This is a genomic window from Methylobacter sp. S3L5C (genome assembly GCF_022788635.1).
Lineage (GTDB): Bacteria > Pseudomonadota > Gammaproteobacteria > Methylococcales > Methylomonadaceae > Methylobacter_C.
The window spans coordinates 1,843,563-2,304,935 of record NZ_CP076024.1; the positions used below are offsets into that span (position 1 = coordinate 1,843,563).

363 protein-coding genes, 3 tRNA genes, 6 pseudogenes and 4 riboswitches (2 of these 376 running past the window's edge) are annotated in these 461,373 nt (G+C 43.4%); of the genes and pseudogenes, 242 read left to right on the forward strand and 130 right to left on the reverse strand.

The window, feature by feature from the left end; translation table 11 throughout:
• The 9 genes from KKZ03_RS08420 to KKZ03_RS08460 form a co-directional block, all read left to right on the forward strand.
• Nucleotides 1-520, forward strand: the 3' portion of a protein-coding gene (locus KKZ03_RS08420; RefSeq protein WP_243221054.1) for a ZIP family metal transporter. 266 nt of this gene lie to the left of the window's left edge; 520 of the gene's 786 nt are visible here — the last part of the coding sequence; its start codon lies off the left edge, out of view; the stop codon is at nt 518-520.
• A gap of 8 nt (nt 521-528) precedes the next feature.
• Nucleotides 529-1,107 (forward strand): DUF1826 domain-containing protein, encoded by a 579-nt coding sequence (locus KKZ03_RS08425; protein WP_243221055.1) that lies wholly within the window; start codon nt 529-531, stop codon nt 1,105-1,107.
• A 64-nt stretch (nt 1,108-1,171) separates the two neighbouring features.
• Nucleotides 1,172-1,675: a transposase family protein gene (locus KKZ03_RS08430; RefSeq protein ID WP_243217091.1), complete on the forward strand. Its 504-nt coding sequence runs from the start codon at nt 1,172-1,174 to the stop codon at nt 1,673-1,675.
• Nucleotides 1,629-2,009 (forward strand): transposase family protein, encoded by a 381-nt coding sequence (locus tag KKZ03_RS08435; protein WP_243217090.1) that lies wholly within the window; start codon nt 1,629-1,631, stop codon nt 2,007-2,009. The genes KKZ03_RS08430 and KKZ03_RS08435 overlap by 47 nt, the downstream gene beginning before the upstream one ends.
• Nucleotides 2,010-2,021: 12 nt before the next feature.
• On the forward strand, nt 2,022-2,132 hold the full coding sequence (locus KKZ03_RS08440) for a DUF1826 domain-containing protein (RefSeq protein WP_243221056.1): 111 nt from the start codon (nt 2,022-2,024) through the stop codon (nt 2,130-2,132).
• A gap of 54 nt (nt 2,133-2,186) precedes the next feature.
• Nucleotides 2,187-3,176 (forward strand): GTP-binding protein, encoded by a 990-nt coding sequence (locus tag KKZ03_RS08445; protein ID WP_243221057.1) that lies wholly within the window; start codon nt 2,187-2,189, stop codon nt 3,174-3,176.
• Nucleotide 3,177: 1 nt separating this feature from the next.
• Nucleotides 3,178-4,857 (forward strand): formylmethanofuran dehydrogenase subunit A, encoded by a 1,680-nt coding sequence (locus KKZ03_RS08450; RefSeq protein ID WP_243221058.1) that lies wholly within the window; start codon nt 3,178-3,180, stop codon nt 4,855-4,857.
• Nucleotides 4,858-4,889: 32 nt separating this feature from the next.
• Entirely contained in the window at nt 4,890-5,870 is a 981-nt protein-coding gene (locus KKZ03_RS08455) for a GTP-binding protein (RefSeq protein ID WP_243221059.1), read from the forward strand.
• 183 nt (nt 5,871-6,053) lie between these two features.
• Nucleotides 6,054-7,547, forward strand: coding sequence for a hypothetical protein (locus KKZ03_RS08460; RefSeq protein WP_243221060.1), 1,494 nt, complete (start codon nt 6,054-6,056; stop codon nt 7,545-7,547).
• A 128-nt stretch (nt 7,548-7,675) separates the two neighbouring features.
• Here the strand turns inward: KKZ03_RS08460 and KKZ03_RS08465 are convergent, their stop codons facing one another.
• The 8 genes from KKZ03_RS08465 to KKZ03_RS08500 all read right to left on the reverse strand — a co-directional run bounded on the left by KKZ03_RS08465 (nt 7,676) and on the right by KKZ03_RS08500 (nt 20,849).
• A complete protein-coding gene (locus KKZ03_RS08465; RefSeq protein WP_243221061.1) occupies nt 7,676-7,831 on the reverse strand; it encodes a hypothetical protein in 156 nt (51 codons plus the stop codon).
• 155 nt (nt 7,832-7,986) lie between these two features.
• Nucleotides 7,987-10,647, reverse strand: a complete 2,661-nt coding sequence (locus KKZ03_RS08470; RefSeq protein ID WP_243221062.1) for a nitrate reductase — start codon at nt 10,645-10,647, stop codon at nt 7,987-7,989.
• A 162-nt stretch (nt 10,648-10,809) separates the two neighbouring features.
• On the reverse strand, nt 10,810-12,033 hold the full coding sequence (locus tag KKZ03_RS08475) for an NAD(P)/FAD-dependent oxidoreductase (protein WP_243221063.1): 1,224 nt from the start codon (nt 12,031-12,033) through the stop codon (nt 10,810-10,812).
• A 1-nt stretch (nt 12,034) separates the two neighbouring features.
• Nucleotides 12,035-12,940, reverse strand: coding sequence for a D-hexose-6-phosphate mutarotase (locus KKZ03_RS08480; protein ID WP_243221064.1), 906 nt, complete (start codon nt 12,938-12,940; stop codon nt 12,035-12,037).
• Nucleotides 12,941-13,203: 263 nt separating this feature from the next.
• Complete coding sequence (gene glgX, locus KKZ03_RS08485) at nt 13,204-15,291, reverse strand: glycogen debranching protein GlgX (RefSeq protein WP_243221065.1); 2,088 nt, start codon at nt 15,289-15,291, stop codon at nt 13,204-13,206.
• 285 nt (nt 15,292-15,576) lie between these two features.
• Entirely contained in the window at nt 15,577-17,223 is a 1,647-nt protein-coding gene (nhaD, locus tag KKZ03_RS08490; protein WP_243221066.1) for a sodium:proton antiporter NhaD, read from the reverse strand.
• Nucleotides 17,224-17,583: 360 nt separating this feature from the next.
• Nucleotides 17,584-19,317 carry a bifunctional protein-serine/threonine kinase/phosphatase gene (locus tag KKZ03_RS08495; protein ID WP_243221067.1) on the reverse strand — a complete coding sequence of 578 codons (1,734 nt, stop codon included), beginning with the start codon at nt 19,315-19,317 and terminating at the stop codon, nt 17,584-17,586.
• Between the two features lie 50 nt (nt 19,318-19,367).
• Nucleotides 19,368-20,849 carry a NarK family nitrate/nitrite MFS transporter gene (locus KKZ03_RS08500; RefSeq protein ID WP_243221068.1) on the reverse strand — a complete coding sequence of 494 codons (1,482 nt, stop codon included), beginning with the start codon at nt 20,847-20,849 and terminating at the stop codon, nt 19,368-19,370.
• A 383-nt stretch (nt 20,850-21,232) separates the two neighbouring features.
• Here KKZ03_RS08500 and nirB point away from each other — a divergent pair, with 383 nt between their 5' ends.
• The 10 genes from nirB to KKZ03_RS08550 all read left to right on the forward strand — a co-directional run bounded on the left by nirB (nt 21,233) and on the right by KKZ03_RS08550 (nt 40,130).
• A complete protein-coding gene (gene nirB, locus KKZ03_RS08505; protein ID WP_243221069.1) occupies nt 21,233-23,770 on the forward strand; it encodes a nitrite reductase large subunit NirB in 2,538 nt (845 codons plus the stop codon).
• A complete protein-coding gene (gene nirD, locus KKZ03_RS08510) occupies nt 23,770-24,117 on the forward strand; it encodes a nitrite reductase small subunit NirD (protein WP_243221070.1) in 348 nt (115 codons plus the stop codon). The genes nirB and nirD overlap by 1 nt, the downstream gene beginning before the upstream one ends.
• Nucleotides 24,107-25,024 carry a PhzF family phenazine biosynthesis protein gene (locus KKZ03_RS08515; RefSeq protein ID WP_243221071.1) on the forward strand — a complete coding sequence of 306 codons (918 nt, stop codon included), beginning with the start codon at nt 24,107-24,109 and terminating at the stop codon, nt 25,022-25,024. Before nirD ends, KKZ03_RS08515 begins: the two co-directional genes overlap by 11 nt.
• Nucleotides 25,025-25,110: 86 nt before the next feature.
• Nucleotides 25,111-25,680, forward strand: coding sequence for an ANTAR domain-containing response regulator (locus KKZ03_RS08520; RefSeq protein WP_243221072.1), 570 nt, complete (start codon nt 25,111-25,113; stop codon nt 25,678-25,680).
• A 26-nt stretch (nt 25,681-25,706) separates the two neighbouring features.
• On the forward strand, nt 25,707-26,630 hold the full coding sequence (locus tag KKZ03_RS08525; RefSeq protein ID WP_243221073.1) for a GAF domain-containing protein: 924 nt from the start codon (nt 25,707-25,709) through the stop codon (nt 26,628-26,630).
• 353 nt (nt 26,631-26,983) lie between these two features.
• Nucleotides 26,984-28,384, forward strand: a complete 1,401-nt coding sequence (locus KKZ03_RS08530; RefSeq protein WP_243221074.1) for a CmpA/NrtA family ABC transporter substrate-binding protein — start codon at nt 26,984-26,986, stop codon at nt 28,382-28,384.
• Between the two features lie 96 nt (nt 28,385-28,480).
• The gene (locus KKZ03_RS08535; protein WP_243221075.1) at nt 28,481-29,497 is read left to right on the forward strand and encodes an ABC transporter permease; all 1,017 of its coding nucleotides are present in this window, start codon (nt 28,481-28,483) and stop codon (nt 29,495-29,497) included.
• A gap of 13 nt (nt 29,498-29,510) precedes the next feature.
• Nucleotides 29,511-31,262 carry an ABC transporter ATP-binding protein gene (locus tag KKZ03_RS08540; protein ID WP_243221076.1) on the forward strand — a complete coding sequence of 584 codons (1,752 nt, stop codon included), beginning with the start codon at nt 29,511-29,513 and terminating at the stop codon, nt 31,260-31,262.
• A 25-nt stretch (nt 31,263-31,287) separates the two neighbouring features.
• Nucleotides 31,288-32,652 carry an alginate export family protein gene (locus KKZ03_RS08545; RefSeq protein ID WP_371744873.1) on the forward strand — a complete coding sequence of 455 codons (1,365 nt, stop codon included), beginning with the start codon at nt 31,288-31,290 and terminating at the stop codon, nt 32,650-32,652.
• Nucleotides 32,653-33,458: 806 nt separating this feature from the next.
• Nucleotides 33,459-40,130, forward strand: a complete 6,672-nt coding sequence (locus tag KKZ03_RS08550) for an autotransporter outer membrane beta-barrel domain-containing protein (RefSeq protein WP_243221077.1) — start codon at nt 33,459-33,461, stop codon at nt 40,128-40,130.
• A 277-nt stretch (nt 40,131-40,407) separates the two neighbouring features.
• Here the strand turns inward: KKZ03_RS08550 and KKZ03_RS08555 are convergent, their stop codons facing one another.
• Nucleotides 40,408-41,706 carry a transposase gene (locus tag KKZ03_RS08555; protein ID WP_243221078.1) on the reverse strand — a complete coding sequence of 433 codons (1,299 nt, stop codon included), beginning with the start codon at nt 41,704-41,706 and terminating at the stop codon, nt 40,408-40,410.
• Nucleotides 41,707-42,330: 624 nt separating this feature from the next.
• On the opposite strand from KKZ03_RS08555, the gene KKZ03_RS08560 reads away from it, so the two are divergent.
• The 7 genes from KKZ03_RS08560 to KKZ03_RS08590 all read left to right on the forward strand — a co-directional run bounded on the left by KKZ03_RS08560 (nt 42,331) and on the right by KKZ03_RS08590 (nt 49,181).
• The gene (locus KKZ03_RS08560; protein ID WP_243221079.1) at nt 42,331-42,660 is read left to right on the forward strand and encodes a helix-turn-helix domain-containing protein; all 330 of its coding nucleotides are present in this window, start codon (nt 42,331-42,333) and stop codon (nt 42,658-42,660) included.
• A 584-nt stretch (nt 42,661-43,244) separates the two neighbouring features.
• Complete coding sequence (locus tag KKZ03_RS08565) at nt 43,245-44,561, forward strand: site-specific integrase (RefSeq protein ID WP_243221080.1); 1,317 nt, start codon at nt 43,245-43,247, stop codon at nt 44,559-44,561.
• Nucleotides 44,562-44,698: 137 nt separating this feature from the next.
• Nucleotides 44,699-44,905 carry an AlpA family transcriptional regulator gene (locus tag KKZ03_RS08570; RefSeq protein ID WP_243221081.1) on the forward strand — a complete coding sequence of 69 codons (207 nt, stop codon included), beginning with the start codon at nt 44,699-44,701 and terminating at the stop codon, nt 44,903-44,905.
• 58 nt (nt 44,906-44,963) lie between these two features.
• On the forward strand, nt 44,964-47,546 hold the full coding sequence (locus KKZ03_RS08575; RefSeq protein WP_243221082.1) for a hypothetical protein: 2,583 nt from the start codon (nt 44,964-44,966) through the stop codon (nt 47,544-47,546).
• Between the two features lie 280 nt (nt 47,547-47,826).
• Entirely contained in the window at nt 47,827-48,126 is a 300-nt protein-coding gene (locus KKZ03_RS08580; RefSeq protein WP_243221083.1) for a hypothetical protein, read from the forward strand.
• A gap of 28 nt (nt 48,127-48,154) precedes the next feature.
• The gene (locus tag KKZ03_RS08585) at nt 48,155-48,505 is read left to right on the forward strand and encodes a hypothetical protein (protein WP_243221084.1); all 351 of its coding nucleotides are present in this window, start codon (nt 48,155-48,157) and stop codon (nt 48,503-48,505) included.
• A 310-nt stretch (nt 48,506-48,815) separates the two neighbouring features.
• Complete coding sequence (locus tag KKZ03_RS08590; protein WP_243221085.1) at nt 48,816-49,181, forward strand: hypothetical protein; 366 nt, start codon at nt 48,816-48,818, stop codon at nt 49,179-49,181.
• A gap of 39 nt (nt 49,182-49,220) precedes the next feature.
• Here the strand turns inward: KKZ03_RS08590 and KKZ03_RS08595 are convergent, their stop codons facing one another.
• The 4 genes from KKZ03_RS08595 to KKZ03_RS08610 form a co-directional block, all read right to left on the reverse strand.
• Nucleotides 49,221-49,379: a hypothetical protein gene (locus KKZ03_RS08595; protein WP_243221086.1), complete on the reverse strand. Its 159-nt coding sequence runs from the start codon at nt 49,377-49,379 to the stop codon at nt 49,221-49,223.
• A gap of 313 nt (nt 49,380-49,692) precedes the next feature.
• Nucleotides 49,693-49,768: transfer RNA gene (locus KKZ03_RS08600), tRNA-Thr, on the reverse strand.
• Nucleotides 49,769-49,813: 45 nt separating this feature from the next.
• Nucleotides 49,814-51,985 (reverse strand): YgiQ family radical SAM protein, encoded by a 2,172-nt coding sequence (locus KKZ03_RS08605; protein ID WP_243221087.1) that lies wholly within the window; start codon nt 51,983-51,985, stop codon nt 49,814-49,816.
• Nucleotides 51,982-52,791, reverse strand: a complete 810-nt coding sequence (locus KKZ03_RS08610; protein WP_243221088.1) for a spermine synthase — start codon at nt 52,789-52,791, stop codon at nt 51,982-51,984. The genes KKZ03_RS08605 and KKZ03_RS08610 overlap by 4 nt, the downstream gene beginning before the upstream one ends.
• A gap of 356 nt (nt 52,792-53,147) precedes the next feature.
• On the opposite strand from KKZ03_RS08610, the gene uvrC reads away from it, so the two are divergent.
• The 4 genes from uvrC to KKZ03_RS08630 all read left to right on the forward strand — a co-directional run bounded on the left by uvrC (nt 53,148) and on the right by KKZ03_RS08630 (nt 56,533).
• Complete coding sequence (uvrC, locus tag KKZ03_RS08615; protein ID WP_243221089.1) at nt 53,148-54,995, forward strand: excinuclease ABC subunit UvrC; 1,848 nt, start codon at nt 53,148-53,150, stop codon at nt 54,993-54,995.
• On the forward strand, nt 54,979-55,542 hold the full coding sequence (gene pgsA / locus KKZ03_RS08620; RefSeq protein WP_243221090.1) for a CDP-diacylglycerol--glycerol-3-phosphate 3-phosphatidyltransferase: 564 nt from the start codon (nt 54,979-54,981) through the stop codon (nt 55,540-55,542). Before uvrC ends, pgsA begins: the two co-directional genes overlap by 17 nt.
• Nucleotides 55,543-55,721: 179 nt before the next feature.
• A complete protein-coding gene (locus KKZ03_RS08625; RefSeq protein WP_243221091.1) occupies nt 55,722-56,321 on the forward strand; it encodes a TetR/AcrR family transcriptional regulator in 600 nt (199 codons plus the stop codon).
• Between the two features lie 26 nt (nt 56,322-56,347).
• Nucleotides 56,348-56,533: a hypothetical protein gene (locus tag KKZ03_RS08630; protein WP_243221092.1), complete on the forward strand. Its 186-nt coding sequence runs from the start codon at nt 56,348-56,350 to the stop codon at nt 56,531-56,533.
• 221 nt (nt 56,534-56,754) lie between these two features.
• On the opposite strand, the gene KKZ03_RS08635 is transcribed toward KKZ03_RS08630, so the two are convergent.
• The 3 genes from KKZ03_RS08635 to pdxA form a co-directional block, all read right to left on the reverse strand.
• On the reverse strand, nt 56,755-57,240 hold the full coding sequence (locus tag KKZ03_RS08635; protein WP_243221093.1) for an EVE domain-containing protein: 486 nt from the start codon (nt 57,238-57,240) through the stop codon (nt 56,755-56,757).
• Nucleotides 57,241-57,731: 491 nt separating this feature from the next.
• Entirely contained in the window at nt 57,732-58,517 is a 786-nt protein-coding gene (rsmA, locus tag KKZ03_RS08640) for a 16S rRNA (adenine(1518)-N(6)/adenine(1519)-N(6))-dimethyltransferase RsmA (RefSeq protein WP_243221094.1), read from the reverse strand.
• A 1-nt stretch (nt 58,518) separates the two neighbouring features.
• A complete protein-coding gene (gene pdxA, locus KKZ03_RS08645; protein ID WP_243221095.1) occupies nt 58,519-59,514 on the reverse strand; it encodes a 4-hydroxythreonine-4-phosphate dehydrogenase PdxA in 996 nt (331 codons plus the stop codon).
• Nucleotides 59,515-59,788: 274 nt separating this feature from the next.
• Between pdxA and hemC the strand changes: the two genes are divergently transcribed.
• The 6 genes and pseudogenes from hemC (at nt 59,789) to KKZ03_RS08675 (ending at nt 66,005) form a co-directional block, all read left to right on the forward strand.
• The gene (hemC, locus tag KKZ03_RS08650; RefSeq protein ID WP_243221096.1) at nt 59,789-60,715 is read left to right on the forward strand and encodes a hydroxymethylbilane synthase; all 927 of its coding nucleotides are present in this window, start codon (nt 59,789-59,791) and stop codon (nt 60,713-60,715) included.
• A complete protein-coding gene (locus tag KKZ03_RS08655; RefSeq protein ID WP_243221097.1) occupies nt 60,712-61,503 on the forward strand; it encodes a uroporphyrinogen-III synthase in 792 nt (263 codons plus the stop codon). Before hemC ends, KKZ03_RS08655 begins: the two co-directional genes overlap by 4 nt.
• Nucleotides 61,491-62,738 (forward strand): uroporphyrinogen-III C-methyltransferase, encoded by a 1,248-nt coding sequence (locus KKZ03_RS08660; protein WP_243221098.1) that lies wholly within the window; start codon nt 61,491-61,493, stop codon nt 62,736-62,738. Before KKZ03_RS08655 ends, KKZ03_RS08660 begins: the two co-directional genes overlap by 13 nt.
• Nucleotides 62,739-62,751: 13 nt before the next feature.
• On the forward strand, nt 62,752-63,981 hold the full coding sequence (locus tag KKZ03_RS08665; protein WP_243221099.1) for a heme biosynthesis HemY N-terminal domain-containing protein: 1,230 nt from the start codon (nt 62,752-62,754) through the stop codon (nt 63,979-63,981).
• 64 nt (nt 63,982-64,045) lie between these two features.
• Nucleotides 64,046-64,384: a hypothetical protein gene (locus KKZ03_RS08670; protein ID WP_243221100.1), complete on the forward strand. Its 339-nt coding sequence runs from the start codon at nt 64,046-64,048 to the stop codon at nt 64,382-64,384.
• Between the two features lie 260 nt (nt 64,385-64,644).
• A pseudogene (locus tag KKZ03_RS08675) lies at nt 64,645-66,005 on the forward strand (IS4 family transposase).
• Nucleotides 66,006-66,066: 61 nt separating this feature from the next.
• Here the strand turns inward: KKZ03_RS08675 and modC are convergent.
• From modC to KKZ03_RS08700, 5 genes are all read right to left on the reverse strand, one after another.
• Nucleotides 66,067-67,146, reverse strand: coding sequence for a molybdenum ABC transporter ATP-binding protein (modC, locus tag KKZ03_RS08680; protein WP_243221101.1), 1,080 nt, complete (start codon nt 67,144-67,146; stop codon nt 66,067-66,069).
• Nucleotides 67,143-67,829, reverse strand: coding sequence for a molybdate ABC transporter permease subunit (modB, locus tag KKZ03_RS08685; RefSeq protein WP_243221102.1), 687 nt, complete (start codon nt 67,827-67,829; stop codon nt 67,143-67,145). Before modB ends, modC begins: the two co-directional genes overlap by 4 nt.
• A 272-nt stretch (nt 67,830-68,101) precedes the next feature.
• Nucleotides 68,102-68,866 (reverse strand): molybdate ABC transporter substrate-binding protein, encoded by a 765-nt coding sequence (gene modA, locus KKZ03_RS08690; protein ID WP_243221103.1) that lies wholly within the window; start codon nt 68,864-68,866, stop codon nt 68,102-68,104.
• Between the two features lie 83 nt (nt 68,867-68,949).
• On the reverse strand, nt 68,950-70,470 hold the full coding sequence (locus tag KKZ03_RS08695) for an alginate export family protein (RefSeq protein ID WP_243221104.1): 1,521 nt from the start codon (nt 70,468-70,470) through the stop codon (nt 68,950-68,952).
• A 428-nt stretch (nt 70,471-70,898) separates the two neighbouring features.
• A complete protein-coding gene (locus KKZ03_RS08700; protein WP_243221105.1) occupies nt 70,899-71,327 on the reverse strand; it encodes a molybdopterin-binding protein in 429 nt (142 codons plus the stop codon).
• Between the two features lie 334 nt (nt 71,328-71,661).
• Between KKZ03_RS08700 and KKZ03_RS08705 the strand changes: the two genes are divergently transcribed.
• Nucleotides 71,662-72,513 (forward strand): TOBE domain-containing protein, encoded by an 852-nt coding sequence (locus KKZ03_RS08705; protein ID WP_243221106.1) that lies wholly within the window; start codon nt 71,662-71,664, stop codon nt 72,511-72,513.
• A gap of 154 nt (nt 72,514-72,667) precedes the next feature.
• On the opposite strand, the gene hemJ is transcribed toward KKZ03_RS08705, so the two are convergent.
• Nucleotides 72,668-73,093, reverse strand: a complete 426-nt coding sequence (hemJ, locus tag KKZ03_RS08710; RefSeq protein WP_243221107.1) for a protoporphyrinogen oxidase HemJ — start codon at nt 73,091-73,093, stop codon at nt 72,668-72,670.
• Nucleotides 73,094-73,096: 3 nt separating this feature from the next.
• On the reverse strand, nt 73,097-73,621 hold the full coding sequence (locus tag KKZ03_RS08715; protein ID WP_243221108.1) for a peroxiredoxin: 525 nt from the start codon (nt 73,619-73,621) through the stop codon (nt 73,097-73,099).
• A gap of 93 nt (nt 73,622-73,714) precedes the next feature.
• Between KKZ03_RS08715 and serA the strand changes: the two genes are divergently transcribed.
• The 19 genes from serA (at nt 73,715) to KKZ03_RS08810 (ending at nt 88,367) form a co-directional block, all read left to right on the forward strand.
• Complete coding sequence (gene serA / locus KKZ03_RS08720) at nt 73,715-75,298, forward strand: phosphoglycerate dehydrogenase (protein ID WP_243221109.1); 1,584 nt, start codon at nt 73,715-73,717, stop codon at nt 75,296-75,298.
• Nucleotides 75,295-75,933 carry an HAD-IB family phosphatase gene (locus KKZ03_RS08725; RefSeq protein ID WP_243221110.1) on the forward strand — a complete coding sequence of 213 codons (639 nt, stop codon included), beginning with the start codon at nt 75,295-75,297 and terminating at the stop codon, nt 75,931-75,933. The genes serA and KKZ03_RS08725 overlap by 4 nt, the downstream gene beginning before the upstream one ends.
• Nucleotides 75,934-76,022: 89 nt before the next feature.
• A complete protein-coding gene (locus KKZ03_RS08730; RefSeq protein ID WP_243221111.1) occupies nt 76,023-76,244 on the forward strand; it encodes a hypothetical protein in 222 nt (73 codons plus the stop codon).
• Between the two features lie 155 nt (nt 76,245-76,399).
• Nucleotides 76,400-77,149 carry a YebC/PmpR family DNA-binding transcriptional regulator gene (locus tag KKZ03_RS08735; protein WP_243221112.1) on the forward strand — a complete coding sequence of 250 codons (750 nt, stop codon included), beginning with the start codon at nt 76,400-76,402 and terminating at the stop codon, nt 77,147-77,149.
• A gap of 68 nt (nt 77,150-77,217) precedes the next feature.
• On the forward strand, nt 77,218-77,802 hold the full coding sequence (locus KKZ03_RS08740; RefSeq protein ID WP_243221113.1) for a Uma2 family endonuclease: 585 nt from the start codon (nt 77,218-77,220) through the stop codon (nt 77,800-77,802).
• A 129-nt stretch (nt 77,803-77,931) separates the two neighbouring features.
• Nucleotides 77,932-78,141, forward strand: coding sequence for a hypothetical protein (locus KKZ03_RS08745; protein ID WP_243221114.1), 210 nt, complete (start codon nt 77,932-77,934; stop codon nt 78,139-78,141).
• Entirely contained in the window at nt 78,141-78,641 is a 501-nt protein-coding gene (gene ruvC, locus KKZ03_RS08750; protein WP_243221115.1) for a crossover junction endodeoxyribonuclease RuvC, read from the forward strand. Before KKZ03_RS08745 ends, ruvC begins: the two co-directional genes overlap by 1 nt.
• Complete coding sequence (gene ruvA / locus KKZ03_RS08755) at nt 78,638-79,243, forward strand: Holliday junction branch migration protein RuvA (protein WP_243221116.1); 606 nt, start codon at nt 78,638-78,640, stop codon at nt 79,241-79,243. The genes ruvC and ruvA overlap by 4 nt, the downstream gene beginning before the upstream one ends.
• A complete protein-coding gene (ruvB, locus tag KKZ03_RS08760; RefSeq protein ID WP_371744875.1) occupies nt 79,240-80,274 on the forward strand; it encodes a Holliday junction branch migration DNA helicase RuvB in 1,035 nt (344 codons plus the stop codon). Before ruvA ends, ruvB begins: the two co-directional genes overlap by 4 nt.
• An 86-nt stretch (nt 80,275-80,360) precedes the next feature.
• On the forward strand, nt 80,361-80,765 hold the full coding sequence (gene ybgC, locus KKZ03_RS08765; RefSeq protein WP_243221578.1) for a tol-pal system-associated acyl-CoA thioesterase: 405 nt from the start codon (nt 80,361-80,363) through the stop codon (nt 80,763-80,765).
• Nucleotides 80,755-81,432 carry a protein TolQ gene (gene tolQ / locus KKZ03_RS08770; protein WP_243221117.1) on the forward strand — a complete coding sequence of 226 codons (678 nt, stop codon included), beginning with the start codon at nt 80,755-80,757 and terminating at the stop codon, nt 81,430-81,432. The genes ybgC and tolQ overlap by 11 nt, the downstream gene beginning before the upstream one ends.
• On the forward strand, nt 81,429-81,863 hold the full coding sequence (gene tolR, locus KKZ03_RS08775; protein WP_243221118.1) for a protein TolR: 435 nt from the start codon (nt 81,429-81,431) through the stop codon (nt 81,861-81,863). The genes tolQ and tolR overlap by 4 nt, the downstream gene beginning before the upstream one ends.
• Nucleotides 81,864-81,869: 6 nt before the next feature.
• Nucleotides 81,870-83,927 (forward strand): cell envelope integrity protein TolA, encoded by a 2,058-nt coding sequence (tolA, locus tag KKZ03_RS08780; protein WP_243221119.1) that lies wholly within the window; start codon nt 81,870-81,872, stop codon nt 83,925-83,927.
• 147 nt (nt 83,928-84,074) lie between these two features.
• Nucleotides 84,075-85,358, forward strand: a complete 1,284-nt coding sequence (gene tolB, locus KKZ03_RS08785) for a Tol-Pal system beta propeller repeat protein TolB (protein WP_243221120.1) — start codon at nt 84,075-84,077, stop codon at nt 85,356-85,358.
• Nucleotides 85,359-85,414: 56 nt separating this feature from the next.
• Nucleotides 85,415-86,014, forward strand: a complete 600-nt coding sequence (gene pal, locus KKZ03_RS08790; RefSeq protein ID WP_243221121.1) for a peptidoglycan-associated lipoprotein Pal — start codon at nt 85,415-85,417, stop codon at nt 86,012-86,014.
• Nucleotides 86,015-86,022: 8 nt separating this feature from the next.
• Nucleotides 86,023-86,913 (forward strand): tol-pal system protein YbgF, encoded by an 891-nt coding sequence (ybgF, locus tag KKZ03_RS08795; RefSeq protein WP_243221122.1) that lies wholly within the window; start codon nt 86,023-86,025, stop codon nt 86,911-86,913.
• A 2-nt stretch (nt 86,914-86,915) separates the two neighbouring features.
• On the forward strand, nt 86,916-87,557 hold the full coding sequence (queE, locus tag KKZ03_RS08800; RefSeq protein ID WP_243221123.1) for a 7-carboxy-7-deazaguanine synthase QueE: 642 nt from the start codon (nt 86,916-86,918) through the stop codon (nt 87,555-87,557).
• A gap of 6 nt (nt 87,558-87,563) precedes the next feature.
• Nucleotides 87,564-88,241, forward strand: coding sequence for a 7-cyano-7-deazaguanine synthase QueC (queC, locus tag KKZ03_RS08805; RefSeq protein WP_243221124.1), 678 nt, complete (start codon nt 87,564-87,566; stop codon nt 88,239-88,241).
• Between the two features lie 50 nt (nt 88,242-88,291).
• Nucleotides 88,292-88,367 (forward strand) — tRNA-Lys (locus tag KKZ03_RS08810).
• A gap of 667 nt (nt 88,368-89,034) precedes the next feature.
• On the opposite strand, the gene KKZ03_RS08815 is transcribed toward KKZ03_RS08810, so the two are convergent.
• The 3 genes from KKZ03_RS08815 to KKZ03_RS08825 form a co-directional block, all read right to left on the reverse strand.
• Nucleotides 89,035-90,177, reverse strand: a complete 1,143-nt coding sequence (locus KKZ03_RS08815) for a type III PLP-dependent enzyme (protein WP_243221125.1) — start codon at nt 90,175-90,177, stop codon at nt 89,035-89,037.
• Nucleotides 90,178-90,285: 108 nt separating this feature from the next.
• Complete coding sequence (gene pssA / locus KKZ03_RS08820) at nt 90,286-90,798, reverse strand: CDP-diacylglycerol--serine O-phosphatidyltransferase (RefSeq protein WP_243221126.1); 513 nt, start codon at nt 90,796-90,798, stop codon at nt 90,286-90,288.
• Between the two features lie 485 nt (nt 90,799-91,283).
• Nucleotides 91,284-91,517 carry a hypothetical protein gene (locus tag KKZ03_RS08825; RefSeq protein WP_243221127.1) on the reverse strand — a complete coding sequence of 78 codons (234 nt, stop codon included), beginning with the start codon at nt 91,515-91,517 and terminating at the stop codon, nt 91,284-91,286.
• 279 nt (nt 91,518-91,796) lie between these two features.
• Between KKZ03_RS08825 and KKZ03_RS08830 the strand changes: the two genes are divergently transcribed.
• The 3 genes from KKZ03_RS08830 to KKZ03_RS08840 all read left to right on the forward strand — a co-directional run bounded on the left by KKZ03_RS08830 (nt 91,797) and on the right by KKZ03_RS08840 (nt 96,381).
• Entirely contained in the window at nt 91,797-93,677 is a 1,881-nt protein-coding gene (locus KKZ03_RS08830) for a pyruvate kinase (RefSeq protein ID WP_243221128.1), read from the forward strand.
• Nucleotides 93,678-93,721: 44 nt separating this feature from the next.
• Nucleotides 93,722-95,251: a bifunctional GNAT family N-acetyltransferase/carbon-nitrogen hydrolase family protein gene (locus KKZ03_RS08835; RefSeq protein WP_243221129.1), complete on the forward strand. Its 1,530-nt coding sequence runs from the start codon at nt 93,722-93,724 to the stop codon at nt 95,249-95,251.
• Between the two features lie 281 nt (nt 95,252-95,532).
• Nucleotides 95,533-96,381 carry a hypothetical protein gene (locus KKZ03_RS08840; RefSeq protein ID WP_243221130.1) on the forward strand — a complete coding sequence of 283 codons (849 nt, stop codon included), beginning with the start codon at nt 95,533-95,535 and terminating at the stop codon, nt 96,379-96,381.
• A gap of 33 nt (nt 96,382-96,414) precedes the next feature.
• Here KKZ03_RS08840 and recD read toward each other — a convergent pair whose 3' ends face one another.
• The 5 genes from recD to KKZ03_RS08865 form a co-directional block, all read right to left on the reverse strand.
• Nucleotides 96,415-98,397: an exodeoxyribonuclease V subunit alpha gene (gene recD / locus KKZ03_RS08845; RefSeq protein WP_243221131.1), complete on the reverse strand. Its 1,983-nt coding sequence runs from the start codon at nt 98,395-98,397 to the stop codon at nt 96,415-96,417.
• Nucleotides 98,394-102,110: an exodeoxyribonuclease V subunit beta gene (recB, locus tag KKZ03_RS08850; RefSeq protein WP_243221132.1), complete on the reverse strand. Its 3,717-nt coding sequence runs from the start codon at nt 102,108-102,110 to the stop codon at nt 98,394-98,396. Before recB ends, recD begins: the two co-directional genes overlap by 4 nt.
• Nucleotides 102,107-105,592, reverse strand: coding sequence for an exodeoxyribonuclease V subunit gamma (gene recC / locus KKZ03_RS08855; RefSeq protein ID WP_243221133.1), 3,486 nt, complete (start codon nt 105,590-105,592; stop codon nt 102,107-102,109). The genes recB and recC overlap by 4 nt, the downstream gene beginning before the upstream one ends.
• 791 nt (nt 105,593-106,383) lie before the next feature.
• Nucleotides 106,384-107,070, reverse strand: a complete 687-nt coding sequence (locus KKZ03_RS08860) for a lamin tail domain-containing protein (RefSeq protein ID WP_243221134.1) — start codon at nt 107,068-107,070, stop codon at nt 106,384-106,386.
• Nucleotides 107,071-107,130: 60 nt separating this feature from the next.
• Nucleotides 107,131-108,609: an esterase-like activity of phytase family protein gene (locus KKZ03_RS08865; protein WP_243221135.1), complete on the reverse strand. Its 1,479-nt coding sequence runs from the start codon at nt 108,607-108,609 to the stop codon at nt 107,131-107,133.
• Nucleotides 108,610-108,650: 41 nt separating this feature from the next.
• Nucleotides 108,651-108,728: riboswitch (cyclic di-GMP riboswitch) on the reverse strand.
• A gap of 394 nt (nt 108,729-109,122) precedes the next feature.
• Between KKZ03_RS08865 and KKZ03_RS08870 the strand changes: the two genes are divergently transcribed.
• Complete coding sequence (locus KKZ03_RS08870; RefSeq protein WP_243221136.1) at nt 109,123-109,635, forward strand: hypothetical protein; 513 nt, start codon at nt 109,123-109,125, stop codon at nt 109,633-109,635.
• On the opposite strand, the gene KKZ03_RS08875 is transcribed toward KKZ03_RS08870, so the two are convergent.
• Nucleotides 109,632-110,012: a transposase family protein gene (locus KKZ03_RS08875; protein WP_243217090.1), complete on the reverse strand. Its 381-nt coding sequence runs from the start codon at nt 110,010-110,012 to the stop codon at nt 109,632-109,634. The genes KKZ03_RS08870 and KKZ03_RS08875 overlap by 4 nt on opposite strands.
• Entirely contained in the window at nt 109,966-110,469 is a 504-nt protein-coding gene (locus tag KKZ03_RS08880) for a transposase family protein (RefSeq protein WP_243217091.1), read from the reverse strand. Before KKZ03_RS08880 ends, KKZ03_RS08875 begins: the two co-directional genes overlap by 47 nt.
• Before the next feature lie 77 nt (nt 110,470-110,546).
• Between KKZ03_RS08880 and KKZ03_RS08885 the strand changes: the two genes are divergently transcribed.
• Nucleotides 110,547-111,626 (forward strand): hypothetical protein, encoded by a 1,080-nt coding sequence (locus KKZ03_RS08885; protein WP_243221137.1) that lies wholly within the window; start codon nt 110,547-110,549, stop codon nt 111,624-111,626.
• Between the two features lie 277 nt (nt 111,627-111,903).
• On the forward strand, nt 111,904-112,533 hold the full coding sequence (locus tag KKZ03_RS08890; RefSeq protein ID WP_243221138.1) for a 2OG-Fe(II) oxygenase family protein: 630 nt from the start codon (nt 111,904-111,906) through the stop codon (nt 112,531-112,533).
• A gap of 106 nt (nt 112,534-112,639) precedes the next feature.
• On the opposite strand, the gene KKZ03_RS08895 is transcribed toward KKZ03_RS08890, so the two are convergent.
• Nucleotides 112,640-113,032 carry a hypothetical protein gene (locus KKZ03_RS08895; protein WP_243221139.1) on the reverse strand — a complete coding sequence of 131 codons (393 nt, stop codon included), beginning with the start codon at nt 113,030-113,032 and terminating at the stop codon, nt 112,640-112,642.
• Between the two features lie 297 nt (nt 113,033-113,329).
• Here KKZ03_RS08895 and KKZ03_RS08900 point away from each other — a divergent pair, with 297 nt between their 5' ends.
• On the forward strand, nt 113,330-113,746 hold the full coding sequence (locus tag KKZ03_RS08900) for a hypothetical protein (protein ID WP_243221140.1): 417 nt from the start codon (nt 113,330-113,332) through the stop codon (nt 113,744-113,746).
• A 569-nt stretch (nt 113,747-114,315) separates the two neighbouring features.
• Here KKZ03_RS08900 and KKZ03_RS08905 read toward each other — a convergent pair.
• Nucleotides 114,316-115,743 carry a porin gene (locus KKZ03_RS08905; protein ID WP_243221141.1) on the reverse strand — a complete coding sequence of 476 codons (1,428 nt, stop codon included), beginning with the start codon at nt 115,741-115,743 and terminating at the stop codon, nt 114,316-114,318.
• Nucleotides 115,744-116,218: 475 nt separating this feature from the next.
• Between KKZ03_RS08905 and glnA the strand changes: the two genes are divergently transcribed.
• The 5 genes from glnA (at nt 116,219) to KKZ03_RS08930 (ending at nt 122,780) form a co-directional block, all read left to right on the forward strand.
• Entirely contained in the window at nt 116,219-117,628 is a 1,410-nt protein-coding gene (gene glnA / locus KKZ03_RS08910) for a glutamate--ammonia ligase (protein WP_243221142.1), read from the forward strand.
• Between the two features lie 313 nt (nt 117,629-117,941).
• Nucleotides 117,942-118,994, forward strand: coding sequence for a nitrogen regulation protein NR(II) (gene glnL / locus KKZ03_RS08915; protein WP_243221143.1), 1,053 nt, complete (start codon nt 117,942-117,944; stop codon nt 118,992-118,994).
• Nucleotides 118,987-120,402 (forward strand): nitrogen regulation protein NR(I), encoded by a 1,416-nt coding sequence (gene ntrC / locus KKZ03_RS08920; RefSeq protein WP_243221144.1) that lies wholly within the window; start codon nt 118,987-118,989, stop codon nt 120,400-120,402. Before glnL ends, ntrC begins: the two co-directional genes overlap by 8 nt.
• A 612-nt stretch (nt 120,403-121,014) precedes the next feature.
• Nucleotides 121,015-121,353 (forward strand): P-II family nitrogen regulator, encoded by a 339-nt coding sequence (glnK, locus tag KKZ03_RS08925; RefSeq protein WP_243221145.1) that lies wholly within the window; start codon nt 121,015-121,017, stop codon nt 121,351-121,353.
• Nucleotides 121,354-121,370: 17 nt separating this feature from the next.
• The gene (locus KKZ03_RS08930; RefSeq protein WP_243221146.1) at nt 121,371-122,780 is read left to right on the forward strand and encodes an ammonium transporter; all 1,410 of its coding nucleotides are present in this window, start codon (nt 121,371-121,373) and stop codon (nt 122,778-122,780) included.
• Nucleotides 122,781-123,085: 305 nt separating this feature from the next.
• Here KKZ03_RS08930 and KKZ03_RS08935 read toward each other — a convergent pair whose 3' ends face one another.
• From KKZ03_RS08935 to gatC, 4 genes are all read right to left on the reverse strand, one after another.
• Nucleotides 123,086-124,354: a PD-(D/E)XK nuclease family protein gene (locus tag KKZ03_RS08935; RefSeq protein ID WP_243221147.1), complete on the reverse strand. Its 1,269-nt coding sequence runs from the start codon at nt 124,352-124,354 to the stop codon at nt 123,086-123,088.
• A 135-nt stretch (nt 124,355-124,489) separates the two neighbouring features.
• Nucleotides 124,490-125,923, reverse strand: a complete 1,434-nt coding sequence (gene gatB / locus KKZ03_RS08940) for an Asp-tRNA(Asn)/Glu-tRNA(Gln) amidotransferase subunit GatB (protein WP_243221148.1) — start codon at nt 125,921-125,923, stop codon at nt 124,490-124,492.
• A 10-nt stretch (nt 125,924-125,933) separates the two neighbouring features.
• The gene (gatA, locus tag KKZ03_RS08945; RefSeq protein WP_243221149.1) at nt 125,934-127,385 is read right to left on the reverse strand and encodes an Asp-tRNA(Asn)/Glu-tRNA(Gln) amidotransferase subunit GatA; all 1,452 of its coding nucleotides are present in this window, start codon (nt 127,383-127,385) and stop codon (nt 125,934-125,936) included.
• Between the two features lie 15 nt (nt 127,386-127,400).
• Nucleotides 127,401-127,688, reverse strand: a complete 288-nt coding sequence (gatC, locus tag KKZ03_RS08950) for an Asp-tRNA(Asn)/Glu-tRNA(Gln) amidotransferase subunit GatC (protein ID WP_243221150.1) — start codon at nt 127,686-127,688, stop codon at nt 127,401-127,403.
• 250 nt (nt 127,689-127,938) lie between these two features.
• Here gatC and KKZ03_RS08955 point away from each other — a divergent pair, with 250 nt between their 5' ends.
• From KKZ03_RS08955 to cydC, 15 genes and pseudogenes are all read left to right on the forward strand, one after another.
• Nucleotides 127,939-128,985: a rod shape-determining protein gene (locus tag KKZ03_RS08955; protein WP_243221151.1), complete on the forward strand. Its 1,047-nt coding sequence runs from the start codon at nt 127,939-127,941 to the stop codon at nt 128,983-128,985.
• Between the two features lie 217 nt (nt 128,986-129,202).
• Complete coding sequence (gene mreC, locus KKZ03_RS08960) at nt 129,203-130,090, forward strand: rod shape-determining protein MreC (RefSeq protein ID WP_256452016.1); 888 nt, start codon at nt 129,203-129,205, stop codon at nt 130,088-130,090.
• On the forward strand, nt 130,077-130,562 hold the full coding sequence (gene mreD, locus KKZ03_RS08965) for a rod shape-determining protein MreD (RefSeq protein WP_243221152.1): 486 nt from the start codon (nt 130,077-130,079) through the stop codon (nt 130,560-130,562). Before mreC ends, mreD begins: the two co-directional genes overlap by 14 nt.
• An 18-nt stretch (nt 130,563-130,580) precedes the next feature.
• The gene (gene mrdA / locus KKZ03_RS08970; RefSeq protein WP_243221153.1) at nt 130,581-132,425 is read left to right on the forward strand and encodes a penicillin-binding protein 2; all 1,845 of its coding nucleotides are present in this window, start codon (nt 130,581-130,583) and stop codon (nt 132,423-132,425) included.
• Nucleotides 132,415-133,545 (forward strand): rod shape-determining protein RodA, encoded by a 1,131-nt coding sequence (gene rodA, locus KKZ03_RS08975; protein ID WP_243221154.1) that lies wholly within the window; start codon nt 132,415-132,417, stop codon nt 133,543-133,545. Before mrdA ends, rodA begins: the two co-directional genes overlap by 11 nt.
• A complete protein-coding gene (mltB, locus tag KKZ03_RS08980; RefSeq protein WP_243221155.1) occupies nt 133,545-134,573 on the forward strand; it encodes a lytic murein transglycosylase B in 1,029 nt (342 codons plus the stop codon). The genes rodA and mltB overlap by 1 nt, the downstream gene beginning before the upstream one ends.
• Entirely contained in the window at nt 134,570-135,412 is an 843-nt protein-coding gene (locus KKZ03_RS08985) for a septal ring lytic transglycosylase RlpA family protein (protein WP_243221156.1), read from the forward strand. Before mltB ends, KKZ03_RS08985 begins: the two co-directional genes overlap by 4 nt.
• A 37-nt stretch (nt 135,413-135,449) precedes the next feature.
• On the forward strand, nt 135,450-136,622 hold the full coding sequence (locus tag KKZ03_RS08990) for a D-alanyl-D-alanine carboxypeptidase family protein (RefSeq protein ID WP_243221157.1): 1,173 nt from the start codon (nt 135,450-135,452) through the stop codon (nt 136,620-136,622).
• Nucleotides 136,609-137,715: a DUF493 family protein gene (locus KKZ03_RS08995; RefSeq protein ID WP_371744876.1), complete on the forward strand. Its 1,107-nt coding sequence runs from the start codon at nt 136,609-136,611 to the stop codon at nt 137,713-137,715. Before KKZ03_RS08990 ends, KKZ03_RS08995 begins: the two co-directional genes overlap by 14 nt.
• 47 nt (nt 137,716-137,762) lie before the next feature.
• Nucleotides 137,763-138,371 (forward strand): lipoyl(octanoyl) transferase LipB, encoded by a 609-nt coding sequence (lipB, locus tag KKZ03_RS09005; RefSeq protein WP_243221158.1) that lies wholly within the window; start codon nt 137,763-137,765, stop codon nt 138,369-138,371.
• Nucleotides 138,364-139,320, forward strand: a complete 957-nt coding sequence (gene lipA / locus KKZ03_RS09010; protein ID WP_243221159.1) for a lipoyl synthase — start codon at nt 138,364-138,366, stop codon at nt 139,318-139,320. Before lipB ends, lipA begins: the two co-directional genes overlap by 8 nt.
• Nucleotides 139,321-139,929: 609 nt before the next feature.
• Nucleotides 139,930-139,989, forward strand: a pseudogene (locus tag KKZ03_RS22005) (YSIRK-type signal peptide-containing protein); the annotation flags it as partial.
• Nucleotides 139,990-140,699: 710 nt separating this feature from the next.
• Nucleotides 140,700-142,709, forward strand: a complete 2,010-nt coding sequence (locus KKZ03_RS09015; RefSeq protein WP_243221160.1) for a VPLPA-CTERM sorting domain-containing protein — start codon at nt 140,700-140,702, stop codon at nt 142,707-142,709.
• A 741-nt stretch (nt 142,710-143,450) separates the two neighbouring features.
• The gene (gene cydD / locus KKZ03_RS09020) at nt 143,451-145,238 is read left to right on the forward strand and encodes a thiol reductant ABC exporter subunit CydD (protein WP_243221583.1); all 1,788 of its coding nucleotides are present in this window, start codon (nt 143,451-143,453) and stop codon (nt 145,236-145,238) included.
• 17 nt (nt 145,239-145,255) lie between these two features.
• The gene (gene cydC / locus KKZ03_RS09025; RefSeq protein ID WP_243221161.1) at nt 145,256-146,911 is read left to right on the forward strand and encodes a thiol reductant ABC exporter subunit CydC; all 1,656 of its coding nucleotides are present in this window, start codon (nt 145,256-145,258) and stop codon (nt 146,909-146,911) included.
• A 135-nt stretch (nt 146,912-147,046) separates the two neighbouring features.
• On the opposite strand, the gene KKZ03_RS09030 is transcribed toward cydC, so the two are convergent.
• The 3 genes from KKZ03_RS09030 to KKZ03_RS21895 form a co-directional block, all read right to left on the reverse strand.
• Nucleotides 147,047-150,331 carry an EAL domain-containing protein gene (locus KKZ03_RS09030; RefSeq protein ID WP_243221162.1) on the reverse strand — a complete coding sequence of 1,095 codons (3,285 nt, stop codon included), beginning with the start codon at nt 150,329-150,331 and terminating at the stop codon, nt 147,047-147,049.
• A gap of 532 nt (nt 150,332-150,863) precedes the next feature.
• Nucleotides 150,864-154,154 carry an EAL domain-containing protein gene (locus KKZ03_RS09035; protein ID WP_243221163.1) on the reverse strand — a complete coding sequence of 1,097 codons (3,291 nt, stop codon included), beginning with the start codon at nt 154,152-154,154 and terminating at the stop codon, nt 150,864-150,866.
• A 491-nt stretch (nt 154,155-154,645) separates the two neighbouring features.
• Complete coding sequence (locus KKZ03_RS21895; RefSeq protein WP_305852373.1) at nt 154,646-157,627, reverse strand: bifunctional diguanylate cyclase/phosphodiesterase; 2,982 nt, start codon at nt 157,625-157,627, stop codon at nt 154,646-154,648.
• A gap of 502 nt (nt 157,628-158,129) precedes the next feature.
• On the opposite strand from KKZ03_RS21895, the gene KKZ03_RS09055 reads away from it, so the two are divergent.
• Both KKZ03_RS09055 and KKZ03_RS09060 read left to right on the forward strand, forming a co-directional pair.
• Nucleotides 158,130-159,287, forward strand: coding sequence for a hypothetical protein (locus tag KKZ03_RS09055; protein WP_243221164.1), 1,158 nt, complete (start codon nt 158,130-158,132; stop codon nt 159,285-159,287).
• A 35-nt stretch (nt 159,288-159,322) separates the two neighbouring features.
• The gene (locus KKZ03_RS09060) at nt 159,323-160,927 is read left to right on the forward strand and encodes a DNA recombination protein RmuC (RefSeq protein ID WP_243221165.1); all 1,605 of its coding nucleotides are present in this window, start codon (nt 159,323-159,325) and stop codon (nt 160,925-160,927) included.
• Between the two features lie 72 nt (nt 160,928-160,999).
• Here the strand turns inward: KKZ03_RS09060 and KKZ03_RS09065 are convergent, their stop codons facing one another.
• Nucleotides 161,000-165,106, reverse strand: coding sequence for an EAL domain-containing protein (locus tag KKZ03_RS09065; protein WP_243221166.1), 4,107 nt, complete (start codon nt 165,104-165,106; stop codon nt 161,000-161,002).
• A gap of 657 nt (nt 165,107-165,763) precedes the next feature.
• On the opposite strand from KKZ03_RS09065, the gene KKZ03_RS09070 reads away from it, so the two are divergent.
• Nucleotides 165,764-166,519 carry an IS5 family transposase gene (locus tag KKZ03_RS09070; RefSeq protein ID WP_243217187.1) on the forward strand — a complete coding sequence of 252 codons (756 nt, stop codon included), beginning with the start codon at nt 165,764-165,766 and terminating at the stop codon, nt 166,517-166,519.
• Nucleotides 166,520-166,888: 369 nt separating this feature from the next.
• On the opposite strand, the gene KKZ03_RS09075 is transcribed toward KKZ03_RS09070, so the two are convergent.
• From KKZ03_RS09075 to KKZ03_RS09095, 5 genes are all read right to left on the reverse strand, one after another.
• Nucleotides 166,889-167,515 carry an excisionase family DNA-binding protein gene (locus tag KKZ03_RS09075; protein WP_243221167.1) on the reverse strand — a complete coding sequence of 209 codons (627 nt, stop codon included), beginning with the start codon at nt 167,513-167,515 and terminating at the stop codon, nt 166,889-166,891.
• A 129-nt stretch (nt 167,516-167,644) separates the two neighbouring features.
• Entirely contained in the window at nt 167,645-168,268 is a 624-nt protein-coding gene (locus KKZ03_RS09080; RefSeq protein WP_243221168.1) for a response regulator, read from the reverse strand.
• An 883-nt stretch (nt 168,269-169,151) separates the two neighbouring features.
• A complete protein-coding gene (locus tag KKZ03_RS09085) occupies nt 169,152-169,466 on the reverse strand; it encodes a hypothetical protein (protein ID WP_243221169.1) in 315 nt (104 codons plus the stop codon).
• Between the two features lie 247 nt (nt 169,467-169,713).
• Entirely contained in the window at nt 169,714-171,108 is a 1,395-nt protein-coding gene (gene pntB, locus KKZ03_RS09090; protein ID WP_243221170.1) for a Re/Si-specific NAD(P)(+) transhydrogenase subunit beta, read from the reverse strand.
• A gap of 12 nt (nt 171,109-171,120) precedes the next feature.
• The gene (locus tag KKZ03_RS09095; protein ID WP_243221171.1) at nt 171,121-172,686 is read right to left on the reverse strand and encodes a Re/Si-specific NAD(P)(+) transhydrogenase subunit alpha; all 1,566 of its coding nucleotides are present in this window, start codon (nt 172,684-172,686) and stop codon (nt 171,121-171,123) included.
• A 267-nt stretch (nt 172,687-172,953) separates the two neighbouring features.
• On the opposite strand from KKZ03_RS09095, the gene KKZ03_RS09100 reads away from it, so the two are divergent.
• From KKZ03_RS09100 to fae (KKZ03_RS09145), 10 genes are all read left to right on the forward strand, one after another.
• Nucleotides 172,954-173,886 (forward strand): hypothetical protein, encoded by a 933-nt coding sequence (locus KKZ03_RS09100; RefSeq protein WP_243221172.1) that lies wholly within the window; start codon nt 172,954-172,956, stop codon nt 173,884-173,886.
• On the forward strand, nt 173,879-174,556 hold the full coding sequence (locus KKZ03_RS09105; RefSeq protein ID WP_243221173.1) for an HAD family phosphatase: 678 nt from the start codon (nt 173,879-173,881) through the stop codon (nt 174,554-174,556). Before KKZ03_RS09100 ends, KKZ03_RS09105 begins: the two co-directional genes overlap by 8 nt.
• 121 nt (nt 174,557-174,677) lie before the next feature.
• Nucleotides 174,678-175,646 (forward strand): beta-ribofuranosylaminobenzene 5'-phosphate synthase family protein, encoded by a 969-nt coding sequence (locus KKZ03_RS09110; RefSeq protein WP_256452003.1) that lies wholly within the window; start codon nt 174,678-174,680, stop codon nt 175,644-175,646.
• Nucleotides 175,647-175,793: 147 nt separating this feature from the next.
• On the forward strand, nt 175,794-177,137 hold the full coding sequence (locus tag KKZ03_RS09115) for a CorA family divalent cation transporter (RefSeq protein ID WP_243221174.1): 1,344 nt from the start codon (nt 175,794-175,796) through the stop codon (nt 177,135-177,137).
• A gap of 50 nt (nt 177,138-177,187) precedes the next feature.
• Nucleotides 177,188-178,294, forward strand: a complete 1,107-nt coding sequence (locus KKZ03_RS09120) for an ATP-grasp domain-containing protein (RefSeq protein ID WP_243221175.1) — start codon at nt 177,188-177,190, stop codon at nt 178,292-178,294.
• Nucleotides 178,278-179,261: a methenyltetrahydromethanopterin cyclohydrolase gene (gene mch, locus KKZ03_RS09125; protein WP_243221176.1), complete on the forward strand. Its 984-nt coding sequence runs from the start codon at nt 178,278-178,280 to the stop codon at nt 179,259-179,261. Before KKZ03_RS09120 ends, mch begins: the two co-directional genes overlap by 17 nt.
• A gap of 11 nt (nt 179,262-179,272) precedes the next feature.
• Complete coding sequence (locus KKZ03_RS09130; protein ID WP_243221177.1) at nt 179,273-179,623, forward strand: DUF3147 family protein; 351 nt, start codon at nt 179,273-179,275, stop codon at nt 179,621-179,623.
• A gap of 2 nt (nt 179,624-179,625) precedes the next feature.
• On the forward strand, nt 179,626-180,519 hold the full coding sequence (locus KKZ03_RS09135; protein WP_243221178.1) for a RimK family alpha-L-glutamate ligase: 894 nt from the start codon (nt 179,626-179,628) through the stop codon (nt 180,517-180,519).
• Nucleotides 180,516-181,394, forward strand: a complete 879-nt coding sequence (locus tag KKZ03_RS09140; RefSeq protein ID WP_243221179.1) for a triphosphoribosyl-dephospho-CoA synthase — start codon at nt 180,516-180,518, stop codon at nt 181,392-181,394. Before KKZ03_RS09135 ends, KKZ03_RS09140 begins: the two co-directional genes overlap by 4 nt.
• 70 nt (nt 181,395-181,464) lie before the next feature.
• Nucleotides 181,465-181,983, forward strand: a complete 519-nt coding sequence (gene fae / locus KKZ03_RS09145; protein WP_243221180.1) for a formaldehyde-activating enzyme — start codon at nt 181,465-181,467, stop codon at nt 181,981-181,983.
• Between the two features lie 75 nt (nt 181,984-182,058).
• On the opposite strand, the gene KKZ03_RS09150 is transcribed toward fae (KKZ03_RS09145), so the two are convergent.
• A complete protein-coding gene (locus KKZ03_RS09150; protein WP_243221181.1) occupies nt 182,059-182,736 on the reverse strand; it encodes a HisA/HisF-related TIM barrel protein in 678 nt (225 codons plus the stop codon).
• A 41-nt stretch (nt 182,737-182,777) separates the two neighbouring features.
• On the opposite strand from KKZ03_RS09150, the gene KKZ03_RS09155 reads away from it, so the two are divergent.
• The 3 genes from KKZ03_RS09155 to KKZ03_RS09165 all read left to right on the forward strand — a co-directional run bounded on the left by KKZ03_RS09155 (nt 182,778) and on the right by KKZ03_RS09165 (nt 186,517).
• Entirely contained in the window at nt 182,778-183,848 is a 1,071-nt protein-coding gene (locus KKZ03_RS09155; protein ID WP_243221182.1) for an ATP-grasp domain-containing protein, read from the forward strand.
• Nucleotides 183,835-184,884 (forward strand): hydantoinase/oxoprolinase family protein, encoded by a 1,050-nt coding sequence (locus tag KKZ03_RS09160; RefSeq protein WP_243221183.1) that lies wholly within the window; start codon nt 183,835-183,837, stop codon nt 184,882-184,884. Before KKZ03_RS09155 ends, KKZ03_RS09160 begins: the two co-directional genes overlap by 14 nt.
• A 178-nt stretch (nt 184,885-185,062) precedes the next feature.
• Entirely contained in the window at nt 185,063-186,517 is a 1,455-nt protein-coding gene (locus KKZ03_RS09165) for a transglycosylase SLT domain-containing protein (RefSeq protein ID WP_243221184.1), read from the forward strand.
• Between the two features lie 255 nt (nt 186,518-186,772).
• Here the strand turns inward: KKZ03_RS09165 and fae (KKZ03_RS09170) are convergent, their stop codons facing one another.
• Complete coding sequence (gene fae, locus KKZ03_RS09170; protein WP_243221185.1) at nt 186,773-187,324, reverse strand: formaldehyde-activating enzyme; 552 nt, start codon at nt 187,322-187,324, stop codon at nt 186,773-186,775.
• A gap of 125 nt (nt 187,325-187,449) precedes the next feature.
• Between fae (KKZ03_RS09170) and KKZ03_RS09175 the strand changes: the two genes are divergently transcribed.
• From KKZ03_RS09175 to KKZ03_RS09185, 3 genes are all read left to right on the forward strand, one after another.
• The gene (locus tag KKZ03_RS09175; RefSeq protein ID WP_243221186.1) at nt 187,450-189,309 is read left to right on the forward strand and encodes an LTA synthase family protein; all 1,860 of its coding nucleotides are present in this window, start codon (nt 187,450-187,452) and stop codon (nt 189,307-189,309) included.
• Between the two features lie 417 nt (nt 189,310-189,726).
• Nucleotides 189,727-190,791 (forward strand): fatty acid desaturase, encoded by a 1,065-nt coding sequence (locus KKZ03_RS09180; protein WP_243221187.1) that lies wholly within the window; start codon nt 189,727-189,729, stop codon nt 190,789-190,791.
• A 209-nt stretch (nt 190,792-191,000) separates the two neighbouring features.
• The gene (locus KKZ03_RS09185; RefSeq protein WP_243221188.1) at nt 191,001-192,104 is read left to right on the forward strand and encodes a hypothetical protein; all 1,104 of its coding nucleotides are present in this window, start codon (nt 191,001-191,003) and stop codon (nt 192,102-192,104) included.
• Nucleotides 192,105-192,323: 219 nt separating this feature from the next.
• Here the strand turns inward: KKZ03_RS09185 and mepA are convergent, their stop codons facing one another.
• Entirely contained in the window at nt 192,324-193,172 is an 849-nt protein-coding gene (gene mepA, locus KKZ03_RS09190; RefSeq protein ID WP_243221189.1) for a penicillin-insensitive murein endopeptidase, read from the reverse strand.
• Nucleotides 193,173-193,442: 270 nt separating this feature from the next.
• Here mepA and KKZ03_RS09195 point away from each other — a divergent pair, with 270 nt between their 5' ends.
• The 7 genes from KKZ03_RS09195 (at nt 193,443) to KKZ03_RS09225 (ending at nt 202,445) form a co-directional block, all read left to right on the forward strand.
• On the forward strand, nt 193,443-193,853 hold the full coding sequence (locus KKZ03_RS09195) for a thiol-disulfide oxidoreductase DCC family protein (protein ID WP_243221190.1): 411 nt from the start codon (nt 193,443-193,445) through the stop codon (nt 193,851-193,853).
• 66 nt (nt 193,854-193,919) lie between these two features.
• Nucleotides 193,920-195,161, forward strand: coding sequence for an exonuclease SbcCD subunit D C-terminal domain-containing protein (locus tag KKZ03_RS09200; RefSeq protein WP_243221191.1), 1,242 nt, complete (start codon nt 193,920-193,922; stop codon nt 195,159-195,161).
• On the forward strand, nt 195,161-198,943 hold the full coding sequence (locus KKZ03_RS09205) for an SbcC/MukB-like Walker B domain-containing protein (protein ID WP_243221192.1): 3,783 nt from the start codon (nt 195,161-195,163) through the stop codon (nt 198,941-198,943). The genes KKZ03_RS09200 and KKZ03_RS09205 overlap by 1 nt, the downstream gene beginning before the upstream one ends.
• 387 nt (nt 198,944-199,330) lie before the next feature.
• A complete protein-coding gene (locus tag KKZ03_RS09210) occupies nt 199,331-200,389 on the forward strand; it encodes a linear amide C-N hydrolase (protein WP_243221193.1) in 1,059 nt (352 codons plus the stop codon).
• Between the two features lie 54 nt (nt 200,390-200,443).
• Nucleotides 200,444-200,797: a hypothetical protein gene (locus KKZ03_RS09215; protein WP_243221194.1), complete on the forward strand. Its 354-nt coding sequence runs from the start codon at nt 200,444-200,446 to the stop codon at nt 200,795-200,797.
• A gap of 396 nt (nt 200,798-201,193) precedes the next feature.
• Nucleotides 201,194-201,775 carry a superoxide dismutase [Fe] gene (gene sodB / locus KKZ03_RS09220; RefSeq protein WP_243221195.1) on the forward strand — a complete coding sequence of 194 codons (582 nt, stop codon included), beginning with the start codon at nt 201,194-201,196 and terminating at the stop codon, nt 201,773-201,775.
• Nucleotides 201,776-201,941: 166 nt separating this feature from the next.
• Nucleotides 201,942-202,445 (forward strand): DUF3455 domain-containing protein, encoded by a 504-nt coding sequence (locus KKZ03_RS09225; protein WP_243221196.1) that lies wholly within the window; start codon nt 201,942-201,944, stop codon nt 202,443-202,445.
• Here the strand turns inward: KKZ03_RS09225 and KKZ03_RS09230 are convergent.
• The 5 genes from KKZ03_RS09230 to arsC are packed head-to-tail and all read right to left on the reverse strand — an operon-like array spanning nt 202,435 to nt 205,378.
• Nucleotides 202,435-203,358 carry a ketopantoate reductase family protein gene (locus tag KKZ03_RS09230; protein WP_243221197.1) on the reverse strand — a complete coding sequence of 308 codons (924 nt, stop codon included), beginning with the start codon at nt 203,356-203,358 and terminating at the stop codon, nt 202,435-202,437. The genes KKZ03_RS09225 and KKZ03_RS09230 overlap by 11 nt on opposite strands.
• On the reverse strand, nt 203,348-204,061 hold the full coding sequence (gene hda / locus KKZ03_RS09235; protein ID WP_243221198.1) for a DnaA regulatory inactivator Hda: 714 nt from the start codon (nt 204,059-204,061) through the stop codon (nt 203,348-203,350). Before hda ends, KKZ03_RS09230 begins: the two co-directional genes overlap by 11 nt.
• Nucleotides 204,058-204,411, reverse strand: coding sequence for a DUF2069 domain-containing protein (locus tag KKZ03_RS09240; protein ID WP_243221199.1), 354 nt, complete (start codon nt 204,409-204,411; stop codon nt 204,058-204,060). Before KKZ03_RS09240 ends, hda begins: the two co-directional genes overlap by 4 nt.
• A gap of 10 nt (nt 204,412-204,421) precedes the next feature.
• Nucleotides 204,422-205,012: an NAD(P)H:quinone oxidoreductase gene (gene wrbA / locus KKZ03_RS09245; RefSeq protein WP_243221200.1), complete on the reverse strand. Its 591-nt coding sequence runs from the start codon at nt 205,010-205,012 to the stop codon at nt 204,422-204,424.
• An 18-nt stretch (nt 205,013-205,030) separates the two neighbouring features.
• Complete coding sequence (arsC, locus tag KKZ03_RS09250; protein WP_243221201.1) at nt 205,031-205,378, reverse strand: arsenate reductase (glutaredoxin); 348 nt, start codon at nt 205,376-205,378, stop codon at nt 205,031-205,033.
• A gap of 174 nt (nt 205,379-205,552) precedes the next feature.
• Between arsC and ubiA the strand changes: the two genes are divergently transcribed.
• The 3 genes from ubiA (at nt 205,553) to KKZ03_RS09265 (ending at nt 209,504) form a co-directional block, all read left to right on the forward strand.
• Nucleotides 205,553-206,407 (forward strand): 4-hydroxybenzoate octaprenyltransferase, encoded by an 855-nt coding sequence (gene ubiA, locus KKZ03_RS09255; RefSeq protein ID WP_243221588.1) that lies wholly within the window; start codon nt 205,553-205,555, stop codon nt 206,405-206,407.
• 99 nt (nt 206,408-206,506) lie between these two features.
• Nucleotides 206,507-207,652 carry a heme d1 biosynthesis radical SAM protein NirJ gene (gene nirJ, locus KKZ03_RS09260; protein WP_243221202.1) on the forward strand — a complete coding sequence of 382 codons (1,146 nt, stop codon included), beginning with the start codon at nt 206,507-206,509 and terminating at the stop codon, nt 207,650-207,652.
• Nucleotides 207,653-208,043: 391 nt separating this feature from the next.
• Nucleotides 208,044-209,504: an MBL fold metallo-hydrolase gene (locus tag KKZ03_RS09265; protein ID WP_243221203.1), complete on the forward strand. Its 1,461-nt coding sequence runs from the start codon at nt 208,044-208,046 to the stop codon at nt 209,502-209,504.
• A 175-nt stretch (nt 209,505-209,679) separates the two neighbouring features.
• On the opposite strand, the gene KKZ03_RS09270 is transcribed toward KKZ03_RS09265, so the two are convergent.
• A complete protein-coding gene (locus tag KKZ03_RS09270) occupies nt 209,680-210,954 on the reverse strand; it encodes a nidogen-like domain-containing protein (RefSeq protein WP_243221204.1) in 1,275 nt (424 codons plus the stop codon).
• A gap of 338 nt (nt 210,955-211,292) precedes the next feature.
• On the opposite strand from KKZ03_RS09270, the gene KKZ03_RS09275 reads away from it, so the two are divergent.
• Entirely contained in the window at nt 211,293-212,558 is a 1,266-nt protein-coding gene (locus tag KKZ03_RS09275; RefSeq protein WP_243221205.1) for a hypothetical protein, read from the forward strand.
• On the forward strand, nt 212,551-214,179 hold the full coding sequence (locus KKZ03_RS09280; RefSeq protein WP_243221206.1) for a hypothetical protein: 1,629 nt from the start codon (nt 212,551-212,553) through the stop codon (nt 214,177-214,179). The genes KKZ03_RS09275 and KKZ03_RS09280 overlap by 8 nt, the downstream gene beginning before the upstream one ends.
• 151 nt (nt 214,180-214,330) lie before the next feature.
• Here the strand turns inward: KKZ03_RS09280 and KKZ03_RS09285 are convergent, their stop codons facing one another.
• From KKZ03_RS09285 to KKZ03_RS09340, 12 genes are all read right to left on the reverse strand, one after another.
• A complete protein-coding gene (locus KKZ03_RS09285; RefSeq protein WP_243221207.1) occupies nt 214,331-216,535 on the reverse strand; it encodes a TonB-dependent receptor domain-containing protein in 2,205 nt (734 codons plus the stop codon).
• A gap of 338 nt (nt 216,536-216,873) precedes the next feature.
• Nucleotides 216,874-217,065, reverse strand: coding sequence for a type II toxin-antitoxin system VapB family antitoxin (locus tag KKZ03_RS09290; protein WP_243221208.1), 192 nt, complete (start codon nt 217,063-217,065; stop codon nt 216,874-216,876).
• Between the two features lie 133 nt (nt 217,066-217,198).
• Nucleotides 217,199-217,567 carry a DUF5522 domain-containing protein gene (locus KKZ03_RS09295; RefSeq protein WP_243221209.1) on the reverse strand — a complete coding sequence of 123 codons (369 nt, stop codon included), beginning with the start codon at nt 217,565-217,567 and terminating at the stop codon, nt 217,199-217,201.
• Nucleotides 217,568-217,643: 76 nt separating this feature from the next.
• Nucleotides 217,644-218,516 carry a DUF1186 domain-containing protein gene (locus KKZ03_RS09300; RefSeq protein ID WP_243221210.1) on the reverse strand — a complete coding sequence of 291 codons (873 nt, stop codon included), beginning with the start codon at nt 218,514-218,516 and terminating at the stop codon, nt 217,644-217,646.
• 58 nt (nt 218,517-218,574) lie between these two features.
• Nucleotides 218,575-218,991, reverse strand: coding sequence for a hypothetical protein (locus tag KKZ03_RS09305; protein ID WP_243221211.1), 417 nt, complete (start codon nt 218,989-218,991; stop codon nt 218,575-218,577).
• A 49-nt stretch (nt 218,992-219,040) separates the two neighbouring features.
• Complete coding sequence (locus KKZ03_RS09310) at nt 219,041-219,547, reverse strand: hypothetical protein (RefSeq protein ID WP_243221212.1); 507 nt, start codon at nt 219,545-219,547, stop codon at nt 219,041-219,043.
• Nucleotides 219,548-219,576: 29 nt separating this feature from the next.
• On the reverse strand, nt 219,577-219,957 hold the full coding sequence (locus KKZ03_RS09315; protein ID WP_243221213.1) for a hypothetical protein: 381 nt from the start codon (nt 219,955-219,957) through the stop codon (nt 219,577-219,579).
• 24 nt (nt 219,958-219,981) lie between these two features.
• Nucleotides 219,982-220,314, reverse strand: a complete 333-nt coding sequence (locus KKZ03_RS09320; protein ID WP_243221214.1) for a hypothetical protein — start codon at nt 220,312-220,314, stop codon at nt 219,982-219,984.
• 76 nt (nt 220,315-220,390) lie between these two features.
• Nucleotides 220,391-221,113, reverse strand: a complete 723-nt coding sequence (locus KKZ03_RS09325) for a hypothetical protein (protein ID WP_243221215.1) — start codon at nt 221,111-221,113, stop codon at nt 220,391-220,393.
• Between the two features lie 276 nt (nt 221,114-221,389).
• Nucleotides 221,390-221,466 (reverse strand) — tRNA-Arg (locus KKZ03_RS09330).
• Between the two features lie 35 nt (nt 221,467-221,501).
• Entirely contained in the window at nt 221,502-223,523 is a 2,022-nt protein-coding gene (rep, locus tag KKZ03_RS09335; RefSeq protein WP_243221216.1) for a DNA helicase Rep, read from the reverse strand.
• Between the two features lie 427 nt (nt 223,524-223,950).
• On the reverse strand, nt 223,951-224,703 hold the full coding sequence (locus KKZ03_RS09340) for a PhoH family protein (protein WP_243221217.1): 753 nt from the start codon (nt 224,701-224,703) through the stop codon (nt 223,951-223,953).
• 688 nt (nt 224,704-225,391) lie between these two features.
• On the opposite strand from KKZ03_RS09340, the gene KKZ03_RS09345 reads away from it, so the two are divergent.
• Nucleotides 225,392-225,793: a hypothetical protein gene (locus KKZ03_RS09345; RefSeq protein WP_243221218.1), complete on the forward strand. Its 402-nt coding sequence runs from the start codon at nt 225,392-225,394 to the stop codon at nt 225,791-225,793.
• Nucleotides 225,794-225,861: 68 nt separating this feature from the next.
• Here the strand turns inward: KKZ03_RS09345 and KKZ03_RS09350 are convergent, their stop codons facing one another.
• The 3 genes from KKZ03_RS09350 to speE form a co-directional block, all read right to left on the reverse strand.
• Complete coding sequence (locus KKZ03_RS09350) at nt 225,862-227,370, reverse strand: YifB family Mg chelatase-like AAA ATPase (protein WP_243221219.1); 1,509 nt, start codon at nt 227,368-227,370, stop codon at nt 225,862-225,864.
• Between the two features lie 295 nt (nt 227,371-227,665).
• Nucleotides 227,666-227,926, reverse strand: a complete 261-nt coding sequence (locus KKZ03_RS09355; protein ID WP_243221220.1) for an accessory factor UbiK family protein — start codon at nt 227,924-227,926, stop codon at nt 227,666-227,668.
• A 69-nt stretch (nt 227,927-227,995) separates the two neighbouring features.
• Complete coding sequence (gene speE / locus KKZ03_RS09360) at nt 227,996-228,844, reverse strand: polyamine aminopropyltransferase (protein WP_243221221.1); 849 nt, start codon at nt 228,842-228,844, stop codon at nt 227,996-227,998.
• A gap of 85 nt (nt 228,845-228,929) precedes the next feature.
• Here speE and speA point away from each other — a divergent pair, with 85 nt between their 5' ends.
• From speA to KKZ03_RS09395, 7 genes are all read left to right on the forward strand, one after another.
• Nucleotides 228,930-230,768 carry a biosynthetic arginine decarboxylase gene (gene speA, locus KKZ03_RS09365; protein WP_243221222.1) on the forward strand — a complete coding sequence of 613 codons (1,839 nt, stop codon included), beginning with the start codon at nt 228,930-228,932 and terminating at the stop codon, nt 230,766-230,768.
• Between the two features lies 1 nt (nt 230,769).
• Entirely contained in the window at nt 230,770-231,612 is an 843-nt protein-coding gene (locus tag KKZ03_RS09370; protein ID WP_243221223.1) for an NAD(P)-dependent oxidoreductase, read from the forward strand.
• 361 nt (nt 231,613-231,973) lie between these two features.
• Nucleotides 231,974-234,577, forward strand: coding sequence for a glycosyltransferase (locus KKZ03_RS09375; RefSeq protein WP_243221224.1), 2,604 nt, complete (start codon nt 231,974-231,976; stop codon nt 234,575-234,577).
• Between the two features lie 177 nt (nt 234,578-234,754).
• On the forward strand, nt 234,755-236,281 hold the full coding sequence (locus KKZ03_RS09380) for a fumarate hydratase (protein ID WP_243221225.1): 1,527 nt from the start codon (nt 234,755-234,757) through the stop codon (nt 236,279-236,281).
• Nucleotides 236,282-236,469: 188 nt separating this feature from the next.
• A complete protein-coding gene (gene htpG / locus KKZ03_RS09385) occupies nt 236,470-238,416 on the forward strand; it encodes a molecular chaperone HtpG (RefSeq protein ID WP_243221226.1) in 1,947 nt (648 codons plus the stop codon).
• 249 nt (nt 238,417-238,665) lie between these two features.
• A complete protein-coding gene (locus KKZ03_RS09390; protein ID WP_243221227.1) occupies nt 238,666-240,189 on the forward strand; it encodes a cation:proton antiporter family protein in 1,524 nt (507 codons plus the stop codon).
• A gap of 311 nt (nt 240,190-240,500) precedes the next feature.
• A complete protein-coding gene (locus tag KKZ03_RS09395) occupies nt 240,501-241,148 on the forward strand; it encodes a DedA family protein (protein WP_243221228.1) in 648 nt (215 codons plus the stop codon).
• A 102-nt stretch (nt 241,149-241,250) separates the two neighbouring features.
• Here KKZ03_RS09395 and KKZ03_RS09400 read toward each other — a convergent pair whose 3' ends face one another.
• Both KKZ03_RS09400 and nhaD (KKZ03_RS09405) read right to left on the reverse strand, forming a co-directional pair.
• Nucleotides 241,251-243,134 (reverse strand): potassium transporter Kup, encoded by a 1,884-nt coding sequence (locus KKZ03_RS09400; RefSeq protein WP_243221229.1) that lies wholly within the window; start codon nt 243,132-243,134, stop codon nt 241,251-241,253.
• Between the two features lie 134 nt (nt 243,135-243,268).
• The gene (gene nhaD, locus KKZ03_RS09405) at nt 243,269-244,717 is read right to left on the reverse strand and encodes a sodium:proton antiporter NhaD (RefSeq protein WP_243221230.1); all 1,449 of its coding nucleotides are present in this window, start codon (nt 244,715-244,717) and stop codon (nt 243,269-243,271) included.
• A 560-nt stretch (nt 244,718-245,277) separates the two neighbouring features.
• On the opposite strand from nhaD (KKZ03_RS09405), the gene tgt reads away from it, so the two are divergent.
• From tgt to gloB, 16 genes are all read left to right on the forward strand, one after another.
• Nucleotides 245,278-246,393: a tRNA guanosine(34) transglycosylase Tgt gene (tgt, locus tag KKZ03_RS09410; protein WP_243221231.1), complete on the forward strand. Its 1,116-nt coding sequence runs from the start codon at nt 245,278-245,280 to the stop codon at nt 246,391-246,393.
• Nucleotides 246,394-246,433: 40 nt separating this feature from the next.
• The gene (gene yajC / locus KKZ03_RS09415; protein ID WP_243221232.1) at nt 246,434-246,784 is read left to right on the forward strand and encodes a preprotein translocase subunit YajC; all 351 of its coding nucleotides are present in this window, start codon (nt 246,434-246,436) and stop codon (nt 246,782-246,784) included.
• Between the two features lie 70 nt (nt 246,785-246,854).
• Complete coding sequence (gene secD / locus KKZ03_RS09420; RefSeq protein ID WP_243221233.1) at nt 246,855-248,702, forward strand: protein translocase subunit SecD; 1,848 nt, start codon at nt 246,855-246,857, stop codon at nt 248,700-248,702.
• A gap of 106 nt (nt 248,703-248,808) precedes the next feature.
• A complete protein-coding gene (gene secF, locus KKZ03_RS09425; RefSeq protein ID WP_243221234.1) occupies nt 248,809-249,735 on the forward strand; it encodes a protein translocase subunit SecF in 927 nt (308 codons plus the stop codon).
• Nucleotides 249,736-249,838: 103 nt separating this feature from the next.
• Complete coding sequence (gene ndk / locus KKZ03_RS09430) at nt 249,839-250,270, forward strand: nucleoside-diphosphate kinase (protein ID WP_243221235.1); 432 nt, start codon at nt 249,839-249,841, stop codon at nt 250,268-250,270.
• Nucleotides 250,245-251,372, forward strand: a complete 1,128-nt coding sequence (gene rlmN / locus KKZ03_RS09435) for a 23S rRNA (adenine(2503)-C(2))-methyltransferase RlmN (RefSeq protein ID WP_243221236.1) — start codon at nt 250,245-250,247, stop codon at nt 251,370-251,372. Before ndk ends, rlmN begins: the two co-directional genes overlap by 26 nt.
• Nucleotides 251,362-252,126 carry a type IV pilus biogenesis/stability protein PilW gene (gene pilW, locus KKZ03_RS09440; protein WP_243221237.1) on the forward strand — a complete coding sequence of 255 codons (765 nt, stop codon included), beginning with the start codon at nt 251,362-251,364 and terminating at the stop codon, nt 252,124-252,126. The genes rlmN and pilW overlap by 11 nt, the downstream gene beginning before the upstream one ends.
• A 24-nt stretch (nt 252,127-252,150) precedes the next feature.
• Complete coding sequence (gene hisS / locus KKZ03_RS09445) at nt 252,151-253,431, forward strand: histidine--tRNA ligase (protein ID WP_243221238.1); 1,281 nt, start codon at nt 252,151-252,153, stop codon at nt 253,429-253,431.
• A 91-nt stretch (nt 253,432-253,522) separates the two neighbouring features.
• Entirely contained in the window at nt 253,523-254,170 is a 648-nt protein-coding gene (locus KKZ03_RS09450; RefSeq protein WP_243221239.1) for a tetratricopeptide repeat protein, read from the forward strand.
• Nucleotides 254,170-255,363: an outer membrane protein assembly factor BamB gene (gene bamB / locus KKZ03_RS09455; RefSeq protein ID WP_243221240.1), complete on the forward strand. Its 1,194-nt coding sequence runs from the start codon at nt 254,170-254,172 to the stop codon at nt 255,361-255,363. Before KKZ03_RS09450 ends, bamB begins: the two co-directional genes overlap by 1 nt.
• A 6-nt stretch (nt 255,364-255,369) precedes the next feature.
• Complete coding sequence (der, locus tag KKZ03_RS09460) at nt 255,370-256,773, forward strand: ribosome biogenesis GTPase Der (RefSeq protein ID WP_243221241.1); 1,404 nt, start codon at nt 255,370-255,372, stop codon at nt 256,771-256,773.
• Nucleotides 256,774-256,836: 63 nt separating this feature from the next.
• Complete coding sequence (gene tpx / locus KKZ03_RS09465; protein WP_243221242.1) at nt 256,837-257,334, forward strand: thiol peroxidase; 498 nt, start codon at nt 256,837-256,839, stop codon at nt 257,332-257,334.
• 448 nt (nt 257,335-257,782) lie between these two features.
• Nucleotides 257,783-258,022: an OadG family protein gene (locus tag KKZ03_RS09470; protein WP_243221243.1), complete on the forward strand. Its 240-nt coding sequence runs from the start codon at nt 257,783-257,785 to the stop codon at nt 258,020-258,022.
• 116 nt (nt 258,023-258,138) lie between these two features.
• Nucleotides 258,139-259,920: a sodium-extruding oxaloacetate decarboxylase subunit alpha gene (gene oadA, locus KKZ03_RS09475; RefSeq protein ID WP_243221244.1), complete on the forward strand. Its 1,782-nt coding sequence runs from the start codon at nt 258,139-258,141 to the stop codon at nt 259,918-259,920.
• Between the two features lie 26 nt (nt 259,921-259,946).
• On the forward strand, nt 259,947-261,074 hold the full coding sequence (locus KKZ03_RS09480; RefSeq protein ID WP_243221245.1) for a sodium ion-translocating decarboxylase subunit beta: 1,128 nt from the start codon (nt 259,947-259,949) through the stop codon (nt 261,072-261,074).
• Nucleotides 261,075-261,229: 155 nt separating this feature from the next.
• A complete protein-coding gene (gene gloB / locus KKZ03_RS09485) occupies nt 261,230-261,994 on the forward strand; it encodes a hydroxyacylglutathione hydrolase (protein ID WP_243221246.1) in 765 nt (254 codons plus the stop codon).
• A 100-nt stretch (nt 261,995-262,094) separates the two neighbouring features.
• On the opposite strand, the gene lysS is transcribed toward gloB, so the two are convergent.
• Nucleotides 262,095-263,594, reverse strand: coding sequence for a lysine--tRNA ligase (lysS, locus tag KKZ03_RS09490; protein ID WP_305852374.1), 1,500 nt, complete (start codon nt 263,592-263,594; stop codon nt 262,095-262,097).
• A gap of 178 nt (nt 263,595-263,772) precedes the next feature.
• Nucleotides 263,773-264,871 (reverse strand): peptide chain release factor 2 gene (gene prfB, locus KKZ03_RS09495; protein WP_243221247.1). Its coding sequence is split into 2 segments (ribosomal slippage): nt 263,773-264,795 and nt 264,797-264,871, totalling 1,098 coding nucleotides; the frame shifts between segments, so codons are not numbered across the junction.
• 271 nt (nt 264,872-265,142) lie between these two features.
• On the opposite strand from prfB, the gene KKZ03_RS09500 reads away from it, so the two are divergent.
• The 4 genes from KKZ03_RS09500 to KKZ03_RS09515 all read left to right on the forward strand — a co-directional run bounded on the left by KKZ03_RS09500 (nt 265,143) and on the right by KKZ03_RS09515 (nt 268,105).
• A complete protein-coding gene (locus KKZ03_RS09500) occupies nt 265,143-265,979 on the forward strand; it encodes a ParA family protein (RefSeq protein WP_243221248.1) in 837 nt (278 codons plus the stop codon).
• Nucleotides 265,980-266,003: 24 nt separating this feature from the next.
• A complete protein-coding gene (gene dtd, locus KKZ03_RS09505) occupies nt 266,004-266,456 on the forward strand; it encodes a D-aminoacyl-tRNA deacylase (RefSeq protein WP_243221249.1) in 453 nt (150 codons plus the stop codon).
• Between the two features lie 196 nt (nt 266,457-266,652).
• Complete coding sequence (locus KKZ03_RS09510) at nt 266,653-267,444, forward strand: UDP-2,3-diacylglucosamine diphosphatase (RefSeq protein ID WP_243221250.1); 792 nt, start codon at nt 266,653-266,655, stop codon at nt 267,442-267,444.
• Between the two features lie 178 nt (nt 267,445-267,622).
• Nucleotides 267,623-268,105, forward strand: a complete 483-nt coding sequence (locus KKZ03_RS09515) for an NUDIX hydrolase (protein ID WP_243221251.1) — start codon at nt 267,623-267,625, stop codon at nt 268,103-268,105.
• A gap of 102 nt (nt 268,106-268,207) precedes the next feature.
• On the opposite strand, the gene KKZ03_RS09520 is transcribed toward KKZ03_RS09515, so the two are convergent.
• Entirely contained in the window at nt 268,208-269,017 is an 810-nt protein-coding gene (locus KKZ03_RS09520; RefSeq protein WP_243221252.1) for a hypothetical protein, read from the reverse strand.
• A gap of 82 nt (nt 269,018-269,099) precedes the next feature.
• Nucleotides 269,100-270,020, reverse strand: coding sequence for a hypothetical protein (locus tag KKZ03_RS09525; protein ID WP_243221253.1), 921 nt, complete (start codon nt 270,018-270,020; stop codon nt 269,100-269,102).
• Nucleotides 270,021-270,128: 108 nt separating this feature from the next.
• Nucleotides 270,129-270,211: riboswitch (cyclic di-GMP riboswitch) on the reverse strand.
• A gap of 578 nt (nt 270,212-270,789) precedes the next feature.
• Here KKZ03_RS09525 and KKZ03_RS09530 point away from each other — a divergent pair.
• Nucleotides 270,790-272,490, forward strand: coding sequence for a sulfotransferase (locus KKZ03_RS09530; RefSeq protein ID WP_243221254.1), 1,701 nt, complete (start codon nt 270,790-270,792; stop codon nt 272,488-272,490).
• A 95-nt stretch (nt 272,491-272,585) separates the two neighbouring features.
• Here KKZ03_RS09530 and KKZ03_RS09535 read toward each other — a convergent pair whose 3' ends face one another.
• The gene (locus KKZ03_RS09535) at nt 272,586-272,846 is read right to left on the reverse strand and encodes a hypothetical protein (RefSeq protein WP_243221255.1); all 261 of its coding nucleotides are present in this window, start codon (nt 272,844-272,846) and stop codon (nt 272,586-272,588) included.
• 446 nt (nt 272,847-273,292) lie between these two features.
• On the opposite strand from KKZ03_RS09535, the gene ppk1 (KKZ03_RS09540) reads away from it, so the two are divergent.
• Both ppk1 (KKZ03_RS09540) and KKZ03_RS09545 read left to right on the forward strand, forming a co-directional pair.
• A complete protein-coding gene (gene ppk1, locus KKZ03_RS09540) occupies nt 273,293-275,461 on the forward strand; it encodes a polyphosphate kinase 1 (RefSeq protein ID WP_243221256.1) in 2,169 nt (722 codons plus the stop codon).
• Nucleotides 275,462-275,528: 67 nt separating this feature from the next.
• Complete coding sequence (locus KKZ03_RS09545) at nt 275,529-278,039, forward strand: glycogen/starch/alpha-glucan phosphorylase (protein ID WP_243221257.1); 2,511 nt, start codon at nt 275,529-275,531, stop codon at nt 278,037-278,039.
• Nucleotides 278,040-278,119: 80 nt separating this feature from the next.
• Here the strand turns inward: KKZ03_RS09545 and KKZ03_RS09550 are convergent, their stop codons facing one another.
• The gene (locus KKZ03_RS09550; protein WP_243221258.1) at nt 278,120-280,801 is read right to left on the reverse strand and encodes a bifunctional acetyl coenzyme A synthetase (ADP forming), alpha domain/GNAT family N-acetyltransferase; all 2,682 of its coding nucleotides are present in this window, start codon (nt 280,799-280,801) and stop codon (nt 278,120-278,122) included.
• Nucleotides 280,802-281,206: 405 nt separating this feature from the next.
• On the opposite strand from KKZ03_RS09550, the gene KKZ03_RS09555 reads away from it, so the two are divergent.
• Both KKZ03_RS09555 and KKZ03_RS09560 read left to right on the forward strand, forming a co-directional pair.
• A complete protein-coding gene (locus KKZ03_RS09555; RefSeq protein WP_243221259.1) occupies nt 281,207-281,725 on the forward strand; it encodes a nucleoside triphosphate pyrophosphohydrolase family protein in 519 nt (172 codons plus the stop codon).
• A gap of 58 nt (nt 281,726-281,783) precedes the next feature.
• A complete protein-coding gene (locus tag KKZ03_RS09560) occupies nt 281,784-282,167 on the forward strand; it encodes a 4a-hydroxytetrahydrobiopterin dehydratase (RefSeq protein ID WP_243221260.1) in 384 nt (127 codons plus the stop codon).
• A gap of 202 nt (nt 282,168-282,369) precedes the next feature.
• Here the strand turns inward: KKZ03_RS09560 and KKZ03_RS09565 are convergent, their stop codons facing one another.
• The 15 genes from KKZ03_RS09565 to KKZ03_RS09635 all read right to left on the reverse strand — a co-directional run bounded on the left by KKZ03_RS09565 (nt 282,370) and on the right by KKZ03_RS09635 (nt 302,150).
• Entirely contained in the window at nt 282,370-283,125 is a 756-nt protein-coding gene (locus KKZ03_RS09565; protein ID WP_243221261.1) for an IS5 family transposase, read from the reverse strand.
• A gap of 145 nt (nt 283,126-283,270) precedes the next feature.
• Nucleotides 283,271-283,810 carry a septal ring lytic transglycosylase RlpA family protein gene (locus KKZ03_RS09570; RefSeq protein ID WP_371744879.1) on the reverse strand — a complete coding sequence of 180 codons (540 nt, stop codon included), beginning with the start codon at nt 283,808-283,810 and terminating at the stop codon, nt 283,271-283,273.
• A 15-nt stretch (nt 283,811-283,825) separates the two neighbouring features.
• Nucleotides 283,826-285,217, reverse strand: a complete 1,392-nt coding sequence (locus tag KKZ03_RS09575; RefSeq protein ID WP_243221262.1) for a L,D-transpeptidase family protein — start codon at nt 285,215-285,217, stop codon at nt 283,826-283,828.
• A 150-nt stretch (nt 285,218-285,367) separates the two neighbouring features.
• Nucleotides 285,368-286,291: a glycosyltransferase family 2 protein gene (locus KKZ03_RS09580; RefSeq protein ID WP_243221263.1), complete on the reverse strand. Its 924-nt coding sequence runs from the start codon at nt 286,289-286,291 to the stop codon at nt 285,368-285,370.
• Nucleotides 286,291-287,490 carry a glycosyltransferase family 4 protein gene (locus KKZ03_RS09585; protein WP_243221264.1) on the reverse strand — a complete coding sequence of 400 codons (1,200 nt, stop codon included), beginning with the start codon at nt 287,488-287,490 and terminating at the stop codon, nt 286,291-286,293. The genes KKZ03_RS09580 and KKZ03_RS09585 overlap by 1 nt, the downstream gene beginning before the upstream one ends.
• Before the next feature lie 83 nt (nt 287,491-287,573).
• Complete coding sequence (locus KKZ03_RS09590; RefSeq protein ID WP_243221265.1) at nt 287,574-288,428, reverse strand: glycosyltransferase family 2 protein; 855 nt, start codon at nt 288,426-288,428, stop codon at nt 287,574-287,576.
• Between the two features lie 5 nt (nt 288,429-288,433).
• Entirely contained in the window at nt 288,434-289,216 is a 783-nt protein-coding gene (locus KKZ03_RS09595) for a glycosyltransferase family 2 protein (protein ID WP_243221266.1), read from the reverse strand.
• 158 nt (nt 289,217-289,374) lie between these two features.
• A complete protein-coding gene (locus KKZ03_RS09600; protein ID WP_243221267.1) occupies nt 289,375-290,319 on the reverse strand; it encodes a class I SAM-dependent methyltransferase in 945 nt (314 codons plus the stop codon).
• A gap of 81 nt (nt 290,320-290,400) precedes the next feature.
• Nucleotides 290,401-291,729, reverse strand: coding sequence for a lipopolysaccharide biosynthesis protein (locus KKZ03_RS09605; RefSeq protein WP_243221268.1), 1,329 nt, complete (start codon nt 291,727-291,729; stop codon nt 290,401-290,403).
• A gap of 25 nt (nt 291,730-291,754) precedes the next feature.
• The gene (locus KKZ03_RS09610; protein WP_243221269.1) at nt 291,755-293,005 is read right to left on the reverse strand and encodes an O-antigen ligase; all 1,251 of its coding nucleotides are present in this window, start codon (nt 293,003-293,005) and stop codon (nt 291,755-291,757) included.
• Nucleotides 293,006-293,019: 14 nt separating this feature from the next.
• A complete protein-coding gene (locus tag KKZ03_RS09615) occupies nt 293,020-293,322 on the reverse strand; it encodes a hypothetical protein (protein ID WP_243221270.1) in 303 nt (100 codons plus the stop codon).
• A 1-nt stretch (nt 293,323) separates the two neighbouring features.
• The gene (locus tag KKZ03_RS09620) at nt 293,324-295,684 is read right to left on the reverse strand and encodes a polysaccharide biosynthesis tyrosine autokinase (RefSeq protein ID WP_243221271.1); all 2,361 of its coding nucleotides are present in this window, start codon (nt 295,682-295,684) and stop codon (nt 293,324-293,326) included.
• Nucleotides 295,685-295,723: 39 nt separating this feature from the next.
• Nucleotides 295,724-296,824 carry a polysaccharide biosynthesis/export family protein gene (locus KKZ03_RS09625; protein ID WP_243221272.1) on the reverse strand — a complete coding sequence of 367 codons (1,101 nt, stop codon included), beginning with the start codon at nt 296,822-296,824 and terminating at the stop codon, nt 295,724-295,726.
• Nucleotides 296,825-296,836: 12 nt separating this feature from the next.
• A complete protein-coding gene (locus KKZ03_RS09630; RefSeq protein ID WP_243221273.1) occupies nt 296,837-298,258 on the reverse strand; it encodes an undecaprenyl-phosphate glucose phosphotransferase in 1,422 nt (473 codons plus the stop codon).
• Between the two features lie 229 nt (nt 298,259-298,487).
• Nucleotides 298,488-302,150, reverse strand: a complete 3,663-nt coding sequence (locus KKZ03_RS09635) for a hypothetical protein (RefSeq protein ID WP_243221274.1) — start codon at nt 302,148-302,150, stop codon at nt 298,488-298,490.
• Between the two features lie 316 nt (nt 302,151-302,466).
• Here KKZ03_RS09635 and KKZ03_RS09640 point away from each other — a divergent pair, with 316 nt between their 5' ends.
• The 26 genes from KKZ03_RS09640 to KKZ03_RS09765 all read left to right on the forward strand — a co-directional run bounded on the left by KKZ03_RS09640 (nt 302,467) and on the right by KKZ03_RS09765 (nt 335,080).
• Entirely contained in the window at nt 302,467-303,924 is a 1,458-nt protein-coding gene (locus KKZ03_RS09640) for a sensor histidine kinase KdpD (RefSeq protein ID WP_243221275.1), read from the forward strand.
• A gap of 68 nt (nt 303,925-303,992) precedes the next feature.
• Nucleotides 303,993-304,568 (forward strand): hypothetical protein, encoded by a 576-nt coding sequence (locus KKZ03_RS09645; protein ID WP_243221276.1) that lies wholly within the window; start codon nt 303,993-303,995, stop codon nt 304,566-304,568.
• A 5-nt stretch (nt 304,569-304,573) separates the two neighbouring features.
• The gene (locus tag KKZ03_RS09650) at nt 304,574-306,190 is read left to right on the forward strand and encodes a HAMP domain-containing sensor histidine kinase (protein ID WP_243221277.1); all 1,617 of its coding nucleotides are present in this window, start codon (nt 304,574-304,576) and stop codon (nt 306,188-306,190) included.
• A gap of 25 nt (nt 306,191-306,215) precedes the next feature.
• Entirely contained in the window at nt 306,216-306,911 is a 696-nt protein-coding gene (locus KKZ03_RS09655; RefSeq protein ID WP_243221278.1) for a response regulator transcription factor, read from the forward strand.
• A gap of 263 nt (nt 306,912-307,174) precedes the next feature.
• Nucleotides 307,175-309,031 carry a hypothetical protein gene (locus KKZ03_RS09660; protein WP_243221279.1) on the forward strand — a complete coding sequence of 619 codons (1,857 nt, stop codon included), beginning with the start codon at nt 307,175-307,177 and terminating at the stop codon, nt 309,029-309,031.
• Between the two features lie 93 nt (nt 309,032-309,124).
• Nucleotides 309,125-309,658 carry a J domain-containing protein gene (locus KKZ03_RS09665; RefSeq protein ID WP_243221280.1) on the forward strand — a complete coding sequence of 178 codons (534 nt, stop codon included), beginning with the start codon at nt 309,125-309,127 and terminating at the stop codon, nt 309,656-309,658.
• 693 nt (nt 309,659-310,351) lie between these two features.
• Complete coding sequence (gene tssB, locus KKZ03_RS09670) at nt 310,352-310,882, forward strand: type VI secretion system contractile sheath small subunit (protein WP_243221281.1); 531 nt, start codon at nt 310,352-310,354, stop codon at nt 310,880-310,882.
• Nucleotides 310,883-310,900: 18 nt separating this feature from the next.
• Entirely contained in the window at nt 310,901-312,427 is a 1,527-nt protein-coding gene (tssC, locus tag KKZ03_RS09675; protein WP_243221282.1) for a type VI secretion system contractile sheath large subunit, read from the forward strand.
• Between the two features lie 36 nt (nt 312,428-312,463).
• Nucleotides 312,464-313,042 (forward strand): hypothetical protein, encoded by a 579-nt coding sequence (locus KKZ03_RS09680; RefSeq protein ID WP_243221283.1) that lies wholly within the window; start codon nt 312,464-312,466, stop codon nt 313,040-313,042.
• A gap of 41 nt (nt 313,043-313,083) precedes the next feature.
• Nucleotides 313,084-314,337: a type VI secretion system baseplate subunit TssK gene (tssK, locus tag KKZ03_RS09685; RefSeq protein ID WP_243221284.1), complete on the forward strand. Its 1,254-nt coding sequence runs from the start codon at nt 313,084-313,086 to the stop codon at nt 314,335-314,337.
• Nucleotides 314,337-314,705: a GPW/gp25 family protein gene (locus KKZ03_RS09690; protein WP_243221285.1), complete on the forward strand. Its 369-nt coding sequence runs from the start codon at nt 314,337-314,339 to the stop codon at nt 314,703-314,705. Before tssK ends, KKZ03_RS09690 begins: the two co-directional genes overlap by 1 nt.
• Complete coding sequence (locus KKZ03_RS09695) at nt 314,702-316,339, forward strand: hypothetical protein (protein ID WP_243221286.1); 1,638 nt, start codon at nt 314,702-314,704, stop codon at nt 316,337-316,339. The genes KKZ03_RS09690 and KKZ03_RS09695 overlap by 4 nt, the downstream gene beginning before the upstream one ends.
• A gap of 2 nt (nt 316,340-316,341) precedes the next feature.
• Complete coding sequence (locus KKZ03_RS09700) at nt 316,342-316,929, forward strand: hypothetical protein (protein WP_243221287.1); 588 nt, start codon at nt 316,342-316,344, stop codon at nt 316,927-316,929.
• Nucleotides 316,930-316,934: 5 nt separating this feature from the next.
• Complete coding sequence (locus tag KKZ03_RS09705; RefSeq protein WP_243221288.1) at nt 316,935-318,575, forward strand: type VI secretion system baseplate subunit TssF; 1,641 nt, start codon at nt 316,935-316,937, stop codon at nt 318,573-318,575.
• Entirely contained in the window at nt 318,572-319,201 is a 630-nt protein-coding gene (locus KKZ03_RS09710) for a DotU family type IV/VI secretion system protein (RefSeq protein ID WP_243221289.1), read from the forward strand. Before KKZ03_RS09705 ends, KKZ03_RS09710 begins: the two co-directional genes overlap by 4 nt.
• 13 nt (nt 319,202-319,214) lie before the next feature.
• Nucleotides 319,215-319,550 (forward strand): hypothetical protein, encoded by a 336-nt coding sequence (locus tag KKZ03_RS09715; protein WP_243221290.1) that lies wholly within the window; start codon nt 319,215-319,217, stop codon nt 319,548-319,550.
• Nucleotides 319,550-320,404 carry a hypothetical protein gene (locus tag KKZ03_RS09720; RefSeq protein WP_243221291.1) on the forward strand — a complete coding sequence of 285 codons (855 nt, stop codon included), beginning with the start codon at nt 319,550-319,552 and terminating at the stop codon, nt 320,402-320,404. The genes KKZ03_RS09715 and KKZ03_RS09720 overlap by 1 nt, the downstream gene beginning before the upstream one ends.
• 11 nt (nt 320,405-320,415) lie before the next feature.
• A complete protein-coding gene (locus tag KKZ03_RS09725; protein ID WP_243221292.1) occupies nt 320,416-321,372 on the forward strand; it encodes a type VI secretion system protein IglI family protein in 957 nt (318 codons plus the stop codon).
• Between the two features lie 8 nt (nt 321,373-321,380).
• Complete coding sequence (locus KKZ03_RS09730; protein WP_243221293.1) at nt 321,381-321,764, forward strand: DUF4280 domain-containing protein; 384 nt, start codon at nt 321,381-321,383, stop codon at nt 321,762-321,764.
• A 36-nt stretch (nt 321,765-321,800) separates the two neighbouring features.
• Nucleotides 321,801-323,492: an AMP-binding protein gene (locus KKZ03_RS09735; protein WP_243221294.1), complete on the forward strand. Its 1,692-nt coding sequence runs from the start codon at nt 321,801-321,803 to the stop codon at nt 323,490-323,492.
• Between the two features lie 238 nt (nt 323,493-323,730).
• The gene (locus tag KKZ03_RS09740) at nt 323,731-324,903 is read left to right on the forward strand and encodes a hypothetical protein (protein ID WP_243221295.1); all 1,173 of its coding nucleotides are present in this window, start codon (nt 323,731-323,733) and stop codon (nt 324,901-324,903) included.
• A 158-nt stretch (nt 324,904-325,061) separates the two neighbouring features.
• On the forward strand, nt 325,062-325,805 hold the full coding sequence (locus KKZ03_RS09745) for a hypothetical protein (RefSeq protein WP_243221296.1): 744 nt from the start codon (nt 325,062-325,064) through the stop codon (nt 325,803-325,805).
• 541 nt (nt 325,806-326,346) lie between these two features.
• A complete protein-coding gene (locus KKZ03_RS09750) occupies nt 326,347-328,956 on the forward strand; it encodes an ATP-dependent Clp protease ATP-binding subunit (RefSeq protein WP_243221297.1) in 2,610 nt (869 codons plus the stop codon).
• Nucleotides 328,957-332,538, forward strand: a complete 3,582-nt coding sequence (locus KKZ03_RS09755) for a hypothetical protein (protein ID WP_243221298.1) — start codon at nt 328,957-328,959, stop codon at nt 332,536-332,538. It abuts the gene before it with no gap.
• Between the two features lie 3 nt (nt 332,539-332,541).
• Nucleotides 332,542-333,000 carry a hypothetical protein gene (locus KKZ03_RS09760; protein ID WP_243221299.1) on the forward strand — a complete coding sequence of 153 codons (459 nt, stop codon included), beginning with the start codon at nt 332,542-332,544 and terminating at the stop codon, nt 332,998-333,000.
• Nucleotides 333,001-333,079: 79 nt separating this feature from the next.
• Nucleotides 333,080-335,080, forward strand: coding sequence for a hypothetical protein (locus tag KKZ03_RS09765; protein WP_243221300.1), 2,001 nt, complete (start codon nt 333,080-333,082; stop codon nt 335,078-335,080).
• Nucleotides 335,081-335,288: 208 nt separating this feature from the next.
• Here the strand turns inward: KKZ03_RS09765 and KKZ03_RS09770 are convergent, their stop codons facing one another.
• From KKZ03_RS09770 to KKZ03_RS09780, 3 genes and pseudogenes are all read right to left on the reverse strand, one after another.
• Nucleotides 335,289-336,602: a PAS domain-containing sensor histidine kinase gene (locus KKZ03_RS09770; RefSeq protein ID WP_243221301.1), complete on the reverse strand. Its 1,314-nt coding sequence runs from the start codon at nt 336,600-336,602 to the stop codon at nt 335,289-335,291.
• A gap of 78 nt (nt 336,603-336,680) precedes the next feature.
• Nucleotides 336,681-338,206: pseudogene (locus KKZ03_RS09775) on the reverse strand (IS3 family transposase).
• 44 nt (nt 338,207-338,250) lie between these two features.
• On the reverse strand, nt 338,251-339,324 hold the full coding sequence (locus KKZ03_RS09780; protein ID WP_243221302.1) for a PAS domain-containing protein: 1,074 nt from the start codon (nt 339,322-339,324) through the stop codon (nt 338,251-338,253).
• Between the two features lie 95 nt (nt 339,325-339,419).
• Here KKZ03_RS09780 and KKZ03_RS09785 point away from each other — a divergent pair, with 95 nt between their 5' ends.
• Entirely contained in the window at nt 339,420-339,743 is a 324-nt protein-coding gene (locus tag KKZ03_RS09785; RefSeq protein ID WP_243221303.1) for a hypothetical protein, read from the forward strand.
• A gap of 190 nt (nt 339,744-339,933) precedes the next feature.
• Here the strand turns inward: KKZ03_RS09785 and KKZ03_RS09790 are convergent.
• From KKZ03_RS09790 to KKZ03_RS09820, 8 genes and pseudogenes are all read right to left on the reverse strand, one after another.
• A pseudogene (locus KKZ03_RS09790) lies at nt 339,934-341,355 on the reverse strand (sigma-54-dependent transcriptional regulator).
• A gap of 8 nt (nt 341,356-341,363) precedes the next feature.
• Entirely contained in the window at nt 341,364-341,471 is a 108-nt protein-coding gene (locus KKZ03_RS22010) for a hypothetical protein (RefSeq protein ID WP_371744880.1), read from the reverse strand.
• A gap of 44 nt (nt 341,472-341,515) precedes the next feature.
• Nucleotides 341,516-341,983: pseudogene (locus tag KKZ03_RS09795) on the reverse strand (helix-turn-helix domain-containing protein); the annotation flags it as partial.
• Between the two features lie 99 nt (nt 341,984-342,082).
• Entirely contained in the window at nt 342,083-342,259 is a 177-nt protein-coding gene (locus tag KKZ03_RS09800; protein WP_243221304.1) for a PAS domain-containing protein, read from the reverse strand.
• A complete protein-coding gene (locus tag KKZ03_RS09805) occupies nt 342,256-342,681 on the reverse strand; it encodes a PAS domain-containing protein (protein ID WP_371744891.1) in 426 nt (141 codons plus the stop codon). Before KKZ03_RS09805 ends, KKZ03_RS09800 begins: the two co-directional genes overlap by 4 nt.
• A complete protein-coding gene (locus tag KKZ03_RS09810) occupies nt 342,682-343,074 on the reverse strand; it encodes a PAS domain-containing protein (protein ID WP_243221306.1) in 393 nt (130 codons plus the stop codon).
• 146 nt (nt 343,075-343,220) lie between these two features.
• Nucleotides 343,221-343,619 carry a hypothetical protein gene (locus tag KKZ03_RS09815; protein WP_243221307.1) on the reverse strand — a complete coding sequence of 133 codons (399 nt, stop codon included), beginning with the start codon at nt 343,617-343,619 and terminating at the stop codon, nt 343,221-343,223.
• Nucleotides 343,597-344,130, reverse strand: a complete 534-nt coding sequence (locus KKZ03_RS09820; RefSeq protein WP_243221308.1) for a hypothetical protein — start codon at nt 344,128-344,130, stop codon at nt 343,597-343,599. Before KKZ03_RS09820 ends, KKZ03_RS09815 begins: the two co-directional genes overlap by 23 nt.
• Before the next feature lie 311 nt (nt 344,131-344,441).
• On the opposite strand from KKZ03_RS09820, the gene KKZ03_RS09825 reads away from it, so the two are divergent.
• The 15 genes from KKZ03_RS09825 to thiE all read left to right on the forward strand — a co-directional run bounded on the left by KKZ03_RS09825 (nt 344,442) and on the right by thiE (nt 359,399).
• Complete coding sequence (locus tag KKZ03_RS09825; RefSeq protein WP_243221309.1) at nt 344,442-344,579, forward strand: hypothetical protein; 138 nt, start codon at nt 344,442-344,444, stop codon at nt 344,577-344,579.
• A gap of 444 nt (nt 344,580-345,023) precedes the next feature.
• The gene (locus KKZ03_RS09830; RefSeq protein ID WP_243221310.1) at nt 345,024-345,734 is read left to right on the forward strand and encodes a protein phosphatase CheZ; all 711 of its coding nucleotides are present in this window, start codon (nt 345,024-345,026) and stop codon (nt 345,732-345,734) included.
• 659 nt (nt 345,735-346,393) lie between these two features.
• Nucleotides 346,394-346,936, forward strand: coding sequence for a chemotaxis protein CheW (locus tag KKZ03_RS09835; protein ID WP_243221311.1), 543 nt, complete (start codon nt 346,394-346,396; stop codon nt 346,934-346,936).
• On the forward strand, nt 346,926-348,044 hold the full coding sequence (locus tag KKZ03_RS09840; RefSeq protein WP_243221312.1) for a chemotaxis response regulator protein-glutamate methylesterase: 1,119 nt from the start codon (nt 346,926-346,928) through the stop codon (nt 348,042-348,044). The genes KKZ03_RS09835 and KKZ03_RS09840 overlap by 11 nt, the downstream gene beginning before the upstream one ends.
• A 33-nt stretch (nt 348,045-348,077) precedes the next feature.
• Nucleotides 348,078-348,458, forward strand: a complete 381-nt coding sequence (cheY, locus tag KKZ03_RS09845) for a chemotaxis response regulator CheY (RefSeq protein WP_256452018.1) — start codon at nt 348,078-348,080, stop codon at nt 348,456-348,458.
• Entirely contained in the window at nt 348,455-348,970 is a 516-nt protein-coding gene (locus KKZ03_RS09850) for a hypothetical protein (protein WP_243221314.1), read from the forward strand. Before cheY ends, KKZ03_RS09850 begins: the two co-directional genes overlap by 4 nt.
• Before the next feature lie 33 nt (nt 348,971-349,003).
• The gene (locus KKZ03_RS09855) at nt 349,004-349,366 is read left to right on the forward strand and encodes a response regulator (RefSeq protein WP_371744881.1); all 363 of its coding nucleotides are present in this window, start codon (nt 349,004-349,006) and stop codon (nt 349,364-349,366) included.
• 19 nt (nt 349,367-349,385) lie between these two features.
• Nucleotides 349,386-351,455, forward strand: a complete 2,070-nt coding sequence (locus tag KKZ03_RS09860) for a chemotaxis protein CheW (protein WP_243221315.1) — start codon at nt 349,386-349,388, stop codon at nt 351,453-351,455.
• Nucleotides 351,456-351,939: 484 nt separating this feature from the next.
• Nucleotides 351,940-354,642, forward strand: a complete 2,703-nt coding sequence (locus KKZ03_RS09865; protein WP_243221316.1) for a HAMP domain-containing protein — start codon at nt 351,940-351,942, stop codon at nt 354,640-354,642.
• 222 nt (nt 354,643-354,864) lie between these two features.
• Nucleotides 354,865-355,791: a methyl-accepting chemotaxis protein gene (locus tag KKZ03_RS21900; protein ID WP_305852375.1), complete on the forward strand. Its 927-nt coding sequence runs from the start codon at nt 354,865-354,867 to the stop codon at nt 355,789-355,791.
• Between the two features lie 60 nt (nt 355,792-355,851).
• Nucleotides 355,852-356,364, forward strand: a complete 513-nt coding sequence (locus tag KKZ03_RS09875) for a hypothetical protein (protein WP_243221317.1) — start codon at nt 355,852-355,854, stop codon at nt 356,362-356,364.
• Between the two features lie 25 nt (nt 356,365-356,389).
• Nucleotides 356,390-357,361, forward strand: coding sequence for a chemotaxis protein CheX (locus tag KKZ03_RS09880; protein WP_243221318.1), 972 nt, complete (start codon nt 356,390-356,392; stop codon nt 357,359-357,361).
• A gap of 24 nt (nt 357,362-357,385) precedes the next feature.
• A complete protein-coding gene (locus tag KKZ03_RS09885; RefSeq protein ID WP_243221319.1) occupies nt 357,386-357,751 on the forward strand; it encodes a response regulator in 366 nt (121 codons plus the stop codon).
• A 245-nt stretch (nt 357,752-357,996) separates the two neighbouring features.
• Nucleotides 357,997-358,788, forward strand: a complete 792-nt coding sequence (locus tag KKZ03_RS09890; RefSeq protein ID WP_243221320.1) for a hydroxymethylpyrimidine/phosphomethylpyrimidine kinase — start codon at nt 357,997-357,999, stop codon at nt 358,786-358,788.
• Entirely contained in the window at nt 358,785-359,399 is a 615-nt protein-coding gene (thiE, locus tag KKZ03_RS09895; RefSeq protein WP_243221321.1) for a thiamine phosphate synthase, read from the forward strand. The genes KKZ03_RS09890 and thiE overlap by 4 nt, the downstream gene beginning before the upstream one ends.
• 340 nt (nt 359,400-359,739) lie before the next feature.
• Here thiE and KKZ03_RS09900 read toward each other — a convergent pair whose 3' ends face one another.
• Together KKZ03_RS09900 and KKZ03_RS09905 are read right to left on the reverse strand one after the other, a co-directional pair.
• Nucleotides 359,740-361,116: a deoxyribodipyrimidine photo-lyase gene (locus KKZ03_RS09900; RefSeq protein WP_243221322.1), complete on the reverse strand. Its 1,377-nt coding sequence runs from the start codon at nt 361,114-361,116 to the stop codon at nt 359,740-359,742.
• Nucleotides 361,117-361,313: 197 nt separating this feature from the next.
• Nucleotides 361,314-361,751, reverse strand: coding sequence for a DUF1499 domain-containing protein (locus tag KKZ03_RS09905; RefSeq protein WP_243221323.1), 438 nt, complete (start codon nt 361,749-361,751; stop codon nt 361,314-361,316).
• A gap of 465 nt (nt 361,752-362,216) precedes the next feature.
• On the opposite strand from KKZ03_RS09905, the gene KKZ03_RS09910 reads away from it, so the two are divergent.
• The 9 genes from KKZ03_RS09910 to KKZ03_RS09950 all read left to right on the forward strand — a co-directional run bounded on the left by KKZ03_RS09910 (nt 362,217) and on the right by KKZ03_RS09950 (nt 369,431).
• Nucleotides 362,217-362,663, forward strand: coding sequence for a hypothetical protein (locus KKZ03_RS09910; RefSeq protein ID WP_243221324.1), 447 nt, complete (start codon nt 362,217-362,219; stop codon nt 362,661-362,663).
• 305 nt (nt 362,664-362,968) lie between these two features.
• The gene (locus KKZ03_RS09915; protein ID WP_243221325.1) at nt 362,969-363,469 is read left to right on the forward strand and encodes an SRPBCC family protein; all 501 of its coding nucleotides are present in this window, start codon (nt 362,969-362,971) and stop codon (nt 363,467-363,469) included.
• A 24-nt stretch (nt 363,470-363,493) separates the two neighbouring features.
• Complete coding sequence (locus KKZ03_RS09920) at nt 363,494-363,949, forward strand: PAS domain-containing protein (protein WP_243221326.1); 456 nt, start codon at nt 363,494-363,496, stop codon at nt 363,947-363,949.
• A gap of 45 nt (nt 363,950-363,994) precedes the next feature.
• On the forward strand, nt 363,995-364,816 hold the full coding sequence (locus KKZ03_RS09925) for a sterol desaturase family protein (RefSeq protein WP_243221327.1): 822 nt from the start codon (nt 363,995-363,997) through the stop codon (nt 364,814-364,816).
• Nucleotides 364,817-364,983: 167 nt separating this feature from the next.
• Nucleotides 364,984-365,940, forward strand: a complete 957-nt coding sequence (gene msrP / locus KKZ03_RS09930) for a protein-methionine-sulfoxide reductase catalytic subunit MsrP (protein ID WP_243221328.1) — start codon at nt 364,984-364,986, stop codon at nt 365,938-365,940.
• The gene (locus KKZ03_RS09935; RefSeq protein ID WP_243221329.1) at nt 365,940-366,647 is read left to right on the forward strand and encodes a sulfite oxidase heme-binding subunit YedZ; all 708 of its coding nucleotides are present in this window, start codon (nt 365,940-365,942) and stop codon (nt 366,645-366,647) included. Before msrP ends, KKZ03_RS09935 begins: the two co-directional genes overlap by 1 nt.
• Nucleotides 366,648-366,827: 180 nt before the next feature.
• Nucleotides 366,828-367,763, forward strand: coding sequence for a DUF523 and DUF1722 domain-containing protein (locus tag KKZ03_RS09940; protein ID WP_243221594.1), 936 nt, complete (start codon nt 366,828-366,830; stop codon nt 367,761-367,763).
• Between the two features lie 67 nt (nt 367,764-367,830).
• On the forward strand, nt 367,831-368,673 hold the full coding sequence (locus KKZ03_RS09945; RefSeq protein ID WP_243221330.1) for an NAD-dependent epimerase/dehydratase family protein: 843 nt from the start codon (nt 367,831-367,833) through the stop codon (nt 368,671-368,673).
• A complete protein-coding gene (locus KKZ03_RS09950; protein ID WP_243221331.1) occupies nt 368,670-369,431 on the forward strand; it encodes a hypothetical protein in 762 nt (253 codons plus the stop codon). Before KKZ03_RS09945 ends, KKZ03_RS09950 begins: the two co-directional genes overlap by 4 nt.
• Before the next feature lie 270 nt (nt 369,432-369,701).
• On the opposite strand, the gene KKZ03_RS09955 is transcribed toward KKZ03_RS09950, so the two are convergent.
• The 5 genes from KKZ03_RS09955 to nhaR form a co-directional block, all read right to left on the reverse strand.
• On the reverse strand, nt 369,702-370,760 hold the full coding sequence (locus KKZ03_RS09955; protein ID WP_243221332.1) for an NAD(P)-dependent alcohol dehydrogenase: 1,059 nt from the start codon (nt 370,758-370,760) through the stop codon (nt 369,702-369,704).
• A 137-nt stretch (nt 370,761-370,897) separates the two neighbouring features.
• Nucleotides 370,898-371,842, reverse strand: a complete 945-nt coding sequence (locus KKZ03_RS09960) for a bestrophin family protein (RefSeq protein WP_243221333.1) — start codon at nt 371,840-371,842, stop codon at nt 370,898-370,900.
• 81 nt (nt 371,843-371,923) lie between these two features.
• Nucleotides 371,924-372,478: a chalcone isomerase family protein gene (locus KKZ03_RS09965; protein ID WP_243221334.1), complete on the reverse strand. Its 555-nt coding sequence runs from the start codon at nt 372,476-372,478 to the stop codon at nt 371,924-371,926.
• Nucleotides 372,448-372,999, reverse strand: a complete 552-nt coding sequence (locus KKZ03_RS09970; protein ID WP_243221335.1) for a nuclear transport factor 2 family protein — start codon at nt 372,997-372,999, stop codon at nt 372,448-372,450. The genes KKZ03_RS09965 and KKZ03_RS09970 overlap by 31 nt, the downstream gene beginning before the upstream one ends.
• A 372-nt stretch (nt 373,000-373,371) precedes the next feature.
• Entirely contained in the window at nt 373,372-374,325 is a 954-nt protein-coding gene (gene nhaR, locus KKZ03_RS09975; protein ID WP_243221336.1) for a transcriptional activator NhaR, read from the reverse strand.
• 142 nt (nt 374,326-374,467) lie between these two features.
• Between nhaR and ppc the strand changes: the two genes are divergently transcribed.
• The 11 genes from ppc (at nt 374,468) to KKZ03_RS10030 (ending at nt 390,351) form a co-directional block, all read left to right on the forward strand.
• Nucleotides 374,468-377,260, forward strand: coding sequence for a phosphoenolpyruvate carboxylase (gene ppc / locus KKZ03_RS09980; RefSeq protein WP_243221337.1), 2,793 nt, complete (start codon nt 374,468-374,470; stop codon nt 377,258-377,260).
• A 224-nt stretch (nt 377,261-377,484) separates the two neighbouring features.
• A complete protein-coding gene (locus KKZ03_RS09985; protein ID WP_243221338.1) occupies nt 377,485-379,587 on the forward strand; it encodes a peptidase domain-containing ABC transporter in 2,103 nt (700 codons plus the stop codon).
• Nucleotides 379,580-380,890, forward strand: a complete 1,311-nt coding sequence (locus tag KKZ03_RS09990; RefSeq protein WP_243221339.1) for an HlyD family secretion protein — start codon at nt 379,580-379,582, stop codon at nt 380,888-380,890. Before KKZ03_RS09985 ends, KKZ03_RS09990 begins: the two co-directional genes overlap by 8 nt.
• Before the next feature lie 141 nt (nt 380,891-381,031).
• Nucleotides 381,032-382,978 (forward strand): TolC family protein, encoded by a 1,947-nt coding sequence (locus tag KKZ03_RS09995; protein ID WP_243221340.1) that lies wholly within the window; start codon nt 381,032-381,034, stop codon nt 382,976-382,978.
• A 622-nt stretch (nt 382,979-383,600) separates the two neighbouring features.
• On the forward strand, nt 383,601-384,536 hold the full coding sequence (locus tag KKZ03_RS10000) for an acyl-CoA desaturase (protein ID WP_243221341.1): 936 nt from the start codon (nt 383,601-383,603) through the stop codon (nt 384,534-384,536).
• Complete coding sequence (locus tag KKZ03_RS10005) at nt 384,536-385,777, forward strand: NAD(P)/FAD-dependent oxidoreductase (protein ID WP_243221342.1); 1,242 nt, start codon at nt 384,536-384,538, stop codon at nt 385,775-385,777. Before KKZ03_RS10000 ends, KKZ03_RS10005 begins: the two co-directional genes overlap by 1 nt.
• Entirely contained in the window at nt 385,774-386,541 is a 768-nt protein-coding gene (locus tag KKZ03_RS10010; protein ID WP_243221343.1) for a DUF1365 domain-containing protein, read from the forward strand. The genes KKZ03_RS10005 and KKZ03_RS10010 overlap by 4 nt, the downstream gene beginning before the upstream one ends.
• Nucleotides 386,542-386,557: 16 nt before the next feature.
• Nucleotides 386,558-387,820 (forward strand): cyclopropane-fatty-acyl-phospholipid synthase family protein, encoded by a 1,263-nt coding sequence (locus KKZ03_RS10015; RefSeq protein ID WP_243221344.1) that lies wholly within the window; start codon nt 386,558-386,560, stop codon nt 387,818-387,820.
• Complete coding sequence (locus KKZ03_RS10020) at nt 387,810-388,349, forward strand: DUF2878 domain-containing protein (protein ID WP_243221345.1); 540 nt, start codon at nt 387,810-387,812, stop codon at nt 388,347-388,349. Before KKZ03_RS10015 ends, KKZ03_RS10020 begins: the two co-directional genes overlap by 11 nt.
• Nucleotides 388,342-389,109 (forward strand): DUF1295 domain-containing protein, encoded by a 768-nt coding sequence (locus KKZ03_RS10025; protein ID WP_243221346.1) that lies wholly within the window; start codon nt 388,342-388,344, stop codon nt 389,107-389,109. Before KKZ03_RS10020 ends, KKZ03_RS10025 begins: the two co-directional genes overlap by 8 nt.
• A 210-nt stretch (nt 389,110-389,319) precedes the next feature.
• Entirely contained in the window at nt 389,320-390,351 is a 1,032-nt protein-coding gene (locus tag KKZ03_RS10030) for a cyclopropane-fatty-acyl-phospholipid synthase family protein (protein WP_243221347.1), read from the forward strand.
• Nucleotides 390,352-390,926: 575 nt separating this feature from the next.
• Here KKZ03_RS10030 and KKZ03_RS10035 read toward each other — a convergent pair.
• A complete protein-coding gene (locus KKZ03_RS10035; RefSeq protein WP_243221348.1) occupies nt 390,927-395,291 on the reverse strand; it encodes a DUF4347 domain-containing protein in 4,365 nt (1,454 codons plus the stop codon).
• 825 nt (nt 395,292-396,116) lie between these two features.
• On the opposite strand from KKZ03_RS10035, the gene KKZ03_RS10040 reads away from it, so the two are divergent.
• The 12 genes from KKZ03_RS10040 to KKZ03_RS10095 all read left to right on the forward strand — a co-directional run bounded on the left by KKZ03_RS10040 (nt 396,117) and on the right by KKZ03_RS10095 (nt 408,192).
• Nucleotides 396,117-396,641, forward strand: coding sequence for a type II secretion system protein N (locus KKZ03_RS10040; protein WP_243221349.1), 525 nt, complete (start codon nt 396,117-396,119; stop codon nt 396,639-396,641).
• An 11-nt stretch (nt 396,642-396,652) separates the two neighbouring features.
• Entirely contained in the window at nt 396,653-398,536 is a 1,884-nt protein-coding gene (gene gspD, locus KKZ03_RS10045) for a type II secretion system secretin GspD (protein ID WP_243221350.1), read from the forward strand.
• Nucleotides 398,537-398,621: 85 nt separating this feature from the next.
• Nucleotides 398,622-400,142 carry a type II secretion system ATPase GspE gene (gspE, locus tag KKZ03_RS10050; protein WP_305852377.1) on the forward strand — a complete coding sequence of 507 codons (1,521 nt, stop codon included), beginning with the start codon at nt 398,622-398,624 and terminating at the stop codon, nt 400,140-400,142.
• 6 nt (nt 400,143-400,148) lie between these two features.
• Nucleotides 400,149-401,360, forward strand: coding sequence for a type II secretion system inner membrane protein GspF (gspF, locus tag KKZ03_RS10055; protein WP_243221351.1), 1,212 nt, complete (start codon nt 400,149-400,151; stop codon nt 401,358-401,360).
• A gap of 371 nt (nt 401,361-401,731) precedes the next feature.
• Nucleotides 401,732-402,163 carry a type II secretion system major pseudopilin GspG gene (gene gspG, locus KKZ03_RS10060; RefSeq protein WP_243221352.1) on the forward strand — a complete coding sequence of 144 codons (432 nt, stop codon included), beginning with the start codon at nt 401,732-401,734 and terminating at the stop codon, nt 402,161-402,163.
• A 290-nt stretch (nt 402,164-402,453) separates the two neighbouring features.
• Nucleotides 402,454-402,966 carry a type II secretion system minor pseudopilin GspH gene (gene gspH, locus KKZ03_RS10065; RefSeq protein WP_243221353.1) on the forward strand — a complete coding sequence of 171 codons (513 nt, stop codon included), beginning with the start codon at nt 402,454-402,456 and terminating at the stop codon, nt 402,964-402,966.
• Nucleotides 402,963-403,337, forward strand: coding sequence for a type II secretion system minor pseudopilin GspI (gene gspI, locus KKZ03_RS10070; RefSeq protein ID WP_243221354.1), 375 nt, complete (start codon nt 402,963-402,965; stop codon nt 403,335-403,337). The genes gspH and gspI overlap by 4 nt, the downstream gene beginning before the upstream one ends.
• 54 nt (nt 403,338-403,391) lie before the next feature.
• Complete coding sequence (gene gspJ, locus KKZ03_RS10075) at nt 403,392-404,000, forward strand: type II secretion system minor pseudopilin GspJ (protein ID WP_243221355.1); 609 nt, start codon at nt 403,392-403,394, stop codon at nt 403,998-404,000.
• A gap of 17 nt (nt 404,001-404,017) precedes the next feature.
• Complete coding sequence (gene gspK, locus KKZ03_RS10080; protein WP_243221356.1) at nt 404,018-404,944, forward strand: type II secretion system minor pseudopilin GspK; 927 nt, start codon at nt 404,018-404,020, stop codon at nt 404,942-404,944.
• The gene (gene gspL / locus KKZ03_RS10085; protein ID WP_243221357.1) at nt 404,937-406,139 is read left to right on the forward strand and encodes a type II secretion system protein GspL; all 1,203 of its coding nucleotides are present in this window, start codon (nt 404,937-404,939) and stop codon (nt 406,137-406,139) included. Before gspK ends, gspL begins: the two co-directional genes overlap by 8 nt.
• Nucleotides 406,120-406,629, forward strand: a complete 510-nt coding sequence (gspM, locus tag KKZ03_RS10090; RefSeq protein WP_243221358.1) for a type II secretion system protein GspM — start codon at nt 406,120-406,122, stop codon at nt 406,627-406,629. Before gspL ends, gspM begins: the two co-directional genes overlap by 20 nt.
• A gap of 267 nt (nt 406,630-406,896) precedes the next feature.
• Nucleotides 406,897-408,192: a hypothetical protein gene (locus KKZ03_RS10095; protein WP_243221359.1), complete on the forward strand. Its 1,296-nt coding sequence runs from the start codon at nt 406,897-406,899 to the stop codon at nt 408,190-408,192.
• A 780-nt stretch (nt 408,193-408,972) separates the two neighbouring features.
• On the opposite strand, the gene KKZ03_RS10100 is transcribed toward KKZ03_RS10095, so the two are convergent.
• The gene (locus KKZ03_RS10100) at nt 408,973-409,494 is read right to left on the reverse strand and encodes a hypothetical protein (protein ID WP_243221360.1); all 522 of its coding nucleotides are present in this window, start codon (nt 409,492-409,494) and stop codon (nt 408,973-408,975) included.
• A 511-nt stretch (nt 409,495-410,005) separates the two neighbouring features.
• Nucleotides 410,006-410,096, forward strand: a riboswitch (cyclic di-GMP riboswitch).
• A 40-nt stretch (nt 410,097-410,136) separates the two neighbouring features.
• On the opposite strand from KKZ03_RS10100, the gene KKZ03_RS10105 reads away from it, so the two are divergent.
• The 10 genes from KKZ03_RS10105 (at nt 410,137) to KKZ03_RS10150 (ending at nt 434,118) form a co-directional block, all read left to right on the forward strand.
• Complete coding sequence (locus KKZ03_RS10105) at nt 410,137-410,889, forward strand: VPLPA-CTERM sorting domain-containing protein (RefSeq protein WP_243221361.1); 753 nt, start codon at nt 410,137-410,139, stop codon at nt 410,887-410,889.
• Nucleotides 410,890-410,965: 76 nt separating this feature from the next.
• Nucleotides 410,966-412,669: a hypothetical protein gene (locus KKZ03_RS10110; RefSeq protein ID WP_243221362.1), complete on the forward strand. Its 1,704-nt coding sequence runs from the start codon at nt 410,966-410,968 to the stop codon at nt 412,667-412,669.
• 391 nt (nt 412,670-413,060) lie between these two features.
• Nucleotides 413,061-414,719, forward strand: coding sequence for a ShlB/FhaC/HecB family hemolysin secretion/activation protein (locus tag KKZ03_RS10115; protein WP_243221363.1), 1,659 nt, complete (start codon nt 413,061-413,063; stop codon nt 414,717-414,719).
• A 354-nt stretch (nt 414,720-415,073) separates the two neighbouring features.
• Nucleotides 415,074-415,152, forward strand: a riboswitch (cyclic di-GMP riboswitch).
• A gap of 40 nt (nt 415,153-415,192) precedes the next feature.
• On the forward strand, nt 415,193-425,251 hold the full coding sequence (locus tag KKZ03_RS10120; protein ID WP_243221364.1) for a filamentous haemagglutinin family protein: 10,059 nt from the start codon (nt 415,193-415,195) through the stop codon (nt 425,249-425,251).
• Between the two features lie 239 nt (nt 425,252-425,490).
• On the forward strand, nt 425,491-427,296 hold the full coding sequence (locus tag KKZ03_RS10125; RefSeq protein WP_243221365.1) for a DUF2341 domain-containing protein: 1,806 nt from the start codon (nt 425,491-425,493) through the stop codon (nt 427,294-427,296).
• 298 nt (nt 427,297-427,594) lie between these two features.
• A complete protein-coding gene (locus KKZ03_RS10130; protein WP_243221366.1) occupies nt 427,595-427,999 on the forward strand; it encodes a biopolymer transporter ExbD in 405 nt (134 codons plus the stop codon).
• A 254-nt stretch (nt 428,000-428,253) separates the two neighbouring features.
• A complete protein-coding gene (locus KKZ03_RS10135) occupies nt 428,254-428,922 on the forward strand; it encodes a TonB C-terminal domain-containing protein (protein ID WP_243221367.1) in 669 nt (222 codons plus the stop codon).
• 57 nt (nt 428,923-428,979) lie between these two features.
• A complete protein-coding gene (locus tag KKZ03_RS10140; RefSeq protein ID WP_243221368.1) occupies nt 428,980-430,716 on the forward strand; it encodes a putative porin in 1,737 nt (578 codons plus the stop codon).
• A 12-nt stretch (nt 430,717-430,728) separates the two neighbouring features.
• Entirely contained in the window at nt 430,729-431,394 is a 666-nt protein-coding gene (locus tag KKZ03_RS10145; protein ID WP_243221369.1) for a hypothetical protein, read from the forward strand.
• 312 nt (nt 431,395-431,706) lie between these two features.
• On the forward strand, nt 431,707-434,118 hold the full coding sequence (locus KKZ03_RS10150) for a tetratricopeptide repeat protein (protein ID WP_243221370.1): 2,412 nt from the start codon (nt 431,707-431,709) through the stop codon (nt 434,116-434,118).
• A 435-nt stretch (nt 434,119-434,553) separates the two neighbouring features.
• Here the strand turns inward: KKZ03_RS10150 and KKZ03_RS10155 are convergent, their stop codons facing one another.
• The 5 genes from KKZ03_RS10155 to KKZ03_RS10175 all read right to left on the reverse strand — a co-directional run bounded on the left by KKZ03_RS10155 (nt 434,554) and on the right by KKZ03_RS10175 (nt 439,328).
• Nucleotides 434,554-434,736 carry a hypothetical protein gene (locus KKZ03_RS10155; protein WP_243221371.1) on the reverse strand — a complete coding sequence of 61 codons (183 nt, stop codon included), beginning with the start codon at nt 434,734-434,736 and terminating at the stop codon, nt 434,554-434,556.
• A gap of 159 nt (nt 434,737-434,895) precedes the next feature.
• Entirely contained in the window at nt 434,896-435,678 is a 783-nt protein-coding gene (locus KKZ03_RS10160; RefSeq protein WP_243221372.1) for a CpsD/CapB family tyrosine-protein kinase, read from the reverse strand.
• A 21-nt stretch (nt 435,679-435,699) separates the two neighbouring features.
• Entirely contained in the window at nt 435,700-437,445 is a 1,746-nt protein-coding gene (locus KKZ03_RS10165; protein WP_243221373.1) for a lipopolysaccharide biosynthesis protein, read from the reverse strand.
• A gap of 1 nt (nt 437,446) precedes the next feature.
• Nucleotides 437,447-438,703 (reverse strand): hypothetical protein, encoded by a 1,257-nt coding sequence (locus KKZ03_RS10170; protein ID WP_243221374.1) that lies wholly within the window; start codon nt 438,701-438,703, stop codon nt 437,447-437,449.
• Nucleotides 438,704-438,734: 31 nt separating this feature from the next.
• Nucleotides 438,735-439,328 (reverse strand): polysaccharide biosynthesis/export family protein, encoded by a 594-nt coding sequence (locus KKZ03_RS10175; protein WP_243221375.1) that lies wholly within the window; start codon nt 439,326-439,328, stop codon nt 438,735-438,737.
• 536 nt (nt 439,329-439,864) lie between these two features.
• Here KKZ03_RS10175 and xrtD point away from each other — a divergent pair.
• From xrtD to KKZ03_RS10190, 3 genes are all read left to right on the forward strand, one after another.
• Complete coding sequence (xrtD, locus tag KKZ03_RS10180) at nt 439,865-441,442, forward strand: VPLPA-CTERM-specific exosortase XrtD (RefSeq protein ID WP_243221376.1); 1,578 nt, start codon at nt 439,865-439,867, stop codon at nt 441,440-441,442.
• A 144-nt stretch (nt 441,443-441,586) separates the two neighbouring features.
• On the forward strand, nt 441,587-442,708 hold the full coding sequence (gmd, locus tag KKZ03_RS10185) for a GDP-mannose 4,6-dehydratase (RefSeq protein WP_243221377.1): 1,122 nt from the start codon (nt 441,587-441,589) through the stop codon (nt 442,706-442,708).
• Between the two features lie 4 nt (nt 442,709-442,712).
• Nucleotides 442,713-443,687: a GDP-L-fucose synthase gene (locus KKZ03_RS10190; RefSeq protein ID WP_243221378.1), complete on the forward strand. Its 975-nt coding sequence runs from the start codon at nt 442,713-442,715 to the stop codon at nt 443,685-443,687.
• A gap of 124 nt (nt 443,688-443,811) precedes the next feature.
• On the opposite strand, the gene KKZ03_RS10195 is transcribed toward KKZ03_RS10190, so the two are convergent.
• The 5 genes and pseudogenes from KKZ03_RS10195 to KKZ03_RS10215 form a co-directional block, all read right to left on the reverse strand.
• A complete protein-coding gene (locus tag KKZ03_RS10195) occupies nt 443,812-444,093 on the reverse strand; it encodes a GIY-YIG nuclease family protein (protein ID WP_243221379.1) in 282 nt (93 codons plus the stop codon).
• Nucleotides 444,094-444,323: 230 nt separating this feature from the next.
• A complete protein-coding gene (gene def / locus KKZ03_RS10200) occupies nt 444,324-444,893 on the reverse strand; it encodes a peptide deformylase (RefSeq protein WP_243221380.1) in 570 nt (189 codons plus the stop codon).
• Nucleotides 444,893-446,986, reverse strand: coding sequence for a polyphosphate kinase 1 (gene ppk1 / locus KKZ03_RS10205; RefSeq protein WP_243221597.1), 2,094 nt, complete (start codon nt 446,984-446,986; stop codon nt 444,893-444,895). Before ppk1 (KKZ03_RS10205) ends, def begins: the two co-directional genes overlap by 1 nt.
• Before the next feature lie 81 nt (nt 446,987-447,067).
• A pseudogene (locus KKZ03_RS10210) lies at nt 447,068-447,661 on the reverse strand (trans-aconitate 2-methyltransferase); the annotation flags it as partial.
• Entirely contained in the window at nt 447,658-448,563 is a 906-nt protein-coding gene (locus KKZ03_RS10215; protein WP_243221381.1) for a 1-aminocyclopropane-1-carboxylate deaminase/D-cysteine desulfhydrase, read from the reverse strand. The pseudogene KKZ03_RS10210 and the gene KKZ03_RS10215, both read right to left, overlap by 4 nt.
• 2 nt (nt 448,564-448,565) lie before the next feature.
• Here KKZ03_RS10215 and KKZ03_RS10220 point away from each other — a divergent pair, with 2 nt between their 5' ends.
• Entirely contained in the window at nt 448,566-449,231 is a 666-nt protein-coding gene (locus tag KKZ03_RS10220; protein WP_243221383.1) for an SOS response-associated peptidase, read from the forward strand.
• A gap of 162 nt (nt 449,232-449,393) precedes the next feature.
• On the opposite strand, the gene KKZ03_RS10225 is transcribed toward KKZ03_RS10220, so the two are convergent.
• The 3 genes from KKZ03_RS10225 to folP form a co-directional block, all read right to left on the reverse strand.
• Nucleotides 449,394-449,669: a plasmid stabilization protein gene (locus tag KKZ03_RS10225; protein ID WP_243221385.1), complete on the reverse strand. Its 276-nt coding sequence runs from the start codon at nt 449,667-449,669 to the stop codon at nt 449,394-449,396.
• The gene (locus KKZ03_RS10230) at nt 449,669-449,923 is read right to left on the reverse strand and encodes a type II toxin-antitoxin system Phd/YefM family antitoxin (protein ID WP_243221386.1); all 255 of its coding nucleotides are present in this window, start codon (nt 449,921-449,923) and stop codon (nt 449,669-449,671) included. Before KKZ03_RS10230 ends, KKZ03_RS10225 begins: the two co-directional genes overlap by 1 nt.
• 195 nt (nt 449,924-450,118) lie before the next feature.
• The gene (folP, locus tag KKZ03_RS10235) at nt 450,119-450,940 is read right to left on the reverse strand and encodes a dihydropteroate synthase (RefSeq protein WP_243221388.1); all 822 of its coding nucleotides are present in this window, start codon (nt 450,938-450,940) and stop codon (nt 450,119-450,121) included.
• A gap of 73 nt (nt 450,941-451,013) precedes the next feature.
• Here folP and KKZ03_RS10240 point away from each other — a divergent pair, with 73 nt between their 5' ends.
• The 7 genes from KKZ03_RS10240 (at nt 451,014) to KKZ03_RS10270 (ending at nt 459,878) form a co-directional block, all read left to right on the forward strand.
• On the forward strand, nt 451,014-451,568 hold the full coding sequence (locus tag KKZ03_RS10240) for a flavoprotein (protein WP_243221390.1): 555 nt from the start codon (nt 451,014-451,016) through the stop codon (nt 451,566-451,568).
• On the forward strand, nt 451,568-452,956 hold the full coding sequence (locus tag KKZ03_RS10245; RefSeq protein ID WP_243221391.1) for a DUF6513 domain-containing protein: 1,389 nt from the start codon (nt 451,568-451,570) through the stop codon (nt 452,954-452,956). The genes KKZ03_RS10240 and KKZ03_RS10245 overlap by 1 nt, the downstream gene beginning before the upstream one ends.
• The gene (locus KKZ03_RS10250) at nt 452,956-453,519 is read left to right on the forward strand and encodes a DUF447 domain-containing protein (protein WP_243221393.1); all 564 of its coding nucleotides are present in this window, start codon (nt 452,956-452,958) and stop codon (nt 453,517-453,519) included. Before KKZ03_RS10245 ends, KKZ03_RS10250 begins: the two co-directional genes overlap by 1 nt.
• A complete protein-coding gene (locus KKZ03_RS10255; protein ID WP_243221394.1) occupies nt 453,516-454,205 on the forward strand; it encodes a (5-formylfuran-3-yl)methyl phosphate synthase in 690 nt (229 codons plus the stop codon). Before KKZ03_RS10250 ends, KKZ03_RS10255 begins: the two co-directional genes overlap by 4 nt.
• 112 nt (nt 454,206-454,317) lie before the next feature.
• On the forward strand, nt 454,318-455,535 hold the full coding sequence (gene ispG / locus KKZ03_RS10260) for a flavodoxin-dependent (E)-4-hydroxy-3-methylbut-2-enyl-diphosphate synthase (RefSeq protein WP_243221396.1): 1,218 nt from the start codon (nt 454,318-454,320) through the stop codon (nt 455,533-455,535).
• Between the two features lie 1,222 nt (nt 455,536-456,757).
• Nucleotides 456,758-459,328 carry a chemotaxis protein CheW gene (locus KKZ03_RS10265; RefSeq protein WP_243221398.1) on the forward strand — a complete coding sequence of 857 codons (2,571 nt, stop codon included), beginning with the start codon at nt 456,758-456,760 and terminating at the stop codon, nt 459,326-459,328.
• A 217-nt stretch (nt 459,329-459,545) separates the two neighbouring features.
• Entirely contained in the window at nt 459,546-459,878 is a 333-nt protein-coding gene (locus tag KKZ03_RS10270; protein WP_243221399.1) for a DUF2956 domain-containing protein, read from the forward strand.
• Between the two features lie 279 nt (nt 459,879-460,157).
• Here the strand turns inward: KKZ03_RS10270 and KKZ03_RS10275 are convergent, their stop codons facing one another.
• Both KKZ03_RS10275 and KKZ03_RS10280 read right to left on the reverse strand, forming a co-directional pair.
• A complete protein-coding gene (locus KKZ03_RS10275) occupies nt 460,158-461,036 on the reverse strand; it encodes a phosphate/phosphite/phosphonate ABC transporter substrate-binding protein (protein WP_243221401.1) in 879 nt (292 codons plus the stop codon).
• A protein-coding gene (locus KKZ03_RS10280) for a bifunctional diguanylate cyclase/phosphodiesterase (protein WP_243221402.1) crosses the window boundary here: on the reverse strand, nt 461,027-461,373 show its 3' end. It continues 2,014 nt past the right edge of the window; only the last 347 of its 2,361 coding nucleotides appear in the window; its start codon lies off the right edge, out of view; the stop codon is at nt 461,027-461,029. The genes KKZ03_RS10275 and KKZ03_RS10280 overlap by 10 nt, the downstream gene beginning before the upstream one ends.

Sequence of the window (461,373 nt, forward strand, 5' to 3'; positions counted from 1 at the left end):
ACTGGTACGTTGGCGTCATGACCATAGGGTCAATTTATCTGATCAAAACATTGCTATTCGCCCGATTGCCAAGATGAATTTGATGGGTGATGCCGTGCATAATTTTGTCGATGGTATTTTAATAGGCGGTAGCTTTTTGGTGGATCCCGTGCTGGGTTTTACCACGACATTGGCGATTATTGCCCATGAGATTCCCCAAGAAATAGGCGATGTTGGAGCCTTGGTGTATGGCGGTTATTCTCCTGCTAAAGCAGTACTGTACAATTTTTATTGCTCGTTGAGTGTGGTAGTTGGTGCCGTTTTTGCCCTGTTATTCAGCCAGTTGGCCGAGTCATCGCTGGTCTTTTTATTGCCGATTGCTGCCGGAGGCTTTATCTATATTGCCGCTACCGACATGATACCGGCGTTGCATGAGCATTCTACGATACCCAATCTGATCGGGCAAACCACTATTTTCGGTTTGGGGATTGGCTTTATGCAGTCAATCATTATTCTTGAAAACACTTTATTGAGTCAATGAGGCCCACCATGGTTGCCAATCCAAAATATATTTTTATGCCCCGAAACGTACATGCCTTTCTTTCCCCTGAGATGGTTGATTTGTCGAATATTTACCAACCGGACATCAACATTTGTTTGGTTGAGCGAAACGTCGATAGTACCCTGGAGGCCTTTGTTAACAGACTTTTATTGACTAAAAAAGAAGTCAGTGTTGTGGAGAATTTAGAACCTGCAACATTTGATTTTTTTAAGCTGATTCCCCATGCCGGGGATTTGCCGGGTTATCGTACGTTTTGTCGAGACGTTGCGCGACTGGCGATAATATTTAGTGACTTATTTGATTTAAAACGGGTTGGTTTACGTTTACGAACTATGGATCATCCAATGTGTCCACGCTTTCATGTGGATTCGGTTACTTGTCGGCTGGTTTGCACCTATGGCGGTGTGGGTACCGAATGGCTGGAAAGCGCTTATGTTGATCGCAGTAAATTAGGTAAAAGATCTGCCGGATTTACAGACGAGCAATCAGGACTTATTTTAGATCCTAATGCCCTTTATATCATGCCTGCCTATGCAGTGGGATTATTAGACATCTTTCCTAAATAATTGACATAGAATTTGGCTTTGATAGGGTTAAAATAGCGATCTACCTCTGAAAACACGGATAGCCATGACTCCTTATGCCCAATTGCCAAGACACAAGCCTGAAGAATTTTTAAGGACTGTCGGCCTGTCACCAGAAGATTTTCTGCATCTTCACGGTAAGCTGGTGACTTACCTGGACGAACAAAAAGTCCTTAATCCACTGACTAGACGGGGACGAAAAGACTCCAAGATGGCTTTGGAAGACCGCTTGTTACTGACACTCTATTATCTTCGTCACTATCCGACGTTGATAAATCTGGCTGCGGTCTTCGACATCAGCGAATCGTATTGCCATAAAATCTATACTCGCACTGTAAGACTATTGATCAAAATCGAAAAACTGCCCAACCGCAAAGCACTGTTGGAAGATCCCGCAGCTACCGTGGTCATTGATGTTTCGGAGCAGCCTATCGAGCGCCCTGTTAAAAACCAGAAAGCGTACTTTTCAGGAAAAAAAACGCCACACGATCAAAGTCCAACTCGTGATCTGCCTATTGACGATGACTATACTCTCCGTAGTGATAGGTAAAGGTCAACAGCATGATTTTTCGATCTTCAAAGATAGCCGTCTATTGTTACATCCTGATGCCCTGTTGTTGGCGGATTCCGGATACCAAGGGATAAAGAAACACCATCAGAACTCGACTCTACCGGTTAAAAAGAAAAAAGGCCAACCGCTTTCGGCAGAAGACAAAGCCGATAATAAGGCACTATCAAAACAGCGTATTTTTATTGAGCATGTTAATCGCCGATGCAAAATTTTCAGGATTGCCAAAGATGTTTATCGGGGCAAACACAAGCATTACTCCTTGACATGGAATTTAGTGGCTGCTCTTGTTAACTTACGCTATGGCTGTATTTAGGAAAGATGTCTATTGAAAGGCAGTGCTTGGGAAGGTAATGAACAGCACGGCGCAGTCCACCGTTCGCCGCAGGTTAGTCAGGAATTGCCACGCCGGTTATTGTTAACGCTTGATTTTGGCTAGAAAACTCACGCGCGATGCGCACCAAATAATTTCTTATCACTTACAGGATTTTTAATGTTTGATCATAACCGCTCTACACCAGTCCCCGTCACGATTTTAACAGGTTTTTTAGGTGCAGGAAAAACGACTCTTCTAAATCGTATTCTGTCTGAGGAGCATAGTCACCGTATTGCCGTTATTGAAAATGAATTTGGCGAAGCCGGTATTGATAATGACTTGCTTATTCAGGGTAAGGAGCAAATCGTTGAAATGAACAATGGCTGTATTTGCTGCACTGTGCGCGGCGATTTGGTACGTATTTTGGGCGAGTTGGCCGAGAAACGTGATCAAGGCTTACTGCATTTTGAGCGGGTCATTATAGAAACGACAGGCTTGGCAGATCCTGCTCCAGTTGCGCAAACGTTTTTTGTTGAAGAAGAGATTAATGCATATTATTTGCTGGATGCGATTATTACTGTCGTAGATGCCAAGCATGCCCTTAAACAACTTGACGACAATCATGAGGCAGAAGAACAGGTTGGCTTTGCTGATCGATTATTGATATCCAAGACCGACTTGATAACACCGACAGAAGTCATTGAGTTGGAAACAAGATTACGTGCAATCAATGCCAGAGCACCTATCGCGCAGGTTCATTTTGGTAAAACCGATATTAGTGAAATTCTTGATATACGTGGCTTTAATCTTAATGCCATTTTAGATATTGAACCCGATTTTCTGGACGATGTCAGCCATGAGCATGATGCGGGTATATCATCGTTTGTGTACCGTACCGACAAGCCCTTGGACGCTGTTAAGTATATGGCCTTTATGGATATTATGATGCGTAAATATGGCAACGATTTATTGCGTTATAAGGGCATCATACATATTGCCGGTTGTGAAAAAAAGCTGATATGCCAAGGTGTACACATGCTTATGACAGAAGATCTTGGGACTGCTTGGCCAAAGAATGAAGCACGCGAGTCGGTGCTGGTATTTATTGGTCGTAATTTGCCCAAGCAAGAAATACATGACGCTTTAGATAGCTGTAGAATTATTTAAAATGTTAACACGCTTAAAAGGCGGGCAGCTATTCGATCCCGCACAAGGTTTAAATGGCACCGTTCAAGATCTGTATTATCGTGATGGCGTGCTTATTGCAATGCCCGATTTGGGAGCTGTGATTGACGTGGACTATGATGTCTCCGGTAAAGTCGTTATGGCCGGAGCAATTGATATTCATAGTCACATTGCTGGCGGCAATGTTAATACGGCACGCTTGTTACTGCCCGAACAACACCGAAATAGTATGGCTCGCAAGCTTGGACACGCGTTCAGTACCGCGCGTTGGTCAACTACGGAAACCGGTTATCGCTATGCAAAAATGGGTTATACCACGGTCGTTGAACCGGCTGTACTACCCGCTAATGCCTTGGATGCACATTTACAAATGGCTGATATTCCCATAATTGATACTGCAGGCCTTGCGATACTCGGCAACGATGATTTTTTATTGCGACTGTTACGTGCCAAAGCCTCTCAAAACCAGATTAACGATTATGTTGCCTGGACATTACAGGCTACATGCTGTCTGGGTCTAAAAGTTATTAACGCCGGTGGCGCCAATGCTTTTAAATCGAATATGCGCAGTTTTGATCTGGATGATATAGTGCCGGATTACGGTGTCAGTTCGCGGCACATTTTGCAAACGCTGCAACGTGCCGCCTGCGATATACAGTTGCCACATCCGGTACATGTGCATTGTAATAATTTAGGGATTGCCGGTAATGTCGATACTGCGATAGCCACCATGGAAGCAGCACAGGGTTTGCCCATGCACTTGGCGCATATTCAATTTTATGGCTATGGGGCGGAAGGGGCACGAGGTTTTTCATCAGCAGCGGCAAAATTAATTGATGGCTTTAACAAGCATCTTAATATCACTATGGATGTCGGCCAGATTTTGTTTGGCCAGACAGTGACTATTTCGGGTGATGTCATTGCCCAATATAGTCGACGTAATAACGCTACACCCAATAAATGGGTTATGTGGGATGCTGAAGGTGAGGGTAGTGGCGGCGTAGTACCTTATCGTTACAAGGAAAAAAGTTTTATTAATAGTCTGCAATGGCTGATTGGTTTGGAAGTTTTTTTGTTGGCCGAAGATCCCTGGCGTTTGTTCTTTACTACCGATCATCCCAACGGCGGGCCGTTTACGCGTTATCCACATTTAATCAGATTATTGATGGATTATGATTTTCGTCTTGAATGTATGGCCGGGTTAAATCAGGAAGCGGTTGCCATGAGCTTGCTAAAAGACTTGAAAAAAGAATTTACCCTCTATGAAATAGCTATTATGACCCGCACCGCAGCGGCACGTATGTTGGGATTACATGATCGTGGGCATTTAATGCCGGGTGGTATTGCTGATATTGCCGTATATTCTTTTAAAGATAATAAGGAAGAGATGTTTAGTGCTGCTGATCTGGTCTTTAACAATGGGGAATTAGTGGTGAAAAATGGCATAGTACAGACACCGCGTAACGGTACCACACAAACCATACAGGTGCCTTTTGATGCTAAAATCAAACGTGATATACAAGCTTACTACGATCGATTTTATAATCTGAGTCTGGATAATTTTAAGGTGGATGCCATTAGTTTCAGACAAACTGATAGCGAGCGTTTTGTCAGGCATAATGCCGGAGAACCTTATTTTGCAGGTCAGGCATCTCCAAAATGATGTTCTCTAAATACCTTTAATCGCTCAATATCATGAATCATTACAACTTATCTTCATCCGTTAAAGCGCTTGAACGGATCCCCGTGTTTATTATCAGCGGCTTTCTGGGTAGCGGTAAAACTACGCTACTTAATCAGTTGCTAACTCATGTACCGAGGTCTGCGGTTATTATTAATGAGTTTGGCGCTACCCCGATTGACCAACAATTACTGCGGGAGCATAAAATACCATTGTCGACGTTGGCAGGTGGCTGTTTATGCTGCCAGGTTAAAGGCTCGTTAACGCCGCTGCTTAAAAATCTGCGCATGGCCTGGGATTCCGGGAATACACCTTTCGATCGGGTGATCATTGAAACCAGCGGTGTTGCCAATCCGGAACCGATTCTGGATATTTTGTTAAGAGAGCGTTGGCTGTCCAAGCGCTATAGTTTGCAGGGCGTTATTAGTACCGTTTCAGCGATCATGGCTGAAGAGCATTTTGACTACTTTCCTGAAGCACGAGCGCAGCTTGCCTGGGCAGATACCGTGGTAATGACCCAAACAGACTTGGCAAACGCTCAACAAATTGAACGAATAAGCACGCGACTTGATCAGTTGGCTCCTGCGGCGAACCGACTGGTTGTTGTTCAAGGCGATATTGCCCCTGACGTGTTACTTGATTTTCCAAAAAAATTCAGACAACTGCGAAATTATAAATTATCTGATTTACCTGATCATGGCTTTAGCACTCTCTCTTTACAACTTGAACATCCGCTACCGTGGGAACGCGTACAAAAAGTATTGGACGACTTGATTACTCACTATCCCAGTCAGTTGGTGCGTGTTAAAGGCCTGATTTATACGCCGGAACAAAAAGAACCTTTGCTGGTACAAGCAACTTCGGGAAAAATTTATCCTCCCGCGAGACTGCCGATAAGAGCTTCTGATGACGGGATTGGCAGACTGGTTATTATTACTCGGGGCGAAGTCAGCGGTTTGGCAGAAGTGCTGATGGCAAAGTTACAGAGTATTTAAATAACTATCACTGTTCAGAAAACAGGCGTCTGTAAAGAATAGACGATCTATTAAATAAAAGATTATTAATCTCTAAAAAATACAGGTATAGCTACAAATTATATTTATTTTAAATATAATGAGTTAAAAGTAAATCTTATTACCTGCCTGTTGGTGATGTTTGGAGAGAGAGGATAATTAAATATGGAACCGAGATCGTCAAGTCAGGAGCTTCATCATGAGATTTTTGGTTCAATTCTGGATCGAGCCGAGATGACGCCCTATTTATTATTATCGGCTGATAATTATCAGACGGCGCTCAGGCAGGCGACCAAAATGATGAATAATCGCGGGTTTGATATTATTGGTAATGGTGAGCTTCAGGAAAGTGAGCAGAAGAGAGCCAAAGTTTATATTAACCGAACTTATAACTATTTTTTTAACTGGATGTTTGCTTTTGTCAAGCCGCAACTTGAAGGCCTTTTTGCCCTGGATTCCATCAACGCCGAACTCTACCGGGGCTGCCTACAAGCGATTGAGCAGGTAGAAGCTGTCCTTAATAATAAAGGCTTTCAGGACATAGTTCATGACGATCCGCGACACCTCTTTTTGCTGGCTTCTTCAAGAAAATATCCAGCGGTGTTTCATGGTTATCAGGGGGAAAACCGGGATGTTTCTCTGGAATGGCAGCAAACAGCCTGTTCCTTGTTAAAGATGGGTTACCTGATCAAGTCTATTGAAGAAGAAAGTCAGGATATTAATGATTATGCGCAATTAGGCTTTTTTCTGGAAACAGAACATCAAAGTCTTGATGATCTTTTTAATTATGACTGGGAAAATCCAAAGCATATTCCTGCCAGCGAATCGGCGCAAAATGCCTTTGTGAAAATATCCTCATTTTTTCATAAGCTAAAAGAATCTATAACGGTTGATGATGAACAAAACAGCTTTGTTTTTGATAGCGGTGATGGTGTTCGGGTTAATATCACTGAAATTAAAGCCAGATTAAAAAGTCCGGAAAGTATGGTGACCAAATTAGGTAAAGATTTGGAGGGAGAAGCTTATGATATCAGGGATATTCTGGCGATTACTTTTATACTGAAGGACAAGGATGATACGCTGAAACTGTTTCATGCCTTGCAAAAAAAAGGAGTCATTCTTCAGGAAAATACCAATTCTCAATCGATAACCCAAACACTGTTCGATGATCCGAAAAGCATGATAGAAGCGGTGCGACGATTAATGATTAGTCTTTCAAAAAGTGCGGGTTATGAAGAAAGTTCTACAGAACAGGATTTGCTCGCCAATGCAAAAACATTTTATGAGGCGCTGAGTATGAATGCAAAAAAAAACCAGCATTCCTCTTTAGGCCACCGGAAATTTCAATGCAAGATCAGTTTTTCATTACCGATCCATAGGGAAGCCGAAACTCATAAGATCATGATCCCCGGGACACCGATATATGCCCGAAGAAATCAGATTAATAAACAAACCCAGGAACATACTTTGGGTGTGGAGTTACGTATATCCGATGAAGAGAGCTGGCGTACCTCTGAGCAAAAAGGCGATTCGCATCATGATGCTTACAAATTCCGCCAGTTAATTTGGGTGATGAACAGGGTTTTAAAAAATGTTTTTCACCTGCCAAAAGAGAGTATTTCCCAGTTAAAAAAAGACCAGTCGATCCTTTTTTCTTAACACCTGTAGTCATTGATTAAGCCTGGCTCCCAAGCTTCAGCTTGGGAGCCAGTGTATGTAATAATGAAAGACCTGAACCATTTTTCTGCTGTTGTATTTCTTGGTTGGTGAGGCTACGCTTATCCACCCTACAGTTTTAATATTTTTAGTATCAAAAAATGCTTTTCTTCGTGTCTCGGCAATTGCTCCTGCATTGCTCTATCTCCTGCATCCATGCAGTCGTCGGTAACTGCTCCTGCGTTGCTCTCGATCGCTGTTCCAGACGCGATTCTACCTTCCGCCATCCATGGCTACGTACCTCCGGCATAATCCACAGGGATGTGGTGAATGCAGAGTTTGCAGGAGCAAATATCTGTCCATGCAGTCGTTCGTGGTGAAATCTTTTGCTTTTGTCTTTCGTAAACTCTTTTTGCCGGCAATCTTTTAAAGTTTTTCGGGCTTACAGCAACGCTTTAATTTCGGGTACACAGGATCCGCAGTTAGTACCTGCTTTAAGGCAAAGTCCCACTTCCTGATGAGTTTTCAGGTTTTTTTCCTTGATTGCCGCTTGTATGGTTTTTTCGCCGACATTAAAGCAGGCGCAGACGATAGTCCCGACATCAGGAACACCGACGGGTGGTCTGCCGGTTAGTAACGCCATTCGTTCCTGTGTTTCTAATTGCATCTTTGCAAAGAGACTGGTTAACCAACCGCGATCAGGAAGCGTGTTATCGGCAGCGATAAAAATAACGGTTTCCAACTGCCTATTAATAATTTGTGCGGCCCGGTAATTGCCCTTTGCCGAATCCTGGTATTCCTGCCATTGGGTATTTTCGGCGTTAGCACTACAGAGATTTTTTTGGACACTGCTACGCCAGTCTTCAGGCAAGCTAACTCCGGCCAGTTCATAACGGTAAAACTGTTCACCCTTGATTTTGACCTGATATTCTGACTCGGTAATAGTCAGTTCTCGCCGGGATAAAATAAAGCCCTGCCAGACAGGTTGATAAGCTTTGATTCGAGCCGGTGTGTGTTTGCTTTCCGGTTGTTTGGAAACCGGGTCAACAACCGGATTGACCAATACGCCCATACGTCCCTGACTGGCATATTGGTTTGTCCAGTGCATAGGCACAAACAAGTTGCCCTGTTGTTGGCTGTCGGTAACCTGCACACGCGCAATCATTGAGCCCCACAGGCTTTCGATAACGGCCAGGGTATTGGCTGGTAGATTATAGTGCTGTGCATCGACTGGATGGACTTCGACAAAAGGCTCGGGTTTGTGTTGATTTAATTTGGCAGCGATGGCAGTACGGGTCATGGTATGCCATTGATCACGCAGGCGGCCGGTGTTTAATATCAGCGGGTAATCTTTATCCGGCAGATTAACGGGAAGTTTGGGTTTTATGGCAATAAACTGTGCCTTACCCGATCGGGTAAAAAATTGTCCATCATCAAAAAAACGTGCTTTGCCTTGTGGATAAGCCTGATTTACCGGCCATTGAATGGGTTGCAGGCGCTCATAATCCTGCTGGCTGATTTTTGCAAATGCGGATATATCAAAATCACGCAAGCCTTGTTCGGCATTATTTTCAAAACCTGAAAGTGCGGCATGCTCACAAAAAATTTCGCTGGCATTTTGGTAATGGAAAGCTTTTTCAAAGCCCATACGCCTTGCAACTTGAGTGATAATCCACCAGTCCGGTTTGGCACTGCCTGCCGGACTAAATAGTGCGCGCTGGCGAGAAATACAGCGTTCGGAATTGGTGATGGTGCCGTCTTTTTCGCTCCAGCCTTGTGCCGGTAACAATACATGGGCCAATGCTGTGGTATCGGTATTGGCAATGCAATCCGAAACGACCACAAAATCACAGCGTTGCAAAGCTTGAGTGATTTTGTTGGCGTTAGGCATACTGACGGCGGGATTGGTACCCATGATCCACACGGCTTTTACTTTACCGTCGTAAATGGCATCAAACAAGTCGACAGCGGCAAGTCCGGGTTTCGTGGCAATAGTCTGCGTATCCCAAAATCGGGCCACACGATCTATATCGTCAGTACTGGAAAAATCCATGTGCGCGGCCAGTTGATGAGCCAATCCACCGACTTCACGGCCACCCATCGCGTTGGGTTGACCAGTTAGTGAAAATGGCCCCATGCCGGGCTTGCCAATTCTGCCGGTAGCAAGATGGCAATTGATAATGGCATTGACTTTGTCAGTGCCCGATGACGATTGATTGATGCCTTGACTGTAAAGGCTCATGACTTTTTCGTGGCTAGCAAACCATTGATAGAAGTGGTTCAAGTCTTCTACCTTTAAGTTGCATTGCGCAGCTATTTGTTCGATAGAATGACTGCTGTTGGTGGCGGCATTAAGGGCTTTTGAAAAACCTTCGGTATGGGCGTCGATGTAGGCCTGATTTAGCGTATTTTCCTGATGTAAGTAGTGTAGTAAGCCGTTAAACAAAACGCCGTCACTGCCGCTGGCGACCGGCAAATGCAGATCGGCAATGTCGCAAGTGGATGTGCGACGGGGATCAATTACCACGATTTTTAATGTGGGGTTGGCTTCTTTTGCCGCCCGTATACGCTGAAAACTAACCGGATGGCACCATGCCGCATTGGAGCCGATCAGAATAATCATTTCGGCCTGTTCATAATCATCATAGCAACCTGGCACGGTATCAGAGCCAAAAGCCCGCTTATGCCCGGCGACAGAAGAAGACATACATAAACGGCTATTGGTATCCATATTGCCGCTACCGATAAAACCTTTCATCAGTTTATTGGCGACATAATAGTCTTCGGTCAACAGTTGCCCCGAGCCATAAATAGCTACCGCATCAGGGCCGTATTGTTCAATCGTTTTGATAAAGGAGTTGGCAACCAGATCCAGTGCTTCAGTCCAGCTGGTGTCACGACCATAGGCTTGGGGGTTTAATAAGCGCCCTTCGAGTTCAATCGTTTCACCGAGTGCGGAACCTTTTGAGCAAAGACGACCAAAATTAGCCGGATGTGATGGATCGCCACTGATAGTAACCTGGTGATTTTTATCGCTGACTAGTGCGCTAATGCCGCAGCCTACACCGCAGTAAGGACAGGTGGTTTTTATGGTGTTCTTCATTAAAAATTCTCGTGGGGTGGGCAAAAAGCAGGTAAGCATTAATTGGAGCAATTTGCACAAATGAAGCGTTATAAGGTTTGCAACCCGGATCGGAACGTTTTTGAGCAAGACTATTCGTTACGCTTTTGTGTGATATGAAGTTTATCTTCGTTGTGAGATGCTTTAAGTCGATGCCAAGCAAGCTTTACCAAAAATCAGCCGGTCTCTTATTTCAGCAAGAGGCTCTTCTTTTTCCAGTAACTCTTGATACCAACTGCCATCGGTTGTATCGCCATAAAGCACGGCGCCGATCAGCTTGTCGCCTCTGATAACCAGTTTTTTATAGATGCCTAAAGCGGTATCGGTGAAATGAATGTTTTCGCAGCTTTCATCCCCCATGAAATCACCGACAGAAAATAAATTTATCCCCGTCACTTTAAGCTTGGTGGCAGTAGGCAAGGTTATATATTCGGCTACGCCATGGGCGCTTAAATGATTGGCACACACTTTTGCCTGTTCAAAAAGCGGTGCGACCAAGCCAAAGGTATCGCCGCGATGTTGGATACATTCACCTACCGCGTAAATGCTGGGGTCGTAGCTTTGCAAGGTATCATTGACCACGATGCCGCGTTCGCAATAAATGCCAGCTTCCTGAGCCAGAGTCATGTTGGGGCGCACGCCTATGGCCATAATAAACAGATCACAGGCGAGTTCGCTGCCATCTTCAAAACGAACGGCGGTGATGTGGCCATTTTTATCACCAAGTAATTGCTGTGTTTTGGCAGCCATCTTAAACTTTAAGTGCCGTTGTTCCAGTGCCTTTTGGAGCATTTTACCGGCTTGGGGATCCATTTGCCGATTAAGCAAAACGGCATTATTATGAATAACAGTCACATCCATGCCTCGGAGAGCCAGACCGTTAGCGGCTTCCAGGCCTAATAAGCCGCCACCCAGTACAACGGCTTTGTTGTGGCTTTTACTGTAACTCAACATTCTATTGACGTCGACAATATCACGGAAACTGATAACACCTTCCAGATCATTGCCGGGAATGGCAGGGATTACCGGTCTTGAGCCGGTAGCAATTAACAATCGGTCATAGGCAGCACTGGTTCCGTCCTGAGCATATACTTTTTTGGTGATTCGATTGATCCGGACTACCGATTTGTCGGAACCGGTATAAAGACAAATACCCTTGTCGGCATACCACTGACGATCATTAATAATAATGTCCTCAATAGTTTTTTCGCCGCACAGCACTGAAGACAGCATGATGCGATTGTAGTTACCGTAAGGTTCTGTACCAAATACGGTAATGTCGTATTTTTCAGGGGTTGCCGATAACAGTTCTTCAACCGTTCTTATGCCAGCCATACCATTACCTATAACAACTAATCGTTGCTTCATGTCAGTCCCGTGTAATTTTAAAATTTGTTAGTAAGCTATATTCGCTGCCCGGTAGAATTTCTAGCACATCCGTGTCTACATTGCCTGCTTCAAGGCAAATAAAATGTTGGTAATCATCAGGTTCCAGATCAGGAATTTTTGCCGATGTTGCTTCCCAAGGATTCCACACCACTGTTGTTTTATTACTGGTCGCGGTGATTTTAATTTGGCGCTTAAAACTGGAGTCATCAATAATCCATTTGTTTTGTGTTCCTGTGTAGATACGGTCAACTTCCTCTAAAAAAGTCACTGCACCTGATTGGCGCTTTTGTACGCTATCATCCAGTTTATCGAGATAGTCAGCGTCTTCCAGCCCTAAAATCTGCACTTGATTGATGTCACCAACTTGTAAGTACGCGTGGAGTGCCTGGGTAATCGAAAATGCTTTGTCACCGGTATTACGGGTTACCAATTTGAGCGTCAGTGTGTTTCCGACTAAAATTTCAAGATCAAGAGTAAATGGTTGTCGCCAATAGTTATTACTTTGAATGGTTTCCTGAAATTGTAATGTCACCTTTGTTTCGTTATCGGCCATTGCTGCCGTCGCTAAAATTGCCCACAGTCCATTACGAACAAAGCCATGATCGGGTCGATCCCTATCGTTGGGGTCGGGTCCAAACCACGGCCAACAAACCGGGATTCCGCCTCTGATTGCTTTGCCTTCTTCGTAATATGACTTTTGACTGAGAAATAGCAGATCTTCACATTCTGTTGTCGGTTGGAATGAAAGCACTTGAGCTGCATAGACAGAAATCAAAGCCGTCGCACCGTGATTACTAATCAGAATAAATGGTAAGCCACCGTTTCCCTTGACGAATTTTAGTTGGTCGGCGATTCCATAATCGATGTTTAATTGGTCAATATCCATGTTATTTATTTTGAAGCTATTGCAGGATAATTAAGCACATATTATACCAAGCTTAATATATTAGGAGAGGATAGAAGTAGTGAGTTAGTTTTATATTTAAAAAACAGATAGATAGGAGTTTTAATGGTGATGCCGATAATTAAGTAATAGCTAAAGCGGTAGGATAATTACCTATTGATATGCCGATTTTAGTTTCTTTGCCCCAAACTGGGGCAAAGAAACTAAAATATCAGAGGACGAATACTATCCCCAAGTTATAAATTTCAAAAATTAACATTTTCTAAAGCGACTACCGTTTTGCTATTGATTGAATAAAAATTTTTACCCAATGGTTTTTGATCCTGCGGAGAAACGATATCCTGAGGCGATGGTAAGGAAGTATCTACAGCCAGGCACCATTTTTTTCCCTTAATTGTGGGCAGTTCTATGGTAGCTATTTCATCTGACATATTCATGACAATATGCAGATCGGCTTCATTGTGGTCAATGCCGGCCAAGGTAAAAGCCAGGATTCTGGCGTCAGGATTATCCCATAATGGCTTGTTGATTTTGGTGCCATGCCATGAAATATCAGGCATGTTTTTTCCTTCGATGACGTTACCCGTTAAAAACCGTCTACGCATGATAGAGGGATGTCTTTTACGCAACGCGATCATGGATTTAACAAAACGTAAGATATCCACATTTTGGTTAACCATATTCCAGTCTATCCAGCTTAATTCGTTATCCTGGCAGTAACAATTATTATTACCTTGTTGGGAATGTAATATTTCATCACCTGCAAGTAACATCGGTACGCCCTGACTAAGAAGCAGAATAGAAAAAACATTTTTTGCCTGCTTTCTACGCAATGCCACAATAGCTGGTTTATTGGTATCGCCCTCAATGCCACAGTTGTAACTGATATTGTTGCTACAGCCATCCCGGTTATTTTCGCCGTTAGCTTCGTTATGTTTTTTGTTGTAACTAAACAAATCATGGAGAGTAAAGCCATCATGACAGGTCACAAAGTTGATACTGTTTATAGGTAATCTACCCTGTGGCTCATACAAATCGCTACTGCCACAGATACGCGTTGCCAGTTCATTTAACAAGCCTTTATCACCACAGACAAATTGGCGGATGATATCCCGATATCGGCCATTCCATTCAGCCCAGCGATAGCCGGGAAAACTACCCACTTGGTAAAGCCCTGCCGCATCCCAGGCTTCGGCAATTAACTTGGTTTTTAGTAATTGTTCTGAAAGTTCAATACCCCAGAGCACCGGAGGATCTTGCAGGACTTCGCCACTTTCTCCGCGAGCCATTGCACTGGCCAGATCGAAGCGAAAACCGTCGACATGCATTTCCCTTACCCAGTACTCAAGGCAACTGATGATAAAGCGGGCGACCAAGGGATGGTTGGCGTTTACCGTATTACCACAGCCGGTATAGTCTCGTAGAATACTTTTATCATACTGATCCAAATGATAAAAAGTCTTACCTCCTATGCCTCTAAAGTTAATAACCGGGCCGTCTGCACCCGCTTCTGCGGTATGGTTAAAAACCACATCCATAATGACACCCATGCCCGCTTTGTGCAGTGCTTTTACCAGATCTCTAAATTCCTGTGCATGAGTGCCCTGTTCAGGTGTTACGCAGTATCCCGGATGTGGGCTAAAAAAACTATGTGTACTGTATCCCCAGTAATTTTTTAAGCCCAGCTTGGCAGTTTTGTCAGGTACATCTTGCTCATCAAAAGCCATGACAGGCAATAACTCAACATGGGTAATACCCAAATCCTGAAGATAAGGGATTTTTTCAATCAGGCCTGAAAAAGTACCCGGATGGGTGACTTTTGATGAGGGATGTCGAGTAAAGCCACCGACATGCAGTTCATAAATAATGGCTTTTTCGCTTCTGATAGCCAGTGGTGTGTCACCTTCCCAGTCATATTTATCATCAATAACAGCACAACGCATGGAGGTGCGGCTGTTGTCGCCAGGTTGACAAGCGGCTTTACGGCTCCATTGTTTCTGACTGACTGCTCGCGCCCAGGGATCAACCAGATGCTTGTTTTTTTCAAAACGAAAACCGGAGTCACGGGCATGGCCTGGTCCGTCCATACGCCAGCTATACCAAGTACCTTCGGGTAATTTACTGACATAAATATGCCAGGAAAAAAAGGTTCGATTGACTTCTTTTTTTAACGGTATGATTTGAAAAGCTTCAACGCTATCGGAGCTATCAAATAGCAAGAGTTCTACTTCTTCAGCATAACGACTGAAAATGGAGAAATTAACCCCTTTGAGAGTAAATTTGGAACCCAATGGGTAGGTTTGCCCATGCCTTAATTTGTACTGTTGCTGCATGTTATCATCTCTTATTTTTGTAAATATCAGGCAATCTACGTTATTTTTAAAATAAAAGATTGCTTTGTTCCCGATTGAAAACAGGCGTTTTAAGGCTTTATGAGAATGACTTAAGTGTAAATTCGCCATTCGCCAAGCATTTTATAATAGCTACTATAATCTATAGTTGCGGTAGTAAAAGAATTATCTGCAATTATTACAGTTCCTGTAAGTGCAGGTCGTGTTTATAAAAGGCATTATCACTGCGGGGTTAAAAATCGCCTGTTTCGACCAGATAAAACCAAGCTAGAAATAGCGGCCATTAATAAGAAAGTGGGCAGCAATGCTACCGGCGTAACCCAAGGCGATAGCCGGAGTCCATTTTAAATGACTGGTAAAAGTGTAGATACCTTTGGCTTGCCCCATTAATCCTACACCGGCAGCCGATCCTACGGCTAACAAGCTACCTCCTACACCGGCGGTTAACGTTACCAACAACCACTGACCTTGAGAAATATCCGGTGCCATGGTCAGTACGGATAGCATAATTGTGCCATTATCAACAAATGCCGAGGCAATGCCTACCAGAATATTTGCTACGGTAGGATCAATGCTACCGTAAAGATGATGAGAAGCCATACCCAGATAACCGATGAAGCTTAAACCACCGACGCCCACCATGACACCGTAAAAAAATAATAAAGTATCCCATTCCAAGTTAGCGACTTTCTGGAAAATATCAAAAGGTAGTTCTTTTTCCAACTGTTGGTCTGTTTCTGCTTGTGGATTATTCATGTATTTCATGGGGGCGAAATAGTCAATTTTGACATCAGTTAAATCCACAGGGATTAATGTTGAATGGGATTCGCGGGTTTTTTGCAGATAATAACTGAAAAACTTTAAATAGGTTAATCCCAGCATCATGCCGGCGGCAGGTGGCAGGCTCAGGAAATTTTCAAAGCAAGCCGACGTTATAATGGTCAATATGAATAAAAAGATAATGACCCAGCCACCACGCTGCATAGTCTGAGCTTCCATTACCGCAGCTGGTCTTTCTTTTGGAATAAAGAAATGCATGATACCGGCAGGTATGACAAAATTGATAATGGCCGGGATCAACAATGAAAAGAAGTCCGTAAAGGGTACTACACCTTTTTGCCATACCAATAACGTAGTGATATCGCCGAAGGGGCTAAATGACCCACCGGCATTGGAGGCGACCACGACATTGATGCAAGATAAGGTAACAAAGCGTGGATTATCCTTGCCCATAGCCAAAATAACCGAACCCATCAATAATGCGGTAGTGAGATTATTGCAGCCAGCTGAAATAAAGAACGACTGGAAGCCGGTAATCCAGAATAATTGCCGATAAGTAAAATTCTTGCTTAACAACCAGATCCGCAGGCTATCGAATACCCCTCGATCTTCCATGGCATTCAGGTAAGTCATTGACACCATAATGAACAAAAACAGCTCTGCATAACTTTCCAGCGAAATGCGAAATGCCACGCCTGCCTGTTCGCTCATCCCATCACTGGCATAAACAGCAGCAATAAATATCCAGATCAGACTTGCTGCAAACACCATCGGTTTTGATTTTTTTAACTCGGTCACTTCCTCTGTCATAGCCAGAATATAGGCCACAGCAAAGACAATCAAGGCAAGATAACCTGCCCAATGCTGAGTCAAGTCAATGGATTTCGCAGGACTAACAATTTCCGTAAGCTCCGTTGCCCATGACAGGGAAGGTAAAAACAGAACTAAAAAAATGGCGCTGTATTTTAGGTGAAGTACTGGCTGTACTGTCTTAATGACTGAAGAAATCGTCAGCAATGGTTGTGTCTGGTCTTTAGTTTTAGCCAAGGTTAAGTGTGCATTGTTCGCTAACAATGTGTCACTTAATAAAATCAAGGTCCGGATAAAATGAGATAAAAACACGACAAGGTTCATTTGCGACTCTTAAAAATGTACAAGGTTAGTAAGAAGAAAATGGTTTCATACTAATTTAATGTGAATATTGTATTAGATATGGCTTGACGATGCTTAATAAATAAGGGATTAAGTGAACTATTGTTCATGGCCGTGATGTTGTGGTTATCTGAAAGTCGAGATTCGTCTTGCTGGTTTGTTAGATAATAGCGCATTCATAAAGTTTTTGAGGTTTTCCAAAAGTCGATTTTACTATGCCATTTTTTTTGATAAAACCAACAGTCCGTTACTTTCCTGCAAAAAAACTATAAAAACAGGTTATCCGTTTTCAAGTTAACCTGAAATTTGGCATCCTGTTTAGTTGGTTTGAAGTAATTTTATTTATGCTTGAACAAGCAAATACAGTAAAACCAGATTGGTTAATAATAGTATTACTGACAGGCATTTCCAAAATAACAAAGGATTTCGCTCTATCAATGGACTAAAGTTTTTGGTGTCTAGAAATCTTGGATTAGGTGTAGAGAGATCGTACAAGAATTCCGATAAATTATCGTAACGAGTATCCGGATTTATTGACGTGCCTTTTTTTAATGCGCCATCAATCCATATTGGAACCATAGCATTTTTATGAAAACTAGGTACATATTGAAGCTTCGCAAGATTAATGGCGTTAGGTTTTTCGGGCATATCCTGACCAAAAGGGAGTGCACCGTTAATCATTTCATAGCTAATAACGGCTAGTGAAAACAAGTCGGATTTGGTAGTTCCCCGCTGCCCCAATTGATATTCCGGGGCGCTATAGTTTAAGGTGCCAAGGATATTCTCCTCACTGTCATAATCGACCTGCGCTATTTCGGCTATTCCGGCAATTTTAACCGAGCCAAAATCGATGATTTTAACGATTCCCTGTTGATCAAGCATGATGTTTTCAGGCTTTAAATCCTGATGTAACATTTCCATGCGATGAAAAGCCCGGAGCCCTTTGGCGATTTGTTCTACTATTTTTCTGACCTCCCGGATATAAGGCTTAGGGTTGGCGACTAACCATTGTCTCAGGGTTTGGCCTTCGATAAATTCGGTAACATAATAAATACAGCTTTTTTGCCGGTCCGTAGTCAGCACTTTAAGGACATTTTCGTGATGAATACGTTTTCCTGCCCACTCTTCATGCAGAAAATGTTCTATGTAAAAGGTATCATCGTCAAAAAGTATTGACGGCGTTTTCAGGATGACGTGGCGCTTGTTTTTGGTATCAAATGCCCGATAGATTTGTGTGCGCTTGCTGGCGTGCAGTTCTGCCTTGATAAGGTAGTCATCAATGATCATGCCCGGTTCCAGGGGCGGAGGGAAAGGCAGGTTGGCATGGCGGCGAATAATTTCGTCTTCTTTGGCTTCCGGCAAGCTATCAATTCTGATCAATTGACAGGTCAGATTATCATCGCTTTTATGGATGATTGCCTGCTGCACGATGCCATTGGCAGCTTTGGTTAAATCAGCACTTTCCTGAAGCAGTTGTCTGATAGTTTTCTCATCGATAAAATCGTGTATCCCGTCCGTTGTCATTAAAAATAGATCGTTTTTTTCAAGGGGTAGCGATTTATAATCAACTTCCAGTCTGGGTTCAATACCCATGGCGCGGTTCAGATAGTTTTTGTCCTTGGAAACCCAAATGCGGTGATCACGGGTTATCTGCTCAAGCATGCCTTTGCGCAAACGATAAATTCTGGAATCACCAATATGGAAAATATGCGCAGTAGTTGATTTTACAATCAGGATACTGAGTGTACTAACCATGCCTTTACTGGAATCATAGCGGCTATGTCCCTGGCTATATAACCAGGAATTGGTTGCCGAGAGTATTTTTTGTCCGGCCTGTTTGACCGACCATGAATCGGGGGTGCTGTAGTAATCGCTCAAGAAACTGACCACACAACAATGGCTGGCTGCTTTGCCGGCATCACTACCGCTCATGCCATCGGCAATGGCGGCAGTAATACCTTTATAGACAAGCTGCGAATCTTGCGGTACCAATGAGCCAAAAAAATCTTCATTCTCCGTTTTAATGCCTTTGTCACTGGCATAGCCAATACTCACTTTGAGTTCAGGTGCAGTCATGTTTAAGTCAATATCAGTCGCTAACAAGCATAAAGGGTTAATGAGGGGATTTAACTCAACTCAATCATTTCAACGGTACCATCATCTTGAATTTCAGCCATGTGGCCTTGGGGTTCATCAATAAATTGCACGGCAATCAATATGCTTAAAGCAACTCCTGCTATGATCATAAAAAATACTGAGGATGAAACAAACAACAGTAAAGTTAAAAATAATACGCCACCGACATTGCCATAAGCACCGACCATACCGGCAATCTGACCGGTCATGCGGCGTTTAATCAACGGTACGATTGCATAGACAGCTCCGCAGCCGCCCGATACAAAACAGGAGCATGACATGGTGACCAATACTGCCGAAATAAGTGACCATTCAGACGTGATCATTGACATGCCTAAATAGCCGATTGACAAGCCCAATATGCAAATGCTTAAAGAAACTTTACGGCCAAATTTATCGCTGATCCAGCCGCCAGCGGGACGTGCGATCAGGTTGATAAAGGCAAAGCTGCCACCAAGCAAGCCCGCTTGTACCATGGTGATGCCCTGAGATATATGGAAAGTTTCAAAGAAAAATAGCGGCAACATCGATACTACGGCTAACTCGGAGCCAAAGGTCATAAAATAGGCTAAATCCAAAATGGCGACCTGTTTAAATTTATAACGATGAATTTCAGCCGTTGGTTGTTTTAAATTCTCTTTATTAACATGGAGTATTTTATAAACATTGTATAGAAACAAGGTCCAGATAGTGATGTAAATGCCAACAGCAGTAGGCCTTGAAACCAGGTTGACATCGGTTGTTGATGATAATTTCCAGGTTAACAGGGTTAATGCCAGGTATAAAGGTATGGTCATGAAGATATAAAAGTACAAATCGCCGGTACTGGTTACTTCCATCGCACCACTTTTTTTCGGTTTAAAATAAGTCGAACCTTTAGGGGTATCAGAAACATTGAAAAAATAAATGACGGAATAGACTAAAGCCACTATACCCGTGGAGGCAATCGCATAGCGCCAGCCTTCATCGCCGCCGTACATCAAGCTTAAAACGGGCAATGCTCCGGCAGCAGCAGCAGAGCCAAAATTCCCCCAGCCGCCATAAATACCTTCGGCAATACCTACTTGTTTGGCAGGAAACCATTCACCAACCATGCGAATACCAATCACGAAGCCTGCTCCCACAAAGCCCAATAAAAAACGGGCAAGCGCCAGTTGTTCAAAATTTGCGGCAATAGCGAACATTAAACAAGGAATGCTACTGGCAGCCAATAGCGTCGAATAAGTTCGTCTGGGGCCAAATTTATCGACTAACATACCGATGATAATGCGTGCCGGAATGGTGAGTGCAACATTTAATATCAGTATGGTTTTTATTTCAGCGCTGTTCATGCCCAGGGTTTTGGCAATAACCAGCATTAAAGGCGCATGGTTGAACCATACAACAAAGCTGATGAAAAAGGCTATCCAGCTCATATGCAGGATTTTTATTTTTCCCGAGAAGGAAAACAGGTTCATTTTTTCTGATGACATTTTTAATCTCATGATTGAGGGCGATGTCATAATCTAAAGCATGTTATGTGCCATAAATAAAAAATGCAATAAAAGCGTTAGTTTAACAATAACCTATAAAATCCGGATTAAGCTTGATTTAACCATTAAAGCGCACCAAAACACTACAGATGCACCAAAAATAAAGCAGTAAGACGTTCTGATCAGGACCAAACTGTCTCTATGCACTGTTATGATACTATTTATGCACTAAATAAGCTTTTGCGCACCATTTTGAATCTTATGAACTCCTGTATTTCTGTTATCACCTACTTGGACTATTAAAGATAATGGTTTTTAACTTGTGGCATGTCGTTTGCTAGATAACTATAGAAATAGCAATAACGTAGTCATTGAGGTTATACATGAGCACAAAACAAACATTGGTCGTCATTGGTAATGGCATGGTTGGCCAGAACTTCTTGGCCAATCTGGTCGAAAGTCCCGCTAAAGACGACTATGAAATCGTTACTTTTTGTGAAGAACCCAGACCCGCTTATGATCGGGTCCATCTGTCGGCATTTTTTTCCGGCAAAACTGCCGAAGATTTGTCTCTGGTAGAGCCCGGCTTTTTTGAAAAACACGGTATTACCATTCATATGGGCGATAAGGTAGTTAAAATTTGTCGTGAATCCAAAACCGTAGTTTCTCAAAAAGGTATCACTATTCGTTATGACAAACTGGTGTTGGCGACGGGCTCTTTCCCTTTTGTACCCCCAGTACCTGGGCATGACAGACCACAGTGTCTGGTTTATCGGACTATTGAAGATCTTGAAGCTATGGCGGCAGCAGCCAAAAACGGCAAAGTAGGTGTTGTTGTTGGTGGTGGCTTATTAGGGTTGGAAGCTGCCAATGCCTTAAAAGATCTGGGCTTGCAAGTGCATGTCGTAGAGTTTGCGCCGCGCTTGATGGCCGTTCAACTGGATGAGGCCGGTGGTGCCATGTTGCGGCGCAAGATCGAAAATTTGGGCGTAACGGTGCATACCGGCAAAAATACCAGTCTTATTACCGATGGCGAGCAGTGCGTGAATAAAATGTGCTTTGCCGATGGTGAAGAGCTGGAAACGGATATCGTGTTGTTCTCGGCAGGCATACGTCCACGTGATGATATTGCCCGTGATTGTGCTCTGGAAGTCGGGCCGCGCGGTGGTATAGTCATTAATAATCAATGCCTTACCTCAGATTCTGATATTTATGCCATTGGTGAATGTGCACTCTGGAATGGCATGATTTATGGCTTGGTCGCTCCGGGTTATGCCATGGCGCGCACCGTTGTCGCTGATCTGGCAGGTAATGCAGCCAGCTTTACCGGCGCGGATATGAGTACAAAATTAAAGTTGATGGGGGTTGATGTTGCAAGTATCGGTGATGCCCATGCGAAAACACAGGGCGCCCTGGTTTATACCTACCAAAACGGTGATCGCGAAGTGTATAAGCGCCTCGTTGTTAGTCAGGATAAAAAACAGTTATTGGGGGCAGTATTGGTCGGCGATGCTTCCGGTTACGGCACCTTGTTACAGTATTGCCTGAATGGTATTGAACTTCCGGAAAATCCGGATGCGCTGATTTTACCGGCTCGTTCTGATGAATCGGTTGGCTTGGGTCCGGATGCTTTACCCATGTCCGCTCAAATTTGTTCTTGTTACGATGTCACTAAAGGTGCCATTTGTCAGGTGATTGAAGCGGGCTGTACCACTATCGGTGAGTTAAAAACAGAGACCAAGGCCGCAACCGGCTGTGGCGGCTGTGCGGCGTTATTAAAATCAGTCATGAACTCAGAGTTGGCAAAGCAGGGTTTTGCAGTGAACACGGATATTTGTGAACATTTTGCTTATACCCGCCAGGAGATTTTTACTCTTATCAGCGTTGAAGAGATCAAAACTTTTGATGCCTTACTGGAAAAGCATGGTAAAGGTCGGGGTTGCGAGATTTGCAAACCGCTTGTCGGTTCTATTTTGTCCTCTCACTGGAATGACTTTATATTAAAAATAGAACACATGGCCTTACAGGATACCAACGATGCCTTTTTAGCCAATATACAGAAAGATGGAACTTACTCGGTGATACCGCGAATTACCGGCGGTGAAATTACCCCCGATATGTTGATTGTTCTGGGTGAGGTTGGTAAAAAATATAAACTTTATACCAAGCTTACCGGTGGTCAGCGGGTGGCTTTACTGGGGGCGCCGGTTGACCAATTACCGGCTATCTGGAAAGAATTGATTGATGCCGGCTTTGAATCCGGTCATGCCTACGGAAAGTCCTTGCGCACGGTTAAATCTTGTGTCGGCAGTAGTTGGTGTCGTTATGGCGTGGATGATAGTGTCGGTTTGGCCATAGAGCTAGAAAACCGCTATAAAGGCTTAAGATCACCGCATAAAATTAAATTTGCAGTGTCGGGTTGTACGCGGGAATGTGCAGAAGCACAGAGTAAAGATATCGGTATTATAGCGACAGAGAGTGGCTGGAATTTGTATGTCTGTGGTAACGGTGGCATGAAACCACGGCATGCAGATTTGTTTGCCACCAGCCTGGATAAAGAAACCCTGATTAAATATATCGACCGTTTGTTGAGTTTTTATGTCCGCACTGCCGACCGCTTGCAACGTACTTCGGTTTGGATGGAAAACATGGAGGGTGGGCTGGATTATTTAAAGTCTGTCGTGATTAATGACAAACTCGGCTTGTGTGAGCAGTTAGAACAACAAATGCAGTTTGTTATTGATACCTATCAATGTGAATGGAAAGCCACGATTGCTGATGAATTAAAATTAAAACGTTTTCATCACTTTGTTAATAGTGATCAGACGGATGATAATGTTGTTTTTATTGAGGAACGAGGACAAATTCGTCCGGCTGATGCAGATGAGCGAAAACATTTTAAACTCGTGGAGGTCGCGTAATGGTTGGGTGGCAAGACGTTTGCAGTATTGATGATTTACAGCCTGATTCCGGTGTTTGCGCTTTGGTTGACGGTCAACAGGTGGCGCTGTTTTATATGCCCAAAGAGTCTGCCGTTTATGCCATTAACAATTACGACCCTTTTGGTAAGGCCAATGTCTTGTCACGGGGATTGATTGGCGATATTAACGGCCAACCAGTAGTCGCCTCGCCTTTATATAAACAACATTTCAATCTGCAAACGGGTATCTGTCTTGAAGATGAAACGGTAACCATACCGGCCTATGCGGTGCGCATGGAAAACGGTAGCGTTCAAATCAGCATGACGGAGTCGCCTGATGAATTATAACTATTATATTGCTGATGTTTTTACCAGCCAGGTTTTCAATGGTGCCCAGATTGCCGTTTTTCCCAATGCGGATGGTCTGAGTAATGAACAGATGCAATTGCTTGCCAAAGAATTAAATTTAACTGAAACAGTATTTGTTTTTCATCCCGGCAGTGAAGGTACTACCCGAAAGATGCGTATTTTTTCACCACTGGTTGAAATAGATTTTGCCGGCCATCCTATTATAGCTACCGCTTATGTATTGGGTTGTTGTGGCGATATTAAATTGACTGAAGCGATTACGCCGGTGGTATTTGAACAGAACGTCGGACCGATTGATGTCAATATTTCGGCAAACCAGGGCAAGCCGTTTTTTGTTCAGTTTAGCCGTAAGGTTTCATCAATCGTTGACCGCTTTGCGCCTACGGATGAAGAGTTGGCTGCTTTCTTGTCCATTCAGCAGTCGGAACTTGATCATAAAAAATACTCACCTCGTTTGGTATCTTGTGGCGTACCTTATTTGATAGTGCCGGTCTGGAGTTATGAATCGGTTAGAAAAGCCAAATTTAATTACGCGGCGTGGAGTCAATCCATCGCGCCACAAACAGCAGCACAAGAAATTTTATTGTTTGCACCCAAAACACCTTTCATGGATTCGGATTTTAATGCCCGACTACTCGGTCCCCGTATAGGTATTCACGAAGATCCGCCGATAGGTAGTGCAATGCCGGCGTTTGCTTCTTATCTGTGTTCCTTTGAGCATACCCGAAAAGGCACTCATACTTTTACTGTTGATAGAGGCGATGCAAAGGCAAGGCGTAGCGTATTAAACCTGGAAATGGATCATAAAGGTCAGGAGCAGTTGGCATTACGAGTAGGTGGTGAAGCTGTCATGTTTGCTAAGGGGACTGTTTTTTTACCGGCTTGATTTATAACAGAAAAACGGTAGGCGAAGGTAATAGTCGCTTACCGTGTTTAAACCGATTACCTTACACTGACGCAATATTATGAATTATGCTTAATGTATTATTGATTGAAAGTGATCTTGATAATACATTGCTGGAAAACAGCATTAAAGACATTGGTTACCAATGCTTAAAAATCAAATATGGTCCTGCAGTGTTAGCGCTGATTAAGGACATCACGCCGGATGCCCTTATTTTCAATCTTGATACACCCTCTAAAAAATTACTGGCTGATCTGAAAGCGCTTAATGATCAATCGCCTTTGCCGGTCATTATGTTTGTCAATGATACGACTACAGATATTATTAACCAGGTTATTAAAGCCGACATCAGTGCTTTTATAGTCGATGGTCTTCAGGGTAATCGTATTAACACCATCATCAACGTGGCTATCGCCAGATTTAAACATCAGCAAGCGCTTAAATACGCACTGGAAGAAGCTTGTGTAAAGCTTGAAGACAGAAAGCAGATTGATCGTGCCAAAGCCATTTTAATAAAAACGCAAAATTTTACTGAACACGAGGCTTACCATACGCTTAGAAAATTGGCGATGGATAGAAATATTACCTTGGGCGAAATGGCTAAAAATGTTGTTGCCATGTCGGAACTGTTTAAATAACAAAGCCTTAACTGTATCTACCAGCAATGAAAACCTTTATCAAAGTTACTGAAGTATGGATTCCAGACAAAGAACGCACTCAATTGGAATTTGGCTCCGGTTTATATGGCGGACTAACCGATTTTAAAGTAGACAGCGAGCAACAAAAATTCGCTTATAACGAAGGCTTGCCGGGTAAGGCTTGGGCTGCCGGTCATCCCATTGTTCTGGCAAAATTTGAACACTCTTATTTTAAGCGTATCGCTGCTGCAAAAAATGCCGGTTTAACCTGCGGTATTGCCATACCTATTTTTTCCGGCGACTTTCTGATGGCTGTCGTGGTTTTTTTATGTGGCGATGACGAGGATCATGCCGGAGCTATCGAGGTTTGGTGCAATAATCCGGTTTTGGATAAAAGTCTTGCTGTTATGGACGGTTATTACGGCACACTGCAATATTTTGAAGCTGTCTCCAGACAAATCAGCGTACCTAAAGGCCAAGGTTTGGCTGGACTGGCTTGGGAATCGGGTATGCCCGTTCTTATCGATGATATCAGCAAAGCAGATACTTTTATTAGAGCGGGTGACGCACAACAGGCCGGTATTACTATGGGCATTGGTATTCCTGTTGCCGATAATCCCGGACAGTCTTATATCATGACCTTTTTGTCAGCAAAAGCGACGCCTATTGCCAAACGTATTCAGATATGGATTCCAGATCAGGAAGGCAAACAACTCATTTGTCAGCAGGGTTATAGTAAAAGCAGTAATGAGCTTGCGAAAATATTTGAAACCATGGCGGTTACCAAAGGCGTTGGTGCCTTGGGCAGAGTCTGGCTGACGGGCATGCCTGTTATCACGGGTAATCAGGAGTCCGACTATAGTCCGGAGCTGGATAGTCTAAGCAGTATGTTGGCCATACCGGTTATAGAAAAAGGCCGGCTAAAAGCCATTGTCAGTTTTCTGTTTTAAAGTTAACCGAGTCAGTGAGTGCTGATTTGGTGCAAAATATTTTTACTGTCGCACATTACTGGAGCGCAGCAATTAATAATTCCGATATTGATGTTTACCATCAAAATTTTTATTTGTAATAAGATAAGTGTAACTGATTGTATTTATTTATCTATTTTAAATATAAATACTTTTCTATGATTTTGGCATAGCTTATGCTTTAACATTATCAGAGGCTCCAACGTTGGAGTCACCATTCCTTGCTCAAAGTTGAGCACCAGACAAAGGCGTCGCTAAATCTCAGTGTTGTTATTGACACAGAGGTTTTCGACGCTTTTTTTTTGCACTGAATATCTGAACAGGATAAAGCCGTTATGAAAAAATCGGGAAAATTAACTATTAAAAATCTGGTTACAGCACTTGTAACCGTCGCCGCTATGTCAACGTTAAGCTTTGCGTCCAGTGTTGGTGCTGTTGAAAAACTGGAGAAAGAAAGTCTGAAGTTGGGCTTTATCAAATTAACCGATATGGCACCTTTAGCGGTTGCTTTTGAAAAAGGCTATTTCGAAGATGAAGGGCTTTCCGTCCAAATTGAAGCTCAAGCCAACTGGAAGGTTTTATTGGACCGGGTTATCAATGGTGAGCTTGATGGTGCCCACATGCTGGCAACATTGCCCTTTGGAACTGCCATAGGTTATGGTACCAAAGCAGATATTATCAGTGCTTTCACGATGACCTTAAATGGCGATGCCATTACGGTATCGAATGATGTCTGGAAGCAAATGAAACCGCAGATACCCATGCAGGACGGTAAACCGGTACATCCTGTTAAAGCGGATACCTTAAAGCCGGTACTTGAAAAATATAAAAATGCCGGCAAACCGTTCAATATGGCAATGACTTTTCCGGTTGGAACTCATAATATGAAATTGCGTTACTGGCTGGCAGCCGGTGGTATTAAACCGGGATATTATGCACCGCCGGAAGACACTTCCGGTCAAATTGATGCCGAAGCCATATTGTCAGTAACCCCGCCACCACAAATGCCGGCTACTATGGATTCAGGCACTATTGTTGGTTATTGCGTCGGTGAACCCTGGAATCAGCAAGCCGTATTTAAAGGTATAGGTGTCCCGGTTATCAGCGATTATGAACTGATGAAAAATAGTCCTGAAAAAATTTTTGGGGTGACCAAAGAATGGGCGGATAAATATCCTAATACCCACTTGGCAGTCATCAAGGCCTTAATTCGTGCATCAATGTGGCTGGATGCAGAAAATAATAAAAACCGTAACGAAGGCGTAGAAATGCTCTCGCAAAAACAGTATGTCGGTGCTGACTATGAGGTTATTGCCAACAGCATGAACGGCACTTTTGAATACGAAAAGGGTGATAAACGTGCATTACCCGATTTTAATGTGTTTTTTCGTTATAACGGCTCTTACCCCTATTACAGCGATGCGGTTTGGAGCTTGACCCAAATGCGTCGCTGGGGACAAATCAACGAGCAAAAACCGGATGCCTGGTATATGGAAATTGCCAAAAAAGTGTACCGCCCTGATATTTACATGGCAGCAGCCAAAGCCTTAATTGCCGAAGGTAAAGCTAAAGCCGGCGACTTTCCCTCTGATAAAGAAACCGGCTTTAAAGCACCCAGCGCCGACTTTATCGATGGCATTGTTTATGACGGTAACAAACCTAATGAGTATCTGACTAAATTTACTATCGGTCTTAAAGGCAAACAAAAAGTAGCCGGTGGCAAGGTTGTTGAGTAATACCCGAATTTCCGGGTAGTAATGCAGGGTATGTTGATGCAGGAGCGGGCCGGCATGACCGGTTCCTGCAGACGTTAAGCAAATCGAGGTCAAAAAATGAACAACCAATTAATCAAATTTTTTAACATAACCGGCTTAACCTGGTTTGTACCTTTTGTAAAAATAGCGGCCGGTGAAAATCCTGCACAACAAGCCCGTCAGCTATTTTTGATTATGGGCGTACCCATTATTGCTTTTACTTTGTTTCTGGGGCTTTGGAGTTTTTCCGCTGCCAAAGTTAACACCAGTCTTGGCGCAATACCCGGCCCTGTTGCCGTTTGGCATGAGGCTGGGGGCTTATTGACGGAACATTTCGCAGAAAGGGACAAAGAAGCCAAGTTTTATCAACGCCAGCAAGAGCGCAATACACAAACATTGGCAGAAAATCCGGCAGCTGAAATTAAATCCCGGCCTTATAACGGTCAGGCGACTTATCTGGACAAGATTTTCACCAGTCTTTATACGGTTTTTGCAGGCTTTGTCATTGCCACACTGATCGCTGTGCCACTGGGTCTTTTATGTGGCATGAGTCCGGTTGTCAATACGGCAATCAACCCACTGATTCAGCTTTTTAAACCGGTATCACCATTGGCCTGGTTACCTATTGTGACGCTGGTTGTCAGTGCGGTTTATATTACTACCGAGGATTCATGGTTTGAAAAATCTTTTTTAACATCAGCCATTACGGTAACGCTGTGTTCGCTTTGGCCAACCTTAATTAATACCGCTGTCGGCGTATCTTCCATAGATAAAGATTTGGTTAACGTAGGCAAGGTATTACGTCTTAACTGGTTTACGCAGATTAAAAAAATCATTTTACCATCGGCTTTGCCTTATATTTTTACCGGCATGCGGTTATCGCTGGGAGTGGGCTGGATGGTGTTAATTGCTGCGGAAATGCTGGCACAAAATCCGGGGCTGGGGAAATTTATCTGGGATGAATTTCAAAACGGCAGCTCAAATTCCTTGGGACGAATCATGGTGGCTGTATTTACCATTGGTATTATCGGTTTTATTTTGGACCGTATCATGCAGTCATTTCAAAAAGTATTCTCTTTTGGTAAAGATATTTAATCAGGAGTCTGTTATGCCAACCGTAAAAATTAAATTAGTTCATAGTAGTGTAGTGACTAAAAAGCCCTTGCCATTAAACGATCCTTACTTGCCGTTAGTGGAATTAAAGAATGTTTGTAAAGCTTATGGTGACGGTAAAGATAAAACATCGATTCTGAAAAATATCAATTTAACCGTTAAACAGGGTGAGTTTATCGCCATTGTCGGCTTTTCCGGCAGTGGAAAAACCACGTTGATTTCAACCATTGCAGGTTTAATTCAGGCTGACAGCGGTGAAGTATTAAAACAGGGGCAGCCAATTACCGGGCCGGGGCCTGATCGTGGCGTGGTATTTCAAAATTATTCGTTGATGCCGTGGTTAACGGTTTATGAAAACGTAGCTTTGGCAGTTGATACCATTTTTAAAGACTGGACTGCCGAACAACGTAAAGCGCATACAGAAAAATATATTCGTATGGTTAATCTGGGTGCTGCCATGGCTAAAAAACCGGCGGAATTATCGGGCGGCATGCGCCAACGGGTTAATGTAGCCCGGGCTCTGGCGGCCAGTCCGGATATTTTATTACTGGATGAACCGCTAAGTGCCCTGGATGCGTTGACACGCGGTAATTTGCAGGATGAAATTTTACAAATCTGGGAGCAGGAAAAGAAAACAGTTATCCTGATTACCAATGATGTCGATGAAGCTATTTATATGGCAGATCGTGTTATTCCGTTAAACCCTGGCCCTGATGCAACCTTTGGCCCCGATTTTCTTATCGATATTGAACGGCCACGTAATAGAACGGCGTTAAATCATAACGAAACATTTAAAAAATGTCGTGCCGAAATTACCCAATATCTAATGGCTATTGGCATCGAAAAGACCGGGGAATCGGCACCGGATAAAATTATCCTGCCAACGGTTCGGCCTAATACCAGCAATGATTGGAACCGGGATAGTTCCGCACTAAAATCGAGTAAGGAGGGCCTGGGCCGGCCTCGCTATCTGGAGTTTTCGCAGTTGTCAAAAAGTTACCCGACACCCGATGGTAACAGCAGCGTTAAAGTTGTTGACGGTTTTGACCTGAAAATGAAAAAAGGTGAGTTTATCTCCATTATCGGTCATTCAGGTTGCGGTAAATCCACGGTTTTATCAATGACTGCCGGATTAAACAGTATTTCCGAAGGAGGTATTGTTCTTGATAACCGCGAGATTGATGGCGCGGGTCCTGATCGTGGCGTGGTATTTCAGGCTCCCAGCCTGTTTCCGTGGTTGACGGCATTTGAAAATGTGACATTGGGGGTTGATAAGGTTTATCCCCATGCCACCAAAGCAGAGCGTAACGATATTGTTGAATACTACCTGACCCGTGTTGGCTTGGCAGATTCATTGCATAAAAAAGCCGCTGAACTATCTAATGGAATGCGCCAACGGGTAGGAATTGCTCGCGCCTTTGCCTTGTCACCCAAGTTGCTGTTACTTGATGAACCTTTCGGTATGTTGGATTCATTAACGCGCTGGGAGTTGCAGGAAGTTTTGATGGAAGTTTGGGAGCGGACGCACGTAACCGCTATCGTCGTGACACACGATGTTGATGAAGCTATTTTATTGGCAGACCGCGTGGTGATGATGACCAACGGCCCTCATGCAAAAATAGGCAAAATAGAAGTCATCGATTTACCCAGGCCGCGCACGCGAAAAGCATTGCTTGCACACCCTGATTATTATAAATACCGGGAAAGTTTATTAACTTTTCTGGCCGAATGCGATCAGGCACATTAGGGAAATCTGCTCATAAAATAGACTTATGGATCATCGTTCCCTGCTTCAGGTTTTACGAAACCATCATTTATCAATTAATAACGTAGGGGGCTTTATGCCGAGGCAACAAAAAAAAATTCCATTATCGGTTGCGCTGTTGACATTATCGGTAGCGAGCCATTCTGCCTTGGCAGGTGTTACCCAAGAGGTTGAAGATGCGCTTAATTTTTATCATTATGGTAAAAACGGTGCGGTAAAAATTGATTTAAACACGCGTTATGAAAATGTTAATCAAGGCGATGTCATGACCAAGCCCATTGGCGGCGTACCTGCCAAACAACAACCCGATACCGCCAACGCCGTGACCTCACGGTTACGTTTGGGGTTGTTGTCACCTGTGTTTCATGGTTTGCAAGGTTATGCGGAATACGAAGGCGTCTATGCCATGGATTCGAATTACAATAGTACGGTTAACGGTAAAAGCCAATATTCAACGGTTGCCGATCCTTACGTCAGCGAACTTGACCAGTTATGGCTTAGTTATGCAGGTTTTGCCGATACCATCATAAAAGGCGGGCGGCAACGTATCAAACTGGATGATGATCGATTTATTGGTAACGTCGGTTGGAGACAGTTGGAGCAAACCTATGACTCGGTGCTGATTACTCACAACAATCAACAACTTTTTGGCCTGACCGTTAATGTTGGCTATATGGGCAATGTAAAAACGTTTACCTCGACGACCGAAAACATTAATGCACCGATACTCAATGTTAATTACAAGCTGGGAGATTACGGTAATCTGGTTGGTTATGGTTATTGGCTGGGTTATACCGAGCAGGAAAATTATAATAAATCCAACCAGACTTATGGTCTTCGTGTGACCAATTATCAAAAACCGGGTGACTCCTTTAAAGTAAGTGATAATTATGGTCTGCTTTATACGGCCGAATGGAGTATTCAGTCGGATTACCAAAACAGCCTGCAAAAATATACCGTCAATCGTTTTAACTTGATGGGTGGCTTAACCGCGCATATGTTTACCTTTCAAGGTGCCATGGAGCAACTGGATGGCGTTGGCCAAAATAAAACCTTTATTACCCCGTTGGGTACCAATCATGCCTTTCAGGGTTGGGCAGATCTGTTTCTGGTGACCCCTAAAGATGGTATTCGTGATGTATTTGGCACCATGATTACCTCGCTTGATAAGGGCAGCGTTGCCTTAACCGGTGTTTATCATGCTTTTTATGATGACACTGGAAGTGTTCATTACGGCGATGAATGGGATTTTATGGCGACCAAAAAATTTGGTAAGCACTATTCGGTGCTTGCAAAATATGCTTATTACAATGCCGATCAGTACAACACAGATACCCAGAAAATCTGGTTACAAGGTAATATTAGTTTCTAAATCATATCGTGTGTTTTAGGTGCCGGCTATAAAAGCTCTCGGCGTCAATCGTTAAAATAGTTTTCTACCAAGTGTACGGCGAATTGTATTGCTCTTTTTGCCTAATCATTTTTTTCATTGAAAAATAGTTACTTGGCCTCCCTGCTACGTAGCTATTTCCTTGTTCCAACAGTTTTTTTGGTAGTTATTCAATCTTTTTTAGTTCTGGCTATGTAAATTCTGCAAAATAACATAGAAATAGTGGTGTATGCATAGTTTGCTGAAATATATCCATTCCTTGCGATTTTGTTTTATTTAGCAGGGCTCTGATCTGGTAAATGCTGTCTTAAAGATACGTAAGTCATGGCGGATGATAAGGAGTGCCAAGAAAAATTGCTAAAACAGAAAAGTATTATGAGGTAATTAGAATAATTGAATGCTATGATCTTAAATATTTTATATATTTGTGAATTTAATAGACAAATATAATAAATTTTTTTTTAAAAAAATATTTATAACTAACGGATTATTAGTTTCGATTTTATTGTATTTGTCGTTAATATAAAATATATTTGCATTTAATGAAATTAAGTTTAATCGGTTAAAGGACTATCTCAATTGAATTTTTTTAAATTTTTAGGCAATAGGTATAAAACCGGCGGGCTTTACTTATCGATTATTTGACATGTTTTAAAACATTTTTTCGTCATCTTATAAAACGATGACATTACTGGCTCATAGCACTTCTCTTGGTCTTACATACTGTTTTGATGGCTAAAAACTTGCAAATCCAACGAGCAGTAACCTACTTAAAATAAGATTAGAACATGAATAAAATAACGAAAGTCCAAATAAGAACGATACCACTCAATCAGGGTGTACCTTTGCGTTTGTCGGCTTTATCCATTGCTGTAAGGTTGCTGTGCGGCGCAAGCATGGGTTTTGCGCTGCCGACGTCGGCAAGTGTCGTCGCGTGTGGTGCAGGAAGCAGTTCCTGTACTATTCAGTCAGGTGACAGCGCCAGTGCCGTTAATGTGGCGGCGGGTAGTTCAGGATTTACTTTCATCAATAATGGCACGCTGGATAACGGCTCTCCAACCGCAAGCCAGCAAAGTAGTGTTTCAATTATTGCGCCAAGTGCTGATCCTGCGTCGCCGGTTGCCGGAGGAAGTATTATTTTCACCAATTATGGCAAAATCAACTCCTATGCATATACAAGTTTAAGCACAGCCGTCCTGCCGCTGCCGTCGGTTATTAATTTGCAATCCACAGGAGGCGACATGTCAGCTACTGATAATGGCGCGTCCGGCTCAGTTTCTGGTGATATTACCGTTAATCAATCCGGTATCGTCGGTACTCCATCATTACAGGGCGTCAGCCAAAGTGCATTGATTTCTACCATAGCTCAGGGTGGGGGTGGGGGGTATATTGGATCATCAGATAATCAGGAGATTACCAGCGGCAACGGTGGCAATGCAGGGTCGGTAACCATCACTACCTCTAATACGGGTAATATGGCAGCCTACACTTTAGGAGGGATTATTGCCCAATCCAGTGGCGGGGACGCGGGATTTGTAATGCAAAATGATGATAATAACACTACCATGGCCACTGGCGGTAATGGTGGTAACGGCGGCTCGGTGACTATCAATAATTCCCAGCAAATTTCGGTGACAGGAGCATCAAGCTCCCAGGCCAGTATCGGACTACAGGCCTACAGCTCAGGTGGCGGGGGTGGAGAAATGATGGTTACCGATACAAACAAATGGTTAGAAGCGAATCCCGGCAAGGGCGGCAACGGTGGCGTCGTCAGCGTGATGCATTCCGGTGCCTTGTCTGTTGGTGGTGACGTGAGCAGTTCGGTTACTGGCATCTTGGCGCAAAGTATAGGTGGTACTGCGGGGTTACTTGTCATTGATAAAGTTTCGAAAGAGGCCGCTATTGGGAATATTATTGTTGGTGGCGATGCTGGCAAAGTAGCGGTGACTGTGCTTAGTGGAGCGAACATCAGTTTGCTCCCCGGTAGTAGTGGAAACTTGGGTACTGGCGTTGGTGTCATCGCACAATCCATTGGCGGTGGTTTAAATAGTTCCGATACAGTTAACGTTGTCGGAAATTCCGGTGACGGCAATACGGTGACAGTAAACAATGCCGGTGCCTTGAACGGTTTTGGTGACTATGGTGTTGGTATTCTTGCTCAATCTATCGGTGGTGGTGGTGGCAGGACGAGTTTAACTAATACTGGTACCGGTTACTCGGTAGCAAATGCCAACGGAGCCGGCAACGAGGTTAATGTCCTCCAGGCTGAGGGTGGTTCAATTGTTACCACCGGTGCTGACGCACCTGGTATCGTTGCACAGTCGCTGGGTGATGGCGGCGGCATGTTTACGACTACCGCCAGTACGCTTACTAACCCGCCTCCTTTAACCTTGGGTTCACAGGGTAGCAACGGTAATAGCGCCGGTAAGGTCAGCGTTGATCTTGGCAGCAGCACCAACGGCGGCAGTACTGTCCATACGACAGGAGAAACCTCGTTTGGCATATTGGCTCAGTCTATTGCTTCCGGGGGCGGCAGTATTGGCGGTGATGGGGCGATAGGGTCTGTTGGTTCCAGTGGTGTGACGGGCGGAAAAGGTAACACAGTAACGGTCACTACCACTGGTAATTCAAATATCACTACCTCGGGTGATGGTGCAATTTCCATCCTCGCACAGTCGATTGCCGGTGGTGGTGGCAACGGTGCATCAGGCAGGGGCTGGTCAGCAAAGGTTGGTGGTTCCGGTGGTGACGGTGGTAACGGTGGCCTAGTTAATGTGAATATTGGGACCAGTACTACCGATACCAACAGTACTCTGGTGACTTCGGGTGACTATGCCGCTGCGGTGCTGGCGCAGTCGATTGGCGGCGGCGGCGGCAATGGCGGTTATGCCAAAACTGTGGGCTTGTTCATCTCGTCGGCAGTTGGCGGTGGAGGCGGCGATGGTGGCGCAGGTGGAGCTGTTGGTGTGGATAATTATGGCGGTATTATTACTTCCGGCGCGCACAGCAACGCTATTGTCGCTCAGAGTATCGCTGGTGGTGGCGGTAATGGTGGGGCAGCTTCATCGCGTACGCTAGGCCCTACATGGGCTATATCTACCGCTATTGGCGGTAATGGCGGCATTGGTGGTGCAGCGGGTACCGTTATCGTTAACGATTACAACAGCATCAGTACTTCCGGGCTTGATGCAATGGGTATTTTGGCGCAATCAATAGCCGGTGGTGGCGGAACCGGCGGCACCGCCAGTTCGAAAGCCGAAGTTTTCGCTTCGAATGATCCCGAAATTCCAAGCATTTCTATTGCTGTTGCGCTGGGCGGTCAGGGCGGCGGCGCAGGAACCGGCAACAGTGTAACGGTAAACCAGACGGGCGTCATCACCACAGCTAATGACGGTGCGCTGGGTATTCTGGCGCAGTCGGTTGGTGGCGGTGGTGGTAACGGGGGCGATTCCTCGGCCTCTGCTACCGTGGGTTCGGTCGGTGATTCCGAGGATACTAATCCTGACTCAGTGACCTTGAGCTTTGCATATGGTCAAGCCGGTACCGGTGGTGATGGTGGACAGGGCGGGGCTGTAACGGTTAATAATACCGGTGCCATTAATACCCAAGGTGCCAGCGCCAGCGCAATTGTTGTTCAATCTATCGGTGGCGGTGGCGGCAACGGTGCACTCGGCAACAGCAACACCAAAAACAAAACTGAAACACAAAACTATAGTTTACAGTTGGCTTTGGGTGGTGACGCGGGTACCGCAGCTAAGGGCGGTGCGGTCAGTGTCAATTATGGCGGTATCCTTGGTACGTCAGGATCTACGGCTCGCGGCATCGTGGCTCAATCTATCGGCGGTGGCGGAGGTTTGGCGGCCGGTGGTACCACAGCCTCTGATGGTGGTAAGAGTTCCAATACAACATTGAGTTTTAGTTTGGGCGGCAAAGGCGGTACTGGGGGCGACGGCGCTACGGTAACAGTCATACCTGACAGTTCCAACGCGGCGATTATCACTACCGGTGGTTACTCTGATGCCATTCTCGCCCAGTCTATCGGCGGCGGCGGCGGGGCCGCAGGTAATGCTGACAACAGTGTGGATAGCAAGGAAGCAGCCCTGGACAGCCTCAATGACAGTACCAGCGACAGCGACAGCGACAGTTCGGAGGATACTTCTACTAGCTTCGATATGAAAATGACACTGGGTGGCGGAGGTGGCGGTAACGGTGGTGTAGTAACGGTTGGTAATAATGCCGCTGGTCCCAATTTGATTACCGCCTCTACCAGCGGCGTGTGGTCTCATGGTATCTTTGCCCAATCCATCGGTGGCGGCGGCGGTTCCAGTGGTGTCAGTTCGTCCAAGGGTGAAACAGGCGATTACACTTTGGCTATGACTTTTGGTGGCGGTCCCTCCGGCAGCGGCGATGCAGTTACCGTTCAAGGTATTAACAGTATTAGTGCCTCCGGCTACGGCTCCATGGGAATTATTGCCCAGTCCGTTGGTGGCGGTGGTGGCGCCGCTATTGATGGCAGTGACCTGTCACTGTCGAGCAAGACAATTACAATCAAGGCGGCATCACAAAGTGAAAGCAGTGGCTATGGCGATACTGTTTTGGTTGATGTTGGTTCGGGGGCTATCAACACCTACGGCAATGTCGGCTATGGTGTGTTGGCTCAGTCCATTGGCGCTGGCGGCGGCTTGGCAGGCTTTGGTGACGGCAGTAGCGGCAGTACCATCCCTGAAGTCAGCGCAGTCTTGGGTGCAGATAATAAGGCTGAGGGTAATGGCGGCGCAGTAACTGTTAATTTCGGTGCGGGGAGTAAAGTCAGTACCACCGGTACCCTGGCTCATGCCGTAATTGCCCAATCAATTGGCGGCGGCGGCGGGGTTGTTGCTGCTGCTTCAGGGGCATCAACCGGTAAGCAGGGTTTTAATATCGGGACGGCGTTGGGTAACTCCAACGGCAGTAGCGGTAATGGTGGTGTAGTGCAGGTGGACAACGCCGGTGCTATCAGTACCAGCGGTGAGTTAGCCATCGGTATAGTTGCTCAATCGATAGGTGGCGGCGGCGGCTTGATTTCCGGGCATCATTACGATTTCAGTAACGCCAGTATTGGCGGTACAACTGACTCAAATAGCCTTGGCAATGATGGTGATAGTGTTGTCATACATAACATAAGTGGCAGCAGCAGCATTACTACAACCGGGGTGGGTGCTTACGGCATATTGGCTCAGTCCATCGGTGGCGGTGGCGGGTTTATTGGCGATAGTAGTCAAGGTAACTGGCAGGGTGCTTTCTCGAATCAGGATCACTTGGGAACAAGTCAGGCAAATATTACTACCTACGCAGCTAGTGGTCATGGCGGTAATGTTGAAGTTATTGTTGATGCCGGATCCAATGTTACTACCACCGGCGCTAATGCCCATGGCATCGTTGCCCAGTCGGTGGGTGGCGGTGGCGGTATGGTCAGTCTGGGCAACAGTTCCCTCATCGGTTCTGCTCGTCAGTATGACGCTACCAAAACCAGTAAAGATTATTCAGGCGGGGGGTTGCCGGTCAATATCGCTGTTAACGGCACGGTCAGTGCAACAGGAGCTGGAGCTTACGGGATTTTTGCCCAATCCGTCGGTAGTATCAGTGACTCGATTAATATCACGATTAATGGTGAGGTATACGGTAACGCGGCCGGCGTGGTCATTGCCAACAGTGGCAATAAGGGCAATATTTCTACGGTATTGATCAATAAGGGTGGCATTCTGGCTGGCGGTTGCACGGCAATCGACAACTGTAACGCTGATAACGGTTATGCCTTTCTGCAACCTACAGGCAACCTCGCTTTTACGAATATTATCAATCAGGGTACCGTGATCGGCTCGATTGATCCACCACCTAATGCTGTCAGCTTTAACAACTACGGTACTTATTTTTCGGGCAGTGAAGTCACCAATATCGATTTTAATGACTACGGTACAACTTACCTGGGTACGCAGGCGGGTAAAATTACCGATCTGGTGATGACCGGCGTTAATTATAACTATAATGCAAATACCCGAATGGTTGTCGATGCTGATTTTGTAACGGGTATTTCGGATACCTTGCGGTTGAACAATACTATCTTCAACTCGATGGATTCCAATCCAAAGCCGTTGACAGTTCATCTCAATACTAACGTGATGGTGCCGAACAAGACGATTACCGTATTAACCCACTCGGCGGACTCTTCGTTTAATGCCGTGCAGCCGATTCAGGTAGAGAATCAGTCACTGATTTCCTCTTATAATATCAACCAGAGCAACATTGCAGGCGTTAACAATTATAGTATCGCGACGAAAGCCAACTTCAGCCCGAACGGTGTCGGTCTCCACGCTAATGAGCAATCGCTGGCCCGCTACTTTCAGAATACTTGGGATACCGGTACGCCTGAGCAGCAAGCGGGACTGGGCAATACTTTCGCACGACTGAGCAATGCCAATGCCAACAATTACGAACAAGCACTGTCCAGTATGACATCATCTCTGGCGACTGCGCAGGCAGCGACTACGCCGATGTTGGTGCAAAGCTTTATGGCCAACATGATGAGTTGTCCCACTTTCAAAGGCTCAGGGGTTAGCATGGGCGAGAGCACTTGTGTGTGGAACCGTGTGATTCTGGGCAGAATGAACTACGATGACAACAAGACTTTAGGCTACAAGCGTAGCAATGTGTCTTATCAGTTTGGTGGGCAGATGGAGCTTAAAGAAGATTGGTTTCTTGGCGGCTCTGTCGCTTATGAAGAAAACTGGCTGGACGGCACGACCACATCGGAAAGTGCCAACGGCAGTACTTTACTACTGGGTCTGGCCATGAAGCACCAGTCTGGTCCGAGAATGCTGTCTGCGTCAGTCGCGGGCGGCAACATCTGGAACAACGGTTCCAGGTTGGTTAACCTGCCGGGAACCGACACTATGAACCCGTTGTTGATGCAGGCGAAAAGTAACAACGAGATCGGCTTTTTTGACACCAAGTTAAGAGGCAGTTACGAGTTTGCGTTCACGGGCTGGTACCTGCGTCCGACTATGGACCTTGATATGATAACCACCTTGCTTGGCGGTTATCAGGAAAGTGGGGCGGGGCTTTACAATCTTAACGTTAATAGCACCACACGCACCCTGTTTATGGCCACACCTTTGACCGAGGCAGGGCAGCGCTTTGACTTTCCCGATACTGCCGGAGGGCTATCCGTTCGCACCTATGGTCAATTGGGTATGAGTGTACTGAGCAACGATCGCTGGAACACCAGTGCCAGTTTGGAAGGTGTTCCTTCTGCGGGTTCGTTCAACGTTACTGCACCTATGCCTCAAGCCTTTGGTAAGGCTGCCGTCGGCGCGGAAGTTTTCCGTAAGGGCGGTCTGGAGATGAAGGTGCAATGGAACGGGGACTTTAGCAACAACTTCTTGTCCCAGTATGGATCGGTAAGTGTGGGTTGCAAATTCTGAAAGCAGGTGGATAGACGATTTTAGCGTTTATCCACCTTGTTTTGCTCTTATCTGATTTGGCAATCGCTCCCTGTATAACTCTCAATCGCTGATCCAGAGGCTATTAGTGCTTTTGGATAGATGTAGTTTTCACCACATCTTTCTTCAATAAAAAAGTCAGTATCGGGTACTGCCATTACAACTTCTGGTTTTTATCTGGCAGGCAAGTTGTGTAAATACTTATTCCTTCGTAAGGCCGATTTTTAAGGCAAACCGTTATGTCAATACTTCGGACAGTTTACGCGGCGATAGCCCCATAGTTACAGAGGGCTGCAAAGCCTTGGCTAGATGTTATGGTAGTAAAGTCGATCCCTAAGTGGCAAGAAAACCTTTCCAATAAATGGGCATTGAATTTACGAGTCTTCCAACTGGCGATGGAAATGACGTTGCGGCCGGCACCTTCCACGGCCTGTTGCCGGTCTTCCAGACGCAGCAAATTCAGTGCGGTCAGTGAAGCATTGAAATGGAAGCCCAACTTTGCTTCGGAAGTCGCTTGGCAATCGCATAGTCCCGTGTATTGCTTGGCATCGCGAAACACGAACTCAATCTGAAATCTTGCCTTGTAATAGCGCAGAATGTCCAAGGCCGCACAGTCAATATCAGTGCAGAATAATAATGCGGTATAGGTTTTGCCTTTTTCTTCTCGCACGATATAGACAATCCGCAGATTACGTTTGAACGTCGGCGAATTGACGACAGCGGTATAGACGCGCTGGCCATCGATTTCTCCTGCCAGTTCCAAGCGTGATAAATCATCAAAACACACTTTGCCTGCAAACTTGCGAGGTCGACCTTTGGCTTTTTGTTCACCGGTATATAACCAGCGCAGATCGGCATCATGCCGTAACTTACTGGTCACGTGCAAGCCATGTTCTACCACGCCATTAATAAACTTGGTCTTGGCGTAAAAACTGTCCGTGACCAGATAACGGATTTTCCCCAACAGTCCCTTGGTATCGCGTTTGACATGATCAAGATAGCTATCTACCCGGGTGATCCGGGTTTCTTTGGGCGTTTTCTCGGCTTTGCTCTTCGGTGTCTTCTCGACATCTTGAGCCACCTTGGTTTCGCTATTTAAGGTCGACTCTTTGACGACTTCAGGTACCTTCGGTGCTTTGGGCAAAGCGGGCGTTTGATAAGTCGACAGCGTATAGGCTGTGTTGTGTGTCACATCCACCAAGGCCAGCAGTGAAATTTCCAGTCCGCGTTCCGCTTGTCCCTGTGAACCGTTCCAAAACCAGTCCAGGCCGTAACTATTGCGCCCGCTTTTGGGTAAAAAGCTGGCATCAATTGCTGCTACCCATTCACCCTTATCCGTTAAATCTTTCAAGCTCAGCAAATTGAAGGTAACAAAATCGAACGAGCGACGAAACCATCTCGAAAAGGTTTTTTCATTCAGAGCACTATAACGGCCAAGGTTTCGGAAATTCACCCGTCCCGGCAGATACGTCAGGGTTGTTAGCAAGATGAACATAAACTTACGTTGCGGTTTTGCTACACTGGACATTTGCTGCAGAATGGGTTCTGTTAAGTACATGGAAGCCTTTGGCGTGTTGGGCTGTTATCGTCGTTGACTACATACCACGCTGGAGGCTTCCAGACTATTTTTAATCAAAGCAAAATTGTCCGAAGTATTGATTGGATGATCTTTTTTCATCAATGCGTTTCGGATGAACTTTTCGGGACTTTATACTCCACAAATAATTAGCAAGCTTAGGATAGAGATTTTGTTCCGTTTGGGCTTCAGCATTATTACTTGCCTGCTCTTGTGGTGATATAGATGCCAAGCCAAAATCGTTTAACTCTAGATTCTCCCACCAATATGTACGGGGAGTTTCATCAGAGCTCTTGAGTTGTGGCTCTTGATTTAGCCATTGTTTTCCAGCGGCACTTATTTGGTTGGCAATTTGCTTTGGTAGATCGAGAGCTGCTTGTGTACTGGCTAATATTTTTTATTCACAATAGACGGGGTATTTCTCAGTAATAATAGTTGCAAATTTCGATGGCTTTAGGGCTTGTCCCTGCTTATCCATTAGGATATTTATGACCATTTGTTTGAGTTTCGGAATGACTGTCGTCATTGGCGTAGTTACTTACCAAAGTTCACAAACTCTCAATACTACGATTTTCGTAGAGTTGAAACAAGGTTGTTCTGCGATTATTGAAGAATGTCACGACAATCCAATCTAAAACTCTATTCGGTCGACGCTTACGCGAAGTGCGTACCCGAATAGGTATTGCTGAGGACAAGCTTGGAGTTCTGATTGGTATGGACGATAGTTGTAGTAGCGCCAGAATCAGCCGATATGAAACCGGTATTCACGAGCCACCGTTTGCTACCGCTGAAAAACTCGCCTCAGCATTAAGAGTGCCAGTGGCTTATTTCTACTGTGACGATGACCGTCTGGCCGATTTGCTTATATGCTATGCAGCTTTTGACGAAAGCCAGAAAGATCAGTTGTTGGCATTTGTATCTGAATTGAGCGCATAGGTGATTTAGGCAAGAAGCTTTCCCAGCTTGTGTAGAAATTCTTTAGTTGAAACTTACTGTCAGCAAGCGACACAGACTGTGTCAAAACGTAAAAATTTAAGTTTTTATAATTGGACTAATTTGGAGAGGTACAAGGGGCTATTCTTCCGTTTACCAGAAAAAAATCAAACTTAGACTTTAGTTGTTTACGAAAGGTTAGTGACTGATTTTTTGTTGGCTTTTCCCATGCCTTACTTTCTTGCATGGAGACTCAAAATAAAAAAGCCCTAGATGAAAAACACCTAAGGCTTTGAATTCTTTGGAGCTAGTGAGGGGATTCGAACTCCTGACCGGCTGATTACAAATCACCAGCCTTTATGTTTCACTATATTCAGTGGTGTTTAATACAGGTATATAAAACAGCATGTTATGATTTTAATTCTATTTTAGCATCCAACAAAGTACAATAAAATACACCTACAATCACTTGTTTTGCCCAGACCATTGCCCAGACTAGATTTTAACAATAGGGTGACCTGTTTTTAAAATAATCAATCAGCTAGCAATCAACAGGTCAGGTATTTTATTCATTAACGGGAACAGATATGGCAATCACTACATTAGAACTCGACGCACTTAAACCCAAATCAAAGCCCTATATCATTCGTGAAAAACAGCACGATAAAAAAGATGGGACTCTTGCTTTTAAGGTTTTACCCAGTGGCGATATAGACGGGTATTTTATTTACTATGTTGATAGGAAAGAGAAGCAAAAGAAGATTGGTCGTTATGGCAAAGGGTCAATGAGCCTAAAAGCAATTAGGGACAAATACACCGAGTTTTCAAAAGAGTATCAATCTGGTACTGACATTAAGGAGCAGGCTTTAGTTGAGGAAGCAGCAGAGGTGCAAGCACTACAAGAGCAGGCAATAATTGACCGCAAAAAACAAATGCAGGGTAGTTTTGAACAGCTTGTTAGTCTGTACCTTGAGCATGTAGAGGCAGAGCTTAGCGGTCACCATTATGGCGCTATTAAAAAGGCTTATAGCTGTAATCTTCAAGGCTTTGACTCTACTATCAAAGCGAGTGATATAACTAAGCAAGACATTATCAGTATTATTCACCCAATTATTGCAAGAGGCTCACTGGTTGCCGCTAACCGAATGAGGGCTTATCTATCCGCAATGTTCAAATGGGGTATTGAATTTGATGATGAACTAGATGCAATTAAAAATAATGTCCAGTTCTACATTGAATCTAACCCGGTAACCTATGTTAAGAAGCCACTTAAAAAAGAAGCGCCCACGGATAGATTCTTAACTGAAAGCGAGGTTCGTACATTCTGGGCGGCGTTAAACAAAAGTGCTATGTCACCACACCGAGCTAATGTATTCCGGTTAATGTTGGCGCTAGGTTGCCGTGTTGAGGCTTTATCTGGTTTACGTTGGACTGATATTGATTGGAACGAAAGATTGTTAACTATACCGCCAGCACGTAGTAAAAACGGTGCTTATTGGGTAATACCGATTAATGATATTGCTTATGATGTTTTGATAAGTAACCCTAAGCTAAATAATGAATTCTTATTTCCTGCTAAAAGCGGAACTGAACCGTTAAGGCTGGATGGTTACGCCAAGGCGATAACACGCACTTGTAAGCAGTTTTCAATTGAATCATTCACACCAAAAGATCTACGTACTACATTTAAAACACTGGCAGGTATGGCAGGACTAAGCAAGGAAGTAAGGGATAGAATTCAAAACCACGCCTTAACTGATGTATCTTCAAAACACTACGACCGGTACGACTACCTCAAAGAGAAGCGTCACGCAATGATAGTATGGAATGATTACTTACAGAGGGTTATTGATGGGGTTAGCCTTGATGATAATGTTGTTTTACTGCGAAAGGGCGGCGCATGAAGCAAGCTTGAAAAGATTGTTTCGTAATTGGAAATAGCTAATTTCATATATTTTATAGGTGGTATTTGAGCGCGGTCAAATAAATCAGGAGGTTATTTGGATATAGTGGTTACTCATTAAACAGACGGAGCCACACCATGCATGATGCGAATGTAATTATCAGACTGAAACAGCTATTAGCTGAAACAGGCGTAAGCCGATCTTCAGCTTACAACAAATGGGACATTAAGAGCTTGTACTATGATCCACTATTTCCCCAGCCATTCAAGATCGGTCAAAGATCAATCGGTTTTAAATCTGGCGAGGTTGTTAACTGGATAGAAAGTTTAGGCAAAGCCGCCTAGAAAAGAATAAAGCCTACTGGAGTAGGCTTCAAGGACACAATCAATAAGGAACATTATAATGGAATATACAATATATTCAAAGGATTACGGGCTATTAACCAAAGAGATTAGGTTAGAAAATGGTGAAATCATTAAGGATAGCTCTCAGTGTCGCATGGCTAACGGAGCAGTTCAAACCGTAGCCGTTTCTAACTTGCTAGAGCTTGCCGAAAGCTTAAAAAACCTTACTTCAAGTCAGGCGATTGGGTTAGGTGTACCACGTATAAGATCTGAAAAAGCATTACGAATAGTAAAAAAAGGACTGGAAGCAGAGATTTCTATTAGTCGGACTAGAGATTGTGTTCACTACGAGGAGCTGAAACCAGCCTTTGCACTTCTGGACTATGACCCTGAGAAGGGAAAGACAGCCCTATCAATTGATGAAGTTCGCGCATATTTAATAGGGCTTGTCCCCGCTTTAAAAGACTGTGAGATGCTGGCGTTAAGCTCGACATCGAGCGGGGTCTATAAGGAAAGCGAACCCCAGCCAAAAGCCCTGAATGGCGGTATTCACTATTATATAGCTGTTGATGATGGCTCTAAAATCCCAGAGCTTGGGAAGATTATTGCTGAAAAGTGCTGGCTTCAGGGGTTAGGTAGATTTGATAGCTCTAAATCAGGTACATTATTATCCCGTACTTTATTTGATGAAGCCGTATATAGCCCGGAACGCCTGATATTTGAAGCCCCGCCAGTGTTAGGAGTTGGGCTTAAGCAATTACCCCGTATGGTTCGCCATTGGCAAGGGGGTATCTTAAAGGCTTCTGACATTAGGGGGTTAACCACTTCGGAACTAAGCAGGGTTGAAACCTTAAAGCTTGAAGCTAAAGCCTTAAAGCAGCCAGAAGCCGATATAGTAAAAGCCGCTTCCAATAAAAAGGATGTAGATAGGCTGATTAAAACAGGAATTAATAAGCATGTAGCCCTTGAGCAAGTGACAAGGGCAAACAATGGAATCTTAACCGGTGGGTTGGATTTGCATTTTGCCGGTTTGCCGGTGGTTACCGTAACAGATGTATTACGCGACCCTGCATCTTTTGACGGCTGGGAATTGGCAGATATAGACGACCCGCTAAACGGTCAGTATAGATCGAAGCTTTATAAAAATGAAACAGGTCTTAAAATTCATACATTTAAAGGCGGCGGCGGTAACTACACCATAGATAAAGTTGAAATTAAGCTAGATATGGATAACCCCACGGTTGTATTTGAACACATCGAATCAGCTTTAAACACAGGGACTAGGCCGGACGTGTTTAAAAGAGCTGGCCTTTTGTGTCAGACTGGAAGAGATGGGGTAATAAGGATACTTACAACGGCCTTGATAGCCGTGAGTGTGAGTAGGTTGGTAAGGTTCTATAGACCTAAAAACGTTAAGGGTGAGTGGATAAGGGAAAGGGTAGAAGTACCAGATCGGTTGTGGAAGGCTTTTTTAGAAAAAGGTGACTGGTCTATCCCTGAGTTATTAGGCATTACAGACGCGCCTTATCTGGTTGATGGTGAGGTTATCCAGACCGCTGGCTATAACTTTAATTCTAAGCTGTACCTCAGTAGAGAATTTGATTTTTGTATCCCTAAAAAGCCTACAAGGGTACAGGCAGGAACAGCCTTGACCTATTTACGTAAGATCTTATCAGGGTTTCCGTTTGCAAGCCCAGTTGATGAAGCTGTTGCATTGGCTATGATGTTAACAGCCATACAACGGCCTACGCTGGAAACTGCCCCAGCATTTGCGCCTACAGCGAACGCGCCGGGTGTAGGGAAAACCCAGCTAGGGTTGGGTGTAGTTTCGATTAGCACAGGTAGCACTCCTGTTGTTCACGCTTATAGGGATAATGAACAAGAGTTCTCAAAGATGCTGACATCTGTATTGATACAGGGTAAATCCTACCTGATAATTGATAACGTGAAGCTGGGCGTTGCTCTAGGTGGTGATGCCTTATGTACCTTACTTACTTCGTCTGTATTCGGAGATAGGTTGTTAGGAGTATCCAGAATTATTGAGATGCCGACGAGAATTTTAATTGTCGCCACAGGTAACAATCTAAAGCTAAGCTCCGATATAACCAGAAGATGCCTGATGGTTTACTTAGATGCTAGATGTGAAAGGCCAGAGCTTCGAGAGTTCGATAAGAGCTTTATACAAATATGTAAAGATGAAAGGGAGCCTATCCTTAAAGCGATTCTGACTATCTTAAAGGCTTACCACACAGCGGAACGACCAAAGGTTGATAACGTAAGGCTGGGTACTTTTGAACAGTTCAGCGACGACATTTGTAAGCCCTTAGTATGGTTGGGAGTGGTTGACCCTGTGTTGGGTTTGGCTAAAGCTTCAGCTGATGAAGGCATAGCTGGATTGGGTGAGCTTTTACAAATTTGGGCTTTTGAAGTATTTGATAAACGGGTGACAACACAAGAGCTATTAACCCATCCCGGAGTAAGTGAATGGTTTAGATCTGAATTTGATGACAAGGGAGGCTTGAATGTTCGCAAGGTGGGACGTTTTTTATCAAAATACGCTGGGCGGGTATTAGATGGTATGAGAGTCATACAGGATGGAACCTTACATAAAGTTACTGTCTGGAGATTAGAAACTGTCTGATTGGGGGTTTGTGGGGGTTAATGTGTATTTAAATACAGGAAACCCCCACAGCTTCAAACCAATGATATAGGGGGCTACAAGGGTTTTATGGGGGTTTGTGTATTATATTTATATAATAGAAAGAAATAATTATTATATAGTAGTGTATATAGAGAGGGCTGAAAAAACCCATTTAAAACCCCCATAATACACATTTAGTTATAAATCAAAGAGTTACAAGCAACACAAACCCCCATTTGTGGGGGTTTCTTTTTTAAATCGAGCATGGAAGCCTTAAAATATGGATAAAATCACAGAATCTATCATTTTTGACCTGATAAAAGCAGGAAATCCAATTGAGATGGTTAGTTTTGAAATGGGCGTATCATCTCAGGACATAAAAGCCGCGATGCAGAACGCAGAACGTAATAAAATATCTAATATACTGGCTGAACAGCTGGCGACCCGTTTGCCTGCATTACTGGAATTAGCATTAAAACAGTTACAGTTTATTATTTTAAATGAAAATACTGAGAGGAGGTTAAGAGCAATAAATATGGTAATCCAAGCCTCAACAGCGCTAGCCAAAATCAAACCGTAACCATATTCACAAATTTCAAAGGATTGAAATGTTATATAAAAAATCAGCACCAAAAACCGACAGTTACGACACCTCAGCTCTGGCCAATGATCTAATTCGAGCACTGGGAAGCGTTAGATCTAATTTCCTGAAATTAGATCTTAAGGAGTTAGCCGTACGCGTACCCCAGCTAAGAGGACATGACGAATTGTTTAAAGCTCAATTTGCCCACCTCCAAGCGTTGGTTAATAAATCAGATTATCTTACCTCTGAGGCGATGCAGAATTCAGCTGTGGGACTGATTGAGAGTTTAATACGTGATCTGTACCTAGCTATTCCAAAGAGCCGCCGTAATGAGTTGTGCCTGACTCAAGCTATCTGCATAAAATTAGCTCTATAAAGCAATACCAATGTAACCCTTCACAGAAAAAACCCTGTGAGGGGCTTCTATTTAAGCCTAATATCGAAATATTCAAAAAATCTTTTGTCCAGCCCTATTATAGCCAGCGCGGGACTCCCCGTATTAAGTACCCTGTGGGTCTGTACAATAGTAATCAGTCGGGCAACTCCTGCCCGTCATTATCTGGAATTGTAATGGCTAAAATTATCGCGGTTTTAAAATGGTTCGCCTAAGTCGCAAGACAGAACCATCGACACCCAATAATAAAGTTACAAGACAGAACCCTTTACTTCAATCTGGAATTAAGATCATGGCTAACCATTTAAAATCATTCAAGGCTACTTACTGGAATCACTCTTTAAAAATGGAAGTGATTAAGGATATTTTCGCTACTGATATTAATACCGCACAGCGTGAAGCGTTCAAGCTTGACGTAAAAGCATTGGCAGAAGTTGGCGTGTTTAGTGGAGTCTTATCTCTAGTGAACGTGTTTGAAATAACAGAGGTCGTGGAAGTAGTCCCCTTATACCAAGCATTACTAAATGATATGTGGAGCAAAATAGATGCAGAAACAGCGTTGTTTGATGTGGAAGTGGGTAGAAGGGAACAACCTAGACAGGGTGCCCAGTTGTTCGAGTCCCTAGCTGGGGTGACCCCAGCATACACGGCCTTATAACTCTGTTATTGAGTAGTACTTAAAAGGGTTACAAAGTAACTAAGGTTTAATAAAGTTCTGCATTTGCAGGTTCATTAACTGCATACTGTTGTTAAGTGTCTGCATCTGGTTATTCCGAATGGCTTCCTCCTGAGTCATCGGAGTAGTGGCACAGCCACTTAACAATACCAATAAGGTTACTAGAAATAATTTAATCATCGAAATTCTCCAAATATAAAGCTGGAGTATAGTCTAACTAACTACTGGACGTATAAACTTTGCAGTGCCTCAGGCTTTATAAGGATTAGCCCACGCTTTTTAACAATCTATGTAAGATGATTACACACTGGCTTGAGATTTAAGTCAGTGAGCTTTTTTTAGTTATGACCGGCAAAGATTGCCGCTAAGAAAAAGCTTAATATTTAGGTACAGTGTTGGCTGTTGCCCAGACCATTGCCCAGACTAAGACGGGTTTTACTGAATTTTAGGCAATAAAAAAGACCTACATTTTCATGTAAGTCTTTGAATTCTTTGGAGCTAGTGAGGGGATTCGAACTCCTGACCGGCTGATTACAAATCAGCTGCTCTACCAACTGAGCTACACCAGCAAAGAAAGGCTATTATACACAATAAAATTACTTTGCAAAGTAATTTTATCTTTGTTTTCCTGTAGATTTATTTTTGCCAAAGCCTTTTGGACTCCGGTTATTATCAAGTCCCGTATATTTGGTTTTAAACTGCTGGATCTTGCTAGACAATTCAACCGTGCCTTTGGGTTGATAGGTCGGAATCAAATGGTGTTTGCCATTTCCTATCAAATCATTACGACCCATGGCATTTAAGGCATCACGTAATAACGGCCAATTTTTAGGGTCGTGATAGCGCAAGAAGGCTTTATGCAGACGACGTTGTTTGATGGTCTTTGGTATCGGCATGTCTTCAGCCGTGCGACTGACCTTGCGTAGCGTATCCTTACCAGAGTGATACATCGCAGTGGCAATAGACATGGGCGACGGCAAAAATGCCTGGACCTGATCGGCCCTAAAGCCGTTACGCTTTAACCATAAAGCCAGGTTAAGCATATCGATATCGGTAGTGCCGGGGTGAGCGGCGATAAAATAAGGGATTAGATATTGCTCTTTACCTGCTTCTTTGGAGTATTTATCAAACATTTCTTTAAAGCGATCATAAGTACCCATGCCCGGCTTCATCATTTTTGATAACGGCCCTTGTTCGGTATGTTCCGGGGCAATTTTAAGATAACCACCGACATGATGGGTAACCAGTTCTTTAACGTATTCAGGTGATTCAACGGCTAAATCATAACGCAGACCGGAAGCGATAAAGATTTTTTTGATACCTGGTAATGCGCGGGCTCTACGATAGAGTTTAATTAACGGAGTATGGTCGGTATTCAGATTAGGACAAATGCCCGGATAAACACAGGATGGTTTGCGACATGCGGCTTCAATCTTTTCATCTTTGCAGGCCAGGCGATACATGTTGGCTGTAGGGCCGCCTAAATCAGAAATATGACCGGTAAAAGCGGGTGACGTATCGCGGATCGCTTCGATTTCCCGAATAATTGAATCTTCAGAGCGGCTTTGAATAATGCGCCCTTCATGTTCAGTGATGGAGCAAAAAGTACATCCACCAAAACAACCTCGCATGATGTTGACCGAATGTTGAATCATTTCAAAAGCCGGTACATTGGCATTGCCATATTCTTTGTGGGGCACGCGCGAATAGGGCAGATCAAAAACCCCATCCATTTCTTTTGTGGTCAGCGGTATCGGTGGCGGATTAATCCACACTTGGCGTGTACCGTGTTGTTGAATTAACGGACGCGCATTGCCGGGATTGGTTTCACCATGCATCACCCTTGAAGCGTGAGCATACAATATAGGATCGTCTTTTACGGTCTCATAATCAGGGATGCGAATAACAGTTTGAGAGCGCTGGTCTCTGATCAATTGCTTAAGCATTACAACGCTGGAGAGCGAAATCACTTTTTCATTGGGATCGCTATCATCAGGTTTTTTATCGCAGGCAGGCTCTTCCTGATAAGGATTCTGTATGGGGCTTAGTTCGCCTGGTTTATCAATATCAGTAGAGTTTTTAACTACCCAACCTTCGGGTATCTGCTTAACAAAATGTACCGTGCCACGTATGCCTTTCAGTTCGGAGATAACCTCTCCTTGAGCCAGGCGATGAGCTATTTCAACAATTTGCCGTTCCGCATTTCCATAGACCAGCAAATCTGCCTTGGAATCCAGCAGTACTGATTTACGCACCTTATCAGACCAGTAATCATAATGGGCTATGCGTCGTAAACTGGCTTCTATGCCGCCGATAATAATCGGTACATCTTTGTAAGCCTCCCGGCAGCGGTGCGAATAAACATTGACGGCGCGGTCAGGACGCTTTCCTGCCGCACCATTGGCTGTATAAGCATCATTTGAGCGAATTTTTTTATCGGAGGTGTAGCGGTTAACCATGGAATCCATGTTGCCGCCGGTCACCCCAAAAAATAGATTGGGGCGGCCCAGTTTGCTAAAATCAACGGCACTGGTCCAGTCAGGCTGAGAGATAATTCCCACTCTAAATCCTTGTGCTTCCAGTAAACGTCCAATCAATGCCATACCAAAGCTGGGATGATCAATATAGGCATCGCCAGTGACCAAGATAACATCACAACTATCCCAGCCAAGTTCATCCATTTCAGCCCTGCTCATTGGTAAAACAGGGGCAACACCAAAGCGTTGCGCCCAGTATTTACGGTAACTGAAAAGATTAGGTTCGGTTTGTAAGGCAGTGGAAGTCATGGTTTTATCACTTTATTAAAGGTGCTGGCGTTATGTCTTTTAAGGTCTTTCAAAAAAGTCGGAAATTCAATTTGATATTGTTGCTCAAGAGCCAAGGCATTGACCCTTAGTTCTTTCAGGGAAAAAAGCGGTGCATAATTATTAAAGGCAAAAGCAATGATATTACCTCTATCCCGAACCGGCAGGAATAAAACTTGCCAGTTAAAAGCGCGTGCCAACCACTGGGATACTTGCTGGAATTCGGGGTTACTGGTACCACCCCAAAGATTGATGACCAGAATGCCGTCTTTCTTTAACAAGGCTTGGCAAGCATCAAAAAAAGCCTCATTACAAATTGAAGAAGCCATGCCTTCATGATCAAATGCATCTATAAACAATAAACTGTAGTGTTCCCGATAGGATTCGGCGCGTTGGCGTATATAGTCACCGCCATCATCAACTATAATTTTTAATCGGGAATCTAACGGTAACCCAAAATAACTGCGGGCAATTTTAACCACGCTTTTTCTGTACTCAACTACTTTTAAGCGGCAATCCGGAAAATGCTCAAGTAAATGTTTGGTTAAAGAGCCACCACCCAAGCCGACAATCAAGGCGTCGTCATTCAGGGTAGGCTTGAACAGCAACCAACTGGTCATTGCCCGAACATAATTTAACTCAAGCTTATCAGGGTCAGTTAATAACATGCTGCTTTGTCGCGGATGCGAGCCAAAATGTAAGGATCTGACCCCCTTACACTCGATTATTTCTATAATCCCCTCATCATCGTGACTTTCGTGGATAAGCAGGCCTTCATATTTGTACATAGTAAAGCTTGTAATTTTCTAAATCATAAATAATTATTATACACGAGGATTGCTTTTAACTGACTGTATTTGTTTATATTTCTTTATTTATAAAGCACTTGATTTGAAGGGTTATAGGCATTTTCATGCAGGTAGATCATGTGTTTTTAAACGGGATTTTATAAGCAACATACGCTTTATCTCGTCATGCGAGCACTATAGAGATTGGGATTATATTGTCGATCGTCAACATAAAGTCATTTTGACTACATTAATTTATGTGCACTTTAAACCATTGTTATTATTTCATTGGTACCCTGTTTTATTTATGATGATAGTATTGATGATTTTGTTGGGCAGTATTTTCAGGATAAAAAGTGGGTTCCGAAATCTCAGAAAGCAGTTTTGACAGTGCTGCCTTTTTAAAAAATCTAACTACGCGTCCAGGCATTTATACGATGCTAAATGACAAGGGCGAGATTATTTATATAGGTAAAGCTAAAAACCTTAAAAATCGCGTTTCCAGTTATTTTAAAAAACAAGCCGCGTCAATTAAGCAACAGGTCATGGTGACTAAAGTGGCTGCCATTGAAGTGACTATTACCCATACTGAAGGCGAGGCCTTATTGCTGGAATGTCAGCAAATAAAACGGCACAAGCCGCGTTATAATATTTGTCTCAGGGACGATAAGTCCTTTCCCTACGTATTTTTGTCCAGTGAGCAAGACTTTCCGCAAATTACCATTCACCGTGGTGCCAAGAATAAAAAAGGCCGCTATTTTGGCCCTTATCCCAGTTCGGGAGCTGTTAGAGAAAGCCTTAAATTATTGCAAAGATTGTTTCCAATCCGGCAATGTGATGATGCTTTTTATAACAACCGTACCCGGCCTTGTTTGCAATATCAGATTGAGCGTTGCACAGCACCTTGCGTAGGGTTTATTGATAAAAAAGACTATGCCCTGGATGTTGAAAGTACGGTAATGTTTCTGGAGGGCAAGGGAAGCTTGCTGATTGATCAATTGATAATTAATATGGAAGCCGCTGCGGCTACTCTTGATTTTGAGCAAGCTGCCGGATTCAGGGATCAGATTGCAAGGTTGCGCTCAGTATTGGAAAAACATTTTGTACATGGAGAAAAAGGCGATGTTGACATTATTGCCTGTGCCAGCAAAGGCAGCATCGCCTGTGTTCAAGTGTTTTTTATTCGTAACGGCCAGCATTTAGGTAATAAAGTCTTTTTCCCGAAAGTGACTGATGAATATGAACCTGCAGCTATCTTGCAAGCTTTTATCCCGCAATATTATCTTGATAAACCTGTGCCTTATGAGCTGATAGTTAGTCATGAACCGGAAGAGGCCGCATTGCTGATTGAAGTTTTAGCCGGTCAGATAAAACATCCTGTGAGCATTTCTTCCAGCGTCAGAGGCGAGCGCTTAAAATGGCTGCAAATGGCAGGAACGAATGCTGAAAATTCATTGTTAAGTAAGTTGTCAGATAAACAGGGCGTTTATGACCGGTTTCTAAGTCTGCAAGAAGAATTAGGTTGCAAAGATTTACCCAAGCGTCTGGAATGCTTTGATATTAGTCATACACAAGGCGATCAGACGGTTGCATCCTGCGTGGTTTTTGATAGGGAAGGCCCGGTAAAATCAGCTTATCGTCGCTTTAATATATCGGGTATAACCGGAGGTGATGATTATGCAGCTATTCACCAGGCTGTTTTCAGGCGCTTTAAACGTCTGAAGCAGGGTGAGCATGAGGCACCGGATATCTTGTTTATTGATGGCGGTAAAGGTCAGGTGCATGAAGCACAAAAGGCATTAGCTGAATTAGACATAAACAATGTTATGATAGTCGGCGTTTCGAAGGGACCTGACAGAAAACCCGGTATGGAAAAACTGATCCTGGTAGATCAGGAGCAGCCCGTAGACATAACACCAGGTGCCAGCGGTTTACTGTTAATACAGCATATTCGCGATGAAGCACACCGGTTTGCAATAACAGGACACAGACTACGTCGCGGTAAGGCATCAAAACAATCAGTTTTGGAAACTATTCCAGGACTGGGTTCCAAGCGACGACAGCTTTTATTAAAACAGTTTGGGGGGCTGCAAGGCATTTCATGCGCAAGTGTAGATGCACTTTGTAGTGTGGACGGCATAAGTCGGCATTTGGCACAACGAATTTACGAGCTATTTCATCATCAAGATGACGATTCAATTTAACATACCTACAAATCTTACGCTGTTAAGAATTGCGTTAATTCCGTTATTAACCGTGGTTTTTTATCTGCCCTGGCAATATTCCAATCTGGCTTGCACCCTGATTTTTTTGTTAGCCGGATTTACCGATTGGCTGGATGGTTACCTCGCCAGGAAAATGCAACTGGAAACTCCTTTTGGTGCTTTTTTAGATCCCGTTGCTGATAAATTAATGGTCGCCATCGTTCTCGTTTTAATTGTTCAGCAGCAAGCCACGCCTTACCTGGCGATTCCTGCCGCGATTATTATCGGCAGAGAAATAACCATTGCTTCATTGCGGGAATGGATGGCAGAAATCGGCCAACGAGCAAAAGTAAGGGTCTCTCAATTAGGTAAATGGAAAACTACCGCACAAATGCTGTCAATTGGCATGTTGTTATATCGTGAAGATTTATTGGGTATGCCTATTAATTTAATCGGCTATGGATTGCTGTATATTTCTGCCGTACTAACATTATGGTCTATGATTAATTACCTAAGCGCTGCTTTGGCAGTTATTAAGGAAAAATGAATATATTACACTTTCAGGTTTGTTGCTGATAAACCTGTTTGATTTTTTGGCTTTCCGCTTTTTTAGTAGGGTAAATGATGAGGCTTAATTGCTTGCTGTTAAATGCCCTGACTAACATTGAAAGCCATTTTTTTTTAACACACTCAGATACAGCATATTGATACGCTGCGGCAAAAAAAATGGATCAGGAAATAGAAATTATTCAGCCAAGAGCTGAAACGCAAGACGAGATATTAGTGGCGGCTTTAAAATTATTTGCCACAAAAGGGTATTTTGCTACATCGTTAGTAGATATTGCTGCGGCTACAGGTATGAAAAATACCTCAGCGATTTATCATCATTTCAAAAATAAGCATATGATGGCCGCGCAACTGTATACCAATATTTTTGATAGCTTTAATATTTCTTTTGATGATATCAGGCGCCGAAATGAAAAACCGTCAGAGCAGTTACGTAGCATTGTTGATTTATTTTTCAAGCTGACTGACGATGCGCCGGATGTTATGCAGTTTCTGCTGGTTTTAAAACTCAATGAGTTTTTACCCGAAGAGAAACCGGTGATGGGAACAGCCGCTTTTGTAAAAATCATTACAATCATTCAGGAGGGTATAAAAGCGGGGGAAATACGTGATATTGATCCGCAGTTGGTCAATGGCTATTTTTTCGGCATTATCAATAATACCTTGCGATTAGTATTAACCGGTGCGTTGGATAAAAAAGCCGATACTTATCTGTCGCAAACCTGGCTGACAGCATGGAATGCTATCGCCAAAAAATAATCGTGGTTTTGAGTTAAAGAAAAATCGTGGGTGATATTGTTCAGTTTAAACGACCAACCGCCGTTCAGCGGCATAAAGGTAATACTTTATGCCGCAGTGGCTTCCATAAATGGGAAGTCCTCAAGGAAAAACAGTTTGATGTTAAGCAGGGGAAATTGATTACTGTTTATCAATGCATTCGCTGTGCAAAAATCAAAACTAAAGCGTTGTAATAGAAAGTAGCTATAAACTCCAAGTATTGTTGCCCGATTGTTTTGGCCTTTTGACGGATGTAGGTTTTGACGTTACAGGAGCCATTATTGGTTTGTTGATTTATCTGTTCTGGTTTTCGGTTGAAAAAAGAAGGTTGACTGAGAAGCCAATGTCGGTAGTTCAAATCAAGGGAACTCATCAAGCTGCAAGCGATAAAAATTGACCTGTTTCGCAGTCTTTATTACGAAATTTCCATAATTGGCTGAGTTGTCTCCAGTGAAATAATATACTGCCATTCTTCTTCGCTCACCGGCATTATAGATAAGCGGTTACCTCGCCTTAATAGCACCATCCCTGTCAATTCCGGGAGTGACTTTAACTCTTTAAGCGTAATGTTACGGGATAATGTTCTAATATATCTAACATCAACCATTATCCATCGTGGCTGGGCGGGATCGCTTTTGGGATCAAAATGACTGTCATCAGGATCAAAGGCAGTAAAATCAGGATAACCCTCCTTAACGACTTCCATAATTCCAACAATGCCAGGTTGATCGCAGTTTGAATGATAAAAAAACACTTGGTCACCCAGTTTCATGGCATCCCTCATCATGTTTCTGGCTTGATAATTACGCACTCCATCCCAATGCTCGGTCCGGCTTGCCTTGCTGTAAAGATCGTTAATGCCAAACACATCAGGTTCCGATTTCATTAGCCAGTAGTTCATGGTGTTCTCATAGATGAATAAATATAAATAATTCCGGTTTGATAGTAAGCTGGTATTTATGGGCTATAGTTGGCTGAGATGAATGATTGTTTTGTTGATATAAGCCAATACTGGAAAGTATAGCCGGTTTTGTCTGTTAAAATGTTTTTTGAGTAAAACAGCAGGCAAAAAAAATGCGACTAATTAGGCCGCATTAAGAGAAGGATATAACGCTCTGATTTCCGGGAAGGAAGTTTGCATCTCAAGAGTTGTGCTTATAGTAACTTTAAAGAGTAGAAGAGGGAATGTGGCATATTGCCGCGTGACAAATTGTCGCAGAGGCGATGGAATAGCAGGCAAAAAAAATGCGGCTGATTAGGCCGCATTAAAAGAAGGATATAACGCTCTGATTTCCGAGGAGGAAGTTTGCATCTCAAGAGTTGCAGCTATAATAACCATAAAAATTAGAATAGGAAATGTGGCATATTGCCGCGTGACATATTGTCGCAGGGTCAAGGTATTTCTTGTAAGGCGTTACTTAACTTTGCAAAATCATTCAGTGATAATGCTTCAGCCCTCAATGTAGGATCAATATTTAGGGCGATAATGACGTCTTCGTCGATGAGTTTTTTTAAGGAATTACGCAATGTTTTACGGCGCTGCGAGAATGCCTGTACGACAACTCTATTGAGTTTTGTCATGTCGTTAACTTCAACTGGCGGTTGTTGATGCGGTACCAGTCTGACAATTGCCGACATGACTTTAGGTGCCGGGTCAAAGCTTTCAGGGGGGACGTCAAATAACAGTTCTGTTGCACAGAAATATTGCATCATGACGCTGAGTCTGCCGTATTTTTTACTACCTGGAGCTGCACAAATCCGGTCAACGACTTCTTTTTGCAGCATAAAATGCATGTCTTCAATACAAGAGGCATTATTTAGCAAGTGAAACATTAGCGGCGTTGAAATGTTATAAGGCAAATTGCCAATGATACGCAGTTTTTCATTATCTTTAGCCAGTTCTGAAAAATCGAATTTTAATGCATCGGCACTGTAAATTTGCAAATTATCATGTTGTTTGAATTTGTCTTTGAGCAATACCACCAGATCCCTGTCGAGTTCAACCACATCAAGACGTAATTTCTGCTGTAATAAAGGTTCTGTTAAGGCTCCCATGCCAGGGCCTATCTCAACCCAATGTTGGCCAGGTTTTGCCTGCAAGCTGGAAAGTATGCTGTAAATAATATTATGGTCATGCAGAAAATTCTGACCAAAGCGTTTACGTGGAGTATGTGTCATTTTATAAAGAAGGGTTAGTTGCCATTGTTAATGCCGTTTGCAACGCAAATTGCAGGCTGCCGATATCGGCTTTGCCGGTACCTGCCAAGTCTAAAGCAGTGCCATGGTCAACAGAGGTGCGGATAATAGGTAATCCCAGCGTGATATTGACCGCTTTTCCAAAGCCCAGGTATTTAAGCACTGGCAAACCTTGGTCATGATACATGGCTAACACGGCATCTGCAGAGTCCAGGTATTTAGGGGTAAATAAGGTATCTGCCGCGAGTGGTCCCTGGAGATTTAGGCCTTGTTGGCGGAAGCCTTCTAATACGGGTTCGATAACGTCAATTTCTTCACGGCCCAAGTGACCATTTTCTCCGGCATGGGGGTTAAGCCCACATACCAGTATTTTTGGATTATCAAGGTTAAAGCGTGTACGTAAATCATGATCCAGTATGCGAATGACGGCTCTAAGGCGTGCGTGAGTGATGGCCGGGCTAACTTCAGTAAGAGGTAAGTGAGTTGTCACCAAGGCAACCCGCAAGCCCGGTGTTGCCAGCATCATTACCGGATGCCCGCCGGTGATTTCGGCAATATATTCGGTATGACCGCTAAAGGCAAAGCCGGCATCATTGATAATGCCTTTATGTACTGGGCCCGTCACCATTGCATCAAAAAGCCCATCAATACAACCTTTCGTTGCTAGAGTAATAGTTTTTAATACATAACGGCTGTTCAACAAGTTTGTTTGTCCATACTGAACCGGTTCAGAGAGATCAACAGGGAGTACCGTCAAGTTTCCGGCTTTCTGCTTTGTTGGTGGTAACGAGCGGTCAAATTCATTTAACCGGATAGAAAGGCCTAACTGTTGTGCGCGTTGCGTCAATAATTCAGGGCTGGCTATTACGATGAGTTGGCAGGGTAAATCCTGCTGTGCCAGTTGGATGCAAAGATCGGGGCCTATGCCGGCAGGTTCGCCGGGTGTTAATGCAATGCGTTGTATGGTATTAAGAGCCATGTGCCATGTCATCTAAAAAAAAATTAATTTTACAGCATAATAGCGCAATAATTTTAAAAAATGCTGTCAATAATAAGTTTTAGGGGCAGTAAAACGAATAGCAAATTAGATGTTGAAGCTAATGTTGGGCATTCGATGATGACATAGAGTGCTGATTGACCACCAAGGAATGATTGCTTTATGTTGAATCAAACAAAATATTAATGCGCTATAACTTACCATTAAGTTAAATAAGGTTACAATAAACCCATTTTTGAAAAATGAAGGTTTCCTTTTGGCTGAAAAAATTATTCGTATTGCAACACGCCAGAGTCCGTTGGCATTGTGGCAGGCAGAGCATGTCGCAGAATTATTGGTACTGGCATTTCCAGGTGTCAGGACGGAATTAGTTAAAATGATGACGCGCGGCGATAAAATTCTCGATGCACCTTTAGCCAAGGTTGGCGGCAAGGGCTTGTTTGTCAAAGAGTTGGAGCAAGGCATGTTGGAGGGATTGGCTGATATTGCCGTGCATTCGATGAAGGATGTGCCGGTAGATTTTCCTGACGGTTTGCATTTGGCGGCTATTTTGACTCGCGAAGATCCAACAGATGCCTTTGTATCGAATCGTTACTCAGCGTTAAACGACTTACCGAAAAATGCCAGAATTGGCACGTCCAGTTTGCGCAGGGAATGCCAGCTTAAAGAAAAATTTCCTGATGCTGAAGTTGTCCCGTTAAGAGGTAATGTTAATACCCGATTAGCCAAGCTGGATGCGGGTGATTATGATGCAATTATTCTGGCATCAGCCGGTTTAAAAAGATTGGGTATGACTAAACGTATTACGCAATCGCTAGATACCGACGTGAGTCTGCCGGCAATTGGGCAGGGTGCCATTGGTATAGAATGCCGCACCGATGATTTGGAAATTAACAAAATTTTAAGTGCGTTGCATGATACAGAAACGGGTCTTTGTGTTTCTGCCGAGCGAGCGATGAATGCACGATTGAATGGTGGTTGCCAAGTGCCAATTGCAGGTTTTGCGCAATTACAGGATGGGCAAATAGTCATGCGCGGATTAGTTGGCAATCCTGATGGTAGTGTGCTGTATAGATCGCAACGTTCGGGCGGGTTGGATCAGGGTGAAGTTATCGGTCGATGGATTGCTGAAGATCTTCTGGCGCAGGGTGCGGATGAAATTTTGCAGGCGTTATTTCATTGATTAAATCGTTAAAGGGCGCGCAGGTATTAGTGACTCGTCCGGCACATCAAGCAGAAAACTTAAGTCATTTAATTGAAGCGTGCGGTGGTGTGGCTGTACGGTTTCCAACACTCGCTATTGCGGCGTTGGATAATTCTGGCGAGATAGACAATACCCTGACACATTTGGACGGGTATCAATGGCTTATTTTTATTAGTACTAATGCAGTAACAATGCACAGTTACTATTCAGATGATGTTAAAATTAAAAAGATTAAGTCAATACGAATTGTTGCAATAGGAAAGGCAACTGCGCAAGCCTTGGCTATGGCTGGCTTGCCGGTCGATTTAGTACCTGAAAGTGGCTATAATAGCGAGGCATTGCTGGCAATGCCGGAAATGAAGGATATTGCCGGGCAGCATTATTTAATCGTTCGTGGCAAAGGTGGACGTGAAGAATTGGCCGTTACGTTACGCAGTAGAGGTGCAATTGTTGAGTATTTGGATGTCTATAAAAGAATAATTCCGGATATTGACAGCTCGCAAGTCAGTTTATTGATTGCCCAAGATAAGTTGGATGTCATCACGATAACCAGTGGTGAAGCCTTGCAAAACTTGTTAATCATGTTGGCAGAAAAATATCATCAGCGATTGTTCGAAGTGGCTCTCGTGGTAGTTAGTAACAGAATAAGGCAAATAGCTGCCGACTTAGGCTTTAAACGAATTGCAGTGACCCAGAGTCCTTCAGATATGGCAATTCTTGAGACAGTATCAATGTGTGTAACAGGAGGAATAGAGTGGCCGAATTGAGTGAACAACAAGAACAAGATCTGAGCGAGACCAAACAAATCCAGCGATCGCGGAGTGGCTTATGGTTTGGCATTATTGTACTGCTCATTATTATTGGACTTGCAGGTGCCGGTTTTTATTTTTTTACACAATTACGAAGCCAACAGGAAGGCTTGGGTGGTGAAGTTAAAGGGCAGATGTCAAAGCAGATTGCTGACTATCAGTCCCAACTTGTTGCCATTCAGTCCCAACTTGCAACCATAGAATCTACTGTTGCCGGTAAAGATACTCACTTTACCAAAACACTTGCTGACTTCTCCAGCTTACACAACGAAAAATTGGAAAGTACCCGCAAAGAGTTGAATGATTCTATTGCCAGAATCCAGCGTCAACTGGGCAAGACCCGTGGTGACTGGTTAATCGCCGATGCCGAGTATTTATTAAGTGTCGCCAATGAACGATTGCATTTAATCGGTGATGTTAATACCACACGTGAAGCATTAGAAGCAGCCGATCAACGTTTAAGAGAAAGCGGAGATGTTGGTGCATTTAAAGTACGGGAACAGATTGCCAAAGAAATTGACGTGGTCAAGAGAGTTAACGTGCCTGATGTTGTGGGTATTTATGCGGCAATTCAGGCTATGCAAGATCGGGTTGATAAATTAGTCTTGTTTTTGCCTTACACAGGTAAAGCTTTTACACCGCCTGTTGCAGAAAAGGAGCCATCTGGTGAAGCAACAGCAGATCAAGGTATGATTGATTCAGCCATGGATCAACTGGAAGGCATCGTCACCATCAGACACTCAGAACATGAAGTTAAAGAAATACTGACACCCGAAGAAGCGCAATTTATTAAAGAGCAATTAAGAGTAAAGCTGGAAATGGTAAAAATTGCCCTGGTTCAGCATAATGAAGGACTTTTTCATTCCGGTCTGGCAGATGCAAAAAAATGGACAGAAGAGCATTTCACCAAGGATGTAGAGGTGAATAATTTTATTGCCGAGTTGGATAGATTTACTACTATTAAAATTCGCAGCCAGTTTCCTGACATCAGCTTATCGTTAAAAATGCTCAGGGATATTACCAAGCTGAGAATAGAAACAGATAAAAGTATGCAACCCGCTGAAACAGTTGTGCCGGTAGAGAATGTTGATGCCGTCAAGCCAACTGAAATAGTTGTACCTGTTGAGAAAATTGAATCAACGAAGCCGACTGAAGTAATCGTTCCCTCTGAAGCAGTACCTGCGGCGCAATAATAGAGAATATATAATGAAAAAATTATTTTATTTTCTAGGTCCCCTTATTGCCACAGTTGTCTTGGCATTTTTTGTCAATTACTGGTTACAGCAGTATGATAATCCGGGTTATGTGCTGATTGGCATTGGGCATTGGTCTCTTGAAACATCGCTGGTAGTTTTTGCCGTTAGCCAGATATTTGGTTTTTTTGTCTTGTATCTATTCTTCCGTATTTTGGGCTGGTTGTTCAGGCTGCCCGGGCAAATGCATAGTCGTGGTAAAAATATTAAATTTAACCGCTCTCAAGAAGCATTAATTGCCGGGTTGGTTGACTCTGCAGAAGGTAATTGGGAAAAAGCGGAAAATGTTTTAATTAAACACGCATCTCATAGTGGTGCGCCGTTAATTCATTATTTGACTGCCGCAAGGGCCGCCCAATCGCGTGGCGCATTTGATAAAAGAGATGAGTATTTAAGAACAGCTACTGATCAGGCACCTGATTCCAGTGTGGTTATAGGTCTGACGCAAGCTGAACTGAATTTGTCCGGGAATCAGTTTGAGCAGGCCTTGGAAACATTGACCCGATTACATTCCATTGACCCGACACATGCCAGCGTTTTAAAGCTATTGCATCAAACTTATCAGCAGGTAGGCGACTGGCAAGGGATAAGAAAACTCATTCCTTCGTTGCATACTAATAAAATTTTGATGGAGGCCGAAGTAAAGTTACTGGAAACCGAGGCCTTTAGTGAGTTGCTAAAACAGTCTGCTGAAAAAGGTAAGATTGAAGAAATTCAAGCATTATGGTCAGAAGTTCCCAAGTATATAAAAGCCATGGCAGGTATTTCGGCTATCTATTTTGCCGCAATGATTGATGCCGGGGCAGGTGCCGAGATTGAAAACGAGCTGGCCGGTACTTTATCCGTTGCTTGGGATGAAACCTTAGTGGTATTGTTCGGAAGCATTCAGTCGAATGATGTTGCCAAGCAGCTTGAAACCGCTGAAAAATGGTCTTATGTACATCAAGAAAATGCCGTGTTGTTAGCGGTTCTCGGTAACTTGGCTATTAAATGTGACGACACCTTTAAAGCTGAAAGTTATCTCGCTAAAAGTATCGCTGCAGAACCTACCGTTCAGGCTTATCAATTATTGGGTGATTTGTTGTTTGCACAAGGCGATAAAGATAACGCATTCAAGTGTTATAAGAGTGGTTTGGAATTGGCGTCCAGTGAAATTGTCAGTCGAATAGATACGGTATCATAATAATTTTGTAGTATATTAATGACGCTTTTTCAATCAAACACAAAAAAATTATGAGGCATAAAAAATGAAAGCAATCGTGGCATTTTTATTGGTATTTTTAACCAGTGCAGTCTGTTTTGCCCAAGGGGCCGATGATAACTTTGCCGGAACATGGAAAACCGCCGAGGGAAAGGACGTTGTTATTACTAAAGTGGGTGCCGGTTTTATCGGTGAAGCAATAGACAAAAAAGTGGTTATATTAAACGATGTCAAATTTTCTGACGGTAAATGGACTGCTACCGTATTTAACCCAATAAAAGAAGTAACCGCTGATTGCGAACTCTTCTTGGAAGGTAATAATCTTAAAATTGTCGCAACAAAAGGCTTGTTTTCTAAAACGATCTATTGGAAAAAAGAAATATAGTCATTCCGTCTGAATCGATCAAAATGTGAATACCGCTTTAATGCGTTATGGACGCTCCCAAATTGTTAATTCGACTACCAATTTAAACCGGGATGTTTTTACAGATTCCACTCTTGAAGAAATGGTATCTGTCCCTAATACTGCTACCGCAAATGTAATTAATCTATAAGTTACAGTTAGATACGCAAATAATAAGATAAAGATCAAGCACTATTCTGGTAGAATTTTGAGTATTACAAAGTCTGATCAATAACTTAACCATGCCAGCTATTAAAAAAAACCGTATTCAGCAGCAAATTGACCGCTTCAAAAAGTCATTTTTGCAATCCCAAGGACTAGGTGTTGAGGATTTTTTTCAGCCGACAGCATTACCAACATTATCGCCAATACCCCGCATAAACGCTCCTCGGTGTTCTTGCCCTTAGTCACGCTTAAAGCTTTCATTTTCCAAGTATTAAGTGATGACGGTTCCTGTAAACAGGCAGTGGCAGGCGTATTGATTGATCGTATCGTCGATGGACAATCAGCCAATACGGTTAACACGGGACCTTACTGTAAAGCCCGACAACGCTTACCACTAAAGGAACTCAGAGCAGCCACCACAGCTGCTGGTTTGCGTCTTCATAACCAGTCTCTGGCCGCGTGGCGATGGAAGGGTTATAACGTTGTCCTTACTGATGGAGCAACGGTGCAAATGCCAGATACACCAGAGAATCAGGCAGACTTTCCTCAGCTGGATAGTCAAAAGCCTGGTTTGGGCTTTCCGATTGCTCGCATGGTTGTGTTGATTTCTTTGGCTGCAGGAACCGTGCTCGACTATAGCCTGGGAGCCTATCAAGGCAAAGGAACTGGCGAAACATCGTTACTCAGTCAACTGTTTGGCAGCCTGTCAGTTGGCGACTTGCTGATGGCGGACCGCTATTACTGTACCTTCGCCATTATTGCGCTCTTGCAGGCTCGTGAAATTCCTGTGCTATTTCCACTACATGCCCGGAAAAAAGTAGATTTCAGCTTGGGTGTCTACCTGGGTGCAAGAGATCATTTGATTGACTGGACGAAACCCAAACGGAAACCGGTGTGGATGTCCAAGCAGGACTATAGCGACTTGCCGGAATCGATTACCGTCCGAGAGTTTGCGGTAAACGGCAGAATCTATTTGACCACCTTACTAAATGCAAAGGGCTTTCATAAGCAAGAGCTGGCTATGCTTTATAAGCAGCGCTGGAAAATTGAGCTGGATTTTCGTTCCATCAAAACCAATATGGGCATGGAAATATTACGGTGCAAAAAACCTGACATGGTAAGCAAGGAGATAGCTATCCACTTATTGGCATACAACATCATTCGTGGCAATTTGGCACAGGCAGCCAGCCTGCATGAGAAGATACCCCGCCAACTGAGTTTCAGGTCAGCAGTGCAACTGGTCATTCAAGCCGCCAAGCAGATGGTAGGCTTGACAGGGAACCAACTCATAAGCGCCTTGCGTGAATTATTAAAAGCGATGGCATCAACGGCCATTGGAAAACAAAAACGTAAGAGCCAGCCAAGAGCAGTCAAACGCCGACCAAAACCCTTTCCTTTGCTGATGGTGCCAAGAAACGAGGCATGTTTAAGCCTCTGACTTTGTTTTTTATATTTGCGGTAGCAGTATTAGTATCTGTCCCGGTTTAAGTCGGCAGCCGTTAATTCAATATCGATGTACCTTTGATCTGCACATAAACTGCGATGCCAATTTGTAAGTTAAGCGATACTGTTGATTTCCGGGTTATGTGCGCGAGCAGTGTCTGATTTCCAACCTGTAATCGTACGACACTCTGACCGCTGCGATCATCAGTAAGACCGGTGATGGTTGCCGGTAGCACATTCAAAATACTGGTGCCAGTCGTTGCCTTAAGGGCAATGCTGACATCTCGCGCGTAAATTTGTACACGTAACGAAGTACCAATTTTGACGTCGATCATCGGCAAACTGAGCGTGCCACCCGTAAAAGCGACATGGGTGAGGTGATAGTCGGTTTCATGTTCTATGATAATGACTTGCCAAACTGAGGAGGCTTCCCGGTCTTGTGCCAGTGGTACGTCGAGACGACTCAGCGTTTCCGAAAGAAATCCACAGGCCAGTGCCTTTCCGTCTTCCAGAATAACCAGCGTGTCTGCCAGTTGCGCAACTTCCTGTTGAGAGTGGGTAACATACAAAACCGGAATATTTAACTCTTGATGCAATCGACTTAAAAACGGCAGGATTTCCTGTTTACGCTTAAAATCCAGTGATGCCAGCGGCTCATCCATCAGCAATATTTCCGGATTTAAAGCCAAGGCACGGGCGATGGCAACTCGCTGTCTTTCGCCACCCGACAATCGATCCGGCATGCGCTTGAGTAAATGCTCGATACCCAGCAATTCCAGGATACGTTGAAGATCGATAGCGTCCGATTTTTTGGCTATTCGCTTCAAGCCAAATTGTAAGTTTCCAGCTACCGTCAAATGTGGGAACAGATTGGCTTCTTGGAATACATAACCCAATGCCCGCTTATGGGTAGGCAAAAACAGGTTTTTCTCACTGTCTTGCCAGACTTTGCCATTGATTTCCAGAAAACCTTGCTGTGCGTGTTGCAGACCGGCAATGCAGCGTAGCAGGGTAGTTTTGCCTGAACCGGAATGGCCGAACAATACAGTAATGCCGGTGCCCGGAAGTTGTAAGTCGACGTCCAGGATAAAGTCGCCGTAGTTGAGTTGAAAGCGGGCAGTGATCGGTTGCGTCATTTCAGAGGATGAGTAACAGGTTGGGTTTTTAATAGGCTGTAGAGCGCCAGTAGTACGGTAAACGAGAACGCCAGCAAGCAACCTGCCAGCCAGTGCGCTTCGCTGTATTCCAGCGCTTCGACATGATTGTAAATTTGCACTGATACCACGCGGGTTTTATCGGGAATATTGCCGCCAATCATCAGCACGACCCCAAATTCACCGACCGTATGAGTAAAGCCTAAAATAGTAGCGGTCAAAAATCCGGGTTTCGCCAGCGGTACAACCACACTAAAAAACGTATCAAAAGGACTGGCACGCAAGGTCGCCGCTGCTTCCAACGGCTGCTCACCAATGCTGGTAAACGCCGCCTGCAAAGGTTGCACAACAAACGGCATCGAATACAACACCGAGGCCACCACCAATCCGGCAAAGGTAAACGGTAACGTACCCAATCCCAACCAACTGGTCAACTCACCAATGGCTCCTGCAGGACCCATCAATACCAGCAAATAAAAGCCCAATACCGTCGGTGGGAGTACCAGCGGCAACGATACGACGGCATTGATTAAGCCTTTCCAGGCAGAACGAGTTCGCGCCAGCCACCAAGCCAGCGGAGTGCCGAGCAGTAACATCAAAAAAGTCGCTAAGCTGGCTACTTTAACGGTTAAAAAAAGTGTATCAAGATCGGCAGAAGTTAGCATGAGCGGCTCTTTATATTATTTGATGTTACCTGCCTGGAACAAACCACCTGAGATGTGACAAGGTTTGCAACCTCGTCTCCTACGTTTTGAAAGCTATAAAAGCCTTCAAACGTTTCGGTCGGGGTTGTAAGCCCATAGAGATCAAGTTAAGACATTTCACCACGAAGACACGAAGAGCACGAAGATTTTGCTTTGGTTTTTCTTCGTGAACTTCGTGTCTTCGTGGTGATTGTTTTCAGCTTAAAGTAACCAGCTTAAAGTAATGTCAGTTATTATTGGGGTAAATCGTAGCCGTATTTTTTGATAATAGCCAATGCCGGTGCGGATTTTAAATAATTTAGCAAGGCTGGTGCTGCCGGATTTTCAGCACCCTTCTTCATTAAAACTGCACCTTGGCGGATTGGTGTATGGCCATTGTCGGGAATAATCCAACCTGAGCCGTTAGTAATTTTACCGTTTTCAATCACTTGTGATAAGGCGATAAAGCCTAGTTCGGCGTTAGCGGTACTAATAAACTGGTAAGTTTGCGCGATATTTTCACCTTGTACGAACAAGGGTTGCAATTTCTCGAACAGTCCCTGATTTTTCAAGACCTCCACGGCCGCAGCGCCATAAGGTGCCAGTTTCGGATCAGCCAGGGCCAAATGCTTAAAGTTGCCGGTTGTTAAAATTTTACCTTGATCATCAATGTAACCGGGTTTTGCCGACCATAAAATCAGTCTGCCCTGTGCGTAGACGAAACGACTGTTCGGGACAGTAAAGCCGTCTTGTTCCAGCTTCTGCGGACCTTTTTCGTCTGCTGATAACAGTATCTCAAAAGGACCGCCATTTTCCAGTTGCGAAACAAATTTACCCGACGATCCAAATGATAAGTGGGCGCTGTGCCCGGTCGCTTTTTCAAATTCAGCGGCTATTTCCGTCATTGGTTTGCTAAAATTGGCAGCAACGGCGACCAGTACGGTAGCAGCCCAAGTGGTTTGGCTAAATAGCAGCAACATTGACAGTATGATTGCGCGTGAACAAGCATTAAGTAACATGATCTATCTCCAGGGTAAATAAAAAAATGGGCTTGGCAGGCCTTGCTCAATCGGCGAGGGCCGTATGTTTCCATAAGCTGTGCTTAAAATCTCAGCATGCTTTCTATATAAACGTAATTGACATCGACAGGGGCTGGAGCTTGCGGCGCATTTTCGGCGAATGAGCCTTTAAATAAATGGGTATAACCGGTTTCAAAATTCAGGCTGCTGTTAAAATCCCAGCGCGCAATTAAATCAATCTGTGAACCGACATTATTACCGCTACGACCGGTTTTGTCCTGGAGAATAAAACTAGTGCCGGTACAGGTGGCACCGCCCCAACAATCGGATGACTCTGCCAACCAGAATATGCGATGGTCAAGTTGTAATGACACATCGGAACGTGGCGCAAGGTTGATACGGTAGCCGGGCGAGTTGATGTTGGCCCGGGAGAATGCGCCGTAAATGCCGGTGGGGCCAAAGTCAAAACGGCGGGCCCCGTAAAGGGTATCAAAACGCTGGTCTTGATTATCTTTTGGGTTTTTGTCGCCGCTGGCGTAATCATATTCCAACCCCAGACGGGGTGACCATGGCATATCAATGGTATAACCGATATCAGCATGTTGATACCAGGCATTATGGTTGAGATTTTTACTGTTTGGTGCGGTGGTCTCCTGTACCGTGCCGAATTGACCGATGGTTTCCAGTTGAAAGTCAATTGCCGCCTTGGCGGGTTTGCTGAAAAAGCGCGTGCCGGACGTAAAATAGCGGCGGTGACGGGTTGGTACGCTGGTGCTGCTTCCTTCGTCAAGATGATACAAATACAACTCGCTGCTGATGCCTAAATCCAGATCATTCATTTCAAGGAATCCACCGGAAAACCAGGTGTTGGTATTTTCCCTGTCGAAAACTTGGTCATTGTCGAGCAGACCGGAGGAAGAAGTCGGGAGTCGATTGACCGGTGTGCTGGCAAAGCCGTTAAACTGCCAGTTACCGTAATCAATCACCCGTACCTTGACCCCGTTAAAGCTATTGATGGTGTTGCGGAAGGTATTCCTTGCCACCAGCCGCCGGCTACCGAAATTTAGGGTTTGCCTGCCGGCAATCACCTCAACGCCCAAGCCGCTGTATAATATATTTTGGTCAGACCAGGCAGCATAACCTTGTAAAAAATCCAAAGTATTGCTCATGGTGTTATTCATACCGGTACTACTGTCGGAATTTAATGCGCGGGCATCCATGAACTCGGTGCCAAGCCGGAATGAACTCAGACGGGCTTCCAGCCATAGCGTGGTTTGTAGTGGAATTTGCTGATCGCCGCCTTTACTGTTGGCTTTGAAAGATCCGGACATGGTTTCGTAGCGGGTGCGCTGTTCGAGTGTTGCAGACAGCCAATTCGGTAACTTCAAGGTATCGTGCAGATTCCAGACTGGTTTTTCATATTTATCTGATCCCAACAAAGCATCTTCCATTTGACTGGAGAAGGCACCAAAGGGTACCCGAGTGTAAGTTTTATTTTCCGCTGCTTCAATGGTATCGTTGCCGCTTATAGAGAAGCCGCCGACGATAATTAGTTTAAGTGCATGGCTGACAGTAGCCCCTGCCTGATTTTTTCTTGCTTGCATCACAATCACCGATAGTGTCATTAGTAAGGCGCATCGATGTTGTTTCGTCGATGTAACAGATCTTATTCAGATAAGTCTCTGTAATAAAAACAACTTCATTATAATTCGTTATGTATAAAAGTAAATAACGATAATAAATTATTAATTGTAGGTCAATCATAGGGAGACTTGGTTTTGTTAAAATGACTGATACCGAAAGGCCCTTCAGTTTGAAAATGAAGCCTGTATAAATAGATTTGATGAGAAGTAGCGAGCGCTGGTGGGGGATAAATGGGATAGCTTGGCCTGCGGTTATTTAGGACAATATGGTGTCGATTGCCTATTGGTTTGTATGCAGTTTTACATTCATTTGCAGCATTATAGTGACCTCTATTGTAAAGGCCACGCAACTGTAACCAAAAGCCGGATTACAGTTGCGTGGTGTAAAATTATTTGGCGACAGCCAGAATCACGGCGCCTGCTTTAAAGATAGCGGTGACAGCTTGGCCTTTGCGTAAACCCAGTGTTTCGACGCTGTCGTTGGTAACGGTAGCAGTAATTTGCTCGCCGCCCGTTGACTCAATGTCGATTTCGGTGTTGACTGCGCCAGATTTAACCAGGGTTACCGTGCCTGGTAGCTGATTACGTGCAGAAACACGATAGCCGCCAAAATCAGTGACGATGATGATTTGTGGAGCCTTGACCAAGGCAATGGCTTCAGTTCCGGTCTTGATGTTCAAAGTTTCGGCAGATTCCTTGGTAATTGAGGCTACGATGATTTCTCCGCCCTTCAAGCCAATATGAACTTCTGCATTGACTGCGCCGATAAGTACTTCACTGACGGTTCCACTAAATTGATTACGTGCACTTGTTTTCATAGTATTTCTCATTGGTTGGACTGAGGTTCAATACTAACACTATTAATAGGGGAATACTTAAGTGGTATATTCCGATTATGGCTAAAGTTAGTGGTAATTGGGCTAATTGTTTGGTTAAGAAGCGAAACAGTAAAAAGTTTACTTTGTAGAAATATGAGCGCCCTATAATTACACCAGTAAACTTGCATCGGCACTTGATTGGTTTTTTTAAATCAAATCTGTTGGCAGTATTCAGGATCAGATGCGGGTTTAATCTGTTACGTTACGTATAAAAGCAAATAACGATAATTGGAAATAAATTTTTGCTAAAAAAGAAACAAGGTTTGAGCTAAAAATGATTTTGGCTCTTTCAAGGATTCATAATCTGGATAATGACATGCAAAAAAAACAGCAAGACAGTATAGCCATGCCTTGGGTTGAGGGTGAATTGCGTTTGGTTGGTGGGCTGGATAGTCGCATGATCGGCTTGTTGAGGGCCATACAGCAAAGTGGTTCCATCAATCAGGCCGCCAAGCAAGTAGGATTAAGCTACAAAGGTGCTTGGCAGATGATTGAGCGTGCCAATAATCTTGCTCCCAAAGTATTGATTAGCACCGCTACCGGCGGCAGCAAGGGCGGAGGAACCTGCCTGACCACGGCTGGTCAATCGCTACTGCAGTTGTTTACCCGACTGGAGCAGCAGCATGAGCAATTTTTACAGCAACTCAATCAGGGTTTGGCCAACGATCCTGATGTGCAAATGCTGCTTAAACGCTTGGTGATCAAAACCAGTGCAACTAATCAGCTGTTTGGCACCATTACTGCCATTCAAAATGGCGCGGTTAATGCCGAAGTATTGGTTGAATTAAAAGGTGGCGAACAGCTTGTGGCTACCCTGACTTTGACTGGGCTTAAACACCTTGAGCTTTGTATCGGTGGCGATGTAGTGCTATTAATTAATGATCCCGAGATTATTGTCATCACCGATTCGGATAGCTACGTTTTGTCAGCGCGAAACTGTCTGCGCGGTACGGTGATTCGTATGCAATATGACGGCGTTGATGCCGAGGTTGTGATTAATCTGCCCAGTGGCGATAGTCTTGTTGCCACCATAACCCAAGCCAGTGCAGAAGCATTAGGTTTGAAGCCGGGTATTTCGGCCTGTACCGTTTTTAAAAGCAATGCCGTGATAATTGGCGCGATATAGCTATACATTTTCAGATAAATAATTTCCATGTCGACAGATACCATCCCTTCAAGGGATGGTATCTGTGTGGACTTACCGCGAGATAAATTGGCAGTTTAATTTCTGAAAGTCTATACTCCGCGCGGTCATGTTTACGGAGTTTATATCCAGTATTTTAAAAAGGTTTAACCACCGCCAAAATGATAATGCCTACCAAAAACAATACCGGTACTTCATTCATCCAGCGGTAATAAACATGGCTGTGCTGATTGCGGTCATGTTTAAAGTCGGCAAGCCACACGCCGCAAAAGTAGTGATAAACCAGTGCGAGTGCAAGCAGCGTTAATTTTGCATGTAGCCAGCCACTGGCAGAATAAAGTCCCCACGCATAATCAGTCAGCATCCAGATACCAAATATAAATGTCACTATCATGCCCGGCGTCATAATGCCGTAAAACAGTTTACGTTCCATTACTTTAAAACGTTCATTGCTAATTTCATCAGAACTCATGGCATGATAAACATACAGGCGTGGCAGATAAAAAAGACCGGCAAACCAGGTGACCATAAAAATCAAGTGCAGTGCTTTTAACCAGAGCATGGCTTATCCTTTTATAAATGTTTCAATAAGGGTTTTTATTTCCGCGGGATCAAACATGCCGGTTTTTTTTAGGGCAATCAATCCGTCCGGGCTAATTAAAAATGTGCTGGGTGTTAATTGTACATCGCCAAAGGCCTGAGCGTGTTCGGCTGTTAAGTCCAGTGCGACATGATAAGGCAGTTGCCGGTTTCCAGTCAGGTTAATGACATGATTAGGTGGGTCGTAAGACATGGCAACCGCTATAATTTCAAGGCCTTGCTGGTGATATTGTGTATAAAGATCAATCAAGTGGGGAATCTCTTTTATACAGCCCGGACAATCGGTTGCCCAGAAAGTGATGATAACCGGTTTACCGCGTAACTCTTTTAAGGCAATTTTTTTACCGGTAATGCTCGTAAATGTCACATCGGGTGCTTGGGTAGCGGTGCGATTGATGACGCTTACCAAAATAAATACCAGCAGTATTAATAAGGTGACCAATAAAATAAATCGAGTCTTTACGGTAGGGGAAGGGGATTGTTCGGGCATTTGCGTTAATGTCTCACTTGGCAATATCGGGATTATAGCAAAGCTGTTAGACTGTGTATTTTTTAACGGGTAATCTTTTTAATCAATAATGCCATGAAAAAAATTCTTATTTCCGACAAATTAGCAGAAGCTGGTATTAATTATTTAAATGAACAGTCAGGTATAAAAATACATATCGAGACGGGACTTAATGAAGAAGGGCTTTGTAAAATTATCGGCGATTATGATGCCTTATTGATTCGCAGTGATACCCAGGTTACCCCGGCTGTATTGCATGCCGCCAAACGTTTAAAATTAATCGGTCGTGCCGGTATTGGTGTTGATAATGTCGACATTCCGGAAGCAACCGAACTGGGTATTATCGTCATGAATACGCCTGATGCCAATGCGACGACCACGGCTGAACTGGCTATTGCACATTTAATGTCACTGAGTCGACATTTGCCTACCGCAGATCGCTCTATTCGCGCCGGTAAATGGGAGCGATCCAAATTAATGGGTTCGGAAGTCGCTCACAAGACCTTGGCGATACTGGGCTTTGGTACCATCGGGCGAATTGTTTCGCAGCGTGGTTTGGGCTTGAAAATGGATGTTATCGCTTATGATCCGTTTGTCGCGCCAGAAATATTTGCAAGCTTGGGCGTCGAATCCGTCAGTCTGGATGAATTAGTAATGCGTGCCGATTATCTTACTTTACATTGTCCGCTTTTTGAAAAAACCCATCATGTTATCGGTAGCGCCCAGTTAGCGATGATGAAGAAAGAAGCCATGATCATCAACTGTGCCAGAGGTGGCTTGATTGATGAAGCAGCGTTGTATGATGCCTTAAAAAACGGCCGGATTGCCGGAGCGGCTCTGGATGTTTATGAAAATGAACCTCCGGTAAATTCGCCCTTGCTGGAGCTGGATAATATTGTTTTCACGCCACATTTGGGCGCGTCAACCACTGAAGCGCAAGTGGCAGTAAGCGTGGAAATTGCCAGGCAGGCGGTGATGTTTCTGAAAACGGGTGAAGCAGTCAATGCCTTGAATTTGCCCAGATTGTCGGCGGAAGAGTTAAAAAAAGCGCATGAATTTATGAATCTTGCCACGATCTTAGGCAAGATACTGGTCGGTTTGGCAACCCAGCCCCTGGAAAAAATAGAGGTGGCTTTATTTGGCCGGGCTGCTGAAGTGGCAGTGCGTCCGGTATCCGTTGCGGCGTTGATCGGTGTCTTAAGTGGTAATGTTTCTACGCCGGTTAACCGCGTTAATGCCGAGAATATTGCCAAACGCCAGGGCATTACGCTGGTTGAATCAGTTACCCAAGAATCGCAGGATTATGTGTCATTGATTAAAGTAACCGGGCATTGTGCAGACCAGAGCATTACCTTGTCGGGTGCGTTATTGGGTGGTCGTCAACCGCGTTTGGTTTGTATCAATCATTTTGATATTGAAGTTGTGCCGGAAGGAACCTTATTAATTACCCGACATGATGATAAGCCCGGTGTAATTTCGGCAATCAGTACACTATTGGGTAATGCCAATATCAATATTACCCGCATGCAAGTCAGTACAGCAGATGGTTTGCAGCAGGCGATGGCTGTCATCAGTGTGTCGGAGCCATTAACCGATGCTTTATTAAAACAATTGTGCGGCATTGCTGCCGTGCATCAGGCGACCCAGATTACGTTATGAATTTTGATGTTATATGTTTTGACTGCGACAGTACCTTAAGCAAAATAGAAGGTATAGACGAGCTTGCCCGTCGGGTTGGTTTGGGTGAAGAAATGTCCAAGCTGACCGATGCGGCAATGAATGGAATTGTGCCTTTGGAAGCGGTTTATGAAAAACGTCTGTCGCTTATTCGGCCGGACCAAAACAGTATCGACTGGTTGGCTGATTTATATATTGCCGAAATAGTCGATGGCGTTAAAGAGGTCTTTGCGGCTTTGTTGGCTCAAGATAAAACCGTGCATATTATCAGTGGTGGCTTGCGTCAAGCTATCTTGCCGTTGGCAAAGCACTTGGGCTTACCGGAAAGTCATGTACATGCGGTTGATGTTTATTTCAACGAAGATGGCAGTTACGGTCACTATGATTTGAACTCGCCATTGGCCAGAACGGGTGGCAAAGCTGTCATTGTCGGCAGTCTTAAAGCGCAAGGTTCACTGGCAATGATCGGTGACGGCAAAACCGATCTGGAGGCCAAACAGGCTGGCGCTTATGTGCTGGGGTTTGGCGGGGTAGTCGATAGAGCGATTGTTCGTGAATTAGCTGATTTTTATACCACGGAACCTAGCTTGCTTTCGGTTTTAGAGCATATTTTATAAGCTTCCGTCGATAAGCATTACACAAGCTGTTGAAAGAGCACACCACGAAGACACGAAGTACACGAAGAAAGGCTAAGATAAAAAACGGTGTGTTCTTACCATTACTATCCCTTCAAGGCATAGGTATCTACACAACTTTTACTCATAATAAAAACAATGAGTTGCAGAAACACCATGCTCCCTCTCTTGTTGGAGAGGGCTGGGGTGACGACTGCACGGATGCAGGAGGTAGAGCAATGCAGGAGCAATTGCCGACGACTGCACGGATGCAGGAGGTAGAGCAATGCAGGAGCAATTGCCAAGGAGAGTAAAATCAAGCAGTTACATTCCCCTCATCCCAACCTTCTCCCTTTGGAGAAGGAGCAGTAGGACTTGTGTAGCTACCTATGCCTTCAAGGGGATATTATCTGTTCTGGCTTGGTAGCCTTTATTCCTAAACACACACTAATTTTTAAAGAGAGAAACAATGGCTGGACATAGTAAATGGGCGAATATCAAGCATCGCAAGGCCGGGCAGGATGCCAAGCGCGGTAAAATTTTTACCAAAGTCATGCGTGAGATTACCGTCGCAGTTAAAGCCAGCGGCCCGGATGCCGCCAGTAATCCAAGTTTACGTACCGCAGTTGATAAGGCCTTGGGTGCAAATATGCGCCGCGATACTATTGATACCGCCATTAAAAAAGCCGCCGGCGCGTTGGAAGGTGTTAATTACGAAAATATCCGTTATGAAGGCTATGGCCCTGGCGGTACAGCGGTTATCGTTGATTGTTTAACCGATAATCGTAACCGCACAGTTGCTGAAGTTCGTCATGCCTTTGCCAAAGCGGGTGGTAATTTGGGTACGGATGGCTCGGTTGCCTATCTGTTTAATAAAGTCGGTATCTTAAGTTACGCCCCTTCTGTTGACGAAGATGCGCTGATGGATGCTGCCCTGGAAGTTGGTGCAGAAGATGTGATTGGCTATGATGACGGTGCCGTTGATGTAATGACAACTCCTGAAATGTATTTAACGGTAAAAGATGCCCTGATTGCCGCAGGCTTTGAGCCGGACAGCTCTGAAGTCACCATGCAAGCAACCATCCAGGCTGAACTTGATGCCGATGATGCAGAAAAAATGCTGCACTTAATAGATCGCTTGGAAGATCTTGACGATGTACAGGATGTTTATTCCAATGCCGATATCAGTGACGAAATTATGGCAGGGTTGGATTTATAACCCCTAGGTTAGGCGATAGCCGTAACCCGGCACGCAGACTAAATCCTTTGTTAAAAATGGGAGTAACCATGAGCTTAAATTATGCACATGAGCCAATAAGCGAAGAAGACTATCTTCAAGGCGAGTTACTGGCAGAAACCAAGCATGAATATATTGATGGTCAAGTCCATGCGATGGCTGGCGCCAGCGAAAATCATAATTTACTGTCAGTCAATATAGTGACTGAATTAAAGAATCGATTAAAAGGTACGCCTTGTAGAGCATTTATGGCAGATATTAAAGTTAAAGTTGGAGCCAACTTTTTTTATCCCGATGTGATGGTGGTTTGCCAAGAGGATAATGACAGCGAGTATTACAAAACAGCGCCTGTTATTATTGTTGAGGTTTTATCCAAATCGACTCGACGCTTTGACCAGACTGACAAACGCCTGCGTTGTCAAAGAATCCCTACCTTACAAGAATATGTGTTAATCGAACAGGATAAGGGAGAGATTCAGGTTTTTAGTAAAAAAGACCAGTGGCAATCCTTTTATTATTATCTGGGCGACGACATTACTTTTTCTTCATTAGGTATTACGGTGTCGGTTGAAGATATTTACTATCAAGTCAACAATGAAGATGTATTGGATTTTTTGCGGGAAAAAGTTGGTTGATTTTGATGCCGCAGCTTTTAGAATGCGTGTAGGGAATTATCGGGTTTTATTTGATTGAGAGGATGACTTGAAAATTATTGATATTATAGACATCCTGCAACGGAAACAGGCTTATCAAAAGAGGTAGCTATGTTAGAGCATGTACAAATTATTGAAGAACATGGGCAAGCTAAATTTGCAGCCATTGATTTTGAAGAATACCAGTCAATTAAAGCACTGTTATCAGAACCTGAAAAACTGGCAGATTATTTAGATTATTTACATATGCAGACGATTAAACAAACTTCGTCTAAACGCCACACTTTGACAGAAGTTAAACAGGCTTGTGATTTTATTTAATGAGAATTTTAGGGATAGATCCCGGTTCAAGATTAACCGGATACGGAATTATAGAAGAATCGTCACGTGGCTATAAGTATATAGCCAGTGGTAGTATTCGGATTAAAGCGGATTATTTTCCGGATCGGCTCAAACAAATTTTTGACGGAATCTTGGAAATTGTTGATAACTATCAGCCTGATCAAATGGCCATAGAACAAGTCTTTATGCACAAAAATGCAGATTCGGCACTTAAGCTGGGGCAGGCACGTGGCGCTGCAATCTGTGCGGTGCAAACCAAAGTGATACCGGTATTTGAATATGCTGCGCGTCAAGTCAAACAAGCGGTGGTAGGGAAAGGCGCTGCCGACAAAATTCAGGTTCAACACATGGTAAAAATGTTGTTAAATGTCCAAGGCGAATTATCGTTGGATGCCAGTGATGCCTTGGGCATCGCAATTTGTCATGCCAATTATCAGCAAACGGCAATCATGCTTGCCAAGCAAGGTGTGTCGAGATGATCGGTTTTTTACGCGGTATATTGGTTCATAAAGCACCGCCTTTTTTAGTTTTGGATGTGCAAGGTGTTGGCTATGAAGTAGAGGCACCGATGACGACTTTTTATGACTTGCCTGCCATTAACGAAGAAATAAAGTTACATACCCATCTGGTCGTCCGCGAAGATGCGCATATTTTATTCGGCTTTTCTAACGAAGCGGATCGCACGTTATTTAGAACGCTAATTAAGGTAAATGGTGTCGGCCCCAAGCTGGCCTTAACGATTTTATCAGGACAGAGTGCGGAAGAATTTCATCGCTGCATTAATGATAACGATACGTTGGCCTTGGTGCGCTTGCCCGGTGTCGGTAAAAAAACAGCAGAACGCCTGGTTGTTGAAATGCGTGATAAATTACCGGATTTAAGCGACTCAGCGATAGTTAATACTGATAAAGCCGGTATGACTCAATCAGTAATCGGCAATCCAAAACAGGAAGCAGTGAGTGCTCTGTGTTCCTTGGGCTATAAGCCTCTTGATGCAAGTAAAATGGTGCAAAACATTAGCATTGAAGGTAAAAGCTGTGAAGATATTATCAGGCTGGCACTGCAAGGTGCGCTGAGATGATTGAAAGTGATCGACTGATAACGGCTCGCGGCAATACTGATGAAGAACGGCAAGATCGCGCCATTCGCCCCAAGCGTCTGACTGAGTACATCGGACAGAAAGAATTATGCGCGCAAATGGAGATTTTTATTCAGGCCGCAACGGCCAGAAAGGAAGCTTTGGATCATGTATTGATTTTTGGCCCGCCAGGATTAGGTAAAACAACGCTAGCCAATATCATCGCAGCGGAAATGTGTGTTAAAATTCGTCAAACTTCAGGGCCTGTATTGGATAAGGCGGGTGATCTTGCCGCTTTGCTGACTAATCTTGAGCCTCATGACGTGTTATTTATTGATGAAATTCATCGCTTAAGCCCGGCAGTTGAAGAAATTTTATATCCGGCTATGGAAGATTATCAGCTGGATCTTATGATTGGCGAAGGGCCTGCTGCCCGCTCAATCAAGCTGGACTTACCGCCTTTTACGCTGGTTGGTGCAACGACCCGCGCTGGTTTGCTGACTTCGCCGTTACGTGATCGCTTTGGCATTGTGCAACGACTCGAATTTTACGCAGTTGATGAGTTGGCCAGTATTGCCATACGTTCAGCCAAAGTTTTGGGTATTACCATGGAAGAAAAGGGCGCTTATGAGATTGCTCGCCGTTCTCGCGGTACGCCCAGAATTGCCAATCGATTATTGCGCCGGGTGCGTGACTATGCTGAAGTAAAAGGTAATGGCAGCATTACCGAACAAGTATCCATTCAGGCTCTGGACATGTTGAGAGTGGATAGTAACGGCTTTGACGCATTAGATCGTAAGTTACTGATGACGATGATTGAAAATTTTGACGGTGGTCCGGTAGGTCTTGATACGTTGGCAGCGGCTATCAGTGAAGAACGTGGCACTATTGAAGATGTCCTGGAGCCGTATTTGTTGCAACAAGGGTTTATTATGCGGACACCCCGTGGACGTGTTGTTACCCGGAATGCTTATTTGCATTTTGGCTTGCCGCTACCGAAACAAACAGGTGATCTTGGTGATTTTCTGGATTAATCCAGGATACGCCCTGCATGTCTTTACCGTGTAAAGTATGCATTCTGAGCAACCCAATCTTTGCACATTAATCGTCAACCATGCACATTAAAAAATTTATCTGGCCAATCCGTGTTTATTATGAAGACACTGATGCCGGTGGCGTGGTGTATCACGCTAATTATCTCAATTTTTTTGAACGGGCAAGAACAGAAATGCTCAGGGCAATGGGTTATGAGCAGGACGAGCTCATGGTCAATGACAGCATTATTTTTGTTGTTCGTTCCGTGCAGATTGATTATCTGCATTCTGCCCGATTTAATGAACAAATCCAGGTGAGTACAGAGGTAACTATCGTTAAAAAAGCCAGCCTGATTTTTGAACAACTGATTACACGAGGTGATGATGTTTTATGTAAAGGCATCATTCGTATCGCCTGTTTGGACGCTAAAAGCATGCGTCCTAAAGCAATTCCTGAAAACTTACTAGAGCTGTTAAAGAATGAACACTGATTTATCCATTTTCCATTTAATCAAAGAAGCCAGTTTTGTTGTTCAATTTGTCATGGTGTTGCTGTTAATAGCATCACTGGCATCATGGACGTTTATCTTTTCCAAACGCAAGGAGCTTAATCAGGCGATTGGCATTACTGACGAGTTTGAAGAACAGTTTTGGTCAGGAGTTGCCTTGGCCGATCTTTATAGAAAACTGGCCGCAAAGGATTTTGAGCCAGAAGGTATAGAGAAGATATTTTTGGCTGGATATAAAGAATTTTCGCGGATGCGCCAAACCGGTAATGTTGAACCGGCAGTGCAAGTCGAAAGTGCGCAACGAGTTATGCGTATCGAATTATCACGTGAACTGGATCGATTGGACGAACATTTGGCTTTTCTTGCTACGGTCGGATCTACCAGTCCTTATGTCGGTTTATTTGGTACGGTATGGGGAATTATGAATTCTTTCATGTCGCTCGGCAGTGTTAAGCAAGCGACACTGGCGCAGGTCGCACCAGGTATCGCCGAAGCGTTGATTGCAACAGCTATTGGTTTGTTTGCCGCGATACCTGCAGTAGTCGCTTATAACCGGTTTTCTACCCGATTGGACAGGCTGACAGGCCGTTATGAATTGTTTGTTGAAGAATTTGTCGTGCTGTTGCAAAGACAGGCGCATAGCAAATGAGCAGGAAACACGGACGCAGAAAACCAATGGCAGAAATCAATGTGGTTCCCTACATTGACGTAACCTTGGTATTGCTTATTATTTTTATGATTACGACTCCCATGTTGCAGACCGGTGTAGAAGTTGATCTTCCGCAAGCTGAATCCAAAACGGTAGAGTCGGAAGGCGAAGGCAATAATCCGCCTATTGTTATTTCAATTAAAGAACAGGGCCAGTTTTATATCAAGTCTGATAGTCAGGATGATGAGCCTGTATTACCTGAAGAGATAAATTCCCGGGTAGCTGCGATATTGATTAATAAACCAAAAACCCAAGTACTGATTAATGCGGATAAAGGTGTGAGTTATGGCACGGTAGTTACAGTGATGGCGGCATTAAAAAATGCCGGTGTACCTACTGTGGGGTTAATGACCAAGCCGGAAGAAAAATAGATTTAAATGGATAAGCAAAAAAGATTTACATGGCCATTTTTACTGGCACTGGTTTTACATTTTACGCTTCTGGGTCTATTTGTATTAAGTGCATTATACAAGCCGGAAGTAAAAGAAGAACCTAAGCCTGTCTCGGAAATTATCCACGCGACAATGATTGATACGGCTAGTTTGCAGGAAGAAGCGGCGGCCATAAAAAATGCCAAAGAGGCAAAAAAACCAGCTCCAAAAGAACAACTTGAGGCTGTAGAATCGAAAGAAAAAACTGCTGTAGCAGAACAAGCCAAAGCCGATGCGGCCAAACAGGCGAAAGCGGAAGCTGCTGAACAAGCCAAAGCGGATGCTGCCGAACAAGCCAAAGCGGACGCAGCCGAACAGGCGAAAGCCGAAGCGGCCGAACAAGCCAAAACCGATGCGGCCAAGCAGGCGAAAGCGGATGCCGCCGAACAAGCCAAAGCGGATGCGGCCGAACAAGCCAAAGCCGATGCTGCCAAGCAGGCGAAAGCGGAAGCGGCTGAACAAGCCAGAGCTGATGCTGCCAAGCAGGCGAAAGCGGATGCCGCCGAACAAGCCAAAGCTGATGCTTCCAAGCAGGCGAAAGCGGACGCTGCGGAACAAGCCAAAGCGGATGCGGCCAAGCAGGCGAAAGCGGACGCCGCCGAACAAGCCAAAGCCGATGCGGCCAAGCAGGCAAAAGCGGACGCCGCCGAACAAGCCAGAGCTGATGCTGCCAAACAGGCGAAAGCCGATGCAGCCAAACAAGCGAAAGCAGAAGCCGCCGAACAAGCCAAAGCAGAAGCCGCCGAACAAGCCAAAGCCGATGCGGCTAAACAGGCGAAAGCGGAAGCCGCCGAACAGGCCAAAGCCGATGCAGCTAAACAGGCAAAAGCGGAAGCCGCCGAACAAGCCAAAGCCGATGCTGCCAAACAGGCGAAAGCGGAAGCGGCCGAACAGGCCAGAGCTGATGCTGCCAAGCAGGCGAAAGCGGAAGCGGCCGAACAGGCCAGAGCTGATGCTGCCAAGCAGGCGAAAGCGGAAGCGGCCGAACAAGCCAGAGCTGATGCAGCCAAGCAGGCAAAAGCGGAAGCGGCCGAACAAGCCAGAGCCGATGAAGCCAAGCAGGCGAAAGCGGAAGCTGCTGCACAAGCCAAGGCTGAGGCTGCCAAGCAGGCAAAAGCGGAAGCGGCCGAACAAGCCAGAGCCGATGAAGCCAAGCAGGCGAAAGCGGAAGCTGCTGCACAAGCCAAAGCCGAGGCCGCTTCTCAAGCCAAGGCTGAGGCTGCCAAACAGGCTAAAGCAGAAGCTGCGGCACAGGCCAAAGCCGAAGCCGCTTCTCAAGCGAAGGCTGAGGCTGCCAAACAGGCTAAAGCAGAAGCTGCGGCACAGGCCAAAGCCGAAGCCGCTTCTCAAGCGAAGGCTGAGGCTGCCAAACAGGCTAAAGCAGAAGCTGCGGCACAGGCCAAAGCCGAAGCCGCTTCTCAAGCGAAGGCTGAGGCTGCCAAACAGGCTAAAGCAGAAGCTGCGGCACAGGCCAAAGCCGAAGCCGCTTCTCAAGCGAAGGCTGAGGCTGCCAAACAGGCTAAAGCAGAAGCTGCTGCACAAGCAAAAGCAGAAGCAGCTGCACAAGCGAAAGCGGAGGCCGCCAAGCAGGCGAAAGCCGAAGCCGAAGCTGCTGCACAAGCAAAAGCCGAGGCAGCTGCACAAGCAAAGGCTGAGGCGGCCGCACAAGCTGCTGTGCAAGCCAAGGCTGAAGCTGCAAAAGCCAAAGCATCTGCGTCAGCGACAGAAGCTGCACAGGCAAAACTTGCCATCCAGCAAAAAGTAAATCGAAGCTGGATTCGGCCCATATCTGCTACGGAGGGTTTAAAGTGCACAATCCGGGTTAGATTAATGTCTGATGGTACCGTGATAGATGCCGAAGTTGTTTCCAGTAGTGGCGATGAGATTTTTGACAGGTCAGCAGAAAATGCGGTTAACAAAGCATCGCCGCTACCTGTGCCGAAAGATAAAGAGCTATTTTCCAGAGAATTTAGATCGTTTCAGTTTTTGTTTAATCCAAAATAATTAAAGGGCTGATATTACAACTGTTGGTTTTTAAGATAGAAGATTGGGTTGTTTTTCAGGTAATTTACCGTATCCAGATGTCAACTCATTAAGTTGTTGAGTGTGATAATGACATCGGTTTTTTTGAGTTCAGATATAGAGGTGAGCGTGAATTTTTTTAGAAGAAGTTTATTAATTGTGCTGTTTGGTTTTAATTTACCAATTGGTTATGCAGCGCCACTGACCATTGAAATTACTGAAGGTGTTGAAAGTGCTGTGCCTGTTGCAGTCGTTCCTTTTGCCTCACAGGGTGCGCCGGTAAATATTAGTGCTGTCGTCAATGCCGACCTGGAGCGTAGCGGTTATTTTAAAATGATGAGCGAGCAAGGCATGCCTGGCAGGCCGAGTACGGCAGCAGAGGTTAATTTTAAAGATTGGCAGGCTGTAAATCAGAATTATCTGGTAATCGGGCAGGTTGTTGCTGGCGGTAGCGGTCAATATAACGTTCAATTTCAATTGTTTGATGTCTATAAATCCGGGCAGTTATTAGGTTACAAAATGACCTCTTCGGCAGCTGATTTACGTAGAACCGCCCATCATATCAGTGACCTTATTTTTGAAAAATTAACGGGCAAAAAAGGCGTTTTCAGCGGTCGTATTGCTTATATCACCACCAATAATCAAGGTACCAAGCAACAATCGCAACAGCTTCAAGTTGCTGATGCAGATGGCTTTAATCCTCAAACCGTCGCGTCATCAATTGAGCCGTTAATGTCTCCGTCCTGGTCGCCCGATGGCAAAAAAGTGGCTTATGTCTCTTTTGAGAGAAAATCAGCGGCCATTTATGTGCAGACATTGGCCACTGGTGAGAGAGTTCGCGTAGCTGAATTTCCAGGTATTAATGGGGCGCCATCCTGGTCACCTGATGGTTCAAGATTAGCTTTAACTTTATCCAAAGATGGTAGTCCCGATATTTTTGTTTTAAATCTGTCAACACGATCATTAACCAAGCTAACCAAAAGTTTTTCTATTGATACCGAGCCAAGCTGGTCACCTGATGGCAGTAGCATTGTTTTTACCTCTGACAGAGGTGGTAGTCCACAAATTTATAGCGTCTCCAGTCAGGGCGGACAGGAAAAGAGACTGACTTTTTCTGGTAATTATAATGCCAAAGCCAGTTTCTCGCCGGACGGTAAAAGTCTGGTGATGGTGCACGGCAATGGTAATGACTATCGTATTGCTGTTATGGATCTGGCAAGCCGATCTATTAATGTATTAACAGGTGGCCGATCAGATGAATCCCCCAGTTTTGCGCCAAATGGCAGCATGATCCTGTATGCTTCAAAAAAAGGCCGTACAGGATTCTTATCTGCAGTGTCATTAGATGGTAAGATGCAACAAAAGTTGGTCTTTAATAGTGGTGAAGTTCGTGAGCCTGCTTGGGCCCCTTAGTTTTTGGGGCTGAAACACAGTTATTTTATAGTTTGTAATTACTTTGGGAATTGAAAATGAGATTAAATAAAACACTATTGGCCTTGGCTATTAGTACTCTAATGTTATCGGCTTGTAGTGACACTGATGAAAAAGACACCAGTCTTACTGACGGTAGTCTAAATGAAACCAGTGGCATTAACGACGCTTCAACCAGTGGTTTAAACAAAGGTTCTGGTATGAATGGTTCAGAGCTTAATGGTTCGGGTATGAATGGCATGTCAGGTAACGGTGATTATGCCAGTACTTTGGGCCCCGAATTTAATGATCCTAATAACCCTTTGTCCAAGCGTACTGTCTATTTTATGTTGGATAGTAGTGAAGTTATGCCTGATTTTATTCCGGTTATTGCAGCTCACGCGCAATATTTGATTGCCAATCCGGGTCAAAAAATAACCTTGGAAGGTAATGGCGACGAACGTGGCTCTCGTGAGTACAATATTGCACTGGGTGAGCAGCGTGCAAAGTCGGTATCCAGCATGATGAAAATTAAAGGTGTTTCTGATAATCAGCTGAACATTGTCAGTTATGGTGAAGAAAAGCCGGTAGCTTTTGGTAGCGATGAGTCTGCCTGGGAGCAAAATCGTCGTGTTGAGATAGTTTACCAACCTAAGTAGATTACTAAATGAAAAAAGTAAGCCTTATTATGCTGCTGTCTGCTTGCAGTAGTGTTTATGCAGAATTGCCGCCTGTTGTTGACCATTCATTGTATCCGGCATCGGCAACTCCGGCGCCCGCTTCTGCCAATGCGCCGTCAACAAATGCTTTGTATGAATTGATGGGGCGACTGGAACAAATGCAAGCTGAAGTGCAGCGACTTACCGGCAAGGTAGATGAGCAGGCTTACCGTATTGAAGAGTTGAAAAAGCATCAGAGTACCATGTATTCTGATTTTGACGAACGCTTGCAAGGTATTGAAAATAAAGGTAATGGCGTTGATCAGCCGGCTGCTGAAGGCACTCCGGAAGCGGTGGGTGCAGGTGATACGGAGGCTAAACCAAGTGATTCTTCCGCAGCAGAACCTGTACCAGCGACTGAGCCGGTTCCTGCCAATAAGCCGGCATCAGCCAGTGCGCCTGCAGCAGAGAATCAGGCTCCCCAGCCAAAGTCTGATGGTGTACAAGTTTCAGGCCCTGAAAAGCAGGAGTATTATCAAGCCTATGACGAGCTTAGAAATGGACATACCGATCAGTCTATAGCGCAGTTTAATAGCTATTTAAGCAAGTATCCATCCGGACTCTATGCCAATAATGCGCAATATTGGTTGGGCGAAGCATATCGCGTTAAACAGGATAATGACGCAGCACGCAAGGCATTTAATGGTGTTATTGAAAAGTATCCCAATGGTGCAAAAGTACCGGATGCACTATTAAAATTGGGTTACCTGGAAATAGAACTAAAAAATTCGGCAAAAGCGCGTGAGTATTTAACTCGTGTTACTACGGATTATCCCAAGTCACCGGCAGCGTTACTGGCAGCAAAAAAACTGCTTAAGCTTAATGACGTTAAAAATTGACCGTGAGCTCACTTCGAATCACTGAAATTTTTTATTCTCTTCAGGGTGAGTCAAATACAGTTGGCATACCCACTGTATTTATCAGGCTCACCGGTTGCCCGTTACGATGTGTGTATTGTGATACCGCTTATGCTTTTACTGGTGGTAAAAAAGTAAAAATTACGGAAATAATTGCTCAGGCTGAGCAATTTGAAACGCAATATATTACCGTAACAGGCGGTGAGCCTCTGGCTCAACCAGCCTGTCTTGAGTTAATTACCCAATTGCTTGATAAAGGCTTTATTGTTTCCCTGGAAACCAGTGGTGCGATTGATGTATCTGGGGTAGATTCGCGAGCGGTTAAAGTTATGGATCTTAAAACGCCCGGCTCAGGTGAATTAAGTAAAAATCTTTATCAAAACATTGCTTTTCTTAACGCTAAAGATCAAATTAAGTTTGTGATTGGCAGTGATGAAGACTATGACTGGTCAAAAGCTGCTTTAGCTGAATATAAGCTGCCTGGTCGTTGTGACATATTATTTTCACCCGTTATGGGGCAGCAAAATCCAACCGAACTTGCCGAAAAAATTCTTCGGGATCGGTTGCCTGTTAGATTTCAAATCCAATTACATAAGCTACTTTGGGATGATGCCCAAGGTAAATAAATACTCATGCAAAAAAAAGCCATAATTCTTCTATCAGGGGGACTAGATTCGATTACCGTCCTCGCACTCGCAAAGCAGCAGGGATATGCCTGTTACGCCTTAAGTTTTGATTATGGGCAAAGGCATAATGCCGAGTTGGCAGCCGCTGCACAGATCGCCTTGGATTATCAGGTTGAAGATCATAAAATTATTAAACTGGGACTGGACTCCATCGGCGGCTCGGCATTAACTGATGAACATATCGCCGTACCTGATACGCTACAGGAAGGTATACCTGTGACTTATGTGCCGGCAAGAAATACTATCTTCCTATCCTTGGCTCTCGGTTGGGCAGAAGTGTTAAATCTGCGAGATATTTTTATCGGTGTTAATGCCGTTGATTATTCCGGTTACCCCGATTGTCGGCCGGAATTTATTAAAGCTTTTCAGCAATTAGCCAATTTGGCGACTAAAGCCGGAGTAGAAGGCGGGCATTTCACCATACATACGCCGTTGATTGCTCTCAGTAAGGCAGAAATTATAAAGCAGGGCGTTGCCTTGGGCGTAAATTATCAACGTACCGTTTCCTGTTACTCGGCTGATAAACAAGGTTTGGCTTGTGGTGTGTGCGACGCTTGTCGCTTAAGAAAAGCTGGTTTTATGGAAGCAGGTATAGTTGATCCAACACGATACAGAAATAGTTAAAAAAAGTCTTGCAAGATATAAAATTATCTCTATAATAGGCAATCTTTGTTGGGTCGTTAGCTCAGCCGGTAGAGCACCGCACTTTTAATGCGATGGTCGCGCGTTCGAATCGCGCACGACCCACCACCAAAGATAAAATAAATCAAGCACTTACGATTAGTCGAAGTGCTTTTTTTATGTCTGAAATTCCTCCACGTGACAATTGAAAATAAAAAGCCATAAAACACAGCAACAACTGTCAACAATTCAGGCATAAAAAAACCGCATGGTTAGCGGTCTGATTATTTATGAATCAAGGGTATTTACTTATTCAGCATCGATTATATAAATTGACTGGACAAAGAAAACCTTTATATCTTGGCTACTCATCGGCTCTAGTAAAACAAAAAGTCTGTTCTCCTTGTCGGTTTAACTCTGCGATTTCTGCCGCCTGTTTGCATTGGCTTTGATTTTGGTGCCATCCATACTAATGTCGCCCAGTTTTAATACGCCCATACTTTTACTTTTGGTTTTTCTTGATTCATTTTCGACACATTTCCTGTATTTTAGGTTATTTTAGAAAATGTGAATGGTTTAGTGTAGCCACATTAGATGGCTGGGGTTAGGATAATAAAATCAATCAGTTACGCTTCTCTCATCCCAACCTTCTCCCTTTGGAGAAGGAGCAGTAAGACTTTTGTAGATATCGATGTCTTTCAAGGGATAGTATTTTTCGAAATAGAAACTATCTAACTGAAAATGTATAAAAAATAAAGCCTGGTGTCTTCGTAGTGAATAAAAGATGTAAAGTAGGTTAGCGGTTAATGTGAACTACTTTGGCGGGTGCAAAGCCATTAAAGTAAGTTGCTGTCGCGCCGCTATAGGCACCGATATTTGTACTATACAAAAAGTCGTCACGCTCCAGGTTGCCAGGGAGTTCTTCGGTTTTTGAAATAACGTCCAGTCCGTCACAGGTAGGGCCGAACACCGTGCAAATCTGCGTCGATCCTTTTTTGAAAGAGTCAAAATGATATTGACAGTGGTCAAAAATAATACCGGAAAAAGTGCTATAGACTCCGTCATCAATGTAATAACATAGTTTTCCATGTCGAATCGCTTTGCCGATGATCTTTGATACTGCCGTCCCAGCGGTGGCAACTATAAATCTTCCCGGCTCGGCAATAATTTTTATATCGACTGGAAAGAGTCTTTCCAGTTCAGTATTTATCCGCTTTGCCAATTCGCTGAAAGGCTTTACCGAAGCATCATAGGGTGCAGGAAAGCCACCACCAATATCGAGTAAGTTCATCTTGTCGTAGCCGCGTTCTTTAGCCTGCTTGAATATACGTGCCGCAATATTGAGGGCCTGTATGTAATTCTCAAAATTTGTGGTTTGGCTACCAACATGAAAGCTCAGTCCTTCGACGCTGAGCCCTGCCTTTTCAGCGGCCAAAATGATATCGACTGCCTCGTCAGGTTCTGCACCGAATTTTGATGATAGCTCTACCATTGCGCCGGCATTGGAAACCCTGAGCCGAAGCACAACTCCGGAGTTGGGCGCGAACTGACTGATCTTGATGATTTCCTCCAGGTTGTCAAAAGTGACCAACGGCTGGTATTGGTCAAGCGCCATCAGCGTCTCATTTGCCTTGATTGGATTGGCATAGATAATTTTATCCCAAATCCATTCATGTCGCTCCTTTTCGGGCATAGCCTTGATATTTTCGTAGACCATCATAAATTCGGGCATTGACGATACGTCGAAACTGGCACCCACGTCGAACAGGGTTTTTATTATGGCCGGATCGGGATTTGCTTTGACTGCGTAATAGGCTTGGACGCGGGGAAGATAGCTTTTAAAAGTCGTATAATTGCTTCGTAATTCGTCGTGATCTATCACGAATAGCGGTGTTTCGTGGCCTTCAGCAAGCTGTTGTAAATCTTTTGCAGTAATCATGTGAATTTCCTTCGTTTTACTGTTTTTATAACAATATTACCGAGTGTGAGACACGAAATAGGATTCATGATAAGTCACTAAATGTAAGCCTGATAATGTTTAAATAAATTAAAATATCCGCGACAATTTAAAAGAAGAAATCATCAGAAAACTTTGGATTAAAAAGACCAATGGCCAATATTTCAAACTTTCAGGGACGCCAATAAAAAGCAGAAAAAGTGCGGGAAATAAAACACCATTTACGGTAATGGGTACCCCTTCGAAACCTGCTTCTTCAGAAATATTATAGCGTGCAAGTCTCAGCATCCCACAGGAGACAAAAAATAAGGCCACTATAATGCCTAAAATACCTGGGGAGCTTAGTGAATAAAACAACAAGGCAGGAGCAACGCCAAAAGATACCAAATCAGACATGGAATCGATTTGTTTACCAAAAAGATTTTTTTGATGCAGCAGGCCGGCAATTTTCCCATCCAGTACATCAAACACCACGGCTAAAAACAGCAACAAGGCACTCAAATCAAAGTGGCCGTCAATTGCCAGTAAAATTGAAAGGATGCCGCAGCACAGATTGCCAACAGTAAAAATATCAGCAACTTTCATTAACCTTAAAATATTCATATCCTTTCCTTTGATTAACAGTATGATTATTGTCAGCATATAATGAGACCATGACAAAATGATGACATGCATGGAAGGACAAATGACCTCGATAATTAATTGCACGCTCTGTGGTAAAATTAGTCAACATGAGCGATATTTTTGCGCTTTCATTGTTCATGAGTTGCAACACTAAGGCCATAAAAATTAATTATTTATGGTAAAAATTATGAGCAATCGAGACAACATAAATCGAAACGGTAACTCCTCGTCCCATAGTCGATTAAGCGTTAAGTAATAGCGACACCAATACGACGAAACTTACTTAAACGGTTCATCAATAAAAATTGGTTAAAAATTGATATTTTAGCAATTTAATGGTGTTATAAAATCTTGATCAAGAAAGCGTTCAAACAATATTTATACTAACGATTCATTCGAGGCTTAGTCTGTTAAATTAGCTCGGTGCTTTTCGTTAATAGTGAAAACAATTAAGTGTTAATTGACTATGGATAATGATGCGTTGATAAATGAAGCCCGACATCTTTATGCGGCATTGTTCCTTGAGCAATATTTGGGATCTTTGGAAAATAAAGCCCGATTTGATCGCCTTGATCGATTGGTAATTTGGGCTTATTGTCGTTACCAGCGTCGATTAAATCACTGCGTTTTGTGTTATCAGTATCGATTATCGGAGTGCGTTCGGGAATTTTTGAAAAAAGAGTGCAGGTTTTGCCCAAAGGACTTCAAGAGTTTAATTGACCGGGAACAATAGTGAGCACAGATTTGTGAGTGTAAGGATATCGAAGCAGTTGTAACAGGGTATTTGTCTACATTTATAATGACCGCATTATCAGTAATAAAAGTCTGTTTGTCATCAAATTTTCATTTTTTTTTAGTACAAATAATCAACAATAAAGCGAACTATTGATTATATTGGCGGTTCTTTTTATAAAGAGCGATTCAGGCCAAGTGGATAGTTACAGCTAAAATTACTTTGTAATACAATCAGGTGTGACATGGTAACTACAAAAAAAATCATTTTAGATCCCTACAAAGATATCCTGAAGCAAATACTTGCCGAAGTGGTCGATTTACGCCAAAAAATTGAGACTAAAGCTAATCAGCGCCTGCAAAAATATACGGGCAAATTTAAGTCCGGTTACTTTTCTGACAGCGCCGGTAATCTTGCGCATTATCTTGCCATGCGGCAATTTGATCTGCGGCATTTACAAGATCGCCTGGCTCAAGCCGGTTTATCTTCGTTAGGTAGAGCTGAGGCTTCGGTATTATCGACCATGGATTCACTAATCGATATATTGAAACGGGCAACAGAAAAACATTATTTGCCTGATGAAAAAAAAACCAGCAAATATGGCTTTAACCTCGGCCGGCAACTTCTTAAGCAACATACTATCGATTTATTTGGACCCTCTCCTGAGCAAGGTAGAGCACATGTCATGGTGACTCTGCCAACCGAAGCCTCCCTTGATTACTTGCTGGTCAGTTCATTACTGGAAAAGGGGATGACCTGTGCCCGTATTAATTGTGCGCATGATGATCCGGTTATCTGGGAGGGAATGATAAAAAATATTCGTCGTGCGGAAATTGAAACGAGGTGTTCCTGCCGTATTCTTATGGATCTTGCCGGGCACAAAATTCGCACCGGGCCTGTTGAGTTGGGACCTTCGATTCATCATATTCGTGTACAAAAGGATCTAACGGGTAAAGTCGTGGCACCTGGGTATTTGATTTTAACAAGCAATCCGGAAAGCCGGTCTATTGATAGTACCTTATTTAGAGTGCCTATCCCAAAACTACTGCATAACGAACTGGTACCAGGAATGCACTTGGGGTTTATGTCCAATCAGGATAAGTCGCGTTACCTGAAAGTAGAAAAAGCGCTTTCTGAAACGGATTGGCTGGTGAGTTGTGACAAAACGGCTTATCTTGTTCCAGGTTGTGCGGTAACACTAACAACAAAGCATCAGTCTGATAACCAGACCTCGGATAATCAGTTTACCTTGGGAGAGTTTACCGGCGAACCTCTGGATATAAGGGTATTTAAAAATCAGTTGCTGTTGTTAACCAACGGTAATATCAATGGCAAACCTGCTGAGCAGGATGAAAATATCTTGATTCATCCTGCTCAAATAGGCTGTACGCTGTCATCGTTAATAGAAAAACTTAAAGTAGGACAATCAGTCTGGATTGATGATGGAAAGCTGGGTGCTGTTGTTGAGGCGGTGACAGAGCAAGGTGCGTTGTTACGTGTAACCGTGGCAAAAGCCGGTGGTGTCCGGATACAAAGTGACAAAGGCATAAATTTTCCTGAAGCCGAGTTTAATTTGCCTGCTCTCACACAGAAAGATTTAATTGATCTGGACTTTATTTGTGTACATGCCGATTTGGTTGGCTTTTCATTTGTTGAAACGTTGGCAGATATGGAATGTTTGATGTCCGAACTGACAAAACGCAAGGCCTCAAAACTACCTATAATCGCCAAGATCGAAACTAATCGCGCAGTAAAAAATCTTCCTGATATTATATTGGGAACAATCGGCAGGCATAATCTTGGCATCATGATTGCCAGAGGTGATTTAGCCGTAGAGTTGGGCAGTGCAAGGCTGGCTGAAATTCAGGAAGAGATTCTGTGGTTATGCGAAGCCGCTCATGTTCCTGTTATCTGGGCAACCCAGGTACTTGAATCCATCACTAAAAAAGGTACACGGTCGAGGCCTGAATTTACCGATGCGGCCATGGCGGTTAGAGCCGAATGCGTTATGTTGAATAAAGGCCCTTATATTCTTGATGCTATAGGAGCATTAGTGAGCGTTATGGTGCGCATGCACGAACATCAAAGAAAAAAGTTCTCCCGCTTAAGAGCCTTGCACTGGTAAACAGCTAAAACCCTACTTTAGAACTAAATTATGTCAGCCAAACAATGAAAAAAACCAAAATTGAGAAACACAAGCTGCTCTTGCGGCATTTAACGCTTGACGATTACGATAATATTGCGGCTTTAATGGAGCATGTTTATGGTAATTTAGGCGGAGCCTGGAAGCAAGACCAGTATGCTTCACAAATTACGCGATTTCCTCAAGGGCAGATTGCCATTGAAGATAATGGCCGGTTAGTCGCTGCTGCATTAAGCATGATTGTTGATTATGCGCGCTTTGGCGATGTCCATACTTATGCGCAAATTACCGGCGACGGCTATCTGACACATCATGATCCGCATGGTGATACCCTCTATGGTGTCGATATTTTTGTCCATCCGGATTATAGGGGGTTACGCTTGGGCCGACGTTTGTATGACGCGCGTAAAGAATTATGCCGGAATTTGAATCTACGCCGGTTTATTGCCGGTGGCCGGATTCCCGGTTATGCCCAATACGCCGATACGTTGACTCCGGTACGTTACATCGAAGAGGTCAGGAATAGGGAAATCTTTGACCCGGTACTTTCATTTCAGCTGCTTAACGATTTTCATGTGCGTAAGGTAATAACCGGATATCTTCCGGTAGATGCCGACTCAAAAGGCTTTGCGACACTTCTTGAATGGGTCAATCTTGATTATGTCGATAAATTGCCCTCGATTGGCGGTACCAAAAACATTATTCGTTTAGGTGTTGTGCAATGGCAAATGCGAACCTTGACCAGCGTCGAAGAACTGCTTAAGCATGCCGAGTTTTTTATTGATGCGGTATCAGGTTACCATGCCGATTTTGTGCTCTTTCCTGAATATATGAGCGCTCCATTGATGGGCTTGTTTAACGATAAAAACCCTCCCGATGCCATTCGCGCCTTGGCGGGTTTTACCAGCGAAATTCGCAATGGTCTATTGGAAATGGCCATGTCTTATAATATTAATATTATTGCCGGATCCATGCCGGAGTACAGTTCTCATGAACTTTATAATGTGTCATGGCTGCTCAGACGTGATGGTACTTTTGAAGCCCAATATAAAATTCATGTCACTATTGACGAAGTGAGTTGTTGGGGTGTTCAAGGGGGTGATGCGTTAAAAGTATTCGATACCGATTGTGGCAAGATTGCCGTATTAATCTGTTATGATTCTGAATTTCCGGAACTGGCCCGTTTGGCAACCATGCAGGGGGCGCAAATACTTTTTGTGCCCTTCTGGACCGATACCAAAAACGCCTATCAACGGGTACGCTATTGCTCGCAGGCCCGAGCCATTGAAAATGAATGTTTTGTGGCGATTACCGGCAGTGTCGGTAATTTACCCTATGCAGAAAACATGGACATACAATATGCCCAAGCGGCTATTTTTAGCCCCAGTGATTTTTCCTTTCCGCATGATGCCATACTAGCGGAAGCCACACCTAATACCGAAATGACCTTGATTGCCGATGTTAATCTGGATCTGCTAAAGCAGGTTCGTACTCGTGGCGCAGCCCGCAATCTTGCAAACCGACGATTGGATCTGTATCGTTTGGAATGGGTGTAGTTTACCAAGAGCTTTTGTCTTTTTGTGATGTGGCTGGACTGAAAATTTGCTTGTTTTTACATAAGGACACACCGGTTTTTGACAGTGTGTCAGACGGTCAACACTACAGCATACTTCCAGGTTAAGCATTTATTATTGAGCGGATTATCTTTGTTGTTGAAAATGAATCCGGTGATTATCGTTGTGGTGACGTTACAATAGTCAGTAACAGGTTACCGTTTTTTTAACGGTAACAGACAATTTTTAGTCAATCGCCAGCGCTCAATAACAAGGAATACTGAATGAACAATCACTATGAATTACATCCACTTTGTACCTATTTTCCGCGTATGGGGGCGACTGATTTTGATGCGCTAAAAGAGGATATTCAGAGTAACGGGCAAACACATCCTATTTACACGCTTGACGGTATGATTCTTGATGGCGGTAACCGTTATCGTGCTTTGTGTGAGCTGGGTATGGAACCTGTCGTTATTGAATATACCGGTACCAACCCTACCCAGTTTATTCTGTCATCAAACTTACACCGTCGGCATTTAACGCAAGGGCAGTCGGCTGCTATCGTTTCAGCATCTCAAAATTGGGCAAATGCACAGGCCGAAGGTAATTTGCAATTACGCACGGTTACGCCAGCGGACACAGCGGCATCCAGAGCTAAACAATCGGGGGTAGGCCAGCGCACCCAACAAATGGCCGACAAACTGATTAAGGAAGCGCCCGAAGAACTGATAATGGAAGTTATTGATGGTAAAAAGAGTTTGCTTACCGCGCTTAAAGAAATAGCACCAGAAAAGCCGGAAGTGGAAAAACCTCAACCGGCTCCCGTGATAGAAGCGGAACCGGAAGACAGCAGCGAAGAACAAAATGCTCTTGTCAACGAACAGCAAGGTATTATTGCGGCGTTGCAAGCCGAGAATGCAGTTATGCTGAAAGTATTTGAGGCCGATGACCGGGTTAGCGCTTCGCTTGAAGAAGTGAGTAAATTAACTGAAGTGAACAGGGTTTTAAATAGTCGTTTTAATGACTTGCTGGTAGAAAAAACCGAGGCAATCAAGGTAGCCAGTTACTGGGAAAACAAGTTTTTACAACTTGAGACAGAGTTGAACAACCGCACTGACTCAATAAGCTAAGTTTTTTGGGCTACCCATTTGAAATGGTAGCCTTTATTTACAAGTCGCTAAAATAGCCTGATTGAAAATATCCGCATGACTTTCCAGTAAGGTGAAGTTTTCTTTCGCTCGGGTAATCGCGGTGTAGACCAGTTCACGGGTCAGTACTGGGCTTTTGGTTTCCGGCAGAACCAGTGCAACATGGTTGAACTCCGAGCCTTGGGATTTATGTACCGTGATGGCAAAGGCCGTTTCCACATCCGGTAGCCGCATGGGTGATATCCAAAGAATGTTTACCGCATCGTGCGCATCTTCGCCGGGAAAAGCTACCCGCAGTTTTCCGGTACTATCTTTAAGAGTGATACCGACGTCGCCATTCATCAAGCCCAGATTGTAGTCGTTGCGGGTGATCATAACGGGGCGGCCTTCATACCACAGCGTTGGTTTTTGGCCGGGAAATAACCACTGTTCTATACGCTGATTTAAACCTTCAACGCCCCAAGGACCTAGCCGCAAAGCGCAGAGAACCTGAAAAGTATCAAAGGCTTCCAAAACCTGTTTTGCCCAGTGCGGGTATTGCATTTTATCGGTCGGGCGTTTTTTTCGAATAACGTCAAGATAATAACCATAGCCTTGGCGATTTTTAGGTTGGCTATCGTCCTGTAGTCCGGTATTGGCTGTTAGCAAGTTTTTTAAATGGATATCAGCCGGATGGCTCAACAGTAGGTGACCAAGATCCTGATAGCTTGTGGTATCTTTTAAAATAGCCTGAGCCAGTTTGGAATCACCTTTGTTGACGGCTTTGGCTAATTGACCGATACCGCTGTGCTCACCAAAACGATGGCTATGGCGAAGCATGACAGTTTGCTGGTTAATAGCCGAGCCAACCAGGGCGTTTTCACTGAGTGCTTCATCACTATACGGCCTGATCCAAGCATGGGTTGGTTCGTCATAAGCGCTGTTTTCAGCGCCGCGACATAAATCCCCCATCACCGAACCCGCCTCGACAGAAGCCAATTGATCCTTGTCCCCCAGCAATATTAAACTGGTGCTTTCCGGCAAGGCATCCAGCAATGATGCCATCATTTCCAAATCAATCATCGACGCTTCATCAATGATAACGATGTCAGCTACCAAAGGATTATTGCGATGATGGACGTAGTGCCGTGAGTCGTGCCGAGTACCCAGCAAGCGATGCAGGGTGCTCGCTTTTTTAGGAATAACCTGTTTAATGTCTTCAGGAACTTGTAGTTTTTCTAACGCTTTGCTGATCGATTCACTGACCCGCGCTGCGGCTTTACCGGTAGGTGCTGCCAGTAAAATATTGAGCTTGCGGGTATTGCCGGATTCATCGTTAGCCAGTTTAATCAGTAAGGCCAGCAGCTTGGTCAGCGTCGTGGTTTTGCCGGTGCCGGGGCCGCCGGTAATGATGGCAAAGCGTGCACGCAATGCCAATACGCAGGCAATTTTCTGCCAATCAGGACTTTCGGGGCTTTTGGCCGCAAACAACAACTGTAATTGCGCTTGCAAAGCGGTGGGCAGTTCGGTTCTGATCGGTTGCAGTCGTTGTTGGATGGCTTGATCGAGTATTTGCTGATACTGCCAATAACGCCGTAAATAGCAGCGATTGCCCTCCAGAACCAGTGGCGTATTGCCATGACCCAAGCCAACCAGCGATGATGCGCTCAGAGCCGTTTGCCATTGTTCGAGTGTATAAGCTTTAAGTGTCAATAATTCGGCAAGGGCTTGCGCATCGCTTAAAGCGCCTATTGTTGATTCATCAACCTCGGTCTGGTTGTCATCATCGCCAGAAATAGCCAGCGTTAATTCGGGCTGTTGACAGAGTTTTTCCATCTCCAGATAAACTTCACCCCGGCCCAACTGATGACTGGCAAGTGCTCCAGCCCAAAGTACCCGATCACTGGCATCAGGCTCCTGATCAATGAGAAAGCGTACAAAAGCCCTGTCCAAATGCGTTAACCAACCCAGACTGATCCAGTTATCGATACTGTCAAGAACAGATAATCCTTTGGTCATACTATTTCTCCGTGCTTATTTGAACCCAAAAACAGCATATCCATACCTTCAATCAATGCTTTCGGCGGTTTATGGAAAATTCTGCCACTTAACGGGCCATTTACGCCGCGTAAAAACAGATAAAGACCGCCGCCGATATGGGTATCGTAATCGTAGCTGTCGCCCATTCTGACTTTTAATAACCGGTGCAAGGCCAACAGATACAGGGCATATTGCAAATCATAGCGTTTGGCTAACATTGCCGTTTCCATTGTTTCTTGTGTGTACGCGGCATCGTTATTGCCAAGGCCATTAAATTTGTAATCGGCAATGTAGTATTGCCGGTTATGGACGAATATCAAGTCAATAAAGCCTTTCAATAAACCGTTTACCTGTGCCGGTAATAAACGTGGCCTGGGTTTACCGGAAAAGGTATGCAGGGTAACCAAATGATCCAAGGCCTGAATACTGACATCCTCTGCACCAACAAGAAACTCAAGTTCAGCTTGGTAATCATCAACTTCAAGATCAGCCAATCTAAAAGAAGACCCTTCCAGTAACGGCATGGTTAACCATTGCATGACTGTCGTGGCAATAATATCGCGTTTATCATCCCAGGTTTTGTGGCTAAAAATCTTGTCGATCAGTAGTCGGCAGTCATCCGGTTTTTCCAGCATCGCCTTAAAGCCACGCTGCGCGCACTGTTCCAGTAATTCATGAACCAACACGCCGGGACCTGCACCTCGGGGCAGGCTATGGATGCCGGACAGGGTTTTTGTTAATGAGCCAACATAAACATCCGCTTCATCACTTTGTTTATCTTCCTGAGCCGTTTCAGGGACGTCAGACAGCTTACGATCAAGCTGTTGGCCCGTGTTTTTGTGCTCGGTTTGCAAGGCGCTGTAACTGGCTATCCACCAGTTATCAGCAATAGTGGTAATTGATTGCAGCGGTAAATCCATTAGTTCGTGTTGCTGCGAAGGCTGATAAATAGCCTGAGTGGGCTCGGGTAAGCCGGCAATCACGATAGCCTTACAAGCTCCTTTAAGCTGAGTCAGTTTAGCAGCCAACTCATTGGCGGGCATTTTTGGTTTCCAGCCCAGCAAGTAACCTATGGCTGTTTTTTCCAACTGACAGGCTTTGCCAGAACCGCTTTTAATGGGAGCAAAACCTAACCAACAGGCATGTTTTGCCCGGGTAATGGCAACATAAAACAGGCGTAAATCTTCCTGAAGCCTTTCTCTATCACTGATATTTTTAATAGCATCGTCTTTGCTCAAATCAATACATAAGTTTTGCCGGTCATCATGGTAGCGATAATAGTGGCTGTAACGACTACTAACTTCCCTGAAACTACAGATAAAAGGCAAGAATACCAACGGATATTCAAGGCCTTTGGATTTATGGATGGTGATGATCTTGATCAGGTTGGCATCGCTTTCCAGGCGAATGATATTTTCTTCAGCGGCCTGATCGGCGGCAGCAATTTCTTCAGCCAGATGCCGTATTAATGCTTGTTCGCCTTCGAGTTGAGCGCTGGCTTGTTGAAGCAATTCTGCCAAATGCAGCAGATTGGTTAAACAACGTTCACCGTCATTTTCTGTCAGCAGTCGCGCATGCAAGCCATAATCATTCATTAGTTGCCGTAAGGTCGGCAAGATGCCATCTTGTTGCCAACGTTGTTGGTAGCCAAGAAAGCGTTCCAATTGTTGTTCCCAGCTTGGTTCATCGATGGTGAGTTGATGAAGTGCCTCATACGACCAGCCTAAAACAGCGGTGCTTAACGCCGCACGTACCTTACGCTCATTACGGGGCTCGGCCAGTGCTTTTAGCCAAAGCAACAGGTCAGAGGCCTCATTGGTTGCATAAATGGAATCACGTTCAGAAAGGTAAACGCTACGTAGTCGCCGTCTTCCCAGCGCATTACGGATGGCTTTGGCTTCTGTGCCGCTACGCACTAAAATGGCAATGTCGGAGGGTTGTAAGGGCTGAATGATACCCGACTGGGATGTAAATCCGGTTTTACCCTGATTGGCACAATTCAGTAAGCGCACGATCTCGCTGGCGGCCACTTCGGCCATTTGCTCGCGATAGTCCGGCATGCCAACGGCCTCCGGTGAGTCCCAATGCCAGAGCGTTAACGCTGGCGCTACTTTTCCATTAATCACCCATTCCTCTTTGCGGCCTTTGGCATCGACGGCGATGAACGGTAACGGATTGGCTTGCTTACTTTTAAATTGAAATGCCCCTTCAGTTTGTTGATCTGCGGCAAAAAATACCTGATTAACAGCATCTACCAACGCTTTGGTAGAACGAAAGTTGGTTCCCAAGGTGTAGTGTCGCCCCGCTGTGACCTGATGGGCTTTAAGATAAGTATAAATATCGGCCCCCCTAAACGAATAGATCGCTTGTTTGGGATCGCCAATCATAAAACAACCCAGGCCGTTATCCACGTTTGCCGGATACAGATTGGCAAAAATCCGGTATTGCACGGGGTCGGTATCCTGAAATTCATCAATTAACGCAATCGGGTATTGCTGGCGAATCACGCTTGCCAGTCGCTCTCCACTCTCACTTTGCAGGGCTTTATCCAATCGTGTCAGCATGTCGTCAAAGGTCATGTGAGCGGCACGTTGTTTTTCGGTATCGTAACGGTTTCTGATCCAGTGAATGGCATGTAAAGTCAGGGTTTCTGTTACTTCTGTTTCTTGCTCAACATGACCGGCCAGATCATCAATGGCTTGAAATGCCTTGTGTTGTAATGGTTCAGTTTTGTCTTGATGGGCTTTGACCAGCCCTGACAGCAATCTTTGTTGACCAAATTTAACCAGGGTATCAATATCCTCATTAACACCACGTTGCGCCCATGCGCCCAAGTCCGACAACTTGCTGTTAAAAGTGGCTTGCCGATATTGATTGCCGTTTAACCAGCGGTTCTCGGAGGCATTTTTTAGCAGTTTTTCTATTTTAATTTTATCGGTGGCCCATAAATGGCGTGCCTGTTTTTCCAGTTCTCGCCGTTTTTTCTCCCAAGTCTCCCAGCTTTTAAAGACCGTTGCTATGTCAGTGACAAGGCATTCAAGCCCCAAGGCCTCCGTTTCAGACAGTAAAGGTTTCAGTAGTTTGGTTAATGCTTCTGGTGAATCTGTCAGTTTTAGCGGCACTTGACACGATATTTCAGATAAGGGATAGAAAAAAGTTCGCCAATAATCGCGTACAACTTGATTTAGCAGTTCCGTATCATCGGTATTGACCTCTTGACGAAACAGACTGCCACTATCAAAAGCATGTTGCTGCAACATTCGATTACACCAGCCATGAATAGTGTACACAGCCGATTCGTCCATCCAGTTGGCCGCCAGTTCCAATTGACGGGCACAAGTCGGCCATTTATCAGAATCGTAGCTGTCGCGTAGCGGTTCCAGAAAGTCATCACACTCACTAAACTGGCCACGAAAATAACTGGCAGCTTCGGTAAGACGGTCACGAATACGCTCGCGCAATTCTTTCGTTGCCGCATCAGTAAAAGTCACCACTAAAATATCAGGCGGCAATAAGTTACGACTTGGCAACGTCTTATCTTGATCTTGATCTTGATCTTGACCATGACCAAGGATCAGGCGCACATACAGTGCCGCGATGGTGTAGGTCTTGCCGGTACCGGCGCTGGCTTCAATCAGGCGGGTGCCGGATAACGGAAAATCAAGCGGATTTAATGAGTTTGCGACTGTCATGATTGCGCATCCTGTGCAGTTTGTTGATTGATTTGAGTAAATGCCGCGCCATAAAGCGTTTGAGTCCAAGCCTTAAAATCACCTTGTACCGTCGTCTGGTTTAAATGAGAAAAAGTCGGGAAAAAACGCGCGAGATAGGCATCGTAGGCTACTTCACCTTTGGTCCAGTCATCACCCTGATAGGTAGACTTTGCAATATCCATGGCGTTATCCGGTGATGCGCCCAACCAGGCAAATGCCGTTTTACAGGCAACCGGTAACGGCGCTTGCATACCCAGATACCACGCTGTAACCAGGGTGTTAAGTTGTGCAAAGGCTGCTGTTTGTTCAAGCAGGGCAATTTCAATCACGCAATCAGAACCCATCACCAGTGTCTGTAAATTCATACCTGCTGCACAGCCGGCGAGATGTTGTACCCAGTACGCTAACAGGTTGGGATATTTTATTTTGCCCGTATTGCCCAGTAAGGTTTGCGGCGTCAAGTGAATCAATCCCTGAGTCAGGTCATCGCTATTTTGCCGTAAATTAATTAATTCACCGGTTAGCTGGACAGTGATGTCGTCAGCCAGGACAAAATGTAAATCAATAATACGTGCTTCAATTGCCTTGGGCCATAAAGTCAGCAGTGTCTGGTAGCGCTGCCAAACCTGATTAACGGGATCGGCAATATCCGCATACGCTGCGTGAGCGAAACCGCCGAGCGGGAGTTTACCTTGCCTGGCCATGGTCGTGCGTTGCTGTTCTAAAAAAGTATCAGGATTGTCTGGTGTTTCACTTTGCAAGGCATCCAGTAAATTTTGGCGTAGCACATAGCTTTCCAGTTTGTTAAAGCCAAAAGGTTCGTTATCTTCGCTGGTAATGGTTTCTTGGTCGAAGCCAAACTTGAGGGTGTTATTACAGAAAGTTTTTACCGGTGCTTTCAAAAAACGTCCCAAAGATTGCAGACCCAGCGTCAACGTTTTTTCATAGACAACCGCCGGGGTTGCGTTGGCTAAACTGACTGACGCTGATGGTTCAAACCATTCCCGGGCGTATGTGAACAAGCGCGAATCACGATTTTTGGCCACATACTGTTTACTAAAAGGTTGTAGCGGGTGTTCAACGGTTAAGGCTTTAAGTAACTTCGGTTCGTTATTTTCCAGTTGCCAGCCCAGGGCCAGTGCATCGCGTAACTGACTGATGAGTACTGATGGCGGACGCTCGCTATTATCGCGAATGTTGCGGCCTATCCAACTGATATAAAGTTGTTGTCGTGCCGAAAGCAGGGCTTCCAAAAACAAATAGTGATCATCTTGCCTGCGTGACCGGTCACCGGGACGATACTGCCCGCGTTGACTCATCAGATCAAAGCTTTGTGCGGGTTGACTGCGTGGATAATCGCCGTCATTCATGCCCAGTAAGCAAATCAGTCGAAAAGGGATGGCCCGCATCGGCATCAGTGTACAGAAATTAATCCGGTCACTTAAGAAACGCTGCTGGAGATTGGGTTCATCTACTGTAGCCAGCCATGCTTCACGAACAACGTTTAAGGGTAAAGTATCGTCATCGGTTAAGCCGGCTTGTTCGCAGATTTCTCCCCATCTTGTTAATGAGTGGCCAAGTATCTCCAGCGTTTTTCGTTCTTCCTCGCTGCTGGTGACATCAAAAAAATCTTCCAAAAGCGCTGATAATGTTTCTTGCCAGTCGGTATAATTTTGGCTTTTTCGCAGCAAGTTGGCCTGTTTCTCAAGAGTTTCCAACAGGTATGACAGGCCACCGACCCATTGTGCATCGAGTCCGCCAATTTCATCGTAAGGCTCAATGGCATTAAATGCGATACCGGCCCCCACGGCATAACCGAGCAACATTCTGCGTAAACCAAATTGCCAGGTATTGGCTTCCAGATCTTTAGGCATCGCTACATTTTGCGTGCGTTGTTCTGCATGTAATCCCCAGCGGATGCCGGCTTCTTCAACCCATTGATGCAATTTGGGAATAGCGGCTTCATCAATGGAAAAACGTAGTCTTAGGGCTGGTACTTCAAGCAAGCCCAGAAATTCGCTAACGGCAAAACGCGAGTCAGGCAGATTAAGCAGGGCTTCAGCGGCGACCAGCAAGGGATTTTGACCTCGCTGTTGTTGATCGGCCAGGCTGTAAGGAATGTAGCGGGAATCACCGGACTTGATATTGCCAAATACCGCACGGATATGTGGTGCGTATTTATTGATATCCGGTACCATGACAATGATATCTCGTGGCTTTAAGTTTTCAGCTGAATTAAAGCGGGCTAATAGCTGATCGTGAAGAATTTCGACTTCACGCTGCGGACTATGAGCAATATGAAACATCAGGGAATTATCGACTTCAGGCAGGTCGACAGGCTCGGTAGGTAGCGGTTCCAAATCCAGTATCGATTGTTGTAATTGTTGCAACAGACTGCCTTGTCCGGGTTCGCAGTAATCTTTGAACAGATCAATTTTGCTCTCCGGCCAATGCCAGTTTGCATAAGTTTGGGTATCGTCAAACTGGTCCAGCAAGCGAATATAATCACGTCCTTGTTTACCCCAGGCAGCGAGCAACGGTTGTGCGTGGAGATGTAATTCTTCGTCGGTCAATGCGCTTGTCATACCGGATTTATAAGCTTGGCGACGGCGTTCAGCTTTTAACAGCGCTTTGTCTTCAATAATGTCTGCCCAGTAATGTTGGCAAGGGTTATGAACAAACAAGACTATCTGACAAAATTTGCCCAGTTTGGCTAATACTTCAAGCGACTGCTGGGGTAACGATGACAAGCCAAACACTATTATTCGCCGTGGCATGTCGACAGGACGCTGTTCCTGTGTATCAATTTGAGTCATAAATTGCGTATGAACGGCTGCACGACTGGCGTAGGGCGTATATTGATCGCCTAAATCCGCCAATACTGCCCGCCATAATGCGGCCTGCCAGCGTTGTTGTTCCGGCATGATCTGGCTTTGTCCATGGCTATCACGCAAGCTATCAAGCCCGGCTGCCCAATCGGCAATCCAGTCCGATCGATACACCTGATATTGGTCAAAAAGATCAGCCAGCTGTTCAGCGAGCTGATAGCGTTTGCGGCTGTTGTTATCGACCGCCAAAAATGTCGCCAAAATTTCAAACTCAGGTCGGGTAATCAGCGTCGGCAACAAACGGTACAAGCGCCAGGTCAAGGGCGCTTTTGCCAGCAGTTGTTCTTTGGGAATCTGTGAGCCCAATACCGAACGATAAACAGCCCAGATAAACGCTGAGGGTAATTGCACTTTAATCGCTCCGGCAATACCTAACGCACTATTTTTCGCCAGGCTTTGCTGTAACCATTGCCCCATGCCATTACTTTGCACCAGAAATACTTCATTTTCCAACGGTGCCAAAGGATGTTCGCGCAGCCAGTATTCGACCACATCTCCCAACGCTTCCAGTTTATTGGAGTGAATGACTGCAATGCCGCTGTCCAGCGAGGTTTTGTAGCTTGTTTCTGTCATGAGAATATTTTTTTTATTGGAAAGCATCTTGGTTAAATAAGGGTTTGATATTGTAGGTAACCCTTTTGTCTGTTGTTTTGAGCTTAGGAATGAAATGTACTATTTCTTAGCCATCAAACCACGTTCCTGCTCCAAGGTACCAGAAAACTACCAGTGGATATAAGAAGGTTTGCCGGTAATGGCTTGGTGCCAAAGTGGTTCAATAAAATCCGACCCGCGTTTAAAGGCCGTGATATGTCGCTTTGCATTTTAAAAACATGGTAACAAAGTCAGCATTATCATGGTTTTATCACAACTTGAATGAATCCGTGCCAATAGCGCTAACTGCATAATTTATCTTTGTTTATCTTGGAAATTGAAAATATTCCCTGTGCAGTAATATCGCATACTTTATCGTGGTGTTGGCGGTTAGATTTTAAGAAAGTCTATTGAGGCGTAAAAATCCAATATACCGACAAATTATGACAGTGGTCGATAGCTTTGAGGTTTTAGTACTATTGATCGGTGAACGACATTCAATATTAAAAAATATTGCTTTGGAATTTACGATAGGACGAATTTTTGGTCAACGGTAGTTGATAGTTAACTCATTAAGCACGCTTATGAGCAGAGGATAAAGTGAGATTCAACGATAGGGAGTAACGCTAAAACAGAATAAATTTGGATTTTAGTTATCAGATGCAAAAAATCACATACAACTTTTATTGTAAAAGTGACTATCGCTAACCTGTCATACCGGTTTAATCAAAGCAGATATTTTAGGCTTACGATAGCTCTTAAGAGTCAATAATTTATGCTTTTTTACGTCTTCCAACAAAACCTAATGCTGCCAATGCTGAACTAAACAACCATACAGCAGCAGGCACCGGAACTGCTGATACAGCAAATGATGTTTTACCAGGGCTGGCAATGTCACCACTTAATGATAGGTAGGCACCGTCCAAGTTACCTACAGTAGACAAAGCCCATAGTGAGGCATTGTTGGCTCCCAAGGCAGCAAGACTTCCAGGGATGCCGCTTACGTATTGAGTACGTGGACCTTTCACATTGCCGGTTCCTGCATCGTTATAAGTAAGACGATCAATCAAGGTATTGGTATTATCATAAAGATTAATTTCGTCGGAGCGTCCCAGATTTTGGGTATTGTTTCCGATAACTTTTATGTTGGATGATAAATTCCATTCTGTGCGAAATGCAGTTGCCGTTAATTCAGTTAATATTACCGATTCGCCTGCGCCGATAAGGCCAAAATCCGATAAGGTGACTGAGTTGGGCGCTCTACTAGCGTCATCAAAGCTCCAACCGGCAAAATTAACAGCGGTTGATCCCAGATTAGTAAATTCGATAAATTCTCCAGCATTGGAGTTATACATCCATTCGGTAATTTTAACATTAGTAACGGATGCTTCGGCCGTATTGATTAGGCCGCTCAGCATGGCACCGGCAGCCAACAGTTTAACTATGGTTTTATTGTTCATTTTAATTTCTCAAGCAGGGTTAAAAACCACCACTATATTGTGGTGGTAAGAGTTATTTATTTAAGCACGGACGCGCTTTCTTAACGAAGTCATTAAGCCAAGCAAGCCTGTACCAAACAACCAGGCAGCTGCAGGAACAGGGACAGCAGATATTTGTTGCGCCTGAAAGTTAAGGGCCGTATCGGCAACAGCAAATACATAAAATTGGTTGGCACCGGCGAGGCCAGGGACAAAATCATTGTCGTTGGCAACATATAATGTGTGGAACAATGCGCCGTTGTCATAAATATCCTGACCAAAAGCCAATGCTTCAATCTTGGATGGAACATTGGCACTGTTGATGCCATTGGCATTAAGTTTAGCGGCTACGTCAAGAAACAAGGTTTTTGGAATTGCTGCAGCGCCTAATGCCGAAGAGCCAGTCATACCGCTAACTTCAGTTGCACCTGTGAGGTCAATTTTATACAGCTGTTTGACGACAGCGTTACTGCCATCTCCCAAGCCTTTGCCATCACGCTCATCGATCAAAAACTCATGGTTGTTGATGGCGATAATTTCACTGGCACCTGAACCGTTTGTTAGTTTATAGGCGTATTCATGAGTCGCTTCGCTTGCGATGTCAATAGTCACAATACGAATGCTTTTACCGCCACCCTCCTGTCCCAACGCCGCTTGCATGATACCTACCAGCATGGTGCCGTCCGGAGTAATGGCTAAACCTTCCATGCCCTTGTTGGTAACTCGGCCGCTGGTTGTGTTATTAGCTATCTCGGTAGCGCCAATCGGATTCAGATTTGCAACGGCCAAATTGGCAGGCAGCGCAAAAGATTTAATGCGCTCACCGGTTGCACGGTCAAACTGGTTGACATAAGGACCGTATTCATCGGAAATAAATACGCTCTTGCCGTCATTGGAAACACGTACGCCTTCAGGATCGAAGCGGGCATTGCTGGGGTTTGCTGAAGTGGAATCAGTTACGCCCAGTGCATTGGCAGAACCATAATTATCAGAACGACCGGTGAAATAATTGGTGTTGTTGGTTGTATTCAGTATTGGTGCGCCGGAACCTAAGGGAGCGCCATTTATTTGGTTACCCAAGCCTGCACCAGTGCCATAATTTAGCGTTGTGGCGCTAGACAACAAAGTGGTTGCTGTTAATGTTGGCGTAAGGTTATAAGCCAAACCAGTACCTGATGTATTGGCAGTTAAATCCAGAGTTATGGTATGGAAACGTGCAATATAAGAAGATGTGTCGTCTATTTGGCTGTTGTACGCCGTTGCATTAGGTCCGCGATCTGGCGTCGCAATAAAAGTATTTCCGCCTGCGTAAGCAAGTCCGGAACCGATACCACCCAGGAAATTACCTGCTATACCGTTTTCAAGCAAGCCTGTTAAGCCTGACAAATCGGTATTAACGCCGGCAGAACTGCCACTCAAGCTGCCAATAGCGATTAATTGGCCTGACGTTATTGCTGCATGCGCTGAAGTAGCGGCACAAAGTGAGGCTATGATAGCCGAAAGTAACAGTTTTTTATGCATCGTAAATCCTAAAAGGTTTGTAAGCGTGGGATACTCAATTAGGTGGTAACCCGGCTATCTCGTCTTTTAGACCCGCAGTTTTCTGTCCCCGCTTCACAACGGGTTTAGCTTTGACACAAACTTTATTTTGACAGACAGTTATGTCATTTTAATGACATGAAATTACAAATTTACGGCATCAATTAAGAGAGCATAGATGCTTGATAAAAAGACAAAAATTAACACTGCTTACGACTAAGCACGATAAATTATCCAGGCTTGGTAAAGTATTGAGCTCTAAAAAACCCCAAGATTTTGTATCAAAAAAATTACAATTTTGTTTAGATTTGGTCTTAATGTAATACATGTGTATCTCATGTGTATTTCATACTTATGTTATTGAATAAATGGCTTTATTTAATAATATAGTTTTTATATGTCTTTAATGCTGCTGTCATTTTTCTTCGGTATAAACTATTTTCCGGTTAATAGTTACCGGACATACTCAATAATTTTATTAGCCAGGAAAAGACCATGTTTAAAATGAGAAAATCTGTTGCAGCTGTTGCTGCAATATTGGCTGGTATGCCTTTGATGGCATCCGCTGTTACAGGCCCCAGCACGACTACAGCGCCTTATCTGCTTCCATTGGCTACTGCTCCAGGTTGGGCAGTAACTTCAATCCTGACTACTGGAAACGTAGTGGGTGGTTATACTATGGGCGGTCTTCCTGACGGTTTAGGTGCTTTTGATAACAATGATGGTACTTTTACCGTATTGATGAATCATGAGTGGAATAATACTGTCGGTTCTGCGCACACGCACAATCCTGATGCGACTAAAGGCGGTGCTTATGTGTCTAAATGGGTCATTGATAAAGCTACTTTAGCCGTACAAAGCGGTGGGGATTTGATCACTAAAGTTTATGGTTGGGATAACGGATTTCAACAATCACAGGCAGTTTCTAATCTGACTACTACGTTTAGTCGTTTCTGCTCTGCCGACCTGCCTGCTGCGAGCGCTTTGTTTAATAGACATCTTTCCTAAATACAGCCATAGCGTAAGTTAACAAGAGCAGCCACTAAATTCCATGTCAAGGAGTAATGCTTGTGTTTGCCCCGATAAACATCTTTGGCAATCCTGAAAATTTTGCATCGGCGATTAACATGCTCAATAAAAATACGCTGTTTTGATAGTGCCTTATTATCGGCTTTGTCTTCTGCCGAAAGCGGTTGGCCTTTTTTCTTTTTAACCGGTAGAGTCGAGTTCTGATGGTGTTTCTTTATCCCTTGGTATCCGGAATCCGCCAACAACAGGGCATCAGGATGTAACAATAGACGGCTATCTTTGAAGATCGAAAAATCATGCTGTTGACCTTTACCTATCACTACGGAGAGTATAGTCATCGTCAATAGGCAGATCACGAGTTGGACTTTGATCGTGTGGCGTTTTTTTTCCTGAAAAGTACGCTTTCTGGTTTTTAACAGGGCGCTCGATAGGCTGCTCCGAAACATCAATGACCACGGTAGCTGCGGGATCTTCCAACAGTGCTTTGCGGTTGGGCAGTTTTTCGATTTTGATCAATAGTCTTACAGTGCGAGTATAGATTTTATGGCAATACGATTCGCTGATGTCGAAGACCGCAGCCAGATTTATCAACGTCGGATAGTGACGAAGATAATAGAGTGTCAGTAACAAGCGGTCTTCCAAAGCCATCTTGGAGTCTTTTCGTCCCCGTCTAGTCAGTGGATTAAGGACTTTTTGTTCGTCCAGGTAAGTCACCAGCTTACCGTGAAGATGCAGAAAATCTTCTGGTGACAGGCCGACAGTCCTTAAAAATTCTTCAGGCTTGTGTCTTGGCAATTGGGCATAAGGAGTCATGGCTATCCGTGTTTTCAGAGGTAGATCGCTATTTTAACCCTATCAAAGCCAAATTCTATGTCAATTATTTAGGAAAGATGTCTAATGTAGCAACAGGTATGGGTACTCAAGCAAAATTGTTCATGACTGGTGAGGAAGGCGGCAGCACGGGTTGGGCACAAGCAACAGTAGTTACCGGTTTAGACGCTGGCAGCAGTTACACATTGGGTAAATTTAATTTGGCAACCAACGGTTCTGGTGGAACGGCTGTTGGCGGTTGGGAAAATATTTTAATTAATCCTTTCTCACAGGATAAAACCATTGCCATCGGTACCAACGATGGCGGTACTGGTGTCATGAATAATACGGTTGGTGTGTATGTAGGTACGAAAACTAATACCGGTTCTGAAGTTGATAAAGCCGGTTTGAATAACGGTAATCTGAAGTTTGTTAATGTTACCGGTAATGCTCTTGAAATCGCTAATGGCACTACACGTGCCACCAATATCGTTGATGGTGCGGCGTTTACTTTAAGCGATACGGCGACTACATTTTCTCGCCCTGAAGATGGTACCTGGAGTGCTGATGGTAGCAAGTTCTGGTTTGTGACTACTGACCAACTCGATAAAACTGAAATTACAGGTCAAACCCAAGTGGGTGCTTCACGTTTATGGGAATTGGATTTTGCGGATATTACCAATCCAGAATTGGGCGGTACTATTAAAAAGTTGCTGGATGGTACTGAAGGCCAAATCATGATGGACAACATGACTGTGTCTGCTGATGGCAAGTCATTGATATTGCAGGAAGATACCGGTAATGCTCCACATAATGCCAAAGTATGGTCTTATGATCTGGCTACAGATTCATTAACCGCTATCTTAAAGCATGATGCTTCTTTATTTGGTGATGTGGTTGGAGGTACTGTGGTTGCAGGTTCTGTTACTGCTGATGAAGAATCTTCAGGTGTTATTGACGTATCTGCTATTTTGGGTTACGACGCATTTTTGATGGTTACTCAAAATCACAAGTCTTCTACCAATCCGTTGTTGGTTGAAGGTGGTCAGTTACAACTGGTTACTGCGCCAGCAGCAGTTCCGGTTCCAGCAGCAGCTTGGTTGTTCGGTTCTGCAATTATGGGCTTTTTGGGTTTTACACGTCGTAATAAAAAAAGCTAAATTGTCTCAGGTTTAAGCCCGGCAACTGGGTGCCTTAACAAAAGCGGCGACAAGGCAATCTTGTCGCCGCTTTTTCTATTTTTAGCTAAGAAATCTTTACTTAATTATTAATGATTCTCGGGATAAATTGAATGTGTTTATTCCTTTCGCAGTCCGCTTGTCGAATCATGAGCGAAATAAACACATTCAGGTGCACATACTTTTCGGGGTCACAACTCGATCATAAATTCCGTAAAGGTGACCGCGCGAATTACATCACTGACTTTGGAAATATTCTATGAGCACTCTCAAGCTGCAAGGTATGCAACCGCTATTTTATTCACCACTGACTGTTTTTGAGATAGAAAGCGCCCAAGCGCTTAACTCTCAACTACTATCAGAAATCGGAACTTTACATGAAGGTTCATCGGGGATGGCGCGCAGTAACTGGCGAGGCTGGCACTCCGATGATGATTTTTTTATGCGTAGCGAACCGGGTTTTCAGGCTTTGCGTAAGCATATTGTGGAAGCGATTCAACTGGCTACCAAAAATGTCTCACCCGGTTTTGACTTTCCGCTCTATAGCCTTCAGGCCGAGGGCTGGGTTAATGTACTGGGTCTCGGCGGCCTTAATACGCCGCATGATCATCCTAACTGGACTTGGTCCGGCTCCTACTATGTCAGTGTGCCCGAAGGCGATAAAGACCTGAGCGGTAGTATCGAATTTTTTGATACTCGCACCAATGTTCGTACCTTGGCAGTGGATGGTGCAGCCTGCTTTGCCAGTAAATTTATTATGAAGCCGAAAGCCGGTATGTTGTTGATATTTCCGTCTTATTTGCGGCATTGGGTTTATCCCAACGAAAGTGAAGAAGATCGCATATCGATTGCTTTTAATGCCCGCTTTGCGAAAACGGTTCGCTCTTAATATTTTGGCGATCAATTATCTGCCTGATTGCCCATTCTTTTTATAAAAAAGGACAATCAGGATTTTTAACCGAAAATCAATCGACTGATTGATACATCAAACCTGCCTATTTGTCGGTGATAACGTCGACATCCATACGGCTACGTTTTACACAGACCGCATAGTTTTCATCCATATTTTCTGTTCCTTGGGTTTTTTGTAGGCAATCTGTTGAAACTTTTAGATATTCAGTGGGATCTGCATGCGTAATCGGCCATCCCTCATGCTTCATACAGTCGACAAAGGTATTTGCATCGTGGCCGATTGGCATCTCGATAACAATTTGTGTTCCTCCCGTAGGAACGTTAATCTTCGTTTTTTGCGTGGTTGATTGGTTGCATGTTAATGCATCTGAAAAATAACCGATATTATTATTCGGGGCATTTTCAGAGACTGATTGGTTGTTGGTACACCCTGAAAGTAATATTGCTGACAAAAGCAACGCGGGTAAGTTAATCATGAATCACCTTTATCTACTGGCCAAGATTGTTGTTGAAAGGGGCATTTAATATCAGGCTTGAGTATATTTTATAGTGCCTGTTTTTCCTATAGATATTAGCTCAAATAGCCTGATGAGATTCTATTAACACAGTCGATAATCAAAGTGTTGGACTTTGAGGTTGCCGAGAATAGATGCTGTTGTAGGTTTTCTATTGTCGGACAGCCTCCTTGTTAGGCAGTCATAGACAAAATACTGTTTAAAACAGTATAAACGGTATATACTGTTTTTTTTATTGAACAGTAAGAGGAATTTATAATGAGTGCAACAAAGCAGAAAGCAAAAAAAACAATAGCAGAATCCGTTGAAATTGAGCTGCCAATAGAGAACATAACGAATAAAAAAGCCTCTAAAAAGCCGACAGTTGAAAAATCAAATGTGACTGTTGAGGTAATTGAAGTCGAAGTTGATGAAAAAGGAGATATTAAAAAGAAAAAAAATCCTAAAGTAAAAGTGATCAGGGATAGTTTTTCATTTCCGGAAGAGGATTATCTAAAAATTTCAGAGCTTAAGAAAACCTGCCTGGCAGCAGGAATTAATGTCAAGAAGGGCGAGATTCTTCGTGCCGGACTACATTTACTGACCCAATTAACCTTGGATGATCTTAAAAGTGTTATTGAGCAAGTCGAAAAAGTGCAAACCGGTCGACCAGCCTCATCAAAAATTTATCGATAAAAACATTGCTGTAAACTCATACTTTCTTCAAGCCCGAGTATTTCAATAATGTGATGCTTGGGCTATTGACGGGTAAATTGTCTTCGTAAACAAACTGTCACCGTTGATGTCTTTTAATACGACTATCGACTGTAGTTTTGATAAAGTTACGACGAGATTTTTTACAGTCATTTAATAAAAATACAAGCTCTGAATCAGTGACTCAGATTTTTTATTAAACTCGATGTTCAAGTTTTTTTAGCTTGACTGAGACGAACCCAGATAAATCAAAGTCTTTTCCTTAATAGACTCAAGTGCCACATGATCTTAATCATGACTGTAAGGCTCGATTCAACGGGCTTCTCTAAAATCAAGAATTAAAAACTTGAACATCGAGTTAAAGCAATATTACTTTGTTGGTTGGCAAAAAATCTCCTATTACTATCAATTAGGATGTCGAAGATATTGGCTATAATCAAGCCGGATTCGTATAGTAGCGTTAGATACTCAATAACATGGGCTGATAGAAGTTAAAAAAAATGCGCCATCTAGGCGCATTTTTTTGAAAGAATTTTCAGGTGAGTGCAGATTTAAAAAGTAACGGTAAAATCGTTGGAGAATAAAAACTGCGCAGTCTTGCCGTCGGCGAAAGTACCAGGAGTGCCATTGGCTCCATCTACCCAATCGTAGCGGATATTGGGACGTAAATTTAGCCATTTGGTGGGTTTCCAATTTAAGCCCGCAGTGACTTCGTAATAACTGGCAGCATTACAGGCAGCAACGCTACCTGGGGCGGCATAACTGTAACCTGAGCTGTTGGTAGCTGCGCCTACACGTCCTGGAGAGCAGACCCGAAGTCCGTTCTGATCACGGAACCATTCAGCCCGTACACCTACGGATAAGTTGTCTTTGAGGTCATAGTATAAATGCGAGTTGATACCATACCATTGTGCATCTACGTCATTCGGTGTCGCAGTAGCAAAGTTGTAAACATTATTGGCAAAACCGTGATCATGTTGCAAGATCAAGTGGGTTTTATCAGTAATGTTATGTTTTAAAACGATGCTGTATAGTGCAAAGGCGCTGCTATTTTGCTCTGAAGTTGCGCTATAGGTACCACTGATATTAGCAGAGGTTCCCTTGTCGTCGCTGGTCCAGGTTGTGCCAAATAGTCCGCCCCAGTTACCCAGTTGTTTATTCCAACCGCCATCAAAGCCACCGGTAGCGCTACCGGTGATTGCACCGCCCATAACCCCCCAATTTTTGTCAACGGCATAGTTACCCATAAAACCGGTATGTGTAAACGGTTCGCCATATTGCATGGTATAGGCATGCGAGTAGAAAAAGTTATCAGCAGCCGGTACGGTTTCATAACCGATGGGCGTGTAAAAATGACCCGCCTTAACATTTAGGCCGTTACCGATAGGCACATAAGCTTCGCCATAAGCTTGAGGCAGTGCCATGCCGTAGAAGCGATTGCCCGCTGTACCATTAAGATTAAGATCCCAATTGCTCCGGCTTTTTGCTTCGCCTGAATTGATATCAAATGCCGGAACACCATAAGCCTGGGTAAAAACTGCGTCTGTACCGTACATAAAATCGAAACGTCCACCAAAAGACCACTTATCGCCTTCGGTCGCTACAGCACGTTGCACAAACAGATTTAACTGATTCATCTGAAATTCGCTAGAGCGATCTCCAAAAGTAACCGGGCCATTAAAGCCATTAGATGGATCATTTGCATTGTAGGTAATACCTGCATTGCTCGAACCGCCTACAGTGATATCATTATTTTTTAAAAATTTGCTCTCATTGATATCATATTTTGTCAGTGCGGCAATCATGCCTTTTGTTTCTACTATATTATATTGCTCAGCTTTTGCATTAACGTCGGCATCTGACATCTCTGCAGTCGCTTCTTGTATGGCGTAGGCGTTAGTGGCGCCCATCGTTATTGATAAAAGACCACCTGCAGCTACGATAATCATCGGGTTTTTGCGTTTAGGTATGTTTTTCATGTTATTTCCTTTTGATTAAGGCTTGGATAAAGGTGTCTTGTTGTTAAATAACAACGTAATGAACCGTTTGGCATACAGCACGATAAAATACTAAGCAGTTACTGTGCCAACAAATTATTTTTTTTTAAAACAGTGACTTATAGATTTTAGTTGATTTTTCAGAATATGAAGGCACAACTATGGTGCGCTTTGCGCATTCTCTTGAATTAAAAGTGTGCAATTTAGACTACTTTGTTATTTTTGAGTAAAATGCTGTGTAAATTTGCCCTAATTTCGTTTAGATATAATTGTTTGCTATGGCTGCCGGGTATCGACAATAATGGTGTTTGCACCTTTTTTTAATTATCGCACCAAAACAGGTCAATTCTGGTTGCCCGTTTTTTTAGTGGCTAATTTATTAAAAAAAGTGGTATCTTTACACCGTTTGGCATAAAACACTGATCCCATAATAACCAAGTCCAAGGAGACCACTCAGATGTCTGCAAAAAAAGTACTTAAAATGATCGAAGAAAACGACGTAAAATTCGTCGATTTTCGTTTTTGTGATACCCGTGGTAAAGAACAACATGTCACATTTCCTGCGCATTCTATAGATGAAGATACCTTTGAAGAAGGTAATATGTTTGATGGTTCTTCAGTTGCCGGTTGGAAACATATTAATGAATCAGATATGATTTTGATGCCTGATCCATCGACTGCTGTAATGGATCCATTCTTTGATGATAATACCTTGATTTTGCGTTGTGACATCATTGAGCCAAAAAATATGCAAGGTTATGAGCGTGATCCACGTTCATTAGCCAAACGTGCTGAAAGCTATTTACAATCAACCGGTATTGCAGATACTGCATTCTTCGGTCCGGAAAATGAATTCTTCATATTTGATGATGTCCGTTGGGGCACTGATATGAGTGGTTCATTCTACAAAGTTGACTCTGAAGAAGCTGGCTGGAATTCGGAAAAAGTTTATCCGGATGGCAATACCGGACATCGTCCAGGTATTAAAGGCGGTTATTTTCCTGTACCACCAGTCGATTCGTTACAGGATATGCGCTCTGCAATGTGTTTAACTTTGGAAGAAATGGGCCAGATTACTGAGGTTCATCATCACGAAGTTGCCACTGCCGGCCAATGTGAAATCGGCGTAAGATTTAACACTCTGGTTAAAAAAGCTGACGAAGTATTGGAACTAAAATACGTTATTGCCAATATTGCTCACGCTTATGGCAAAACAGCGACTTTTATGCCTAAGCCTTTAGTGGGCGATAACGGTAGCGGAATGCACGTTCACCAATCATTGGCCAAAAACGGCGTAAACCTGTTTACCGGTGATTTATACGGTGGCTTGTCTGAAATGGCCTTGTATTACATTGGTGGCATTATTAAGCACGCGAAAGCACTTAATGCTTTTACCAATGCTTCAACCAATAGTTACAAGCGTTTGGTTCCCGGCTTTGAAGCACCTGTTATGTTGGCTTACTCAGCACGTAACCGTTCAGCTTCCATTCGTATTCCTTTTGTTAACAATCCAAAAGGTCGTCGTATTGAGGTGCGTTTTCCTGACTCAACAGCAAACCCTTATCTGGCGTTCTCAGCCATGTTAATGGCTGGCTTGGATGGTATCGTAAACAAAATTCATCCTGGCGATGCCATGGATAAAGATTTGTATGACTTGCCGGCAGAAGAAGCCAACAACATTCCACAAGTTTGTCATTCATTTGACCAAGCTTTGGATGCGTTGGACAACGACCGTGAATTTTTAAAAGCTGGCGGTGTTTTTACTGATGATGTCATTGACGGCTATATCAAGCTGAAAATGGAAGAAGTAACACGTATTCGTATGAGTACGCATCCTGTTGAATATGATATGTACTACAGTCTGTAATATTTAGGGCTGTTTCACACAGTCCCAGACAGTCCCACAACCCCGCAAGTCATAAGGCTTAGCGGGGTTTTTTATGCCTGGACGTTTGGCGCGAAATTATGTAATCCCGTTGTTTACTTTCTTTTTTGTTCACACCTTACAGTGATTGGTAATGCTGATATATAATAACGCTCTATTTTGGGGCGTTTTTTGTTACTATAGTTTTTATGATCGCCGTTATTATTAAGACAATACTGCTTGTGCATGGTTTGGTCTATAAATTGCTAATATAAATATAACGCTTTACCATCAAAAAACCATCGATTAAAAAATTATGTATAAACGCATACTGGATCACCTTAATACTGCCATCTTGTTATTTGATAGCCAATTAACATTGACCTTTATCAATACGACCGGAGAAATTTTACTGGCTGACAGTGCGCATCACTTGATCGGTCAAAGTGCAGAGGAATTATTTAAATCTTCTGATCCTGCTTTGCTGCTTAATTTAAAACAATCTCTGGAGATGGTAGAGCCGCTGGTTGATCGGGCGCTGACGCTGAACCGGATGAGCCATAATGTAACTACCAACTTTAGTGCAACACCGCTGTTAATCAATGAGCGAGTCAGTGAAATACTGGTCGAACTTCAACAGGTAGATAACCATCTTCGTATATCGAAAGAAGAGCAGTTATTAATGCAACAGAATACGGTTCGGTTATTGGTCAGGGGCTTGGCACATGAAATTAAAAACCCGTTAGGTGGCTTGCGTGGTGCAGCCCAGTTATTGGACCTGGAATTACATGACCCGGAACTTAAAGAATATACCCAAATTATTATTGACGAATCAGATCGTTTGCAAGGCCTGATGGATAAAATGTTGGGGCCTAATAAATTGCCCAATAAAAAGACGCTTAATATTCATGAGGTTTTGGAGCGGGTCAGGCAATTGGTTAATGCTGAATCCAGCGGCAGCCTGTCTATCAAACATGATTATGATCCCAGTATTCCTGATATTTATGCCGATAAAGATCAGCTCATTCAGGCTATTTTAAATATTGCCAGAAATGCTGTGCAGGCTGTGGAAGGGAAAGGCAATATTATCTTTAAAACACGCATACACCGCCAGATGACTATAGGCCGTAAACGTTATAAATTGGCAGTAAAATGCGACATTATTGATAACGGGCCGGGTGTAGATGCCAGTATGATGAATCAAATATTTTATCCGATGATTACCGGACGAGCTGAAGGCACCGGGCTGGGTTTATCTATTGCACAAGCACTGATTAATCAGCATAGCGGCTTGATTGAGTGTAATAGCGAGCCGGGAAATACGGTGTTTTCAATATTTTTGCCTATGGAGGTCGGTAATAATGACTAAGCCTGATACTGTCTGGATCATTGATGATGACAAATCCATACGTTGGGTTGTCGAAAAAGCCTTACAAAAATCCGGCATCATTACGCGTTGTTTTTTTGCCGGTAAGGACTTATTGGCAGCTTTGCAAGATGATTTGCCTGATGCTCTGATAACCGATATTCGTATGCCCGGCATGGATGGACTTGAGCTTTTAGACAGGCTTCAGCAGAGTCATCCTAATTTACCGGTTATCGTTATGACTGCACATTCCGATCTGGAAAGTGCAGTTTCCGCGTTTCATGGTGGTGCTTTTGAGTACTTGCCAAAACCGTTTGATATTAAAGAAGTGGTTAATCTGGCACAGCGCGCCTGCATTCATGGTCGACAACAACAAGACAATGCCAATCGTGATGCGACAACGACTAGCGAACCTACTCCGGAAATCATAGGCGAAGCGCCGGCGATGCAGGAGGTTTTTCGAGCAATAGGCCGGTTGGCTCGATCTCACATAACCGTACTCATTAACGGTGAATCGGGAACGGGTAAGGAATTGGTCGCCAAGGCTCTGCACCGGCATAGCCCCAGAGCTAAAAATCCTTTTATTGCTTTAAATATGGCTGCGATTCCTAAAGATTTAATGGAATCGGAGCTTTTTGGGCATGAGAAGGGAGCTTTTACGGGAGCGCAAGTACGGCGAGCCGGTCGCTTTGAGCAGGCTAATAACGGTACGCTGTTTCTTGATGAAATAGGTGATATGCCTGCAGAATTGCAAACCCGCTTATTAAGAGTGCTGGCAGATGGCGAGTTTTATCCGGTTGGGGGGCATCTTGCTGTTAAGGTTGATGTACGCATTATTGCGGCCACCCATCAGGATCTTGAAACATTAGTTGCACAAGGCCGTTTTCGGGAGGATTTATTTCATCGCTTAAATGTGATTCGGATACATATACCGGCACTACGTGAGCGCAAACAAGATATCCCTTTGTTGCTTCGCCATTTTTTACATCAGGCCGCTTCCGAACTGGGCGTGGAAAATAAAATTCTAAAACCGGAGGCGGAAGCGTTTTTGAGTACGTTGGAATGGCCGGGAAACGTAAGGCAATTGGAAAATAGTTGTCGCTGGTTAACCGTCATGGCATCGGGGCGAGAAATTTATTTACATGATTTACCGCCTGAGTTACTAAATACCGTGACAGATAAAGAGGTTGTCGGGACTAACTGGGAGTCTTTGCTGAGAACGTGGATTGATCAACAGTTACTGACAAAAGAAGCTGAAGTTGCCAAACAAACCATTCCAGCCGTTGAAGCTATTTTGATAAAAGCAGCTTTGGATTTTACCCGAGGTAAACGCCATGAAGCAGCTATTTTATTAGGTTATGGGCGAAATACCCTGACCCGTAAAATAAAAGAATTGGGGATAGAAGAATAATTTCAGATGTTAGTTGGTTTTACCTCTTAACATCACATCAGCTTGATAAAAGCAATAGAGAGCTCGACTTTTTGTAACCCATCAGTTTAAGTCACTAGCGTTCCAGTATTTAGATACTGGAGCTCGTTTTTTTAAAGCGACTAACTGCTCATTGCGGTAGTCCAAATTTCAATATTAGCTTCCATTAATAATGGGACGTCCATAAAAAATCATCACTGCTCAAAGCAGTTACTTGTTTTTAATTCTCGATTAATATTTTTATCCCATGAACGCTGTCTCTCTGGCGTGACTATTATGGTTTTGGGATTAAATTTTACCCCGATATTTTGTATGCACCATGACAGCTCATAACAAACATAATTGCGCCAACATGGTGCGTCTTATCGCCTGCTCACTAACGCATTTTTAGATAACAAGCATTGCCGTTAGGAAGCGAGGAGTAAGTTTGAGGTGATTATCAATTTAACCGATTAATTGGTGACCTCTAAAGCCTGTTAAATATGGCTTTGTCGGATACGGTAAGATAATTGTGGGGGGTATAAGAACACACTTGGCACAGTCCATGCTTTAAGTAATTTTGAGTCGTTACTTTAAAATTAAAGAGAGGAACAAATGAAATTAATAACAGCCATTGTTAAACCTTTTAAGCTGGATGATGTTCGTGAGGCGCTTTCAGAAATGGGGGTTTCTGGTGTAACCGTAACAGAAGTCAAAGGTTTTGGTCGCCAAAAGGGTCATACCGAGCTCTATCGTGGAGCCGAGTATGTCGTTGATTTTTTACCTAAAGCCAAAGTTGAAGTAGCAGTTGCCGATCAATTGCTTAGTCAGGCGGTAGAAGCTATTACCAAAGCGGCTAATACAGGAAAAATTGGTGACGGTAAGATTTTTGTCACTAATTTGGAACAGGTTGTTCGCATTCGTACCGGTGAAACCGGCGATGAAGCACTTTAGTTTATAAGGGGAGAAATATGAAACATCTATTAAAAAGCTTTATTGCAGTTGCCCTGTTGGGTTTTGCCGGATTTGCTTTCGCCGAGCCAGTTGTTGCTGCGGCAGCCGCTGTTACGCCGACTATTAATAAAGGCGATACTGCCTGGGTTATTATGGCGACTGTTCTGGTCATTCTTATGGTCATTCCTGGTTTGGCATTATTTTATGGCGGTATGGTACGTGCCAAAAATATGTTGTCAATATTAATGCAAGTCTTCGTTATTTTCTCGATGATGGCAATAATGTGGGCGATTTATGGTTATAGTATTGCGTTTACCGAGGGTAATGCTTTTTTTGGCGGCTTAAGCAAGTTGTTTCTTCTTGGCGTCACGCCGGATTCAATGGCCGCTACTTTTAGTAAAGGCGTTTACATTCCTGAGTATATGTATATTGCCTTTCAGTTAACCTTTGCAGGTCTTACCCCTGCGTTGATTATCGGTGCATTTGCTGAACGGGTTAAGTTTTCAGCCATATTAGTGTTTATGTTTATTTGGTTTACGTTTGCCTATTTGCCAATGGCGCACATGGTTTGGTATTGGTCAGGTCCAGATGCTTATACTGATGCTGATGCTGCCGGTGTTGCAACCGCTACTGCAGGATTTCTGTTTCAAAAAGGAGCTTTGGATTTTGCCGGCGGTACGGTTGTCCATATCAATGCGGGTATTGCCGGTTTGATTGGTTGTTTGATGGTTGGCAAGCGTATCGGTTACAAAAAAGAATCTCTTGCCCCACATAGTGTCACGATGACTATGATTGGCGCATCGTTGTTATGGGTGGGTTGGTTTGGTTTTAATGTTGGTTCCAATCTTGAGGCCAACGGTCTTGCGGCTTTGGTTTTTGTTAATACTTTACTGGCCAGTGCGGCCGCTACGTTAGCCTGGACCGCTGCGGAATGGATAATTCGTGGTAAACCCAGTATGTTGGGTGGTGCTTCCGGTGCTATTGCCGGGTTGGTTGCCATTACACCGGCTTGTGGTTGGTCAGGACCTATGGGCGCTATTTGCTTGGGTTTAATCGCCGGAGCATTGTGTTTCGTCGCTGTTTCAAGCCTGAAAAGCAAGCTGGGTTACGATGACTCACTGGATGCTTTTGGCGTACACGGTATAGGCGGTATTATTGGCGCTTTGGGTACGGCTGTTGTTGCCAGTCCGGCATTAGGGGGCACAGGTGTTTGGGATTATGTCACTAATGGCGTAGCAGAATACAGTATGTCGGGTCAGTTTATAAGCCAACTGTGGGGCGTTACATTATGCATAGTTTGGTCTGCTGTTGTGTCCTTTATAGCCTTTAAGTTTGTGGATATTATGATAGGACTTCGTGTTAGTGAAGAGTCAGAACGCGTCGGTCTGGATATTTCCGAACACGGCGAAACTGCTTATCACCAGTAATTTAAACGGGTAATAAATAACGATAAGTTTTAATCGATAGAAAGATCCATAAAAAGGTTGTTATTAATTTTAGATAGGCTTTACCAGATCAAAGCTGATTATTGGCTTCGATCAAAAAAACGGGTGCATGTAGCACCCGTTTTTTTTTGCCTGAAAAATAACACTTCAAATTCTTTTTCTATAGAGGTAGCTGGGGTAGTTTCGCGCTGGCAAACTGCCTCACACGCACAGTAACGCCGACATCAGTCTATTTAAGTTGTGGTGGATTGCCTGTCGGTGAATCCAGTCTACAGAGTTAATCCGTCTTAAGCGTTATTTGCAGTTATTACAATATCTTGGTTGTCAGTAATTTGAAGCCCAAGCGCAAATTTTTTCTTTTTTATCTCATTTATAAACTTGTAAATGCCTTCCGGATCATTTAAAAGCAATTCCCGTAAATGAGATTTCCGGGTATTTCCCCCTAGAATTTGATTTTGACTTTTGTTTCTTACAATACTGCTGGCTTCATCGTAAATACCGAAGTAAGCATAAAGTTCTGCAAGAACAAAACCGATACGCTGGTTGCCTTCTCGACCAGTCACGCTAAAGCCAATATCTTTCCAATCATCTTTTTTACCTTTTTGTAGTAACCATTTTTTGATGCTTTCTACTGTGAGATGTTTATATTCGCCATGCTCATTAATAGTTTCTTCGTCAAATAGCTTGATAAGCTCTGTATGCAGTTTTGTAGAAACAAAGCTAACTAACATTTTTCTAGATTCCACCATTAATTCATATATTTTTTTTTGTTCATCTTCTGGTAGATTCAGTGCATATTGATCCAAGCTCAAAACTTTTCTCCATGGTTTATTAGTGTTTAATCGTTCCAATATTATTTGATATTCTTCAAAGGCATTTTTTCGCCCTCCTGCAGGTGCGATTTCAGCACAGTCACTTACCCACTTTTGCAACTTGGGAAAGTACGGTAAATGCACAAAAGGAATTTTTGCTCCAGGGGTTAGATTAAAGCTTAATAACGGTCCAAGCATGACGGGTGATCCTTCCCAATGAAGTGTTCCACCCTCAGGAGGCCTAAAGCCGATTAAACTTTCTGACTCTTGAGAAGGTGCTTTTTTAGACTTCGATAAATAAATAACTGCAATATTACTGGAAATATCTTCTCTATTTTCAAAGAACTTTTTTTGAATATATTGAATATAGCGTGTGATTTGATATTTTTGATCAACTGCGTTAAGTTTATTCTCTACTATCAAGAAGTTGTTATCGTCATGTATCAGTAGATCAATACTACCTTTTTCCTTGAATACTTTGGCATTTTCAGGATCAATAAAACTTTTGAGTTTTTCAGGAAGAAGATCAAGAAAAATTTTTAAAAATTGATTTCCACAATAATGCAGTCCATCAGGGTTGATCATTGAGAAGATAAATCTTGAGTGAAGCCTGACTTCATCATTAGCTTTTAACAAAGCATTGATTAAGCTATAGTCGTGAACTCCCTGTTCTATCAGCTTCTTATTCTCAGCTTTTAAATCCTGATAAATTACCAGGCATTCCTCTATTTTATGCGCTTCCAATTTGTTATTCCCTTATATGTTATTCACTTACAAAGAAGCTGACGCCTCATCCCTTTACTGCTCAAATACTACGAATCGCAAAAATAAAAAGTGGGCAGAAAAGCGCTGCCCACCTTGCTTGGATCATGGGTAGAGTTACCCTTGTAATTTCTCTTTGAGCATTTTGTTTACTTCGGCGGGATTGGCTTTGCCTTGCATGGCTTTCATCACTTGGCCAACAAAGAAAGCAAATACTTTATCTTTGCCGCTACGGTATTGTTCAACCTGACCTTGATTGTCGGCAATGATTTTGTCGATAATGGCTTCAATGGCACCTGTGTCAGTGATTTGCTTTAAGCCTTTTTCGGCAATAATTTCATCGGCCGACGCCGTGGATTGCCACAATTCCTCAAAGACTTGTTTGGCGATTTTACCGGAAATGGTATTGTCGCTAATACGGGCCAATAAACCAGCCAGACGTTCGTCGCTGACCGGTGAGTCGGTAATTTCCAGACTTGCTTTGTTGAGCGCTGCAGAAAGATCGCCGGTTATCCAGTTGGCGCAGAGCTTGGCTTCGCAACCTGATGCCTTGACCACCGTTTCAAAATAATCAGCCAATTGACGTGAGGAGATAAGAATGGTCGCGTTTTCTTCATCCAGACTGTAATCTGCTTTGAAACGTTGTTTTTTGGCTTCAGGTAATTCAGGTAATGCCGCTTTTATTTGCGCTTTAAAATCTTCGTCGATGATAACGGGCAATAAATCCGGGTCAGGGAAGTAGCGGTAATCATTAGCTTCTTCTTTGCTGCGCATGGAGCGGGTTTCATCTTTTATCGAATCATACAAACGGGTTTCCTGAACGACTCTGCCGCCGTTTTCTATCAGCTCAATTTGCCGCTCAACTTCATGGTTAATGGCTTTTTCAACAAATTTAAACGAGTTGATATTTTTAATTTCCGCTCGCGTGCCAAATTCAGCTTGGCCTTTGGGACGTACCGAGACGTTGGCATCACAACGAAAAGAACCTTCCTGCATGTTGCCGTCACAAATGCCCAGATAGCGTACCAATTCATGTAACTTCCGCATATAGGCAACCGCTTCTTTGGCGGAGCGCATATCCGGTTCCGAGACGATTTCGAGCAACGGCGTTCCTGCACGGTTTAAGTCAATACCGGTTAAACCATGAAAGTTTTCATGCAGTGATTTACCGGCATCTTCTTCCAGATGGGCACGCGTGACGCCAATGCGTTTGGTTATTCCATCAACATCAATATCCAAATGTCCAATACCGACAATAGGGTGATCCATCTGGCTGATTTGATAGCCTTTGGGTAAGTCGGGGTAAAAATAATTCTTTCTGGCAAATACCGAATACGGGGCGATATGCGCCTCAATAGCCATGCCAAAAATGACTGCCATGCGCACGGCTTCTTTATTTAATACCGGTAAAACACCGGGCAAGCCTAAATCAACAGCACAAGCTTGGGTATTGGGCTCCGCGCCATAAGCTGTCGGTGCACCGGAAAAAATTTTTGATTGTGTTGCCAATTGTGCATGCACTTCCAGGCCGATAACAGTTTCCCATTCCATCGTTAATTCCTTATTCAAAACCTTTAGGGGTGTGTTTATGCCAATCGGTCACTTGTTGGTACTGATGGGCAATGTTTAACAAGCGGTCTTCGGCAAAATAATTACCAATAATCTGCAAGCCTACGGGAAGCCCGCCTACAAATCCGGCAGGAACTGACAGGGCAGGGACGCCGGCAAGGTTGATGGCAATGGTATAAATGTCGGATAAATACATTTCTATCGGGTTGCTCATTTTCTCGCCAATGCCAAAAGCCGTTGTCGGCGTGACAGGACCCATGATGACATCCACTTCGGTTAGCGCATTTTTAAAGTCTTCACTGATTAGACGCCGGATTTTTTGTGCTTTAAGATAATAAGCATCGTAATAGCCGGTGGATAACGCATAAGTCCCCATAAGAATGCGGCGCTTAACTTCTTTGCCAAAGCCTTCGCCGCGAGAGCGGGTATAAAGATCGGCCAAATCGACCGGGTTTTCACAGCGATAGCCATAACGCACGCCATCGAAACGCGACAAGTTGGCCGAACATTCAGCGGGAGCAATGACATAATAAGCCGGAATAGCCAGCTTAAGATTAGGCATGGAGATTTCTTTAATCTCTGCGCCTAATTTACGGTATTCATTAATGGCTGTTTCAAGTGTTGCCGCGACATCGCTGTTTAAGCCGTCACCAAAAAATTCTTTGGGCAAACCAATTTTTAAACCGGCAAGGGAGTTATTCAACCCGGCGCAATAATCGGGGACGGGCAGATCAACACTGGTTGAATCTTTTTCATCAAATCCTGCCATGGTTTGCAACATAACCGCAGCATCTTCAGCGCTACGTGTCATGGGGCCGCCCTGATCCAGGCTGGAGGCATAAGCAATCATGCCGTAGCGGGATACTCGGCCATAAGTGGGTTTTAAGCCGGTAATGCCGCACAAGGCCGCAGGTTGGCGTATCGAGCCTCCGGTATCGGTACCGGTTGCGCAGACGGCCAGTCGCGCGGCGACCGCTGCTGCAGAACCGCCAGACGAACCACCGGGAACTTTATTGATATCCCAAGGATTTTTAACGACACCGTAATAACTTGTTTCGTTGGATGAGCCCATCGCAAACTCGTCCATATTGAGTTTGCCCAACATGATGGCGCCCGCTTGATTAAATTTTTCGACTACCGTGGCGTTATAGGGTGCAGTAAAATTATCGAGCATTTTAGAACCACAGGTGGTTTTAACATCCAGCGTGCAAAAAATGTCTTTTTGAGCAATGGGTATACCGGTTAATAATTCAGCAGTACCGTTGGCCAGTCGAATATCAGCCGCCTGGGCATTTTGTAGGGCGGCAGCTTCAGTGACAGTAATATAAGCGTTTAGATGTTGGTGTTGCTTGATTCGATCCAAAAAACCTCGAGTTAACTCTACGCTGGAAAATTCACCTGAACGCAAACTTTGGCCTAATTCTAACAATGTTTTAGTGTGCATTATTGTGCGTTCCTTTTATTCAATGACTTTGGGAACCAGATAAAGTCCCGCTTCGACTTGTGGCGCGATAGCCTGAAATTTTTCCCGATTATTCTGTTCTGTCGCCACATCAGCTCTTAACCGTTGTGCCTGATCCATGGGATGAGCCATAGGCTCAACATCATCGGTATTTAACTCACTCATTTGGGTCATTAAATCCAGTATGCCTGAAAGATCTTTTGCATAAGATTCAATATCTTGTTTTTCAATTCCCAAACGCGCCAAATGCGCAATTTTGTTTACATCATCTGCCGTTAACGACATTGTTGTCTCCCTATTTAAAATCAGTTTTGATGTTGTTTATCGATCATAAAAAGTACACGATTAAAGGTGAAAAAAACCTGATTTTCAACATCCTCGTTCTTTGCTTTTAGCCTTGGACCTTGGACATTTCACCATTTAGCTTTTACCTTTGCCACGTATATTACTACAAAAATCATACTTATATCTTGCTCAAATACCCGCTTGATTGATAAAGTAGTGTCATTTTCTTCTTTAAAGGAAGCAGGTCAAAATGTTCAAAAGAATTCGCGGTGTTTTTTCCAACGATCTCTCAATAGACCTGGGGACTGCCAATACGTTGATATATATCCCGGGGCAAGGAATCGTGCTTAATGAGCCATCTGTTGTCGCTATTAAAGAAGATAAAATCCGTGGCTCCAAAACCATTGCCGCTGTCGGTACTGACGCCAAACAAATGTTGGGACGTACGCCAGGCAATATTACGGCAATTCGGCCACTAAAAGACGGGGTAATTGCTGATTTTGCCATCACCGAGCGGATGTTACGGTTTTTTATCGAAAAAGTTCACAAGAAAAACCGGTGGTTACGACCCAGTCCACGTATTTTAATTTGTGTACCTTGCGGCTCAACGCAAGTCGAGCGTCGTGCGATTCGTGAGTCTGCCGCCATGGCCGGTGCCCGTGAGGTTTATTTAATTGAAGAACCCATGTCGGCAGCTATTGGCGCGGGATTACCGGTGGAAGAAGCCTGTGGTTCAATGGTGCTTGATATTGGTGGTGGCACCTCGGAAGTGGCTGTTATATCAATAAACGGAATTGTTTATTCAAACTCGGTTCGTATTGGTGGTGATCGTTTTGACGAAGCCATTATCAATTATGTGCGTAGAAATTATGGTACTTTGATTGGTGAAGCCACTGCAGAAAGAATAAAGCTGGCAATTGGTACCGCTTACCCTGGCAGTGAAGTCAGAGAAATAGAAGTTAAAGGCCGTAACCTGGCAGAAGGTGTGCCGCGTAGTTTTACTTTGAACAGCAATGAAATTCTGGAGGCCCTGCAAGAGCCGCTATCGGGCATTATCGGTGCCGTAAAAGTTGCATTGGAACAAACCCCACCGGAACTGGGTGCTGATGTTGCTAATCGTGGTATTTATTTAACGGGCGGCGGTGCTTTATTAAAAGATATTGACCGACTGATCGCCGAAGAAACCGGCTTGCCCGTGCACATCGCTGATGACCCGATAACTTGTGTTGCCCGAGGTGGTGGCATGGTTCTGGAAATGCTGGATAAAAAAGGCATTTCAACTTTTTCAGTCGAGTAATCGCCCCCTGTAAATCGTTTATTCCGGCTATAATTTCGCAATGTTTAACTCGTTCCCAAGTTCATGCTTGGGAACGCTGTTTATGTTGGTGGGGCTTAAGTTAAGAACTTTCGCCTTCGGGTGCGAGAACCTGATCAACAAAAGTTGTCGTGATAGCGACACTAAAACTGATTACACTATTATCTGCGTAACATTAATTGATTAAGAGGCATCTGCTATAAAACTTTTATTTGCCACCGGTCCATCAATCAACACCCGACTTCTGGTAGCAATCATAGCTTCTGTTGCTTTACTGGCAACGGAACACAGAAGCTCAAAATTGGACTCATTACGTACTGCGCTTTCTTTTTTTGTTGACCCGTTAAAATACCTGGTTGATTTGCCCACGGTTCTTATTGATCAGGCTACTGATTCTGTCAGTTCATACGGCGCATTAAAAACGGAAAACGAAAAGTTGCGCGAAGAGCAACTGATTGATCAAACCCGGTTGCTTAAATTTGCGGCTCTTGAAAAAGAAAATATTCGCTTGCGGGCGTTGTTGGAAAATTCTTTTAAGCTGGGCGAGCAGGTTCTGGTGGCTGAATTGTTATCGATTAATATGGCGCCTTATGAGCATATTGTCGTCGTCAATAAAGGTACCCGTTTTGGCGTTCATCCGCAGCAACCGGTATTGGATGCTAACGGTGTGGTTGGGCAGGTTTTTCGGGCCTTACCGTTCACCTCTGAAATCATGTTAATTACCGATCCCAATCACGCCATTCCGGTGCAGGTGAACCGAAATGGTTTATTGACGATTGCCGTAGGGAGCGGTCAACTGAACCGGCTGGTTTTGCCTTTTTTGCCCAGCAATGCCGATATTCGTCCGGGTGACTTATTAATAACTTCAGGTTTGGGCGGTACTTTTCCACAAGGTTATCCGGTGGCGGTTGTGGATGAATTTACGTCACAACCCAATAAGGCTTTCGCAACTATTACCGCTACTCCAAAAGCTTTGCTGGATCGTAACAGAGAGTTAATGATAGTCTGGAGCAACTCAGCGTCGGTACCGCTTATTTCAAAACCAACAGTTAACGAAGCGGAGACCAAGACTAATGCAGTTAAATGAGTATGTCGGGTTTTTTCGAATTATCCTGACTCTGGTGTTGGCGATGTGCCTGAGAATTGCTCCCTGGCCAGAAGAAATAGCGGTATATAATCCAGACTGGGTGCTACTGGTTCTTGTGTACTGGTCTCTTACCTTGCCTGAACGCGTCGGTATTTTTCATGCCTGGACATTTGGCTTGCTTACCGACGTAATGACTGGCAGGTTACTTGGGCAATATGCTTTGGCGTATTCACTGATTATCTATCTTTGTCTTAAACTGCATAAACGGCTACGTCAGTTCCCGGTGTTGCAACAAGGCATGTTTGTTTTTTGCTGTCTGTTATTATCGCAATTACTGCTTTTTTTCATAAAAAACCTGCAACATCCCGCGCAACTTCATGCCTCTTTCTGGCTCCCTGTTGTTACCGGTACATTGTGTTGGCCACTTATCTATGGCCTCCTGCGCTTTGTTCGTTTGTCGCGATACCTTTGATAGAAAACGCAACAAATCATGTCTGATACTTATATTATTAAAGACCATTCGGTAGAGAATCGCCTGTTTGTCAATCGTATTGTCGTGGCTTTTATCGTCATTATTCTCTTAACATCGGGTCTGATTGTTCGTCTCATTTACCTGCAAATTGTTGGCCATGAACATTACTCATCACTGGCCAAAGATAACAGCATAAAAATCGTTCCCTTGGTTCCTGACCGAGGCATGATTTATGATCGGCACGGGAAAGTGCTGGCTGAAAACACTCCGTCTTATAGTTTGGAGCTTATTCCCGAGCAAATAAGCGATATGGACGAGACGTTGTTACGGTTGCAAAAATTGCTGGCCATACCCGATGAAAAAATCGAGCAATATCAGAAATTACGCAAACGCCAAAAACGCTTCGTCAGTACGCCACTATTATTAGGGATGAACGATGAAGAGTTGGCAAAATTCGCCGTTGTCAGGCCATATTTCCCGGGGGTCGATATTCATACCCAGTTGGTTCGGCATTACCCTTACAGTGATTTGGCCGCTCATGTCATTGGCTACGTAGGCCGTATTAACGAGGCCGAAATTAAAGAGTTGCCACTGGCTGAATACAGGGGCTCCACGCATGTTGGCAAGTTGGGCATAGAGAGTTCTTATGAAAATGAATTACATGGCAAAACCGGTTATGCAGAAATAGAAACCAATGTTCAGGCCAGGCTTCTTAATACCTTAAAAGAAGTCTCTCCAGATCCCGGTGCAAACCTTTATTTAACCTTGGATATTGATTTACAAAAAACGGCCTACGATGCCTTGGGTACTTTCAATGGTGCAGTCGTTGCGATTGATATTAAAACCGGCGGTGTTTTGGTCTTTGTCAGTCGCCCGGGCTTTGATCCCAATCCGTTTGTTGTTGGTATTGCCAATGATGCCTATCAGGCACTACAGTCATCAGAAAACCAACCGCTCTACAATCGTGCATTGCGTGGTTTATATCCCCCCGGTTCTACCATCAAGCCGTTTATTGCTCTGGCAGGTCTTGAGTATGAGGCTGTCAGTCCCCAACAAAAACTGTTATGCCCCGGCTATTACCAATTACCCGGTGTTGATCATAAATACAGAGACTGGAAAAAAGGCGGGCATGGCTCAGTGGATATAAGTCGGGCCATTACTGAATCGTGTGATGTCTATTTTTATCGTCTGGCAGCAACTCTGGGTATAGATCATATGCACAGTTTTTTACAGAAATTTGGTTTTGGTGAAAAATCCGGTATTGACCTTATTGGCGAGAAAGCGGGATTATTGCCGTCTCGGGAGTGGAAGCGGGCTCAAAGAAAGCAGGCGTGGTATCCCGGAGAAACATTAATAACCGGCATTGGTCAGGGTTATCATCAGGTTACTCCATTACAGTTAGCCAGAGCTACGGCAACCTTGGCAAATAAAGGCAAGGTGGTTATGCCGTTTCTGGTCAATAAAATGGTCAGTACACAAGGTGCCAGTCCAGGTCCTGAGCTTCAGAATGCCACCCTTCAGTTAAAATCTGATAATGTGACTACGGTTATTGATGGGATGATCAATGTCGTTCACGGTGCACACGGGACTGCCAGAGTCATTAATAGCGATATTAGTTATCAAATTGCCGGTAAAACCGGTACTGCACAGGTTTTGGGCATTAAACAAAACGCAAAATACAACGAGAATGCCATCGACTTTAAATTTCGCGATCATGCGTTATTTATTGCTTTCGCTCCGGCAGATGATCCTAAAATTGCCGTCGCTGTTATCATGGAAAACGGCGGACATGGCGGTTCAGTTGCAGCGCCGGTTGCCGGGCAGGTTATCAAACAGTTTTTACAGGAAAATAATGAAAAATGAATCCCGGCATGAACAATTTGAGCCGCCGTCAATATTGGGTAATGCCCTAAGAACGCTACACATTGATATCCCTTTGTTTATCGGCTTATTGCTGACCTCATTCTTGAGCTTTCTGGTTCTTTACAGTAGTGGCAGTCAGGATATGGACGTGTTGATGCGTCAGGCGGGCCGCGTTGGCCTGGCTTTTATTTTAATGATAGTTCTGGCGCATATAGATCCTTATCAGTTTAAGCGCTACTCTACGGTATTGTTCGGTTTTGGTATCTTGTTGCTCATAGCCGTATTAATTATGGGTGAGATAGGTAAAGGTGCTCAACGTTGGTTGGATTTGGGCGTTTTTCGTTTCCAACCATCAGAAATGATCAAGATTACGACACCGATGATGATTGCCTGGTATTTGGCAGAATATCCGTTGCCGCCAAAATCAAAACAGTTGTTTATAGCGGCCATCCTTATTGTTATCCCGACGCTTTTAATCGCCAAACAACCTGATTTGGGTACTGCATTGTTGGTCGCAAGTTCCGGTGCGGGCGTATTGTTTTTTGCCGGTCTTTCTTGGCGCTTTATAGTCGGCATCATTGCTGCGTTGGCCTCGTTAACGCCAGTCATTTGGCATTTTATGCGCGGTTATCAACGTGATCGGGTACTCACTTTCTTAAACCCGGAAGCGGATCCTTTGGGTAGGGGCTATCATATTATTCAATCAAAAATAGCCATTGGTTCCGGCGGTATTTATGGCAAGGGGTGGCTAGGTAGCACTCAATCGGAACTGGATTTTTTGCCGGAAAGCTCTACCGACTTTATTTTTGCGGTATTTGCGGAAGAATTTGGTTTGGTCGGTTGCCTGGGGTTATTGGGGTTATATCTGTTAATCATTGTTCGGTGTTTATACATAGCTACGCAGGCACAGGATACCTATAGTCGGTTGTTGGCAGGTAGCCTGGCTTTTACTTTTTTTGTTTATGTTTTTGTCAATATCGGCATGGTTATCGGTGTTCTTCCGGTGGTTGGTGTGCCGTTGCCTTTAATCAGTTACGGCGGCACCTCTATTGTCACGTTGCTTGCCGGTTTTGGCATTCTCATGTCAATTCACACCCATAAAAAATTTCGGACACGCTGATGAAAATTAACGCAGAGTTAAGGCTAAAGTCACAAACTGACCCTCTGGTTTTTTGGTTAAAAAACCTGGCTTGTGTGTTGTGTATGTCACTGGTCTCGTGTGCCGGCAACATAAAAGATACCAAGTCCGTTGATACGTTTATCAAAAAGATGGTTACAACGCATCAGTTTGATGAAAACAAGCTGGCTGAGTTGTTCGATGCTGTCGAAATAAAAGAAGATATTCTCAAAAGAATTTCTTCACCTGCAGAAGGCATGCCTTGGTATAAATACCGCAAAATATTTATGACCGATGCCCGCATCAATGGCGGCGTAAAATTTTGGCAGGAAAACGCACAGGCATTGGCTGCAGTCGAGCAAAAAACGGGTGTTCCTGCGGAAATTATTGTTGCCGTCATCGGGGTTGAAACCTTTTACGGACAAAAAACCGGCAACCATCGGGTAATTGATGCGCTTGCTACCTTGGGATTTGCCTATCCGCCTCGCAGTCAGTTTTTTCTCGGTGAATTGGAAAGCTACTTGTTATTGTGCCGGGATGAACAGCTTAATCCTTTAGTGCCGGTTGGCTCTTATGCCGGGGCTATGGGCGTACCGCAGTTTATGCCCAGTAGTTTCAGGGCTTATGCGGTTGATTTTAATAATGACGGTCATCGGGATATCTGGCATAACAACGGCGATGTTATCGCCAGTATTGCCAATTATTTTGTTAAGCATCAATGGCAGCCTGGCCAGGCGATTGCTGTTCCGGTAACTGCAACAGGGGATACCTATAAAAAAGCTTTAAACAAAGATCTTAAGCCGGACTTAAGCTTTGCCGGGTTAGAATCGCTTAACTTAAAAATATCGAGACCAATACCTTTAAGCGCTAAAGTAAAACTGCTTGCGTTCGAACAGCAACAAAGTGAAGAGCTCTGGGCGGGATTAGACAACTTTTATGTCATCACCCGATACAACCACAGTCCTTTATATGCCATGGCTGTTTATCAGTTAAGCCAAACTATTTTAAATAAAAAAGGTACTTTTCCATGAATAAACTCTTATTAGCAATTTTAATGATTGCCCTATATGGGTGTTCTACCGAACAAATTAAAAAGACGGATGCCATTTTTCAACCTCCAGCTATTGCCAGTCATACAAATCATGCCCTGGCCCGTAATCAAATAAGACATGATTTAAGGCATCACTCAATAGTACAGACAAGTACTCGTACCAATCCGTCTAATACTGTTGCTGAACAAGAAAACCTGTTCCCACGTATTGCCCGTTACATAAAACAGGGCGTTGCTTCCTGGTATGGCCCCGGTTTTCATGGTAAAAAAACTGCCACCGGCGAAATTTTTGATATGTATGCGATGACTGCGGCGCATAAAACATTGCCGATTCCGTCTTACGCACAGATAACCAATTTGGAAAATCATCGCAGCATTATCGTTAGAATAAATGACAGAGGTCCTTTTGTTGGCAACCGGGAGTTGGATTTATCTTACGCTGCTGCCAAAAATCTGGATATGCAGGAAGATGGTACCGGAGCCGTTGAAATTAAAGTGATTTCACCCAGTCAAGCCTTGCCGCAATTGCAACAAAGCGCAGCGACACAGGAAAAAAATGTCTATCTGCAGGTTGGCAGTTTTGGCAGTCAAAAAAAGGCGCTGAAGTTAAAAAATAAAATCGCCGCCAATAATTTGCCTGAGCCGAATATCCGTTCATCGACTTATAAAAAATCCACCCTTTATAAAGTTCAAATTGGACCGGTAGACTCAACGGCCTCTGCCAATCAATTGAGCGAGCAGTTGGCAAGAATAGGCATAATCAATACACAATTTGTTACTGAATCCAAACAATCAGACAGCTCGCGTGTTACAATGTAAACAATAATATTGCTTACATTGTCCATTTTAAAGAGCTATGAACCCTTTTAAAAAAATTACTCTATTTTTATTTTTTGGCTTATTGGCTACAGTTTTTCAGGTCAATGCAGAAAATACTGACATTACGACACCTCCCGCACCCAATATAGCGGCCACTGCTTTCATCTTACAGGATTTTCATACCGGTAAAGTGATGGCAGAAAATAATGCCGATGCCAAGCTTGCTCCTGCCAGTCTTACCAAGATAATGACGGTTTATGTGGCGTTTAGAGAGCTTGGCAATGGCCATTTACATCTTGAAGATTCTGCCACTATCAGCGAAAAAGCCTGGAAAACAGCTGGTTCACGGATGTTTATCGAGCTTGGCAATCAGGTTAAAGTTGAAGATTTACTAAAAGGCATCATCATCCAATCCGGTAATGACGCCAGTGTCGCTCTGGCTGAACATGTCGCCGGTAGTGAAGCTACTTTTGCTGACATGATGAATCAGCATGCTGCCCGACTGGGAATGGTAAATAGCCATTTTAAAAACAGTGACGGTTTGCCTATGGAAGATCATTACACCAGTGCACGTGACCTGGCTATTCTCACTACCGCTTTAATCAAAGAATTTCCTGACTACTATCGCTGGTTTTCTCAAAAAGAATTCACCTTTAACAAAATCACCCAGCAAAACCGTAACAAGTTACTGTCACGGGACGAGTCGGTTGATGGCGTTAAAACCGGATTTACAGATGATGCAGGTTATTGTTTGGTTGCTTCTGCACTAAGAGAAGATATGCGTCTTGTCTCTGTCGTTATGGGCGCAAAAAATGCTAATGCCAGAGCCAATGAAAATCAAACACTGCTTAATTATGGCTTCCGGTTTTTTGAATCGCATCGCTTGTATGAAGGTAAAAAAACCTTGGATGAACCCAGAATCTGGAAAGGGGCAACTAAAACGTTACCTTTAGGTTTGGCTGAAGATATTTATGCAACGATTCCACGCCGCCAATACAAAGATCTTAAGGCCGTTATTAACGTTGATAAAAAAATTACTGCACCTGTTGCAGAAGGCGCAAAGCTGGGTTCTGTTAAGGTCACTCTTAACGATGAAGTGATTGTTGATAAAGACTTGGTCGCTCTCAAAGCGGTAGATCAGGGCAATATTATTCAAAGACTCATGGACAGCGCCATGATGATGCTGGAAAAGTCAGATGACGGAAAATAAAATGGTTTATTTAAACGGTGAGTATTTGCCGCTTAATGAAGCCAAAGTTTCCGTGTTGGATCGTGGATTTTTATTTGGTGACGGTATCTATGAAGTCATCCCGTCTTATTCCGGCCATTTATTTCATTTTCAGGATCATCTACAACGTCTGGAAAACAGTCTGGCCGGTATTCGTCTGGCTAACCCGCATACCCGTGAGGAATGGTTGGCGATATTGTCGCCATTGCTGGATACCACTATTGATCAGTATATTTATCTACAGATTACCCGTGGTGTCGGCCCTAAAAGAGATCACGCTTTTCCTGACAATATACCTGCTACTGTTTTTGCCATGTGCTCGGCTATCGTGCCTTTTGCCGGATTAAATCAGGGCGTAAAAGCGGTCAGCATGGATGATAGTCGTTGGCAATTTTGCAACATAAAAGCCATCACCTTATTAGGCAACATCCTGCATAGGCAAGAGGCTATCGATCAGGGTTGCGCCGAAGCACTGTTGGTAAAAGACGGTTATGTTGTTGAAGGTGCGGCCAGTAATGTTTTTGCCGTTATTGATGGTGTTTTGTGTACGCCACCTAAAGGCAATGATATTTTACCCGGCATTACCCGTGATGTGATTTTGGAGCTTGCACGAAAAAACAACATTGCCTGCAGCGAAGATAAAATCACCTTTGCCAACTTGCAAACAGCCAGCGAAATTTGGGTAACCAGTTCCACCCGTGAAATTGTCCCCATTGTCGAGCTTGACTCCATCAAAGTGTCAGACGGAAAGCCCGGTCCGGTATGGCATAACATGACGCGGATTTTTCAGGATTATAAAAAATCGTTGATTATGAGCGAACAAACCTTTTTTGAATTTCCTTGTCAATTTCCCGTTAAAGCCATGGGTAAAGCCGATATGGAGCTTGATTTATTGGTGATAGAAATTGTTCGTCGCCACGCACCTGATGTTAAACCAGATGCAGTCACTTTGCGGCCGAGCAAGGACGGCAATTTCATCGCAATAACGGTCGTTATAGAAGCCTCCAGCAAAAAACAATTGGATGCGATTTATCAGGATTTAAGCGATCATCCTCATGTTTTGATGGCTTTGTAGAGCCATTCTTTTTGGCCGCAATTTTTGAACCAATACCAGCTCTTTTAATGCCAATAATACGTCACTTGGGATTACAAAATTATGAAACCAGCTGGCAGGCCATGCAGCGTTTCACCCAGGAGCGCAACGCAGATACCCCGGATGAAATCTGGATAGTGGAACACTCTCCTGTTTACACGCTGGGGTTAAGCGGTAAACGTGAGCATTTATTAAATACCGGCAACATTCCGGTGATTAATTCTGATCGGGGTGGACAAGTCACCTATCATGGCCCCGGGCAAGTGGTTATTTATGCCTTACTGGATATTAAACGACTTAATCTGGGTGTGCGCCAACTGGTGACCATTCTTGAGCAAGCGATGATTGGCACTTTGGCAGAGAATGGTATTATCGCTGTTTCCAAAGCCGATGCGCCGGGCGTTTACGTCAATGACCAAAAAATAGGTTCGATCGGTTTACGGATTAAAAAAAACTGTAGCTACCATGGCCTTAGTCTTAATAATGCGATGGATTTAAGTCCTTTCGAGTACATTAATACTTGCGGCTATGCAGACCTTAAAGTCACTCAATTAGCAGATCTGGGTGTTATCATTAGTTCCAGGCAACTGGCAAACTCCGTTACTCAGGCTATTACTACGGCACTCATACATGACTAATCAAGCACCCTCACGCTCTACCCCTGAATCACATGAACGTAGTGCCAAGAAACTGGCGCGTATCCCGATAAAAGTTGAACAGTCCGATACCGTTTTGCGTAAACCTGACTGGATACGCGTAAAGCTTTCAGCCAGTGACGAGATCACCAAAATCAAACAGTTAATGCGTGAGCATAAATTGCATACGGTTTGTGAAGAAGCGGCCTGTCCCAATCTGTCTGAATGTTTTCAACACGGTACGGCAACTTTTATGATCATGGGCGATTTATGTACCCGTCGTTGCCCTTTCTGTGATGTCGCGCATGGCAAACCACTGGCGCTGGATAAAGATGAACCGCAACATCTGGCCGATGCGATACAGGCAATGGCTTTAAAATATGTCGTTATCACCTCGGTGGATAGGGATGATTTAAGAGATGGTGGTGCCGGTCATTTTGCTGATTGTATAAAAAAAATCCGCCAGCAAACGCCCACCACAAAAATTGAAATTCTGGTTCCGGATTTTCGTGGTCGTATTGATAAAGCCATAGACATTTTAATTAAAGAGCCCTGTGACGTGTTCAACCATAACCTGGAAACAGTGCCACGGCTTTATAAACAAGTGCGTCCCGGTGCAGATTATCTGGGTTCTTTGCAACTGCTGGGCAAGTATGGCAGTGCGCAAAGCCAAACGCCGACTAAATCAGGATTGATGCTGGGTGTCGGCGAAGAGCAGGAAGAAGTCCATCAGGTAATGAGGGATTTATTGGCGCATGGCTGCTCAATGCTGACGCTGGGTCAATATCTACAGCCAACCAAGGCGCATTTACCCGTTAAAAGTTATATCACCCCGCAACAATTCGACGATTATGGCGCTTTTGCAAAGCAACTGGGCTTTAAGCAAGTTGCCAGTGCGCCCATGGTCAGATCTTCTTACCATGCCGATCTTCAAGCTAAAGCCGTTATCTAAATAAATACCCTTATGATGCTTTTCCAAAGTGTTATAGGGGGTTCATGATTGATTTTAGCCTTATACACGATCTTCAAGTTTTCTTATTTTGAATTTATAGATTCTGGATAACCTACAACACAGCGACTTAATAGATGTAGGCAGGAATAAGGCTTTTCAAGCGTAAGCGAGAACAAGCGTTTCCGGCTAGTTGTACGAGCCAGTCGGAAACACCCACCACACGGCTAGGCCCTTCGGCAAGCTAAGGACAGGCTTGGGCGGTCCTTATTCCGGCTTATGCTTAATGCTTGTTATCACTGAATTCCCCGAAATCAAGAATTAAAAACTCCAAGATTGAGTTATCGGTAAATATTGATATCAAGGCCTCACATCGCCATTGGATAGGTAAGTGAAAGCCATGGGCAAAAATACCATAATCGAATAAAAAAGCGCAACACCACCGACAACCTTCAATAACATATAAACTTTATCCATAATAACCCCTCATTTTTTAATCAAGTTTCTTAGTGCTATCCAACATATCGTAAATAAATTGAATAGCAAATTGAATTTGTTTTGGCATTATTTGAAATAAAATAAGTCATTAATTAACCTGAGTTCTGGGTAAGAAATCATAACAATGACAATAAATTCTCTCTTCGTAAATTGAGTGCAGGCTTTTTATCTTGATAAGCCTGAAGCGTTAAGCGGATTGCAATCCCGTCACTCACATTTTAAAAACCATTAAAGCCTTCAAACATTTTGGTCAGGGTTGTAAACCCTGGCCGGCATCGTAAAATTTGCTTTGCGTCATTCAATCCTGGTATCCATGGTTACTGGATCACGCCCGTCTCTTGCTTTTCTCACCCTGCCGAGATAACGACTTATCTGTAAGATCGTCCAGCCGAAGTATTCAAAAGCCTGACTGCCTGTCAATTTCTTTACTATTCCCGAGGGATTTAGCGATAGAATTGTCTGTTTTATAGCAATTTATCAAGCCTTGATCATTAAATTATTATCTTTGTTACATTTGGTTACAATTCATTAAGTGCTTTCGTTTATGGCTTCATGTATAGTTGCCTCACTTTAAAAAGAAAGTTTTATTATAGAAACAACATTAAATACATGGAGTGCCGCGCAAGTGTCGTTTTTATGCCGGGTTAACTGTCATTATTGATAGCACAAAAGACGGGATAATTAAAAATGCCTGTTTTAGTGATTTTATTTTTTATGGTGTTACTTTCTTGACTTTGTATAAGTATCAACTACGCTTGTAGGTGATAACTTACTAACGACCTATCATCAATAACTTATAAGATTATTTGTAATTAAATGCTTGCTTTGTTGGCTGCTTGTCAACTGCCCGTAATTAAAATACCCAATTTATAATGGAAATTAAAATGCAAACAAATAGAAAAGTAACACCGGTATCTGCGGCACCACAACCGTCAAAATGGAAGCTTCGTGCCGCGATTGGTTTGGCCTTAGGCGTCGGCTTGGCTGCACAAGGCGTTAATGCGTCGATTTTTACTTGGAATGGGGGGAGCGGTAGCAGTAGCAACTGGACAAGTAACAGTAATTGGTCTGGTACTGCTGCTACATCTAACGTAGCTACAGATTTGGTGTTTGATGTTGCTCCCGTTAACAGATTGACTCCGTCTTCTGTACCAACTACTTTGACTCTGAACAGTATTCTTTTCGGTGCTGCCAACACTAATACAAGTTCTTACACCATTGGAACCAGCAGCAGCACTTTCACTATTGGTTCAGGCGGAGTGGTGAACAATGATAACCTTGCCCAGAATTTAGGTGCAAAATTTAGTCTGTCTAACAGCACTACTTTTAATGCTGCAAGCGGTGACTTGAATTTTACCGGCGCGATTAATCTTAATAACGCTACGTCAGGTACAAGCACAAAAACACTAACACTCGATGGTGCCAATAATATTGCGCTTTCAGGAGTCATTAGTAACCAAACTGGCGGCAATAACAAAGGAGCATTGGTTAAAAACGGTACAGGCACAACAACGCTGAGCGGTACCAACTCTTACACCGGTACCACCACAATCAGCGGCGGTACGCTGCAGGTCGGCGCTGGCGGCACGACCGGCACAATTAGTTCTTCGAGCGCGATCACCAATAACGCGACGTTGGCTTTCAACCGTAGCGATGCGTTAACGGTAAGCAATGCCATCACCGGAAGCGGAAGTTTAGATAAGTTGGGTGCCGGTACGCTGACCCTTAGTGGCAGCAATAGTTACACTGGCGCTACCAACATCAATGGCGGCACTCTGGCTTTGAATTCAAATGAGCGTCTGGCTGATACGGGTACTGTTAATGTCAACAGCGGTGGTACCTTCGATCTTAAATCAAGGACAGAAACCATTGGCACTCTTAATTTAAATAGCGATGGTGCTGTTAAGGGTAACAGCAGTTCTTCAAGCGATAAATTGATAGTTGCTACGGATTACACCAACGCAGGTTTCGGTACCGGAAATGCTTTTGATAAATCTGCGGGAGTTACTAATACTGTTATTAATTCATCAGCAAGTAATGCAGTTACCCAGCAAACACTGTCTATCAATGGCGGTACTGCTGCTGCCGGTAATGCCACAATGGCTTTTGGTGCCAAGCATGTAGGCGATACGGCTACGCAAACTTACAATATTGGCAACGCTCCTACCACTGGCTCTGGTCCAACTCTGCGTGGTGCTGTCACGTACACAGGTGTTCTTGATGACCGTTTGAGCGGTTCAGGCATAGTAACTGGTGGTTCCGATTGGATAGCTACCGCAGGCAACAGTGCTGGTTCACAAAATGTAACATTCTCAACTGCTACTGCCGGTGCCTTGAATGAGACATTGACTGTTGTTAACAACTTTAGCAATACCAATACTCAGACGTTGGCTATTACCGGTAGTGTTTATGACTATGCCAAAGTTGGCTTTCAGAATACGGGTGGTGCAGGTACTTGGGACGGTACCGGCTTGACTTTGGATTTTGGAAGCTTTACTCAAGCTATCGGCTCACAAACTGCCACTTTTAGTCTTGCCAATATTGGCGGCCTGGATGCTCTTTATACCGATCGTCTTAATGGTAATTATACTTTCAACTTGGGTACGGCTTTCACCAGCTACAACGTGAGCAACTTTACGGATCTGGCTGGTGGTTCTTCAAAGACCAATCTGGACTTTTTGTTTAATACCAGTACTGTCGGTAATTACGTAGGCAGTATATTCCTGGCATCTACTGGACATAATATCAGTGGTTACAACGGTGCTCTTGACGGTATGACCATTAACTTTAAAGGTAGTGTAGTATCTGCGGTGCCGGTGCCGGCTGCTGCATGGTTATTCCTGACTGGTATGGTCGGCCTGTTGGGCTTGGGTCGTCGTAACAAAGTAATCTGATTATTGATTAAATACAGCTAACAAGGCTAGACCTTCAGGTTTTCAAAACAGGAAAGGTCTAGCTTCTTTGTTCTACCCATCGCTATTTCCCCGTTACATTATTAATCCCCGCTTGTTGCCTGTAAAACGGCAAGCTTGTTCAAAAAGAGTCATTTCAACTTATTTCCGCTAGACCAATCCACGAAAATCAAAAGCTGTTGTCCACGAAAAGCACGAAAGACACGAAAATGTTTAATAGTAAGCTCATGCCGATAAACAATTGACCTGATACAAGATATTAAGAGGCTAGCCTGATTAAATCAATGACTTGCCATAGCTTGGTGAGCGCTCGATAATTACTGATCACCGGTATAAAACGATTATTCATCGGTAAACAATTACTGGTCACTGGTATAAAAGGAATGGTTACCGGTGAGCAATGACTGATCACCGATATAAAACAATTATTCATCGGTAAACAATTACTGGTCACTGGTATAAAAGAATTGGTTATCGGTAAGCAATAATTAATCATCGGTATGAAAAGATCGATTACCGGTTAGTAATGACTGATCAACAAGCTTAAGGTGCGTATGGCACACTCTATAAGATCGAAAAAGCAACCTATCCACGAACAGCACGAAAGTCAAGAGAAAAGTGAGTTATTCTTTTGTAGGAGCCATGGTTCTTATGCTAATGGTTTTTAGGTAAAGACAGTGTATTATTCTTTTTTTTACCAATAAAACAAGAGGGCAGGTCTTGGTGCAATTAACAGAAACGGATAATCAAGCCTATTTTGATAAAAATAAAGCCAGAGAAAAGGTTTGTGCCGGTTGGTTAAAAGAACAAAGTAAAGCTGTCCGTAAACCGGTTTTATTGGCGGCTATTATCGGTATTGTTAACGGACTGGGTGTTATTGTTCAAGCGGCAGTGCTGGCTTTTATACTGCAAGCCATCATTATTGACAAGTTGCCGTGGGCATCGTTAATGATGCCTTTGTTATTGCTGGGCGGTGTTTTTGTCTTGCGTAGTTTGTGTGTTTACGGACATCAAATAACGGGTTTTGAGGCTGGAGCCCAGGTCAGGGCCTCGGTAAGGCAACAATTGTTGGACAAATTTTTAATGCTGGGGCCTGCCGAAATCAAGCAACAGCAAAGTGGTGAATTGGCTGCTGTTACTTTGGAACAGGTTGATGCGCTGGAAAATTATTTCTCACGCTATCTGCCGCAACAAATGATAGTCGGTGTTTTGCCGATCATCATGATACTGGTGGTCATGCCCGTTAATTGGGTAGTGGGGCTGATATTTTTATTGACCGGCCCGCTGGTGCCGATTTTTATGGCGTTAGTTGGTATGGGTGCCGCTTCTGCAAATCGCAATCAGTTTTTGGCCATGGCAAGAATGAGCGGTTATTTTCTCGACCGTTTGCAAGGCTTGGCAACACTAAAGTTGTTTGGTCAGGCGGCTCAAGAGTTAAACACCATTAATCAAATGGCTGACGGGTTTAGGGAAAAAACCATGGCGGTGTTGCGAATTGCCTTTTTATCGTCGGCTATTCTGGAGTTTTTTAGTGCCGTTGCGGTTGCTTTGGTTGCCGTGTATGTCGGGCTGGGTTTATTGGGACAAATTCATTTTGGTCCGGCTGACCAAATCAGTTTACGTTCAGCGCTGTTTGTTTTGTTGCTGGCGCCTGAGTTTTTTATGCCGCTCAGACAATTGGCTATCAATTATCACGACCGCGCCGCTGCGTTGGGTGGAACTGATGCCATTCTGGCGATACTGGAACAACATGTTGATACGTTGGCAACAGGCGATAATGATTCAGGAGACGCATCAATCGCAAATGATGAGTTTTGTACCTCGTCACAGCACTACGCGGCACCCGACGGTGATTTTCAGGGTAACAACAAGCTTATTGAATTTAAGCAGGTCGATAAATTTTATGGTCAGCGGCAAGTTTTAACCGGTATCAATTTGTCTATTGCTACTGGTGAAAAAGTTGCTTTGGTGGGTGAATCAGGTGCCGGAAAAACAACGCTTTTAAATCTGTTGTTGGGTTTTGAGTCAGCAACCGAGGGCCGGATATTGCTTAATGGCATTGGTGTTAATCGTGAGTATGCGGCTCAAGCCATTGCATGGGTGGGGCAAAATGCCTATATCTTTCACGGCAGCATAAAAGACAATATTGCGCTGGCTGATCCTGATGCCTCAGAGCAGCGCATCATTAATGCGGCACAAGCGGCCGGCGTAACCGAATTTAGCGCACAATTGCCTGGGGGTTTACTCACGAAGATTGGTGAGCGGGGTTATGGTTTATCTGGCGGGCAGGTACAAAGAATTGCGCTGGCCAGAGCCTTTTTAAAAGAGGCCGACATCATTTTACTCGATGAGCCAACTGCAAATCTTGATGCTGGCAATAAAACGTTGTTACTGGCTGTTATCGAGCAATTATTTGCTGATAAAACGCTGATTGTTGCTACGCATGATCCGGTGGTGATTAACAGAATGCGGCGGCGCATAACCTTGCAGCAAGGACGGTTGGTGTTATGAACGATTTGTGGTTTTTTTTGAAATTATTTAAACCCCATCGTGGCTGGTTAGTGGCCGGAATCTTGTTGTCATTAGTGACGGGCCTGGCATCCATTGCTTTATTAACGTTGTCGGGCTGGTTTATTAGTTCTGCTGCGCTGGCCGGATTAGTTGCCATGGATGGCAATGCGCTGACCTTTAATTTTATGCTGCCTGCGGCACAAATACGCGCATTGGCCATTATTCGTACTTTGGGTCGTTATGGTGAGCGTTTGGTGACGCATGAAGCAACTTTTCGGGTCTTGGCGGGTATCCGTGGCTGGTTTTTTCAACAACTGATTCCTTTGGTGCCGGGACGTTTGTCGGTCATGCGTAGTGGTGATTTATTATCACGCATGACGGCAGATATTGACGCGTTGGACGCTCTGTATTTACGCTTGCTTGCTCCGGCCATCGTAGCGACTGTAGGAGTGACAGCCGTTACTGTCTTTTTGGCTTTTTATGCGCCGGTAATCAGTGTGGCTACCGGCCTTATGTTGCTTGTTGGCGCGGTGTGGGTGCCTTGGTTTTTTAATCGTTTGGGAGCTGGTGGTGCTGAGCAAATTATTGTTTTGGCGGCCAATTTCCGTATTCGTCAAGTTGATATGATGCAGGGTTTTACTGATTTAATCGCCAATCAGGCTTATGAGCGTTTTAGTGATTTTCTGGGGCAGTTTTCTGCTTTAATGATTAACACCCAACGACAAAATAACCGTTTGTCGGCCATTGCCTCAGCACTTACCTTTTTGCTGGCACAGTTAACGGTATTATTGGTTCTGGTGTTTGCCGTAATTTCATTTAAAAATAATTTGTTGTCAGGGCCGGATTTAGCGATAGTTATTTTTTGTGTGCTTGCTGCTTTCGAGTTGGTAACACCCTTGCCGCAAGCCATGCAAATGCTGGCAAAAACCCAAAAAGCGGCCCGGCGTATCAGGCAGGTGTCAGAAATGTCACCAACAGTTGCCGTGCCAATTCAGGCTTTGGCACTGCCGGAACGTTATGATGTAGAGTTACAGGAGGTTAGTTTTAGTTATCCTGATCAGCAACATCCAGCTTTAAAAAATATCAATTTGGCTATTCCACAGGGCAGTAAAATTGCGATAGTCGGTGCCAGCGGTTCAGGCAAGACCACGTTGTTGCATCTGTTGATGCATTATTATGATCCTGATCAAGGCAGTGTTTTATTGGCAGGACAAAATATCAAGCAACTGGATGCCGAGCAATTAATGACTTGTTTTGGTGTCTTGTCTCAGCGTAGTCAATTGTTTGCTGCGAGTATTAAAGAAAACCTGTTGATAGCCAAACCCAACGCTTCTGCAACAGAACTGGCTGCGGCCATAAAGGCGGCAGGACTGGAGAAATTTATTGGTTACTTGCCGGAAGGTCTTGATACCTGGGTAGGTGAAAGTGGCGTACAAGTGTCAGGAGGTGAAGCGCGGCGCATTGCCTTGGCGCGGTTGTATCTTAAAAATGCGCCCCTATTGATTTTGGATGAACCCACCGAAGGTTTGGATAGCGATACCGAGGCTGACATATTTAAAGCTCTGGCAATTTTTGCCAAGGATAAAACCGTGGTTATGGTGACTCACCGTGAGGCGGGTTTGGGGCTGGTTGATGCCATTTATGGGATGGAGTCGGGGCGTTTGTTTCAATAGGCTGGTTCCCAAGCTGTAACTCGTTCCCAAGCTCCAGCTTGGGAACGAGTTACAGCTTGGGAACGAGTTACAGCTTGGGAACGAGAGTTGTACGGGACTTGGGAACGAATACGTCTATATCCGCAACCAGTGGCCCTATCTTAAAGACTCTTCAAACTGCTTAATCGGTAAAGGCTTGCCAAATAAATAACCTTGAAAGTGGAAGCAGCCTTTTTGTAAGAGCATTTGTTGTTGCTCTTTTGTTTCAACGCCTTCGGCAATAACCTCAAGTTTCATGCTCTGTGCCATGTTGATAATGGTCAATACGAGTGCTTGATCGCCGCTGTCAGTAGTAATATCTTGCACAAACGACTGATCAATCTTCAGTTGATACAAAGGCAAGCGTTTTAGATATTGCAGGGATGAATAACCAGTACCAAAGTCATCCAGTGAGAAGCGGACGCCAAGGGCATTTAATGAACTGATGGCGGCAATATTTTTTTCGAGGTTATCAGTCAACATACTTTCTGTCAGTTCCAGCTTTAATTTAGCCGGGTTGATGGCATGACGTTCTACCGCATTTTTTACCTGCGATACAAAGTTCACTTGGTGAAATTGCCTGGAACTTATGTTAATTGACAGGGTGAGCTCACAGGTCGTCTTGTCTTGTTCCCATGCTTTGAGTTGCGCGCAGGCAGTTTCCAGTACCCATTGTCCAATAGGTAAAATTAATTCTGTTGCTTCTACCATCGGAATGAAATTATAAGGTGACACCAAGCCACGCTCGGGATGTAACCAGCGAATCAGGGCTTCTGCGCCTATTGGGCGTTCCAGGGCATCTACCTGAATTTGGTAATACAGTTGAAATTGTTGCTGATCAAGTGCCTTGCGTAAATCTATATCAATAGAAGCGCGGGCATTAATGGCATCTTGCATCTCCTGATCAAAAAAGTACAGGCGATTGCGGCCGGAATCCTTCGCTTGATACATGGCGATATCGGCCTGCCGAAAAAGTTCATCAATGCCGGCTCGTTGTCCTTTAAACAACGTAGCACCGATACTGGCTGTGGTATGGTATTGATGATAATTTAGATTATACGGTTGATTAAGCGCTTCCAGGATCTTATCGCCTATCGCTTTGGTCTGTGCCGCAGCTTCAATGGCTTGATCACTTAAGCCTTCCAGTAGCACGACAAACTCGTCACCACCCAAACGGGCTACGGTATCACTTTCGCGCACACAGGCGGTCAACCTTGCTGTAACCTGTTTTAATAATAAGTCACCGGCATCATGACCGAACGTGTCATTGACGATTTTGAAATGATCCAGATCAAGAAACATCAACGCACCTTGATCTCTGTTACGGGTACTACCGACCAATGCATGTTGGACACGATCAGTCAGCAGACGACGATTGGCCAATTCAGTAAGCGGATCGTAGAAAGCCAGACGCTCAATTTCCTCTGCGGCAGCTTTACTGATGGTGATATCGGTTAAGGTAGCAACGTAATTGGTCACTTTACCATTGGCATCTTTTATTGTGGTAATGGCGAGATATCCTGGATAGACTTCGCCATTCTTACGCCGATTCCATATTTCACCCGACCATGTCCCGGTATTTTCTATGGCTTCCCACATCTCAGTGTAGAAATCCTTATCATGGCGGCCCGAGCTAAGCAGGTTGGGATTTTTGCCAATAACTTCTCGCGCGGAATATTCAGTAATCGTGGTAAAGGCATTATTTACCCGTAGAATAATGCCGGAGTCATTGGTAACCATCATGCCTTCCTGGATCTGGAAGGCCGTCGCGGCGATGCGAAGATCATCCTCGGCCCGCTTACGAATGGTTATGTCGTGTATGGTTGTTTGCAACAATAATACGCCATTAATCATCATGGAATTAAGCGTTACTTCGGTGATGAAGTTTTTGCCGGTGTCAACTCGCTTATACATCCATTCGAAGCGCACGCTACCTTTTTTTGTAGCGATCTCAATGTACTGCCGGGCTAATGTTATTGAATCCGTACCGCATGGTTGCTTAAGTGGTGATAAATCGGCCGGCTTATAGGAAGTAATAGCTTCACGTGACTGCAAACCAAACATCATCATGGCGGGATTATTGCAATCGAAAAAGCCATTCTCGTTCAACATGAGTACCGCATCTCTGCAGGCATTAAATAGTGTGTGGAATTTTATTTCGGTTTGAGCTAAAGACGCGTCGATTTGCTTGCGTTCAATGGCAATACTGGCCAGACGGGCTGATTGTTCGATGAGGGCAATATCAAACCCGGTTGGTGTATGTGGCTCATGATGGTAGATAGCAAAAGTACCCAGTACTTGGCCAGATGATGACAAAATAGGCTGTGACCAGCAAGCACCTAGTACTGCATTGACTGCAAGTTTTTTATAAGCAGTCCAGTTTGTGGGTGTGGCAATGTCCTCAACGACAACACGATTGCCGGTAACAAAGGTCTCTCTGCAAGAGTCAGCGTTAATTTTTATGCCGTTAGTGACTTCGTTGAAAAAATCAGGCGGATTTGGGGATGAGCCATTAACAAGATGTTTGCCGTCGCTATCGAGTAACAAAATGCTGCAAAGCAGTGTCGGGTAGAGTTGCTCTACGCCTGTCACAATAGCTTCAATAACACTAAGTAGGGGGCTGTTTATGGCAAGTAGTTCTAAAATGCTGCTGTAAAAGTGCGCATACCGTTCGGAATTTATGCGCGTGGAGATGTCCAAGGCTATACCAAACAAGCCGGAAATTTCACCATTATCATTATGTATTGGATATTTACGGTTATCTATCCAGCTGCTATGGGCCTCGTTATTCGATGCTTTCTGGATTTCATGGGCCACATTAATGCCCGCGAATACTTGCTTCTCCAGACTGTAGTAAATATCGGCATCTTTTTCCGAAAACAGGTCGTAATCAGTTTTTCCAACCAGGTACGACGACTGTTTTATAGTATCTGTAATAGCGCCCGGTGTTTGGCTGGCACCAGTAAATACATGATTACGATCTTTGAAATAAATATAATCATTGGTATTTTCCATCATGGCCCTGAATTGGGTCATCATGGGTTGGTCGCTTAGCTGTTTACTGATGCTTTTTGCATCTTGCAGCAACAGGTCAAGGATAATATTACTGTCAGTGACGCTTGGTTCTTTGCTGTAAAGGCCTTTGATGCAGCGTATATGGCCATTGGCTTGCCTGAGTCTGATATTAAAAGTATCGGCAATTTTATTGCGGCCATCAGTTGAGAATAGTACGTCGGCAATGTCCAGATCGTCGGCATGAATCCGACTGTGCAAAGACACTTTGCCAATAAGAAAATCGTCAACTGTATAGCCAAGCAGGGCATCAATACCATCGCCGACAGATAAGACAGTCTGCGGATTAGTCAGTGAAATACGGATTTTGACTTCTGTTGTATCGATCATACTTACATCCGATATTCAAGTTTTAATTCTTGATTTAGGGAAAATCAGCTAAAAAATCATTAGAGCAATAAATGCTTTTCTGGGTATATCGCTCGCTTCCTATGAGCATTGGTACTAAATTGAGCTTGCATATCTGTGGATTACAACGTCAAAGATAAGAAACCTTGAAAATATAACTGGTAGTATATCAGCAATTTTCAGTAATCCTTATTATGACAATATTAAGAAAATTAAATATAGATTTTGATAACAATAATTTATCTTAGGTGTATACAATACATTAAATACTACCTTATAACATTTATGAATTGTAACGAAATGTAACAATTCAATCTAACCTAATTTAAGTAATCAGCACCATACGGTAATGCGCGTCGTACACCAGAAATTAATCGATTTTTTTCAATGCCTTGGGGACTAGTCTGGTAACTTATTGGTTGGTATTAATTCTCTGCAATGAGAGTGACTGCAAAATTGATATCGTAAATGGACGGCTATTATTCATATTAAGGCCAAATTAGTAAAAATACCGCTATTTTAGCGCCTCTTCAAATTGCTTGATTGGTGAAGGCTTACCAAATAAATAACCTTGAAAGTGAAGGCAGCCTTTATGCAGAAGAAGTAGTTGCTGCTCTTTTGTTTCAACACCTTCGGCAATCACCTCAAGTCCCAAACTGTTCGCCATATTGATAATGGTCAGTACGAGCGCTCGATCATTGTTGTCAAACGTAATGTCCCGAACAAATGATTGATCAATCTTCAGTTGGAATAAGGGTAAGCGTTTTAGATATTGCAAGGATGAATAGCCGGTACCAAAGTCATCCAACGAGAAGCGGATACTAATGGCATTCAATGTATTCATGACAGCAATAATTTGTTCAAGATTATCAGCCAGCATACTTTCAGTCAGTTCCAGTTTTAATTTAGACGGATCAATGTCATGACGTTGCACTGCACTTTGCACTTGCGTTACAAAATCTGTTTGGTGGAATTGCTTGGCGCTGACGTTAATAGATAGCGTCAGCTTGCAAGTACTCTCATCTTGTTCCCATGCTTTAAGTTGCGCGCAAGCCGTTTCCAGTACCCATTGCCCAATAGGTAAAATTAATCCTGTTTGTTCTGCCAACGCAATAAAATCATGGGGCGACACCAAACCATGCTTAGGGTGCAGCCAGCGAATCAGAGCTTCTGCGCCTATTGGTTGTGCCAAAGCATCTACCTGAACCTGGTAATACAGTTGAAATTGCTGTTGCTCAAGCGCATTACGTAAATCCATGGTTAAAGAAGCATTGGCATTAATCATTTTTTGCATATCAGGATCGAAAAAGCGCAAGTGATTACGGCCACAATCTTTAGCCTGATACATGGCAATATCAGCCTGTCGAAACAGTTCATCTATGCCGACTACCTCGCAACCATCAAACAAAGTCACCCCAATACTTGCTGTACCGTAGTATTCGTGTGCGGCAAGCTGATACGTCTGTCTGAGAGCATCCAGCATCTTGTCGCCAATGACTTTAGCCTGGGCCGCAGCTTCAAGGATTTTTTCACTTAAATTTTCCAGTAGCACGACAAACTCATCACCGCCCAAACGGGCCAACGTGTCGCTTTTTCGCACACACGCGGTTAAGCGGCTGGCAACTTGCTGAAGCAGTAAGTCGCCGATATTATGACCAAGCGTGTCGTTGATGGTCTTAAAATAATCCAGATCAATAAACATGACAGCACCTCTGCCGCCGCCGTGTGAGCGACATGCCAGGACATGCTTTACACGATCAGTCAGTAGTCGTCGATTGGCCAGTTGTGTCAGCGGGTCATAGTAGGCCAGATTTTGAATCTCTTCTGCGGCCGCTTTATTCATGGTGATATCAGTCAGGGTGGCAACGTAATTGGTCACTTCATCATAGCTATCTTTTACTGCGGTGATGGTCATGTATTCCGGATAGACTTCACCACTTTTGCGCCGATTCCAGATTTCCCCCGACCATGTGCCGGTATTATTGATGGTGTTCCACATCTTGGTATGGAAGGTCGCATCATGGCGGCCGCTTTTAAGAAAGCTTGGGGTTTTACCAATCACTTCTTGCGAGGAATAGCCGGTGATAGTGGTGAAGGCATTATTGACCCGCAAGAGAATGCCCTTGGCATCGGTGACCATCAAGCCTTCCTGAACCTGAAAGGCAGTAGCGGCGATGCGAAGTTCATCTTCGGCGCGCTTGCGGATGGTGATGTCGTGTATGGCGGTTTGTAGTAATATTTGCTTATCAAGCATCATGGAACTGAGCAAGACTTCGGTAATAAAGTTTTTACCGGTATCTGCTCGCTTATGCATCCATTCGAAGCGCAGGCTACCTTTTTTTAGCGCTGTATCAAGGTACTGTCTGGCCAATATTTTTGAATCCGTGCCACAGGGCTGCTTAAGTGGCGACAAATCGAGAGGATGATATAAAGCGATGTCTTCCCGTGATTTTAAACCAAACATTTTTATGGCGGCATCATTGCAGTCGAAAAAACCTTGCTTATTCAACATGAGTACCGCATCTCTGCTGGCATTAAATAGTGTACGAAACTTTGTTTCGGATCGGGTCAACGCTGCGTCAGTTTGCCTGCGCTCAATGGCGATGCCGGCTAGACTCGCTGATTGCTCGATGATGGTAATATCAAATTCGGTAGGGATATGTGCCTGAGGATGATAAATAGCAAAAGTACCCAATACTTGGGCCGATGATGACAGAATAGGCTGGGACCAGCAGGAACCTAATTTTGCCCTGGCTGCAAGCTCTTTCCAGGAAGCCCAATTTGGATGCGTAGTAATGTCTTCAACAATAACACGTTTGCCGGTAAATGCAGCTTCTCCGCAACAACCAACACCAACGCCAATTTCAAGGCCGTTAATAGCTTCATTGTAGAAATCAGGCAGGTTGGGGGCAGAGCCATTGATCAGATGCTTGCCGTCGCTATCGAGTAACAAAATGCTGCAAAGCAGTGTCGGGTAGAGTTGTTCTACACCTAAGACAATATCTTCAAGAATGCTAAGTAGCGGCTTGTTGATGGCAAGCTGCTTTAAAATGCTCCCGTAAAATTGTGCGTACCGCTCGGCATTGATACGGATGGAGACGTCACGAGCAATACCAAACAAACCGGAAATTTTACCGTTATCGTCATAGATCGGATACTTACGATTGTCGATCCAGCCACGATGGTCATGACTATTCGGTATTTTTTGTATTTCATAGGCTACAGGGATGCCTGCAAATACCTGTTTGTCCAACTGGTAGTAAATATCGGCATCTTTTTCGGGGAACAGGTCGTAATCAGTCTTGCCAAGCAGGTCCGACCACTGCTCTATACGGTCGGTAAGAGATGCGAGTGTTTGGCTGGCGCCGGTAAGTACATGATTGCGATCTTTAAAATAAATGTAATCATCGGTGTTTTCCATCATGGCCTTGAAATGGGTCATCATGGCTTGGTCGCCTGGATTCTGAGTGAGGCTTTTGGCATCTTGCAGTAGCAGGTCAAGGATAATCTTATTGTTGGTAGCGTCTAGTTCTTTACGGTAAATACCTTTGACACAGCGGATATGACCATTGGCGTGTCTGAGCCTGATGTTAAACATATCAGTGGTTTTATTGCCGTCAGTTGAGAACAGGACATCGGCAATATCCTGGTCGGCCATGTGAATTCGACTTTGCAAAGATACTTTGCCGTTGAGAAAATCAGCAACCGTGAAGCCAAGCAGGGCATCAATATTATCACCGACAGATAAAACAGTCGGTGGATTGGTCATTGAAATGCGAATGTTAACGTCTATTGGCGTTGGCATGTTTATACTGGCTTTTCACTTTAAAAGGGTTGATTTCGGAATCACCAGCAAGGCCGATAATTAGGGCAATAAAAAGACTTGCTATTCAATTTGCGGGGAGGGATAAGGAGCAGACCCGATCAGCTTGTTCAGTATTAAATAGAAAGTAATTTCGATTTAGACTGTTTTAATCTGACATTAAATAAGTGATTTTTCTGTATATCGCTTACGATCTATTCGTACTAATTATGCGTATATATGCGATTTACAAAGTTAAATATAAGGCCGTATCTACTATAGCATTAATTCGGATTAATCCTAATTAATTCACCTCTTAAGGCAATCCGCAGTAAATAAGCTATTCCTGTATGCTTCGAAATTATGCGTTGTTGGGACATGCCATGCTTGCGATATAACAAGCAATCGATACCGTATGGTCTACTACTATAGAAATAAGTTAAGACCGTGACGCTCCAAAGTCAGGCAACGCTTGGGAGCGGATTTATTGTGAGTTACTTAAGCCAGTGACTATTATTGGCATGAAGACCAGACAAGCTTTTCTGTTTTAGTGCTTCTTCAAATTGCTTGATTGGTAAAGGCTTGCCGAATAAATAACCTTGAAAGTGGCGGCAGCCTTTTTTTAGTAGAAGAGCTTGCTGCTCTTTTGTTTCGACCCCTTCGGCAATAACCTCAAATCCCAGGTTTTCAGCCATAGTGATAATGGTCAATACGAGTGCTCTATCGTTGCTGTCAACGGTAATATCCCGTACAAACGACTGATCTATTTTTAGTTGATACAAAGGCAAACGTTTTAGATATTGCAGGGATGAATAGCCGGTGCCAAAGTCATCCAGTGAGAAGCGGATGCCAAGGGCATTTAAGGTACTCATGGCAGTAATACTTTTATCGATATTATTAGCCAACATACTCTCTGTTAGTTCCAGCTTTAATTTAGCCGGATTAATTCCATAACGTTGCCCTGTATCTGTTACTTGGGTTACAAAGTTCGTTTGGCGAAATTGCTTGGCGCTGACGTTAACGGATAGCGTCAAATTGCAAGTGCTCTCATTTTGTTCCCATGCTTTAAGTTGGGCGCATGCGGTTTCTAATACCCATTGCCCAATAGATAAAATCAGCCCTGTTTGTTCTGCCAAAGGAATAAATTTATCGGGTAACACCAAGCCATGTTCAGGGTGTTGCCAGCGAATTAAAGCCTCTGCACCAATTGGGCATTTCAAAGCATCTACCTGAATTTGGTAATAAAGTTGAAATTGTTGTTGATCAAGTGCCTTGCGTAAATCCTTTTTTAAGGCAGCTAGGTAATGAATTTTTTCCTGCATCTCAGGATCGAAAAAGCGTAGGTGGTTGCGGCCGGACTCTTTGGCATGATACATGGCGATATCGGCTTGCCGAAAAAGATCCTCGACACCTGGCATGGGGTCTTCAAACAAGGTGACCCCGATACTTCCCGAGCAGTGGTATTGTTGCAAGTTAAGTTGATAAGGTTGGTTAAGTGAGGCCAGTATCTTGTCGCCAATCGCTTTGGTTTGCGCCGCAGCGTCTATAACTTTATTGCTCAAGCCTTCCAGTAGCACGACAAACTCATCACCACCCAAACGTGCCACGGTATCGCTTTCACGCACACAGGACATCAGCCGCTTTGCAACTTGCTGAAGTAGCAGGTCACCATACTTGTGACCCAGCGTGTCATTGATGTTTTTGAAATAATCCAGATCAAGAAACATCAGGGCACCTTTGCCTTCGTTACGGGTACGACTGACTAATGCATGCTGAATACGATCGACAAGCAGTCGTCGATTGGCCAATCCGGTCAGTGGGTCATAAAAAGCCAGGCGTTGAATCTCTAAAGCGGCTGCTTTATCCGTGGTGATATCAGTCAGGGTGGCAACATAATTGGTCACTTTACCATTGGCGTCTTTTACTGCGGTGATGGTCAGGTATTCCTGATAGACTTCACCATCCTTGCGCCGATTCCAGATTTCACTAGACCATGCCCCGGTATTATTAATGGTACTCCACATCTGGGTATGGAAGTTCGCATCATGGCGGCCAGAGTTAAGAAAGCGAGGATTTTTACCAATAACTTCTTGCGCAGAATAGCCGGTAATAGTGGTAAAGGCATTATTGACCCGCAAGAGAATACCTTTGGCATCGGTGACCATCATGCCTTCCTGAACCTGAAAGGCGGTAGCAGCGATGCGAAGGTTGTTGTCGGCCAATTTACGTTCGGTGATATCTTCCACCATGACCACCAGATAATTCACGCTACCTTCTGTGGTTCGCACGCACTTTACATTAAGGTTAACGAATGCCACAGTGTCATCCTTGCGAATAAAACGCATGTCTAGCGTATAAGCTTCGGATGCCCCGGACAATATACGCTTGATCTCGGCGGTAGCCTTGGCTTTATCTTTCGGATGGCATATTTCTGCACAGCTCATTTCGGCGATTTCGGCATGTGAATAGCCAAGAATATCGCATAATTTACTGTTAAATTTCAGCCAGCGCAGGGTAGTCGGTGAAACGATGCCCATACCAATAAAAGGCATGTTGTAAAAGTTACTGATCAAATCAGCCTTATGCACTGCCTCTTCCATTTTCTTGATTTCGGTGATGTCCTGAACAATGCCGATTTTTCGTTGTGGATTTCCAGTGTCATCATTTCTAAGTTCGCCAATCGCCATAATCCACCGTACTTCACCATCAACCCGGCGGATACGACACTGGAAATGCCATGGGGTCTTTGTCGCAAAGGCATCATTGAAAATCCGGTTAACTTCAGCGCGATCTTCCGGCAATACATGCGTCAACAACAGCTTATAAGTCCAGTTTGGTAACAGTTCCTGGTAACCGAAAATACGGTCATGTTCAAGCGAGCGATAGGCGGTGTGGTCCGTCAGGTTGAGATCCCATATCCCGGTATGAGTCATGGTTAACGCAAAACAGGTCAATTCTTCGCTTCGGCTCTGTGCCAGTTTTGTTTGCTTTTGTGCGCTATTATCAGTAACCATCAACAAGTAACCAATAATGTCGTGCTGGTCGTCACGCAGCGAAATAACTGACACTATGGCGGATAAGCGACTGCCGTCTTTACGGATATAGGTTAACTCGTAAATATCCTCAATGCCATGTGAGGCTTTAAATATCAACGCGTCAAAACCTGCTGTAATTGGTGTGGCGTATTCCTGGCTTAATGCTGCTGCCCGCATAACAAGTTCTTGTGGGTCAGAAATATCGGCTGGGGTAATTTTATTGATCACCTCCGCAGCTGTATAGCCGAGCATAGACTCCGCGCCAATGTTAAATATCTGAATAATGCCTTGCGCATCAGTGGCAATGCTTGAGAAATTAACGCTGTTGAAAATTGCACGCTGCAAAGCTGCAGATTTTAGCGGTGCTTCTTCCCGACTGGTTTCGGTTAAATCTTGTGGTGTACTCGGGATAGATATCAGCGTGGTTGGTTCTTTTTGCATGTAAAATTTCGGGTTCAAAGGGGGCTATTTAGTTTTTTGGGATACAGCCTAATACAGTAAGTAAATTCATGTTTGGCAGGATATTTATGTGTATTGTTAATATAAACTGTATATTTATTGTAAATATTGTACTTGAAAGTGACGAGAAATTCCACACAATGACTGCTACAAAGAGTTGCAGGATAAGCAATCGCTTACGATTGTTTTGGGGGGCGGTAATATACGATGTACTTTTCTCTTAAAACAAGAATATCGATGCCCGTTGGGGATTACGATCTTGATCGAAGCGTTTGCAGACTTCAATCATTTTTAAAGCGTGGGTAACAGGATTCCAAACATCGTTACGCTTTAGAAAATCATACCAATACCAATACCAATACCAATACCAATACCACTTACATTTTGTCTATGTTTTGCCCGGATAATTTTCCTGGTGTTAAAATATGTCAAAATTTAAGTTTTATGTTACCGTTTTTCATCCCTCAACCATGAGCTAAACACGATGAACCAATCCAAAAAAAAGCTAGTTCTTATAACACCAAAAGCCGATGGAAAAAAAATCTTGTCAGCGGCTCAAAAGCAATTTAATAGTCTGACTAAAAAAATTGATAACAAAAAAAAATTGTTGATGGAATGGCAAGAAACCATTCCGCTGTATCGTCAAAAGGTTGATGAGGAATATGAACCCTTGGAAGAGGCTTTAAGTAACCATAAATCAGAGTGGGTTCAGTTATTGGATCAGTCTTACAATCTGCCGCTGTTTAAAAAAACCGATAAGTTGAAAATGAAACATCTTATTTGTGAGCTGGCAGAGAATTTAATCACCGAGTTTAATAAGGATGATTTAAAGACACTGTTTAATAAGTACAGTGATGAGGATTACGATACTGTTAATCAACAGAGTGAATCTGCTGTTGGTGATTTGATGAAAAGTCTTGCGGAAGATATGTTTAATGTCGATTTGGACGATGATGTTGATATAAGTTCGCCAGAGAAATTTCATGCTCACTTGCAGGAAAAACTGCGTGAACAAGCCGATGAACAAGCGGCAGAAGCGGTTAAGCCCCGTAAAAAAACCAAAAAGCAACTAGAAAAGGAAGCCCGCCAGCTAGAGGAAGATGAGTTGGCCAGCAAATCGGTTCGAGAGGTTTATCGCAAATTGGTCGCTGCACTGCACCCTGACCGCGAACCTGATGAAGAAGAGCGTAAACGCAAAACCGAGTTGATGCAACGCGTCAATACCGCTTATGGAAAAAAAGATTTGTTGCTGCTGCTGGCATTGCAGTTGGAGATTGAACAAATCGATCCTGAGCATTTGAGTCATATTGCTGACAGTCGCCTAAAGTATTTTAACAAGATCCTGAAAGAGCAGTTATCTGAATTGGATCAGGAAACCGAACAAATTGAAGGGATGTTTAAAGTCGATTTAAACTTGCCATTTTATGTCTTGTTAACACCAAAACAGTTGCTGTTAAGACTGGCCAAAGATATTCAGGAACTACAGGGAGATATCGTTGCCATTCAAAATGAACTGGAAATATTTCATAACCCTCCGGCTCTTAAAGCCTGGCTAAAAACCTATAAAATACCCAAGAATTCTGATCACGATGATTTTGATAATTTGCTGTTTGGCGGCATGATGCCGTTTGGATTTAAATAAGACGGTTAATCATTGCTTAAATTACTGGATAAATCATGACCGAATCTTTGTTGCTTACTATTGCCGGAGCATTGGCAGTGGCTATTTTACTATTGTTAGTCGTTGTTTTGCTACGCGTAAACGGCTTGATTAAAGCCGGCGCAGACAGTGGCTTTCAAGAATTAATGCGTTTGCAGAAAATGCATGAGATTAGTTTAAAAGAAGGGTTTTCTGAAGCGAGGAAAGAACTGAGAGAAGTCAGTTTGGAAAATCGAAGGGAAATGCAGGAGTCTTTTAAAATTTTTCAGGATACCCTGCTAAACCGGATTAGCGAGAACGGGACTATTCAACACAAGCAGTTGGAAAGCTTCAAGAGTGCCTTAAATGACTTATCTGAACGACTGATTACCAATTCCAATGAATTTAAGCAGAGCGTGTCATCATCGTTTCAAACGTCAAGTGACGTGTTAAACCGCAAACAGGATGAGTTTCGGGAGAAAACGGTGCAAAAGTTGGACGACTTTGAAACGAGTATAAAAAACGATGCCAAATTAAACCGGCAGGAATTAAATGATGGCTTAAAGTCATTTAAGATTTCGTTTTCAGAAAGTATTAATGATTTTAACCAGCAGTTAAGTTTGAAGTTTGCTGAGTTAAACAAGCAGCAAGTCGATGCCACGGCACAATCCAAAACCAGTATCACTGAAATCAGGGATACCATTGAAAAACAACTAAGGTCTATTCGGGAAGACAATACCCAGCAATTGACGGAAATGCGTAAAACCGTCGATGAAAAATTGCAAAGCACTCTGGAAAAGCGTCTGGGCGAATCCTTTAAACAAGTTAGTGACCGACTTGAGCAGGTACATAAAGGCTTGGGTGAAATGCAGACCTTGGCGATTGGTGTTGGGGATTTGAAAAAAGTACTCGCCAATGTAAAAACACGCGGTATTCTTGGCGAATACCAATTAGGGAATATTCTGGAGCAAATTTTGACTCCCGAGCAATACTCGACCAATGTTGCTACCAAGCAGGGCAGTCAGGCGAATGTTGAGTTTGCCGTAAAACTACCCGGAAAGTCTGATGAAAAAACAGTCTGGCTACCATTGGATTCCAAATTCCCTTTGGAGAGTTATCAGTTACTCTTGCTGGCTTATGATGAAGCGGAACCTGCAAAAATTGATCAGGCACAAAAAATCTTGCTTAAAGTCGTGGAAAGTTTTGCCAAAGATATTAGTGATAAATATATTGACCCACCGCATACCACTGATTTTGCGATTATGTTTCTGCCGGTTGAAAGTCTGTTTGCCGAGGTATTGCGCCATCCACATATGTTTGAACTGCTCCAGCGTAAATACCGCATTACCATTACCGGTCCTACCACGTTATCGGCTTTGTTAAACAGCCTGCATATGGGCTTTAGAACGCTTGCCGTACAAAAACGCAGCAGCGAAGTCTGGAAAGTATTGGCGGAAGTTAAAACAGAATTTGCCAGTTATTCCGATCAGCTGGCGCTGGTCCATAAACAATTGACTACCGCATCGGGTTCCCTGGAGAAATTAAAAGATACCCGAACCAAGGCGATGGAAAGAAAACTGCGCGATGTGGCGATATTGGAAATTACGGAAGATAAAGAAGCTGTTTTACTATTGGAAAGTTGAGGGACGATAAGGTCATGTTTGAAAAACTCTCGCTCCATAATTGAAATTGCCCAGTCAATTATCTTCTTGTTTTCAAGTATCTGTTCCCGTTGATTTCCAGTTTTCCTTAACCAACAACTTTAACTGTTTAAGCAAGGCGTAGTGCAGCTTATGGAGTTTATCCAGTTTTGTCAGTGCTTCCGTGGTTTGATCATTGGTATGTAAATTTAATAGTTCCGTGGCGAGAAGGTGTACTTGCTGGTGTAAGGGCATGATGGCCTGAAGGGTTGGATCACTAATATGGCGTGTTCTGCTTTCTGTATTTAGCCATTTACCGAAGCGGCATGGCAGGTCATTAGGGGCAGGATTTTTACGCCCGGATTTAATATGGTTTTCTATGCTGGTAATCCAAATGCTATGTTCGGCGCTGGCAAACAGTAGCGGCAAATCGTCACGAGCAAAGGATGGTCGATTAATCCAGCTTGAATCAGGTCGCCAAGTGGCGGCCCAGTTCGGGATATTAGCGGCTGGCATGGGGTAGCCTATAGCGTAACCTTGAGCAAGGTCACAACCAAGTTGTAGCAGCATTTCACCATGTTTTATGGTTTCCATTCCTTCGGCAATTACCTGAAGGCCGAAGGCTTTAGCCAAGGCGACTACCCCCTCTATAATAGCCAGATCATCGGTGTCGTGTAGCATATCTCGCACGAAACTCTGATCAATCTTGATCTGATTGACCGGCAAGCGTTTCAGATAAGTCAATGAGGAATAGCCCGTGCCGAAATCGTCCAAGGAGAAGTGTACGCCAATTTCTTTGCTGGCTTGGATCACTTTGGATACTTTAGGCAAGTCCTTCATGGCACTGGTTTCAAGCACTTCCATTTCCAAATCCCCCGGCCTGACATCAGGATGAGCTTTAAGTCGTTCTTGCAGGCGTTCAATGAAGTCGCTTTGCTGTAACTGGAGAGCATCAATGTTGATACTGACAGGAATGTTTAATCCAGACGCATGCCATTGTTCTATTTGAGTCAGCGCTGTTTCAATTACCCACTCACCAAGCTCTAGGGATAGTTGATGATTTTCGATTAAGGGCAAAAAAACATCAGGAAGCAGCAGGCCTTTGTCCGGGTGCTGCCAGCGAATTAACGCTTCGGTACCGATGATGCGGCCTATGCGAAGATTGACTTTGGGTTGGTAATACAGCACAAATTCGCCTGCAGCCAGGCCACTACGGATGCGCTCCAGGCTTTCGTGGCGGGTACGGGTAAGGTTGATTTCTGCGGCATCGAAAATATTGTAACGGTTTTTTCCTCTCATTTTGGCTTGATACATGGCTTGGTCGGCTTGTCGTATCAGTAAATCTGCATCTGCCTCTTCTGTCTGTGGGTAAAAGGTGACCCCCATACTTGCTGAAACCTGGAGGGACATGTTGTCAAATTGAGAAGATTGGGATGCGGCAGTGAGTATTCGGGTTAGTAATGGTATGCTGGTTTCGATGTCGCTTATATCAAGTAGCAACGCGATAAATTCATCGCCACCTATTCTGGCGAGGGTATCAATTTCGCGCAAAGCTTGCTGCATATTGTTGGCGACAGTGATGAGTAAGTGGTCGCCGGCTAAATGCCCGTAATTATCGTTGATGGCCTTAAAGCCGTCCAGATCAAGAAAGACCACTGCCAGTAGTTGCCCATGTCTTTTGGTTTGAGCGATACCTTGATGTAGACGATCAATCAGGAGTGTGCGGTTGGGTAGATTGGTCAGTGGATCGTAGTGAGCGCTCCGTTCCAGCTCAGATTCGTGTTCCTTAAGTAAGGTAATGTCGGACAGCAGTGCGACATAATACTGAACCTTACCTTCTGTATCCCTTATGGTAGTGATGTTTTGCATTACCGGGTATACTTCGCCGTTCTTGCGACGATTCCAAAATTCGCCATACCAATAGCCTTTATTGACCAGATCATGCCACATGTTCATGTAGAATTCCGGTTCCTGACGACCGGAGCTTAGAAGCCGAGGATTTTGCCCCTGGACTTCATCGTAGCTGTAGCCGGTTATTTCGGAAAAGGCGTCATTGACCTGAATGATGGCACCGTTACCGGTAGTGATCATGATACCTTCGCGGGCATGGGTAAAAACACTGGCAGCGAGTTGGAGTTTTTCTTCGGCTTGTTTGCGCTCACTAATGTCTTGCAGAAAAACTACAAATTGCTCGTCTTTGATGGGTTGGTACTGGATACTGACCTCGACAAAAAAAATACTCCCATCCTTGCGACGGTGTGTTGACTCGAAACGGTCTTGGCCCTGAGTGATGATATTTTGCAGATGTCTCACGGTATCTTCAGATGTTTCCGACGCTTCCAGGTCAGCAACAGACATGGTTAGCAGTTCCTGCTCTCTATAGCCGCTCATTTGGCAATAGGTTTCGTTAACTTCCAACAAATGCCCTTGTTTATCTAATAACCAGAAACCATCCATGGTCGTATGGAGAATACTTCGATGTCGTTCTTCATTGTTCAGCAGTGCCGAGGTTAATTCCAGTTGCCTTTGGTAGAACATCTGGCGCTGTTGCTGCCATAACAGAAAAATTAGCGCGCCTGCACTACAGACAAGTATGGATACCATTAAGAGTGTGAGTTTCATCCGTTCGCGGAGAGGAGCATATACTTCCGCCTCGTCAATACGGGTTACCAGATACCACGGCGAATCAGGAATGGCATTTACTGCCGCAATTACCGGTACGCCCCGATAATCGAGGCCTTCGACGATGCCACGTTGTCCTAATACTGCTTTTACGGCGGGTAGCGAGGTGTTGCTAAGTGGCATGTGCAGGTTAAGGGCAGCATCCTTGTAGAAGCGAAGGTCGTTCAAAAAGAGCACATCGTTGTTGTCGCGGCGAACGAGTAATGTTTCGGCGCTAGTACTTGGCGTTGGCCAATGTTGGATAAACGGATACAGATAACGGGTCGGATCAATACGCATCCCTATTACGCCCAGTGGCTTGTTGTTGTCCTGCACATTAAAGATCGGTAATATCAGGGCCAGATACACGCGCTGATCATGTTCGTCCCGATAAAAATCTTGCAGCATGATTTGCCCTGATTGCAGGGAGTCAGCTGCGCTTTTAATTAGCGCGGTGCTCAAGGGTGTCGTCATTTTAGGCATTGACATGTGAATGCTGCCTTTACTGTCAAGCAGAAAAGCCATGTCGTATCCGAATTGGTTTTGGTACTTGCCGAGCCAATCTTGCATTATTTTTTGTGCGGACCCGTTATTTGGCATCTCCAGTAGTTGTTGGACAACGGCAGTGATTGAGATACTCTGGGTGAGGGAGGCATCTCTAAGCCGTTCCATGCGCCATCGAATCAGTTCGCCCGTTTTTAATTTGGCTATAGCCAGAAGATTCGCTTCTACTTCATGGCGGAATTTTTGTTCAGTCTCGCGGTAGGAGGTAAATGTCACTGCGATAGTGCCAGCGGAAAAAATAACAAAAACCAAAATATAGAGTGGATTATTTATAACATCGGTGTCCGGTGTAATTGATGGGGTCGAATGACGGGCAGCAAACACCCACAGTAGCAGACTGATAATCAGCAGGATCAGGCTGGTGTTGAGTGCAGGAGGAATCAGCGTTTTTTCGAAGGGCAATAGTAGTGGTGTTTCCAAGGCATAGGCTAGAAGCAGAAAAATGCCCAGTAATGAAAGTAAGCCGGGCAAGCCCTTGGCGATTAAATCCTGCCAGAATCCGTGAATAGTATGAGACGGTAAGGTAACCAGCGGCACGTAAGCCAATAGAAAGCCAAAAGCTGTGATTGGGGAAATATATCCTATGGATATATTTCCCGGTGTATGGGGAATTTGCAAACCAAAGAGTTCCCCTGGCCAGTAAATATCGAGAAGTCGTAATGTCAGTAGCAACAAGGCCCACAGGATACCTAGCCAACCGAAGAGAGTGGTGAGTAAAAGAGGAATGCGACCTGGCGACTTTTGGATGCAGAGACCGAGAGTTATGCTGAATAATATAGACAGACCGGCAGTGTTCGGTGCCATTGGGATGGTGCCGGATTTCCAGGTAGTGAGACCGGGATTGTCCAGTACCCAGCCAAGCAGTGACATGAGGCCGATCGCTGCCACGGATAAATGTCCAGCCAGAAGTCCTAGCGTGATCCTGTTTTCTGAATGCTTGTTCTTTGTGGGAGTCATATCATTCCCTGTTTAGAGTCTGGTAGGTTGTCCGGTGGATAAAGCTGTCCATTTATCGACATTTATTTTTGGCATCGCCACCACCATCACCGTATATTCTGGTTCAATATCCTGAGGCCTCTAAATACTAATGCCGGAACAGAGCTCAAAAAAATAATCGGCATGATGAAAGTCACTTTTCCCCTATTCCTCCTAGGAGGCTGTCCGAGAATAGGAACCGTAGCGAGGGAAAGCAATTTTGAGTCAGATTTTTTGATCATTTGAGGCAAATAGTTGTTCTATTAAACGAAAATGAGCGAGTAATCTGGCCAAAATAGCTTTTCCGCAGTAGGTTTTCTATTCTCGGACAGCCTCCCAGGGCGAATCCCGCTTAAAAACATTCAAACTACTGAGGGCTTGTCTCTGCCGATGATGTGCGCTATGGATTCTTTTTAATTGACTCGCGGCCAATGGAGAAGGGCGCGAATGCCATATTTAATCGGCTACTATATTAGCACTTTTCAAAGATGCTTTACTACTGAAAAACTGATGCCAAAATGATAAAAGTGATGGGCTTGTTTACTGCGGAAGTTCGATAGGATTAATGGTTTTTTGTAAGGACTTGCTAGGTTCTGTTGACGTTTCACCAATCCGGTAGAATAAGTCGTTTTGAATGAAATGAAGCGGATAACATTAAGTGATGAAGAGTGGACTCGTATTTTGGCAAGCTTAAAAAAATTGCCTGGAGTTCATATCGGTTTACCCGATATTTGCAGGCAGTTTGTTAATGCCATTTTGTGGATATTACGTACGGGAGCACAGTGGCGTGTATTACCGTCAACGTATGGTAAATGGAATAGCATCTTCAAGCGTTTTTCACGTTGGTGTATCAATGGCATATGGGGTGAAATTCTCTGTCATCTTGCTGAAGACGCTGATTTACAAGATGTTTCCATGGATGGTTCAGTTATTAGAGCACATGCCTGCGCAGCTGGAGCGGCATATAGTTCTGCTGAGAATGAAGCACTTGGGCGCTCCAAAGGTGGATTTGGTTGTAAGATTCACGCGCTTTGTGATGGCTTGGGCATGCCCATCAAATTTATCCTGACAGGCGGGCAGGAGGCTGAATGCAAGCAAGCCATATCTTTATTGGAAAATGTTAATGCTTCAGCCGTTTTAGCAGACAAAGCCTACGACACGAACGAGTTGCGGGAGTGGTTAGCCAGTCGTGAAATAAAAGCGGTTATCCCACCTAAATCGAACCGAAAAGAAGATATTGAGTGCGATTATTGGCATTATAAGGAGCGGCATGCCATTGAATGTATGTTCGGTAAGCTCAAGCACTATCGCAGAATTGCTACACGATATGAGAAAAAAGCTATTAATTACATGGGGATGCTATCATTTTCCTCGGTGCTTTTATGGCTGAGGTGAAACGTCAACAGAACCTAGTAACTGTAATAAGCGTGTGTCATGAAAAGTCGATACTTTCCCTGTGGGTGACATGGCTGGCTAAATCACTCCAACACCTGCAGACAGAGTCATTATGGCGCTAAAGAAACAGTTGAGGCTTGCGGGGTAAGAATCTCTTGTTGATTTTTTGTGCGGCCGTATCTAAAGACAACTATTTAAGTGACGATACCCGAACAGTTTGTTGTAGGTATCCGTGTCTGAAGATGTTGAAAAACAACAAGTTTTCGTATAGTTTTATTTATATTTTGCTATTACCTATTCTAAATAGCATGCGTAAATGGTTTAGCTGCCCTTTGGATTATCGGTAAAAGGCAGCTATAAGCACGTAATTCAGCTTGAAAACGGGTTGTCTTTGGCAAGAGATACCAGTTTTGCACGCGCATACCCATGGATATCCTGAAAAGGTATGGGTTTATGAAATACGGTTACTCCATGGGGCAAAGAACCTTTATTGTCGATGTCTGCTTTGGTCAGTTCGGTCACGACAATAATGTCCATAACATTGAACGAACTATCCTTGCCAAGCGTGTTTATCATTTCGAATCCGTCTACGGCTTGCATTTGTAGATCGCTAATCAGAATATTCGGGCATTGTCTGGTGATTTGTACTAATGCTGACAGGCCATCGTCGACGATATTAAGATCAATGGGCATTTCCCAGCCTGTTATCGTTGACTCATAAAGTTTTTGCAAAGCAGGATCGTCTTCAATGACCAATATGGATAGTTGGAGCGGTTGATTACTGGGGATGGCTGATTGGCCATTTTTCAGAAAATTCTCTACGGCGCTACCCAGTATTCGTCTATGTCCTCCTGAAGTTTTCCAGGCTTGCAGGGTTCCGTCTTCGACCATTTTCTGTACGGTTCCCCTGGATAAGCCAAGCATACTTGCAACTTCGCGTGTATTGTAATAAATGTGACTTTCAATAGTGTCACTGGCATCAAACTGATTTTTCATAAGTGGGCAAAAGGTTAATATTTTTAATGGAATAGATTGCCAAGTAAAACACCAACTCAGTTGGTGTCTTTATTATTGGTATCTGTAAACTTAATTATAGTAGTTGACCTGAAACAGTCTTACCTTGAGTTAAATTATTTTCACGTGCTGGGTTAGGGCATTCGATTGTTGATAAAGTATCGTTTCTACTGTTTTGAAGGGAATAGGCTTCGGTAACACTAGTAAATCATTCGGCATAATACCCATTTTCATAATTTCTTTTACTTCCATACCTGTCACCACAACAATTTTTGTATCTTTCATATCAGGCATTTTCATAATTTCACTGATCATATATAAACCATCAATATGTGGCATATTTAAATCCGTAAAAATAAGATGCGGTTGATATTTACCAACCATCATTAACCCTTGGCAAGCACTTGTAGCCAGATAGAGTTGATGAGGCACGCTAAATTGGTTGAATTGTAATTCACATAACCGCAAAATAGCGTAGTCATCTTCTACAATCAAAACCCGGAGCAGAGTATCGTCATCGTTTGTTGATGCTTCGATCCGCTCAGTGTTGCCGGTTAATAAAGACCGAGTTGCCGATAAGTGTTTTATCACATCTTCCCGACTCAAACGCCGGTGACCACCCATAGTCAAACTTGCCTTTATTTTGCCGCTATCTACCCAGTTTTGTACGGTTCGCTGACTGACTTCCAGTAAAACTGCGGCTTCTTTCGTGCTTAACCAAGATTGTTCCTTCACATTTCAAATCCTAAAAATTACATGCATGCTAATTATAATAGTATTTATTATTAACAAAGCAATAAATTATTAATTTTTAACAAGCAGAATATATTACAAGAAAAAGACAACTTCTTAGTCTATTGTAGTATAGACCATATTAAAATTGCAAATTCCGTATTTTTTATATCGACTTAATACCTGCTTTTATACCATAAATAAATGACTACTTGGCGATTAAAAAATTAACATTAATGTGCCATAGACTTTTCTGTCGTAAACCAGCCAGGTCAGTATTAATGAACTCTGTAGCGTCGATGCAGATATTGAAAATTCCTGGAGAGAACAAATTTATTTGCTTTAACCGGTAGTGTTTTTTTTGCTGCCGAGCAGGTAAAATTTTTTTTCAAAAGTCAGTTTTTGGTAAGTAAAAATTAATCGAATATTTTGCCTTATTAAGATGCTGAATACTATTTCCGATCACTGATCCTGGATTTTACACGCGAGACCGAACTTATTCTGTGCGGTAACGAACAGATTGGAAATTAGTTCATGATGCATATTACGATAGTTGATGTGGCTATACTAAATCGGACGCACATAATAACAATATTTCTTCGAAGCCTTTGGCGTATTGGCCCTGTTATCGTCGACGATTACATTTTCATATGCTGGAGACTTCCAGACTATTTTTTAATCAAAGCAAAAACTTGTCAGTTAAATAAATAAATAAATAAATTAAAATAGATAGCTGTGCCGATTACGTTGTTAATTAATCCTGAGAAAGGGTAAATCAGGTTCGTATGATCACAGTAAGTTGTTACTCTTGTGCTACGAACCCTTTTTAAGTTTGAGGTGTGAGATGAGTCTTATCCGGATTAATAATTGCTGATTACAATGACTGTTATTTTTTAATATTATTATAGCTTTCCTCGCTTTCGCGCTGCTCTTTTTCCCCTTCTTCGATCATTCGGTTACCTTCATCGACTTTATTTCTACCTTCGCGAACTAAAATATTACCGCGATCAACTAATTGTTTACCTTTTTTCCATCTGTCGCCCATGTTGGCTATGCCTTGACTTTCGCTCAGCATTTGCTCACCAGAAAGAATGGTTGTCGGTACAGGCACCGGTACAGGATCAGATGCGCAACCACCGAGTAATAAAGTCAGCCAAGAGATAGTTAATAAGTTCGATCGGAGTGTGAAATGATTTTGCATGCTTGGTTACTCTTAAAGGCTGTGGATGTATTACGAATGGTTAATTTTAAAGCGTTATATTGGTTGCAATCAATTTCTTATTGCCATTGTAATGACAGGTCAGTCTGATTGGGCAGGACAGTCTTCTGGTTTGCCGGATTTATAATCAGCCAGGTAGTGAGCAGGCTTTTTTACCTGGAACATTTTTGATAAACCTGTGTTATCAGTTGTAAATGGTGGGCAGAAAACGTTGCCCACCTTACACTGCTTATCCCTTTAATACTTTTAACACGGCTTGCATGGTGGTATTGGCATCGCCAAACAACATACGGGTATTTTCCAGTACAAACAAAGGATTACCCACGCCCGCATAACCTGAGGCCATGCTGCGTTTAAGTACGATAGTGGTTTCACTTTTCCAGCATTCCAATACCGGCATACCGGCAATCGGGCTGTTGGGGTCATTAAGCGCCGATGGATTTACAATATCATTCGCGCCAATAACAATGGACACGTCAACATTGGTAAAGTCATCATTGATTTCGTCCATTTCAAAAACAATATCGTAAGGCACTTTGGCTTCTGCCAACAATACATTCATGTGGCCGGGCATACGTCCTGCAACTGGATGGATGCCAAAGCGGACTTTTTTACCTTTATCCCGTAACAGCTTGGTGATTTCATAAACGGTATGTTGAGCTTGTGCAACCGCCATGCCGTAGCCTGGAATAATCATGATGTTTTTTGCAGCTTGCAGTAATTGCGCCGTTTCTTCGGCATCAATAGGCTGTACTTCGCCTTCAATGGCAGCGGCTTCTCCACCCGAACCTGTGCCAAAGCCTCCGGCAATAACGCTGAGAAAATTTCTATTCATAGCGCGGCACATGATGTAGCTCAAAATGGCGCCGCTACTGCCAACCAAGGCACCGGTAACAATCAATAAATCATTACTTAGCATAAAGCCGGTTGCCGCCGCTGCCCATCCCGAATAGCTGTTGAGCATTGAAATAACCACCGGCATATCTGCACCGCCTATTGCCATGACCATGTGGATGCCGAAAACCAAGGCAATACCGGTCATAATGGCCAAGGGGATGATGGCATCGCCGCCGCTTTCTGTTTGCTGTAAAAACACGGCTCCTAAAGCGATAGTGGCAATCAATAAAATCAGGTTGAACCAGTGACGACCAGGCAATAATAGAGGTTTACCACTAATTTTTTCGCTAAGTTTGCCAAAAGCAATCACGGAGCCTGAAAAAGTAACCGCACCAATAAGTATGCCAATATAAATTTCTATTTCGTGGATGGTCTTTTCAATGCCGGTGATGGTAATGGTGTTGTCCATAAAATTGGCATAACCGACCAGCACTGCTGCCATACCGACCAAGCTGTGCATGATGGCAACCAGTTCCGGCATTTGCGTCATTTCAACTTTTAACGCGGCTCTGGCACCAATGGCACCGCCGATTAATAATGCCACGATCAGGATGTTATAAACGGTGACCGAGCCGCTAAAGGTGGTGGCGAGAATGGCAATTGCCATACCTAGCATGCCGTAATAATTACCTTTACGTGCAGATTCCTGATTACTTAATCCGCTCAGGCTAAGAATAAACAGAATGGCGGCAACGATGTAAGACATCGTAACTAAACTGTGGGACATGGTTATCTCCTGTTATTTTCTGAACATTTCTAACATACGGCGAGTAACTAAAAAGCCACCGACTATATTGATAGATGCGAAAAGTGTAGCCACGCCCGCAAGGATGGTGACGGTGAGGTTGTTGGTGGAAATTTGCACTATTGCGCCAATAACAATGATGCTGCTAATGGCATTGGTGACGCTCATTAACGGCGTATGCAATGAGTGCGAAACATTCCAGATCACTTGATAACCTACAAAACAGGCCAACACAAAGACGGTAAAATGCGTCATGAAGGATTCAGGAGCGACAGTACCCAAACCAAATAAAGCCAGACCGGCAATAACTATCGGTAACAGTTGTTTAACAACGGGAGGGAGGATTGATTTTTTTTGCTGCTCCAGTACCGATGGATAAGTCGGTGCTTCGGTTTGTGGGGCGGGTGCAGCAGAGAGTTTTGGTGCGGGTGGTGGCCAAGTGATATTACCTTCTTTTATGACCGTAGTACCCCGTATTACCTCATCGTCCATATTAACGTTAATGACGCCGTTTTTTTCTGGGGTAAGTTCAGTTAATAAATGGCGCAGATTCGTTGAGTAAAGTTGGCTGGATTGATTGGCCAAGCGACTGGGTAAATTGGTATAGCCGATAATGCTCACATCGTGCTTGACTACAACCAGATCTTTTTCCGTCAGTTCGCAGTTACCGCCTTGTTCAGCAGCCAAATCAACAATCACACTGCCGGGTTTCATCGATTCAACCATCGCGGCGGTAATTAGTTTTGGTGCAGGTCTGCCGGGAATGAGCGCAGTGGTGACAATAATGTCCACTTCCTTTGCCTGCTCGGCAAATAAGGCCATCTCGGCTTCAATAAATTCTTTGGACATGGTTTTGGCATAACCACCGGTACCGCCGCCTTCTTCCTTGAAATCCAGCATCAAAAACTCGGCATCCATACTTTCAATTTGTTCTTTTACTTCCGGTCGGGTATCAAATGATCTGACTATTGCGCCCATACCTTTTGCTGTACCAATGGCGGCAAGTCCGGCAACGCCAGCACCAATAACCAGTACCTTGGCCGGTGGTATTTTACCTGCTGCAGTAATTTGACCGGTGAAAAAACGTCCGAAATGTTGCGCCGCTTCAACAATGGCCCGGTAACCTGCAATATTGGCCATGGAGCTTAGCGCATCCAGCTTTTGGGCTCTGGACATACGCGGTACGCTATCCATAGCCAGTACGGTGACCTGTTTAGCCGCTAGTTTATGCATTAACGCTTCGTTTTGTGCGGGCCAGATAAAGCTGATTAAAGTAGCACCTGAGGATAATAGATCCGTTTCTTCCATCGCCAGTTTAAGGTTGTGCTCGGGAGCACGCACTTTCATGATGATATCGGATTGCTTCCAAAGTGCTTTGGTATCGGCGACGATTTCAACACCGACCTCTTGGTAAGCTTCGTCTGAAATATTGGCGCCGAGACCGGCGCCGCTTTCAACGCTAACCGAAAACCCCAGTTTCATAATTTGTGCAGCAGCCTCTGGCGTAGTGGCCACACGCATTTCACCTTGGTGAATTTCTTTAGGTATACCAATCTTCATACAGTCTCCTGTGGGTTTGATTTAGGGCATAATAACAAGCAAGAAGGTTTTGGCGAGAGCAAAAACCCCAGTCGTTGAGCATAGGTTATTCGGCTTTGAGTTACAATAAAAAAAAGCAGTTCTTGTAATCAGGGGTTTTTTGAATGACTTTTGCTTTAAGAGGTCGTTAAAACTGTGCTGTTATTCATCGTCAAGATTATAAAAAATAATGAAAATGTTTTATGTCAAGCTTGTTACTTGCCGGGTAATACCATTTAAGGGTAATTGATGTTTCTCTCAAAGGATTTTATAGAAACTGCCGAAGGGCTCATTTTTGCTGTTGTAGCGCCGGGAACCGAACGAGGCAAAGTGCTGTGTTTTTTACGCTATGTTAAAGATGAAAACTTTGGCTGGAAAAAAGTCGCGACGGAGTCGGCCAATGTTTTTTTAAAAAAGCATTATCCTCAGTACCTGTATTATTCTCCGGTTTTGGATGTTCATTTACATGCAGTAGTCATAGGTCGAATAGTTAAGCATCATCAGCCCAGGCAGCGCTTACAGCAGATTATGCGGTTAAGCCAATTGGATGTTATTGAGCGAGACCTGTTTCAGCTGTGTGAATTATTAAAGCAGCACGGCCTGGATTTAACACAAGTGGGTATTACCGGCTCAATATTGGTTGGCGTGCAGAAGTACAGTTCTGATATTGATCTGGTTTGTTACGGCAGAACGGTTTTTCATCAGTGCAGGGCAATTACCCGTAAACTGATAGCGCAACAACAGTTGCAAGAATTGAATGATGCAGACTGGCGGCAGTCTTATGAGCGTCGTTCCTGTGAATTAAGTTTTACAGAGTACGTCTGGCATGAGGGGAGAAAAGCCAATAAAGCGGTTATTAACGGACGAAAATTTGATTTAAATTTCATTGATGATTCGGTTCATTCAGAAGGCGCTGCTTATCAAAAATGTGCAGCCGTTACTTTGCAGTGTATCGTTATTGATGATACTCATGCCTTTGATTATCCGGCTGAATTTAAAATAGATCATGAAGACTTTGATGCTATTGTCAGTTTTACTGCAACTTACACAGGGCAGGCTGTTAATGGTGAAACTGTGGAAGTGTCAGGGATAGTGGAAAAATCACAGGAAGGCGTTAAGCGTATCGTGGTGGGTTCCAGTCGTGAGGCGCATGGTGAATATATCAAGGTGATTCGTGCCTGAATTAAAAGCTTTTTCCGCCGTTATTTTTGATATGGATGGTTTGGTTTTAGACACGGAACCGACCTACTTTATTGCCTGGCAACAGGCAGCAAAAGCTATGGGTTACAAGCTTTCCGATGAGTTTTGTCTGTCCCTGTCAGGGTTGCATTATAGCGAGATAGAGCAAAAACTGATGGCTGGTTGTGGCGCTGATTTTAATTTACCGGTATTCAATCAGTTATCTGGTGTTTTTTGGCGTGAACAGGTCAATGTTTACGGTATAAGTATTAAATACGGCTTTAGCGAGTTGCTGGAATTTATTGTGCAGCAACAAATACCTTATTGCTTGGCAACCAATAGTCGAGCTATTAATGCTTATGAGTGTCTTGAATTTGCCGGGATAAAAGATGTTTTTTCAACGATTATCACTCGTGATGATGTTGAGCAGGGTAAGCCCGCGCCGGATATTTTTTTAAAGGCCGCCCGATTGTTGCAGGTGCCGATTAATGAGTGTCTGGTACTGGAAGATTCCTATGTCGGTATTGAGGCAGCATCCAGGGCGGGTGCATTTTCAGTGTTGGTACCATCAACAGAGCCTGTCGAGCCAATGGCTGTTGAGTTATGTGATTTGATCATGGTTGATTTGATGCAGGTGCTCATTACCTTTAAAAGCGAAAAATCGGAAAACTGAATCCCTGTTGATAATCCAATTTTTAGCGTCCACGCCGTGCAAAATCTATTCGCTAAGTTCACCCCTTAGTCAGTTAATCCTGTATAATTCACGCATTTTTCCGCAACACACGACACCATCTGTGATAGTTCAATATTCTAAAGTCTCAGTTATTGCCCCGGCCAGATTGCATATGGGGTTTATTGATTTAAGCGGATCCTTGGGTCGCCATTTTGGCAGCATCGGTGTCGCATTGAACGAACATGCAACCCGATTATCGGTAACGAGTGCCCGGCAACGTATCGTTACCGGGCCTTCTGCAAAACGTGCCGATAAATGTTTAACATTAATGTGTCAGGCATTAAATGTCCCCGATAATTTGGCTATAACCATTGAATCAGCTATACCTGAACATGTCGGCTTGGGTTCCGGTACACAAATGTCATTGGCAATAGGTTCAGGCCTTAATGCCTTTTACGACCTGGGATTAACGGTGCGTGATATTGCTGCCTTGATGGATAGAGGTTTGCGTTCGGGTATCGGTATTGGTGTTTTTGAGCAGGGCGGGTTGGTGGTTGATGGTGGTCGTGGTGAAAAAACCATTACGCCACCGGTTTTAGTACATCTGGATATACCCGATTCCTGGCGTTTTATCTTGGTTCTTGATCAGCGAGGACAGGGACTGCATGGACAGCAAGAAATAGAGGCATTTAAATTATTGCCGCCGTTCCCAAAGCAGGAAGCCGAACGCTTATGTTATTTGTTGCTCATGCAGGGCTTGCCTGCAGTGGCTGAAAATGACCTCACTAAATTCGGTGAAGTGATAACCCAGTTACAGCGCTCGGTCGGTGAGCATTTTTCCGCAGCTCAGGGTGGCGTTTTTACCAGTCCTGAAGTTGCTGAAGCAATGCGCTGGCTGTCCGAACAAGGCGCTGTAGCAATTGGCCAAACTTCATGGGGACCAACCGGATTTTGTGTGCTTGATGGTGTTGTCCTGGCTGAAACCATTACTCGGGAGGCCAGACAGAAATTTGCTCATTTTGATAATCTGAGCTTTGTTACTGCAAGTGCTCGCAATAGTGGTGGGGATATTTTTGTCATTAATAGCTAGATGGTTTTTGTCTGTTTTTATGCGCTGAAAAGGAACACAAATGCCCTATCAAGCGGGTTATTTTTATTTTTTGGTATCACCTTAATGCTAACTTGGTTTATGTAAAAGGGTCGTTTTATGTATCACACCACGAAGAAAGCAAAAAAAATGAACGATCATGACGTTATACAAGATCATCTTGCCAATGTAAGAAACTTGCTGGCTCGGCATAAGTTGGTGGAAGATCTGGTTCGTCGGCAGGACATGTTGCACCATGATCGGGTTGAAACATTGGTGCATAAACAGAACAGGGTAGAATTGCAACGGCTGCTCGACCAAATTGAGTCTCAGCCTGTCGCTTACATACTGGAAGATCTGCCATCTGATGACCGGCAAATCGTTTGGCAATTGATCAGGGATGAGCGTAAAGAGGAAATTCGTCAGGAGTTATCCGACTTTGTTCGCGCACAACTGGTAATTGAGGCCAAGCCGCGCAGTCGAAGCATGATGATCAGGGTATTTGACCTTCATGAGGGACTTTTGCGCCAGGTACCCATTGAGTCCAGAGAAGATTTGGCTAAAGTTAATCCTGTTTGGATTGATTTAGTCAGGCCTGAGGATGAGCAACTCGCTTGGGCAAAAGATATTTTTGGTGTGGAGCTGCCTAATCCAAAAGAGTTGACGGATCTGGAGACCAGTGCCCGTTTTTATGTGGAAGATAATGGCGAAGTGCATTTGCACTCCGATTTTCTGCTCGACCGTAAAGACGAGACTCGCAACGTGGCGGTGGCGTTTATACTGAGCAAAAACACGCTGTTTTCGGTTCGGGACAAGGAGTTGCCGGTATTTCGTTTGCAGCGTTTGCGGGCAAGAGCCGAATCCGGCTATGTCACCGAAGCCCTCGATGTGTTGTTGGATCTTTATGCCGCTGAAGTTGAATATTCAGCCAATGCTTTGGAGGATGTTTATACCGAGCTGGAGGGCGTGGGCAGGCAAGTGTTCAGGTCGCATATGACGGATGATGAGGCGGCAAAAATTCTCGCAGCCATTGCCGAGGAAGAGGATCTTAACGGACGCATTCGTCGTAATGTTCTTGATACCCGGCGTGCCTTGTCTTTCTTGATGCGAGGCAAATTTCTTTCTGACGCACAACATGCTGATGTCCGCGAAATTTTGCGCGATATCGAATCTTTGGACGGGCATACCTCATTTCTTTTTAACAAAATTAATTTTCAGATGGATGCTACGGTCGGTTTTATCAATGTTAATCAAAATAAGGACATTAAGCGTTTAACGATAATTAGTGTGGTTTTTATGCCGCTCAATGTCTTGGCCGGTATTGGTGGTATGTCTGAATTTACGATGATGACTGAGGGCATTCCATGGCAGATTTCTTACAGTAGCTTCGCCGTTGGTTTAATAACCATAGGCTGGATTACTTTTGCCGGCTTGCGGTTTTTCGAAAATCGTAAGATCAAGAAAAATCCTGCGGCAAGTCGAAGAGAGTCTTGAGGCGTAGAAAATTTATCCAGGTATGCTGCACTGCCACTCAGTAAAATACCATGAAGATTCCTGAGTACATCCTTATTGTTGCCAGTTCAGGACGGATGTTGGCGCAGGCGGCAAAGAAAGCAGGCTTAAAGCCTTTGGTTATTGATCTGTTTGCAGATCTTGATACCCAATACTACGCAGAAGCTTTTGTACAAGTGTCCTCGTTAGCCAAAAAACAGTTAACATCGGCTGTAGATTATTTTATTAAGCAATATGCCGTTGCGCATATCATTTATGGTAGTGGTTTTGAATATTATCCTGAAAGCCTGCATTATTTAGCGGGTCGGTTGCTGGTGTTGGGAAATTCGCCTGATACTTTTGCAAAGCTGCACGATAAGCCCGGATTTTTTTCCAGTCTCAAGCGTTTAAACATTCCACATCCTGAAGTTTGTTTTACCGCGCCGGCTTATGCTGATAACTGGCTGGTTAAGCCGATGCAAGGACAGGGTGGTTTGGGGATAAAGTACTATCATCCTCAAGACTTTATCGAGCCTGCCGACTATTGGCAAAAATATCAGACTGGTAAGCAATATTCTGTCTTGTTTTTGGCGGATGGCACAGAGTTGCAAGTTATTGGTTTTAACAGGCAGTGGGTTATTTCTTTATCTGAAAGCCGGGAGTTTATTTTTTCAGGAATTATAAATAGTTGTGGGCTGTTGGATAAACAAAAACAGCAGATAACGGACTGGCTAAAAAAATTGATACCCGAGTTTGGCTTAAAAGGTTTGAACTCACTGGACTTTATACAAGCGGGTGGGGTCAGTTTGGTCTTGGAAATTAACCCGCGTCCTTCGGCCAGTATGCAATTGTATGATGCCGATTTATTAACCCGGCATATCAAGGCGAGTCAAGGTGAGTTAACGACTTACTGTGGCCATACCGGTTATACTGGTTATCAGATTGTCTATGCAGTGCAGGATGTAACCATACCTGATGGTTTTGAATGGCCGGAAGGTTGCATGGATTTGTCTAAATCTGGAACGGTGTGTCATACAGGGCAGCCTGTTTGCAGTATTATTACCCACCAAGATCAGGCACATTCGGTTATGAATGAGCTACTGATTAAACAACTTAACTTAAATAAAAGGTTTTCAACCCATTATGGAATACAAAGCTAGCGTTAATAAATTGACCCAACCCCTGGTAAAATATCTGATTGATAATGCCGACAAGTTACGTGTCAGTGTAGAAACCCTGGAAAATGGCTGCACTATTGTTGATGCAGGTATTAAAGTGCCAGGTGGTTTGGAAGCCGGACGTATTATTGCTGAAATTTGTTTGGGGGGCATGGGTACCGTCACGATTAATCATAGTACCTATACGGATAACTGGCCGTTGTCAGTGACTGTTCATACCGGTAATCCGGTATTGGGCTGTCTGGGTAGTCAATATGCCGGCTGGAGTCTGGCACATGAGAAATATTATGCACTTGGTTCAGGTCCTGCGCGTGCCATGGCAACCAAGCTAAGAGACGGCAAGCAAGAGCCTGTTGAAGAGTTATATAAAGAATTGGACTACTTTGATGAAGCCGATACCACGGTATTGGTGATTGAGAATGATGCGGTCCCTCCGCTTGCCATTATTGAAAAAGTGGCGGAAGCCTGTAAAATTACCCCGTCAAAACTGACCATAATTGTTACACCTACCAGCAGTTTGGCGGGTGGCGTACAAGTTGTGGCACGCGTATTGGAAGTGGCGATTCATAAAGCCCATGCCTTGCATTTTCCGTTGGAAAATATTATCGACGGTAGTGGTAGTGCGCCAATTTGTCCTCCGCATCCCAACTTTGTAAAAGCCATGGGACGCACCAATGATGCTATTTTATTTGCAGGCCAAGTGCATTTGTTTGTTAAAGGCAGCGATGAAGCGGCAGAAAAATTAGCCAGAGAAATGCCCAGTTCAACGTCTAAAGATTATGGCAAACCGTTTGCAGAAATTTTTAAACAATATGACTACGACTTTTTTAAAATCGATGCCATGTTGTTTAGCCCGGCCAGTGTAATTGTGACGGCCGTTGATTCAGGTAAAACTTTCCGTTTCGGAAAGCTGGATAATGCTTTGTTAGATCAGTCATTTGGGGTTTAAAGCACAAGATAATGCTTTATTACACGCTCAAGCTTTTTGTTTCAGCACTGATCATTGTGCTGGTTTCGGAAATTGCCAAACGCCACAGTGGTTTTGCTGCGCTGGTTGCTTCATTGCCGTTGACTTCGTTGCTGGCAATGATTTGGATGCACGTTGACGGTATGGAATCACTACAAATTGCTGGACTTTCCAATCAAGTTTTTTGGCTGGTACTACCATCGTTATTGTTTTTCCTGCTTTTTCCGGTATTGATTAAACAAGGCTTGGGATTTTGGCCAAGCCTTGGCGTTTCGGTTACAGCGACTATTGCCGGTTATTTTGTCTTGTTGCCGTTGCTGCGACGACTTGGAGTACAGTTATAAATATGGGACGTATTGTCATTTTTACGGATGATCCGGGTTGGCACGGTAAACAGTTAAGCCTTGCTTTTGCCAATCTGGGTTATAGCAGTGATTTTGTTTCTTTAACACAGTGTTGTTTCTCGATTGAACCCGGCCAACCTCCGGTTGTTATTCCGGGCTTTGAACAGGCTATGCCGGATGCCGTTTTTGTGCGCGGTGTTCCCGGTGGCTCATTGGAAGAAGTAGTTTTATATTTGGATATTCTGCATGCTTTAAAAGTGATGGGTATTCCTGTATACAACGATGGTTATGCCGTAGAGCGTAGTGTTGATAAAGGTATGACCAGTTTTTTACTGCACAATGCCGGATTGCCTACGCCGTTAACCTGGGTTTTACGCAATAGGGATGACGCGTTAAGTATTGCCGAAAGTGAATTGAAAAAAGGAAATTTGCTGATTACCAAGCCCTTGTTTGGTTCACAAGGTGAAGGTATTCGCCGTCTTGAAAAAACAACCGATCTAATCTGGTTGACAGGTAGTCACGGCGTTTATTATTTGCAACGTTTTGTGCATTGTTTCGGAGAGGGGTTTTCCGATAATCGCGTATTTGTGGTTAATGGTCGTGCAGTTGCCTCCATGCGCAGGCGCGGTAAATCCTGGTTAAATAATGTGGCGCGTGGTGCCAGTTGTGAACGGATTGAACTGGATGCCGAAATGGCCGAGTTAGCGGTTAAAGCAACCGCAGCATTAGCCATGGATTACGCCGGTGTCGATATTATTCAGGATAAAGACGGGCATTACACCATCATTGAAGTCAACAGTATCCCTGCCTGGAAAGGCTTGGAGAGTGTTTGTGATATCACGGTTGCACAAATTTTGGCCGATGATTTAATCAACCGTTACGTTAATGCTTTATGATGTCATCGCAACAACTTAGTGAGCTTTATCAGCAAGCGTGTGAAGTCGAGTTACAGGCATTTAAGCCGGGTAATATCAGTGTTTATGCGGATGGACATGATATGACCGTTGCTGATTTTAGAGTCAGCGCCAAGGTAAGTGCGGGCCCGCTTTGTAATCCTGATTATTCATTAGGTGAAAAAATATTTTATGCCGTTAAGGCAACCCGTGAGGCAGTCGCTTGTAATACTAATTTAGGTATTATTTTACTGTGCGCACCATTAATTCAGGCGATCAGTGAGTTAAAATCGGATTTGACACTAAGGCAAGCATTGAGTCGGGTTTTGACGACGACAACCCGCGAAGATGCTGAATGGGTTTTTAAGGCAATCACCTTGGCATCGCCAGGTGGCTTAGGCAGTTCCGATACTCAGGATGTAGCAGAAAAGCCAACGGTTAACTTGGGCGAAGCCATGCGACTGGCCAGTACAAAAGATCGTATAGCCCTTCAATACGTTACCGGTTATCAAGATATTTTTGATTTTGCAGTCCTGATATATTACAATGCCAAGAGAAAATGGGGGCATCAGAAGTGGGCGGCGGTATCGGTTTACGCCGGTTTGTTAGGCCAATTTCCTGATAGCCACATTGAAAGAAAATACGGTAATCAATACTCTGAAATGCTGGCTGTTAAGATGTCTCAACTAAGAGATGCGTTATCTGACGCTGAAAATCCAGAGCAACTACTGCCATTACTTTACAGGTTGGACCATGATCTTAAATCCAGTGGTTTAAATCCTGGAACAATGGCAGATATGACCGTAGCAACAGTCTTAACAGTTTTATTAGAAGATGTTATTAAGTTAAGTCTTCGTAATAAGAATCTCCCAATATAATTCTTGGGAGCGGGTAAAAACCCGATATTAGCTCGAATTTTTCATTTTTTCTTAATAAGGTGTATTAAACATGGCAATAATTAATAAAGTATTAATTGGTGAGTCTTTAGTTGGCGAAGGCAACGAGATTGCACATATCGATTTGATGGTAGGACCACGTGGTTCAGCTGCCGAGTCTGCATTTGCAAACGCATTAACAAACAACAAAGATGGTTTTTCTACTTTGTTGGCTGTTGTTGCTCCTAACTTGATGGTTAAGCCAGCAACTATTTTATTCAATAAAGTAACAATCAAAGGTTCCAAGCAAGCTGTTCAAATGTTTGGTCCTGCTCAACGTGCTGTTGCTATGGCTGTTGCTGATTGTGTTGAAGACGGCACTATCCCTGCAGACGAAGCTGATGATTTATTCATCTCTGTTGGTGTATTCATTCACTGGCAAGCAGAAGACGATGCGTTGATTGAAAAATTCAACTATCAAGCAACTAAAGAAGCTCTGAAACGTGCTATTGCCGGTTCACCAACTGCTGCTGAAGTTGTTGCTGCAAAATCAACTGCTAAACATCCGTTCGCAGTTAACAACGAAGGTTAATTCCTTTACTTGATGCGTTAACGCATCTTGTATTAGTTGTTAAAAATACCTCGGCTTGCCGGGGTATTTTTTTGCCTACAGATTTTGAATATCTTCGCGTCTTATAGCACCAGAATGAAGTGCGCTGGCAATAAGCGCCTGTTGCACGCCCACTTGTTTTAATACCTGTAAATCATCGGCATTTCTGACTCCACCTGCAGCAATAAAATGTTTATGCGGATATCGCCTGCAAAACCCGTTTAACTTCACCAAATCAGGACCTTGATTACTGCCCACCCGATTTAAGGTCATGATAATAATCGTATCCGGCCATAAGTCAGGATCAGAAAAAAGACTTTTTGCCCCGAGTGTCTCAGATATCGAATAATCCAGGGAAAGAATAAAGCGTTTATTGAAGTCTTTGAGTTCTAGTGCAGTTTCATCGCTATAACTTTCACTACCTAATACCGGTAAATGATTGCATGGATACTTTTTAGGGAGTTGATAGCCACTATCTATCCAGAATTGTATGTCCGGAAAAAAAGCCAATACTTCCGTGATTAAACGTTCGTGATCGCCCTGATGAGTAATTGCATTTAAATCAGCAATATAAATGGTCTCAAAGTCATAGGCTCCAAGAAATGCGTCGATAACCTTATAAATGTCCGAAGACTGGCACAGACTGGTGCTGATGGGTTGGTATTGTTCGCGCATCCCTTGCCGGGCATGCACCACAACACCGTCTTTTAAATCAATAACTGGAATTATTTTCATGGGTAAAGCCGCTGCCGTTGTTCCGATGATAAAATGGTACCATGAAAATTTTAGTATTTGAGTATATCACCGGTGGCGGCTTTAATAAGCAGGAGTTACCTGATTCTTTGGCAAGCGAAGGGCGTTTGATGCTAAACGCATTGCTTGATAATTTACGTTCTTACGTTGCTGATGATAATAACGGCAACGCTATAGACGTTGTGGTTATGCTGGACAGTCGCATTAACGGCTTAATAAATACCGAAGGATTTAATACGGTTATCATCAAGCCGGAACACAATAGCCATGATGAATTTGTTCGACTAGCACTACTTTACGATGCGGTCTGGCCTGTTGCTCCTGAGTGTGACAATATTCTGCAAAATCTTTGTAAAACGGTTGAAGTATTGGGCAAAAAGTTATTAACATCGCCTGCGAGTGCTGTTGCGGTAACCGGTAATAAATTTAACACCTATCAGCATCTCAAACAGCAGCATATTGCCATTGTGCCAACGCGGTTGTTTGCTGCCGAAACGTGGGCGAGTCAGGGTGTTGGCCAACAGCTGGAAGAAGAGCTTGCCGGTTTAAGCAGTACAGGTAAAGTTGAACAATGGCTGGTAAAGCCAATTGATGGTGTCGGCTGTACCGATAATTATATTCTGACTAACCCGCATGATTTTGAGAAAATGTATTTACGAAAAGGTGAGTATATTATTCAGCCGCATATTCAAGGTGAAAAAATCAGTTTATCCTGTCTGTTTAAAGCAGGTGCGGGCTGGTTATTGTGTGTCAACTTACAGCAGTTTAATATCATCAATCAGCAATATCAGTTGTCAAAAATCATTGTAAATTATAAAGCCGATTTAAGTCGTTATCAGGATTTGGTTGATAATATCGCCCACGCGTTACCTGAATTATGGGGTTATGTCGGTATTGATTTAATTGAAACGCCAGAACAACTATGGGTACTGGAAATAAATCCGCGACTGACTACTTCGTTTGTGGGCATTAATGCGGCATTGGGAATTAATGTGGCTGAAAATATCCTGCAATTGCTGAAAGGTGACCCAACTATCTTACCCGTTTGCAATCAACCCATAACCATTCAAGTGAATAAAAATGACTCAAACTAATATCATGGGCTGGGATATCGGCGGGGCGCATGTTAAAGCGGCCGTTATTAATCCGGCAGGTAAGGTTATTGCTGTTTATCAACAGCCCTGTCCGTTATGGAAAGGGCTGGACCAATTGCGCAGTGCGGTAACGCGGATATTGGATGAAGCATCCGGCAGGCCTTATCAGCAGGCTATTACCATGACGGGAGAGTTGGTTGATTTATTTGAAGACCGGGACGATGGCGTTAAACAAATCATTGAGACCATGACGATGCTATTGCCGAAAACGCATTGTTTGGTCTTTGCCGGTCAACAAGGATTTTTGGAATCCGGGCATATTCAAGTTACTGATTATCAAGCTATTGCTTCTGCAAACTGGCTGGCTAGCGCCTCTTTTGCCGCGCAAAAAGTGGGTAATGGACTATTTGTCGATATCGGCAGCACGACTACTGATATTCTTCTGCTCAATGATGGTAAAGTCTTGGCGCAAGGCTACACCGATTACCAGCGCCTAATATCCCAAGAGCTTATTTATACTGGTATTGTCAGAACGGCAGTAATGGCGGTAGCCCAGACTGCACGGGATCAAGATCAGGAAATTGGCATCATGGCGGAGTATTTTGCGACGATGGCCGATGTCTACCGAGTTACCGGAGAGCTTAACGAATTACATGACCAAACCGAAACGGCGGATGGTGCAGAAAAAACCATCACTGCCAGTGCCAGGCGACTATCACGCATGATTGGCAGTGATTTTTTTCTTGAAGAGTTGCCTCGCTGGCAACAATTTGCTAAAAATATTCGCGTCCAACAATTACAAAAAATACAGCGAGGTTGTGAACATCGTATTAAAAACGTCGATTTTTCTAAAACCAACCCGTTGATAGGCGCTGGAGTCGGACGGTTTTTGGTTAAACAAATCGCGCAGTCATTAGATTATCCTTATCTTGATTTTTCTGACTTATTCCTGGAAACAATAAATCAAACAGGGTTAAGTACTGCTGATTGTGCACCAGCGGTTGCTGTGGCCTGTTTAGCCAAGGAATTTTTCTAAAGCGTGTTTATTTTGTATCTTTCGTGGATGGAGCGCCGTTTTTGGGTTAATGTAAATATCACATAAGGGGTTTATTATGCTTGCTGAAAGACTCACTGGAGCTTTTCCGTGTTATTGAACAGCACCGATCCCCAAGAGGTAGAATTGTTTATGTTTGTACGTCCCAATATATTTCCTGATGAATAAACTCATAGTCCCTGTCAAGCCGGTAAAGGTCAGCCTTGAGGTTAGTACAGAAGTTAAGCAGGCAAAAGTTAAGGTCGGGATAAATCCTGAACCCAAGCTGCCAAATACCAAATCTGAGGCTACTCCTAAACGTAAGTCGGTGAAGGTTAAAACTGAGGCTGTCCCTGAAGGTAAGCTGACGGATTCTAAATCCGAACTTGGCTTGGAGCCTGAGCCGACAAATATCAAATTAGAGGTTGGTCCTAAACGTAAGTCGGGGAAGGTCAAAACTGAGGCTGGCTCTAAATGTAAGCTGACGGATGCCAAGTCCGAGTTTGGCTCAGAACCTGAGCCGACAAATATCAAATCCGAAGCAAGTCCTAAACGTAAATCAGTGAAGGTCAAAGCTGAGGGCAGTCCTGAACGTAAACCTCGAGCTCCCGCGAAAAAACGGCAGGGATCAAAAAAAGCAATAAGCAAACTGCCCGTTGTTAATTTCAGGCAGAGGCTGATTTGGATCAGTCTTGAGTTGCTAGGTTTGGCTATTATGGCTGTTTCAGCCATTGTAGTTATGTTGGGTTATTCGGCTAACTGGTTTTCAGGTACCCGTTTTTTTACCAGTTTGTTGCCTTTTGCCATCGGTATTTTGCTATTGATTGTGGTCGTGACCGGCTTGTTAATAGGCTGGTGGAAATTACGAAAATGGCTACATGGCAGGGCATTATTATTGCCTCCTATTTTGGCGGTTAGCCTTGCACTGATTATTGGCTGGTTTTTTATGCAGGATCAATTTTCCGAGGCTCGCGGCCATTTTCGCACACTGGTTGGTGGCAAGCAGGAAGCTGGCAGGGTGACATTGGCTCATCAGGTCTATGCAGCCTATCGTCGTTATGATTCAGCGCAATTGCTGCTTTTGATGCAACGCGCACAAACTTATCATCCGGATATTAAAGACGCTGCCAGGGAATTTGATATTGACCCTGATCTTTTGCAAGGTATCGCAGCGGCAGAGTCTTCTTTTTTGCCGCGTAATAGTGCTGATGGAGGGCGTGGCTTATTTCAAATTACCAAGGTACCAAAAACTGTCGTGGAGCAGGCGGGTAAACATTTGGCAGAGCATCAGCTGTCATTGCTTAATCCCCGGCATAATACCTTCCTTGCCGCCGCTACATTAAAATACTATCTAGCCCAAATGAATGATGATTTGTTTCTGGGTTTACTGGCCTATAATATTGGCCCTGCTAACGGTGGTCTAAAATTTATCATGCAACAGTATGGTGCGACTGATTTTTTTACCATACAGCCTTATTTGCAGCAACTGCCGAGAGATTACCCTATTCGTGTTTTATCCTATTCTCTGGCATTTAGACTCTGGCAAAAAGAAGGCAAGTTGCCGGCTTATGAAGAAGGCAAAAATGCCCGGCATATCCAGAATATTGGTATACCTGGATTACTGATGGATTTTTAGGATTTTTCTTAGGGTTATCTTTTACCAAGAGTAAGCAGACTGTTCAAAGCAGTAAAGAATGGGGAGAGATTACTACATGCCGTAGGATGTGCTGAGGTACGAAGCGTATCAATTACCCGATGTGGATGGGCTTTCTTACGTCAGCCCATCTATACAGTATCCCGGAAACGCTTATTCTACCGACAAGGCTTTTGATTTTCTTCGTGCGCTTCGTGTCTTCGTGGTCAACTGTCTTCAGATAATCTGATTATTTTCCTACCACTGCGACTCACCCGTTTCAGGATCGTACATTTCATGAACAATTTTATGGCGGTTGGCGATTAACTCTTCAATGCTGGGCGAATTGCTCATGGCACGCGAAATAGCCAGTTTCATGGCTTCGTAGTTGGTGCGATATAAATCTTTACGATCCAGTTCAGGGTTCGTTGCGCATTCTGGCGCTATCCATAGCATCGCAATAATACACAAATCATTGGCTTTATCGGCAGGAATAACACCGGCGATAACGCTGTCAATAACAGCATCGGCAACAGCCGATTGCACAGGGCCACCAAATAAATTGATATAGGCAGAAGATTTCATGGTCACTTTGGGAACTATTATCGTCGAAGGCCGCACTTGTTGGTTGCATGCGCGGATGGCAAACATGCGGGTATGACCTTCAGTTTGACCCATCAAATTGGCAAAGGCATTTCCTGCGGGGCCTTTGACGCTGCCAATCAGTATTTCAGGCATGGCATCGGTGCCTTGGCCTTCGCTGGAAAATACGGTTGCTTCACCGGTTCTAAACCAAATTGCATCAGACATTAAAAAACCTCAATAAAGTAGTAATAAACCAAGCATTCTATGATGGATGTTCAGGGTCGGCAAGCACGATTATGATAAAATGCCTGCCATTCAATTAAGCTAAATAGCGATACATTTAACCTGCCATGACTGATTGCTTTATAGCGAATAAAAAAAAATTTTTACCGGTATTTTCTACCACATTATTTTATTTATTGTATTACCTGGTTAGTACTTTTAAATTTGATGTACAGATAGATATATCAGCTATTTTTTACGATTTTTTGTTGCAACTGGGCGTCAGTTATATTCTTTTTTCTTTATCAAAGCATACCTGGATTTTTTTGATTATTCAGGCGCTAATGATGGGGGTTTTGTATGTTGGTAATGCCGTAAAAATATCTTTTTTTGGCGGCCCTATTATGCCTGATGATGTTTACGCGCTTCGTTCCTTGCTCCTGATTCTTGAAGGTTGGCGGTTCATGGTTGTAGCCATACCGATGGCTGCCATCGTCAGTTTATTGTTGTTCAATTTTACCATGCATCACCGGAGTGCCTATCTTGCTAGTCTGACGGCAATTCTATTGGGGATTATCCTGGTTTATGAACCTATATTGATACTTGATCCGCTAGATAAACATATGTGGTACTCGGTATGGGATCAACGTTCCAATTATTTAATGCGGGGCGCTACGTTTTATACATTGCAAGAAAGTGCGCGCTATTTTGCTTCAGTTGATAAATCTCCCGATCCTGATGAAGCTCAGATAGCCGCTGAAAACCTGCTAATGGCTGTGCCTGCCAAACCGTCTGTTGCGGACATCAAGCCCTTTACGCCGCGCAACATACACATTGTACTATTGGAATCATTTTGGGATCCTAATGAGTTAAAAAAAGCTGATTATAAACAAAATCCATTGTCCCCGGAGTTTCGCAAGCTCTGGAAAAGTGCGGGCTATTCACATGCCCTGGATCCTGTATTTGGTGGCTATACCGCAAATTCAGAATTTGAAGTATTATGCGGCTTTCCAGTGACCAAGGATGCTGTCAAATTTGAACGTCAGTTGGTTAACGATGTTCCCTGTTTACCCAATATTCTTGCCGATAAAGGCTATCGAACCGTTGTTTCTCATCCTAATGTCCCGGTATTCTGGAATCGGGTTAATTCCTATCGAAATCTGGGCTTCCAAACTTACTGGTCGATACAGGATTTTGTCCTGGATGATATGAATCGCGAATTTTTATCCGATACTTCGCTCTATCGCCAAGTGTTGGAAAAAATATCCGGGTCATTGGAAGCAAAACAACCTGTTCTGGATTATATCGTAACTTATTTTGGACACTGGAATTATCCACTCAGTAAAAGCCGTCCCGATAAGGTCAGTTCAACTTCCGAGGTTGAAGAAGTATCCACTTATGCCAATACAATTTATTACAAGTCACGGGAGCTGATGGCATTTTTAGATCAACTCAGGCAACGTGACCCCGACGGTATTATCGTAGCTTTTGGTGATCATCTGCCGTTCTTGGGGGAAAATTTTGCAGGGTATGTAGATTCTGGTGTTCTTAACGACAATCGCAGTGAATTTACACCCGAGATGTTCAAGTTTTATGTTAGTACGCCGATGATTATAATCGACGGAAAAAACGGCCCGGTTAAATTCGGAAGTTTACCACTTTATCAAGTGCCGAAGCTTTTACTCAATTTGCTTAATTATAATGAGCCGACCATTATGGATTATGTCACACCGTTGCCTCATATGCGGGTACGGTCATTACCGGGCTTACATATTGATTTACTTAAAGATGGGAAAATTGCTCTCTGTAAAGAGCCTCCTTATTCGCCTTCGTGCCTTGAATCATCTCGCTGGCTACAGGATGTATCAGTAGTCAGTAACGATTTATTCATCGGTCGTCAATATACACGCCCCAAACGTGTACCTGCGCAACAAGTAGTGATTGTGCCTGCACCAGCAGTCCAGCCGCCTGTTAATGTGCCGGATTAATAACGGTCAGGCTATTTTTGACTGACTTATTTTCCTGGATCAACAGAATTTACTATTTTTTAATAGTCAGGGAACTTAACGGGTCTTTTTTATAACCAACCGTCCGTTATTGAAAAATTCAGCAAGTATTGGTTCGTCTAAAGTTGCTCGTTCTTTAGTCTGATTAAATCTGTCAGCATAAAGAACCGGTGTACTGCTTGAAATGCCTCATTTATTTCCTGCCTCCCGCTTTAACTCTCCGCTATTTTTTAGTTTTTTGTACTGATCCAAATAACAGGATTTCTCTTTATTTTATTTTATTTTTTACGATTTGCCTGCACGTTTTTTATCAATTGCTCGATTGGCGAAGCAGTTGTCTCTGGAAGGCTGCCGGTATATCCAAAATTCTGCCCGTTTTAATGAGTTAAATTATCTTTTATGTCACAACAAGTTACCCGTTTTGAAATGTTAGCATCACTAAGTTCCGATAATAAACAATCTACCCGCGAAGATTTAATTCAGGCTGTTTCAAAATATGCACAAGCTGATTACCGGAAGGCTTTCTGGCAAATCCTCAATACTTTTGTTCCTTACCTCGCGCTATGGGCATTGATGGTTTTTTTTGTACTACAGGGTTTTTCTTATTGGATAACCTTATTATTAGCCATACCGGCATCCGGTTTTTTGGTGCGTATATTTATCCTTTTTCATGATTGCTGCCATGGCGCATTTTTTCCTTCGCGCAAGGCTAATCGACTATTGGGTTATATTGCCGGTATTATGGCCTTTACGCCCTTTGAAGACTGGCAACGCACTCATGTCATTCATCATTCTGCATCAGGGGATCTGGATCGTCGCGGAGTTGGCGATATCTGGACGCTGACGGTAGATGAATATCTTGGCGCATCCTCGCTCAAGCGCTTTTCTTACCGATTTTTTCGTAACCCATTGTTGTTATTTGGCATTATACCCACGGTTCTATTTTTGATTCTGCAACGATTTCCAAGTCATGGAGCCAAAAAACGTGAGCGCGATAGTGTTATTTTTACCAATATTGCACTTGCGGTCATCATTACCGTAATGAGCTTGACGTTGGGTTTTCAAAACTACCTGTTGATTCAGTTGCCAATCATCATAATGGCGGCAAGTGCCGGGATGTGGTTGTTTTATGTCCAGCATCAATATGAAGATGTTTGCTGGATGCGTCATGAAAGTTGGGATTTGACCCGTGCAGGATTGGAAGGGAGTTCTTATTATAAGTTACCAAAAGTGCTGCAATGGATCGTCGGTAATATCGGCTTGCATCACATTCATCACGTCAAGGCTAATATCCCCAACTATAATTTGCAACGTTGTTATAATGAAATAGAGGCCTTACAGATAGCAACTCCATTGACCTTACGTAAAAGCCTTAAATCGTTATGGCTAAATTTATGGGATGAGCAGAAGCAAAAACTGGTAAGTTTCCGCTCGATTAAAATGTTGCCACGCATAAAAAACTAATCAGCGGTAAATTGACGCTATTATTGATTGGGTAAAGATTCAGGAAGCGTTAATGTTTATCCATTAACATGATACTTGAACTTTAAGCCATTACTGCTCGTTCGTGTTGAGGTATCGAAAACACGGACGGCTTGGTAATGGCTTTATTGATTGTGAAATGTTTTTTAGAGCAAGGTTAGTCATTTAATTTTCTGGAGAAAATAAAATTCATGAATAAACGTTTCGTTATTACTTTTTTTAGTCTGCTTATGATTGTTGCAAAAAGTAGTATTGCTAATCAATATACTCTTCCTGTCCAGCTGGATTATAGCTTGATCAAAAAAGCGTTAATTACCCAGATTTATAAAGGTGCAGGCAATACGGCAGAACTTTGGAATGACAAGCAGGGCTGTAGTTATTTAAAGCTTTCCGATCCGCAAGTTAGTGGTCAAACAGGTCAAATAAAATTACTCAATAACCTTCAGGCACGTTTTGGAACCGGTATGGGCGGGCAATGTGTCACGATGTTTGAATGGAGTGGCGTTTTGGAAACCCTGCAGCAGCCAACCATAAGTTCTGCTCAGTCTGTCCTGAGCTTGCCTATTACCAAAGTGACAGCTACTGATACGAACGGTCGGTCAATAAGTAACAATCAAATTCAAGAGTTGATTAACCGCTTTGTTAAACCCAAGTTGTCGTCGGTCAAAATTGATTTAAACGAATCGCGTGTCGATATTGAAAAAACAGTCACGGAATTTTTACCTAAAGAGAATATAGCCGAAATCAAGGAACTACTTAAATCCTTAAAATTTAGTAGTGCTGATGCCAACAGTACTGGCGTTGCCATCAAGCTTGATTTTAACGCACCGGCCAAATTAGTCGTTAAAAAATCGGCAGCGCCTTTAACCGATGCCGAACAACAACAATGGCAAGCCAGTTGGCAGGAGTGGGACAAGTTTTTAAGTAAAGCGATTCAGCAGGCATCCGATGATACTCAATCACCGGAATTACGCGATACCTTGATGGAGATTTTACTGGAATCGCGTAGTAGTTTTCAGGCAGGATTAAAAGAACATGATGCTAATGGCGATGATCCGGTACGCGTGTTTTTTACTCATACCTGGCAACGTTTGGCACCTCAATTAAAAATGCTGGCCAAAGAGTTGCCAGAGATACAAGGTTTACGTTATATGACTTTTATAGCCGCTACCGATGTAATTTATGAGCTTGAAAATATAGGTGCACCTTTTGGGCTGGATATTTCCTCTGATGGCTTGCGAAAATTGGCGCGTATTCTGATCGCTGGCAAAGAGCAACAGGCAGAAGCTAAATAAGCTTGGGATAATTTAAGACAGGCCACCACGAAGGACACGAAGTTTTCAATAGATTGAATAAAAGATATTGTTTTTCTTCGTGTCTTCGTGGTGAATAATCTTTATAACCCGTTTTTCGATAATATAGATACCTTTGTTGCTTAAGCGACATTATTTTCTGAAGGGCCTAACGTGCGCCTCTTGAAAGTTAAGACTCGCAATGTACGTCCTGCTTTAAGATCACTCTTTTAATACAGCATCACACCGTTCCGGTAGCACTAATGGTTTTGGCGGCGTTTTTGAAGGCGCAGGATGCTTGGCTTCTTCAGTAAACCACCAGTTTAGTCCGGCATCGCAGCCATCGCCTTGTGGCAGAGCTTCTTGTCCCTGGCAGTATTTATTATCTTTTGGGCACTTAAGCCGAACGTGAAAGTGATCATCATGCTTCCACCAGGGACGAATTTTTCTCAGCCAGCCCTCCGACGTGTGACGGATACAAAGTTCACGTTTAATGCTGGGGTTGACAAAAATTCTATCAACTTCAGGCATACGTGCCGCAACCTCAAGCACTTTTTCATGAACCAGGGACCACTGGTTATAGTTTATTGCATCCGATTGACCTGCAAGCACTGAAGGCGCGCTCCATGTTTCGCGTTCATTCATTGCCAGGGTACGATTCGCTGCCTGTTTTGACAGTAAAAACCAAATATCAACATCAAGACCGGATTGATGGCTACGATGTCCGCTTAAGGTCGGGCCGCCCCGAGGTTGTCCTAAATCGCCAATAAGCAACGACCCTAATTGCTGCGTGGCGGCAGTTTGTCCCAGTTTTTCAATAAATTGTTTTAAGTCCGGGTGACCGAAAGAGCGTTTTCTTGATAAACGCATCATTTGGTAACCGATGCCGTTAGCGGGTACAGAAACCGCGCCGCTTATACAGCCGGCATTATAAGTTCCTATGCTCTGGCTAATCGAATAAGTCGGCTGAGTCACCATTGCCCACTGCTGTGCCAAAGATGATGCCAGGCACTCAGAAAGTATTCCTGTCAGCAAGAGACCGGTAAAAAACAATGCTTTAACTTTTAACATGCTACCTCTTGATATAACGCTGCACAAAATAAACAAAACTGATATTTTATACGATGATTAGTGGGCTTTTGTTTATGCTGCCGGTACACTGGAAAATGCTGAGAGATATAAATATTTCTGTTGGATATTTTAACAAAAAATTAAATAACAAAAGCATCTCATTTACTATGAGATACAAAGAAAAAATAGAATTCTTCGCTTGCTTCGTGGTGAGCGACTTAACCAAGACTTTTACTGGCAAGTTAATCCATCTGTCGCTTCGGAGATACAATGAACAAAGCTCTTAATAAAATAGAATTTACGTTGCTTTATGATGGCCTGTGCCCGCTTTGCAGTAAAGAAGTGGCCTGGTTATACGTTAAAAATAAACAGGATAAGCTTGGGTTTCAAGATATTAATGACGCCGGTTTTGATCCGGCCGTTTATGGTAAAACGCACAAAGAATTAATGGCAGAGATTCACGGAGTTTATCCTGATGGCCAAATTATCAAAGGTATGGGTGTATTTCGTGAAACGTATAAAGCGGTTGGTTTGGTATGGTTAATGGCCCCTACGGGTTGGCCGGTATTAAAACCCTTGTTTGATTTGATTTACAAAGTGTTCGCAAAATACCGAGTGCCGCTGGCGAGACTGGTCGCAGGCGATAAGACCTGTGGCTGTGGGAAACAGCCGCCGTTATAAGAAACCGGTTCAGGTTGCAAGATTAATTTATCAAGCACTATTTATTGCACTCAAACCAGAAAGCACATGTTAAGACTATTTCACACCGCAGATTGGCATCTTGGCCATAATTTACATGGCATATCACGGCAACTGGAACATCAGCTGTTTTTGGACTGGCTGTTACAGGAGCTGCAAAATAAACAGGCAGACGCACTGATTGTGGCCGGTGATATTTTTGATTCGGCAAATCCGTCAGCCGCAGCCCAGACCCAGCTGTATGATTTTCTGGTTAAAGCCAGAACGCAGCAACCGACTCTTAATATTGTCTTGATTGGTGGTAATCACGATTCTGCAAGTCGTCTGGATGCGCCGTCATCCATTCTTGATGCCTTGGGCGTTACCGTAGTCGGTGGTTTGGTGCGTGATGATGGCGTTATAAACTGGGATAGACTGCTGGTGCCGCTAAGCAATGCCGCCGGTAATAGTAAAGTCTGGTGCGGCGCCATGCCTTTTTTGCGTAATGCGGATTTACGCGTCGATGAGCAAGAAGACGAGCCTTTAATCTCGGGTGTTAAAGCGCTTTATGAAGAATTGTTTACGGCCTTGCAGGCCAAAGCAACTCAAGATGAAGCGCTGATTTTAACCGGACATTGCTACATGGTGAATTGCTGCGTGTCAGAACTGAGTGAACGAAAAATCCTGGGTGGTAACCAGCACGCTTTACCGGTTGAATTATTCCCGAAAGACGTCGCTTACGTGGCTTTGGGTCATTTACATCTGGCACAAAAGGTCGGCGCTAATGAGCATATTCGTTACAGTGGTTCGCCTATTCCGTTGTCCTTTGATGAAAGCCATTATCTGCATCAAGTGCTTCAAGTGGATATTAAAAAAGGTCAACCGGTGGAAACCGTTGCTATTAAAATTCCCCGTAGTATTGATTTGTTAAGAATCCCTAACAGCAAAGATTTTGCCGCGCTGTCAACGGTGCTTGAACAACTCGAGGCGATGGATTTTGATGATGTCTTGCCGCCAGAGCAAAGACCGTTTGTTGAATTAAGAATCAAACTGGAAAAGCCGGAACCTGGCTTGCGGCAACAAGTTGAAGATGTCATTGCCAAATTACCGGTGCGTTTATTAAAAATCTCCACAGCTTACAGCGGCAGTAATAAAAGTCTGGCCGATATAACCATTGAAGAAAGGTTGGAAGAGTTGCAACCGCTGGATGTATTCCAGCGTTGTTATCAAAACAAATTTGATCAGGAAGCCCCGGAAAATATGAATACGTTATTTAATGAGTTGCTGGAAAATTTCAGGGCAAAACAATAATGCGTATTCTGGCGATTAGAGGAAAAAACCTGGCCAGTCTTGCGGAGCCTTTTGAGATTTTATTGGATGAAGGCCCGTTGCAAACAGCCGGTTTGTTTGCAATTACCGGTCCTACGGGTGCCGGTAAAAGCACCATTCTGGATGCTCTGTGTCTGGCTTTATATGACAAAATGCCGCGCTTGCCGGATGGTCATGGTTTTGCGGTAGGGCACCGGGATGAAGATGAAAGCTTGCGCGTTAACAGTACTGATGTACGCTCTATCTTGCGTCGCGGTACCAGCACAGCTTATGCCGAAGTTGATTTTATCGGCAAAGACAAGCACCACTATCGGGCGCGCTGGGAAGTTAGTAAAGCACGAGGTAAAGCTAACGGCAGATTGCAGGCGCAGGAAGTTATACTGAGCAAGATTGATAGCGGTCAGCGGATTGGTCAGGGCAAAAGAAACACCCTGGAAGCCATCAGTGAATTAATTGATCTTAATTTCGATCAATTTCGTCGTTCTGTGTTGTTGGCTCAAGGTGATTTTGCCGCATTTTTAAAAGCCAAAAAAGATGAACGTTCCAGTTTGTTGGAACGTATAACCGGCACGGATATTTATTCCGAGCTATCAATTGAAGCCTTCGAGCGGGCCAGAACAGAAAAAGAAGCCTTAAACCGGATTACCGGTCTTATGCAGAACCAGCTTCCGTTGGACAACGAGGCGCGTTTAAACCTTGAGCAGCAGCGGGATCAATTTAGCCTGCAATTAACTGAACTGGATTTGCAAATTAGTGGCAATCAAAAAATCATCGACTGGTATGTTTTACTTAAAAAATATCAACAAGCCCAACAGTTAGCTATTGAAGATCATACGACTCAGCAACAGCGTTGGGATAGCGCTGAAGCTGAACGCCTGTTGATCCAAAAAATTGCCGCTGTGCAGCCGTTAAGGCCGTTGTTAAGCCATTATAAATCAGCAAATGATGATTATCTGGCAGCAGAAAAAACGCTTAAGCATACCAGTCAGTTGCAAGTAACCGCTGAAAGTTCATTGCAAACGATCAAAGCCCAACTGGCCCTTCTGTTTGACCAATTGCAAGTCGCTGAACAACAACAACAGCAAGCACAACCGTTGTTAAAAACGGCACGGGATTTGGATACACGTCTTGATGTTGTTCAAAGCGCTATTAATACGTTAACCTCCGAAGAACTTAATCTCAATAAGGCTCTGCAAACTGCCCGGCAACAACACCAATCTTTACTAAAACAACAGACTGAAAAAGCTGCAACATTGGCACAATTAACCGCTTGGCTGGAGCAAAATCAGGCACTTAAACCTATCGCCGCCGAGTGGAATCGCTGGGAAGGCGAGCTGGAACGTTATCAACGTCTCAATGCCGAGAAAACCGCCGAGGCTTTACAAGCTCAAAACTTAAAAGGACTGGCTGATAAAAACGAGCTGGCTCTTGCAAGCTTAAAAATAGCGATTGATGAAAATCGCCAGCAACAGGAGCAGGAGTTAACCGTGCTTGAGCAATTGAAAGGGCAGGGTAGTGAGCAGTCGCTTGAGGTTTTATATCAACAAAAAGAGTCACTTGAAGGTAGCGCACAAGTATTGAACAGTGCGTTGGGTTTGGCTACTCAAGCACTGGAATTACAACAGAGTATAAAACAGGATACCGAGAATCTAATCGCTACCGAGCAGCTTATTAGTAATACGACTGAACAATTGCAAACAGTCACAGGGCAACAACTCAGTAACGAGCTGGTGCTTGAGGAAGCCAAAAAAGCGCTGGACTTGATTCAGGCAAGTACCCATAAAAATGCCGGGCAATTTCGCCAGTTATTAATTAAAGATCAGCCTTGTCCGGTTTGTGGTGCACTTGAGCATCCCTGGAAAGACCAGGATCATATTGACAGTAACTTATCTCCAAACTTAGATTCGGGAACCATGGCCGCTTTCTTTAATGAACAAACAACTGCCCAGTCAGGCCGGGTTAAGGAGTTGCAAAGCCTGAAAGAAGCGCTCATTAAAAGTAATGCAGAATTAAATAAAACGCTGGTACAGGTTCGGGAGACCCAACAAATCTATGCAACGTCTTTACCACAAGCACAGACAAAGCAGGAATTATTAGGCAATGAGTGGCGTGCTTTAGACTTTACTGATAAACCGGATGTTTTGCTAACCGATGTTGCACTTTTACCGTTACTGAATACGCGTAATGAAAAACTGATGAGTGCGTTGGCGCTTATCAAAGCCCAAGAAAAAACTGCACTTGAATTACAAAGGCAGATAAAAACTGCCCAAGAAAGCTTTGATATAACCAAGCTGAAAACAGAAAATTTGGTTAACGACTATACCGAACTCGATAAGCAACTTGCCAAGTACAAAGCGGATTTCGATCATATCAGTGCTACTATTTTGCAACAGGAAAAACAACTGCAAGCCATTGTTGATGTATTGCAGGTGCCGTTTGCGCAACTGGAAAACTGGCGGGGTTATTTACAAAATTCTTTTGCTGAATTAAAGGCAAAGGCGCAAAAGTTTCAACAAATCGAACTGGCGCTTGCCAGCGAAACAACCGCGTTGGTTGACATAACTCAAGATGAAAAACTGATTGCGCAGACTTTGACACAGTGCCTGCAATCTTATCAAGGCAAACAAACTGAAATCAAGGGTAAATCACAAGAAAAACTGGCCTTGTCAACCCAGCGTGATGGCCTGTTGCCGAAGGATGCTTCGGGAGCCAAATGTTCAGCGGACAGTTTCGAGCAAACTATTAATCAAGCGCTACTCAACGCAAAAGCTGCTCATCAACAAGCCGGTAATACTTCCATGCAACTGGAAAAGGAGTTGGCCAGCCTGCAACAACAGCAACAGCACTGGCAACTTGAGGCTACGCGTAGACAAAATAACCGGGAAACGGCATTAACCACACTTAATGCGGCGCTGGAAAAACACAGTATTACTGTTGAGCAGTTAACTGAATTGCTTAAACACGACGAAGTGTGGCTGACCGAACAGAAAACCAAGATGCAGGTTTTGGAGCAGGCTTTGCAGGAATCGACGACTTTGTTAAAAATCAAAGCCGAAGACTGTCGTCAACATGAAAGTCAGGCAGTTGAGATAACCGAGGAAATCGCCAACCAAACAGCGGCTGAATTACAGTTGCAACAACAAAATCTGGGTTCACAGAAAGAAGAACAAGTCTTGTTGCTTCGGGAAGATGATAAAAAGATTGCCGCCAGTAGCCATCTAAAAGTCGAGCTGGAAACCCAACAAAATTGCTGGCAACAATGGGAAAGTCTGAATGAATTGATAGGCTCCAGCAATGGCGCAAAATTTCGGGTATTTGCCCAGAGCTTAACCCTGGAAGCCTTGCTGGCGCACAGTAATCAACATCTTGAAGACTTTGCCAAACGCTACCACTTACAGCGCGTACCCGGCAGTGATCTGGAATTGCAGATTATAGATCGGGATATGGCTGATGATGTGCGTAGCGTGCACAGCCTGTCCGGTGGCGAAAGTTTTCTGGTCTCTCTGGCATTGGCCTTGGGATTGGCATCGCTATCCTCCAACAGAACCCAGGTTGAATCACTGTTTATCGACGAAGGCTTCGGCAGCCTTGATCCTGAAACGCTGGATATCGCCATCGCCAGTCTGGACACCTTGCAAGCCTTGGGTCGAAAAGTCGGTATTATCTCGCATGTGCCTATTCTGGTTGAACGTATTGGTGCCAAAGTCGTGGTTGAAAAACAGGGCGGTGGACGCAGTAGTGTTGTGATTGTTGGGGGGTATTGATGAGGTTGGCAGTACCCTTCAAGGCTGACAAGCAAAAGCCAGTGTCCACGAAAGACACGAAAAGCACGAAAAAAGACACGAAGTTATTGTTTGCGCTGATCCCCAATTTCCTGATTGGTAAATCAGATGGCGAAGCCCCAGCTTTGCGAAACAAGAAGCTGGAGCTTTCACAACCTGATTCCCAAGTTTGACTTGGGAACTGGCAATAGCCTCGATGTAGTAAAACGGAATCAAAGAATTGGGTTCGATTATTCTCGATTCCAGTATCCCACATCGTGGCTGCTTGCTATATTTAACTTGGGATCGGTTTTTGAGCGTAAAATAACAAATGTAGTTTTACCGTTAAAAGTAATCAACCATCGTTTTTTAACCAGAGGAGTTACCTAAATGAAACCAAAAGCTATTAATCATATTGTATGCAGCGCATTGGCTGTCGTAACGTTGGGACTTGCTGCGGGGCAGTATGCCGATGCTTGCACAAGGATATTATGGAACGACAACAAGTTGGCAGTCGTGGTATCGCGGACTATGGATTGGCCGGAATCAACCGAGCCGGTTCTTACGGTTTTTCCTCGCGGCATTAAGCGTAACGGTGGACATTTCGGGCCGGTGGAGGTCGTCAAAGATAATCCCCTAACCTGGAAAAGCCAATATGGAAGTCTGGTCACGACAATATATGGTGTGGGTACCGCTGATGGCTTCAATGAACGTGGCTTGGCGGCTCATATGTTGTTCTTTAACGCCGCCGATTTTGGCTCTCGTGATTCAGGTAAACCGGGACTCAACGGAGGTCTTTGGGCGCAGTATCTCTTGGATCAAGCGGCGACAGTCAACGAAGCTCTGGCGTTACTCGATAAGGTGCAAATCGTGATGACGGAGGCAAGAGGAACCAAAACTACCGTCCACCTTGCTATTGAGGATGCTAGTGGTGATTCCGCCATCATCGAGTACATTGATGGCAAGCAGGTCGTTCATCACGGTCGTGAGTTTAAGATAATGACGAATGATCCTTCCTATGACGAGCAACTGGCATTGCTGAAACAACTGGATTTTTCCAAGCCCAGCAGCGATACGCCTCTGCCCGGCAATGTCAGGCCTACCGATCGTTTTCAGCGTGCCAGTTACTTTTCGGCGATGCTGCCTGAGCCCAAAACCGAGCGTGAAGCTGTGGCTGGCGTGCTAGCTATTGCCCGTAATGTTTCAGTTCCTTTTGGTGCGCCTTATAAAGGTTTCGGAATCTACAACACCGAGTACCGGACAGTGATCGATCTCACCAATAAGCGTTACTTCTTCGAGTTAACGACCAGTCCGAACGTGATTTGGGCAGAACTGACCAACTTCAAGCTGACTGCAGGTGCGCCTGTCATGGTTCTGAGTCCGGACAATATCAAGCTTTCGGGAGAAGTATCAGGAAAATTCCGCAAATTGGCGAAAGCGCCTTTTTGATGCCGCCCTTTGTTCCGGGTAATAACTTTCTTGATACTGTGTTAAAAGTTAAAGATGTTTGAATTCAAGCACGAAAAATTGGCTCCACTATCCGTTTTTGTCAAAAGAATGGCGGTGTCTGCTGCGATGGCGGGCATCCTGATTGCCGTTGCTTTATTGATTGGTATTATGGGTTATCATCACCTTGCCGGACTTGATTGGGTTGATTCCATTCTGGAGGCCTCCATGATTCTGGGCGGAATGGGGCCTGTCAATCCCTTGGTTACAACGGGAGCAAAAATGTTTGCTGCCGGTTATGCGCTTTTTAGCGGGTTGGTATTTATAGCTATAATGGGGATTGTGGTTGCGCCCATAACGCATCGGATGCTGCATCAATTTCATATTGACGATGAGGATTTGAAACGATGAAGTTTGGCTCTCGCTTGAAGTAAATTTGTTCCGGCATTTACTGATTATTGCAAGATTTTGGACAGTTTTGCTTTGCTTTGATTAAAATCAACTATCGTAATGTGCATCGTAAACTAATTTTTACTATGTTCTTCAACGCACAGATCAAGTCTGGTCTTGCGTGTAGAATCTACAACCAGTGATCAGAAATAGTATTCTGCACCTCATTCATGAATAACTCATCAGCATCAGCGGTGCTGTGGCTTTAAGTGGCAAAGTTGTTCATGTTGATAAAAGTCCTGCTTTATTTAATGGGCTAGCAGTGCTAAAGTAATGACTTATCAAATTGCTGGGTATTTATTTTTAATAGCCGGTAGTAAAATCGATTTTTTTAACCTTTTTATTGAGGACTCTCAAATGGCTTTCGAACTTCCTGCTTTACCTTATGCTAAAAATGCATTGGCACCACATATTTCAGAAGAAACTTTAGAGTACCATTACGGTAAACATCACCAAACTTATGTGACCAATCTGAATAATCTTGTTCCAGGAACAGAGTTTGACGGCTTGTCTCTGGAAGAAGTTATGGTTAAATCTTCAGGCCCCATTTTTAATAATGCAGCACAAGTCTGGAATCACAGCTTTTATTGGAATTGCCTGACTCCAAATGGCGGCGGCGAAGCAACAGGTGAATTAGCGACTGCAATTAACGCTACCTTTGGTTCTTTTGCAAAATTTAAAGAAGAATTTACAAAATGCGCAGTAACCACTTTTGGTTCAGGTTGGGCATGGTTGGTCAAAAATGCTGATGGCAGTTTGGCATTGGTAAGCACCAGCAACGCTGCTTGCCCATTAACAGCAGGACAAACGCCTTTATTGACTTGTGATGTTTGGGAACACGCTTATTACATTGATTACCGTAATGCACGTCCAGCCTATCTGGAAGCATTTTGGGCATTAGTTAACTGGGATTTTGCTCAAGCAAATTATTCAGCTTAATTCAATAAAAAAGCCTTCTGTCTCTTTTGATGCAGAAGGCTTTTTGCACTACTGAAGGTTTGGGTTAATGGTTGTTGTCATTTGCTCAAAACCTTTAATTCAAATAATATTTTATCGATAGTTGCTGTAATAACTACCGCCATAAAATTTATCACAGGTAAAAATCATGATTAAAAAGCTGATGCTTTTAGGGGCTTTTCTGCCTACGATCGTTTGTGCTGAAGTTTCAATACCTGAGCAACTCAAACCACCTGTTGGTAATCGTCCTGTTTTAACGGTGGATGCGAAAGGTGATCAGATCTATCAATGCTCATTAAACGACAGCGTTTATTCCTGGCAATTACTGGCACCTGATGCGAAGTTATTTGATAGCCAAGGACAGATTGCAGGTAAGCATTATGCCGGTCCTGTTTGGGAATACAAGGATGGCAGTCAAGTTGTGGGACGCGTGCTGAATAAAATCGATGTTGCACCAGAGACTTCTATTTCCTGGTTACTGGTTGAGATAATATCGAATAAAGATAAAGGTTTGTTTTCGGACGTGAGCTTTATAAACAGGGTTAATACTAACGGAGGCTTGGCGCCTGTGTCGGGATGTGATTCAAATCATCTGGGTGCTGAAAAACGCGTGGCATATACCGCCAATTACATTTTTTATACTAAGAATTAAGTTTTAGTTCCCTTAGTTTCATCAACGCATAGACCGATTCCAAATAAGGCGTTTCTATGCCTTCGCGTCTCGCTGCCCGTACCGCATTGCCTATGATGGCTTCAGTTTCCATCGGCTGACCGTTTTCATAATCCAGTAGCATGCTGGTTTTATAAGGCGGCATGATGGCGGTGCTGGCGATATTAACGTCAACTATATTATCACGCAGTTGATGGCCTACCGCTTTGGCTATACGGCAAACTTCCTGCATAATGCTGCGTACAAAAGCTTCCTGGGATTGCAGGATAGCCAGTGTTGGCAATCCTCCTGATAGCACCGACAAAGGATTAAAGGGCGCGTTCCAGACACATTTTTTCCAGCGTTCGGTAACAATAGCTTCGGTCGCCGTGCAGTCAATACCAGCTTGTCTGAATAACTCACAAAGATGTGCTGTTTTATCACTAACAAAGCCCGGTAAATTACCTAAAGCCAGTCGGCCATAAGCCAGATGTAATATTTTGCCTTTCCCTATTCGATTGGAACAAATAAAGGCCAGACCGCTAATGATTTCGTTATCAGGAAAAGCGTCGACAATTTCCTGCTCAATCTCTACGCCATTCTGGATAAATACAATCGCGGTATTGGCGCTCACTGCCTGGCGTATCAATGCCACCCGATCCACTGAGGGGACAACTTTGGTACAAAGTAAAACGTAATCGGCTGTGCCTTGATAATCAGCGGTACTTTGTAGAACTTGTGACGGCGTAAAAGTCCAGGTTCCCAGTATATGGCTATTAATGTTAAAGCCAAATTGTTTGACCTGGTCATAATCAGAACGACAAACGACAGCAACTTCTGCGCCTGCTTTTTCAAGTAATGCACCGTAAAATGCGCCAATTGCACCGGCTCCAATAATGAGAACTTTAGTCGTCATGAGGTTCTTCGCGAAGAATTTGCCTTAAAAACGGGATGGTTAATTTGCGTTTGGCAGCCAAGGATGCCTTATCCAGCCTTGTTAGCAGCGTCCATAATGAAGACAAGTTTCTGTCATAATGGGTGAGTAGAAAACGACCTGCTTTAGGCGATATTTCAAAGCCCATTTGGTCGGCTTTAAAAATTAACGCAGCGATTCTGTCATCATCAGATAAGGGTGGTATTTTTAAGGTCAGTCCCCAGTTAAGACGGGTTTTAAGATCAGGTAACCGGATGGCAATTTCATTGGGAGGACAATCTGCCGATAAAATAAGCGTGTGGCCCTGATCACGATGCAGATTAAAGAAATTAAAAAAAGCCGTTTCCCACACAGAATCACCGGCGATGTGTTCGATATTATCGAAACAAACGATATCAAACTTATCCAGTCCTTTTAATAACGCAGGATCAGGCAGTTTCGAGGGCGATAGTGCAAAATAGAATGAGCTCAGTTGCAGGCTTTGTGCCTGATGACAACAGGCTTGTAGCAAATGACTTTTACCCAGTCCTGCTTGGCCCCAGAGAAAAATCTGCGACTCACCGTTACCGGCAATACTTTTTTGTAAGTGATCAATGATTTCCAGATTACTACCGGGGAAAAAATCATCAAAAGTCTGGTTGGCCCTAAACTCGAAGTGTAATGGCTGTTGTTTTGTTCTGGTCATCCCTGTTTTCCTGAAAAATGTACATAGAGTGTTGTACCCAAAAACAACATGACACTGAGGATAAGTTCCAAACAGGGATACAGGCGATTAGTCGTGCTGGCATAGGTTTCTATCGAGCCATGTAAAAAATATATCATGCTGACATAAGCCATCCAGTTGCAACTTCTGCGGTTACGGTTTAAAAAACCCCGTAATGGCAGTAACAACGGTGTCACGGTGATTAATAACATTACGGCAACCGGAAAGCGGGTAGAGGGCACCAACACTGTATTCCAGAGCATTAATAAGGTAAACAGGCCAAAAAAACCGGCCAATGCCATCGTGTGATAATAAACGGGTTTTATATTCATTAATTATAATTCAAGCCTGTTTTAAAAGGAGTGCCGTTTTAGCCAAACGGGTTCCAAGCGTCATGCACAGCTTTTTCTCATGATCCGTTAAGCCGGTATGCTCTAAAGATAAATGACTCGGACCATAAGGTGTCCCGCCTGAGGTGGTCTCACGTAAGGCCGTTTCCGTGTAAGGCAAACCCAATAACAGCATGCCGTGATGAAGCAATGGTAGCATCATCGATAATATCGTGCTTTCCTGCCCGCCATGCATACTGCCTGTTGACGTAAATACGCCGGCAGGTTTACCGACCAAGGCACCGGAAAACCATATTTCTGTGGTGCCATCAATAAAGTATTTGAGTGGTGATGCCATATTGCCAAAATGAGTAGGGCTGCCTAATGCCAGTCCATCACAGTGTTTTAAATCTTCCAGCGTTGCGTAGATTGCGCCATGAGCAGGAATGCTCTCTGCCGTTTTTTCACAAACGCTGGAAATATCCGGCACCGTCCTCAGAACCGCTTCAGCGCCGGTTACAGTCTCCACACCACGAGCGATATGATTGGCCATTTCTGCGGTTGCACCATTACGGGAAAAATAAAGAATCAGGATTTTTGTCATAACGATAAGCTTTAGGGATTATAAAATAGTAAGTATAGCTTCCGGCGGACGACCGATAGCCGCTTTGCCGTTGGCAATAACAATCGGGCGTTCAATGAGTACCGGATTATTGACCATCCCGTTAATGAGCGCTTGTCGGCCCAGAGCTTTGTCATCCAAACCACTGGTTTTGTAGACGGCTTCTTTTTTACGCATCAAGTCACGAGGCTCCATACCCAGTTTTTGTAAAATATCATCAAGTTCTTCTGCACCGGGAGGTGTTTTAAGATATTCAATAACCTCTGCTTCAACGCCTTGCGCTTGTAATAATTGCAAGGTTTGACGTGATTTGCCGCAACGCGGATTGTGATAAATTTTTACACGCATAATGACATACCGACAGGTCACAAGATTTCAATAAAAGAAAGACGTTATAATAACATTTTTAACAAAATATACGCTTGAAAACCATTCTGATTTTAATGGGTGGGTCGGTTAAATAATTTAAGTATTCATTAATAAAGGAAAACAGTGACAGTAACAAATAGTAAAGAACGGGTAATGGAGCGAATCAAGCAATATTGGGTATTAGCACGATTTAATCGGCCTATTGGTATCCTGATTTTATTGTGGCCGGCCTTATGGGCGCTTTGGGTCGCCAGTGACGGCAAGCCTGATTTGCCGGTGTTAAGCGTTATTTGTCTGGGCGTAGTACTGATGCGGGCTGCCGGTTGTGTGATTAACGATTATGCGGACAGGGATTTTGATCCTCATGTAGAACGTACCCAGCAACGCCCGATTGCTGCCGGCAAGGTGACGCCTAAAGAAGCCCTTATTCTTTTTGTCGTATTATGCCTGTGTGCTTTTGGCCTGGTGTTGTTGCTTAATATTTATACTATTCTATTGTCCTTCGTTGCGGCATTTTTGGCGGCCAGTTATCCTTTTATGAAGCGCTACACCCAGTTGCCGCAAGCTTATTTAGGGATTGCTTTTGGCTGGGCGGTGCCGATGTCTTTTTCTGCACAAATTAACGCTATTCCTGCGGTAGCGTGGGTGATGTATTTGGCTGTGGTGTTGTGGGCGCTGGTTTATGACACTATGTATGCGATGGTTGATAAGGACGATGATATAAAGATAGGCGTTAAATCAACGGCGATTCTTTTTGGCGCTTATGATCGTCATATCATGGCGATTTTGCAGATTATTATTATAGGCTTACTGATTGCCGTGGGGCAGATGCAGCAGTTGAGCTGGCCTTATTATAGCGGCGTATTAGTGGCGGCAGGATTATCCATTTATCAACAAAAATTGATTTTCCATCGCGAGAAAACCCTGTGCTTTAAAGCCTTTTTAAATAATAACTGGTTTGGTATGGCGGTATTTGTTGGGCTAATGACGGATTATTGGTTGCGTTGATTCTGAAGTTATCAGCTGTGTAGGCCAATGGGATGCCGAAAGTTCAGTTGCCAAAGTTAGATGCGTTACAATGGTGCAACCTAATAAAGGATGCTCTAAATGTTTAGATTAAGCCAATACATGCGGGAACTGATAACCCCGACACCCTTGAAACCAGCGCGCAAGCCGGCAGCTCCGGTGGTCATCTGGAATTTAATCCGCCGCTGTAATCTTACCTGCAAGCACTGTTACACCACCTCGGCCAATATTGATTTTCCCGGTGAATTAACTACCCCACAAATCTATACGGTCATGGATGATCTAAAGGCGTTTAAGGTGCCGGTATTGATTTTGTCCGGTGGCGAGCCGTTATTACATCCTGATATATTCGCTATTTCCCGTCGAGCCAAAGATATGGGCTTTTATGTTGCCCTGTCCAGTAACGGCACTAAAATCTCGGCTGAAAATATTGATGAAATAGCGGCTATTGATTATCAATATATTGGCGTAAGTCTGGATGGCATCAAAGATACTCATGACCAATTTCGGCGGGTAAAAGGTTCTTTTGATGAAGCGCTGCGCGGCGTGCATTTGTGTCTGGATAAAGGGATTAAGGTGGGTATTCGCTTTACCTTAACGCAGGATAATGCGATGGATTTTCCGGCTCTTTTGCAATTAATGGACGATAACGATATCGACAAATTTTATTTGTCACATTTAAATTATGGCGGTCGTGGCAACAGAAATCGTAAAGACGACGCGCATTTTGAAATGACCCGTGATGCCATGGATTTGATGTTTCAAACTTGTTATGACTGGCTTAAAGCAGGTAAGGACAGGGAATTTGTTACCGGCAATAATGATGCCGATGCGGTTTATTTTTTGCATTGGGTTACCAAACATTTCCCGGATAAAGCTGAACATATCAAAGCCAAATTGGAACAATGGGGCGGTAATGCTTCCGGTGTTAATGTTGCCAATATCGATAACCTGGGCAACGTGCATCCTGATACCTTTTGGTGGCATTACGATTTGGGCAATGTAAAGGATCGCCCGTTTTCAGAAATATGGATGGATACCTCAGATCCGTTAATGGCCGGATTAAAACAAATTCCAAGGCCACTGGAAGGCCGTTGTGGAACTTGTCATTATCAAGCTATCTGTAATGGCAATACCCGTGTCAGAGCCGCACAAACCACATCAAACTACTGGGCAGAAGATCCCGGTTGTTATTTGTCAGAGCTTGAGATATCGGCACCTTACTAATTGCCTGGTAGGGCGGTGCAATACCGTCTAATCATTTTACAGATTGGCGGTTAGCTACGAAGCCCGGCATTCAAGACATCGAATCGTTGGGCTTTTTTTACGTTACACCGACTTGCAAAATACCCAACATACCGAATGTAAGCTAAATCATCCAATTCATCGCATAAAACTGTCTCTGTGAGTGCAGTTCGTCAACAAAATATGTTGGCTACTCAACACTTTTCTAGTCAAAATTTTCTCGGTTTCTAAGCGACCGGCTATCATCAAGTCCAGGCTACATAGGCCTTATCAGTAATCAGTGTCATGAAAATTATTTTGGTATGCCTATTGCTTTGCTATCAATGTTAGTTTTTTACTTTTTTTGATTATTGACCACTGCCTGGAAGACTATATGAGTAAATTGATATATCCAATTATTGGCCTGACCCTGACAGTTGTCGGGTGTGCTTCCCTAAATCCGCAACCACTTCAGTCATCGGCAAAGGCGTTAGATGTTGTCAACATAAGAACCATTGAATATTCAGGAGCGGGACGTTGGTATCAGTTTGGCCAAGCCCCGAATCCTACATTGCCTTGGCCACAGTTCGAAGTCAGCAGTTTTAAAGCTGACATCAATTATGTTACGGCTGCCGCCCGCGTACAAATCACCCGTAGTCAAACCATAGAATCAGGCCGCTTGCGTCCGGCACCGGTAGAACAGAAAGTTGATCAGTACATCAGCGGTACTACTGCCTGGAATCTGATACGCCCTGCCAATGCGCCTCAAAGTGCTACGCCAACAGCAACGTCACAGCCAATTGCCGTTGAGGAACGCACGGCGGAAATATGGTCAACACCGCAAGGTTTTTTGAGAGCAGCACTGGCTAATAATGCGGCCACAAAGCCAATCAAAGGAGGTAACGAAGTGTCATTTAAAATTGGCGACAAGTACCGTTTCGTGGGTTACATTAATGTCAATAATCAAGTTGTGAGTGTCAAAACATGGATCGATAATCCAGTGCTGGGCGACACTCTTGTCGAAACCAACTACTCTGATTACCAAGACTTTGACGGCGTGCAATTTCCGGTGCACATCGTTCGCACCCAAGGTGGATATCCCGTGTTGGACATAAATGTGTCGTCGGTGAAAGTTAATCCTCCTGCTGAATTTTCTGTGCCTAAGGAAATCGCCAACGCCAACTTGTCCGTTAAGGTTAAAGCCGACAAGCTTGCCGATGGCGTCTACTACCTTACCGGCGGCACTCATCATAGTGTCGCGATTGAGCAGAGCGACCACGTCGTTATTGTCGAAGCGCCTCAAAACGAGGAGCGTTCGCTTGCCGTTATTGCTAAAGTTAAGGAAATCATTCCCAACAAACCGATCAAGTTTCTGGTTAACACACATGCGCATTTCGACCACGCTGGCGGCTTACGAACCTTTGTGGATGAAGGCTCAACTATCGTGACACATCAGGATAATCAGCCGTATTTTCAGAAAGTCTGGGCACAACCCAGGACACTGAATCCTGATCGACTCGCCCATTCCAAAAAGCCGGCAGCATTTAAAACCTTCACCGATAAATACGTTCTGTCAGACGGCAATCGTTCGATCGAGATTTATCCGATTGCCGGTAATGGCCACAATGATGCCTTTGCATTGGTTTACTTGCCAACCGAAAAGATATTGATCGAAGCTGATGCCTATACGCCGACCGCGCCGAATGCTCCCCAGTCTGCGAAACCGAATCCTTATACAGTAAATTTGTATGAGAATGTCCAGCAACTCAAACTGGATGTAAAACAGATTGCGGCCTTACACGGCCCCAATGTCGTTACGCTTGATAATCTCCGCACCGCTATTACCGTCAGATAGACCCTCCTGCATTAGTTCGTGGTAGCCGGGCAAACCGGTTACCACGAACCCTCATTAGCTTTGTTAATATCCTGAATCAGGCATCATAAAAAAGCCACCTCAGAAGATGAGATGGCTTTAGTTTTATATCACCATGACACGTTGACAGTCATAGTGTCATGCAAGCTTGGATGAATTACGCTTGAGCCTTTTTACGTAAAGCACCTAAACCTAATAAACCGGATGCAAATAACCAAGCTGCCGCTGGAATAGGTACTTGGCTGACAATCGGGGTCTGCGACATGCTTATGGTGCCTGGTGCAGTAAAGGTTAAGCCGGTGATAAAAGCTCTTACGTTGTTTGGATCTAGTTCGGCTGTGGTTTCAATTCCCAGAACCCTAAAGCGATTCACACCACCATCTGCAAACCTATAATTGGATCCGCCGGTTATGGCTGTTGCAAATATGTAATCGAGGTTATTCCATAAATACAGATCATAGTTTCCATCGCCTATATTAGCTGGAAAAAGTACAGAGGCAATATTCGGTCCAGATTGAACTTGATAGTCGTAACCAATTGCTACTGCGGGATCGATAAAAACTTGCTGATTTTCTTGGACGTTGAAATCAAAGGTGTAAGAGCTATCAATTATAACAGGTAGTAAGGGATTTTCTGGGGTCGTGCCAGGAGTTTGACCATTTACGATGCTAAAAGACCATAAACCTGGGGTACCATTAGCGACATTTGTGGTACTGGCAATATTTAGAATGTTATTTGTAAATGAGTCGGGCAAAACAAAGAAGTTAACGTTATCGCCAGCATCAAAACCTGCTTGAGCTGGAATCCCGCCTAGACCATCTGTGCCACCGCTAGCCCCACCCGTTGTCCACTCAAGACGGTCGTAGCGAAATTCTATGTCAAAGTTACCGTTCAATTGGTTTCGCAAAGCCAACTGAAAATTATTGGTTTTATCACTTTGTGCACTGTAATAACCCACATCACTCCAGGTTACGATGGTCGTGTTTGCGTTCACTGCTCCTACGTAAACATCTCCACAGCTTGAACATCTAGTATCAACATCTGCCCAATAAGGCGCGATTGTCGGTTGTGAGCTAATAGGAAAGGATCTCGGGGTGAAACTCCCTAATGTATTTTTAAATGTTATATTTCCATTATTATTAATGTAAAAGTTATTAAATATATTTCCATAGAAATTGATTGCAAATGGCAGATTTAGCTGTGAGCTTGAGCCGTCATCATTTTTTCCCATAGCCAGAGTGCCAAACGAACCGTCCGCTAACGTGAGTAATGCAGTAGCGTTAGCAGAAATAGGGGCAACTAAAGCCGAAAGCATAAATGCAATGGCTGGTGCGCCCCAAAGTTTAGCTCTGTGTGATACTTGAGCTGTATTATTCGATGCTGAATCAGTAGTCAACAAAGCTATTTTTGCTGTTTTTTTTAATTGAATCATTTTTTAAGATCTCATCGTGGGTTGATTTTTCATTAACTTTATTTTTTTAAGAGTGTGTAAATAATTTAGTTCAACTGCCTACTTTTAGTATAGTAGAGGTTACGCATTGACGGTGAAAATAAGCTATGATGATGAGCTGTGAAATCAATGAGAACGCTACTGTGATTGAGCTGGACGGGTTTTGTAAATCCGCTGAGCGGAAAACAGGGCCAAAATAGCTTTTAGGCAGTAGATTTTCTATTCTCGGACAGTCCACTATCAATTTTCCCGTTTGCATTTCTCATTTTTATCAAATAGACTGCCAATTGATCTAACTCAGGATATCCACATAAATTCTTATGGACAAAAAAAGCTTTATTAAAATCAACCATGGTGGATTGGGCAGTTTGCTTAACAGTATCCAGACGCTGTTTGTCGGCATGTTGAGAATATGGTCGATTCCTATCGTATTGATGCTAAGTATCGCTTCGGGATTTACCACTTATTATGGTTTATCACATTTTATACTTCCCTGGATTGCACTGATTATCACCATTGCGATTCAGTCAATTATTGTTATATGCTCACTGGAAATTGCCGGCATTCACTGGAAGGCTAATCGCTTACGTTATTTAAGTGTCTTATTGTCTTTATTCGTCGCCATCACTGCATCCATTACTTTTTCGTATTTCAAGTTTTATGAAGTTTCTCAAAGTGAGACCATACGCATCAGTCGAATTAACGAGATGCGCAAAGATGTGGATGCTTATCTGGCAGCAATTTTGCTTACCAAAGGCGATATTTTAAAGCAACAAAACAGTGAGTTGGAAAAAGCGACTACTGACGTGACCCAGGCCTATTTTGGAACGCATGCACAAATCCCCCCTGCTAATAGAAACGTTGTCGGCGAAGGGCCTTTTTGGAAGCATTATAATCAACGTTATCAGGATAAAAAGGCGCAATTTGACCAGCTTGGCAAAGAATTTCATCTTCTGGACGAGCATATTCGCACTTTGCAAACCAGCTTGAACCACTTGACGGTTGATACGGAAAATAATTTTCAAAAAGCGGTTGCCGGTTTTCAGGAAGTGCAGCTTAAATTTAATCAGCTCGCCACCAATGCTGGATATAACGTTCCACAAGCTCCCATACTAATGACTTATGCCCAGTTTATTCAGGGTGTAACACCGTCCTTTGCGATGTGGAATGACTTTTCATTGTTCGCTTTTTCCTGTGCGGCGATGGTTGATTTTTTTACCTTTTTATTGTCTTATCGACTGGAAAGCACGGCTCCCGGCCCTCTTTCCGAAGAAGAGCAAGAACTGGCTTTTGAATGTATCAGGCAATTTACTCAGTTTAGAATCAATGAAAACGACGAACTTGAAATGGTTATTGAGAAATCGGATATTGAACGGGCCAGACGTTACTCCGATTTATCTCGCATGTTCGCGGTCGGGTTTTTATTAAGTCGTGGCTTTTTGCGTAAAATCGATGAAAGATCGGTAGAGTTTGCGCCTAATCTTTATCCACTGGTTGCTGAACGGATGGGCGCACAGCTTCGGGTCATTAAAGCGCAGTCCCAGGTAGCAGCACAAACTGATAAGAATCAGGTGATCTATGAATAAGAATTTATCACCACTGGATGCCTGGTTAACAGGCGAAGATACCGGGCTTGAGTTGGGTCAGCTATTTTGGGACCCGGGATTCGATGCCGAACGACGCGTTGTTATTGCCAAACTGGGGCCTTATCATCAGTTGTTTGAGCGCCCGCAAAACTTTATTCCCCGTTTTTTTCATCGTGTTTACTCATTACCGATAGAAAACTGGGACTTGACCATAAAAACGAAGCTATATGGTGGATTTTGTAAGTTAACCACAGAGCTGCAAATTCATTTTCAACCAACGCTTAAATTTATAGAAAGAAATCTGGATGTGTTACCTGTCGTTAATCAGGAGATTAAATCCAGCTATGAAAGCGTTATCAAGGATATCGTCAATGCCGAACTAAATCTTCTTAAAGATGGCTTGTGGGTACAGACAGGTTTGGCGCAAATGGAACGGCAAATTGAAAGTGTCATTAATGAAACCTTAATTTTAAAGCATATCCAGTGCCGGACAATTTGTGAATTGACCTCGGTTTTTGAAGAACTTACCGATAATGAAAAGCTTGATGGCCGTTTTACCCAAGAAGCTGTTTATCTTAATGTGATGCAAAAGAACTTTGAATTTCGTGAGAAACAAGCGCAGGAATTGTTTCGGCAGGAAGATGAGCTGGAATTATTGCGTTTAGAACATAAGCAAAAACAATTGGCAGCGATTAATCAGGACGATGAAATCGAGCGACAAAAGCAAGCATTGGTAGCTGAAGCAATCAAGCGGCAATTGGAAGAACAGGAAGTGCAACGTATTGAACAACATGCGATAGAAATGCGCTTACAGGTGGAAAAAACCAACCATCAAATGCAGTTAAAAGAAATAGAGTTGGCGGCAGAAATTCAACATCAAAAGGACAGGCAAATACGTCAGCAAGAACTTGATTTGCAGAAACAGGCTCAGCAACTGGAGCTGGAATTATTGCATGTAGAGTCAAAGCAAAAGCAATTGGAAGCCATTAATCAGGAAGATGAAATTCAGCGACAAAAGCAAGCACTGGAATCTGAGGTAATCAAGCGACAATTGGAAGAACAAGCGGCGCATCGTAGTGAACAACATGCGATAGAAATGCGCCTGCAGGTGGAAAAAACCAACCAGCAAATGGAGTTAAAAGAAATTGAATTGGCAGCGGAAATTCAATATCAAAAAGACCTGCAAATACGTCAGCAAGAACTTGATCTACAGAAACAGGCTCAGCAACTTGAACATGCGCGTGTATTGAAAGAACTACAACGGGATGCTGAAACCAAGGAATATGAAAAAGAGCGCCTTCAATGGCTACAAGGGAAAGAGCAAGAGCAACGCTTAAAACAGCTGGAACTGGATGCCGAACTTAAGGAGCAGGAAATTCATCAGCTGGAACGGCAAAAAATACAAGAAAGATTGGAGGCGGTAAAAATAGAGCACGAAAGTCGTCTGCATAAAATGCATTTGGATGCAGAAATTAAAGAAGTGGAGTTGCGAGCCGAAGCGACCAAGAGTAAAGACGAGCATCTACGCCGGGAAATTGAATGGCTGGTGCTTGACAGGCAACGTGCCGAATTAACACGATCAATAAAAGCCGCCAGCCAGGATGAAGATGGCAAGGGTTAAGTAACTGGTGCAACGACTTGGAAGGGGAAATGCCACAGATTCACAGATTAAATCCAATGAATTCGTTTTCTACACTGATTTTTATTCTCTGTGAATCTGTGAATCTGTGGCATCTGTTTGATTTAAAAAAATAATTATTAGCAGATAGCGATTAAAAAGTCCATTTAACTCCGCCCATCATTTGAAAACCCTGTCCCGGTTGGATGCCGTTAATACGACTGGCTATATAGGTTTTGTTGCCTAAATTGTAACCGTTCATATAGACCTTTACGTTTTTGACCACTTGGTAGTTGGCAGAAACATTAAAAGTGGTATAGCCCGGAATGACGCCTTCTCGACCGGTACGATCTTCTACCAGGGTATTTTCCTTATCGCCAAACTGTTGACTGACGCTTTGCAGACCAAAGCGGATATCCAGACCCCACGGCGTTTCCATACCAATATTGGCGTTAATTAAATGCTCGGGTGCATAGGGCAGGCGATTGCCCTCGACAATGTCGGCATTGGGAACGTCACTGTCGAAATAGGCATCGATATAGGTATAAGCGGTAGTTAAATAATAGTTATACGCGGTGCCGAACAGCCGATCTGAATCCAGTCGTAGTCCTGATTCCATGCCTTGATGAACGCTTTTCCCTGCATTAACCCACATATCATCATCAATCAAGGTTTCATTAACAATTTGATTTTCTAAATTAATCCTAAAGTAAGTCAATTCGGTACTCAATCCAGGCGTTGGTGTGGTTCTTATGCCTGCTTCATAGTTAATGCTTAATTCGGGTTTTACCTGGCCAAGTACATTAGTGGAGGGATTCATTACATCATCAATCCGCGCAGGAGCAAACCCCCGATGAACACCAGTAAACAAGGTGACATTATTGATGCCGTTATAGGTTACACCAACGCCGGGTAAAGCTTCCGTATGCACTGAACTTTCTGATGCACCATCGATATGATTAATATTGTCCTGATAATAATGTTCAAGACGAATACCGGGAGTCAATGTGAAGTCGCCCAGGAAAAAACGGTTTTGACCGTAGAATGATAAAGCCTCGGTATTTAATGAGTTATTTTGATGGCGGTTACGCCCGTTATTGTTATCTCCGGTGCCTTGGGTTGTATCGGTAGGACCGGCATTACCCACATAGCGCTCTCTATCGGCCCATTCAAAATGCCCACGAATACCGGTGGTAGTTTCATTTTTAACACCAAATAAATGATGCATAAAAACCAGTTTTGGCTCAATACCAAAGACATTATAAGTTCTGGGTCGCTGCTCATTGCCGCAGTTGCTAGCCTGGCTAAAATCCGCTTCACTGCTAACCGAGCAGTTATTTAATGAGGAAGAATCGTTAGCCTGACGAACCGATTCACGGAACATATGATTGCCATAAATATTGGTGCTGAAATGAATGGTATCGGACATATCAAATTCATACAACGCTTGCCCTGCATAACGCTGCACCTGAAATTGGTCTTTGCGTAATAAATTGGTGCGAGGGTTTTTTCGATACATTTCACTGGTCAATCCGGATTCACCTACCCGGGCATCTTCATGTGTTAAAGTTCCTTTCAGCATTAACCGGTGTCGGTCATTAAACTTAATCAAACTTTTTAGCGCCAAATCATCCACGGTTTGGTGTTGCCCGCTACGATTTCCATCGGCTTCCTGACGAATATAATCAAGAGACAAACCGACATTATCAACCGTACCACCTAATCTCAGTTGCGTGTCGTAATAACCATTATTGCCGCCTGCAGCGGAAACCGAACCACCAAACTCCTTGGGTATTTCGGCACTGACAAAGTTGACGACGCCGCCTATCGTTTGCGGCCCATACATGATTTGCCCCGAGCCTTTCAATACTTCGATATGGTCAATGCGGTTATTGGTTGGAATATAGTGATTGCTGGGGTCGCCATAAGGCGCTAATTGTATCGGCACGCCGTCTTCCAATAGTTGCGTGCGTGAAGAGCGTCTGGGATCCAGGCCCCGAATACCCATATTAAAACGCCGGCCCAATACATCTTCGTCGACAATATAGATGCCGGGCTCAGTACGTAATGCATCTTTGGTCGATAAAGGGCCTTGACGATCAAGTGTGGTTTTATCAATAACAAAGGCGGCGGCAGGAATATCTTTTAATTGGGCTGGTGCCTGTCCGATAATTTCAAAGCTGGGTAATTCTATAACAGGAGGGCTGTTGTCAATTGAGGCGGCTGTAGCGATAGGGATATTTATTGCCGTCATAATAGTGACGGTCATTATACCGGGGCGAAACCAGGAAGGGGGCTCATCTGAAGCAATGGAAATAGGCCTGCCTTCAACAGCTTTGGCTTTAGGGAATGGGGGCATTATTTTACTAACCTTAAAAATAGCTTAAAAACATCAAGAACTATTTTAGGTGTAGGGGGGTAAGGACTCCTATAGGAAAAATTCCCTAATGTTTAATAATGGCATTTTAGCTGAAAAATGCAGACGCATTAACATGCGGAAAGATATCAAATGACCAAGCTTTTAAGGTCTCAAACTTGTTCAGATCACTATAGCCTGACAATATTTCTTGGCGAATAGCCCAATAATCAACACGCGTTGATCTACTATTAAAATTTCCAGGCTCTTTACCTGCTCCTTAAACTCCGGTTTCTTTGACCTGAGTGCATGTGACCAGATGCAGGTATCAACCAATACTTTCAAGAATGTCGCCCCAGCTTATAATCCGGATCGGGATCAAATTGACCAAATAAATTTACAATCTCCAATTGCTTACGGCGATTAATAAATTCTTTGAACGCATTAATAACCGTATCTTCTTTGGTTTTAAAGTGTGCCAGGGTTAACGCTTCATTAATTAAATCATCATTAATAGCAAGATTTGTAGTCATGTTAAGTATCCTCTATCAAGTAATGAATTAAAGTTATCTGATTGCACTGGATTATGGGGGGCTACTTAAAAGGCTTAGTGGGTTATCGTGCCATAAACAATATTTGATTTTTGTTACAACCAGATAGAATTATTCAATAAGGGCAGTTTTTACAAGCATTCTCACAGCATGAGCCACGTTTTAAGTGATACCATTTTGTAAAGACCATCTTATTGTTCTCATTTAAATAGTCAATACCTTGGATTAAGTTACCATCGCCACGATACTTATGCGCTGCAGCAATTGCATCTTGCAGACTTAATCTATTAATGAACTCAATAATTTTTCCTTGTATAGCTTTGCTTAAGCAATTTTCACAAAGGCAATCCTGCTGAGAATCAACGGCCATAATGGCTGGATAGGCTGCGCACCAACATGATTTTCCAGTTTGAGTAACGCCACAGATTAAAATAGTGCCACATGTTGAGCAGAGTTTATTTTGTGGGCTTACTTCAATTTTCAAGAACCGGACCTTAGACGTATTGAGCAGATATTTGTAAAAGCTGTGCAACCCAACAACTTTTTACAAGGATGATAAATTAATACAGGCAACATTTTTTATACTTTTTACCACTGCCGCACGGACACGGATCATTTCTACCGACTTTTGACTGGTTGGCATATTCAAATCCTGGCGCAAGATCTTGCTTTAAATTAGCATCCGGGTGAAAACAAGCCCACCATTCCATTTCAGTGATGACATCGTTTATTAACCGGCATTGACGATTTTCTTTTAATCTAGTCAAGGCTTTGTCTTTGTCAATTTCAAGGTACCTATCAAGATACTCTTTGTTAATAATATCCTCGTCTACAAGCTCTTGGTCAAAGCAAGTAACAAGTTGATCATAGAGCTCTTCGGGATGTATGTCGCAGGAATTACACACCACACTAGCGACAAAAAAAGCATCTTCTTTCTGCTCAAGACAATGATCAAGTAGCGTTTCAATATAACTGACCAAGTCCCCTCGTGAAATCTGATCATTATTATAGAGAATCACCAAAGAACCTAATGCAGCACTACGAACATATTCATTAACGTCTTGATCTTCGATTAGTTGCTTTATTAAGCCAAGATCACTATTGCAAACTGAAGCCAAAATACTATTCAAGTCCTCTGTAACCATATCTCCTGTTGGATATAATGCCTCATCTTCATGTCCAAGCTGGCCAAAATATTGCACAATGATTGGGTAAGCTCTCTTTTCCCTAAATTGCGCAAGAAGATAGAGTGCATACATAAAAGCAGGCGTATCTTCAACAAATTGAGGGTTACCAGCAATTTCATCAATAATACTTAAAAGCGAAGGAGTGATCGCACTCTGTTGCAAAATAGCATCTTCCAACGCTTCCCGTGGAAAAATGGAATCATTATCTGTGTTTAATTTTGCAATTATTTGTTCTATGGTCAACATATGATGGGGTTTATTTTACGTGGTGATTAGCGATAAAGAAATTCAATGTTTGATCTGATTATTTCTGTACATTTACATGGGCACTTGCCGTATTTTTTTTTAACTGTAATTGGGTGCTTACCGCATTGCGCTCAAGTTGTTCTTTAGTAATCGCTGCATTACGATCTAATTGTTCTTGGGTACTTAACCTGTTTAGGTCGAGTTGAGTTTTGATTTTTGCAGGGTCTTGTTTGTACTGAGCTTTTATTGATGTCGCATTCTTTTCTGACTGCGCCTGAATTGCAGTCACGTTTTTATCCGACTGCGCTTTTATTACCGTAACGTTCTTATCTGATTGTGCTTTTATGCTGGTAGCATTCTGTTCGGCAAGTTCCAATAGCTTTTGATACTCAGAAGATTGCCCGGCGACCCCTTGAGTATCTTCACAAGGCGATATTGCGCCTTTTTTGCCTGAACATGGTTTATTGGAAGCCATTGATGTTAACGGGAGTAACAGGAGCATTAACAAGATTTTGTTCATGGCACTAAATTAAATAATCAGAGACAAAATCTGCAAAATCATCTTGCTCGGTTTTCTTGATTGAGCTTTGTAGTTTTTTTGAAGAAATATCCTCTATATCGTCAAGACACTCTTCACGGTAGGACTCTCGGAAATACTTAGCCCATTCATTTTTGCTTTTACAGAGGTCGTCAAAAGAGCCCATAAACTGAAGTCGTAATTCAATTTCTCTTAAAACCAAATTCAGACTATTCAGCAAATCATCACCCTCAACATTGGGTGTCGATTGTTCAATGAGGCTGGCAATTTCTGTTTTGACAGCTGCTATATCATCGCTGGCACCATCAAAAAGCGCATTGATGAAATCATTCTTTATCGCTTGTTGCATCTCTTTTTCAGTCTTATACCAAAAGAAACTGCCACCCGCACTCTGCTGGTGATCGTCTTCAATATAAAATCCAAATGGAAATTCAAGAGGATTTTTGCCTTGAGCTTCGTCTAAAGAGTTTATTAACTCTGCTTCCGTGTTCATTGGTTATTTACCTTTTAACATTGTTATAATTAAGCAGACAAGACAGTTTTAATGCCACTGATTGGAATATCGCCTTTATATAATTGTTTGGCAAAGTCCGGGATTAATTTTGTCATCCTGCGCTCATAATCACCTTCCCACACTTCCTTTAGTTTATCCCTCGCCAACTCATTGATATGTGCTTTACCTGATGCGTCAATTAAAACCATTGCCGTATCCTCTTTGTCCGTTATATCATTTTTATGCGTGGTGATTGCAAAGACGAAGTCATCTTTATCTTTAATCAGGGTTGCTAATAATTCGTCCAATAACTCTTCAAACTCATATTCATATAGATCCTGTTCCATTTTTCCGTCATTGAGCAAAGCATTTTTTAATACTATTTTTAGGTCTTTTGCTGTTGTTTTCATGGTCTTAAGATTGATTAATAGGTTTTATTCTGCCAACAGAGTAGCAATAGCTGACTTGGCATTGCACTGCGCAGTTACTTCTGCCAACTGTAATTCATTCAATTTATGTTTGATAGCTTCAGTGCCATTAAAGTCAAATGCTTGATAATCCTTTTTGGCAAAGGTAACGATTTGGCACTTCTTGAATGGCTGGTTTTCAAACGGCATTTTTGTGGGAGTCAGATTTAATGGTGCATTTCCTTCCAAACCGGGCGCATAAATCATAAATTCACCTTTCATCGCCAGCACTGCACGATACTGATTGGCACCGGTTAAATACAAGTACCCTACTTCAACCTCTTTTTCTTTTAATTTCATCTTACTAAATTCCTTGATTTGTTTCATTCCAACAAAACTTAATGCCTGTTTTTTTGGCAAGATAACACGGATTTAATCATAATATATCCACAAAACCTGTTCTTGTCGCGCATATCGTAAACACCATGACCAGTTCTTCGTTCTTAACAAGTGTTAATGGTTTCGGCAAGCCGTCTTGGGCCGGTTGATTCCCGATAACTGGCTCTATACAGACATACTGCTGTTTTTTATCACTCCAGATAACAAACACAATAGAGAGATTTTCAGTTATCGGCGATAGGTTGCAATTAATTGATACGGTGTAATTGGCTGTTGTAAGTTTGACTTCTTCGGATAACGACGCTGCTTTATATTTTTGCATACTGTCGTGTGGTAGTGATGCTGTGTCTATCCGAGTGGCCCCAATATTAATAAAACTGTTTTGCGTGACCGAAAAGTAGGGGTGAAACCCTGGCCGAACCCAAGCCGTGTCTGATAATGCGCGGATGGTTGTGGTTACTTTAAGCGTTTTACTATTTATTGCTTCGATTTCTTCCCAATCGGTAATAACATCAATATTACCCCAGTTATTTTCGGCAGGAGCTGAAAGGTTTTTTGTGTGTGGCAACTTATTATCGCAAGGAGTTGTTCTATATTCGCCGTGTTTAATGCTAAATGGCGGAGATAGCGCCTCAAAATTGGGTATACAAAGGAATACTCCGCCACGGGAACTACCATTTTCTTTACTATGCAGTGGCTCGACAATATTAATATCATCCAATTGCCAATTTGTTAGGGTGCCAGTATCGTTGAATTTCATAATAAGAAGTAAGTAGTTAAGGGCTCATTAGTTATCATGCTTGGCAGAATGTTCCGACGGAAAGCCGTACCTTTTAATTATTTATGTCGACTTAAATAGTCAGAGATCAACTAAGTGTGTTGAGTTGTTGTGTGAGCCCACGAATCCTGAATCAATATTGACCAGGAGGGCAGTGTGAAAAAATTAAACCGTCAAAATCAAGAAAGTGATTTTTCAGCAGGCATAAAAAAAGCGCAGTCTGTGATAAGTAAGCGCTTATTTTTATTACTTAATTTGTGGTGCGCCCTAGTGGATTCGAACCACCGACCACAGCCTTCGGAGGGCTGTACTCTATCCAGCTGAGCTAAGGGCGCTTAAGACCAAGCATTGTAACTGATCAGCAAGGTGATTACGATAACATTGTTTTTAAGTTGGCCAGATTGGCTTTGCCGCGTTCCTTGATAACTTCGGGGGTTAGCTGTTTTTTATTAATCCATTCAAGATCATCGGCCGGCAATTCATTTAGAAACCGGCTGGGTTCACATTCAGTGATTTCGCCATAACGTTTACGATGTGTACAGTAACTAAAAGTGCAGGTACGCTGGGCGCGGGTGATACCTACGTAAGCCAGACGGCGCTCTTCTTCTATATTATCGGTTTCAATGCTGTTTTGATGAGGCAGGATATTTTCTTCTATGCCAATCAGAAAAACATGCGGAAATTCCAGGCCTTTGGCGGCATGCAGGGTCATTAAGCTCACCTGATCGCTCACTTCTGCTTCCTGATTACGTTCCATAATATCCATCAACATAATCTTGGCGACAATCTCAGCCAGGGATTTATTGTTCTTGTTGCCATGCTCTGCTTGGGAATCCTTGTCGGCGATGCGCTTAAGCCATTCGACCAGCTCGTGGACATTTTTAATTTTACGATCAGCGGACTCTTTGCTTTTACTGTCTTCTCTTAAAAATTGCTCATAACCGATTTGATTAATCACCTGTTCGATCACGGCAAAGGTGTCGCCCTTGTCAATACGATCTGCCGTATCAATAACCCAGCTGTGGAATTTTTGCAACCGCTGGATGGCTTTCTCTGAGAGTTTTTGGGTTAAGCCCAGTTCGGTGCTGGCCGCAAATAAACCGATATGTCGGTCATTGGCATAAGTGCCGAGTTTTTCCATAGTCGTCGGGCCGATTTCGCGCCGGGGTGTGTTGATGATGCGTAAGTAAGCGGCATCATCATCCTGGTTAACAAATAAACGCAGGTAAGCCAGTATGTCTTTGATTTCCGGATTGGCAAAAAATGACGAGCTACCACTAATCAGATAAGGCACGTTGTTTTCCCTCAGACCTTGTTCAAATAATCGGGATTGATGATTGCCTCGGTATAAAATCGCATAATCTTGATAGCTACCACCGGTTTTAAATTTATGATGAACAATTTCCGAGATGACTTGTTTGGCTTCATCCTGGTCATTTTTATGACTTAAAACACGCAGTGAATCACCGTAACCCAATTCACTCCAGAGTTTTTTTTCAAAAGCATGAGGATTATTGGCAATCAGATGATTGGCCACCTTGAGTATGCGTCCTGTTGAGCGGTAATTTTGTTCCAGCTTGATCACTTGCAGGCGGGTAAAGTCTTTTTGTAATTGCGCCAGATTTTCCGGTTGCGCTCCACGCCATGCATAAATCGACTGATCATCATCACCTACAACAGTAAAGCGTCCCAGTGTTCCAGCGATTAATTTTACCAACTGGTATTGGGTGATATTGGTATCCTGATATTCATCCACCAGCAAATAACGGATTTTATTTTGCCATTTTTCCAACACGGCGGGGTGCTGCTGAAACAGCAATACCGGCAACAAAATCAAGTCGTCAAAATCGACGGCATTATAGGCTTTTAAACTGCGGGTATATTCGTTGTAAAGTCCGGCTGCCGAATATTGATCGCGATTTACTGTGGCTAGTGCCTGTTCCGGGGTTACAAAGGCATTTTTCCATTGACCGATTAGATGGGCATAAGTATCAAGATTATCGATATCACAATCTTTTGCGCCATGATTGATCAGGTTTTTTAGCAGGGTTTGTTTGTCTTGTTCATCAAACAGCGTAATCGCCGCTTTATAAGCCAACACTTTATGTTCTTTTCGTAAGATATCCAACCCTAATGAATGAAACGTAGAAACCCGTAAGCCCCGAATCTGGGTGTCATCGAGTAGTTTTGAAACCCGACTTTTCATTTCCCGTGCCGCTTTGTTGGTAAAAGTTACCGCTGCAATATGCCGTGCAGGTAAGCCTTGCTTAACCAGATAAGCGATTTTTTCGGTAATCACCCGCGTTTTACCACTCCCCGCACCGGCAAGGACTAATAAAGGGTGATCTATCGCTTTAACAGCGGCTTGTTGTTGGGGATTTAGTTTGGTCATTGGGATAGAAAGTCAGGATTAAGTGGTTTAACCCTATAGTGGTATTACAGTTGTTGGATAAGGCTGTTTATAATTTTTCAATCCCGTTGCCTTGATAAGACAGAAAAAATTCCGGCGAAAATATTAGGATATATCTTTGTTATTATACCTGTTTTTAATCGTCAGTTTATAGGATCTACTTTTATCAAGGGTCTATCCGGTCTTTATTTTATGGCGTTCTTGATAAAATGACTATGCTGGGTTACAGCCATTCTGATTGCTGATTAACAAGCTATTTCAGCCAGTTATGCCGGTGTATCCAGGCACTTACTGGCTGAGGTTTTTTGGTAATCAGGTTCTTTTTTAGGGATGCCTGTTTTGTATTTTTGAAGTGATTAAAGACTTATAATTTAGCCTTAATCATTTTTAATTTTTAAAGTAATATCAATCAATTTGAATAGGCTCTGATAATTTCTTTAACAATGCCTGAGCGAACGATATCTTCAACCGTAAATTCTACTATGCCTACTTTTTTGGTATGTTTAAGCCGGTTAACGGCATCGGCAAGCCCTGATTGAGAAGGAATATCTTTCTGTTCCAAATCACCATCAATGATAACTTTACAGTTATCCCCAATACGCGTTAAGAACAGCTTCATTTGGCCTGGCGTGGTATTTTGTGCCTCGTCCAAAATTGCCCAGCAATTTTTAAAAGTACGTCCGCGCATAAAGGCCAAAGGCATGGCACATATACGTTTGTGCTTTATCAGATAGTCTACTTGTGACCGCCCCAGTCTTTCGTTAAGTATGTCTCGAAAGGGCTCAATGTATGGTGCGTATTTTTCTTCCAGTTCTCCCGGGATAAAACCAAATTTTTCGCCTGCCTCAACACCAGGCCTGGTAAGTATAATGCGGTCAATCTTTTTTTCTCTTAGCATGTCGGCAGCCAATCCGGCTGCGACGTAGCTTTTTCCTGTGCCGGCGGGCCCTATGCCAAAGGTTATTATGTTATCCAAAATTGCCTTTATATAAGATCCTTGCGCTTTTGTAAGTGCCTGTACAGGTTCTAAAACTCTTCTTTCTATGACAAGATCAACTATATCAAGTAGCTCAAAATCATCATTTTTGGTGATTTTTCGATTATCTCTTCTGCGATAACTCATTTCTCTTTCAGATGTTTTCATTGCAGCTTTTTTGGACATGCACTCACTCCCAGTTATTACATTAACAATCGGTCAGTATTTTTTGTCGGCATACTTTAGAACTATTTGAACTTAACTTAATTAAAGTATAGATATTTCTTGGTTTGTGGTGATTTTTTTTGCTTTGAGACGGGTTAATTTGCGGATAAATTATCTGCGTGAGCCGGGCGTCAGCTTTGGCTGGAGTGATCGGTTGGACTCCCGACCATAGTCTGATTCGACAGCAAATCACGGGGATGAATGCCATGTGCTAATTGTGGCAAGTTTGATAGGGTCGTAGGGTTTAACGTTGATAAAATTACGGCAAGATTTTTGATGTTCATTCAACATAATAACAATCCTTGAATCTGCAAAATCAGGCTTTATTATTGAAGTAACTTATGACAGGGTCATGACGGTTTGGCTAAATTTTAATTACCGGTAAATCGCTGTGGAAGGTGATTCTTTAACATGTTTCTTTTTCAAAGAAGTACGACGAAAAATCAAACGGAAGGCGTTAAATGGCAAAAGCAGGTTGCCGTTTAACGGATTTATGGATGGTGCTATTTTTATAGTCTTTTCGTAAAGACGTGCAGTAAGGTAAAATAGATCTTAATCATGTTGAGTCAAATTAAAAATAAGTATTAAATCTTGTCTTGTTTGCCTACCCAATTGATCAATAAAATCTACTAAATAAAGGAGAAATATCATGAGAAAAAGTTTGTTTTTGACTGCCGCGCTACTGGTTTCGGGCAGTGCCTTGGCGGCGACTGATCACTATGTGCTACGCGATGGAAATCATGTTCAACATTTAAAAATCACCACCCTTAAAGATGATATTACGGTCAGTGCCGACGTTAATTTTGAGCCGAATGCCAGCGAAGTAGACGCTAAACCTTGCACTGGAGAAGTTTCAGGTCAAGCCACACTGGTTAGTGAAAATCAATTGCTTATGAAGCAACGTTCGGTAGTCGAAGCGACTTATTGCGAGCTGAAAGTTAATCTTACTCCGACTGGCGCGATAGTTGAGCAATCCAAGGATTGCGACAACTTTGCTCCGGGTATCTGTCGCTTCTCTACCGATGGCAAGGAATTGGTTAAAATCAAATAATTGGATGTGTAGGGTACGCATTGCGTACCCTTGGCCCTATCAGGTGTATGAGGCTTTGCTGATACCCTCTACACGCTACGATCCAGCTTGCGATAGCTAATCGCTTCACTCAAATGCTTGATTTCTATGTGTTCTGAGTTGGCCAAATCAGCAATAGTCCGCGCCAATTTTAAGATCCGATGATAAGCTCGGTGTGACAAACCAAATTTGTCCATAGCTTGCTCTAAAAGTTGGTGGCTTTGCTCGGATAGTACGCATAGCTTTTTAACTTCTTTTGCGGTTAATTCAGAATTCGCTTTGCCGCTACGCGCTACCGCCATGTTGCGTGCAGCGACTACACGTGCTCTGATGGTCGCGCTGCTTTCCTCGCCGCCCGGTGTACCTTTGCGCAACACTTCATGGGATATGCGCGGCACTTCCAGGTGCATATCAATGCGATCCAATAACGGCCCAGATACTCTTGCCCGATACCGCATGACTTGTTCCGAGGAGCAATGACAGCGCCCGGAGGCATCACCCAAATAGCCGCAAGGACAGGGGTTCATTGCGGCAATTAACTGAAAGCGTGCCGGAAAATCAACTTGCCGGGCTGCGCGTGAAATAGTGATATGTCCTGTCTCCAGGGGTTCGCGTAAAACTTCCAATACCCTACGATCAAATTCAGGCAATTCATCAAGAAATAACGTCCCGTTGTGAGCGAGGGATATTTCGCCCGGCCTGGGATTACTGCCGCCGCCGACCAAAGCCGCCGCTGAGGCGGTATGATGAGGTGCGCGATAAGGCGGTTTTAGCCAGTTGGCAACATCCAGACCTTGATCGCTAATAGAAGCAATAGCGGCAGTTTCTTGGGCTTGTTGTTCGGTTAATAACGGTAAAATAGTCGGCAATCGTGCGGCAATCATGGATTTTCCGGTGCCGGGAGGCCCAAGCATAATTAAATTATGTGCACCGGCGGCGGCAATTTCAAAAGCTCTTTTAACATGATATTGGCCATGGACATCCGCAAAATCCAGGTCATCTTTAGGTTCTGGTGGTTCGGTTTGTTGAAATTCGGGTTGTATTTGTGTCTGTCCGCTGAGATGAGCACAGACTTCTAACAAGTGTAATGCGGGGATAATTTCAATACCTTTAACCAGAGCAGCTTCGGCGGTATTTTCTTTGGGCAGGATTAGTTTTCTTTTGTGATTTCTGGCTTGTATGGCAATAGGAAGAACGCCTTTGACAGGGCGTAATTCTCCACCCAGGGACAGTTCGCCAATACATTCATATTGCTTAAGATTAGCCTGGGGGATTTGGCCGGACGCCGCTAAAATTCCTAAAGCAATGGCTAAATCAAAACGACCACCTTCTTTCGGTAAATCGGCAGGGGCCAGATTGACGGTAATGCGCTGGGCGGGAAATTCAAAGCGGGAATTTAATAACGCACCCCGAACACGGTCTTTACTCTCTTTGACGGCAGTTTCCGGCAAGCCGACAATATTTAACGCAGGTAAGCCGTTAGAAATATGAACTTCAACCATTACCAGAGGTGCTTCGATTCCTGAACGTCCCCGGCTAAAGATAACAGCTAAGCCCATGGCACTTTTGAATGGTTGTTATGTTTTTGTAGCGCCATTATAAAATCCCCGGCATTCCAATCATGAATATTGCATTGTAGGAGCGGGTCGCGCCCACGATGTTTTGGTAACGCTGCCGGTGCTGATTCGCATCGCTCGCAACCTAAAATCTTTAACAGTAACTATAGACTTTTAGAGATTAAATTTTCAGTTCTCGTCGCTGTATACTCATACAGATAACATCCCTTGAAGGATGGTATCTGTCGATAGAAAAATTATTTATCTGAAAATGGTTAAGCCAAAGAGTGACTTAACCTTACAATTCTTCTTTGTTAAGAACAGTGCTTTCCATTGCCGATACACGTTTTTCGAGGTCTTCCAGTTTTGAGCGGGTTTTTGCCAGAACCATCTTTTGTACTTCAAATTCTTCTCGGGTAACCAAATCCAGTTTACCTAATGCACCTTGTAAAATGGCATTAAAAGTTTTTTCCAGATCTTCTTTGAGGTTGTTCAGGCCGGGAGGAATGGCGCTAGCCAAACGATTGGCAATATCATCAATAGCTTTAGGGTCAAACATGGGTCACACTCATACAAAAAATTAAAAGGTACAAGGTGTAAACAATGATTGTTACACCTTGTATTTTAGTTATAAAGCAAACGCTTTTTTGAAAAACTCAGGTTGTGCCAGTGATGCTTTATGTATATCGATATTATAATAAATCGTTTCAAAAGGCTTGTTTGCCGAAGCCTGTTCCCTGAAGCTTGTTAAATCAGTTTTACTGGCAATCGTAGCACTCCACCAGCCGGAAGGATACAGGCATTGTGGAAAAAACAACGTTTGTAAATGGCCAAAACCACTGGTACTCATTGCATTGCGCATTTCGCCGATCAATTTCATGTTGAACAGTGCTGACTCGCTTTGTTGTACGATCATGCCATTTTCTGAAAGACAGTTAAAGCAGTCACGGTAAAAATCTTCGCTGAATAAGCCTAAAGCCGGCCCAATCGGGTCGGTGCTATCAACAATGATAATATCAACTGAATCAGGTGCCGCATCTTTTACCCATTTAATGCCGTCGATAAATTTTAACTCGGCTCTGGGGTCATTATTGGATTCACATAATTCAGGAAAATAAATTTCCGCCAGACGGGTAACGCGTTCATCAATATCAATCTGTACTGCGTGCTCTACTGAAGGGTGTTTCAAAACTTCTCTCAAGGTACCGCAGTCGCCGCCACCGATAATCCACACTCTTTTTGGTTCAGGATGCGTGAATAAAGCGGGATGACTCATCATTTCGTGATAAAAAAAGTTATCGCGGGTTGATACCATGGTGCAGCCATCAATCACCATTAAGTTACCGAAGGTTTCGGTTTCATAAATCTCAAGGTGTTGAAATTCGGATTGCTCTTCGTGTAATTTTTGTTTAATTTTTAATGAGAAGGCCGATTCAGCCCCTGGGACTTGCTCGGTAAACCATTCAGATGGGTTCATGTAGGGATTCCTGAAAAATAAACAAATAAATAAGTGCGCATTATATTAGAATTTGGGACTCTTTAGGCATAAAACGGAGATTTGAGTGAATTTAAGTCAGAGCAAAACCTGGTCAACTGAGCAATCAGCACAAACCTACGCAATAGATAATTGGGGTGACGGCTATTTTTCTATCAACGCCAGCGGACATGTCTGTGTAAAACCCAGTTCGGATAAGGCTATTGCACTGGATTTATTTGAAATCGCCCAGTCGCTCAATGATAAAAACTTGTCATTGCCGGTGTTGGTTCGTTTTACCGATATTTTAAAAGATCGTGCCAAACGGCTGTCTGATGCTTTTCAAAAAGCTTGTGTCACCAACAATTATAAGGGGCAATACACGCCGGTTTATCCCATCAAAGTAAACCAACAGCGTCAGGTAGTTGAAGGTATTTTATCGGCTGACAATATTGGCCTTGAAGCAGGCAGCAAACCGGAATTACTGGCCGTTATGGCGTTGTCCAATAAGGGCGTTGTGGTTTGTAATGGTTATAAAGATAGAGCCTATATTCGCCTGGCACTTATTGGCCTAAAAATGGGTTTGAATCTTTATCTGGTCATTGAAAAACCACTGGAACTTGAGCTGATTATCGAAGAAGCGGCCAAGTTAAATATTAAGCCACAACTCGGTGTGAGAGTTAGACTTTCAAGTATCAGTGCCGGAAAATGGCAAAACAGCGGTGGCGAAAAATCCAAGTTTGGCTTACATGCCCATGAAGTGCTTCAACTCATTGAGCGTCTGAAACAAACCGATTTACTGGACAGCTTGAAATTACTGCATTTTCATATGGGTTCGCAAATCGCCAATATCCATGATATTAAAATTGCCCTGAAAGAAGCCGGACAGTTTTATGTTGAATTACATCGTTTGGGTGCACAGATAAAAATTGTTGATGCAGGTGGTGGGTTAGGCGTTGATTACGATGGCAGTGGTTCGCGTCGTGAGTCGTCAATTAATTACAGTCTGGATGAATACGCCCAAAATATCGTCCGGAGTTTTGCAGAATTGTGTGCTGAAAAGCAAATGCCGCAACCTGATATTATCACCGAATCAGGTCGTGCATTGACGGCTCATCATGCGGTATTAATTACCAATGTCACGGATATTGAATCGGTTTATACCAATAAAGCCGAATTACTGGCATTACCCGTTGCGCATAATCTGGTTGAGCATTTTCATGATGCGCAGTTTGCCTTGTCAGAAGCACGTGCCCGTTTTACGCAGGATAAATTAAGCATTACCGAGCTTGCCAAAGCCGAGAATAACTATGCTCTTTTATGTCAGCAAATTAAAAGCCAGCTCAATCCCAACACCCAAAGCGAAGCTATTATTTTGGAGGAATTAAACGAGAAGCTGGCCGACAAGGTTTTTTGCAATTTTTCATTGTTTCAATCTATGCCTGATATTTGGGGGATTGATCAAATCTTCCCGATTATGCCTATTCATCGCCTTGATGAACAGCCTACGCGCCGCGCTGTTATTCAGGATTTAACCTGTGATTCGGATGGCCGTATTGATCAATATATTGATGGGCAAAATCTTGAAAATACGCTGCCATTACATGACATTGACAGCAATGAACCTTATCTCATCGGCTTTTTTATGGTCGGCGCTTATCAGGAAATATTAGGGGACATGCACAATTTATTTGGTGATACGCATTCCATTAATATTAAACTGGATGACAACGGCTATCATTTTTACGACTTGCAGGAAGGTGAGCATGTCAGTGATTTGCTGGACTATGTGCATATCAGTAGTGAAGATTTAAAAACTGCCTATCGGGACAAACTGGCAAAAAGTAATCTTAGTGAGCAACAACGCCAAGACTACGAACAAGAACTCATTGCCGGTTTGACGTCGTACACCTATTTGGGAAAATAATATGAAAGCAGGCATGATCGGGTTGGGCGCAATGGGTTTGGGCATGGCCAGAAATCTTGCCAAAGCAGGCTGTTTAACAGCTGTTTATAACCGTACTCCAGCAAAAACGGCAGAATTTACCGTAGCGGTTTTTGATTCACCTGAAGCGCTGGCGGCAGACGTTGATATTGTGCTGATTTGTGTTTCTGCCGATCAGGATGTGTTAAGCGTGGTTGAGGCGATAGCCTTAAGCATCAAGCCAGGTACAATTGTTGTCGATATGTCCACCGTAAGCAGTGTAACGGCCAAAAAAGCTGCCGCGATTTTGGCAGAAAAACAGGTGCTGTTTTTGGATGCACCGGTTTCAGGTGGCACGGAAGGCGCCAAGAATGGCACTTTGGCGATGATGGTGGGTGGAGATGTAACCGCGCTGGAAAAAGCCATGCCCGTATTGGAAGCAATGGCTGCGCGTATTATTCATATGGGTGCTACCGGTTCGGGGCAGGCTACCAAAGCCGTCAATCAAATTATGGGGGCAGGTATTAATCAGGCGGTTACGGAAGCGTTGGCTTTTGCGCAAACCCAAGGTTTGGCAATGGATAAAGTTATTGATGTTATTTCTGGTGGCGCGTCCGGCAACTGGTTTCTGCAACATCGTGGCTCGACCATGACCAAAGGTACTTTTACACCCGGTTTTAAGGTTGCGCTACATCATAAGGATTTAAAGATCTGCCAAGTGATGGCCGCTCAAACAGAGGCTCTGGTACCCTTGGTTGACATGACTGTTACAAGTTATGAACAGTTGATGTCGGAAGGCTATGGTGACGAGGATATTTCGGCATTGTATCGGCTGAAAAAACAGTAGATATCAACTAGCCAAATCTACTGGCATACCTGAATAAATGAAGCATGCTGTAATTATTCGCTGTTCACTCTGTAAATAATTTTTTGTTAGTTTTAGATCACGTGTAAGATATTGTGTGTAATTATTTTAATTTCTGGTGAAGGTCAGCGGAAAAAAACGGGAATTTCAATAACAAACAGACTTTTGAATAATCGGTTTTAGTTAACCGATTATCGTTAAGACAGTACTTGACGACAAGATGTTGAGCAATAGTTTTGCTGATTTAACGGTTAATTACTTAAGTCTGTTTGTTAATCCCAAAGAACAATTCTTAAATCAAACATACGATACTCGCTTCAGGCGATAACTTTCCAATACCCAAATGAAAAGAAAGATAGCTGTTCTATTTGTAGTTGCATTACTTGTTATTATTAATTTCAGTATTTGGAGTTATATCAATAACCCCTTGCAATTGGAATCTTGGACCAAGACCACGATGGGGGTCACCTACGATCCAATGCGCAAGGAAGATACGCAAAATGGTAACACCTACCCCAGTGAAGCCGATATGGACAAAGATTTGGCTTTGCTTGCCGATAAAGTTCATGCAATTCGAACCTATAGCATGCTTAAAGGGAATCACAAAATTCCTGAGCTGGCCGCTAAATATAATTTAAATACGACCTTAGGTGCATGGATTGGAGCTAATCTGGAAGGAAATCGCCAGGAAATCGAAACTTTAATCGAAGCCGGTCGCCAGAATAATCCACGAATCATTCGGTTGATGGTGGGCAACGAAGTGTTACTTCGTAATGATCTTCCTAAAGCGGCCTTGATCGAGTATATCCGGGAAGTTAAAAAGCGCAGTTGGCGTCCTGTCAGTACTTCTGAAACATGGGATATTTGGTTAAAAAATCCGGATCTTGTTACCGAAGTTGACTTTATTGCCGTGCATATTTTGCCTTATTGGGAAGGTATTCCTGCAGAAGATGGGGTTGATTATGTTTTTAGCCGTTATCATGAATTACAACAGACTTATCCAGGTAAGCCCATCATTATTACTGAAGTCGGTTGGCCTTCAGATGGTCAGCCCTTTAAACATGCAACAGCATCAATATCCAATCAGGCAAAATTTTTACGTGAATTTATTAATCGGGCCGACAAGGAAAGCGTTAATTATTATATTGTGGAAGCTTTTGATCAGCCTTGGAAAAAGTCTATAGAAGGCTCAGCGGGTGCTTATTGGGGGATATTTAATGCTGATCGACAACCCAAGTATCCAATGAATGGCGATGTGCTGACCATGCCTGCCTGGAAAAACTGGGCAGTTGGTGCAGCAGGTTTTAGTATTGTATTAATGGGCTTGTTCTTATTTACCCGTAGCACGTTAAAGCTGCCCGGTATTTTGTTTTTCGGCTTAATTGTCAATCTTGCTGTTTCGGTGATTTTTTGGTCTGCATCGATAGGAGCCCATCAATATCAAACAAATCTCAGTATTTTATTTTGGGGCTTGATGATACTGATGCAGATTATGGCAGTCGTTATTTTGCTAATAGAGAGTTTGGAAATTGCAGAAGTGATCTGGCATAAAAAGACCGCGAGAACCTTTCAACCGCTAAAGCCCTCGGCTGAGTTTAAATATCCCAAAGTTTCTCTGCATTTACCCATTCATAACGAGCCACCCATGATGGTGCGTGAGACGCTTGAGGCTTTGGCGAAAGTGGATTATCCCAACCTTGAAGTGCTGGTGATGGACAACAACACCAAAGATCCTGCGGTATGGGAGCCGGTACGTGAGGATTGTGAACGACTGGGGCCTATGTTCCGGTTTTTCCATCTGGAGAACTGGCCTGGTTTCAAGGCTGGTGCAATCAATCATGCACTTGAACAAACTGCCAGCGACGCAGAAATTATTGCGGTTATTGACAGCGATTATGTCTTGTCGCCAGACTGGCTAAAATGCATGGTGCCATACTTCGATAATGAAAATGTCGGCTTTGTGCAATCGCCACAGGACTATCGTGATCGTGATGAAGGCCTCTTTAAATCTTTTTGTTATTGGGAATATGCCGGCTTTTTTAATATAGGCATGGTGCAAAGAAACGAATACAACGCCATTATCCAGCATGGCACCATGACCATGATTAGAAAATCTGCCTTATTGGAAGTCGGTAAATGGGCAGAATGGTGTATTTGTGAAGACAGTGAACTCGGTTTGCGTTTGTATGAAGCCGGCTATGACTCGGTTTATGTAAAGGATTCATTTGGTCGTGGTGTAATGCCTGACACCATGTCAGGTTATATGACTCAACGCTTTCGCTGGGTTTATGGTGCCATGCAAATCATTAAGGGACATTGGCGCAGCTTTTTACCTTCGAAAAACTCACCACTAACAGCCGCGCAACGTTATTATTTTATTGCCGGTTGGTTGCCGTGGTTTTCAGATGCCCTGGCGTTGTTATTTACGACCGCCAGTTTGATTTTAACCGCAGTAATATTGACTGACCCGATACATAGCGAACTACCTGCAAATGTATTTTTATTACCGACGGTCGGTTTATTCAGCTTTAAGATTCTGCGTGGTTTATGGTTATATCAGGCGCGTGTTCCGTGTTCAGTTTGGCAATCCTTGGGTGCCGCGTTAACCGGTTTGTCTTTAACCCATACTGTCGCCAGAGGTACGGTTCAGGGCTTGTTTACCTCGGGTAAACCGTTTATGCGGACACCTAAATTTGAAAAACAGGGGCCTTTGTTTGCCGGTTTAATGACTATCAGGCAGGAATTGTTTTTGCTGATATTGTTAAGTTCATGTATCACTGCAATGTGTGTTACCGAGCATTTTGATAATTTAAGTGGTAAATTATGGATAGCGGTCTTGTCGGTGCAAATGGTTCCTTATGCCGCTGCTTTACTGACATTGCTGATCAGCGTTGCACCGAATTATCGTCGTAAAGCCAAACGTGCTGCTGAAGAGTTGAATAAGTAAAGAAGGTGTAAATTCCTTAAAAAAATAGCACCATGAAGGCACGAAGACAAAGCAGGGTAAAAACTTCATGTTCTTCATGTTCTTCGTGTCTTCGTGGCGTGCAGTTATAATCAGCTTTTGATTGAATAATTCAAGATCCCTACAACGATCCTTGATCGTACACACAGGAAAACCCCAATGACCCTTATTCGCCAAGACGACTTTATCCAAAGTATCGCTGATTCACTGCAATTTATTTCCTACTATCATCCGCTGGATTTTATCCAGGCTTTAAATGACGCTTATCAAAAAGAGCAAAATCCGGCCGCCAAAGATGCCATGGCACAAATATTAATCAATTCCCGAATGTGTGCCGAAGGTCATCGACCGATCTGTCAGGATACCGGAATAGTGACTGTTTTCTTAAAAATCGGTATGGATGTGCAATGGTCGGCTGATATTAGTGTCACGGATATGGTCAATGAAGGCGTTCGACGCGCTTATCTTCATCCTGATAATATTTTGCGTGCTTCGATATTGAAAGATCCGGCCGGAAAACGCATTAATACCGGCGATAACACGCCAGCTGTGGTTCATATGGAACTCGTAACCGGTAATACGGTTGATGTTGAGATCGCGGCAAAGGGTGGCGGTTCTGAGGCAAAAGCCAAGTTTATTATGCTTAATCCTTCGGACAGTATTGTTGACTGGGTATTAAAAACCGTACCAACCATGGGGGCGGGCTGGTGTCCTCCGGGCATATTGGGTATAGGTATTGGTGGCACTGCAGAGAAAGCCATGATTCTTGCCAAGCAAGCCTGCATGGGGTCTATCGATATCCAAGAGCTTATTGCCCGTGGCGCGAGTAATGCGCTGGAAGAATTACGCCTTGAGTTGTATGACAAAGTAAATGCACTGGGTATTGGTGCGCAGGGATTGGGTGGTTTGACTACCGTGCTGGATGTCAAAATTAAAGATTATCCGACGCATGCCGCTAACAAACCTGTTGCCATTATTCCTAATTGTGCGGCAACCCGGCATGTACATTTTGTTCTGGATGGTTCTGGCCCTGCCGAGTTTAAACCTCCCCATCTCGAAGATTGGCCAAACATTACCCGGGATGCCGGTGTTAATGCTCGTAGAGTTGATTTGGACACGGTGACGCCTGCCGAAGTGGCCACCTGGAAACCGGGCGAAACCTTACTGCTAAACGGTACGATGCTAACGGGCCGAGATGCCGCACATAAACGCATGGTTGATTTGCTGGAACGTGGTGAGTCGCTGCCGGAAAGTGTCGATTTTACCAACAAGTTTATTTATTATGTGGGTCCTGTCGATCCGGTACGCGATGAAGTGGTTGGCCCGGCCGGACCAACAACAGCAACGCGTATGGATAAATTTACTGAAACCATGCTGGCTAAAACCGGTTTGCTGGGCATGATTGGTAAAGCAGAGCGTGGACCCGAAGGCATTGCTGCTATCAAAAAACATCAGGCTGTTTATCTGATGGCTGTCGGTGGCGCTGCCTATCTGGTATCAAAAGCCATACGCCACTCGCGCATCGTCGCATTTGAAGATCTTGGTATGGAAGCTATTCATGAATTTATTGTTGATGATATGCCCGTTACCGTGGCGGTGGACACTCAAGGCATATCGATACATGAAATAGCACCAAAAATTTGGCAGAACAAAATCGGCAAAATCCCTGTAGTTGTTGAATCATAATTAATGTTGGTATAAGGTTAAAGAGTAAAAAATCGGCCTTTAACAGGTTCGCTCTTTGCTCTTGGCCATGTGCCTTGCAGCTATGCATTTTCGTGATCTTTGTGGTGAATAAGAATTGCCTGCCTTGAAAAAAAATCATACGCCCCCACATATTCAGCAATCATTTTAACAATTTTAGGAATAGTATCGTGACTGTTGAAGCAAAAAAAGAAACCCTGGGCTTTGAAACTGAAGTTAAACACCTCCTGCATTTGATGATTCACTCCTTGTATAGCAATAAGGAAATCTTTTTGCGGGAGTTGATTTCCAATGCTTCGGATGCCGCTGACAAGCTGCGTTTTGAAGCACTGTCTAATGACGGCTTGTATGAAGGTGATGCCGAGCTGAAAATTCGCCTGGAATTTGATAAAGAAAAACGCACCATTACTATTATAGATAATGGTATCGGTATGACCCGTGCAGAAGTTCAGGAACACATTGGAACGATTGCAAAATCAGGTACCAAGCAGTTTTTTGAAGCCTTGACCGGTGAGCAAGCCAAAGACAGTGAGTTAATTGGCCAGTTTGGCGTAGGTTTTTATTCTGCATTTATTGTGGCTGATAAAGTTACTTTAACTACCCGCAAAGCCGGCGCCGATAAAAGTGAAGGTACCCGTTGGGAATCTGCAGGTGAGGGTGATTACACCATAGAAGCAGTAGAAAAGGCACAGCGCGGTACAGAAATCGTTCTGCATTTGAAAGAAGCAGAAAGCGAATTTTTGGACGGTTATCGTATCCGCTCTATAGTCAGAAAATTTTCTGACCATATTTCTTTACCCATTGTTATGGATAAAGAAATTATGCCGGCAATGGCTGAAGAAGAGATTGAAGAAGGCGAAGAAGTTAAAGAAGCTAAGCCTGTTGCAGCAATTGAAGAAGAAACTATTAACAGTGCTTCTGCCTTATGGACCAAATCCCGTCAAGAAATTTCAGATGACGATTATAATCAATTTTACAAGCACGTTGGTCATGATTTTCAGGACCCATTAACGCATGTGCACAGTAAAGTTGAAGGTACTAACGAATATGCCTTGTTGCTTTATGTGCCATCACGCGCACCGTTTGATATGTGGGACAGGGATACCAAACATGGTGTAAAGCTGTATATTCGTAAAGTCTTTATTACCGATGATGCCGAGCAGTTAATGCCGCGTTATTTACGTTTTATCCGGGGTGTTATTGATGCCAATTCATTACCGTTAAACGTATCCAGGGAATTACTGCAACAAAGTAAACAAATCAGTGCGATTAAAACCGGTGCGGTAAAAAAAGTATTGGGTATGTTGGAAAATCTGGCCAAAAATGAACCGGAAAAATACGAAACATTCTGGTCTCAGTTTGGTTCGGTGATTAAAGAAGGCCCGATTGAAGACCATGCCAATAAGGCACGCGTTGCCAAATTACTGCGCTTTGCCACTACCCATGCAGATACTGACAAGCAGGACGTTGCTCTTGAAGATTACGTTAGTCGTATGAAAGAAGGTCAGGAGCATATTTATTATGTAACGGCGGACAGTTTTTCTGCGGCAAAAAACAGCCCGCATCTGGAAATATTCCGTAAGAAAGGCATTGAAGTTATTCTGTTATCTGACCGTATTGATGAATGGTTGGTCTCTAATCTGGACGAGTTTGAAGGCAAGCATTTACAGTCTGTTGCCAAAGGCGATTTGGATTTAGGTGGTCTGGATGCCGAAGAAGATAAAGCGGCTCTGGATGAAGTTAATAAAGATTTTGAGGCTGTACTTAAGCAGATTAAAGACGTGTTGGCAGATAAAGTCAGCGAAGTCCGTTTGAGTCATCGTTTAACCGAATCCCCTGCTTGTTTGGTCGCTGATGTTTATGGGATGAGTCTTAACATGGAAAGAATTATGAAGGATGCCGGTCAATCAATGGGCATGGGTAGAAAACCGGTTTTTGAAATTAATCCGACACATCCGCTGGTTGTGCGTATGAAAGCAGAGCAGGATGATACCCGTTTTGCCGACTTGACTCATATTTTGTTTGATCAGGCAATTTTGAGCGAAGGTGGGCAGTTGGATGACCCTGCTGCCTTTGTCCATAAGCTAAATGGTTTGTTGCAAGGTTTGTTAAAATAACCGTTAACAAAACCAAAAAAGGCTGGAGTGATCCAGCCTTTTTTTTGCCTGATAATCTTCATAATAAAAATCTAGCATGACATGAGATGGATTTATGTATTTAATTACATGTTCAATACACGTTTTTCCGCATTAGATTTTCTATTCTTGGGCATGCCTCCCAAGCACTTTCTGTATTGACGTCATCAACAACAAGGTTGTGCTGACATCAACTTTTCCTTTAGCTTAGTATCGATATAAACAGTCATTATGGAATTCGTCTGGATTAGCACCGCTTACATGATTGGCTTAATTGCCAGTCGTTTGTCTTTTCCTCCTCTTGTGGGTTATCTGGTTGCCGGTTATGTTTTGCATGGTTTGGATATAGCTCCCCTGCCAAACTTGGCGCATCTTGCCGATATTGGTATTGAGTTATTGTTGTTTTCAGTCGGCTTAAAACTTAAACCCAGCTCGTTGTTACGCAGTGAAGTGTTAAGCGTAGGCGGTTCTCATCTGCTTCTGGTTACCGGCGTTTCTGCGTTGATATTTCTGGCCATGGGCCAGCGTATTAGTGGCGGTTTAGTGTTAGGTGCCAGTCTGGCTTTTTCCAGTACCGTACTTGCCATTAAAGTATTGGATGATAGTCGTGAGTTGTCATCCCTGCATGGCCGTGACGTGCTGAGTATTCTGATTTTACAAGACATAGTCGCAATCGGTTTGCTTGCGTTCGCGGATGGCAAGCAATTGACACTTTGGGCTTTAATATTATTAATTGTGCCGTTTCTGCGGCCGCTGGCACATCGATTGCTCACGGTTAGTCGTTCGGGTGAGCTCATCTTGATGTTAGGGGTATCATTGGCGTTGGGCGGTGGTTTATTGGCAGAAAGTGTCGGTGTCTCCCCTGATATTGGTGCGCTGCTAACCGGCGTGATGCTGGCTTCACATCCCAAGATAGAAGACCTTTCCAACAAGCTTTGGAGTCTCAAGGAATTATTTCTGGTCGCATTTTTTCTCCAAATTGGAATGGCCAATTTTCCGACTCAGGAACAAGCAGTGACGGCCATGGAATTGCTAATGCTACTGCCATTACAGGGAGGCTTGTTTTTTTCGTTATTCCTACTGGCAGGTTTACGCGCCCGTACGGCCTTTGTTTCATCTTTGGCATTGATGACGTATAGCGAGTTTGCACTCATTACTACCGGGGCAGTGGTTAATGCCAATTTGTTACCTGAAGAATGGACATCAATTATTAGTCTGGCGGTTGCCGGTTCTTTAGCGATTGCAGCCCCCCTGAACCGTTATTCGCACCGCCTGTTTTCATGGGCCGAACCGGTATTGGTTCGTTTTGAAAAAAAATCCAGGCAGTCTGATCGCTTGCCTGAATCCTTTGGTGTTTCGGAATGGTTGGTTGTTGGTATGGGGCGTACTGGTGTTTCTGCTTATCTGGCACTACACGAGCAGGATAAGCTTGTAGTAGGGCTGGATTCTGATCCGACAGTATTGGAAAATCTGCTTGCCGAAAGACGACGGGTGGTTTACGGCGATGCCGAAGATACGGAGTTGTGGGGCAGGCTTCCTCTGGAAAAAATTAAAGGGGTTATTTTAACTGTTCCGGAATTTGAAGTTAGATGTGCTGCAATTAACCGACTTAGAAAACGAGGTTTTTCGGGTAAAATAGGCACGATTTGTTATTACAAGGGAGAAGAGCGGGAATTAATTCGGCTGGGAGCAGATTTGATTATCCATCCTTTGGTTGAAGCAGGTAACCAGCTTGTTAAACAAATATTGGCATAATGGCAGCTGGTTGCCTTGACAAAAAGCCAAGTGTTTATAAACAACGGTTGTTTTCATGTCATCAATACCCATTTTTTACTACAATGACTCGACTTTTAGCTTTGTATTAAAATTTTAAAAATCATGTTTTATTGCCGGATTACTTTTAATAGTGAAGTTGCCTATCGCTTTGCTATGGTATTTATTCAGTGCACAGAAGCAGAATCTTGTCATTTGTAATGAAAGCCCGGTAATAATCAGGTAGCCTGACAGGCGTAAGATCAACTAACATAACCATAGCCAGCTTGGCAAAAACAACATCAGGAATGAACATGGAACATATTACCCAATTTATTAATATTTTTTTACATCTGGACAAATATCTCAGCGAGATTATTCAAAATTATGGCTATGTTACTTATATAATATTATTTATTATTATTTTTTGTGAAACAGGGTTGGTCGTTTTGCCCTTTTTACCAGGAGATTCTTTGCTATTTGCAGCCGGTACTTTTGCGGCAAAAGGCGATATGAGTCTTTGGATATTATATGTAATATTATGTGTGGCGGCGGTATTGGGTGATTCAGTTAATTATGAAATTGGACGATTTTTTGGTCCTAAAATAGCCAAGCAGGAAAAAACCCGCTTTTTAAATAAAGAGCATGTGGAGCGCACCCATAAATTTTATGAAAAATATGGTGCTAAAACGATAATAATTGCCCGCTTTATCCCGATCATTCGTACCTTTGCTCCTTTTGTAGCTGGTATAGGTGATATGGGTTACAAAAAGTTTCTGCATTATAACGTTATCGGTGGCGTTTCCTGGATTTCTATCTGTCTGTTTGGCGGTTACTTGTTTGGCAATATAGAAATCGTAAAACATAACTTCACGGTAGTTATTGTAGGTATTGTAATTGTCTCAATAATACCTGCTGTAGTTGAGTATATTCGGCATAAGTATTATTTAAAAGTGGGCTAACAAGCTAATATCTGCAAAAAAGCCACAGATTCACAGATTTTAAAATTGATTTAATTTGTAAATCGATGGCTTTTTTGAGTTGCCTGGTATCTGATGTTTTGCTTACAGTTCGACACGGATTCCAAGTTCCACAACGCGGTCAACAGGTATTTTAAAAAACTCAATCGCACTAGTGGAATTATGAAATAAAAATCTGAATAATGCCCTGCGCCATTTCGGCATGGGACTCTTATTGCGAAAAGATATCTGTTCGCTACCGATAAAAAAAGAGGTGTTTTTGGGATTAAAATCCAGGCCTTGTTGCATGCATAACTCCAGTGCGCGGCGAACGTCTGCGTTCTGCTTGAAACCGTAATAAAGTTTCACCCGGTAAAAATTCCTGTTTTCACCGAAGGTTCTGATTTTAACCAGATGAGTCTCGTCAACATAGGGTTCGTTGGTGGTAACAATGGTCAGTACAATAATTTGTTCATGCAAGACATGATTGTGCTCAAGGTTGTGTAACAGTACTTGAGGTACGCCGTGCAAGCTTCTGGTCAAATAAATTGCAGTACCTTCAACGTTCACTAATTTGGCATTTATTTTCGTTTCCAGATCTTCAAATAACATTCGCCTGGCATCCATATATTCCGAAAGTAACTTGCGTCCTTTAATCCATGTCGTTAACACTAAAAATAAAACGGTAGCGACGACCAGCGGGAGCCAACCGCCAGTAGGGATTTTTAAGCTGTTGGACGAAAGAAAGGTTAAGTCTATTGTTAAAAAAACCGACAAAAATGCCATGCTGGTGTATTTGCTCCATTGCCAAAGTTCTTGAATAACTATAAATGCCAACAGGGTAGTGGCCATCATGGTTCCTGTTACTGCCAAGCCATAAGCTGAAGCCAATGCAGACGACGATTTAAAACTCAGTACCAGTACGAAAACCGATACCATTAACAGCCAATTAATAGCCGGTATATAGACTTGTCCCCGTTCGGCACCTGAGGTGTGCAAAATGTTCATGCGCGGACAGTAGCCCAGTTGTATGGCTTGTTTGGTCATCGAAAAGGCACCGGATATTACTGCTTGTGAGGCGATAACGGTGGCAAGTGTCGATAGAACCAGCAAAGGATACATCGCCCAGGTTGGGGCAAGTAAATAGAAAGGGTTTTGTATGGCCTCGGGATGTCCTATTAACAGCGCTCCCTGTCCGAAATAGTTGAGCAGCAAGGCTGGAAACACAAAGCCGAACCATGCATAACGGATTGGCTTTAAGCCGAAATGTCCCATATCGGCGTACAGCGCTTCGGCACCGGTTATTGCCAATACGATCGCGCCCATAATCAAAAATCCATGCCAGCCTAGTTCAAGCAGTAAATGCGCTGCGTAATAAGGATTTATTGCCATCAATACGCCCGGTTCATGGACGATGTTAATGATGCCCAAGACGGCAAGTAAACAAAACCAGATACACATGATTGGCGAGAATAGCTTGCCCATCTTGCCGGAGCCTTTTGCTTGCAGAAGGAACAGTCCGCCCAGTACTGTAATGGTAATCGGCAATACATAGTGGGCCAATGATGGAGCAATAATTTGCAAACCTTCAACGGCACTAAGTACCGAAATAGCCGGAGTGATGATGCTGTCTCCGTAAAACAATACAGTGCCAAGCAAGCCGACAGTCACGATGAAGCGCATTTTTTTTGGATTTTCTTTGGAACCTTGTAAAGCCAAGGCCATTAGCGCCATAATGCCGCCTTCGCCTTTGTTGTCGGCACGCATGATGAATATTGCGTATTTTGTGGTTACTACGAGGGTTAGTGTCCAAAAAACCAGAGATAACACGCCGAGTACATGCAGTTTATCTATTGTTAAACCGCTGAGAAAAACTTCCTTTAGCGCATAAAGCGGGCTGGTGCCAATGTCACCAAATACGACGCCAATGGCACCTAGCGCCAGGCTTGCGAGTTGTTCTTTGGATTGAGGTTGTGAATTTGAGGACATTATTGTAAATATTTTGCCACTAAATAAATAGTTAAGAAAAGTTATGCGGCACGATTATCGTCCATATAAGTTATAAAAGAAACAGGCATGTGTTTTAGGAAGCTACCGCTGATAAGGCTCTTTGACTCATTCGATTAAAAATAGCGGGCATTTATCCAGAAATGCACCGCTATACTGGCGAGATAGCCCAGCAAAATAACCGGCATCCAACGCATGTGAAATGCGAAGGTATAGCCTTCTTTGATCTGGCCTAGCAATGCAACTCCTGGTGCAGACCCAATGGCGAGCAAACTACCGCCTACGCCGAGGGTTAGAGTTAGCAGCAGCCATTGGCCGGGTGGAAGATCGGGATGCATGCTTAATACAGCAAACATCAAAGTGCCATTATCAATAAACGCTGATGAAAGGCCGATACTAATATTAGCAACCGTAGCGCTTATCTCCCCGAACAGAAAATGCGCAATAGCATCAAGATAGCCGATAAACCCCAAGGCGCCAATTATCATCATCGCGCCATAAAAGAATAGTAACGTGTCCCAATCGACATTGCCGATATTCTTGAAAACATCAAAATCCTGTCTTTTATTATCCCTTGGCGCTTCAACCTGGAAAAGTTTATAAACATGGGCAAAGTCACTTTTAACTTCGTGCGCTGTTTTGGTGAGATAAAAGCTGAAAAACTGCAATAATCCGAGACCAGTCATCATACCGGCGGCTGGTGGCAGTTCCAGCAGCACATTAGACGAAACGGTAATGGCGAGTGTGATAATGAACAGTAAAATAACACGCTTGCTGCCACGCCTTAGCCAGATAGCGCTGGTGGAAGCAGCCGGTGTTTCTTTGGGGACGAAAAAATGCATAACGGTAGCGGGAACCAAAAAGTTGACCATACAGGGAATAGTCAATGAGAAGAACTCATAAAAAGGCAGGATTTTATGTTGCCAGACGAACAATGTCGAAATGCCGCCCAGCGGACTTAACGAGCCGCCAGCATTCGCTGCTACGATGATATTGACGCAGGCCAGGGCGATAAACTCTTTTTTGTTTTTACCTACTGCCGCAGCAACAGCACCCATTAAAAGTCCTACTGCCATACCGCTAATCACGGTTGAAAGAACAAAAGCAAGTACACCGGTAATCCAGAACAGTTGTCGGTAGCTATATTGCCGACTTAAGAGCCAAATCCTGAGGCCATCGAAAATACCACGCTCTTCCATGGCGTTTAGATAGGTCATTGATACCAGTATAAATAGAAATAATTCGATATAAGCTAGTAAATTGCTTTCAAATGCGACTGCTGCCATTTTGGCTTCGCCGTGCCAGGCGTAGTAAATACAAATCGCAAACCATACGAGCGCCGAACCCAAAACCATTGGTTTTGACTTACGTAGTGCGATGACTTCTTCTGACATTGCAGCTATGTAGGCCATAACGGTAACAGCGATAGACAGATAGCCAATGATATGGTGGGTTAAATCTAATGATTTGGTCGCAATTAAAGCATCCGAAGCTTCGCCGGCAAAGCTCGCAGTCGGTAAAAGTAATAATACAAAGCCTGATAACTTTACTAGTGTGCTATTCATTTTATTGTTGAAAGGTAAACTTAAGGCGAAGACGAAATGAATAAAGCAGTTCATAAGAACTGACTGCCAATGGGTTATAAAACCTGCCTAATCTTAAAACTTGTTCTGACCGGGAGTTGTTTATTTCAGCTATTTTAGGTGAACTTTAAATAAAGCTGCAAAGATATTTAAAAAACACCGAAACGCTGTGTTATTAAGGTTCGTTTCCTGGCATGAGAATCATAGGTATCTACACAAGTCCTACGGCTCCTTCTCCAAAGGGAGAAGGTTGGGATGAGGGGAATGTAACTACTTGATTTTACTCTCCTCGGCAATTGCTCCTGCAGCGCATTGTTTTTATTATGAGAAAAAGTTGTGTAGATACCTATGCATGAGAATATAAGATTACCGCCGTTATAACCTTTTAAATCTATCACTATTTGTTTGAATAACAAGTTTTGAGTAAAACGACTGGCTTAATAATTTGGCTACTTTTATATACAACATGATGGTTTATTGTACTAAAGCCTAAAAAGACTGGATAATCTGCAACCTTCATTTATGAACAAATATTTTTTGGCATGGAATTTAATTTAATCAATACTGACGGTCATGCGCGGCGTGGACGTCTTACCTTTGCTCGTGGCGTTGTAGAAACACCGATTTTTATGCCGGTTGGTACTTATGGTACTGTCAAATCCTTGGCGCCGGAAGAGTTGACGAGTGTCGGTGCGCAAATTATTCTTGGCAACACTTTTCATTTGATGCTGCGGCCAACGACAGCTGTCATCAAGGCGCATGGTGATTTACATGATTTTATGCATTGGGACAAACCAATACTGACAGATTCAGGCGGCTTTCAGGTTTTTAGTTTGGGAGCGTTAAGAAAAATTACTGAGAAAGGCGTAACTTTTAAATCGCCGATAAACGGCAGTGCTATTTTTATGGGGCCTGAAGAGTCCATGCAGGTGCAGCGTGATTTAGGGTCGGATATTGTGATGATTTTTGATGAATGTACGCCTTATCCCGCAACTGTTGAAGAAGCTGCCAAGTCGATGCGGTTGTCGTTACGCTGGGCTGCACGTAGTAAGGTTGCACATGGTGATAATTTATCGGCTTTGTTTGGCATCGTGCAGGGCGGTATGTATGAACATTTACGTCAAGAGTCGATAGACGGTTTACTGGATATTGGTTTTGATGGCTATGCGATTGGTGGCTTGTCAGTGGGGGAACCCAAAGATGAAATGATGGCGACGCTGGATGCCATTCATGGCAAAATGCCGGCTGATAAACCGCGATATTTAATGGGTGTGGGTACGCCAGAAGATCTGGTTGAAGGAGTTCGGCGCGGAATTGATATGTTTGATTGTGTCATGCCAACACGAAATGCCCGTAACGGGCATTTGTTCACCAGCTTTGGAGTAGTGAAAATCAGAAACAGTCAATATGAATTTGACACCGGGCCGCTTGATGAATCCTGCGACTGCTATACTTGTAAAAATTATTCAAGAGCCTATTTGCGTCATCTGGATAAGTGTAAGGAAATGCTGGGTTCCAGGCTTAATACACTGCATAATCTGCATTATTATTTGAGCCTTATGCAGGGTTTGCGTGATGCCATTGAAAAGCAGGAGCTGGATGTTTTTGTCCGGCAATTTTACCAACAACGAGGAAAATCCATGCCGTCTATGGCATAATAACGGAATTTTTTAATAACTATAAAATTTGAGGATAATCATGAGTTTTTTTATTTCTGACGCTTTAGCTGCAGCTCCTGCTGCTACGCAACAACCAGGCATTGAAGGTATGCTGTTTCCACTGGGTATTCTGGTATTTTTTTACTTTTTGTTTTTGCGTCCTCAATCCAAGCGAACCAAGGAAAAGAAACAAATGATTGCCGCGATAACTAAAGGCGCAGAAGTAGTAACGTCCGGCGGTATTTTAGGTAAAATCGTTGATCTGGATGATAATTTCGTCAAGATTGAAATCTCTGATAACACCTTTATTCAAGTTCAGCGTCAAAGTATTGAAAGCATGATGCCAAAAGGAACTTATAAAGCCATAACCAAAAAAGCAGTTAAAGCTTAATGTTATAGCGCGTAGCCAGTCAAACAGCTTGATTTTAAGCTAAAGCACGGTTTAATAATTGGAATAACACATGCAAAACCATTTCCCACTTTGGAAAAATTTATTAGTCTTGATTGTTTTTGGTATCGGAATTATTTATTCGTTACCGAATATGTACGGCGATGATCCCTCTGTTCAGGTGTCATCGACACAATCTGCCAAGATAGCGCAGGAGCAGGCAAACCAGATTAAGTCAGAAATTGAAGCTAGTGGCGTTACTGCCAAAGCCTTTGAGTTTAATGACGGGCGAATTTTAGCGCGTTTTTCTAATACTGATGATCAGCTTAAAGTTGATGATTTGCTTAGAGACAAGATGGGCAGTAATTACACGGTTGCCTTAAATCTGGCACCGACGACACCTGCCTGGTTACGCGCTTTAGGCGCTAATGCCATGTATTTGGGGCTGGATTTACGTGGCGGGGTGCATTTTCTCCTGGAAGTGGATATGGATGCTGCCGCCAGACAAGCCGAAGATCGCTATAACGACGATCTGCGACTGGCCTTGCGAGGTGCTAATATGCGCTATCAGTCAGTGACAAAAAACAACGGTTTTATTAAAATTACGTTGAAGTCAGCGGCAGATAAATCAGCGTTGTTAACGCTTCTGGACAAGGATTTTCGTACCCTTGATATTACGGAGCCGGAAGCTCAGGATCAGGTTTGGTTAAAAGTCTCTGAAAAAGAAGTCCGCGAAATCAAGAAATTTGCTGTGTCGCAAAACATGACAACTTTGCGTAACCGGGTCAACGAGTTAGGCGTTGCCGAGCCGGTGATTCAACAGCAAGGTGATAACCGTATTATGGTTCAATTGCCTGGTGTACAAGATACTACTCGTGCCAAGGAAATTCTGGGTACAACTGCTACCTTGGAGTATCGTCTGGTTGATACTGAACACGATGTACGGGAGGCAGTTGCCGGGCGCGTGCCTGTTAACAGTCGCTTGTATTATGAAAGAAACGGTAATCCAATACTGTTGGATCGGCGCGTTATTGTGACTGGCGATCAAATTGTTGATGCTTCTTCCGGTCAGGATGAGGACGGCAGACCTTCAGTCAATATTTCCTTAAATGGCGTGGGTGCGGCCAAGATGGCTAAAACTACCCAGGTTAGTGTTGGCAAGCCAATGGCGGTAGTCTTTATTGAATATAAAGTTGATACCAGAATGGTCAATGGTCAAAAAGTTCGTCATAAAGAAAAAGTTGAAAAAGTTATCAACGTGGCAACTATCCAGGGAGTATTCAGTAAACGTTTTCAAACTACCGGTTTGGATAGTCCACAGGAAGCACGAAACCTGTCATTGTTGTTAAGGGCTGGAGCACTGGCTGCGCCGGTTGATATTGTTGAAGAGCGTACGGTAGGGCCAAGCCTTGGACAAGATAACATCGATAAAGGCATGCTGTCGTTTGTGGTAGGCTTTGCCTTGGTTGTGTTGTTTATGGCGGTTTATTATAAGCTGTTTGGCATGATTGCAAATTTTGCGCTGGCGTTTAACGTGGTTATTGTCGTGGCAATATTGTCGATGTTACAGGCAACGTTAACATTGCCGGGTATTGCCGGGATCATTTTGACGGTAGGTATGTCGGTTGATGCCAACGTATTGATATTCGAGCGGATTAAAGAAGAGCTCCGTAATGGTAATACGCCGCAATCCGCTATTTTTATCGGTTATGAAAAAGCTTTTGCAACGATCCTTGACTCGCATTTTACCAACCTTGTGGTCGCGGTGGTCCTGTTTGCTTTTGGTACCGGTTCTGTTAAAGGTTTTGCAGTAACGTTGATTATCGGGATTTTATCCTCCATGTTTACGGCAATCACCGGAACGCGGATGGTTATTAACTGGGTATACGGCAATCGTAGAGTTGGGAAGTTATCCATTTAAGCTGTGCAAGGGCAAGCCTTTATGGTCGCCCTTAATTCAAAAGTAACCCAAGGGTCAACCTAAGGGCAACCGTAAAGGGTTGTCCCTACCTTAAGAAGATTAAACTATGAAGACAACAAACATAAATTTTATAGGTAACCGAAATATCGCCTTGATATTTTCTGGTGTACTAATGATTCTTTCGATAGGATCGCTGGCTGTCCGCGGATTGCAAATGGGTATTGATTTTACCGGCGGAACGCTGATTGAAGTGGGTTATCAAAAAGCGGCTGATTTAACGGTACTACGTAATACCTTGGATGCTGAAGGTTTTGGCGATGCCACTGTGCAAAATTTTGGCACGGCAAAAGATGTCCTGATTCGTTTAAAGCTCCATGAAGGTTTAAGTAGCGCCGATTTAAGTTCCAAGGTACTTGAGGCTATTAATAAAACCACCGCAGAGCCGGCAAGTGTGCGACGCGTTGAATTTGTTGGACCTCAAGTGGGTGATGATTTGGCCGAGGATGGTTTTTTGGCCTTGCTATATTCAACAGTAGGGATTTTGGGTTATATTGCCTGGCGTTTTGAGTGGAAATTTTCTACCGGAGCCGTTATAGCGACAGTTCATGATGTTGTTGTTACCTTGGGATTGTTTTCTGTTTTGGGGCTGGAATTTGATTTGACGGTATTGGCGGCAGTTCTTGCGCTGATTGGTTATTCTTTGAACGATACCATTGTTATTTATGATCGTATTCGTGAAAATTTTCGGCTAATGCGTAATAAAACGACTGAAGAAATTATGAATATTTCAGTTAATGTCACCTTAAGCCGAACCATCATGACCTCTTTGACGGTAATTCTGGTACTTGCATCCTTGTTTTTTCTGGGCGGTGAAGTAATACATAATTTTTCCATCGTATTGTTATTTGGCGTAGTTTTCGGGACTTATTCCTCTATTTTTATCGCCAGTCCTATGGCTTTATTATTGGGTATTAGTGCTGAGGATTTGATGATACCGGTCAAAGAAGGTGCGGAAATAGATCGTACGCCTTAATGATATGATTTGTCGTTTGTCTACAATATCGCGATGATCAGGTATAATTACCTACTCAAATTTTTATTTTTTATTTAATGTTACTTTGGAGTTTTAAAACATAATGGCAATAGAACGGACTTTCTCAATTATTAAACCTGACGCAGTTGCAAAAAATGTTATTGGTGAAATTTATAGTCGTTTTGAAAAAAATGACCTGAAAATTGTTGCAGCAAAAATGCTGCACCTGACTCAAGAACAAGCTGAAGGTTTTTACGCAGAACACAGTGAACGCGGTTTCTTTAAGGATCTGGTTGCCTTTATGATTTCAGGTCCTGTAATCATGCAAGTTCTTGAAGGCGAAAATGCAGTTCTTAAGCATCGTGAAATAATGGGTGCTACCAACCCTAAAGAAGCAGCTGCCGGAACTATTCGCGCTGATTTCGCTGCCAGCATCGATGAAAATGCAGTACATGGATCAGATGCTGTCGAAACCGCTGCAAGAGAAATCGCTTACTTTTTCTCAAATAATGAAATCTGTGCAAGAACCCGTTAATTTCAAGCCGGTTAATCCTAAACGGATTAACTTACTCGATTACGACAGAAAAGGTCTTGCGGCCTTTTTTGTCGATTTGGGTGAAAAACCTTTTCGTGCAACCCAGTTACTTAAATGGATTTATCAGGAAGGTGTCGAAGATTTTGATCTGATGACTAATTTAAGCAAGTCTTTTCGAGCCTGGCTCAACGAGCATTGTTATCTTGCAACGCCAGAGATTGTGATTGAACAAATCGCCAGCGATGGAACCCGTAAATGGGCATTGCAAACCAGTTGCGGCAACCGGATCGAGACGGTTTTTATTCCTGAAGAAGGGCGTGGCACTTTATGTGTATCATCGCAAATCGGTTGTGCGCTAGCCTGTACTTTTTGTTCTACCGCACAGCAAGGTTTTAATCGTAATTTGACGACCGCAGAGATTATTGGTCAAGTCATTGTTGCGCAAAAACGTTTGGGGACGACCAAAAAAATCACCAATGTTGTCATGATGGGTATGGGCGAGCCCTTGCTTAATTTTGATAATGTCGTCGCGGCCATGAATTTGATGATGGATGACTTTACCTTTGGGCTTTCCAAACGACGGGTCACTATTAGTACTTCGGGTGTTGTGCCGGCCATGTATCGATTGACACAAGCCTGTGATGTCAGCCTTGCCGTATCATTACATGCAGTGACTGATGAATTAAGGGATGAACTGGTTCCGATTAATAAAAAATATCCGTTAAAGATGTTAATGGAAGCGTGCAGGGATAACGCCAAGATTGCACCACGACGTACCGTTACCTTTGAATATGTCATGCTTGATGGGATTAATGATTCCATGGAGGATGCTCGTGGACTCATTAAATTATTAAAAACAGTACCGTCAAAACTTAATTTGATACCCTTTAATCCGTTTCCCAACAACGCTTATCGATGCTCAAGTAAAGACGTCATTAATCGTTTTAAAACAGTTTTAAACGACGCGGGTATTATCACGACAGTCAGGAAAACCCGTGGTGAGGATATAGATGCTGCCTGTGGACAATTGGTTGGGCAAGTTGAAGATAAAAGTCGCAGACATCTTAAGATAAAGGTCGTGGGTTTAGAGAGTGCTGCCTGAGGCATCAAGCAGTATTATTAATCGCTGTGGTAGTACCTTGTTTTTGGTCGTTGTATTGGCTTCCTGTACTTCCTCGAATGTAAAGACCACTGGAAGTGATGATCCTGCCAGCATTTATTTGCAGTTGGGAGTCCGCTACATCGATTTAAACAAGTTGGAAGTTGCCAAAGAAAATTTACAGCTGGCATTACAAAAAGACCCTAATAATACCCAAGTGCATAATGCCTTTGCATTTTTATATGAAAAATTAAATGATTATGATCATGCAAAAGACCATTATGAAATGGCGTTGGATGGGTCGCCAGATAATTGGAGTGTAGAAAATAACTTTGGCCGGTTTCTTTGCGATCATGGTGAATATGAGCAAGGAATGGCTTTATTAAATCAGGCATTTTCCAATCAATTAAATGACAGGCAGTGGCTGGCATTAACCAATGCAGGACGTTGCCAGTTGGCAATGCAACAAAAACAAAGTGCCAAAACTTATTTTAAGCAAGCGTTGATACTTAATAATACTTACGCTCCGGCATTGCTGGAAATGCAAAGAATAAGTTATCAAAGTGGCGAATATTTGGCGGCAAAAGTTTATTTACAGCGCTATCTGAGTGTTGCAGATCATACTTCAGGAACCTTATGGATTGGTATGCAAACAGAACGTGCATTAGGTAATGAAGCGCTGGCAAAAGAATACCAACGCTTATTATTGGAAAAATTTCCGCTTTCAGATGAAGCAAAACAAATTAAGCCTATTTAACATTAACAGGCTACCCTGACCGATATGGCAAATAATATACAAGCAATTCGCGGGATGCATGATGTGCTTCCTGAACAAACACCGATCTGGCAGTATACCGAACAGGTGCTTAGAGATGTACTCAGTGCTTATGGTTATAGTGAAATCCGGCTGCCGATTGTCGAGAAAACAGAGCTTTTCAAGCGCTCTATTGGTGAGGTGACCGATATAGTTGAAAAAGAAATGTATACTTTTGACGATCGTAATGGCGATTCATTAACTTTGCGTCCGGAAGGAACTGCCGGCTGTCTTAGGGCGTGTCTTGAGCATGGCTTATTACATAATCAGGTCCACCGGTTATGGTATTACGGGCCTATGTATCGCCATGAGCGTCCACAAAAAGGGCGTTATCGCCAATTTATTCAATTGGGCGTGGAAACTTATGGCATGTCCGGCCCTGATATTGATGCTGAATTGATTCTGATCATGGATCGCTTATGGAAGAAGTTGGGTATTCGCGATAAAGTGCGTTTACAACTTAACTCCTTAGGTACTATTGCAGAACGACTGGTTTATCGGGAAACTTTAGTCACTTATTTTCAGGCACATTTGGCTGAGTTGGATGAAGATAGTTTACGTCGGCTTGAGACCAATCCTTTACGCATTTTGGATACCAAAAATCCGGCCATGCAAAAACTGGTTGCCGATGCTCCCGAATTAATGGCTTATTTAGGTGATGAAAGCCTGAAACATTTTAATACCTTGACGGCAACATTGGATGATCTCGGGATAAGCTACGAAGTCACAACACGGTTGGTACGTGGCCTGGATTATTATAGTAAAACCGTTTTTGAATGGGTTACTGATGAGCTTGGGTCGCAGGGAACCGTGTGTGCCGGTGGACGTTATGACAGCCTGATTGAGCAATTGGGTGGAAAGCCTAATTTTGCGGTAGGTTTTGCCATGGGTATTGAGCGTTTGTTGGCTTTGATGGAAGTCTCAGGTAATGTGCCGCTGGCAAGAACCGTCGATGTATACATGATTCGTGTCGGCGAAACAGCGGAACGGGAAGGTTTGCGTTTTGCTGAAACAATTAGAAATGAAGTCCCGGGGTTAAAGCTGCAAATGAATTGTGGTGGTGGCAGCTTTAAAAGCCAATTTAAAAAAGCTGATAAAATAGGTGCGGAATATGCCATTATTTTGGGTGAAGACGAAGTCAGTCGCGGAGAGTTTGGTTTGAAATCCTTACGTAGTGAGCAAGACCAGCAAACGTTATCCCGGGAGCAAATAATTACTTTTTTGCAAGAGCTCTGTGGCTTGAGTTAACCTACTATTTGCCGCTTTGATGCGTTGGGCTACCGTCCTCACTTAACCCAACCCTGCAAGCGATTTTTAAAATACCAATAAGAGAAAGTCAGTGGAAATTTACGATACAGAAGAAGAGCAACTTGATGCAGTAAAAAGATGGTGGAAAGAAAATGGATTTTCTACCATTGTAGGCTTGGTTATTGGCGTTATTGTTATTATAGGTTGGAATTACTGGCAAAGTGACAAGAAAGTAAAGTCAGGCGAGGCCTCAGCGGTATACAGTCAATTAATCCAGGCGATAGCCGACGATAAAAAAGATAGCGCAGAGAAACTGGCTGAGCGCATACAGGAACAATATCCCAAGACGGAATATGCCGCTTATAGCGCTCTTTTACTGGCAAAAGTAAAAGTCGGGCAAGGTGATTTAGCTAAAGCGCAGGCGACTTTAAAACAGATTGCCGAAGGATCCGATAAAGTATTGGCTAATGTTGCGAAAATAAGACTGGTTCGTTTAATGTTGGCCAGCGGCCAGTTTGAGCAGGGCTTACAGTTAATTAATGATGTCGATCCTGCAACATCATCTGGTTTTTCAGGAAACTATGATGAGTTGGTGGGCGATTTGTATGTTGCCTTGGATCGTTTGGATCAAGCGCGAAGTTCTTATCAAAAAGCCTTGGAAAGTGGTTATAAGTCACCGTTATTACAATTTAAAATTGATGATTTAACTGCACCTGAAAAAATAGAAAGCCAAAAATAATGCGCCTGATTACACTTTTAAGCATTTGTTTACTATTACCAGGTTGCGCTGCGTTTGATACTATCAATGACTCTGTTTCCGGTATTTCCGATTATTTTCTTGGTGGTGAGGATAATTCGGATCCCCCGGCTATTCTGGTTGAGTATGTTCCTGAAATACAAATCGAAAAGCTTTGGAATGAAACGGTCGGCGTAGGCACAGATGAACAATCTTTAAAACTGGTTCCATCCATTGGCTTTGGTAAAATACTGGCTGCCGACAGGGATGGTTTGGTGCAGGCCAGGGATTTGAATACCGGGCGTCTGATTTGGGAAGTAGAAACAGAAGTTCATTTTTCTGCCGGCCCTGGATTGGGTGCCGGAACCGTGATTTTAGGTTCCAGTGATGCTGAAGTCGTTGCCTTAAATAGTGAAAATGGTGAGTTGCTTTGGAAATCTCTGGTTTCCAGTGAAGTACTTTCTGTACCGATTATTGCCAAGGGTGTCGTGGTGGTTCGCACGACTGACGGAGAAGTTATTGCTCTCAATGAAAAAAATGGTGTAAGGATATGGAATTATGAGCATAATGCACCCGCTTTAACGGTGCGCGGCATCGGTGCTCCCATTGTCGTTGAGGATAATGTGATTGGCGGTTACGATAATGGTAAATTAATGGCATTGCGCCTGGCAGATGGCAAGTATGTCTGGGAAACCAGTATTACCATTCCCAAAGGACGTTCTGAAGTTGAAAGGCTGGTGGATCTTGACGCTGACCCAATAGATGTAGGTGGCGTTATTTATATTGCCAGTTATCACGGTGGTGCTGTTGCGGTGTCAGAACTGGATGGTGACGTGTTGTGGCGCAACGAGGCCATTTCTTCTTATAATGGCTTGAGCCATGATTTTCGGTATTTGTATTTATCAGATTCGAATGATAACGTTTGGCAGTTGGATCAACGTAGTGGCGCATCATTATGGAAACAAAAAGAATTACATCAAAGAAAATTAACAGCGCCGACAGTCTATGAAAACTATGTTGTGGTAGGCGATTTTGAAGGCTATGTGCATTGGTTGTCTACCACTGATGGCAGGCAGTTAGGACGTATAAAAGTTGCTGATAGCGCAATAGAAGCCAAGCCTGTCGTGGTAGATAATACTGTTTATATTTATGCAAAAGACGGCACCCTTGCCGCTTTAAAAACCCGGTCACCTTAATATACTATGTTACCTGTAATAGCCCTTGTAGGGCGTCCCAATGTTGGTAAATCCACATTATTTAATTATTTAACCCGTAGTCGGGAAGCTTTAGTCGCAGATTTCCCGGGCTTAACCCGGGACCGTCAATATGGTCGGGTAAAGCATGGCGATCGTCCTTGTCTGGTTGTCGATACCGGTGGTATAGCCGATGATGCCGAAGGTATAGAAAGTTTTGCCAGAAAGCAGGTACAAATTGCTTTGGAAGAAGCTGATTTGGTGTTGTTTCTGGTTGATGCACGCGAAGGACTGAGTGCCTCAGATAAAGTGATTGCTGACAGCCTGAGAAAACTCAATAAACCCGTACTGTTGGTCACCAACAAAGTTGATGGTATTGATGCCACCATTGCGGCTGCCGACTTTTATTCGCTGGCTCTTGGCGAGCCTGTGCAGATTGCTGCTTCACACGGTAGAGGCATACCTGAATTACTGCAAAGAGTCGATCAATTATTACCACCCGACACTGAAGAAACGATTGATGATACCAGTAAAGGTATCGCTATTGCTGTCGTCGGACGGCCTAATGTTGGTAAATCAACCTTGGTTAACCGGCTGTTGGGTGAAGAGCGGGTTATTGTTTATGATGAGCCGGGTACGACACGCGACAGCATCTATATCCCTTTTGAACGCAGTGGCAAGCAGTTTACGCTGATTGATACGGCGGGAATGCGCAGGCGCTCCAGAGTTTCAGAGACCATTGAAAAGTTCAGTGTCATCAAAACCTTGCAAGCCATTGAAAAGTCAAATGTCGTTATTTATTTAATTGATGCACGCGATGGTATAGCCGATCAGGATGCGCATTTATTAGGTTTGGTGATAGAAGCGGGTAGAGCGTTGATTATTGGTCTCAATAAATGGGATGGCATCACTACCGAGCAAAAAAATACTATTAATCGACAATTGGATGTGAAATTGTCCTTTCTTGATTTTGCTGAAAAACATCCTATCTCCGCCTTGCATGGCAGTGGTGTTGGCAAGCTGTTTGATGTCGTTTCCAAATTGTATGAAGCAGCGATGATTGATATGTCAACGCCTGTGTTGACGAGAATACTTAAAGAAGCGACTACTGCGCATCAACCGCCGATAGTTAACACGCGTCGTATCAAGTTAAAATATGCACATCAGGGTGGCCGAAATCCGCCTATTGTAGTTATTCATGGCGTACAAACAGATGCGCTGCCGATGTCTTATAAGCGCTACTTAATGAATTATTATCGTGACAAGATGAAATTGTCAGGGACACCGATACGATTGGAATTTAAGTCACCGATCAATCCCTTTCACGGACAAAAGAAGAAGCTCACCGAGTGGGAAGTACAAAAACGTTTACGTTTGGCGAAGCGGGCAAAGCCAAATAAAGATCAGGGTTAAAGGTTAAAATAATTTGGATATTTAACCTGTTCTTTTTATCATTATCACAATAAGGATTAAGTCATGGCAACGATTACATTTCAAGGCAAACCACTGCATACCTCTGGGGAATTACCGTTAGTGGGTAGTAAGGCCCCTGACTTTTCTCTGGCAAACGGTAAATTAGAAGATGTAAGCCTGGCAACTTACGCCGGTAAAACGAAAGTGCTTAATATCGTGCCCAGCTTGGATACGCCTACCTGCGCGGCTTCAACGCGTAAGTTTAACGAGAAGGCTGCACATTTTCATAATACCGTGGTGTTGGTTATTTCCGCTGATTTACCGTTTGCACAATGCCGATTTTGTGAGATTGAAGATTTAACTCATGTTATTCCTTTATCAACCTTCCGTTCTAGTTTTGCCGACGATTATGGTGTCAAACTGGTTAATACTTTTCTTGCCGGATTAACGGCTCGGGCAGTCATTATTATTGATGAGCATGATAACGTTATTTATACCGAATTAGTAAGCGAACTTGCTAATGAACCTGATTATGAAAGTGCGTTGCTGGCGTTGAAATAACCGGTGAGTCGTATTTAAAAGGCCGGAAATATTTCAAAGACAAGCTCTCTGTCGATAGTCGTTTCATATCGTTATCACATAATTTTAAGACCAGGCCGTATGACGACAAAGCCTGGTTTTTTTGTCTTGACTGTTGCAGCTTTAATTTAAATATAAAGTAATGCCTATTCGTGGCAACATCTCTTGTAACGTTCATATCTCCAGTATCATTCGTTGAGAGTAATAATTCTCGTCTTATATATAAGTGTTGTCTCCTTGCTATTGCGTTGAATCTTAGGCTTGTTTTGCTGGCTTTCGGAAATCTTTAGCGCAAACGGCTGCCAAGTGATGAAAAAACAACGGCGTTAATTATCTTTAGTTTGTTTAGCGGCTTGGTTTTATGGATAATGGAGTTATAGTCTGAATATTTTTCAATAGATTCAAGAGTTTCAATACAAGGTTTGACGATATGACAGAAATGATGAGTAGTGGAGTTGAGTTGATGTTGGCTGGAATGAGCATTGTCTTCCTGTTTTTGACTATGCTGGTTATTGCGATTAATCTTATGTCATCACTGGTGCAGCGGTTTTTTCCGGATGCCCCCGTTTTGGTGGCAGTCCCTAAGGTTTCCAGCGGTATTGATAAAAGCATCATTGCCGCAATTACTGCAGCGGTGCATCAGCATCGAAGCAAACATAAAAAAAATTAAGTATTTTTGGGTAGATGTCTGTAGTGTTTGACCCATACTGTTTATATTAAAAGTATTCAATCGACCCAAAAGGTCAGTGATTAGAACCTGCAAAGGTTCTTGGAGAAATATCAAGTATGGCCAAAGATAAAAAAAAACCGCTAGCGATCACTGAAGTTGTTTTACGTGATGCTCATCAATCCATCTTGGCTACTCGTTTACGTGTAGAAGATATGTTGCCGATTTGTGAAAAACTGGATCAGATAGGTTACTGGTCTATTGAATCGTGGGGTGGTGCTACTTTTGATGCTTGTATTCGTTATTTGGGCGAAGATCCTTGGGAAAGGTTGCGCTTGCTAAAAGCGGCCATGCCTAAAACGCAGCAGCAAATGTTGTTGAGGGGGCAAAATATTTTAGGTTATCGGCATTATGCCGATGATGTGGTTGACAAATTTGTTGAGCGTTGTGCTGTCAACGGTATTGATGTTTTCCGTATCTTTGATGCCATGAATGACATGCGTAACATTGAACACGCGGTAAAAGCAGTACTCGCTACCGATGCCCATGCTCAAGGGACTATTTCTTACACGATCAGCCCGGTCCATACGCTGGATACGTGGGTCAATCTGGGCAAACAAATCGAAGATATGGGGGCGCACTCCATTTGTATTAAGGATATGGCTGGATTGCTTAAACCTTACGATGCCTTTGAGCTGGTCAGCCGCTTGAAAAAAAGCACCAAAATCCCGATACATTTACATTGCCACGCAACCACCGGTTTAAGTGTAGCCAGCATTATCAAAGCGGTCGAAGCGGGCATAGATAATGTTGACACGGCCATTTCATCACTTAGCATGACTTACGGACATAGCGCTACCGAGACGATTGTCGCCAGCCTTGAAGGTACTGAGCGTGCTACCGGTTTGGATTTGGTAAAGCTGGAAGAAATTGCGCATTATTTCAGGGATATCCGGAAAAAATACGCACAATATGAAGGCAGTCTAAAAGGTGTCGATGGACGCATTCTGATTTCTCAAGTTCCTGGTGGCATGTTGACTAACATGGAAAGCCAGTTGAAAGAGCAGGGTGCTTCTGACAAGTTTGATGAAGTTATGCATGAAATACCTCGAGTCCGCGAAGATTTGGGATTTATTCCGCTGGTTACACCGACCTCTCAAATCGTGGGCACACAAGCCGTTATGAATGTGATGAACGGTGAGCGCTATAAAACCATTACCAAAGAAACAGCCGGAGTACTGAAAGGCGAGTACGGTGCAACTCCTGCACCGGTAAACAAGCAATTGCAAGATAGGGTGCTGGAAGGTGCTCAGCCTATTACTTGTCGTCCTGCTGATTTAATAGAGCCGGAAATGGACAAATTGATCGCCGATGTCCTGGAAAAAGCGAAAGCAGAAAATGTAAAGCTCGCTAAAAACATTGAAGAAGATGCCTTAATCAATGGTATGTTTGCTCAAGTTGGGTGGAAGTTTCTGGTTAATCGTGGAAATCCTGCGGCATTTGAGGCGGCACCCGATGCAAAAGCTTTTGCAGAGGCCAATAATAGTGCGCCAAAAATAGCGACGACTGAGAGCGTTACTGAAACTTATGCCGTCAACGTGGATGGCAGAAATTTTAACGTTACCGTAGGTCCTGTTGGTGCGCCACTCAATATTCAGCCTGCCGTTGTAGATAAAGGTATCGTTAACAGTGGTGCGATAGTTTATGCACCAATGGCTGGTAATATACTGAAAATCCTGGTTGATATTGGTAGTGAGGTTGTGGAAGGTGAGGTAGTGGTTGTTATGGAAGCGATGAAAATGGAGACCGAAGTCCGGTCTAAATTTTCAGGTATTGTTAGCGCAGTTCATATCAAGGAAGGCGGTGCAGTCGCTGGCGGTAATGCTTTGATTTCATTGTAATAACGGACACTATCAAGAGACATTTTATGGAAAATCTGCTTTCACTCTGGCAAAGTACCGGTTTATATAATTTTACTGGTGGCCAGGCTTTTATGATGCTGGTTGGCTTTTTGTTATTGTTTCTGGCTATTAAGAAAGGTTTTGAACCTTTACTGTTATTGCCAATAGGCTTTGGCGCTATTTTAAGTAACATTCCGGTTGCCGGTATTGCCGAAGAAGGCGGTCTTTTATACTACCTTTATTTTGGTATCAAAACCGGGATATTCCCGTTGCTTATTTTTATGGGTGTCGGGGCAATGACTGATTTTGGTCCCATGCTCGCAAATCCCAAAACTCTCTTGTTAGGTGCTGCTGCACAATTCGGTATTTTTGCTTCGTTGTTGGGTGCGTTGGCGCTTAATATCATACCCGGATTGGAATTCAGTTTAAGAGATGCTGCTGCCATTGGTATTATTGGTGGTGCTGATGGCCCTACCGCTATTTATGTAGCCTCAAAATTGGCCCCGGATTTATTGGGAGCCATTGCCGTAGCTGCTTATTCTTATATGGCGTTGGTGCCTTTAATTCAGCCGCCGATCATGCGGGCTTTAACGACAGAAGACGAGCGCAAAATTGAAATGAAGCAAATGCGTGCGGTCAGCAAAACGGAAAAAATTATTTTTCCCTTAATGTTGTTGGTTCTTTCCATCTTGTTGCTGCCGTCTGCTACGCCCCTGATTGGTATGTTTGCGCTGGGTAATTTGATGAATTCTTGTGGTGTTGTTGAGCGCTTGAGTCAAACGGCACAAAACGAATTGATCAATATTGTCACTATTTTTTTGGGGCTGGCAGTAGGCTCAAAATTGAGCGCAGAAGCTTTCTTGCAAATTGAAACACTGGGTATCCTGGCTTTGGGTGCGGTGGCTTTTTCTATTGGTACCGCTACCGGTGTTATCATGGCAAAAATCATGAATAAATTCAGTGATACGCCGATTAATCCATTAATTGGTGCTGCCGGCGTATCTGCAGTCCCTATGTCTGCGAGGGTTGTCAATAAGGTAGGGCTGGAGAGTAATCCACATAATTTCTTGTTGATGCACGCCATGGGCCCTAATGTTGCCGGTGTCATTGGTTCAGCGGTAGCTGCCGGGGTTTTACTCAGTTTGGTTAAGTAAATTTACGCACTATTTAGTTTGATAGTCATTAATCCCGCTCGCCATGAACGGGATTAATGATAGATTAATGGTACTTTTTGGATAATCTCACCCGCGTATATTTACGCTCACGCTAGCTTATTTTTATACGCCAGAAATTTTGAGGATATAAAGACATGCTGGACATCTTACAAATCCCTGTTTTAACTGATAACTATATTTATCTGCTTCACGACCCGGTATCGGGAGAAACTGCCGTCGTTGATCCTGCTCTTGCACAACCGGTTTTGAATGTTCTTGATGAAAAAGGCTGGCGTCTTACTTATATTTTAAATACCCATCATCATTGGGATCATGTGGGTGGTAATCTCAAGCTTAAGCAAAAAACCGGCTGCCAAATTATTGCTGCACAAGCAGACCGGGAGCGAATTCCTGGAATTGACAGGGGCGTTAGTGAAAACGATATCATTTCACTGGGTCAGCATCAGACCAAGGTTATTGCAACACCAGGTCATACCAGTGCGCATATTGTTTATCATTTTGCCAAAGATGGGGCGCTGTTTTGCGGGGATACTTTATTTGTTATGGGTTGCGGTCGGTTATTTGAGGGAACATCTGAGCAAATGTGGACTTCATTACAAAAATTAAAGGCTTTGCCATCAGCAACCCAAATTTATTGCACCCACGAATACACCCAGGCAAATGGACAGTTTGCTTTAAGCGTTGAACCAGATAATAAGTACACACAGAAAAAAATGCTTGAAGTGGCGCAATTGAGATTGATGAATCAATCCACAGTGCCTTCGACTATCGGGGAAGAAAGGGCAACCAATCCGTTTTTTAGGGAAGACAGTCTCAGTATACAAAAAAAACTGGGGTTGGAAGGGCAATCATCGGTAAGTGTCTTTACAGAGCTACGGAAACGTAAAGATTCGTTTTAAGTAGAATGGGTAGAGCAACGCGAAACCCATAACATCGGTGGTTGATTTAGATGGGTTTCGGCTATCACCTCTACCCATCTAACTGTTAGTATGGAAAATGTTAGCCTTTAGGTCGCATATGCGGGAACAATAATACATCACGAATTGACGGCGCATCCGTAAACAACATCACCAGACGATCAATACCAATGCCTTCGCCTGCTGTTGGCGGCATGCCGTGTTCCAGCGCGACGATATAATCGGCGTCAAAATGCATGGCTTCATCATCACCGGCTTCTTTTTCTTCCACTTGTTTTTGGAAGCGCGCAGCCTGGTCTTCAGCATCATTTAACTCGGTAAAACCGTTGGCAATTTCACGGCCGCCGACAAAAAATTCAAAGCGATCGGTCACATGCGGGTTGTCGTCATTACGTCGTGCCAGTGGCGATACTTCAACGGGATAGGCGGTAATAAAGGTCGGATTCATCAAACGACTTTCTACCGTTTTTTCAAAAATCTCGATTTGTACTTTACCTAAACCGTAACCTTCCTTAACAGGAATATGCAGATTTTCAGCAACTTTAACGGCTGCTTCACGAGTTTCAAGATTACTGGCGCTCAGGTCAGGGTTGAAGTGCAGGATTGACTCAACTACCGTCATGCGATCAAAAGGCTTACCAAAATCGTATTGCTCGCCCTGATAAGTCACCTCTGTTTGACCAAGAACTTCTATGGCAATACCGCGTAACATCTCTTCGGTTAAATCCATTAAGTCCTGATATTCAGCGTACGCCTGATAAAACTCCAACATGGTAAATTCAGGGTTATGACGTGTTGATAAACCTTCATTTCTAAAGTTACGATTAATTTCAAATACCCGTTCAAAACCACCGACAACCAGGCGTTTCAAATATAACTCAGGGGCGATACGCAAAAACATATCCATGTCCAGTGCGTTATGAAAGGTCGTAAAAGGTCTTGCCGTTGCTCCGCCCGGAATTACCTGCATCATGGGCGTTTCAACTTCCAGAAATTGACGTTCAATCAGGAACTGACGTATATAGGCAACGACTTTTGAGCGTATCAGAAACGTATTGCGCGATTGCTCGCTCATAATCAAATCCAGATAACGCTGCCGGTATTTGATTTCCTGATCGGCAATGCCATGAAACTTTTCAGGCAATGGACGCAAAGCTTTGGTTAACAAACGAATATCGTCAACCTTAATACTAAGTTCACCAGTTTGGGTGACAAACAATACTCCTTCTGCACCGATAATATCGCCAATATCCCATTTTTTAAACTGTTCGTTATAAAAGCCTTCAGGTAAAGTGTCTCTGGTGACATAAAGCTGAATTTTGCCGGACATATCCTGAATATGCGCAAAACTGGCTTTGCCCATTACCCTGCGAGTCATAATCCTGCCTGCCAGTTTTACCCTGACGGGATCTGCTTCCAGTTGTTCTTTTGTTTTTTCGCCGTATTCGGCTAACAGCTCACCGGCAACGACATTGCGGCGAAAATCAGTAGGGAAAGGGATGCCGCCATTGGCACGCAACTCATTTAATTTGCTGCGGCGTTGTTTAATTTGTTCTTGTTCGTCTTGTTGAATTTCTGACATGGTTTTTAGGTATCAAAATAATAGAATTAAAAAATGTTCGTTCTTCATTACTTTCGCGATGCAAGAGCACGGCGGCGAGAAAATTGTTGTTTACAGAATGGGCGGATTTAAGTGCGTGGCATGATTCACGATTAATGTGCATCAAAGCGATCAGTCTGTCTTGTAAAGTGATATCGGCCTACAACCCGCTCTTCAAACTGGCTTCAATAAACTGATCCAGATCGCCATCCAAAACGGCTTGGGTATTACCTGTTTCCACACCGGTGCGTAAATCCTTAATACGTGATTGGTCCAGTACATAAGAACGGATTTGACTGCCCCAGCCGATATCGGATTTGGTATCTTCCAAGGCTTGAGCTGATTCACTGCGTTTGCGCATTTCCAGTTCATATAATTTGGCTTTTAATTGCTTCATCGCAGTGGCACGATTTTTATGCTGCGAGCGATCGCTTTGGCATTGCACAACAATTCCGGTTGGGTTATGAGTCATACGCACGGCGGATTCGGTTTTGTTAATATGCTGGCCACCAGCGCCGCTGGCACGATAAACATCGACGCGCACATCGGCTGGATTAATGTCGATGTCAATATCATCATCAATTTCCGGCGATACAAACACTGAAGCAAAAGAAGTGTGACGTCGGTTGCCTGAGTCGAAGGGTGATTTTCTAACGAGACGATGAACACCGGTTTCGGTGCGCAACCAGCCAAAGGCGTATTCACCTTCAAAGCGAATAGTGGCACTTTTAATGCCCGCAACATCGCCTTGTGATTCTTCAATGAGTTCTGTTTTAAAGCCTTTGCGCTCACCCCAGCGTAAAAACATCCGCTCAATTATCGAGGCCCAGTCTTGTGCTTCTGTCCCGCCGGAACCCGACTGTATATCCAAAAAGGCATTGTTGGGGTCCATTTCACCTGAAAACATGCGTCGAAATTCAAGGGCGGTCACCCTTTTTTCGAAATAGGCCAAATCATTAATAACGGTATCAACGGTTTCTTCATCATCTTCGTCAATTGCCATCATCAGCAATTCTTCGGCATCTGCCAAGCCGCGTTCCAGGTCATTAATGGTATTAACAATAACTTCCAGTTGCCCGCGTTCTTTCCCTAATGTTTGAGCCAGTTCAGGATTATCCCAAATTTTGGGATTTTCAAGTTCCAGTAATACTTCGACCAAGCGTTCATGCTTTACATCAAAGTCAAAGATACCTCCTAAGGGCATCACCACGGGTTTTTAGGTCAGCTATTTTATTTTTAATCGGGTTTATTTCTTGCATGGGGGTATTTTAACCAATGACAATCGATAACAAGCGTTACATAAAGAACACTGATCGATGAAAACTTTAAAAAGAGGTTGATTATAAACCATAAGCCGGTTGGGTTCATGCAGAACTTGGCAATAGAAAACATTTAATAATTAATTCAATAGATTATCAGCCTGCGATGGTTTTTAATTGTAAATTGAGATGAACAGGTTTTTGTCGCAGCTTGAAAAATCGGCTCCCTACATCTTTAATTTAAGATAAAATACAAAGATAAATGCGATCCATGAGCAAATTTATTAAGAACTACCAAGCTAATAGCAGTAGTTTGTTCGGTAAGTTTTTCCAAACAGATTCATTAACACAGGAATATACGATGAAGATAGTGGCTTTGTACAGCATCAAAGGTGGTGTTGGTAAAACCTCAAGCGCAGTCAATTTGGCGTTTATTTCTGCGTGTAAAGGTTATCGTACATTGGTTTGGGATTTGGATCCACAGGGAGCCAGTAGCTATTATTTTCGTATCAAGCCCAAGTTAAAAGGCGGCAGTAAAGATTTAATTGCCGGCAAACGTGATCTGGAAGGGCTGATTAAAGGGACTGATTTTGAAAATCTGGATTTGTTACCGGCAGATTTTTCTTTCAGAAATCTGGATTTGGTTTTGGATACCAAGAAAAAACCGACCCAACAACTTAAAAAATTGCTTAAGCCGCTAGCAGCAGAGTATGATTTTATTTTTTTGGATTGTCCGCCCAATATTTCCTTATTATCAGAAGCCGTGTTTGAAGCGGCTGATATTTTAATGTCGCCCATTATTCCTACTACATTATCTTTAAGAACACTTGAGCAATTAAAAGAATTTATTAAAGATAATAAATTGGATAATCTGGTATTGATCCCGTTTTTCTCTATGGCCGATCGTCGTAAAAACATGCACAAGGACATTATGGAAAATTTGGCTCAAAGTCATCCGGAAATTTTAAATACCGCGATTCCTTACTCCAGTGATATTGAACGTATGGGACTGGAACGTATGCCGTTGGGTGGTTTTATCAATAAAAGTCGCTCTACCGAGGCTTATAATGATTTGTGGCAGGAAATGATGGATCGCGTTGGTGGATAAGCGGCCAAAATCAGCCGAGCCGTTATGATCTCAATTATTCAACGGGTAACCACAGCAAAAGTCACTGTCAATAACCAAGACATAGGCTGGATAGCGACGGGAATTATGGCGCTGGTGGCTGTAGAAAAAGAAGATAGCCAAAAAGATGCCGAACGGTTGCTGGAGCGTATCCTTAATTATCGGATTTTTGCTGACGATAATGACCGTATGAATCTCAGTTTAAGAGATATCAATGGCGGTTTGTTACTGATCCCGCAGTTTACCTTGGCAGCAGATACCCAGACAGGTAATCGGCCAAGTTTTATTTCCGCAGCTGCACCGGAAAAAGGCCGGGAACTGTTTGGTTATCTGCAAGATTTTGCGACAACAACGTATTCCAATGTCCAGTTTGGTGAGTTTGGTGCCGATATGCAGGTATCGCTGATCAATAATGGTCCTGTCACTTTTACTCTGAGAACATCAACAAGTCATCGGTAAGCACAGTCTTTGTTGAGGTATTTAGCAGACTTAGACAGTTTAAAATGTCTAAAAATAACCGTTTTGTTGGCTTGTAACATTACTTTCATTTGCTTTTGCTAGCATTGATACAGTGTTGATATTTGTCCGGTAGCCGGTTTTACAGGATTATCAATAAATTTCCTCTTGTCGGTAATGCCATCACAAAAGTTTGATTATGATTAATAACAGCTATCGAACCATCTGGATCTCTGATTTGCACTTGGGTTCTACCCAATGCCAAGCCGACGTATTGCTTGATTTTCTAAAGTACAATGACAGTGAAAAGCTTTATTTGGTTGGCGATATTATTGATTTTTGGTCGCTTTCCAAAAAAATGTATTGGCCGCGAGATCATAACACCGTTATTCAAAAGCTCTTGCGCAAGGCCAGGCATGATACCCAGGTTATTTATATACCGGGTAATCATGACGAAAATGTCCGGGATTATGATAACCATGTTTTTGGTGATATCGTCGTTAAAAATTCTGATATACATATTACCGCAGACGGCAAGAAATTTTTGGTTATTCATGGCGATGAATACGACACTATTGCGCAGTGTTATAAGTGGCTTGCCAAAATAGGTAGCGAAGGCTATGACTTTTTAATTTGGATCAATCGCTTTCTGCGAATAATTCGGCGTTGGTTTGGTTTGCAATCAAACTTTTCCCTGGCTGCCTATGTTAAGTTTAAAGTCAAAAACGTGGTACAGTTTATTTCTGATTACGAAGAAAGTATTGTCAGTACCATTAAAGACCGGGATCTGGATGGTGTGATTTGTGGACATATACACCATGCAGAAATGAAGAAGATAGGAGCTTTTTTATATATTAACACCGGAGATTTTGTGGAAAGTTGTACCGCCATTGTGGAGCATTTCAACGGAACGTTGGAACTGGTGCATTGGCAGAAGATGGAATTTCCCCGCATCGATAATGAGATTCCGGAAGTTAATATGCTTGGATAAATCTCAGTCATAGTAATGTATGCCCAATACATGAGTTACAAAACTCATGATACAACTCATCATGGTTTCTGATGCCTGGCTTCCTGGCTGGAATCAGTATGTTTCCGGCACTGGTTGAAGCCTTTTTATAATCGAACAGGTAAATCAATTGTCGCGCTGTTATTTTTTAGAGAAATTTATGCCTAAACCGATTACCCCTTTGCTTGCTGCGGATGTCATTATTGAGCTGACCGATTACCCCGGCCGTCCTATTGTATTAATTGAACGTGCCAATCCACCTTACGGCTGGGCAATTCCTGGTGGGTTTGTTGATCTGGGTGAAATTATCGAACTGGCTGGTGTGCGCGAAGCACAGGAAGAAGTCGGGTTGGATGTCACTCTGCTTGCCTTGCTGGGAATTTATTCTGATCCAGCCCGCGATTCGCGTGGGCATACGGTGACCGCGGTTTATGTTGCTGAGGCAGCGGGAACACCGGTAGCCGCTGATGATGCCAAAAATTGTCGTCTGTTTTTGCTTAATGAGCTGCCTGAGTCTTTGGCGTTCGATCATGCTCAAGTACTTGCTGACTATAAAAAATACCGGGAAACCGGTCAGGTAGCAGCGCTACGCGAAAACCCGTTTCGGGATTCAAATAGCGTAAACAAGCCGGTTATGCATTGATAAAAAAAGTTTATATCCGTTGATACTTTTTGAGTTTAGTGTCCAAACGGAACCGGGGCAACTTCGGCTCCGTTTGGATAAGAGCTTAAATTCAGAACGAATTTAAACAGCCATTTTACGTCTTTGCAGACCCAAATAACCCATCAAAGCGCTACCAAATAACCAGGCGGCGGCAGGTAAAGGTACTGGAGCAACAGTCGATGAAGCGGTAAAGGTGTATTGACGTGATCCTGGTGTTGTAGTGATACAGCTTGCACTGTCATCAGGACAAACACCACCCAAACCAATAAGATAATAACCGGCTTTTAATCCATAAAGGTCAAGCGTTGCGTTGCTTCCTGCACTTGCTGCGCCACCCGTCAGATAGGGCGAACTGGTATTCCAGGCTCCACCGTTGGCAACCACATCGCCATCGCCATTAGTAAAGCTTAAGCCATTTTGCGCATAACCTACCCAACCATTATGTCCACTAACTACATTGCCAATAAGATCATTGGTAGTGATGCCATTATCGCCAGGTCCGCGAACCTGATTGTATTCATGAAAGCCCCCGCCTTCGACAGTCGCAGCAGTGCCACTTGTCCAAAGCGTGAAGCCGCCAGTGTTTAACGGTTGAGATGTACCGCGACCTGCCAGTTTAAATTCGACATTAAAAGTAGTTCCTGCGGTGATGTCGGCAGCAGAGCCCACTTGCAGTTTAAACCAGTCAGCAGTATGAACCCAGCCAAAGTTGACTTCTGCACCATAATCTGACCAGGATTTGAAAGGTGTTGCATCGTCTCTGCTAATGGTAGTTCCTGTAAAAGTTCCTAATGATGTCGCGCTAAAGGCATTAGCTTGTAATGAGACAGCCGAGAGTGTTGCCAGGCCAAGAATGCCAATAATCGCTTTATTAAGTTGTTTTTTGTTCACGGTTGTATCCTTCTGATGGTTATTAATAGTTACTGCCGCATCGACTGCCATTTCTGGAAACAATAGGCACTTCAATTTTAATTTAAGCAGCAATAGCCGTTTTACGACGGCCATAACCAACCAAACCAATTAATGCACTACCAAACAACCATACAGCACCAGGAACCGGAACTGCTGATGCGGTTACTATGTTACCGTAACGGGCAGTAAGGGACGCTTCCAAAGCCATTCTGTATTGACCGCCTTCAGCGCTTTGATCGCCAACCACGATGGTGTATTCGCCTTCAGTACCTGGAGCATTACGTGTCAGTCCTGACAGCGCAAGACTAAGACCAATATCTTGACCAATAGAGCTTGCAGTTACAGTGCCTAACAAGTTCATACCCAGCAGACCGGGGCCTTGTGCCCAACCTTGGTACAATGAAAATGCCAATTGGCCGATACCGGTAAACAATGGGTCGTCACCAACCGTAATGTTTAAATAATTAACAGTCGGCATTAAATTGCCTTCCGGATTGCCTGTACCGCTGCTGACATGCATATTACCGAAAGACAAACCGGTATTGGTGTCGGATACGCCGGCGGCCCAAGAATTAGCACCCGTTGAAATTGATGTTAGAGCAAGATCTGTAGGGTTAGCGGCGTTATTGTTGTATTTATAAGTCTGACCTAGCAACGAATCACCTACCACTGGAGTCGCGCCGCCAAAAGTGCCGCCGAGATTAGCGGTAGTAACGCCACCAGGATTGGTAGTGGCGTTATAAGCAGTACCATAAACACCGGTTTGAATTACACGCTTATTGCTTATGCTGTGGATACCTAAATAACCGATTGAAGAGACAGTCGCATCATTAGGTAACCAAGGCGTAATTGCCCCATTTGTCCAAACGGGGTTGGCACCGGTACCGCCCGCATTAAGAGAGGCATGAGCCTGTACCGCTGGAGATGCAATCAGAGTGCCTAAAATGGTTAGAGAGGCCGTCAATAAGTTTATTTGTTTCATTTGATATCCTTTTTACTGTTTATATTAAATTGATTAATTGATAACAGTAATGTTCTCAGCGTTACCTTAAAGATTAAGGAAAACACCAAGATCCTCCCCATTACTTTAGGAGGCGGCCCGGCCTTCTTAAATTTGTATTAAGAACCGTGACTTTCCGGCCCCGCCTCGCGACGGGTGTGGCTGGTTGCTAGACGTATTGCCAAAATATCAACAGCGTTTTTATCTAGTTGTTACTTAATTTAGCAATGCCTGTGCCATTATCTATAAATTGGTAGTATATTTTTCTATGGAGTCTGTAATAGATTGATTAAAAGCAAGTATATGTTTTTTGTTTTTTATGGAAAGGTATATTCAGGGGAGTTATTATTTTTAGGAGAAATTCTCACCCGGATAAGCAATTTTTAACCAACATATTGAATGTAATACTATTATCAGACCAAAGCACCGGGTTTATAGGCAGGATTACTGTAATGGTCTATAAAATAACTGTGTTATATAACGCATTTGTAATGCGTTATATAACACAGTTTAATCAAAATTTTCTGATAGGGCTTGATTAAATATTAATATACTCAATGGGTTATGAGGAAAATGTGGTTAGGCTTCTGATTGCGGATCAAGGATGTTAATGTTAAGGTAATGATTAGAATGTCGATTTTCGCTGGAAAAAGAAAGAGTTGTTAATCGATATCCAATGGTAAACCTGATGTTTTTGGTACCTCCATTTTTACATCAGCTCGATTTTTTTTAAGTTAATTGCCACTTATCCATGATAAAAACCTCCATTGCCAAATTTGCTCAACCGATAACAGGTATTGATAGTCCCAAAAATTTCCGGGTGGGACGTAATGATCCTTGCCCTTGTGGCAGCGGAAAAAAGTTTAAGGCTTGTTGTGTTCAGGTTGGCGATATCGTTAAACAAACAAAATCTTCCGATATTGCCGGATGGTTACAAAATGCCCGGTTAGCAATCTCGCGTGGTGACTTTGACACTGCCGAGTGCTGGTTTCGGCAAGTACTTGTGATCAAGCCCAAGCATGCCGAAGCGTTGGCCGGTGTTGGACAAAAACTTTGCTGGCAGCGCAAGCATCGGGAAGGTTTAACGTATCTTCGGCAAGCGGCGGCACAAGTAGAAAAGGAATCTGTGAAAAGTCGTGATATTGCCCAGTTACTGGAATTGTCAGGACAACTGCAACACTGGGGCGATCTGGAGGCAGCACTTAAACTGGCGCAACTGGCGGTACGTCTGATGCCCCAATCTCCTGTTGCGCAAAATACGCTGGCAATGTGTTTGAGTCGTATCAATCGTGTTGATGAAGCATTGCTGGCTTCGCATAAGGCTTGTCAATTATTGCCGAATGATCCGGGATGTAATACGTTGTTGGCTATTTTGGATGCCCGGCAAGGGCAGTTGGATGCGGCTAGTGCAAGGCTGATGAGGATTACCGAAGCTCCTCACCAGCCACCGCTGATTGCGCGTGCCTATTTGGAACTGGCCACGGTCTTGGATAAACAACAGCAATACGACGCTGCATTTACGGCGCTGAATCAAGCTGCCGTCTTGCATCAAGCTTTGCCGGAAGTTAGTAAAGTAAACAAAGAGGCTATTTTTGATAGTATTGCCAAAAACAAGGCGGGGTTTGATAAGGCGTTATTGACGCGTTGGTCACTGGAAGACTTACAGGTAGATGCCTTGCCGGTACCGTCATTTTTGTTTGGTTTTTTACGTTCAGGTACCACTCTCACCGAGCAAATATTGGCTGCGCATCCGGCGGTGTTTACCTCGGACGAAAATGAATTAATTTTTGAGTTAACCCAAGAGTTGGCAAAGCTCACCGGCGTGGTCAATGATATACCGCAAGCCCTGCATGCTTGTGGTGTTAACGAGATTCGGCATTTGCGCCGATTATACTGGCAACGTGTTGAAGAAGAATATGGTAGTGTTGCACCATGCAAACGGTTTATCGATAAAGTGGCTCTTAATAGTATTGATGCCGGATTTATCAGTACTGTCTTTCCCGAAGCAAATATTTTGTTTGCTTTGCGAGACCCTCGCGATGTATGTTTAAGCTGTTTTATGCAGCCGTTTACAGCATCCCGAGCGACGGTTAACTTGTTGTCCTTGAAGGGTATTGCCCGCCAGTATGGGGCTGTTATGGATTTGTGGTTATACTTGCGAGAAAATATTCAGCCTGATTACCTGGAACTACGCTATGAAGATACGGTGAGCGATTTTGAAACAACTTATCGACGGGTCTTTGATTTATTGGGAGTGGATTGGCGACCGGAGGTCTTGGAATTTCATCAACGTGCCCAGGGACGTTATATTGCGACCCCAAGTTTTTCTGCGGTTAGTCAACCGCTATATACCAGTGCAGTCGCCAGATGGCATAGGTATGAAGAACATCTGGAAGGCATTTTTCCGGAGTTGCAGCGTTTTATTGATGTTTATGGTTATTCTGGGTCTTGAAATAATATTCAGAGATTTTCATACCACTGCGTCATTCTTGCCGGAATGACGCAGTTTGTTGCCAGCAAAACAGTTTGTTAACCAAGGCAGTTAATTTACCAGTTACTATTTTTATCTATCCATCTCAAGCTTAACCAGTACCAGGCAGCCATAGGCAGCATCATGGCAAACCAACTCCAGTCATCGATTAAAAACAATTTACTGACCCAGCCATCACCGTTAAAGTACATCGCCCAAGGTACACAGTAAAAACTGAATGCCAGACTGCTCCATAGCAGTATCAGTGCGCCTTTGCGTGTTTCAATACTGGAAAATGCCAAAAATACCCAAAGTGGGGTGGTATCAGTTTTTTTCATGGGTAATTTCTCTTAAACTAGAATTTATGGAATAACTAAAAAATAAGCCGGTTAATAGATAGGGAAGTCTATATCTTATAAAAATTTCGTATTAAGTGTTTTAAAAATGTAGTGCTCCGGTTAACAGGATGTTTTACGCATAATGCCACAAAAATTATGGCACTGCCGGTGTTTAATAGTTCGGCTAAAAATAGACTATAACAGAACGGTTTATTATCGCTAAAATAGAAGCTCGGTCACTTAAGTTAATAATCTTGCTGATACTATAGACTAGCTATCGATAAATATAATTTTAACAGCATAGTTGTTCATTTCGTTGGCATTTACCCAGAGCTTTTGAGTTAATATAAGGTGATTGATGTTTCTGACATCCTCTTAGTCTAATTGGGGGCAAATTTAACCGTGCTTAAAATACTATTCAAATAACGGGGGACTAACTAACCACTATGAGCATTCAAACAAAACAAACATTAACCACTGAGTCTAAAGCCGAACATTTTGATCTTGGTGCATCCGAATGGTATCTGAATCGTGAATTAACCTGGCTGGAATTTAATAAACGGGTGCTATGGGAAGCTGAAGATGAGCGTACTCCGTTATTGGAACGGGTTAAGTTTATTGCAATTGTCAGCTCCAATCTGGATGAGTTTTTTATGAAACGGATCGGTGGACTTAAGCAACAGGTTGGTGCTGGGATTATTGAGTTAAGTGTTGATGGACGTAGTCCGCAACAACAAATTACCGAATGTTATGCCGTTGTTCGTCAACTTGAAGCCAAAAAAGAAATGCTGTTAACGCAACTTATTGGCTTGCTTGAGCAGCAGGATATTCGGATTTTACCTTATCTGGAGTTATCCAAAGAGCAGCAGAAAATAATGCGTGAATACTATATTCAAAATATTTTTCCATTGGTAACGCCACAAGCCATTGATCCGGCACATCCTTTCCCTTTTATCTCTAACCTGTCTTTAAATATACTGACTGGGGTTGGTAGCGCTGAGACGGATGAAATGACGCTGGTGCGTATTAAAATTCCTGTTGGCTCCAAGGTACCACGTTTTATCCAGGTAGGTGCCGAGCAACTTTATGTGGCTCTGGGAGATTTGATTGCAAATAATCTTGATTTGCTCTTTCCCGGTATGAAAATAGTTTTTTGCGATTTATTTCGGGTTACGCGTAATGCGATCACTGAAAAAGATGAAGAACAGGCCGATGACCTTTTGCAAATGATTGAATCTGAATTGCGTGAGCGTAAATTTGCTCCTGTTGTGCGTCTGGAAATTGCCGCAACCATGGGGATATTGCAAAGTGGGCGCTTGGCGGCTGAGTTGGGACTTGATGAAGAAAAAGACGTTTTTGTCGTTAATCAACGGTTGGCAATGACTGATCTGTTTCAGATTGCCGGTATTATTCGGCCAGATCTACTTTATCCACCCCATCATCCCTGCGATCACCCAAAATTGACTGGGTTGCCGAATATTTTCCACGCGATTCGTGAACAAGGTTCCATTTTATTGCAACATCCCTACGAATCGTTTGTTACTACTGTCGAGCGGTTTGTCAAAGAAGCCAGTCGCGATCCAAATGTGCAAGCAATTAAAATGACGCTATATAGAACTTCAGCCGGTACCAAGATAGTTCAATACCTGATTGATGCAGCGTTAAATGGTAAACAGGTAGCGGTTGTGGTCGAGTTGAAAGCACGTTTTGATGAATCAGCTAATATTAAATGGGCGCATCGTATGGAGAGTGCCGGCATTCATGTAACATACGGAGTGGTTGGATTAAAAACCCACAGCAAGGTTATTTATGTCGTTAGGCAGGATTATAACGGCCTGCGTCTTTATGCCCATATTGGTACCGGAAATTATCATGCCGGAACGGCAAGGCTTTATACCGATTTGGGTATGTTGACTTGTGATAAAAAAATAGGTGAAGAATTAACGGAGTTATTCAATTACTTGACTACCGGTCTGGTGCCCAAGCGTAATTATCAAAATTTACTGATAGCGCCCAATAAGTTAAAGTCAAAGCTGCTAGAGAAAATTGAGCGCGAAATCAGTAAACATTCGGTAAAATCACCCGGTTTAATTCAGTTTAAAATGAATGCCCTGGAAGATATGGACATTACCAGGGCGCTATATCAAGCCGCTCAGGCCGGCGTAAAAATTGATCTGATTATTCGTGATACCTGCCGATTAAGGCCAGGTATTCCCGGGTTATCTGATAAGATTCGGGTCATTAGTATTGTTGGACGTTTTTTGGAGCATTCCCGTATCTTTTATTTTAAAAATGGTGGCGAGGAAGAATACTTCATTGGCTCGGCTGACTGTATGAAGCGCAATCTGGAAAGTCGTGTAGAAGTGGTTACACCAGTGCAAAAACCGGAACTACAGGCCGTTCTGCGGCAAATAATAACCATTCAACTGACCAATCAACGCAGTGTCTGGGAAATGCAGGCTGATGGTCAATATAGTCAATGTCAGTCTAAAGATAAGCAATTGGGCGTTCAGGAAATGTTGATTAAATTAGCTAATAGTCGTTTTGATGAAGCCCAAAAAATTAAAATTCATAAAAAAGCTAAAAGATATGGCATTAACAGAAATACTGACTGAAATAATTGATAGTACTTAAAAAGTAACCCCTTCAGGTAATAAATTAACAATCGTTCAGGATTAGATTATGTCCACTAAGAAATTTGCTATCAGTCAGACCATGTCATTAATCACAAAACTTTCCGAGCAGGATATGAGCAAACCTGATTTTATTGATGATTTTAAACAATATTATGGGCGTTTACTGGGTAGGGATGAAAATTGCCGATTGCCTTATTATGCCGGCGAAGCTTTATCATTGGCGATTCGTGACCGCTTGATGAAGCGCTGGAAGGCTACCCATCAAATCTATAAAAACAGTGACTGTAGACGAGGTTATTATCTGTCCATGGAATTTTTGATGGGTCGCACGTTAAGCAATGCCATGCTTAATCTGGGCGTAACCGATACGGTTACTCAAGCCATGTATGATCTGGGTATTGAAATTGAAGAGTTAATTGGCAGTGAGCAAGATGCAGGTCTGGGTAATGGCGGTTTGGGGCGTCTTGCTGCTTGTTTTATAGACAGTTGTGCAACCTTACAATTGCCGGTTATCAGTTATGGTTTACGTTACGAATATGGCATGTTTACCCAGACCATTGTTAATGGTGAGCAGGTTGAAAAACCTGATCATTGGTTGCGTCATGGTAACGTCTGGGAAATTGAGCGACTGGAGTATTCGCACTGCATCAAATTTGGCGGTCATACTGAAATTCAAACGGATGAAAGTGGCGAACAGCGGCATTGCTGGATAGCGACTTGCAATTTGCTGGCAGTGCCATTTGACACACCGATACCCGGCTATAAAAATGGCACCGTTAATACCTTGCGGTTGTGGAAGGCAGTAGCGACCGAAGAGTTTAACCTGGATGAGTTTAATGCGGGCGATTATGCGGAAGCGGTCGCCGCAAAAATTGCTGCTGAAAATATCACGATGGTGTTGTATCCCAATGATGCCAATGAAAATGGTAAAGAGCTGAGATTGCGGCAGCAATATTTTCTGGCTTCAGCCAGCTTGCAGGATGTCATTGCACACTGGACAGCCATACATGGTAATAATTTCAGTGATTTTGCCGAAAAAAGATGTTTCCAGTTAAATGATACCCATCCGAGTATTGCCATTGCCGAATTGATGCGCCTGTTAATGGATATTCAAGGTTTAACATGGAGTGAGGCGTGGATTATCACGGAACATACCATGGCCTATACCAACCACACTTTGTTGCCTGAGGCGCTTGAAAAATGGTCGGTTAGATTGATGCAACGGTTATTGCCAAGAGTGATGGAGATTATTTTTGAAATTAATACCCATTTTATGATTGAAGCCTCCATGCATTGGCCCGGCGACAGAGAGCGCTTACGGAGAATGTCACTCATAGAGGAAGGTGATGAGCAACAAGTAAGAATGGCACATCTTGCCATCGTGGGCAGTTTTTCAGTCAATGGTGTGGCAAGGTTACATACCCGATTACTGCAGGAAGGTTTATTCAGTGATTTTTATGCTTTATGGCCGCATAAATTTAATAATAAAACCAACGGCGTGACGCCACGACGCTGGTTGGCGGCCTGTAATCCGGAGTTGGCAAGTCTTATAACAGAAGTGATAGGTGGCGATTGGGTAACTGATTTATCGCAGTTAAAAAAGCTGGAACCTTTTGCTGATGACGCCCAATTTCGGGAGCGCTGGCGGGCAATTAAACAGGCAGCAAAGCAACGATTGATTGATTATAAACAGCGTAAAAATGACACCGATCTAAATTTTAATGTTGATGCCATACTCGATGTACAGGTTAAGCGTATTCATGAATACAAGCGTCAATTATTGACGGTATTGCATGTCATTCATCTTTATAACGGTATTAAAAAAGGTGATATTGATAGTCGGGTGCCAAGATTCGTATTAATCGGCGGTAAAGCGGCACCTGGTTATCGCATGGCAAAAAAAATTATTAAATTAATTAATAATGTTGCCCAGGTTATTAATAACGACCCCGTAACAGACAAGAGATTATCGTTACTGTTTTTGAAGGATTATAGGGTTTCTGCTATGGAAAGAATATGTCCTGGCGTTGATTTGTCAGAGCAAATATCGACGGCAGGCAAGGAAGCGTCGGGCACCGGCAACATGAAACTGATGATGAACGGCGCTATCACTATTGGAACACTGGACGGAGCCAACATCGAGATTCGTGAAGAAGTAGGTGATGAAAACTTTTTTCTGTTCGGTTTGACTGAAGAACAAATTGAAGCAAAGCGGGGGCATTATAATCCGGTCGCTATTATCGAGCAGGATGAAGACCTGCAGCAGGTTATGCAGCTACTGGAGTCTGGTTACTTTAACCAGTTTGAACCGGGACTCTTTGATGACCTGATTAACGCAATAAAAAGTGAGCATGACCCCTGGATGACCATTGCTGATTTTCGCAGTTACATTGATGCTCAAAAATGTGTTGAAGAGGCCTATCGGGATAAAGATCGTTGGACCAAAATGAGTATTTTAAATTGTGCAAACAGTGGTAAATTCTCAAGCGATAGAACAATTGGCGAATACAACCGCGATATCTGGAAATTAACACCACAATCGGTAACGCCCGATTAATATCGATACCAATCCCTGCTACACCTTTAATATATATGGGTGTAGCAGGTAATAAATAAGAGTGTAACAAGGGAGTATCGTTATTGCCTTAAGTCCTTAACAACACGCACAACTTCACTATCATCAGGAATGGTTTCTATACTGAAGCCCAATTTTTTAACCAGCGATAACATGGGTGTATTAATTACCAAAACTTCACCTTCAAAAAACAACATGCCTTTGGATTTGGCGGTTTGTATCAATGCCCGCATGATTCTGCTGCCTATACCTAAACACTGACAGTCATCAGCAACCACCAGCGCAAATTCTACAGAATTGCCGTCCGGATTCATCAGGTAGCGGCCAACACCCAGTTCGCTGGGGAGGTTTTCATCCTCTGTTACGGCAACAAAAGCCATTTCACGGTCATAATCGATTTGTGTGAAACGAACCATCATTTCCGGTGTTAATTCCTGTAACGCCTGCATAAACCGAAAATATTTAGTGCGCTCGGACAAGCGATTATGAAAATCTTTTTCCAAAACGGCGTCTTCAGGACGGATAGGACGGATCGTGATATTAGCGCCGTTAGCTAATTGAAAGCTCTGGGTTAATTGGTAAGGATAAGGGTGAATCGCCATGTGGGAATAAGGCGATAACTGATTGGACAATTGGGCTTTAATGCGTGCATCAACAGCCATTACGCCTTGTTCATCGACGATCAAGGGATTAATATCCAACTCTAAAATTTCTGGTAGCTCACTAACCATAGTCGATATATTCAGGAGTACATCAATCAAGGCCTTTTTATTCGCGGGCGGTAATTGACGAAATGCCTCCAGATACATGGCTGCCTTGGTTTTAGCAATCATTTGCTCAACCATATAGGCATTAAGCGGCGGCAGGGCGACGGTATTATCCTTTAAGATTTCGACCATGGTGCCGCCCAGACCAAAGCTGATGGCAGGGCCAAACACGGGATCCCTGACTACACCGATCATCAGTTCCCGGCCATTGGGCCTTTTGAACATGGGTTCAACCGTCATGCCGACTTCAGTTATTTCAGGGTGATTACGCTTAATGGCGGCTTCCATTTCCAAATAGTCGCGGGAAATCTCCTGAACACTATTAATATTAAGCTTAACCCCGCCTATATCGGATTTATGGCTAAATTCAGCCATATTAACTTTTAAAACTACCGGAAAGCGTAAGGTTTCAGCGGCAATCATGGCATCTTTGACACTGGATACCTTGATAGTCTGGGTGACTGGAATATGGAAAGCGGCAAGTATGGCTTTAGATTCCTGAGCAGTTAAAACCTGACGGCCTTCTGCAAGTACGCGCTCAATAATTAAACGGGCACCTTGCACATCGGGCTTTGCCAGTTCATCGCCAGGAGACGGGATTTGTTTAAGTAAAATCTGGTTTTGGGCATACTTGGCTAAAAATGAAAAGGCATCGACAGCCACTTCAGGTGTACTAAAGTGGGCTACCTTACTATTGGCAAAAAGATTCCTGCCTTCCTGAACTTTTGCGCCACCGGTCCAGGAAGCCAGCACCGGTTTTTTGCTGGTATTGGCGCCTTCAATGATGCTTAGCGCAACTTGGGTGGGGTTGGTCATTGCCTGAGGCGTCAAAATAACCAGTACACCGTCGACATTTTTATCTTTAAGGCAAATATCCAACGCTTTCTGGTAGCGGTCAGAGGTGGCATCACCGAGAATATCAACAGGATTGGCATGCGACCAATGTACGGGTAAGGCCTCATTTAACGCGATAATGCTGGCAGGGCTCAGCTCCGCCATCACTATACCGACATCTTCAGCACGGTCGGTACTCATTACACCGGGGCCGCCGGCATTGGTAATAATCGCCAAATGATCTTTTTTGACGACATAATTGTTGGCTAAAACCCGGGCAGCAGAAAATAATTCGGTGATGCTATAAACTCTGACGACGCCAGCTCGTGCAATGGCGGCATCAAAGACACTGTCACCGCCAACCATGGCTCCGGTATGGGACATGGCGGCTTTGCAACCCGCTTCATGACGACCTGATTTAATCAGGATAACCGGCTTTAAACGCGCGGCAGCTTTAAGGCCACTTAAAAAACGCCGTGCATCGCGTATGCCTTCCACATACATCAAGATGCCGGTAGTTTTACTATCGGTTGCGAGATAATCCAGCACTTCACCAAAATCAATATCAGCGGCACCACCCATTGAGACAACAGTTGAAAAACCGATATCTTGCACTTTAGCCCAGTCCAGGATTGCCGTGCAAACGGCACCTGATTGCGATAATAGTGCCAGACTGCCATCTTTAACCGTACCATCACCGAATGTGGCATTAAGGCATCCGCTAGGGCGAATAACGCCCAGACAGTTCGGCCCGATAATACGGATACTGTAACGATGAGCAATATCCAATACTTCTTGTTGCAGTCGTTTTCCCTCTGATCCCAGTTCACCAAAGCCGGCAGTAATAATAATGATAGAGGTAACCCCATTTTCACCACATTGTTGAACAATACCAGGGACACTTGGGGCAGGTGTGGCAATAACCACCAAATCCAAATCTTCAGGAACAGCATTTAAGTCAGGATAAGCTTTTAAGCCCAATAATTCGTCACGTTTATTGTTGACAGGATAAAGACCGCCTTTAAAACCGGCTTCTTGCATATTAAGCAATAGCCGATAACCGACACTGTTTTCGCGTTCTGACGCACCAACAATGGCAACTGATTTAGGGGTGAAAAAACGGTTTAAGTAATGAGGACCCATTGATGCTCCGTAGCAAAAAAATAGCTTGATATAATTTATAATTAAAAATATTCAATGGCTGATAAAGCGTTAAAGATTAGATAAAGCTCATTGATAGTAAAATATTTTGTTGGTATTTATGAGGCCATATAAACGTATCACTTCAGCTTGTTTCTATCTGGCGATAGTCAAAAGTCAATTAACAAAAAAGAAGAAAAGTAATAGACTATTATTTTAGTATTTAAGCCTAAGTTATATTCTGTGACATGCTGATTGTCAACCTACTATCAGCCCAAAAAGTTAAAACCTTAAATACTGTACGTAAATATGCTGGCTGCCAAGCCAAATAGTCGGGCGCATAATTATTTTCTATGAAAATTTTTAGTTTTAAACAAGCTGCTCATTAACTGATGAAGGTAAAAAGCCATGAACAAAAACTTGCAGTTGGTTAGAGAACTTCACGATGCATTTTCATGCCGTCAGGCAGAACAGGGAGCCAATCAATCCTTATCCGAAATGGATATTATACTGCGTCAGGGCTTGCTTATGGAGGAAGGGAGTAAGTTATTAAAAGCCTTTAAAGTCGGGGATATGGTCGCTATTTTAGCCGCGATGATTAATTTGTCTTATTGTGCCTTGGAAGCTATTGCCATTGCCGGAGCGGATGTTTTGGACAGGTCGGTAGCGTGGCAACATGATGGTCATGTCATCTCTTTAATGCGTCTTTTTTCTGACAAGATTAATCGTTGTACCTCGGGCAGTCCTGAAGATTATTCAGCGGTTTATTGTTTATGTGCTTATTTATCGAGAAGTTTTATTAATGCAGATTTTGATAAAGCGTTTCAAATGATTCATGATGGTAAAATGTCGCAAGCGGATTATGAACAACCCGAGGGAATGCCAAAACACAAAGTAGCTGATTTGAGTGATTGTCTTTACGAATAACACGATAATTAATTGCTTATACTTCTACATGGTTTTTTAACATAAAAGGTGGGTTAATATGGGCTGGAGAGATAAAACACAAGATGAAACCTATTCTGATGAAGAGGTTGAAAGTCGGTTGAAGGAATACATACCACACTGGTATCTGGAGAACGGCTGGATTCGCCGTAAATATAGAACCAGCGGGTGGAAAGGGACGTTAATGGTGGTTAATACGGTGGGGCATTTGGCGGAGGCGGCGTTTCATCATCCTGATCTTACGGTATCTTATGCTTTTGTGATTGTTAAATTAATGAATCATGCCGCAAAAGGCATTACCAATAAGGATTTTGAATTGGCTCAGAAAATCGAAGAGGTCATTATGTGGCAACCGGGTAAATACGGTGGCGCATTAGAAGGTACACCCGATGATCCACGGTTTAAATATCTTAAATATGATTAAGACTCCGATTAAATCATTGTCCACGAAAAGCACGAAAGACACGAAATAAATGCCGGGTTTTAATTTAACCCAATTCCTCGATTTCGTTTTATTGCATCTTGCATCGAAGCTATTTGTTCGAGTTTGGCAGCCAATCAAAACGCTTTTACCGATATGAACTGGTGCCCAAGTTCCAACTTGGGTACTAGGTTCTGTTGACGTTTCACCTCAGCCATAAAAGCACCGAGGAAAATGATAGCATCCCCATGTAATTAATAGCTTTTTTCTCATATCGTGTAGCAATTCTGCGATAGTGCTTGAGCTTACCGAACATACATTCAATGGCATGCCGCTCCTTATAATGCCAATAATCGCACTCAATATCTTCTTTTCGGTTCGATTTAGGTGGGATAACCGCTTTTATTTCACGACTGGCTAACCACTCCCGCAACTCGTTCGTGTCGTAGGCTTTGTCTGCTAAAACGGCTGAAGCATTAACATTTTCCAATAAAGATATGGCTTGCTTGCATTCAGCCTCCTGCCCGCCTGTCAGGATAAATTTGATGGGCATGCCCAAGCCATCACAAAGCGCGTGAATCTTACAACCAAATCCACCTTTGGAGCGCCCAAGTGCTTCATTCTCAGCAGAACTATATGCCGCTCCAGCTGCGCAGGCATGTGCTCTAATAACTGAACCATCCATGGAAACATCTTGTAAATCAGCGTCTTCAGCAAGATGACAGAGAATTTCACCCCATATGCCATTGATACACCAACGTGAAAAACGCTTGAAGATGCTATTCCATTTACCATACGTTGACGGTAATACACGCCACTGTGCTCCCGTACGTAATATCCACAAAATGGCAATAACAAACTGCCTGCAAATATCGGGTAAACCGATATGAACTCCAGGCAATTTTTTTAAGCTTGCCAAAATACGAGTCCACTCTTCATCACTTAATGTTATCCGCTTCATTTCATTCAAAACGACTTATTCTACCGGATTGGTGAAACGTCAACAGAACCTAGGGGATTAATGCTTTTTTTCGTGCTTTTCGTGTCTTTCGTGTCTTTCGTGGACACTGGTTTTAAACTCGTTCCGATAGTGACACTAAAACCGGTTAATCATTTTCAGCCAAATTACCGATATATTCAATTTTTACGTTAGCCACGCCATGTACACCTATTTTTTTTGCTGCACCTTGTGATAAATCAATTAATCTGTTTTTTTTAAAGGGGCCACGATCATTAACCAATACAATGATCGAGCGCCCATTACGCAAATTGGTTACCCGCACTTTGCTGGGTAACGGCAATGTTTTGTGCGCAGCGGTATATTTCTTGGGTTTAAAGCGGGTGCCCATGGCAGTACGGTTACCTGATTCATAGCCATACCAAGAGGCCAAACCCTGCTCACTATAGCCTGCAGCTGAGGGCATTGGATAGTAAGTTTTACCTTTTACCTTATAAGGTCTGTTGTAGGCGGCTTTATGACCAGAGCTATTATGTCGCGACGTTTGCGGTGTCGTTGCCTGAGACTCTGATAAGGTTGGCTCGGAAGCACAACCACTCAGTAAGCTGCTTAACAGCATTAACCCAACCAGAAATCCGGTGGGCAGGGGATATTTTGCTTTATAAAAACAGCTTGGATAAGGCATCATCTTTTTCGGTTCTCGCTAGTCTTTTGAGATTAAACGAGGTTTTAAAGGTTTAACATCAAGTTCAAAATCCATTTGAATGCGTTTTGCGATGTTATTGACTTCCTTTTTGTTTTTAAAAGGCCCTGCGATAACTTGATAGCCATCATCTTTTTTAATTTTACGTGCAGGAATAATAGGCCCTTGATGATTAAGCATTGTTGCCAGTTCCTGCGCGTCTGCTTCGTTATCAAAACTGGCCACTAAAATTGACCAGTCGCTATCTTTTAACTCTGCAACAATCGGTTGTTGATAGAGTTGTTCAGGATGCTTTAGCTGCACTGCATTTGCAGAAAGGCTTGCCAAGTCCGTACTTTGGCTAAGAATGGGTACGGGAATGCCATCCGAGCGCTCTATAATTTGATCGACTTTCTCCCAATCGATAGCAACATTTTTCTTGGTGCTGATTTTATGTAATTCTTTTAATAACTGTTTTTTAAGTTGTGGCTTGGCCTTTGCCCATTTTTGCAGTGGTTCGGTCGCTTCAAGATACAGCATGTCCTGATGCCAGCCAGCCAGATAGGGCTGGTGAACTATTTGTACCGGCATGCCTACTGAAGCTTCTTTAAACAATACTTCAATATCCTCGGGATAAAGTTGTATGCAACCGTGGCTAATTTGCATACCAATGCCATAAGGCTTGTTGGTGCCGTGGATGAGATAACTGGGAAAACCAAGGCGCATGGCAAAGAGTCCCAGTGGATTATTGGGACCTGCGGTGACTACATTAGGTAACGGGTCGCCTTTTTCCAGATGTTCCTTGTGTATGGAAGCGGGGACCACCCAACTCGGGTTGGCTTTTTTGGCTATGATACTGGTTAATCCTTTTGGGGTGTTCCAGCCTTGACGACCAATGCCAACAGGATAAGTAACGACTTTGTCCGACGGTTTTTTGGGATAGTAAAATAAGCGCATATTCGCCAGATTAAGGACAATGCCTTTATGAGGCGTATCCGGCAGAATAAATTGCAAAGGCAATAATACGCGGCTATTTAATGGCGGCGTCCACGGAGATACAGACGGGTTGGCTCTGCTGATATCGTTATAGCCCAAGCCAAAATGGCGGGCAATATCAGACAATGTGTCGTTTTCTTGGGTGTTTACTGCGGCAATCGTGCCGACCACCGTTTGTCCGTCGGCTAATTGAAACTCATGGGTTTCCATGTTTTCTATTTGTGGCCGGCTTTTTTGCCGACTATCTTCACCCCGAAAAGTCAGATCTTCATTTAGATCGGGGAAAAATTTCAGATGTTGACAACCGCTCATTAAAATACTGATCAGTATTATGCCGACTAATTTGATGGCCGGAGATGTTGGTTTTTTAAAGTCTGCCAGGTGCATTTGAATGTTATCCAAAGGTGATGTATTCACAGTGATCAATACCACAGCGTTGAACCGTTATGGTATTGGCCATTTTAATACAAGGGAACTTAATGGAATATTAAAGCGCCACTAAAATAGTGTCCAGCCACTAATGATAGCCCTTGCAAAATGTGAGCCTATTCTTCGCAGGGAATTGCCTTATGGTGAGGTGCGAAGCCAGTAAGTTTTATGCATACTAAAGTATCGACGAATAGCTTGTGGCAATCCCCTATGCAGATTACCCAATTTGAAACCCAGCCATTTCAAACCCGTCCGCAGTGCTGCGGAGGGAATTAACCAGGGTGCATGTATAAGCAGGTAACGCATTTCCGAGATCACAAAACGTAAACCTTCACCGGACGCGCCACCAAATGTTTGTTGTAGCCACGACGTATTGGTATGGAACACACCGATATCAAAGTAACGTTTAAATTCGTCCACAAAACTGTAGTCATGAGAGTGAAATACTTGGGCATCGGCGCAATAGGCAATTTTCCAGCCACCAACTAACATCTTTCCGGCTACATAAGTGTCTTCATTCATTATCGTATGGACGGGAAAACCGCCCACTTGCATGAGTGCACTGCGCCGAAAAGCGGAAAAAGAATTGGATATAAAGATTGTTTTGATGCCAAAGCGGGTGCGGTCTGCCATACTGCGCAGCTGGCTTTTGGCGGGATAATTAAAAAGACGGGCATGCGCGGCCATGGGGCCTGCGTCCCGATGCGGAAGCTGGCGCCCATAAGCCGCACCAACTTGCTCGTCATTAAATGCGGTTAACAGGTCTTCGATAGCAACGGCATTGGCTAATAAGGCATCTTGAGTCAGAAATACGATGATATCCATTGCCGACAGCTTGTTCACACCAAACTGGCGAGTGCCGCCGTGATTAAACTCTGATTTTGAAATTACCTCGACAGTAAAGCCTTGGGCACGAGCCAAGGCGACGGTAGTGTCGCTGGAAGAAGAGTCAATGACCAACAGATAATCCGGTTTTCGGGTCTGTAGTGCGAAGGCTTTTAGCCAGGATTCCCAGAGACTCCCTGCATTTAACGTGGGTACGATAAGACCGACCTTAATCATTATGAAGACTCCTTGACCAGTTGTTGTGGCTGATTTTTTTGATTATGATTATTCAATACTTGCCAGACCTGTTCACCTAATCTAACGGGATTAAGTTGTTGTTCGACATACTGTCTGCCACTCCAAGACATTTGTTCCCATTTTAAGCCATCGCCCACTGCTTGCGCTTTACGTAGCACTTCGCAGACGGATGCTTCCGTTCTATCAAAAACAAAGCCCGCTCCAGCCGATTCCAGGTGATCCCATGCCAAGCCTTTGGCTACCAATACAGGACGTCCGACAGCCATGGCTTCGGCAACCACATTGCCAAAATTCTCGCGCATACCGCCCGCTTCTTCCAAGCCTGAAGGCAATGCCAGAAAATGGCTGGTCGCCAACAAGTCCAGTACTTCGTCGCGCTCCAGATAACCGTTATAACGGATAGCGCCTTGGGCCTGCTCAACCAGCGCCTGAAACTCTTCAAAATAAGCGCCATTGACGCTTCTTCCGGCAATCAATAAGCGATCCGCAGGACGGCGAACTTTTAACCAGGCTCTGATAAAGGCATTGATGCCTTTTTCTTGCTGAATGTGTCCCAAAAAGCAGATGTTCATGCCTTCCTCGTCAGGAAAGGGCGCAACCTTAATATCCCGACTATCGATACCATTAGGAACCAGTAATACGCGGGCATCTTTGCCAAGCACGTTGCGTACGCCTTCGGCTTCGGTATCGCTGGTGCAATGTACGGCGATAGCCCGGCGCAGAGTCGGAAAGGTCAACCATCGATAGAATAGCCATTTGTGGGGTTTTTCCCGTCGTATCAGTTCAACATGCTCCGGCATCAGTCCGCCATGTACCGCCACCATAAACGGGCGTTGCAGCACGACACAAAAAATGGCGGCAAGGGTCGATGGCCAGGTGGCAATGCCGTGGATATAAACTACCGGTGCCTGTAAGCACAGCTTAAACAGCATCGGGATAGCCCCCAGGCCAAAGCCCCAACGCCTGAAGCCGTAACAACGATAAAGTTTAACGTCAACTTGCTTGCCAAGACGCACATCTTCAGGCTTCAGTCGGCCGGCAATTGATTCATCGGAAGCGACCAAAACCATTTTATGATTACGTTCCGCCCAGGCTTTGGTTAAAACACTGGCAGTAACAGACACGCCGCCATAACCTTTGGCTGGGGGTATATGTGTGGTTACAATAGCTACTTTCATCGTATTTCTCCTGAAACTGTTGGCGAATAAATAAAGACCTTGATGAGGTTCGTGTGGAATAGCTGGTTTGTTTTCATTTTTTATTACCTTCCATAGGCAAAAAATCCACGCCAAATACCGACGAGATTGTAAAAAGAATAAGCCAGTTTTCTAGGGTTTAATGAAATCAGGGCGAACAGCATTTTCAGCAGGGGAGCGACAAACATTTTGCGAGCAATGTAGTAAAGAATGTAGGCATCCTGTTGATTGGCAAATTTTCTGATATAGGCGCCAACTCCGGTGGAATACATCAACATTCTTCCGGTTCCCAGCTTGTAGTGATCTTTATCGGGGTGATAAATTTTTATTCCCGGGGTATAAAAGGCCGTATTGCCTACCCGAAGTAAACGATACAAAAGTTCAAAACCCTCGCCTCCGGAATATTTGGAGCCAATGCCAAAATCGTGATCCAGATGGAACTGCTTGGCGTCAATCTTGTTTCGATCAAAAAACTGCGTGAACTCTACGCCCATCATTTGGAAGCGTGAAAAATATTGGGCTTTACTGCTGTTAACACCGATGCTAAAACGGCTGGAGGAAAAAGCATAGGAACCGGCAACCAATATGGAAAGATTTTTGCGTTTGGTAAACTCGGCGACTACTTGTTTTAAAACTTCTTTGTCATATGCGCAATCGTCATCGGGGAAGGCAATAATTCTGCCTTGAGCCAAGCCTATACCGTAGTCTCTGGCTCTGGCGTTACCGACAAAATCTACTTTTATATGCCGCATAGTAAGGCAATCGTTAAACTGCCTAACGATAGCGTCAATTTTACCGTCCCTGTTTTGATCGATGATGATCAACTCAAAATTTTTATAGGTTTGACATGTTAGAGACGTTAAAAAATCAGCGACATCTTTATCTCTTCCCAGTGTTGCTAAAACCAACGAAATTTTCATAGTGTTCACCTTGTTTGTGTACCGGCTTTTGCCTGCACATAGATAGTTGCCTCATACCAGGTAAACATGAGTGCAAATTCCAGGCCGGCAAAACCATCCAAAAAGCCACCCCGGAATACGAAGTGGTATAAAAAACGGGCGAGAATTCTTAGCCATGACCGTCCCAATAAAACGCTTAAGCGTCCCCGATTGGTCATTACTGCATCGGTGGGTGGTTGAAGTTGCACCTCTTGTGCGGCTTTATCAACGTGTTTATGCATCCATTCGATAATTTCGCCATGATAAAAATAGTGCTCGTAAGGAATTACGGCGTGTCCGATTCGACAGCTATTAATAACGGCTTCACCATGTCCGGTATGGTTGCGGACAAAGCGGGTAGTGTCCCTGCGTACCAGTCTTGGATGATAAATCGGATAGCCTGGTGCGTGATTTAAGCGTTTACCGCGCAGATAAAGTACCGACGGCACCATCATCACATCAACCGAATCGGTGCCCACCATCTTGGCTTCAAACCAGTCATAAAATGTTTGAGGGTAAATTTCGTCAGCATCAACGAATAATATCCAGGGTGTAGTGATAGCGCATTGCTTGATGGCAAAGTTTCGTTGTTCAGCAAAACCCGGCCACGGATTAACATAAATTTGGCAATCCCGGCTCTTGGCTATGGCTACCGTATTGTCGGTGCTTCCCGAGTCCACTATCACAACGGGATAGTGTTGAGGAATAGCCGCCAGACAAGCTGGTAGATTGGCTTGCTCATTTTTGGTCAGAATAACAATAGTTAGCATAGTCTTGGTTTAAAATTGTTGGCATAAACTTGGAAAAAACAGTAAGTCCACTAAAAGCATAAGAATATTCATAGGGATATCAAGTTGTTGATATCCATGAGCAGTAACGGTAAGGTAAACATCCACCGGCATCGTCTTTCGCGGACAAAGCACCATTTTTAATTTTTCACAGCATATAAATTGATGTAAATACCCAGTCCAAAATAATTGATTAAACCGGCAAACGGAATCTGTAGAAATTTTACCAGGCCATCAACAAGAGCGGCCGGTTTGCCTTTTAGTCTTAATCTTTTGGATGCTGCGTTAAACGGGACGCGGGTTATTTGCTGCATCTTGACAACCCGAAAGCCGTTGCGCTCAACCAAGGCTGTTAAGCCCTGTTCGGTAAAGTAATTGACATGTTCCGGCACCCATAAACAAGCGTTATCCTTGGTGCCCAGCAACTTGACTAAAAATGAATTGTAATTAGGTACGGCGCAAGCCAAAACACCGCCTGATGCCAAAAGGGCGGATACCTTGCTGATTGTTTGATCCGGTTCCAGCAAATGCTCCAATACTTGTGACATCATCACAACGCCAAACTGTCCGGATGGTTCGTAATTCTCGAACATGACGGCAAGCGGCTCATCACCATTCAAATCTTTAAAGACATCGTTTTCATAGCTGCCAGGATTAATACTAATAGTTTGATAACCAAATTTTCTAAGAGCCTGGGTGTAAAAGCCAAAGCCCGAGCCAATATCAAGCGCCTTACCATTGCCCGAACTATTTAGCCGATTGGCTTGATAACTCATACGATCAGCATCGACTTTACAGTTGGGAAAGAGAGTTTCTCTGGCTAATACGTCTTCCAGCGTTATCGCTTGGGTAAGGGCCTGGCCTGAGTATTGATAAATGGATTGTAACCATTGCATATGTGGCGGCCGATTTAAGAATCCGGTTCCACAACTTTCGCAGCGGTAGATACGAAACTCTTTATGGCTTGAGTTTTCAGTATAGTGAAAGTTTTTTTGACGCCAAAATTTTATTCTTCCGCCGCCACAGCTCACACATTTGTGTAAAACATCGCCATAAATTTCTGAAGCTATTGATGCATAAGTCATAACATTCCCCTGTATTTATTTGATAACCGGTTGACCAGGAAGCTGGTTTAAAAATATTTTATCTTTCATGTAAGGAAACGGTCAGACCGTCAGCTCGTTGTCTGCTATGTCTTCTTCTGTCGGCTTTCTTACTGCGTTATTTTTAGCTCTGATATAGCGCCATGGTCTGGCCAGGATGGTTAAAACCAGTGTCTCAACGCCAAAATAAACGGGATTAGCCATGGCGGCACCGGGTAAACCGTAAGTTTTTACCATCAGTGGAATGCTGATGGCCGCCGTAACTGCACCACAGATGCGCCCCAGTAACAACAAGCGTGTCCGTTTATTAGCCAGCAGCGGCTGCGATACCACAGTACCCAAAGCATGTAGCGCACAGCCAACGGCTATGGCCGGCATCAGATCTACTGCCGCATGATAGGATTTTGCCAATACCCAGGAGGCTATCAAATCGCTGGTAGCCAGCAATAACAACACGCCGGTAACCCCTAAAATAAAAACACAGGCGATCCATATCCATAAGATTTTAAAGGCTTCCTTGCTCTGGTTTAACGAATACAATTGAAAATAAACCGGTTGAAAGATACGTAACAAAACCATGGCACTGCGATTAAACGCTTCGTTGATGATCAGGTAAGTCGCTGCATATAAACCCACCTCGGCAGCCGTCATCAAATAACCAATGATGTAGCGATCACCCAAGCCGTTGATCCAAAATATCAATTCCATCGGGATTAACGGTAAAGCGTATGTCCATACATCGGTTTTAAACGAACGGGCGATAACCGGACGCTTTTTTTTTGGTAATTTCTTGTCCTGTACAAACGACCAGGCCATATTTGAGAGCATGCTTGCCAGGATGTAACCCAGTAAAACCCACTCTGTTTTTTGGTCGCCCCACCAGACCAGCGATACCGCAAACAAGGGACGCAAGATGCTGTCAGTGGTTTGCCACAAGCTTGCGCCACGTTGTTTACGCTCGCCGATCAGTAACTGGATACCGAGTTCGCGGCGAACGGTTACTACAAGAAGAATACCTGCCAGCATCAACAGCCAAAAATCGCTGTGTGTGAAATAGCTGTATGCTCCACCACCCACTATTAGCAGCATTATTGCTACGGCTGTTGAGCGGGTAGTCAGACGGGTCACCACAGCGTATAAATCTGCTCGCTCCCATTTATCCATACACTCCGGCAATAAACGCATGCCGGCACAGATAAAAGGATAGGAAAACAGGGTAACGCCCAGCGCAACAAAACCATTCAATAAAGCAACTTGTCCGTAAACTTCAGGTGTTACCAGTTCGGTAAGAAAACGGGTTCCTGCCAATAAAGCGCAGGCGGACAGTAATTGTCCAAACAGCGCCCAGAAGGCGTCGCCGAATAGTTGTTTTTCTTTTAACAGTCCGAACATGATTTTTCCTTTTGATGGCTTGTTATCAGGAGGGACGCTGGTAATACGATTTTGATACTGTCGGGTTTGTCATCAATGGTGCCAAAGCAGGCTGATAGCCTGTACCCAAGACGGTCCCCCACAAAAACATCAATATCGCGTTTTGCGGGAAATACTCCCACATATTAAACGTCAGTCCGGCAACAAAGATAAACATCATTACCACGCCTTTTTTGGGATGGGCTGACATTTTTGTTGTTGTCCATAAAAAGAAAATATACGCCAGCAGACCAATCAGGCCATAACCGTTCAGCAAGAATAAATACAGGCTGTCAGAGTCAAATTGGCCTTTAAAATGTTCGGCACCATAAAGAACATTGATGGTATTTGAGCTTAAACCCAGTCCCCAGCCGAATAGGACATCGGCAGGATCATTTATTTGCTCGGCAAATATCCGTTGCCATAAACCTATACGACCATCTTCGGTTGGGTTGGCATCATCGCGGCCACTGATCAAGGGACTGGATGCCAATACCAACGCTCCTATGGCAAATATGGGTGCCGGTATAATCAATGCCCAGCGATCTCTTGCCCGGAGCAACGCAAAAATCTGGAAAAAAACCACCAGTAGTGAGCTGATAAAGGCGGTTCGCGAGCCACTTAGTAACGCTAAAAATACGCTGATAGCGACCCACTTTCCCATTGCCGGAACCATTGAGAACAGTAGCGCACAAGTTGCCATACTGGCTCCAAACAGGTTGGGGCTGACAAAAGTACCGAATGGTCGTCCACCGCCCAGAAATGATACTCCGAACAAATGTGGTGACCACAAGGCCTGGGCTATTGCCAATAGGGCTTCAAAGGCGATGTAATAACGGAGGTAACAGGCAAATTTATAGATAACATGGTCGCCGCCGCCCAAGCGACTGGCGACGAAGCCAACCAATGCTACAGGCAGGTATTCAAAAACACGCAGACCGGCTAATGGCACTACCCAGGGCAAGTCCAAATATAGTGCATAGCCGGTTTCAAACAGCACATAAGTTGCCACTACAGCCAAAAATGCAAATATTTGGCTGGTTAACAGACCGCCCCGTAAGCGTGTTTCAAAAAATGCGTAGGCAACAAGCACCATCAACATAACTTCGCGAAGAATACGCAAACCAAAATCCTGTTCGCCATAAACTTCCTTCACGCCTGTCCAGGCTGACTCTACCTGAGGCAAAGAAGCCAGTATCGACATACTGACGAGGGCAAACAGCAGGATGGGCAAATCTCTTTCAAAGCGTATAGTCATCTTATGCCCGGCCTTTATGATCTGGTTTTTTCGTCACTTTCACAGCAGGCAGATAGCGATGCTTTCGGCGTTTTCCAGACCAGTCTGCCATCGCTTGATATCCGGCCATTCAGGTTGACTGGCTTGGCTGTGCCATCCTGGCTGATGAGTGCTACCAGCATGGCTTCCCGAAGTATGGACAAGCCAAAATCCTGTTCACTATAAACCGCTTTCACACCCGTCCAGGTAGCTTCGGCTATCGGTAAGGAAGCCAGTGTCGAGGTACTGGTCAGGGCGAACAGCAGCATGGATAAGTTCTTTTTGATTTGTATTTTCATGTTACACCTCTACCTCATCATCAAGCTCTACTGTCACTTTTTCGGCAGCCAAATAGCGACTATCCTGATTTTTTCCAAACCAACCTTTTACGGTCTTATACCCTGAATTGCTCTTGGCTTCGATGTTGGTTTGGTTATAGGCATAGCCATAATAAGATGACTCTTCTTTCATATCGTTGATAATAAAACCATTCGGATTGACCCCGACCTGTTTAAAGCGTCTGAAGCTGACCTCCAGTTCCTGAGCCGTGTAGCGACCTTCCTTAACTACTAAAAAGGTAGCGTCAGCGTGTTGGCCCATAATAGCGGCGTCGGTTGCACCCAAAATAGGGGGTGAATCGATTACGATATGATTATAAAAACTCTTCAGCTGCTCAAGGGTCTCTTCCAGATTACCGATAACCAGTAATTCTGCAGGATTTAGTACCATACTGCCACGTGGTATAAAGTCCACACCTATATCGGGCAAACTGATGATGACTTCACCGAGCGTGGCCCTTCCAGCTAAAAGATCGGAAAGTCCCGGTTGTTTGTCAACGGAAAATGCTTCATGCAACCGGCCATTACGCATGTCAGCGTCAATAATTATCACGCGTTTCTTGATACTCGCCAGTAGTGCTGCCAAGTTGGTACTAACAAAAGATTTACCCATACTCGGTGCAGGACTACTAACCATAATGACTTTGCTGGCATTACTGTCCATAGTCGCTTCCAGAGTGGTACGCAAACCGCGCAGCGACTCCACGGAAATATCCAGTGGGTCTTGACTGGCCAAAATACCCGGTTCGTGATCTTTACCCTGATCAATCAAACGCGCCAGTTTACGTTGTTTCTTGCTATGCGGAATAGCGGCAAAAAGTGGTAAACCTACTTGATATTCCAGCATGGCAGGATAATTATCGTGACGTTGCAGGGAGTTTTTCAGAAATACTTGCGCCGATCCTGCACTCAAGCCCAGTAAGCCGGCAAGGGTTAGCAGCATGCCGGGGTTTGGCCAGTATGGTTTTTCAGGTGTTACCGCCAAATCAATAATTCGTGAGTTACCGAGTGAACCGGCAGCGGCAATACGTTGTTCCTGGGCACTATTGAGCATTGAAGTATAAAGTTCGGTATTGACCTTTACATCACGCGACAGGCTGACCACGCTTTGTTGAGTGCGGGGTAAATCCTTGATACGTTTTTCTAAAGCGCTGAGTTTGCTGTCAATACGTTTAATTTGTGCGTTGGTCGATATCATGTCTGGATGGGCAGATTCCAAGCGTTGATTCTGTTCGTCATATTTTTGTTTGAGTTGAATGCCCAGTGTTTCCATTTCTGAGGCTTGTTTGAGTAATATTTCAGCCTCGGCAGATATATCAACTGCGCCATGTTTTTGTCTGAAGATGCTGAGGCTTTGCTCCGACTTTTCCAGGCGATCCTTAATAACAGGCAATTGACTTTCAAGAAAGCTTAACTTTTGTGAAGCTTCCGCAGATTCCCAATTAACAGTCGCGCTGACATAAATAGTGGCAATGTCATTGACTGATTTAGCCAGTTGCGTTGGATTATTGCCTTTAAGTTCGACGTTGAGAATATCTGTGTCTTTGGAAACTTCCTTGACCGAAAAAGCTTTTTGCAAAGTTTCTATGGCAGCCAACGAGGTTTTCCGGGTTAATTCAAAATGGGTTCCGCTATGGGCAGCGAGCTCAGCGATATTAATCATCAACGGTACTTCTTCACCCAGATCAGCAGTAAGGATTTCGCCTGTTTGTCCTTCAAGCAAGGTTTCATCTTTAGGGCCGAGTAAGCGAAAATGGCCTTTTTCTAGCGCGATAATGGTAAATTCTTTATTCAGATAACGATCCGGTAGGGTGAAGGACGTTATCTTTAGCTTTTCGCCGCCCCAGGCCCAGCGATCAAGCCCTAACCAGGGCGTGGCAACCCCGTCATGGCTATCATGATGGCGGGCCACCGTTTTTCCAATAACGGGGAAGTAATAAGCTGAATATTCCACCATCAGGTTCAGATCATCGACCACCTTACCAAGTACTGACCTGGATCGGAGGATTTCCACTTCACGTTGCGCTCTCGGATTATCGGTTTCGTCCGAGGCACCATTAGGCTCACTACGAAGCGGTGCAGCGAGCAACGCCTTGTTTTTATCGATCCGTAACAGCGCATCAGCTTTATAAGTGCGTGGGGCAAGAATCAAATAGATTGATGTGATCAGTAAAACCGATACCAACGTTAACAAAATGGTTTTTTTGCCTTCGATGAGCAAATCTACATAATCGCGGATACTGACGCCATGCTCTTCGATCCTGTGCGGATTTACTGGCTGGAACTGTGTAGTAGCTTCATTTTGTGAATACATAGTTTTCATATCTCAATTGTTTGAAAAACCAATAGCCTTAAAAGGCTTTTACATGCCTTGGGTTGCTGCAAGTGACATCATTGATGTGAATGATCCCGGCAGTATTTGGTTTAGAACACGTGACCATTGGGTAACGCCTGCGGTGCCTACGAATACGGTATCATGCGCTTGCAAGGCAAACTGGTCGCCCAAGATCATTGCATCAGGAGAGCCGGCATTTAAATGGAAAATCTCGGGATTCATATCGCCTGGTCGAATCACATAAATTTCTTCCGGTCTGGAGGTGTTTAAGTCAAAACCATAAGCTTCTCCCAGAGCCTGTGCCAGTGACATTTTACCTTTGTTTATCTGCAGGGCTTGTTGTCTACCGACTTCACCCAGCATTAATACTTTATTGTCTCTATGGTCAGGGATATACAGTACATCGCCATCCTTGAGCAGCAAATTTTGAGTAGAGTTACCCTTTGCATAGAGTGCCAGTACATCAATCTTGTAGGATTTGCCATCGCGTGCCAGAGCAACGTTGCTCATGTCGGCATCTCCGGTTACCCCGCCAGCATGGCTGATCGCTTCGGAAATAGTTAACGGTGTTTCATTCATGGACTGAACACCGGGTACTTTAACTTCACCAACGATAGCGGCCCTATGGCTTTGAAATGACAGCACACGGATATCAAGTTTGACTTTCTTAAAGTATTTGGACAGTTCGCTGGTCAGTTCAGTCCTGGCCTCGGTAATGGTTTTTCCACCGACATGAATACTGCCCACATAGGGGTAATACAGGTCGCCATTGTCATCGACCACTTTACCGGCCAGTTCTGGAGTTATCCTTTCACCACCGGGATCATTCAGTTCCGGATGCTCCCAAACCGTAACCTGCAAGCGATCTTGTGGCCCGATTTTATAGCTCACTTTACTGATATCCACTGGCGGAAGGTTATTATCCGTTTTCAGTCGGGCATTTTCCCGCTCAATGATCAGGTCCGCCGTAATTGGCACGATTGGGGTTTTACCCTTGGTCATTCTGCCATTTTTCATCATCGGCACTTCCAGCTCCGACAAGTTATTTTCTGCTTTCATATTCATGCCCGGTGTTAATGAGCAAGCGGGTAACAGTAAAATCAGTGATAGGAGACTCAACTTAAACATAACGATGTTTCCTTAATAAGCGTTTTTATTGATAAAACCTGTTAGTACGGTGCGTAGGGCAATTTCCAAATCGAACCACACTGACCAATGCTGGATGTAATATAAATCGTGTTCTATGCGTTGGTTTAAGTCGGTATCGCCGCGCCAACCGTTGACTTGAGCCCAGCCGGTGATGCCAGCCTTGACCATATGCTTTTTCATGTAATTGGGCACCTGGTCTTTAAATACTTCGACAAAATCCGGGCGTTCCGGTCTGGGTCCAACCAGAGACATATCGCCTTTAAGCACATTGATTAGCTGCGGAAGTTCATCAAGGCTGGTTTTACGCAAGAAACTGCCAAATCTGGTGGCTCGGTTTTCACCCGACTTGGCCCAAACCGCACCGGTTTTGGCTTCTGTGCCAACAGGCATTGAACGAAACTTCAACATGGTAAAGGGAAGATTGTTCCAGCCAATCCGTTCTTGTCGATAAAACACCGGACCGTTTGAACTCAGCTTGACGCCGATAGCGATAAAGGATAGTAACGGACTAATCAGTATCAGGATGATCAGCGCAAACAATCTATCGACGAATGCCTTGATATAACCATTAAAGCCTTGTAGTGGAGAAACCAAAAAATCCAGGGTTGGAATCCCCGCCACAGTATTCAGACTCAGAAATTTACTTTGCTTGAAAGCAAAGCAATCAATAACTAAGCGAATACTGACCGGTAAATGTCGCAGTTGATATTGGGCGCGATCTATCAGCGATTCACCGGTAAAGGCAATCCAGACTTCATCAATGCCTTCGGTGGTGACAATGTCGGCGAGGTCTTCCAGTTTTCCAAGTTGTGGCAGCGAAAAGTCACCGGCCAGATTTCTGTTAACGGCGCGGTCATCGACATAACCGATAACTTCCAGACCTGCCCAAGATGAATGATTTAATTGTTTACTAACAGCAATGGCCATCTGATTTAAGCCGACCAGAATGATACGGCCCTGAGACCAGCCACGAGTTCGTAGCCAACGCAATAAATGCGAAAACAGGGTGCGTGCGGTGAGCATGAATAACAAGCCCGTACCACACCAGGTGATGATCCAGCGATAACTGGAACCGAACCAAAAATGTAAACGTATCAAAGTAACGATGGCAATAACCGAGACGATGGCAAATACCCACGCCCTCACGATACGGGCGGTTTCGCTGCGCATGGTGTCATTTCGCCAGGGACGGTAAACCTGGCCTATTTCGAAAAAGATAATGGTCGCTAAAATACCCAGAGCGATAACAATGCGATAATCTTTATTGATGGCGACTTCGTGTAGCCAAAAATAATTGGCAACCCAAGCGGCAGCCAATAACATGGCGATATCGATAAGTCTCAGCAAGATGATCACTGTGTGTCCATATTGCTTGAAGAGCCCGTTGAAAATGTTGCCTAATCCAAGTGCCATAATCGCTAAACCCCTATGCGGTCTGTGTTCAATGATGAACAGTGCAAGCCGTTCATCCCAAAGTCATCACGTCCGGCAACAGGTGCTGGTCGCTATGATTGGTTCAAAGAATACAGGGGCAACATGAGAGCAAACCGCTGGGTTTGATTAAGATTGGATGAAGACAGGGATTATTTCAAGAATATTCACGCGGAGCAGGATTTCTCCGCGTGAATTTAAACGGTGAACTTTAATACCGGGTCAAGCGCTCATAGTTGGAGCGCGAAAGCACATAAACCGGGCTGTTGGTGGTTGGGATGCTGGCGATACCTGAGTTATTAACCGCCAACTCTTGAAGGTGGCCAACCACATCTACCAGTACCCACGTTTTGCCGGGATCGAGTTTAAGTGGCCAGTCGGCAGTTGCCTCATCAGTCCGCCAAAGCATCAAGGTTTCGCCAAAGTAAGCGGTCTGTATATTGGCATCTTTGGCGTCAACGGCTCGGTAAGGCAGGCCGTCGATCAAGGCGCTGGCTGTATACATGGCAGCCTCACCAGGCTTGTGGCCCATCGAGTAATCCCAAATTCGGCCATAAGCCAGGTCATATTCATGACCTATGCAGAAAGCCAAACCCAGATAATCGCTGCGACTGTTGACCCAGGCGATTATTTTAGCGACTTGCTCGGCTTGCCAGCGGCGGCCGGTCAAACCATGCATGGCTTTGGCACCGGTCTCGCCCAGCCAGAACGGTAATTTATTGGTTTTGCCGAGGCTTGCGTAAGTCATTAATACGCCCCGTTCATCTTCGCTTTCGCCATTGCCAATGGGGCCACCGAAGCGTGGCGCTTTTTGGGGGTAGGCATGAACGTCCCAAGCATCCTGGTATTGATCCAGTCCCAGTTGCAATACCTGCTTAAACCACTGTCCCGCGCCTTCTTTATCCCCCGGTCGCACCAGGCTACCACCAACATAATGGGCATCGCTACGTACTTTGTGCGCTTGTTCATATTCCCATTTGGCACGTTGTACCCAGTGCTCAGGCTCACGCAGTTTTTGCCATTGCGCTTCAGCGCGAATGTCGATTTCGTTGGTCGATTTAAAAAAACGGGTAAATGCCGAGGCGGTCTTGATAAAATCCTGGCCATCGGCAGGGGTATCATTCAGCCAGTTGCTATCACCTGAGGAGTCTGCGAACAAGACCAGATCAAGTTGTTTAGCACGTTCCCATTGCGTCTGGTATTGCGGATCAAATCCCGGATAGCTGCCGAAGCTCTTGTAAATGCCCATCCGTTGTAGCCAGTCAAAGTAACCACCGTCGTGATTAAAGCTTTTATCGCCGTCGGCCAAGGCATAATAATCGTTATTCCACAGTTTTTTCTTGTCCAGGCGCTGTTTTTGCTCGGCGGTGCCCAGTACGATTGAAAAGCCGTCGGCTGGATAGTTCATAATCAACTGACCGGCGGGCGAATACAAAGAGGCATAAACGGCGTAGTAGCCGGGCTTGCTAATCTTGTCGAAGTTTACGTCAACTTCACCGGGGAACAGTCCACTTATTTCCTGAGTCGCAACCTCTTTACCACTATAGTCAACCAAGCGCAGGCGCAGTTTTGCCTGAAAGCTTGGCAACGGTACCGGCAAGCTGGTTTCCTCCAAAACAGGATGCCAGCGCATATCTACTTTTAGTTTGAGTGCTTCATCCGGATACGGAAGATTGGCCGGTGCGTCTACAAAGATAAGCGGACGTAACCGAGAGGCGATTTTGTTAAGGGCAAGGTCGGCCTCGGGATCGGTCAGTTGAGTTTTTATTGAATCCAGTGCTTGGCCTGCCGGATCGGTGAAGGAGCCGGCAAAGTAAAAGCGTTGGTCTTTATCATGCTGCATCACCAGCTTGACAAGCAGGCTGTGCCAACCTTGCGTGAGATTTAAGTCGGCAAGACGGGGTGCTTCGGCTTTATCTGATAGCGCAGTTGCTATCAAACCTTCTGTCGTCAGGCCGTGTAGCAGAGTTTTAAATTGCTCCACTGAAGACGACAATTCAGGCGATGGTTTTGGATCTTCAGCCAGTTTGACCGGCTGGCCATCCAGCCAAACGGCCGTTTTGATGCCGGATTGTTGTAAATGCAGGAGCGCCTGAGTGACCTGATCGACATGCAGGTAAAGTTGTGCGTAGCCACTGCCACGCGACCAGCCATAGGAATGTCGGGTATTAGCCTCAATGTCTGTAATTCCATTGGCTTGGGTCGTTGCCATACGCCAGGTTTGCATTTCACCGCCCATCATTTGTAAACCAAGATAGGGTTGGTCAAGATTGGGGCGTAATGTGGTTTCGGTATCCAGCCCAAAAATGGACATACCGGATAAGCCGTCCTGCAAACCACCCACCAGCCAGGCTTCCGGCACACCGTCTTTAAGTGGTATCGGTATGTCTGTAGCCATCGCTGTCGGTGCAGGCATCTTGCCGGATTTGGCCGGATCGGCAAGAAAATTAAGCACCTCCTGGTCGCTTTTTGGCTCTGCCAACACACCAATAATGCAGTGAAGGTTGTCCATTATTACGGCGGCCGGCAATGTCGGCAGATTTAAGTTATGGGCGAGAGTATCGGCTTCCGGTCCAATTAAATAAGAGACTGACAAATTTTCATAGCTGGGCCGTGCTGCATCCAAGCCCAGTCCGCGAAACAGGATGTCATTTTTGCCGGTTTTACCATCAAGCACCAGAAGCTGGCGATTGGCCGCTGGTAGTATCTTGGTCAGTGCCAGAAAGCGATTTCTTGATCGGGCTTGGGTAGCGCTCATCCAGTTGTCCAGCGGTGTTTCCAGTTTCATCAGGAAAGCATCGAAAACTTTAGTACCGTCGGCCTTACCGGTATTATTGATTTCCAGCCAGTGATCCCCCGGCAATATAGTGACGGTAGCGGTGGCTTGCAGCCATTGATATTCCCAAGGTGTTGAATTTGTTATCGCGTAACTACCACGTGTCGCCAGCCCATCTGGTTTTGCTCCGGCTTTAATTGTAAAGGTTTGGTTAACCTGGGAAACTTCACCACCACTTTTGTAGCGGGCAAAAAATTGGTATTGTCCGGGAATAATTTCCGGGTTAAGTTCAAAACGAAAACTTGCGTCCCAGCTTCCAAAACCTTGGTGAAAAACCTGAACTTCGTCTTTTTCAGTTAATAGTGAATCGGTACCTGGGCCGGCAGTCGCTGTGCCTGGTTGAACCTGTAAAGAAGGCTCTTTTTCTGCTGTGCCAAATGCGGGAGCAGTACCTAACTCCAGCAGCACCAGTGGCTTGTCTGCAGTACCGCTGGTCGGTAAAGAGGACAATGGTGGAGCCAGTATAAAGGCTTCGAAGATTTTGGCATCATGGCCGGCGCCGCTATTGCGTACCTCGATAATGGTATCATCGGCTTTAAGGTTTACCGGAGCTTCAGCGGTTATCCAGGCATAATCCCAACCCTTGGGCTTCATGGCCAATGTGGCACGCAGTTCAAGTTTGGCTTGATCAGGCCCTGCCCATATTTCGAAAGATTGCACACAGACATTCGGATCGCCACCCTGTTTCCAACGCGCCAAAAAGTTATAGGGTTTGGCCGGAAGGCCGGGATTGACCTTGAAACGAAAGTTAACTTTCCAGCTACCAAAATCGGGATGCAACGAGCTGATTTCATCGATGCCGGTTTGAATTGATGTATCGCCTTCGTGAGCGTAGACTTCGCCGGCAAATACTTGCGTGGTTTTATCATTAATGCCGATTGACGGCGGCTTACTGCCTAGTTCAAGCAGTAGAAGCGGTCTTTCGAGCGTACCTTTTACGGGTAATTTAACAAATTTATTGGCGTTTGCAATGGTTAGTCCGGCCAGTACAACCAGTATTATTTGTACGGTGAAACGCAATAGGGTTAATGGCTTCATGGCTTATAAAAGTTTGGCTAAGTGGCAAATTGATGCAATCACAAGATGATGGATGATGCAATACTTGTGTGTATAATAACGGTTTTCCAGTCGTGTAAGCCAACAAATGTGGCAGCGGTGCGTTTGGATTATTCGATGCCGGAAACAGATTTCCATGAAGCAAATCCCCTGGAAGGGCGGTTGTAGAAGGGATTAACTTTGACGATCACACACGGAAATCAATGAAAGAACGCCTTACTAATTTTGTTCTGGACATTTTCAGAAAACGGGATTTGTCGAAACTTTGGGGAGATGGTTTATTTCTCTTTGTAGCCGCATGAAACTCAACACTATTTTTTCGTTAAAAGCCCTTATTGTCATGGGTTTTGTGATTGCCGTTATTCCACTTTTTCTGGCAGTCATGTACGCCGCTTTTGGTATGAGGGAAACGTCGGCATTAGGCAGAACCATCAATTTTCAGGTTTTTGAGCAAACCAAGTCGATCCGTTTGGTTTTGCAAAAGACGGCTGATATCGAACGAAAAGCCAGATTATTCGTGCTACTGTCTGACCCTTTGGTTCGTCAGCCTTATGAGCAACAATCTTACGAAAGCACCAGGGCATCGTTTAAACAAGCCTTGGGTGAGTTACTAAAACTCCATGTCGATAATAAAATTGCCTTGTTGGTTAACGAGTTATCGGAAAAAGAAAATCTGATTTATCAACAAATTATTGGTTCGGCCAGCGAAAATAATCTTAAACTGCCGGTCGATGAAGCATTCCAGGGTCTGCGTGAGTCGTCTTATAACCTTTCGCGAGAATTTGAAAGTTACGTTGATCATGAATTTAATGAATTACGCCAGCAATCAGAGTCTCTGGAGCAAGGATTATTCATCAAAGGCGGAGTTCTATTCGTCATTTCGTTTATATTTATTACGATATTGCTGTTTGTCATTTCTCGATCAATGCGCCAACTGGATACGGGTATTCGCCGTCTTGGTTCGGGTGAACTTAATGAGGCAATTATCATATCAGGCCCTTCGGATCTAAGCTATCTGGGTAATCGCTTGGAATGGCTACGAACGCATTTGATAGAACTGGAAATTTCCAAGCAACAATTTATGCATAATGTGGCTCGAGAAATCAATCTGCCGTTGGCGAGTATCCGCGAAAGTGCAGGATACCTTGTTAACGCTACAGGGGATGAGTCGGGCAATACCCGGCAGGATATCGCATTGCAGCTATGTAACAATGTTGACAAACTAAAAACAGTATCCGATGAGTTGGTTAGGTATAGTCAAATTCACTTAAATCTTGAAATGAATAGCAAGGCAACCATAAATATGGAGTATTTGCTTGATTCAGTCATCAAGGATTTTCAGTCCGAATTACAGGCTAAATCAATTGGTTTGAAAAAATTGGTTAGACCTGTCGAGATTGCCGGCGTTGAAGAGCAGTTACGAAGTGTTATCGATAAATTGCTGTCCAATGCCATTAAATATTCCCCATTGGGTGGAGAAATACGCATCATGCTTCGCGATTCCGGCATGCAAATGGAATTGGAAATTGAAGATGAAGGACCAGGTATTGATCCCAATGAGCGTTTGCATGTGTTTGAACCATTTTTTCGCGGTAAGTCTGCCGGAAATGATGATGTTGACGAGCCGGGATTGGGATTGGCTATTGTCAGGGAATATGTCACTAATCACCAAGGTAAAATTGATATTATTGACTCAAGGCAAGACCAACAAGGCGCCCGTATCCGCATTCAAATACCACTCACAGGAGAGGCCTGACAAACAGGGAACCACTATTGCTACACTGTCATTACACTCTTTTTCTAAACATAAGGCGATATCCAGGCATGACTATAATTTTTGGAATAAATCGCATCAGCTTGGTGCTAAGCCTTTTGCTGCTAACAGGATGCGCCCAGTTTAATTCTAATTGGGCCGGAAATTCAGGTCGATATGCTGATCCCTATGCACAATCGGACTTTGACGGCTTGTTTGTCTTTGACTCCAACATGGCGCAAATGCCGCTTTCGTCACGCGGCGAGGTGTGTGACATATTACTCAAGCGCCAGCAAGACTATCCTGCCGTCGGGATTCAGTTACGCCTGATGATAGGACGTTTGTTTTCTGATGCTTGTGGCAATATTCCCGACATTCTGGATGGCGTTAGTGCTATTCCGTCTGGAAGTCTTACCGATGCTCGCGTGCAGAAGCTTATTGCCGTTCATACGGAAGCCTTAAGGCGTTTGCAGGTTGTGTCGAGAAAATCCTTGCCGCTGGAATGTAAACAAAAAACAAGTAGACCGGTATCGGGATCGAAAGATGAAAAAGGCGCAAAAAATAATGAAAACCGTCTGTTACGAGAAAAGCTGGAAGCCATCAGATCCATGGAAAAACACCTGGATGAAAATGGCGACGTAAAATAGCCCCCATGTTTCGTTTTCGATTGGCATTTGTTATTTTTGTTTCGTTCGGTTTTGTGTTGTTTTTGGGAATAGCGCTCTATTGGAGTTCAAATCAGGTTGCCCTTTATGTTCAGCGCAGTCAAATAGCGTATGAGAGATTGGATCATTATGAACGCTTGTCCCAAGAAGCTTATCGCCACTTTAAGCAGAGAATGGACAGACTGATGACGACCACCACCACGCCAATGGCAAAAGCAGGTGTCGAATTATCCGGGGATGGTCTCTATGAAGCGATACAGGAGCTTAGGAAAACTGCGGTAACAGCATCAATTCCTGAAGCGGATAATGCCCCGCTGCAAAATAATCAGCTTGCCGAACTGGAAAGAGTTGCCCATTTATCTGCCTTTTTGGATGCCATTGAGTACCGGTTTGATGAAGTCGAGCAGTTACGTCAACAGCGTCAGTATGATGTGGCAGTACAAGTATTAACGAAGTTTTCGAAAGAAGAAATCGATGAGAAATTTCAACCGCTAATTGATGCTGCCATTAACGCTGAACGAGAAACAGCCGCAAAGGCCAAGCAAGAATTGGAAGACTGGATCGCTCGCTCGCGTTGGATTGCTATCCTGGCGTCATTAACTGCAGCGGTATTTAGCCTCATATCGGGGTTATTGCTGCTTCGCGGTATCAGTAAACCCATTGAAGCCTTAATGAAGGGTACTACCGAGATTGCTTCTGGCCATTTGGATTATCGTATCGCTCTTGATACCCGTGATGAATTTGCCTATCTGGGCAGTCATTTTAATCAAATGGCGCAAGAGTTGCAGTTGCAACAAGACAAGTTGCGCGAAGGCCGTGTCGTACTGGAGAAAAGGGTCGTTGAGCGTACTTTTGAGTTACATCGCTTAAATGAAGAATTAAGTCATATGGATAATACCCGGCGGGAGTTTTTGGCGGATATCAGTCATGAGTTGCGTACTCCTATTACAGTCATTCGGGGCGAGGCGGAGGTGACTTTACGCGGTCGGAATCGTGATGCCGAGGAATATAAAGATACATTGGAGCGTATCGTCGAGCTATCAATGCAGTTGGGGAAGTACGTCAACGACTTATTGTTTCTGGCCCGTGCCGAAACCTCCAATCTTCAGTTTGAATGGAATGAGAATCTCGATCTTACCGAACTGCTGTCCAGTACCGTAGAGAACTTTCAAGTGATGGCAGAGGAAAACGCAGTTTCGGTTTCCCTGGATGCGCCAGCCGAACCGGTTTGGGTGCGTGGTGATAAACAACGTCTAAGACAGTTACTTTTTATTTTAGGAAACAATGCCTGCCAATATTCCAAACCGGGAGGACACATTACGGTTGCCTTATGGATAGATAAAAACGAGGTTAATTTTAGTCTTGCTGATCAAGGTATCGGAATACCTGCAGAGGATTTGGAGCGTATTTTTGACCGTCAGTTTCGCAGCCAAAATGCTCAGGTTTCGAGGGAAGAGGGTAGGGGATTGGGTTTGCCAATGGCCAAGTCGATCATGAAAGCGCACGGTGGACGAATTGCCGTGACCAGTATTGAAAATGCAGGCTCGACGTTTACAGTAACGTTGCCGTTAATTTTGGAAGGGCAGGATGAAGCAGATAAATGATTAATAACTTACCGGCTTTAAGCTAATGGAAAACGGTTACATGCGAGTTTTGTTGGTGGAAGACGATCAGCGTATTGCCGATTTTGTTCAACGTGGCTTAAAAGCCGAAGGCTATGTTGTGGAAGTCGCACGTAGTGGTCTGGAAGCTATAACGCTGGGTACCGGCGGTAAGTTTCAGGTAATTATTCTGGATTTGGGACTGCCTGATATCAATGGCCGGGAGGTTTGCGAGCGCTTGCGCGGTTCGGGTGTGGGTACGCCAATTTTAATGTTGACAGCCAGAGATGCAGTGCAGGATAAGGTAACAGGTCTGCGTTCTGGTGCCGATGATTATATGACCAAGCCTTTTGCTTTTGAAGAATTGCTGGCCAGAATTGAAGTATTGATGCGTCGTCGAGGCGGCGATATAAAACCGGAAACCAAAGAATTTCGTATTGCTGATCTGATATTAAATGCGGAAAGCCACGAAGTCAGACGTGGCGATGCGGTCATTGACCTGACACCGAAAGAGTTTTCGTTGCTGGAGTGTTTTATGCGCATGCCGGGTAAAGTATTGAGTCGTACCCGTATCCTGGAGCAAGTGTGGGGTTACAGTGCTGACCCGCTGACTAATGTGGTGGATGTTTATATTCGCCAATTGCGGCGAAAAATCGATGATGATTATGATATAAAGTTACTCAAGACGGTGCGCGGATTTGGCTATAAACTAGATGCCAGCTAATCAGGCCTATTTAAAGTAATTGCTTTGTAAAATAGGTAATAACTCGGTTATTAAAGAATGAGTGTTGTGCTTATTGGTCTGGTCAAAGTAGTGCTTTACTTCAAGCAAAAATATTTTATTTTTTTAACTGGTGAGTTGAGTTAAATTATCAAAACTACGACCTACCGGATAGTTATGTTAGTTTTTGAATAAAAATAGTCGATCAATTAATTTATGTATTAGACTGCACCTTACTATAAAAAATTGATAATCATCTATTGCCCATGCCAATACCATCATTACCCTTAACAGAAGAAGCCCTGGTGCATTTTAATCAGGATGTGATGACTAAACCATCCGGGGAATGGTTAGCAGTTTTTATGGCGGGAAGTGCTTATTTAGCTGGCAAAGACTCCGGTGAATTTCAATTTGATCTGGCTGTGGCGATTTATTTATGGCGCCAGGAGAAAGACAATAGAAGTCGTTTCCGGGTAAGTAAGCGTCGAGGCGAGGAATGGATTAATGCGCTTGAAAGTGATATGACTTTGCACTCCCCGTCGCTGGATCCGAGTGATCTGGAGGCAATTGAGGCAATCAGGTTAAGCCAACAGAATTCGTTAAGACGAGCCTTGGAGGGAGCCAGGATAGTTTATAACAAAAAAGATGAAGATTTCGGCGATGTCAAGGCAGGTGTTGAGGGCACCATAGATGCCTGGAAGGAAGTCGCTGGTGTCAAATCCGAAGACACTCCACGGGGTACGTCGCTAGCCAGGATTATCGGTGTTGAAAGTCTGGAAACGTTACTTAACGATTTGATGGATGGAATTGAAGCTGAGCTCAAGAAGCAGGGTATTCGTATTTTGTACGATATTTTGGGCAAACAGCTCTGTGATGAGCTATCCAAATGTATACCTTATATTGGCACGATTAAGGAAGGGAAGGAGCTTTTGGTGCAGTCCCGTGAGCTTGCGAAAAGTGGCTGGCGCAGCTATAAAACCAATGAGCATCAAAGGAACGTGCGATCCGGAACGCCGCAACAAGCTGTTGGTGCCTTGAAAGTGATGCTTGAGCGGGACGTTGCTGATCTTGGTCTGAAAGTCGCCTCTAGTGCTGCTAATTTTGGAACCGGGTTGGCATCGACTATTGGCACAGGTTCCGATGCGGGAGCCTTAATATCTCGTGCTGTCACCGCTACCGTTAGTTTAATCAAAACAATATATGACTTTGCGCGGGATTGGAACGAAATGGCCAAAGGCAATAAGTTATTGGCATCAGGCATTATGCCGGGTCATGAGCTATTAACAGCCTGTCCATTTTTGGGCGCGCAGGTTATAGAACTTGCCAGTACCAGTGATCTTATCCGCTTTGCTTTCGCTGATAACGCTATTTATGCCATCTCAAGCGAGAAGGGTAAGCAATTTATAGAAACGTTGGCAGTGCCCGTTAGTAGTCTTAAGTTATATGCCCATGATGTTATTGGTAAGTCGCGCTTTGTTATTAAGTATGGTTTGACAGAAAAGGAAATAAAACAGATTGATGCCGGCTATCCGGGTAGCCCTGGCGGTGTAAGTGCTTATGCTTACAGGGCAAAAAAAGATGCGGAGGCTGCCAGAATGAAAAAGTTTCAGGATTATGCTCATACGGTGGGACAACAGTCGATACAAAAACGTAATCAGGCTTTTGATATGCTTCAGAGTCACGCACGAGATGTTGGAAGGCAAGCCATCGAAGCAAAACAAGCGCGAGAAAAATTACTTAATAATATTGCAAAATTTAAAGACTATGCCCGCAAAATCGGGCAAGATGCTACCCTGCAGAAGCTTAAAAAATCGCGGCAGGAATCCCGTGATCGACTGACTGCTAATGTGCGTGAGGCAATCGGGGTTTACAGGTCAGAAACAACCGGCATGCACGGTATATTTACACGGCAAAGTCCTGAATCACTGGCAGCGTTAAGATACTTGGATAACCTGAGCCGTCAAATACAAAGTGATGATAGCTTGATTATCAGCATTCAATGGCTGTTGGGTTATCGATTAACAGAATCTACTTTTGATGGGTTAAGCAAGCAATTGAAGAAAAAATCCAGATTTTCAGGGTTATTATTGCAAAGTTATACAAAGTGGCTCGCTAATAATTAGCTTGTAGTCTTTTAGAAAGTAAACGTTTGATTGACGACAGTAAAGTAACCAAATAACTGTTACCATCAAATAACCATAGATTACTGATATTACATGAGTGGCATAAAAAAAGATTACTATCGGATATTAGGTATTATTGATTGTACAGAGTTGGCGATAATTAAAGCCGTCTATAAGGCTCTGATGATGATTTATCACCCTGACCGATATGCGGGTAATAAAGACGAAGCCGTAAGAAAGTCAAAAGAAATTAATGAAGCCTATGCCGTATTGATAGACCCGGATAAACGTAAAAAATATGATGCCGGGCGAAACTGTCCGCCCTTGGCAAGCGCTAATTCAAAATCCACCAGTCATGCGCTTGAGATAGCCAGGCAAGCCTGCACGGATCATTATGAAAATATACTTACCCAGACGCATCGCGACTATGAGTTGAAAATAGATGCACTTAAGACAAGCATTAGTTTTAAGGAAGCTACCGTTAAAAAGAAGGATGATGAGCTTTCCTGTAAAGAAGCTGATTTAGTGAAGGCCAGAAATCAGATAAAGTGTCTTAAAAAATCAGCCCGTGATTATGTCGATGAGTTAACGATTTTGTTAACAATCATAAAAGATGAGTTACCCTAAATAGTTTTTTCTGGTCAAGCAATAGCCTGATTATTACTATTTCTTCTACTTTGGCTGCAAGTATTTACCGATTAAAGTCACTCAAAAAATAGCAATTCCCCGCTATTAGTTATCCATTTATTGTCTAAAATCAATCAACCCGGGACCATATTGACCAGCGAAAAATGCATTTTCAGGTTTTTTTCAGGTACTTGGTTCTTTGTGCAACCGATGCTGATCTAGCCTGTTCTGGCGACCTTTACAGACTTTATGATAACCGTTACACCGAACAGGCAGTAAAAATGCTTTTTTTTCTGTACTTTAACTTCAAAAAAAATCGGTAATATGCATAGCATCTTTTAATGCTCTTCGAGCATTGACTGGTTATATATGCTTTGAAAGCTGGTAACAGATGTTTGGGATTATATTTAAGGGGGCTTAACTGTCCTGTTAAATAAATTTGACGGATGTTTTGGGTCATTCTGATGGAAATGGTTATCGTCTTATGATCCATGATTATTATACGAATTTTCTGCGGAAATTTTTGTATTGTTTTTAAAGAGTTCAATTATGCATGATATTTACGTCACCTGAAACAATCTGAAAGATGATCATGGTTTATTTCATATATATTGCATAAATGATACCTTTCGTTATAATCCTGCTACGTAATTCATAAACAACTTAAAGTCTTTATCTTAGGCGGAGAAAAAAATGGCAATACAAGACGAAATTCCAAAATCAAGATTAACCTTGCGGTATAAAACTGAAGTTAATGGTCAGCCTGAAGACATCACCTTGCCTATGCGGCTATTGGTTACTGGTGACTTTTCCCAGGGATCTTCGAATGATCGCAAGCTTGATCTTGATGAAAGAAGGGTGCGCAATATGGATGGAACCAATACCGATTCAGTGATGAAAGACATGGGCATGAGCCTTAATTTTACCGTCGAAAACAAGATTGACGGCGACCGTGAAGAAGACCTGCAAATATCACTGCCCATCAACTCGATGAAGTCATTTTCTCCCGACGAAGTGGCCCAACATGTACCTAAGCTAAAAGGCTTGCTCGCTTTAAAGCAGTTGATTGGCGAGATGCAATCTAACGTGGATAACCGCAAGGAATTGCGTAAATTGATGGATGAGCTGATGAGCAATCCTGAAAATGTGGAAAAAGTGTTGGCTGATTTGAAAGGCTTTGAAAGCTTGAAACTACCAAGCACTAACGAAACTACCATCAACTAGAATATTAGGAATACTATTATGTCTGATGACACCGCTCCTGCAACTACTGTTACTACCGTTACTCCTGAAACTGGCGAGGCGCTGGATTTAAAGCGTTTCTTGTCAAGTATGAGGCTCAATCCTGATATTTCTGCGCCCGTCCCGATGATTTCCAATAACCTGGAAACCGTTGTTGAAGATATTCGCGACGAAGACCGGTTTATTTCAGGGATGGTTGCCGTTTTGATGAATACCGATTCTTCGGCAGGTAAATTTGATAAGGGCGCTGTACAAAAACTGATTGCCCATATTGATGAATTGGTTAACGCACAATTAAACCAAATTATCCATAACGAAAAATTTAAAAGCATGGAAGCCGATTGGCGGGCCTTAAATGACTTGATTCGCACCACTAATTTTAAAGCTGACGTAATGATCGATATCATTGATGTTAGTAAAGACGAGTTGTACGATGATTTTGACAGCAATGCGGTTGATATTACCGGTAGCGCATTGTTTAAGAAGATTTACTTGGCCGAGTATGACCAATACGGCGGTAAACCCTATGGCAGCATCGTGGGTTTATACGAAATTGAACATACCCCGCGTGATGAATTCTGGCTGAAAATTATGGGTAAAATAGCCGCTGCCAGTCATGCGCCTTTTATTGGTGCGGTTTCTCCTCAATTCTTTGGTTGCCAAACCATTGAAGAATTGTCTGCGATCAAGGATCTGGAAGGCATGATGAACCATCCGCGTTATGGTTCATGGAATGCTCTGAGAGAATCGGAAGCTGCGGCCTATATCGGCTTGACTTTACCCAGATACATTCTGCGTCAGCCTTATGACCCTGATATCAATCCCTGCGGTAAAGGCGATTTTACCTTCAAAGAAGAAGTACGTGGCGACAACGATACCGATTATCTTTGGGGTAGCGCTACAATTTTGTTCGCACAAAACATGATTCGCTCCTTTACCACTTCAGGATGGTGTCAGTATCTTCGCGGACCCAAAGGCGGTGGTCTGGTTTCCGGACTGCCCGTGCATATGTTCAATATGCGTGGTGAAGAGGAAATGAAAATCCCTGTAGAAATGGTTATTCCTGACTACCGCGAGCTTGAGTTCGCCAATGTCGGTTTTATGCCGTTGATATATCGCAAAGGCACGGCCGATGCGTGTTTCTTTAGTTGCCAGTCATTGAAGAAATCCAAGAAGTTTAAAGACGCTAAAGATTCAGAAAACTCCCAGTTGGTAACCAATCTTTCCTATACCCTATCTATTACCCGAATCGCACATTATATCAAGAGTATCATGCGCGACAATATCGGTAGCAGCGCTGATGCCGTATATATCGCGAACACGCTTAACTCATGGATGTTCAAATATGTAACTACCGTGGTCAATCCGGATGATCTGACCTTGCGCTACTATCCGTTTAAGGCTGCAACAGTAGAGGTCGTGGATCGTCCTGGAATGATCGGCTGGTACGACTGTAAGATTTCGGTGCTGCCACATATCCAATTTGAGGGCATGGATGTTGAATTACGCTTGGATGCGCGTTTGTAATATTAAATATAACAATCAACTTAAGAGAGAAAAATCATGGCAGATTCACAATATAGTTGCAGTATAAGGCAAGGTTTCAACTTTGAAAAAGACGCACAGGTTCTGGTAGGTCATCTTGTCACTATGAAAATTGGTACGCAAGCATTAGGTGCCGACATCAAAGTGACTAATCCGACGAATTTCGGTGTAGATAATAATCTTGACGTTGTAGGCATTATTTCTGATATTTTCTGGAAAGGCGGCTACGCAGATCCACTACAAATTAGCTTTAATGTCAGCAATGAGAATGCAAAACTGGCTAATATCATGAAGCACACAGACTTAACAGATACTACCGTAGTGTTTCAGTTCGCGATTTATGACTTCGATCCCATTGCCAAAAAATATTATCTGGCATTTTATTCGGATACCACGGATATGAATGGCCTGATATTTAAACAGGGCGGAGATCTGGCTCTTGATATTGGTTCACAACCTGACTCCAACGTGGCTTCTCCACTGAATTTTCAAATGTACACCGGTATAATGCCTCAGGAATCAGCTCAAGTTATTAAATTTGCGGTTTCCGATACCGATAAATTCGTCAAAACTTGGGGCGTGGCGGTATCTACTTAAGTTTCCTGGCTAACCTTAGCCACCGTGTCCTTAATTAATTTATGAAGAATCGCCTATCACGAGTTTTTTGGACGATGGGTCAGGCGTTATTGCCTGGGCATTTGCGTGCTTTGGAAGAATCCATGCTGGCTGAAAGCGCGTCGCGCTTCAGTCTGCAGGAGACTCCAGGTTATGGGCTTTACAAGCTGCGTTGGAACGAAAACTTGCTGGCCGAAGGCGTATTGGCTTTGGAAGCAATGACACTGGTACTCTCTTCGGGTTTGCTGTTGGAGTTGAAGGGAAATGCACAGGTAACGTCATTAAATCTTAATATCGCGGGTACTACCTTACTGCCGGTTTACTTGCATGTACGTTGTCTGCCTGAAAATATAAACGAGCGTGTCGCAGACCGACAGACTATTAAACGCGATAATGTCAGCTGTTGGCTTTGGTCGCTTGAGCTTTCCACTGAACAAGAAAATCCGGATACCTTGGAAAGTTTTCGTTTGGCGGAGTTTGAAAAGCAACCCGATGGTCCGTGGCGACTTTCGTCGCGGTACATTCCACCGCTATTGTGCATAGGTCCTTCAGTGCCCTTTCTGAAAGATGAATTAACGGTGCTTAGTCATAAACTTGAGTCTTATCATTATCAGTTGACTCAGGAAATTGCGGCCATTTATCTGTCTGGTGCAGATCTTGTTAATGCCAGACAATGCCTGAAAAGCGTTGTAAAAATGCAGCGCTTTCTTGGTAACCTGTTTATCCAGATTTCCCCGCATCCTTATACTGTATACGAGCAATTGAAACATTTTTATGTTGAGTTGTGCTTCTATCATAATAACAGTCCGCAATTTGCAACGGCACCTTATCGCCATGAGCAACTTGTTGATGTCTTCCGTGAAACCCTTGAACCCTTGAATGATGAATTACAGTTGAGTCAGATGCGCTCACCTTATTTGCCATTTACGGTGTCTGGCGGCATCGTGCGGGCACGCCTTCCCGAGTCGATTCGTGAGGCAAAAGAAATTTATCTGCTGGTGCAAAAAGGCGCAGTTACTAAGGCTGTCAGTCTTGATAACGTTAAGATTGCTGCTGTTACCCGCATTCCCTTGGTACATAAATTTTATCTTCAAGGGATTTCTTTTAAAAGTATAGACCGTCCGCCATTCCAACATTCTTTTGGCCCCGAAGTAGATATTTACCAATTAAGTGTAGGCGAAGAATGGGATCGCGCGCTTGATGAATTGGAGCTTGGTTTTTACGCTGAGCCAAAGTTTACCGAAGAAAGATTTTTCCTGTATTGGCGGTCAGTCTGATGGCCTTGCTACGTAAATTGGCAGGCTGCAAGAGTAACGCCGAAGACCTTGAAATAAAAAGTATCATCGATAATCTGAATAATGTGCTTGGCACAAAACGGGATTATGGCTTTTTTTTGCAAAATTTTGGACTATCTGATTACCGATATCTGGGAAACAGCGATTATATCGAAAAGGCGTTAGTTACCGAAATTACCGAAAATATCAAACTTTTTGAACCGAGGATAGTATTAAACAAGATTGTGCCTATTAAAGGTGACAGCTTTTTTCATCTGGCTTTTAGTATAGATTGTATCGTGCGTAACAAGACCCACACTATCAAGTTATTTTTGAATCCGGTGCTTGATCGTTATCAGGTTGAGTTATGAGCGATTTTATCGGGGATTTGACTATCACGCTGGTACTGACTATTGCCGATACAGATCACAGCATTCCTGCCGGTAACGTCAAGTTTGTGGATCTTGCTCTTACCCCTTACGGTTTTAACGGTAAAGTAAGTTTTGTGGTGTCTTGTGAAGAGTCCCCCGACGCCCTGTTTACTCCGATGACCACGCTAAACGATTTAATCGAGGTGTCATTACAGGTGCAGTCTTATACCACTGATACTGACGCTGTGATCAGTCCGTTAATACTAAGTGGCTTGGTAACTACCCGGAGTTTTTCGGAACAGACGCTGACCAATATTTTAAAAACCCAGACTTTTATGTTACATCGGCATTATCATCTGGAGTTTGCCGACCCGGCGCAGGTGTTATGGAAACAACATTATCCTTGTGACCTGCTGACCGATACCACCCTGACGGCTTTAATTACTGCCCATAAGAGTGAAAAAATAAATTTACTGTACGATTGGCCGGATGTTCTGAATAAAACCTATCCGGTACTTACCCTGTCATTGGGAGCGCCCGGCAATCCGGCAAGTTTTTACGATTATCTGATATGGCTGGTTGATACTAATAATGGCGTGTTCAGCTATGATATTGCCAATAATCAATACTCTCTCAGTGCCGTAAAAAGTCAGATTGGTACCGTTCAGTCACTGGATCCTTTGGAAGTTTTTGAATATAGCGTTAATTTCCCGGAAATCCATCGGCACCAGCCCAATGTTCTGAATGCTTACTCGGAAAGTCCGTTAAATACGGCCATTACTAACGCTGCGGTGGCCAGTCCGATTCGCCGTGATTACATTCAACGTTATCCTATTGCAGCCGACATGACCGCGCGGGTCACGCTGGAAACAGCGAGATTAAAACAGTATTTGCACGAAGTTTTGGTGAGTTACAACAACTTTCAAATGCAGGTTACCCCGCCGGGGATGCTGGTCGATTTTAAGGCTTCCTCTGCCTGGAACGCATCATTATTTGTCCACGCCAACACCTATCAGGTCAGGCAATGGCGTTTGGTTGCGAGTGCTGTAAAGCAGGAATTAACCCTGGATCTCAATAATTCTTACAGTCGCTATGAGATGCAACATAGCCTTGTTTTAGATAGTAAGGCTGAACTGAATGTGGCTTTGCCACCTTATGTGCTACCCGTTTATCCTTTTTTCGTGGAAGGCAAGATCGTCAGCGAACAAGGTGAAGATACCGATGCGAGTTATCAGTTTTACACAGACAGTGATACCTCAGTCAACTATTACCAGATCAGTATTCCTTTGTGGGCAAAAAAAAATGTACGTGCGGCGTATCAGTCAAATATGGATACCGGCCAGTTCTACTTTCCACCGTATAAAAATGCCCGGGTATTGGTTGGATTGGGTTTTGATAACGCATTTATTGGCGATTTTCTTGATTGGGGTAGCGGTACCGCGCTGCCTATGGATTCTCAGGGAAATCAGTTGGTCATGGGAAAATCAACAACCAGCCAGAATATTATCAAGCATACTTATGTCGATAGTAAGCCTGAATTGCAAATTCAGCGTACTGACGATAAGGATACCGAATTACTACAGTTTTCTACCGGCTATATTATCCTGCAAACCCAGCTAGAAGAGGACAGCTAAAGATGGCTTTAGTGTGCAAAATCGAGTTAAGCCAAACCGACGGGATTACTCTGACAGTCATCAACAAGGATGGCAATATTACCCAAACGGCAACGTTTGATGGCACTCTTATTACCTTGACCTGTAAAGGTGAAGAAGATACCAGTACGATAACGCAGGCAACCGACAGTATAACCATAGCTTGCAAAGATTTTATCGTCAATGCAGAAAGCATTACCTGTAAATCAACCGAGAACACTCTGCATCAAGCGACGGGTACCTTTGGCATCAACAGTACTAAAACAGCGACATTTAGTTCATCGGTAGACATGACTGTTTCGGCCGCGACACAGCTAAGCCTGAAAGCTGCTGACTTTGCCGCTACAGCAACAAATAGTGCAAAGGTAACTGCTTTGACAACGACCCTCAACGGTGACACTAAAGCCACCGTTAGTGGTTTGGAGTTGGCTCTGACCGGAACTACTCAAGCCAACCTGAAAGCAGCCTCAATTACAGTTGCAGCAGATACCACGATGAATGTCCAGGGTCTGACAACGACTGTCAAAGGAGTCACTACCAATATCCAGGGTTCCCTGGTAACGCTGGGATAAGGCAAATGAGTTTAGATAATACGCAATATCGGGCATTTCTTGAGGAGTTGCATGATTTGGCCGATTCCCGGCTTAATTATGCACTTGATTATCCTGCAGCAGGACTGGAGGGAGATGACCCTGACGTTAAACGTATCATAGAAGCTCTGGCTTTTTTTGGTGCGCGTACTCAGATTGCCGTATCGCGCAGTCTGGATTCGAACAACCGGCGTCTGTATCAGCAGTTTTTTTCTTTTTTGCTAACGCCTCTTGCCGCAATGGCAATGATTCAGGCAAAGCCTACCGGCCATCTAACTGAAGTATTGGATTTACCTGCGGGTACCGAGATTGGCTTGCAACCAGAAAAAGGTGCTCTGGTCATGTTTCGTACCACCCGTTCAATGCGGATATTGCCTATGAGTCTGGAGACGGTCAAGCAAGAGCTTCTATCTGATGCAGGTAACAGGCTTTTATTGACATTCAAGGCTAATTATCCGTTAAACGAACAACCCGAAACCATTAATCTGCATATTGATTATTTAAACGACCTGACACTTTCACTCAAAGTTTTGAATTTTTTGGGACGCTCATTGAAAAGTGCCGGTGTCCAGTTTGGTGCGTATGATCCTGACCAGCCTTGCCTGCCATGTGAATTCAGGCTTGGTGGGCAACCAGCCGATATTGCAACCGATGAATGGAATCACCCGTTGGAGGTGGAACGCTACTATTTTCATTTTCCTCAGCAAGAACTTTATCTGGATCTGGACTTACCACCAGCTCCGCGAAACTGGACTCAGTTTACGGTGGTATTGGATTGTGATCAGCCGTGGCCCCGCCAACTCCGCTTAAACAGAAACTTGTTTCATTTATTTGCTGTGCCATTGGCAAATAATCAGCGGGCGATGGCCCAACCGCTTATTTGCGATGGCACTCAGGAGCACTATACGATCCGTCATCCAGATCCTCAATTTGGTTTTAGTCTGGAAAAAGTACTTGGCGTTTATGAAGTCGGTGATCAGGGCATGTTACCACTTCGACCCGGAATATTGGCCGGAGGCAATGGCTCTTACGAGATTGAGCAAGGTCCGGAGCAAGAAAATGGCGGTAATTTATATCGGTTGATTCCGCATTTTCCGGTTGCCTTCGAGAAACCTCGAACTCTCGTGATTGAAGCGTTATGGCAACAACCCTGGTACGATCAAATCTTGCAAGGTACCCATACCCTGCAGGCGTTTCGCCGACAAATGCAAGGTGTGCAATGGGAGCTTATGGATGCCGCGATTGCTCATGCAGAAAATCGCCAACTGAGTAATATGAGCGGATATATTCATTTACTGACTCTTATGCATAACGCTTCTCTCAATGCACAGAATACAAGGGATCTTCTCCGTGCCTTGGGGAGCGTTACGAGCGGCAGATTTCAAAAAATATTTAACAGTTTGGTTGATTTGCGTCTGGAGGAAGAGCCTTTGGGGGAAGGGCATAAGACCAAACAAATTTACACTCTGCAATTTAAAGCACAATTTGATGACAGTAGCGAATTAATTGAAACTTTTGTCAAGCATGTCGAACGTGTGTTTGATATATGGCTTGCCGATGCTTTGGTTGAGACGCGTTGGGAAATACTGGACGAGACAAACAATACTATTTCAGGTGAAAGGCAATGAACCAAAATTTATGGGAGATGATGGTAACCATCAACGGCTATCTTAATCCTTTGCGTGAAGCAGATACGCCGTCTACCGTGGCGATGATCGATTTGGTGGAATTACGTAGCAAGTTGCGTTCTCAACTGGAAGATTTACGCAGTGCTGTTACCGAGCAATATTCTGAACGCGACAGTTACTTCGTTTTATTTCCGCTGACTGCGCATTGTGATGAAGTGGTTAAAAAGATGATTCTGGATATTAACCACTTGGAATGGCCATCACTCCAGCAAGAGTTGTATCAGGTAGCGGATGCCGGCGATTTATTCTACGAATTGCTTGATAACGCGCTGAGCAAGCCGGAAACATTACCACTGGTTTATGAGGTGTATTATTTTTGCCTGAATGATGGTTTTTCCGGGCGTTATACCGCTAATCCTGACCGGCTTGCCGGGTATCTTCAAAAGCTGCGTAAACATATTCTTTTACAACCGGTAGTCACGATAGCCCCGCCACTTTCTGTGCCGACAAGACGCCTTTATTTTCGCATACCCAATTATGTCTATTATTGCGGCGCTGGAGCTTTGCTTATGTTGGTTTATGCTTTTCTTACCGTTCTGGCCAGTTCCTGGCAACCTTTGGCCTGAGCTCAGGTGTCTTATGACTTCACGGTTTGACGAGTTATTTTCACCTGACAGATTGCGGCAAAACTGGCAGCAGCAAGTAATCCCTGTACTTCAGCCAGCACAACTTGAACTTAATCTTGATATTCAAACGACTTATCATGAATTGCAGCGTCTGGTTGCTGAAAGATTCCTGGATGCCGGCCGCCTGTCAGTTAAATTTGATGAATTAACTGAGGAAATTAAGCAAACATTTCCACTGGACGCGACCGTTCTGGCCGTTGACGCCAAACAAAAAGAAGCGATTATCAGTATGTTGGAGCAACTTGAAGAGTTGTTATGGGCAATGGACTTGGCTAAAGGTGGAAAGTGATGACATCGTTGGAAAAACGTATTGTCGAAAATGTTGCGAAATTTGATCCCATCAGTCTGCTTATGCTATTGGCGCATGTTGGTTATGGCATGGATGAGCTTTTGTTTTGCAGTCACTTTAGCAACTGCTCCCAATCGCGTCTGATTGAGTCTATCGAATTTCGTCACTCACCAAGGAAAGTGCTTATTACGTTCAACCTCGGATTATTGGGTGGACAAAGTGTTCTGCCCGATTATCTGTTTAAGCAAGTTCATAATCGTACCATTGATGCCGACAGGTTTGCGGAGTTTTTTGGGTTTTTCGACGACCGGTTATTACGACGTTTCTTGTTGGCTATTTATCCTGAATTTGATGAAACGATTATCCCGAACTGGGAAGTCAGAAAAAAAGCGGCACTTTATACCTTGAGACTGGATAACATTTCTACCCTTCATTGGTTGATGCAACTGGTTTTTCCTGAACTACAGGTGAGAGTCGAAAAAATTACGCTTGAGCGAAGCATTGATCTGGGTGCGCCTATTCTGGGGAAATCCTGTTTGGGTTACCAAACCGTATTGGGAAAAATAAAAAAGATCCCGGTTCAGGGGAAGCGTATCACGCTGATTAGTGATGAGGATAATTTTATCAAGGATCAGCCCTGGCCTCATGAAATTGAGCAGCGATTTAAAAAATTACTGCTTCCTGTTTTACAGAGTGTGGATATGGACATGGATATATGGCTGATGATTCGTAGCCAAGGTACTTCGCTGAGTTTAATGCAAAACAGTTATCTGGGTTATGAAAACATACACAGTGACAGGCTTCAGTTTCGGCAAATCCGAATATTTTGCGGTCGATTATACGATTGGCACTAAGGAAAAACACGATGAGAATTGAATTATTACAGGGCATCTTTTCGGTAACCGAAACTCCGGGGCTTGATTCTACAGACCCGCGTTTTGACGAAATCGCAACCTTGGTGCAGTCAGGAAATCATGCGGAAGCGGCCAGTCTTAGCGAAGCCATTCTTGCTGAGGGGATTTATGATGTCCGGTTGATTTGTTATTTTCTTTATGGACATTGGTTAGAGCAAGGTCTGGCAAGCTTGGTTGATGTTATTGACTGCTTAAATAATGCCATCATGGAAAATTGGGAGGCTATTGGTCCGGCTACCCGACGAGTAAAAAATCTCGAAAAAAGTTTGGACTGGTTATTTAGACAAATACTGAAAAAAATACAATACGAAGAGCATAAAAACAGCACGCTGTGGAAACAGTGGCAAGCCGATACCCTCAACAATGAGGTGAATAAAATACTGGAATCGGGTCAGGCCTTTCGTTTAAGCATTAACCATCAATTCGAGGATAAAGCCGGCCATATCATTGATCTATGGAGTAAGATAGAACAATGGCTACGGGTATTTCAGCAACTGGAGTGTCCACCACTTGAGCCATTACAGCCCGAACTTGAAGAGCTTAAGGATGATGTCTCCGAGATCGTGGTGGTCGATACTCCTTTGCCGGTAACAGTATTTAAAAGTAGTGCCTCAGAACTTGAGAGTTCTTATCACATGGATCTTTTGCTAAAGAAATTGGCCGCATTTGAACGATTGGTTCAAGAAGAGAAATTTCCCCGGGCGGCTTTGGTGGCGGATGATATTAACCAAACGTTGTCCACATTTGATCCCATGCTTTATTTTCCGAAAATGTTGGGGGCTTTTGTGCGCTTGCAGGCACTTAACTTTGACGAGTTATCTTCTTACGCCGATCACAGGGAAAGTCAGCAATGGCAGGCCATGCAGGACTGGTTGAAAATTGATGTTGATAGTTTTATAAATTATTAGGAGTTGATATGCCACTTTTAGTTACTGCTGGTGCTGTTCTTTCATGTACTTTTGGAGCTGCACCGTCAACGCTGGTCGTATTGCCAATTAATCCCGTGATGGTCGATATGCCCGCTGCCAATATCATAGACAATATTCCGTTACTCAATATTTTGCCGTTCGGCATGTGTAGCAGTATGGCAAATCCCATGGTGATAGCCGCTACGGCAGCGGCTTTGGGGGTTCCAACTCCCATGCCCTGTATTCCGATGACTGTAGCACCTTGGTTGGCAGGCGCTCCCACCGTATTGATTGGCAATATGCCCGCACTTAGTAGTGATAGTAAGTTGCTGTGCAGTTGGGCGGGTTCTATCAGTATCAGCGTTGCCGGTCAAGTTCCGGTGATGGTTTAATGATGAAGCTTTCTGGTCGATTTTACCGGAAAATTCATGTCGGATAATAACAATATAGGCCCTTGGTCGGCGGCTAATTTTGCCTTGATTGAAGCGTCCTTATGGCAGGAAAATCAGGAATCGCCGGCTGATTTAGCGTGGCTGGATTTGAGTTGGAGAGATCCCGTTAGTTTTTTTAAGGCGCTACATGCCTATTGGGAGCGACGACAAGCAAGCCAATCCAAAAGTATACCCTGGTCTCGTTATGATTTTTACCACGATTTACTGGTACGACAAAAAGACCAGACGACATCGGCTTTGGTATGGTTCGACAGAGGTATTTGGCGAACCTGGTCTTATGCAGAATTAGGTCAGGCCGTTAACAGCTTGGCGGCCTCTTGGGAAGAACTTGGTGTGCAACCAGGTGACACGCTTACAATTCTGCATCCTCCGGGTCCGCATTGGTTGATGGCTTTACTGACCGGATTACGGTTAGGGGCAGTGATTTCGCTATTACCACCGCAAGGCAATGCTTTTGTACAGCGTCGTCTGAAAAATCTGGACCCACAATGGCTGGCGATGGATCAACTGTATAGGCACCAGTTGGCGGCAGAGTGGCAAGACCGAGTGTTAACCAATACCTTATCGTCCTTGGCACCGACCAGACGACCTTATGAATATCCGGGTACGGCTGTTGTTGCTCAATGCTTTGATTCCACCAGTGCAACGCCGGACTTGGCATGTCCGGTTGATGCCGATAGCCTTTATCTGGGCGCTCTACGGGATGGTGTGTTGGCATTGGGGATTAAATCCGGTCAAGCGTTTGCCGCACCGGGTTGGAATGCAATGGAAAGTCAGCCATCGTTGGTTTTGGCCGTTTTATTAAGCGGTGCGACTTGGGTACACATCGAGCTTGCCGATCTGGAAAAAGAGCCTGGGCGCTTATTGGAGCAGCCTATTGATGTGTTGGGTGTCAGTCGGTCTTTACGTGATTTATTGCTGGCTAATCCTCCTGAGGGTAAAAAACCCTGGCGCTATTGGTTTCGTCATCCGGCTGAATCGGCTGACTTTACCATTTGGCAGAATTTTATCCGGAAATTACAGCTGGAAGAAATTTATTCGGGTAACTTGCTATGGATGGCGGTTTGGGGAGGGGCGATCATTTTTTCAGCGAGGCTACGTGGACATTCTCATCTTGGCGTATTGCCCGCAGCCACACTATGTTGGCAACTGGGTATTATTGACTCTCCGGACTTGCCTTGTCTGGGGGGTTGGGGTCGGATGGCGTTAGGTAAACAAGAAAAAGGTAAAAATGTTTGGACAGCCACGCCTTTTATTTTGGCTCCCTACCTGAAAGCCTGGAATTATCTGGGACAGTATCCGCGAGGCAGGGCAGGACGCACTTATCCGCAACAGGAAATATTGGCTTTACTGGCAGATAAAGTAGCTTATCCGGCTTTGGTTGAGGCGGCAGTGGGCGGCGGCGATGCCGATCCACGTCAGGTATTGTTGGTCTTTGGTGAAGGCACGGATGCACCGGCATTGCACTCGCTCATCGAAACCGAGTTGGGCAGTGATTTTCTGCCGGACCGCATAGAATGTTTGCCGTTATTGCCACAACGCAATGCCGATGGTGGGGCGGATAAAGAGTGGTGTCAGTTTCATTATTTAACCGGGGAATTGTATCGACGTCAACGTGGCGATATTTATCGCTGCCTGTCCGGTTTAAAGCAGAAAATTTTGGCGTAAATTATTTATTTTGGGAGATTTGTTATGGGTGTTGATTTTTACTATTATCTAAGCTATGCGGCGGAAAAATTCGTAGGCTTTGGGCTGTGGGCGCACAAGACAAGACCTGACCCCATTTTCCCTTCGGTTTTCCCATTTTCACCATTTCAGACGAAGTGTTGTTAAATGGTTTGAAAAATCAATTGACAACCTTATTGGTTTTATCAGCTCCTGTAGAACTTAGGAATAGGAAACAAAGATGACTAGCTTATTTACAAATATCGCGAATACAGAAGAACAAGTGGTACTGGCAGACACGATCGTGACCAGCGTTTTCATGGGCCTCGTACGCGAACGCCTTGTCAATGGTTACCAAGTATTCATTGGTTATGGTGGAGGGTTTGACCCCTACGAGGGAAGCCAAAGCTTAGGGGGGAGCAAGAAAGTTGACGCCGTCGATGAGGTCTTTCATAGAGATCTTGAGACCCTCCTCCGACGAAAATTCAGTTTCTATGCCGACCAAATAGTGATTGGTGCTTCCAACAAATGGGTTGATACATCGAAGGGGAACCGCAGTCATTTCCCGACGAGCAGTTTTGTTATCACTGGGGCTCAATCTCGAGAGCAGATTCACAAAGATATGTCGATGAAAGCCAAGAGGCTTGCACTCGATTGCCTCAATAGTAACACTTATCAAGCACGCAACCCTAGTCCATTAGAGGTAAACAAAGAACGAGGCGCATACTACGGGGTAGCAGACCTCAATAATGGTCAGGTTTATGGACCTATCGCAACAACCCGCCAGGTGTATCGCAATAACAGCGGCCGATGGATGAATCCTGGCCAAGGCTGGATTTTCACCCCCACTGGCGAAATCGCTAGTGGCTCCCATGCCGCCATGGTGGATACAGATGACGAAAGATATATTCAGGCCCTTGGCGGGGGGATGAGTGCTGACGATTTGGTTGTGGGGTACTGCCATGGAATGATTTTTGCTGAACATATCTGTATGGTCTCTGGTGGTGGAACGGCTTATGAGATCTCGATGAACGAGCAGACCTGTAAGAATGCTTCTTGCTTCGGATGTGCAACATTCATGTTTGCTAATGGCATGCCACCCAGTTGGATGCACCTTGGATCTGCAGAGTCGTGGTCACCACTGCCCGAAGATGCCGGTAATTTTGCCTATCATGCACACTTCAATAACGATCGACTTGAATCCGTAGCTAAGAGCATGAATAACGCGTGGACTACTGCAGTGGCACGATGGATGAAGGAAGGAGTGATCTACCCAAGAAACTCCTCAAAATTGTCGTCACTGAAAAGCGCTCTTGCATCGAAAAACGATCGCGAGATCGCCTATTTGTTCCTCGATGCGCTCACCATTCATGGCAATAACGATTTTAAGCGCATTATAGGTATGCTGGAATAAGCGAAAAACACACGACGGGGTCAAGCCCTTAGGGAACCAAGGGATCAGGTCTTGTATTTTGCACAATCAGTTTAAAACCAAAACATAATACAACTCTGCAATATGCAAGACCTGACCCTATTTCTCGAACTTAAGATAATCTTTATAGGACAATATAAATGGCAACATTACTACCATCACTTGATGAACTCTTAGTATTTAATGGATTAATTCGTAAAGCCACTGACGAAGATTCACATCTTAAATTTGATATATTTACTTATGATGCGATTCTGGAACGTTATAATCATAAGAAACCAGTCTTGGGTCATAAAATCAATGACAGTAAAGAACAAATTGTTTGGTTAGCATTCCAAACAGGTCTAAAAACAGCTACTCAAACTGCTGTTCATATTTCTGTATACCATGCATACAAAATTGCTGTAGCGGGAATTGGTTCAGCATTGACCCCTTGGTTCGCTGTAGCAGAAATAGCTTCTGGCTATGATACTCTTATGATTTTATATGATATCAAAGACGAAAATAACAAACGACATTGTGGCGATTACACTTGTAGTTGTGGCAATTGTGCAAAATATATCCAATATATAATTGACAAAAAAGAAGGAAAGGCAATAAAAACAGCAATAGGAGTCAGTACACTTGGGGTTTCTTCGATAGGTACATCCTTCTACTCGGTGGGTAAAAGCTTTCAACGCGGGCGACCAAAAGAAATAAATTGCAAAGGCCTAATTGTCTCAGCTCGAAAAGGTTGCCTCAAAGCCATCGCTACAATTTTTTTGCTTGTTAGTGATAAAGAATCAAGTATTTTTTCTAAAACTAAAAAAACTGTTGTCACAGAAAAAACTATTGCAATATTAATGGCTGTAGATGGCTGGAAGCGACTCAAAAAAACATTTTAACTGGACGTGTTAACTGGACGTGAGGGTCAAGTCTTGCAAAATCACAAATACAATGGATAGAAGAAGATCAATTCCCCGCAGAATACATTTCCAAATATACAAAACCATAAAACCACGGGGTCAGGTCTTGAATTTTGTATGGGTATGCTTCGGTTTCAAACTGATTGTGCAAAATTCAAGACCTGACCCTATTTCTCGTATGAGCCCATAGTTCCAATTAATCGTGGCTTGTTGGATTTAAAGCTGATGGTTATAAACTGAATATGAAAAACGGTGAGATGTTGAATTTTAGTTTAAAAATGAAGCGGGATAAAAAAGAGACTTAGCCCGTAGGACGCAATAGCGTATTGCACCGTTATGGAAGCTGCCCCAATTGCATATTACAAACCACGAGGTCTGGTATTGTATTGTGCATATGAATATTAAATAACATTATCAATAAAAATTTAGTTTTTATCGGTGAAAGACATTGATTTATAGAGATGTTTATTATCCGCATTTAACCCTGCAATTAATAAAATAACAGAAGAAAACCATTATCATGATCATCGAGAAATTTAATCTGAAAGCACAAGAATGTATTGAGCGTTCTTGTCGGTTAGCTGTTGAAAAAGATCATGGTGTGGTTACGCCTTGGCATCTTTTGGCGATTCTTTTAGGGACTAGCGATATCGGCAGAAGTTATCTGGAGCAGGCCAATATAGATTTAACCAGGCTGGGTCTTTTGGTTGATGGCCAACTGATCATACAGCCGAAGGCATTAAAAAATACCCAGCAAACACCGATTAATCGTGAACTTGAAAGGGTGTTTATTTATGCCGAACAAGTATCGACGCGTATGGGCGATAAATATATCGGCATTAATCACTTGTTGCTGGCTTTGTGGGAACTGAATGAATTGGTTACTGCCTTGACCGAGGCGGGTGGAAACAAGGCGGTGTTTACCCAAATACTGGATCAGTTGCCTCAGGGTGGTTACAGCAGTAAAGAGAGTTCCGGTGAATTTGAATATCTGGCTAAATATGCCCGCGATTTGACCGAAATGGCCCGGCAAGGTTTACTTGATCCGGTGATAGGTCGTGTCGATGAAATTAATCTTGCGATTCAGGTATTGTGTCGGCGGATTAAAAATAATCCCATCATAATTGGTGAACCTGGCGTTGGTAAAACGGCTATTGTCGAGGGCTTGGCGCAGCGAATTATTGCCGGTGACGTACCCAGAGATCTGATTGGCTGTTCGGTGTTGGCAGTGGATATGGGCTTGTTGGTTGCCGGTGCCAAATACCGGGGCGAATTTGAAGAGCGTTTTAAGCGCCTGTTGCAGGAAATCGCCGATGCCGGAAATGTCATTATCTTTATTGACGAAATTCATAATTTGATCGGTGCGGGTAAGTCCGAAGGCTCAATGGACGCCGCCAATCTTCTTAAACCGGCCTTGGCGAGGGGAGAGATACGTTGTATCGGTGCCACCACCAACGAGGAATACCGCAAACACTTTGAGAAAGACTCTGCTTTAAGTCGACGCTTTCAGGTGGTACGGATGGACGAACCGGATGACGAAACGGCGTTGATGATTTTGCGTGGCATTAAAGAAAAATACGAAATGCATCATGGCATACGTATTACCGAAGCCGCTTTGCTTGCAGCAGTTCGTTTTTCCAGACGTTATATTGCTGACCGATTTTTGCCGGATAAAGCCATTGATCTTATTGATCAGACCGCTGCCACCGTACGTATTGCTCTTTCTGCCAAGCCTGCCGAATTGGAAGCTCTGGATCGTCGCTTGGTCGGACTCGAAATAGAATGGTATTCATTGACCAATGAAGTGGATGAAACGCGTAAACAACAGTTACATAATGAACTGGTTGCACTGCGTGAAACCAGTGTGCAAATGACGGAACGTTGGGAGCGTGAAAAACGGGCGATGACCGAAGTTCAAAGTACCCGTAAGTTGCTGGAAGAATCACGCCTGGAAATGGAGCAGAAAATTCGCGAAGAAGATTTTGTGCGCGTTGCCGAATTGCAGCACAAGGTAATTCCGCAAGCAGAAAGGACGCTGGCAGAATATGCCGATATTGATACCACGGAAATTAATCCCCAGAAAAACTTTATTGATGAACAGGATATCGCCGCTACGGTTGCAAGGTTGACCGGGATTCCGGTAGCAAAGATGCTTGATTCCGAACAGCAACGACTACTGCAATTGGAAAGTCATTTGCGGGAGCGGGTGGTGGGGCAGGAAGAGGCTGTTGCTGCGGTATCCAGGGCCATTCGACGTGCCCGTACCAATATCCAGGATGCCAATCGACCACTGGGTTCTTTTCTGATGCTTGGTCCGACAGGTGTTGGTAAAACCGAATTGGCAAAGACTTTGGCGCAATTTCTGTTCAACGATGAGTCGGCGATGGTGCGTATTGATATGAGCGAATATATGGAGAAGCATTCGGTCGCCCGTCTAACCGGTGCGCCTCCAGGCTATGTTGGTTATGAGGAAGGTGGTGTACTAACCAATCAGGTGCGGAGTAAACCCTACAGTGTGATTCTTTTCGATGAAGTGGAAAAAGCTCACCCCGATGTATTTAACCTGTTTTTGCAAGTACTGGACGAAGGGCGTTTGACAGACAGTCGCGGGCAGTTGGTTAGTTTCACCAATGCCCTGATTTTGATGACCTCCAATCTGGGCTCGGAGTTTATTGAACCGGTAGAAACTGAGGAAGAGCAGCAACAGATGCAGACGCTAATCATGGACAAAGTACGCAGTCATTTTCGTCCTGAATTTCTTAACCGTCTTGATGATATTCTGATTTTTCGTCAACTGACCCTCGAAACCATGCGCCCCATTGCCGATATTCAACTGCGGCGTTTGGCCAAGTGCCTGGAAGATCGCAATATTCTCCTCAATATCAATGACGAAGCCTGCAACAGTTTGGCACAGTGGGGATTTAATCCTCTGTATGGTGCTCGCCCACTAAAACGGGTTATTCAAACCAGGCTTCAAGATCCGCTGGCCGAACTGTTGCTTAAGGGAGAACTTTGCGATGGGCAGCAGATTGTCATCAGCATTACTGACGGGGAATTGGTATTTACCGGTACCAATCCGGAAAAAAATCCGGATGACTCAGAGAATACTATTATAAACGAGGAGGCTTAAATGCCTTTAAATGCTTCATTGAACAAATTTGATACGGTGATTTCCGTACTGGGTTGGCTTGATTGGGTAGGCTTAACAGTTGTGCTGGTGTTGTCAGGCATCTTGGGATGGCTGATTTGGCAGCGAAAATATGCCAAAGGTGCCGGTAAACCCGCCATTCCGGCAATTACTGTTCCGGTAAAGCTTTTATTAGCCTCTAATTGCTTATCAACGGTTTGGCGTCGCTTTGTCGGTGCCATTCCCTGGAGACTGCGTTCCGGGGCATTGAGTGTCCCGCTTTCTTTGGTTATCGGTGATGCAGGTTCAGGCAAGACCGGTATTATTGATAGATATGGCCACTGGCAAGGGCAAGATTTTCGTTTTCACCCCAGTGCCATTGATGATCCGTTACTACAAGTCTATCTGGGCGATAAGTCTTTGGTGCTGGAGTTTTGTTCCTCACTACTGTATGACACGAGTTCTGCAGCTTATCACGCCATAAAAGAATTATGGCGACATCTGCCGCCCCGTCCTCAAGCGGTTATGGTGATTGATGCAACTACTTTGCTGACGCCAAAAACTGAACTGCTGCGCCAATCAGGCCAAGCCTTATTCGGTAAGCTGCAAGCATTCGGCGAGCTTGAACGTAAACCCTTACCGCTTATTCTGGCTCTGAGCCACATGGAAAAAGTCGAGGGCTTCGTAGAATTTTGCCTTTTTTTGGAAGAGGCCGGCATCCCTTTGCAAATAGATTTTCCGCAAATGGACGGCATCAATCAGCTGGCATCCTGTCTTGATGGTTTTCAACAGCATTTACACAGGGCACTGGTGACTCGCCCAGCCCAAGACTACCTTAAAATAGTTGCCTTCCTTAATGAAGCTCCACGCTTGCTTGGTGTTTTGGTTGAGTTTTTGCGTGTGGCCGGCTTGGAACAAGGTCTGGCATCTCCCCCTGTCGTTCGGCTTTGTCTCCTATCGGAACAGGTTAACAGCTTTGGCTGTCAGCCTTTCTCACTACACGCCGGTATTGTAGAGAAACCAAGATTTGCACTCAATGGCCATGCCAAAGCCGCGCTTATTCTGTTATTAGCCGGAGCGGCCTATTTAATAGTGTGTTATAGATATCAACAGATTTTGCAAACTAAAATATATCAAGGCATTCAAACTATTTCTACGACTCCGGTCGAACATTACGCAGAAAATATTGGCTCATTATTTTTTAATCCTGGTCAACCGTTGAGTGACGAGGCATTGTTACTCTGGAGACCGCTTCAGCCTACATATTTCAAAAATATCGATAATCACAGCAAGCGTTTATTGATTTCCGAAATACGAAAATATTATGTATTCCCCCTATTAAAACAAATCCAGTTTGAGCCAAATGCCACTTTTAAAACCAACAGACTTATCGGAATATTATATGGGACGTCGACTAACGAAATAGGTAAACTCATATGGAAAAATCCGGAATTAAATCCGATAGATATGGATAAGTACGGAGCACTTATTAAAGACTATTTAATGTACAATTCAAATACTGATGAGTTGGATAATGAGTTAAATAAAATCACTTATACCCAGCAATCATATGTTGATGACCATATGCTATGGTTGGTGCTGTTTCATAAATTTGCAGATATTCTGAAAAGACCGTTTGTTCAGGAAGCCGAGTTTAAAGCCTTGCAACAAGAGTTGGTACCGTTTCTTGGTATTATTGATCAGCTGAATTATTATAATCAGCAACCAGAAATTACCCAGTGGTTGGTGCAACACACCAACTTACGCAGAAATGCGACAGTTAAATATGACAGCCAGTCAGGATTGGACCAAAAAAGTATTGGTCAATTATTAGGCCTTGTCAGCAACCTCAAATTTAGCAATACCGATAATTGTGATGTGACTCTATCCCTGAAGGAGTGCCTGGGGCTAATTCAAGAGTTGGCCAATGCTAAAACAGACACTACATCACCTGACATGATTTTTAGTTTGGACGGCGAATATTTTTCGTTTACCCTACAGCAATGGGTAGATTTGATCAAGCGTAGTCGCGTGAGTATGATGCTGCGCAACCTGATTTATAATCACAGAAATTATGACGGCTGGGTGTTTTTTAATTCGCCTTCGACTTATACCGATGTGGAGATGAATTCTTCCAATAATGGCGGCATGTTGTTCGCCGGTAAGGCTCGTATTGACGGACGTTTGACGGTCGATGCTTTCGAGCAGTTTGTTAAACCCGCAATAATAGACTTGTCTGATATTGTCGCCAAACTGCCTATTGATGCCAATGAGAAACAATATTTTGGCGATTTTGTACTTAAGAACTTAAGTACCTACTCTGATCGTTATGTCAGTTCTTATTTAAATTATTTTCGGCAATTTCAGGTTCGTATTGATTCCACTTGGGGGCTGAATTATGTGCTTGATGATTTGCAACAGCCCAATTCCCAACTATTGGAAACCTTGGTGCAGATAAAGAAAAACACGGCACTTAATTTACCTACCTCACCGAACTTTCAGCCGCTGGCACAAAAGCTGACCGTATTTCGTTTTATCCAGCGTTTGATGGAGGAAAAAAATGGCGTTTATCCGGAGTTTCAAAAATATCAGCTGATGATGGCACAAATGCAATATGAGATGGGTTCACGCGAACCTTATGTGCCGAAAAAATCTGATGATAATGCCGCTTCCCTTAAGGGGGCGTTAACGCCGATAGGCCGTGTAGCGTGGGCAATGAGAGCACACGAAGATGGTGCCTATTCAACGCTGGTCAAAAACTGGCTGCAAAATGCCGGCATCCTGAATAATTGGCAGCAACCGTTTCTGGCTCCGGTACAAAAGGTCGAAGAATTTGGTACTGCCGAAATTAATCAGAATATCGCCGGTATTTGGTCGGATATCTGGGATTCTAATGTCGCACCGTTATTGGTTAAATTTCCTTTTACACCTAATGCCGGACGTGATCAGGAGTTGGCAATGGATGATTTAATTAAAATTTTCCATCCGAAACAGGGTATTTTCTGGATTACCTTCCAGCAATACCTGTCGCCTCTGGCGAGTCTTGGTAACGGAGTATGGGTTAAGCGCCATGACTTATCAGACAGTGTTGTGCTACCTCCAAATTATCTGGATCGTCTTAACGCTGCCCAACAACTTACTGCTAATCTCTGGGATGGACAGGGTAATCCAAAAGCACTTGAATTATCCGTTAAGCCGGGATTGTTACCGACCTTTGACAGCAAGCAAATACCTCACGCGCCATTGGTGTCCTTATCATACTTACGCAAAGGCGGCGTCTCCGTACTCGGTTTTAATCAACAGGCCGATTGGCAAAAATTATCTCTGGAGTGGTGGCTGACGCAACCTGCAGAGGTGGGTATGGAGTTTCGTAAAGATGCTGATCCGACTCAGGTCTATACCGATATTACCGTTGCTGATTCGCCCTGGAATTTTTTCCGGCTCCTGCAACAAGGCCAAGTTACTGATACTCAAAATTATCGGTGGAAACTCGCTCACCCTGATTTTCCTCAGCAACCGTTAAACCTTGATTTTTCATTTCGAGCCAATCCATTGGCAATATTCACCAATCTTGCCGGGAGCTAAGTCATGATAGACTTTTCACTTTTGAAGGTTTTTTCGCCGTTGGCCGTGGCCATTGTGTTGGTTGCCTGTTCCAGTACACCAAAGCCGCCGCCACCGTTGGTTTTTGATGTCACAACGACTATCCAGACCAACAATGGCGGGCTGTTTTATTTTGTTGTCCGTAGTGCCAATGAAAAGCAATTTATGCTGGAAACTTATCAGGATGTTGCCAATAAAGCTTTCTCTGATCCGCCCGATCAGGGTGTATTAGGTGTCTTTTCGGTAGTTCCGGGTACTCAACAAGAATACACCGTAAATCAACCGGCGCAGGGTACGATAGCCTTGTATTTTTTGCTTACCAAGCCTGGTTCGCAATGGAAGAAGCTGTTTTCTGCACCACTTGAAGATAAATATAATATTAACTTAAAAGCCAATAGCCAAGTTGAGATAAACAAGGATACACCTTGGTATTCGTGGTTTTAATGGCGCAATGGCTATTGCGCTGTAGCTTGGTACTCACTCTGATCTAATTAATTTAACGGATTTGTTTAAGGAATATCACATGGCAGACTACTTTTCTCAGCTGCATAAGCAGGCGATTAAAACACAACAATCGACTTTTAATTCGATAACAGGAAAATACGCACCTTCTACTCAAAAAGTCACGCTAAGTGAATCACAAAAAAACCTGGCAGCCATCAACTATTTTTTAAAAGCCGGGCTTGACTATAAAGGTCAGTCTCAGTGTTGTTATGAAAAAAAAGGCGGCGGGCTTCAAGTTAATGGCAGTATTGATCCTGGACGAATTTTAGGAGTTTTTAGTACAGAACTAAGTCTCTCTGCTGGATTGACTCGATCTAAAGAGATATTGCTGATTGCACAGCGTGGTCCTTCCAAGCTAAATGATTTGCTCATACCATCACCTATTATGATCAACTCTTTAGTAGGCGCGAGCTGGGAAGGTTCTGCCAAAGCAGGAGTAGAGATAACTGTTGGTGTAAAGTATTCTGTCGGTATTAATGAAGGATCTAAAATTGAAAAATCTTGGGTTAAGGAGGAAGACGATCCTAACGAACCTAAAATAAAACTGGAAAATATGGGTTTAGCTTTTGAGGCTGAAGCTAAAGCCGGTTTTTCTGCCGAAGCCGGTTACCAATATCAACATTTTTATGCAGAAGATGTCTGCCCGATTCCTTTTGATAACCAGATAGAAGCTAAAAAAACCTTGGGAAAACTTTTCACCGAAGGTTCTTATAAAGCGATATTGAAAAAAGACGCTTGCGAGCTTATTAACGGCAATCGATTTTTTAATAAAACGGTCAGCTATGATGGCTTTTGGGGGCATATAACTACCAAGGAAATTATCAGTATTTTGTCTAAAGGTTGTCAACATCGTACTATGGGATCGGCAACAAAAAATAAAGCTCGTAGTTTAATTGATAGTTTACTTTGTTGGGCAGATGCTGATAAAAAACCAAGTATCCCCACCAGTCTGCGTATTTCCTCCCATAAAGGTGATGCCAAAGCCGGACTTATCGCTATTGCCTCGGTCAAGGTTAATGCTTATATTGTCGGTGTTGAAGCCAGTGCTTCAGCTGAAGCACTGGCCATTTCAGGAGTTTGCAAGTCTGCCAGTGTACGTTATCAGACGGTCTATTATGCACCCCATGAACTCTATGAAAAGGCTCATGTTATCATGACCCAAGATAGCAAAATTGTTTACAAACAAATAGTGTTCACTCCACTATCAGTAACAGCAGGCGCATCTTTCAATGCGCCTTTTTATTCTAAAGGCGCCGAAAAAGAAAAGCCGTTATTGGAACACGAAATACTTAATCGCATGACCTATACAACCACCACTGTATTTTGGACATCATCAGCTAAACTTTTAAATGAATCGCTACAAAAAAGAAAAATGTCACAGACGTTCAGTTCTCTTGGGTATAAAGGAACAGGCATATCTTTTGGTGGATCGTTTGAACTGGAAGATTTGATAAGTTTTTATAGATGCTACGATGGTGTAAAGAAAGAGTTCCTGGATAAGGAGGTCGAGGTATATTTTTATAGTATCGCAAAAAGTCTTAGTGTTGAATCTGAAGATTTGGTTAAGTTTTTTATGGAGCTAAAGAAAAACAATGAGTATGGCTTGCTGAATGATTTAGCCGAGGCTAATGGCGTCAAGACAGTGTTATTAGAAGCCAGTTTCAGTGTTACTGTTGATAGAGTGGATGTGATAAGTACTGTAAATGGCAAGAATGAATTAATCGAACTTGCGCCAGATACAGCAAAAAAGATCTTTGAAGCAGGTAAAAGTAGCAGGAAGTTGGAAGCCATTCGCATGCGTTACCGCATTCAAGATACGCACAATGGCGACTCTGATTTTACTCTTGGTTTTAAAGTTTTAGGAAATGGCCTTGGGATAAGTTTGAAAAAAGTAAACCAGGCCGGTTCCGAAGGAATCGTCGATTTGGCCACAGTATGGATGAATGGCTTGTCAAATGCTTTTTCTAATTCAACTAATTATGAACAAGCCGTTCCAGCAGTAACTCTTTTTTGTCAGTAAAATATACTGTTTGTCAGTAAAAATATCCTGTGAACTTACGGAGAATTTAAGACCTTTACACAAAGCGGGTTTCTCAAGTGATTAGTATTTTCAAATGATCCGCTCAGAGCTATAAGGTAATTTGTTGAGAATAAAAAAAACCAGCAAGCAATGTTATATTATCAGCAAGAAATTATCTAAGGTCTAATTGAGAGATGAGACCATTATTTTAGATTATTGTCGGTATAATAAGGCTTTCTGGTTGATTATTCTCATCTGCTTTTTTGCTGGCTGGTAAGGTAAAACAAAAAGTACAGCCATCTCCAGGCCGGCTATGAAAATTTAAATTGCCATAATGGGCTTCAATAATTGATCGGCTAATGGATAGTCCCATGCCCATACCATCAGTTTTGGTAGTGTAAAAAGGCATCACTATTTGTTGTTGTTGGTCTTCATTAATCCCTGATCCATTATCCGTTACGCTGATTTCAATATAATTATTGAGTGTTAATTGGCTATGTATCGCCAAGTTGCGTTGCTGTTTTTCCGGACAGTTTTTTAGGGCATCAATACTGTTTCGAATCAGGTTTATAATGACTTGCTCAATTTGGATAGCATCGACATTGACAGGCGGAAGAGGGTTTTGTAGTTTAAATGTCAGCTTTATGCTGTTGTGTTTAATTTCATCAATACATAAGCCGGCCGAGTCATGAATCAACGCGTTAACGTCGGTAATGGCATACTGTGTTATCTGTGATTTTATAAATTCCCGCATGCGACGAATGATTTGTCCGGCTCTTAATGCCTGTTGCTGGGTTTTGTATAAAATCTCGGCAAGCTTGACCAGATCAGGGCTTTCATTTTTAAGCAGGTTTACACTGACTTGTGTATAACTTGAAATGGCAGTTAATGGTTGATTGACTTCATGAGCAATCCCGGAAGCCATCTCCCCCATCAGGCCAAGGCGAGTAACATGGGCGAGCTGGTTTAGATGCTCCTTGTCTTGCTGCTCCCGGTATTTTCGCTCACTAATATCCTGTGCACTACCCAATATACGTAGGGGATTATTAACATCATCGTATTGTAATTCACCACTACCACAGATAAAACGAATAGTGCCATCCGGCAGTATAACGCGAAAATCCAGTTCCCGAGCTTCATGGCCATTCATGCAATCACTCATCCACATGCTCATTGCGTCATTATCTTCGGGATGGATTAAATCAATAAAAGCTTCTGACGAGTGCCCAAATGTTTCCCGGGTAACGCCATAAATCGGGTACATTTCATCTGACCAGCTAAGATAACCGCTTGCCAGATCTAAAGACCAGCTACCAATATGAGCGATACGCTGTGATTGTGACAACATCCGTTCTTTTTCTTGTAATATTTCCTGGACTTGTTTGAGCGCAGAAATATCGGTATGTGTACCGATCATGCGTAAAGGCTTGCCATCATCGCTGCGGGTAACCACCATCCCGCGTCCTAAAATCCATTTGTAACTGCTATCCTTACAGCGCAAGCGGAATTCGGTAATTGTCAATGTAGTTGTCGCCTCGACGGTTAAATCTTACTCTGGTTTGTTTTCTAAATAATCACTTCCTTGGTAGCATTTTTTTGTTTAGACCTTGTCTGGGTTAAGGTGGGCTGTCTGGATTTTTTCCCAATTACGGGAACTTCCAGTCCAGCGTTGCGGATGTTTAGCACGTGCTGCTTCGTAGACGACTTTACGGTTATCCAGAAGCTTGTCGTCCAAGCCTTCATGGCGTTGCGCTGGAGTAATAAACCGAATAGCGCTGTGACGATGCTCATGGTTGTACCATTCCACTAAGCTTGTGACCCACTGACGCGCTTCCGTAACATCGGCGAACGGCTTTAGCGGATAGTTAGGACGATATTTCAAGGTCTTAAACAACGATTCTGAGTACGGATTATCGTTGCTAACCGATGGCCGACTAAACGAAGGCATGACACCCAGTTGTTGCAAGGTCGCCAGCATAGTCGATCCCTTCATCGGACTGCCGTTGTCAGAATGCAGGATAAGCTGTTCTGCCTGTATCCCTTCACGATGACAGAGATCACGTAACAATTCGCCAGCCAAGGCGCTGTTTTCTTCTTCATACACCTGCCAACCGACGATCTTTCGGCTGAAAATATCAACAAATAGATACAGATAGAAAAACTGTCCACGGATCAGTGATGGCAGATAAGTAATGTCCCAACTGTACAGTTGATTAGGTGCTGTAGCACATGCCGCGCGTGGCTTTGTTCGTGTTTGAGCCGGACGTTCGCTACGCCGATGGGTAAGCTGTTTTTCCTCGCGCAGGATGCGATAGAAGGTCGACTCAGACGCCAGATAGCTACCTTGGTCGGCCAGTCGTGGCACGATCTGACTCGGTGGCAGATGACCAAATTCATCTGAATTAGCGACGATCAGCACCTCGGCACGCTCGATTGCTGTTAGTTTGTGTGGCGGTTGATAGTCACGCAAGGGGCGTTGATCGCAGTGAATCGTCTCACCTGTCTGCCAGCGTTGTAAGGTACGCTCACTAAGTCCTAATACTTCACAGGCTTTAGCTTGACGTGCTCCCGCAGTTACTGATTCATTAAGTAAAGCAATCACTTGTTCGCGCTCTTCGTGGCCAGTCATTCGACCTCTCCCCCCAAGAGCGCCCGGAACTTTTTTTGCAGTACCAACAGCGCTGCGGCTTCTGCTAAGGCTTTGTCTTTACGCAATAAATTGCGCTCAAGGCTTTGGACTTCTTCTTTCAATATACGCAGGACCCGCGCTTCTTCACGCTTGTCTACTAAGTCATCCTGGCGGCAGAAATCAGCTTTCCATTGTTCCAACTGATGAATAAAAACGCCGCGTTCACGACACCAGGCATTTAAGTCTTCACCGATCAAATTATAGGTTTTTTGTAAAGCAGTAAAGCGTTCTTCAGAGCTCCAATCTTCGGGACGCTTTGATTTTAGCGGTGCAAGTTTGACGTCCTGTTCCTTCTGTTTCATCCAAGCCTTCAAGGTTGTTAAATGGATATTCAATTCGTTTGCGACGGACTGAACTGATTGGTCATTACTACGATTGTATACTTTTACCAGGGCCTGCTCTCTGAAGCCTACTGAATACCTTTTATATTTTTTCATTTCTACTCTCAAATTTTATTTTTTCTTAAAAGTTGAGGCGACAACTATTCTGACGCAGGGGGGAATTCAACACTGTATGTATCGGTATTTCCTGATACATACATTTGCACTAATTTTTCAACATGTGTCTGATCATCTGGATGAATATGGCTTATCCATTCTCTATTGGTTGGCTGAATATCTTTTTCAGTATAGCCCAACATTTCTATCCAGCGCCGTGAATAAGTGACTTTCCCTGTTGGAATGTCCCAGTCCCATACCCCATCACCAGTACCTTCAATGGCAAATTTCCAGAGAAATTCACTTTCACGTAGCGCAGACTCTATCCGCTTACGTTCGGTGATATCGGTAGATATACTACACAATCCGTAAATACTGCCATTATCGTGACGTAGTGGCTGCTTAATCGAAACATAGGTATGCGCAATATGGGTGTCCTTATCGATAATAACTTCCTCGGTTGCTATGCGCTCACCCAGTTCAATAACACGGCGATCATTTTCATGAAATGCTACTCTTGTTACCTCATCAAAAAAGAAATCTTCCAATCTTTTGCCAATAATGCCATCCAGTCCTGTGCCAAATAGTTGTTGTGCCGGCTTATTGGCATACTGATACTGATAGCTGGAATCTTTGATATAAATCAAGGCTTCAACATTGTCGAGAATAGTGTTGAGTTTATATTCACTTTCCCGCAAGGCAGCTTCTGCAGTTTTTCTCTGTTCTATCTCCGCTTGCAGTTGGGCAACGCTGGGTAAGGACAAGGCATGTGGTGCAACCTTTAAGATCAGTACTGCAGTCGGGATCGAAATAAGCGCTATAAAGGCTTTAATCAAGCCATCCAGCCAATACAAGGGGATCCAGATGGTGATGGCTGAAATTAAATGTGAAGTACCGCAGGCAATAACCGATAGCGACAACAGGATTGCCAGCCACGGATAGGGAAAATCTTTGCGTTGCCGGACAAAATAGATAAGCGTTAAAGGAATGCAATAATAGGCAAGAGCAGTTAGCAGATCTGAACCAACATGTAGCCAAAGCAAGACAGGACTCCACGATAAACAATAACCGTGAGGAATGAGATCTTTAATACTAAAAAAGTCAATTAAGGGTTGCATTTTTAAGTCAAATTGGCAGTCATTATTAATGGCTGGTTTACGATAAAAGTGTTATGGTTATTTTTTTATAACAATTAAGTGTAAGAGGTAATGTCGTGAAAATACTCATTAAGCTAATCGCTATTTTGGCACTGGTTTCTTTAAGTCAGGTCAGTTTAGCAGTTGATCCGGTTGAAAAGAAATCGGAAATGAAAATGGATCATGCCATGGGCACCATGGATGAATCAAAAATGATGGAACATTTAAAAATAAAACAGGAAGAGATACTGAAGATGCATGATCTTTCCAATAAAATTCTTGCAGAAACCGATCCAAAGCAAAAACAGGTATTAAAAGATCAACAGCTTGAGTTGATTAAAGCTGAGTATATTCAAATGATGAATATGCATCATTCAAAAATGATGAAAATGGATAAATAAAGTAAAAATAATCCGGATATATCAGACATGTAACGAAAATTAATAATAGTCAGGTTACGATTTTTATTATACCGTAATCTGATTTGTTATATAAAAAATATCTGAACGATTTTATCAGTAAGAGATTACATCCTTGTTAACACGTAATTTTTAGTATCAGGTATAGTTTTACGGCATACACAAACCCTAATCAATCTACCGTTTTTAGATTGTATTTTCGTACCCGGTAGCGCAGTGTTTCTCGTGTTGCACTCAGTGCTCTCGCAGCGGCAGTCAGATTATTATCAGCTCGTTCCAACGTAGTTTTAATGATAAATCGATCCATATCATCCAGCGCCATGCTGCCGTCCAAAGGCAAATAAATACCTTGCCCACTCGATTTTTCCTGAGACGGGCTATTTTTTTGATCCCGATTATTTGATCCTGTTTGGGACTGCTGTCCGGGTAACTGTAGCCATTGTCCTGGAAACGTATTGCCATCAGCAAATAATACACAACGCTCAATAACATTACGTAGTTCTCTGACATTACCCGGCCAGAAATGCGCCTTAAGCTTGTTCCAGACATCATCAGGAATATCTTTTACCTGTCGACCAGCTTTGGCATTGTATTCGGCAACAAAGAGCGGCACCAGCTCATCAAGATCTTCAACCGCTTCACGTAGCGGCGGTAAAATGACCTTAAAAACACTTAAACGATGATATAAATCAGCACGGAAACTACCGTCCTGTGCCATTTTTTCCAAATCACGATTACTGGCAGCGACAATCTGGACATCAACACTGATCTCTTTTTCCCCTCCCAAACGCCGTACTTTATGATCTTCAATAGCCTTAAGCAGCTTGGCTTGTAAATCCAGCGGCATTTCACCAATTTCATCCATGAATAAGGTGCCGCCGTCTGCCTGTTCCAACAAGCCCCGGTGCCGTCCTGACGCACCGGTAAAGGCACCCGGTTCATGCCCGAATAATTCGGACTCCAGCAATTCGCGTGGTAATGCGGCACAATTAACTTCGATCATGGGTTGTTGGGCGCGAGGGCCGCCATAATGCAGAATACGTGCTGTTAAACCTTTGCCGGTAACACTTTCGCCACCGATAATCAAGGCGCTAAAGGGTACTTGTGTCAGTTTTGCCAATAATTGCCGAATATCTTGTGCTTGCCGGCTATGACCGATATAAGCTTCCGGTGAGTAGCGTCTATGTCCTTGCTTGGTTTAATCAATAACACGACGTTGTATTGAGGCACTGCGAGTCGCGCTGGTAACAACCAGGTCAAGACGCTCCAGATCACAAGGTTTTTCGAGAAAATCATAAGCACCCAAACGCAGCGCTCTTACCGAATCAGGAACACTGCCGTAGCCGGTCAAAAATAGCCATTCGGCGTAATTGACATGTTTTTTTACCCCTTCCATAAAATCCAGAGCGTTACCATCCGGCAAATTCATGTCGGATAGAATCAATAGCGGTTCTATACGATCTTTAAGTAGCAAGGTCTTCGCTTCAGCTAAAGTACTGGCCCATACCACATCCCAGCCTTGTGCGCGGTAGTGGCGTGATAATTCTGAACCCAGCAGCTTTTCATCTTCAATGATGAGCAAGGTTTCTATCATGATTTTTCTCAAGGAAAGCATTCTTTTGGTACCAATACCTCGACACAAGCGCCATGAGGTTGTTGATTGTTTAGCTTGATCGTGCCACCGATGTCTTTGATAAAACGTTGCACCATAGCCAATCCCAGGCCTGTGCCGCGTGGACGACTGGTGCGGAACAGACGAATACCATGAAGTACACCGTCGTCTCTTTGCCGCCAATCATTACTCCACGCAATTCACCGCCATCAACCTGACATTGCACACCGGGCACCATATCAACCACTGGCTCGTAATAACGCGGCTGCTGGAAGCTGATTTCAGTCTTTAACACTTCAATATAGCGCCGTACCGAGCGATCAGAAACAGCCAGTGCATCAACCTTTTCCTTCAGCTTGCGCAAGACTTTTACAGCTGACAAGTTCGGATAAGTTTGCAGCAACTGAATAATATAGACACAGTAGGCATCCAGCTTTTTGGTTCTGGCCATCTCATCAAGTTGACTGGCTATTTGGGTCTCGGATCTGTGTAGATATTTACTCACGGTATTGCGTGACAAACCCAGTTCTTTGGCAATCTTACGCTCGGTCAAGCCGTTGCCGTTATCGTATAACGATTTGATCTTATGGATTACAATCCACTCCTTCATAATAGCCCCTGAATAAAAATTTAGGGACTATCTCAGATTCATTGTTTAAAAGAAAATCTGAAAAAGTGGCTCAATATTAATGGTCATTACTGGCTCAGTTTAATTGGCCATTAACACCTGTGCACTACTCAACATTCGTAGAGGTTTATTCATTTCATCGTATTGTAATTCACCGCTATCACAGATAAAACGAATAGTGCCATAGGGCAGTATAATACGAAAATCCAGTTCCCGCGCTTCATGACCATTCAGGCAATCACACATCCACATACTCATTGCGTCATTATCTTGGGATGGATCAACTTAATAAAAGCTTCTGATGAGTGTCCAAAGGTCTCTCGGGTAACTCTATAAATCGGGTACATTTCATCTGACCAGCTCAGGTAACCGCTTGCCAGATCTAAAGACCAACTACCAATATGAGCAATACGCTGTGATTGCGACAACATCCGTTCTTTTTCCTGTAATATTTCCTGGACTTGTTTGAGGGCAGAAATATCGGTATGTGTGCCGATCATGCGTAAAGGCTTATTGTCTTCGCTATGGGTAATCACCATGCCGCGCCCTAAAATCCATTTGTAACTTCCATCTTTACAGCGCAAGCGAAATTCAACACTGTAAATGTCGGTATTTCCAGACATATATATTTGCACTAAGTTTGCAATATGCGCCTGATCATCGGGATGAATATGGCTTATCTATTCTCTATTAGTTGGCTGGATATCATTTTCGGTATAGCCCAATATTTCTATCCAGCGCCGTGAATAAGTGACTTCGCCGGTTGGAATATCCCCGTCCCATACCCCATCACCGGTACTCTCAATGGCAAATTTCCAGAGAAATTCACTTTCACGTAGCGCATACTCTATCCGCTTACGTTCGGTGATATCGGTAGATATACTACACAAGCCGTAAATACTGCCGTTTTCGTGACGTAGTGGCTGCTTTATCGAAACATAGGTATGCGCAATATGGGTGTTTTTATCGATAATAATTTTCTTGGTTGTTATGCGCCCACCCAGTTCAATAACATGCCGGCCATTTTCATGAAACGTTACTCTTGTTACCTCATCAAAAAAAAAATTTTCCAATCTTTTTTGCTAATAATGCCATCCAGTCCTGTGCCAAATAGTTGTTGTACTGGCTGATTGGGATACTGATAGCTGGAATCTTTAATATAAATCAAGGCTTCAACATTGCAACACTTCGGACAGTTTACGCGGCGATAGCGCCATAATTACAGAGGGCTGCAAAGCTCTAAGTGGCAAGAAAACCTTTCCAATAAATGGGCATTGAATTTACGAGTCTTCCAACTGGCGATGGAAATGACGTTGCGGCCTGCACCTTCCACGGCCTGTTGCCGGTCTTCCAGACGCAGCAAATTCAGTGCGGTCAGTGAAGCATTGAAATGGAAGCCCAACTTTGCTTCGGAAGTCGCTTGGCAATCGCATAGTCCAGTGTATTGCTTGGCATCGCGAAACACGAATTCAATCTGAAATCTTGCCTTGTAATAGCGCAGAATGTCCATGGTGGCACAGTCAATGTCAGTGCAGAATAATAATGCCGTATAGGTTTTGCCTTTTTCTTCCCGCACGACATAGATAATCCGCAGATTACTTTTGTAAAGTTGGCGCATTGACGATCGAAGTATAGACGCGCTGCCCATCGGTTTTTCCTGCCAGATCAAAGCGTGACAAATCATCGAAACAAACCTTGCCTACAAACTTGCGAGGTCGACCTTTGGCTTTTTGTTCACCGGTATATAACCAGCGCAGATCGGCATCATGCCGTAACTTACTGGCCACGTGCAGGCCATGTTCTACCACGCCATTAATAAACTTGGTCTTGGCGTAAAAACTGTCCGCGACCAGATAACGGATTTTCCCCAACAGTCCCTTGGTATCGCGTTTGACATGATCAAGATAGCTATCTACCCGGGTGATCCGGGTTTCTTTGGGCGTTTTCTCGGCTTTGCTCTTCGGTGTCTTCTCGACATCTTGAACCACCTTGGTTTCGCTATTTACGGTCGACTCTTTGACGACTTCAGGTACCTTCGGTGCTTTGGGCAAAGCGAGCGTTTGATAAGCCGGCAGCGTATAGGCTGTGTTGTGTGTCACATCCACCAAGGCCAGCAGTGAAATTTCCATTGGTGTCGTTATGAGGATGATGGTCTGGTACATTGTTGTAGTGAAGCAGAAGCCAAACACATGTTGGCAGTACTTGAGCAACGCTTCAATGCCTGTGGTTTAGAGCTTCACCTGCTGAAAAAAAAATCGTTTACCGTAAATATGGCAGTCGCAAAGTACGCTATGAAAATATGGACTTTGATTTTCTTGGCTATACGTTCAGGCGTCGGTTATGTAAAAATCGCAAATGAAATAGTTTATTTGTAAGTTTTACACCTGCGGTTAGTAAGGTGGCGATGAAGTCGATGCGACTGAAAACTAGGAACATGCGCGTGCGAATGCCTTCAGAGATGAGTGTCGAGCAGTTGGCTAAATGGCTGGATAGCCTACTATGGCCGTTACTATCGATCAGTCCTCTATGGTATGTGTCGGCACGTAAACAGAGCACTGGTAAGGTAGGCGCGGCGTAAATTTAAGCCCCTCCGTTGGCATAAAACCAGAGCATCGCAGTTTCTTGAGAGAATTGCTGATCAATGTCCAAGCTTTTGTTCGCCCATTGGCGAGCTGGAATGACAGGAGAGTTTACCTGATGGGAGCGGTATGAGTCGAAAGGTTCACGTACCGTTCTGCGAGAGGCTGCTGGTAAGTTCCTGCGGCCTGCTCACCTATACGCAGTTTACTCTTTATGGCGTTGACGACTTATCTTGTCAATAGCTTCGTTGCCCTGCGTATCAAACAGGACTGCGACGAACTGCCGGATCATCTCAGTGATTTATCTGTGAATCCATAGCGCGATCAAGCCAGTCGGTAACATCAATATCAGGTCGTTTTTGCCCTGTTCTTTCCTCTTTAATACCTGACCTCAACTACTAAAATAGCCAATACTACTGCCCTAGAGAGGAGGGAAATGTCAAATGAGCAAGAATTTGGAAGATGAAGATATTGATGCGCTGTTCGAACAGGTTGTTACGCAACGGGAAATCGCAGTTCCGTCTAAATCTGTTCCTGAGGAACCGGAGATTTTGAGTGTACCTGCTGAAAATCATGCTTTATATGATCGTCTGGGTTCTGTTGTGCGCCAATTGCATGATGCGTTACAACAACTAGGTTATGGACAAATTTTAGATGATACGTTAAGAGACATCAGTGATTCTCAAAGCCGTCTCGAATATATTGCATCCCTGACTGAGCAGTCTGCCAATAAGGTGTTAAATGCCGTAGACGAAGGCTTACCTGTCCAAGATGAGCAAATTACAAAGGCTAATAACTTGGAGCGGCGTTGGAATGATATGCTCGGCAGCGAGTTTGCCACTGTCGAGTTGAAGTTGTTGGCAATTGATTCCTGCAGTTTTGCCAGCGAGGTGGCTAGAAATGCAGAAGCAGAAAAAGCGCGTCTGATGGAAATTATGATGGCGCAGGACTTTCAGGATATTACCGGACAAATTATCAAAAAAGTCGTGACGCTGACACAAAAGCTGGAAAAAGAACTTACCCAGTTATTACAGGATTATGCGGTTACGCCATTACCCAACAAATCTGTTGATTTACTTGCGGGTCCCGCTGTCCCTGATTTGGCAATGGATCAAGATGATGTCGATAGTATGCTCGCGGATTTGGGTTTTTAATAGTTAAAGTAGCGCTTACCTTGATTTTAAAGCATTGGATTTGATGAGTCAGGTTCAAGGTAATGCTAAAAAATGTAACCAGAAATATAGGGATGATAAATGTCGTGTTTTGAATATGTATGTTCGGTGCGATTCATTAAGTCCCCTAATCAGGTTGGAGGGTTTTCTGTCTACGACGAAATAATAAAAAATGCCAAGACCAGCTATGAAGAAGAAAAATTATTGACTGGAAAATCTGCGCAGTGAAATTGGTTATAAAAATATCTGATTTTTTTGATATGGTAAATAATGTGACTTTTTTTTATATTAATATTAGCTACTGTAATATTGCTATTAAAATCAGGCTGTATTACAAGTCAAATTATTGTAGAAGGGTATATATTACAGTGAGTTTCAGTAACTAAATTGGGCAATAATTATTGGTTAAAATTATCTACGCTGGGTAAAACTATTACTAATAGCTGACTATTTTAGCTGTCCTAATTTATTTTGAGGCAATATCCAGGAATAAAAAGATTGGCTAGTTGGATAAATTTCTTTTAGAAAACGGCCTAAGAGCAAGTTTATAGGGATTATCTTAATATAAACATGAGCTTTATAATTAAAAAATAACTTTGAATAATCTACTTATCGGCAAGTTTGTAAATTGAGAAAATATTATGTTTGAGAGTACTGAATCAACATCCGGTTATGGGCTTTCATCGGTGGGTGACAGAGAAGCTATAGGACAGGAATTTTTGTCTTTTACTTTGGGGCAGGAAGAATATGCTATTGATATATTGAAGGTTCAGGAGATTCGTGGCTACGAGGCGGTTACACGGATAGCCAATGCGCCTGAATTCATTAAAGGAGTTATTAATCTTCGCGGTATTATTATTCCGATACTGGATATGCGTATCAAATTCAATCTGGGAACACCTGTTTATAACGAATTTACCGTTGTTATTATACTTAATATTACCGGTCGAATAATGGGTATCGTGGTGGATGGTGTGTCTGATGTCATAATGCTCAACAATAATCAAATCAAGCCGCCTCCGGAAATGCGTGCAGCATTTAACACTGATTACCTCATTGGTTTGGGTACTGTCGACGATCGTATGCTTATCCTGATAGACATTGACAAGTTGATGTCGAGCGATGAAATGGGCTTGGTTGAATCTGTTAGTGATTCTTCTGTTAACCAAAACAATGACCATTAAAGTTCTTATTGTCGATGACTCTGCGTTAATTCGTTGCGTATTGACCGAGATGATCGAAAGCCAAGCTGATATGGAAGTTGTAGGAACTGCTTCAGATCCTTTGATTGCAAGGGATTTGATCAAGCAGACTAACCCTGATGTGCTAACTCTTGATGTTGAGATGCCCCGCATGGATGGGCTAGATTTCCTGGAAAAACTTATGCGCTTAAGGCCGATGCCAGTGGTGATGGTATCATCGCTAACTGACAGAGGATCTGAAATCACTCTGCGTGCACTTGAATTAGGTGCCGTTGATTATGTGACAAAACCCAAGTTAAGTATCAAAGCCGGAATGCTGGAATATACACAGCTGTTGGCCGATAAAATACGTATTGCTTATCAAGCAGGTAAGAGCATGAATTTTCGTACCAATATGGTAAAAAAATCTCTTCCGCATGAGCCATTACCTCTTGTTGGTAACCGGTTTCTCAGTACCGAGAAATTGATTATTGTCGGTGCATCAACGGGAGGTACAGAAGCCATTAAGACGTTCTTGTTGCAAATGCCTGTCGATTGTCCTGGCATTCTTATTACCCAACATATGCCGGAAGGTTTTACTACGTCTTTTGCTCATCGGCTTGATGGTTTGTGCAAGATTAGCGTTATTGAAGCAATGGGTGGTGAAAGGATTTTACCCGGGCACGCTTATATTGCCCCCGGACACTCGCACATGTTACTGGCTCGTAGTGGTGCCAATTATATTACCCGCCTTGATCAAGGGCCGCCGGTGAATCGACATCGCCCGTCAGTGGATGTTCTGTTTCGTTCGGCTGCTCTGCATGCAGGGAAGAATGCAGTGGGCGTAATTCTAACAGGGATGGGAAAAGATGGTGCCTTGGGGTTATTGGAAATGAAAAAAGCAGGTGCGTACAACTATGCGCAGGATGAAAATTCTTGTGTAGTTTTTGGTATGCCCAAGGAAGCGATTGAGATTGGCGCGGTACACGAAGTGGCTTCGTTATCCATATTGGCAGGTATGGTAATTGACCATTTTGGCAAGCATGCGGTGAGTATACGTGAAGGATCGATGACACTGTCACAGCCAATGATCACCAACTTTAAAGATTAAATTTTCGGAGTAAATATGTCTGAGTTAAATAAGATGCGTTTTTTGGTAGTAGACGATTTTTCTACCATGCGTAGAATTATTCGCAATCTGTTGAAAGAGCTGGGTTATACCAATGTCTCTGAAGCGGAAGATGGTAATAGTGCGCTTGCCCAGTTAAAGCGGGATTCATTTGATTTTATTGTCTCCGACTGGAATATGCCGGGTATGGATGGTTTGGAGTTATTGCAGGCTGTCCGTGAGGACCCCACTTTATCTAATATACCTATGCTAATGGTGACTGCAGAAGCCAAGAAAGAGAACATCGTCGCGGCAGCAAAAGCGGGTGCGAGTGGTTATATAGTTAAGCCTTTTACCGCTGCGACACTGGATGAGAAAATCAGCAAGATTCTTGAAAAACAGAATAAATCTTTATGAAGGGCATGGACGACCGCATCGAATCAGCAACGGTTGTTCTATCTTCCAATCTGCCTAATATAATCGATTTGCATCTTGCGGAGGCCGCAGATGATGTGTATCAAACGCGGCTTATTCTGGACGAAGCAATCAGTAAACTTGAACGCAGCTTTTATGGTATTCAAGATGAGTTGGCGCAGCAACGCAGACTGGCCGAGACAAACGGAAGTTCAGCGTGCGCGGATAAGTTGGCAGTACATCTCCATCAAGCAATTATTGGGTTGCAATTTCATGATTTGACCGATCAGTTGCTTCAACGTGTTAATGCCCGGTTCGATGGTTTACGCGAGATGTTGGTCGTTATGGATTACAAAAAAACAATGGTTAGCGGCTATGATGAAGCTGAAGATCTTTCGTTATCTCTGCGTGAATCTGATGAAAAGTTGTCAGAACTCAGTGTGACATTACAAAATGCACTGAGTAAATCTCTGCGGCAGCAACATATGGGAAGTGGCGATGTTGAATTGTTCTGACCTTCTTAACATCAATAATCAGGAGTGCATATAATGAAAACTATACTTGTTGTTGACGATTCGCGTTCGTTGCGACAAATGGTAACTTTCTGTCTTACCAGTGCCGGCTATCAGGTTCATGAGGCGGCTGATGGCGTTGAGGCCTTGAAAATTACCCAAGGCCAACAATTTGATTTGGTATTGACTGATCAAAATATGCCACGTATGGATGGATTAACCTTTATCGAAAGCTTACGCACCCAACCGGCTTATCAAAAAATACCGATATTGATGTTGACTACCGAATCAAGCGATGAAATGAAGGCGAAAGGTCGGGCTGCAAAAGCGACAGGTTGGCTGGTGAAGCCCTTTGATCCGGAAAAATTAATCGCAGTCGTCAAAAAAGTTATTAGCTAAGCACTCAGGAAGCATTCGTATGAGCATGGATATTAGTCAGTTTTCCCAAATATTTTTCGATGAAGTCGAAGAGCTACTGGACGATTTGGAGAGACTGGTTCTCACCGTGGATATAGAGGCTCCCGATTCAGAAGATATTAACAGCATTTTTCGGATCGCTCATTCAATTAAAGGAGGAGCTGCTACTTTTGGTTTCTCTGACCTAATCGATATCACCCATGAGCTTGAATCGATGCTGGACAAAATCCGTCATGGCGAACTTAAATTTACGTCAAGGCATCAAGAGATTCTTCTACAATCAAGGGATGTGCTGAAAATGCAGATCGACGGGCTAAGGCTTAATGCGCCAGTCGATAACATAAGAGTAGCCGAAGTGAGGGCAATGGTTGTTGATGCCATGATTGACAAGGCTGCTTTATCGTTAGCTCATCAGATATCGGATGTGCATGACGACAAAAATTTGGTCGTTGCAGGCTCAGGTTGTGCTTATGCCAAGCGCTTCCAAATTGACCTGCCAGCTATGTCCCGGATAGATGTCGAAGCTTTAACGGAGGAGTTATCGTTGCTTGGAGATCTAGCCGTTAGTTCATCAAACGCTGAAAAAACTATTTTGGACCTGTGGACTAACGACGGCAGTCCGGAAATTCTTGCTTTATGTTCTTTTATTCTTGATCCGGATGATGTTCATGTTAGTGAAATCAGTGCTGATAGTGGCTTGAGTAAAGCTGTGAACAGTGTCTCTCAAGCACAGGAATCAGAAGATTCCGGTTTTGGATTTTTTGATTCACCATCACTATTTGTCGAGCCAGTACAAGAGGACATAGTTATCGCACCTGGGGTATCTCTGCCAACTCCAGATCAGTTGCCAGTCAAGAAAAAACCGGTCAAGGCTGACAATGTGACTGCGGTTGCAGAATCCTCTACGGTTCGGGTAAGTATTGAAAAAGTAGATCAACTTATAAATCTGGTTGGGGAGCTGGTCATTGCTCATGCCATGATTACAAAACGCGCAGAAAGTCTGGATCCTGCGCAGTATGAAATGTTATTGAATGGTATTACCCAGCTCGGCCAGAATAGCCGCAGTTTACAAGAATCGGCAATGTCCATGCGAATGATGCCAATGGATGTCGTTTTTTCGAGGTTTCCTCGTATGGTTCGTGAGCTTTCTGGCAAGCTTGGCAAACAAATTACCCTGGAAACAAAAGGCAACAGCATTGAACTGGATAAAGGATTAATTGAAAAAATCGTCGATCCACTAACTCATTTGATTAGAAACAGTATTGATCACGGCATTGAAAGCCCGGATATTCGCGCGCAATCCGGCAAGCAACGAATGGGGCGCTTGATTTTATCGGCTGCGCATCAAGGTGGTCATGTTGTCATTAAAGTGATTGATGATGGTGCTGGTTTAAATCGCCGAAGAATTCTTCAAAAAGCCGGCGAACAGGGCCTTCCTGTAGATGATGATATATCGGATGAAGATGTCTGGAAACTGATTTTTGCTCCCGGCTTTTCAACTGCAGAAACCGTTACCGATGTTTCCGGACGAGGCGTAGGTATGGACGTAGTTAACCGTAACATCACCAGCCTTGGTGGAACCATCAGTATCCACTCGGTAGCAGGTCTCGGAACTACCACAACGGTATCGCTGCCTTTAACTTTGGCTATTCTTGATGGTATGTCCGTTAAAGTAGGGGAGGAAACCTATATTCTGCCATTGAGCAATATTGTTGAATCCTTTCAGCCCATCGCGACTAATGTTAAGGAAATTAGCGGTCAGGGCACGGTGGTTTATATTCGGGGCGAATATCTCCCCATTATTCCTGTTTTTAAAGTTTTTACCATTGAGCCTATTCATCGACATCCTGCTACCGGCATGTTGGTTGTGATCACTGCTGATGGTCGGAAAGCCGCTCTACTGGTTGATGAGTTGGTCGGTCAGCAACAAGTTGTTGTCAAGAATATCGAATCCAATTACCGAAAGGTACCCAATATTTCAGGTGCGACCATCATGGCGGATGGCAGCGTATCATTCATCATCGATGTTAACGGCTTGCTACGCGAGCATCATACCAAGACAGGTTTTTAGGCAATTTCTTGCAAATAATATGCCCGGATTGCTTATCTTTTTATTCATTGATTACGTTGTTAAAATCGTTATGTACCCAGTTACGTGTCTGTTTTTACGTCTCGGCAATCGCCCCCTGAATCTCTAAAGAGGTCTACTGTTGGCGTTCTTTATCGCTGTTCCAAACGCGATGCTATCTTCCCCTATCCAGGGTTTACGTAACCCCTGGATCTTTGCTGTTGTTGTGAATAAAAAATCTGAGCCACTTGGGTATATTAGTGGTCATTTTTTATAAAAGTTAATAACGGCAATTTAATAATTAATTATGTCTTATTGGTAATAATACTGTAATAATTTTTATATATATTGATAAATATGTTAAAAAATCTGCTCAATTTATTGATAATGCCAAAATCTCTGCCTAAATAATAAATACTCATCCAGCAACGCCATAAGAATTGACGTTAATTATTCTTCAAATTTTTCAAAAAGCTTACATTCTAATATGTCTATTAAATCCATATCGAAGTTGGTCAGTTTGACACTCGGAGTTATTTTTATTGGCTTTGCAGTGGCTGTCAGTTGGTCGTTAAATCATCTAAATCAATCTTTTGCTTCGGTCGAATTTTTTGGGCAACAAAAAGACAAAATTTTTACTCAAGTTAGTCAGCCAATTTTTAGTTATTTACTGACGAGTGAAGCCACCATATTGGGTGATGTTGAACAAGCACTCAGCCAAATCAAAGCTGAAGTTGAAGGGCGAGCTAATCTATCTGCCTCATTACAAGCCCCGTTTTTAGCGCTTATTAATGAGTTACAACAAACAACTTTGGTAGAACTTACCGCTACCGGTAAACTGACTGATCCACAAACGCTACTGATCAATAATGAAAAGCAACTGTCGAGGCATCTGCAAAAGTTATTGTTATATGTTAATCAAGCAAAAAAAGCGTCACTGCCAAAGCAACAGCTTTATTTGCAATTAGTCAGTGATTCTCAAGCTAAACTCATCAATCTTGCAAGTGCACGGCAAAGTTTTTTTACTTCTCGCCAGCAAATGTCAGTAGATAATATTAACCTGCCGTTACAAGAGCTAATTGCTTTATCCGGTGAATTTAAAAAGCTGCCTTTGCTGGGAGTTATGAAACAAGAATCATCAGGCAATACGGTTTTTAGTCTCGATATTCAGTCAGAAAAAAAACAGCTTGAAGATATGGCGATTGAACCAATCCGTGAAATCCCGTCCTTACTGCAACACTATGGTAAGGATATGGAAGTCGCTCTGAAAGTCGTACAGAATAAAGTTACAGGCCAGGTAAAGATTAATCAGCAAATTAAAACGCTTCAGGAAAAATTGTTAACGCTGGAAGCTGAGCTTACTCGTGAATATCAGTTCTACGAACACCTGATGTTCATCATTATGGTGGTGTTTTCATTGTTGATAATTTCAGCCGTATTGATCTGTATTTTCGGTGGAACACGAATTTTGCGCCGGGTGTCTGATCTGGAATTAACCATGTCTAAAATTGCCCATACCAGCGATTTGTCTTTACGTGCTGAAGCTTTGCACACCGATGAAATTGGTAGTATGGCACGGTCTTTTAATTCTATGGTCGAGAAGTTACAAGAGACATCAACCTTGGTAAGGCAGAAGATTAACGATATTCAAACAATACTTAAAAATATGCCACAAGGTTTACTGAGTTTTGACGATCAAAACAAGGTTAAACCAGAATATTCAGCTTATTTGGAACAAATATTGGCGACCGATCAGATTGCCGGTGCTGACTTGATAAAACTGATCTTTGAAAACTCGAATATCGGCTCTGATTCCCTGGCGCAAATATCTGCGGTCTCTGGCGCTTGTGTTGGAGAAGATGCCATGAATTTTGAGTTTAACCAGCACTTATTGGTTAATGAAATTGAGAAAGTGATGCCGGATGGTTTGAAGAAAATCCTCGATTTAAATTGGGCACCGGTGATTAATGACCATGATGTAGTGGAGCAAATACTGCTATGCGTGCGTGACGTAACCGAGTTGCGTAAATTGAGTGCTGAAACCGCAGTGCAAAAGCGTGAATTAGATATTATCGGAGAAATTCTTGGCGTTAATCAGGAAAAGTTTCACCAGTTTATTACCACAACCATCACTTATATAGCTGAGATTGAAAATACCATTCGGGATACTCCAAATGGTAGCCTGGATGCAATTAACATAATATTCAGAAATATCCATACGATCAAAGGTAATGCCAGGACTTATGGCCTGACCAATTTAAGTAACCATGTTCACGATACAGAGTCGGTTTATGATGAGTTGCGTCAACCGGATTCTATTATTGCCTGGGATCAGCTTCGATTATTGGATGATCTGGCACAAGTACATCAGTTGGTTGAGCATTACGCCAAGGTTAATGAAGAAGGTTTAGGACGTAAAGGACCAGGCCGTAAAGGCAGTATTGATAAATATGTTATGGTTGATAACAAGCAAATTCAGGAAACTATCAAATTACTGGAAAAGGTCAGCTATTCTAACGTCCACGATTTGATGGAGGCAAAAAATGCGGTACATAGCATGCTAAGGCAACTTGGAACTGAATCTCTTGATACGGTCTTCTCTGCAATTGTTGAATCATTGCCGGCGCTGGCGGAAAGCACCGGAAAACAGGTACCTAAGGTGTCAATAAATAACGGAACGCTGTTACTGAAAAGCCAAAGTGTTGGCGTGATTAAAGATATTTTTACGCATCTATTTAGAAATTGTGTTGATCATGGACTTGAAATGCCTGCAGAGCGTTTGGCTAATAACAAGCCGATACAAGGATGTATTGATGTGGCCATTGAAATGGACGGTGAGTTACTCAAAATATCGATTAAAGATGACGGTTGTGGACTTGCCCTGAATAAAATTCGTCAAAAGGCTTTGGATAATGGACTGCTACAGGAAAATGACAGCTTGAGTGATGAAAAAATCGCTGCGCTGATTTTTCTGCCCGGATTTACTACGGCTGAAAAACTCACCGATATCTCGGGACGGGGTGTGGGCATGGATGTGGTTATTGGTTTTGCCAGAAAAGAGGGCGGACATGTCAATATTAATTTTCTGGACAATAAAGTCGGTTTTGATCAGCGAACATTTGAAACCGTTGTGTATCTTCCAGGTCATTATGCAGTGAGTGCCAAAGCGTCAATAATGGTGGCTGCATGAACTTTCGAGATGTTTTCGATGGGTTCATTGCCTGGAGGGGGTATTTTAGCTGATTATAATATTCAGTTAAAACCGAAGTTTATCTTTGAGATTACTTGCGACCATATTCGGTTTAATAATCAGTTTTTCGTAATGTTCAAAACACCAATGACAAAGTTTTTACATGCGCTTTTGAAAAAAAAACGCTAATTGTTTACTTCTTAAGTTAATAAATAAATCTCTATGGAAATCACAATTCTGGCTTTTATTTTGGGCTGTTTATTGGCATCAGGCTTGAGCACCGCTTTACTCATACGTATCCATAAAAAAACACTTGGAGAGTTAACACAGACACACCAGGCTGCAGTTGATATCTTGACGATAAAACTCGTTAATGCCAAAGAAAAAATAGATGACTATAAAGAAGAGCTGCAATTAAAAGTTGCGGATATTAATTATCACATAGAGCAGTCTACGCGTCTGGAGCAAGAAAAAACCGAATTATCAGCTGAAGTTAAACAGCTCCAGCAAAAGCATGCATTAGCGCTTGATCTTTTGCAAGAAGAAACTGAAAAACAATTAAGCCTTAACGAGCAGGCGTTGGAATTAAATCATCAATTACAACAATCAGTGCTGCTGGAACAAGAGCAAATAAAGTCTGTTGAGCAAATTAACCAGCTTCAACAAAAACATAATGATGAGTTGACGATCTTTGAAGAGAAAAGAAACAATGAGCGGTTGGATTTTCTTGAAAAAGCCGGTTATCTGACAGATAAAATAAGTCAGGCCACTAAATTTGCGGAAGTCTTTGAGCGTTGGCATACCGACATGAATGCGTTGATGACTCAGAATATGGAAATGCATCAGCAAAATGACAAGTTTGCCATGATTGTTCAAACTATCGTGATCTTGTCATTGAACGCAGCGATTGAAGCCGCCAGAGCCGGTGAAAGTGGTCGCGGATTTGCCGTTGTGGCCATTGAAATTCGTAAACTTGCCACTGATTCAGAAGCGCTTTCCAAGAACTATGGCAAGAACTTGTACAAGAATGATTTGATAACCACAGCGACTTTTCAGGACATACAGTCGGGCGGAAAAATGATTACTTCTGCTTTGATTGGCCTTGACGTAACCGGTAAAAATCTGATCAACAGTCTACAGCTGAGATAAACGCATATGATCAGTGAGCAGGCGAAAATTGGGTTTGAACATATTTTCAAAAAAGCAGTGATGGCTAATATTACGGTATCTCCTGATGATATTTGTGAAATAGAAGCCATCAATAACCCGGAAGAAATTAGTGAAGGTGAATTTTCTGTTCTGACAATTTCATCGACCTCTTTTCGGTTATTGACACTTTTTCATTTTAATAATAATGCTGCCACAAAAAAATATTTTGAAAAGAATTCCTGTCTTGCTGTCGAGTCCAAAATCGAAGTCGAAGATGACAGCGTATTTCTCGATATTTTCCAAGAGTTTTGTAATATTTGTTGTGGCGCCATGAACAGGGAGCTGAACCAAGCTTATTTTTTTTTGGGAATGTCAACGCCATACATATTGTTAAGGCAGTGTGCAGATTTCGTTTCGGCTCTTGATCCCGGGTATGTTAATTATTACCGGATCACTATTAATCATTCGTTAGTGTTACATGCCACTTTGTGCCTCTGTGATTATAGTGATGTGGATTTTACCGTTGATACCTGTGAAGTTGAAGACAACACGGGTGAACTGGAACTTTTTTAAAAGTTGATTATTAAAGGATTTAAGTATGAGTGATGCTACACAATTAGTCAGTAAGGTCTTTGTTTTGGAAAATACTTCAGAGTCCCTTGGCTATATTAAGCAATTCTGCGATCAAAACAGGCTTATTGGTTTGAAGGTCAATGATGCCAGCAATATCATGGCTATTTTGAGTTCCAATGTCGATTTGGGGGCGATTTTATTGGCGGAAGATTATTGTGATTCGGTGGACAACACGATGGATCTGGCACGGCAAATAAATACGGCAAGACCCGAGTTACCGATTGTCCTACGCAGAACATCGCCAACCACTTTTGATGAGTTGTCAGAAAAACAACGGAAACTGTTTTGTGCGACTTATACGATGGATGACCTGTCTCCCCTTCAGAAAGTTATTGATGAATATATCTTTAGCCTCGTTTATCCCAATGCACTGGTTAGAGGAATTTCAGAGATTACCGTAAACGTATTGGCAAGCCAGTTTAAGCATCTTAAAGTCAGTGCCCAAACCCCTTATGTTGTCAGGGACCGGATAATCTTTGGAGAGGTATTTAGTCTTATTCCATTGGCAAGCAGTTGGTGCCGAGGACATATGATGTTGCAGGCAGAAGAGAACGCTATTCTTGATATACTGGGATTTGATGAGTTAACCAACGAGGAAGATCCTGCTACCTTTAGAACAGTCAATAATGTGTTGGGGGAAGTGACTAATCTAGTTTGGGGGTCTTTTAAGACACATTTTATTGCGGCCGATGATGCAGGTCCGGGTTCAACATCGGAAGTACCCATGGTCATCAATCATCAACATAAATATATTTCATTTGGTTCTGAAAATCCGCATCTTTGTTTTAAATATACCTTGGCGGATGAAAGTAAGGGTTACTGTATTTCGATTTATCAATGGTTTGTGTTCAATCTATATTGGTCACCTGAGGATTTTAAGGAAATTGAAGTATCGGTTGATGATTTTGTTGACTCGGGTGAACTGGAATTATTTTAATAACTGTATTTGGAGAATTATTTTATGGCAAAGATTTTAATCGTTGATGATTCCAGCACTGTCAGAGATGAGGTTGGTGGTTTTTTGACAAAGAACGGCTTGAAGGTTATTACCGCTGTTGATGGCAAAGATGGTCTTAGCAAGTTAAAAGCCAATCCTGGTATCAAACTTGTGTTGAGTGACGTCAATATGCCCAATATGGATGGCTTAACCATGGTTGAAAAAATTCGTAGTGAGCTTGGAAATACTGCCGTCAATGTGATCATGCTAACGACAGAGAGTAATCCGAATTTGAAAGAACGAGGCAAAGCCGCGGGCGTTAAGGGTTGGATAGTTAAGCCATTTAAGGGCGAGAGTGTCCTTGAGACATTTAAGAAGTTGTCGGCATAGATTAGTCGGATTCAAAGCTGGCTGAGAGAGATACTTGAAAAATATCGAAAAATTTACCAATAGTTAGGTACACTAAATTTCCTGGTAGGATAGCACTGCTTTTTATCAGTGAGAATTGACCGATAATATTTACAGCGTCATTGTGTTAATATTTGCATATTTGTACAAGCTGGTAATACTGCATGAGCATCATGCTTGTACTTCAGCGTTGAATTTATAGACGTCATAATTTTCAAGGAACCTCAATGTCCGCTAACCGCCCTGTTGTAATGTCATTTTCCGGTCATGATCCTAGCGGAGGCGCTGGTATTCAGGCTGATATTGAGACGCTGGTGAGTCATCAGTGTCATTCTGTCAGTGTTATCACTGCTTTGACCGAGCAAGATACCCGAAATGTAAAAAAGCTAATCCCGCAAAGTTCCGAAAATATTATCAGTCAGGCCAAGACTTTACTGGATGATTTGCCTGTTAATGTTTTTAAAATCGGCTTGATCGGGCATCATGAAACAGCGATAGCCATCTACGCGATTTTAAAACAGTATCCGCATATTCCGGTTGTTTTTGATCCGGTATTGGCAGCAGGTGGGGGTACTGAACTATCTAATGACCGGCTGATTGCGACTATTGTTGATTTGCTGTTACCTTGCACCACCGTTTTAACGCCCAATAGTGAAGAAGCCCGCAGACTGGCAGGATTTGATAACCTGGAAGAATGTGGCTTGGAATTGCTGGAGCAAGGTTGTGAATATGTGCTGATTACCGGAACGCATGAAACAACGCCGGCAGTCAGTAATCAATTATTTCATGATAATCGTAGCTGGGAAACTTACACCTGGGACAGATTGCCAGCTAGTTATCATGGTTCCGGTTGTACGTTGGCTACCAGTATTGCTGCCTTAATGGCACATGGCCTGGAGCCTGTTCAAGCCGTAATGGAGGCTCAGGAGTATACCTGGAATTCGTTAAATAGTGCTTATAAACCAGGGAGAGGTCAGTTTATTCCCAACCGGTTTTTCTGGATGGAAGACGATACATGAGATTTCCGGAGCGGGGCCTTTATGCCATTACCCAAACTGACAATAAATTCGTCGATATTATCATTAATGAAGTTATTGCGGCGATTAACGGCGGTGCAGTGATTGTGCAGTATCGTGATAAAAATCCGCTTGACGCTGATTTTTTGGCGAAAGAATTGGTTAAAGTCTGCCATCAGCGCAAGGTTCCTTTGCTTGTTAATGATGATATTGAGTTGGCTTTCAGGGTTGGCGCTGATGGTGTCCATATAGGCAAGGAAGACGGTGCAATTGCTCAGGCAAGAAAACGTTTAGGTAACAATGCGATTATTGGTGTTTCCTGTTATAACTCTGTTGAACAAGCCTTGGATGCACAAGGACAGGGTGCAACTTACGTCGCTTTCGGGCGCTTTTTTCCGTCATCTTCAAAGCCGCTGGCAGCCCCTGCGCAAATTGAGACGTTGCAAGAGGCCAAGCTTTTATTGGATATCCCCATTGTCGCCATCGGTGGTATTTTACCGGAAAATGGTGCGCAATTACTGACCGCAGGAGCCGATTTGTTAGCCGTTATTGGTGGCTTGTTTGAAAGTCAACCTGAACAAGCAGCCCGAGCTTATCAGGCTTTGTTTGATTAAAGCTATGGTCCACGAAAAGCACGAAAGACACGAAAAAAAAGCAAAAAAATAATTAAGGTCTATAAACTTTTAGAAATTAAATTTCCAATACACGTCGCGGTAAGCTTATACAGATAACATCCCTTCAAGGGATGTTATCTGTCGACATGGAAATTATTTATCTGAAAATCTATAGTTAGTCGCGGTTAGTTGTAGTCTGACAGATCAAAGTCATTGGTAGCAATCCCAAAGCAACGGCCGAACGGATTGAGCAATAATCCTTTAGATATTATTTGAGTAAGATTTTATCTAAAGCTTTTTTTCGTGCTTTTCGTGTCTTTCGTGGACAAAAACATTAAATCTAATCCTGGTTAATGATGGATTCCTTAAACCAAACTTTGGTTATTTGGCTCTCACGGGCATGATCAATGATCGGTGCCGGATAATTGCCGGTATAGTGCTTTTTATCCCATTGATGGATGGTTTTTGGTGATAATCCTTTAAGCTCTGGTATCCAGTGATAAATATAGTGGCATTCAGTATCAAATTTTTGTTGTTGCAGCCAAGGGTTAAATATTCTGAAATAAGGTTGGGCATCACAGCCGGTTGATGCTGCCCATTGCCAATTACCGTTATTGACGCAGGGGTCATAATCGATTAAATGTTGGGCAAAATAACGCTCACCCCAACGCCAGCTGACGTGTAAATCTTTGACCAAAAATGAAGCGACTATCATGCGTAGTCGGTTGTGCATAAAGCCTGTCGCGTTTAATTCACGCATTCCGGCATCGACAATAGGGAAGCCGGTTTTACCCTCGCTCCAGGCTTGAAAATAATCGCGGTTATTATCCCAGTGTAGATTGGCAAATTTTTTCAGAAACGGCCGGCCAAAAATTTGTGGAAAATGATAGGCAATATGCGTGAAAAAATCGCGCCAATATAATTGCCTTAACAAAGGATGTTCAGTGCCAAGTTCTTCAGTAATGGCATAATAAATTTCCCGGACCGAGCAGGTCCCAAACTTTAGATGTGCAGACAATTTGCTTGTGGCATCGAGCGCAGGAAAATCACGCGTATTTTGATAATCCGCTTGATTTCTAAGCTGGTCGAGAATAGCAAGTGCCTGGTTACGACCGCCTTGAAGGACATCCTGCTTTGATCCCATTAACGACAAACCCAGCTGATTGACTGTAAATTCAGACGTAAATGGCAAAAAGTGGTTATTGGTTAATGCTTGCGGTAATTTTACCGGGAACTGGCGGGCATTATTATAAAATGCCGTAAAAACTTTATAGGGCGTTTGATCGCTTTTAACCGCCTGTTCTGGTTCATTAAGCAATGCATCAGCCAATACGTATAAACTGATCCCTAGTTTTTGACAGGCATCTGCCAGCTCATCATCACGGCGTCGACTAAAAGGCGTGTAATCACGGTTAATAAATACGGCCTGTATGTGCTGCTGCTCATATAAATGGCGTAAAACCTGCTCGGGTGAATTATGATACAGCGCTAACTTGGCACCGACTATTTTCAATTGCTGTTGAAGATCGTCAATAGACTGCAACATAAATTGCAGCGCGGGTTTGCTTTGATAAGGATGCGGTTCTATTTGCTTGGGATCAAAAATAAAGCAGGGTATCACCTGTTTGGAAAGTCGCAGTGCTTCATTAAGTGCGGTATTGTCATGTACACGCAAATCACGGCGGAAGATAAATAAGGCGTTTGCGTAGAGGGTCATTTACAGCTTTTCAGGTAATGGTTTAGAGTCATGAATTAATTAAGTACGAAGGGCTTGTCGTGTGCGCAGTGGCCTTTAACACAGGCACGTTAGGAACTACAGAAAAAGATGTTGCTTAATCAGCGAAGGTATTTATAACGTAATTATTCAGTTCCTAACTTTGGAAAAAGTGGGGATTAAGGAGTTTTTTTAAATACTTAATCAATTATATGTGCTTTTTGTAATTGTAAGCGTAGTGCTTCCACACGTTTACGATTAACTCCAAAGTCGCTATGGCCGGTACGTGAAGCCGAGCGTATATGGATAACATTGGTGTCGTTATCAAGAATGACATTAATATCATCGACAAAATGAAAAATCAGGCTGGTTGCCTCAGCATGGAGAGTATCGGAAGTTTCGTGGGTAATAACCATGCGACTCTGTTTGTTAATAGCCTCTTTCAATGCCTGCCAAGCTTCGTTACAGTCACCCTTAATTTTAAAAGGTTCAATAAAATGCTTGGCATCCTGTGCTTGACTGGAAACACAGTTAGGGCTGTCCCGGCATAGTGGTAATGATTTTTTTATGGCTGAGTTTGCCGAATTTAATGTGCTGAGTGTCATAAGAATAATATAAAAAAATATTTTAAATGTCATAAAAAAAGTTGTGCATAAAATTTTTTTAAATAAAAAAGTACAACTAATGTTACATAAATTTTAAAAGAGTCAAATTGTTGTTTATGGTTTTCAAATTTGTATATATATACATATATATAGGTTCCCGGATAAATAATTTCGATGTTAGCAGATGCCAACCATTTAAAAAATTTAAGAGTTACTATCCATAAGCTTAAAGTGACGTAAATTGGAAATTTAATTGCATAAACTATAGCTGTTTTAAATAACCCCAACAGGAATTGTCGCTAAGGTATTGATTTTTTTTAATTAAATTTAAATGTGCAGGATTTTCTGAGTATCATCAAAGTCCTTTTAAAAAAGGCTGTTTTTAATGTATAAACACTTTTAAGAAACACACTCTTTCCAAAGAATAAATAATTTTGCTATTTCAGAATTTAACTTTATATTATCTCCGTGTTAAATTATTTTATGAGGGAAGGTCATATGAAATCAAATTATATCTTAGTAAAACGTTCTTTTTCAGTATTATCAATTGCGGTTTTTGCAACTCTATTTATCAGTCCGGTCGCCTCTGCAAGCGATTATGAAACCCAGTGTTTTAACGATGTTCAGGGCAAAATACCCTGGTCTGATGACAAACTTAATTGGGAGCCGGAAAACGTAAAACAACTTTGTAAAGGTACAACTAAACCCTCCGAGCCCGGCCAATGCTTTCTGAGTATCAAGTCAGGTAAAACAGAATGGGCTAAAGGCAATACTGAATGGGATTGGAAAAATGCCATTAATCTTTGTGCCGGAACGAATAACGCCAAGGAAAGAGTCGATTGTTTTACTAAAGGTGTCAATGCTGGTGCCGACTGGCGAGAAGTTATCTTGTCGTGTCAACGTAGTGATAATAGCCAGTCAAAAAAGAATGAGTTGATGAATTAATTAGAAATCATGCTTTTTGTTGATAGTTTATGGATTGGGCATAACTTTCATGCCCAATCCTATTGTAATAATTAGATATAACTTAAGTTACCCTTTTTCGAGGCGGTAGCCAAAACAGATTTAAGGTATGGAAATGAAATAAAATGAATATTTTTGTGCGGTATTTTTACTCGTATTTAATATATTCATGTTATAAAATTACCATTCCAAAAATGGCAATAGTAATAATGTTAGTGCCATTGGGAGTATCAGCAAAAAATAATAATTTAAGTTGAGTCATATTCTCAACCGGGAAGGGTATTGCAGTGCAAATTAAATTTTCATTTGATTCATCCAAGCCGATTGCTGGTGAAGCAAGTATTGAGATCGACAAACCAATTAACGATGTCTTTGCTTATATCGGTGAACATTTTTATGATAATTATCCTAAATGGGCACTAGAAGTTGTTGAACTGGAACCACTGGATGGTAACAAGGTTTTTGTCGGTGCCAAAGCAAAGCAGGTTCGTGAAGATAATGGTTCAAAAGTTGAATCGGTTTTTGAAATCACCGATTATCAGCCAGCCATGAAGCTTATTTTTAAAGGCTTGACTGAACCTTACACCCACAGTTATCTACTGGAAAGTAGCCAAGAAAAACAATGTACACGGTTGACTTTTCGTTTTGAATTAGCCGAAATCGACGTTTTTATGAGGCCATTTCAAAAACTGATACGTTCTGCGATTGAAGACGGCGCAGAAAACACCGTTGAAAACATTAAAAAATTACTCACCACTGATCGCAACCAAAATTTGACTGCGTCATAATATTATAAGAATTGGAGTTTAAATATGTCTTTTATTGTTGAAAAAGATAGCGGTCTTATCCCGCAAGTGCTTTCCGCTATTTTAGATGAGTGCGTTAATGGTGTAACTTTAGCCGATCCGGATTTAGATGACGCTCCAATTATATACGCCAATAAAGCTTTTGAACGTTTAACAGGATATAGCCAGGAAGAGATCATTGGCCACAACTGTCGCTTTCTTCAGGGTGAGGATAGGGATCAAGCCGGACGTTATCAAATTATTGAGGCAATGAAAATCCATGAGCCCATTGAAGTAACGCTGCGCAATTATAAAAAAGATGGAACCTTGTTTTTTAATCGTCTGAAAATAACACCTTTGTTTGATAAAAAACATCGGGTCATTTATTATCTGGGGGTTCAGTACGACATAACCAAACAGATTGACGCAAGCAATGAAATCAAAGAGCTGAATGATCTATTAGCCGCCATAACGAATAAATAACCACGTTTTTTACAATAAAGCCAAACAAAATATAAAGGTAAGTTTATGAATGCAACTGACAGTAACGGAGGCATGTTTTTTAATGAAGCTTTATTTGGTCTTGCCATGTTGGCTTTTATTTTATTGGTAATTATTGAGAAGCGGATTCCTTACCGTGAATTTCCCCAGAAAATTTTTAAAGAATCGTTCGCGACCAATACCACTACCTTTTTGGTTAATAACGTTATTTTGACTGTATTAAGGGCTTCATCACTGTTTATTGTCGCACAGCAATTTGCATCTTACGGGATATTTGGTGGTTTACCTGATGGTCCGTTAAAATGGTTGCTGGCATTCGCATTTTTTGACTTGGCCATTTATCTTTGGCACGTTGCCAGCCATACTTATCCGACTTTGTGGCGATTTCATAAGGTACATCATAGCGACAAAGGCTTTAATGTTTCTACCGGCTTTCGATTTCACGTTTTTGATTTACTGCTGGAAATTATTTATAAGTGTGTATTTGTTGTCATTATTGGAGTGAATGCATATTTGATACTTTCTATTGAGATTGTCGAATTATTTTTCATCATGTTTCATCATGCCAATATTCGTGTTCCCAAAGAAGAGCTTATTTCGCAAGTATTTATTACGCCATCGTTACACCGAACCCATCATTCAACCTTACGTAGTGAGCACGATAGTAATTACGGTATTGTTTTTTCACTCTGGGATCGTATTTTTGGAACTCGAAAAGAACTGGTTCCTGAGCACATCGGTCTCGATTTAATTGAAGCTGATAACTTTATCCAACTGTTTTCGCTGGCATTTATTACTGAAATTAAAATTAAAAAATTATGGAACCGGATTCCCAGAGGGAAAAAATAATGGTTAACTGTTCTGGTTTGTTGGTGTAGCCATGCAAAATAAGTTCCATTCTGCTTAACTTATGGCGTGCTCCGAGCTGCTGCTAAATAGAATATTCTTAAGTCGGGAACCATAGAGAGAAACTCTCCTGAACAACGGTATTAATTGACTGTTAGGTAAATTTAACAATGATAATTAAAACAAAAAAAGCTATTCCCGCCAGTGAAATTACCGATCCTTTGGTTTTTAACAAGCGACGTCAGATAATTAAAGCCATGTTGGCGACTATGTTGACTGGTTCGGGTTTTGTTCCGGCGCTGGCTAATAACAATAAACCGGTTTGGGGGGATTTGCCAAAAAGTAATCTATCTAACGATTCTTTACTACTTACGCCGGCTGAGATCATTAAAAATCATACCAACTATTATGAGTTCTCCTTTAATAAAACCGATGCAACCACGTTAGCGCAAAATCTGCCTGTTGATCCCTGGTCAGTAGAGATCAGTGGCGAAGTGGAAAAGCCGGGTAGTTATTATCTGGAAGATATTTTACGTCAGCAGACAATTCAAGAGTATATCTATCGTTTTCGTTGTGTGGAAGCGTGGTCAATGGTTGTACCCTGGGTTGGTTTTTCGCTGGGTAGTTTGTTAAAAATAGTTAAACCTTTATCAACAGCCAATTTTGTAAAATTTACTACGGTTTATCAACCAAAAATAATGCCTAGCCAAGTTAATAATGCCATGCTGGAATGGCCTTATGTCGAAGGATTACGTATGGATGAAGCCATGCACCCTTTAACAATATTGGCTGTTGGGATGTATGGCGATACTCTGCCAAAGCAAAATGGTGCGCCATTGCGTTTGGTTGTACCTTGGAAATACGGTTTTAAAAGCATTAAAGCGATTGTAAAAATTGAGTTGTTAAAAAGAGCGCCAACGACTACCTGGAATAAATTTGCACCTAATGACTATGGTTTTTACGCGAATGTCAATCCGGCAGTTGCCCATCCACGCTGGAGTCAAAACAGTGAGCGCCAATTAGGCAGCAGTTTTTTTACCCCACGTCGACAAACTGAATTATTTAATGGTTATGGTGAACAAGTTGCATCATTGTATAGTGATATGGACTTACGGCACTTTTTCTGATGGTGTTTCAATACAACAAGTTGCAGTCCTTAACTATAATCGCTTGTTTACTGCCCTTGCTATTATTGTTGATTGATATTGCTTTCAATAATTTAGGGGCAAATCCCATTCAAGCATTACATATGCGTTTGGGAGATTGGTCGTTACGTTTCTTATGGCTGACCTTGGCTATTACGCCTATCCAATCGATTACCAATTGGCGTGGTATGACTGATTACCGGCAAATACTAGGGCTGTACGTTTTCTTTTATGCAACTTTACATGTACTGGTCTATTTGCTGGTAGATCATGCTTTGGTATGGCATATTATTGGCATTGATATTATTGAAAGCTCTTACATCTGGTTGGGAATTCTGGCTTATGGTATTGTATTTTTACTTGCGCTGACATCGCCTAAATGGGCTAAAAAGCGTATGGGAAAAACCTGGAAAAAACTGCATCGCTTCATTTATATTGCAGCGGGTGCCGCTATCCTGCATTATTATTGGCAGCTTAAAGGCAATCTTGCAGAACCGCTGTTCTATTTAATTATCATTATATTATTACTGAGCTTTCGTGTTGCCGTTTGGTTTAAAAACCGTAAATTTAATAAAATGATGATCCCAACCGGCCAAAAGGTGCAGGTGATTGTGGCAAAACAAGTGGTAATACCCGAAACAATCCGCGAACCACAAGTAATAGTATTAAAAAGTGATATGAAGCGCTGATCCAAGATTTGCATGAGTAATTACAGTTACTGTCGATGTGAATAAGTTCGCATCGACAGGCTATAAGTACCTACGTCAGAAGCTGTAATAATATTCGTTTTTTGTACAAAATAATGTTTTTAATATGTTTTTTGATAATACTTTCACAATCTCGTAAGCTTAAATCCCCTAACAACAATGATAAAAAAAATTCCTATCGGTATTAGTAGTTGTCTACTGGGTGAACAAGTGCGCTTTGATGGTAGCCATAAACGTGATGCCTATATTGTTGGTACACTCAGTAAATATTTTGAATTTCATCCTTACTGTCCGGAAGTTGCTATCGGCCTGGGTGTCCCTCGCCCTACCATTCATTTGGTAAAAATTGATAACACCATACGCTGTGTGGGGATCAAAAATCCGGAACTGGATTTAACCACCCGTTTAAGTGATTATGCCGGGGAACAAAAAGAGTTCCATGCCGATTTATGTGGTTATATTTTAAAAAAGGATTCACCCAGTTGTGGCATGGAGCGTGTTAAAGTTTATACGGGTAATCAGCCTCACAGAGAGGGTTTTGGTATTTACGCGCAGGAGATGATGCGCAATAACCCTCTGTTGCCGGTAGAAGAAGAGGGGCGTCTGGGCGACCCCGGATTGCGTGAGAATTTTATTCAGCGTGTTTATGTGCTCCATCGTTGGCAGCAGTTATTGGCAGAAGGTCTTACTCCCCAACGGCTTACGAATTTTCATGCCCGTCATAAATTGATTATTATGAGTCATGCCGATTATCGGGAAATGGGGCAATTATTAGCAGGGTTAACAAAAGACAACTTGTTGCCTATTGCCGAGCGTTATATTTTCATGCTGATGAATATACTTAAATTAGTTGTTAACCGCAGTAACCACGTTAATGTGTTGCAACATATTCAGGGCTACTTAAAAAAGGAGTTAAGCATCGATGATAAGGCGGAGTTGTGCGAAATTATCGAGCGTTATCGAAATGGAGAAATACCGCTGATTGTACCGTTGACAGTGCTTAAGCATCATTTTCGTAAATCCCCTGATACTTATATTGATGAATCTTATTATATGTCGCCTTATCCACAAGAATTACAGCTTATTAATCAGTTGTAATTAACGTAAAAATCAGTTAATAAAAAGGCTGATTTATGACTTTTTTGTTTAAAAACCTTTATATCTTATGTCAAAAATTTTAATTATTGGTTGTGGTTCTATAGGTAACCAACTGGCACAAGACCTTTCAGTTAAAGGTCATCAGGTAACCGGATTAAAACGAAATCCACCGGCAACAGCTACCGGTAACATGAACTACTTTACTGCGGATATCTCATCAGCTGTCGAGATTAAAGACTTGCCCGCAGATTTTGAGGTGGTGTATTTTATTGTTTCACCTGATGGCCGAAATAAAGAAAGTTATCAGGCTGTTTATGAGTCGGGATTGAACAATCTGTTGAACAGATTTTCCAGGGCAGGGACCAACCCTCAATGGATTTTTGTTTCATCAACCAGCGTTTATGGACAATCGCAAGGTGAATGGGTCGATGAGAATTCTGTGGTGGAACCGGAAAACATTACCAGCCAATTCATCAGACAGGCAGAACAAAAACTGATGGATGCAGATGCCAATAATATCGTGGTTCGTTTTTCCGGAATTTATGGACCAGGTCGCGAGTATTTGTTAAAAATGGCCGCGCAAACACCCGTTATACAAAAAAATCCACCTTATTTTACCAACCGTATTAATCAGCTGGATTGTGTTGGTGTATTGGCATTTTTACTGGAATGTCGTCTGGCGGGTAAGGCTTTAGAGCAATGTTATATAGCCAGTGATGATGATCCTGCACCAATGTGGGATGTTATGATCTGGCTTACCGAACACATGAATTGTCCATCACCTACGGTTAAAAATGTCGGTAATGACGGCGTTATGAATAAACGTTGTAATAATCAACGCTTAAAAGCCTTGGGGTATAAATTTCATTATCCCGACTTTAAAGCCGGTTATATTGAGTTAATAAAATGAATTATTTGCCATTAATATTACTGACTTTGTTGGCAATATTTGGCATTGGTATTGAAATAAGTCCTGTGGCACAAACCTGGCAGCTATTTACCGGGCTTCACCTCGCCGGTTTGTCGGCAATAGTTTGGATGTCTTTATGGGGACTAAAAAAGCTGCCGACAAAAGGTAAACGCTATGGTTTTATGATTTTACAGTTACTGGCATTTCGCATCGCCTATTTCCCGATTGTAGTTTTTTCAGCAACGGTAGCTTGTTACTCGGAGTTATTGCTGCAACAATTTTTCGGAAACTGGCCGATAACGATATTTCCGGCTTTCTTTGTTAGTGCAGCTTTGTTGTTTGCAATGATTGGTTGGATTTTATTTTTGGCGCTTAACGGTAAAACTGTGCTTTATGTGCTGCTGATTGTTTTAGGTATGCCGGCTCTGTTGATTTCATTTGCCGACACCAAAGACCTGACCTTTTTACCGGATAATAATTGGGCGGATATACAACCTTTGCCGCCTGTCAGTCTTCCGCAGGCAAATCCGTATTTATCAGGTCTCACGTCTACAAATGCGAGTGCCGGACAAAAAATGATTGGTTTAGCGGGCAGGGTACTTTATGACTTTATCCCTAAAGCGCCGTGGTCTCAAATGGTTCAGGGAATACTTGAGCAGGAATTTAGAAACCATCCTGATGGCAATTCACACGATCAGTTAACTGACCATTACGCTGCTTTTTTGGCAGCTCATCAGGTAATCAAATCAAGACAATAGAGCGGTTTTTCGTATCCACGACAGCATCTTATTCACCACGAAGACAAGAAGAAAGAAAAAAAGTTGTGTTTTTCGTGTCTCAGCAATTAATTCTGAGTCTCTTAAGGAGTCTACTTTTGGTGCTCTCGATCGCTGTTACATAGGCGATTCTACCTTTCGCCATCCATGGCTATGTACCACCCGCATAATCCACACGGGTATGGTGAATGCAGAGTTTGCAGGAGCAAATATCTGCCAATGCAAGTTGTTCGTGGTGAAAAGCTTTTAAAGTTAACTTTCGGTTTGTTGCAGGCTGGCCAAATCAATAACAAAGCGGTACTTTACGTCACTTTTTACCATGCGATCAAAGGCTTCATTAACTTGCTGAATAGGGACGATTTCGATATCCGAAGTAATACCATTTTCAGCACAGAAGTCCAGCATTTCCTGGGTTTCTTTCAAGCCGCCAATTAGCGAGCCGGCAATGGTACGACGCTTAAAAATCAGGTTGCCGATAGAAGGTGAGGGATGTGGCTGATCAGGTAAACCGACCAAACATAAAGTACCATCACGTTTTAGCAATGCGGTGAAAGCATCCAGATTATGCGGCGCAGCCACGGTATTAAGGATAAAATCAAAGCTGGCAAGATGCTTTTCCATTTCTTCCGGGTTCTTGGAGATTACTATTTCATCAGCGCCAAGTCGTTTAGCATCTTCAGCTTTACCGGGTGACGTGGTAAAAAGTACAACGTGAGCACCAAAGGCATGGGCAAATTTTATTGCCATGTGACCCAATCCACCTAAACCAACGATACCGACTTTATCGCCTTTACCGACATTCCAATGTCTTAATGGCGAATAAGTGGTAATTCCCGCGCATAACAGGGGAGCTACTGCTGCCAGATCCAGTTTGTCTGAAACATGCAGTACAAAGTCTTGGTCAACGACGATTTGTTTGGAATAGCCGCCGTAGTTAGTGCCACCGCTATGCTTGTCGGGACTGTTATAAGTAAATACTGCACTATTACAGAATTGTTCCTGATGATCGTTGCAATCCGGACAAACCTTGCAAGAGTCAACCAGACAACCGACACCAACGCTATCGCCGATTTTAAACGCAGTTACTGCACTGCCTATTCGGGTAACTTTACCTACAATTTCATGGCCGGGCACCATAGGAAATGCAGCGTTTCCCCATTCATTGCGTACCTGATGAACATCGGAATGGCAAACACCGCAAAAGAGAATCTCAATTTGTACATCGGTCGGTAAAGGTTCTCGTCGTTCAAAGCTGAATGGTTCTAATGGTGACTTGTTATCATGGGCAGCATAACCAATAGTTTTTTGCATAAAGCGCTCCGGATAGTAATGAAAAATAAAACCGTATTTAAGTATTTAATTAAATACAGGTTTTATTTATATTAAACTAATATTGCATAAAATAACAACTTTGCAGCTTTTTAAATTAAAATTTCTGGCAGTTTTGATTACATCAAAACCCCGTTTATCGGTTCGAGTGGCACAAGAGTCGTGGTTTCTCCAAGTTGTTGCCTTAAGTCTATTTCAATAGTTCGACAAAGTGCCGACATGGGGGTGTCATTTATACGGTTTTCAAATGGATCGCGAAGTTCAGTACCCAAGCGTTCGATGGTTACGAACAAGAAAGCCAGTAGGGTTTCCGTGATCATTGCTATCACATCGAAAAGATCGTTTTCAATCAGGCAAAAGGGAATAAGTATTGCCAGTAACCAAACAAAAATACGGGTATGAAAATTAAAACGATCAGGGAATGAACTGCGTTTTATTCGCTCACACCCACCCTGAATATCGTTAAGAAGGTTTAGAGAGTTATCCAGTTGGAGCAGGATTTGTTGTTCGCCCCAATTCTTACCGGTTAGCGCACCGAGAACTGTGGCCTGTTTTTGTAGCAGTTGAGTCATAACATTGCCGGCACTTTTTAAGTCAGTTATTTCGCTATCGGGTAAAAATTGAGCCAGAAATCGCCAGTCCTTTTCTGATAATTTACCGCCTGAGCGTAAGCTGATTCTCAATATATTGACGAAAGCAATGTGTCGATAAAGTAGTTCTTGATGAAACTTTGCCGCACTTTCCTTGTTGGTAATATTGGCGATACGTTTATCGGTTAACAAAGTGGTAATTTGCCGGCCCAATGATCGGCTGACATTGACAAGCTGTCCCCATAATCGTCTGGCTTCCCACCAACGGTCATAACTTTGGTTGATTTGAAAGGCAAGAAATATCGACATTGCGGTGATCAATACTCCCAAAGGTAATGAGGGTAAAGCGGTTTGTTGCACCGGCAGGTATTCATAAATAACTTCTGTACCAACGGTCAGTGAAGTAAACAACAGTAAAGTAGTCCAGTCATCGCGCAGGGCACGAAGAACAGTGGTTCCACCACGAATAATCATTTTTTAAATACCGGATTTAAGGGAATGGAGGTAGGCGATAAATTTGGGAGTTATCCGTCAAATAAGCAGGTTTTTTTATTGTTAATCCACGATGTTTAACAAGGTGTCTTTTAAGTCATTGGAAAAAGGTTCCTTGCCAAACCAGATGTTCAGGTAAGCCAGGCTTTGTGCAGGATCATCCAAAGTGGCCAACAGTTTACTGTTTAACTGTAGTTTTAAGCCCGTTTTTGGATCATAAACAAGATCATAGTAATCACCTTCCTTGATATCCTGATAATGGCTGTTGAAGGCATCGAACTCAGCTTGCCAGTCAGCGTATTGTTGGCCAAGATTAATTTTCAGATATTCTTCTGAAGCGTCTTTAAAAGCTTTTGCCGGTATGGCTTTTTCATATAAAAATCGCAAGTGCTTGGGGCCTGCAGAAAAAATACGGCTGACTTTCTTGCAATCGTCCAAATACAAAGCGGCATTACCGACATGAATTAAACGAAAGGCCTTAAGTTCGGCTTGACTACAACGAAGCAGTCGGGTGTTATTAACGGTATCAATATATTCAGGAAAGAGTTCGTCAGCCTGAGCTACAGACAGGCCAGTAAGCAAAGTAATTAATAATCTTGCAAGCCATTTTTTATCCATTGCAATATACCTCCAATGATTGGTAAGTGTTGATAAAATCCCTGCATACTATCCCAGTAGTCCTGATGCAGAATTATTTTTCCATCGCTATTAAAGCGTAAGTGACTCATACCGACAGATTGTATATTTTGACTTTGTCCCATCACCGTAAATCGGGTATTCATGGTCCAGCGAACGAACATATCATTACCTTTTTCCTGGGTACCGAGCACTTCAAAGCTCATGGAATCGAGGCTTTTTTGGGTATGTTGCATATACTTCAATAAATCCTGCCGGGTATGCAAAGTGACTATCGTGTCATTAAAATATAATTTTTCAGCGTAAGTTTTAGCTATCTGATCAGCCAGAGAAACCGTCTCAATTTTATTAAAAAGTTTGATTAGCGGCTGGATTCGCTGGTTTTGCTTAACGTCAGATTCTGCAGGTGCCAGGGCCAGATAGTCTTGTACTGAGTTGGGTTCAACGTGACTACAGGCATTAAGTATCAAGGCCATTAGTAACAAGGACAAAACATGTTTCATTGTTGACTCCAGTTTGGTGGTAATCGTGTGCTTGCCGCGTAATTATTCAGTCCCCCTCTTTGAAAAAGAGGGGTTAGGGGAGATTTTATTAGATAAATCCCCCTTATCCCCCTTTTTCAATGGGGGAGGTGAATAACTACCTTGCCGCTGAATAATTTCAGGTACCTGTTTCAATCACTGTCTTTAAAACAGGCCTAAGTTCCATAATAGCATGCACCATTCTTTTTACCTTAATGCCGGCAATTTTTTCTTAATAATGCCGTAGAGTGGGGACAAAACAAAGCTTCAGTCCAAGGTTTATAGCAGCTTGCTCCATGAAAAATGTTGACAGCAAGTCCGTCACTCCCTGTTTGGAGCAGTAACCGATAGGCGTCAAAATAATTTCTCACGAGCATTTTCCAGCACTGCAGTAACGGCTGGATGTTTCATTTTCCTGCGTGCAGTGATGGCATAGAAGCGTTCCTTCACTGTATCGATTCGGCCGATAACTTCTACGTCATACTGGCGTTGTATTTCTGTCTCTACGGTGGTCGGTGCGACGAATAATCCGGCGCCGCCGCTCCCAAACGTTTTAATCAGCGCACTATCTTCAATTTCTGCTTGTATTTTTGGGTGGATGTTTTCGGTGTCGAACCATTGGTCCAGAGAGCGTCGGAGCGCCGTGTTACTGGTTGGTAGTAGAAACGGTGCTCCGGTCAGGGAGCGGGGGAAATCCGGACGGTAAACCGCAGCCAATTGTGGCGTTCCAAATACCGTAACAGTACATTCTCCCAAAAGATGGTTGAAGGCATTGGCACTACTGGATTGCGCGAGAGGTGCGTCTGATAAAACCAGATCAATGCCTTGTAGTGATATCTCTGCCATCAGGCGCTCAGCTTTATCTTCATAACAGACAATCTGCACCGGCTCCGGGAGCTGAAACACCGGTTCAATAAGGCGATATACAACCAGTTTGGGCAAAGCATCCGCCACGCCGAGGACCAATCGCAGGGGTCGTCCGGTTGGACGGCCTTTCAATGTATTAGTCAGCTCCTGGCCCAGGGAGAAAATCTCGTCCGCATAACGAAACACAACGCGGCCGGTATCCGTCAGTGCCATTTTTCGCCCGTTCTTATAGAACAGTTTCTCCCCGACCGCTTCTTCAAATACGGTTAGTTGGCCGCTAATGGTCGGCTGTGCCAGATGTAGCTTTTCACAGGCGCGAGTGATGCTTTCCTCGCGCGCTACGTTCCAGAAATAAAACAAGTGCTGATAGTTGATACGCTGCATAGTTATTAAATGTATCGTAAATTCCGATGCTTTTATTCTAAACATTCTATTTAACAATAACAATGTCTTTGTGTAGGCTATAACTCATCAACTCACCCAAGTCAGGATTAACGATGAAAAATAGTAAGATTACCTGGCAACGCTTTTTAGTCAGCCGTTTGTTAGTCGATCAAACCCCTAACTGTAAGGAATCCAAATTGTGAATATAGCATCCGATGATAAAGAACTCCGCCACTCGATCCGCTTGTTGGGATCTTTACTGACACGGGTATTGAATACTCAGGTTCGACCGGAAATAGCGGTTGCAGTCGAGCAATTACAACGTCGCTTTACCGGCATGTTACGTGATGGAAGTCTGCCCAAGCGTCGGCATCTGCTGGAAGCGGTAGAAGGACTGGATACCGACGTTATCAGTGAGGTGATACGCGTATTCAATCGCTATTTCAGCCTGCTTAATATCGCCGAGGAATCTTATTACCTGAAGCTACGCAGGCAGCAACAGAGCGGTCACTATTGGAAGGGTTCTTTTCATGACACCTTGTTGGCATTAAAAGAATCGGGAGTAACAGCGGATAAACTCCAGGTATTGCTGGACGAATTGTTGTACTTGCCGGTCATGACTGCGCATCCGACCGAGGCCAAACGGCGAACTGTCAAGAGTGCCTTACGCAATGTGTTTCTAACCCAGGAAGCTTTGGGTGATAACCGCTTGAAGGGTTATTTACGTCGAGAAGTGCTGGATCGGTTGCAATGTCAAATTCAATTGTTGTGGAAAACTGATGAAGTGCGCACCCGCAAGCTTGGGGTGGCGGACGAGATTGATGCCGGTTTGTTCTATTTTTCACTGTCATTGTTCCAGGCGACGGCGCGTGTTTACCGCAATTTTGAGCGCTCTTTGAGTGACGTATACGGTGAAGAAGTGGCCCGACAAATTCGTGTGCCCAGCTTTTTACGCTTTGGTTCCTGGATAGGTGGTGACCGCGATGGCAATCCCAATGTCACATCGGAAACTACGATTTTGGCCTTGCGGCTGCAAGCACAAGTTATTTTGCAGGAATACATTCGTCGATTGGATGAGTTGCGAAATCAGCTTTCTCATTCTGATGGGTTATGTGAACTCTCCTCGGGTTTTGTCGACAGTCTTGAGGCCGATCGAGCCATGCTGGGTGAAGCGGTAATCAAACTGGAAAAGGCTTATTTACAAGAGCCTTACCGCCATAAGCTGGTGCTGATGAAGTATCGTATGGAATGCGCCCTGATACAGGTACAACTAAACTTGCGCGGTGAGCCTGAACCGCCGAACAGGCATGCTTATTCAGGTATGACCGAGTTTGTGAGTGATCTACGCTTGATCGATACGTCCTTACGCGGTCACGGCGATGCGAATATTGCTGATCTGGAATTGCACGACTTAATACGTCTGGCTGAAACCTTTGATTTTCATTTGATGCAACTGGATGTACGTCAGGAATCAACCCGTCATACCGATGCTGTGGCAGATATTTTGGCAGCTACGCTGGGGCTGGATTATCACGCTTTATCTGAGAACCAACGCCTTGAGTTGTTGAGCGAAACCATCGCTGCGCCGGGTGGATTGATGTTTAATAAGGCTGTGCTGTCTGCTGCTACCTGCGAAACGTTGGAAGCGTTTGAGGTTATGGCACGCATGAGACGGGAAATAGGCCCGGATTGTTTCGGCAAGTATGTAATTTCGATGACCCACAACGCCAGTCACATTATGGAGGTGATGCTGTTGGCGGCACAAAGCGGTTTGGTTGGCCGCCTTGGCGGTCATTGGCATTGCCATATTGGTGTTAGTCCGTTATTTGAAACCATCGATGATCTGGACAGGATTGAAGAAGTACTTACTCAATTGTTTGATAATAAGACTTATCGTGAGTTGCTGAGAATTTCAGGTGACAGTCAGGAGATTATGCTGGGGTATTCCGATTCCTGTAAAGATGGCGGCATTCTGGCTTCAGCCTGGGGACTGTCGCGAGCACAACGGCAAATAATCACCATCACTGAACAATACGGGTTAAAATGTCGTCTGTTTCATGGTCGTGGCGGTACGGTAGGACGCGGCGGCGGCCCAACTCATGAAGCTATCCTGGCGCAGCCGCCGGATACTGTGCGTGGGCAGATTAAATTTACCGAGCAGGGTGAGGTGTTGTTCTACCGTTATAACAACATGGAAACCGCTATTTATGAATTAACAATGGGTGTCACCGGGTTACTCAAAGCCAGTGTTAGCCTGGTGCAACCGGTGCTGCATGATCGTCCTGAAGATTTGGCGGTGATGGATGAGCTGGCACGAATCGGCGAACACAGTTACCGCGAACTGACCGAGCGTACCCCCGGATTTCTGGATTACTTTTACGAAGCAACACCGGTCAGCGAAATTGGGGGTCTCAATATCGGTTCACGGCCGTCACATCGTAAAAAAGGTGATCGCTCAAAAAACTCGGTCCGCGCCATTGGTTGGGTATTTTCGTGGGCACAATCGCGGCAGACTTTTCCCGCCTGGTACGGCATCGGTATAAGTCTTTCAACCTGGTGTGCAGGCAAACCGGAGCGTCTGGAAACGTTGCGAGCCATGTATCGGGACTGGCCGTTTTTTCGCAATCTGTTGAGTAACGCCCAAATGGCGCTCAGCAAATCCGACATGAGCATTGCCAAAGAATATGCGGGGCTGTGCGTTGATCCGGAAACCGGCAAGAGGGTTTATGGCTTGATTGCCAGTGAGCATCAACGTTGTGTGGAGTGGATTTTGGAGATTGCCGAAACCGATCGGCTGTTAGCCGATAACCCGGCCTTGGCCGCTTCCTTGAATCGCCGGAATGCCTATCTGGGGCCACTCAATTATCTTCAGGTCTTTTTGTTGCGCAAATTAAGGGAAATTGACCCGGAGCATCCGCATGACAGTCCCTGGATGAAGCCACTATTGCGAACCATTAACGCTATTGCAGCAGGAATGCGTAATACCGGCTGAAGTAGGGTTTTTGAAGCGAAAAGCGGCTATCAACTTAAGCCGGTATAGATACTATCCCTGGAAAGGATGGTATCTATAAGATTATCCTGCTTTAGTGGTAGTCCGAAAAGTATCACCAGTATCCGCTTTTGCTTAAGGTGATGTCCAAGAATAAAAAGACCAGTAAGCTGGGACTATTTTTGTAGGAAATAACTTAAGTTACTAATAACAGGATTTTGGTTCAGATGAATATTGCCAACGACGACAAGAATAATCAGCTGCGTAAACAAGCCAGGGAAACATTGCTCGGTTTTCTGCTGGGATTATTAGAATTAGAAACCGGATTACCCAAGTCATTGGATCGTTTCATTTGCCTGGATTCCGATGATGAGCTGAGTAATCTGTCCGATAGTGCTGAAAATATTGGCTTGCGTATGGAACGTGTGGTTTTGACTCCAGGCAAAGCAGCCGAGGCATCCGCTGCACAGACACCACTGGTGGCGCGTCTTTCCAATGGCCACGGCTGGCTTATTGTCTATGGCTTTCGTGCCGGTCAGGTGCGCGTAGCCTTGGTGCAAGGCGAGATGATTGAAGAGCGCCGAATCAGAGCCACCGCTGTAAGCGAGCTGTTGGGGTTGTCTGGCGGAGAGCTTGGTGAGTGGTTATTGGTTCAAGCGCAGGCACCGCTTGCCAATGCAGTCAGTCAAGATCATCACAAGCATCTGTCACCGTTACATCGGCTTATTGAGCTAATGCGTGCCGATCATGCTGATTTATGGCTGGTGCTGGGCTTGGCCTTGGGTTCCGGTTTGCTGGCTCTGGCTTCGCCGGTTGCAGTGCAGGCATTGGTCAATACGGTGGCAATGGGTGGCATGGGACAACCCTTGCTGGTGTTGTCGACTATCCTGTTTTTCTTTCTGACGTTCGCCGGCGGCGTTTATGTGCTGGAATCATATCTGGTGGAAATTGTGCAGCGACGTGTTTTTGTACGTCTTGCTACAGATTTGGGTTGCCGCTTGCCCAAGGCGCGGCATGATACCTACCAGCAGCATAATGGCGAGGAGTTGGTTAATCGTTTTTTCGATGTACTCACGGTACAGAAAGCCGGTTCCTCATTGCTTCTGGACGGCTTGAGTACAGTGGTTCAGGCCTGTGTCGGCCTGATAATGCTGGCTTTTTATCATCCGTTTTTGCTGGCCTTTGACGTTGTGTTGTTATTATCGATCAGCTTCATTATTTTCGTGCTGGGACGTGGTGGTGTCGCTACCGCCATTCAGGAATCTTTGTCCAAGTATGCCTTGGTTGCCTGGTTGGAAGTTATTGCCGGTAATATGCAAACGTTTAAATTTAACGGTGGACCCGAACTGGCAGCCAAGCGAACCGATATACTGGCACTCGCCTATCTGGATGCAAAGCGTAACCATTATAAGGTATTGCTACGTCAGATTATTGGTTCGGTGACTTTATATGCGGTAGCCAGTACGGCTTTGCTGGCTATCGGTGGGTATCTGGTTATTGATGGTCATCTGTCTCTGGGGCAGTTGGTGGCTGCCGAATTAATCGTGTCTTCGGCACTTGTTTCGCTGATCAAGTTCGGCAAGCATTTGGAAGGTTTTTACGATTTGATGGCCGGTGCTGACAAGATTGGCCATTTACTGGATTTGCCAATCGAACGTGAGTATGGCGTTAAGCCTGTTATGACCAGTCCGGTATCGCTTGAGGTACGTGACTTATGCTTCGGTTTTGGCGCTAAACGACCGGTATTTGCCAATCTTGGTTTTTACGTTCAGCCGGGTGAAAAAGTTGCGGTATTTGGTCGTTCAGGAAGTGGTAAAACTACGTTGGCGAATTTTTTGTGTGGCCTGCAGCAAGCGGCAAAAGGATCTGTTGAAATAAACGGTGTCGATTTGGGCAGTTTGCGCCTGGAAGTCTTGCGTAGCAGAATTGCCGTGGTTGGCCGCATAGAAATCATTGAAGACAGTCTCTTTGAAAACGTTTGTCTCGGGCGGTCAGAACTTGGCCTGGATGAGGTAAAGCTGGCGCTGGAGGCAGTTGGTCTGCCGGGAGAAATTGCTGATCTGGATACTGAACTTGGCCCAGGTGGTACTCCTTTATCGGCTACTCAGGCACAACTGTTGATGATGGCTCGGGCGATTGCAGGCTCCCCTGCTTTATTGATTTTGGACGGAATTCTTGACGATATTGATGAGGTTACGCTGCGCGGTATTATTCCTGTGCTGTTCGCTAACGATGCACCTTGGACAATGCTGATATTGACTGGTTCGGCAACGGTTGCCAGCCTGTGTGGACGTGTGCTGAATTTACAAGAGGTTGATGTCCATGCTTGATTCACCTTCTCGCCTTTCCGCACTCTCTATTGCACACACCCCACGCCTGATCAGTTTGTTGGCGCGAGCCGCTGTCTGGCTGTTTTTGTTAACGCCATTTGCTTTACTGCTGACACCTTGGCAACAAAATATTACCGGCACAGGACGGGTTACCGCCTTCGCTCCAATCGAACGCCAGCAGAATGTCGATGCACCGGTTTCCGGCCGCATTGTGCAATGGCTGGCAAAAGAAGGAAGCAAAGTAAAAGCTGGCGACGTACTGTTGGAAATTGTTGACGTTGACCCCGACCTTCTTAAACGTATGGGTCAGCAGCGTGAAGCTGCTGCCGCCAAACTGGTGGCCAAGGAAGAGGAGTTAAGTTCTTATCGTCTACAGATTGATAATCTGGTTGCAACCCGTGATTTACAGGTTGCCACTGCGCAGTACCGGTTGGACGTGGCTCGCCAGCGAGTTGTTGCTGCTAATGAGGCGATAGCTTCAGCGCGTGCAACCTTGGAGGCTGCATCCGTTCAGAGCGAGCGATTGCAACGGTTACTGGTCGATGGGTTGGTGTCGAAACGTGATGTTGAGATTGCACAACGTGATGGAATTGTTGCCTTGCGTAATTTAAACAGTGGTCAGGCTGCGTTGAGTGGAGGCTTGTCTGAGCAGCGTGCCACCGGAACCGAGATCGGACGCATTCGTGCCGATGCCCAGGCACGCATCGACTCGGCCAGTGCTGCGGCCAACAAAACTCAAAGTGAACTGGAAGATAGCCGTACCAGCTTGTTGAAAAGTGAGGTTGATTTGTCGCGTCAACAATCACAAGTGGTGAAAGCTCCACGCGACGGCAGTGTCTTGCGCCTTTTAGTTAATCCGCAAAGCGATATTGTTAAACAGGGCGATCCTTTGCTGGTTCTGGTGCCGGATCCGGACGTCAAGGCTGTGGAACTCTGGGTGGATGGCAACGATGCCGTTTTAATTATGCCGGGCCGCCATACACGCTTGCAATTTGAGGGTTGGCCAGCCCTGCAGTTTGCTGGTTGGCCTGAAGTGGCAGTTGGTACTTTCGGTGGTACCGTTGCCTTCGTGGATGCTACCGACGATGGCAAAGGCAAGTTCCGGGTGCTGATTATCCCTGATAAAACTGACCAGCCTTGGCCGGCAGAGCGATTTCTTCGTCAGGGTGTGCGTGTTAAGGGTTGGGTATTGCTTAATCGCGTCACTATGGTCTATGAACTTTGGCGTCAGTTGAATGCTTTTCCGCCACAACTCACGCCGGAAACTCCGGTGGCTGATTTGGCTCACAAAAAATTGAAATAACCAGTTATGAAACGATTTTTACTTTTCTGCCCCAATGATGCTGTTTCGAGGAAAAACAGGCGTGTTTTTTATTTTGCGCATCCCTTTTGGATGTTCTTGCCGGCGTTAACCTCTTGTCTCGCCGCTATAGGGAACGGCGGCATGAAAGTTTTCCCCTTAGGTCTTTTGCTTTTGTTGCCCTTGCTGACTGCTTGCAGTTATTACTTTGACAACGGGCTTGATAGACATTTGGAGCGCCGCGTTGAGGAACGCCTCAACAACGATGAAGGGCTGCCGTTGAAGTTGCTTTCCAAAACTTCGCCGGTTAGTATCGAGCAGGCCTTGCCTAAGTTCAGGGAGGGCAGGCTCCCAACCAATAGAACTGTGCCGCTTGTAAAGCCGATACTGAGTGGATCTGAAGTGCTTGATGATCCTGCAGGATTGAAACCCTCGCCTAAAGCCGTTAAACAGTTATTCCTTGAATCGGTGCAAACCCCGGAGATGGAAAAGGCTCTTGCGTCAGAAAAGCCTCCTGTATTGGCAAAGTCTGTCATAAGCGGTGCGTCAAACCTTAATGCCCGGCTTATCCCAAAAACTCAGCCCGAAAGCAGCAAAAAGTTGTCGATTAGCGATGCAAGAACGTTGGCACTGGAAAATAATTTGGACTTAAAAATTGCCCGGATTGATCCCAAGATTGCGGCTACAGTAATGAGTCAGGAAGAAGCGAAATTTGACGATCTTATTTTTGCCCGCGTCAAATATGGCAGCAAGAATACTCCCGCTCAAAACCTCGATGTAGTGACGTTTACCCCGGCTGATCCGGACCAGTCGTCACTGAGCGGTCAAGTGGACAAGTTGACTGCTGTCCCGCAGCTCACCCAAATTATGGAAATGGATACCGGTGTGGTCATTCCTTTACGAACGGGTGCCAAAATCACTCTTAGCGTACCCTTCGATGAAAAAAAGCAGTTTAAGGGAGTTGCCTCTGATCAATATCTAAATGCGATGCGCTTTTCCATCAGTCAGCCTTTGTTGCGTGATGGCGGGATTGATAACAATGTCGCCAGTATCCGTATCGCAGAGTACGAACAACAGGCCGTGGATGTGAAGACCCGCTTGCAGGCTATTCGGGTACTGGCCACTGTCGAACGTGCTTATTGGGGGCTTTATGTCGCTTGGGGCGAGTTGGAAGTGCGTCTTCAGCAATACGAAAATGCGGCAGAAAATTTAACGATGGTTAAAAAGCGCGTAGCGGCAGGGCTAACAGCTGCAGTAGAAATTAATCGTGCCGAAATTGGTGTAGCTGAGCGAATGGAAGGGCTGATTGTTACAGAAACCACACTCAAGCTTAAAGAACGCCAACTCAAGTTATTTCTTAACGATCCTCTGTTGGATCTGGATTCGTCTATTCTTTTGATTACGGAATCCTCGCCAACTCTGGTCGAATTTAAATTTGACCGCAAACAATTGGTACAGCGTGCCTTGACTGGACGGCTTGAGTTGCTGGAACTGGAGCTAAAGCTCGCTGCCGATCTGACCAAGATAGACTATCTGCGAAACCAAACTTTGCCAATGTTCATGCTTGACTATAGCTATGCTTCGCTGGGACGGAGTTCATCGTCTTTTAGCGGTGCTTTTGACCAGACAACTGGTGGGGACTATTCCGACTGGTCGGTGGGAGTACGCATGGAAATGCCGCTTACCAACGAAGTGCGTCGTGCCAAGCTGGATAGGGCGGTACAGGAACGCCTGCAACGTTTAACGACCGCGCAGCTACGGGAGCTCAATGTGCGTCGGGAAATTTATGATGCCCTGGATCAGGTAGGACAGAACTGGCAACGTATTTTGGCTACGCGTCAGAATGTTTTGCTCGCAGGGCTAAACTACGATGCAGAGCTAAAGCAATTTCGTGAAGGCTTGCGAACCATGACTGAAGTACTGGAAACCCTCACTCGCCTTGGTGAGTCTCAACTACGTGAAGTACGTGCGATTGGTGACTATCAGGTTGCGATTATCGACCTTGCTTTTGCTACCGGCACAACGTTGGGTCATAGTCGTGTAGGTTGGGAAACACCAGCAAAAGGCAGCCAGGAAGCCAAGGCAGACTGAATTTTTCCAAGGCTATTTTTTGTAGTCGGGCAGGTCTTACACGCTCTACATAAGAGTAACAAAACATATCAGGGTAACTATATGACCGAAAAAAGGACCTGGTATGATAAAAAATGAACAGGATAAATATTCTGTCACGTTATTGACGTATGCAAACGTTATGTTACGTTAAGGATTGTAGGGGTTTTAAAAGTTGCAATCCAGGCAGATGCAGCTAATGCTTTAGAAGTATTAACAATGATCCTGATTTTGACTGTCGATACCTGTGTAAATAATGCGTTTTTTTGACTGAATAACTTGGGTGATTTCCTGAGAATAACCTAAGTTTACCGGTCTTTTTATTGTTTTACGCTGCTGTCAAAATAGTTACTTAGTGTGTCACGTACCTGTCTTTTCGCCTCGGCAACTGCTCTTGCAGTGGTTGTAAATAAACAATAATTCCGCGTCACTTAGGGTTATTAATTTTTCGATATTACCTTAAAAATAAATCATTTATTTTAAGCATATTTTTTAAAGAATGACTTTTTATCCGGATTACAGGAGTGACTTTAGTCATCCTGAAAGCAGTCAGAATCCCCTTTAAATTAAATTTTCTTAAATAATCACAACTGTGGAGTAGTTGATGTCTTTGCAAGCAATAGTGTCCAAAGTGCTTATTTGGTTTGATAACAGCAATGTAAAAGTCGCTGATAATGTGGGTGAAGCGATTGACTGGATGCGGGTAATTCCTTTTATTGCCATGCATTTGATCTGTTTACTGGTTTTGGTAGTAGGCGTTAGTCCGGTGGCGTTATGGGTAGCTTTGGCTTCTTATCTCGTGCGCATGTTTGCCATTACTGCTTTTTATCATCGCTATTTTTCTCATAAGGCATTTAAAACCAGTCGATTCTGCCAGTTTTTGTTTGCGCTGTTGGGGGCAACGGCAACCCAGCGAGGTCCTATCTGGTGGGCATCGCATCATCGACGTCATCATCTTTATTCCGATACCGATAAAGATATTCATAGCCCCAAGTTTGGTTTTTTATGGAGCCACATGGGCTGGTTTTTATGCCTGAAAAACTTTACGACACAGGAAAAATGTGTCCGTGATCTGCTTAAATATCCTGAACTGGTTTTACTGGATCGCTTTGACAGCATTATTCCCATACTTTATGCCTTGTCCATGTTGTTTTTAGGCATGTATCTGGAACAGGCTTTTCCGGAATTACATACCAATGGCCCGCAAATGTTGATTTGGGGTTACTTTGTGTCGTCCATAATATTGATTCACTGCACCTTACTGGTTAATTCTTTGGCTCATGTAACAGGAAGCAAGCGTTATGAAACCGGGGACGAGAGCCGCAACAACCTGTTTATAGCGATATTTGCATTAGGTGAAGGCTGGCATAACAATCATCATCATTATCCAGTATCGGCCAGGCAAGGATTTTTTTGGTGGGAAATTGACATCAGTTATTATTTGCTTCGTTTAATGTCGCTATTGGGTATTATCTGGGATTTACAGCCAGTTCCGGCTAACCGGTTACACTCAAACCTTATCAAAAAGGTACCGTTATAATGAAGATAGCTATTGTCGGTAGTGGTATTTCAGGGCTTTATGCAGCGCACTATTTAAGTAAACAGCATCAAGTTACCATGTATGAAGCCAATAGCTATCCGGGTGGCCATACCGATACACATACGATTACTTTGGCCGGGAAAAACTATGCCGTTGATACCGGATTTATTGTTTTCAACGAACACAATTATCATTATTTCTGCCGATTTTTAAATGACTTGGGTGTTGCTTCGCAGTCGTCTGCTATGAGCTTTAGCGTCACTAATGCACTTACCGGACTTGAGTACAACGCGACTACCCTGGATAAACTGTTCTGTCAGCGCCGTAATTTATTACGCCCCTCATTTTATCGTATGGTCAGGGATATTTTGCGTTTTTACCGTGAAGCACCGGCACTGTTAAGTAGTACTGATGATGTGTTGACGCTAGGTGACTATTTACAGCAACAACATTACAGCCAAATTTTTATCGATGACCATATTCTGCCAATGGCTTGCGCTTTATGGTCTGGCCCACCGGACGTGGTAAAAAATTTCCCTGTCCGGTATTTTGTCGCTTTTATGGCTAATCACCAAATGCTGAAAACCGACAACAGACCTGAATGGCGAACCGTTTGCGGTGGTTCTTCAAAGTATATTGAAGCTTTTATGGAGCAATTTAACGGTGATTTGCGGCTTAATTGTCCCGTACAGGAAATCACTCGAAACAAAACCAACGTGACCATAAAGACTTCAGGCGGTGAGCAACAATATGATCATCTAATTTTGGCCTGTCATAGCGATCAAGCTCTGCGTTTATTGCAGGATGCCAGTGCAAACGAAACTGAAATTTTAGGAGCGATGACTTTTCAGGAAAATGATGTGGTGTTGCATACCGATGCCGGTTTAATGCCGAAGCACCCTAAAGCCTGGGCTAGCTGGAATGCGCTTAAATTAAGCGAAACCCAGGCACGGTGCACGGTAACTTATTATATGAATATGCTGCAAAATATTGCTGCACCAGAGCCTTTATTGGTGACTCTTAACTGTACCGACCGAATTGATCCTGCAAAAATATTACAGCAGAGAAGCTATCATCATCCGGTTTATAACCCGGCCAGTTTGGCGGCACAAAAACGGCGTACTGAAATTAACGGCTGCAATAATACTTGGTATGCCGGTGCTTATTGGGGCTGGGGCTTTCATGAAGATGGTGCCAAAAGCGCTCAGGAAGTTATTGATTTGATTGATCAGCAAACATGACGGGTTTAAATAGTAGATTATTCCAGGGCTGGATTCGTCATCGTCGTTATTTGCCTAAAAAACACAGCTTTAAATATCCTGTTTTTATGAGTTGGCTAGACCTTGATGAGTTGGACCAAGTGAGTGCAACAAGCCCTTTTTGGTCTTTAGAACGCTTTAATCTGGTTGGTTTTTATCGTAGCGATTATTTGGATAATATCGAGCCAAATTTATCCGATGCTGTAAAAAACCGTATCCAGGCACAGACCGGCGAGTCTTTTAAAGGGCGAATCTGTTTGTTAACGCATTTGCGGTTTATGGGTTTCGGTTTTAATCCGGTGAGTTTTTATTTTTGTTTTCCCGAAGGTAGCGAGTATCCCCGTTTTATTCTTGCAGATATTAATAACACACCGTGGAATGAGCGTTACTGCTATGTGCTGGATGCCGGTGAAAAGCCGTTACATAACAACAAATTGACTTTTGAATTTGATAAAGAGTTTCATGTTTCCCCGTTTATGCCGATGCAGCAACACTATCGTTGGCAGTTTGGGATACAGCAATCAAACCTGACCATTCATATGCAGTTGCAGCAGGATAACGCCTGCTGTTTTGACGCGACGTTACAGTTAAAAGCACAGGCAATGACGCGCCTTGCCATGCGTAATGTACCTTTACGTTATCCTTTTTTGACGTTGTCCGTAGTCCTGTCGATTTATTGGCAGGCTTTGCGTTTGTGGCTAAAAGGTGTGCCTTTTTATGGACACCCTGATAAAGAATCCGAATAGAAATATTGAGAATACTATGAGTGCAGTTACTGAAACGTTAAGCAAGGCTCCGACACGAATTGATTTACTGTTACGCAAAGCGTTTCTGGATAAACTTGCCCGTTTGGAAAATGCCGTATTAACGGTATCAGATCCTTTGGGTGAAGTGGTCTTGGGCTCCAAAGGCGATGATGGCTTACAAGCCAGAATTGAGGTTATGGATATGAGTTTTTATCGGCAAGTGGCGCTGGGTGGTTCTGTCGGCGCAGCCGAATCTTATATGGATAACGGCTGGCAGGCAGATGATCTGTGCCAGGTTATACAAATACTGGTGCGCAATCGGGACTTGCTCGATAGCATGGAAGGCGGGTTGGCCATGATGGCTAACCAGTTGCTTAAATTATGGCATTTTGCCAATCGTAACTCTCAACAAAACAGCCGAAAAAATATAGCGGCGCATTATGATTTGGGTAATGATTTGTTTGCCTTGTTTTTGGATCAACATGGCATGTATTCATCCGCCACTTTTTATCCCGAGGAACAAAACCTGGAACGGGCTTCTACCGCCAAACTGGAACGTATCTGTCAGAAACTGCATTTACAACCAAGTGATCATGTGCTGGAAATTGGTACCGGTTGGGGGGGCTTTGCAACTTATGCTGCCAAAAACTATGGCTGCCAAATAACCACGACCACTATTTCCAAAGAACAATATCAGGCAGCCAAACAACGTATTGCCGATGCCGGTGTGGCAGATCGCGTGACGGTGTTGATGGAAGATTACCGTGAGTTAACCGGTAGTTATGACAAACTGGTTTCAATAGAAATGATAGAAGCGGTAGGGCATCATTATTTGGATACCTATTTAAAACAGTGTGCGGCTTTGTTAAAACCCAATGGTTTAGGCTTGATTCAAGCAATTACCATTGAAGACAGATACTACTATCAGGCTTTAAAAAGCGTGGATTTTATCAAGCGTTATATTTTTCCCGGCAGTTTTATCCCCTGTGTAAGTGTAATTGTCGCCAGTGCTTCACGTTGTACAGATTTACGGTTAATTAATCTTGAAGATCAGGGCGAAAGCTATGCCTTGACCTTAAATAGTTGGCGAAAACGTTTTATGGCGGCGCTCGATCAAGTCAGGGCACAAGGTTACAACGAAGAGTTTATCCGTATGTGGGAGTTTTATTTGTGTTATTGCGAAGGCGGTTTTAAAGAAAAATCAATTTCCAATGTGCAATTATTATTAGCCAAACCCGGCAATCGTCGTCAGCAATGGTTACCCGCTTATGAATCTTAACAACGGAATCAACATGCTGTGGATGCAGGCCTTATGGTTTGGTGCCATTATCGGCGCGGCTCAACAACTGTTTTGGCTGGCTCCGGTTGTGCTGGCTGGTTTTATTTTCTGGGAATTTCGCCCTGCCAGACGAGTACATGGCGATGTTCAGTTAATGCTGATAGCCGTATTAATAGGCCTTATCCTGGATACGACTTGGGTAAAGCTCGGCTGGATTGATTACGCGGATAACCTGGATTTATCGGAGAGAGCGCCGTTATGGATACTGCTGTTATGGGCGGGACTGGCATTAACACTTAATCATTCTTTGGCCTGGTTACAATCACGGTTGGTGCTTGCCGGCGTATTAAGTGGTTTAAGCAGTCCTTTATCTTATCTGGGTGCGGCACGTTTGGGGGCAGTAGATATTGTCAGCGAATCCTGGTTATGGGCTGTGGTGCTGGGTTTTAGCTGGGCAGTTACCGTGCCGTTACTGCTTTGGTTGGCGAGATATTTAAAACTAAAAAAAGAGGCGCAACAGCATGTGTAGTCTGACTGTTCTGGCAGTAGTTAGTGTCGTGGCGATGGCCTTGGCCTGGCTCTGGCAAAAAAAACATAGCAATGCCGGTATTGTTGATGTCGTCTGGGCTTTTGGCATGATGGTTGCCGGACCCTGGTATGCGTTAACAGGTTCCGCACCGTTGTTGTTAAAATTGAGTTTGGGCATACTGACGTTTAGCTGGTTTTTACGTCTGGGAAGCCATTTACAGCGCCGCGTGTTTTCAGAAGCTGAAGACGGTCGCTATCATGCCATGCGTAACGCCATGAAGGAGCATGTCAACCTGGGGTTTTTTGCCTTTTTTTTAGCGCAGGCCGGATTTATCTGGGTATTATCGTTACCTTTTTGGGCGGTTGCCCAAAATACGCAAGTACAAACTCCACTGGTTTTTGCCGCCCTGCTGCTTGCCGCTTTAGCCTTATATGGCGAAACTACTGCTGATCAGCAATTGGCTGAATTCAGGAATAATCCAGAAAATCGCGGCTTAACCTGTCGCAAAGGCTGGTGGCGGTATTCCAGACACCCTAATTATTTTTTTGAATGGCTGCACTGGTTTGCTTATCCGCTGATGGGGTGGGGCGGTGATTACCAATACTGGTTATGGCTTGCTCCTGTATTGATGTTTTGTTTTTTATATTTTTTTACCGGCATTCCGTTTACCGAACAACAAGCCTTGCGTACTCGTGGTGACGATTATCGCTTGTACCAGAAAACCACCAGCCTGTTTTTCCCGTGGTGGCCTGCTACTTGAATATAAAAGCCATAGTCCACGAAAAACACGAAAGACATGAAAATTTTCAAATAGTTACCTGATTTTTATCAGGGTTTATAAGCCCTGTCATGCTTCGTTACTACTCCAAAGTAACATTGAACCGACTGTGATTTTTGTGCTTTTCGTGGAAAACCAGTCTTATCAAATGCCAATAACAGTTAAAAAATACTACACAAATACAGGAAGATCATGAGTCTTATTAGTCTTGCAGAACATAAATTATTACCCGATAATCTGATTCGTTTCGGCATCAAAAGATTGTTAAAACAACGTTTACACGATGAATACGCCAATGATCCCGAGCAACGCAACCTGCGCTACCAGCAATTACTGGAAAGTCTCAGGCAAAGCCCGATTGCGATAGAAACCGGCGCTGCCAATGCCCAGCATTACGAAGTGCCTGCTGCTTTTTACCAATACGCACTGGGCTCACATCTTAAATACTCGTCTTGTTACTGGGATGAGCAAACTGAAAATCTTGATCAGGCAGAAGCGCGTATGTTGGCTCTCACAGCGGAGCGTGCCGAACTAAAAGATGGTCAGCAAATACTGGAGCTGGGTTGTGGATGGGGGTCATTGACCTTATGGATGGCAGAGCATTTTCCGGTTAGTCATATTACCGCCGTTTCCAATTCCAACAGTCAACGCGAATACATACAGCAACAAGCAAAACAGCGCGGGTTGGATAATATAGAAGTTCTTACCTGTGACGTTAATCAACTGACGTTTGATAAGCAATTTGACCGTATTGTCTCGGTAGAAATGTTTGAACACATGCGTAATTATGACAGCCTGTTAAGTAAAGTTACCGGTTGGTTAACAATGAACGGCAAGTTGTTTGTGCATATTTTTTGTCATAAGCAGTTGGCTTATCCTTTTGAAACAGAGGGGGAAGATAACTGGATGGGGCGCTATTTTTTTACCGGCGGATTGATGCCGGCACAAGATACCTTGTTGCATTTTAAACAAGATTTACAGCTACAGCAGCAATGGGACTTATCCGGTAGTCATTACCAAAAAACAGCCGAGGCCTGGTTGGATAATATGGATCAACATCAACAGGAAATTCTTGCGGTATTTACCAATACTTATGGCGAAAAACAGGCGCATATCTGGCAGCAACGCTGGCGCATATTTTTTATGTCTTGTGCAGAATTGTTTGGCTATAGCGAAGGTAATGAATGGCGGGTAGCGCATTATCTTTTTGTTAAATCCATCTGAATACCTTCCCGATTGTTATCTCACTGCCTTAATTTTCTGTAGGGCGCCTCGTGCCTGCAATATAAGCAAAAGCCTGATGGGGTTTGTAACCCCGTTACTCACATATTGAAAGCTTTTAAACGTTCCGGTCAGGATTGCATATCCAGACCGGCATCAGAGATGGAATCTGTAAGCCTTTAAATCATTTATCCGGGAATCTATGGATACAATGAGGCTGTTGCCAAATACCTGAAATATCTGTCAGCAGGGTGCTTTTGAGTATAGTCGAAGGGGAAACGGGGATGTCGGTGGCTGGCCTGTCGAGCTACAATTAATCTCGACGATATGCTTGAAGATGATTATGGGGTTAAAAGCGTAACAGGACAATAACCCTGTCACGTTTTGAAAAACTATTAAATCCTTTAAACGTTCCGGTCAGGGTTGCAAACCCAGACCGGCATCGTTGTTAATTTACGGCCAAAAGCGTGACGGGGTTTGTAACCCCGTTACTCATGTTTTAAACACTATTGAAACCTTTAAACGTTCCGGTCAGGGTTACAAACCCGGACCGGCATAGTGGCTGTAAAATTGATCAGTTAACTGATTAACAAGTAATCATGAACACCCAGGTTATCAATGGTTTGTCCAACAATAAAATGCGTATTGGTGCCGTTGATAATTTGAGTATTCAAATCTGCTAAAGAAGAAGCGCCAAATTCTGCCAAGGTATGTCCGGTCAGTGTCAAAGAATTTAACGCGGAATTAGTTGCACCACTGGCAGAGCCTTCCGGTAGCAGATTCTGGACATGCAAAGTCAAACCGGTATAACCGGTTGCGCCACCGGTGTTAAAGTCGGTAAAACCGGCATTAATGGTGCTGACGCCTTTAACCCAACCCCAAATCGTGGCTTTATCCTGACCTTTGTCAAAATCAGTCAGCGTTGACCATGTCACCCCCGCAGCCCTTCCATCCATGAAGAAAGTATTAAGACCATCTCCACCACTTAAAAAGCTGGAGCCGGTTGTTCCATCAATAACATCATTACCGCCACCACCATTGGCTGCCTTATTACCTGTGCCAGCCATATTAATATAATCGTTGCTAGTACTGCCGATAACGATAGCATCAGGTGACTTGTCATATATCTGATAGTCTAAATCCAAATTTTGTCCGGGATTTTGTACATAAGCCTCAGCCTTAATATAGGTATTGACGCCATTGCTAAATGATTTGAACAAGCCTGCCTCCGGAGTAGCGTTCACTGGCGTAATATCCAGCGTTGCTATCGCTGCTACCGTACCTGCAGTCGGACTGACACTATCGGTGATGGTGTAGCTAAAGCTTACTGACGTGGTATCGTTTAATACCGGCGTGTAACTCCAGGTGCCATCAACATTATCGACCAAAGTACCGTTGCCTGACGTAATACTCAGGCTGGTAGCGGTACGCACATCACCATCCAAATCTACTGCATTTATTATCAACTCGGCTTGCGTAATTATGCGGAGTTGGCTATTCTCGAAAATTTGTAACAAGGTGACATCTGAAGTCGTCGGTGCATGATTAACACCGACCTGAGTGGTTGCACTACTGATTACAAATTCAGGGGTACCTTGAAGGTCAGTATAACTGGCTCTTACGGTAATGGCTTTATCCACTTGGTCTTGTGTTAAGGTAAAGGTTGAAGCTGTTGCACCTCCAATTTCTGTACCATTTGCGGACCATTGGTAGCTGATATTGCCCAAACCATCGGCATCCGCCAAGGTAATGATGGCCGCTGTCAATATTTGATCTTTCCTGGCCGTACCGGAGATAGTGACTGCGCCGGTAGGCAAGTCATTAACATTGACTACGGCCGTGGTAGCAGAGCTCAATTTTGTTTCAGGATTGCTCAGTCCATCGGTGTAGCTGGCCTGAACGGTAATGGCTTTGTTCACTTGTTCTTGAGTTAAGGTAAATGTTTCGCCTGTTGCACCTTCAATAGCTATGCCATCGGCCAACCATTGATAAGTAATCGGGGTAGTACCCATGCCATCCAAATCCACCAAGGTATTGGCGGCTGTCAATATTTGGTTTTGCTCAATCAATCCGGAGATAGTGACTGCGCCGGTAGGCAAGTCATTAACATTGACTACGGCCGTGGTAGCAGAGCTCAATTTTGTTTCAGGATTGCTCAGTCCATCGGTGTAGCTGGCCTGAACGGTAATGGCTTTGTTCACTTGTTCTTGAGTTAAGGTAAATGTTTCGCCTGTTGCGTTGGTAATGAGTACGCCATCGGCAAACCATTGGTAAGCTATCGGGACAGTGCCCATGCCATCCAAATCCCCCAAGGTATTGGCGGCTGTCAATATTTGGTTTTGTTCAGCCGTACCGGTGATGGTGACTGTGCCGGTAGGCAAGTCATTAACATCGGTTATGGCAGTGGTGGCAGAGCTCAATACCTGTTCAAGTTTATTCAGTCCATCGGTATAGCTGGCCTGAACGGTAATGACTTTGTTCACTTGCTCTTGAGTTAAGGTGAACGTTCCGGCTGTTGCGTTGGTAATTAGTACGCCATCGGCAAACCATTGGTAGGTAATCGGGACAGTACCCATACCATCCAAATCCCCCAAGGTATTGGCGGCTGTTAATAATTGGTTTTGCTCAAGCAAGCCGGAGATAGTGACGATACCAGTAGGTGCATCGTTAACATCGACTACAGCAGTGGTGGCAGAACTCAATACCTGTTCAAGTTTATTCAGTCCATCGGTATAGCTGGCCTGAACGGTAATGACTTTGTTCACTTGCTCTTGAGTTAAGGTGAACGTTCCGGCTGTTGCGTTGGTAATTAGTACGCCATCGGCAAACCATTGGTAGGTAATCGGGACAGTACCCATGCCATCTGAATCCCCCAAGGTATTGGCGGCTGTCAATAGTTGGTTTTGCTCAACTAAGCCAGAGATAGTGACGGTACCGGTATGTGGATTATTGAACTGTCCTACGCTGGCAGTGGCAGAGCTCAATACCTGTTCAAGTTTATTCAGTCCGTCGGTATAGCTGGCCTGAACGGTAATGGCTTTGTTTACTTGCTCTTGAGTTAAGGTAAACGTTTCGCCTGTTGCGTTGGTAATGAGTACGCCATCGGCAAACCATTGGTAAGTAATCGGGACAGTGCCCATGCCATCCAAATCCACCAAGGTATTGGCGGCTGTCAATATTTGGTTTTGTTCAGCCGTACCGGTGATGGTGACTGTGCCGGTAGGCAAGTCATTAACATCGGTTATGGCAGTGGTAGCAGAGCTCAATACCTGTTCAAGTTTGTTCAGTCCGTCGGTATAGCTGGCCTGAACGGTAATGGCTTTGCCCACTTGCTCTTGAGTTAACGTCCACGTAGCAGCTGTTGCACCTTGAATAGCTATGCCATCGGCCAACCATTGGTAAGTAATCGGGACAGTACCCATGCCATCCAAATCCACCAAGGTATTAGCGGCTGTTAATATTTGGTTTTGCTCAAACAAGCCAGAGATAGTGACAGTGCCGGTAGGTGCATCATTAACATCGACTACAGCAGTGGTGGCAGAGCTCAATACTTTTTCAAGATTGCTTTGTCCGTCGGTATAGCTGGCCTGAACGGTAATGACTTTACCCACTTCCGCTTGAGTTAATGCCAATATAGAGTTTGTTGCGTTGGTAATGGCATTTTCACCGGCAAACCATTGGTAGCTGATAGTGCCCAAATTATCGGCATCCGCCAAGGTACTGATGTCCGCTGTCAGTAGTTGATTTTGCTCAGCTGTACCGATGATAGTCACTGTGCCGGTAGGTGCGTTATTCGCTGTCACTGCTTTAGCATAGGTCAAAGTGTTACCGGACAATGTCCATGAGCCGGCATACTGCTCTACGTGTGACTCTAGCGCATCTCCTGCTGCATTAGGGACATTAGTGGCATGAAAAAAAGCTAAAGCAGAGCCGTAAGCACCGGCAATCTGAGCACCAGTTTGAAGGCCAAATGCATTATCAAAGTTATTAAATTGTCCGGTATTTACTATATCGCCATCATTAACAACTTTAGAGATATCGATACCGTTACCGTTAATTTGACCCGCTTGGATCTGAATATTACTAATTAATGCATCAATAGTATCAGTTAGTACTAAGCCACCTGCTGCACTTGAGGTAATCAAAACATCAGTATAAACATTGCTGCCCACTATCAGCGCATAACTAGTAGTCGCAGCATTAAAGCCTGCAGCACCTAAAAAACCAGATGTCCAATTGGCATCTGAAGACAGGTCGAAAGTATAGGTATAAGCAGCATTGCTGGCAGCTGTTATGAAAGCATCGATAGTCAAACCAGTATCGAATGAATAAGTGTTTCCACTGGTAGAGTCATAAACTGACATAAACAGTTCTGAAATACCATCTAGGGTTGATATGTTAAGAATGTCTTTATAGCTGTTCAAAGTTGCCGTATTTAAAGCCAACGCTGATTCAATGGTTCCCGTGGACGTTTCTAATTGCCAATCCCCCCCTAAAGCCGCTGAGCCGGTCAAATCATTTGAAGCGGCGACATCAGCATTGGTTAACACGGCCAACTGGTTGATAAAATCCACGCCATTTTGATCAGCGGCAACATCACAACCGTACAGTAAAATATCACCGGTGGCGCTCAGACTGCTACCCATGTTGCCTAGTTGTTCGCTGTATAAGCTTAGATTGTCTTGCGAGATAGTGCTTGAACCCAGCAATAAACTGCCGGCACTTCCGTGGGACATGATTTGAATGCTTTGTAACGGTACAAAATCTGCTGTACTTGCGGCGAAAGCGGTCAGGTAATCGCTGATTTGTGTCAGACCATCAGAGCCTGAATCCAGAATTAATACAGCAGTGCCTGCAGTGGCAGCACTGGCTAGACTTTGCCAATCACTAACCTGGCTGTCGATGACTAAAAGGTTGGTGATGGGTGTGGTTACTATATTCATGGTTGAGTGCTCTTGATTTTTGTGGAATGGAAAAGTTAATTTTTAGAGAAGTTAATAGTAGGAATACTTCAACTTATATAAAAAGTATTTGACAGTGTTAGAACATTTCATTGAAGAGTTGTTTGTTACTGTTTGTGGCATGCTTGTCAATCAGATAGTGAAAAGTTTTGAGCAAGATAAATCTTTACGTTACAAAACACCTGAAAATAAAAAATATTTTCAATAAGAATACTTTGTAAATATTACAATTATGTTAAATAGCAGAAGTTGCACGGTTTTTGGGTCGTAACGTACTATAGAAAAAGAAATTAAAGTGGGACTTGCTGTAAATTACCTAAACCCTGCGTTAAATCTCTATTCAGCATAGGTAGCGTGATTGGCTTTGTTTGAAAATTGGGAAACTTCAGTTAAATAGTTTGAGTGAGTTATTTATTTCTTAATCTTGATAGAATTATTTAAAAATGTTCGTCAATTGGGTCAGGTTTCAAAGCCAATAGGGGCTTGGGTTGCGAGTAATGTTTTTGTTAGCGCAAGTTAGCCATAAAGAATAGCTTGTTTAAGAATTTAAGGGGGGGTGGATAAAATTTTCTGATAAAAATCAATCTGTAGGGCTGGATTTTACCGTACTTAAAAAGCAGTTAATCCTAAGTGCAGCAATCTTTAAAGGACTTGTTGATTTTATCTTTATGTCCTCGGCAAAACAGTGTAAGTATTAAGGTCAATTGGCTTTTGGTTGATTAAAATTTTTACGTCATAAAGCAGTCATATTAGCGTCATATAATAAAAAAATGACAAAAATTGATATGTACTTAAGTTATTACAGTCGTGTTTAAATACACAATCCTGCAAAATCAATATTTTCCAAAAGCTGCTCTAATTCTTGCGTTAGCCTATTTTCTTTATGTAGCTATTCCAATTATTCAGGATTTTGGCACTCCCAAAACACGGGTCATGATAACTACTGACTTGGAGATGTTGGATCAAGAAAAACCCGAAAATAAACCAAGGGATTTTCTACTTATCCATGATTGGCATTTATTTGGACAGCTGCCGTCTGATGCCATTCAAATAAGTGATCAAAACGGTGTACCTCAAGAAACACAATTGCAAATCAAATTGTTGGGTGTTTTTTTTCTGCCGGATCAAAAAAATTCCAGTTATGCAATTATTGAGGCCGATGACAAATCACAAAAAAAATACCGTCCGGGTGATGACTTGCCGGGAGGTATTACTTTGCAATCGATAGCGAAAGAGCAGGTGATACTGCTGCGTAATAATCAGCGTGAATCCCTTTCCATGGACAGGAACAAAACGGGCTTGCTGTTTACAGATAAACAACCTACCTTATAACTATAAATTTTATGTGCATGCGTTTGCTGGTCAGTCTGGTGTTGACTTTTTTTTGTGCTGTTTCGATGGCAGAAAAAGATGAGTTTTCACTTAATCTAAATAATGTTGATATTCACGCTCTGATTGAAACAGTGGCGGATGCCACCGGTAAAAATTTTATTGTCGATCCGCGCATAACCGGCAATATTTCAGTGGTTACCTCAACACCAATGAAAGCCTCACAAGTTTATGACGTGTTTTTGTCGATACTTAAAGTACATGGGTTTTCAGCAATACCTAACGGTAATATTGTCAAGATAATTCCCAATATCACGGCAAAACAGGATGGCGAAGAAAGTGAATTACGCGCACGTTCTTTAAACGGTGATGAGCAGTTAACCCGTATAGTCCAAGTACATCATGTTGATGCTACTATGGTGGTTACCACTTTATTACCGTTAATGCCGCAATATGCTTTTATGGCAGCAGTACCCGAAAGTAATACCATTATTCTTTCTGATACTGCGGCTAATGTGAATCGTCTGGCGTCGATGATTAAACAAATTGATACCAGCGATGCGCAAAAAATTGAAATTATCAGTTTGCGTAATGCCAATGCGACCGATTTAATCCAGCCTCTTAATACCCTGATTGCCAGTACTAACGCAGGAAAAACCAATCCGGGCGGGCCGCCTTTGGTTGCTGATGATCGCTCCAACTCTATTATAATTGGTGGTGCTCCTGATCTTCGTTTGCAATTAAGAGCCTTGATAGCCAATCTGGATACACCGATAGAAAAAGACGGTGACACCGATGTCATTTATTTACACTATGCCGTGGCTAAAGAATTAGTTGAAACGTTGACGGGTGTTGGCGAAAAAAAAGACGGCAATTCAAATCAACCTAAAACCCAGGCCACGACAGAAAAGACTTTTGATATTCGTGCTGATGATGCGACTAATTCATTGATTATCACCGCCCCTAACGAGAAAATGCGCTCACTTAAATCAGTCGTTAAACAACTCGATATTCGCCGTGCCCAAGTTCATATTGAAGCGATTATTGCTGAAGTTAACTATGAGAAAGACCAAAATGTTGGCGTTGAATGGCATACCAAGTTGGTAGAAAACGGCGTTGCTGTCAATTCATCTCCAATTAGTCTGGGTGATATGGCTTCGAGTGTTGGAAAAGGCTTAAGTGTAGGTTACTTGGTAGGTAGTGAATTACGGGCATTACTGACCGCATTTGCAAAAGATAATAATGTTAATGTGTTATCAACGCCCTCTATTGTTACTCTGGATAATGAAGAAGCCAGTATGCTTGTCGGACAAAATGTACCTATCTTGAGCGGTAGTTTTACGGCTGGGGCTGGCAGCGCTGCCAATGCCGTTAACACTTATACACGTCAAGATGTGGGTACCATGCTAAAAGTTACGCCCCAAATTAATGAGGGCAATGCCATCAAGCTTAAGGTTAAACAGGAAGTATCCAGTGTTGAGACAACCGATACTAAAGGTGGTGGTGGTGCAACTTTAAACAAACGTGAAATAGATACCTCTGTTTTGGTTGATGACGGCAAGATTTTGGTTTTAGGTGGATTAATCGGGGATGATGTTCAGGTGACGGTGAACAAAGTACCTTTCTTGGGCGATTTACCTTTCCTGGGGTTTTTGTTTCAAAGCAATAGTACAAAGGTTGTAAAGACGAATTTAATGGTCTTTTTACGTCCGGTGATTATGCGTGATCCTGAAAAGGCTTCTTTGTTTACTAACGACAGATATAACGCTTTACGTAATAACCAGGAACAATCCGGAAAACGGGGTTTAATGTTGATGCCCAACGAGCATGCGCCTATACTCCCCGAGTTGACACCTGACATACCTAATAATCCGGTTACATCGCAGACTATCAAATGATGGTGGCTTTCAAGTTAAAGTTAAATTATTTTATAGATACCATCCCTTTAAGGGATGGTATCTATTCCAGATTAAGTCGGTAATTATGATAAATACTGATCCGGTGTTAGTTTTGGATAGTGTGGAAGCAGGCGTTAAATTACCTTCTTACAGCTTTGCCAAAAGATATGGTATTTTGGTTAAAGAAAGTCCGGAATATAAGACAGAAATTTTGTATCTGCAAAAAACACCCAGTCAGGCACTGTTTGAGATTCGAAGATTGGTTGGCAAGTCGGTTAACTTTGAGCAAATTAACGAAGAAAGCTTTGAGCGTTTGCTGCAAGAAGTTTACGAGCATAAGTCCGGCCATGCCCAGCAAATGGTTGACGACATGCAAGACAATCTTGATTTGTCTTACATGGCGCAGCATTTACCAAAGCCCGAAGATTTGCTGGAGAGTGCTGACGAAGCACCGATTATTCGTTTGATTAACGCTTTGCTGACGGAAGCAATCAAGGAAAATGCCTCGGATATTCATATCGAATCCTACGAAAAACGCATGGTCGTGCGTTTTCGGGTGGATGGCACTTTACGAGAGATAATTGAGCCGCAACGCGAATTTGCACCGATGGTTATTTCCAGACTAAAAGTAATGGCCAAGTTGGATATCGCTGAAAAAAGACTGCCACAGGATGGGCGTATTTCCCTTAATATTGGCGGGCGAACGGTTGATGTGCGTGTGTCCACATTGCCTTCCGGTCATGGTGAACGAGTGGTGTTGCGGTTACTGGACAAACAGGCAAACCAGCTCAGTTTAAGGCAGATAGGTATGGTTGATCAGGAACTGGACAGTATTCAGGAGATGATTGTCAGGCCGCATGGCATTATTCTGGTTACCGGACCTACCGGTTCCGGTAAGACTACCAGTTTGTATGCGATTGTTAACCAGCTTAACGAACGTACCCGTAATATCCTCACGGTAGAAGATCCTATCGAATTTTATTTGGATGGTATTGGCCAAACCCAAGTCAACAATAAAGTTGAAATGACCTTTGCAAAAGGTTTGCGAGCCATATTAAGGCAAGATCCTGATATTGTCATGGTTGGAGAAATACGTGACAGAGAAACCGCAGAAATTGCCGTACAAGCCAGTTTAACCGGCCATTTGGTACTATCAACGTTACATACCAATTCTGCAGTCGGTGCCATTACCCGGTTGCGTGATATGGGCGTAGAACCCTTTTTACTCGCTTCAAGTCTGGTGGGCGTTATTGCACAGCGATTGGTGCGCAAGTTATGTCCGTTGTGTAAACAAGCGGTGACGGTGCCGATTCATGAGCTGGAAAAGTTGGGCTATGTTGCCAATGACCAAGATACTGTCAGCGTTTATCAGGCACAAGGCTGCATGCAATGCGGCCAACGAGGCTTTAAAGGGCGTGTCGGTATATTTGAAATTATTTCCATTAATGCCGCAATGCGTAGTTTGATTCATGAATGTGCGGGTGATCAAGCCCTGGAGCAACATGCACGCTTGTTTTCTCGCAGCATACAGCAGAGTGCGCTCGAAAAAGTTCTTAATGGCGATACCAGTCTGGATGAAGCCATCCGAATTACTCAAAAGGATTAAGCAGACATGGCAGCATTTGAATATAAGGCAATCAATGTTAAATGCCAGACCGTTAAGGGCACTATTGAAAGTGACACTGTTAAAACAGCCAGGCAGCAATTAAAAAATAACGAACTAACTTTGCTGGAAATAGAAGAAGTTCATAAAAAAGAACATAGTAGTAAAAGCCCGTTACTTGTCCAGCGTATTAACATGCGGCAATTAGCGCATATTACTCGTCAGTTGGCAGCGTTGTTGGGTTCAGGTCTGTCGATTGATGAGGCTTTGGGCATTACGGCTAAACAACTGGACTCAGCAAAAGCCAAACGAATTTTGCTGGGTGTCAGAAGCCGGATTATGGAAGGTCAAAGTTTGGCACAGGCTTGCGGAGCCTTTCCAGGTACTTTTCCGCCGCTATATCGAGCCACGGTGGAAGCCGGTGAATCATCAGGAAAGCTGGATCAGGTGTTACAACGATTAGCTGATTATATTGGCGATAAAGGTCAGTTACATAGTAAGTTGCAGATGGCAATGATTTATCCTGTCATGCTAACGTCGGTTTCCTTATTGGTTGTGATCGGCTTACTGGCTTATGTAGTGCCGGAAATAACCAGCGTATTTGATAAAATGGGCGGTGAATTGCCGACCATTACTAAAGTGCTTATTGCCTGTAGCGATTTTTTTAAAAATTATGGGCTGATGTTATTGGCGCTTGTCATTGGCTTGGCACTAGGTGCCAACGCCCTGTTGCAATTACCCGAACCACGCATGCGCTTTCATTATTTATTACTAAACATGCCGGTAGTTTCCCGCTTTGCCAAAGGCATGAATACTGCCCGATTTACCCGAACCTTGGCGATTTTGACTAATAGCGGTGTTGAATTATTACAGGCTTTAAAGATATCAAGTCAGGTATTGACCAATAATGCCATGCAGAAAGCTGTGGAAACGGCCGCCATCAAGGTTAGGGAAGGGCAAAGCTTAAACAAGGCAATGGAAGCAAGCGGCTTGTTTCCACCGGTGACTATTCATCTAGTCGCCAGTGGTGAGGCCAGCGGTCAACTACCGAAAATGTTGGCGAGTGCCGCTGATGATCAAGAGCGGGACATTCAGGCGCTAACCGAAATGACCTTGGGACTGTTTGAACCCATACTCATTTTGTTTATGGGTTTGGTGGTACTGGCCATTGTGTTGGCGATATTATTGCCGATTTTTGAAATGAACCAACTCGTTCGATAGTTTAAAAAATTATAGTGCTGTCATAATAATGTCACTTTTGTTTTCTACGCTTATTAATTTACGCTACCAACTTAAGTCGGGACAGATACCATCCCTTCAAGGGCATCTGTATCTACACAAGTCCTACAGCTCCTTCTCCAAAGGGAGAAGGTTGGGATGAGGGGAATGTAACTGCTTGATTTTACTCTCCTCACCCCAGCCCTCTCCAACAAGAGAGGGTGCTTGACGCTTCTGCAACTCATTGTTTTTATTATGAGGAAAAGTTGTGTAGATACCCATGCTTCAAGGGATGGTATCTGTAAATTCGTCCCGCTTTAATTTATCCTCGGCAACTGCCCGGGCTTACTTTTAATTTACTGGTTTACCTAACGATGTCTGATAAAAAATACCAAGGCTTTACCCTGATCGAAGTCATGATTGTTGTCGTTATTCTTGGCATTTTGGCGGCTATTATTGTCCCAAAAATCATGGGGCGACCTGATGAAGCCAGGGCAACGCGTGCGCTGCAAGATATTAGGGCTATTACCGCCGCGTTGGATTTATACCGGCTTGATAATTACAGCTACCCAACCACAGAACAAGGCCTGGAAGCACTGGTGACCAAACCGGCCGGTATGGCGCAAGGTACGCATTGGAAGCAAGGCGGCTATCTTGACCAAATGCCAATGGATGCCTGGGGTAAACCGTATTTTTATCTTAAACCCGGTGTTCATGGTGAGTTTGATCTGTATTCTTACGGTGCCGACGGCATAGAAGGCGGAGCCGAAGCGGGCGCAGATATAACCAACTGGACTCAGAAATAAATGGCCGGCATCCATTAGCCGCGTTGGGTTAGCGACAGCGAGACGTTAACTTAAGACATTTCACCACGAAAACACGAAGAACACGAAGATCTTGCTTTGGTTTTTCTTCGTGAACTTCGTGTCTTCGTGGTGAATTAATATCTTTAAGTTGATGTGTATGGGGTTAGCGACAGCCAGCCCTACAAAGATTATTAGCATTTTTTGTGATAAAAAAGTGTCAACTAATTTTTGGCTTTTATGAAGGATGCCGAATTTTTCTGTGCTTTTCGTGGACAAACTGATTTTTTTACATGAACAAAGCTAAAGGCTTTACCCTGATTGAATTACTTATTGTTCTGGTTTTAATAGGCTTGATAACGGGTATGGCCATGTTGTCAATGGGTACCGCTGATCCGCGTGATCAGCAAAAGCTTGAAGCGGAAAGGCTGGTTAAACTTCTGGAACTGGCTACGCAGGAAGCGGTTACCCGTGGCGATAATATAGGTTTTGAATTATTCAGGCAGGGTTATCGCTTTACCGTAGTAAAAAAAAATAAATGGCAGCCAGAAACAACGGATGGGGTATTCAAGTCACGTATTTTGCTGCCGCAGATGTTGCTGGAACTGGCTATGGATGAACACGATGTCGTCTTAACGCGTCAGTCCGTTGAATCTGTCGATCCAAAACCACAGATTATTTTGACCCCTGATGGCGATATGGAATTGTTTAAAATCAGAATAACGATCAAGGATGGCGATAGTATTTTTTGGGTGAGTAATACCCCAGAAGACGGATTGGTGATTAGCACCGAAAACAAACCATGAACAAGGTTGCTTTTAGTCATCGTGAAAATGGTTTTACCTTGCTGGAAGTATTGATAGCATTGGCATTACTGGCTATTTTAATGGTGAGTGCCATTAAAATTACCGCAGATAATATTAATAACTTGTGGTATTTGGAAAACAAAACGATTGCGGCGATTATTGCAAGTAATCATGCTGTGCAATTACGCCTTGATAAAGAAAAACCGGAAACACAAGATGGCTGGGATGAAATGGCCGGGCGACGTTGGTATTGGCAAATCAAACGAAATAAAGCCGTTATTTCAGGGGTGTGGCGTTACCGTATTGAGGTTTTTTTGGAAGGTGACAAAACGGCTCTTTTTGGTTTAATCAGCGATGTCAGTAAAAATTGATGAGAATTCTAGCTTTTAAGGTAGCGAGGCACGCCCTACAAGGAATGTTCAGTAGTGATAGAGAAAAATCAGTCAGTGCAATATAGAAAAAATCAACAACAAGGCTTTACCTTGCTGGAAATATTGATAGCGCTGGCCATCTTTGCGGTGATGTCGATGATGGCTTATGCCGGTTTGGCAGCCGTACTTATGGCGCGTGCCGCTACAGAACCCAGGTCTCAACAGATGGCGCAATTGCAAACCACTTTGTATTTGCTTAATGAAGATTTAAGTCAGGCAATCAACCGGCCTATCAGGGATGAATTTGGTAGTCCAGAACCCGCTTTTAGTGGCGGTCGTGGAAACGAGATTTTAGCGTTTACCCGCAGTGTGCCGGTAGGTTCTGGTAATGGCGCAGTCAATAGCTTGCATAGAGTCAGTTACCGTTTTGAAAAGGGTGCCTTGTATCGACAGGTTTGGAGCTTGCCGGACAGAACACAGCAAACACAATACCGACGTAGAAAACTGATGACAGTCGAGCAAGTTACTATAAATTTTTACAGTGAAGAATCACAAACCTGGTTGCCGTTTAATGGCAGTGGCGGAAGTCCTGATGCGCTTGAAGTCAGTTTTAAGCTGGCCGGTTTGGGTAGTATTCAGCGTTTGTTTTTATTGCATCAATGACACTGCAAAAACTCAGGATGCCAAACACGCAGCGGGGCATTGCCCTGATTACGGTCATGCTGGTACTGGCGGTTGTTACGGTTTCGTTGGTATCAATGTCCAGTGACCGGCAGATGGATATACGCAGAACCGAAAATCAGTTGCGCTCAAGCCAAGCGTGGGAGTATGTGCATGGGCTTGAAGCTTGGGCAGGAAATCAGCTTAACATTGATTTTTCCACCAATCAATACGACGCGCTTACTGATCATTGGAGTAAACCGCTGTTTTCAACGATTCCAGAAGGGAACATTAAAGCCGATATCATTGAGTTGCAAGGCAGGATTAATATCAATAATTTACTGGTCGATGATAAACCCAGTGATGATGACGTTCAACGCTTAAAGCGCTTGTTAACCAATCTTGATATAAAGCCCGAGTTGGTTGACGCCATGCTGGATTGGATGGATCCTGACATGGAAATGCGTTATCCAAACGGTGCTGAAGACGAAATTTATACCAAGCTCGTGCCGGCCTACCGTAGTGCTAATAGCCCGTTTGCAGAGGTGAGCGAATTGTTGCGGGTACAAGGTATCACTCAAACAGATTACGAAAAATTATTGCCCTATATTTATGTGGCCGAGGGCTATCAACCCGTTAATGTTAATACGGCCAGTGCTGTGGTTTTGCGTTGCATGACCAAGGACATAAAAAAAGATGAAGCCGAATCCATCTTTAGAGCCAGTGGTAAACCTTTTAAAAAAGTGGAAGAGTTTTTAAAAGACGAAGCGATGGCTGGTATTAGTGTCAACAAAACCAGTTTGAGCGTGGTCAGTAACCATTTTTTATTATCAGGACAAATCGACATGGGGAAAAATGCATTAACGTTCCAGTCACAAATACAACGCAATGCCGATGGCAAGGTTAAAATAAGCAAGCGGATGCGCAGGAGTTTACTGGATGGCTGAGAAAATTATAGCCAGACTGATTAATCAACAAGATGCGGATGTTCAATGGCTGATTGTAAATGATGTTACGTCGTCTGCAGTACAACAGGGAACGTTGCAGGATTTGGCGGTCAGTGCCGGCAATACAGCGATTACCTTATTATTGCCGGCAGCAGAGATCTTGTTGCTGGCAGTCGATTTACCGGTTAAAAGTAACAGTCAAATTAAAAAAGCACTGCCTTTTGCGCTTGAAGATTTGCTTGCCGATGACGTAGACACTTATCATCTGGTCTGGCATCGGCCGTCCAAAGACACCGTTTATGTCGCGGCAATCAATCAGGTCAAGCTGCAAAATTGTCTGTCGAGTTTTAAGGAAGCCGGCATAAATATCAACAGCGTTTATCCGGAAACCTTGTGCCTGCCTTATCAGGCTGAGAGTTGTTCACTTGTTATTGATCGGCACAATGCCATTTTACGGAATGGGCAATGGCTGGGTGGCGGTATTGATGTTGAGGTATTACCGACGATGCTGGATAAGTTGCTAACAGAAAATCCGGAGTTGTATGGGTTACAAGTCTGGGAGGTTAATGAGCCTGCACAGTGGTTTTTAGACGTACCCATCACCAAGGATCATCATAAACTGGAGGCAGTTTTACCATTTTTACAGGCCGGTGCAGTAAAGTTGGGTGGTGAATTTAATTTGTTAACGGGTGTTTTTGGCCGTAAAAACACAATGGACTGGCACTGGCAAGAGTGGTTGCCTGCGTTAGGAGTTATTCTGCTTGCTGTACTGCTACAAATCGGCACCTTGATAACCGGTTATTGGCACCAAAATACAGAACTGGCAGCACTGGAAACAAAGACATTAGAACTGTTTAAGCAAACTTTTCCCGAGATAAAACGGATTGTTAATATCAACGTGCAGGCAGATCAGCAGGTCACTGAACTAAAAAAACACAGCGTAGGGCAGGGCAGTCAATTTATGCAGCTGTTATATCAGACCGGTGAAATGCTTGGCACAAACCCGGATTTTAAGTTACAGCAACTGGATTTTATAAACAACCTAATGCAATTGCAGCTTATCGCCACAGATATTAGTCAAATTGAACAACTTAAGCAGCAGCTTGAAAGCAAAAATGCCTTATCAGTAAAAGTTCAGTCCGCAGAAGCTGGCCCAAATGGCGTGGAGGCACACCTTGAAATTAAACAAAAATGAGTTTCTGCAGCGCCTGGAAGCCCTGTCGCCAAGAGAGCGCTTGTTGTCCGTCGGCGTTGTTGTTTTTATCGTGTTTTATGCTTTATATCAATTAGTTATTGCGCCGATAGCCGCAGAAAAAATCCTGCTTGAACAAAAAATTAATGCCCAGCAGCGGATTTATCACGCTATAAAAAAGACCAGCCTGGAAGTTACAACGTTACGTAAAAATCAACAGGACACGGGGGTTGATAGTATAGAGGGGCAATCGATAATGACCGTTATTGATACTAGCAGTAATGAGTTGGACATAAAGTCCGCCATCAAACGCATGATTCCTGAAGGCGCCGACAAAGTGACCTTGTGGCTTGAAAATATTGCCTTCGATAAACTAACCCTTTGGCTGGCGGTGCTGGAAACAAAGCATGCCATCACGGTTGATCAAATTAGCATTAATCGGGAACAAACCAACAAAGGCACAGTAACCGCCAAATTGTTGCTGAGTCACTAAGGCGGCAGCAATTCAGAGCGTTCTAGTAGAACTTATAAATCAATCAGTTGCTGAGTGTTAAAATTTAATTTTTCTTGCTGTTTTAATGAATAATGAGTGATTTTCCATTAATTTCACCATTAAAATCATACTTTCAATGAAAAAACGTTCAAACCAAACCAGATCTACGTCCAACGTCGAATAAAAAAAGCTAAGCAACGTGCTGCGGCAGCCAGGCAAGAGACCATCACTAGCCAGCAGCAGAAGAAAAAGCAACTTGTGCATGAAATGTACTCCACCATTTGCCAACACTTTCCCGAGCTGTTTGAGTGGATGCGAGCGGTGGATGATTGTCGTAAGAAAACTTCAACTTATGAGTTGGCCGCTCACCTGACTGCATGCTTGGCGATGTTCCTGTTTAAATCGGGTTCTCGTAATCAATACAACCAGTGCCGTGAGAATCTACAATTCAAGCAGAATTACCGGCGTCTATTCGGTTTTTTCATGCCCCATGGTGATTCCGTGCAGAAGGTCATGGACTTGTTAGATATTTTTCAAATTGAACAATTGAAGCACCAGATGATTCAGGTTTTGATTCAACGCAAAACCTTCCATAACAGTCGTTACCGTGGGCATTGGTTTCGAATTGCGGTTGATGCAAGTGGGATGGGTAGTTATGACCATCAACGTGATGAGCAATGCCTGCAGCGTACGTCAAAAAATGGTAAAACCACTTACTTTCATTCAGTCTTGGAAGCAAGGCTGATTACCCCGAACGGATTCAGCATATCCATCGCCACTGAGTGGCTTGAAAATCCCGAGGATGGTGAGTATGACAAACAAGATTGTGAGCGTAAGGGCTTCATCCGTCTGGCAACCACACTAAAGAAAGTTTATCCACGCCTGCCCATACTGATACTCGCGGATGGCTTATATCCCTATGAAGGTTTTTTCGCTATTTGCAAAGCCAATCAATGGCATTACTGCGTGACCTTTAAGGACGGCAACCTAACCTCCGTTTGGGAGGAAGTTATGGAATTACAGGCACTGCAAAGCAAGAATACCCGCCAGGACCTGTGCTATCTGCCCGCTGGCAAAACCGTAGAGCAGGTATTTCAGTGGGTGACGGCGGTAGATTATAAAGGGCATACGTTAAATTGGCTGGCGTGCAAAGAGACCATCAGATCGACAAAAACAGAAGTACTCGAAGAGGCGCTAAAAACTACGCGTTTTGTCCACATCACTGATTTACCCATCAATGCTAGCAATATTGCTGACACCAGTCGGACTGGACGCTTGCGCTGGAAAATCGAGAATGAAGGCTTCAATACCCTTAAAAACGGTGGCTATGGCATGGAACATCAATACGCCAGGAAAAGTTATTGTGCCCTTAAAAATTACTTCCAATTCATGCAAATGGCACACCTCATTCATCAATTGATGACGTTGAATACTCGCTTTCGAGAAGACTTCATGAAGGCTAAAAACCATCCCACCCTGAAAAGCCTTTGGGTTCAGCTTGTTTCCGCCATGCAATGCTTTGAAATTAATGAACAGGAACTACAAGGTATTAGCGGGGCTTAACTTAATGGCAGTGAAGGTGGGCCAACATAAAGTAGTGCATTTTTGCATTCATACTTATTAAGATAACCAGTAGTAAATAAGCTTCACGAATTTACAAATTAATTGTGTAACTAAACAGTGCGTAAGGCGTGCCATATCCACCTTTTTGTATGATTGGTAAAATAAATACTGTAAACAAGCATAAAAATTCGTAAAAAATTGAAACTTTGAGTTTTATAGCTTTTGTCTATGGCAACAAACCTTGGTTTTTTATGCTGATTACTTGAGAAATTAGCAAAACACCGCAAGCAATTGTGCTAATTTTTCGAGAAATTAACAAAACACTTCAAGCGATTTTTCTAATGAAATAAGGATTTATAAAAGTACTTCAAGCAATTAGGCTGATTTTTTAAGCGGTAAAAAAGAAACATCAAGTAAATAGACGGGTTGCTTTAATTATAAAAATATAATAATGCGTCTTTAACCATAGGTATATACACAAGTCTTACTGCTCCTTCTTCAAAGGGAGAAGGTTGAGATGAGGGGTATGTAACTGCTTGATTTTATTCTCCTCGGCAATTGCTCCTGCATTGTGCTGCATCCGTGCAGTCGTCATCCCAGCCCTCTCCAACAAGAGAGGGAGCTTGGCGCTTCTACAACTCATTGTTTTTATTATGAGGAGAAGTTGTGTAGATGCCTATGGTCTTTAACAAGGGGGAGGCTATATTTACAAGCCTGACCTCCATTGCGAATGAAACAAGCAGGGTACATGTTTCGTGCTTTTTGTGGACTAAAAACTTTTTATTTAGTAACCAACACTAACTCTACTTCAGCTTCGGCAGTATCAAGATCTTCCTTGATAAATTCAGGCAGGCTATATTTCGCTATAAAATAACTTTTAAGCCAGGTATTAATATCCAGTTGTTTAAAAGCCAGTGCGGCATCTATTTGCAATAAACGTTGGCGTACCAAATGTTGTGGAAGCAGAATTAATTCTATGTCAGCCATGGCCACAAATTTATCGGGATTGGCATTGCCATTGTTGATAATCTTAAAAAGTTGTTGTTTTTTTAAGCCCAAATTCTGGTTTAATTCTTCCCTAAACTCAATAAATAAAGGCAGTAAGTCACTGCCAGTGCAATCCATGTCGTGTAATTGGTACATGCGGTTTAAAAGATTACTAACGGCAAAGCGATAAAGTTCTGCTTCTCTTACAAATAGACGAGACGCCATGGTTTGGATAGCATTCCTATCATGATTGTTTAAACGCATTGAAACGATTTGTTTTTTATCGCCTTCAGTAATTCCTGGTGATGATGACATATTTCAACTGCTGGTATTAGTAAAGTTCAGAAATTACATTAAAGTCTGATTATTATTAAATATAGTTGATTATTGTGACAGCTTTATAACAAAGCATACATTTAATCAATAAGTCATCCTTTTACCATACTAATTGTGTTGACATGGACAGCTTTTTACCAAACCCAACTAGGCAACTGCAAAGCAAAGGACTTGTTTTATCACTGCCCGAGTAAGTGTATTGCAAGATTAATATATAGAGTAATGAAGTTGTCATACAAGTGTATTACATTGTCAGCAACTGTCACTGTTTTGTAATCCAAAAGATTGAACCGATATGGGATACTAGCTCCACGTTGAAAGCATCTGGAGCAGATGCCGGTTAAGCAAGGGAAGGCACTGACCATACTGACAGAAGCAGCAACAGCGCTTTATTCTTGATTCAGTATTCAGCAGTAAAGAAATAGATTTATGGTAGCGGGAGCTTAACTGCTTGGCAATAAAGCAGTGAATAATATATTGGTAACAAAGAAAGTGTAAAAGCTAAACCCGTTGCGAAGCGGGGACGGAAAGCTACAGGTCTTGAAAGATTACAAATGTTTTAAGATGGCTGGGCCGCCACATTATGCGAATTTTAATTTTAAACATAATTGGTATTAACAAATGAAAAAATTTAACAAAACTTTACTCGTTGCGGCGTTAATGATAGCTGCTGGTTCTGCTAATGCGAATATCTCTGTTCATAATGGCGATTCAGAACTGTTTATGTCGGTTTATGATTCTAGCAGCAAAAACACGTACTCTTTGAATACGGGTTTGACTATCGATGCTTTTATAGCAGCGGCTAGCAACTCTACTTATGCCTATACTCACGATCTGTCTTTAGATGCCGTATGGACATCTGGTTTTAAAGGTGCTGCAGGCTTTAATGCTGCGACTACTAGTTATGCGCTGATAGTGGGCAGCAATGTTAATCCTGATGTTTTGCTTACCTCAAGTGCAGTCGGTGGTTTGGTGCTAACTGATACTATTGACGCATTAGTTAGTAATTTTCAAATCCAAGCGGGTGAAGTTAACGCTTCCGGTTTTGATATCTCTAAAGTTGTTAATGATGGCAGTATAGCAAATACCGGACAATTTAAAGACTTTGATAATGCATTTGGCCTTCAAACTGGTGCTAAGGCTGCCGGTGCTTACGGCTCTGCGTTAGCTTTTTTTCATGCCACTAATGTTCCTAATGCAGCAGGAGACGAGCTAGAGTCACACGTAGAGCAGTTTGCCGGATCATGGACATTGGCGGGTAATACATTGTCTTTTTCTGCTCCTGCTCCAATATCCGCTGTGCCATTGCCTGCTGCAGTATGGTTTTTTGGCGCTGGTTTGATGGGTATGTTGCGTTTAAATCGTCGTAAATAAATGGTTGTATAAATCCTGTGACGGCTGCATTGTTTTAATGCAGTCGTTTCTGATGTTTTTTAATTGAGAGGCTAAAATGAAAAAAAATTTAATCCTGGGTGCTGCCATTTCGGCTGCATTATTGGCGGGAAACGCGCAAGCGATTACCGTTGATGCTAACAACTTTCCTGTTTATGATACCAGCGCAGCTGGCGATACCCGTGTGGTATATATGTCTGGCGCTTCAGCGGCCGGTACTTTTATAGAAAAAGTATTAACAGGTGCGGGTGTTGCTGCAGATCAAATTTGTGACGTTAGCCAGCCTATCTGGAAATTTAAAGACAATATTGACGGTGCGACACAAAAAGCTTATTTGTGCACGCAATCAACAACAGCGACCGGTTTAACATTGGCCACTGGCAAAGCTAACTTATTAATTTACAAGCGTGATGAAGGCGGTTCTGGTTATGGCGTTAGCCCAATCATTGCTGAAGCTAATGGCGATACTGCCGGTGCTACTATCGAGTTCTTAAAAGTTAACTCAACAAACTGTACTGGTGTAGCACCTGCTGCTGCCGGTACATTAACCAGTATTACTTGTGCTTATACAACAGGTACTGCCGGAAATAACCAATTGGTTGTTCCTGATGTCGGTGTTTCTGATGTCGATCCTGCGCAATTTCAAGGGTTAAATGCTCCTTTAAAAACTAATAATGTCACCCTGTTTGCTAATGTAACAGCTGCGGATGTTGCCAAGTTAACGGTAACACCTGGCGCTGCAGTTGTGTTTGGTGTCCCGGTAAGCATGCATTTATACAGAGCGTTACAAGGTGCTCAACTTGCCATGCATACTATTCCAGTTGCTGATCCAGTATCTGGTACAACTTGCATTGTGGGCGATGTGACAAATGCTGCTTGTATGCCCAGCTTGTCAAAACAGGAAATTGCTTCCCTGATTAAAGGTGATTGGAATAACTGGAACAAATTAATGGTCACTATTCCTGGTGTAACTGCACCTCTTGGTTTAGCAGCATGGGCATCAGCTAATCAAGCAGCTGATGCACCTGCCAACGCTACGACACATGTCTGCCGTCGTGAAAATGGCTCAGGTACACAAGCGCAATTAAATAATTTTGCCTTAAATTATCCTTGTACTACGGCTTCATCTACTACTCCTCCGGCTGTTGGAAATGATGGCCTAAACGGTAATACAGGTACTAAAACAGAATCATCTTTAGTCACGTTAATTCATGAGAACTCAACTTCTGGTCGCGTTACTGCTTGTTTGAAAGATCTGAATTTGGGTGTCGATACCGCTGGTGATGGCTTTACTAATCCATATATAACGGGTACTGCTCCTAAAACATTTCGTTGGGCTATCGGTGCACAAGCTTTAGAGAAAAAAGACGCAAATTTTGAATTCGTAAGAATCAACGGTGTTGCGCCTACGTTGGTTAACGTTGTTAAAGGTGATTATCTGGACTGGTTTGAAAATACATTCCAATACAATACTGCTCATGCAAGATTTTCTGAAGCCGGCCTGAAAACAACCATTGATGCGATTATTAAAGCGTCAACGGTACCTGCGGTAATGGGTTCGATCAATTCGGGTTCTGGCTTGTCACATGGTTTTGGTAACGGTGCTTATTTGGCCAATCCAAAAGCGAATACCCCAGTAACAACCGGTATATTCAATGCCAGCTTGCCGGTTAACCCTTATTCACACACGCCATCTTCTGCTGTTGCATTGGATAATTGTCGTGCACCAGTAACTTATAACAAATCTGTTGCAGGTTTATAAGTTTTAACGGGATAAAAGTCAGGGCAATCCTGAGTTAAGGTAACGGATTACCGAATCGAAGAAAACCAGTCGTTTTTAGAACGGCTGGTTTTTTTTGCGTTTTATTTTCGCAGGGTGTGCCATAGTACCTTTTTATAAAAAAGGTACTTAATACAGTCTACATAATTGTTGGTTTAAGATTCGACTGTTAAAGTCTGTACGATGGGAAGTAAGGACTTAATGGGGAGGAATGATTTTGATATTTGCCTACGGAGCTTGGCGTTCATATGTAGGTATAGCTTTTAACTTACACTTAGTCATCCTGTCATAAAACCTTAACTTTACTTTCATATAATGATAATTGAGATGCTTTCATTGGGAAGGCGCAGATTAGTATTAACCAAATATACGCATGCAACAAAATCGTAATAAACATAGCCGTGCCTTAGTCTGGTTGGCCTTGAGTGGTTTTGCCCTAGCTCAGGTTCAGGCAGGGCTTGATGTCTACGCACAAGAAGCGCCGCAGGTAGCAGCAACTGACGCTGCGCAACAACAGGCGATTAAGCCGCCTGCTGCCAGTTTCGATTTATTGGAGTTGCGAGTAAAGGGCAATACCCTGCTTGATAAGAAACAGCTCGAACGCACGATCTATCCCTTTCTGGGCACAAAAAAAAGTATCGATAATGTTGATTTGGCGCGCTCCGCTTTAGAGGAGTTATACCGAACCAAGGGCTATCAAACTGTTATGGTGGATATTCCCGAGCAAGACGTAACAAACGGTATCGTTTATCTAAATGTTGTGGAAGGCAAGGTGTCGCGCTTGCGGGTGACAGAGTCCCGCTATTTCTCGTTGGGAAAAATCAAGGCAGGAGTGCCGGAACTGGCAGAAGGGAAAGTGCCTAACTTTCCTATCATGCAGAAACAATTAACAGAGTTGGGTGGGGAAAGCGCCGACCGGAAAGTTCAGCCGATTTTACGTGCCGGTGAAACCCCCGGTACACTGGAAGTTGATTTAAAAGTAAAAGACGAGTTGCCGTTACACGGCAAAGTAGAGCTTAATGGCCGAAATACTTACGGTACGTCGCGGTTACGGCTTGTATCGTCACTGCATTATGACAATCTCTGGCAGAAAATGCACAGTGCATCATTGATGTATCAAGTATCGCCTGAGAATAGTCAGGAAGTCAGTGTATGGGCTGGTACCTATGCCATGCCGGTGTTTAATACCGATATGCGGTTGGCGTTGTATGGCGTTAATTCTTCATCAACTTCAAATGTTGCCAGTGTTGGAGGGACAACAATCATTGGTACCGGTAGTATTTATGGTGCAAGGTTGATAAAGCCGTTACCGGCACTGGACAATTATTTTCATAGCGCAACGCTGGGTGCAGATTACAAGGATTTTAAGGAAAATTTAACCTTAAACAGCCCCGGTGGTTATAAAACACCCATTAGTTATCTGCCGTTTCTGGCGCAATACACGGGTAGTTTTCGGGGTAAAGAATCGTTCACCAGTTTCGATTTGGGGATGCATTTTTCAGTGCGTGGCTTGGGTAATGATCAGGCCGAGTTTGAAAACAAGCGTTATCTGGCAAAAGCCAGTTATATGTATGGGACCGGTGATGTTAAATTTCTTTATAACTTGCCATTGGGTATGGAAATAAGCAGTCATTTATCGGGTCAGGTAGCCGATTCTCCACTCATTAGTAATGAGCAATTTTCGTTGGGCGGCGCGACGAGTGTGCGCGGTTATTTTGAAACAATGGCACTGGCTGATGATGCCGTGTTTGGTTCGCTTGAGCTCTATTCGCCACATTTAGGCTTGGAGGACTGGGATTATCTTAATACTTTGAAATTGCTGGCGTTTGTTGATGCAGGCCAAGGATGGATACAGAATCCGCTGCCGGGTAACCTAAGCGGTAATACATTGGCCAGTGCCGGTTTCGGTATGCACTTTAAGATGTGGAAATACCTGAGCGGTATGCTGGATGTCGGTTTTCCGTTTATTTCATTGGGGCCTGTGAACAAAGGCGATCCACGACTGGACTTTAATATTGCTACCGAATTTTAAAAATAACAGGCGAATTTTTTTATTACAAAAAAATTAATAATCCTTGTAGGTCGGGTTAGTGACAGTATATGTGTCGGGTTACGGCTAGCGCCTAACCCGACCTACGCGACTGGGGCCGGTAAACAAAGGCGACCCACGATTGGATTTTAATATCGCTACGGAATTTTAAAATTACAGACGATATTTGGTATTTTTTATAGAATTCATGAAGTAGTTGATACTTTTTTACGACAAAAAATGCGAGTCATCTTTGTAGGTCGGGTTAGGCGTCAGCCGTAACCCGACATAGATACTCCGTACTGCAGGCGTTTTATAGTACCAAGTGCCGGTATGATTATCCGGCAATAAGTTTTTTAGTGTCAAACCTAAACCCGTTGTGAAGCGGGGGCAGAAAGTTGCGGATCTTGCCTGGCAAGATGGCCGGACTATCATTTACTAAAGCATGTTAATTATTATTGTTAAAGGTTACAACCATGTCTCATAAAACGCCGCTGATCTTATTAAAACCGGTAGAAAATCTATTCAGATTAAAGCCGCTGGTTGCGTATATGCGGGTGGTGATTGCCGGTGGCTTGTTTGCCGGTGTGGTTGTGCCAACGCATGCCGAGTTACCGGTCCCCGTTGTGGCTGGCGGCTTTGTCAGTTCTGGTAGTGCCACCAATACGATTATCGGTAACACCCTGCGTATTGATCAGCAAAGCGATAAAGCCATTCTTAACTGGCAGAGTTTTAATGTTGGCAAAGAAAATACCGTTCAATTTGTTCAGCCAGGTAGTTCATCGATTGCCTTGAATCGTATTAATCAAGCGGATCCCAGTCAAATTTTTGGTCAGATAATTGCCAATGGCCAGGTTTATTTATATAACCAAAATGGTTTTGTGTTCGGCAAGGATTCGGTGGTCAATACGAATAGTCTGCTGGCCAGCACTTTAAATATTACTGATGAGGCATTTAATCAGGGTATTACCCGTGTATTCGATGACAATAACGGTGAGGCCGCACTGGCCATTGAACCAATGAAATCCGGTGCCACGATGGACCCAAAAACCGCCAGAATTCTAATTGAAGCCGGGGCTAAAATTCATACCGATAAATCAGGTCGAATCATCATTGTTGCTCCCACAATAGATAATAAAGGTTCATTGTCCAGTGATAACCAGGGGCAAATTATTCTGGCGGCCAGTCAGGATAAGGTTTATTTGCAGGCAGCCAGTACGGATAGTCCTTTTGCAGGATTGGTCGTAGAAGTTGATACCGGTGGTACCGTGACCAACGCCGGTGATATTTTAGCCAAACAGGGAAATATTACCATGGCGGGTTTTGCTGTCAACCAGCAAGGCCGATTGAGCGCGACTACCTCAGTTAATGTGAATGGTTCCATACGACTGTTGGCACAAGAGGGGCATGGCAAGCTGGGCGACCAATTGATCTCTACCAGCACTACTCGTGGAGCGGCTCTGGATGATGGGCTAGGTACCAAGGCAACAGTCACTTTTGCCCCCGGCAGTGTAACTCAGGTAATTGCTGATGCAAATGGTGGTACAGCTATTGACGAACAACTTCAACCCGAGTCCTATTTGGAGGTTTCTGCTAATACAGTGAATTTGCAATCAGGTTCAGCCATTAAAGTTACTGGTGGAAAAGTTGATATAACAGCCACTGATAATTTGGCAGATCCTACGCTGGGACATAGCGGTCGTATCTATGTTGAAAGCGGGGCTCTTATTGATGTTTCCGGTACAAAAGGCGTGGTCGCACCGATGGCACGTAATGTCGGCCAAGTTTCAGTGCAAAGTTATGAACTACGTGATGCGCCATTACAACGAACCGGCGTCTTAAAAGGTGAAACCATCAATGTTGATCTTCGCAAGCCGACGAGTATTGTCGATATTAGCGGAGCATTAGCCCGTATAACTCGTGGTATTGATGAGCGATTGGGAATAGGCGGTCAAATTAATTTAACGGCTAGTGGCGATGTTATTATTAATGACGGTGCTAATATCGACATTTCAGGTGGTTCAGTTATCTATCAGGATGGTTATATTAATACCACCAAGCTGATGAACGATTTTGGCGGTATTGTTGATATTAGTGATGCTGATCCGAATGAGCATTACCAAGCAATTTTTGGCGTAGTGACAGAAAATCACCAGAAATGGGGTGTCACTACTGTCTATAATATTCTTGACCAATTTGGACCTGGCTTGTTTCAGAAGGGCTATGTAGAGGGTAAGGATGCCGGGGCGATCAATATTAAAGCTCCGCTAATGACATGGAATGGTAACTTAAGTGCAGGAACCAGTATCAGCGAGGTTCAGCGATCAATTGCTAATATGCCGGTTGGCGGAACCTTTGCCGTAGATTTATCAGTCTTTCAGTCGTTGCAGAATGTGCTTTTTCAGACAGACAAAAATAATCTGCAAATTGCACTCAACGACAAATTTCCTAAACAAACCAACAATAAGCCGATTGATCTTGTTTTGACAGAGGCTTTGTTTAAGGGAACTGGCGTCGCAAACGTTTCTGTGAAAAGCTGGGGTAATTCGACGTTAAGTGCTGGCGCATCCATTGAAATGACTCCCGGTGGAACAATTTCCCTTGAAGCAAGCAGTATTAATATAGACGGAACTATTAAAGCTGCTGGTGGAACAATCAATCTTACAGCGGCGACCAATGATTTAATCAACCTAGTAACTGCTACCAATGATGTATTGCTTAAACCAGGGCTGGTAACTATTGCCGAAAAGGCAGTTCTGGATGTGTCTGGTGCCTGGGTTAATGATTTTCAGCAAGGGTTAAATGCTACGCCTACCGATCTACTAACCATTGATGGTGGAAAAATAACGATAAAAGCTGGCGGTGATTTGCTGGCAGATGTTGGATCAGTTATGCGTGCTGATGGCGGAGGTTGGTTAAACTCAGTAGGGAAATTAGCACCGGGTGACGGTGGTGCAATCAATTTAGCGGCAGTGGGTTCAAGTGGCACACCCTCTATGCTACGCATTAATAGTGACTTATCTGCTTATGGCTTGACCAAGAGTGGAGAACTGTCTTTAAGTAGCGACAAGATTATTGTTGGCACGGCAAATAGTGCTACAGATGACGTTAAACATGCTTTGGTTTTGGGGGTTAGCAACAATAATTTTAATCTTTTGCCTGATATGGGGTTTAGTGCGGTCAATTTAGATGCCAATACCGGCGACCTTAAGGTTAAAGGTGATGCGGCATTAGATCTTAAGACTAAAAACCTTGAGTTGAAAGATGGCTTTAGAGGTATGAAAACCGGCAGTTCAATTCGTGATTTTACTGATATTGTATTATTACCAGAAAACTTACGTAGCCCTCTAAGTTTAACTTTGGCGGGGACTACGGGGGTATCTGTGGAATCCGGAAGTTCAATTGTTGCTGATAAAGGCTCAACGATTGGTCTTCAAGTAACGTCGGGTAGTATATTTGTCGATGGCGTGATTAAAACCGCCGGAGGTAATATTAATCTTAATATTGATACCGCACCTCAGCTTGAATATGATGCAACTCAAGCGATATGGCTGGGTAAAAATGCCTGGCTTTCCGTTACAGGCGATACCCGCTTGAATCCTGTTGATGTATTGGGTCGTCGTACAGGAACCGTAATGGATGGCGGTAAAATAACGCTTGATGGAACACGTGGTTATGTGATTCTGGAGCATGGATCATTGATTGATGTTTCAGGCACGCAGAGAGTGCTCGATATACAACAAGCCGATGCCTCTGGTTTTAGTAATAATTATATGGCAACCCCGATTGCTTCCAATGCCGGTACTGTAAGCATTAAAGCGGCAGAAGGCATTGTTCTGGACGGCACTATTCAAGGTTTTGGGGGTTCAGCAACCACTCACGGAGCCCGTCTTGATGTCGCCATGGATAGATCATCTCGTAGCCCTCTTGCTGGTGCTACAAATTTTCCGGATGGCTCGTTTGATTTTACTATTGTCCAGACTGGTCAATCAACACTGGATAAAAGTGTGAAGTTTGGCGATGTAATTCCTGTTGCACTTAACGGACAGGCAATAATCAGTGCCGATAAAATTGCGCAAGGCGGAATTTCTGATTTCCGGTTAATTAGTTCTATAAAGAATACTACGCCTGTTAAAGTAAGCTTCCTGGGTGACGTTAATCTGACGACCAACGAACGGATCAGTATCGATGCGCAAAGATTGGAATGGGCTAACGACAAAACTTCCGGTACGGTCAATCTTAATACGGCTTATTTAACAATAGGCTCATCGTTAAGTCGCGAAGTCCTTGATTTACCAACGACAGGAGCCGGTAAATTAACGGCAAATACGCAGTGGACAGAATTATTCGGAGCTACGCGTTGGGATGCGTTTAGTGACATTACGCTGAAGAGTACTCATGATTTACGGGCTGTTGGGGTGCGTAATGGCGAGCAACGAGATTTTCTGGGAGCTTTGGTTACAGCCGCTAATTTAAATTTACAGGCGAGTCAGATTTACCCATCAACTTTAAGCAGTTTTACTTTTGCCATCAAGAATAATCCGACAGGTGACATTTCCATAACTGGCATCAATACAGATGCTTCGCCATTGTCTGCTGGTGGAGCGCTAAACTTTACAGCGCCATTTATTAATCAGAAAGGAGTCATTAAAGCCCCTTTAGGTACCATAAATTTAACGGCTACTAAACAGTTAACGTTAGGCGAAGGAAGTTTAACTTCCGTTTCGGCAGCCAATTTATTAATTCCTTTTGGGGTGGCAGCCGGTGGACTTGATTGGCTATATCCACTGGATAGCAGCAGAAATTTGCTTAAAAACACGCCACCAGAAAAACAGGTGATCTTAAATGCGCCTGACATCAATCTAACAAAAGGCAGTGTGATCGATATTTCTGGTGGTGGTGATTTGCAAGCTTATGAATTTCAGCCGGGTGCGGGCGGTTCTTATGATTATCTACAACCTGGCAGTGCATCTTACCAAGGCGGCTTTGCAATTATGCCATCGCTTGGGACACAAATCGCACCCTTTGATCAATACGAAAGTGTCGGCACAGCTGCTTTTGCGCCGGGCAGCACCATTTATCTAAACGGGAGTAGTCAATTAGCGGCAGGACAATATACTATTTTACCTGCTCATTATGCCTTGTTACCCGGTGCATTCTTGATTACACCTCAGGCTAATTCACAGGATCGTAGTTTTGCTTCATATACCAAAGATGGTCTGCCGATTGTGTCTGGTTATCAAATGCTGGCTGGGACATCCGTTCAAGATTCACGTACCAGTGCTTATAAAATAGAAACATCTGCTCAAGTTAAAATACAATCTCAATACGATATACAAACGGCTAACAACTTCGCTGAGCAATATGCACTGAGAAATGAAACCAGTGTGCCGTTGTTACCTATGGATAGTGGACAAATTTCAATTGTCGCGCAAACCAAGTTGCTATTGGACGGTACTATTAAATCAGCAGCACCAGGTGGTCGAGGTGCCAGAATGGATATTGCTGCGGATAATATTGAAGTTGTCACCAGTCTGGATTCAATAAATACTCAGGGTACGCTTCAGATTTTGGATAGTGCCTTGAACAATCTCAAGGTTGATAGTTTATTGTTGGGTGGAGCACGTAAAAGAAATGTCGACGGTTCGACTGATGTGAGTGTTACTGCAAACATGGTTAGTTTCGATAGCGGTACCCAATTAATGGTTACTGATCTGATTGCCGCTGCAAAACAAAAAGTCGAAGTTAAAACCGGAGCAACACTGGAAGCCAAGGGTAGTGTTAATGCCGGTGATTCCATTGTTAATATTATCAATGTAACCGGTACAACGCCCGATACCTATAATGACGGTGCCTTTTTAAGGCTGTCGGCAGATAAGCAAATTATCTTAAATCGTGCTTCAATAACGGGTAATAATGGCGAATTGGTGATAGAAAGCGGTGCCACATTGAAGGCATCCAAATCAATGCTGTTGGATGCCAGTCAATCGTCCAGGCTGGAGGGTGATATTTTAATGAACGGCGGTTCGTTAAACTTGGGTGCCAACGCTATTAACTTGGGCGATGTGGCAGGATTTACCGGTAATGCTTTAAATTTGAGTAACCAGAAATTATTAAATTTATCTGTCGATGAACTGATTTTAAACAGTCGGGGTACTATCGGTTTCCATGGTAATGTTGGTCAGGTTGATGCGCCTATAAAATTCGATCGGCTGGTTATTAATGCTGCCGGATTTTCGGGTTTCGGCAGTAGTGGTCAGGCGGTCAGCTTGGAAGCTAATGACCTGGTATTGGCAAATCCGTTCAGCGTTATTGCAACGACCACAGGTAACGGGTTGGGTGGCCTGGATTTATTGGCAACTAATTTTACTCAGGGAGCGGGAACCTTTGCAGTTAACGGCTTTAACACTGTAAATGTAAATGCGAAAAACGGCTTTATCACTAATGGCAATAGCGGTTTGACAGTTGCCTCAGATTTAAATTTAAACGCCGGATACTTAACGGCCACCAGTGGCTCCAGTTTTAAACTGGATGCCAGCGGGCATAACCTCAATGTCAATGGTAATGGTAGTGCAATCAGTGCAGTATCTCCCGGTTATGGTGGGGCAATGGAGTTTATTGCTGATACTATCGCTTTCGATGCCAATGCGTTATTACCTTCGGGTAAGTTAAATCTACATGCTTTGGTTGGAAATATGGCTGTCGGTTCGGCTGCAAATATTGATCTGGCCGGGCGGGCGGTGATTTTTGCCGATACGATTGATTACACTCCCGGCGGTACATTTACTGCCATTGCCGATAACGGCGCAGTAACGCTGGCTTCGGGATCGAAACTGGATGTCAGCACGGGTGGCGGTTCGGCGACGGGCGGCAATCTGGTTCTTAAGGCTCCCAAGCAGACCGTTACCTTGGCTGGGCAAATCAAGGCCAGCGGCGGTAGTGCAGAATTTGATGTATCTACTTTTAGCGGTTCATCCAATTTTGACAGTCTGATGGGCGTTCTCAATAATGCCGGTATAGACAGTTCAATTTATTTCCATAGCCGCGATGCTGACATCGTGCAAACGGCAACTAATATAATCAACGCTAATAATGTAACGTTGGTCGCTGATAAAGGAGCTGTTGATCTATTCGGACAGACTCATGTTAATGGTGTCGATCAGGGCGGTAAAATTAGTGTTTATGCGGGCGGTAAAATCACCTTGGAAAACGGCAGTCAACTGACGGCAACCGGTGCCAAGGGTGGCAAAGTCTTACTTTCCTCGGTTGATGGTGATGGTACAGGCACCCGGGATGGTATCGAGTTGAAAGACGGTTCGCTGATTGATGTCAGCGGAGCGACTGTCGGCGGAGATGTTACTTTACGCGCCTTGAGAGTGGGTAACGATATTAATATTCAACCCATTGCCGGTACGGTCAAGGGAGCGGCCAGATTTTATGCGGAAGGCGTTAAAAAGTACAGTAACGCTGACTTGAATAGTGATGGGCAAATCAATGCCAATGATATCGCCAATATTCAAAATGACACAGCTGTCTATATGACAAATATGGATAATGTCGCGACAAGACTGGGTCATGGTATAAGTCTGACTCCGGGAGTTGAAATCGACTATACCGGTGCACTGGCTCTAAGCGATAAATGGGATCTGGTTGATTGGCGTTATAACAGCAATGCAGGCAATCTGGTTATCAGGGCATCTGAGGGGTTAACGATGAGTCAGTCATTAACCGATGGCTTTAAGGATCAATCTATTTTTTATGACAAGGATTGGTTTGGGTCAATGAGGACATTTGAAATACCTATAGCTGATAAATTACAGTCAGGTAATTCATGGTCTTATACTTTGGTTTCCGGTGCCGATTTATCGACCGCTGACAATCAAGTCGCGCCATACAAGAATGATTTGGTCATAGGTTCAGGTGCCACGGTTCGAACCGGGAGCGGTGATATGAAGCTTATTGCAGGGCGCGATATTACCTTTACTGATGGTTCTTCTACCGTGTACAACGGGGGTAAGCCGACAGATAAAGATCCTTACGGTTCTTTGACAAGCAATTTTTTGGATAGCTTCCTGTATGCCGAGTTTCCTGTGGCTGGTGGCGATCTGTCATTAGTTGCAGGAGGCAATATCAACGGTACTAGCGGTACCCAAGGCAGTAGTTATTTTAATGATTGGTTGTTGCGCACCGGTAATACTTTGTTAGAAAACGGTCCTACAGTTTGGGGCGTTGCCTTGGGTTATCGCCCAGAGGTCTATAGTCAATCACCTTTCCAACAGAATATAGGGTCTTTCGGCGGAGGTAATGTTTTGATTCAAGCAAAGGGTAATATCAGTAACCTTGATGTGATGATGCCGACTACCGGTAAGCAAACAGGCACAATTTGTACGGTTAATTGTAGTAGTGAAGCGTCTTTTATTACGAATCAAGTTGAAATTAATGGCGGGGGTAATATGCAGGTTAAAGCCGGTGGCGATATTGCCGGTGGCACTTATTATCTGGGTAAAGGAGCAGGCCTGATTTCAGCGGATGGATCCGTGACAGGGGGTAGTCAGTTTACTAAAGGCCCACAACTATTAACGGGAGATACTCAATTTTCTGTTTATGCGGGTAAAGATGTTAATTTGACCGGTGTGTCTGACTCCATGATTTTGGGTAATAGCGATGTTAACTTTTTCAGTTATACCGATGCCAGCGCTTTGACGGTTAAATCGCTTACGGGTAGTGTCAACTTGAATTCAGATGCTACTGTAATAAGTAATTTATATGGATTTTCGAGTGATACGCAAAGTTTGGCGCAAATTTATCCAGGGTCTTTGTATGTGAGTGCATTTAGCGGCAACATTGATTTAAAGCAAAATATAGTGTTATTCCCGTCAGCAACTGGACAATTGAACCTGCTGGCTGAGCAGAATATTACTTCAATGCTCGGAATTGCCTTGGGTATGTCTGACGGGAATAAATCATTATTACCCGATGCCTATACGTTAATGGCAAGCGGCAGTGCCGCAACTTTAATGGTAAACCGTATTTATCCATTTGCTGTTTATCCAGAAAATTTAAATCATGCAACTATACCAATACATACGGGAGATCAAGAGCCTGTCAGGGTGATTACCCGATCAGGTGATATTGAAAACATCAACTTTAATTTGGCAAAAAAATCACTAATTAAAGCAGGTCGGGATATTAAAAATCTTACCTTGGCGATACAGAATATAAGTCCATCTGATGTTTCACTGTTGGAAGCTGGACGTGATATTACTTATACCAGTGGACGAAATCCGACTACCGGCGGGCTGCTGGCTAACGATGCAAAAGTCGAATTTTCAGGTCCCGGAGAAGTTTTGGTCAAGTCAGGACGTAATATTGATTTGGGTGCGTCAGGTGGATTGTCTACCGTAGGTAACGTTTATAACTCCAATCTGGCTAATAAGGGCGCTAATCTTACGGTCATCGCAGGAGCTAATAGTCAGGTAAATTATGCCGGGTTTATTAATACTTATCTTAAAGATAGTGCTAAATACAAAGTCGCTTTCGATAAGGCGAGCACCCTGATTACCGGATTTATGCGTGAACGCTTAAACCAACCCATATTGAGTGATGTCGATGCACTAAAAGCATTTACTGTATTGACTGAAGATCAGTATGTTGCCATTCAGCCGCAATTATCCGCACTGGTTTTGCCGGTCATGTTTAATGAGGTCAATTTATCAGGGAGCGCTGCAGCAGCAGCTACATCAGATTCAGCCAAGAAAGCTTTTTATGAGTCGGGTACTGCGGCAATTAATGCCCTGTTTCCGGATAGTAACTGGAAGGGTGATTTGAGTTTGTTTTTCAGTAAAATACAAACCGTAGATGGTGGTGATATTAACTTATTGGTACCCGGTGGGCAGATTAATGCCGGTCTGGCGGTTTCTTTTACCGGAGCCAAGCCTTCTTCTGAGCTGGGTATAGTGGTTCAGCGAGAAGGCAATATTAATGCAGTGGTAAATAATGACTTTTTGGTTAACACGTCGCGGGTATTTGCTCTGGATGGCGGCGATATTCAGATCTGGTCATCAACGGGTAATATTGATGCCGGTAAAGGGGCCAAGTCGGCGATTGCTGCGCCGCCACCGAAAATCAGTTTTGATACGAATGGTAATTTGGTTATTGAATTTCCGGCTATTGTTTCAGGTAGTGGTATCCGTACAGCAGCCAGTTCGAGTGGTGCAATTCCAGGCAACGTTAGTTTATTTGCACCGATAGGTGTGGTTAATGCCGGTGAAGCAGGTATCGGTGGCACTAACGTAACTATTTCCGCAACTGCCGTTTTAGGAGCCAACAATATTCAGGTTGGCGGCGTCAGTACTGGTGTGCCGGCTGCCTCAACCGGTAGTTTGGCAGCAGGTTTGACTGGAACCAGTAATATGACGGCTAGTGTTAGTCAAGTAGCACAAGCGGTAACCGGAATGGATGATGGTGGCGCAGAAACCAACAAAAATGCAGCGTTGGGCATGTTTAGTGTCGAGGTGCTGGGTTTTGGTGACTGAGGTTTTAGCTTGGGAAATTAATATGGGTAAATTAAAAGCCCTGTAAATTTACTGTTTGCTTCGACAGTTTAAAAGTGGTTTTCAATATTATATTCAACCCTCTCAATCCGGTTTTAATGTGGTTAAAGCCGGATTTTTTTTGCCTCCCATATCAGTACCGTCGCTTTGTAAGCCATCGTCATAATAATGTCATGAAGCTCTGCGATAATTACAATATTAATATATAAATGAGAAAGAAAATGAAACGGTGTGGTTTTTTATTGGTAGTTCTTATGCTAATCCCGTCAATAGCATCAGCTTGGTGGAATGCAGATTGGGGATATAAGAAAAAAATAACGTTGGATGTACAAAAGCTGAAACAAGATGGAGTCACTGTACCGGCTTCTGCATTTGCTTTAGTTCGTTTACATACCGGAAATTTTTCTTTTTTTGCCGACCTTGCCGAAAAAGGTAAGGATATACGCATATTGGCTGCTGACGAGGAAACGCCGCTTAAGTTTTATATTGAAAAAATTGATCCCGTTAATGAAATGGCCTTGATTTGGGTGAAGTTGCCCGCTGATGCCGCCACTGCAGCCGAGCCCATTATCTGGATTTATTATGGTAATCCTAAAGCCGTAGATGCACAGGATGCTGCTGGTACTCATGATGTTAATCAGGTGCTTAGCTATCAATTTGGTGCAATGGGCGCAAAAGATTTAACAGCTTACGCCAATAATGCCGGCGAAATGACTTCAACCATTGGCGAAAACGGCTTGATTGCTGACGCTGCGGTATTTAATGGTACTCAAATTATCCGTGTTCCGGCAACGCCTTCATTGCAAATGTCACCGACCGCTGGTTGGACCGTTTCGAGCTGGGTAAAAATTGATCAGGCGCAAACCAATAGCGTTATTTTTCAACGATCCGGTGCTGGTGGCAATGTCACTTTATCGATTATGGGGGAAACAGTTTTTGTCGAAGTTGAGGAAGGTTCCAAACAGGAATTTAAAGCACCAACACCACTAACAGTCGGCGCCTGGCATCATTTGGCATTAACTGCAACGACAGATACTTTGACGCTGTATGTCGATGGTCTATCAGCAGGGTCTTTAGGCGTTGCGACTCGTGATTTAACCAGCAACATGACCATAGGAGCCGATTCTTTTGGTGCGCGTGGGTTAACCGGTTTACTTGACCAGTTTGTGGTTAATAAAGTGGCGCTTGATGCCAATGCAATTAAGTTTGATGCCGAAATGCAGGGGCCAACCATTACCCTGTTGACTTACGGTGAAGACAGTACGCCGGATAGTGAAGAAGGCGGCGAGTCCCTTATTATGGGTTCGTTAAAAAACGTGACCATGGATGGCTGGATTATTATCGGTATTTTGGGCGTTATGTTTGTGGTCAGTTGGATAGTCATGATTGTTAAAGCCATCGTTTTTAGCCGAGTCCAAGGAGAAAACAAAAAATTCGAAAAAGCCTATAGCAAATTAGGTGAACAAGATATTGCCAAGTTGAACAGCGAAGATGATGAAGACGATCTTGAACTTGAAGAATCGCCATTGTTATTGTCGTTTACCAAGACCCACGGCGCTTTTACCGGATCGACCATTTATCGCATCTACCATGTTGGTGTTGAGGAAATGAATCATCGTCTTAAAAAAGCCGAAGGAGCAGGCAACGGACAGGTGCTTTCACCACAAGCCATGAATGCGGTAAGAGCAACAATGGATGCCAAGCTAACCAGAGAGTTACAAAAACTTAACTCACAAATGGTTTTGTTAACGATTGCCATCAGTGGTGGGCCATTTTTGGGATTGTTGGGTACGGTTATCGGGGTAATGATTACCTTTGCTGCGATTGCAGTCAGCGGCGAAGTCAATGTTAACGCTATTGCACCGGGTATTGCCGGTGCTTTAACGGCAACAGTAGCCGGTTTGATCGTAGCGATTCCATGCCTTTTTGGTTATAACTATTTGGGTGGTCAAGTCAAGGAAATCACGGCTGATATGCACGTGTTTGTTGATGAGTTTGTTGCAAAATTAAGCGAACAACATACCTGATATTACGGATGACTAAAGAAAAGTAATTGTCCACGAAAAGCACGAAAGACACGAAAAATAGAGATTTTATAGTAATCAATGCCGGTTGGGGTTTATAACCCTGACCGGAACGTTTGAAGACTTCAGTAGCTATTAAAACGTGAATGATGGGGTTGCAAACCACCCCATGCTTTACACGGATAACCCAGAAGTAAAGCAGATTTTGAAATATAAAGATTTTTTCGTGCTTTTCTTGTTTTTCGTGGACTAGCGCTTTTTCGGATAACTATACAAACATTCTGCCAGAGAAATTTGAACTATGAAATTGCAAGAAGAAAATGCGGCGTATGACGAAATTAACGTTACACCAATGCTTGATTTGGCTTATGTACTATTGATTGTATTTATTCTGATGACGACGGCAGCTGTTCAGGGTGTGCAGGTCAATTTACCTAAAGCCAGTAATACGCCCAGTTTATCCAAGCCACAAACCAAGGCGATTACCATCACTGCAGATGGCACAATATTTCTTGATACATTGCCGGTAACCATGGAGCAGCTAGAAACTACTTTACAGCAATATAAAGCAGTTAATCCTGCCTTGCCGGTTGTTGTTAAGGGTGATGCCACGGTTCAGTATCAAAATGTTATCAACATTCTCGCCATGTTGGGCAAATTGGAAATTACCCAGGTAGGATTAGTAACCCAAAACCTGGTTAAGTAGGCTTGCTCTTTATTTAAAAAAGACGAAAACCTTTTATTCACCACGAAGGCACGAAGAAACACATTAAACGTAAATCAGGTGATGGAAGCACTTAAAGCCCGAATTTTTAACGTTCAACAAGTAAAAAGTGGGTGACAACAAGTTCCCCTCATTATTATTTTATTTACCATGAGAACAAAAAACTTCGTGTTCTTCGTGTCTTCGTGGTGAAAGCTTTTAATACTTTTTGTAGATCAAATTATTTTTATTGTTTTATGAGTAAATACAAACGTTTCAGGACTTATGGGCCTAAAGTTATCGGTGGATTGATACTGATTGTCGCAATTGTCTATGTGATTAAAATTATCAGTGGTTTTCTCAGTGAAAAACCGGTGAAGCATGAGAAAAAAATTCAGCCCATTACTTTATTTAAGCCGCCACCTCCACCGCCACCACCGCCACCACCACCAAAAGTCGAGCAGCCACCAGAGCCTGAAATTCAGGATAAAATTGATGAGCCGGAGCCCGATCCTGAACCTTTACCGGATGTGCCTGATGAGAAACCGGCTGCTGATACCGGTTTGGATGCAGAAGGAACCGCAGGTACTGACGCCTTTGGCATGGTTGGTCGTAAAGGTGGAAAAGGTTTGTTGGGTGGCGGCGGTGGCAGTCCTTTTGCCTGGTATGCCGGAACCATCAAAGACAGCTTGATCGATATTTTGTCAGACAATGACGATTTACGAAGAAAGAACTATTCAGCGGTTGTCAAAATTTGGCTGGATCCTGATGGATCGGTTACCCGTTACGAATTGTCACGTGGCAGTAATGACCCTGACATAGATAAGTTGTTAAATAAATTGCTGGCAAAATTTAAGAAAGCTAAAGAAGCACCGCCAGCAGGCATGGAACAGCCCGTTAAACTAAAAATTTCATCACGACTTTAGGTTATAAACCTGACTCGAAACACTACAAATTTAATCTTACAAATTCAGGAAAGACCTATGGACAAGAAGAAACCGCTACTGGCTTTAGCATTACTATGTGCAGCCGGGTTGACACAAGCGGGTGAAAAGGAAGAATTGCTGAAGTTACGCAATACGACCACTAATCTGATTAAGCAATTGGTCAAGCAAGGTATATTAACCGATAAAACGGCTAATGAAATGATCAAGCAAGCAGAAGCCGATTCTGATCAACAGGTTGCCGAAGCCAAATCAGCTGCTCCAAAGGCAGTTGCGCCTAAGGAGCTCGTACCCTCTGATGAGGTTCGGGTATCTTATGTGCCTGACTTTGTAAAAGATGAAATTCGCCAGCAGGTACGTACTGAGTTACGTGAAGAAGTGGTCAGTGATGTCATGCAAAAAGCGAAAAAAGAACAATGGGGCATGCCTAATGCCTTGCCAGAATGGATCAAACGCTTCAAGTTATCGGGTGATATACGGTTACGCTCTCAAAATGATTTCATGGCTAGTGACAATATACCGAACAGTTACTTTAATGCACAAGCTATTAATGAGGCTGGCGGTGTCACAGCAGCGGGTGTAAATGCGTTTGATAATACAACGGTTGACAGGCACATGTTTCGTGAACGCGTACGCTTGGGTATAGATGTAAACATTGCCGAAGGCCTGACCGCTGGGATACGTTTGGCGACCGGGAATATGTTTGATCCGGTATCAACTAATCAAACCTTGGGTAATACCGGCAACCGTTATGAATTTGCTTTGGATCGCGCTTTTCTTAAATACGATGCGGTGGATAGTGAGCAGTTTAATTGGCTGACCGTTTCTGGAGGGCGTATAAAAAATCCTTGGTATACAGGAGGCGGTGAATTTACAGGTGGTAGTGAATTAGTCTGGGATACCGATCTCTCTTTTGAAGGTTTTGCTGGTACGATCAGGCATCAATTGGGCACGTCAAATGCAATGGATCTGAGTAATGGCAATGGGCCTACGTTATTTGCGACAGCGGGTGCATTTCCTTTACAAGAATACCAATTAAGTTCTGATGACAAATGGTTATTCGGTGGTCAGATGGGCGTAGATTGGGGCTTTTCTAATCAGGACAGTGTCAAGTTTGGTGTTGCTTACTACGATTATGTTAATACTCAGGCGATTCCGAATACATCAGCCATAGGTACCTGTGACCTTAATAGTGTTGATAATGATGCATCCGTACCTCAGTTTATGCAAGGCGGTAATAGCTTGGCAACCATTTGTCGCGAAGGTACTTCATTAGCGCCTGGTGTTGAAGCTGGTCAGTTGGGCTTGGCAACAGATTATAATATTCTAAATATTAATGGTTCATACGATTTAGCCGAACTTGCACCATATCACATAAGAATCAGTGGTGATTATGCAAAAAATCTAGGCTTTAATTCAAATAGTATTCAAAGTAGATACGGTGATTACTGGGGTTCAGTTGGAGGCGATAAGGGTAAAGAACAGACTAATGCCTGGCAGGCCAGAGTTGATATTGGTTGGCCAAGAGTCGATAAAAAAGCGCATTGGAATGTCTTTTCACTTTATAAATACGTAGAACGCGACGCAGTATTGGATGCATTTACCGATTCTGATTTCCATCTTGGTGGTACCAACGCTAAAGGTTGGGTCGTCGGGGGTAACTATGGTTTGTGGAATGGTGTGTGGCTGACTGGCAGATGGTTAAGCGCCGATATAATTACCGGCCCTCCATTTGGTATCGATGTGTTGCAACTTGATATTAATACACGTTTCTAATTGGGTATCGTCATGAGCAGAATTTTCAAACTACTGGTGGTGTCCATTTTGTTGGCTGGCAACTTGCTGTCGGCAACAACACAAGCAGCGCCTCGGGCAGTTGATGCCAACAATGGTGTTGTCCTTAAGTTGCAAGGATTGGTTAAAGATATAACCACTGAGCGTGATTTGCTTAAAACAGAAAAAGACAAGCTTGCCATCGATATAGAAAAGTTGAAGAAAGATAATGCGGCTTCTATTTCAGAAAGTGATCGCTTAAGCGGTGAGGTTTCTGCTCAAAAAAGCAGTAACGATGCTGTTCGTGGCACACTGGAACAAACGCATGCTAAATTGCTGGAAGTGATTGAAAAATATAATGCATTGAACCAAGCTAAAAATGAGCTGGGTGTAACGCATGTTAATTTGCAAAACAGCCATAATCAAACTGAATCTGAACTGCAAAGCTGTGAAGGTAAAAACATAAAATTGTTTGAAGCAGGAAAAGAAGTCTTAAATAGCTATGAAAACATAGGCATAATGAATACCTTGTTTAAGTCTGAACCTGTATTGCAATTTAAAAGTGTGGAAATGCAAACCCTTGCTCAGGAATATGAAGACAAGCTGATAAAACAAAAATATCAACATAAAGAGCTAACAACGACAAATGTTATAGCGCCAGTAGCTAAAGAAGCTAAATAAGCTAAACAGCCTTAAGTTTACTGTTATACTTCCCCAAGAAAAAATACAGGAAATCAATGGTGGTTGGGTTTGCGATTGCGTAACCCGCCATTATTCCAAGATGTTGGGTTGTATTAATTTTTTGTATCTACTCTATACTTGGCTCTATCTCCTGCATAATCTGTTTATATTTTGATTATGCAGGGTTTGCAGGAGCAAATATCTGCCCATGTAGTCGTATGCAACCTACGATGCATTTTTTGTGTCTTTCATGTTTTTCGTTGGCTGTAAGTCACATCAGTCGTCAAAATAAACTTATTCAGGATTTAATCAATGTTACCAATAGTACCCGGTTCGAAAAAATTGCTCATTGTGGCTATGGTTGGCCTGTTGGCGGCTTGTGGCGGTGCTGAGGAAAGAAAAGCCAAGTATATGGATGAAGGCAAGCAATTATTCACGGCAGGTGATTATCAAAAAGCCCAGCTTTCTTTTAAAAACGTATTGCAAATAGACCCTAAAGACGTTGAAGCCCGCTATCAAATGGCTGAAGCGCTGAGTAAGTTAGGCGAGATACAAAATGCAGTCGGGCAGTATATGGCGGTAATTGGCGAAGATCCTAAGCACTTGATGTCCCGATTAAGAATGGGTCAGATTTTTCTGATGGTTAATAAGCCTGAAGATGCGGAAAAAATGGCTAAAGAAGTTCAGGTTATTGATCCTGAAAATGTCGAGGGTAAAGTATTGATGGCGGGCGTTTATATTCTTAAAAACAATACAGACGCTGCAATGGTTGAGATTGATGCTGCACTAAAAAAAGAACCGGATGATGTACAAGCTAATTTGTTGTTGGCTTCACTTAATATTAGAACGGGAAAAATTGATCAGGCTATTGAAATTCTGAAAAAAAGTAGCGATAAAAATCCGACTAATCCAGCGCCGATGCTAATGCTGGCCAAGGTCTATACAGAAACAAAAGCTTTGGACAAGGCACAACAAACGCTTGAGGCGATTATTAAAATACAGCCAAAGCAGTTGGAGCATCGAAAACGTCTGGCTTTATTTTTATTGGCAGACAATCAATTGGATAACTCGGAAGCAATATTGCGAACTGCGGTTACAGAATTGCCTGATGATGTCGCTGCCAAGTCAATGTTGATTGAGTTTTTGGTTGCCAAACGAACCCCTGAGATTGCTATCGCAGAATTGCTGCCGATGATCGCACAAAATCCGGATAAATATGATTTACGTTTTATGTTGGCGGATTTGGAATTGGCGCAAAAACATAATGAAAATGCCGAACAAGCGTTAAAAGAGATAGTCGATCTTGATAAGTTGGGGCCACAATCAATTAAAGCGCGAAACAAGTTAGCCGCTATTTATGTGGCTACCAAACGTGTTGATGAAGCCAAGGCGCTGGTTAAGCAAATTATTGTAGAAAACCCACGCGATTTAGAAGCACTATCGTTACGCGGCAAGTTTGCTCTGGCTGAACGCAAAATACCCGAAGCGATAGGAGATTTTCGTGCTGTTCTGGTTGATCAACCACAAAACGTAGCAATACTAAAGTTATTAACTACTGCACATTTAATGAATAAAGATCCTGTGTTGGCGCGTGAAAACATGGAGAAAATTATTGAAATTGCCCCTAAAGATGAAACTGCAAGGCTTGATTTGGCAAATTTATTACAACAGACAGGCGATACTGATAGAGCATTGCAACAAATTAATGCACTATTAAAAGAAAATCCTAAAAGTAAAGTGGGTCTGGAAGCGGCATTTAAAATTTATTTGACGCAAAAAAAATGGGATAAGGCACAAGAAGCCGCAAGCCATGTTCAGGAAGCTTTTCCTGAAGAAGGCATGGGTTATTTTCTGTCAGGTTTGGCATTTCAGGCAGAAGGAAAAATTGATAAAAGCGTACCTGCTTTTGAAAGTGCACTGGCTAAGCAGTCTGAAGCCATTGAGCCACTGACGCAATTAATTAAAAGTTATCTTGCGCTTAAGCAGACAGATAAGGCTTTGCTTAAATTGTCGTCAATTACCAAGCAACAACCCAAAAACTTTATTGCATACAATTTAATGGGTGGTGTTTATTTAAGCGATAAAAAGTATGGTGATGCCACTGAAGCCTTTAAAAAAGCATCCACAATTAAACCTGAATGGCCAATCCCGTATCGTATGATGGCGATGACTTATGGCATTCAGGGTAACAAAACTGAAGCGATAAAAATCTACCAGGAAGGTATCGTTAACACCAAAAGCTCAATGGAGTTAGTTAACGATTTGGCTACAATTTATAATAAATCCGGAGAACACGAGAAGGCGATCGCTGTGTTTGATGAAGCTTATAAACTACATCCAGAATCAACGGAAGCGCTTAATAATCTTGCCAGTTATCTGTCTGATTATGCCAAAGATAATGTGGAGCTTGAACGTGCTGCCAAGCTTGCGGAACCGCTTGCTAAAGTTGATAACCCTAACACACTTGATACTGTTGCCTGGATTGCTTATAAGCAAGGTAATTATGCCAAGGCACAGGAGCTATTGTTAAAAGTGATAGCGCTGGATACCAACTCTGCAATCAGTAATTATCATTTGGGCATGACTTACTATAAGCAAAATGATACTGCTAAAGCACGTGAGTTTTTACAAAAAGCTATTGAGAGTAAAGTTGAGTTTACCGGTCTGGATGTGGCAAAAGAGACTATTAAGCTGATTGACAGTGCAAGTCCCGTTACAAAATAAGTGTTAAGTTGGTGTATTGCTATGTAGCAGTTACCAATGCAGGATTAGCTTGATTCTTATTTATAAGCTATTGAAATCATAAAAAAGCCGGTCGGAGTTGTAAACACCGACCGGCATTTTTTTGCCAGGATAACAATGAATTTTAACTTGGCGAATGTCCGAGAGTAGGACGCGTAGTGAAGAGATGCTATTGTGAGTCAGATTTGTTTATACCCCCCTTGCAGAATAAGGCAAAAGGTGAGTCCAAGTTGAAGTTTGGTGAGGAGCTTAAAACCAATCGGTTACGGCTTATTTCTGGGATTTTGATTTTAACAGGCGGTTATTTAAGTGGCTAATTTTCCTTTGATAATGGTTGGCACCCATGCCATACCCTGACAGGTTTATTCCGTTAAAATTATCGGTGCTTGGCGCAATGATTGAAAGTATTAAAGAGCTTTATTTATGAGTATTTATCAACGAACGTCTTGTAAATCGTCCCCACGCAAGGAAACTTCCGGCAAAAAACCAGATAGCTGGAGGTAACGGCACTCCAGTTAATTCATAACCTATCAAATCCATTGCCCGCAAATCATAGTTGGAGATACCAGTAATTTGGCTATAGGCTAGTGCAGGATTCATGATGCCCCATAGGTTGCTGCCCGTTTCTTTCCAGTGGCTGGCCTGATTGCCCTCGCCTGTGAAGTCTCCTGTAGAAAAGGGCACTTGTACACTCAAATCATTAAAGTAACTTGCCGCGCCGGGTCTTGGTTCCTTTGTGATTCCGGCTTGTAATTAAAACTAATTATCCTGGTATTTGATTTTGTTATTGCTGGCTTTGTTAAGTACCGTACCTAAAACATTAATGTCTTTAAGTAGCGTTGCAGCACGTTTAAGCTCATCTGTTTTAGTATGGCCTTCATCAACGATCAACAGCACACAATCCACATAAGGAGAAAAGCCAAGCGTATCGGCTTGCGACAAAAGAGGGGGCATGTCAAAAATAACAATCCTTGAGGGATAACGGTTCTTTAGTTCACTTACTAAACGAATCATCTTTGGAGAGCGCAGCATTTCCGTAGCATTAATCATTTCTTTGCCAGCCGGCAAAATTACCAGACGATCCATATCAGGATTAATCAATATTTCCTTAAGTGGCGTGTCATGTAACAAATAATCACTAAGTCCTGCTTCCGGTTCAAGGCCAAATAGTTTGCAAATACTGGGATTATGTAAATTGGCATCAACCAATAATACACTGCGATCTAATTCCATGGAGATACTGATGGCCAGATTAGCTGCTGTCAGGCTATTACCGGCTTTATTGCCAGAACTGGTGATGGCTAAAGTAGTCCAGTTATTGGTATCCATTATTTGTAAGCAACGGGTTCTCAGCATTTTATAAGACTCAAGCCATGGTCCTGGTTTAAAGCCGCTTACAATACGATTTTCTTGTAAATGTTTTTTTGTAGAGGCCTGGATCCTGGTCTGCGAATATAGAAACTGCTCGCTATCTTCTGGTAATGCCTTGGTTTTATTTGCCAACGGATTGGTTTTTTCTATTATCGTTTCAATTGAATTCATAAATTATCTTCTGTTTGTAATTTAATTAGCACCGATAACACGTAATAGTTTGAACCAAAACACGTCTAACGGCATGACAATAAAATGGAAAGCTATAATAGCCAACGTAATGGTAATTAAAGTACAGATCACCATGATGAAGCGCCGTTTTGCAATGGTCTCGCTTTCTTCTCTGCTTTCAAGATAAGGAATACTTGCTAATGGTAGAACCCCTAAAATAGAAGCAATGGTTTTTTCATTGTTGATAGTCGAACCCATCATCTCAACCAGGAAAACGCAGCCAAATCCGCTGGCAATTGCAAAAACAAAACCCAGAAAAATAATTGCCATTCGGTTAGGGCTGACAGGTTCAAGTGGTTCTTGAGGTGGATCAATTAGCGTAAAACGCTCACCCTTGCGTTGAACTTCAAGTTGTTGGGAAATTTGCGCTTCCATTTCTCTGGCGCTGACTTCACGATAGCGAAGATTGGTATTGTCAAGTTCTTGAATAAGATCGTTATATTCTTTTTCGACCAAAGGTGCCTGACGTAAACTGGTACGCAGATTTTCCATTTTCTGGTTAAGTTCTTTACGGGTAAAGCCCAGTGACCCCATATCAGCCTGTATGGATTGTAGTTGTGCATTTAGCGTGATGTAAGCCGGATTATCAGGAGTTACGGAAGTATTGGACTCTGCGGTTTCGTGAGCAGTAACCATTGCTTGTTGTATGGTAGTAATCTGTTTTTGCAGTTTTAAGACATCCGGGTGTTTACCGGAATATTGTTTTAAAATTAAGGCGAGTTCAGCTTTTTTGTTGGTTAGTTCGGCATTGAGTTTATTGATATTGGTATTGCCGCCAATCTCAATTTTTAATGAATCAATTTCGCGTTTGGTTTTAATGACATCAGGGTGGTTTTCTGAATAACGTGCCAGTAAGGAGGGGTACTCTGCTTCCAAAACTTTAAGCCTGTCTCTTGTATCAAAAACACGGTTACCGGTAGCATTGGTCGCCAAGGCATGAGGATCAATTTGTGCCAATTCTCCTTCAAGATAAAACTGGCGTTCATGCAGTGAGCGCTCTTGGCTATCAAGATTTAATAACTGGCTGCCAAGTGTTGTTAGTTCTTGTTGATTTAGCTGACTAATCTGCGGTAACTGGTTAAGATTTTTTTCTTTAAAAGTGGCAAATTGGCTTTGTATTTCCTCAATTTTATCTTTTAAGCGACGAGACTCTTCACTCAAAAAAAGCGTTGCATTTTCGGCGGATTCAGTGCGCGATTTGATGTTTTCTTTTAGAAATAAAGACGTCAGTTCATTGGCCACTTTTTGGGCTATGGCTGGTGCATTATCATCAAAGGTCAGGGTAAATGCGATGGTGGCCATTGAGGGTTGACCACTTCGCTTGTCAATGACATTGGCGCTGATTGGTTCCACGACAATTCGTTTGCGCATTTTTTCCAGAATACGCTCTTCCGATTTTGACTTGCGGGCATCAGGATATAGATCAAATTTCTGGATAATGTCCATTAAATTGGCGCGGGTCATAATGCGCTGGGTAATAACCTGAATGCGCTGGTCGGCAAACGTAGTGACAGTAGAACGCACCAAGTCAGAAGGAATTTCCTGCTCTTCAATCAGAATGGTAGCTATTGACCTGTATACCGAGGGCAGGGCAACTGCCAGAACAATACTTAATATAGAAACCACCACAAACGGAATCAATAAATACTTGCTGCGTCGTTTGACTATATTTAAATAATCTTTGATATCGATCGCTTGATTTTCCACGCTATTTCACCTGATTGTTGGTTTGAGGTTGGTAATTAAGTTGCAGTTGAACACTATTGTCCTGGCTGATTTGAGAGTTGTTGATTTTGTATTCTTGTTGGCGGTAGGTATACGATAACCCTACATTGACTTCAGTTGTCCACTTCCAGTTAATAGTCGGGCTAATGGAAGCGTAAGTTCTATCCTGATTAAATTGGTTGTTGGTTTGTACGGGCATTTTATAGAGTGAATAGCTGGCTGAAAGCCCTGAAGACCAACGCTCGTAAATATTGTAAGACGTGTTGGCCGATAATTGGGTTTGGGTTTGCATACCTTGAGAAGTCGGTATTTGGTTTTGCGAGCCTACCAGTGAAACAGAGCCTCTTTCAAAGGATTTTTGAATGGACGCACGGTAAACTCCGCCAAAGCCGGTGCTGCTGGTGTTACCCGTTTCGTAACGCTGATTGTCAAAGAATTGACCAGTAAGAGGATCTTGGTAAACAGATAATCCAAACATGTTTGTTGGGATGAGCTGAGCAACAGGGAATTCTGAATCTGACAGTGAATAATTGATACCCGCTGAAATATAAGTAGACAGCGTTTCACTAAAGCTGTGTTGCCAGCCTGTCTGGGCAACATTATTAAAAGTGGTTAAAGTTCCCGTCGAAATTTTATAGCGCGAACTGGAAAGGGTGGCATTCAGTTTGTCAAATTCCGAATAGTTATAGTTAAAAGTTCCTGATGCTTGTTGATAGTCATAACTGTTAAGAAAGATGTTCCGGGTTTGTTCGTAAGTTGATTTACTGTAAGAATAGTCAAGCTCTAACGAGCTGAGTTCGGTTAAAGAATAGGAAACCGTAGGTGCTATACTTAGACTTTTTACCATGACTTGCGTTGGAGAAAAGCCCTGTACCGTAGACTCACTGTTTAATGAGGACTGATTATTATAATGACCGTTAAGGCCCCATTGTAAACGCTCACCAGTGTGTTGGTAATCAGCGCTAAACAGTTGCTCACTGATGTTGAGTGCTGACTGATTCGTATAAAAAATTTGATTCCAGGTGAAATTTGATTTTAATTCATCGTTTTCACGGTTTATGCCAAAATTTAACCCCGGAGATAACTTACTGATCCAGTTGCCTTGTTGAGGATTTGGCCGTAACAAGAGATTGCTTGCATAGCGCTCACTGGTGCTAAAAACGGGTTTAAAAAAATAATCGTTAGCTTGGCAAGTAAACGAAGTGCACAGAATGGCTGGTACTAAAAAGCCTTTTTTCATCTTGATGGTCTCAAGCGATTAACAGGCTAAATTAAGGTACAGTAACCGTGTCGCCAGCTTCCAAGAGTATATTTTGTTCAAGATGTTCGCCATCCAGCACGTCTTTGTAATCAAATGGAAATACTTTTACGTCATTGCCTACACGGCGAAGTACATGAATGGAATTGTCGTCGGCAAAAACCGTTAAGCCACCGGCCAAACTTAAGGCTTGCATGACATCAATGCGTCTGTTGGCAGGATATTGTCCGGGTTTGTTAACTTTACCGATTACAAAAATAGTATGGCCGTTATTTTGCAGCAGCTTAACAGTGACTACAGGATCGGCAATATAATCAGCCAGTTTTGCTGCAATGGCTTCTTCAAGAGCTGACATGGGTTTGCCGGCAGCCATAACAGTGCCTGCGAGTGGAAAGGTAATGTTGCCGTCAGGAGCGACCAAGGTTTGCTCTTTTTGCATACTTTCTTCTTTCCACACCGAAATTTCAATAAAATCGCCTGGAGATAGTAGATAATTGACAACACCGACCGGCTTTTCAATGATTGGAGTCGTCGGTTTTTGGTCAGCGAAAGCAGCAGTAGCAGTGAATACCAGAAAAAATGAAATAAATGTTAATAAGTGTTTCAAAATAAGGTCCATTTTATAAAATATTTTGTGCCAGCCAAGGATGCTGGAGCTGTCAATCAAGTTTAAATCATTGTAATGATGAAATATAACAGAAACAAGACAAGTCTGATAGATAAAGTAATAAATCAAAAGTTGCACTATTAAATAATAGCTCATAATTTAACGAATTAATTTAAGTCACTGTAATGATTTTAATTTTTCAATGAAATATTTTTTATGATATTTAGTTCAAATAGTCAGTTTACTTGTCATCAGGGCTTAATAATCTGCAGTTATAATCATAAAAAGGTATGTTAATATTTTTATTAAACAGTGGGTGCGCTATACTTTCTTTAAGATTATCTTTGAAAGCGCATTATTTATGTTAGCAAATATAATTTACAAGTCTTACTGTTCGTTGATACGCAGTAAGGCAATTCCTGTCTGTTTAAAGTAGTGTTTGAAAGGAACTATTTATCAAACACAATATGTGAATTTTACTTTACTTAATTCTTGTTACATAAAAAATGCAATTTCACTCTCAGGATTATTTACTCATGTCGTTGAAAAAACCAAAAACCATCTTGGCTATCTGGATTTTCTTGCTGTTATTGCTGGGGTTTACGTTTCAAAGCAGTCTGGAGATGATGGTTGATACCTGGATAAGTGTAGAGGAATATGGCCACGGTTTTTTTATACCTGCGATCAGTATTTATTTTTTATGGATTCGGCGACATGAACTAAAGTTTGTTGAGCAATTTAAAGACGCATGGCCCGGATTTATTATTGTTATCATGGGCTTGATGCTGGGTTTTTTAGGTGGACTGGCAACCTTAAAAACCGTTGAACAATATGCCTTTATTGTTACGTTAACCGGCATGTTTACCATTGCATTTGGTTTGCCAGGCTTGCGTGTGGGTGCAATACCTTTACTGTTTTTGCTGTTCATGGTGCCATTTCCGTCATTTATTCTCAATAACTTGTCAGCTAAATTACAATTAATTTCATCATGGTTAGGTGTTGAGTTTATTCGCGCCTGCGACATCATGGTGTATCTTGAAGGTAATGTTATTGATCTGGGTATTTACAAGTTACAAGTAGTGGAAGCTTGCAGTGGTCTCCGTTATTTATTTCCCCTCGCCAGTCTATCTTTTTTGTGTGCCTACTTGTTTAAAGGTCCTTTTTGGCAAAAAGCCCTGATTTTTCTTTCTTCAGCGCCGCTAACCATATTTATGAACAGCTTTCGCATTGGTGTTATAGGCGTTATGGTCGATAACTGGGGAACCGAAATGGCAGAAGGCTTTTTACATGATTTTGAAGGCTGGGTTGTCTTTTTGTTGTGTATGGCGTTATTATTTGTTGAAATGTGGCTGTTTTCCAGGCTTAGTGGGAAAAAAGTGGCCTTTAACGAACTGGTGTTAATTCCCAGCGAATGGTCAGGCAACGCCAAGCAGCCTAATTTGGAAGTTAAATTTAATAAATCGATATTTCTGTTGTTGGTTTTACTTGTTGGTAGTGCCATTGGTTCCGGTTTTATACAGGAACGGGAAGATATTATTCCTGCTCGTAAAGCCTTTCTTAACTTTCCATTGCATATAGATAGATGGGAAGGGCGGAATGATTACCTTAGCCAATATTATCTGAATGAGTTAAAACTGACCGATTACGCCATTATTAATTATTCACGGCCAGAATCAGGTAGTACGATTAATTTCTACAGTGCCTATTACGAGGCACAACGAAGAGGTGTTGCCGTACATTCACCCAAAGGTTGTATGCCTGGCGATGGTTGGCAAATTACCCAGTTTGGCCAGCTTAATTTTCCGGATATAACTGTTGACGGTAATCAACTGGAGTTAAATCGTGCAGTTATTCAAAAAGGTGAAAGCAAGCAGTTGGTTTACTACTGGTTTCAGCAACGGGGTCGGACGGTAACTAATGAATACTTGGTGAAATGGTATTTGTTTTATGATGCCCTTACCATGAACCGTACTGACGGTGCTTTAATAAGGCTGGTTACCAGTGTCGGACAAGCCGAAGACTTAGAAAAAGCCGATCAACGCTTGCAAGCTTTTATAAAAGAACTGGCACCCCAATTACCGGCATACATCCCCGGAAAATTGGTAGCGAAATAAAACCAATTTTTAATGCACCATGAAGATATGAAGAACCATTTTTAGTCTTCGTGGTGAGAATGTTTTAAAATTTTGTGCTTTACCTGTTATTAAAAGAAAATACGTTTTTATCCATCAATAAATTTAAGTTAACAAGGAACCATAGTGAGTAAAAAAGTTGCATTAATAACCGGTGTTACCGGACAAGATGGTTCATATCTGGCCGAACTTTTACTGGAAAAAGGTTATGAAGTTCACGGTATCAAACGGCGTTCATCGCTCTTTAATACGCAACGGGTTGATCATATTTATCAAGATCCACATATCACTGATCCCAAGTTTTATCTGCATTACGGCGATTTAACCGATAGTTCCAATTTAACCCGTATTTTAAGTGAAACCCAACCGGATGAAGTTTATAACTTGGGTGCGATGAGCCATGTTGCGGTGTCCTTTGAATCACCTGAATATACGGCTGATGTCGATGGTATTGGCACGTTGCGGTTGCTTGAGGCTATCCGTTTTTTAAAGTTGGAAAAGAAAACTCGTTTTTATCAGGCTTCAACTTCAGAGCTTTACGGACTGGTACAGGAAACCCCGCAAAAGGAAACTACGCCATTTTACCCTCGCTCACCTTATGCGGTTGCCAAGCTTTATGCTTACTGGATTACGGTCAATTACCGTGAAGCCTATAACATGTTTGCCTGTAACGGTATTTTGTTTAACCACGAATCTCCGCGTCGGGGTGAAACTTTTGTAACCCGCAAAATAACGCGTGGCCTTAGTAATATTGCCATGGGTCTGGAGCAATGTTTATTCATGGGGAATATGGATTCACTCAGGGATTGGGGACATGCGAAAGATTTTGTACGCATGCAATGGATGATGATGCAACAAGAACAGCCCGAAGATTTTGTTATCGCTACCGGCGTACAGTATACAGTTAGGCAGTTTATTGAAATGTCTGCCGGCGAACTGGGAATCACCCTTCGTTGGGAAGGCACTGGCGTTGATGAAAAAGGCTTTGTTGATACACTGGAAGGCGATAAAGCACCCGGTTTAAAAATCGGCCAAAATATAGTCGCCATTGATTCCCGTTACTTTAGACCGGCTGAAGTGGAAACCTTATTGGGAGATCCTTCCAAAGCCAAAGAAAAACTCGGTTGGGTACCACAAATTACCTTACAGGAAATGATCAGTGAAATGGTCGCTTTTGATCTTGATGAAGCCAGAAAACATGCGCTGCTAAAAGAACAAGGCTATAACATTGCCGTTAGCCGGGAATAAGCACATGACCGATAAACAACAAAAAATCTATGTGGCTGGGCACCGTGGCATGGTCGGTTCTGCCATTGTCAAACAGTTAAATGATGCCGGGTTTAACAATATTGTTGTACGCACTCATGCCCAGCTGGATTTAACCGACCAGGCCGGCGTACGCGAATTTATGCAGCAAGAGCAACCCAAGCAAATTATTCTGGCTGCCGCCAAAGTGGGCGGCATTCACGCTAATAATACTTATCCGGCTGAATTTATTTACGAAAACCTGATGGTGGAAGCCAATGTCATCCATCAAGCTTGGGCGGCAGATTGCGAGAAATTACTCTTTTTAGGTAGCTCTTGTATTTACCCCAAGCTTGCTGCTCAGCCCATGCAAGAAAGCGCTTTGTTGACCGGCGGGTTGGAAGCGACCAATGAGCCTTATGCTATCGCCAAAATTGCCGGTATCAAACTTTGTGAGTCTTATAATCGTCAGTATGGTACGGATTATCGCTCAGTTATGCCGACCAATCTCTATGGTGAGAACGACAACTTTCATTTGGAAAACAGCCATGTTATTCCTGCCATGATCAGAAAGTTTCATGATGCCAAAATCAATCAGTCTCCTACTGTGACTCTCTGGGGTACAGGCACTGCGAGGCGTGAATTTTTGCATGTCGATGATATGGCCGCCGCGTGTTTGCATGTGCTGGGTTTAAGTAAAGAACATTATCAGGCCCATACTGAGCCGATGCTGTCACACTTTAATGTCGGTGCAGGAGAAGATGTTACCATTCGTGTATTGGCCGAAACCATTCAGCAGGTCGTAGGGTTTAAAGGTGATATTATCTGGGATAGCAGCAAGCCCGACGGTACTCCCAGAAAACTAATGGATATCAGTAAAATCAAGTCATTGGATTGGCAACCACAAATAACACTTAACGATGGCTTGGTCAGCACTTATCGCTGGTTTGTGGAACATCATAGTGAGATAAAAGCGCAATAAAAGCTGGGAATTAATCTTTCGAGTAATTTAAACTAGAGGAATGATCTAAGGGTAAATGAACGTATATAGCTGCAGGTTTTGGGTTTAATGAAGCTTTAGCCTTGGTCTGTAACGTTATTTCGTGCTAAAAGCCTTTAGAACAAACCTCTTTAATTTTATTGGCATCGGAGGTGATGATTCGTGATTTTTCTACCCGGCTTAATTTTTTTAGGTCAATTTCACGTTTTGATGCGGAACTGCGGTTATGCCCGGGTTCCAGGTAAACCAGCTGTTTGGGTTGGCGGCCGCGAAAATATTTTGCTCCCTGTCCATTTGCATGTTGGTTGAAGCGTCTGGAAACATCGATAGTGATGCCGGTGTACAGGCTGTTGTCGCTACAGAGAATGATATAGACAGACCAGTTCATAAAAGTTTTATCTTGAAAAAATATTGGTCTACGAAAAGCACAAAAAATAAATCAGACTATATTACTCAAAGTGCCACACCTATGTATGCGATATAGTCTTTCAGAAATTAAATGTCCATTCGCGTCGTTGTCAGTTTATACAGTTAACATCTTTTGAAAGGATGTTATCTGTTAGTATCGAAATTATTTATCCGAGAATCATATAGTAGGATTATCAATCCGATATCTCTTTAATCGTTTTCGCAGGAAATCCCCGAAGCCTTATTCAGCGGTAGCGCTAAAAGTCTAAAATATTCACTTTCAGCAACAATGTCCCTGTTATCTTCAACCCTGTCCAGATAAACCTTGCCTTCCAGATGATCAAATTCATGCTGAAAGACTCGTGCAACAAAGCCTTCCATTTCTGTTTCCACTAAATCGCCTTGTTCATTCGTATAAGTAATCTTTATATCTTTATATCTTGGCACTAAAGCGCGGATACCTGGAATACTTAAACAACCTTCCCAGTCTTTTTCCCTGATATCCGATAACGTTTTAAAGACCGGATTAATCATTACCGTCGGTTCCATTAGCGGAGCGTTAGGGTAACGCAGGGAAGGGCGTGAGGCAATAATGATAATCCGTTTTGATATGCTAATCTGAGGCGCAGCAATACCGACACCTTGAGTTGTTGCCAGGGTGTCTTGCAGGGTTTTAATCAGTTGCCGTATTTCAGCGCCCTGACTATCGTTAACCGCTTGGGCTTGCAGGCGTAGAACCGGGGCACCTAATTGAACAATTTCGCTTATAGTCGTCGTCATTATGATGCCTGCAACTCGTTTAAAATCATTAATTGGGCTTGTACGGGTTCTTCATTGCTCACATTTAATAATTGTAGATAACTGCCATCAGGCTGTAACAGCCAGGCTTGCGTATTATCTTGTAAATACAAATCCAGGTTATGTAATATACGTCTATAAAGACGTTTACTTTCAATAGGGAAGCATATTTCTACGCGCCGGAACATATTGCGATTCATTAAATCTGCGCTGGAGGCGTAAACTTCCTGATTGCCATCATTAGAAAATGCATAAATCCGTGCATGCTCCAGAAAGCGTCCAATAATGGCACGAACTTCTATATTGTCAGAGACGCCAGTAATACCCGGCCTTAGGCAGCAAATACCCCGAACAATTAATTTAACTTCAACGCCAGCCTGGGATGCCCGGTAAAGTGCTTGAATGGATTGTTCTTCAACGATGGCATTAATTTGAATGATGATTTTTGCCGGCTTGCCATTTTTGGCATGGGTGATTTCCCGCTCGATTTTTTCAAGTATCCCGGTATGTAAGGTAAAGGGCGATTGCAGTAATTTATTTAATTTGGTTACTTTGCCTAAACTGGTCAGTTGTGCAAAGACTCGCCGGACATCTTCACCCAATTCCTTATTACAGGAAAACAAGCCATAGTCGGTGTAAATTTGTGCAGTTTTAGGGTGGTAGTTACCCGTGCCCAAATGCACATAATTTCTCAATACTTTGCCTTCCCGTCGTAATACCAGGCACATTTTGGCATGCGTTTTGTAGCCCACAACCCCATAGACCACATGCACTGCCGCTTCCTGTAATTTGGAGGCTAAATCAATATTGGCTTTTTCATCAAATCTTGCTCTTAACTCAATAACAACAGTGACTTCCTTACCCGCTCGCGCCGCTCTTATTAATGCAGCAACGATCGGTGAGTCAGCACCGGTACGGTAGAGCGTTTGTTTAATGGCCAGCACTTCTGGCGATGCTGCTGCCTGGCGTAAAAAATCAACGACAGGTGAGAAAGATTCAAACGGTTGATGTAATAAAATATCATGGCGTTTAATGGCGGCAAAAATATCTTTATTTCTGGCCAGTTGCGGCGGAACGCTGGGTTTAAAGGGTGTAAACTTAAGGTCTGGCCGATCAACGAGATTATTGATTTCCTGGATTCTATTCAAATTAACGGGGCCATCGACTAAAAATAATCGATCCCTGCTTAACTCAAAGCGCTCCAATAAAAAACTAACGGTATCATCCGGACACGCAGCATCTATTTCCAGACGCACTTCATCGCCATAATTACGCATGGCCAGCTCGCCTTCAACGGCCAGTAATAAATCATCAATGGCATCATCATCGACAAAAAAGTCACTGTTTCGGGTAACCCTAAATTGATGACAACCTTTAACAATCATGCCGTTAAATAATTCACTAACAAAAGCATGAATAATGGATGATAAAAATACAAAATCAGCCGGACCGCTTTGCGTCTCTTCGATTGGTAATTGAATAATGCGTGGCAATGCTCTTGGGGCTTGTAAAATAGCTCTGCCGCTATTTCTGCCAAAGGCATCTTTTCCGGTTAAGGAAATAATAAAATTTAAACTCTTGTTGAGTATGCGCGGGAAAGGGTGTGCAGAATCCAGACCAACAGGTGTTAATATAGGCAGTAATTCATCATTAAAATAATTGGCCAGCCATTTATGTTGCGCTTCGGTCCAGTCGTTACGGCGAACAAAACGAATGTTTTCAGCATTAAGTGAAGGGATTAAAATTTCATTAAGAACTTGATATTGCTCTTCTACCAACTTATGTGCATAAATAGAAATTTGTTCCAACTGCTCATTGGGAGTTAAACCATCCGGCCCAATGGCTTTTGGATCAATAGCGACCATTTCCATAACACTGGCAACCCGAACCTCAAAAAACTCATCCAGATTTGAGCAGGAAATACATAAGTAGTTGAGTCGCTCAAGCAATGGTACCGCTTCATTTTTTGCTTGCGCCAAAACCCGTTTGTTAAATTCCAGCAAGCTTAAGTCCCGATTGATATAAAGTTCCGGATTTTCAAGATTGATTGTTTCAATGATTTCGTTTGTATGCATTTTCTTCTGTGAATTTTCGGGTATTATGCCGGTAATAAAAAGATGTCGGTCACTGGTTTGTACGATATGTAAATTCAAACCTGCTAGTGCCAATTGTGCAGTAATTTCTTCCAAGCTAAAAGCCGCCAGCAAAGAATGATAAAAATCTCGTTGCAGAATTTCAGGTTCATTGGCGGCATAGTTAGCCATCATTATTTGCGCATCCTCAATACAGGCGGGGCGCAATAAATCCATAATAATGACACGAGTACCTGGTCTCGAATATTTTTTTATGGTTTCCCAAAGTACCTGCGGATCCGGCAAATGGTGCAAGAGACTATTGCTAAAAATTATTTCATAATCAGATTGCGGTAATGTGACGTCAGGTAATAAACCTTTAATAAAGCTTATACGGTCTGACAGATCAACTGGTAATGCTGCTTTCGCATAATTTAGCATGGGCTGCGAACCGTCAACTGCATGTATCTTACTGAAAGGAAAAGCCTTGGCAAAGCGGCAACTGATATCGCCGGGACCGCACCCTAAATCTAATGCTGTGCCGCGAAACTCGGGGTCATTAATAAACCGTTTTAGTTGTTGTATAAAGTCATTATGCGGTATTTCAAAGTCAGCTTCGGCGTAAGCTTTTACTTGGCTTTCATCTTCCATTAACTCGGGTTCCAATAATCGATTCATACTGAATATCCTCTTTTTCCTTGCAAGCCACCGGTATGAACAGCAATAAGTCGTTGGCCCGGTTTAAAAAACTGCTTGGTGATTAAATCGTAAAGTGCATACATCATTTTTCCGGTATAAACAGGTTCAAGGGGAATATTGGTTTTACATTCAAAATCGGTAATAAATGTCATAAGTTCAGGTTTCGTTGTCGCAAAACCACCAAAGTGATAATCCAGGTTAATCTGCCAGTTAGTAAAAGCACATGGCAATAAATTCTTAACATCAGTCTGTAAAAATCCGGCATTTTTTAATGCCGCAAAACCCAAGACGGCTACTGACCCAGGAGCTGCCTTAATAATACCCGCTAATGTAGCGCCTGTTCCACAGGGTACGCAAAGCGTGTCGTAAAGAATATCTATTTCGTTAACCAGTTCTGCAACACCTTTTAACGCCAAGGCTTGAGCCCCGCCTTCCGGCAGCCAGTATTGCCGGGGTTTTAAGCCAGGTAAATCATGACAGCCTTTATATTGTCGCAAAAGCCTGTAATCAGAACGGGAGACAAATGTGAGTTCCATACCCCAGTTTTGTAGATCCATTAAAGTTGGCGTTAATGTTGCCGGTTGCTCACCGCGAATAAACCCCTGCGTTTTCAACCCCAGAAGTTTACCTGTATAAGCCAGTGCATGTAAATGATTGGAATAAGCACCGCCCATACTGATGAGTGTATCAGCACCTGAAGACAATGCCTGATCAAGGCTGTATTTAAGTTTACGCCATTTATTTCCGGAAATAACGGGATGCAATAAGTCGTCGCGTTTTATCCATAATTCAATGTGGTATCGATCCAGCAGAGGGTCATCAATTTTTGTTAAAATCGATGGCTTGAAGGTTTTTTCCAACTTACTCAGTTCAGGGTGCATTTATGTGTGGACGTTTTAACTTGATCGCAACAAAGCCGCAAATTATGGAACATTTTAGTTTGCAGCGCTTACCTGATTATCAACCGGACTACAATATTCCACCAGGACAAAAAATAATTGCTGTGGTAAGGCTGGAAGATGGTAGCAACAAAGCCGTAAATTTGCACTGGGGTTTGATACCATCATGGAGCAAAGACCGTAAAATCTCCAGTCATTTGATTAATGCCAGAGTGGAAACATTAACTGAAAAGCCATCATTTAGAAAGGCTTATCAACAGCGCCGTTGCCTGATTCCTGCAACCGGATTTTTTGAATGGCAAACTACAAAGGCGGGTAAACAGCCTTTCCATATTCATCAGCCGGAGTATGCTTTGTTCGCTTTCGCAGGGCTTTGGGAACATTGGGAGCATCAGCAGGAAACGGTTTATTCCTGCACTATTATTACCACGCCTGCCAACGCTAAAATAGCGCCTGTTCATGACCGTATGCCGGTTATTATCACGCCTGATTTTTATAATCGTTGGCTGGATAAAAAAACCACAACGATTAAAATGGCGGATTTTTTAACTGCCGATGCTTACCGCACCATACAAATTACGCCGATCAGTGCCCGGGTTAATAATCCACTGCATAATGATATTGAGTGTTTAGCTGAGGTTTGTCGGTAAAAACTGATTATCAAAAAGCGATTTGTTCACGAAAAACACGAAAAAAATTATAGGGATTCCCAGCATTTTTCAAAGAAGCTCAAAAGCAGTTAACACTTTTTTACAAAAAATGATGGGCTTAATTTTGATGTATTCAACGTTTATAAGCAGTTCTTCTTGAAATTAGTAAACTGCGTCATGGTTGCCAACAGTCACAGGGATGATTTGCTCATCCTGAATCAGCAGTTCCAGCGTGATGCGATAGGACAAGTTTATGGAAATCGAATGTAATCCCTCCAACTTGCCGTGCAAAGGGTGTAAACGCAACGACGGATGAGAAGGGTTGGCTTCTAACAATTGCAGGGTTTTTAAATATTGCTGACGTAGTTCGGGATGCATTTTAAGAAACCTTGATGCCTGCCGACTGTAACGCTCGGTGAAAATCAGCGCGTAAGCCATTAAAGCGTATCCAGTCGCGCCAGGTGGTCTTGGGCTGATTCCTGCACAAATCGACCTGCGGCCAGATCAGCACGCGTTTCGGTTAATGCCGCCTCCAACTCACATTCACGCAAGTAATGGTAATGTGCAATATCCATCACGACAAACCGGTCTTTTCCACGTACCGAGACAATTGCTTCCTGGGACTCCCTCAGTGCGGCTTCGATGGCCGAGATACCTTTGGTTTTTAAATCGTTAGCGCTAATATGAGACATAAGATGCTCCTTAAAAATAACTGCAATAAATGCGATTAATAGTGCGCTTAATCGTACTGTTAATCAAGTGCCAATACCGATTTGGACCTTTGTTTTAATCCAAAGCTGGCTACCTAAACGGGACGGGGGTTTACAATCCCGTTCTTAATATTTAGCGCTTTCCGTAGCAAATTGAAGCGAATAATCACTTTCAAGTTATCGACTTTGCCTGATCGCCCAAGCGACATCAGCCGCTTGGCGGTTTTCTTTAACGTCGTGTACCCGAAATAGCTGCACGCCTGCCATAACGCCTAAAGCGGTAGTCACGGCGGTTGCGGTAACCAGTTCCGAAGGTTCTGTTACTGCGCAGATTGTGCCCATAAAGCGCTTGCGACTGGTACCTAACAGCACTGGAAAGCCTAATGCCACCAGTGTATCCAGATGCGCCAGTAAATCCAGGTTATCCTGTTTACGTTTACCAAAACCGATGCCCGGATCAATGGCTATCTTGGCTTTTTTAACGCCTGCTTTTAATGCGGCATCAACTCGTTGTTCCAGAGCCTCAATCACTTCCTGAACGACATTCTGATAATAAGGGCTGTCCTGCATGGTTTTGGGTGTACCTTGGCTGTGCATTAAAATAATGGGTACGCCGGTTTGTGCGGCCAATGCCAATATGGCCGGATCATTTTGGCCTGCGGAAACATCATTGATGATATTGACTCCGGCCCCCAGAGCCGCTTTGGCCACTATACTGGAGGTGGTATCAATACTGATTGAAATCGCGCTTTTTAGTTGTTGCCTGATGGCGGTTACAACCGGAATAACCCGGTGTATTTGTTCTTCCGGTGTTACTGACTCCGAGCCGGGGCGCGTTGATTCACCGCCTATATCAATAATATCTACGCCTTCAGCCAGCATGTGTTCGACTTGCTTTAGCGCATCATTAAGCCCTGAGTATTTGCCGCCATCAGAAAAGCTGTCTGGCGTAACATTTAAAATACCCATAATCAGCGGTTTATTGAGTTGACTGAACATGTCCGGGCTCCTGTGAGAAGTGAAGTGTAGAATCGGGTATAATGGCTCAAATCTTTCGACTCTTAATGGTGTCATGAATAAACCACGACTGGCTTGGGCCATTACCGGCTCCGGTCATTATATAGAAGAATGCCTCAATTTCCTGCTTACCCTTGATGATGTTGATTTATATCTTAGTCAGGCGGCGGAGGAGGTGATAAAAATGTACGGCTTTAATCTTAATGAAATCCGTGAAAAAATGCCTGTATACCGCGATAAATCAGCATCATCACCCCCTGTTGGGCATTTTTATAAAGGTTATTACCACACCTTTGTGATGGCACCTGCGACTTCAAATACGGTGGCTAAATGTGTACTGGGTATTTCCGATTCTTTGGTAACCAACTTATATTCCCAGGCTGGAAAATGCCGTGTGCCGAGTATTGTGTATCCGTGTGATATTTCACCGGAGATGGAAACGACGGCGCCAGGGGGTAAAAAAGTGATGGTTTATCCACGAAAAATTGATTTGGAAGGTACCGATAAGTTAAGTACTCATGAATATACCAGCATCGTTAATAGTGTTGATGAATTAATCATTACTGTTAAAGCACGCCTGGTTTTTATGGCCAAAGAGAGTGACGCTTAATGAGTGAGCATCTCCTTTTTTTGACCGGCAAGCTGGCAGAAAAACAACTGCGCAGTATTTTAGAGAAAATGCAGCCGGAATTTACTTACACCGTACATCAATTGGGGGTTAAAGTCGCCGCATTAATAACGGCCGATATGATAGGTCGCAGGTTGACAGACACTTTTGGCGCTAACCGTATTATTGTGCCCGGACGCTGTCGGGGTAATTTGGAAGCCTTGTCAGAAACCTTGGGTTTACCGATGGAACGTGGACCGGAAGAGCTTAAAGATTTGCCGCAATATTTTGGCAAAGCCGCGCAAAAGCACGATTTAAGTCGTTATAGCGTCAAAATATTTGCTGAAATTGTTGATGCGCCCAACGTTAGTGTTGACGAAGTGGTTAAACGTGCCCATTACTATAAAAAAAATGGCGCTGACGTTATTGATATCGGTTGCTTACCCAGCACTAATTTTCCGCATATGGAAGATATTATTCAGGCCTTGAAACAGGAAGGCTTTACCGTCAGTATCGATTCCTTGGAGGCCAGTGATTTGCTCAGAGGTGCCAAAGCGGGAGCTGATTATATGCTCAGCTTGCATGAAAGCACGTTGTGGATTGCTGATGAAGTGGCGGCGACGCCAATTATCATTCCGGAAAAACATGAAGACCTGGCTTCACTGGATAGAGCCATTAAAGTGATGCAGGCAAAGAATCGGGCTTTTATTGTTGATCCGATTTTAGATCCGCTGCATTTTGGCTTCACGCAATCCATTGTGCGTTATCACGATGTCAGAAAAAAATATCCCGATATAGAAATAATGATGGGGGTGGGTAATATTACCGAATTGACCCACGCCGATACGACGGGTATGAATACTTTGTTGCTGGGTATTTGTTCTGAACTTGATATTAATAATATTTTGGCGACAGAAGTCAGCAAGCATGCTTGCCGGGCTATTAAAGAAGCGGATCTGGCGCGGCGTATATTGTTTGCCGCCAAAGAAAACGATGCCTTGCCCAAACATATTGACCCCGGCTTAATGGCTTTGCATGAAATTTCGCCTTTTCCTTATTCGATGGAAGAAATCAGGGAGCTTGCCGGACAAATTAGCGATCCCAGTTTTCGCATTCAAACCAGCGCTGAAGGTTTGCATATTTTTAATCGTGATGGTTTGCATAGTGCGACCGATCCGTTTGATTTATTTCCCAAGCTGCACGTTGACAGTGACGGCGGCCATGCTTTTTATTTAGGCGTTGAACTGGCTCGTGCTGAAATTGCCTGGCAATTGGGTAAACGTTTTACGCAGGATCAAGCGCTTAACTGGGGTTGTGCCACTGATCAAGCAGAACAAACTGTTGATTTGCACAGCTTTAAACCTGCCGGAACTACTTTACAAAAATCCTGATGATTCAAGAAACTATAGTTACCACCCTGAATAATTCAGGCTTGGCGCATATTGCACCGATGGGCATACATGTCAACGGCGATGAAATTATTGTCCTCCCTTTTCGCCCTTCTACAACGCTCGATAATCTACTGGAAAGCAAAACTGCCGTACTGAATTACTGCGATGATGTGCGTGTTTTTGCCGGTTGTTTAACCGGGCGGCGAGACTGGCCATTGATAGCGGCAGAAAAAATTAACGGACGGGTACTGCAATGTGCCTTGGCGCATACCGAGATTGAACTGGTGCATCTTGAAGACGATCCCGTTCGGCCAAAATTATTTTGTAAAGCCGTGCATATCGTTAATCATGCGCCTTTTATGGGTTTTAACCGTGCCCAATATTCAGTATTGGAAGCGGCTATTTTAATCAGCCGGTTATCGTGGTTGCCGATAGAAAAAATAGACGCTGAAATAGACTATTTGCGTATCGGTTTTGAAAAAACAGCAGGAGACAGAGAAGTGGAAGCATGGGGTTGGTTGATGGATGTTATCGAAAAAATTAAAGCGGAGATTAAGCTATGACCGGTATGCTGGCCAGTGTAAATAGTCTGGCAGAAGCCTTGCTGGTGTTGAGTGCGGAGGTTGATATTATTGATCTTAAACAACCTGCTTTGGGCGCATTAGGTGCTTTGGACGTTACTGATGTTCAACTGATTGTTGCCGGAATTGCTGGTCGTTGCCCGGTGAGTGCAACCATTGGTGATTTGCCCATGCAGCCGGATTCCGTTTTTAATGCCGTAAAGGCGATGGCTGAAACGGGTGTCGATTATATAAAAATCGGCTTTTTCCCGGGCGATGACTGGACGGGAACCGTTAATAAACTGTCTGAATTAACCGGGCAAAACCATGCCTTAATTGCCGTGTTATTTGCCGATACACAACCTGATCTTGCTATTATGGGATTATTGAAAGAGGCAGGTTTTACCGGCGTTATGCTCGATACCATGGACAAAAAGAAAGGCTCATTAACTACGCTGATGACAAAAATGGAGCTTGGGCAATTTGTTACGAAAGCCAAAATCTTGCAATTACTTTGTGGACTGGCCGGCTCACTGCGGCTGTCGGATATACCCGAGCTCATGCTTTATAACGCGGATTATCTCGGTTTTAGAGGTGCGTTATGTCAGGGACATGACCGGGTTGGCGAGTTAAATAAACCGGCTATTTTTCAGGTAAAACAGTGCATAAAAACTACCGGTATTGAGTGAAGCTGTTACTTTAGAGGTGATTTGTTTAAGCGCCAGACAATTTAACTCTGCTCATTAACCGGTATGACGTATAATTTATTTATAACTATAACTTTTTTAAAAGATCTGGACTATGTCAATTAGCCTTAGAAAAATTACCCATCAAGTTTTAGTCGGCGACATTAAAGTCGGCGGCGGTGCGCCTATCGTTGTTCAATCAATGACTAATACCGACACGGTTAATGTGTCAGCAACCGTTAATCAAATTATAGAACTGTCTACCGCAGGTTCTGAAATGGTTCGTATCACGGTCAATTCAGAGGAAGCGGCAAAAGCCGTTGCCGAGATTCGCAACACCTTAACGCAAAAAGGTTACTCTGTTCCTATAGTCGGTGATTTCCACTTTAATGGTCATAAATTACTGGAAAAGTATCCTGATTGTGCAGAAGCTCTCGATAAATATCGCATCAATCCCGGTAATGTCGGGCGTGGTAAAAGTCGCGATCCACAATTTCAGCAAATGATTGAATTTGCTTGCCAATATAACAAACCGGTTCGTATTGGTGTCAATGGCGGTAGTTTGGACCAATCGGTATTAACCCGATTACTCGATGATAACCGGCTCCAAAAACATCCTGAATCCTTACCCGCCATAATCCGTAAGGCGATCGTTTTATCGGCGCTTGAAAGTGCCGCCAAGGCAGAAGAAATCGGTTTGGGAAAAGATAAAATTATTCTTTCCTGCAAGATTAGTAACGTACAGGAATTGATTAATATTTATCAGGATTTATCCAGTCGTTGTGATTATGCCTTGCATCTGGGTCTTACCGAAGCCGGTATGGGCTCCAAGGGCATCGTATCGTCAGCTGCTGCCTTATCAGTATTAATGCAGCAGGGCATTGGTGATACCATCCGTATTTCGCTAACACCTGAACCCGGCGCCTCCAGAACCCAGGAAGTGATTGTCGGTCAGGAAATTCTTCAGACCATGGGCTTTCGATCCTTTACACCAATGGTTATTTCCTGTCCCGGTTGCGGTCGTACCACCAGTGATTATTTCCAAAAACTGGCGATGGACATTCAAACCTATTTGCGGGATCAAATGCCGATATGGCGTACGCAATATCCTGGTGTTGAAACGATGGAAGTTGCCGTTATGGGTTGTGTCGTTAATGGTCCGGGCGAAAGCAAAAGCGCCAATATCGGTATCAGTTTGCCGGGTACCGGCGAAACACCGGTAGCGCCTGTTTATGAAGATGGTGAAAAAACAGTGACGCTTAAAGGCGATAGAATTGCTGAAGAATTTCAGGAAATAGTTCAACGTTATATAGAATCGCATTACGCTGCATAATTTGGCAGTTTGTGCTTTAAGCTGATTGATACCAGTTAGATGCCATGAATGTATTCGTTTTTTGTACAAAATAAAAAAATTCACCATGAAGGCACGAAGGACACGAAGTTTTTAATCTTTACTTCGTGCCTTCGTGGTGAATAATTTTTTTAACCTGTTTTTGATAATACTTTCACAGTCTCGTTAACTTCTGCATTCATGCAGTCTTAATCTAACCTGCGGCGCTGTTCTCATTTCCAGACCCCGGGCTTTGAAAACGAGTGTAACCAATGTTTCTCTGCCTCGGTTGGCAGATTTTTATCCTGTTCAAAATTTTACGCAAGACATCCTCCAGCCAGATGCCACAAAGTTTTGCCCTGCCGGCAGTCAATTTTCTATTTCATCGCCAAATCATTTAATCTGGTCTTATTCAGTGCAAAATATGCATCCAGCTGCACTTTATTGGAGCGATATATTCGTTAGCCTAAAAGTTAATGGTTACCAGCTATATACATCATTCTATAATCTCTCCTGTAATAACTTGTATTTATTGAGCTATTTTAAATATAAATACGCATATAAAATTTTGGCATAACTTATGCTTTAATCCCATCATAGGGCTAAAGTTGAAGTCACCGCTCCCTGTATTGTTCCTGATATTCAGGGTTGAGATGCTTTTTTGTATTGTTGGCAGTCTATAAAAGCCTTGGCCAAGTTTTACCTTACATTGTTTATTAAAGCCCATCTTCTCACTTCGTTATAAAAACCTTCAGGATTACTGCGAATCATTGTCTGAAAATTATTTATCCATGTGTAGCGTAAAACCCCGCCGTTCAGGGCGGGGATGTAAGCGGCTCAGATCTACTTGCTTCAAAATACGCACGTTGTTAAAATAACGCCCGTTTGCTGCCAGAGGCGGCTTAGGCTGGCTCTACGGCGGCAATTTGGTTTTTAAAGTATAGACTTCAAAAGCACTTTCAGCAAAAACCAAGCGATAGATGGAAGTCTTGAATACTCGATTAAAATAGTAAAATAACCGTCGGATAGACGGGGCTAGTCTGTGAAGTGAACGGTGCAGTAATGCCATCAGCAGCAGGAACCAGTGAGCAGTAGCGATACCTACTCACTCTTGGGAAACCAGGAATCCCCCTTCCTTTATGTGGGGGAGGATGTCAACGGAACAACTATAGGATCTCGTCAATGCCTTATTTTGTTGTTTAACACTTTAATAAGGATTAATTAGATGCTATCTGAAGCCGAGCGCTTTGAAACTTTCTCCCCTTATATACGCAGCATTGCGCAGTGCAAGGAAATTCTCCGGGACTTGAATGGTACTTGGGGACTGATTTCATCGATTGCTGAAATCAGTTGTCCTAAAGAGGCAGCTTCCATACTACCTGCGATGGAAGCAACAAAAAACGGCTTTCGTGATCTTGAAAGTAAATTAACCGGACAACTGGTTTCTGAAGAGATTAAAAAAACTTGTCTTGAACTTGAGTCCAAAGCGCAAGTATCGATAGATATTTTGGTTCGTAACCTTTATGAACGGACTGCGGATATTGGTTTTCTGGCGACTAATGCCGATATATGTAATTTTGTAAATACTACGGTACAAGGTCAAAGAGCAGACTTGTCGATGATTAATCAATTACTCGACGAATACGGCTCAAAATATACCGTATACGATGACATTATTATTCTGGATACCGACAGTCGCATACTCGCCAGGCTCGACCGTAATACCGCAATAGTCAATCAAAGTATTTCCGACCCGATTATTCCTGAGACCTTACACTCAATCGAAGATTATGTTGAATCCTTTGGCAAAACTCAACTCCGGCCTGATATAGATCGGGCTCTTATTTATTCAAAAAGAATAGTCGATCCGGTTGATGACTCGGTGATTGGCGTTTTATGTCTGTCATTTCGTTTTGATAACGAGATGGAAGGGATCTTTCGCAGCCTGCAGAAAAGAGGCGATAAAGCGGCGATGCTGCTTTTAAATGCCAATTCTGTCGTGATTGCGACGAGTGACCCTGACCATGTGCCGATTGGCCGGGTCATTGAAGCGGTTACGGAAGGTGATGACTATGGCGTGACTCAGTTTGCCGGGCGTGAATATTTATCGGTAACGCATAGAGGTCGTCCCTATCAAAGTTATGCCGGCCAAGAGTGGTACGGACATGCGATGATTCCATTGCAGTCGGCATTTACTCCTTCTGCTGCTGACAAGGAAGTTAATGCCGAAATTATTCGCCATGGAGATTCGTTGTATCCCAAGCAATCCGGGGTTATTGCTGGCGCTGCCAAAGATATCAATCTGTTTTTGCACCGGGTAATTTGGAACGGTCAAGTTATGGCAACTAACGAGCATGGTAATATTATCTCGCTCAAAGCCATTTTAAGACAAATACGCTCCATGGGCGCACGTACGGCTCAAGCACTTGCCGATTCCAGTAGTAAGTTACATACCACGATGATCACCTCGGAACTTCGTAATGCCGAATCTATTGCACGGCTTATGATTGATATTATGGATCGCAATTTGTATGAGCGCAGCAATGATTGTCGCTGGTGGGCCTTGACTTCAGAAATTCGGCGCATTATGTCGGCAGGCGATCTACGTTCTGATGATAAGGCAAAAATTACCGATATTCTCTCTTATATTAATAAACTGTACACGGTCTATACGCGCATTGTTATCTATGATATCAAAGGGACTATCATCGCTGAATCCAATTTGCATAATGATCCGGTGGTTGCAGTCGGGCGACAGGTAGATGCCGGTTATGCGCAGGAGAGTTTTTCCCTGCGCTCACCGCAAGAATACAAGGTTTCCAGTTTTGAAGATTCCTGGCTGTACGAGGGGAATTCTACTTATATTTACAATGCAGCTATCCGACATATTGATGATCTGGATAAAGTTGTTGGTGGTATTGGTCTTGTTTTTGATTCAACGCCTGAATTTAAACATATGCTTGATGATTGCCTGCCTGATGAGCCAGGCGTTTTCGGGTTATTTGTAGAACGTCCCAGCGGTCGTATTATTGCCTCAACCGGAGATTCCAGCTTTAAAAATGGTCAGATTTTTAGCGCAGATCCTGAGTTTTTGGAGCTGAAAGAAGGCAAAGGAAAATCCAAAATACTACTGTATAACAAAAAATATTATGCCGTTGGCTGTTACTCATCGGGTGGCTATCGTGAATTTAAAACAACAGGCGATTACCATAATGATGTTGTCGCTTTCGTGTTTATTCCTATTGGTGAAAAGACCGAAGAGACAGAATCCAATCAACGTGAAATCATCGTTTATCCGCCAGAGCCTGTTGCAGGTAACGTTATCGATTTGGCAACATTCTATATTGGTTCTGAAATCTATGCCTTTTTTGCCGCCGATGTGCTGGAAGCGGTCGATGTTTCGCTGATCAAAACCCTGCCCGGTACAAAGTCTTATATTATCGGCAGCGTGATGTATTGCGATAATAGTCCCGAGGGAATCAACGAAAAAATGCCGCTGATAGTCATTGATGGCAGAATATTGACCAATATGCCCGTTGAGCAGGATCGGCAAGAAAAAGCAACGGGTGCCGTTATTATAATTCGTACCCAGAACGGCCAAATTGGTTTATTGGTTGATGAATTGGATGCCATTGCTACTTTTGAAGAAACGGCAATCCAGCCAGTTAACGGGTTACTTGGCGAGGACGGTGGCTATATAAAATCATTAGCCAATATCCCGGACAGTAACGGTTCCAGTAAGATACTGATTGTATTGGATCAGAACATGATTCTCGATGCTGCTCGTAACCGATAACTACATTTTTTTACCAGCCAATTATTTATCAATAATTAGCCGGATTATCTGCTTAATGAAAATGCATGATTCATATGCGTTTTCATTAAGCAAAAAATGACAATGAGGTTATGAAAGTGGAGCTTATTATTAACAGGATGCCAGCAGATCTGATTATCTGCATTTGACCCTGCCGGACGCAGTATAATTAAAAAAGCATTCACTATTAAAAGCCGTCATGACTAAACATAATTATCAAAAACCATCTCAGCAAACTCAAGAGGAAGCGTTGAAAATAGCCAAGGGAATTCAACGTCCCGTTCAAACCAAAGAACAGACCAAACTGGTTGCTCAAGGTGTTCAAAAAGGTATTGATCTTTACAAAAAACAGCAAAAAGAAAAAGCCAGAGACTTGAGTAGAAAACTCAATAAAATATCACGACAAAAGGAGTCATCAATTGCATCGGATGCTCATGAAATACAAGAGAAAGTAACTTATAAGCAGCATTGGCTACCTTGGATGTTACTGTTTCTGACATGGCTGGGTATAGGTATTTATTTTCTGATTTAAATTCAAGATTGATGAATATTTGCTCATCAAAATTCCAAAACCAGGCTTATGCGTAATTAATCAATATTGAAACGACTGAAAGCGTCTCTATTCATAGCTCGTAGTCTGGATTACTACTGAAAGGTGCCGGAGGTGCGTAGCATGAATGTCGAAAGGTAGAATTGCATCAGGAATAGTGATTGTTAGCAATGCAGGAGCGATAGCGTAAGCTAATATTTGTCGGTTTGATATGTTGGGTTACGGTTGCCGCCTAAACTACAAACCTGTTGGAGTGAAGAATTAGTGGAGAGTTGACATATCCAAAATAATTTTGTAATCCTTATCATTAACCGGGACAAACCTTTCAGCCTTCAATTTACTCAGTAAAGGTGCGATTTCTTCCCCACTATTAAAATATACCGCTCGAATTTGTTCTTTGAGTTGGCTACATAGCTTGTTACGGTATACCGTAGGTTCATTGGGGATGGGTGCGGATTTCCATAGCACTCTAAAATCGTTGCTGTTGAACATACCTTGGACGATGCTCTCATCAAGAAGTGCACTGGATACAAAAGCAGCTTGGGTATGCCCGTTTAGAACACTTTGAGCGGATCGTTCATGTGATCCGGAATAGACAATGCCGCCAAAAAAGTTTTCCAGTGGCATGCCGGTATTCCTGGAAAAAAGTACTCGTGGAATTAAAGCGCCTGAAGCGCTGGCAGGATCAACAAGGCTAATCTTTTTTTTTGCCAACGAATTGATGTCTTTGTATGGGCTGTTGGCTTTGACAATTAGCAGAGAATGGTAATTGACGCCTTCTTCATTAAAGGTACCTTGAGGACGGGCATAAGTGGCAAATACTTCAATGGACGAATCCCGATGCTTGGCCTGCGCGTAGGCTGCCGGGCCCATTTCGGCAAAATCAATCTGTTCCGATAGCAGCCCTTCAATTGCTGTGTTGTATGAGGTGGGCAGTATGATTTCAATTTTTCGACCAATTTTTTTCTCCAGAAAATTCAGTAAAGATCGATAATGTTGCGCTTGTTCGATTGCGTTTGTTTTGGTCATAAAAGAAAAATGTAAAGGATTAGGGTTGCTGCATTCTTTTGACTGCGCTACGGATATATAAAAAACAAATACCAGAACCAGGGTAAGAATTAAAAAGCGCTTCACGGGCATAGTTTCTCTTTGATTAATAATTGCCTTATTGCATTGTCAGGGACAGGACGACTGAAAAAATAGCCCTGTACTTCGTCACAGCCGGATGCTCTCAAATAGACCAACTGTTCGCTGGTTTCGACACCCTCGGCAACGACTCGCATCCCCAAGTTATGAGCTAACGCAATGGTAGACGTCACAATCACCGCATCGTCATGACTATTACGAATGTTTGAGATAAAGCTTCGATCAATCTTGATGGTATGGATGGGCAAATTTTTGATATAGCCCAAACTGGAGAAACCGGTACCGAAATCATCAAGGGCGATATGTATTCCAGAATCTGCTATATGATTAA

Excerpts from the sequence above, each read along its gene's own strand:
- KKZ03_RS08425 (WP_243221055.1), top strand. The coding sequence starts at position 529 with ATGGTTGCCAATCCAAAATATATTTTTATGCCCCGAAACGTACATGCC.
- KKZ03_RS08430 (WP_243217091.1), top strand. The coding sequence starts at position 1,172 with ATGACTCCTTATGCCCAATTGCCAAGACACAAGCCTGAAGAATTTTTA.
- KKZ03_RS08445 (WP_243221057.1), top strand. The coding sequence starts at position 2,187 with ATGTTTGATCATAACCGCTCTACACCAGTCCCCGTCACGATTTTAACA.
- KKZ03_RS08450 (WP_243221058.1), top strand. The coding sequence starts at position 3,178 with ATGTTAACACGCTTAAAAGGCGGGCAGCTATTCGATCCCGCACAAGGT.
- KKZ03_RS08455 (WP_243221059.1), top strand. The coding sequence starts at position 4,890 with ATGAATCATTACAACTTATCTTCATCCGTTAAAGCGCTTGAACGGATC.
- KKZ03_RS08460 (WP_243221060.1), top strand. The coding sequence starts at position 6,054 with ATGGAACCGAGATCGTCAAGTCAGGAGCTTCATCATGAGATTTTTGGT.
- KKZ03_RS08465 (WP_243221061.1), bottom strand. The coding sequence starts at position 7,831 with ATGGCGGAAGGTAGAATCGCGTCTGGAACAGCGATCGAGAGCAACGCA.
- KKZ03_RS08470 (WP_243221062.1), bottom strand. The coding sequence starts at position 10,647 with ATGAAGAACACCATAAAAACCACCTGTCCTTACTGCGGTGTAGGCTGC.
- KKZ03_RS08475 (WP_243221063.1), bottom strand. The coding sequence starts at position 12,033 with ATGAAGCAACGATTAGTTGTTATAGGTAATGGTATGGCTGGCATAAGA.
- KKZ03_RS08480 (WP_243221064.1), bottom strand. The coding sequence starts at position 12,940 with ATGGATATTGACCAATTAAACATCGATTATGGAATCGCCGACCAACTA.
- glgX (WP_243221065.1), bottom strand. The coding sequence starts at position 15,291 with ATGCAGCAACAGTACAAATTAAGGCATGGGCAAACCTACCCATTGGGT.
- nhaD (WP_243221066.1), bottom strand. The coding sequence starts at position 17,223 with ATGAACCTTGTCGTGTTTTTATCTCATTTTATCCGGACCTTGATTTTA.
- KKZ03_RS08495 (WP_243221067.1), bottom strand. The coding sequence starts at position 19,317 with ATGACTGCACCTGAACTCAAAGTGAGTATTGGCTATGCCAGTGACAAA.
- KKZ03_RS08500 (WP_243221068.1), bottom strand. The coding sequence starts at position 20,849 with ATGTCATCAGAAAAAATGAACCTGTTTTCCTTCTCGGGAAAAATAAAA.
- nirB (WP_243221069.1), top strand. The coding sequence starts at position 21,233 with ATGAGCACAAAACAAACATTGGTCGTCATTGGTAATGGCATGGTTGGC.
- nirD (WP_243221070.1), top strand. The coding sequence starts at position 23,770 with ATGGTTGGGTGGCAAGACGTTTGCAGTATTGATGATTTACAGCCTGAT.
- KKZ03_RS08515 (WP_243221071.1), top strand. The coding sequence starts at position 24,107 with ATGAATTATAACTATTATATTGCTGATGTTTTTACCAGCCAGGTTTTC.
- KKZ03_RS08520 (WP_243221072.1), top strand. The coding sequence starts at position 25,111 with ATGCTTAATGTATTATTGATTGAAAGTGATCTTGATAATACATTGCTG.
- KKZ03_RS08525 (WP_243221073.1), top strand. The coding sequence starts at position 25,707 with ATGAAAACCTTTATCAAAGTTACTGAAGTATGGATTCCAGACAAAGAA.
- KKZ03_RS08530 (WP_243221074.1), top strand. The coding sequence starts at position 26,984 with ATGAAAAAATCGGGAAAATTAACTATTAAAAATCTGGTTACAGCACTT.
- KKZ03_RS08535 (WP_243221075.1), top strand. The coding sequence starts at position 28,481 with ATGAACAACCAATTAATCAAATTTTTTAACATAACCGGCTTAACCTGG.
- KKZ03_RS08540 (WP_243221076.1), top strand. The coding sequence starts at position 29,511 with ATGCCAACCGTAAAAATTAAATTAGTTCATAGTAGTGTAGTGACTAAA.
- KKZ03_RS08545 (WP_371744873.1), top strand. The coding sequence starts at position 31,288 with ATGGATCATCGTTCCCTGCTTCAGGTTTTACGAAACCATCATTTATCA.
- KKZ03_RS08550 (WP_243221077.1), top strand. The coding sequence starts at position 33,459 with ATGAATAAAATAACGAAAGTCCAAATAAGAACGATACCACTCAATCAG.
- KKZ03_RS08555 (WP_243221078.1), bottom strand. The coding sequence starts at position 41,706 with ATGTACTTAACAGAACCCATTCTGCAGCAAATGTCCAGTGTAGCAAAA.
- KKZ03_RS08565 (WP_243221080.1), top strand. The coding sequence starts at position 43,245 with ATGGCAATCACTACATTAGAACTCGACGCACTTAAACCCAAATCAAAG.
- KKZ03_RS08570 (WP_243221081.1), top strand. The coding sequence starts at position 44,699 with ATGCATGATGCGAATGTAATTATCAGACTGAAACAGCTATTAGCTGAA.
- KKZ03_RS08575 (WP_243221082.1), top strand. The coding sequence starts at position 44,964 with ATGGAATATACAATATATTCAAAGGATTACGGGCTATTAACCAAAGAG.
- KKZ03_RS08580 (WP_243221083.1), top strand. The coding sequence starts at position 47,827 with ATGGATAAAATCACAGAATCTATCATTTTTGACCTGATAAAAGCAGGA.
- KKZ03_RS08585 (WP_243221084.1), top strand. The coding sequence starts at position 48,155 with ATGTTATATAAAAAATCAGCACCAAAAACCGACAGTTACGACACCTCA.
- KKZ03_RS08590 (WP_243221085.1), top strand. The coding sequence starts at position 48,816 with ATGGCTAACCATTTAAAATCATTCAAGGCTACTTACTGGAATCACTCT.
- KKZ03_RS08595 (WP_243221086.1), bottom strand. The coding sequence starts at position 49,379 with ATGATTAAATTATTTCTAGTAACCTTATTGGTATTGTTAAGTGGCTGT.
- KKZ03_RS08605 (WP_243221087.1), bottom strand. The coding sequence starts at position 51,985 with ATGACTTCCACTGCCTTACAAACCGAACCTAATCTTTTCAGTTACCGT.
- KKZ03_RS08610 (WP_243221088.1), bottom strand. The coding sequence starts at position 52,791 with ATGTACAAATATGAAGGCCTGCTTATCCACGAAAGTCACGATGATGAG.
- pgsA (WP_243221090.1), top strand. The coding sequence starts at position 54,979 with ATGACGATTCAATTTAACATACCTACAAATCTTACGCTGTTAAGAATT.
- KKZ03_RS08625 (WP_243221091.1), top strand. The coding sequence starts at position 55,722 with ATGGATCAGGAAATAGAAATTATTCAGCCAAGAGCTGAAACGCAAGAC.
- KKZ03_RS08635 (WP_243221093.1), bottom strand. The coding sequence starts at position 57,240 with ATGAACTACTGGCTAATGAAATCGGAACCTGATGTGTTTGGCATTAAC.
- rsmA (WP_243221094.1), bottom strand. The coding sequence starts at position 58,517 with ATGACACATACTCCACGTAAACGCTTTGGTCAGAATTTTCTGCATGAC.
- pdxA (WP_243221095.1), bottom strand. The coding sequence starts at position 59,514 with ATGGCTCTTAATACCATACAACGCATTGCATTAACACCCGGCGAACCT.
- KKZ03_RS08665 (WP_243221099.1), top strand. The coding sequence starts at position 62,752 with ATGAAAAAATTATTTTATTTTCTAGGTCCCCTTATTGCCACAGTTGTC.
- KKZ03_RS08670 (WP_243221100.1), top strand. The coding sequence starts at position 64,046 with ATGAAAGCAATCGTGGCATTTTTATTGGTATTTTTAACCAGTGCAGTC.
- modC (WP_243221101.1), bottom strand. The coding sequence starts at position 67,146 with ATGACGCAACCGATCACTGCCCGCTTTCAACTCAACTACGGCGACTTT.
- modB (WP_243221102.1), bottom strand. The coding sequence starts at position 67,829 with ATGCTAACTTCTGCCGATCTTGATACACTTTTTTTAACCGTTAAAGTA.
- modA (WP_243221103.1), bottom strand. The coding sequence starts at position 68,866 with ATGTTACTTAATGCTTGTTCACGCGCAATCATACTGTCAATGTTGCTG.
- KKZ03_RS08695 (WP_243221104.1), bottom strand. The coding sequence starts at position 70,470 with ATGCAAGCAAGAAAAAATCAGGCAGGGGCTACTGTCAGCCATGCACTT.
- KKZ03_RS08700 (WP_243221105.1), bottom strand. The coding sequence starts at position 71,327 with ATGAAAACAAGTGCACGTAATCAATTTAGTGGAACCGTCAGTGAAGTA.
- KKZ03_RS08705 (WP_243221106.1), top strand. The coding sequence starts at position 71,662 with ATGATTTTGGCTCTTTCAAGGATTCATAATCTGGATAATGACATGCAA.
- hemJ (WP_243221107.1), bottom strand. The coding sequence starts at position 73,093 with ATGCTCTGGTTAAAAGCACTGCACTTGATTTTTATGGTCACCTGGTTT.
- KKZ03_RS08715 (WP_243221108.1), bottom strand. The coding sequence starts at position 73,621 with ATGCCCGAACAATCCCCTTCCCCTACCGTAAAGACTCGATTTATTTTA.
- serA (WP_243221109.1), top strand. The coding sequence starts at position 73,715 with ATGAAAAAAATTCTTATTTCCGACAAATTAGCAGAAGCTGGTATTAAT.
- KKZ03_RS08725 (WP_243221110.1), top strand. The coding sequence starts at position 75,295 with ATGAATTTTGATGTTATATGTTTTGACTGCGACAGTACCTTAAGCAAA.
- KKZ03_RS08735 (WP_243221112.1), top strand. The coding sequence starts at position 76,400 with ATGGCTGGACATAGTAAATGGGCGAATATCAAGCATCGCAAGGCCGGG.
- KKZ03_RS08740 (WP_243221113.1), top strand. The coding sequence starts at position 77,218 with ATGAGCTTAAATTATGCACATGAGCCAATAAGCGAAGAAGACTATCTT.
- KKZ03_RS08745 (WP_243221114.1), top strand. The coding sequence starts at position 77,932 with ATGTTAGAGCATGTACAAATTATTGAAGAACATGGGCAAGCTAAATTT.
- ruvC (WP_243221115.1), top strand. The coding sequence starts at position 78,141 with ATGAGAATTTTAGGGATAGATCCCGGTTCAAGATTAACCGGATACGGA.
- ruvA (WP_243221116.1), top strand. The coding sequence starts at position 78,638 with ATGATCGGTTTTTTACGCGGTATATTGGTTCATAAAGCACCGCCTTTT.
- ruvB (WP_371744875.1), top strand. The coding sequence starts at position 79,240 with ATGATTGAAAGTGATCGACTGATAACGGCTCGCGGCAATACTGATGAA.
- tolQ (WP_243221117.1), top strand. The coding sequence starts at position 80,755 with ATGAACACTGATTTATCCATTTTCCATTTAATCAAAGAAGCCAGTTTT.
- tolR (WP_243221118.1), top strand. The coding sequence starts at position 81,429 with ATGAGCAGGAAACACGGACGCAGAAAACCAATGGCAGAAATCAATGTG.
- tolA (WP_243221119.1), top strand. The coding sequence starts at position 81,870 with ATGGATAAGCAAAAAAGATTTACATGGCCATTTTTACTGGCACTGGTT.
- pal (WP_243221121.1), top strand. The coding sequence starts at position 85,415 with ATGAGATTAAATAAAACACTATTGGCCTTGGCTATTAGTACTCTAATG.
- ybgF (WP_243221122.1), top strand. The coding sequence starts at position 86,023 with ATGAAAAAAGTAAGCCTTATTATGCTGCTGTCTGCTTGCAGTAGTGTT.
- queC (WP_243221124.1), top strand. The coding sequence starts at position 87,564 with ATGCAAAAAAAAGCCATAATTCTTCTATCAGGGGGACTAGATTCGATT.
- KKZ03_RS08815 (WP_243221125.1), bottom strand. The coding sequence starts at position 90,177 with ATGATTACTGCAAAAGATTTACAACAGCTTGCTGAAGGCCACGAAACA.
- pssA (WP_243221126.1), bottom strand. The coding sequence starts at position 90,798 with ATGAATATTTTAAGGTTAATGAAAGTTGCTGATATTTTTACTGTTGGC.
- KKZ03_RS08830 (WP_243221128.1), top strand. The coding sequence starts at position 91,797 with ATGGTAACTACAAAAAAAATCATTTTAGATCCCTACAAAGATATCCTG.
- KKZ03_RS08835 (WP_243221129.1), top strand. The coding sequence starts at position 93,722 with ATGAAAAAAACCAAAATTGAGAAACACAAGCTGCTCTTGCGGCATTTA.
- KKZ03_RS08840 (WP_243221130.1), top strand. The coding sequence starts at position 95,533 with ATGAACAATCACTATGAATTACATCCACTTTGTACCTATTTTCCGCGT.
- recD (WP_243221131.1), bottom strand. The coding sequence starts at position 98,397 with ATGACCAAAGGATTATCTGTTCTTGACAGTATCGATAACTGGATCAGT.
- recB (WP_243221132.1), bottom strand. The coding sequence starts at position 102,110 with ATGACAGTCGCAAACTCATTAAATCCGCTTGATTTTCCGTTATCCGGC.
- recC (WP_243221133.1), bottom strand. The coding sequence starts at position 105,592 with ATGACAGAAACAAGCTACAAAACCTCGCTGGACAGCGGCATTGCAGTC.
- KKZ03_RS08860 (WP_243221134.1), bottom strand. The coding sequence starts at position 107,070 with ATGAACAATAAAACCATAGTTAAACTGTTGGCTGCCGGTGCCATGCTG.
- KKZ03_RS08865 (WP_243221135.1), bottom strand. The coding sequence starts at position 108,609 with ATGCATAAAAAACTGTTACTTTCGGCTATCATAGCCTCACTTTGTGCC.
- KKZ03_RS08870 (WP_243221136.1), top strand. The coding sequence starts at position 109,123 with ATGTTTAAAATGAGAAAATCTGTTGCAGCTGTTGCTGCAATATTGGCT.
- KKZ03_RS08880 (WP_243217091.1), bottom strand. The coding sequence starts at position 110,469 with ATGACTCCTTATGCCCAATTGCCAAGACACAAGCCTGAAGAATTTTTA.
- KKZ03_RS08885 (WP_243221137.1), top strand. The coding sequence starts at position 110,547 with ATGTCTAATGTAGCAACAGGTATGGGTACTCAAGCAAAATTGTTCATG.
- KKZ03_RS08890 (WP_243221138.1), top strand. The coding sequence starts at position 111,904 with ATGAGCACTCTCAAGCTGCAAGGTATGCAACCGCTATTTTATTCACCA.
- KKZ03_RS08895 (WP_243221139.1), bottom strand. The coding sequence starts at position 113,032 with ATGATTAACTTACCCGCGTTGCTTTTGTCAGCAATATTACTTTCAGGG.
- KKZ03_RS08900 (WP_243221140.1), top strand. The coding sequence starts at position 113,330 with ATGAGTGCAACAAAGCAGAAAGCAAAAAAAACAATAGCAGAATCCGTT.
- KKZ03_RS08905 (WP_243221141.1), bottom strand. The coding sequence starts at position 115,743 with ATGAAAAACATACCTAAACGCAAAAACCCGATGATTATCGTAGCTGCA.
- glnA (WP_243221142.1), top strand. The coding sequence starts at position 116,219 with ATGTCTGCAAAAAAAGTACTTAAAATGATCGAAGAAAACGACGTAAAA.
- glnL (WP_243221143.1), top strand. The coding sequence starts at position 117,942 with ATGTATAAACGCATACTGGATCACCTTAATACTGCCATCTTGTTATTT.
- ntrC (WP_243221144.1), top strand. The coding sequence starts at position 118,987 with ATGACTAAGCCTGATACTGTCTGGATCATTGATGATGACAAATCCATA.
- glnK (WP_243221145.1), top strand. The coding sequence starts at position 121,015 with ATGAAATTAATAACAGCCATTGTTAAACCTTTTAAGCTGGATGATGTT.
- KKZ03_RS08930 (WP_243221146.1), top strand. The coding sequence starts at position 121,371 with ATGAAACATCTATTAAAAAGCTTTATTGCAGTTGCCCTGTTGGGTTTT.
- gatB (WP_243221148.1), bottom strand. The coding sequence starts at position 125,923 with ATGGAATGGGAAACTGTTATCGGCCTGGAAGTGCATGCACAATTGGCA.
- gatA (WP_243221149.1), bottom strand. The coding sequence starts at position 127,385 with ATGCACACTAAAACATTGTTAGAATTAGGCCAAAGTTTGCGTTCAGGT.
- gatC (WP_243221150.1), bottom strand. The coding sequence starts at position 127,688 with ATGTCGTTAACGGCAGATGATGTAAACAAAATTGCGCATTTGGCGCGT.
- KKZ03_RS08955 (WP_243221151.1), top strand. The coding sequence starts at position 127,939 with ATGTTCAAAAGAATTCGCGGTGTTTTTTCCAACGATCTCTCAATAGAC.
- mreD (WP_243221152.1), top strand. The coding sequence starts at position 130,077 with ATGCAGTTAAATGAGTATGTCGGGTTTTTTCGAATTATCCTGACTCTG.
- mrdA (WP_243221153.1), top strand. The coding sequence starts at position 130,581 with ATGTCTGATACTTATATTATTAAAGACCATTCGGTAGAGAATCGCCTG.
- rodA (WP_243221154.1), top strand. The coding sequence starts at position 132,415 with ATGAAAAATGAATCCCGGCATGAACAATTTGAGCCGCCGTCAATATTG.
- mltB (WP_243221155.1), top strand. The coding sequence starts at position 133,545 with ATGAAAATTAACGCAGAGTTAAGGCTAAAGTCACAAACTGACCCTCTG.
- KKZ03_RS08985 (WP_243221156.1), top strand. The coding sequence starts at position 134,570 with ATGAATAAACTCTTATTAGCAATTTTAATGATTGCCCTATATGGGTGT.
- KKZ03_RS08990 (WP_243221157.1), top strand. The coding sequence starts at position 135,450 with ATGAACCCTTTTAAAAAAATTACTCTATTTTTATTTTTTGGCTTATTG.
- KKZ03_RS08995 (WP_371744876.1), top strand. The coding sequence starts at position 136,609 with ATGACGGAAAATAAAATGGTTTATTTAAACGGTGAGTATTTGCCGCTT.
- lipB (WP_243221158.1), top strand. The coding sequence starts at position 137,763 with ATGCCAATAATACGTCACTTGGGATTACAAAATTATGAAACCAGCTGG.
- lipA (WP_243221159.1), top strand. The coding sequence starts at position 138,364 with ATGACTAATCAAGCACCCTCACGCTCTACCCCTGAATCACATGAACGT.
- KKZ03_RS09015 (WP_243221160.1), top strand. The coding sequence starts at position 140,700 with ATGCAAACAAATAGAAAAGTAACACCGGTATCTGCGGCACCACAACCG.
- KKZ03_RS09030 (WP_243221162.1), bottom strand. The coding sequence starts at position 150,331 with ATGATCGATACAACAGAAGTCAAAATCCGTATTTCACTGACTAATCCG.
- KKZ03_RS09035 (WP_243221163.1), bottom strand. The coding sequence starts at position 154,154 with ATGCCAACGCCAATAGACGTTAACATTCGCATTTCAATGACCAATCCA.
- KKZ03_RS21895 (WP_305852373.1), bottom strand. The coding sequence starts at position 157,627 with ATGCAAAAAGAACCAACCACGCTGATATCTATCCCGAGTACACCACAA.
- KKZ03_RS09055 (WP_243221164.1), top strand. The coding sequence starts at position 158,130 with ATGAACCAATCCAAAAAAAAGCTAGTTCTTATAACACCAAAAGCCGAT.
- KKZ03_RS09060 (WP_243221165.1), top strand. The coding sequence starts at position 159,323 with ATGACCGAATCTTTGTTGCTTACTATTGCCGGAGCATTGGCAGTGGCT.
- KKZ03_RS09065 (WP_243221166.1), bottom strand. The coding sequence starts at position 165,106 with ATGACTCCCACAAAGAACAAGCATTCAGAAAACAGGATCACGCTAGGA.
- KKZ03_RS09070 (WP_243217187.1), top strand. The coding sequence starts at position 165,764 with ATGAAGCGGATAACATTAAGTGATGAAGAGTGGACTCGTATTTTGGCA.
- KKZ03_RS09075 (WP_243221167.1), bottom strand. The coding sequence starts at position 167,515 with ATGAAAAATCAGTTTGATGCCAGTGACACTATTGAAAGTCACATTTAT.
- KKZ03_RS09085 (WP_243221169.1), bottom strand. The coding sequence starts at position 169,466 with ATGCAAAATCATTTCACACTCCGATCGAACTTATTAACTATCTCTTGG.
- pntB (WP_243221170.1), bottom strand. The coding sequence starts at position 171,108 with ATGTCCCACAGTTTAGTTACGATGTCTTACATCGTTGCCGCCATTCTG.
- KKZ03_RS09095 (WP_243221171.1), bottom strand. The coding sequence starts at position 172,686 with ATGAAGATTGGTATACCTAAAGAAATTCACCAAGGTGAAATGCGTGTG.
- KKZ03_RS09100 (WP_243221172.1), top strand. The coding sequence starts at position 172,954 with ATGTTTCTCTCAAAGGATTTTATAGAAACTGCCGAAGGGCTCATTTTT.
- KKZ03_RS09115 (WP_243221174.1), top strand. The coding sequence starts at position 175,794 with ATGAACGATCATGACGTTATACAAGATCATCTTGCCAATGTAAGAAAC.
- KKZ03_RS09120 (WP_243221175.1), top strand. The coding sequence starts at position 177,188 with ATGAAGATTCCTGAGTACATCCTTATTGTTGCCAGTTCAGGACGGATG.
- mch (WP_243221176.1), top strand. The coding sequence starts at position 178,278 with ATGGAATACAAAGCTAGCGTTAATAAATTGACCCAACCCCTGGTAAAA.
- KKZ03_RS09130 (WP_243221177.1), top strand. The coding sequence starts at position 179,273 with ATGCTTTATTACACGCTCAAGCTTTTTGTTTCAGCACTGATCATTGTG.
- KKZ03_RS09135 (WP_243221178.1), top strand. The coding sequence starts at position 179,626 with ATGGGACGTATTGTCATTTTTACGGATGATCCGGGTTGGCACGGTAAA.
- KKZ03_RS09140 (WP_243221179.1), top strand. The coding sequence starts at position 180,516 with ATGATGTCATCGCAACAACTTAGTGAGCTTTATCAGCAAGCGTGTGAA.
- fae (WP_243221180.1), top strand. The coding sequence starts at position 181,465 with ATGGCAATAATTAATAAAGTATTAATTGGTGAGTCTTTAGTTGGCGAA.
- KKZ03_RS09150 (WP_243221181.1), bottom strand. The coding sequence starts at position 182,736 with ATGAAAATAATTCCAGTTATTGATTTAAAAGACGGTGTTGTGGTGCAT.
- KKZ03_RS09155 (WP_243221182.1), top strand. The coding sequence starts at position 182,778 with ATGAAAATTTTAGTATTTGAGTATATCACCGGTGGCGGCTTTAATAAG.
- KKZ03_RS09160 (WP_243221183.1), top strand. The coding sequence starts at position 183,835 with ATGACTCAAACTAATATCATGGGCTGGGATATCGGCGGGGCGCATGTT.
- KKZ03_RS09165 (WP_243221184.1), top strand. The coding sequence starts at position 185,063 with ATGAATAAACTCATAGTCCCTGTCAAGCCGGTAAAGGTCAGCCTTGAG.
- fae (WP_243221185.1), bottom strand. The coding sequence starts at position 187,324 with ATGTCTGATGCAATTTGGTTTAGAACCGGTGAAGCAACCGTATTTTCC.
- KKZ03_RS09175 (WP_243221186.1), top strand. The coding sequence starts at position 187,450 with ATGACTGATTGCTTTATAGCGAATAAAAAAAAATTTTTACCGGTATTT.
- KKZ03_RS09180 (WP_243221187.1), top strand. The coding sequence starts at position 189,727 with ATGTCACAACAAGTTACCCGTTTTGAAATGTTAGCATCACTAAGTTCC.
- KKZ03_RS09185 (WP_243221188.1), top strand. The coding sequence starts at position 191,001 with ATGAATAAACGTTTCGTTATTACTTTTTTTAGTCTGCTTATGATTGTT.
- mepA (WP_243221189.1), bottom strand. The coding sequence starts at position 193,172 with ATGTTAAAAGTTAAAGCATTGTTTTTTACCGGTCTCTTGCTGACAGGA.
- KKZ03_RS09195 (WP_243221190.1), top strand. The coding sequence starts at position 193,443 with ATGAACAAAGCTCTTAATAAAATAGAATTTACGTTGCTTTATGATGGC.
- KKZ03_RS09200 (WP_243221191.1), top strand. The coding sequence starts at position 193,920 with ATGTTAAGACTATTTCACACCGCAGATTGGCATCTTGGCCATAATTTA.
- KKZ03_RS09205 (WP_243221192.1), top strand. The coding sequence starts at position 195,161 with ATGCGTATTCTGGCGATTAGAGGAAAAAACCTGGCCAGTCTTGCGGAG.
- KKZ03_RS09210 (WP_243221193.1), top strand. The coding sequence starts at position 199,331 with ATGAAACCAAAAGCTATTAATCATATTGTATGCAGCGCATTGGCTGTC.
- KKZ03_RS09215 (WP_243221194.1), top strand. The coding sequence starts at position 200,444 with ATGTTTGAATTCAAGCACGAAAAATTGGCTCCACTATCCGTTTTTGTC.
- sodB (WP_243221195.1), top strand. The coding sequence starts at position 201,194 with ATGGCTTTCGAACTTCCTGCTTTACCTTATGCTAAAAATGCATTGGCA.
- KKZ03_RS09225 (WP_243221196.1), top strand. The coding sequence starts at position 201,942 with ATGATTAAAAAGCTGATGCTTTTAGGGGCTTTTCTGCCTACGATCGTT.
- KKZ03_RS09230 (WP_243221197.1), bottom strand. The coding sequence starts at position 203,358 with ATGACGACTAAAGTTCTCATTATTGGAGCCGGTGCAATTGGCGCATTT.
- hda (WP_243221198.1), bottom strand. The coding sequence starts at position 204,061 with ATGACCAGAACAAAACAACAGCCATTACACTTCGAGTTTAGGGCCAAC.
- KKZ03_RS09240 (WP_243221199.1), bottom strand. The coding sequence starts at position 204,411 with ATGAATATAAAACCCGTTTATTATCACACGATGGCATTGGCCGGTTTT.
- wrbA (WP_243221200.1), bottom strand. The coding sequence starts at position 205,012 with ATGACAAAAATCCTGATTCTTTATTTTTCCCGTAATGGTGCAACCGCA.
- arsC (WP_243221201.1), bottom strand. The coding sequence starts at position 205,378 with ATGCGTGTAAAAATTTATCACAATCCGCGTTGCGGCAAATCACGTCAA.
- ubiA (WP_243221588.1), top strand. The coding sequence starts at position 205,553 with ATGGAGCGAATCAAGCAATATTGGGTATTAGCACGATTTAATCGGCCT.
- nirJ (WP_243221202.1), top strand. The coding sequence starts at position 206,507 with ATGTTTAGATTAAGCCAATACATGCGGGAACTGATAACCCCGACACCC.
- KKZ03_RS09265 (WP_243221203.1), top strand. The coding sequence starts at position 208,044 with ATGAGTAAATTGATATATCCAATTATTGGCCTGACCCTGACAGTTGTC.
- KKZ03_RS09270 (WP_243221204.1), bottom strand. The coding sequence starts at position 210,954 with ATGATTCAATTAAAAAAAACAGCAAAAATAGCTTTGTTGACTACTGAT.
- KKZ03_RS09275 (WP_243221205.1), top strand. The coding sequence starts at position 211,293 with ATGGACAAAAAAAGCTTTATTAAAATCAACCATGGTGGATTGGGCAGT.
- KKZ03_RS09280 (WP_243221206.1), top strand. The coding sequence starts at position 212,551 with ATGAATAAGAATTTATCACCACTGGATGCCTGGTTAACAGGCGAAGAT.
- KKZ03_RS09285 (WP_243221207.1), bottom strand. The coding sequence starts at position 216,535 with ATGCCCCCATTCCCTAAAGCCAAAGCTGTTGAAGGCAGGCCTATTTCC.
- KKZ03_RS09290 (WP_243221208.1), bottom strand. The coding sequence starts at position 217,065 with ATGACTACAAATCTTGCTATTAATGATGATTTAATTAATGAAGCGTTA.
- KKZ03_RS09300 (WP_243221210.1), bottom strand. The coding sequence starts at position 218,516 with ATGTTGACCATAGAACAAATAATTGCAAAATTAAACACAGATAATGAT.
- KKZ03_RS09305 (WP_243221211.1), bottom strand. The coding sequence starts at position 218,991 with ATGGCTTCCAATAAACCATGTTCAGGCAAAAAAGGCGCAATATCGCCT.
- KKZ03_RS09310 (WP_243221212.1), bottom strand. The coding sequence starts at position 219,547 with ATGAACACGGAAGCAGAGTTAATAAACTCTTTAGACGAAGCTCAAGGC.
- KKZ03_RS09315 (WP_243221213.1), bottom strand. The coding sequence starts at position 219,957 with ATGAAAACAACAGCAAAAGACCTAAAAATAGTATTAAAAAATGCTTTG.
- KKZ03_RS09320 (WP_243221214.1), bottom strand. The coding sequence starts at position 220,314 with ATGAAATTAAAAGAAAAAGAGGTTGAAGTAGGGTACTTGTATTTAACC.
- KKZ03_RS09325 (WP_243221215.1), bottom strand. The coding sequence starts at position 221,113 with ATGAAATTCAACGATACTGGCACCCTAACAAATTGGCAATTGGATGAT.
- rep (WP_243221216.1), bottom strand. The coding sequence starts at position 223,523 with ATGACCAAACTAAATCCCCAACAACAAGCCGCTGTTAAAGCGATAGAT.
- KKZ03_RS09340 (WP_243221217.1), bottom strand. The coding sequence starts at position 224,703 with ATGTCCAAAAAAGCTGCAATGAAAACATCTGAAAGAGAAATGAGTTAT.
- KKZ03_RS09345 (WP_243221218.1), top strand. The coding sequence starts at position 225,392 with ATGAGAAAAAGTTTGTTTTTGACTGCCGCGCTACTGGTTTCGGGCAGT.
- KKZ03_RS09350 (WP_243221219.1), bottom strand. The coding sequence starts at position 227,370 with ATGGGCTTAGCTGTTATCTTTAGCCGGGGACGTTCAGGAATCGAAGCA.
- KKZ03_RS09355 (WP_243221220.1), bottom strand. The coding sequence starts at position 227,926 with ATGTTTGACCCTAAAGCTATTGATGATATTGCCAATCGTTTGGCTAGC.
- speE (WP_243221221.1), bottom strand. The coding sequence starts at position 228,844 with ATGAACCCATCTGAATGGTTTACCGAGCAAGTCCCAGGGGCTGAATCG.
- KKZ03_RS09370 (WP_243221223.1), top strand. The coding sequence starts at position 230,770 with ATGAAAGCAGGCATGATCGGGTTGGGCGCAATGGGTTTGGGCATGGCC.
- KKZ03_RS09375 (WP_243221224.1), top strand. The coding sequence starts at position 231,974 with ATGAAAAGAAAGATAGCTGTTCTATTTGTAGTTGCATTACTTGTTATT.
- KKZ03_RS09380 (WP_243221225.1), top strand. The coding sequence starts at position 234,755 with ATGACCCTTATTCGCCAAGACGACTTTATCCAAAGTATCGCTGATTCA.
- KKZ03_RS09390 (WP_243221227.1), top strand. The coding sequence starts at position 238,666 with ATGGAATTCGTCTGGATTAGCACCGCTTACATGATTGGCTTAATTGCC.
- KKZ03_RS09395 (WP_243221228.1), top strand. The coding sequence starts at position 240,501 with ATGGAACATATTACCCAATTTATTAATATTTTTTTACATCTGGACAAA.
- KKZ03_RS09400 (WP_243221229.1), bottom strand. The coding sequence starts at position 243,134 with ATGTCCTCAAATTCACAACCTCAATCCAAAGAACAACTCGCAAGCCTG.
- nhaD (WP_243221230.1), bottom strand. The coding sequence starts at position 244,717 with ATGAATAGCACACTAGTAAAGTTATCAGGCTTTGTATTATTACTTTTA.
- tgt (WP_243221231.1), top strand. The coding sequence starts at position 245,278 with ATGGAATTTAATTTAATCAATACTGACGGTCATGCGCGGCGTGGACGT.
- yajC (WP_243221232.1), top strand. The coding sequence starts at position 246,434 with ATGAGTTTTTTTATTTCTGACGCTTTAGCTGCAGCTCCTGCTGCTACG.
- secD (WP_243221233.1), top strand. The coding sequence starts at position 246,855 with ATGCAAAACCATTTCCCACTTTGGAAAAATTTATTAGTCTTGATTGTT.
- secF (WP_243221234.1), top strand. The coding sequence starts at position 248,809 with ATGAAGACAACAAACATAAATTTTATAGGTAACCGAAATATCGCCTTG.
- ndk (WP_243221235.1), top strand. The coding sequence starts at position 249,839 with ATGGCAATAGAACGGACTTTCTCAATTATTAAACCTGACGCAGTTGCA.
- rlmN (WP_243221236.1), top strand. The coding sequence starts at position 250,245 with ATGAAATCTGTGCAAGAACCCGTTAATTTCAAGCCGGTTAATCCTAAA.
- hisS (WP_243221238.1), top strand. The coding sequence starts at position 252,151 with ATGGCAAATAATATACAAGCAATTCGCGGGATGCATGATGTGCTTCCT.
- bamB (WP_243221240.1), top strand. The coding sequence starts at position 254,170 with ATGCGCCTGATTACACTTTTAAGCATTTGTTTACTATTACCAGGTTGC.
- der (WP_243221241.1), top strand. The coding sequence starts at position 255,370 with ATGTTACCTGTAATAGCCCTTGTAGGGCGTCCCAATGTTGGTAAATCC.
- tpx (WP_243221242.1), top strand. The coding sequence starts at position 256,837 with ATGGCAACGATTACATTTCAAGGCAAACCACTGCATACCTCTGGGGAA.
- KKZ03_RS09470 (WP_243221243.1), top strand. The coding sequence starts at position 257,783 with ATGACAGAAATGATGAGTAGTGGAGTTGAGTTGATGTTGGCTGGAATG.
- oadA (WP_243221244.1), top strand. The coding sequence starts at position 258,139 with ATGGCCAAAGATAAAAAAAAACCGCTAGCGATCACTGAAGTTGTTTTA.
- KKZ03_RS09480 (WP_243221245.1), top strand. The coding sequence starts at position 259,947 with ATGGAAAATCTGCTTTCACTCTGGCAAAGTACCGGTTTATATAATTTT.
- gloB (WP_243221246.1), top strand. The coding sequence starts at position 261,230 with ATGCTGGACATCTTACAAATCCCTGTTTTAACTGATAACTATATTTAT.
- lysS (WP_305852374.1), bottom strand. The coding sequence starts at position 263,594 with ATGTCAGAAATTCAACAAGACGAACAAGAACAAATTAAACAACGCCGC.
- KKZ03_RS09500 (WP_243221248.1), top strand. The coding sequence starts at position 265,143 with ATGAGCAAATTTATTAAGAACTACCAAGCTAATAGCAGTAGTTTGTTC.
- dtd (WP_243221249.1), top strand. The coding sequence starts at position 266,004 with ATGATCTCAATTATTCAACGGGTAACCACAGCAAAAGTCACTGTCAAT.
- KKZ03_RS09510 (WP_243221250.1), top strand. The coding sequence starts at position 266,653 with ATGATTAATAACAGCTATCGAACCATCTGGATCTCTGATTTGCACTTG.
- KKZ03_RS09515 (WP_243221251.1), top strand. The coding sequence starts at position 267,623 with ATGCCTAAACCGATTACCCCTTTGCTTGCTGCGGATGTCATTATTGAG.
- KKZ03_RS09525 (WP_243221253.1), bottom strand. The coding sequence starts at position 270,020 with ATGAAACAAATAAACTTATTGACGGCCTCTCTAACCATTTTAGGCACT.
- KKZ03_RS09530 (WP_243221254.1), top strand. The coding sequence starts at position 270,790 with ATGATAAAAACCTCCATTGCCAAATTTGCTCAACCGATAACAGGTATT.
- KKZ03_RS09535 (WP_243221255.1), bottom strand. The coding sequence starts at position 272,846 with ATGAAAAAAACTGATACCACCCCACTTTGGGTATTTTTGGCATTTTCC.
- ppk1 (WP_243221256.1), top strand. The coding sequence starts at position 273,293 with ATGAGCATTCAAACAAAACAAACATTAACCACTGAGTCTAAAGCCGAA.
- KKZ03_RS09545 (WP_243221257.1), top strand. The coding sequence starts at position 275,529 with ATGTCCACTAAGAAATTTGCTATCAGTCAGACCATGTCATTAATCACA.
- KKZ03_RS09550 (WP_243221258.1), bottom strand. The coding sequence starts at position 280,801 with ATGGGTCCTCATTACTTAAACCGTTTTTTCACCCCTAAATCAGTTGCC.
- KKZ03_RS09555 (WP_243221259.1), top strand. The coding sequence starts at position 281,207 with ATGAACAAAAACTTGCAGTTGGTTAGAGAACTTCACGATGCATTTTCA.
- KKZ03_RS09560 (WP_243221260.1), top strand. The coding sequence starts at position 281,784 with ATGGGCTGGAGAGATAAAACACAAGATGAAACCTATTCTGATGAAGAG.
- KKZ03_RS09565 (WP_243221261.1), bottom strand. The coding sequence starts at position 283,125 with ATGAAGCGGATAACATTAAGTGATGAAGAGTGGACTCGTATTTTGGCA.
- KKZ03_RS09570 (WP_371744879.1), bottom strand. The coding sequence starts at position 283,810 with ATGATGCCTTATCCAAGCTGTTTTTATAAAGCAAAATATCCCCTGCCC.
- KKZ03_RS09580 (WP_243221263.1), bottom strand. The coding sequence starts at position 286,291 with ATGATTAAGGTCGGTCTTATCGTACCCACGTTAAATGCAGGGAGTCTC.
- KKZ03_RS09585 (WP_243221264.1), bottom strand. The coding sequence starts at position 287,490 with ATGAAAGTAGCTATTGTAACCACACATATACCCCCAGCCAAAGGTTAT.
- KKZ03_RS09590 (WP_243221265.1), bottom strand. The coding sequence starts at position 288,428 with ATGAAAATTTCGTTGGTTTTAGCAACACTGGGAAGAGATAAAGATGTC.
- KKZ03_RS09595 (WP_243221266.1), bottom strand. The coding sequence starts at position 289,216 with ATGCTAACTATTGTTATTCTGACCAAAAATGAGCAAGCCAATCTACCA.
- KKZ03_RS09600 (WP_243221267.1), bottom strand. The coding sequence starts at position 290,319 with ATGACTTATGCATCAATAGCTTCAGAAATTTATGGCGATGTTTTACAC.
- KKZ03_RS09605 (WP_243221268.1), bottom strand. The coding sequence starts at position 291,729 with ATGTTCGGACTGTTAAAAGAAAAACAACTATTCGGCGACGCCTTCTGG.
- KKZ03_RS09610 (WP_243221269.1), bottom strand. The coding sequence starts at position 293,005 with ATGACTATACGCTTTGAAAGAGATTTGCCCATCCTGCTGTTTGCCCTC.
- KKZ03_RS09615 (WP_243221270.1), bottom strand. The coding sequence starts at position 293,322 with ATGAAAATACAAATCAAAAAGAACTTATCCATGCTGCTGTTCGCCCTG.
- KKZ03_RS09620 (WP_243221271.1), bottom strand. The coding sequence starts at position 295,684 with ATGAAAACTATGTATTCACAAAATGAAGCTACTACACAGTTCCAGCCA.
- KKZ03_RS09625 (WP_243221272.1), bottom strand. The coding sequence starts at position 296,824 with ATGTTTAAGTTGAGTCTCCTATCACTGATTTTACTGTTACCCGCTTGC.
- KKZ03_RS09630 (WP_243221273.1), bottom strand. The coding sequence starts at position 298,258 with ATGGCACTTGGATTAGGCAACATTTTCAACGGGCTCTTCAAGCAATAT.
- KKZ03_RS09635 (WP_243221274.1), bottom strand. The coding sequence starts at position 302,150 with ATGAAGCCATTAACCCTATTGCGTTTCACCGTACAAATAATACTGGTT.
- KKZ03_RS09640 (WP_243221275.1), top strand. The coding sequence starts at position 302,467 with ATGAAACTCAACACTATTTTTTCGTTAAAAGCCCTTATTGTCATGGGT.
- KKZ03_RS09645 (WP_243221276.1), top strand. The coding sequence starts at position 303,993 with ATGACTATAATTTTTGGAATAAATCGCATCAGCTTGGTGCTAAGCCTT.
- KKZ03_RS09650 (WP_243221277.1), top strand. The coding sequence starts at position 304,574 with ATGTTTCGTTTTCGATTGGCATTTGTTATTTTTGTTTCGTTCGGTTTT.
- KKZ03_RS09655 (WP_243221278.1), top strand. The coding sequence starts at position 306,216 with ATGGAAAACGGTTACATGCGAGTTTTGTTGGTGGAAGACGATCAGCGT.
- KKZ03_RS09660 (WP_243221279.1), top strand. The coding sequence starts at position 307,175 with ATGCCAATACCATCATTACCCTTAACAGAAGAAGCCCTGGTGCATTTT.
- KKZ03_RS09665 (WP_243221280.1), top strand. The coding sequence starts at position 309,125 with ATGAGTGGCATAAAAAAAGATTACTATCGGATATTAGGTATTATTGAT.
- tssB (WP_243221281.1), top strand. The coding sequence starts at position 310,352 with ATGGCAATACAAGACGAAATTCCAAAATCAAGATTAACCTTGCGGTAT.
- tssC (WP_243221282.1), top strand. The coding sequence starts at position 310,901 with ATGTCTGATGACACCGCTCCTGCAACTACTGTTACTACCGTTACTCCT.
- KKZ03_RS09680 (WP_243221283.1), top strand. The coding sequence starts at position 312,464 with ATGGCAGATTCACAATATAGTTGCAGTATAAGGCAAGGTTTCAACTTT.
- tssK (WP_243221284.1), top strand. The coding sequence starts at position 313,084 with ATGAAGAATCGCCTATCACGAGTTTTTTGGACGATGGGTCAGGCGTTA.
- KKZ03_RS09690 (WP_243221285.1), top strand. The coding sequence starts at position 314,337 with ATGGCCTTGCTACGTAAATTGGCAGGCTGCAAGAGTAACGCCGAAGAC.
- KKZ03_RS09695 (WP_243221286.1), top strand. The coding sequence starts at position 314,702 with ATGAGCGATTTTATCGGGGATTTGACTATCACGCTGGTACTGACTATT.
- KKZ03_RS09700 (WP_243221287.1), top strand. The coding sequence starts at position 316,342 with ATGGCTTTAGTGTGCAAAATCGAGTTAAGCCAAACCGACGGGATTACT.
- KKZ03_RS09705 (WP_243221288.1), top strand. The coding sequence starts at position 316,935 with ATGAGTTTAGATAATACGCAATATCGGGCATTTCTTGAGGAGTTGCAT.
- KKZ03_RS09710 (WP_243221289.1), top strand. The coding sequence starts at position 318,572 with ATGAACCAAAATTTATGGGAGATGATGGTAACCATCAACGGCTATCTT.
- KKZ03_RS09715 (WP_243221290.1), top strand. The coding sequence starts at position 319,215 with ATGACTTCACGGTTTGACGAGTTATTTTCACCTGACAGATTGCGGCAA.
- KKZ03_RS09720 (WP_243221291.1), top strand. The coding sequence starts at position 319,550 with ATGACATCGTTGGAAAAACGTATTGTCGAAAATGTTGCGAAATTTGAT.
- KKZ03_RS09725 (WP_243221292.1), top strand. The coding sequence starts at position 320,416 with ATGAGAATTGAATTATTACAGGGCATCTTTTCGGTAACCGAAACTCCG.
- KKZ03_RS09730 (WP_243221293.1), top strand. The coding sequence starts at position 321,381 with ATGCCACTTTTAGTTACTGCTGGTGCTGTTCTTTCATGTACTTTTGGA.
- KKZ03_RS09735 (WP_243221294.1), top strand. The coding sequence starts at position 321,801 with ATGTCGGATAATAACAATATAGGCCCTTGGTCGGCGGCTAATTTTGCC.
- KKZ03_RS09740 (WP_243221295.1), top strand. The coding sequence starts at position 323,731 with ATGACTAGCTTATTTACAAATATCGCGAATACAGAAGAACAAGTGGTA.
- KKZ03_RS09745 (WP_243221296.1), top strand. The coding sequence starts at position 325,062 with ATGGCAACATTACTACCATCACTTGATGAACTCTTAGTATTTAATGGA.
- KKZ03_RS09750 (WP_243221297.1), top strand. The coding sequence starts at position 326,347 with ATGATCATCGAGAAATTTAATCTGAAAGCACAAGAATGTATTGAGCGT.
- KKZ03_RS09755 (WP_243221298.1), top strand. The coding sequence starts at position 328,957 with ATGCCTTTAAATGCTTCATTGAACAAATTTGATACGGTGATTTCCGTA.
- KKZ03_RS09760 (WP_243221299.1), top strand. The coding sequence starts at position 332,542 with ATGATAGACTTTTCACTTTTGAAGGTTTTTTCGCCGTTGGCCGTGGCC.
- KKZ03_RS09765 (WP_243221300.1), top strand. The coding sequence starts at position 333,080 with ATGGCAGACTACTTTTCTCAGCTGCATAAGCAGGCGATTAAAACACAA.
- KKZ03_RS09780 (WP_243221302.1), bottom strand. The coding sequence starts at position 339,324 with ATGCAACCCTTAATTGACTTTTTTAGTATTAAAGATCTCATTCCTCAC.
- KKZ03_RS22010 (WP_371744880.1), bottom strand. The coding sequence starts at position 341,471 with ATGGTGCAACGTTTTATCAAAGACATCGGTGGCACGATCAAGCTAAAC.
- KKZ03_RS09800 (WP_243221304.1), bottom strand. The coding sequence starts at position 342,259 with ATGAGTATGTGGATGTGTGATTGCCTGAATGGTCATGAAGCGCGGGAA.
- KKZ03_RS09815 (WP_243221307.1), bottom strand. The coding sequence starts at position 343,619 with ATGCGCCAACTTTACAAAAGTAATCTGCGGATTATCTATGTCGTGCGG.
- KKZ03_RS09820 (WP_243221308.1), bottom strand. The coding sequence starts at position 344,130 with ATGGAAATTTCACTGCTGGCCTTGGTGGATGTGACACACAACACAGCC.
- KKZ03_RS09830 (WP_243221310.1), top strand. The coding sequence starts at position 345,024 with ATGAGCAAGAATTTGGAAGATGAAGATATTGATGCGCTGTTCGAACAG.
- KKZ03_RS09835 (WP_243221311.1), top strand. The coding sequence starts at position 346,394 with ATGTTTGAGAGTACTGAATCAACATCCGGTTATGGGCTTTCATCGGTG.
- KKZ03_RS09840 (WP_243221312.1), top strand. The coding sequence starts at position 346,926 with ATGACCATTAAAGTTCTTATTGTCGATGACTCTGCGTTAATTCGTTGC.
- cheY (WP_256452018.1), top strand. The coding sequence starts at position 348,078 with ATGCGTTTTTTGGTAGTAGACGATTTTTCTACCATGCGTAGAATTATT.
- KKZ03_RS09850 (WP_243221314.1), top strand. The coding sequence starts at position 348,455 with ATGAAGGGCATGGACGACCGCATCGAATCAGCAACGGTTGTTCTATCT.
- KKZ03_RS09855 (WP_371744881.1), top strand. The coding sequence starts at position 349,004 with ATGAAAACTATACTTGTTGTTGACGATTCGCGTTCGTTGCGACAAATG.
- KKZ03_RS09860 (WP_243221315.1), top strand. The coding sequence starts at position 349,386 with ATGAGCATGGATATTAGTCAGTTTTCCCAAATATTTTTCGATGAAGTC.
- KKZ03_RS09865 (WP_243221316.1), top strand. The coding sequence starts at position 351,940 with ATGTCTATTAAATCCATATCGAAGTTGGTCAGTTTGACACTCGGAGTT.
- KKZ03_RS21900 (WP_305852375.1), top strand. The coding sequence starts at position 354,865 with ATGGAAATCACAATTCTGGCTTTTATTTTGGGCTGTTTATTGGCATCA.
- KKZ03_RS09875 (WP_243221317.1), top strand. The coding sequence starts at position 355,852 with ATGGCTAATATTACGGTATCTCCTGATGATATTTGTGAAATAGAAGCC.
- KKZ03_RS09880 (WP_243221318.1), top strand. The coding sequence starts at position 356,390 with ATGAGTGATGCTACACAATTAGTCAGTAAGGTCTTTGTTTTGGAAAAT.
- KKZ03_RS09885 (WP_243221319.1), top strand. The coding sequence starts at position 357,386 with ATGGCAAAGATTTTAATCGTTGATGATTCCAGCACTGTCAGAGATGAG.
- KKZ03_RS09890 (WP_243221320.1), top strand. The coding sequence starts at position 357,997 with ATGTCCGCTAACCGCCCTGTTGTAATGTCATTTTCCGGTCATGATCCT.
- thiE (WP_243221321.1), top strand. The coding sequence starts at position 358,785 with ATGAGATTTCCGGAGCGGGGCCTTTATGCCATTACCCAAACTGACAAT.
- KKZ03_RS09900 (WP_243221322.1), bottom strand. The coding sequence starts at position 361,116 with ATGACCCTCTACGCAAACGCCTTATTTATCTTCCGCCGTGATTTGCGT.
- KKZ03_RS09905 (WP_243221323.1), bottom strand. The coding sequence starts at position 361,751 with ATGACATTTAAAATATTTTTTTATATTATTCTTATGACACTCAGCACA.
- KKZ03_RS09910 (WP_243221324.1), top strand. The coding sequence starts at position 362,217 with ATGAAATCAAATTATATCTTAGTAAAACGTTCTTTTTCAGTATTATCA.
- KKZ03_RS09920 (WP_243221326.1), top strand. The coding sequence starts at position 363,494 with ATGTCTTTTATTGTTGAAAAAGATAGCGGTCTTATCCCGCAAGTGCTT.
- KKZ03_RS09925 (WP_243221327.1), top strand. The coding sequence starts at position 363,995 with ATGAATGCAACTGACAGTAACGGAGGCATGTTTTTTAATGAAGCTTTA.
- msrP (WP_243221328.1), top strand. The coding sequence starts at position 364,984 with ATGATAATTAAAACAAAAAAAGCTATTCCCGCCAGTGAAATTACCGAT.
- KKZ03_RS09935 (WP_243221329.1), top strand. The coding sequence starts at position 365,940 with ATGGTGTTTCAATACAACAAGTTGCAGTCCTTAACTATAATCGCTTGT.
- KKZ03_RS09945 (WP_243221330.1), top strand. The coding sequence starts at position 367,831 with ATGTCAAAAATTTTAATTATTGGTTGTGGTTCTATAGGTAACCAACTG.
- KKZ03_RS09950 (WP_243221331.1), top strand. The coding sequence starts at position 368,670 with ATGAATTATTTGCCATTAATATTACTGACTTTGTTGGCAATATTTGGC.
- KKZ03_RS09955 (WP_243221332.1), bottom strand. The coding sequence starts at position 370,760 with ATGCAAAAAACTATTGGTTATGCTGCCCATGATAACAAGTCACCATTA.
- KKZ03_RS09960 (WP_243221333.1), bottom strand. The coding sequence starts at position 371,842 with ATGATTATTCGTGGTGGAACCACTGTTCTTCGTGCCCTGCGCGATGAC.
- KKZ03_RS09965 (WP_243221334.1), bottom strand. The coding sequence starts at position 372,478 with ATGGATAAAAAATGGCTTGCAAGATTATTAATTACTTTGCTTACTGGC.
- KKZ03_RS09970 (WP_243221335.1), bottom strand. The coding sequence starts at position 372,999 with ATGAAACATGTTTTGTCCTTGTTACTAATGGCCTTGATACTTAATGCC.
- KKZ03_RS09985 (WP_243221338.1), top strand. The coding sequence starts at position 377,485 with ATGAATATTGCCAACGACGACAAGAATAATCAGCTGCGTAAACAAGCC.
- KKZ03_RS09990 (WP_243221339.1), top strand. The coding sequence starts at position 379,580 with ATGCTTGATTCACCTTCTCGCCTTTCCGCACTCTCTATTGCACACACC.
- KKZ03_RS09995 (WP_243221340.1), top strand. The coding sequence starts at position 381,032 with ATGAAAGTTTTCCCCTTAGGTCTTTTGCTTTTGTTGCCCTTGCTGACT.
- KKZ03_RS10000 (WP_243221341.1), top strand. The coding sequence starts at position 383,601 with ATGTCTTTGCAAGCAATAGTGTCCAAAGTGCTTATTTGGTTTGATAAC.
- KKZ03_RS10005 (WP_243221342.1), top strand. The coding sequence starts at position 384,536 with ATGAAGATAGCTATTGTCGGTAGTGGTATTTCAGGGCTTTATGCAGCG.
- KKZ03_RS10010 (WP_243221343.1), top strand. The coding sequence starts at position 385,774 with ATGACGGGTTTAAATAGTAGATTATTCCAGGGCTGGATTCGTCATCGT.
- KKZ03_RS10015 (WP_243221344.1), top strand. The coding sequence starts at position 386,558 with ATGAGTGCAGTTACTGAAACGTTAAGCAAGGCTCCGACACGAATTGAT.
- KKZ03_RS10020 (WP_243221345.1), top strand. The coding sequence starts at position 387,810 with ATGAATCTTAACAACGGAATCAACATGCTGTGGATGCAGGCCTTATGG.
- KKZ03_RS10025 (WP_243221346.1), top strand. The coding sequence starts at position 388,342 with ATGTGTAGTCTGACTGTTCTGGCAGTAGTTAGTGTCGTGGCGATGGCC.
- KKZ03_RS10030 (WP_243221347.1), top strand. The coding sequence starts at position 389,320 with ATGAGTCTTATTAGTCTTGCAGAACATAAATTATTACCCGATAATCTG.
- KKZ03_RS10035 (WP_243221348.1), bottom strand. The coding sequence starts at position 395,291 with ATGAATATAGTAACCACACCCATCACCAACCTTTTAGTCATCGACAGC.
- gspD (WP_243221350.1), top strand. The coding sequence starts at position 396,653 with ATGTGCATGCGTTTGCTGGTCAGTCTGGTGTTGACTTTTTTTTGTGCT.
- gspE (WP_305852377.1), top strand. The coding sequence starts at position 398,622 with ATGATAAATACTGATCCGGTGTTAGTTTTGGATAGTGTGGAAGCAGGC.
- gspF (WP_243221351.1), top strand. The coding sequence starts at position 400,149 with ATGGCAGCATTTGAATATAAGGCAATCAATGTTAAATGCCAGACCGTT.
- gspG (WP_243221352.1), top strand. The coding sequence starts at position 401,732 with ATGTCTGATAAAAAATACCAAGGCTTTACCCTGATCGAAGTCATGATT.
- gspH (WP_243221353.1), top strand. The coding sequence starts at position 402,454 with ATGAACAAAGCTAAAGGCTTTACCCTGATTGAATTACTTATTGTTCTG.
- gspI (WP_243221354.1), top strand. The coding sequence starts at position 402,963 with ATGAACAAGGTTGCTTTTAGTCATCGTGAAAATGGTTTTACCTTGCTG.
- gspK (WP_243221356.1), top strand. The coding sequence starts at position 404,018 with ATGCCAAACACGCAGCGGGGCATTGCCCTGATTACGGTCATGCTGGTA.
- gspL (WP_243221357.1), top strand. The coding sequence starts at position 404,937 with ATGGCTGAGAAAATTATAGCCAGACTGATTAATCAACAAGATGCGGAT.
- KKZ03_RS10095 (WP_243221359.1), top strand. The coding sequence starts at position 406,897 with ATGTACTCCACCATTTGCCAACACTTTCCCGAGCTGTTTGAGTGGATG.
- KKZ03_RS10100 (WP_243221360.1), bottom strand. The coding sequence starts at position 409,494 with ATGTCATCATCACCAGGAATTACTGAAGGCGATAAAAAACAAATCGTT.
- KKZ03_RS10105 (WP_243221361.1), top strand. The coding sequence starts at position 410,137 with ATGAAAAAATTTAACAAAACTTTACTCGTTGCGGCGTTAATGATAGCT.
- KKZ03_RS10110 (WP_243221362.1), top strand. The coding sequence starts at position 410,966 with ATGAAAAAAAATTTAATCCTGGGTGCTGCCATTTCGGCTGCATTATTG.
- KKZ03_RS10115 (WP_243221363.1), top strand. The coding sequence starts at position 413,061 with ATGCAACAAAATCGTAATAAACATAGCCGTGCCTTAGTCTGGTTGGCC.
- KKZ03_RS10120 (WP_243221364.1), top strand. The coding sequence starts at position 415,193 with ATGTCTCATAAAACGCCGCTGATCTTATTAAAACCGGTAGAAAATCTA.
- KKZ03_RS10125 (WP_243221365.1), top strand. The coding sequence starts at position 425,491 with ATGAAACGGTGTGGTTTTTTATTGGTAGTTCTTATGCTAATCCCGTCA.
- KKZ03_RS10130 (WP_243221366.1), top strand. The coding sequence starts at position 427,595 with ATGAAATTGCAAGAAGAAAATGCGGCGTATGACGAAATTAACGTTACA.
- KKZ03_RS10135 (WP_243221367.1), top strand. The coding sequence starts at position 428,254 with ATGAGTAAATACAAACGTTTCAGGACTTATGGGCCTAAAGTTATCGGT.
- KKZ03_RS10140 (WP_243221368.1), top strand. The coding sequence starts at position 428,980 with ATGGACAAGAAGAAACCGCTACTGGCTTTAGCATTACTATGTGCAGCC.
- KKZ03_RS10145 (WP_243221369.1), top strand. The coding sequence starts at position 430,729 with ATGAGCAGAATTTTCAAACTACTGGTGGTGTCCATTTTGTTGGCTGGC.
- KKZ03_RS10150 (WP_243221370.1), top strand. The coding sequence starts at position 431,707 with ATGTTACCAATAGTACCCGGTTCGAAAAAATTGCTCATTGTGGCTATG.
- KKZ03_RS10155 (WP_243221371.1), bottom strand. The coding sequence starts at position 434,736 with ATGAATCCTGCACTAGCCTATAGCCAAATTACTGGTATCTCCAACTAT.
- KKZ03_RS10160 (WP_243221372.1), bottom strand. The coding sequence starts at position 435,678 with ATGAATTCAATTGAAACGATAATAGAAAAAACCAATCCGTTGGCAAAT.
- KKZ03_RS10170 (WP_243221374.1), bottom strand. The coding sequence starts at position 438,703 with ATGAAAAAAGGCTTTTTAGTACCAGCCATTCTGTGCACTTCGTTTACT.
- xrtD (WP_243221376.1), top strand. The coding sequence starts at position 439,865 with ATGTCGTTGAAAAAACCAAAAACCATCTTGGCTATCTGGATTTTCTTG.
- KKZ03_RS10190 (WP_243221378.1), top strand. The coding sequence starts at position 442,713 with ATGACCGATAAACAACAAAAAATCTATGTGGCTGGGCACCGTGGCATG.
- KKZ03_RS10195 (WP_243221379.1), bottom strand. The coding sequence starts at position 444,093 with ATGAACTGGTCTGTCTATATCATTCTCTGTAGCGACAACAGCCTGTAC.
- def (WP_243221380.1), bottom strand. The coding sequence starts at position 444,893 with ATGACGACGACTATAAGCGAAATTGTTCAATTAGGTGCCCCGGTTCTA.
- ppk1 (WP_243221597.1), bottom strand. The coding sequence starts at position 446,986 with ATGCATACAAACGAAATCATTGAAACAATCAATCTTGAAAATCCGGAA.
- KKZ03_RS10215 (WP_243221381.1), bottom strand. The coding sequence starts at position 448,563 with ATGCACCCTGAACTGAGTAAGTTGGAAAAAACCTTCAAGCCATCGATT.
- KKZ03_RS10220 (WP_243221383.1), top strand. The coding sequence starts at position 448,566 with ATGTGTGGACGTTTTAACTTGATCGCAACAAAGCCGCAAATTATGGAA.
- KKZ03_RS10225 (WP_243221385.1), bottom strand. The coding sequence starts at position 449,669 with ATGGCTTACGCGCTGATTTTCACCGAGCGTTACAGTCGGCAGGCATCA.
- KKZ03_RS10230 (WP_243221386.1), bottom strand. The coding sequence starts at position 449,923 with ATGTCTCATATTAGCGCTAACGATTTAAAAACCAAAGGTATCTCGGCC.
- folP (WP_243221388.1), bottom strand. The coding sequence starts at position 450,940 with ATGTTCAGTCAACTCAATAAACCGCTGATTATGGGTATTTTAAATGTT.
- KKZ03_RS10240 (WP_243221390.1), top strand. The coding sequence starts at position 451,014 with ATGAATAAACCACGACTGGCTTGGGCCATTACCGGCTCCGGTCATTAT.
- KKZ03_RS10245 (WP_243221391.1), top strand. The coding sequence starts at position 451,568 with ATGAGTGAGCATCTCCTTTTTTTGACCGGCAAGCTGGCAGAAAAACAA.
- KKZ03_RS10250 (WP_243221393.1), top strand. The coding sequence starts at position 452,956 with ATGATTCAAGAAACTATAGTTACCACCCTGAATAATTCAGGCTTGGCG.
- KKZ03_RS10255 (WP_243221394.1), top strand. The coding sequence starts at position 453,516 with ATGACCGGTATGCTGGCCAGTGTAAATAGTCTGGCAGAAGCCTTGCTG.
- ispG (WP_243221396.1), top strand. The coding sequence starts at position 454,318 with ATGTCAATTAGCCTTAGAAAAATTACCCATCAAGTTTTAGTCGGCGAC.
- KKZ03_RS10265 (WP_243221398.1), top strand. The coding sequence starts at position 456,758 with ATGCTATCTGAAGCCGAGCGCTTTGAAACTTTCTCCCCTTATATACGC.
- KKZ03_RS10270 (WP_243221399.1), top strand. The coding sequence starts at position 459,546 with ATGACTAAACATAATTATCAAAAACCATCTCAGCAAACTCAAGAGGAA.
- KKZ03_RS10275 (WP_243221401.1), bottom strand. The coding sequence starts at position 461,036 with ATGCCCGTGAAGCGCTTTTTAATTCTTACCCTGGTTCTGGTATTTGTT.